Below are 366,949 nucleotides of genomic sequence, written 5' to 3'. Positions count from 1 at the left end.
GCTAGTGTCCTTATCGAATCCGAAGTTCGCTCCGAAGGTGCGGCAAATGATGCGAACTTCGGATTCGGGACACTAGCTGTGAAGTTGCGCGTTGAGGCCGTCCCAATTTGGCGTACGCTTGGTTGCCTCAAGAGCGCCGCTCTGGGAATTCCGACGAAAAAGCAGGCCCTTCTGGCCCGAGAGTTCTTTGGCTTTCAGGACTCGGCCATCTTCCAAAAGGATGCGCGCGCCTGCCGTGACATAACAGCCCGCTTCGACGATACAATCGTCACCCAATGAAATGCCGATACCGGCGTTGGCTCCGATCAGGCAGCGCTCACCGACTGTAATCCTCTCTTTCCCTCCTCCGGACAGAGTGCCCATGATCGACGCTCCGCCACCAACGTCGCTGCCGCTTCCCACAACCACGCCGGCGCTGATCCGGCCTTCGACCATGCAGGGACCGAGCGTACCCGCGTTAAAATTGCAAAAGCCTTCATGCATGACGGTTGTGCCCGGGGCCAAGTGGGCGCCGAGCCTTACGCGATCCGCATCAGCAATTCTCACGTCCGCTGGCGTCACATAATCGGTCATGCGCGGAAACTTATCCACGCCTGTCACCTCGAATGCGAGGGCACGCTTTCGTGCCTCCATTCGCGCGTCCGGTACACGGGAGCACTCACAGGGACCGAGGGTCGTCCAGGCAACGTTAGGTAAGAGACCGAAAACACCCTCGAGGTTCAGACAATTCGGCTGGACGAGCCGGTGGCTCAGCAGATGGAGTCGAAGATACGCGTCGTGCACGTCCGTCGGCGCAGATGCAAGGGAGCCAATTTCTGTACGGATTGGAACGATGTCGACATTGCGAATGTCGTCGTGTCGCGCATATCCGTCCGCCGACTCGCCCAACGATCTGCTGACCTCGTCCTTCGTGAGAGGGACCGTTGCCGTCTTGTCGGCCTCCGCGACCAGGCGCAGCTGAAGAAACCAGGAATCCAGCACGCGCCCATCAGCGGCAATCGTCGCAAATCCCTCGCCTCTCGCGCCCCTCAGCTCCATCGTCATCTGAATTTCTCACACTGCGATCCTGCACGTCATGCATACGCGAGTTCTCGTGGAAATGGCAACTTCCGGGCTCTCAAACAGGTCCGCTTTGGGGCAAAGGGCAACATGGGTCCACGCCGCAGCGACGTCCGGCTCTTACGCTCTGAGCGGACGTCGATCGACGGTGCTTGCGGTGCTGTGTCGGGCGAGCGAGTAGCCGGCGGGCGGCTTTCCGCGCTTCGTCCCCGGACCGCTATTCCGCCGCGGTCCGGATATCGATCTTCTCGGCGCGGACCGCGCAGAACTTGAACTCCGGAATCTTGCCGAACGGGTCGAGCGCCGGGTTGGTCAACAGGTTGGCCGCCGCTTCCGCGTAGCAGAACGGCATGAAGACCATGTTCTCGGGCACGTCGCGGTCGGCACGCACCTTGACCTCGACCGCGCCGCGGCGCGTCTCGAGACGGATGAAGTCGCCGGGCGCGAGTCCCTTCTTGTGCATGTCCTTCGGGGTCATGAACGCGACCGCTTCGGGCTCGATCTGGTCCAGCACCTGGGCACGGCGCGTCATCGAGCCGGTGTGCCAATGTTCGAGCACGCGGCCGGTCGACAGCACCATCGGGTACTCGTCGTCGGGCAGTTCGTCCGGCGGGATCACCTTGGCCGGCACGATCCTGCCGCGGCCGCTTTCGGTCGGGAAGCCGGTGGTGAAGATGATCTCGTTGCCGGGCTTGTCGGGATCGTCGACCGGATAGGTCACCGCGCCCTCGCGCACCAGGCGGTCCCAGCTGATGTTCTTCAGTGACGGCATCAACTCGGCCATCTCGGTGAAGACCTCGCCCGGCCCCGCATAGTTCCAGGGCAGTCCCATCCGCTTACCGATCTCCTGGATGATCCAGAGATCCTGCCTTGCATCGCCCGGCGGCTTGATCACCTCGCGCGCCAGCTGCACGCGGCGGTCGGTATTGGTGAAGGAGCCGGACTTTTCGGCGAACGCCGAGGCCGGCAGGATGACGTCGGCGTGGAACGCGGTCTCTGTGACGAACAGATCCTGCACGACGAGATGATCGAGCTTGGCCAGCGCCTCGCGCGCGTGCTGCAGGTCGGGATCGGACATCGCGGGATTCTCGCCCTCGACATACATGCCGTGGATTTCGCCGGCGTGGATCGCATTCATGATCTCGACCACGGTCAGGCCGCGCACCGGATCGAGCTCCTGCCCCCAGAGTTTCTCGAAGGCGCCGCGCATGTCGTCGCGGCCGACCGGCTGGTAGTCCGGAAGGAACATCGGGATCAGGCCGGCGTCGGAGGCGCCCTGCACGTTGTTCTGCCCGCGCAGCGGATGCAGCCCGGTGCCGGGGCGGCCGACCTGGCCGGTGATCAGCGCGAGCGCGATCAGGCAGCGCGCATTGTCGGTGCCGTGGACGTGCTGGCTGATGCCCATGCCCCAGAAGATGATCGACGATTTGGCGCGGGCATAGGCGCGCGCGACCTCGCGCAGCGTCTCCGCCGGAATGCCGCAAATCTGGGACATGCGCTCCGGCGTGAACTCATGGATCTTCGCCTTCAGCTCGTCATAGCCCTCGGTATAGCCGGCGATGTACTGCTCGTCGGTCAGGCCTTCCGTGATGATCGTGTGGATCATCGCGTTCAGCATCGCGACGTCGCTGCCCGGTTTGAATTGCAGGTGCTGCGTGGCGTGGCGCGACAGCGTCTGCCGGCGCGGGTCCATCACATAGAGCTTGGCGCCGCGCTTGGCGGCGTTCTTGATGTAGGTGGCGGCGACCGGATGGTTCACGGTCGGATTGGCGCCGATCACCCAGATCACCTCGGCGTCGGCCGCGGCCGCGAACGGCGCCGACACCGCGCCTGAGCTCAATCCCTCGAACAGCGCCGCCACCGACGAGGCGTGACACAGCCGCGTGCAGTGATCGACATTGTTGGAGCCGAAGCCGGTGCGCACCAGCTTCTGGAACAGATAGGCTTCCTCGTTCGAGCCCTTGGCCGAGCCGAAGCCGGCCAGCGCCTTGGCGCCCTTCTCGTCGCGGATCTTGCGCAGGCCCGCGGCGGCCAGATCGAGCGCCTCATCCCAGGATGCCTCGCGGAAATGGGTGTAAGGATTGGCCGGATCGACCTGGTCGTTGGCATCCTTCTTGACGCCGGGCAGCCGCACCAGCGGCTTGGTCAGGCGATTGGGGTGATGGATGTAGTCGAAGCCGAAGCGGCCCTTGACGCAGAGCCGGTTACGATTGGCGGGACCATCACGGCCTTCCGCGTAGATCACCTTCTCGTCCTTGACCTGATAGGTGACCTGGCATCCGACGCCGCAATACGGGCACAGCGAATCCACTTTCTTGTCCGGATAGGTGACGCGGGTCTGCTTGTCGTCGAGCATGACCGCCGGCATCAGCGCGCCGGTCGGACAGGCCTGCACGCACTCGCCGCAGGCGACGCAGGTCGATTCGCCCATCGGATCGTCGAAGTCGAACACGATCTTGGCATCGTGGTTGCGGTAGGCCATGCCGATCACGTCGTTGACCTGCACCTCGCGGCACGCCCGCACGCAGAGGCCGCACTGGATGCAGGCGTCGAGATTGACGCTCATCGCCGGATGACTGGTGTCGGCATGCCAGCGTTCAGTGGCGGGAAAGCGGCTTTCGGTCACGCCGGTCTTCTCGGCCCAGTGCCAGAATTTCGAGTCCGGATCGTGCGAGGTGTCGCGCGCCGGCTGGTCCGCCACCAGCAGCTCCATCACCATCTTCTGCGCCGCGACGGCGCGCTGGCTGGCCGACTTCACCTTCATGCCGACCGTCGGCGTCCGCTTGCAGGACGCCGCCAGCACGCGCTCGCCTTCGATTTCGACCATGCAGGCGCGGCAGTTGCCGTCCGGCCTGTAGTCCGGCGCGGGCGAATAGCACAGATGCGGGATCTCGGTGCCCTGGCGTTTGGCGACCTGCCAGATCGTCTCGCCGGCGCGCGCCTCGACCTGCTGGCCGTCGAGCTCGAACTGAATCGTCAGGCCTGAGTTCTGATTGTTGCTCATTCAAATCCTCGTCGAAATTCGTCTGCTCGGCCTCGCCTACTCGGCGGCTTGCTGCGGACGAAAGCCGTCCGGAAAATATTTGATCACTGAGGTCAGCGGATTGGAGGCCGCCTGACCGAGGCCACAGATCGACGCATCGCGCATCGCCTGGCTCAATTGGTCGAGCAGTTCCTTGTTCCAGACCGGCTGCTGCATCAACAGTGCCGCCTTCTCGGTTCCGGCGCGGCACGGCGTGCACTGCCCGCAGCTCTCGTCCTCGAAGAACTTCATCAGGTTCAGCGCGGCGTCCCTGACGTCATCGGCCTGCGAAAGCACGACCACGGCGGCGGAGCCGATGAAGCAGCCATATTTCTCCAGCGTGCCGAAATCGAGCGGGATGTCGTCCATCGACGCCGGCAGGATGCCGCCGGATGCACCGCCCGGCAGATAGGCCTGCAAGGTATGGCCATCGGCCATGCCGCCGCAGAACTCGTCGATCAACTCGCGCAGGGTGATGCCGGCGGGAGCGAGCTTGACGCCAGGATCCTTGACGCGTCCCGACACCGAGAAGCTGCGCAGGCCGTGGCGTTCGTTGCGGCCGTGGCTCTTCCACCAATCGGCGCCCTTCTCGACGATGTCGCGCACCCACCACAACGTCTCGATGTTGTTGATCAGCGTCGGCAGGCCGAACAGCCCGACCTGGAACGGATATGGTGGCTTGTGCCGCGGCAGGCCGCGCTTGCCCTCGATCGATTCCAGCAGCGAGGATTCCTCGCCGCAGATATAGGCGCCGGCGCCGCGCCGCAGATGCAGCGTCGGACCACCCGGTGGGAGCTTCGCGATCTCGCGCGCGAGGATGTCGCGGCAGGCCGGGTACTCGTCGCGGATATAGATGTAGACTTCCGGCGCCTCCACCACGTGGGCGCCGATCAGCATGCCCTCGAGGAAACGATGCGGATCGGTCTCGAGATAATAGCGGTCCTTGAACGTGCCGGGCTCGCCCTCGTCGCCGTTCACCGCCATCGAGCGCGGACCGGGTTCGCCGAGCACCGCGCGCCACTTGCGGCCGGTCGGAAAACCGGCGCCGCCGAGGCCGCGCAGCGACGCATCGTCGAGCGCCTTCAGCAGGTCTTCGCGCGGCAGCTCGCCCGAGCGCAGGCGCGCCAGCAGCCGGTATCCGCCGCCCGCCACATAGGCGTCGTAGTCGACATATGGCGGAAGGTGCACATGGGTGTCGCCGCTCTTCGCCGCCGCCAGCACATTGGTGACGGTCGCATGATCGACGAAGTTGTGGCCGACCTCGGCAGCGGGCGCGGTGTCGCAGCGGCCGACGCACGGTGCGCGCACGACGCGGATGCCGGGGCCGGCGCGGTTCTGCAGATCCTTCAACAGCTGTTCGCCGCCGAGCATCGCGCAGGTCAGCGAATCGCAGACACGTACGGTGAGCGGCGCGATGTCAGCCTCGCCTTCCTTCACGATGTCGAAATGCGCGTAGAAGGTGGCGGTCTCGAACACTTCGGCGAACGACAGCTTCATCTCGTCGGCGAGCGCGGCAAGATGCGCCGCCGAGATCTGATGGTATTTGTCCTGGATCAGATGCAGATACTCGATCAGGAGGTCGCGCCGCCTCGGACGATCGCCGAGCAGCGTCTCGATCTCATGGGCGGCCACGGGGTCGACCTGGCGTCCCTTGGGCGTGGCCTTCGCTCGCTTCCTGCCCTGTCCGGGATGCTCGAACGCACGAACCTTGTGAACGTCGTCTCGACTCATGAAGCCTCGCCTTGGGAACCACGCTTTGCGCGAATTGCACTGCTTCGACGAACTCTATTCTCTGGTATGCCAGAGGCAAGCAGTTTTAGAACGTCTCTAGCAGCGTCGGGTTGCCGCGTAGGCCATTGTTTATGTTTGCCTATCGGGCGATCTGATTTTGCTATCGCGCACCCGTCGCGCTGCGCGGTCCCGACCGCGTTTCAGCTCTCACAGCAGGTCGGCGTAGCCGAGAAAGCCGACGGCATCGCCAGGTTCAACCCGCACCACCGACTCGCCGAGTTCGACCAGTCCATCGGTCTCGATCAGCGACGACAGCAGACCGGCTCCCTCGCGAGGAAACTTGTTCGCTTCCAGCGTACCGTCCGTCGCCCGTCGCAGCGAGACGCGGACATATTCGCGCCGCCCACTCTTCTTCTTGTAGCTGAAGGCCGCCCGCACCGGCATCGACAGCAAGGGGGACGGCACAGCGCCCGATAGCGCCAGCACGGTCGGCCGCACGACATGAACGAAGGTGACGAAGCTCGCCACCGGATTGCCGGGCAGGCCGATCAGCGGGGTGCCGTCGATGATTCCCATCGCCACCGGGCGGCCGGGCTTGATCGCCATCCGCCACAGCACCAGCGAGCCGGCCTGTTCGATACCGGCCCTGACGTGGTCCTCTTCGCCGGTCGAGACCCCGCCGGTGGTCAGGATCAGGTCGTAGCGCCGCGCGACCTGCTTGAGCGCCGCGGCGAGCTCGGCCCGCTCGTCGCGCAGGATGCCGAGATCGCCGACCTCGCAACCGAGCCGCCGCAGCATCGCCATCAGCATGAAACGGTTGGAATCGAACAGTTGCGCTTCGGCGCGCGCGCTGCCGGGCGCGGCTAGTTCGTCGCCGGTCGAGAACACCCCGACGCGAAGCCGACGCACCACATCGAGCGTGGTGAGCCCAAAGGCCGCAGCGACCGCGATATCCTGCGGGCGCAGCCGCCGGCCCGCCGCCAGCGCGACGTGGCCGCGCGGAATGTCTTCGCCGCTGGGGCGCACATTGGCGCCGACCTTGAGGCCGGACGGCAGGATCACACGCCCGGAATCGTCGATCCGCACGTCTTCCTGCATGAACACGGTGTCGGTGCCATCGGGCATCGGCGCGCCGGTGAAGATCCGCACCGCTTGGCCCGCCTGCGCCGGCTGCGCCGACGCGCCCGCCTGCACCCGTCCGGCAACGGGAAACGCGCGCTCGCCGCTCGCCGGCAGGTCCGCGCCGGATACCGCGTAGCCGTCGACGGCGGAATTCTTGAACGGCGGCAGCGCAAGCGGCGCAACAATGTCGCCGGCCAGGATGCGTCCGTCCGCATCCACCAGGGCAACGGCTTCGGTCTCGCCGACAGGCTTGACCCGCGCGGCGATGATCGCGACGGCCTCATCGACCGACATCATCGGTCCGCCGAATGCGAAGCAGTCGTCCGAAAGCTGCGCCATGATCTCCCTCAGTCCTCGCCATCGACAAGATTTGTTCGACCCGGATCGCGAACTGCGGCGTTATCCTTAAAGCCGGACCGATCGATGGCAGTTCCCGCGACGCGGCGGAGAGTCGCCAGTCAGTCTCCGAACGTGCTTATATCCCTAGCTGCGTTGCCATGTGAACCCATCTGGACGTCAAGCAGTGCCCGAGAAAACCACCGCTCCCATCATTGTTCCTGATCCGGACGATCCGCGCCTGACGGAGCGCGTGGTCGGCGTCGATCAGACCGGCACGCGGACCGAGATCAAGGTGCCGGTCGAGCGGCCGCTGACGCTGTACCTCAACGCGCAGGAGATCGTCACGATGATGACGATCAACGACTACCCCGAATACCTCGCGCTCGGCTACCTGCTGAACCAGAACATGCTCAAATATGACGACGTCGTCACCGAGGTCGAATATGACGACGATCTCGAGGTCGTCGTGGTGCGTACCGCGCACCACACCAATTTCGAGGCCAAGCTGAAGAAGCGCACCCAGACCTCGGGCTGCGCCCAGGGCACGGCGTTCGGCGACCTGCTCGAAGCCGTCGAGAAGGTCGCGCTGCCGAAGGCCGAACTGCGAACCTCCTGGCTCTACCGGATGACGCACACCATCAACACGATGCCCTCGCTCTATCTGGAAGCCGGCGCCATTCACGGCTGCGTGCTGTGCAAGGAGGCGACGCCGGTGTGCTACACCGAGGATGTCGGCCGGCATAATGCCGTCGACAAGATCGCGGGCTGGATCTACCGGCACAATGTCGATCCGGCCGACAAGATTCTCTACACCACCGGCCGGCTGACCTCGGAGATGGTGATCAAGACGGTGCGGATGGGGATCCCGATCCTGGTCTCGCGCTCCGGATTCACGGCGTGGGGCGTCGATCTGGCGCGGCAGGTCGGATTGACGCTGGTCGGTCGCGCCCGCGGCAAGCGCTTCATCGCGCTGTCCGGTGAGGAGCGGATCGTCTACGACCAGAACCTCGACTATGTCGAAGAGGAATCGATGCGTCACAAGCGCAAGGGCGAGACCGACAATGACTGACATTCCGGGGACTAGCATCCCGGGCGTGCTGCTCGCCGGCGGCCTCGCGCGCCGGATGGGCGGCGGCGACAAGCCGATGCGCAAGATCGCGGGCCGCACCATTCTGCAACGGGTGATCGACCGTCTCGCTCCGCAATGCAGTGGGCTGATCATCAACGCCAATGGCGACCCGGCGCGCTTCGCCGCGTTCGGCCTTCCGGTCGTCGCCGACGATGTCGCCGACTATCCCGGTCCGCTCGCCGGCATCCTGGTCGCGCTCGACTGGACCGCCGCCAACCGGCCGGATGCGCAATGGGTGCTGAGCGCCGCGGGCGACTGTCCGTTTCTGCCGCGCGACCTCGTCACGCGCCTGGAGCAAGCGCGCGCGGCCGTGAATGCCGAGCTCGCGGTCGCTTCATCCGGCGGGCAGACGCATCCCGTCATCGGTCTCTGGAGCGTCCGCTTGCGGAACGAGTTGCGCAAGGCGCTGGTCGTCGAGGACGTGCGCAAGATCGACCGCTGGACCGCGCGTTATCCGCTCGCAACGGTCGAGTGGCCGACCGAGCCGCTCGATCCGTTCTTCAATGCCAACACCGTCGAGGACATCGCGGAAGCCGACCGCCTCGCCGCGCTCGACGGCGGATAGAGCATCGGTTCTGATTGAATCAGAACCGAAGCTCTAGATTCTTGTTTTGACGCGTTTTCTTCACGCGAACCGGCGTCCACTTCGCTCGAAAACGCTCTAACGTCCGCCGCCCCACTCAGCTCGGCCACGGCGTGTTGCGGATCCGGGTGCAGGCGTTCGGCCTGTGAAATGTGGGATCGCGCTCCGCGACGAAGTCGAAATTGACAGTGCCGAACGTGGTCTGCGGCTTCTTCAGGGCCGAGCAGGTCTGAACCTCGATGAACTCGTTCTTGAAATCGCCGCGGGGCAACGCGGCAAGGACGACGTCGCGCTGCTCGGCGGTATAATCATCGTATCCGACGCCGACGGCATCGACCAATACGCCTGCATTGGTGAGCGCGATTTCAGGCCGCATGTATTGCGGAATGCCGGGCGTGGTGTGCAAGGCGATCGCCTCCCACACCAGGTCCGCTTTGGGCTCGGCGATGCCGTGGCTCCTGAGAAATTTGCGCGCCGCATCGGCGCCGTCGACCTCAAACCGTTTGGTCTCGGTATGAAAATGTTCGACAAGGCCGAGATCATGAAACAGCGCGGCAACATAAAGCAGTTCAGCGTCGAACTTCAGACCTTGCCTGGCACCCTTGAGCGCGCCGAACACAAACACGCGGACCGAGTGATTGAACAACATCTCGGTCTCATATTGCCGCACCAACTCGGCGGCCTCCCGCGCGATCTTGCTGTCCGGGATTCGAATGCCGGAAATCGTGTCCGCCATCATCGCACTCCTGCCCTGTGTAGCGTCCCGGATGCATGCACTGGACGGCCAATGGCGTCACGATTCATGCGCGCCGGCACTCCGCTACAGTGAATCGTACCACTACCTAACCCGCGAAGCGGCAACCGGAAGGCCCCGGCTGCATGAAGATTCTGCAGGGAGATCGTGAGGCTGGTGCAATATCCGGCTCAGCGCACCTGCGCCACGCCTATCCGCGCCACGCTCCCCGCCTCCGCCGCCCGCAGATAGTCCAGCATCAGACGGCTGGTTGCTGACAGATGCGCGGTGTCGCGGACCACGATCTTCAGCTCGCGCCGTCCCCAATCGTCGCGCAGCGGGATCGCGCGAAGGCCCATGCCGGCGCCGACCACCTCGAAGGCGCGGTCGGGGATCAGCCCGAGCCCCATATTGGCCTGCACCATGCGGCAGACCGCATCGAAGCCGGGCACATTGATGCGCAGCCGCATCGCCTTGCCGGCTTGCGTCGCCGCATATTGCGAGCGCAGATAGATCGAGCTCGCGGTGTGCAAGCCGATATGGTCGAAATCGAGCGTCTCGGTGAACAGCAATGTCTCGCGGCCGGCCAGCCGATGGTCGGCGCGCATCACCACCACCAGATTGTCGTAGCGATAATGGAAGGCCTCGAGCGCGCGGCTGTCGGCCTCGGCCGAGCAGATGCCGATCTCGGCCGCGCCCTCCTCGATGCCGCGCACCACCTGCCCGCTCGGCCGCTCCTGCAGATCGACGCGGAGCAATTCATGCGCGGCGAAGAAGGCGGAGAGATCCTCGGGCAGGTATTGCACGATCGCCGAGAGATTGGCGAGCATGCGGACATGGCCGCGCACGCCTTGCGAATATTCCGACAGCTCGACCGCGATCTTCTCGACATTGAGCAGCGTCACCCGGGCGTGGTGCAGCAGCGCCTCGCCGGCCGGCGTCAGCGCCATGCCCTTGGCGAGCCGCTTGAACAGCGTAACGCCGAACGCCAGCTCGAAATCGTTCATCCGCTTCGACACCGCCGACGCCGCGATCCCCTCGCGCTGCGCGGCGCGGGTGAGGTTCTGTTCGTCGCAGACCGCGACGAACAGGCGAAGCGTTGTCAGGTCGACCCGGCGCGTCAGCGCGGTCTCCGCCGGCGTGGCGGCGCGCGGAAGGTCTGTCACGATGGAGGAGATCGGCATGGACGGCGTTCCCCGGGAAAGAACGCAGCGTAGCGCTGGAGATGGCGCGGAAGATTCCAAAGCAATGCGGGATGGAGCGGAATATTGGTAAATGATTCCAACGGTAACCGAAATGGTCTAATTTTATTCCAATCTGGCCAACTACCGCCGTCATTGCGAGGCGCGAAGCGACGAAGCAATCCATCTATCAGGAATCGGAGAAATGGATTGCTTCGCTACGCTCGCACTGACGGAGGACTCTCGCTCTAGATCTGCACGCCCAAACGAAAAACGCGGCGCCAGGGCGCCGCTTTTCAACCTGTCGGTCGACCGCGCTCGTCAGCCCGCAGCCTTGGCCGGGACGTCGCGCTGGCGCTTCATCACGATCTTGTTCAGCGCGCCGAGATAGGCCTTTGCGGAGGCGACCAGCGTGTCCGGATCGGCGGCGCGGGCCGTCATCGAGCGACCTTCATGGGCCAGACGCACCGAGACCTCGGCCTGCGCGTCGGTGCCTTCGGTCACCGCGTGCACCTGATAGAGCTCCAGCTTGGCCTCGTGCGGCACCAGGCGCTTGATGCAGTTGAAGACGGCATCGACCGGGCCATTGCCCTCGGCCTCCTCGATCTTGATCTGGCCGTCGACGTCGAGCTTCATGGTCGCGCGCTGCGGGCCATGGGTGCCGGCGATCACGGTCAGCGAGGTCAGCTTGATGCGGTCGTGGGCGGCCGCCATCTCCTGGTCGACCAGCGCCTCGATGTCCTCGTCGTAGATGTCCTTCTTGCGGTCGGCCAGCGCCTTCATCCGCGTAAAGGCATCCTCCAGCTGGTTGGCGCCGAGCTTGTAGCCCATCTCCTCCAGCTTGTGGATGAAGGCGTGACGGCCGGAATGCTTGCCGAGCACCAGCGAGGACTGCTTCAGGCCGACCATCTCGGGCCGCATGATCTCGTAGGTCGAGGCGTCCTTCAGCACGCCGTCCTGATGGATGCCGCTCTCATGCGCGAACGCATTACGGCCGACGATCGCCTTGTTGTACTGCACCGGGAACGAAGTGGCCGCGGACACCACCTTCGAGGCGCGGGTGAGCTGCGTGGTGTCGATCTTGTTCCAGAACGGAAACTTGTCGTTCCGCACATTGATCGCCATCACGATCTCTTCCAGCGCGGCATTGCCGGCGCGCTCGCCGATGCCGTTGACGGTGCACTCGACCTGCCGCGCGCCACCGACGACGCCGGCCAGCGAGTTCGCGACCGCCATGCCGAGGTCGTTGTGGCAATGCACCGAGAAGATCGCCTTGTCGGAGTTCGGCACGCGCTCGATCAGCGTGCGCATGAAGTGGGTGTATTCCTCCGGCACCGTGTAGCCGACGGTGTCGGGGATATTCACCGTGGTGGCGCCGGCCTTGATCACCGCTTCGACGATCCGGCACAGATAGTCCATCTCGCTGCGGGTGCCGTCCTCGGCCGACCATTCGACGTCGTCGATCTGGTTGCGGGCGCGCGCGACCATCGCGACCGAGGTCTCGATGACCTCCTCGGGGGTCTTGTTCAACTTCACCCGCATATGCAGCGGCGAGGTCGCGATCACGGTGTGGACGCGGCCGCGGCGGGCGAACTTCACGGCTTCGGCGCAGCGGTCAATGTCGGCCGGATGGGCACGGGACAGGCCCGCGATGACCGAGTTCTTGGAGCGGCGGGCGATCTCGCTGACCGCCTGGAAATCGCCTTCCGAGGTGATCGGGAAGCCGGCCTCGATGACGTCGACGCCCATGTCGTCCAGGAGTTCGGCGACCTCGAGCTTCTCCTCGAAGGTCATGGTGGCGCCGGGGCACTGCTCGCCGTCGCGCAAGGTGGTGTCGAAAATGATGACGCGGTCCTTCTCGGACTTGTTCGCGGTGGCCATGTCAGAAATTCCTTTAAGCTTTGCGCCCGTCATGTTGCTCCTTGAGCAATTACTTGGGCGATATCAGGGTTCGGTGATCTCGTACAAACCCCTGAGTGCCCAGGCGCAAACGCCCAGCCGGCCCTCAGGGGCAGGTAAGAAGAAGGCCGCCAATAAGCAGGGTGGGCGCTGCGGCAGGGATCGCGGCGGTAGCCTGGGCCACCTCCCCTGAAATCCCATCAATTTGGCCGCGAATCAGCATTGCCAGACCCTGTTGAGCGCCAAAATCCTCGGCCAAAACCATTGACGGTTGGTTGCCGGAACGCGCTGTGCGCCGTCGTTCTAGACGATTATGGCAAGCTGCCGCAATGGGTAAAGATGGTCAGGTGGATTGACCTATCGTCATCGCATGGCTGGGGCGCGATCGCCCTCACCTGACTTCCGCCCGGGGCTCAGCTCGTTGCACCGCGGGTATCATCGCCCATGCTCCTCGCCGGACCACAGCCACGTGCCGCAGCATCCAGGTGTGAAGCCAACCAGCGAGGATCACGGACACGATCGTGATCACCAGACCGCCGATCAGGTCCGCGACGTAGTGACCGCCGACGATCGGCGTTGCCAGGATCATGCCCAGATTGACGAGCGTCATCGGGATGCGCAGCCAGCGGATGTTCCAGCTTGCCCAGATCAGGATCAGGGCTGCCGCGCAATGGAAGCTAGGAAACGCGATCAGTCCCTTGCCCTGGAAATTGCGCAGGCTTCTGAGGCTTCCTTCGCGAATCCGGATCAGCTCATCGATCCAGCCGTCGGACGACAGCGGCAAATTCCGGAACGAGGATATCTCGGTATCGCTGAGATGCAGATGGGTCCACGCCGTGGTGGCCGGAACCAGGGCAAAAATCCCAATCGTCAGCAGCAGTGATATGATCGCCGCCAGGATGAATTTCTCAAGCGTCTTGACATCCTTCTTGATGGCCAGCGCCAGGATCACAACGTTGGGCAGATAAAAAATCGAGTTATAGAATTCGCTCACGAAGCGGACCATCGTGTCCGAGCCCGCGAAGAACCCCGCATAAGCTCTCCAATCATATCCGATCAGCTGATCAGCACGCAGCAATTGGTCGTCGATCAGGGGACGGCCGACTGTCGCGGCGGCATAGGTCAACATCGTCGCGGCGATCGCAACCACCAGATTCTGCGACCAGCAGTTTATGAACAATTGGACGAATTGGATTCGCAGTCCCTTTGTCACGAGGTAGGCGCTGAGCAAGATCGCTGCCATCCCGCCATAGCCGGCCCAATTGACATCGACGTGCCGGAATCCGGACCAATGGAAGGCAGCAAAGCAACCAGCCAGGAACAGCAGGACAGGCGCCCATAGCACGCCCCTCAGTGCGTCATCGTTCGGGTTGTGACTGCCTGTCGCTAAATCTGTGGTTGCCATACCCCCATGTTGCGTCAATTCATTAAGATTGCCTTGCGAGCGGCCGGTACGCGCTGGGAATATCCGCATGCGACAAACATGGGACGCGGCGCCTACTTCTTTGCAGACGTCTTCTCGCCCGCCCCGCCCTTGCCTTCCGCCTCCAGCGCCGCGCGGACGCGCTTGAATTCGCTCAAGTCGGCCTTGTCGACTTCGGGGAATTTCAGGTCGAGCCCGTCGAGGGCGTTGACGATGGTCGAGCCGATCACGACGCGGGCGAACCATTTGTGGTCGGCCGGCACGATGTGCCAGGGCGCCTCTTTGGTTGCGGTGTGATGGATCATGTCCTGATAAGCGGCCTGATATTTGGCCCACAGCTTGCGCTCGGCGACGTCGGCCATCGAGAACTTCCAGTTCTTGGCCGGCTCCTCGAGCCGGTCGAGGAAACGCTGGCGCTGCTCCTCCTTGGAGACGTTGAGGAAGAATTTCAGGATCACGGTGCCGTTGCGCGACAGATAGCGCTCGATCGACGCAATGTCCTCGAAGCGTTCGCGCCAGATGTTCTTGGTCACCAGCTTCTTCGGGATCTTCTGCTTGTCGAGCACTTCCGGATGCACCCGCACGACCAGGCACTCCTCGTAATAGGAGCGGTTGAAGATGCCGATGCGGCCGCGCTCCGGCAGCGCGATCATGGCGCGCCACATGAAGTCGTGGTCGAGCTCCCTGGTCGAAGGCTGCTTGAAGGAGGAAACCTCGCAGCCCTGCGGATTGACGCCCTCGAACACGCTCTTGATCGCGGAATCCTTGCCGGCGGCATCCATGCCCTGGAAGATCAGCAGCAGCGACCAGCGGTCCTGGGCGTAGAGCTTCTCCTGGAAGTCGTTGAGCCGCTTGCGGTTGGCCTCGATGATCTTGCCGCCGGCGTCCTTGTCGATGCCGCCCTTCTCGGCGGTCGGATACGATTTGAGGTGAAATTCGCCCGACCCGTCGAAGCGGAACGGCGCGACGAAGGGCTTCAGTTCATCGGCGAGCGATGGGGACGGTTTGTTGCTCATGGCTTCTCGACGGCTTGCGCGGCGATTTGATCCGGTCGATCACGCTACCAAGAATGCCCTTGGGCAGGAAGATGATGAACAACACCAGCAGTACGCCATAGACCAGATTGTCCCAGCCGACCGCCTTGGTGCCGAAAGAGATGCGCAACACCTCGGCCAGCACGATGGTGATGACGGCGCCGACCGTCGGTCCCAGCGCGACATAGACGCCGCCCACGATCGCCGCGAACACCATCTGCAGGGAGACCGCGATGCCGCTCACCGTGTCGGGCGAGATGAACATCTGGTACTGGCAGTAGAGCGCGCCCGACAGCGCGGTCATCAGCGCGCTGATCAGGGTGATCTTGAGCTTCTCGGCGGTGACGTTGACGCCCGCGGCGGCGGCGGCATCCTCGTCTTCCGAGATCGCCTCCATGGCATGGCGGATCATGCTGCGATCGATCGCGCGCCAGATCACGAGGCCTGTGATCCAGACCGCGAGCGCGATCAGATACCAGGTGGTCTTCTCGTCGAATTGCAGCGCGAGCAGCCCCTTGCCGCTCGGGGCGCGCCGCGGGGTGTAGCCGAGCGAGCCGCCGGTATAGTCGCGGGTCGCGGTGATGACCTGCAGCACGATGCCCGACAGCGCCAGCGTCACCAGCACGAAATAATGCCCGGTGATGCGGAAGCGGAAGCAGGGATAGGCGACGACGAGCGCGAGCACGCCGGCGGTTGCCATGCTGAGGGGAATGCCGATCCAGGGCGACACGCCGAGATGGTTCCACAGCAGCGCGGTGACATAGGCACCGATGCCCATGAAGCCGCCATGGCCGAGCGAGACCAGGCCGAAGCGCCCCATGATCGACCACGAGGTGTAGGCGAACGACCAGATCAGGATCAGCACCAGCACGTGCAGATGATAGGGATCGCGATGCACAAAGGGCACCGCGACGAGCGCGATCAGCGCGATGATCCAGCCGGCGGCTTGCCTGTTCACGAGCGCCTCGCCAGGAGGCCCGCGGGCCGGATGAACATCATGACGATGAAGAAGGCAAAGGCCAGCACGTAACCCCATTCGAGATCGGAGAACAGGCCGCCGAGCGAGATGATCTCGGCGAACACGAAGGCGGCGATGAAGCCGCCGATGAAATTGCCGAGCCCGCCGAGCACGCAGATCAGGAAGGTGATCGGCCCGAATGACAGGCCGACGAACGGATGCACGTCATATTGCAACACCAGGAGGCAGGCGGCGAGGCCGGCGAGCCCGCCGCCGATCGCCGAGGTGACGAGATAGATGCGCTTGGGATCGACGCCCATCAGCGGCATGATCTGGCGGTCCTGCGCGATGGCGCGGATCGCGGTGCCGGTGAAGGTGCGGGTCAGGAACAGATAGACGCCGATCATGCCGAGCAGCGCGGCAGCGAACGACAGCAATCGCGCGTAGCTGAAATTCATCTCGCCGAGCGCGAGCACCGGCAGGCGGATGCCGAGATTGCGGAAGTCGATGCCGAAGGCGACGGTGGCAAAGCTCTGCAGGATGAACAGCACGCCGCCGGTGGCGAGCAGCTGGTTGATCGGCGGCGCGGTCAGGAGCGGGGCGATCACGAAGAAATGCAGCGCGGCGCCGAGCAGCGCCACCAGCAGGATCACCAGCGGCGCGGCGGCCCAGTATGGCAGGCCGTAATACTGCACGAGATAGTACATGCCGTACATGCCGATCATGACGAGTTCGGCGTAGCAGATCCAGGTGACGTCGATGACGCCGAAGATCAGGTTGAGCCCGAGCGCAAGCAGCGCCAGCACGCCGCCGAGCAGGATGCCGTTGATGACGGCCTCCAGCAGGTAGATGTCGAAGACGTCGAGGAAGGATTGCATGGTGGCTCTGCCTTAGACCGAGGCGTCGTCATCTGGCCGAACTCGAACTAGCGCAACCGTCATCCTGAGGTGCGAGCGGAGCGAGCCTCGAAGGATGCACGGCCCGTCTGTGGCCGATTCATCCTTCGAGGCGCGCAAGAGCGCGCACCTCCCGAGCGAACGCAAACGCGTTCGTCCGGGGATGGCGGGGAAATATGTGAGTGCGCTTGCTCGATTCACGATCATTACCCCCTCACACCCCGAGATACGCCTGCTTGATGGTGTCGCTCGCCGCGAGCTCCGCCGCTGACCCGGCGGCGCGGATGCTGCCGGCTTCCAGCAGATAGGCGCGGTCGACCACGCGCAGCACCTGCTGCACGTTCTGCTCGACGATCAGGACCGTCAGCCCGCTTGAGCGGATGCGCTTGACGAGCTCGAACACCTGCTGCACCACGACCGGCGCGAGGCCGGCCGACGGCTCGTCGAGCAGCAGCAGTTTCGGGTTCGACATCAGCGCACGGCCGATCGCGCACATCTGCTGCTCGCCGCCCGACATCGTGCCGGCCATCTGGTGCTGGCGCTCCTTCATGCGCGGAAACAGCTCGAACACGAACTCCAGCCGCTCGGCGTAATGCGCGCGGGCACCGGGCATGTAGGCGCCCATCTTCAGGTTGTCGGCGACGGTGAGCCGGGGAAACAACCGGCGATTTTCCGGCACATGCGCGATCCCGAGGCTGACGATGCGATGCGGAGGTGTCGCGATGACGTTCACGCCTTCCATCGCGATCGTGCCCCTGATCGGGCGGATCAACCCTGAGATCACCCGCATCAGGGTGGTCTTGCCGGCGCCGTTCGGGCCGATCACGCCGACCGCTTCGCCCGCCTTGACGTCGAGACTGACGTCGAACAGCGCCTGGAAGCTGCCATAGCCCGCGTCGATCGATTTCAATTCCAGCATGCGCTCACGCCCCGATCCGGCGCCGCGCCTGGGCTGCGGCCGCGGCTGCGAGGCTCGCATCCGCATCGGTGCCGAGATAGACCTCGATCACTCTTGCGTCGCCGGCGACATCGGCCGGCAGGCCCTCGGCGATCTTCTCGCCGTGATCGAGCACCATCACGCGATCGACCACGCGCATCAATGCGCCCATGATGTGCTCGACCCAGATGATGGTGATGCCGAGCTCGTCGCGGATCCGGCGCAGCATGCCGGCGGCCTGGTCCATCTCGGCCTCGTCAAGGCCGCCAAGGCTCTCATCCGCGAGCAACAGCTTCGGGCCGGTGGCGAGCGCCTTGGCGAGCTCGAGCTTCTTCAACCCGGCGGCGCCCAGGCCCTCGACGCTGGCGTGACGATCGGTCGGCAGCCCGACCATCGCGAGCGCCCGCTCGGCCGCCTCCTCGGCCTTGCCGCGGCTGTGGCGGCCCTGGCCGTAGAAGCCGGCGAGCACGACGTTCTCGAAGATGCTGAGGCGACGGAACGGCCGCGGGATCTGGAAGGTTCGGCCGATGCCACGGTTGATGATCCGGTGCGGGGCGAGCCCCGCGATCTCGTGGCCGTCGAACAGGATCGAGCCGGAGGTCGGCGGCAAGGTGCCCGACAGCATGTTGAAGATCGTGCTCTTGCCGGAGCCGTTCGGGCCGATCAGGCCGAGGATCTCGCCCTGCTCGACGCGGAACGACACGTTGTTGACGGCACGAAAGCCGCCAAACCGCTTGACCAGGCCTTCGACGGCGAGCACGGCAGTTCCCTTCGCGAGCGAGCTATTTGTAGCTGTAGGTGGTGCCGGCCGGCAGCGGCAGCTCGGTCTCGCGCTGCATCTGGCTCTTCGGCCACACCACATAGGATTTGTCGTCGATATATTGCAGCACCACCGGGAACGAGCGCGCGTTCTGCCCGGCATACTGCTCTCCCTCGCCGTAGAACTTCACGCCGTAGCCGAGCATGGTGCCGCCCTCGGGTATGTCGGTGTCGAGCGCGGCCTTGCGCAGCGCATCCGGATCGACGCCGCCATACTTCTTGATCGCGCGCGGCAAGACGTCGTCGAGGAAGACATAGGCGTTGGCCGCGCCGATGCCGACATGGGCGGATCGGATCGGCACGCCGGGCTTCAGCCGGTCAAACTCCTCGCCGACCATCTTGATGACCGGCGGCAGCTTGGGATCCATGTTCTTCTGGTTGGCAAGCCAGATCGAGATCGGGTCGGTGTTAAAGAGATAGTTGGCGTCGGTGCCGAGCCCTTCCTTCAGCTTTTCGTAGACGCCGTAGCCCGCGCCATGGCCGACAATGGCGCCGAACTTCAATCCCTGCTCGCGGGCCTGGCGGAACAGCAGGGTAATGTCCGGATTGTAGCCGGTGTGGAAGATCACGTCGGGCTTGGCGCGCTTCAGCTTGGTCACCAGCGCCGACAGATCGGGCGCGGTCGCCGAATAACCCTCCTTGAGCACGATGTTGAAGCCGGCTTTCTTGGCGCCGGCCTCATTGCCCTTGGAGACGTCGACGCCATAGGCGCCGTCCTCATGGATGATGGCGACGCGGAGATCCTTCGGCTCCTTGCCGAACTTGGACATGGAGTATTGCGCGATGAAGTCGGTCGTCATCATGCCGTACTGGTTGCCGGCGGCCTGCGGACGGAACACGTATTTGTAGTTCTTGCCGTCGAACACGCCGGAGGAAATGCAGGTCGTGATCCACATGAACTTCTTCATCTGCTCGACCCGCGCCGACACCGGCACGCATTGCGCCGAGGAGAAGAAGCCCATCACCATGTCGACCTTTTCCTGCTCGAGCAGCCGGACGGCCTCGTTGATCGCGATGTCGGGCTTGCTCTGCGCGTCGGCATAGACGGCCTCGACCTTGTAACCCTCGACGCCGGTCTTGGCGTAATGGTCGAGCATGATCTTGACGCCGGTGTATTGCAGCTCGGAGCCGCCGCCGGCCAGCGGGCCGGTCAAATCGAAGATCACGCCGATCTTGATCTTCTTGTCCTGCGCATGCGCTGCATTGGCCACACCAAGCGCCGCAAGCGCGACAGATAGACCCGCAAGCCAGCGGGCAGCCCTCCTGACCGGCATGAATCCCTCCCCAGAGATTGTGCACTGCATTTTTTGTTGTCGTGCCGCCCTATCACAGGGGGAGCGGCCGATGATGTCAAGCGCGATGGCTGCGTCCGCACCGCGCAGGCTTGCGCAAAGTTTCGGCGGAACGGTGCCGACGCACGGTGCTCGGGCGCGCGCGTGGCAGCGGCAATTTATCCGCGGGGCCGTTCCATGCCGGCCCGTTTGATGGCCGCGAGCAAGATATCGCTGTCCGAGACAAGAAAATCGATCAGGCGCTTGGCGGCTTCCGGCGCTTGCGCGTCGCTGACGATCGCGGCCGTGAAGGTCTGGACCAGCTGGAAATCTGGCGGCAACAAACCGACAACTTCGATGCCACCCTCCTGAACCAGTTCGCTGGTCGGGCCGATCGAGAGATTTGCCTTGCCTGCTCTCAGCGCTTCGGCCGCTTCGGTTCCGCGCGCCTCGAGGGTGAGCCTGACCGTGTCCGGCAAGTTCAGCCTGGGGAAAACCTTGTCGCGGACGTACTGCCCGCTCGTGCTGCTCGGCGCCACCACCTGGCCGGCATCGATCAAGGCTTTCGTGAGCGCGACATCATTGCCGATGTCCGGCTTGCGAGAGCCTGCTCGAACCGCCGCGGCCAAAGGTGCCGTCGCCAGTCCGGCTTCCGATCCCGCACGAATTCGGCCGTCTTCGGTCAGACTTCGAAGCCCCTCGCGCGAAAGGATCACCACATCCGCTTTGGTGCCGTTCGCAAGCTGCTGCCTGATCGTCTTCGGACCGGTGCCCTCCGACGCGCCCGATCCGGTCTCCACCCCGATGCCCGTGCTTCGCTCGAATTCAGGCAGCACGTCGCGGTAGACCGTAGCGAAACCACCCGAAATGATGACCTTGATCGTGTTGGGGCCATCGGCGATTGCCGGTGTCGACGCAGCGGCAGCGGTGCCTTGCTCGGTCATTGCGCATTCCTTCGCCTAGGCCGGCAGCTGCGTCTCGATGAATGCGGTGACGAAGCGCGGCATTGCGGGAGTGAGATCGGCGCGGCTGCGCACCAGATGGATGCCCGCAAGCTCGGGATTTGCCTGGCGCGCGAGATTGGCCTCGATCCGCGCCCGCAGCGCGTCACCGGGCATATCGACGCGCAGGATCCGCATCATCGCAAGCGCAGGCCCGGTGTAGATGCAGTGCCAATCGGCGTCGCCGCGGCAATCCGATGGCAACAATCCCGTCTCCTCCTCGAGTTCGCGCATCACGCTTCCGGCGATATCGACCGTGTCGCCCCTGATATCGTCGAGATCGGGCGTCCCTGACGGGAAATAGATGCGGCCGGCATTCGCGGTCTGCTCGCCCATCACCCCGCACACGAAGGCGCCGTCGCTGGCGAGCAGCGCCCCCATGCCGAAACCGTTGAACACCTCGCTGTCCGGAAAGCCCCAGTCGCGCCAGGCGAGGAAGCTCGCGAAATCGGTCTCGAAATAGCTCGCGCTGAGCCGCTCGCCGGCGAAGACCGGATCGCGCCCGAGCAGCACACGGCCGTTCCACAGGTTCGGGTTCAGCCGCTGCTGCTCGGCGAAATGCGCGTCGATCTCGACGCGCCGCTCGTCCGCAAACGGCCAGGGACGCCGCTGCAAAGTCGGATCGTAGCCATGTCGTTCTGTGAGCCAAGGAGTTGAGTGTTATAGTTGTCTTCCTAAGACCGCTTGGCCTCCGACTTTCGTCTTCTTGACCTGGTCGACGAACTTGTTGGTGTAGGTCTTGGTGACGTCGATGCCGGCCTTCGCGACATCGGGTGACCCTTCGCTGAACACCGCGAGCACCGCCTCTGCGCCCTTGGGGTCCATCTTGCCGGTCTCGGAATACATCGGGATCGTGTTCTTCAGGGCCGCGAGATACTGCGCCTTGTCCTTGCCGACGAGCTCGTCGGGCATCTTGGCCATGATGTCTTCGGCGCTGTGCGAATGGATCCAGGCCAGCGTCGCCATGATCGCATTGGTCAGCGCCTGCACCTCCTTCTCGTGGCCGTTGACCCAGGCCGCGGTCGAATACAGCGCGCCGCCGGGATATTCGCCGCCGAACACCGCAAGCGTGTCGTGCTGGGTGCGGGTGTCGCTGAGGATCTTGAGGTCCTTGTAGCTGCCCTGCAGCACGGTGACGGCAGGATCGAGCATCACGGCGGCGTCGATCTGGCCCTGCTCCATCGCGGCCACCGCAGTGGCGCCGAGGCCGACGCCGATTACGGCGGTGCCCGTAGGATCGAGGCCGTTCTTCTTCAAGAGATATTTCAGGAAGAAATCGGTCGAGGAGCCCGGCGCGCTGACGCCGACCTTCTTGCCGGCGAGATCCTTGATCGAGTTGATCTCGCCGGTGTGCTTCGGCGACACCACCAGCACGAGGCCGGGATAGCGGTCATAGACCACGAAGGCCTGCAGCTCCTGCTTCTTGGCCGCAAGATTGACGCAGTGGTCGAAATAGCCGGAGACGACGTCGGCGCTGCCGCCGAGCACGGCCTTGAGCGCATCCGAGCCGCCCTTGAGGTCGACCAGTTCGACCGCGAGCCCGGCCTTGTCGTATTCGCCGAGTTGCTTGGCCAGCACGGTGGGCAGATAGCACAGGCAAGCGCCGCCCCCGACCGCGATGGTGATCTTGCTTTGCGCCGCGGCAAGGCCCGTGGACAGGGTCAGCGCCAGCAGCATTCCGGCAAGCTTGCCAAGCAGTTTGTTCATGACGTCCTCCGTTCGACTGGCCGGCAAGATAGAGGAGCCGGCAGGCCTTGAGAAGGCGACTTTCCGACAGCTGGTCAAGCCTGCGGGGGGGGGGGGGGCGGCATAGCATCGCGGATACAAGAAAACGCAGAAGAAGCGCCAAAACCATAAGTACCAAGAATACTTCAAGGGAAACATCAAGGGAGGTCTTCATGAATCGTATTGCAACCGCGCTGTCGATCGCTACCGCCTTTGCCGCGAGCTGTGGCATCACCCATTTGCTGCGGCCGGCGCTCGCCGCCGAAAACATCACGGCGCGGGTCATCCACACCGGCGAGATGGAGGGCGACAAGCTCGGCGACGCCAACAAGGTCGGCTTCCGTTCCAAGATGTTCGTCTCCGCCGACGGCGCCACCGTCTCTATCCAGGACGGCAATGTGCCGAAGCACATGCATCCCAACACCAACGAGATGCAGTTCGTCCTCGAAGGCACCGGCACAGTCTGGCTCGGCGACAAGGAAGTGACGGTGAAGCCGGGCGACCTGATCGTGATCCCGAAGGGCACGCCGCATGGCGGCACCAAGCCGAACGGCCGCGCCATCAAGGCCATCGCGATCAAGACGCCGCCGCAGGCGCCGGATGATACCAAGCTGCTGGATTGATTACGGCCATCCTCAACGTCATTGCGAGCGAAGCGAAGGCAATCCATCTCTCCGGATAGGCGGACCCATGGATTGCTTCGTCGCTTCGTTCCTCGCAATGACGAAAGTCGCGCGCGCGCCGGCGCCGGTTCCATGACATGACACTTGACAGATAATTCACTTGCCCCAAGTTCGTTCGCTCCATAGTATGACGATCGTCATTTAATAGAAAGCTAGACCCATGAGCCTGGACGATCACCCCACGGTCAGGGCTGTGCGCGCTCGCAGCAGCGAACCGGTCCGCGACGTCCCGGTTTCATCGGAACTGATCAAGGACATCGCGCGCAGATGCGGAGCCGATGATGTCGGCATCATCGAGTTCGAACGGGCCGCCATCGCGCCGCAGCGGGACTTCATTCGCAAGGTCTATGGCCGGACGCGCTCCCTGCTCGCGATCGTCTGCCACATGAACCGCGAGCCGGTGCGCTCGCCCTCGCGCTCGGTCGCCAACGAGGAATTCCACAGCACCTACGATCACGTCAACGAAACCGCGCGTGCCATCGTTCGCGCGCTCGACGAGCACGGCATCCCGGCCTGCAACTCGGTTGCCGCGTTCCCGATGGAGATGGACCTGCCCAGGATCATGATGGTCCAGCACAAGCCGATAGCGGTGGAAGCCGGTCTCGGCCGCATGGGAATCCATCGCAGCGTCATCCACCCGAAATTCGGCAGCTTCGTCCTGCTCGGCACCATCCTGCTCGGATGCGAGGTCGACGCGCATGACCACCCGATCGACTACAATCCCTGCCTGGAGTGCAAACTGTGCGTCGCGGCCTGCCCGGTCGGCGCCATCAAGCCGGACGGCGGCTTCGATTTCCTGTCCTGCCACACCCACAACTATCACGACTTTCTCGGCAACTTCTCGCAGTGGGTGGAGAAGGTCGCGGATGCAAAGGACGCAAGGGATTATCGCGCCCGCGTTCCCCGCACCGAGACGCTAAACATCTGGCAATCGCTGTCGTTCAAGCCTGGCTACAAGGCGGCCTATTGCATTTCGGCTTGCCCGGCCGGCGAAGACGTGATCGGCCCCTTCCTCCACGATCGCGACGCCCACTTCTCCGATGTGGTGCAGCCGCTGATCGACAAGGACGAGTTCGTCTACGTGATCCCGGATACCGACGCCGAGGACACGGTGACGCGGCGCTTTCCGCACAAAAAACTTCAGCATGTCACGTCTGGCCGCCATACCGGCAGCCTGCAGGCCTATATCTTTTCGCTCTCGCTCGGATTCCAGCGCGGCAGGGCCCGAGGTCTGGATTTCGTGACGCATCTGCGCTTCACCGGCACGAGCGCGCTGGACATGACCGTTGCGATCAAGGGCAAGGATCTCCAGGTCGTGCCGGGACGGCATGTCGGAGAGGCGGCTCTGACCATCACCGCCGATACCCAGGCCTGGCTGCGCGTGCAGAACCGCGACCTCGAACTGGCCGACGCGATTGCCGCGAAGCTGGTGAGCTACAGCGACGAAGCATTGTTCGCCGCCTACATGCGGTGCTTCCCGCTCTGAGCCGCAGCGTAGGTGCGTAGGGTGGCTTACGCCTTCGGCTATCCCACCCTACGCATCCTACTGCGCTGCTTCTTACTGCGCGGAATCGATCAGCTGTTCGAGATCGGCAATCAACCCCGGCCCGGTCGGCTGCCATCCAAGCTTCCCGCGCGTCTGCTCGCTGGAAGCCGCCATGTCGTATGCCGCGAACGTGCCGAGCCAGCCAAAGAAGGCCTGCGCCTCTTGCGGGGCGATGGATTTGACCGGCAGCTTCAGCCGCCGTCCGATCGTTTCGGCAATATCGCGCATCGAGACCCCCTCTTCCGCGACGGCGTGATACCTTGCGTTCGGCTCAGCCTTTTCGATGGCCAGCCGGTAGAGACGCGCCACGTCGAGAACATGCGCCGCCGGCCAGCGATTTTGCCCATCGCCGAGATAGGCGCACGCGCCCTTTTCGCGGTACACCGCGATCAAGGGGGTGATGAGACCCTGCCTGACGGGATCGTGGACCTGGGGAAGACGCATGGCCGACGCGCGGACGCCCTTTAGCGACAGGGCCGTCTGTTCCGACACACGGGGAAATGAGAAATCCGGCGATATCGTTTGGTCCTCAGTCGCGATCTGGCCGGGCGCGGCCAATCCCGCCAAGCCCCCGGTCACGATCAGCGGCCTGTCCGATCCGGCCAGAACAGAACCCAGCGCTTCGATGGCGCGGCGGTCGATCTCGCAACTCTTCGCGAAATTAGACCAGTCGTGAACGAAGCCCAGGTGAATGACAGCATCCGAAGCGCTCGCCCCCTTGCGTAAGCTATCAAGGTCCTCGAGCGAGCCGCGAAGAACCTCCGCGCCAATGGCAGAGATCGCGTTCGCCCCCTCGTCCGAACGGGCCACACCAAGAACCTGATGTCCGGCGGCGATCAGGTCCTTGACGACGGGCGTGCCGATGAATCCGGTGGCACCAGTGACGAACACACGCATGAGGAAGTCTCCAGGTTTCGTTGGAGACAAATCTGGCCCCGCGCGCTATCCTGTTAAAGTAGTGACCTTATCATGGTATAATAGCTAACAGGATGAGCGAACCGCTCGCGCAAGAGAACCTGCTCGGCGCCTACCTGAAGGACCGCCGCAGCAAGCTCGATCCGGCCGTGTTCGGCTTTCCGCCGGAGCGGCGGCGCACGCCGGGCCTGCGCCGCGAAGAGGTGGCGCAGCGCGCCAACATCAGCGCGACCTGGTACACCTGGCTCGAACAGGGCCGCGGCGGCGCGCCCTCGGCCGATGTGCTCGACCGCATCGCGCGTGCGCTGATGCTGACCGATGTCGAGCGCGAGCATCTGTTCCTGCTCGGCCTCGGCCGCACGCCCGAGGTGCGCTACCAGAAGAGCGAAGGCGTCACCCCCCGGCTGCAGCGCGTGCTCGACGCGCTGGAGCCGCGCCCCGCCGTGATACGCACCGCAACCTGGGATATCGTCGCCTGGAACCGGGCCGCGACCGTCATGCTGACGGACTACGGATCGCTGCCGGCGCGCGAGCGCAACGTGCTGCGCTTCATGTTCCTCGATCCGCGCGTCCGCGCGGCACAACATGACTGGGCCAGCGTGGCGCGCTTCGTGGTCGGCGCCTTCAGGGTGGACGCTGCGCGCGCCGGCGCAGCTGCCGAGGTGCAACCCTTCGTCGACGAGTTGTGCCGGCTCAGCCCGGAATTCGCGGCGCTGTGGCGCGACAATGACGTGCGAGCCCATGGCGAGGGCGTCAAGCAGCTGCGGCACCCGATCCTGGGTCAGGTCAAGTTCGAATATTCGGCGTTCGCGGTCGATGGCCGGCCCGACCTCAGCATGATCGTCTACAATCCGATTGACCCGGAGGTGACGGAGAATATCCGCGGGTTGATCGAGGCAGTACCCTAATCATGCGTCACCGGCGTCGGCCGCCACACCAGCAGCCGATTCTCGACCATCGTCACGCCCATGTCGATCAGGATGACGAAGGCGGACAGCACGAACATGCCCGCGAACACGCCGGCGACGTCGAAGACGCCCTCGGCCTGCTGGATCAGGTAGCCGAGGCCGGCGGCGGAGCCGAGATATTCGCCGACCACCGCGCCGACCACGGCAAAGCCGACCGAGGTGTGCAGCGAGGAGAACATCCAGGACAGCGCCGACGGCCAGTAGACGTGGCGCATCAGCTGCCGCTCGTTCATGCCGAGCATGCGGCCATTGTCGAGCACCGTGGTCGGCACTTCCTTGACGCCCTGGTAGACGTTGAAGAACACGATGAAGAACACCAAGGTCACGCCGAGCGCGACCTTGGACCAGACGCCGAGCCCGAACCACAGCGCGAAGATCGGCGCCAGCACCACGCGCGGCAGCGCGTTGACCATCTTCACATAGGGATCGAACACCGCGGCGACGCGCGGCTGCCGCGCGAACCAGAAGCCGACCAGAATGCCGCCGGCCGAGCCGATCACGAAGGCGAGGATGGATTCCCACAGCGTAATCGCGAGATGCTTCCAGATCACCCCGGTCGAGAACCATTTCACGATTTGGCTGAAGACGTCGAGCGGATTGGAGAAGAAGAACGGCGGCAACAGCACCTTGCCGAACACCGACACGGTGGAGAAGACCTGCCACAGCGCCAGCGTGACGACGGCGACCAGAACCTGCAGGGACAACAGTGTGACGCGCGACATCAGGCAGCTCCCGCCTGCGTCGACTGGACATAACCCTTCATCACCTCGTCCTTCAGCACGCCCCAGATCTCGCGGTGCAGGGCATGGAAATCCTTCTCCATCCGGATCTCGGCGATGTCGCGCGGCCGCGGCAGCGTGATGCGCCAGTCGCCGATGATGCGCGCGGAAGGACCGGCCGACATGATCACGACGCGATCGGCTAGCGCGATCGCCTCCTCGAGATCGTGGGTGACGAACAGCACCGCCTTGCGGTCGGCGCTCCACAATTCCAAGAGCAGATTGCCCATGATCTGCCGGGTCTGGGCGTCCAGCGGACCGAACGGCTCGTCCATCAGCAGGATCTTCGGATCGCGGATCAGGACCTGCGCCAGCGCAACACGCTTGCGCTGGCCGCCCGACAGCATGTGCGGATAGCGATTGGCGAAGGCGCCGAGCCCGACCGAGGTCAGCCATTTCTGCGCGCGCGCGAGCGCCTCGGCGCGCGGCGTGCCTGATATCTCGAGCCCGATCGCGACATTGTCGATCGCGGTCTTCCAGGGGAACAGCGCATCGGCCTGGAACAGGTAGCCGGCATCACGGTTGAGGCCGCTCAGCGGCTTGTCGAAGATCCTTGCCGTTCCGGCCGCGGGCTTGAGCAGCCCAGCCGTGACGTTCAGCAGCGTCGACTTCCCGCATCCGGTCGGACCGACAATGGCGACGAACTCGCCATGATCAACCGAAAGATTGGCCCGTTCGACCGCGGTATAGACGCGTCCATCCGCCAACCGAAACGCCACCGTCGCACTGTCAAGCGCGACCGCCGTCGGCTCCGTCATCGCCACGCATCCCTCCCGAACTTTCCGAGATGGCTTAGCGGTTCGGGCAGGCAAGTTCAACGCAGGAAGATGGCGTAGCAAACAAGGCTGTGGTCACGCGATTTTCAGACAGGCCGGGGTTGCGCAATTGCGCAACCGGGTTGCGCATTGCGCCGACATCGTCGAGGCTGCAGCCCAAAGCGACGAACAAGGAGACAATCATGCGGATCGCAGTGGTGGGCGCCGGAGGCGTCGGGGGCGGCTTTGGTGCGGCGCTCGCGCATGCCGGCGCCGACGTCACCTTTATCGCGCGCGGCGCTCATTTGGCCGCCATGCGCAGCGAGGGGCTGAAGGTTCAGGGTGGCCGCGGCGAAACCCATCTGGTCCCGACCCAGGCGACCGACGATCCGGCAAGCGTCGGCCCGGTCGATATCGTGCTGTTCTGCGTCAAGCTGTGGGACGTCGAGAGCGCCGGCCAACACATCAGGCCGATGGTCGGCCCCGACACCGCGGTGATCCCGCTGCAGAACGGCATCGACGCGCCCGACAGGCTGGTCCCGATTCTGGGACGCAACGCGGTGATGGGCGGCGTGGCACAGATCTCGGCCTCGATCATCAAGCCTGGCGTCATCAACCAGGTCGGCACCTTCATGCGCATGATCTTCGGTGAGCTCGACGGCCGCATCACGCCGCGCGGCAAGGCGCTGCTCGATCTCTGCCTGAAGGCCGGCTTCGACGCGACCTTGAGCGAGCAGATCAACACCGAGCTCTGGATGAAGTTCGTCGGCCTCGCCACCAATGCCGGCATGACCGCGGTCACCAGGCTGCCGATCGGCAAGCTGCGCGACGATCCCGATTTGCGCCCGCTCTTCGTATCGGCCTGCGAGGAGATCATCGCCATCGCGCACGCCAACGGCATCAGGCTGCCGCCGGATGCGCTGACGAAAGTGCTCGACTTCATCGGACACGCGCCGCCGGCGATGAAGGCCTCGATGGCGCTCGATCTCGAGCGTGGCAGCCGGCTCGAACTGCCGTGGCTGAACGGCAAGGTGGTCGAGTTCGGCCGCAAGCTCGGCGTCCCGACGCCGACGCACGACATGCTCTATGCGGTGTTGAAGCCCTATGCGATGGGCGCGCCGTCCTGATAGCCCAGCAGAACCGAAATCTGCCGGCCGGCCTCGCGCACCAGCTTTGAATATTCCAATAGCTTCCGCTCGTCGATGCGCGCGCTCGGTCCGTAGAGGCCGACCGAACCGACCACCTCGCCGCGGTGATCGAAACAAGGCGCGGAGACGGCAACCGCGCCGGCGAAGATCTCGCCATGGCTGGTCGCATAGCCGTTGCGCCGCGCAAAGGTCAGCGCGTCCTCGAGCCGCGCACGGTCCGCGCTCTTTGCAATGCTGGCAAGAAGCGCGGCTTGCCGCTTCGGGTCCATGAAGGCCAGCATCGCCTTGCCGGTCGATCCCTGGATCAGGCTCAGACTGTGGCCGACGCCGCGGCTGATCGAGAGCACGTGACGGCTCTCGCATTCGAGGATGCAGATGCCGCGATCGTCCTGCTCGCGGAACAACGCTGCGGTCTCGCCGGTCGCCTCGCGCAGGCCTTCGACGACCGGGCGCGCGATCGCGACCACCTCGAGACCCTTCAGCCAGACATGGGCCAGCTTCATCACGCCGTGCGACAACCGGAAACGCTGCGGGTCGCCTCCGGCCTGGATCAGGTCGCGCTGCGCCAGCGTCTGCAGCAGGCGATAGAGCGTCGGCCGGCTCAGCCCGACCCGCTTCTGGATCTCGATCACGCTCATCGCCGGCTGATCCGGCGTGAAGCATTGCAGGATCGCGATGGCGCGGTCGACGGCCCGCACGCCTGACGCCCCCTGCTCCGCGTCCAGAACCTCCGCCTTCGGTTTCTTTGCCATCCGTCCACATCCGCAAAATCGGCAGGGGCGCGCTGCATCCAGCGCGCTTGACCAAGCGGCCCGCGCGGATAGTATCGCAAATTATGAGAATAATGTCCACTAGATGGACATGCGAAAAATCGACGGGAGGATTGGAATTGCTGGAGACAAACACCTCGCGCAGATGGGCCGCCGCCGCGATCGCCACGCTGATGCTCACAGCGCCGCTGGCGTACGCCGCACCCGACGGCTCAGGCATCTCGGACGGCGTAGTGCGGATTGCGGTGCTGGGTGACTACGGCAGCGGCCGCGATCTCGGCGGGCCGGGCTCGGTGACCGCCGCCAAGCTTGCCGCTGAGGATTTTCACAACAAGGTGCTGGGCAAGCCGATCGAGATCATCTCGGCGGATCACCAGAACAAGCCGGACGTCGCGGTCGGAATCGCGCGGCAATGGTTCGACGTCGAGCATGTCGACGCGGTGACCGATCTCGCCGTGAGCTCGGTCGGACTCGCCGTCGCCGGCCTTGCAACGCAGAGCAACCGCACCGCGCTGGTCTCGGGCGCCGCGACGTCCGATTTGACCGGCGACAAATGCTCGCCCGTCGTCACGCATTGGGCCGACGACACCTACGCACTGTCGGCCGGCCTGGTCGGCGAGCTGAGCCGCCGCGTCGGCAAGGAATGGTTCTTCGTCGCGGTCGATTACTCGTTCGGCACCGCGATGGTGAAGGACGCCTCGCGCGCGGTGACCGATACGGGCGGCAAGGTGCTCGGCGCGGTGCGCTATCCCTTCAACACCACCGACTTCTCATCCTTTTTGCTGGCCGCGCAGAGCTCCGGCGCCAAGGTGGTGGCGCTGGCCGGCACCGGCGCCGACACCGTCAACGCGGTGAAGCAGACCCACGAATTCGGCCTGCAACAGGGCGGGCAGACCATCGTCGGCATGCTGACCTTCATCTCCGACGTCCATTCGATCGGCCTGCGCGACGCGCAGGGCATGTACATCGCGTCCCAATACTACTGGGATGATGACGACGGCACCCGCGCCTTCGCCAAGCGCTTCATCGAGATCGAGAAGCGTGAACCGACCAAATTGCAGGCCGCGACCTACGCCGCCGTGCGCCACTATCTGAAGGCGATCGAGGCCGCCGGCAGCGACGAGGCGAAGGTGGTTAACGGCGAGATGCGCAAGCTGCCGGTCGATTTCTTCGGCCGCCCCGCGCACATCCGCAAAGACGGCCGCGTCGTCTACGACCTCTCGCTCTACCGCGTGAAGAAGCCGGATGAGAGCAAATATCCCTGGGACTACTACCAGAAGATCGCGGCCATCCCCGGCGACAAGGCCTTCCGCCCCGAGGGAACGGGCGGCTGCAAGCTCGACAAGTAGGACGCACCATTATCGCCGCGACGCGCGGTCGCGCATGCAAGATCAAGGAGGAGCCGATGCCGCTTCGCAACGATTTCGATCAGCTTGTTGACGTCAAGGGTGGCTTCATCAGCCGCGAGATCTTCGTGGATGCCGATATCTATCGGCAGGAGCTCGACAAGGTCTTCACCCGCGCCTGGCTGCTGGTCGGCCACGAAAGCCTGGTGCCCAATCCCGGCGACTTCTACACCTCGCGGATGGGCGAGGAATCCGTCATCCTCTGCCGCGACAAGAAGGGCGATATCCACGTCTTTCTCAATTCGTGCCGGCACCGCGGCATGAAGGTGTGCCGCTACGAGCAGGGCAACACGTCATTGTTCACCTGCCCCTATCATAGCTGGACCTACACCACCGACGGCAAGCTGCAGGGCGTTCCGCTGCACCGGACGCTGTACGACGGGGTGCTCGACCGCGACGCCAACTCGCTGGTCTCGGTGGCGAAGCTCTGCAACTACAAGGGCTCGATCTGGGCGACCTGGGACAAGGACGCGCCCGACTTCATCACCTATCTCGGCGATGCCAAGATCCATCTCGACCAGGCGCTCGACTGCCGCGACGGCCGCGAGGGCGGCTCCGAGGTGATCGGCGTCCACAAATGGGTGTTCCCCGCTAATTGGAAATTCGCCGCCGAGAATTTCCTCGGCGACACCTATCACAACCCGAGTCATCGCTCGGTTGACCTGATCGGCATAGGCCCGAGCGCTGCCGCCGGCAAGAAGGGCCGCCGCGACGACGAGCTGGAGAAGGCGCAGCACGTCTGGATCAGCTTTCCGGAAGGCCATGGCGTGCACAGCGCGATCCAGCCGGAGGCCAATGAATACATCGAGTCCTTCCTCGACAACCCGATCCTCGAAAAATACTTCCGGCACTGTTTCGAGGAACGCAAGCGGCGGCTCGGCGAAGGGGCGCGGCTGCTGCCGTTCGTCGGCACGATCTTCCCCAACACCTCCTATCACGGCCGCCAGCCGCGCGGACTTTGCGCGTGGCATCCGCACAGCCCGACCTCGACCGAAGGCTGGCGCTTCTTCCTGGTCGACAAGGACGCGCCGAACGAAGCCAAGGAATATCTGCGCCGCTACTACATGCGCTACTCCGGCCCCGCCGGCATGACCGAACAGGACGACATGGAGAACTGGCTCTATGCGACCGCGGCGAGCACCGGCACGGTGGCGCGGCGCTATCCCTTCAACTATCAGCAGTCGATGGGCGCCTACGTCACCGATCATCCGCTCGGCGGCGATGTCTCCACGCAAGTCACCGAGCAGATCGCGCGCGGCTTCTATCGCCGCTGGACCACCTACATGCAGGGCGGCGACTGGCACGAACTGCTCGGATCACCCGCCGGCAACCGGCAGGCCGCAGAATGAGCGCGCCCGCAAAAACCGTCCTCGTCAGCGGGGGCACCTTCGGCATCGGCCGCGCGATCACGCTCGGCCTCGCGCGGCGCGGCCACGCGGTGGTCGCCTTCGGTCTCGAGGCGGCGCAGGTCTCGAGTACCGCGCAGAACGCCATTCCGGCCCTGCGCGACGAGCTTGATCGCGAAGGCCTCTCCGCCGAACTGATGGAAGCCGACGTATCGCGGGCCGGCGATGTCGCCAAGGTGGTCGCCCACACGATGGCGCGGTTCGGGCGCATCGACGGCGTCGTCAACAACGCCGCGATCGGCCCGCTCGGCACAGTGCTCGACACCGACGAGGCGCTGTTCGACCGGATCATCGCCGTCAATCTGAAAGGACCGTATCTGACTAGCCGCGCCGCGATCCCGCACATGATCGCGCAAGGCGGCGGCTCGATCGTCAACATCGGATCCGGCGCCGGCTGGGGCAAGCCGAACATGGCGGTCTACAGCGCGAGCAAGGGCGGCGTTGTCGCGCTGAGCGCAGCGATGGCCTACGACTTCTTCCACCAACGCATTCGCGTCAACACCGTAATCCCCGGTGGTGGCGGCATCGTCAGCGGCATGAGCCTCGGCCGTGTCGGCGGCGATGCGGCGCGTTTCGGCAAGGGCGCGCCGGGCACCGCCGCGGGCCGCGTCGCCGCCGGTGACGACATCGCCAATGTGGTCGCCTTCCTGCTGTCGCCGGAAGCCGAAACGCTGTCCGGCACCGTGATCGATGTCGGCTGCTTCGCCCAGCAGGGCGGACCGATCCCGCCCAAGCCGGCGCTCTGACAACCCCTGCGATGCCTGATGAGGAGATAGCGATGACGACGACCGTTCAGGATCAGGACCAACAACAACACGCCGGCAACGCCGCGATCGAGCGATCGGCGGCCTACTACCGGCTGAAGGCCGATGTCGAGGATTTCTACTACCACGAGGCCGATCTGCTCGACGACCGGCGCTTCCGCGACTGGCTCGAGCTACTCACCGACGACATCAGCTATTTCATGCCGATCCGCCGCAACGTGAAGTTCGGCCAGCAGGCCGCGCGCGAGAACACCAAACGCGGCGAAGGCATCAGCTGGTTCGACGAGGACAAATGGACATTGACCAAACGGGTCGAGCAGATCCTGACCGGGGTGCACTATGCTGAGGAGCCGCTGTCGCGGATCACGCATATGGTCAGCAATGCGCAGATCAAGGGCGCGCGGCCCGACATCGATGCAGCCCATGAGCTCGATGTCACCAGCCGCTTCCTCGTCTATCAGAACCGCGTCGAGTACGAGACCTACATCTTCGTCGGCCGTCGCAACGACGCGCTACGCCTGACCGACACTGGCTGGAAGATCGCGCGGCGCGAGATATTGCTTGAACAGAATATCCTGCTGGCCAAGAATCTCACCACGTTCTTCTGAACGAGGCCAATTCCGAGTGGGCCAAGCGTAGCAGGGGTAGCGATGATTGACGTGATGGCGATCAAGGTGGGGACGCGGCTGAAACTGGAGGCCGGCGTCGTCGCCGAAGTGGTGGAGAACATGGACGATGGCCAGTGGCTGCAGGTGCGCTATCTGGAGTGCCCTGCCCGGCCCGCCGACGTTGGCACGGTGGAGCTGTGCCACGCCCAGGACGTCATCAAGGTGCTCAGCGAGTAGTCCCAGTCAACGGACCGACGATCATGCTGCGATTTGAATACATGCCGAGCGATTTTCATCCGCTGTTCCTGTTCCTCGGCGAATCTGCCGATCTCGCCGCCCTGGCAATGCTGCTGCGGCGCTTTGCCGAGGACCCGCAGACCATTGCCGTCGCGGAGCGGATTCCCGGCGCCGTCTCGCGCGACGCGCTGGTGCTGGCGCCTGCCGACGACGAATTCGGCATGCGCGATCTCGGCGGCCGCTTTGCCTGGAAACTGACCGATTGGCAGGCGGAGCGGATCGCCGAGCGCATCGAGCTGTTAACCCCTGAGGATAACAAGTCCGGCTCGGAGATCGTCGAGATCGGCAGCGTCGGCGAGATCCCGGTCAAGCTGTCGCGCGGCGAATTCACCGACGACTTCCTGATCACGCGCAGATAGCGGAGTTCGCGTGAGTACACACCGCAGGCCAAAGGTCCTGATTGCCGGCGCCGGGATCGGCGGCCTTGTCGCCGGATTGTCGCTGCTGCAGCGTGGCATCGAGGTCGAGATCTTCGAGCAGGCGTCCGAGCTGCGCGAGCTCGGCGCCGGTGTCCAGCTCAGCGCCAACGGCACACGCGTCCTGATCGCGCTCGGGCTTGAGCAAGAGATGCAGGCGATCGCCTGCGAGCCCTCGGGCAAGGAGATCAGGCTGTTCAGCACCGGGAGGACCTGGAAACTATTCGACCTCGGCGCCTCCTCGCGCGTGATCTATGGCGCGCCCTACTGGATGGTGCATCGCGGCGACTTTCACCGCGTGCTGGTCGACGCATTCACGGCTCGGGCGCCAGGGCGCCTGCATCTCGGCAGCCGCTGCACCGGATTTGACCAGGACGACGACGGCATCTGGCTACACCTTGCCAATGGCGAGCGTCGGCGCGGCGACGTCGTGGTCGGCGCCGACGGCGTGCACTCCGAAATTCGCCGGCAGATCGGCGGCGACACCAAACCGTTCTTCTCGGGCGTGGCCGCCTGGCGCGGCCTGGTGCCGATGGAACGGCTACCGGCGAGCCTGCAACGGGACGTCGGCACCAACTGGATCGGCCCGGGCGGCCACGTCATCACCTATCCGGTTCGCCGCGGCGAGCTGTTGAACTTCGTCGGCATCTTCGAGGGTGAGAGCTGGTCGGTCGAATCGTGGACCGAACGCGGCACGCGCGAGGCCTGCAGCGGAGCCTTTGCCGGATGGAATCCGCAGATCCACACCATTATCGCGAGCCTCGATATTCCCTACAAATGGGCGCTGCTCGGCCGCGACCCGCTCGATCGCTTCGTCGTCGGGCGCGCCTGCCTGCTCGGCGACGCCGCGCACCCGACGCTGCCGTTCCTGGCCCAGGGCGCCAACATGGCGATCGAGGACGGCATGGTGCTGGCGCGCTGTCTTGAAGGCTTCCCGCCCGAGGAAGCGCTGCAGCGCTACCAGACCGCACGGCTGACGCGGACGAACGCGATCGTGGTGAAGTCGGCCGAGAATGCCAGGCGCTTCCATAATCCCGCGCTTGCCGACGCCGAAGGCGCCGACGCCTATGTCTCGCGCGAATGGCAGCCGGACCGGGTGCGCGAGCGCTATGATTGGCTGTTCACCTACAATGCCTTGCGTGTGCCATTTTGACGGGACGAGTTTCGCGGGCCCGCCTCACTGAACGGGATGGCGTCCGCGGCGCACCGGACGATCCGGCGGTGGTGGCGGACGAGCGAAGAAGGGATTGACGATGCACATCGCAGAGAGACCCGATGCGGTCGCCTGACACTGCGGGATCGAGGTGTAGCTGCAATCGATGTGGTCTCCGGCCATCGGCCCGTTATAGAGATGCAAACAGACCGGATAGTTCGGATCATAGGCCTGTCCGGCGGCAGGTCGGGCCAGCGCGACCGCGAACGCAGCGATCGCGAAAAGTTTCAGGCGCATCGGATTCTCCTTATTGCTCGGACCGTTTCCTCACAACTGCCGGAGTTAGTCAACCGCACTGGGGACACGACGGCCATACAGTCTTGAGCGACGGCAGGCGGCAAGCCTGAGCGCGCTAGTTGGCGGACTGGCGTTGTCGCTGCCCCCGTTGCTTTGGCGGCTTTTTCGGACCTTTGTAGAACGGATTGACCGAACACGTCGCGGAGCGTCCCGAGGCCGTCGCCTGGCACTGCGGAAGCGACGTGTAGCTGCAATCGATATACTCGGGCGTCAGCCTGCCGCCATAGACTTCCAGGCACACTGGATAGTTCGGATCGTACATCTGTGCGGGGGCGGGCCCGGCGATGCAAACGCCGACGGCGGCGATGATGATGAGTTTCAAACGCATCGAATTCTCCTCAAGCCTCGTCCGGAACGCAGGGCCCGGCTATCGTTGCTCGTCGGCCGGCTTGCCGTCGCCCTCACCGAGGCAGCGGATCATGAAGGCCGTCGTGTCCCGCGGCAGCACTTGCGCGGCGCGCGCCTTGAGACGGCATTCGAGCTGCGCGATCTGGCGCGCCCGCTGCCGTTCGGACGGCAGCGTCGATTGCCGCAACCGCCGCAACGTCATCGGCGAGCCGTCCGACTCGAAACTCAGCTCGTATTTCTTGCCGTTCTGGTCGGTGGCGGCGCAGGTGATGGTGGACACCTGCCGCGTGATGAAGCTTCCGACCTGACGGCATGAGCCTGTCGACATCTCGACCAGCGGCACCGGCAGACCATCCACCCGCGGGCGGTCGCTCGACTTCAGCAACATGCGGTCGACCGCGAGCTCGAACAGATTGTCCTGGGTGCGCTCGGTGCTCTCGCCGGAGAACGAGATGATGTGGCTCTTGTCGGCGGGATCGTCGAGCACCACGGTGAATTCGGAACGGCCGCGCAGGGTGTGGAAATAGGCGACTGCCTTGCAGGTGTAGCTGCGGCCGGCGACGGTGACGTTGCGGCAAGTGCCGGACATCAACGCGTACAGATCGACGTCGTAGACCGGACCGGCGGCAACGGCCAGCGCCGGCCAGCAGAGAACGGCAGCCGCAATCAATTGAGCGAAACGGGAGATCATGCTGAAAGGGTCGAAAACACGGTCGCTGGAGGGGTCCATGGCGCAAGGTCGCTGATTTCCATGGACTGTGCAACGACGAAGCAGGCCTAAATGTGGACACCACGCGAACGGCTGGGGAACGCAGCACAATCCGTGCTGAAAGGCCGCGGCGTCAGATTTGCGGGCCGGACAGCGTCACCTCGCGCTCGGCGCGGAACACGTTGCTATAGAGGTTCGCGATCCACTGGCGGCCGCTTGCCGTCATGTTCAGGCAGTTGATGGCGCCCTGAATGTGCGGCGCAACCATGTTCCAGTAGAATTGCGGATAGCGGTCGACGATATCGGCCGGCGACTCATAGCCGAGCTGGCGGTTGATGCCGACCTCCTCGAACTCGTGATAGAGCGCGTTGGCCTTCCTGATATAGTTGGGATCGCCGAGCTGACCGATGAAATCGGCCGCCCGGACGATCGACGCCTCATCGTCATATTGCTGGCCTTCGGGCGCCGGAAACCGCGTACCCTCGATGTTGCGCGCGACGCGCTCGCGATCGAGTGGAAGGACGGCCTCGAGCCTGTCGAGCACATAAAGCTTCGAGCGGTCGACATGATACGGCATCAGGCCGGCATCCGACGAGCCACGCGGCAGCACCACCTTGTTGCCGGAGGCATCGATGACGTAGCCATCGGGTCCATCGCCTTTCAAAAGACCGCGCACATAGCCGATGTCGTGAGTCAGGCAGGCGATGATGGTGTGGGTGTAATCTTCGGCGGTGACGTGGGTGTGCAGCGCGCGGCCGCGGATGATGTCATGCCCGGCGAGCGTGACCAGCATGGTGTGCTCGACATTGTGGTAGAGCGCGTCGCTGTTGCCGATGCATTCCAGCGCGATGCGCGCGGCGGCCGGCAGGAGTTCGCCGAAGCGCGCCTGCGAAGCGCCGAAGGTGCGGCTGACATGCGTGGCGAGAAACTTCTCCAAAGCACCTGCCGCCAACTCAGGTAACGTCATCATCGATGCAGCCCCCGACCGCGCAACGTTCCTCGCTCGCCCCGATCTCACGCCGTAGTTGGGCAGCGACTATAGCGTATCTACGGGCGTGCGGCTACGCGCTGACGGGCGTGACGATTCGCTCCGGCCGTACTTTCCCGGTCTTGTCGGCTGCGACGCCAGAGCTGCTGATAGTGGCATGAACCCTGCATGATTCGGGTCAGACCGGGTTAACCCCACTGATATAGGCCGTCATGCTCGTTACGCTCGTCGCCATCCTCTGCAATGCTCAACTCTGCATGGAAAAGGTCGTCACCACGAGTGACCAATCCGGCATCACCATGGGCGCCTGCGCAGTGAATGCGCAGATCGGCATCGCCGATTGGCTCGCCAAGGGGCCGTATCACGAATGGCACCTGCAGAGCTATAAATGCATCATGGGCAAGTACGTACCCAAGAACGAAGTGTGATGTGTACTCACAGCCCCGGACGGGGCTGATCCGCTTCGACCGGAACAGCCTGCGAAACCACCGCGCAGGCGCCCGTACCTCGAGTCAAAGTCCAATTTATGGGCTATCACTGTCGTTAACGACGGTGAGACATGAGGTCGCCCTGGAATGCCCGCAACGCCGCTGATTGCCTATGCGCATGTCGGCAAGAGTTTTGACAGTGGTCGCGTGGTGGCGGTCGACGACGTCTCGCTTGACGTGGCCGAGGGTGAATTCCTGGCGATTGTTGGCGGCTCGGGCTCCGGCAAGACGACGCTGCTGAGGCTCGCCAATCGCCTGATCGAAGCCGACCACGGCCGGATCGCGGTCGAGGGTGAGGATGTCAGCCGCATCGACCCGATCCTGCTGCGGCGCCGCATCGGCTATGTCTTCCAGAGCGGTGGGCTGTTTCCGCATCTGTCCGTCGCCGACAACATCGGCATCACGCCACATCTGCTCGGCTGGACGCAGGCGGAGATCTCGGCGCGGGTCGATGAACTGCTCGACCTTGTGCGGCTCGACAACTCACAATATCGCGAGCGTTTGCCGCACGAGCTCTCCGGCGGCCAGCGTCAACGCATAGGCGTCGCACGTGCGCTGGCTGCGAAGCCGCGCATCGTGCTGATGGACGAGCCGTTCGGCGCGCTTGATCCCCTCACCCGCGACGCGCTCGGCGACGATTATCGAACGCTGCACCGCGAGCTCGGCCTGACCACGGTCATGATCACCCACGACATGACCGAGGCGTTGCTGCTGGCCGATCGTGTCGCGGTGATGCGCGGCGGCATGCTGCTGGCCCAGGGCACGCCGGCGGAGCTCTCGGCCAGAAGTCGGATCGTAGCCATGTCGTTCTGTGAGCCAAGGAGTTGAGTGTTATAGTTGTCTTCCTAAGACCGCTTGGCCTCCGACTTGACTCTATCGGCCGATCCGCGCTGGAGCGAGGCGCTTTCCCATCTGCCCGACTATCTCGGCAATCATGTGCGGGTCAGCGTCGCCGCGCTGGCGCTCGGGCTCCTGATCAGCCTGCCGCTTGCGATCATCGCTCGTAACCGGCCGGTGCTGCGCACGACGTTGCTCGGGCTTGCCAGCATCGTGCAGACCGTGCCCGGTCTCGCGCTGCTCGCATTGTTCTATCCGCTGCTGCTGGCGCTCGCCGCGTTGACCGCGGCGTGGCTCGGCTTCAGCTTCTCCGCCTTCGGCTTCCTGCCCGCCGTGCTGGCGCTCGCGCTCTATTCGATGCTGCCGGTGTTGCGCAACACCATCACCGGCCTGTCCGGGGTCGATCCGGCGGTGCTGGAAGCCGCCCAGGGCGTCGGCATGACGCCGCGGCAATCGCTCACCATGGTCGAGCTGCCGCTGGCGCTGCCGGTGATGATGGCCGGGATCCGCACCGCGGCGGTATGGGTAATCGGCACCGCCACCTTGTCGACGCCGATCGGCCAGACCAGCCTCGGCAACTACATCTTCGCGGGATTGCAGACCCAGAACTGGGTGTTCGTGCTGTTCGGCTGTTTCGCTGCGGCCGTGCTCGCGCTTGTGGTTGACCAATTGCTGGCGCTGATCGAGAACGGACTGCGGAAGCGCAGCCGCATCCGGACGGCACTCGGCGGGCTCGGTATTGCCGCCTTGATCGCGGCGACGGTGGTGCCCGCGATCGCGCGCCCGCATGCGGGCATCGTGGTCGGCGCCAAGACTTTTACCGAGCAATATGTGCTGTCGGCGTTGATCGCGCAGCGGCTACAGGCGGCGGGCCTTCCGGCCACGACCCGCGCCGGCCTCGGCTCCAACGTGATCTTCGACGCGCTCGCGGCCGGCGATATCGATGTCTATGTCGACTATTCCGGAACGCTGTGGGCCAACCAGTTCCACCACACCGACATCAAGCCCCGCGCCGAGCTGTTGGGCGAATTGCAGACAACGCTGGCGAAGCAAGACATCACGCTGTTCGGCGAGCTCGGCTTCGAGAATGCCTATACGCTGGTGATGCCGAGGAAGCGCGCCGAAGAGCTCGGCATCCATTCGATCGCCGACCTCGCGTCACGCGCGGCGACGATGTCGATCGCCGGAGACTATGAATTCTTCTCGCGGCCGGAATGGACCGGCATCCAGAAGGCTTATGGGCTGACGTTCCGCGCCCAGCGTCAGATGCAGCCGGATTTCATGTATGCGGCTGTTGCCTCCGGCGAGGTCGACGTGATCGCGGGCTACACCAGCGACGGATTGATCGCGAAATACGATCTTGTCACGCTCGAGGACAACAGGCACGCCATCCCGCCCTATGACGCCATCGTCCTGCTGTCGCCAAAGCGGCGCGACGACGAGGCGCTCAAGGCGGCGCTGCGGCCGCTGCTCGGCAAGATCGATATCGCCGGGATGCGCGAGGCGAATTTGCGCGCGTCGGGCAACGACGCATCATCGTCGCCCGACGCCGTGGCGCGCTGGCTGTGGGGGAAGGTCGGCGGAAAATAGCCTCTCGCCTTCATTGCGAGCGAAGCGCAGCAATCCACCTCTCCGCATGCGAGGAAAGATTGATTGCTTCGTCGCTCCGCTCCTCGCAATGACGACGTCTCACAATCCCTTGATGATCCCCGCGTCGATCAACAGGCGATTGAAGCGGCGTGCTTCTGCGCCGTCCTTGCAGGAATAGAATGCGCCGTTGCAGCGAAGCATGATCGCCTTCTGCTCCTCGAACGACGGGTCGAGCGGAATGCCCGCGGCTTCCTGAATCACCAGCGGCAGATAGGCGGCGTCGATCGTGTCCATCACCGCCGGGCTCTTCACGGGTTCGAAGTTGACGGCGTCGATCGCATAGTAGGTCGCGTAATAGCGCGGATCGTAATCCATCAGCTTCTTGCCGATGCCGGCCTCGTCGAGATCGGGATCGAGCAGCTGCGGCGAGAATTCCGGCTGATGATCGCCGTAACGCACGATCAGGAAAGGCTGCGCCGGAAACTTCTTCTTCAGCGCCGCGACGAAGCCGGCATAGTCGCCAGCGCTCATCGCCTGCCGGCGCAGATATTCGTCGACCGCGGGCGTATTGCCCGGCCGCTTCCACGACGGCAGCAACTCGGGACGGAATTTGGTTTCCCAGGGGAAATGATTGGCGGCGAGATAGACGAAGGCGAACAGCGGCGTGCCTGACGTCTTCTGCTCGGCCATCAGCTTCAGCGCCTTGTCGTAGAAGAAGCTGTCGGGCTCGACATCCTTCGCATGCAGGTCATGCGCGTCGTAGAAGCGCTGGATGCCGGTCGTGGTCTGGAAGTTGCGCGCGCTCATGAAGGCGCCGAATGCGGGATAGAGCGAGAGCGTGTCGTAGCCGCAGCGGCGCAGCGCCAACGGCAGGCCGCGCTCCACGCGCCCCGATGCGATGCGGGTGACGAAATAGGAGAACCGGCCGAACGAGCGCGAGGATAATCCCGCAAGCACGTTGTACTCGGTGAACCAGCTCGGCCCGCCATTGCTCTCGGCAAGGAATTTGCGCGCGACGCCGTCGTAGGACTTGAACTGGCTGCCGTAGCCCGGCGGCACCTTGACGCCGGAGGCGGCGCGGATGTCGAAACTCGATTCATCATGGATCATGATGATGTTCGGCCGCCGCCCGGCGGGATGACAGGCATCGACCAGGGGCATCTTGAGCTGATCGCTCGCGGTCGGATCCGACTCCATAAAGCCGTAGGCGACGAAATCGGACACGGCCGTGACGCCGGAGCGCGCGAACTTCGAGAGGTAGCCGTCGTCGTAATAGCCGCGCCAGGCTTCATCCGGCCAGGCGAAGGCATAACCCGAGAGCGCCGCGGTGCAGGCGAGGCAGGCCGCCGCAGCCGGCAGCCGGCGAATGCGGAACGGATCGAGCCACCACAGCGCGTACATCAGGGGCAGCGTGACGAGGCCGGCGCCGATGATCGACCAGCGCAGGCTCGGGAAGATCGTCAGCAGGAACGCCGCGGTGTCGCGGTCGATCACCATCAGGTCGACGAAGTTCGCGGTCATCTGCACCACGTCGTGCTTGAAGCGCGACAGCAGCACCAAGACCACGACCAGTGTCAGCGACAGCGCGCCCGACAGCGCCGGCCGGCGCAGCAGCGCGATGAACAGGAAGTTCAGGATTCCCCAGGTGAGCAGGAAGCAAAGCCGCGAGCCGAAATCGGTCTCGGTGCGCAGCATCAGAATCAGCGCGCCGAAATGCGGTGCCGCGACCGCCATCAACCGCCAGATGCCAAGCGCGGCAAGACCGCCGGCCAGTGCGGCAACGGAGGAGTTCTGCTGAGGCGCGGGCGCCATGGGCGGGACGCAATACAACCCGGCGCAATGCCACCGCCTTGACTGGCAACGGCCAGGAGGCATGCGGCACAGCCGGTGTCTGGGCCGCGTCACAAAACCGTAATTGAATCGTCATGAACGCGCAATGAATTTGCCTGCCCAAGCCTAGCCGCGGCAGGCAGTGCGCGTGCCTTAAACTTTGGCGGCCGGCGCGGCGTGGCTCGCGATACCCGCGATGAAGAGATCGACGATGTCGGCAGCCATCTGCTCGACCTCTGCATCGCCGACACCCCAGCGCGGCAAATGACCGTCGATGTGCATCCGCACGAAGCCATAGACCAGCGCGCGGCCGGCGATCTGGACCTGCCTGAGGTCGCGCGTCCCGAGTTGGCCAGCTGAAAATGCCTCCGCCAGCGTGCGCTCGGTCATGCCGATCAACTCGGCATTGTCGCCGGAGACGGCGGCCGAGCGGTCGTGGTCGAAGAAGCGGCGGCTGGAGATGATCTCGAAATGGGTCGGGTTCTTCATCGCCCAGCGCAGATAGGCGATCCCGAGATGGCGGAAGCGGCCGAGCGGATCGCCTGGCGGCGCCTCGGCCAACGCCGCCTCGATCTCGGCGCGAAAGCGGCGTTGCGCCTCCTCCGCCACCGCATTCATCAGCGCGTCCCGGCTCGGGAAATGCCGGAACGGCGCGCCCGGCGAGACCCCGGCGCGGCGCGCGGCCTCGCGGACGCTGACCGCCTCCGGCCCGCCCTCGCCGACCAGTTGCATGGCGGCATCGATCAGGACCCGGCGGAGATCGCCGTGGTGATACGGCCTGGCCGCCTGCGCCCGCGTCGCGACCGGATGCGGCTTGGCGGGCCGGCGGCCGGTGGGCGGGCTTTTGGCGGGGCGGCGCATGGCGATCCTCTAGCATCACCCGCTTGTGAATGTAAGCGATGATTACACGGATTGACCGCGCGCGGGCACGAAATGTAACTGGTGATTACATAAACGGGAGGCGGGATATGGCGACGCATCGCAACTGGTTCGAGGGCTGGGGGCTGTTTGGCCTGCTCACGCTCACCCTGATCGGGCTTTCGATCTGGATCGCCGCCATGCGGCAGTTCGAGGTCGAGGGCGTGCGGATGATGATCCGCTTCACGGCGCGGACCTCGCTCTTGTTCTTCTGCCTCGCCTTCTCGGCGGCGGCGCTGGCGCGGCTGTGGCCGAACGCCTGGACGCACTGGCAGCGCCGCAACCGCCGTTATTTGGGCTTCACCTTCGCGGCCTCGCACGCCATCCATGCGGTCGCGATCGCCGCCTTCGCGATGCTCGATCCGCCCGGCTTTGCGGCCGCGACCTCGATCGTCTCCTACGTCTTCGGCGGTATCAGCTATCTCGCCATCATCGCGCTGACCGCGACTTCGTTCGATCGCACGGCTGCACTGCTCGGCCCGCGCGCCTGGCGCAGGCTGCATCTGATCGGCGGCTATTATCTGCTGCTGCAGTTCATGGTCTCGTTCGGCAAGCGGATTCCCGAGATGCCGCTCTACGCGCTATTCCTCGTGCCGCTCGCTGCGGTGTTCGCGCTCAGGATGATCAGCATGGCCGGCCGGCCCGCGCCACGTCAGGCGCAGGCGAGCTAAGATCGGGCCACCTTACACCAGGTGAAACTTGCGGCCGAGCTGGCGATGAACCGATAGCACCGCGCGGTCGACGTCGCTGATCAGGCTGTCGCCGAGCACGACGTTCGGAATCTCCCAGTTGCGTCCGATCTGCGCATCGGGCAGCCCGGCGATCGCCGGCACGCGCGCGGTCTCACAGCCGGGCTGGGCGCGCAACGCCTCATCCGCAAGCCGGGTCAATTCGTCCTGGCTCTTTCCATCAGTCATGACCTCGGTCCTGACTCCGGAAGATGGCTCACTGATGGCCAAGATTCTCCAGTTCCTTAGCGCGGGCTTCGGTCATGCTGCGCATGCATTCACTGGCATCGAGCCGGGCGATAGTGCCCTCGCCGAGGTCGTAATACAGGCAGTTGGCGTCACGATACTGGATCCATAGCCGCTGCGCGGTGCGCAGCTGTTCGCGCTGCTTGTCGTCGGCGGCATCCTTCAACGCCTTCTGGTAGGCGACGTTCATCCGCTTGTCCCACTGCGCGGTCTTGGCCTTGAGGCATTCGACCATCTGGTAGGTGCCGCCGTCGCAGGATGGCTCGCCAACGCTCTGATCGCCGGCGCGGGCAATCGGCGGGGTGAAGGCGATGAAGACGGCCGTCAGAACGGCCATGAGCCCGCACGCGTCTGTGGTGACAGCCGATGTCATGCCACTTTCCCTGTTCGATCGATCCTGTCGTCGCAGCATACATGAGTGCCGCCGCGATGCATCCCGTCCACCGCCGGTCGCGCCGCAGCTGGCCTTCCCGGTCCGCGCAGGATATTTCATATGCATGGAGGGACCATGCGGCGCGCCGTGACGCCTGTGATCGTCTTGGCGGTGTTCGGCCTGCTCGTCGGTGGGCTGTTTCGCTATGCGTTCGATGAGTCCGACGAGGCCTCCGTCTCGAATTATGTGCGCAGCGCCCTCGACGGCGCAGCCCTCACGGTGATCGTCTGGGCGACGCATCTCTATCTGGCCGCACGTGGTGGCTGGCTGCGACGGCAATCACTCATCGTCGAGCTGATCGGCCGCTCTGTGATCCTCGCCGTCACCGTTGCGGCCGCCGCGATCGTGCTGGAAATCGTGCTTTACGGGCATGGGCTCGAAGCCAAGTGGATGCGCGAAACCTTCCTGAAGATCATTGGCGTCGGCCTGCTGCTGTCGATCCCGATCACGACGATCTACGAGCTGGTCCGGATGATCGGCGGGCACACGCTGCTCAGCATCGTGCTCGGACGCTATCGGCAGCCGGTGCGCGAGGAGCGCGTGCTGCTGTTCCTCGACCTGGTCGGCTCGACGACGCTAGCGGAATCGATGGGCGAGCTGCGCGTGCAGGAATTGCTGACGCGCTTCTTCTTCGACATCGACGAGCCGATCGTGTCGCACGGCGGCGAAGTCCACGCCTATGTCGGCGACGAAGTGATCGTGACCTGGCCGGCCAATGCCGACGGGCGATCGCGGCGGTATCTCGATTGCATGTTCGCGATCGAGGATCGCCTCGCCAAGCGGGCCGATCAATATCACAAGGAGTTCGGCGTGGTGCCCGCGTTTCGAGCCGGGATGCATGCCGGTCCGGTCGTCATCGCGGAATGCGGGGACTCGCGGCGACAGATCGCCTATTTCGGCGACACCGTGAACGTCACGGCGCGGCTGCAGGCGCATTGCAAGGAGGCCGGCCGTCCGCTGCTGGTATCGGGCGACTTGCTGCGCCTGCTGCCGCCGGACCGGGATTTGGTCGTCGAGCCCCTCGGCTCGACGCAATTGCGCGGACGTGCCGCCTCGATCGACATCTTTTCCGTCGCGCGGCGCGTATCGTCCTAAACGATCTCTTAAAATGCACCGGCATCAGCTTCCGCCGAGCCGAAAGCGCGCATTGAATCGAGTCCGGTCGCAGCCTGTTAAGGATGCGACGCACACCGTATTTGCACCGGGTTCCACCTTAACGCAGGTGTAAGACCGCGCCCCGCATGGTGTGCAGACAGGTGTCATTCAACAAAAACAAGGTTGCCCATCGATGGCGCAACAGGCGTCACAATCGATTATTGCCGAACTCGAGGATGCGGTCCGGGACGGGACATCGGCCAAGCGTGTGCAGACGCTGCGGCAGGTCACCGATCTGTTCCTGAACGACGGCGACCGCCTCAACGATGAACAGGTCAAGGTGTTCGACGACGTGCTCTGCCTCTTGGTCGCGCGCGTCGAGACCCGTGCGCGGGCCGAGCTCAGCAAGCGGCTCGCCCCGCTCGACTATGCGCCGTTCGAGGTGATTCAGCACCTCGCCTGGGACGACGACATCAGCGTCGCCGGCGACGTGCTGACCCACTCCAGCCGCCTTTCGAACGACGCCCTGCGCGAGATCGCGAGCAGCAAGGGCCAGGACCACCTGTTCGCGATCTCCGCGCGGGAAAACCTGCCGCCTTCCGTCACCGACGTGATCATCGACCGCGGCGAGGACAAGGTGATCCGGCGTCTCGCCAAGAACGCCGGCGCGCAGTTCTCCGACAACGGCTATTCCAGCATCGTCGCCCGCGCCGAAGGCGACGACGAGCTGGTCGAGATCCTCGGGCTGCGCATCGACATTCCGGCCAAGCTGCTGCGCGACCTGCTGCAGCGCGCCAAGGATACGGTGCGCGCCCGCCTGCTCTCGATCGCCTCGCCCCGGGCGCGCGAGGAGATCAGCCAGGTGCTGAACGACATCGCCCAGGAAGAGGCCGCGGCGCCGCGCCGCAACTACGGCATCGCCGAAGAGCTGGTCAAGCTGATGAAGCAGCTGAACGAGCTCGACGATGCGGCCGTCTACAAATTCGCCGAAGGGGGCAAGCTCGACGAGGTCACGGTCGCGCTTGCCGTGCTCAACGACATGCCGATCGCGATGATCGAACGCCTGATGCTCGGCCTCCGCTCCGACCTGATCCTGATCCCGTGCCGCTCGGCGCGGCTCAACTGGCCGACGGTCGAAAGCATCCTGCGCAAGCGGCCGCTGCCGCTGCCGCTCGACAATGCGACGCTCGAGATCGCGCAGCGCGATTACCGCCGGCTCTCGCTGGAAACCGCGCAGCGGACGGTGCGGTTCTGGCAGCTGCACAACAGGATCGAGAAGCAGCCGATGGCGGCCGGCTAGGCCTCCGCGCCTCTGCGACAAAGACAAAGGGTGGGCAACGCGCCCACCCTTTTTCATCACAGCGTCATTCCGGGGCGCCTCGAAGAGGCGGACCCGGAATCTCGAGATTCCGGGCTCGGTCCTGCGGACCGCCCCGGAATGACAGGCCTCGCCTGTCAGTTCTTGCTCTTGTCGACGAGCGCGCCCTTCTTGATCCAGGGCATCATGTCGCGCAGCTTGGCACCGACTTCCTCGATCGGATGCGCGGCGAGCTTGGCGCGGGTGGCCTTGAACGAGGTCTGGTTGACCTTGTTCTCCAGCATCCAGTCGCGGGCGAACTTGCCGCCCTGGATGTCGGCCAGCACGCGCTTCATCTCCGCCTTGGTCTCGGCCGTGACGATGCGCGGACCGGTGACGTACTCGCCGTATTCGGCGGTGTTGGAGATCGAGTAGTTCATGTTGGCGATGCCGCCTTCATAGATCAGGTCGACGATCAGCTTCACTTCATGCAGGCACTCGAAATAGGCCATCTCGGGCGCGTAGCCGGCCTCGACCAGGGTTTCGTAGCCGCCCTTGATCAACTCGACCAGGCCGCCGCAGAGCACCACCTGCTCGCCGAACAGGTCGGTCTCGCACTCTTCCTTGAAGGTGGTCTCGATGATGCCGGCGCGGCCGCCGCCGATCGCCGAGGCATAGCTGAGCCCGAGGTCATGGGCGTTGCCCGACGAATCCTTGGCGATCGCGATCAGGCAGGGAAGTCGGATCGTAGCCATGTCGTTCTGTGAGCCAAGGAGTTGAGTGTTATAGTTGTCTTCCTAAGACCGCTTGGCCTCCGACTTGCGCGGATCGAGCAGGTTGAAGTGCACGTTGAGGCCGTGGGCGAACACGAGCGCCGCGCCCTTCTTCATGTTGTCGTGCAGGTGCTCGCGATAGATGTCGCCCTGCAGCTCGTCCGGGGTCAGCATCATGACGAGGTCGGCCCACTTGGCGGCTTCGGCGACTTCCATCACCTTGAAGCCGGCGTTCTCGGCCTTCTTGGCCGAGGCCGAACCCTTGCGCAGCGCAATCGCCACTTCCTTGACGCCTGAATCCTTCAGGTTCAGCGCGTGGGCGTGGCCCTGGCTGCCGTAGCCGACGATGGCGACCTTCTTGCCCTTAATCAGGTTCAGGTCGGCATCGCGATCGTAGTAAACTCGCATCGTGGTTTCCTCGTTTGAAGGGGGCCAAAATCGGCCGATGAATCAGGCTTTCGGAAGGTCAGAACCGCCGGGCGCCCGCGAATTTCCGGCGTTGTCTAGAGCATTTTCCCCCTCAGGGGAAACCCTCATCTCGCATGGCGCGGTGCGGCATCATGCGTCCATGAAGACCGGGTAGAGCGAGGCCAGCAGCAGGATGGCCATCACCACATTGAAGGCGCGGATCGCCCGGGTTGAGGTCAGGATCGGCCGCAGGGCGGTCCCGAACAGCGCCCAGACGACGCAGGACACCGTGCCCATGATCAGGCTCAGGCCAACCTGGATCGCGATGTTCCAGGGAAAGGCGGCAATTGCCGCATAGGCCGTGATGGTGCCGATCACCATCACCCAGCCCTTGGCATTGATCCACTGGAACATGGCGGCGCCCCAGAACGTCATCGGGCCGCGGCCGCCCCTGTCGTCCTTGTCCGCCGAGGGCGGCTCGGCCATGGCGATGACGGCGGCGAGATAGATCAGGTAGGCGACGCCGCCATATTTCAGGATCGTCTGCAGCACCGGATAGGCGATGAAGACGGTCCCCAGCCCGACGCCGACCGCGCCGACCATGAAGGCGAAGCCGACCGTGATGCCGGCGATGTGGGGCACTGTACGGCGGAAGCCGTAGGTCAGCCCCGACGACAGCAGCATGATGTTGTTGGGGCCCGGCGTGAAGAACATCACGACAGCGAACACGACAAAGGCGAACAGCAGCGAATTCGACATGGTGCCCTCACGCGACTTTCGGCTGAGCTTTTGGCCGCTTCGACAGCAGCATCACGGCGATGCCGGCGATCACGGTGACCATGCCGGCCAGCCGCAGCGGCCCGAATGTCTCGCCGAACACGATGCTCGACGCGGCGGAGCCGACGAACGGCACCAGCAGCGCGAACGGCACCACCTGCGCCGCCGGATAATCCCGCAGCAGCCGGCCCCACAGCCAGTAGGCGATGCTGGTCGAGATGCCGCCGAGGCAGAGCATGCAGACGAGCCCGGTCAGCGACATGTGGGTCAGCGCATGCCAGGTCGGCTGCGGGCCGTTCGTGATCAAGGTCAGCACCGCGAGCGGCACCGCGGCTGACAGGCACAGCCAGGCGAACAGATCGAACATCGGCGCGCCGTTCGCCTGCCGCAAGAGAAGATTGCCGATCGCGAAGCTGATCGGGCAGATCATGATGATCGCAAACGCGGCGACGCTGAAGTCGTAGCCGACCGTCCCGCAGATCATCAGCAGGCCGAGCGCGGCGATCGCGATGCCGATTGCCTGGCTCCGTGTCGGGATTTCCCCGAAGGCCAGGGCGGCGAAGGCGATGGTGAAAAGCGCCTGGCTCTGCACGATCACGCTGGAAAGCCCGACGGGAACGCCATGCGCGATCGCAAAGGCCTGTGCGAGGAACTGGCCGAGGAACAGCGTTGAGCTGATCGCGATCAGAAGCGGCCAGGAAACGCCGGGCTTGCGCAGGAACAGGCACGGCAGCGCGGCGATGGCGAAGCGCAGCGTCGTCATCAGCTCCGGCGAGAACTCATCGAGCGCGATCCGGCTTGCGACGAACGCAAGCCCCCAGATCACCGCGACCATGACGGCGATGCCAACATCGGCCGGCTTCATTGTTGTTCTTCTTGTGCTTCCGTTTCGGTCGGGATCTAGATCTGTTCGTCGGGCTTCGGTTTACGCAGCAGATAGGTGCCGTGCAGCGGCGCGTGGTAATCAACGGAGACCAGCGTGAAACCGGTCTCGGTCAGCATGCGCTCCATCACCCAGCCGAAGGTCGAGTATTCGTCGCGCATATGGGTGATCACGCTTTCGCGCTCGAAGCCGTGATTCTTGATCGAGAAGTCGGCCCATCCTTCGACATCGCGATCGACACCGTCGGGCATGCCGACGAACACCATGTCGCGCAGGTAGAAGTTCGCGCCGGGCTTCAACGCGTTGAAGATTCGCGACAGCGCCACCGCCTTCCAGAAGTCCGGCAGATGGTGCAACGTGAACTCGCTGACGATGAGGTCGTAGGAATTCGGTTGGTAGGCGAACGACAGCAGGCCGGCCGGTTGGGTCCGGATCTTCGCCTTGCGGTCGCGCGCATAGATTTCGGCAAGCCCGATCATCGCCGGCGAGATGTCGATGGCGTCGACCTCGGCGCCCATCAACGCCGCCTCGGTGGCCAGCACGCCGTTGCCGCAGCCGATATCGGCGATCCGCCAGCCCGGCTTGACGCCGAGCATGGTCAGCGCCTGGCGGGCACGGACATCGCTGTCCTCGCTGACGTCATAGATCGAGGCCACCGCGGTATCGAGACCGACCTGCCGCCGTTGCGTATAGTACCAGTCGCGCGCCAACATGACTCACATCCCTTCCGGCCCACGCGTGATCGCGGCCACCCCGGTTCGTGACACTTCGACCAGGCCCAGCGGACGCATCAGGTCGATGAACTGACTGATCTTGGACGAATTGCCCGTGATCTCGAACACGAAGCTCTCGGTCGTGGCGTCGATCACCCGGGCGCGGAACGCGTCCGCCAGCCGCAGCGCCTCGACGCGGTGATCGCCACCGCCCCGCACCTTGACCATCGCAAGCTCGCGCTCGATCGAGCTGCCGGTCAGCGTCATGTCGACGACGCGGTAGACCGGGATCATGCGGTCGAGCTGATGCTTGATCTGCTGGATCACCATCGGCGTGCCGGTGGTGACGATCGTGATCCGCGAGAGATGTTTCTGGCTCTCCGTCTCCGAGACGGTGAGACTCTCGATGTTGTAGCCGCGGCCGGAGAACAGGCCGATCACGCGCGCGAGCACGCCGGGCTCGTTCTGCACGAGCACGGACAAAGTATGCGTCTCGTTGGGATCGTGACGCTCTTCGAGGAAATAGGCGGATGCGGGCTGGTTCATGGTCGTCCCCTTACATTCTGTTCACGCCACCGCCCGCTCGGCGGCCGGCGCAGCATCCGTTCCGATCCAGGTCCGGAACAGATCGAAATCGATATTGCCGCCGCTCAGGATCAGGCCGACCCGCTTGCCGGCGAGCCTGCTCTTTTCCTGCAGCGCGGCCGCGAGCGCCGCAGCGCCCGCGCCCTCGGCGAGATTGTGGGTGTCGGTCCAGTAGGCGCGGATCGCCTGCCCGACCTCGTCGTCGCTGACCTGCACGATGCGGGAGGCACCCTTGCGGATCAGCGCGAACGCATCCGCGTCCGGAATCCGCGTCGCCATGCCGTCGGCAAGGGTGTTGCTGGACTCGGTGGTGACGATCTTTCCGGCCGCAAACGACAGCGCATAGGACGGCGCCTCGGTCGACTGCACGCCGACGATCTCGGTCTTCAGCCCAAGCAGGTCGCGCGCCATGATGCAGCCGCAGATGCCGGAGCCCTGCCCGATCGGCACATAGAGAATGTCGAGATCGGGCGCGGTACGGAACAGTTCGAGCGCGTAGGTCGCGACACCCAGCACGAGGTCCGGGTGGAACGACGGCACCATGTGCAGGCCGGCGAATTGGGCGCGGCGCTCGGCCTCTTCCCGCGCGGCCTGGAAGTCGTCGCCGTGCTCGACAAGCTCGGCCCCGAACGCGTGCATGGCGCGGTTCTTCTCGACCGAGTTGCCGCGCGGCACGTAGATCGTCGCCGACACGCCCTGACGTCCTGCCGCGAACGCCAGGCTCTGGCCGTGATTGCCGCGCGTCGCCGAGATGATGCCGGGAACGTCGGGCCGCTCGCGCTTCAGCCGTTCGAGATAGACCAGGCCGCCGCGCACCTTGAAGGCGCCGGTCGGCGTGTGGTTCTCATGCTTGACCACGACCTCGGTGCCGAGCCGCTCCGCCAGCAGCGGCCAGGCGTGCGCCGGCGTCGCCGGCACCGCGGTGCCGACGATCCGGTGCGCGCGCTCGAGCTCGTTGAGGTCAAACATGGGAGCCGCCCTCCATCCGAGCGCGCGATAAGTTCCGTCTGCCCGCTCTTTGCGGGGTGAGGAGCTGCTTCCAGAGCAATGGTGAGAAACGGACTCGCGGAGACTCCCCCTCACCCGGATTGCGCTTGCGCGCAATCCGACCTCTCCCCGCAAGCGGGGCGAGGTGAAAAGAGAGTGCTCCGCGTCGATCCATCATCACACCAGCGCCTTGCCACCGGAGAAGGCCTTCGCGGTGGCCTCATCGGTCGCCTCTTCCGGCAGCAGCATCTCGTTATGCGCCTTGCCGGACGGGATCATCGGGAAGCAATTCTCCAGCGCGGCGACGCGGCAATCGAACAGCACCGGGCGCTTGATCGAGATCATCTCCTTGATCGCGCCGTCGAGATCGGACGGCTTGGTCGCCTGCAGCCCGACGCAGCCATAGGCGTCGGCGAGCTTGACGAAGTCCGGCAGCGCCTCGGAGTAGGAATGCGACAGGCGGTTGCCGTGCAGCAGCTGCTGCCATTGCCGCACCATGCCCATGTACTGGTTGTTCAGGATGAATATCTTGATCGGCAGCTCGAACTGGACCGCCGTCGACATCTCCTGGATCGTCATCTGCACCGAGGCGTCGCCGGCGATGTCGATCACCAGGCTGTCCGGATGCGCCACCTGCACGCCGACCGCGGCCGGCAGGCCGTAGCCCATGGTGCCGAGACCGCCCGAGGTCATCCAGCGGTGCGGCTCCTCGAAGCCGAAGAACTGCGCGGCCCACATCTGGTGCTGACCGACCTCGGTCGTGATGTAGGTGTCCTTGCCGCGGGTCAGCTCGAACAGGCGCTGGATCGCGTATTGCGGCAGGATGATATCGTTGTTCTTGCGGTAGGACAGCGAGTTGCGCGCGCGCCATTGCGCGATCTGCTGCCACCACGACTTGATGTCCGGCTTCTTGGCTTCTGCCTTGAACACCTGCAGCAAATCGCCGAGCACGTTGCCGGCGTCGCCGATGATCGGCACGTCGACGCGGATGTTCTTGTTGATCGAGGACGGGTCGATGTCGATGTGGATCTTCTTCGAGCCCGGCGAGAAGGCGTCGGTACGGCCGGTGATGCGGTCGTCGAAGCGCGCGCCGACGCACAGCATGACGTCGCAATCATGCATCGTCATGTTGGCTTCGTAGGTGCCGTGCATGCCCAGCATGCCGAGCCAGTTCGGGCCCGAAGCGGGATAGGCGCCCAGCCCCATCAGGGTCGAGGTGATTGGGAAGCCAGTCGCCTCCACCAACTGGCGCAGCAGTTTCGAGGCCTCAGGACCCGAATTGATCACGCCGCCGCCGGAATAGATCACGGGACGTTTGGCATTGGCGAGCATCGCCACCGCCTTGCGGATCTGGGTCGCGTCGCCCTTGACGCGCGGCGTGTAGGAGATGTGCACGTCCGACTTGCGCGGCGGATGATAGGTGCCGGTCGCGAACTGCACGTCCTTCGGCACGTCGACCACGACCGGGCCGGGCCGGCCGGTGGTGGCGACATAGAAGGCCTCGTGCAGCACCCTGGCGAGGTCGTTGACGTCGCGGACCAGCCAATTGTGCTTGGTGGCGGGCCGCGTGATGCCGACCGTGTCGCACTCCTGGAAGGCGTCGTTGCCGATCAGGTGGGTCGGCACCTGGCCGGTGATGCAGACCAGCGGGATCGAATCCATCAGCGCGTCGGTCAGCGGAGTCACCATGTTGGTGGCGCCGGGGCCCGACGTCACCAGCACCACGCCGGGCTTGCCGGTCGAGCGGGCATAGCCTTCGGCGGCATGGCCGGCGCCCTGCTCGTGACGGACCAGGATGTGCTCGACCTCGCTCTGCTGGAAGATCTCGTCGTAGATCGGAAGCACCGCACCGCCGGGATAGCCGAAGACATGCTGCACGCCGTGATCGATGAGCGCGCGCACGATCATCGCGGCGCCGGTCATCTGATTGGGATCGTGGCTCTTGTCGGTCATGGTTCGCTCCGGATGCGCTTGTTTTTGCGCGGCTTTTGTCAGTTCTCGTCAGTTCGGCTTCGGGCAATAAAAAGGGGCCCCAGAGGCCCCATGCACACCGCCCGAATTTGGATGGCCGCTAGCCATCCCCGGCGGTGTGCCTGGGTACGACGGCGATAAGCAGTTTGGTAATAATGTTGCGCACGAGACGACCCAGTCTTCCCAAAGGTTGCGCGAACATAGCCGCCAAAGCCTGAATGTCAAGGCAAGGCAAGCACTTTCGCGATTTGCGTACTCTACCGGGGTTCCGCTCGTTCGGCGAGTGTTTTTGCGCAGGCGAACGCGCATGGCTGACGGGCGTGCGGGCCCCCCGGCCCGGGCTACGGGACCCGACTCTCCAGCCATTCCCCGCCAGCTTCCGGCACCACCCATTCGAATTCCGGGAGCTGATGGCGAAACCAGGTGAACTGGCGCTTCGCATAATGGCGGGTGTCGGCCCGGCCGATCTCGGCGGCCTCCTCGCGGCTGATCTCTCCCCTCAGGTGCCGGATCAGCGCCGGCACCCCATGGGCCTTCATCGCCGGCAGCAACGGATCGAGCCCACGCGCCGCCAGCGCCGCGACCTCGTCGAGCGCGCCGGCATCGAGCATGACACCGAAGCGGGCGTCGATCCGTGCATAGAGCCTCTCGCGCTCCGGCGCGAGAAACAGCGCATGAAAATCGCCCGGCGGCAGCAGTGGCGGCAGGCCCTCGCGATGCCAGTCCGGCAGCGGGCGGCCGGTGGCCTCGACCACCTCGAGCGCGCGCGCGATGCGGGTGCGGTCGCGCGGCTTCAGCCGCTCGGCCGACACCGGATCGCGCGCTGCAAGCTCGGCATGCAGCGCCTCGACGCCGTGCTGCTCGAGCCGTGCGCGCACGCCGTCGCGCACATCAGCCGGGATCGGCGGCACCGCCGACAAGCCGCGCGTCAGCGCCTTGAAATAGAGGCCCGAGCCGCCGATGAAGATCGGCAGCCGTCCCTGCTCACGCGCCTCGCCGAGCACCTTCGCCGCATCGGCCACCCAGGCGCCAGCGGAGAAATTCACGCCGGCGTCGACATGGCCATAGAGCCGGTGCGGAACCAGCGCCTCTTCGCCTGCAGTCGGCCGCGCGGTGATGATCCGGAGGTCACGATAGACCTGCATGGAGTCGGTGTTGATCACGACCCCGCCGGTCCGCTGCGCGAGTTCGAGCGCCAGCGCCGACTTGCCGCTGGCGGTCGGCCCTGCGATAAGCACTGCCTTGTTCAACAATCCCGAATGCGCCTGCATGTCCCTCGTTGCCACGCTGATCTGCAATCCTGCAACCCCCGCGCTCGACTCCACCATCGTCGACGGTGCGCGGGCCGTGCTGCCCTCACCCGGCCCGGCGCAGTGGCTGTTCAACGAAGTCGCCGCCGACATTCCGTTCGAAAGCGAGGACAGCAGCAGGGACGGTATCAAGACAATCGAGGAACGCCTTCGCCAGGCCCGCGGCGACCTGCCGATCGACATCGTCGTGCAGCCTCGGATCGCCCGGCGCAAGAAGCTTTTTCTGGCCGACATGGATTCCACCATGATCGGCCAGGAGTGCATCGACGAGCTCGCCGACTTCGCCGGGCTCAAGGCCCATGTCGCTGCGATCACCGAGCGTGCCATGCGCGGCGAGATCGAGTTCGAGTCCGCGCTGCGCGAGCGGGTGGTGCTGCTCAAGGGACTGCCGGTCAGCGTGGTCGACGAGGTGCTCGACAAGCGCATCACGCTGACGCCGGGCGGCCGCGAACTGGTCATGACCATGCGCGCGCACGGCGCCTATACCTGCCTGATCTCGGGCGGCTTCACCTTGTTCACCAAGGTGGTCGCGGCGAAGGTCGGCTTTCAGGAAAACCGCGCCAACCAGTTGCAGGTCGTGGACGGCAAGCTGACCGGTGAGGTGGTCGAGCCGATCCTCGGCCGCGCCACCAAGCTCGCCACCTTGATCGAGCTCACCGTGTCCTTCGATCTCGACGAGATCGACACCCTTGTGGTGGGCGACGGCGCCAACGATCTCGGCATGATCCAGGCTGCGGGCCTCGGCGTAGCCTATCACGCCAAGCCGGCGGTCGCGGCCGCGGCCGCGGTCCGGATCGACCACGGCGATCTCACCGCGCTGCTGTACGCGCAGGGCTACCGGCGGGATGAGTTCGTGGCGGGGTAGCAAACCGTCATTCCGGGGCGATGCGAAGCATCGAACCCGGAATCTCGAGATTCCGGGTTCGGTCCTGCGGACCGCCCCGGAATGACGTATGTGAATGTTACTGCACGCCGAGCGCGACGAAGCGCAGTTCGCCGTCGCCGTTCGAGACCAGCAACAGCACCGACTTCTTGCCGTCCTTCTTGAGTTGATCGACGCGCTTCTTGATGTCAGCGGCGCTCGACACCGCCTCCTGCGCCACCTCGACGATGACATCGCCCGCCGACAGCCGCTTCTCGGCGGCATCGGAATTGCCGTCGACGCCGGTGACGACGACGCCCTTCACGCTGTCCTTGATCTTGTACTTGGTGCGCAGGTCCTTGCTCAGCGCGGCGAGGTCGAGACCGAGCGCCTTCTGGGTCACCGGCTTCTCGGCGGTGTCGTCCTTCGACTTGGCGTTGACCTGCTGAACCTTCTCATTGTCCTCGAGCCGGCCGAGCGTGACCTTGCGGGTCTCCTCATTGCCCTTGCGGATGACGACGACGTCGACTTCCTTGCCGACCGCCGTATCGGCAACGATGCGCGACAGATCCTTGGGGTCCTTGACGTCCTTGCCGTCGAACTTGACGACGACGTCACCGGGCTCGATGCCGGCCGGCTTGGCCGGCCCCTTGTCGTCGACGCCGGCAACCAGCGCGCCGCGCGCCGGCTTGATGTTGAGGCTGTCTGCGATCTCGTCGGTGACCTGCTGGATGCGCACGCCGAGCCAGCCGCGGCGCAGCTCGCCGAATTTCTGCAGCTGGTCGACCACGCCGGCCACGGTCTTCGACGGCACGGCGAAGCCGAGGCCGATCGAACCGCCGGTCGGCGAGATGATCAGCGTGTTGACGCCGATCACCTCACCATCGAGGTTGAACAGCGGACCGCCGGAATTGCCGCGGTTGATGGCGGCGTCGGTCTGGATGTAGCTGTCATACGGGCCCTGGCTGATGTCACGGTTCTTGGCCGAGACGATGCCCGCGGTCACCGTGCCGCCGAGGCTGAACGGGTTGCCGATCGCGACCACCCAGTCGCCGAGCCGGATCTTGTCGCTGTCGCCGAACTTGACCGCGGTGAGCGGCTTCGGCGGCTTGAATTTCAGGACCGCGAGGTCGGTCTTCTTGTCGACGCCGACCAGCTCGGCCTTGATCTTGGTGCCGTCGTTGAGGATGACGTTGATCTCGTCGGCGTCGGCGATGACGTGGTTGTTGGTGACGACGATGCCCGCAGTGTCGACGATGAAGCCTGAGCCGAGCGAGTTGGTCTTGCGCGGCTGGAACTCACCGCTCTTGTCGCCGCCCTTGCCGGGCGGTCCGCGGCGGTTCTTGAAGAAGTCGTCGAAGAATTCCTCGAACGGCGAGCCCGGCGGCAGCTGCGGCATCGTCCGGTCCTTGGCCTCGACGGTCTGCGACGTCGAGATGTTGACGACGGCGTCGATCACCTTCTCGGCGATGTCGGCGATGCCTTCAGGACCGCGTGCGAACGCCGGCACGGAGCTCAGCATGCTCGCAGCACCGATCGAGATCGCGGCTCCCATCATGCGGAAGCGGCGGGTCAGGGCTGGTCTGGCAGCGGTCATGTCGGAGTTTCTCCAGGCAAACGGGTTCAAATGAGCTAGTTACAGAGTGCGCCCGAACAGGCATACGGCGCAAGCATCTCACCCGGGCATTTCGGCGAAATACCGGCGGCGAGAGGCTCACGATATGTTCAGTCTTGCCTGTCATTCCGGGGCAGCCCGACAAGGCTGAACCCCGGGGACGCAATTGCGCACCTTGGGGAATCTCGAGGTTCCCCGATGCGCAATCGCGCATTGGCGGTCATGCTTCGCATGCTCCGGAGCGGCGACTATCTTCGCACCACCCAGATCAGGACAAGCCCGGCGACCGCCGAGCCGATACCGACGATGCGCAGGATGTTGTCGGGTGTCGCCAGCGCGCTCTTCATCGCCCGGCGCATCCAGGCGGGGCTTGCCGCGAACAGAATGCCTTCGAGCACGAACAGGATTCCCAACCCGATGAGGAAGTCGCCGAACGCTATGGACTTCATCGGATGGCAGCCTCCCGCTCGATGCTTGTTGTTTTTGGTCGGCGGCGAAGCGTCATCCGCATCGCCGCCAAGTCCTGAAGTTCAAGTCGTGACGTTACTGTTTCGGCGCGGCGGCCGCCTCAGGCAACTTGCCGCTTGCACCGCCGAAGTATCTGAAGAATTCCGAGTCCGGCCGCAACAGGAAACGCGTGTCGCTGGAACGCAGGCCGTTCTCATAGGCCGTCATCGAGCGATAGAACGCGAAGAAGTCCTTGTCCTTGCCATAGGCTTCGGCGAACAGGCGGTTGCGCTCGGCGTCACCCGCACCGCGAGTCTGATCCGCGGCCGAGTTCGCCTCGGCGACGATCACGGTCGCTTCGCGGTCGGCCTTCGAGCGGATTTCCTGCGCCTTCTGGTCGCCCTGGGCACGGAACTCGGCCGCCTCGCGCTCACGTTCGGTCTTCATGCGGTTGTAGACGGCCTGGCTGTTCTGCTCCGGCAGGTCGGCACGGCGGATGCGGACGTCGACAACCTCGATGCCGTATCCGTCCGCTTCCCTATCGAGCTGCTCGCGGATCCGCTGCATCAGCTTCTCGCGATCGTCACGCACCACGGTGATGAAGTTGACCTCGCCGAGCACGCGGCGCAGCGCTGCGTTCAGCAGCGTGGTCAGCTGCAGATTGGCGGCCTGGATCGAGCCGACGCTGGTGTAGTAGCGCAATGCATTCTTGATGCGATAGCGCGCGAAGGCGTCCACCACGAGCCGCTTCTGGTCGGAGGCGATCACCTCCTGCGACGGGTTTTCCAGATCGAGGATGCGCTTGTCGACGTTGATCACCGAATTCCACGGCGCCTTGAAGTGCAGGCCGGGCTCGGTGACGATGTCGACCGGCTCGCCGAACCGCAGGACGATGGTCTGCTCGGTCTGCTGCACGGCGAACACCGAGCTGTAGCCGACGGCGAGCACAATGAAGAGGATGATCAGGGACACAATGCCGGTGACGGGAGACCTCATCGGGTGGCTCCCTGCTGCTGGCCGGTCGTGGCCGGTGCCGCCGGACGCCGCGGCGTCAGTTCGCCGAGCGGAAGGTAGGGCACGATGTTCTGGCCCGGGCCGCCGTCGTAAACCAGCTTCTCGGAGCCGCCGAGCACTTTTTCCATGGTCTCCAGATAGATGCGCTCGCGCGTCACGTCGGGTGCCTTCTTGTACTCTTCATAGACTTTCAGGAAGCGTGCGCTCTGGCCCTTGGCGTCGGCGACCGCCTGCTCCTTGTAGCCTTCGGCGGCTTGGAGGATCTGCGCGGAACGACCGCGCGCTTCCGGTACGATCCGGTTGGCGTAGGTCTGTGCCTCGTTCTGCTTGCGCTCGAGGTCGGCGCGCGCCGCCTGCACGTCGCGGAATGCGTCGATCACCTGCGCCGGCGGATCGACCTTCTGCATCTGCACCTGCGTGATCTGGATGCCCGCGTTGTAGGTATCGAGCGTCCTCTGCATCAGCTCCTGGACGCTCTGCTCGGTGACGTTGCGCGCCCCGGTCAGGATCGGCTGGATCTGCGAGCGGCCGATCACCTCACGCATCGCGCTTTCGGCAACCGCCTTCACGGTGCCTTCGGGATTCTGGATGTTGAACAGATAGGCGCCGGCTCCACCCGGCTTGATGCGCCACAGCACCGTGAAGTCGACGTCGACGATGTTCTCGTCGCCGGTCAGCATCAGGCTCTCTTCCGGCACGTCGCGCATGGTGCGGCCGCGGCGAGCGGGATCGTCGATCAGCGTCATGCCGATCGAGATCGTGTTGACGCGCAGCGCTTTCGGCAGCAGCACTGTCTCAATCGGATATGGCAGGTGGTAGCGCAGGCCCGGCTGCGCATCGCGGACATACTTGCCGAAGCGCAGCACGACGCCGAGCTCTTCGGACTGCACGCGGAAGATGCCGGTCGCGAACCAGATCGCCAGCGCGGCGACCAGCACCAGCGCGACGCCCATGCCGCTGAAATGTCCGCCGGGCAGCCACTGCTGCAGGCGGTCCTGGCCGCGCCGCAGCAGATCCTCAAGATCCGGCGGCCTTGGCCCGGCTGACTGCGGACCGGTGCCCCATGGCCCTTTCGGACCCGAGCCCCAGGGCCCCCCGCCTTGATTTTTCCACGGCATCAAACATCTCCTCAGCAAGTCCGGACGGGACGCCCGGCCTCGAATGTCCGGCCCGGTTATAGGGGACCGCTAGGGCCCTTACAACGCAAGCTTCCTGGCCGGACGAGCTATGCGCCGGGGCATAATTGTCAATGCAAACATTGGTTAACCCGGGCCGCGTCGACGATATGTCACATAGGAGAAGTCGGCACTGTCGTCCGGGCCTGCCGGATTTCGCACGCGCGCCACCTCGTCCCACAGCTGCGCATCGATTTTGTCGAACCGCGTGTCGCCGTCCGGCCGGGCATGGACCTCGGTGATCTCAAGGCGATCGGCGGTGCCCATCCATTGCGCGTAGATTTCCGCGCCACCGATGATTGCAATCTCAGTGGCGAAACGCCGCAGCGCGTCGCCAAGCGCAATGGCGCGGGCGTTGTCAAACGACGTCGTGACGATGGCGCCGCGCGCGCGGTAGTTGGGATCGCGCGTCACCACGATGTTGGTGCGGCCCGGCAGCGGCCTGCGCAGGGACTCGAAGGTCTTGCGCCCCATCACGACGGGCTTGTTCAACGTAATCGCCTTGAAACGCTGCTGGTCGGATTTCAGCCGCCACGGAATGGCGTTGTCGCTCCCGATCACGCCGTTCTCGGCGACCGCTACGACGAGCACGATCTCCATCAGAGCGTCCCTTCCGCGAGCGTCGACAGCGCCTCGCCGGAGACGCGGCAAATCGTCCATTCGTCCATCATCTCGGCGCCGAGTGACTTGTAGAATGCAATCGACGGCGCGTTCCAGTCGAGCACCGCCCATTGCAGGCGCGACCAGCCATTGGCGAGGCATTGCTTCGCCAGATGCACGAGCAGCGCCTTGCCGATGCCCTTGCCGCGCAGCGCCGGACGCACGAAGAGGTCTTCGAGATAGATGCCGTGACGGCCGGCGAAGGTCGAGAAGTTGACGAACCAGACCGCGAAGCCGGCAGGCTCGCCGTTCCATTCCGCGATGTCGCAATAGAGCCGTGGGTTGGCGCCGAACAGCGCCTCGGCGATATCGGCCTCGCTGGCGTGAACCTCATGCAGAAGCTTTTCGTATTCGGCGAGTTCGCGGACCAGCGAGAACACCAGTCCGGCCTCATCGGGCCGCGCGCGGCGGATCGTCAGCGACATTCAATCCCTCGGACCGCAACTCATACCGCCACCTCGGCCTTGATGTGCGGATGCGGGTCGTAACCTTCGAGTTTGAAGTCCTCGTAGCGGAACGCGAAGATATCCTTCACGTCCGGATTGATCGCCATCGTCGGCAACGGCCGCGTCGGCCGCGTCAACTGCAGGCGCGCCTGCTCGAGATGGTTGGAGTAGAGGTGCGCGTCGCCGAGCGAGTGCACGAAATCGCCGGGCTTCAGCCCGGTCACCTGCGCGACCATCATGGTGAGCAGCGCATAGGAGGCGATATTGAAGGGTACGCCGAGGAAGACGTCGCCCGAGCGCTGATAGAGCTGACAGGACAATTTGCCGTTCGCGACATAGAACTGGAACAGGCAATGGCACGGCGGCAGCGCCATCTTGTCGACCTCGGCCGGATTCCAGGCGCTGACGATCAGCCGTCGCGAATCCGGATTGCGCTTGATCATCTCGACCACGCCAGCGATCTGGTCGATGCTACGGCCATCCGGCGCGGGCCACGACCGCCATTGCGAGCCGTACACCGGACCGAGGTCGCCGTTGGCGTCGGCCCATTCGTCCCAGATCGTGACGCCGTTGTCGTTGAGATATTTGATGTTGGTGTCGCCGGCGAGGAACCAGAGCAGCTCGTGCACGATCGCCTTCAGCGGCAGCCGCTTGGTGGTCAGCATCGGGAAGCCGGCCGCGAGGTTGAAACGCATCTGATGACCGAAGATCGACAGCGTCCCGGTGCCGGTGCGGTCGTGCTTCTCGGCACCGTCGGCGAGGATGCGTTCGAGCAAGTCGTGATACTGGTTCATGGCGTCTGTTTCGGGCTTTCGAGAGAACGACCAATGTAGCGGCCAAGGCCGCCGGTCGGCACGCTGATTCGGCTGAACGTACCGATTATACCCTGAAAAGTGAGCACTCCGCGCCAAACGACAAGGGGCGGAACTCGCGTCCCGCCCCTGCCCTATCTGCCTGATTGTACTGGATTAAGTTGCCGGCTTGAGCACCGGCGTCCACTTCGCGATCTCGTTCTTGACGAGCGTCGCAAGCGCCTCCGGCGTACGGTTGGCGGGCGCCGGGATCACGCTGCCGAGGTCGAGCAGGCGCTTGCGGACGTTCTCATCGTCAAGCGCCTTGATGGCCGCGGCATTCAACGTGGCGATGATGGCGGGCGAAGTTCCCTTCGGCGCGAAAATCGCATTCCAGGCCTGGGCCTGGAATGCCGGCAAGCCGGCTTCCGTCGTGGTCGGCACATTGGGCAGCGACGGGTTGCGCTCGGGGGTGGCGACCGCATAGGCCTTGATGGTGCCGGCGTTGATCTGCGGCACCGCGTTGACGATCTGGTCGCACATGTAGTCGACCTGGCCGGCGACCAGCGCATTCATGGCCGGGCCGGTGCCGTTGAAGGGCACTCCGACCGGCTTGACGCCGAGGATCGAGTTCAGGAGCTCGCAGGAGGCGTGCGAGACCGAGCCGATGCCGGCATGCGCGGCGTTGACCTTCTCGGCATTGGCCTTCACGTAGGCGACGAATTCCTTGAGGTCCTTCGGCGGAAAGTCCTTGCGGGCAAGGATCAGGATCGGCGTGCCGGCGAGCAGCGCGACGGGCTCGAAATCCTTTTCCGGGTGGTAGGCAAGCTTCGGATAGAGCGGCACGGAGGCGGCGTGTGTGCCCATATGCCCTGTGATCAACGTATAGCCGTCATTGGCGGCGCGTGCGGCGCGCGTCGTCGCGGTGGTGCCGCCGGCGCCGACCACGTTCTCGATCACGATGCTCTGTCCCAGCGTCTGCGCCATGTGCGCGGTCACGATGCGCGAGATGACATCGGTCGGGCCGCCGGCTGCGAACGGCACGATCATGGTGATGGTGCGAGTCGGATAGTTTTGCGCGGACGCCGGCACGGCGAAAGCGCCGAGCGCTACAAATGCCGAAAGGCATGCGCCCGCAAGCGAGCGAATGGACATCATCTCAATTCCTCCCGGAACGTTTGACCAATAAAAATGCCGGCCAAATCGGCCGGCATTTTCATTTCACGGGACGACATCGAGTGTCGATTCGACTTCCGCCTGCGGCGCGCCGACGCAGGGCCGGCGGCTCGCTCAGCCCTCGGACTCCACGAACACTTCGTCGCGCTTGGCACGCAAGGTCGGCAGCACGGCAAGCACCAGGAGACCGGCCGCGATCGCCAGCAGCACCGCCGACAGCGGCCGCGAGACGAACACGCTCCAGTCGCCGCGCGAGATCAACAGCGCGCGACGCAGGTTCTCCTCCATCAGCGGGCCCAGCACCATGCCGAGCAGCAGCGGTGCCGGCTCGAAATCGTGCTTGATCAGCCAATAGCCGACCAGGCCGAACACGCCGGCGAGCACGACGTCGACCGGCGCGTTGTTCACCGAGTAGATGCCGATCGCGCAGAACACCACGATCGAGGGGAACATCAGCCGGTACGGCACGCGCAGCAGACGGACCCAGATGCCCACCAACGGCAGGTTGATGATGATCAGCATCAGATTGCCGATCCACATCGAGGCGATCATGCCCCAGACCAGATCGGGCTGCTTCTGCATCACCTGCGGGCCCGGCACGATGCCGTGAATGGTCATCGCACCGACCATCAGCGCCATCACCGCGTTCGGCGGGATGCCGAGCGTGAGCAGCGGGATGAACGAGGTCTGCGCCGCGGCGTTGTTGGCGCTTTCCGGCGCCGCCACGCCCTCGATCGCGCCGCGGCCGAACCGCTTCGGATCCTTCGCCAGCTTCTTCTCCAGCGTATAGGCCGCGAACGAGGCGATCACGGCGCCGCCGCCCGGCAGGATGCCGAGGATCGAGCCAAGCACGGTGCCGCGCAGGATCGCCGGCGTTGAATCCGCGATGTCCTTCCTGGTCGGCATCAGGCCGGTGATCTTCTGCTGCACCAGGTTGCGGTTCATCTCGGCGCCGTGGTCGAGGTTGCGGATGATCTCCGCGAAGCCGAACACACCCATCGCCACGGTGGCAAAGCCGAGACCGTCGGCGAGTTCGGGGATGTTGAAGGCCATGCGCGAGGCGCCGGTCTCGATGTCGGAGCCGACCATCGACAGCAACAGGCCGAACACGATCATCGCGATCGCCTTCAGCACCGAGCCCTTGGCGAGCACGACCGCGAAGATCAGGCCGAGCACCATCAGCGAGAAATATTCAGCCGGACCGAACGCCAGCGCGAGCTTGGTCAGCGGCGCGCCGAGCACGGCGATCAGCACGGTCGCGACGCAGCCAGCGAAGAACGAGCCGATCGCGGCGATCGCCAGAGCCGGACCGGCGCGGCCCTGCTTGGCCATCTGGTGGCCGTCGAGCGCGGTGACGACGGAGGTCGCCTCGCCCGGAATATTGACCAGGATCGAGGTGGTCGAGCCGCCATATTGCGCGCCGTAATAGATGCCGGCGAGCATGATCAGCGCACCGACCGGCGGCAGGCCGAAGGTGATCGGCAGCAGCATGGCGACGGTGGCGATGGTGCCGATGCCCGGCAGCACGCCGACCAGCGTGCCGACCAGTGCGCCGATCAGGCACATCAGAAGGTTGATCGGCGAGAATGCGACCGCGAAACCGTGGGCGAGATTGGCAAACAGTTCCATCAGGCCCTCACTGGATCAGGAAACGCGGGAACATCGGCATCGGAAGTCCCAGCACATAGGGGAAAAGCAGCGCGCAGCCGAGGGTCAGACAGGCGCCGACAATGATGGCCTCGACCAATTTCGTCTCCTGCGAGCCCATCGCCGCGATCATGAAGGCGGCAAAGGCGGAGACCACAAGCCCGAGTGGCCGGATCGCCAATGCGAAGAACACGATTGCGGCGGATACGAACAACGGGCCGCGCCAGGAATAGGCCGCGATATGCGGGCCATTCTGCAGAACTCCCATCAGCGCGACACCACCGCCGAGCAACAGCAGCAGCACTGCGAACATGCGCGGCGCGGTTCCGGCGCCGAACGAAAATCCGTGCATGCCCTGCAAATCGCTCGAGGCCCACAAGGCAAACAGCGCAACCGCCATCATGGCGAGCCCGCCGACAAAATCCTGCGGACCGCGCACCCATTTCGGCAAGATCGATTTGACCGGCGCCTCGCTCGGCGTATCGCTCATGACTTCGCTTCCCCCGTCAGGGCTGTCCCGCCCGTTTTGATTGAATGGCTTGGTTTGTGGTGCGTTGACCGAGAGCCTTGCTAGCGATTTTCGTCAGATAACGCCAGCGAAACCCAAGAGGCCTCCGGCCAGCAACATCCACAAAGGGTTGATCCGCGTCGCAAAAGCAAGCGCGGCCGCGACAATGGTGATCAGGACCGCGATCCAACTTTGGTCTGAGGTCTGCGCCACGATCAGGCCGGAGGCCGCCATCAGACCGATCGACAGCGGAACCAGTGCCGCCTGGATCATCGCCGGCCAGCGCGCCTCGCGCGAGCGATCGAGGAAACGGCTCACACAATAGGCAAGCAGCGCGGTCGGTCCGCACATCGCCACCGTCGCGGCCAACGCCCCGGCGACGCCTGCGACAGAATAGCCTATCAAGGTCACGATCAGCACGTTCGGCCCCGGCGAGAGCTGCGAGATCGCGAATACGTCGGCGAACTGCTTGTCGGTCAGCCAGTGATGCACGTCGACGGCGGCACGGTGCATTTCGGGAATCGCCGAATTGGCGCCGCCGACCGCAAACAGCGACATCAGGCCGAAGGTCCAGACCAGCGCCGCGATGGGGTTGGACTCCGAGCTCATGCCCGCACCATGCGGCGCGCCAGGACCGTCGTCGCAATGCTGAGCGGGATCGCCACCAGCAGCACGATCTGGAGCGGCCAGCGGATCAGTCCGATCGCGACGAAAACAGCAGCCAGAATGACGAGGCCCGTGACATCGCGCCGCTTCAGGAGCGGCATCATCATCTTGAAGACGACGGCGAACAGCAGCCCGACCGCGGCGCAGGCGACGCCGGCGAGCGTCCGGCGCAGCACGTCGATGTCGCCGTAGCGGGCATAGAGCGCGGCAAGGATGGTCGCGATCACCATCGGCGGCCCGACCAGCCCGGCGAAGGCCGCGAGCCCGCCGGCTATGCCGCGAAAGCGCGAGCCGAATACGACCGACAGGTTGACGATGTTCGGACCTGGCAGGAAATGGCACAGCGCGAAGGTCTCGTTGAACTCCTCCGCGGTCATCCAGCGGTGCTGCTCGACGATCGCGCGCCGGGCCCAGACCAGAACCCCGCCAAAGCCGGCCAGCGACATCTTGGCAAAGGCCAGGAACAGCTCGAGCAGGCCGGGCTGGTGGGGCGGCGATGGTGCGGAGGCATCCGGTGCCGGGGCGGCAACCGGCGGAGAATCCGGGGGCATGGACGAAACCTAGAACGGCGCCGGGACAGCGCCAAGACCCTGGCCAACCCCAAATCGGCGGGTTTTTACAGCCGAAAGGGCCTGAATCGGCTCTGTTTTTCTAAGACTTTGCCGCTATATTGGGGGTGCCGGTTCGCCGGCTATGGAAATAAATGACCGTCGCAATAAACCATTCGGACCCGGGGGCGGTACCCGGCGCCTCCACCAAAATCCATCCGTCGCGGTGGCTTTCGGCGGGGGCGAAATAGGATCGACGAGGGCGTAAAGGGCGTGTTTTTTCTCGGTATGGTTCCGCCGACATCGGGCCAATGCAATAGTTGCCAACGACAACTTTGCTCCGGTTGCTCAGGCTGCGTAACGCAGTTTGAAAGACCATCTTAAAGTCCTAGCGGGTTAAGCTCCGCTAGGCGGGGTTCGGAGGCACCTGGCAACAGAAGCCTCCACTTTATCCCTTGTTTCCCAATCGGGCGTCCGCGCGCATTTCAGCGGCCAGCCCTGCTGATTTCCGGCTCCCGGCGGGGTAGCATGGCAAAGGGCGAGTCGGCCGGTCCGGCGCCGCCCCGGCGGGCATTTTCGAAGCGACAGGATCACCATGGCGACCGATCACATCCGATATGACGTGCTGGCGCGCGATGCGCTGCGCGGGGTGCTGCGCCGGGTGTTGTCCGACGCCGCCGAACATGGCCTGCCAGGTGAGCACCATTTCTACATCACCTTCCTGTCGCACGGCGACGGCGTGAAGCTGTCGCCCCGGCTGCTCGCGCAGTATCCGGAGGAGATGACCATCATCCTGCAGCACCAGTTCTGGGATCTGGTGGTGACCGAGGATCGCTTCGAGGTCGGCCTGTCGTTCGGCGGGATTCCCGAGCGGCTGACCGTGCCGTTCGCCGCGGTGACGCGCTTCCTCGATCCGTCCGCGCCGTTCGATTTGCGCTTCGATGTCTCGGACGCACTGTCCGAAGAAGCCCCTCCCGCCACCGCACCGGCCTCTCCCCTGCCCGCCCCTGCGGCCCACGCAGCGGCCGAGACCGAGAGCGCCGAGACCGAGCAGGAGCCCGCGAAGCCCAGCGAAGGCGCCGAGGTCGTGCGGCTGGACCGCTTCCGCAAGAAATAATCTAAGCGCAGATCACGCCTCGACCTTGTAGGATGCTTGCCGGGATCGGGATGACAAATCGTCATCGCGGCCTACCTTCTGCATGAACGTGCCCTTCACGCGGACGCTGTCGCGTTGCCGCGCCGGGCCACGTTTTGATGACGCAACGGCAAGCATCCACGGAAAGCATGATGGCTCGATCGACGATCCCCTCCAAGGCAAAGACCCGCAGCGAGACCGACAGCTTCGGTCCGATCGACGTTCCCGCCGACCGCTATTGGGGCGCGCAGACCGAACGCTCGCGGCAGAATTTCAAGATCGGCCACGACCGCATGCCGATCGCGATCGTCCATGCACTCGGCATCGTGAAGCTTGCGGCCGCGGAGACCAATCGCGAGCTCGGCCAGCTCGATGCGCGCCGCGCCGGCGCCATCATCCGCGCAGCCAAGGAAGTAATTGAAGGCAAGCTCGACGACAATTTCCCGCTGGTGGTCTGGCAGACCGGTTCGGGCACGCAGAGCAACATGAACGTGAACGAGGTGATCGCCAACCGCGCCAACCAGATGCTCGGCGGCGAGCTTGGCGCCAAGAAGCCGATCCATCCGAACGATCACGTCAACATGAGTCAGTCATCGAACGACTCGTTTCCGACCGCGATGCATATCGCCGCAGCGAGCCGCATCGTCGCCGATCTGATTCCGGCACTCACCGAACTGCATCGCGCGTTGCGCAAGAAGGAGAAGACGTTTGCCAGGATCGTCAAGATCGGGCGCACCCATACCCAGGATGCGACGCCGCTGACGCTCGGCCAGGAATTCTCCGGCTACGCCGCGCAGGTCGAGAGCGGCATCGCGCGGCTGCGCGTCGCGGTGAAGGATCTGTTTCCGCTGGCGCAGGGCGGCACCGCCGTCGGCACCGGCCTCAACTCGAAGCCGCGATTTGCAAAAACCTTCGCGCGCCACGTCGCCAAGATCACCAAGCTGCCCTTCACCAGCGCGGCCAACAAGTTCGAGGCGCTGGCTTCCAACGACGCCTATGTGCTGGTACACGGCGCGATCAACTCGGTGGCGACCGGCCTGTTCAAGATCGCCAACGATATCCGCTTGCTCGGCTCGGGCCCGCGCTCGGGCCTCGGCGAGTTGATTCTGCCCGAGAACGAGCCGGGCTCGTCGATCATGCCGGGCAAGGTCAATCCGACCCAGTGCGAAGCCATGACCATGGTCTGCTGCCAAGTGTTCGGCAATCAGACCACGATCACCGTCGCCGGCAGCCAGGGCCATTTCGAGTTGAACGTGTACAAGCCTGTGTTGGCATACTGTATGATAAATTCCATTCAATTGCTGTCTGACGTTGTCCGCTCATTTACCGAGCATTGCGTTGTCGGAATACGCGCCGACGAAAAGCGCATCAACGAACTGATGCAGCGCTCGCTGATGCTGGTCACCGCACTCGCGCCGAAGATCGGTTACGACAACGCAGCCAAGGTCGCCAAGTCGGCGCATGCGCGCGGAACGACGCTGAAGGAAGAGGCTTTGCGGCTCGGATTTGTTTCCGCGGATGAATTTGATCGCCTCGTGCAGCCGGACAAAATGACACACCCGGGCTAAAGCGAAGCTCGCATTGTCCGGATAATTACGGTCAGCGCGCGTGATATAATTATGGATCATAACGCCTAAAGACTAAGGCGCGTTACCTATGAGCTCTGCGCTGGCGCATGGTACAGACGTCTAGTTTTCGCAGAGCGAAACGGATTCTTTGATGCTATCAGAGCATCAAACGGGGATTCGGGATGGATATCGAGCCGGGCGCGTAGCGCAGTTGCTCTTGCTTTCGTCACGATGCATCACCAATTCCGCTCTGGGGACGATGAGGACGACGAGCATGGGCGACGTGGTCAACTTGAAACGATTCAAGAAGCGCGGTGAGCGCGAACAAGCAGCGAAGCAGGCCGAAGCCAATCGTGCGCTATTCGGTCGCACCAAATCCGAACGAGCGCGTGACGAATTCCTCGGCGAGCGCAACGCGCGTGTGCTCGATCAGCACCGCATCGAAAATGGAGACGCATCATGAAGTCTCCCGTCGTCAAGCGCTCGATCGTCGTCGCCGGACACAAGACCAGCGTCAGCCTCGAAGAAGCCTTCTGGAATGGCATGAAGGAGATTTCCGGTCTGCGGAACATGACGCTGTCGGAGTTGGTCGGCGAGATCGACAACAACCGTCAGCAGGGCAATTTGTCCTCCGCGATCCGGCTGTTCGTGCTCGACTACTTCCGCTCGCGCGCCACGCCGGCGGTGCCCACGGATGTCAGGCCGCAACAGGTTGACACGCGTCAGCAGGCCTGACGGCCCTCTCCGACCGTCGCCACCAGTAGACGGTCGTTCCGCTGCGCGGGCTCAGCATGAAGATCAATCGGATCGTCGCGAACGTTGCCGCACCGGACACAGCGGCAGCGAAGTCGTTTTATCGCGACGTGCTTGGCCTCGAGCCACTGATGGATTTCGGTTGGGTTGCGACTTATGGCTCATCCGAAACAATGCAGGCTCAAATCAGCTTCGCTTCCGAAGGTGGCTGCGGCACGCCGGTGCCTGATCTCTCCATTGAGGTTGACGATCTCGACGAGGCCCTGCGCCGAATGAAGGCAGCCTGCATCGCGATCGAATACGGACCGGCGGACGAGCCGTGGGGCGTGCGGCGCTTCTTCGTCCGCGATCCCTTCGGCAAGCTGATCAATATTCTCCAGCACCGATCATGAGCCAGCGCTTCGTTTGACGCGAACCGGTGCCCACTTCGCTTGAAAGCGCGTTTAGTTCTGCATCGCCGGCCGCTGCGGTGGATTGGCGACCTGCGGCGTCAGCGACAGCGGGGGCCGCAGCGGCTTTGGCCTGGCCGCGCCGGGCGCCGGCTTGACCTCGATCGGCGGCGGCAGCGGCGCCAGCTGCGGCTGGCTCGCAAGCGATGCGGGCGGCGCAATGGCGGGCGCGGTGGCGGCCGGCGGGACAGTCGGCGGCCGCGGCGGAACGATCTTCGGCTTCGCCGGCACGCGGCGCGGATCAGGACCAGGCCCCGGCAAGTTGGCGGAAGGCATGCCTGCCGAATTCGGGTTGGATGCATCCGGCGCCGGCTCGGCCGGATGCGGAAGCGCCGTTTGGGTCGGCGGCGGCGCCGGTTCGCCGCGCTCGATGGCGTCGAGCCGCTTGGTCTCCCGGTCGATCGCGCGCACCGCAAGCCACGACGACAGCGCCGCAATGTCGATGCTACGCGACAATCCGTCGGGCGTGCCCACGGCGAGCAGCTGGATTTCCGGTCGGCTGTTGGCCGTGCCGACCTGCGTCGATGCCAGGGCGGCGCGGATGTCGGCCTGGTCGGCCGGAATGTCGTAGCCGCCGGATACGGTCGCATTGGCACCGTTCGCCGCGAGCGTGGTGGCGCCGACCCGGAGGCGGCCGTCGCGGATGTTGAAGGGGATTTGCGCCGAAGCAATCGACAGCGCGCCGCTCGCGAGCACCGGTTCGACGATCTGCCGCAGCCGCGTGTCGTCGGTCGCCTGCCCGGAATCGCTGGCGCGGATCGCAACCTCGAAGGCGCGCGGATCGAGGCCCGGAAGGCTCAGCCCCTCCAGCGTCACGGTGCCACTGCCGGATAGCGCGCCGGTCAACGCCGAGGCACTGCGGCCCTGCGTCAACAGCGTCATCTGCATCGAGGCGCGTCCCTTGGGCATCGCGAGACTGCGGTAGTGCAAGGCTGAACTGTCGATGCCGGACAGCTGCACATTGGCGCTGAGCGCAAGTCCGTTGGCGGCCTGTCGCGCATCGATGGTGGCGGTCGCCTCGCCACCGCCGAGCTTGCCCTTGATGCCGTCGAAGGTCAGCGATTGCCCGTCCGACCTGATGGTGCCGCTGACCGGCTGCAGTTCGGCGCCACCCGGCAGCAGGCCATGCAGCGCTTCGAACGTGACCTTGCCGCGCCAGGCGCTTGTGAGGCCCTGGCCGAGCGGCTCCGTCGCATCGTGACCGGCCGCGCCGATCGCGGCCGCGAAAATCGGCGCCAGCGTGATCTGATCGAGACCGACTTCGCCGTCGAGGCTTTTCTGATCGGCGAGCGTCAGCGCCAGATGACCGCGCAGCCGTGAACCGGCGATGATGCTGTCGAGATCGTCGAAGGTCAGCCTGTCGCCCGCGAGCGTCAGCTTCGACGACAGGCGGATGTTTGCGACCGGATCGGCTGGCTTCAGATTGAGCAGCGGACTGATGTCGGCGCTGCGGACGCGGAGGCTGATGCTCGATTTGCCCGCGTTGGCCCCGTCCTTGGTCCAAGGCTCCGCGGTCCCTTCGGCATCCGCATCGAGCCCTGCGCCCCAGAGCCTTGCCTTCAGCCGCAACGGCGTGCCCCACGCGCCGATCGCCGTGCCCTCGAATTGCGTCGAACCGGCACCGGCTGCGACCGCATGGTCAAGCCCAAGCAGCGCCAGCAAAGCGTTGCCATCGCCTGCCGAGAATTTCGTCTCCGCTGCAACCTCGTTGCGGCGAAGTGCATCGAAATCCAGCGCACGGATCGCGGCCACCTGTGGCGTCACCGAAATCACCGTATTGCCCTTGAGCTGCGGCGTGTCGAGATCGAGCGTCGCGCGCGCGCTGACGCGGTCGGCAGCCTTGCCCTTGCCGAGGTCGAGCGCGAGCCTGGCGCGAACCGGGCCGGCATCCGCGCGGAGCACGCCAAGCCGCGCGGCCAGCGCCGGCGCGAACGGCTCAACCACAGCGGTCAGCCGGCCAAGCGACGCGGCGGTCGCGTCGACCGCGAGCTTGCCGGTCGAATTGGCGCGGTCGAAATTGCCGCTGCCGTCGAGCGTGACGTTGTCGGGCTGGCCGATCTTGACGCGCTCGAGCACGACATTCTTCGGGCTATAGGCGATTTTCGCCAGCAGCGGCCGCAATTCCTGCCCGGAAGAGACCGCGCGCCCGACGTCGAGCGACAGCTGCGCCTCGTCGGGCCATTCGCCTTGCGGACCGGCCAGCGAGCGGATCAATGCCGCGGTCGCGTCGAGATCGAGCCGATCCGCCTTCAACTGCGCCTCGACCTTCGAGCCGCTGGTTGCCTCGCGGTACGTAACCGCGACGCGGCCCTCGAGCGTGCCGCTTTCGATCTCCGCCTTCATCGCATCGATCGAAAAGCCCGATGGTGACACCATGACGTCGCCGCGCAAACGCAGCGGCCTCTGGCTGCGATAGGTGGCGTCGCCGCGCCCCTGCAGCCAGGTCATCAGCGCGTCGGGATCGGACGATTCGATGTTGAGCGCGGTCTTGAAGCTGTTCGCCGCTCCAGCTTGCGCGCTGGCACCGCTCATCGAGACCCGCGTGGATCCCGGCGCGCGAAATTCCAGCCGGCGCACCGTCCATGATTTCGCATCCGATCGCAGCTCCGCCGAGATGTCCTGCAATGGACGGCCGCCGAGCATGATCTGCTCGGATGCCAGCTCCACCTGCGCCGGTATCGGGCTTTGCGGAAGACCCGACAACACCGCGCGCATCGCCGGCAGCACGCGGACCGGCTCGACATTGCCATTGCTGCTATCCTTGGCGGCGAACTTGTCGCCGTCGAGCTGCCGCGCCGTAAGCGAGGCGCGCAGCAGCGGCGACGCACCGAAACGCAGATCGCCATTGCCGGCGAGCTTCAGCGCACGATCCTCGGCGCCATAGCTCACGTCGATCTGGTCGAGCCGCGCCGCCGAATAATCCGATTTCACCTTGGCCGCGATCCGCCATGGCGGCGCATCGCCGCCGCGCTGACCGGGCGCACCCGCCAGCGTCAGCGTGCCCTCGAACCGCGGCGCGCGGGCCTCGAATGTCAGGATGCCGTCGAGATCGGCCGACACCGGCCGCTGCCCGGGATCGATGCTGAAGTGCAGGCGAGTGCCGCTGCCATCGGCGCTCTGCCCCGAGGAGACCCGAAACGGGTAGCGGTTGCCGTCGAACATGAAATTGCCGTCACCCCGGATCGCGCCGGCAAGCGAGCGGACGTCGCCACTGAAGGCAATGTCGTTGAGCTCGAGCGTGCTGCGGCTCGCTGCATCATGCAGCGCGATGCTGCCGGTCAGGTTGAGCCGGTCGATCGCCAGCGAAGCGAGGTTGAAGCTCCCGCTCGACGGCGACCAGTCGATCCGCCCTTTCGGGTCCAGCCCGAGATCGAGCGACACGCCGTTGATGGTGAGCTCGTTCGCGCGCCACTCGCCGCGCATCAGCGAGCTCAGGCTGAGTTCGACGTCGAGATTGGCAGCCCGAATCTTGCCGAGGTCGTTGGCGCCGCCGACGGTGACCGTCTTCAACCGCAGCGAGGGTGCCGGCAGCAGACGCGCGTCGAGATTGCCGGCGACGCGAATCGGCACGCCGATGATCTTGGACGCCTCCGCCTCGAACTGCGGCCGGAACTGGTTCCAGTCAACGAAATATGGACCGACCAGCGCCGCGACCAGTGCAAGAATGAAGGCAATTGCCAGGCCGAGCAGCGTCGTCTGCACGGTGTCTCCCTTTGAGCCAGCTCCGGGGCAGCCTCCTCATGCTGAACCCTTTGCCAACCTCTGGCCGGAGCAACCCAAATATAGAGACAAGTACGGCGAAGTCACAGCCGGTTTACTGCTGGGACTTTGGACAGATGGTTGATTTCCCGTTCAAGCGTGCGTGTGCCGGCCCCGCCGCGGATCGCTGCCCCGCGGGAACGTCACCAGCTCGCCGGCAGCCGCTTCAGCCCGCGCAGCACGAAGGTTGGCCGCCACTCCGGATTTTCCGCGTCATCGAGCCGCAGGTCGGGAATCCGGCGCAGCAGTGTCGAGATCGCGATCTCGGCCTCGATCCGCGCCAGCTGGGCGCCGAGGCAGAAGTGGATGCCGCCGCCGAACGACAGCGGCTTGACGTTCGGCCGCCGGATGTCGAGCCTTTCGGGGTGGTCGGGGTAGACAGCCTCGTCGTGATTGGCCGAGCCCAGGAGGCACAGCACGCTCTCGCCCTTCGGGATGCGCTTGCCACCGAGGTCGTCGATGTCTTCCAGCGCGACACGGCCGGTCAGCTGCACCGAGGAATCGTAACGCAGAAACTCCTCGATCGCGTTGGTGATCAGGCCGGGATTGGCCTTCAGCAGCGCGAGTTGGTCCGGGTTGCGGAACAGCGCCAGCAGGCCGTTGCCGATCAGGTTCACGGTCGTCTCGTGGCCGGCGCCGAACAGCAGGATGATGTTGCCGGTCAGTTCCTCGTTGGTGAGCTTCTGGCCGTCCTCTTCGGCCTGCACCAGCTGGGTGGTGAGGTCGTCGCCGGGTTGCTTGCGGCGCAGCTCGAACAGCTGATGGAAATACATCGCCGCCATCGCATTGGCGGCGTTGCCCTGCTTGATTTCCTCAGGCGTCAGCGGCACCGGCTCGAGGATGCGGCCGCCATCGCGCGAACCGTTGTAGAAGGCCTCGCGGTGTTCCTCGGGGATGCCGAGCATGTCGCAGATGATGGTGACCGGCAGGCGGAACGCGAAATCCTCGATCAGGTCCATCTTGCCTTGCGGAATGATGCGGTCGAGCGTCTCGTCGACGACGTGCTGGATGCGCGGCCGCATGTCCTCGACTCGCCGCGCGGTGAAGGCCTTGACGACAAGGCCGCGCAGGCGGGTGTGGTCGGGCGGATCTTGCTGCAGCATCCAGTGGCTCATGCTGCGGAAGACCGGCTCCTCCATGATCTTCGGACCGTAGCGGCGGATTGAGCGCTCGGCAAAATCCTTGCCGAACCGCTTGTCGCGCAGCACGAGGCTCGCCTCGGCGTGCCGGCTGGCGACGAAAGCGCCGTGCACATTGACATGCATCGGATCGAGGCGGCGCAACCGCTCGTAATACGGATAGGGATTGCGAATGAATTCAGGCGCCAGTGGATTGAAAAGCGGCTCGCCGCTCGCCGGCTGAACTTGCTCGTTCATGGTGACCTCGTTCGCACGCTACGCCTGGGCCTTAAAGCCTGGCGTGCCCTGGTGTCATCCTCAAGACCGCATCATCACGGATGCGGCTGTTCTGGTTCTGTCGAATGCAACTCGATACACTCTTGTATCGAGTTGCATTCTGCCCTAAAATGCGCCGATGTCAAGGGTTCGAACCAGACCGACACGGGACGACACCTGCGAGAAGCTGTTCGAGGCGGCGGCGCGGGTGTTCGAGGAACAGGGCATCGGCGGCGCCAGCATCGAGGCGATCGCGGCCGCGGCGGGCTTCTCCCGCGGCGCCTTCTATTCGAACTTCAAGAGCAAGGACGAGCTGATCTTCGCGATGCTCGAGGATCACGTCGAGCAATCGATCCGGCGCAATCTCGACTTGCTCGCCCGGCACAGCAACCTGGCCGACTTCCTCGAGGCGCTGCGCACCATGGATCGCAGCCGGCAGGATCCGCTCGGCCGCTCCCCTCTCCTGCACATGGAGATGATCCTGTTCGTGGCGCGCGCCGAGAAGCGCCGGCCCGAGCTCGCCAAACGTCTGCGCGCGCGGCGCAAGCTGATCGCCGACATTGTCACGACTGCGCAGAAGAACAGCGGCCGGAACGGCAGACTCGATCCGGATTGGACCGGAGCGATCGTGCTGGCGCTGGAAGATGGTTTCCGCCTGCACCGCCTGATCGATCCGGAAACCACCCCCGCCGACAGCTGCCTGCGCGCGATCACCGACCTGCAGCGCGCCATCGGCGTTTCGTCGGCCTGACGCGTCAGGACGCGCTTGCGACCTTGTGCACCTGTCCGGCGACGGCGCGGACCTTGCGGGGCGAGGCCTGCCAGATCGCAAACGCCGACAGCAGGCTGAAGGCGATCCCAAGCAGGAAGGCGCTGGTATAGCTGCCTGAGAGATCATAGAGCTGGCCGGTGATCCAGGGGCCCGCAGCACCGCCGGCGAGCGCAGCCAGCATCACGGTGCCGAAGATGCTGCCGTAATGCTTGCCCTGGAAGATCTCCAGCACGACCGGGCCCATCACGGATGTCAGGCCATAACCGAGCGCGCCCTGGGTGAAGACCATGAGATAGATCAGCGCCATGTTGGGCCAGTATTTCAAGGCGGCGAGCGCGGCGAAGCAGATCACGAAGCCGAAGCAGGAAATCGCCCACACCCATTCGCGGCCGATCCGATCGGAGAGATGCCCGAGCCAGATCTGGCCGGGAATGCCGAGCAGGCTGACGACGCCAAGCGCCCAGACGCTGACGCTGGAGCTGAAGCCGATGTCGAGCAGGAATTTGGTCTGATGCACCTGCACCGCGTACCAGATGTACAGGCCGCAGAAATAACCGATCGCGATCCACCAGAACCGCGCGGTGCGCAGCGCACGCGACAGCGTCCAGTCGGTGCCGGCCCACACGGGGTCGACGATATTCGATGCCGGCCTGGCTGACGTCGCCGTCGGCGCAGCATCGCCGTCGGGCTGCAGGCCGATGTCCTCCGGCCGCTTGTGCAGCAAGAGATTGATCGGCGCCAGCACGACCAGCACCACGATCCCCATTGCGGTGCAGGCGGTGCGCCAGCCGGTGTGCTCGATCATGTGCTGCACCCACGGCAGCAGCGTCACCGAGCCGATGCCGACGCCGGCGAAGGCGAGCCCGATCGCAAGTCCGCGGCGGCGGAGGAACCAGTTCGGCACGAACAACGATTGTCCGGAATAGCCGAGGCAGACGCTGCCAGCGCCGACCAGCACGCCGATCGTGAGATAGAGGTGCCAGGGCTGCGTGGTCAGCGGCGCCAGCAGCAGACCCGAACCCATCAAGAGCACGCCAAGCTCCATCACCGCGCGCGGACCGCCGCGGTCCATCAACCGGCCGATCAGCGGACTTGCGATCGCCGAGGCGACAAAGCCGAACGAGAAGGCGCCCGCCGTGATGCCGCGCTCCCAGCCGAATTCCGAGATGATCGGCGGATAGAACAGCGAGAACGCCGTACGCGCGTTGACGCCGATCGCCATGGTGACGAAGGTCACCGCGACGATGATCCAGCCGTAGAAAAAGGGAAGTCGCATCGGACGCAGCATTCCATCCGCAACGGAACAGGCTGGACCGGCGCCGTAGCGGACTTTGGGCAGCCGGCAGCAGGCGCTGCCACCAGCCAGATTTCAGGACGACCTGGAGACAGAAGGGCCGACGCATCCGTCGACCCTTGCCGCCACAATCAACCGCTATGATCGCGTCGTCAACGCTTGCGCGGACGCTTGGCCGCCTTTTTGGCTGCCTTCTTCTTGCTGACGGCTTTCTCCTTGCCGGCGCCCTTCCCGCCGCCTGATTTGGCGCGCCTGAACGTTGGCCTGCGGAGCGAAAGCTCGGGCCAGGCGATCGGCTGTTCACCGCTGTCCGGGTCGTTGTCGCCTGGCGGATCTTCGGCGCTGTCATCCATCGGCCCTTGCACGACCAGATGGACAAGATAGGCGGTGCCGGCCCCATTCAGGTAGTTCGCGAGTGGCTCGTTGTTGCTCGGAAACAGATGCGGATGAGTCACCACGCTGTTTTCCTCGACCGAGAACTTCACCGCCTTGATCGCGGTTCGGGTCATCGCGTCGCCCAGGATCTTCTTGATCGCCTCTTGCGTCTCCTGAGGCAGCACATGGTGGAGAAAGAAGAACCATTTCCGCTTGGCATCATCCTTCCCGTAATCCTTGCTCGGATAGGCACCGATGCGGAACGCCACGCGCCGTAACCTGTGGCTCGGATCAAACAGCTTTTCCTTCTTGTTGTGCTTGCGAAGAGTAGCCAGATCCTTGCCGCTGAAGAGCTCATTCAGCCTATCCACGATTTCAGCGTCGGGACCGCTGCCGACGGGAAGTAGCGCACCCATTTGTCGTCTCCCTTTGTGCAATTTGATTCAGTCGTAAAAAACTGGACAGATAGCACCGCGGAATTGCCGGCGCGGCTTCCGGTCGAACCAGTACATGTTTGCGCCTCGGCCAATGATCGGCCCAGCACACGCTTGGACCGCGCTTGCGAGCTCCCAGGCCGCAGGCGGCAAGCGCAGTCAATTGCTCGATGCTCGATACCGCGCGCTGAATCGACAGCGTGCGCCCGGTCTGCTTGCGTAGCCGGGCTGCGCCGTTAGCGAGAATCCAGCGGTCCGCCGCGCACTCGCAACCGAGCTCGGAGTTGGCGGCGAGGCGGCCGCCTTTCGATAGATGGTGTCCGACCTCGTGAAGCAGAGCGAAAACCAGGCCATCCGCGTTCATCGCCGCGTGGTAAGCCAGTCCGCCATAGATCCGCACGACGCGGTCGTTGCCACGAATGAAGGCCTGAGCATTGACGGTTGCGCTTCCTTCGTCGAGCTCGAAAAGCAGATCGGGAAACGCACGCCTGAAATCGGCCAGGATGTCGCAAAGGAGCGCGTCCCTGCGCGTGCGGGCGCTTTCTTTGCCGACCGGTTCGCCCGTCATATTCGCGAACAACATGAGATCATCCGAATGGAATCAGAACAATTTTCGCTCGCAACTCAAATATTATTGGCTTCGTTCGAACTTCGACTAGCTTTGACCGTCTTTCCCGCGCCACCGACAAAGGGCGCGAAGATCATCGCGCCGGTCTCGTGAAGCAGCGCAGTCGCGCGGTCCAGCTCCTTCGTGCCCTCCTCGGCCTCATCGCTCCGCCCGGAGCGCAACAGCAGATCGGCGCGAACCGATCGGGCAAGACATTCCGGAATGCGCGCGTGCCGCTTGACCGCAACCGCAATCGCCTCGTCGACGGCGGACAACGCTGCCGCCGCATCTCCTTTCTGCCGATACGCGTTCGCCAGATCGGCGAGAATCCGTGCTTCGTTTTCAAGGCCGGCCTTGCGGGTTCGCGCGAAGTCGAGCGCGGCCGTCAGGTCCTCGATCGATGATGTGATCCGACCTGCCACCATATGGGACAGGCCGCGGCTGGCCTGGGCGTAGACGCGCAAATACGGATTGCCGCTCTTGACCGCGAGCGAGAAGGCGCGATCGGCGTGGTGCTGGGCCAGTCCGACGTCGCCTTCGGACCAGGCGAGGTCGATATAGGCGAGGCTCGGAATGACATAGTGAATGGCATCGACCTGGCTGCCATCCAGTTGCAGCACGCGATCGAGCAGCGGCCGGGCCTCGGACCCGCGCCCCAGCATCACGAGCGTCTGCCCGCGCATGGCGGTCAACCAGACCTCGACGTCGAATCCAAGCGTCTCCCGGTCCGACTTCACGATCTCCGAGGCGCGCGCGGCCGCCTCCATGTTCATCTGCAGCGCCTCCGACATCCGCCCCGAGAGCCGGAGCGCGTGGCAGAGAATGGCCTTCAGCGTGACCTGGACACTGGTGTCGGTGCCGGTGTCGGCAAGCGCCTTGGCTTCCAGCACCCGCTCGACATATTCGTCGGCCGAGCCGCCATTCGCCAAAATCCGGCCGTAGGCAGCGTGAATCAGCGTGTTGGCGCGCAGGTCCCCCATCGCGAGCGCGAGGCCGCGGGCTTCCTCGAAATAGACCTGCGCATCGGCGGCGGAAATTCCTTCGCGCCAGCCGAAATTCACGATCTGGCCACAGGCCATCATCTTCAGATAGTCGGTCATTTGCGACGGGGGCTGGTGCGTCAGCAGTTCACGCACCTTCTTCCAGCTTCGCAAGGCTTGACTGGGATCGTTCGCACCGACCCAGACCGCCGCACGCATGTGCTGCTGCGCCGCCTTCAAATGTTCGCCGGCATGCTCCCAGTGGTAGGCGAGAAGCGATGCCCGTTCCTCGGCGCGATCCTTGAACAGCTTCTCGATCGCCTGCGCGACGGCCGCGTGAAGCTCGCGGCGCCGTTCGTGCAACAGCGACAGATAGGCGACTTCCTGGATCAGCGGATGACGAAACGCGATCAGCCGCTGCTCAAAGGGGGGCACGTCGTAGAGCAATTCGGCGCGTCGCAAATGTCCCACGGCTTCCAGCAGCTCGGCCTTCGCCAGTCCGGCAACGGCATCGAGAACCGACAACGAAATCTCGCGCCCGGCAACCGAGGCGACCTCGAGGGCCCTTTTTGCGTGTTCGTCGAGGCGATCGATGCGCGCCGCGACCACGGCCTGCACGGTCGTCGGAAGCGGGATTGTGTCGATGCCGCCCTTCAGCCGGTACGCGCCCTTCTCGCCCTCGAAGTCGCCGCGCTCGACGAGGGCGCTCATGAGCTCTTCCAGGAAGAACGGATTGCCGTGCGCGCGCTCGACGATGTTCCGGCTCAACAGCGCCAGCGACGGGTCGGTACCAAAATGATCGCGCAAGATCGATTGCGCCTCCGCGGGCCCAAGCGGAGCCATGTTGATCTGCCGGTAATGCGACCGCTGCATCAGCGGCGCGCTCAATCCGGCCCTGAAATTGACCAGCAGCATCGTCGTGGTTCCGACCACGGCGTCGGCAAGGGCCTCGACGAACTCCTCGCTCGCCGGATCGATCCAGTGCAGATCGTCGATCAGGACGACCGTCACATTGTCACGAGGTGCGGCGCGTACCAGTTCGCCGACGAAATCGAGCAATTGGGCCTTGCGGGCCTTGGGATCCAGTTTCGGCGCGGGCTGGTGCGGGTCCGCCAGACCGAGGAATTCCAGCAGCACGGGTGCCAGATGATCGGAGACCGGCATTGCCGCCAGCCGGTCGAAGATACGGCGGCGCGAAACGTCCGGCGCTTCCTCCTTGATGCGAAGCCCGAAAATATCCCGAAGCAGCGCCAGCACCGGCTGAAACGGCGTTGCGCGGCCGTGCGCGAGCACACGCGCCTCGAAGACGCGGATGCCCTTGCTGCGACAACTCTCGGCAAATTCGAAGCAAAGGCGACTCTTTCCAATGCCGGCTTCGCCAACGACACCGATCACCCGGCCATCTCCCTTGCGGGTGTTCTCGAGTTCAGCTGTCAGCGCCGCAAACTCGTCGGCGCGGCCGGTCAAGGGACTCAACCGTCGTCCGGTCCGGAACACACCGCTCGACGGCGCATGCTGAAGGCCCCTCAGCCTGAGCACCTCGACGGGAGCCGCGAGCCCCCGAATGGCCTGCTCTCCAAGCGACTCCACCTCCACGAACTGCTTCGCGACAGCGTAGGTTTCCCTCGAGACCAGAATGGTGCCGGGCTCGGCAAGGTGCTCCAGTCGACTGGCGAGGTGCACGTTCGCGCCCGCGGCATCATAGGTTTGATAGATGCCGTGCTCGATGGCCTGGAAGACGACCTCACCGGTATGGACGCCGACGCGGATTTGCATATCGACGTCATGCAGGCGCTTGACGTCATCCTGCATCGCCAACGCCGCGAGACAGCCCCGAACGGCGTGATCCTCATGAGGCTGCGGGGCGCCGAACATCGCCATGACGCCGTCGCCCTGGGCCTTGTTGACGACGCCGCCGTAGCGGTGAACGGCTTCGTTCATCAGGTCGAGCACCGGCTGCAAGCGCCGCATGCCCAGTTCGGGATCTCCGAGGCTATCGATGATGCCCGTCGAGTTGCTGATATCAGCGAAAAGGATCGTGAGGCGCTTCCGCTCCCCACCCTTGGCATGCAGGCTCCTCAGCGCATGCTCGTGCGACGGCTGAACCCGGGTCGCGTCAATCGCCGTCGCCAACGCAGCGCCGCACTTTCCGCAAAAGCGGCTGCTTGATCCGTTCAGGTGGCCGCAAGCTTCACACGTAATTCCGAGAGAGGCCCCGCACCCTTCGCAATACTCATTGGTCGCCCTGTTCTGACAACCGCAACGCAAACATTGCATCGTAGGCCTCTTGAAGAGAGCTGCAGACGCAGGCAACCGCAACAAGTCTTAAAAACAACGCGACAAATATCCACAATCGGGCATCGCTGTGAAGCTTAGCAAAGCTGCCTGCACCTGTCGTGCCATTTTATGACGCACGTGCAGATTGCGCCACAACGGCAGTCGACGCCGCATCCGATCACAAGTTGCGTGGCCGTTGGCGTCGAGCACACAGGTTGCATTGGCTAGGTCTGCAACGCGTGGCTCTCATGGCCGAAATAGGCGCGCTCGAGCCGATGCGCGAGGTCGCTCTCTCCGGTCGGCGCCTCCAGCGCGATCGCACCCTGCACCAGCGCGTAGACGCGATCGGCACAGGCGAGTGCCTTCTCCAAGAGCTGCTCGACCAGCAGCACGGAGGTACCCTGCTCGCGCAGCCGGCCGATGACGTTGAGGACGCGATCGACCAGCACCGGCGACAGTCCCGCGGACGGCTCGTCGAGCATCAACAACCGCGGCCGGCGAACCAGGCCCTGCGCCACCGTCAGCATCTGCTGCTGCCCGCCCGACAGCGCGCCGCCGCGTTCATGCCGCTTCTCGGCGATCTCGGGAAAGAACGCCAACGCCTCCTCGATGCGCACGGCACGCTCGGCGCGCGGCAGGTCATAGCCGGCGAGCAGCAAATTGTCGGTCACCGATATCTGCGTGAACACGCGATGTCCCTCGATCACATGCACGAGCCCGGCCCGCGCGGCATCGCGCGGCGTGGCGTTGGTCATGTCGCGGTCGCCGAACCGGACCTGTCCGGCAGTGACGGGCAACAGTCCGGACATCGCGCGCAGCAGTGTGGTCTTGCCGGCACCGTTGGGCCCGAGCAGCGCCACGACCTCGCCGGTGGCAATCGTGATGTTGATGCCGTGCAGCACACGGATCTTGCTGTAGCCGGACTGCAGCCCATTGACCGCGAGCAACGGTTCAGCCGCCGAGATAGGCACTGACGACCTCCTTGTGGATGCGGATCTCCGCCGGGGTTCCCGCCGCCAGCGTCCGGCCCAGATTGAGCACGGTGACCTGGTGGCAGATATCGAAGATCAGATCGGCATGGTGCTCGACCAGCAGCACACCGGTACCGCGGCCGCAGACCGTCTTGATCAGGCTGGCGAGCCGCTCGATCTCGTCATTGGAGAGACCCGCGGCGGGCTCATCGAGCAGCAGGAAGTCCGGATCGAGCATCAGCGCCCGCGCGATCTCGATGAAGCGCAATTCGCTGTGCTGCAGGCGATCGGCGCGTATGTCGGCGAGCGCCTCGAGGCCGACGACGCCGAGCAGCGCGTGCGCCTTTGCCGCGAGCAGACGCTCGTCGGCGCCGTTGCGCGGCAGTGCGAGCATCGCCTCGACGAAATTGGCCCGGCCCTCGATCGAGCCGCCGATCATGACGTTCTCCAGCACCGAGGCTTCGCCGATCACGCGCGGCGTCTGGAAGGTGCGTGCGATGCCGCACGCGGCGCGCTTGACCGGCCGGCCCGCGGCCAGGACTTCGCCGCCAAGCGTCATGGTGCCGGCTTTGGCGGCGTAATAGCCCGAGATCACGTTGAGCGTCGTGGTCTTGCCGCTGCCGTTCGGTCCGATCAGACCGTGGATCGCGCCGGGCGCGATATCGAGATCGAGACCATCGATCGCCTTCACATTGCCGAAGCTCAGCGCGATGCCGCGCAGCTGCAGCGTCTTGCCGCCATCCCTGCGGCGCACGATGTCGGCGAGTGCAGCGGGACGCGGAACGATGGCGCGGTTGCTGGCGAGCGGCCGGCGGTTGCGGAAATCGAGCAGCGCCGCGATGCCACCGGGCATCACCAGCACGATCACGAGCAGCAGCACCGCGTAGAGGAAGGTCGACCAAGCCGCGAGCGGCGCCGCGATCTCGGGCAGGATGGTCAGGATGATGGTGCCGAGCATGGGCCCGAGGATCGAGCCGCGGCCGCCGATCAGGATCGCGATGAAGAACAGCACCGAGAGATCGAAGGTGAACGCATCGGGCGTGATGTAGGTCTGCAGGGTCGCGAACAATCCGCCGGCGATCGCCGCCAGCGCGCCGGCGAACAGGAAGATCGCGATCAGCATTTTCGGCTTGGAGATGCCGCTGGCCTCAGCGGCGACCTCGGCGTCGCGCACCGCGATCAGCGCGCGGCCGAACCGGCTGTGCGCGACATTGGCGCTCATCCAGGTGGTCAGCGCGGCGAAGGCGATGCAGAGGGCGTAGAACCCCCACGGCGTGTTGAACGGCGCCGGGAATTCGGGACCGGCAATGCCGATGCCGCCGCCGGTCACGCTCTGCCAGGCCAGCGCGATCTGGGTCACGATGGTTGCAAAGCCAAGCGTCGACATGGCGAAGTAGAAGGTGCGCAGGCGCAGGGCCGGCAGGCCGACGACCACGCCGAAGATCGCGCCGATCAGGCCGGCGATCGGCAAGGCGACGAACACCGGAATCGCCGGCATCACGTTGCCGGCAACCAGCACGCTCGTCGTGTAGGCGCCGAGCGTCAGCAGCGCGACATAGCCGATCGCAAGGTGACCGGCAAAGCCGACCACCAGATTGAGGCCCGACACCAGCACCCAGTAGATCGCCATGCGGGTGCCGATCAGCACCCAGTAATCGTTGCTGACGAACGGCAGCAGCACCGCCGCCACCAGAATGCCGAGGAAGGGCAGGACGTGCGGCAGCGCGGCGCGCCACACGCCGCTGTCGGTTCGGGACGGAGTGGCCACGACCGACGTCATCACACCCTCCGCGCGGTCGAGGCGCCGAACAGCCCTTGCGGCGCGGCAAGCAGCACCACGATGAACAGCGTGAACACCGCGACCGAGGAGAAGATGCCGCCGACCAGGAAGTTCGCCGCCTGCTGGAACAGGCCGAGCGCCAGCCCGCCGATGATCGCGCCTCTGTTATTGCCGAGCCCGCCCAGCGCCACCGGCACGAAGCCGTAGAAGTTGAGCAGCGCGCCGTTGGCGAAGAAGGCGAGCAGCAACTGCCCGCCGGAAAACCCGGCGATGCCGCCGACCACGCCGGCGAGCGCGTAGCTCGCGACCCGCAGATTGCGCTCCGGCAGGCCGAGCGCCCGCGCCGCAAAATTATCCTCCGCGATGGCGAGGAACGCGCGGCCGACCAGGGTGCGGCGGTAGAGATATTCAAGGCCGACAATGGTGACGGCGCAGGCGAGGACCGGCAGCCAGAATTTCTCATCAAGGACGCCCTCGCCGAATCCTGCGATGCGCGGGAACGGTTGCGGCTCGGTGCCCCATTTGATCGCGGTGATCTGCTGGATCATCAGCGCGACCGCGAGGGTCGAGAGCACGTAGAGATGCTGGTCGAGGCTCTTGAGCACCGGCCGCACCGCGACGAATTCGGTGATGATTCCGATCACCGCGCAGCAGAGCAGCGTCAGCACGAAGCCGACGGCAATGGGCAGGCCGAGCTTCAGCGTGAACATCGAGCCGAACACGCCGCCCAGCATCGCCAGCTGGCCGGCGGTGAAGCTCATCACCCGCGAGGTCGAGAACATCGTGTTGTAGGTGACGCCGACGAGCGCGTAGATCGCGCCCGCCGCGAGACCGGATGCGAGGATCGAGGCCAGCATCGGCTGCGCCCTCGCCCTTCTATGTATACCCCGGCGCCAGCGCGAAGGTGCCGTCCTTGGCGGTAGAGGCTTCCGACATCACGATCTCTTCGGTTAGATAGCCGTTGTGCTCGGTCGGCGAGAAGCGGTAATTGCCGAAATAGCCGGGATAGGTCGACAGCATGTTCCAGTACTTGATGATGCCGGCGCTGTCTGTCGAGCCGCTTTCGGCGACCGCCTTGGCGATCAGCTCGATGCAATCGATGCCGCCCGCGACCCACCACAACAGCGTGTCGTTCAGCGCGATGTTGGCCTTGGTCAGGCGCGCGACCAGGTCCGCGCTCTTCGGCGGCAGCTTGCCGGCGCCGTCATAGCTGCAGCTCTTGTAGCCGATCGCGTAGACCTTCTTCCAGTTCTCCGGCTTGGCGACCAGGCTCGCAAGCTCGCCCGACGCCATCGAGGGATGACCGACAAAGGGCACGTCCCAGTTCATCGCGGCGCGGGTGTTGAACATGCGCGCCTCCATGCCGGTCGAGACGCTCCACACCACGATCGCTTCCGCGCCGGCATTCTTGGCGCGCAGCATGTCCGGCGTCATGTCGGGCTGCGTGGCGTCGATATTGGCCTGATAGGCCACCTCGGCGCCGTCCTTCTTGAACGCCGCGACGGAGGCGCCGACCGCGGTGACGCCATAGCCGGTGGTGTCGCCGATCACCGCGACCTTCTTCACCTTGAGGATCTTGAGACAGTAATTGCGCACGGCATCGTCCCATTGGTTGTTCGACGGCGCGATGCGGAACGCATTGGGGAACTTGACCGGGTCGATCAGGGTCTCGACGACGCAGGGATGCAGGTCCGGCATCTTGGCGCGCGCCATGATCGGCGTCGTCGCCAGCGCCTCGCCCGAGTTCAGCGGACCCCAGATCGCGTGCACCTTGGCCTGGCTAATCAGCTCCTGCGTCGCGTTCACCGCCTTGGTCGGATCGCCCTGGGTGTCGCGCATCACGAGCTCGATCTTGCGGCCCTTCACCCCGCCGGCGCCGTTGATGGCGTCGACCGCGAAGTTGACGCCGCGATTGAAGCCGACCGTCGGAGCCGAGCTCGGGCCGGTGATCGCCGCGAGACAGCCGATCTTGATCGGTTCCGACTGTGCGATGGCAGGCGCTGGGAAGGAAAATGATGCGGCGCCCAAAGCACCGGCGCTGCCCAACAAAACGTCACGGCGTGAAATAGCCATGTGATGCCTCCCTGTTTCCCTCTCGGCGCCCGTCGTTTGTTGCGGGACGTCCGTTCATTGATTGTCCGCGCGCTCAAGGGCCGCGGTTATGCGGGCCAAGTCTGGGCCGGATGCGAAGCTCTTGTCCAGCCCCGCGGACGACATTGGGCTTCGCCAAACTTTCATGGCCGAGGCCGCCGTGTCCAGTAGCCGGCATTGACCGCACCGACGGGTATCTCGCCGGCGACGATCTTCGCGACCTGGCGTACCGTCTCCGACGATTGATGCTCGATCGCCTGCGGCGTCAGGCCGCCGACATGCGGCGTTGCGATCACATTGTGCAGCTTCGCAAGCTCGGGCGTCGGCATCTGGTCCGGCGCGCGGCCGACATCCATCGCGGCACCCGCAATGCGGCCATCGCGCAGCGCGGCCGACAGCGCCGCCTCGTCGACGAGGTTTCCGCGCGAAAGGTTGATGAAGAATGCGTGCTTCGGCATCCGCGCCAGCGCGGCCTGCCCGATCAGGTTCTCGGTCTGCGCGTTGGCGATCGCGAGACAGACAACGTAGTCGGCGCGTGCCAGCAGATCGTCGAGCGGCAGATGCCCGATCGCCGCATCATCGATCGTTACGTAGGGATCGGCGACCAGCACATTCATGCCGAGCACTTTTGCGATCCCGGCAAGATAGCGCCCGATGCTGCCATAGCCTATGATGCCGATCGCGCTTCCCGCCAGCTGGCGGCCCATCACGACCTCGGGCGCCCTGCCCGCGTGATAATCCGCGGTGGCGCGCGAGACGCCGCGCGACAGATCGACCATGAAGCCGAGCGCGAGCTCGGCGACCGACTGGACGAAGCCGGCGCTCGCCTGCGTCACCAGCACGCCGGCGGCGGAGGCCGCAGCCACGTCGATGTTGCGGATGTCAACCGCGCAGCGCACGAACGCGCGCAGCTTCGGCAGCTGCGGAAAGATCTCCCCTCGCCCCTGCGTCATGCGGTCGGCGACGATGATGTCGACATCGGCCGCGGCCTCGACCAGCGCCGCCGCATCGAGCGCGTCCTCGCCCTCGTGCAGCATGACGTCGGCGACCGCGCGCAGGCCGTTCAGGCTGCGCTCGCCATAATAGTCGCGGCGCATCTGCGGGGTATGGGCAAGCAGCACCTTCACGATCCCACCCCCCTAGTAGCCGAGCGCATGCGGCAAGGCCGTGCTGATGGCGGGCACGAAGGCGATCACCAGCAGGCACAGCAACAGCAGGCCGAGATAACCCGCGATCGGCTTGATGGTCTGCTCGATCGGCACGTTGCCGATCAGGCAGGCGCCGTAGAGCCCAAGGCCGAGTGGCGGAGCAAAGAGCCCGAGCCCCATCGCGATCACAAGCACGACGCCGAAATGCAGCGGATCGATGCCGAGCTTGACGGCAACCGGCAGCAGCAGCGGGCCGAAAATGATCAGCGCCGCGGCGCCTTCGAGCACCGAGCCCATCACCACCAGCACCAGGATCGACAGCAGCATGAACAGCCAGACGCCGTGGCTGCCCGAGATCGCCAGCATGAGGTCGCCGACGGCATGCGGCACCTGCTGCAGCGTCAGGATGAAGGCCAGCGATTGCGCCGCGGCGACGATGAACAGCACCAGCCCCGAACGAACAGCCGCATGCACGAAGCAATGCGCCAGACTCCTCGCACCGAGCTCGCGGAACAGCAGGCTGCCGACGGCGATGGCGTAGACCGCGGCGAAGGCGGAAATCTCGGTCGCGGTGGCAAAGCCGCTCTTGAAGCCGAAGAAGATTATGAAGATCAGCCCGAACGAGGCGGTCGCACCGGTCCAGAGCCCGGATACCGCGACGCGCGGCTCGGCTTCCACGTTCGTGGCAGGACGCTTGCCGAAGATGATCGACACCGCGATCAGCGCCAGCGCCATCAGCGCGGCCGGCAACATGCCGGCGACGAACAGTCCGCCGATCGACAGGTTGGCGACGAAGCCGAGGATGATGAGGTTGATGCAGGGCGGAATCGTCTCCGCCATGACAGCGGAGGCGGCGAGCAGCGCCACCGCTCCGCCCGGGTTCTGCCGCGAGCGGCGCGCCGCCGGGATCAGCACCGAGCCGACCGCTGCAACGTCGGCCATCTTGGAGCCCGAGATGCCGGAGAACAGCACCATCGACATCACCATGACGACGTTGAGCCCGCCGCGCATCCGTCCGACCGCGCGCTGCAGCAGCTCGATCAGCCGGACCGACATGCCGTTGGCTTCCATCAGGTAGCCGACCAGGATGAAGAACGGGATCGCGAGCAGCACGAAATTGTCGATGCCGCGCGCCATCTGCTGGGCGAAGATCACGCCGGGCAGCGTGCCCTCGACCCAGATGAAGATCAGCGCCGCCAGCGCCAGCGCAAAGCCGATCGGCAGTCCGCCGAACAGCGTGAGGAAGAAGCCGATCAGCATCAACGCCTGCGATGACGGCACGGACGACGGCGCCAGCGCGTCCCAGGCCAGATAGAGACCCACGATGACGGCGGTCGCGACGATGGCTGCCGCCATGTCACGCAGCGGCCGGCCACAGAACGTCTCGAACGCGAAGACCGTCATGAACGCTGCCCCGATGCCCATCGGATAGAACGTCCATTCCAGCGGCAGGCCGGAGCCCGAGGTCTGGCCGGTGGTCAGCCAGCCCATCTTGACGGCATTGAACGCGACATAGCCGGCGATGATGGTGACAAGCAGCGCACCGACCGCATCGACCACCCGCCGCACGCCCGGCGGCAGCATGTTGACGAAGAAGGCGACGCCGAGATTTTCGGCGCGGGCGAGCGCGCTTGCCGCGCCGAAAAAGCTCGACCCGACCATCAGGCCGCGGGCGACGTCGTCGGACCATTCGACCGGCGCGTTGAACAGGAAGCGGGCCAGCACCGCGACGCAGACCACCACGAGATCGGCGGCAAGCAGGAGCGCGGCGATCGCGTCGCTGACGGCGAGCAGCGGTGCCGTGATCCGATCGGCGCTGCTTCTCGCCTCGACTGCGGCGACTGACATGCGCCGACCTCAGGCCTGGGTGGCGCGGATCAGGTCGACGACAGCCTTGGCCTCGGGCCGCGCCTTGATGAAATTGTCGGTCTGCGGCAGCACGCGCTTGCGGAACGCCTCCTTGTCGCATTCGACGACGGTGACGCCCTTCTCCACCAGCGCCGCCAGCGCCTCCTTCTCCACCGCAAGGCCGTGCGCGCGGGCGTCGATCGCGGCCTTGTTCGCCGCATCGAGGAAGCCTTCGCGCAGCTTGGGAGCCATGCGGTTGAAGCTGGTGTCGCTGAAATAGACCGCGAGCGGCGAGAAGATGTGCTGGGTCAGCGCATAGTGCTTCGCGGTCTCGTAGAACTTGCTCGCCAGGATGGTCGGCGGATCGTGTTCAAGGCCGTCGAGCACGCCGGCCTGCAGCGCCGTATAGATCTCGCCGAACGCCAGCGGCGTCGCGGCGGCACCCATCAGCCGCAGGCATTCGGTGATGATCGGATTGGGCAAGGTGCGGATTTTCAGGCCCGCGAGATCCTCCGGCGTCTTCACCGGCTTCTTCGCCAGCACGCTGCGCGCACCGAAATTATAGGCCCAGCCGATGATGTGAATGCCGGCGCCCTTGAGCAGCGCAGCCTCGATCGGCTTCGCCGCGCCGGCGTCGAACGCCTTGGTCTGTTGCTGGAAGCTGGTGAAGAGGTAACCGAGGTCGAAGGTGCCGACCAGCGGCACGAGATTCGCCGAGATCGACGAGCCGGACACCATCAGGTCGATCACCCCTAGCTTCACCGAGTTGATGACGTCGATCTCCTGGCCGAGCTGGTTGTCGGGGAAGAAGGTGACCTCGATCTGCTCGCCGAGCCCGTTCGCCTTCAGACTCTTGACCAGATTGTCGTAGTAGACGCGGCCATTGGCGTATTTGGGATCGTTCGGAAGCGACGACGAGCATCGCATTTTCATCACCGCAGCCTCGGCGCCGCCGATGATCGCGGGCGCGGCGGCAAGCCACGCGGTCGCTGCGACCGACGACTGCAGCACAATGCGGCGGCTCACGCGGTTCGACGTCATGATGGTGCTCCTCCCCGGGGACGGATCTTTATTGTGTTGGCCACCCGCCTGACGGCGTGAGCTTGGCAGCCGATTTGTCATAATGTATGACAAAACGGATACGGTTGTGCAAGGGCGCGGCTCGGCGGCGGCGCAGGCTGCAACCGCAGCGAGGACCTCGATGTTCCAGACATCCAACGCGTTGCGTCGAAGCGTGCACAGCCAGGTCACCGACCGCGTCGGCAGCAGCATCGTGCGCGGCGAGATCGGCGTCGGCGAAACGCTGCCGCCGGAAATCCGGATCTGCGAGATGATGGACGTCAGCCGCACCGTGGTGCGCGAGGCGATCCGCACCTTGACCGGCAAGGGCCTGATCGAGTCGCGGCCCAAGAGCGGCACGCGGGTTCGGCCGCCCGAGCAGTGGAATCAGCTCGATCCCGACGTGCTGCGCTGGCACCTCGAGACCGCGGAGATCGACCGTTACCTCGCCAAGCTGTTCCAGCTGCGCGCCGCGGTCGAGCCGGCCGCGGCAGCGCTCGCGGCGACCCATGCCGAGGAGGTCGACATCGCCCGCATCCGCGCCGGATGCGACGGCATGGACGCTGCAGAGAGCAACGAAGAGTTCGTCGCCGCCGACATCGCGTTCCACCAGGCGATCTATTTCGCCACCCGCAACGAATTCTTCTGGCCGATCGCGCAGATGTTCGAGATCACGCTGCGCCAGAGTTTTACGATCGCAGCACCGGGCTCGCACCGTCCGCGGGCACTGCGCGAGCACCGCGCGGTGCTGGACGCAATCGCCGCCGGAGATGCGGAGACGGCGCGCACAGCCACGGTCGTGCTGCTGACGAATTCCGCCGACGACCTGGTACGCATTCGCGGCAGGGAGTTCGAGACGCCACGTCCAGCCAAGCGCCGATGATGTTGGTGACTGCGGTCGTGATGCGCTCACTGCTTCCACATGGTCGTCCTGGCGAAAGCAGGGACCCCATACGCCGCGGCCGATGTTGTCGGTGGGACTCGTCGTTCCAGCGTTGCGCAACCTAGCTCAGCGGTGGTTATGGGTCCCGGCCCCCCGTGTGCAATTGCGCACCAGGCCGGGACGACAGCGAATGTGTGGTGCCGCTTGCAGATCAAAAATGGGCATCAGTGATTGACGCGTGAGCGAGGCACCGCCGGAAGGGTTCCCTCCCCCTTGCGAGAGTGGGAGCCGCGCGGCGTGCTCGCCTCACCGTCATTCCGCGCCTGCCACGAGAGTCGACCCGCACACGGGCCTGTGACCATAGTTGAAGGCTGCGACGACGAAACTTCTGGATTGTTGGCCGCATAGACGCCAAGACAGGAGCGCTATTCTGCGAAGGTTTCATTGATGCACGACGTCTCGATCCCGGCGGCCCTGATCGCCGGTCTGGTCAGCTTCCTCTCGCCCTGCGTGCTGCCGCTGGTGCCGCCCTATCTGATCTATTTGACCGGCGCGACCATCGAGCAGGTCAACCAGGACGGCGCCACCGCGGCTTCCAAGCGCGCGGTGATGACGGCGGCGCTGATGTTCGTGCTCGGCTTCTCCACCGTGTTCGTCGCGCTCGGCGCCAGCGCCTCCTTTGTCGGCGGGCTGGTGCGCGCCTGGTCGGCCGAGCTCTCGATCCTGGCGGGCATCGTCATCATCATCATGGGCCTGCACTTCCTCGGCGTGACCCGGATCGGCCTGCTGATGCGCGAGGGGCGGCTGACCGCGCCGAAGCCGGTCGGGCTGTGGGGCGCCTACGTCATGGGCCTTGCCTTCGCCTTCGGCTGGACGCCATGCATCGGGCCGATCCTCGCCGCGATCCTCTCGATCGCGGCCGCGGAGGCCACGGTGACGAAGGGCGCCGGCCTGCTCGCGGTCTATTCCGCCGGGCTCGGCATCCCGTTCCTGCTTGCGGCCTTCATGGTCAAGCAGTTCTCCTCGCTGTTCGCGCGGATGAAGCGCCATCTCGACACCGTCGAGCGGGTGATGGGCGTGCTGATGGTGGTCACCGGCATCGGCTTCCTGACCGGCGCAGTCTCGAGCGTCAGCGTCTGGCTGCTGGAAACCTTCCCGGCGCTGCAAAATATCGGCTAGGCCTTCACGCCGACGCAGGGTGCCGTCGGCTGGCTTTTGGCCGCGCCATGTCGGACTATCGGGGAATCGCCGCAATCCTCACGGGGCACCGATGGGCCAGGATCGTCAGACACGCGCCAGCTGGCCGGTCTTCCGTTCGCTCAGGTCGTTCCGGCCAAGCGACCTGCCGGGTGACCTGATCGCCGGGCTGACGCTCGCCGCGATTGCGATCCCGGAGCAGATGGCGACCGCGCGGCTCGGCGGCTTCTCGCCGCAGATCGGCTTCTTCGCCTTCATGGCCGGCTCTATCGGCTTTGCGATGTTCGGCGCCAACCGCTTCCTGTCCTGCGGCGCCGACTCCACGATCACGCCGATCTTCGCCGGCGGCCTCGCGCTGATGGCGACCGCCGGCTCGCCGGACTATCAGGCGCTCGCGATGGCGCTGGCGCTGATGGTCGGCGCGATCATGATCGCCGGCAGCCTGTTCAAGCTCGGCTGGATCGCCAATTTACTGTCGACCCCGGTGACGGTCGGCTTCCTCGCCGGCATCTCGGTCCACATCCTGTTCTCGCAATTGCCCGGCGTGCTCGGCCTGACCACGCCGGACGGGCCGACGCTCTACAAGCTCGGGGTGCTCACCGAGGAGATCGGTCAAACCAATTTCTACACGCTGGCGATCGGCCTCGGCGTGCTGGCGCTGGTCGCCGGGTCGGAGAAGATCAGCGCACGCATTCCGGGCGCGCTGATCGGCCTTGTCGTGGCCACCGTCGCCGTGATCGCTGGCCATCTCGAAAGCAAGGGCGTCAAGGTGGTCGGCACCGTGCCCGGGACGCTGCCGACGCCATCGTTTCCGGACATCGCGCCGGAGCGATGGATCAAGCTGTTGTCGCTGGCGATCCTGATCGCGGTTGTCGTCATGGTGCAGACCGCGGCGACGACGCGCTCGTTCCTGTCCGATCCGGACAAGCCGGCCGACGTCGATCGCGACTTCCTCGGCGCCGGTGCCGGCAGCCTGCTGTCCGGGCTGTTCGGCGCCTTTCCGGTCAACGCCAGCCCGCCGCGGACCGGCATCGTGTCGGAGACCGGCGGACGCACGCAGCTCTCGGGGCTGTTTGCCGCGGCCATCGTGCTCGCGCTGCTCGCGTTCGGCGCTACGCTGCTGCGGCACGTGCCCGACGCGGCACTCGGGGGCGTGCTGCTGTTCGTGGCGCTGCGCATCATCCGCGTCACGCAGATCGTCGCGATCTTCCGCCAGTCGTTCTATGAATTCCTGCTGGTGGTGGCGACGGCAGCCGCGATCATCGTGCTGCCGATCGAGCAAGGCGTCGCCGTCGGCATCGCCTTGTCGCTGCTGCACGGCATCTGGACCACGACGCGCGGCCAGCTGGCCGAATTCGTCCATGTGCCCGGCACCACGATCTGGTGGCCGACGGGCCCGCACGTCACAGGCGAGCGCACGTCCGGCATTGCCGTCGTCGGCCTGCAGGCGCCATTGTCGTTCCTCAACGCGGAAAGCTTCCACAGCGGCGTGCTCCAGGCCATCGGCGGGGCGACGCCCAAGCCGCGGCTGCTGGTGATCGAGGCCAGCGGCATGATCGAGATCGATTTCACGGCGGCGCAAGCGCTGCGCGACCTATTTCGCGAATGCCGCGATGAGGGCGTGACGGTGGCGGTGGCGCGGCTCGAATCCGAGCGCGCGCAGGATGCGTTCGAGCGCTTCGATCTCTACGAGGTGTTGCCGCGGGACCATGTCTTCCACAGCGTCGACGAAGCGGTCCGCACGCTCGGCGGACAGGCGTAGAGGTTGGTGAGATCAGTAGCCCGCATGAGCGAAGCGATACCCGGGAAACCGTTCCCGCATATCGCTTCGCTCATGCGGGCTACGCACGATCCTCCGTCATTGCGCGCAAAGCGAAGCAATCCATCGTGTGGCATATGCGGAAGCATGGATTGCCTCGTCGCTATCGCTCCTCGCAATGACGGAGCTACAAATTTAGGGCGACTCAGCTGCGTAGCCCGGATGGAGCGAAGCGCAATCCGGGATCTTCTCGCGCGTTGATAAATCGTCCCGGATTTCGCTTACACTCCATCCGGGCGACTGGACGACCTCAGGCCTGCTCACCCTCGAGCGTCGGATGCTCCCTCAGGACCTCCGCCTTGATCGAGCCGGCGTGGATGGCACGCAACAGCGCCCGCCCCGTCTTGATGTTATTGGCCTTCATGCAGAGGCCGACGATCTCGCGCACCGCGGAATCTCGCACCAGCTCGTCGGAGATCCTCATCGCGGTCTCCATCGCGACCTTGGCGGCACGCTCGTAGCGATCACGCTCGATCTGCTGCTTCTTCGCTGAGCGCTTGTCGGGCGAGCCGACCGCCTCGGCACAGCCGGCGGCATCGCGGCAGATCGCACGGATCCGCTGCGCAGCTTCGATGTCGCCGAGCGGGTGCGCGACGGGATCGTCCCAGATATCCTTGTGCTCGTCCTTGCTGAACCACCACATCGCTGCACCTTGAAAGCACGGCAAACATAGCTGGCCTTGGCGCAACCTGTGAACCGCAGAGTCGACTCGGTGCCGAGCAAGAGGTGCACACTATGGCCCGGCGGCCACACCCGCGGCCGATCCGCGCGCGAATTGATGTCGAACTCATGGAATAAAGCCCGTTTCGGTTCTGATTGCGTCAGGGCCGAGGCTGCGGGGATTTCGCTCGCCGCGTTTTCACGCGAACCGCCGAGGCTCTAAGCCGATCGTTTCGGCCCGATCGCCTCGAACTGCGCCTTTTGCTCATCGCTGAGCGTGGCGTAGAAATTTTCGAGCGCGGCGCGGACATCCTTGACCGCCTGCAGCATGACGTCGAGCCGCTTGGCGACGAAGGCAAGACGTGCGGGCGGGGTCATCGCCTCATTGGTCTGGCACGCGGCCTTCAGCTTCCGCGCGGCGTCGGCGCTGGCATCCTGCAGCGCCTGGAGCGCACCGCGCTGGGCGTCGCTGAGCTGCAGCCGCGCCTCGATCTCGCCGGTCGGCCATTCCTGCATCGCCGGCTGTGCGGCGCCGCAGCTCTGGGCGACCGTCGCGTTCGGATCGCGCGCCGCGGCTTCCTTGCGCTGGTTCTCGGCAAGCGCGTTGAGCCGCGCTTTCTGCTCGTCATCGAGCAGGCCGTAGAATTTGTCCAGCGGAGGCTTCACGATTCCGACCGCGGTGACCATTGCTTCGATCCGCTGCTGCATGGCGGCGAGGCGGTTCGGGGCCGTCAACACCACCTGCGCGGGACATGCCGCGCGAATCACCTGGGCCGCCGCGAGCGACGCGTTGCCGAGCTCGCCGAGCGCCACCGATTGCGCTTCGGTCGGCTGCACCGTATCCGCGATCTGATCCACCGGCAGGCCGGCGACCGAACGGCTGTCATTGCCGCACATCTGCTCGATGCGCCCGCCGCCGCGGTAACGGCGGCCCGTCCGGCGCTCCGGCAGATAGGCCCTGAGATCGTCATACCCATAGGGCCCGAAGATGCCGGCATAGATGTCCGGATAGCCGTAGCCCCAGAATCCGATGTCGTCGCCCCAGATCGCGTAGTCGTAGATGTCGTTGTACGCGAACGGCCAGAACAGCGGGCCGACCCAGCCATAGCCGCCGCCGGGATGCTGCCACCAGCCGTTGGCCACCGCCCCGCCGTGCCAGCCGGCGAGCGCCGCAGCCGCGGCGATCTGCGCACGCGCCGCAGGGTTGCTCAACAGCCGGCCGTTGCGCAATGCGCCGTTGCGCGACAGCGAGTTGAACGCATTGCGCATATGGCCTGGTGCGATCGCGGCATTGCGCATCCGGCCGAAATTGCCGCCCCCGCGCGATGCGGAGGCGCCATGGCCGGCGAAGCCTGATCGCGAGATCCCGTGCGAGCGGCCGAACCCGCCATGATGGCCGCCGCCGAAATGCATGTGGCCGAAGCCATGCCCGCCGCGTCCATGGCCACCACCGTGGCCATGGCCACCGCCATGTCCTCCATGGCCGCCACCATGCCCACCGCCATGGCCGCCGCCGTGTCCGCCGCCGCCTCGGGCGATCGCGTCACCCGATAGCGCCATCGCAAGCACCACGACCGCAATTCCGATTGCCCGTCCGATCATGGCGTCCTCCCTCCGCGCACCACACACGTCGCGGCAACACAGCGCAGCACAAGAGAGACGCCGGGCGGGCGGAAAAGTTCCGCGTATAACACGCGCCGCGCGCGGGCTCGCGAACGCTGCGCGGCGTGACGACGCCTCAGGCGGCCGGGACGATCTTTCCGGGATTGAAGATGTTTTGCGGGTCGAGTGCCTGCTTCAGCGCCCGCATCGCGTCGAGCGCCTCCGGACCGAGCTCGGCCTGCAAGTATTTCTGCTTGCCCTGGCCGATGCCGTGCTCGCCGGTGCAGGTGCCGCCCATGGCCTGGGCACGCTCGACCAGGCGGTGCATGAACTCCTCGCCGCGCGCCATCTCGCCCTTGTCGTTGACGTCGCAGAGCAGCGAGCAGTGGAAATTGCCGTCGCCGACATGGCCGACGATCGGCGACAGCAGGTTGAGCCGCTGCAGATCCTCCTCGGTCTCGGTGACGCAGTCGGCGAGCCGCGAGATCGGCACGCAGACGTCGGTCGCGACCACGCCGATGCCGTCGCCGGGGCGCAGCGCCTTTACCGACCAGTAGGCGTCGTGCCGGGCCTGCCACAGCTTGGTGCGGTCTTCAGGCTTGGTGGTCCAGGTGAAGTCGCCGCCGCCGCATTCGGCGGCGATGTCGCGGAAATTCTTCGACTGCTCGGCAACCTCGACCTCGCTGCCGTGGAATTCCAGCAGCAGCAGCGGCGTCTCCGGCAGCGACAGCTTCGAGTAGCTGTTGCAGGCTTTCACCTGCGCGGCATTGAGCAGCTCGATCCGGGCGACCGGAATGCCGGTCTGGATCGCAAGGATCGTGGCCTGGCAGGCGCCACGCACCGTGTCGAACGAACAGGCCGCCGCCGCGATGGTGTCGGGAATGCCGCGCAGGCGGATGGTCAGTTCGGAGATGATGCCGAGCGTACCCTCGGCGCCGACGAACAGATGCGTCAGGTCGTAACCGGCCGACGACTTCTTGGCGCGCGTGCCTGTCGTGATGATCTCGCCGTCGCCGCGCACCACCTTCAGCGCCAGCACGTTCTCGCGCATGGTGCCGTAGCGCACCGCGTTGGTGCCGGAGGCGCGGGTCGAGGTCATGCCGCCGAGCGAGGCATCGGCGCCGGGATCGATCGGAAAGAACAGACCCTGGTCGCGCAGATGCTCGTTGAGTGCCTTCCGCGTCACGCCGGGCTGGATCACGCAGTCGAGGTCCTCGGCATGGACCTCGAGCACCTTGTTCATGTCGCGCAGATCGATGCAGATGCCGCCCGCGGGCGCGTTGACCTGACCCTCGAGCGAGGTTCCGGTACCGAAGGCGATGACCGGTACGCGATTGGCGGCGCAGATTCGCACCACGTCCTGGATGTCGGCGGTTTCCTGCGCCATCACGACGGCGTCCGGCGGCTGGGTCGGCAGCCATGTGGTGGTATGAGCGTGCTGCTCGCGCACCGCCTGCGACGTGACGAGCCGGTTGCCGAACCGCGCCGCCAGCGCGTCGATCGCGCGCTTCAGGGCCTGCGGATCAGGTCGCGTCACATTGCCCGAAATCGTTGTCGCCACGTCAAATTTCCTCCCACCTTTAGCCGACCGTGGCAAAGCTTGTATAAGGGGTCAAGAGAGCCTGACTTGAAAAAGTGGACGCCGGAGTCACAGAAAAGCTCATGCTCGAACGCCAACGAACCGGGGACGGATCATGACTTCAGCGACTGCCACCAGCGAGATGCCGCTTCCATCGGCCCCGTTCAGATCCTCGGTGATGCAGATCGAGCCGCAATGGATCGACTACAACGGCCATCTCAACATGGCCTACTACAACGTGATGTTCGACCGCGCCATCGACGAGATGTGGCTGCAGCTCGGCATCGGGCCGGACTACATGAAGGCGCGGCACTGCTCGACCTTCACCGCCGAGTGCCACGTCCGCTATCTCCGCGAGATTCATCTCGGCGATCCCGTGCAGGTCCAGGTCTACCTGCTCGGCGCCGACGAGAAGCGGCTGCACACGTTCGAGGAGCTGCGCCATGCCACCGAAGGCTGGCTCTCCGCGACCTCGGAAAATCTCACGCTGCACATCGACATGGAGGCGCGCAAGGTAGCGCCGTTTCCGCCCGATATCCGCGTCCGCGCGCAAGCGATCGTGGACAGCTATGTGGGCGTATCGCGTCCCGAGGGCATCGGCCGCAACGTGGCGATGCCCTCGGCGAAATAACTTGCCGTTTTCAAGCGAAGCGGCCGCCGGTTCGCGGCCTCGCTAGACCCTTGTGCGGCCGCGTACCAATCCGACCACCGCCGACACCAGAAACAGGATGACGGCGATGAAGAAGATCGCCTTGGCGATTTCGACGGAGGCGCCGGCGATGCCGCCAAAGCCCAAAATGCCAGCGATGAGGGCGATGACCAGGAACGTGACGACCCAGCTCAGCATGATCAAAACTCCGCTTCGTTTCCCTGTTGTTGCTCGGCGCGAACCTCTGCCCGGCGCCGCACCTGTTGAAACAATCCGGCGGGGAAATGCTGGTTCCTGAGCATGAAACCGCGAAATTTTCGCCGATTTCCGGAACCGCGATTGACTGCGGGCTGCTGCCAAAAGCGTTCCCGCCAGCCGCGATAAAACCTGTCAAAACGGCCGATCAGGCCCTATATGGCCTTCAATCCCTGTTAAGAAGGCTCCCCTTCACCATCCTGCGGTGTCATCGTGGGGCCGAGACGATTCGCCAATGACCGAGCCGAGCAAATTGCCCTATCACGGCGTTCCCGAGCACCAGCCGGCGGCTGGCGGCATCGCCGCGCGTGCGCGGGCGGCGGCCGGCCCGCAATATCTGAGCGGCCTCAATCCGGAGCAGCGCGAGGCGGTCGAGACGCTCGACGGCCCCGTGCTGGTGCTTGCCGGCGCCGGCACCGGCAAGACGCGCGTGCTGACCACGCGCATCGCGCATATCCTGAGCCAGGGCCGCGCGCGGCCGCATGAGATCCTGTCGGTGACCTTCACCAACAAGGCGGCGCGCGAGATGAAGCTGCGGCTCGGCCAGATGCTCGGCCAGGCGGTCGAGGGCATGCCGTGGCTCGGCACCTTCCACTCGATCGGCGGCCGCATCCTGCGCATCCATGCCGAGCTGGTGCAGCTCAAATCCAACTTCACGGTGCTCGACGTCGACGACCAGGTGCGGCTGCTGAAGCAATTGCTGCAGGCCGAGAACATCGACGACAAGCGCTGGCCGGCGCGGATGCTGGCCGGCCTGATCGACGGCTGGAAGAACCGCGGCCTGTCGCCGTCGCAGGTGCCGGCGGGCGAAGCCGCCTCGTTCGGCAACGGCAAGGGCGGCAAGATCTACGCGACCTATCAGGAGCGGTTGAAGATCCTCAACGCGGCCGATTTCGGCGACCTGCTGCTCGAGAACATCAGGCTGTTCCGCGAAAATCCGGACGTGCTGCGGCAGTACCAGAGCCGCTTCAAGTTCATCCTGGTCGACGAATATCAGGACACCAACGTCGCGCAGTATCTGTGGCTGCGCCTGCTGTCGCAGGCGCCGTCGCGGCCGGGCCAGCCGCTCTCGGCGGTGATCCCGGGCGAGCTTACCTCGCCCCGCTTGCGGGGAGAGGTCGGCGCGCAAGGCGCGCCGGGTGAGGGGGACTCTCCGCGGACTGAGCTCGAGGATAGAGCCCCTCACCCCGACCCTCTCCCCGTGAAGGACGGGGAGAGGGAGCAGACCGTTCTCAAGAACATCTGCTGCGTCGGCGACGACGACCAGTCGATCTATGGCTGGCGCGGCGCCGAGGTCGACAACATCCTGCGCTTCGAGCACGATTTCCCCGGCGCCAAGGTCATCCGCCTCGAGCGCAATTACCGCTCCACCGGCCACATTCTGGCCGCGGCCTCGCATCTGATCGCGCATAATGAAGGCCGGCTCGGCAAGACGCTGCGCACCGAGGATGTCGACGGTGAGAAGGTCACCGTCACCGGCTCCTGGGATTCGGAAGAGGAAGCGCGCGCGATCGGCGAGGAGCTCGAGGAACTGCAGCGCTCGGGCGAGAACCTCAACGACGTCGCTATCCTGGTGCGCGCCTCGTTCCAGATGCGCGAGTTCGAAGACCGCTTCGTCACGCTCGGCCTGCCCTACCGCGTGATCGGCGGCCCCCGATTCTATGAGCGCGCCGAAATCCGCGATGCGCTGGCCTATTTGCGCACCATCAACTCGCCGGCCGACGATCTCGCCTTCGAGCGCATCGTCAACGTGCCCAAACGGGGGCTCGGCGACGCCACCGTGCAGCTGCTGCACGACCATGCCCGCAAGCGCCGCATTCCGCTGTTCGAGGCGGCGCGCGCCGTGGTCGAGACCGACGAGCTGAAGCCGAAGGCGCGCGGCTCCTTGCGCGATCTCGTCATGCAGTTCGACCGCTGGCGCGCCCAGCGCGAGGTCGCCTCGCATACCGAGCTCGCCGAGATCGTGCTCGACGAGAGCGGCTACACCGAGATGTGGCAGAAGGACCGCTCGGCTGATGCCGCGGGCCGGCTGGAGAACCTCAAGGAGCTGGTGCGTTCGATGGAGGAATTCGAGAACCTGCAAGGGTTTCTCGAACATATCTCGCTGGTGATGGACCGCGACGGCGAGGCCGGCGACGAGGCGGTGTCGCTGATGACGCTGCATTCGGCCAAGGGCTTGGAATTCGACAACGTGTTCCTGCCGGGCTGGGAGGAAGGCCTGTTTCCGAGCCAGCGCACGCTGGACGAACAGGGCCGCGCTGGGCTCGAGGAGGAGCGCCGCCTCGCCCATGTCGGGCTGACCCGGGCGCGCCGCCGCGCCAAGATCTATTTCGCCACCAACCGCCGCATCCATGGCACCTGGTCGACCACGATCCCCTCGCGCTTCCTCGACGAACTGCCGGCGCACAATGTCGAAATCACCGAATCCAAGGGCGGATCGGGCTGGGGCGGCAGCGGCGGCTATGGCGCCTCGCGCTTCGACAACCTCGAATCATTCGGCTCGAGCTATTCGACCCCGGGCTGGCAGCGCGCCCAGGCCAACCGCAACCGCGGCGGCGGGGGCCGTAGCGGCAGCGGCTTCGAGGAGCGGCAATCCTCCTTTTCCTCCGAAAGCTTCAATCGCACCAAGCGCGGCCCTGTCGTGATCGAGGGCGAGCTGGTGGCGAAGTCCACCGGCACAACGTCGGATTTTTCGCTGGACGACCGGGTATTTCACCAGAAATTCGGCTACGGCCATGTGGTGAAGATCGACGGCAACAAGCTGACCATCGCCTTCGAAAAGGCCGGCGAGAAGAAGGTGGTCGACAGCTTTGTGCAACGGGTGTGACATAGCGACCTTTCTTTGGCGACCTTCTTTGGCGGTCTTCTCTGTTGGTAGCCCTTGACCCCAGTTGATTTCATGGGTTGAGATGGATCCATGGTCCGGGGGAGGTTTTTCCTTTTTGTCATCGCGCTCACCGCGCCGTCGCTGGCGGTCGCGGAGACGATGAGCTTTGGCGATTCGGCAGCCCAGCTCGCCAAGGCCTGCGGCGCAGACATCACCGCGAACTGCCGCGGCGTCAATCTCGACTCCAACCGCCTCAAGGAATGCCTGTCGCGCAACCGCGACGTGATCTCGCCGCAGTGCAAGGAGAGCTACTTCTCCACCCTCGATGCGATCCAGAAGCGGATCGCGGCGCGCGTCACCGTTGCGAATGCCTGCACCCGCGAGATCGTCAAGGTCTGCGGCGGCTCGACCAAGGAGACCAGCAAGTCGGTGCCCTGCCTCGTCAGCGCCAAGGGCCTCAGCCGCAATTGCACCCAGGCGATCAATGACGCGGGGTATCAATGATGCGGCTGTCGAGGCGAGGCTTGCGCGATCCTGGCCTTTTGGCCCTGCTGGGCACGCTGGCTTTGCTGGCGATGTCGATTGCGCCAGCGCCGGCGCAGACCGCCGTCACACGCGACGACGTCATCGCCAAGCTCAATCATTTTGAGACAGACGCCGAGATCGATGTCCCCGCGCTGCGCCAGCAGGTGGCCGAACGATCGAAGTCGCGATCGAAGAACGAGCCGCCGCCCTCGAAACGGCCGCCGATCGCTCCCGACCTGACCAAGCTGCCGACGTTTAACGTCGACATCGCGTTCGACGTCGACACGCCGATCGTGCTGCCGGAGTCGTATCAGACGGTCGGGCGGATCGCCGATGCGCTGACGCACTCCTCGCTGCTGCCCTACACCTTCCTGATCGTCGGCCACATCGAATCGACCGGACGACGCGAGAACAATGTGCTGCTGAGCCAGCGGCGCGCCGACGCGATCCGCGACATCCTGGTCAACACCTTCAAGATCACCGCGAAGCGCCTGCAGTCGGTCGGGCTCGGCGAGGAGCAGTTGCTCGACCCGACCAAACCCAACGCGCCGGTCAACAACCAGGTGCAGATCATGCTGGTCGCGAAGGTCGCCGACAGCGCGCCGCCGGCGCACCCTGTCCCGACGGCCGCCGCCAAGAAGCCGGCGAAATCAGCCAAGAAGCACTGATTGGATTGAATATCGGGGCGTCGGAACTGCGTCCCCTCCCGCCCGTATACGATGTCCCCGGGGCGAGCGGCGCCTCCACGATTTCGGAATAATAGAAGATTACCGCTGATTTGCCCGACGGGTCAAGTTGCAATATGCGCCGCCGGCCGCCGGCTCCTTTGCATGGGGTTGTTTTCGATATTTTGGTAGTGCGCCCCTGAGGCGGCAGGCTATCAGCCTCGTTCGAGCCCGGCCTCGATACGTGGACACGTGAGTTGCAGAGGCCGCAAGCGCCGTATGCAATGGCCCTGCCCGCAAGCGGGAGCGGTGCACGCTGCAGAATAAATTTCTCCCTCGCCGACCGATTGCAGAACGGACCGTGCGTTCCTATCTGGGCTGAACCCGCATCAGGCGCCTGCCCGGGCCCCAATCCGCGCGCGCCCCCTCCCTCACGCTCACCGACTCTCCATGTCGCCGATCATTTCCGTATCCAATCTTTCAAAAACCTATGGCTCCGGCTTCAAGGCGCTGAAGGGCATCAATCTCGATATCGTCAAAGGCGAGATCTTCGCGCTGCTCGGGCCGAACGGCGCCGGCAAGACCACGCTGATCAGCATCATCTGCGGCATCGCGAATCCGAGCGAGGGCCGCATCACGATCGGCGGGCACGACATCATCGCCGACTATCGCGCGGCGCGGTCGATGATTGGGCTGGTTCCGCAGGAACTGCACACCGACGCGTTCGAGTCGGTGTGGGCGACCGTCAGCTTCAGCCGCGGCCTGTTCGGCAAGCCGAAGAACCCCGCCCATATCGAGAAGGTGCTGCGCGACCTGTCGCTATGGGACAAGAAGGACGACAAGATCATCACGCTGTCCGGCGGCATGAAGCGCCGCGTGATGATCGCCAAGGCGCTGTCGCACGAGCCGCAGATCCTGTTCCTCGACGAGCCGACCGCCGGCGTCGACGTCGAATTGCGCAAGGGCATGTGGGAGGTGGTCCGCACGCTGCAGGCTTCCGGCGTCACCATTATCCTGACCACGCACTACATCGAGGAAGCCGAGGAGATGGCCGACCGCATCGGCGTCATCAACAAGGGCGAGATCATCCTGATCGAGGACAAGGCGACCTTGATGCAGAAGCTCGGCAAGAAGGAGCTGACCCTGCAGTTGCAGAACAAGCTCGAGGCCATTCCCGATGTTCTGTCTGCCTACAATCTCGAATTGTCCGACGACGGCCGCACCGTGACCTACGACTACGATACCAAAGGCGACCGCACCGGCATCACCAGCCTGCTCAACGATCTCCGCAATGCCGGCATCCGCATCTCGGACCTCGATACCAAACAAAGCTCCCTCGAAGACATCTTCGTCAGCCTCGTGAGGGCGCCATGAACTACCGCGCAATCCGGGCCATCTACCTGTTCGAAATGGCGCGCACCTGGCGCACGCTGCTGCAGAGCATCGTCTCGCCCGTGGTGTCGACCTCGCTGTATTTCGTGGTGTTCGGCGCCGCGATCGGCTCGCGCATCACCGAGGTCGAGGGCGTCAGCTACGGCACCTTCATCGTGCCGGGGCTCGTGATGCTGTCGGTGCTGACGCAGAGCATCTCCAACGCCTCGTTCGGCATCTACTTCCCAAAATTCGTCGGCACGATCTACGAGATCCTGTCGGCGCCGATCTCCTATTTCGAGATCGTCATCGGCTATGTCGGCGCCGCCGCCACCAAGTCGATCATCCTCGGCCTGATCATCCTGGCGACGGCCGGGCTTTTCGTACCCTTGCATATCCAGCATCCGGTGTGGATGCTGACCTTCCTGGTGCTGACGGCGGTCACCTTCAGCCTGTTCGGCTTCATCATCGGCATCTGGGCCGATGGCTTCGAGAAGCTGCAGATGATCCCGATGCTGGTGGTGACACCGCTGACCTTCCTCGGCGGCAGCTTCTATTCGGTGAACATGCTGCCGTCGGGCTGGCGCACCATTACCCTGCTCAATCCCGTGGTCTATCTGATCTCCGGCTTCCGCTGGAGCTTCTACGAGATCGCCGATGTCAGCGTGCCGCTGAGTCTCGGCATGACCGTGGGCTTCCTGGTCGCCTGCATGGCCATCGTGGCGTGGATCTTCAGAACCGGCTACCGGCTGAAGAACTGACTAAGCTTCAGTAGCCCGGATGGAGCGAAGCGCAATCCGGGACCTTGTCGCCAAGCCTGCAGAACCCGGATTTCGCTTCGCTCCATCCGGGCTACGCGTCTGTCGAACTGCGGCGCAAGATTCCGGGTTCATGCTTCGCATGCCCCGGAATGACAATCCCAATCAATAGCAGTGGAAATGACCGTGGCGGTAATAGCCGCGGCAGCGGTGGCCACGCTGGTAACCGCGATCCGGGATGCCGAACACGCCCTTGACCGCGCCCATGGCGCCACCAACGCCGGCGCCGACGGCGCCGCCAACCACGCCGCCCACCGGGCCGGCGACCCGGTTGCCCTCATAGGCGCCCTCATGAGCGCCGCGGACGATGCCCTGGGCATGGCCTGCATGGGGGACTGCGACCAGCGTCAAAGCGAGGGCTGCGGCCGCAAGCAGGAGCCGCGCGGAGAGGCCGGCTGGGACGACGGCCGCGGTCTTCACCTTGGTGTTGTTCATCTGGATTCCTTGATGCGCGGCGCGAACGCGCCGCCGGGCGGGATTGTTAAACGCTCATGCGGCCAAATGGTTGCGTGTCGGAGACCAATCGGGCCGTGGTCGCGGCCTGCTCGCGAAAAAGTCAGCCCGCCGTGACAGCCAGGCCCGGCTTCGGCCTTGTTTGCGCCGCGCACGGGATTAACCATGGCGACTGATCACGGCCTTGGCCCGCCACTGGAACCAAGTTCGGATTCCGTGCATATTGATTGCCGGGGACGGAGAGCCGCGGCTTCGCGAGCAGGCCTGGAGGCCAAAGGTAAAATGCGTTCGTTCCTCATTGCGTTCACGTCCGTGATGCTCTTCACCGCCGGTGCCGCACAGGCCAAAGTCGATATCACCATCGACAAGGACAACCAGCAGATGACCGTCGCGGTCGACGGCGTCGCGCGCTATCACTGGCCGGTCTCGACCGGCATCCCGTCGCGCGAAACGCCGAACGGCAGCTTCCGCGCCTTCCGCATGGAAGAGGATCACTACTCCAAGGAATTCGACGACGCGCCGATGCCGCACTCGATTTTCTTCACCAAGATCGGGCACGCGATTCACGGCACCGACTCGGTGAGCCGCCTCGGCTCGCCGGCCTCGCATGGCTGCGTGCGGCTGTCGCGCGACAACGCAACCACGCTTTACTCCCTGGTCCAGAAGGAAGGCGTGCTCAACACCACCGTGACGCTGACCGGCTCGTCGCAGGTCGCGCTGGCGCGCAATCCGCGTGGGCGCAATGGCACCGCCGTCGCCCGCCGCGCGCCGCAGCAATATGACGAGCAGTACGGCACCGCCGCCGCCGGCGACCCGGTCGTGCTGACGCCGCAGCCGCGCGACTATCCGGCGCAGGTCCGCACCGATGACGGCTACATCTATCCAGCCGACGGCAGCTCGACCGATCGCCGCTATCCGGCACCGCCGTCAAGCCGCCGTGTCTACGACGCTCAGGCCTATGGCCAGCAGCAGCAGTATTACGGCAATCAGGGCTACGCCCCGGCGCCGCAGGGCTACTACCAGCCGCGCCCCGCCTATCAGTCGCGCGGCTTCTACGGCAACACCTATCAGGATTAGAGCGTTTTCGAGCGAAGTAGGCGCCGGTTCGCGTGAAGAAAACGCGTCAAAAGAAATCTGCCGCACGCTCTTGATCCGTGACGGCGCCGCAGGCAGGGCGCCGTCAGTTCACGCTCCCCTCACCCGCTTGTGACCTTCGCAAAGGGCGCCCGTCATCGTGCGCCGTGGCCCGTCGTCGCGTCGTCATCTGATTGTAAAACTAGCCCGATATTCGGCGGCACAAGCGCCCGCCTGGCCCCTGGAGTCCGATTCACGCGGCATGCCCGATGAAATCAGGGCGAGAAGCGCGGGTCACGCAGACTAGATCAGAGGTCGACATGAAACGGGGCATCATTGTCCTTTGCCTGTGCATCGTGGCGATGGCCGCTTATTTCACGACGGACAGATGGGCCATCCGTCACACGACGCTGACGTTCCACGACGTTCTGCGCGACGACCGCGACGTCACGGTCGAGGTCGCGGTGCGCCGCGACCGGCAAATGCAGGCGATGGCCGAGATGATCGAGCTGCCGGTCGCGATCCTGAGCCACGGCAACACCGTCAAGAACACCGAGTACTCGTTCCTCACCAATTTGTTCGCGTCGCGCGGCTACCTCGTGGTCAGCATTCAGCATGATCTCGACACCGACGCGCCGATGGTCACCAAGGTCGGCGAGGAATATGTCGGCCGCCGCATGCAGTACAATCGCGGCGTCTTCAACATCATGTATGCGATCGACGAGCTCAAGAAGCTCTACCCGAACGCAAACTATCGCCAGCTGACGTTGATCGGCCATTCCAACGGCGGAGACATCTCGATGTTCTTCGCCAAGCAGCACCCCGACCTGGTCAAGAAGGTCGTCACGCTGGACAATCTGCGCGTCCCCTTCATCACCGACGGCAAGATCAAGATCCTCTCGTTCCGCTCCAGGGATCCGGTGTTCAAGGCCGATCCCGGCGTCGTGCCCGACGACGAGACCTGTGCGAGATTCGGCATCAAGGTGGTCAGAACCGAATTCCAGCACAACGATCTCAGCGACCGCGGCCCGGACAGCGCGAAGTCGTCGATCCAGGCCGGCGTGGAGCGATTCCTCGACGAGGATGCCGGCGAGAGCACGCCGACGATGCCGCTGCTCGCTGCCTCGACGCCCGCCTCCGCGAGTACAGCGCCGCCAGAGAACAAATAGTCGCGTCGCGCTGAAGGCGAGCTGGCGCTCTCCGTCGGACAGCTCTCCGTTCCGATTGAATCGGAACGGAGCTCCAGCTTCTTGCTTTGACTCTAGGCGCGCGCGTGGCGATAGCCGGTGGCAACGAGCCAGATTGCGGAAAGCAAGAAGTAGAACGCGCCGAAGCCCGCATAGGGAGCGACGTCGAGAATGGTCGGCGCAACGGTACCGACGGACTGGCTGATCATGTAGCCGCCGGCGAGTGCCGACTGTGCGCCACTCAGGATCATCGCCCATTGCGCGCCATAATGACGCCAGCGCCTGACGCCGGTGTACAATTGCAGCACGCCCGCGAGGATCGCCCAAACCCCGAACACGGCGAGGACGGCATAGCTGCTGTGGCGGAGCGCCACGATCACGGCGAGCGTCGTGATCACGCTGACCGCGACATTCAGGGCCTGGGATGGGTTGGCCTTCAGGCCGCCATTGACCCGGGCATCAGCCAGATTGGCGATGCCGTCCCACGCCGGGTAGATCACGAGCAGAACCCCGGCAGGGCCGGCTTGGCCGCTAAACAGAACGGCAGCGGCGACCCAGGCGACCGAGAAGATGGCGCGCCCGAGATAATAGGATCGCAGCCAAGTGGATTGGGTCGAAAGGTGGCTTTGCATTGACAGGGCTCCTTGTTGTCTTCCTACTAGTAGGTAGTTGATGGATTCCAGTCAATCTTGGCGCTTGGACGCCTGTGTGGAGAGGAAGGCCTTGATCTATCTTTGTAATTTACCTACTGGAAGGTAGGCATGACGTGAACGTGATGACTTCGACTTCTGAAAAAATTCTCGACGTCGCGCAGCCCCTCATCGTCGCGGGGGGCTATAACGGCTTTAGCTATGCCGACATCTCGGATGCCATCGGCATCCGGAAGGCGAGCATCCACCATCACTTCCCGACCAAGGCCGAGCTGGTCTCGGCGCTGGTGGATCGCTACCGGCAGCAGACCGAGCTGGGCCTGAAGTCGCTTCGGGAGCAATTCGCAAGCCCGGCCGACCAACTGCAGGCTTACGTGAACTTCTGGCAGGCGTGCATCGGCGATGCCTCGCTGCCGTTCTGCGTCTGCGCGATGCTTGCCGGCGAGATGCCGATGCTGCCGGACGAGGTCGCATCGCGCGTCGGCGCCCATTTCCATCATCTTGCGGGATGGCTCACCTCGGTGCTGCAGGCCGGCGCGGAACAGCATCTGTTCCGGCTGGACCAGCGGCCGCACGAGGAGGCCCAGATGCTGATGGCATCGGTTCATGGGGCAATGCTCTCGGCGAGGGCTTTCGACGATCCCGGAATGTTTGCCGCGATCGTCAAGCCCCAGTTCGCCAGACTGCTGGTAGCCGATCGCTAGAGAATTATCGCGCGGAAGCCGCCGCGATTGGCTCGGCTAGCAGGTCCTACTGCTCGCCGTCGCGCAGGCGGCGGTACACTGCACCCAGCACGTTCGAATAGTCGTCGGTCCAGACCCGCTGCTTCTCGTCGGCTTCGGTCTCGGTCCAGACATCCGACGATGCGAGCTTGCCGACGTCTTCCTCCTCGCGCGCGGAGACCACGACCGAGGTCGAGAAGATGTACTCGTTGTCGCGGCCGGAATCCTCGCTGTAGACCCAGCTCTTCATGTCGTTGGCGTCGGCAATGCCGACCACGACGCTGGCAAGTTCGAGGTGACGGTTGGAGACGTGCATCACGACCGCGCCCTGCGGCGCCAGCTTCTCCTTGTAGATCGCCATCGCCTCCTCGGTCGCGAGATGGATCGGGATCGCGTCCGACGAATAGGCGTCGACGATGATCAGATCGTAGGCGCCGTCCGGCTCCTTGGCGAAGGTCAGCCGCGCGTCGCCGATGACGGGCTTGAGGTTCGGCTCGCAGTTCTGGAGGTAGGTGAAGTATTTCGGATCGCGCGCGGTATCGACCATTGATTGGTCGATCTCGAAGAAGCGCCAGTCCTCGCCGGGGGCCGACGCGCAGGTCAGCGTCCCCGAACCTAGCCCGATCACCGCCACCTTCAGCGGCGCGCCCTTACGCTCGCGGATCGCTGATATCGCCCGCCCGATGCCGCCGTCCTTGTGATAGTAGCTGATCGGTTCGGGCTTTCCGGCGACCGGCGTGCCGTCATCGTTCTTGAACTTCTCGGCGCCATGGATCGTGGTGCCATGCATCAGCACGTGATACTGCCCGTTCGGCGTCACCACGATCTTGTGCACGCCGAAGAAGCTGCGCACGGTTTCGACGCGGCCGTCGTCGGATGGATAGGCACGCAGCACCACCAGCGCGACCACCACGGTGGCGAAGATCTTCCAGCGATTGGCGTTCAGCGCGAGCGCCAGCAGCGCCGAGAGCACGCCGACCGCGCCGATCACCCAGACCCGGTGCACGTCGAACCAGTTGAAGATGTCGCCGGCCGAATAGCTTGGCGCGATCAGCGCCACCGCCAGCACCGCGAGGAACGGCCAGTACCAGGCGCTCCAGCGCGGCAGCCGCTCCGCGCCGCCGGGCGGACGGCATAGCGCCGCGAGCGCCAGCAGGATCGGATATTCGGCGACCCACGAGAAGGTAAAAGGCGCAATAAGCCCTGCGAACAGGCCGCCGACCATGCCGCCGAACGACAGCGCGACGTAGAAGCCGGTGAGATATTTCGCCGCCGGGCGGGTGCGCGCGAGCTCGCCGTGACAGGCCATCGCGATGATGAAGAAGCAAAGCTGATGGCCACCGAGCGTGAGCAGCAGGTTCTGCTCGCCTCCGACCGCAAGCAGGATCACGACGCCGGCAATCGCCAGCGGCTGCGCCCGCAGCATCCATTTGTGCGGCAATAGTGGCCGCGACTGGAACACCAGCACCCAGGTCAAGAGATACAGCGACAGCGGCAGCACCCACAGCAGGGGCGCGGCGGCGACGTCGGTCGAGATATGCGCCGTCACCGCGATCAAGAGGCCGGACGGCACCGCGGCGAGGAAGATCCAGCGCGCCCGCAGCGGCCAGGACGGCGCCGGCGCATTGGCGTCATCGACCTGCATGTCGAGCGCGGCGGCATTGGCCGGCGACCGCAACAGCAGCACACCGCAACTCGCGATCAGAATGATCAGCAGACCATAACCACCGGTCCAGATCAGGTTCTGGGTGCGCAACGTGAACATCGGCTCGAGCAGCACCGGATAGGACAATAGCGCGAGGAAGCTGCCGATGTTCGAGGATGCGTAGAGGAAATACGGATCGGGACCATTGGGATGTCCGGTGCGCACGAACCAGGCCTGCAGCAGCGGATTGTTGGCGGCGAGCGCGAAGAACGGCAGGCCGAGCGAAACCGCGAATAGGCCGAGCAGCCAGATCGCATAGCCGGACGTCGGCGGCTCGCCCCAGCCGCTCCTGATCGCCAGTGGCAAGGTCAGCAACGCGACGACGAGCAGCACCAGATGCACCACGACCGGCGCAATACGGCCGTTCAGCTTCATCAAGAGATGCGCATAGGCGTAGCCGCCGAGCAGCAGCGACTGGAAGAACACCATCGCCACCGACCACACCGCCGGCGAGCCGCCGAGCCGCGGCAGCACCATCTTGGTGAACAGCGGCTGCACCGAGAACAGCAACAGGGCACTGACGAAGATCGCGGCGGTGTAGACAACCAGCACCAGCCGGTTGCGCGAGGCGGTCGGCTCAGACGTCATGAAAGCTCCGGCATGGACCCGGCGGGCGCCGGAGGCGGACAGTCCGGTGGCACCCCACCGGAGGATTTCAGTTGAGCATACGGCACTATCACGGACAAGAAACGGCGGTCACGCGGACTTGACGACGCGGCGCTGCGGCGCCACAGCACATGCTCTAATCACTGCTTCTTGAAGCGGACATGAACGAAACGGACGTCGTCATCATCGGTGCGGGGCACAACGGCCTCACCTGCGCGGCCTATCTCGCGATGGCCGGGCTGCGCGTGAAGGTCGTGGAACGCCGCAAGGTGGTCGGCGGCGCTGCGGTCACCGAAGAATTTTGCCCGGGCTTCCGCAATTCGGTCGCCGCCTACACGGTGAGCCTGCTCAATCCGCAGATCGTGTCTGACCTGAAACTTGCCGATCACGGCCTCAGGATCGTCGAGCGGCGCGCGCAGAACTTCCTCCCCGCGCCCGACGGCAGCTATTTGCTGACGGGCGAATGCCGAACCCGGGAGTCGGTCGCAAAGCTCAGCCGCAAGGACGCCGCCGCAATCGGCGTGTTCTCAGGGGAACTCGAAGCCATCGCCGACGTGCTGCGGCAATTCGTGCTGCGCGCACCGCCGAACCTCGTCGAGGGCTTTGGCATCAGCGCGATCAGCGAGGCCTTCAACGCGCTCGGCACCGCCAACATCCTGCGCCGGCTGTCGCTGGAACAGCAGCGCAATCTGCTCGACCTATTCACGCGATCGGCCGGTGAGATGCTCGACGAGCGATTCGAGAACGACCTCGTCAAGGCGCTGTTCGGCTTCGATGCCATCGTCGGCAATTATGCCAGCCCCTACGCGGCGGGCTCGGCCTATGTGATGCTGCATCATGCGTTCGGCGAGGTGAACGGCAAGAAAGGCGTCTGGGGCCACGCGATCGGCGGCATGGGTGCGATCACCCAGGCGATGGCGCGTGCCGCGCGCAGCCATGGCGTCGAGATCGAAACCGATGCTGCCGTCAGCGAGGTGATCGTCGAGAAGCAGCGCGCCGTCGGCGTCGTCCTCGACAATGACAAGACCGTGCGCGCCAAATACGTCGTCTCGAACGTCAATCCGAAGCTGCTGTACACACGCCTGGTGCCGGAGGGCGCATTGGCGCCCGAGTTTCGCGCGCGCATCTCACGATGGCGGAACGGGTCCGGCACGTTCAGGATGAATGTGGCGCTAAGTGCCCTGCCCTCGTTCACCGTGCTGCCCGGCCTAGGGGATCACCTCACGGCGGGGATCATCATCGCTCCGAGCCTCGGCTACATGGATCGCGCCTGGCACGACGCGCGCGAATTCGGCTGGAGCCGCGCTCCGGTCGTCGAGGTGCTGATCCCCTCGACGCTCGACGACAGCCTGAGCCCGCCGGGCCAGCATGTCGCGAGCCTGTTCTGCCAGCACGTCGCGCCGCAACTGCCCGACGGCAGATCGTGGGACGATCATCGCGAGGAGGTCGCCGATCTGATGATCGCAACCGTCGACCACTACGCGCCCGGGTTCGCAGGCAGCGTGATCGGCCGCCAGATCCTGTCGCCGCTCGACCTCGAGCGGCAATTCGGCCTGCTCGGCGGCGACATCTTCCACGGCGCGCTGACATTGAACCAGTTGTTCTCGGCACGGCCGATGCTCGGCCATGCCGACTATCGCGGACCTCTGAAGGGTCTCTACCATTGCGGTTCCGGCGCCCATCCCGGCGGCGGCGTCACCGGCGCCCCCGGCCACAATGCCGCGCGGGCCATCCTGGCCGACCATCGCGCGCTGTTCTCGTAGACGACACACCGCGCGCCGCGGGACAAGCTGAGGACAGGCGTGTTGAGAAGCTGTGGGTCTGCGGTGGACAGCGGCCTTGTCTCAAGACGGGATAACCGGTGGACGTCGCTGTGGACCGGCTGTGCGATCGACGCTGACAATCCCGGGAGAACGCAGTTGATGTCTTGTCGACAAGCTGCGTGTGGCTCTGTGGACAATCGGTCAAAAAGAAAACACCGGGCGACATGTCGCCCGGTGCTTCCCTGAGAACGCCGTTCGAGAAATTACTTCAGCGAGCCGCTGATCGAGTTGAAGGTCCCGCTCAGTGCCGTGCCGACGCCATTCACCGCAGCGATGATCGCGATGGCGATACCGGTCGCGATCAGTCCGTATTCGATGGCGGTCGCGCCGGATTCATCCCGCAAGAACTTAACGATAAAAGCCTTCATTGCAGCCCTGCCCTTGGTTGTGATGCCTTGGAACGAAGGGTGTTCCCAGTTCCGCCACCCTAGTAGTACGGCAACATCTAAGGTTGTCTGAACCGGGAACCTCTCAATTCTCGCGATATTCGATTGAATCCGGCTTGAAATTTTAACAAAAATCGCGCTACCGGCCTCCGATGACCCCGTCCACACACCGCGCCAGCGTCACCCTTCCAGATGAATCGACCGCAAAGCGCGTGGTAGATGCGCTTTCCGAGCTGTTTTTCGAGGATCAGGCGGCGTTTGCGGCCTTCGAGCGACCGGATGGCCGCTGGGACGTCACCGTCCATTTTGCCGAGCCGCCGGACCAAGATTTACTGCGCGAACTGGTTGGCCAGGTGCTGCGGCAGGATGTCGCATCGACTTTAGTCTTTGATACCGTGGAGGCCAAGGACTGGGTCAAGGCCAGCCTGGAAGATCTTGTCCCGGTCGCGGCCGGCCGCTTTATCGTCCACGGCCAGCATGACCGGCACCGGATCCCCCCCAACAAGCTCGGGATCGAGATCGAGGCGGCGCTGGCCTTCGGCACCGGCCATCACGGCACCACCCGCGGCTGCCTGCTGCTGCTCGACCACGTGCTGAAGGCGTATCAGCCCCGCCGCGTACTGGATCTCGGTACCGGGACCGGCGTGCTGGCGATCGCCGCCGCCAAGGCGCTGCACGGCAAGGTGCTGGCAAGCGACATCGACCCGCCGTCGGTCAGGGTCGCCGAGGAGAATGCCCGGCTGAACGGCGCCGGCGATCTGGTGGACGTGATCCGCGCCACCGGCTTTGCCGCTCCGCGCTTCGCCGAGGACGGTCCGTTCGACCTGGTGCTCGCCAACATCCTCGCCAATCCGCTGCGGCAGCTGGCCGGCCCGATGGCGCGTCACCTCGCCTCGTCGGCGCAGGTCATTCTCTCGGGCCTGCTGACGCACCAGGCGCCGGCGGTCATCGCCGCCTACCGCGCCCGCGGGCTGGTGCCGCTGCGGCATCTGAAGATCGAGGGCTGGAGCAGCCTGCTGCTGCGCTCCGTGAAGTGACCGCGACCGGCAGACAGTGCGGCGACTGCACGCTCTGCTGCAAGGTGATGGCGATCGAGGAACTGGCCAAGCCCGCCAACACGTGGTGCCCGCATTGCAAGCCGGGGCGCGGCTGCCGGACCTATCCGGGCCGGCCGGCGGAATGCCGCTCGTTCAGCTGCGTCTGGCTAGCGAACGAGCTGCTGGAGGAGCACTGGAAGCCTTCCAGGTCGAAGCTCGTCCTGACCACGTCGGAAGATGGTCTTGAGGTCAGATGCGATCCGGGCTTCCCCGACGCCTGGCGCAAAGAGCCGTTTTGCAACGAGCTCAGGGAATGGGCGATCTCCGGCGAGACGCTCGACATGACCGTCGTCGTGATCGCCGGCCAGCGCATGACGCTCGTGACGCCCGAGCGCGAATTCGATCTCGGCATCGTCGGCCCCGATGAGCGGATCGTGCGCGAGCTCGAGGGCGGCAAGGTCGTCAATGTGACCGTGGCGAAGGCTTCCGATCTGGAACGGTAGCCGCGATCCGTGGGTTGTTTATTCGGGCGCTGGCGAATCGCTACGGATGGTCTCGACCTTGTCCTGACCGGCCGCACGCTTGGCGCGCGCCTCGACAAGGCGGTCCAGCATCTGGACGATGACGCCGCGCTGCTTCTGTTCGACCGGCGCGATCGGGCCGCGGCGGACCGGCGGCGAGATCTTCTCAAACGTGAATGCAGGCATCGTGCATCTCCTCACCGTTGAGTTGAGACACTCCTGGACACTCCCCGTACGCTTGACCGTTGACGTGCAGTGGACATCGTCCGGCCAATTCCACTATGCCATATTCAAGCATAAGTTATGCCAAAAATATGGTCATGCTTGACCGCGCTCGCGCGAAGGTCATGCTTCATCCGAAGAGAGTGCGACGGCGATGTTCGAAGCCCATTTCCAGACGTTCGAAGAGCCCGAAGGCGGCGTGGCGCTGACTGCCCGCTTGAGCGCGCTGCGCGAGGAGCTGGCGCGGCGCAAGCTGACCGGATTCGTGGTTCCGCGCGCCGACCAGCAGCAAAATGAATATGTCGCGGCCTCCGAGGAACGGCTCGCCTGGCTGACCGGCTTCACCGGATCGGCCGGGCTCGCGATCGTGCTGAGCAAGGAGGCCGCCCTGTTTGTCGACGGCCGCTACACGCTGCAGGCCGGCAAGCAGGTCGACCGCAAGGCCTGGCAGGTCGAGCCGCTGGTCGAGCCGCCACCGGAGCACTGGCTGACCCGGCATCTGGCGGCCGGCGACCGCCTAGGATTTGACCCCTGGCTGCACACTTCTGCGGCAGCCGAACGGCTGGCCGCGGCCTGCGCCAAGGCCGGCGCGGAACTGGTCGCCGTCGACGGCAATCCGCTCGATGCGATCTGGCACGAGCGGCCGGCACCGCCGCTCGGTCCGGTTACGATCCACGGCGCGCAGTTTTCCGGGGAGATCGAAGCCGAGAAGCTCAAGCGCATCCGCCTCGAGATCAACAAGCTCGGCGTCGACGCGCTGGTGCTGTCCGACAGCCACGCGGTGGCCTGGACCTTCAACATCCGCGGCGCCGACGTCTCGCATACGCCGCTGCCGCTGTCCTATGCGCTGGTACCGAAGGAAGGCCGGCCGCTGGTGTTCATCGATCAGCGCAAGCTGTCCAACTCGACACGCGACCATCTCGAGCAATCGGCCGATGTCGAGCAGCCCGCGGCGCTGGCGGCAAAACTCACCGAGTTCGCCAAGCGCGGCGCCTCGATCGCGCTCGACAACGCGACCGCAGCCGACGCCCTGAGCCGCCTGATCGCGGGTGCCGGCGGCAAGCCGGTGCGCGGCAGCGATCCGGTCAGCCTCTTGAAGGCGGTCAAAAACATCACCGAGATCGAGGGCACGCGCACGGCGCATCAGCGCGACGCGGTGGCGCTGGTGCGTTTCCTCGCCTGGATCGATCGCGAGGCGCCCTCCGGCAGCCTCACCGAGATCGACACCGTCGAGGCGCTTGAGACGTTCCGCCGCCAGACCGGCGCGCTGAAGGACGTCTCCTTCCCGACCATCGCCGGCACCGGGCCGAACGGCGCCATCGTGCACTACCGCGTGACGCGCAAAAGCAACCGCCGCATCGAGCCCGGCGATCTCCTGCTGATCGATTCCGGCGCACAATATGAGGACGGCACCACCGACGTCACCCGCACCATCGCGATCGGCAAGCCGACCGACGAGATGCGCGACCGCTTCACCCGCGTGCTGCGCGGCCATATCGCGATCGCCCGCGCGATCTTCCCCGACGGCACCACCGGCGCGCAGCTCGACACGCTGGCGCGGCAATATCTCTGGCAGGCCGGGATCGATTTCGAGCACGGCACCGGCCACGGCGTCGGCAGCTATCTCAGCGTCCATGAAGGGCCGGCGCGGATTTCCAAGCTCGGCACCACGCCGCTGAAGCGCGGCATGATCCTGTCCAACGAGCCCGGCTACTACAAGACCGACGCCTACGGCATAAGGATCGAGAACCTCGAGCTCGTGATCGGCACCGACATTGCCGGCGCCGAGAAGCCGATCAATGCATTCGAGACGCTGACGCTGGCGCCGATCGATCGCCGCCTGATCGAGGTCAGCATGCTGAGCCCGGACGAACTGGCCTGGCTCAACGACTACCACGCCCGCGTTGCGCATGCGGTGCGCCCGCATCTCGACGACAACGCGACGAAGCTGTGGCTGGATGAGGCGACGGCGGCGCTGAAGTAGCGGCGCGCCCAGCCATCCGCACACTCGACGTCGTCCCCACTCGGTGTCATCCCCCCCGCGAAAGCGGGGGATTCAGTACGCCGCGGCCTCTCAATTCAAATACGCCTGCCTCTGGAATACCGCGTCCCCCGCTTTCGCGGAGGACGACAGCGGAATTCGCAGCTGACGACAGAGCGTTTATTGCGCGAGACGAAACATCGTCACCGCGTCTCCTGAAATCGCATGGGCGTATGCCGAAACACCCGTATTCCGCGCGGACGGGCACGCTACAGTCTTTCCACAATGCTGGATCGGACCTGAATGCACGGCGTGATGGGCAAGCCGCCCGGCGCGGCCAAAGACAACATCGCGACATCGAAGGTCATGCTGCTGATGCTCGTCGTGATGACGGGCGTGGCGCCGATCTCGCTCTACATGCTGGTGCCGGCGCTGCCGGTGCTGGCGACCACCTTCGGCCGCGACATCTCTATCGCGCAGATGACCGTGTCGCTCTACATGGTCGGCATCGCGCTTTCACAGCTGATCATGGGGCCACTGTCCGACAGGTTCGGCCGTCGGCCGGTGCTGCTCGCGGGCCTCGGTCTGATGGTCGTGGCCGGCGTCGGCTCGGTGTTCGCCGAGACCCTGCCGCAACTGATCGCGGCGCGCTTCTTCCAGGCGCTCGGCGGCGCCAGCGGCATGGTGATCAGCCGTGCCATCATCCGCGATCTCTATCCGCGCGAGCGGGTCGGCGCCATGATCAGCCTTGTCGTCGCCGCGCTGATGATCGCGCAGATGGTGAGCCCGCTGACCGGCGGCCTGCTGGAGACCACATTCGGCTGGCGCGCGATCCTCTATCTCATCACCGCGGCGTCGCTGATCACCACGATCTTCATCGCGCTGGCGCTGCCGGAAACCCGCCGCGACCGCGCCGACAGCTCCAGCTTCCGCGGCGACCTCGGCAAGCTGATGACGAGCCGCGCCTTCGTCGGCTATCTGCTGTGTCAGGTGCTGGCGTCGCAGATCATCTTCGCCTTCGCCGGCGGCGGCCCTTACATCGTGGTGACCCAGATGGGCCGGACCAGTGCCGAGTATGGCGCGTGGTTCGCGATGACGGGGTTCGGCTACTTCGTCGGCAATCTCTTGTGCGTGCGCTTCGCGCCGCGGCACTCGCTGGAGAAACTGATCTGGTTCGGCCTCGCGCTGCAGGTCGGCGGCAGCCTGTTGAACCTGGTCTGGAGTCTTACCGGAGTAAACCAGGCCCCACTCTGGCTGTTCGGCACCCAGATGATCGTGATGATCGCCAACGCCTTCGTGATGGCCAATTCCGCCGCCGGCGCGATCAGCATCCGGCCCGAAGCCGCCGGCACCGCCTCGGGCGCCATGGGGTTCCTGCAGCAGGGGATCGGCTCGCTGATCTCGCAATTCGGCGCCTATCTCGGCGGCCACTCCACCACGACGCTGCCGCTGACTGCGGCGATCTTCGCGATCTCGATCGCCTGCGCCTGCACCATGATCTTCGTCGTGCCGCGGCGGCAGGTGGTGGTGAGCGAGGAGCTGATCGCGCAGGCCGAGGAGGATGAGCAGGGGATGATGTGAGCAGTTCGTCATTCCGGGGCGATGCGCAGCATCGAACCCGGAATCTCGAGATTCCGGGTTCGCCTCTTCGAGGCGCCCCGGAATGACGGACAACCCTACTCCCCGATCAGCTTCAGCCACTCGTCCTCGGTCAGCACCTTGACGCCGTGCTTCTGCGCTTCGGCAAGCTTCGAGCCGGCGCCCGGCCCCGCGACGACGTAGTCGGTCTTCTTCGACACCGAACCGGCCGCCTTGGCGCCCAGCCGTTCGGCGGTCGCCTTGGCCTCGTCGCGCGTCATCTTTTCGAGCGATCCGGTGAACACCACGGTCTTGCCGGCGACCGCCGAATTGCTCTTCGGCTTCTCGGCGTCGATGATCTCGTCGAGCTCTCCGGTCAGCCGCTCGACGATGCCGCGATTGTGGCTCTCGCCGAAATAGTCGGCGATGCTCTTGATCACGGTGTCGCCGATCTGGTCGAGCGCATCCATCTCCGCCATCGCTTCCTCGTCGCCCTTGGCGACCTTGAGGCAGGCATCGTGGAACGCGTCCCAGGAGCCATAGCCGCGCGCCAGTGCCAGCGCGGTGGTCTCGCCGACATGGCGCATGCCGAGCGCGTAGATGAAGCGTTCCAGGCCAATCCTGCGCCGGCTGTCGATCGCGGCGAACAGATTGCGCACCGAGGTCTCGCCGTAGCCTTCGATGTCCTCGAGCTTCAGCTTCGCGTTGCGCTTTTGCAGCGTGAAGATATCAGCCGGCTCCTTGACCCATCCCTCGTCGAAGAAATATTGCAACTGCTTCACGCCGAGACCGTCGATGTCGAAGGCGCGGCGCGACACGAACAGAATGAGGTGTTCGACCTTCTGGAACGGACAGGCGAACTCGCCGGTACAGCGGGCGCGCGATCCCTCCTCGCCAGCCGCGGTCTCCTCGCGCACCACGTCGGTGTGCAGCGGACACGGGCATTTCTTCGGGAAGTGGAATTCCTTCGCGCTCTTCGGCCGCTTGTCGATCACGACGTCGACGACCTGCGGGATCACGTCGCCGGCGCGCTGGATCACCACGGTGTCGCCGATCCTGATGTCGCGTCCCTCGCGCAGCACCTCGCCCTTGTTGCCGATGCCCTTGATGTAGTCCTCATTGTGCAGCGTGACGTTCTGCACGATCACGCCGCCGACACCGACCGGCTCGAGCTTGCCGACCGGCGTGAATGAGCCGGTGCGCCCGACCTGGATCTCGATGTCGCGCAACACCGTCATGGCGCGCTCGGCCGGGAATTTGTGCGCGATCGCCCAGCGCGGCGTGCGCGACACGAAGCCGAGCCGCTCCTGCCAGTCGATGCGATCGACCTTGTAGACGACGCCGTCGATGTCGTAGTCGAGCTCGGCGCGCTGCTCCTCGATCTTGCGATGGAAGGCGATCAGCTCCTCGACCGAGTGGCACAGCTTGGTCAGCGGATTGGTCTTGAAGCCGCACCGCTCGAACCAGTGGATCATGCCGGTCTGGGTATCCTCCGGCAGCGCGCTCATCTCGCCCCAGGCATAGGCGAAGAAGCCGAGCGGCCGCGAGGCAGTGATTGTGGGATCCTTCTGCCGCAGCGAGCCGGCCGCCGAATTGCGCGGATTGGCGAAGATGGTGTCGTCGGCCGCCTTCTGCCGCTCGTTGAGCGCGAGGAACGCCTTCTTGGTCATATAGACCTCGCCGCGCACCTCGCAAATGTCGGGCACGTTGCGGCCCTTCAGCTTCTGCGGCACGTCCTCGAGCGTGCGGATGTTGGCGGTGACGTCCTCGCCCTCGGCGCCGTCGCCGCGGGTTGCCGCGGTGACGAGTTCGCCGCCCTCGTAGCGCAGCGACATCGAGAGCCCGTCGATCTTCGGCTCGGCCGAGAAATCGATCTTGTCATCCGGCAGCTTGAGGAAGCGCGTGATGCGCCCGACGAAATCGACCACGTCGGCTTCCGCGAACGCGTTGTCGAGCGACAGCATCGGCAGCGAATGACGAACCTTCCGGAAGCGCCCCGACGGCGCGGCGCCGACCTTCTGCGACGGCGATTCCGCGGTGACGAATTCAGGGAAGCGCTTCTCGATCGCATTGTAGCGCTGCCGCAGCGCGTCGTATTCGGCGTCGGTGACGCTCGGCGCATCGTCCTGATAGTAGCGCTTGTCGTGACCTTCGAGCTCGAGCGCAAGGCGCATCAACTCGACCTTGGCCTGGGCCTTGGTGAGCTTGTCGACGTCGGAGAGTTCTTTCTTTTTTACTGCTTTAGCCATGCGACGGGCGCGCTATAGTTTTTCGTCATTCCGGGGCGGTCCGTCAGGACCGAACCCGGAATCTCGAGATTCCGGGTTCGATGCTTCGCATCGCCCCGGAATGACTGTGTGGGAAATGGGGCTCATGTCGTACTACGTGTACATTCTAGCAAGTCGACGAGACGGAGCAATCTATGTTGGGATCACCAACGATCTCGTGCGGCGGGTCTACGAACATCGAATGAAGGCCGTCCCAGGCTTCACGTCCAAATACAACATCACGCAGCTGGTTTGGTTCGAAATCTACGACGACCCGATCTCCGCGATATCACGCGAGAAGGAGCTCAAGAAGTGGAAGCGAGCGTGGAAGACGCAATTGATCGAAGCGAGCAATCCGCAGTGGAATGACTTGTACGAGTCGATCTGTACCTGAGGTGGTCATTCCGGGGCATCGCGCAGCGATGAACCCGGAATCTCGAGATTGCGGGTTCGATGCTTCGCATCGCCCCGGAATGACGAGGGGAGAGATTACGCTGTCGCCGCCCGGAGCAGCCGTTCCGCGGCCGCCCTCGCCTCCGCGGTGATCTCGGCGCCGGCCAGCATGCGCGCGATCTCCTCGCGGCGGTGGTCGGCGGCGAGCGCGTTGACGCGGGTGGCGACCCGCTTGCCCTTGTCGAGCGCATCCTTGGAGATCAGGAGATGCTGGCTGGCGCGGGCCGCGACCTGCGGCGCGTGCGTCACCGCCATCACCTGCACCTTGCCGGCAAGGCGCGCCAGCCGCGAGCCGATCGCATCGGCCACCGCGCCGCCGACGCCGGTGTCGATTTCGTCGAACACCAAGGTCGGCGCCGAGCCGCGATCGGCCAGCACGACCTTCAGCGCCAGCAGGAAGCGCGACAGTTCGCCGCCGGAGGCGACCTTCATCATCGGCCCCGGCTTGGTGCCCGGATTGGTCTGCACCCAGAACTCGACACGGTCGATGCCCTGCGGCCCCGGCGCGGCCGCGTTGCTGTCGACCTGGGTCATGAACTTCGCGCGCTCGAGCTTGAGCGGCGCAAGCTCGGCGTTGACGGCCTTGTTGAGCTTCTCGGCGGCCTTGGTGCGCGCCGCCGACAGTTTGGCGGCAGCTGCCGCATAGCGCTTGTCGGCTTCGGCGGCGGCCGCTTCCAGCTTCTTCAGCTGGTCGGCGCCGGCATCGATCAGCGCGACGTCGCCGGCATATTGCGCCGCCAGCGCGGCCAGCAGATCGACCGGCGTCGAATATTTACGCGCGGCCGCGCGCAGCGCGAACAGCCGCTCCTCGATGCGCTCCAGCTCGGCCGGATCGAAATCGGTTGCCGCCAGCGCGGCGTTGAGGTGCTGGTCGGCTTCTTCCAGCGCGTTGATCGCAATATCGATCGCCTTGACCGCGGGCTCGATCAGCGCGGGCGCATTGGCGGCGCGCCGTTCCAGCCGCCGTACCGCCGCCGACAGCGACGCCACCGGCGAATGCGAGCCGCCGATCGCCTCCTGCGCCTCGCGCAGATCGGTTGCGATCTTCTCGCCCTGCATCATGGTGGTGCGGCGACCCGCGAGCTCGGTCTCCTCGCCTTCCTTCGGCGCCAGCGTCTTCAATTCCTGCGAGGCATGGCGCAGATAGTCGGCCTCGCGCGCGGCGCGCTCCATGCCGGCGCGATGCTCGTCGAGATCAGCATTGGCAGTCCGCCTGATATCCCACAGCGCTTCCAGCGCCGCGGCGTCCTTCTCGTGTCCGGCGAAGGCGTCGAGCAGCTGGCGATGGGTGGAGGCGTCGACCAGCGCGCGCTCGTCATGCTGGCCATGGATCTCGACCAGCACGGCACCGACCGCCTTCAGGGTCTGCACGCTGATCGCCTGATCGTTGATGAAGGCGCGGGTGCGGCCGTCGGCGAGCTGCACGCGGCGCAGGATCATCTCACCGGTGTCGTCGAGGCCGTTCTCGGCCAGGATCCCGGCCGCCGGATGCCCCTTCGGGACGTCGAACATGGCGGTGACCTGCCCCTGTTCGGCGCCGTGGCGCACCAGTCCGGCATCGCCGCGGCCGCCTAGCGCCAGCGCAAAAGCATCGAGCAGGATGGATTTGCCTGCGCCGGTTTCGCCGGTCAGCACCGCGAGGCCACGGGAAAATTCGATATCGAGCCGTTCGATCAGGACGATGTCACGGATCGACAGACGCGCCAGCATGCGAGGACAATTCCTAGCCGAGACCTATCTTCTTGAAGGTCCTGCTGATCCAGGATCCCTGATTCTCGCTCGGCTCGAGACCGCCGGACTTTACTAGATTATATGCGTCCTTGTACCAGCGGCTGTCTGGAAAATTGTGGCCGAGCACCGCGGCCGCGGTCTGCGCCTCGCCGGCGATGCCGATCGCCATGTAGGCCTCGGTGAGGCGGTAGAGCGCCTCCTCGACGTGGCGCGTGGTCTGGTACTGCGTGACCACGGTCTTGAAGCGGTTGATCGCGGCGGTGAAGTCGCGCTTGCCCATGTAATAGCGCCCGACCGCCATTTCCTTGCCGGCGAGCTGGTCGCGCGCAGCCTGGATCTTGGACTTGGCCTGGGTGGCGTATTCCGAGGTCGGATATTTGCGGACCACCTCTTCGAGCGCCGCGATCGCCTTCTCGGTGCGGCTCTGGTCGCGCGAGATGTCCGGGATCTGGTCGAAATGCGATGCCGCGATCAGGTACTGGGCGTAGGACGCGTCCGGGCTGCCGGGATGCAGCGTGACGTAGCGGGTGGCAGAGCCAATGCAGCTGTCGTAGTCGCCCGCCTGGTAGAACGAATAGGCCGACATCAAGAGCGACTTGCGCGCCCAGTCGGAATAGGGATGCTGACGGTCGACTTCCTCGAACTTCTTCGAGGCGGCCTTCAGGTCCTTCTTCTCGTTCATCATGTACAAGCCCTCATTGTAGAGCTTGTCCGCGGGCTCATCGACGAACGTGTCGTCCTTGGCCATGAACTTGTCCCACAGCGCGCCGGTGCCGCAGCCGCTGAGCGGCATGGCCAGCACGATCAGCCCCGCCGCAAAACGCAGCGTGCGCGCGGCCTTGGTCAGGCCGGAGACGTCAGAAGAATTGCGTGATTCGAGCGCCATACGCATTGCCGACATGGATTTTAAAACCTGACGCCTTTGATGCGGTTAACGGCGACCCCACTCCACCCATGAACCGCGGTCATGGATGCAATATTTCCAGTGCCTTGACTGCCGTTACTCGCAACCGCAGGCCTGCTTAGCCGAAAAATGACCGTGGACCAACCGAATACGGAGCCATTCCGCCGGGAATAAGGCGACCCGACGAAGCTCACAGCCTGCTGTGGTTATTACGGAAATTGGGCCCGACCGGCCAGGCGATCAGGACTTGGGCGATCAGGACACGTCCGGGCCATAGGCCGGGGCGACGAGACCGCCCACGGTGCCTGCACCCGCTTCGACATGGCCACGGGCCGGCCGCCGAGCCGTCTCCGATTCGACCACCCGCCAAGCGCTACGGTCGGCGAGCAGCGCCTTCAGCACCGCGTTGTTGAGCTTGTGGCCGCCCCGTACCGAACGGTAGCTGCCGAGCAGCGGCAGGCCGGCCAGCGCCAGATCGCCGATCACGTCGAGCACCTTGTGGCGGGCGCATTCGTCGGCGTAGCGCAGGCCCTCGGCGTTGAGCAGACGGGCCTCGTCGAACACCACGGTGTTGTCGAAGGACGCGCCGAGCGCGAAGCCTGCACCCCACAGCCGCGCCACGTCGCTCATGCAGCCGAACGTGCGGGCACGGGCAACCTCGCGGCGGAAACCTTCCGGCGACAGATCGAAGGTGAAGGTCTGGCGACCAATCACCTGGTTGGTGAAATCGATCTCGACTTCGGTGCGGAACCCGCCGGCGAACGGACGCAGCTCGCCAACCGATTCGCCGATCTTGACCTGCACCGGCTTCAAAACCTGGATGAAGCGGCGGACGCCGGGCTGGGTCACAATGCCGGCCTGATCGATCGCCGCGACGAACGCCGCAGCGCTGCCGTCCATGATCGGAACTTCGGCGCCGTCGACTTCGATGGTGGCGTTGTCGACGCCCATGCCGCGCAGCGCCGCGAGCACGTGCTCGGCGGTGGAAACCAGCGGCCCTTCGCGGTCACCCAGCACCGTCGCGAACTCGGTCGCGATCACCGCATCGGCGGTGGCCACGACTTCACGGTCGGAACCGTCGAGACCGGTGCGGACAAAAATAAAACCCGCATCAACAGGTGCAGGTCCCATGGTGAGACTGACAGGAAGACCGGAATGAACGCCTACGCCAGTCACGGTGGCTTGCGACCGAAGCGTTGTTTGACGGCTGAACTTCATTCGATAATGCCCACTACCCGACTTCACTCAATTCAAGTGGCCAATTTCCCCAAGGCCGACTCGCTTGAGCTCCCCAAGTCACGGCAGACCATAGTCACGGCCCTAAACCGCGCCAACTCACGCTTCTTTACCGATTGTTACCCCATCTCCGCCGCATTCACGCCCAAGGTAAACCAAACTACGGCAGCGAAAGCGGTCCTCGGCGATGCGCCATCTGACCACCGAAAGAATAATTAATCATTTAAAATCAGTTGCTTGTTCATCCGGCGCGATCGCCTGCCCGCGACAAGGAAAAGGCCCCGGCGATTCCCCGCCGAGGCCTTCTTCGTGGCCAAGATTGTAACAAACTTCAGTTTGCCTGCCGGCGCAGGAAGGCCGGGATATCAAGATGGTCGTCGCCCTGTGGCGCTGGGGCAACAGGTGCCTGGCGGCCATGAGCGTCCAGACCCTGCGGCGCTGGGCGCTTTGCATATTCGGATACCGGCGATTCGTTCGCCGAGATCTGCTGGGCGACGCTGCGGGCCGGCTTGCGCTCGGGCAGCGGCGGCATCGTCGGCATGGCCGGACCGGAGCTACGGGCCGCGATCGGCGGCTCGGTCTCTTCGTCGCGGCGGCCGAGGCCGACATTGGCCAGTCGCTGCAGCAGCGACAGGCGGGTCTTCTGCGGGTGTTCCGGTTCGCCGTCACCGCTGGCCTGGCGGATTTCGGCCTGCGCCGGCATCGGCAGATCCTCGAACTTCGGCATCCGCGGAGCACGGACCGGCGACCGTTCCGCCGCCTGCGGGATGAAGGTCTCGGGCGGCATCGGCTCATGCTGCTCGGCCCGGGCGGCCTCGTGGTCCGGGAACAACGAGGGCTTCTGGGCAATCGGCCGCACGGTGACGTCACCGTAGGAGGCCTGCTGCATCGGCGCCTGGGCGGCCGGCGCGCTGTCGGGAGCAACCGCGGCGGCGATCGCCGCGAGCGCGGCGCGCTCGACGGCCGGACGCTGCTGCTGGCCGGCCGGAGCCGCAATCGGGGCGACCGTCACGCCGGTCGGCGGTTCCAGCTTCTGGGCACGCTCGGCCATGCGCTGATTGTCGGCACGCAGGCGGGCGGTCAGATCGGCCAGCCGGCTCTCCGGCGAACCGCCCGACTGCTGCGCGGCGGGAGCCTGGGCTCGGGAGGCGATCGCGGCCTGCTCGATACCAGTTGCGACCACCGAGACGCGAATGACGCCGTCGAGCGATTCGTCGAAGGTGGCGCCGACGATGATGTTGGCGTCGGCGTCGACTTCTTCGCGGATGCGGGTGGCAGCTTCGTCGACCTCGAACAGGGTCAGGTCCTTGCCGCCCGTGATCGAGATCAAGAGGCCGCGGGCGCCCTTCATCGAGCTGTCGTCGATCAGCGGGTTGGCGATCGCGGCTTCCGCGGCGGTCAGCGCGCGCTTCTCGCCGGTGGCTTCGCCGGTGCCCATCATCGCCTTGCCCATTTCACGCATCACGGCGCGGACGTCGGCGAAGTCGAGGTTGATCAGACCTTCCTTGACCATCAGGTCGGTGATGCAGGCGACGCCCGAGTACAGCACCTGGTCGGCCATCGCGAAGGCGTCGGCGAAGGTGGTCTTCTCGTTGGCGACCCGGAACAGGTTCTGGTTCGGAATGATCAGCAGCGTGTCGACCACCTTGTGCAGCTCGGCGATGCCGTGCTCGGCGGTGCGCATGCGGCGCTGACCTTCGAAGTGGAACGGCTTGGTCACCACGCCGACGGTGAGGATTCCCATCTCGCGCGCGGCCTTGGCGATCACGGGTGCAGCACCGGTGCCGGTGCCGCCGCCCATGCCGGCGGTGACGAACACCATGTTGGCGCCGGTGAGGTGATCGCGCAGCTCGTCCATGACCTCCTGCGCGGCCGCAGCGCCGACGTCGGGCTGCGAACCGGCGCCGAGGCCCTGGGTGACCTGGGTGCCCATCTGCACGATGCGCTGCGCCTTCGACATGGTCAGCGCCTGCGCGTCGGTGTTGGCGACGACGAAGTCGACGCCCTGCAACCCGGCGGTGATCATGTTATTGACGGCATTACCACCCGCGCCGCCGACGCCGAAGACGGTGATCCGCGGTTTCAGCTCGCTGATGTCAGGGGGTGTCAGATTGAGTGCCATGGTTGCCTCTCTCGATTATGCGCGCGTTGGTTCGTCCCGGCCGCTGGCCGCCGGAGCTGGTGAAAATGCAGTGAGCCGGGGTGCGGTCATCAGAAGCCCTCGCGAAGCCATCGTCCGACCTTTCCGAAGTAACCGTCTGTCCCTGTCCTGAGCTGCCGCGTGCGCCGCGGTTCGACATGTTCAAGATGTGCGTATTGCGGATAGACCAGGAGGCCCGTCGGCACCGAGAATGAGGCGCCCTTCGCCTCGTTCGGCAGCCGGCCGAAGCCGAGCGGACGGCCGATGCGGACCTGACGGTTCAGGATGCGGGTGGCAAGCTCGACGGTGCCGGTGAGCTGCGAGGCGCCGCCGCTCAACACGACGCGCGCCCTCGGCTCTGCCGCAAAGGGGGAATCCGCGAGCCGGTCACGGACCATTTCGAAAATCTCCTCGGCGCGATGCCGGACAATGTTCGCAATCGTGGCGCGGGACACGATTTGCGGTGTCTCCCGATCATCGCCTGCAGTGGGAACGGACATCAGCTCGCGCGAGTCCGAACCGCCGGTCAGCACCGTGCCGTATAAGGTCTTGATTCGCTCGGCATCCGCAATGCACGCGCCGATGCCGCGCGCAAGGTCCATCGTGATGTGTTGTCCGCCCAGCGCAAATCCGGATGCGTGCACGAGACGTCCGCCGGAGTATGTCGCGATCGTGGTCGATCCCGCGCCCATCTCGACGACGGCAGCGCCGAGATCGGCCTCGTCGTCGGTCAGGACCGAGAGGCCCGCGACATAGGGGCTCGACGCCATGGCTTCGACGTTGAGATGGCAGCGCTCGACCACCAGCATCAGGTTCTTGGCGACCGTCGCGTCCGACGTCACCACGTTCATGTCGACGCCGAACTGGCGCGCCACCATGCCTCGGGGATCGCGGATGCCCTTGACGCCGTCGAGTGCGTAGCCGACCGGCAGCGCGTGCAGCACGGTGCGGCCCGCGCCGGCGGCGTGGCGCATGCCGGCGGACGTGACGCGGCTGATATCGTCCGAGGTCACCGAGCCGCCGCGGATATCGGCCGCGGCCTCGACCAGCTGGCCGTGCTGCCGGCCGCCGGAGACCGACAGCAGGACGGATTCGACACGGACCTTGGCCATGCGCTCGGCCAACGCCACCGCGTGGCGCACCGCCTTCTCGCATTCGGCGAGATCGACCACGGAGCCGGCCTTGACGCCGCGCGACTGAATCTGGCTGTAGCCGATCAATTCGACCGCATGGGTGCGTCCGCGCAGCGCCTCGTTCGGCGGCGATGGCCTCAGCCGCGCGATCATGCAGGCGATCTTGCTGGAGCCGACATCGAGCGAAGCCACCATCGCGGTGCGCTTCTGCATCGGGCGGGTCTTCGGGGTCAGGTTGCGATCGAGGCCGGTCATGCGGAGTCACCGGCCTTCTTCTTGGACTTCTTGTCCTTGAACAGTTCGTCGCGCGCCTTGCCGGCGTCCTCCGACAATTGCACGATAAGCCGATCGGGCAGCCGCATGTCGACGGCGACAATGTCGCGCGAGAACAGCTTCTCGTCCTTGTCGAGCCTGGAGAGCGCAGCGAGCGCGTTGCCGACGTCGTTCTCTGGCAGGCGGACGTCGAGACCGTCCTTGAGGCGCAGGTTCCAGCGCCGCTCGCCGACGAAGATCGCCGCCTTGGTCACCGAACGGACCTGCGGATAACGGTCGAGCAGCGCCAGGAAGTCGTGGGCCCTGACGTCGGCGCCCTTGCCGACCACCAGCGGCAGATTGAGGAAGCGGCGCGAGACGTAGGGCTCGAGCACCGCGCCGTCGGAGGCGATCACCGACAGGCGGCCGTTCTGCTGCCACAGCGCGAAGGCGGTGCGCTCGACGATGTCGATCTGCAGCCGGCCCGGATAGAGCTTCAGGATCGTGGCATCCGCGATCCAGGGATTGGCCTTCAGCTTGGCGCGCACGGTGTCGGCGTCGAGGAACAGCAGCGAGGAGCGGCCGTTGACGCCGCCGATCGCGAGCACCTCGTCCTGGCTTAGCTGCTTGCGGCCGTTGATGCCGACGGTGGTGATGCGGAAGCCGGCGGTATTGGCAAGCGCGTTGCGGGCATCGCTGAGCGCGGTGGTGAATTCCTCGACATGACCACCCTTGACGATGCCAAGGGCCAGGCTGCCGAACAGGATCGCGAGCGTCGCGACCAGCCCGATGCGGCGCGGCAGATAGCGTTCGACCATCAAGATGTAGCGGTTCGGCGGCTCGCGATCGATGATGACTTGCGGCCGCTTGGCGGGACGCCGCCTGCGGCGTGCGAGATGGGCGCCGACATACTCGCGCAGCAGCACCGCCGCTCCAATAGCGGCTGCTCTCAGGTCAGCTTGAGGCCCCAGCGATCGCAGCGATCGGGTGAGGCGTCCTGCACCATCCATTGCACGAGCTCGTCACATGTTGCGCCCGCAAACCCCGCGGGTCCCGGCACAAATCACGTCTCGGCTAGACCGGTGGGATTAGAGTGGCCCCCTGTTCCCTGGTTGCGATCCTCGAAGCGGTAATCCGCGACAGCTCACGCCCCGGCAGCCAAGCGCTACATGCGCCGCCGCGTTAACCTTCGGGCTTCCTGGTAAACAAAGGGTAAATGACTTCGGCCTGGAGCGTGTTTTGATCAACGCTGTGAGTACTTTGCCGCGAACTCGTTAGCATTTTAGCAACAGCGCCCGGGTTCCATCCGGCCGACCAGGGCGGGTTCCCCCCGGCCGGGCATTAACTTCGGACGCGGCGGCGGGCCAGCTCGATCTGGTCGGTGAGGAAGTCGGAAAAGGCGATACCCTGTGCTTTCAAGGCCTTAGGGTACAGTGATGCCGCGGTGAGCCCCGGCAGAGTGTTGGTCTCGAGATAGACCGGGCCATTGGCCGAGACGATGAAATCGCTGCGCGAGTAGCCGGTGCAGGACAGCGCGCGGTGCGCCCGCAGCGCATGGTCCATGATCGCGGCGCTGACCTCGGGCGCGAAGCGGCCAGGACAAATCTCCTGGGTCGACTTCAAAAGGTATTTGGCTGTGTAGTCGAAGGTTCCCTCCCCCGGCACGATCTCGATCGGCGGCAGCGCGAACACGGAGCCGTCGGACTGCTCGAGCACGCCGCAGGTCGCCTCCACGCCCGATACGAACGGCTCGATCAGATACTCTTCATGCTTCGCGGCATTGCGGACCGCGACGAGATCCTGCTTCGCGTTGACGAAGATCAGCCCGTAGCTCGATCCGTCCTTGGCCGGTTTTGCGATCAGCTTGCCGTGTTTCGCAAAGGCGTCATCGATCTGTTCGACATTGATGCCCTGCGGCGCGTTGAGGCCCGCGATCGCGGCGAAGCGCTTGGCCGACGGCTTGTCGAACGCCAGATGCGACGATGCCGAGCCGGAGCCGGTGAACGCGACGCCGCGCATCTCGCACATCGCCTGCAACTCGCCATTCTCGGCGCGGCCGCCGTGCAAACCGAACACCAGCACACGCTGCTCGGCGCTCGCCTTGTCGAGCGCCTGGTCGAGTGCGATGCCGCGACCGTCGGGTTTGAAGTCGACCTCGAACGGACGCGTGTGGCCGAGCAGTTTTTCCGACGTCACCGCGTGCACGGTGTCGTCGACGTCCCAGAACCAGAGATCCGCGTCTGGCAGCGCGCGGTGCAGCGCCTGCGTGCTCGCCACCGAGACCAGACGCTCCTTGTTGGTGCCGCCGAACAGAATGGTCACCTGCATCTTCTTTGCCTGTCTTCGCTGCTTCCGTCATTCCGGGATGGTCCGAAGCACCAGACCGGACTCTCGAGATTCCGGGTTCGATGCTGCGCATCGCCCCGGAATGACGACTACGATGAATTCCCGATCCGCTTGATTTCCCAGTGTAGCTCAATTCCGCTGCTTTGCTTGACCCGTTCACGCACCGTCTCGCCGAGCGTCTCGATGTCGTGCCCGGTAGCGTTGCCGGTGTTGATCAGGAAATTGCAGTGCATCTCTGACACCTGCGCGCCGCCTATTTTGAGGCCGCGACAGCCGGCGGCATCGATCAGCTTCCAGGCGCTGTTGCCGGGCGGATTCTTGAAGGTCGAGCCGCCGGTCTTCTCGCGGATCGGCTGCGCGGTCTCGCGATGGCTCTGCACCTCGTTCATGCGGGCGCGGATCGCCTCAGCATCGGTGATCGTGCCGCGGAAGCGCGCCGAGGTGAACACGATCGACGGATCGGCGCCGCTGTTGCGATAGACGAACTTCATGTCGGCATTGCCGAACGTATGCTTCGTTCCGTCGCGGCCGATGCCGGTGGCCTCGATCAGCACGTCCTTGGTCTCGCCGCCATTGGCGCCGGCATTCATGCGCAGCGCGCCGCCGACGGTGCCGGGAATGCCGAAGAAGAATTCCATGCCGCCGATGTCAGCCGCCGCAGCCGTCTCGGCGACGCGCTTGTCGAGCGCCGCAGCGCCGGCGATGACGACATCGCCGGCCGCGCTGGTCTCGCCGAACGCGCGCGGCGCGAGCCGGATCACGACGCCGGGCATGCCGCCATCGCGCACGATCAGATTGGAGCCGACGCCGACGACATAGACCGGCAATTCCTGCGGCAGGCGCTTCAGGAAATATGCGAGGTCATCTTCATCTGCCGGCGTGAACAACACCTGTGCCGGGCCGCCGACGCGAAACCAGGTCAACTCGGCCAGCGACTGGTTCGCCAGCAGCCGCCCGCGCAGCTCCGGCATCGCGGCTTTCAGGTCGGGCGTGATGTCGGGGAAGGTCACGATCACCCCAACGCCTTCAATTCGCCGGGCAGCGCGTAGGCCCATTGCGTGATGTTGCCGGCGCCGAGGCAGACGACGAGGTCGCCGGGCTTGGCAAGGCCGTGCACGATCTTCGCGAGCTCGCCCGCGTTCGGCAGCGGCACCACATTGCGATGGCCGTGGGCGCGCAGGCCGGCGGCGAAATGATCACGGTCGACGCCGGCGATCGGCGCCTCGCCGGCCGGATAGACCTCGGCGACCACGACCGCATCGGCGTCGTTGAAGCAGGTGCAGAATTCCTCGAACAGCGATTGCAGGCGGGTGTAGCGATGCGGCTGCACCACGGCGACGATCTTGCCGTTGACGGATTCCCGCGCCGCCTTCAGCACGGCTGCGATCTCGACCGGATGATGACCGTAATCGTCGATCACGGTGATGCCGTTGGTCTCGCCGGTCTTGGTGAAGCGCCGCTTGACGCCGCCGAAGCCGGCCATGGCCTGGCGGATGACGTCGTCGGACACGCCAAGCTCGTGCGCGACCGCGATCGCCGCCGTCGCATTCGATGCGTTGTGGCGCCCCGGCATCGGCAGCATGATATCGGCGATCTCATGGATCGCGCCGGATTTGCGATCGCGGATCGCGACCGAGAATTTCGAGCCGCCGCCCGTCGGCGTCAGATCCTTGAGCTGCGCATCGGCCTGCGGGTTCTGGCCGTAGGTGATGATGCGGCGGTCTTCGATCTTGCCGACGAGCGTCTGCACCACGGGGTGATCGGTGCACATCACGGCAAAGCCGTAGAACGGGACGTTCTCGACGAAATTGCGGAACGCGTCCTGGATCGCCTCGAAGGTCTTGAAGTGATCGAGATGCTCGGGGTCGATATTGGTGACGATGACGACATCGGACGGCAGCTTCAGGAAGGTGCCGTCGCTCTCGTCGGCTTCGACCACCATCCAGTCGCCGGCACCGAGCCGCGCGTTGGAGCCATAGGCGTTGATGATGCCGCCATTGATCACGGTCGGGTCGAGCCCGCCGGCGTCGAGCAGGGTCGCCACCATCGTGGTCGTGGTGGTCTTGCCATGGGTGCCGGCGATCGCGACGCAGCTCTTCAGCCGCATCAGCTCTGCCAGCATCTCGGCGCGCCGCACCACCGGAATGCGTCGCGCGCGGGCCGCCATCAGTTCGGGATTGTCGCGCTTGATCGCAGTCGAGACCACGACGACATCGGCGCCGTCGACATTCTCGGCGGCGTGGCCGACCGAGACCTTGGCGCCCTTCTTGCGCAAGCGGTCGAGGTTGTAATTGTCCGAAGCATCGGAACCCTGCACGGTGTAGCCGAGATTGATCAGCACCTCGGCGATGCCGCTCATGCCGATGCCGCCGATCCCGACGAAGTGAATGGGTCCGATCTCGCGCGGCAGTCTCATGATGCTAACACCTTCATCGTCTCCGGACTCACCCCGGCAATTCTCCGACTTATGAAAGACTGATATGGCCGGGACAAGCCCGGCCATGGCGTCCCACGGCCGAAATTCCTCGAAAGCGGCCTAAATTCCGGCCACTTTCGCAACCAGATCGGCCAGCCGCTCGGCGGCATCGAGCCGGCCGACGCCGCGCGCGGCTTCCGCCATCGCGGTCAGTTTCGCGGGCTCGGCGGCGAAGGCCGAAATGTCAGCGGCCAGCCGCTCGGACGTGAAGTCGCTCTGCGCGATGCGCAGCGCGCCGCTCGCCTGCGACAGCACGCCGGCATTGGCAAACTGGTCCTGATCGATCGCGCCGGGCAGCGGCACCAGGATCGAGGGCCGGCCGATCGCGGCGAGTTCGGCCACCGTGCCGGCGCCGGAGCGCGAGATCACGAGCTGGCTCGAGGCGAGGCGCGCCGGCAGGTCGGCGAAGAACGGCGCGAGCTCGGCGTTGATCTTGAGCCGGTCGTAGACGGCGCGCACCCGATCCATGTCTTCTTCGCGCACCTGCTGGGTGATGATCAGGCGGCTCCACAGCGCGGGCGCGAGCTGCTCGATCGCGGGCGGCACGATATCGCTCATCACCCGCGCGCCCTGGCTGCCGCCGACGACGAGCAGGCGCAGCGGACCGTTCGCCTCGGGCGGCGTGTATTTCACCGCAGCGGCCGCAAGGATCGCCGGCCGCATCGGTGTGCCGACCGTGGTGGCCTTGCCGGCCAGCGCGGGATCGCGATCGAGCACGCCGGGCAGCGAGGTCGCGATCGCGTTGACGCGGCCGGACAGGAAACGGTTGGCGCGGCCGAGCACCGCATTGGCGTCATGGATGATGCCGGGAACGCCGAGCAGCCGCGCCGCCATCAGCGGCGGCAAGGTCGGGTAGCCGCCGAAGCCGACCACGGCCGCGGGCTTCAGCCGCCGCACCAGACTGGTGGCGACCAGCGTGCCATAGCCGAGCATCAGCGCGGTCCGCGCCAGCGAGATCGGGTTGCGACTGCGCACGGTCGCGCTCGGCACGAGGTCGATGCTCTCCCGGCCGAACAGGCCGGAATAGCGCAGCGCGCGGCCGTCGGTGGCGAGCCGGACCCGCAGGCCACGCCTGATCAATTCCACGGCGAGCGCTTCTGCCGGGAACAAATGGCCGCCGGTGCCACCGGCCGCCAGCAGAATCAGGGGCGCATTGTCCATGGCCGCCTTTTACATCGTCACTGCGAGCGAAGCGAAGCAATCCATCGCCCCGCAGAACGGAGGGATGGATTGCTTTGTCGCTTCGCTCCTCGCAATGACAACAAGGGTTCACCTACGCGTAGGCGCGCTGAGCGCTGGCGCCTTCCATCGATTCGATCTCGGTGCGCGGCCGCTGCCGCGTGAGCGCCAGCATCATGCCGACGCCATAGGCGAGCGACACGAACGAGGAACCGCCATAAGAGATGAACGGCAGCGTCATGCCCTTGGCCGGGATCAATTGCAGGTTGACCGCCATGTTGATGGTCGCCTGCACGCCGAACAGGATCGCAAGCCCCGAGGCTGCGAAGCGCGAGAACATGTCCTCGGTGGCATAGGCGCGGGTCAGCGTACGGATCACGATGAAACCGAACAGCGCGACCAGCATCAGGCAGAGGATGATGCCGAACTCCTCCGCCGCGACCGCGAACACGAAGTCGGTGTGGCTGTCCGGCAGGCTGCGCTTGGCGATGCCCTCGCCGGGCCCCAAGCCGAACCAGCCGCCGTTCCAGAACGCCTCCATCGCGGTGTCGACCTGGAAGGTGTCGCCGGAGGCGGGATTCATGAAGCGCTTGATGCGGCCGGCGACGTGCGGCACCAGCAGATAGGCGCCGAACAGGCCCGCGCCCGCCGCGCCGGCGAGCCCGAACACCCAGATCATCCGCATGCCCGCGATGAAGAACAGCGCGCCCCACACGGTGAGGATCAGCATGGTCTGACCGAAGTCGGGCTCCATCACCAGCAGCGTGACCAGCGTCAGCAACAGCACCAGCGCCATCGAGGTCGCCGGCATCTCCGGCCGCTTGGTCGATTCCGCAAACAGCCAGGCCGCGACGATGACGAAAGAGGGTTTTGCGGCTTCGGAGGCCTGGATGTTGACGCCGAGCAGCGTGATCCAGCGCCGCGAGCCCTTGACCTCGGGTCCGATCAGCAGCGTCAGCACGATCAGCGCGATCGAGACCGCGAACACGATCAGCGCGGTGCGCCGGATCTGCCGCGGCGTCATGAACGAGACGCCGATCAGCACCATCAGCGACGGCACCAGGAACATGACGTGGCGGTTGAAGAAGTGGAACGGATCGAGCCCGATCCGGGTCGCCACCGGCGGGCTCGCCGCCAGCGACAGGATGACGCCGGCCAGCATCAACGCGGCGATCGCCACAAGCAGCAGCTTGTCGACGGTCCACCACCAGTCCGAGAACGGGGTGCGTTGGTCACGGGCGAGCATGGGCGTCCCCAGATGGCAGAGATAACGTCCATTCGTGGCGCAGGATGGTTTCCAAGGGGTTAACGGGTCGGGTAACTTTTGAGGGAGGTGGTTGAGCCCTCATCCCGACGTCGTCCTGGCGAAAGCCAGGACGACGATGAGGATGGTTCTCGCGCGATACGACGCACCGTCACTGCGTACTTCATCTCGGTGTCATCGCCCGGCACCGAACGGCAGATTACGCTGTGCCAATCCGCCCTACGTGATCGTCACACCACCGGCTCAACGCCGGGCAGCGCTTGCACGATGTCGCGGAAGGCGGCGCCGCGGATTTCGAAATTGCGGTACTGGTCGAACGAGGCGCAGGCCGGCGACAGCAGCACGACGGCTTCCGCGAGCCCCGACGCCTCGGCATCGCGCGCGGCGCTGGCGATCGCGACGTCGAGCGTGCCGGACATGTCGTGCGGGACGCGCTCGCCGAGCGTGCCGGAGAATTCGGCCGCCGCCTCGCCGATCAGATAGGCCTTGCGGATGCGCGGGAAATATTCGGTCAGGGTGGTGATGCCGCCGGCCTTCGGCTTGCCGCCGGCGATCCAGTAGATGTCGGCAAACGACGACAGCGCATGCGCGGCCGCATCCGCATTGGTGCCCTTGGAGTCGTTGACGAACAGCACGTTGCCGCGGCGGCCGACCTGCTCCATGCGATGCGCGAGACCCGGGAAGCTGCGCAGGCCGTTCTGCAACACGTCGGTCGCGATACCCATCGCCAGCGCGCAGGCCGAGGCGCAGGCGGCGTTCTGCGCATTGTGCAGGCCGCGCAGCGAGCCTATGCCGCCTAACCGCGCGATCTCGCTGCGCGCCGCGCCCGAGGCACGCACGATGGTCTCGTGCTCGACATAGAGGCCGTCGGGCAGCGGGTTCTTCACCGAGATGCGCACCACGCGCTTGCCGGCGCGATCGAGCCGGTCGGCGATGTTGCGGCACCAGATGTCGTCGACGCCTGTTATCGCGGTGCCGCCGGCCTGCACGCCGGCGACCAGCCGCTCCTTGACCGCGGCGTAATGCTCGAGCGTGCCGTGGCGGTCGATGTGATCCTCGCTGATGTTGATCAGGATGCCGACCGACGGATCGAGCGACGGTGCGAGGTCGATCTGGTAGGACGACATCTCGATCACATGGACGCGGCCCATGCGCGGCGGCTCGAGCGACAGGATCGCGGTGCCGATATTGCCGCCCATCTGGGTGTCGTAGCCGGCGACATCAATCAGATGCGCGATCAGCGCCGTGGTGGTCGATTTGCCGTTGGTGCCTGTGATGGCGACGAACGGCGCGTTCGGCGCATGACGGCGCCGCTCGCGGCAGAACAGTTCGACATCGCCGATCACCTCGCACCCCGCCTCGCGCGCCTTCAGCACGCTCCAGTGCGGCGCCGGATGGGTCAGCGGCGCGCCGGGGGTCAGGATCAGCGCGGCGAAATTCGCCCATGACACGCTGCGCAGATCGGCGGTGGTGAAGCCGGCCTGCGCCGCCTTGACGACGTTGTCGGCATTATCGTCGGCGGCGATCACCTCGGCGCCGCCGGCCTTCAGCGCCTGGCAGCTCGCGAGCCCGGAGCCGCCGAGCCCGAACACCGCGACCGTCTTGCCGGAGAAGGAGGTGACCGGGATCATGTCTATCTCCCTGTCATTCCGGAAACCGCGCAGCGGTTATCCGGAATCTCGAGATTCCGGGTTCTCGCTGCGCGAGCCCCGGAATGACAGTCAATGGGATGCGAAGCCATCAGCGCAGCTTCAGCGTCGACAGGCCGGCGAGCGCCAGCATCACCGAGATGATCCAGAACCGGATCACGATCTGCGGCTCGGTCCAGCCCTTCTGCTCGAAATGATGGTGCAGCGGCGCCATCCGGAACACGCGCTTGCCGGTGAGCTTGAACGAGGTGACCTGGACGATGACCGAGACCGCCTCCAGCACGAACAGGCCGCCGATCACGGCGAGCACGATCTCGTGCTTCACCGCAACCGCCGTCGCGCCGAGCATGCCGCCGAGCGCCAGCGAACCGGTGTCGCCCATGAAGATCGAGGCCGGCGGCGCGTTGAACCAGAGGAAGCCGAGGCCTGCGCCGAGCACCGCGCCGCACAGCACCGCCAGTTCGCCGGTGCCGGCGACGTAATTGATCTGCAGGTAATCCGAGAACACCGCGTTGCCGGTCAGGTACGAGATCATGCCGAAGCTTGCGGCGGCAATCATCACGGGCACGATGGCAAGACCGTCGAGACCGTCGGTGAGATTCACCGCATTGCCGGCGCCGACCATCACGAAGGCGCCGAAGATCACGAAGAACCAGCCGAAATTGATCACGAGGTCCTTGAAGAACGGAATCACGAGCGAGGTCGACGACACGTCGCGCCCGAGCCGGACCAGCGCGTAGGTGGCGGCAAGCCCGATCGCGGCCTCGATCAGCAGCCGCAGCTTGCCGGCGAAGCCGCTGTGCGACTGCTTTGTGACCTTCAAATAATCGTCATAGAAGCCGACGAAGCCGAAGCCGAGCGTCACCGCCAGCACGATCCAGACATAGGGATTGAGCGGGTTGGCCCAGAGCAGCGTCGACACCACGAGCCCGGACAGGATCATCAACCCGCCCATGGTGGGCGTGCCCTTCTTGGAGATCAGATGCGACTGCGGACCATCGGTGCGGATCGGCTGGCCCTTGCCCTGCCGTAGCCGCAGATGATCGATGATCCAGGGCCCGAACAGGAACACGAACAATGCGCCGGTCACCATCGCGCCGCCGGTGCGGAAGGTGATGTAGCGGAACACGTTCAAAGCGCTGCGGAACGCCCCAAACCCCGGAACGGTGTTGGACAGTTCGATCAACCAGTAGAACATTCGAGGAGTCCTATACCGCTTCTTCGTGCGCGGCCTTGTCGGGGAAGCGTTTTTCCAGCGCGCTGACAATCAGCTTCATCTTCGATCCCAGCGAGCCCTTCACCATGATCACGTCACCGGCACGGACCGCGGCGACCGCCTGCGCTTCGAGCGCCGCCGAGCTCTCGGCATAGCCTCCCCGCTTGCCGGTGGAAAGGGCATCCCACAGATTCCGCATCAACGGACCACAACAATATACGAGGTCGATGCGGTTGGCGGTCACGGCCTCGTTGAGGCCGCGGTGCAGTTCGGGCCCGGTCGGCCCGAGCTCGAGCATGTCGCCGAGCACGGCGATGCGCCGGCCATGCGGCCCGGTCTGGGCCTGACCGAGCACGTTGAGCGCGGCGCCCATCGAAGCCGGGTTGGCGTTGTAGCTCTCGTCGATCAGCATCGCCTCGCCATGGCCGACCTCGAGGGTGCGGCGGAGGCCGCGGCCGGTCGGCGCCTCGAGCTGCGACAGCGACAGCGCCGCGCGCGCGATATCGGCGCCGAGTAGCGAGGCGCCGGCAAGCACCGCGAGCGAGTTCATCGCCATGTGCCGGCCGGGCATGCCGATCTTGTAGGTGATGTCGTGATCCAGAATATCCGCATGCACCGCCGAGCAGGTCGCGTGCAGCGACAGGTCGAGCAGCCGCGCCTCGGCACGCTTGTCGGCGCCGAACGAGACGATGCGCGAGATGCCGGCCTGCTTGGCCTGCTTTTGCAGCCGCGCGAATTGCCCGTTGTCGCGGTTGAGCACGACCGCGCCATCGGGCTCGAGCCCTGCGAAGATCTCCGCCTTGGCGTCGGCGATCGCCTCGATGCCGGCGAAGAATTCCAGATGCACCGGCTCGATCGTGGTGATGATTGCGACGTGCGGGCGCACCATCTTCACCAGCGGCGTGATCTCGCCGGCATGGTTCATGCCGATCTCGAACACCGCAAAGCGCGTGCTGGCCGGGCAGCGCGCCAGCGACAGCGGCACGCCCCAGTGATTGTTGAACGACGCCACCGACGCATGGGTCTCGCCCTGCGCCGACAGCACGCGGCGCAGCGCCTCTTTGGTCGAGGTCTTGCCGACCGAGCCGGTTACCGCGACGATCTGCGCGTTGAGCCGCGCGCGCGAGGCATGCGCGAGCTCGACGAGGCCGGCGAGCACGTCGTCGACCACCAGCAGCGGCGCATCAGCGGGAAACTTTGCCCGTTGCGCGGTCTCGACCACCGCGAGCCCGGCGCCGGCCTTCAGCGCCGCCTCGACGAAGGCATGGCCGTCATGGACGTCGCCCTTGATCGCGAAATACGCCTCGCCGGGCGCGATGGTGCGGCTGTCGATCGAGAGACCGCTGACGCCGTCCGGCAGCGCGCCTTGCGTGGCGGCGCGCATCGCCGTCGCCATCGCATCCGAGGTCCACAACATCGTGCTCATGCGCCCTCCGCAGCCAGTGCACTGGCGACCGCCTCATGATCGCTGAACGGCAGCGTCGTGTTGCCGACGATCTGCCCGACCTCGTGGCCCTTGCCGGCAACGACCAGCGCATCGCCCGGCGCGAGGCCGGCAATGCCGGCGCGGATCGCCGCGGCGCGGTCGCCGATCTCGCGCGCGCCCTTCGCCGTCGCCATGATCGCGGCGCGGATCGCCTCCGGCTTCTCGCTGCGCGGATTGTCGTCGGTGACGATGACCTGATCGGCATTCTCGGCCGCGATCGCGCCCATGATCGGACGCTTGCCGGCGTCGCGGTCGCCGCCGGCGCCGAAGATCACGACCAGCTTGCGCCTGGCATAGGGCCGCAGCGCCTGCAGCGCCTTGGCGAGTGCGTCGGGCTTGTGGGCGTAATCGACGAAGATCGGCGCGCCATTGTGCTCGCCGACGAATTCCAGCCGGCCCTTGGCGCCTTCGAGATGTTCGAGGCAGCCGAACACGTCGTCGGCGGCGCTGCCGGTGCCGATCGCGAGCCCGGCCGCGACCAGCGCATTCTCGATCTGGAATTCGCCGACCAGCGGCAGCCGGATCGCGTGCTTGCGTCCGCGGTGCTCGATCAGGAGCTTCTGTGCAAAGCCTTCGATGACAGCATCGGTGAGCCTGATGCCATCGCCTGCATCGGCGTTGCGCCCGACCGCGATGATGCGCAGGCCGCGCGCGCGCGCCGCATCGATCACCTGCCCTGAGCAATCATGATCGGCCGAGACCACCGCGGCGCCGCCTGGCGCGACCAGATCGCGGAACAGCCGGAGTTTTGCATTGAGGTAATGCGCGACATCGGGATGATAATCCATGTGGTCGCGCGACAGATTGGTGAAGCCGCCGGCTGCGATGCGCACGCCGTCGAGACGATACTGATCGAGGCCGTGCGAGGACGCCTCGAACGCCAGATGGGTGACGCCGTCGCTCGCGATCTCGTCGAGCTGGCGATGCAGCGCGATCGGATCCGGCGTGGTCAGCGAGCCGTAGACCGTGCGCTTGTCCGAGACGAGGCCGATGGTGCCGATGCTGGCGGAGGAATGACCGAGCCGCTGCCAGATCTGGCGCGTGAAGGCTGCGACCGAGGTCTTGCCGCTGGTGCCGGTCACCGCCGCGATCGTCGCCGGCTGGCGGGAAAAGAATTTGGCCGCGGCGAGCGCCAGCGCGCGGCGCGGATTCGGCGTGATGACGAAGGGAGCGCGGGCGTGACCTTGCGGCAGATGGTCGCTGGCGACCGCGACCGCGCCGGCGGCAATCGCCGCATCGACGAAGCGCGCGCCATCGGTCCTGCTGCCGGCCAGCGCGAAGAACAGATCGCCCGGCTTCACCGCGCGGCTGTCGACCGCAAGCCCTCCGACAATGAGCGAGGAGGCACTCGGATCGATCGTCGCATCATCGCTGAAGAGGTCGCGAAGTCTCATGATCTTCCAGTCTGGCCGGCGCCGTTCTGGCGCCGCGTGAGTATACGCCTTACTGGGTTGTTCTGGATGCCGCAAGAATAAGGCGGTCGGACGGCGGCAGGTCGAATCGCGGTTCAACGCCCAAAAGCGGCGCAATTCGGGCGATCACATTGCCGCCGGTCGGCACCGCATTCCAGCCCGAGGTGATGAACCCGTAGGTTTCCTTCAGGGGCTGTGGCTCGTCGAGCATGATCAGAAGCTGGTATTTCGGATTGTCGGCGGGCAGGATCGCGGTGAAGGCGTTGAGCACGCGCTTCTTGGCGTAGCGGCCGTTGATCACCTTCTCCGCGGTGCCGGTCTTGCCGCCGATATAGTAGCCCTTGACGTCGGCCTTCTTCGCGGTGCCGATCTCGGCATTGAGCCGCATCAGATAGCGCATCTTGTCCGAGGTCTCAGGCTTGATGACGCGCTTGGCGAGCGCCATCGCCTCCTGCTCGGTGCGCTTCAGGAAGGTCGGCGGGATCAGGTAGCCGCCATTGACCAGCGCGTCGATGCCCATCACCGCCTGCAGCGGCGCCACCGCGATGCCGTGACCGAACGAGATGGTGACGGTGTTCAATTCGCCCCACTTCTTCGGCACGATCGGCGAGGCGCTCTCCGGCAATTCGGTGCGCAGCCTCTCGAGCTGGCCCATCTTGCGCAGGAACGCCTTGTGCGCGTCGACGCCCATCGCCAGCGCAATGCGTCCCGCGCCGATGTTGGAGGAATAGTAGAACACCTCCTTCATGTTGATCATGCGGCCCATGTTGTGATCGTCATGGATCGCGAACTTGCCGTAGTGCAGCGGGCCACGCGCATCCCACATCGAGTTGAGGTCGAACCGGCCGCTATCCAGCGCCATCGCCAGCGTGAACGCCTTGAAGGTCGAGCCCATCTCGTAGACGCCGGTGGTCAGGCGGTTGATGCGATCGGGATCGTGCGCCTCCTTCGGATTGTTCGGATCGAAATCCGGCAGCGACACCATCGCCACGATCTCGCCGGTGCGGACGTTGGAGACGAGGCCGGAGGCGGCCTTGGCCTTGAACTTCTCCTTCGCCTTGAGCAGTTCGTCGCGCAGCGCGTGCTCGACGCGCAGGTCGACCGACAGCTCCACCGGCTTCTGCAGCCGGTCGGTGGCGAAGCCCGCGCGATGCAGATCGGCCAGACCGTTGCTGTCCAGCCACTTCTCCATGCCGGCGATGCCCTGGTTGTCGATGTTGACGAGGCCGATCAGGTGGGCGACCTCGTTGCCGGTCGGATAGACGCGCTTGTTCTCGCGCAGGAAGCCGACGCCGGGAAGGCCGAGGCGATGGATGTCGCTCTGCTGCTTCGGCGTGATCTCGCGCTTCAGCCAGACGAAGCCCTTGCGCGACGACAGGCGGTCACGCACCTCGCTGGTGTCGAGATCGGGCAAGGCTCCGGTCAAGAGCTCGATCGCCTCGTCCTTGTCGATCAGGCGGCGCGGCTCGGCGAACAGGCTCGGCGCCTTGACGTCGGTGGCGAGGATTTCGCCGTTGCGGTCGGTGATGTCGGGCCGCGCGGTCGCGATGGCGTCCTGCGATGCGGTGCGGCGCGCACCATGGCTGTCGGCGCCGACGGCGAACAGCACCAGCCTCCCCGCCAGCACGCAATAGACCGCGGCGAAAGCGAGGATGGCGAGGCCAACGCGCGCGCGCGCCTTGGCGGCGCGGTCGACATTGCTGCCATACAGCAGCGTGCGGATCAGCCGCTGGTTCCATGGCTCGGCGGGTTTCACGGCCGGCGTGTTGGCGGGTGCCGGATCGGTCATGGCTGGTCCCGTCATTGCTGGTCTCCCCCGCCCTGCCCGGAGTCGTCGAGCGCGGGCTGGTCGGCGGCCGGCTGGTCGGTCGCCGCCTTGTCGATCGATCCGGTGGTGCTGTCGGGCGCCGCGGCGGCCTCGATGGTGTCGATCATCGCGCCGATCGGATCGCGCGAACCGGGCCGCGTGAAGCTCGGCGGCCGCTCCGGCAGGTTCTTCAGGGAATCGTACTGGTTGGCGTTGACCGGCTTCAGCGGCAGATGGCGCTCGGCGAGGCCCTGCAGCCGGAGCGGCGCATCGAGCTTGGCCCATTCGGCGCGCAACGCGGCGATCGCATTGCGCTGCTCGCGGATCTCGGCATTGAGCTGCAGCACGCGTTCGACGCGCGCGGTCGATTCCATCTTGATGCGATAGACATACGACGCCGCGAAGATCAGCATGCCGATGACGAGGAGATGGAGAAGGCGCATCGTCACCCTCCCCGCTTCAGGTCGGACAGGCGGGGCCATGACGGCAGGTCGTCGTCGGCGTGCACCGGCGCCGCGGTGCGCTCGGCGGCACGCAGCTTGGCCGATCGCGCGCGCGGATTGGCGGCAAGCTCGGCCTCACCAGGCGTCACCGGACGCTTGGTCAGGATCTGAAAGCTCGGCGCCGCTTGCGCCATTTCGGGCAAATGCCGCGAGCCGGCGGAGACCTTGCCGCGCAGGCTGAGGAAATTCTTGACGATGCGGTCTTCCAGCGAATGGAACGAAACCACGACGAGCCGGCCGCCCGGCTTCAGCACGCGCTCGGCCGCTGCGAGCGCCTCGTGCAGTTCATCGAGCTCCTCATTGACGAAGATGCGCAGCGCCTGAAAGGTCCGCGTCGCCGGATGGATCTCGTTCGGCTTGGCGCGCACGACCTTCGCGACGATATCGGCAAGCGCGTCGGTCGTCGTGATCGGCACGTCCTTGCGCGCGGCGACGATGGCGCGGGCGACGCCGCGCGAATGCCGCTCCTCGCCGAAGATATAGATGATGTCGGCGAGTTGTTTCTCGGAAGCGGTCGCGACCACGTCGGCCGCGGTCGGGCCGCTCTGGGCCATCCGCATGTCGAGCGGACCGCCGAGCCGGAATGAGAAGCCGCGTTCGGCCTGGTCGAGCTGCATCGAGGAGACGCCGACATCCATCACGACGCCGTCGACCTTATCCACCCCGTGCGACGCGCAGACCTCGGCGAGGTTGGAGAAGCGGTCCTCGACCAGCGTCAGCCGACCGCCCGCGCCGTCGACCAGATCGAAGCCGCCGGTTATCGCGGTGCGGTCGCGGTCGATGCCGATCACGCGGGTCTCGGCGACATCGAGGATCGCCCGGCTGTAGCCGCCGACACCGAAGGTGGCGTCGACATAAATGCCGCCGGCGCGCGGAGCGAGATGCGCGACCGCCTCGCGGCCCAGCACCGAAATGTGACGCGGCGCACGCTCGCTCATGCGCCGCTCCCGGGCGGGGCCGCGTAACTGGCATGCAAGCTGGGTGCGCGCCGACTCATTGCGCCTCGAATCCTCGCGCCCAGAGCCTTCTTCGTTCCGATTGGATCGGAACGGGGCTCTGGATTCCTGTCTTGACGCGTTTTCTTCACGCGAACCGGTATCCACTTCGCTCGAAAACGCGTGAAAAAGCCGCTGCGTGACGCCAGCGCCAACTCCCGTTCTCGGCCGCAAATCCTGATATCCGACCGGAATTGGGAGGGTTTCCATGGGATTTCGCGCAAACAGCGGGGCTCAGCGTCCTTTGGCCGTCCCCCGAAACCGGTTCGGCACTTCACCTCTCAGTAACGGCACTTAACGTTAAGAAAACGTTGATGATCGGTTAGCGGAATCGCGCGGCTTTGATCCGCATTCGAGTGATACCCTCGCGACCCGCTCCGGGCACAATGCGCAGCGCATCATGCGGATCGTGGAACCGGCAGGGGTCGATTGCGCGGCCCGCACGGTAAAGGAATAGTAAACGCCTATTTGTTTATCCATATGTCAAAATGCTTTCTCCTGGTTTGGGTTTGAGTGATTCGTATGGCTTCAAGTTCGTCTTCGTCCGGCAACGCTGATTCGAAGCGTCAGCGCGCCCTCCCTGTTCCAAAGGGGGTGGCGGAGGCGAAGACGTTCACGCCGGATTCCTCGATCGCCTCCGACGTGATCCCGTCGGCGAACTTCGGCGATCGCGCCAATGGCCGGCAACCCGACATGATCGTGCTGCACTACACCGGCATGCCCGACGTCGAGGGTGCGATCACCCAGCTGTGCACGGCCGGCACCGAGGTCTCGGCGCACTACATCGTGCTCGAGGACGGCCGCATCGTGCAGTGCGTGCCGGAGAGCAAGCGCGCCTGGCACGCCGGCGTGTCCGCGTGGGCTGGCGATGACGACATCAACTCCTGCTCGATCGGCGTCGAGATCGTCAATCGCGGCCACGATTGGGGCTATCCGGATTTTCCGCTGCGCCAGATCGCGGCTGTCATCGCGCTGTGCCGCGGCATCATGCTTCGCCGCAAGGTGGTCCCGCATCGCGTGCTCGGCCATTCCGACGTGGCACCGGCGCGCAAGAAGGATCCCGGCGAGAAATTCCCGTGGCACTCGCTGGCCAATTCCGGCGTCGGGCACTGGGTGCAGCCGGCGCCGATCGTGCGCGGCGACGCGCTGCAGCTCGGTGCGATCAGCGACAGCGTCTCCAACATGCAGGCCGCGTTCCGGCGCTACGGCTACAACATCCCGACCAACGGCAAGTTCGACGGCCCGACCATGGAGGTCGTCACCGCCTTCCAGCGCCACTTCCGCCCGGAGCGCATCGACGGGATCGCCGACCGTTCCACCATGGCCACACTGCACGCGCTGCTCGAGAGCCTGCCGCCGGATGCGGCGACGGTGGTCGCGTCGAGCTAGGCTGGCCTCCGTCCGTCGTCGCGAGGAGCGGTGCATTTACCGGCCAAGTGTGCGTGCACGTTGGAACTTTTCGGCATGAGCGGTCTTTGTAGGTGGGGCGGTCCGAGTGGAGATTCGTCCATGTTCAAAGCACTGATCGCAGGAGCCGCCGCCGTCGGCCTCATTGTCGCTCCGGCAGCCGCTGGCGCTATGTCGACCCAAAGCAAGACCATGTCGTCGACCCATCACAAGACCCAGAAGGTCCATCACGCGCAGAAGAAGATGGCACCCGGCACCACGACCGGCATGTCGAAGGGGACGACGACCGGGCAATCGAGCACCGGCGCCAAGGCAAAGACAGGGTACTGAGCACGCTCAACGCCTCACGGCGCGCTGACCATCGTGGATGAATGGCGCGCCGTCACTGGCCACGCAAGAGATGGGGTGCGTCACCCCATCTCGGCGATGCGCCGCGCATAGAGCCGGCGCAGCGGTTCGAGTTGCGTGGCTGCCGTTGCGGCGAGATAGGCCTGCCGCGCTTCATCCTTGCGGCCGAGGCGGCGCAGCAGGTCGGCGCGCACCGCGGGCAGCTGGTCATATCCCTTCAAAGTGCCGCGCGCGTCCAGCGCGTCGATCAGGTCGAGCGCGCGCGCCGGACCATCGACCATCGACACCGCGGCGGCGTGATTGAGCTCGATCACCGGCGACGGGCTGATGCGCAGCAGCACCTCGTAAAGACCGGCGATCTGCGGCCAGTCGGTGTCCTTGTAACTCGGCGCCCGCGCGTGCAGCGCGGCGATCGCCGCCTGCACGGCGTAGGACTGCGGCCGGCCCGGCATCCGCAGCGCCTCCTCGACCAGTTCGAGGCCTTCGGCGATCTGCTGGAAATCCCACAGCGAACGGTCCTGCTCCTCGAGCAGCACGATATCGCCGCCGGCGGTCTGGCGGCCGGCGCGGCGCGCATCATGCAGCAGCATCAGCGCCAACAGCCCCTTGATCTCGCCGCGCGCCGGTATCAGCGCATCGATCAGCCGCGCCAGCCGGATCGCCTCGCGGGCAAGATCGGGCCGCATCAGATCCTCGCCGGCGGTCGCCGCATAACCTTCGGTGAAGACGAGGTAGATCACCGCGAGCACGCCGGTGAGGCGCGGCTCCAGCGCCTCACGCTCCGGCACCTCATAGGGAATGCCGGCGAGTTTTATCTTTTGCTTGGCGCGCAAGAGGCGCTGCGCCATGGCGTCCTCGCTCACCAGGAAGGCGCGCGCGACCTCGACCGTCGTCAGCCTGCACACCGTGCGCAAGGTCAGCGCGACCTGGACCTCTGCCGCAAACGACGGATGGCAGCAGGTGAAGATCAGCCGCAGCATGTCGTCGTCAAGCGTTGCATCGGCCGGCTCGGGCGAGGACTCTGCATCGAGCAGGATCTGATGCGTCAGTTCCTGCTGCTTGCCGCGAAACGTCGCCGCGCGGCGAACGCGGTCGATCGCCTTGTTGCGGCCGACATTGACCAGCCAGGCACGCGGATTGGAGGGGAATTCGCCGATCGGCCAGCGCTGCAGCGCCACGGCAAAAGCATCCTGAAGCGCATCTTCGGCCAGGTCGAAATCGCCGACGAGACGGATCAGCGTTGCGAGCGCCCGGCCCGCCTCGTCGCGAAACACTTTTTCGATCTGGCTGGGGGTCATGGTCTCACCGTCATTCCGGGGCGATGCGAAGCATCGAACCCGGAATCTCGAGGTTCCGGGTTCGCGCTTCGCACGCCCCGGAACGACGAAACCATCACTTGTCGTAGATCATCACCGGCCTGACTTCGATCGAGCCGGTCTTGGCGCCGGGAATCCGCGCCGCGAGGCCGAGCGCCGTGTCGAGATCCTTGGCATCGACCAGATAATAGCCGCCGAGTTGTTCGCGGGTTTCCGCAAACGGCCCGTCGGTTGTCAGCGTCTTGCCGTCGCGCACCCGAACGGTGGTCGCGGTCGACACCGGCTGCAGCCCGTCACCCGCCTTGAAGTGTCCGCTCTGGATGATGGACTGGGTGTAGACGCCATATTCCGCCGACAGGGCCTTGCGGTCGTCGGCAGTCATGCGGCCATATTCCGCGTCGCTCCGGTAGATCAGCAACAGATATTGCATCTTGAGAACTCCTCTTGATCGGCTGGATCGCCGACACCCAGTCGAACGGGCGACACGCAGGACGACATCGTCAGGATAAATTATTTTGGCCGCCCGGCGTGAATGTCTCCCCGGCCCGGCGGGCCGCGGAGCCAGCTTATATCGGATAATCCGATAGTAATGGCCAATATTATTCGTTTGTTAAATTCATGGCAGCGCGTAGCCTTCGGATGCCCGGAGGACTTCGCCATGACACCACTGCCGCAGACAGCCACACGCCTTTCCCGGCTCCTGCTGTCGATGCTGTACCGAATCCTGCGCAGCCGGATCGTGGCGAAACCGCGCCACCACGCCAGTCAGGTCGCCTCGAACATCGCCGCGGGCGGCAATCCGCTCGGCGTGTGAGCAGGCAATGCAACGGGGCATCACGCGCCTGAAGGCGTTGCGTCAGCTGATCGCCGACGAAGGGCTGACCATCGCGATCCTTGCGGCGGTCGCCGCAGCGACGGTGATCGCATTTGGTTTCGGTGCGGAAGCCGACATCGTGGCCTCGATGCTGGTCATCGGCCTTGTGACCGCGCTGGCGGAGACCCGCCTGCGATCGGGAAAGTAGCTCCAGCGGCCGTGATCGGCTCCGGAGGGGATGACCGAGAACCTGGCATTTGCTTGTAGCCTTATCCGCGTCACTGCGAGCCACCGGGTCGCGCGAACGCGCGCCCGATGACAGGCTCCGCGAAGCTATCCATCTGTCGCATGTGCGGAGCGATGGATTGCTTCGTCGCTTCAGCGCAAAATTGCTTCGCAATTTTGTCGCGAGCTCCTCGCAATGACGGCATGGCTTCCCAGCCTTTACGACGATGTCGCGGCCTGCTGCGCGGCGCGGCGCCGCAACTCCTTGAGCTCCTCGAAACGCTTGGTCACGTCGCGCATCACCGCGACGGTGCCGGCGACCTTGTGCGCCGCATCGTGCAGCATCTCGATGGTGAATTCGACGGAGATGCGCGTCCCGTGCCTGGTCAGCGCCGGCACCGACAGCAGATCGCCCTGACCGTAACGGCTCGTCCCGGTCGCCATCGTGTGCCGGAAGCCGGCCCAGTGACGCGCGCGCAGATTCTCCGGAATGATCAAATCGAGCGATTGTCCGATCGCCTCCTCGGCGCTGAAGCCGAACATCCTGACCGCGCCGGGATTCCACAAGCTGATACGGCCTTCGACATCGGTCGCAACGATCGCGTCGGAGGCTCCCTTGAGCAACGCGTCTCCCACTTCTGCCGCAATATCCATCGTTTGACCTCCTGCTGATCCCGATCCTGCTGTGAACGCGGACGTTGGCGCTGACAAGCGAAGAAAGCCGATGGAATCGATCGGAGATGCCGATAGCAATCGCGGTCAGCGCCGCCGCCGCGCGGCAGGCCTGGCCCGCGGCAGGTCCGCGCTCGCATTAACCTGCGACGCGGCAAGCCGATGCATGGTCTCGACCGCGCGCGCCAGATGATCGTCCTGGCTGTCAGCCGGATAGGCGACATAGGCGGGCATCGCAAAGCCAGGTGCGCCGGCGACGGCGTGCAGCCGCCGCGCCTTCAGGAGCGGCTCCACGATACGACGCGCGAAGAAGCCAGAGCCGCCATTCTCCAAAAGATGCTGCAATCCGAGCCAGCCGATATTCACCGTCAGCGCGGGGCCGGCGAAATTCGGAAACAGCGTGGCGTGACGCGCGTAGAATTCGGGGCCCCAATCGACATAGACATAGCCCGGTCCCGGCTCCGGTGCGCTTTTCGGATCGGTCGACACCAGGATGAGCTGCTCCTCGAACAGCTGCTCGACCTTGAGGCCGGGGCGACTCTGCGGCGTGTACATCACGCCGATGTCGATGCGTCCCTCGACCAGCCCCTGCATCAGCTCGGGCTCGAGCGCGCTCTCGGCGCGGATCGAGATGTCGGGATGCGCCCGCGTCATCAGCGGCAGCCAGCGCAGCAGATACTCTTCCCAAAGTCCGATGCGGCCGCCGACCACCAGCGTCGCGGAAAATCCCTTGGGGATTCCGACATCATGGCGCGCCTGCTCGACGGTGCGGACCAGCACCGAGGCGTGGCGCTGAAACTGCCGGCCGGCCGGCGTCAACGTGGTGCCGGCCTTGTTGCGCACGAACAGCACGCAGCCGAGCTGCTGCTCGAGCGTGTGGATGCGGGTGCTGACGGTCGACTGGCTGACATGCAGCCGCTCCGCCGCGGTGATGAAGTTGCCGGCGCTCACCACCGTCAGGAACGTCCGGGCCAGTTCGGTATCCATGGCGCCTCGACCCTTGGATCGATCAAATCGATATCAAAGGCCCCTCCTCTGCGAATGTCAAAATCGAGGACCCGCCGGGCGCCGGGCCAGGGGTTAACCATCGCAATCGCTTGACGCGGGCGGCCAAAGCCCGCATGCGTAGGCCGTCAGTCGGCCGGACGGCCGCTCCCGCAAGCGCCGAAAGGCCGCGGGGGAGGAAAGTCCGGGCTCCATCGACATGCGGTGCCGGATAACATCCGGCGGGGGCGACCCCAGGGAAAGTGCCACAGAGAACGAACCGCTCCCTCCTCGGAGGAAGTAAGGGTGAAAAGGTGCGGTAAGAGCGCACCGCGTTTCCGGCAACGGAGATGGCATGGCAAACCACACCGGGAGCAAAACCGAATAGGGACGGCAACGCGGTTAGTTCGCGCACGCGCGATAACACCGCAGGGCGATGTCAGGCCCGCTGTCCGGGTAGGTTGCCCGAGGCAAGGTGCAAACCTTGTCCCAGAGGAATGGCCGTCGCGTACCATTCGCGAGAATGGTGCCCTACAGAACCCGGCTTACAGGCCGGCTGATATTCTAAAGCGTTTTCGAGCGAAGTGGATTTCCGGTTCGCGTGAAGAAAACGCGTCTTGAAGATGGACCATGAGGGGCTCGGCGCGACACGCCGGGCCCCTCGCCATTTTCAGATCAGCATCGTTCCAGCTACGCGCGCCGGCGGGAAGTAGAGCCAACCCATCGTCTTGCGTCAGAACGACCCGAATGCGGTGCCGATCGCAATCACCGCTGCGAGTGCAATGACAGAACTCACGATGCCGACCATGACAATGTCGAGATAGCTATCGCGATGCTTGAGCCCACAGATCGTAAGCAGGCTAACGACAGCGCCGTTGTGAGGTAGAATGTCCAGCGTTCCCGAACCGATCACCGCGACGCGATGCAACAGGCCGGGGTCAATACCCGCCTCCGCGGCAAGGTCCATATAGGTCCGTCCCAGCGCATCGAGCGCGATCGTCAAGCCGCCGGAAGCCGACCCCGTCAGCGCCGCAAGGATGTTCGTCGCGACCGCGAGCGACACCAATGGACCGCCTTCAATTCGCAACACCCAGTCCCGCACCACGCCGAAGGCGGGAAGCGAGGCGATAACGGCGCCGAATCCGACAAGGCTTGCGACGCTCAGGGCCGGCAGGACCGACGCGTTGGCACCGGCATCCATCGTTCGTCGCAGTGCGGGCAGCCGCGTCCAGTTGCAGAGGATGACCGTCACGATCGCTCCCGCCAACGCCACGACAACCGACCAGACACCGGCCACGGCAGCCAGTGATGTATTTCCCCACCGCTGTTCGGCCAGGAACGAGAAATCAAGCCGAGGCAGCACAACCAGCGACATCACTAGATTGACGGCGACGACGACGATCAGGGGAAGGATGGCGTTGAAAATCGGGACAGCGGCATCGCTGTGATATCCGTGGCGGAGCTCCGCCGGGTCGAATTCTCGCGCCGTCGTAGCCCGCTCGCGCAACAGCTCGTCGTCGGCTGCATCCGCCGGCACCGGCGGCTCGTCGCCATACCCCTCTTTTGCGCGATGCGCTGCCTTCTCCGCGCGAAGCAGCCACCACAGCCCGACGCTCAGCATGATGATCGAGGCGACAACGCCGAGGCCCGGTGCGGCAAAGGGGGTCGTGCCGAAGAAAGGCATCGGTATCGCATTCTGTATCGACGGCGTGCCCGGCAGCGCCGACATGGTGAAGGTCGAAGTCCCGAGAATGACCGCCGCCGGTACCAGACGACGTGGAATCCCCGCCGTGCGAAACAGCGACTGCGCCATCGGAACGATGACAAAGAAGGCGACGAACAGGCTGACGCCGCCGTAGGTGACCAGTGCGCCTGCGAGCACGACCGCAAGGATGATCCGGCGTTCGCCCAGGCACCGGGAGATGAAGCCCGCGACCGCAGCGACCGCGCCGCTGTCATCCATGAGCTTTCCGAACACGGCGCCAAGCAGAAAAATAGGAAAGAACTGCGCGAGAAACTCCGACGCACTACCCATGAAGGTCTGCGTCCAGTTGGCAAGCAGCGGCTCGCCACCGAAGGCTGCGGCCACCAGCGCACAGAGCGGCGCGAGCAGCAGCACGCTCCAACCGCGGAAAGCGAGACAGACCAGCAGTCCAAGCCCGACGAGAATGCCGAGAAGACCCATCGTCTCAGCACTCCGCCAGCAGAATATCGAGATCTGCGGTCGAACGCTCACCGAGATCGGCGCCATGGGCGTCGAGGAATTCGCCGGCGGCTCGCCGCCCTTCCTCGTGCAGCTTGGCCACGAACGCCCATTCGGCATTGAGCTTGGATGACGAACCGAACGTCGCGAGCATGTCGCTCTTGATCCGGTGCGTCTTCATCTGCGCCCAGCGGGCGCCTTCCCCTGTACCGGGATCGGCGACCTGGCGAAGCAACGCGATCATCCGCAGCTCCTTTGCCAGCGGCGAGTTGAACGAGATCTCGTTAAGCCGGTTGAGAATGTCAGCGGCCGTGCGCGGCTGCTCCGGACGCTCGGTCGGGTTGATCTGGACGACGACGGTGTCGCGCGCGTCGGTCTCGCGGACGAGCGGTGTAATCGTGGGATTGCCCGCGTAGCCGCCGTCCCAATAGGGCTCGCCATCGATCTCGATCGCGCGAAACATCGTTGGTAAGCAAGCCGACGCGAGCAGGACTTCCGCGGTAATCTCCGCGTTGCGAAAAATCCGTCCGCGGCCCGTACGCACGCGCGTGGCGGTGATGAAGAGCTTGATCGGCGCGCGTGCAAGACGCTCGAAATCGATACTGTCGTTCAATATGTCGCGTAGCGGATTGAAGCCAAGCGGATTGAGGTCGTAGGGTGAAAGCATCCGCGACATCAAATCGGTAAAGAGATAGGCCGGGGAGCTGTCAAGCGACCAGCGTCCCATCAGGCGGTCGAGCGGCGACCGTTGCAACGGACTGAATGCGGCGGCGCGCGAGACGCTTCGCCAATATTTTTCAAGCGCTTCGCGTGCGCCGGCAGCGCCGCCCGCGGTCCAACCATCCGCCAGCACGGCTGCGTTCATTGCTCCGGCCGATGTCCCGGATATGCCCGCAATCTGAAACCAAGGTTCTTCGAGAAGCCGATCCAGGACACCCCACGTGAACGCACCGTGCGATCCCCCACCTTGAAGCGCCAGGTCTACGAGCACGGGGCTACGGTTCATGAATCCATGCTCACCAGCACGCGAGGCGCTCATTATGTCGCAGTTCAACCGAACATGCGAGACAAAGTTGCGGTCGCTGCCTAGTTCCGACGGCGAACTTCGAACGATATTATCTCAACTCGAAGCGAAGCGAAGCGAACCGATCGCTTCAGTGCCGCCACAGCCCACCTTTCTTAAAAGGCGACATGCATGGGGTGGCGGGCGTAGAGTGTGCCTCTCGCGGAGGATCGCAGATGGACCTTCAGAAGATCATGGCGAAGGCAAGAGACATCGCCAGCAGCACCGGCACGATCACGACCGAGCAACTGAACGGGATGTGCCCCAACAATATGGAGCCCGAAGATATCGCGGCTCTCTTTGCGGCTCTGCGCACTGAGGGGATTCGTCTCAAGGACAACGACGCAGAAAAGTAGGAGCCACTGTGCTTTGACAATCGATCACTGCGATCGAAGCGCTGCCCGGGTTTGGATGGTAGCAGATTGGCCATCCGGCGACATTGCAGCTATGATCCGCTACAGCTGGACGTGTCCTTCTGCCCCGAGATTCAAGAAGATCAAAAGGAGGAATAGGAATGTCGGTCGCCTGCAAGTTCGAACGCAGCATCCTCAGCCACGACGAGTATGAAGCAATCCGCCTGACGCATCATCCCGCCATCTACGGCGTCGAGGTGAGCGAGCTCGAGGCCATGCGACCCCGCTTGCGCAAGATGCGCGACAAGGAGCGAACGGTCGGCCGACAAAAGCAGCGAGAGAGCCGCGGAAAGGCCGAGGCTCGCGGCACGAGCTTTCCAGGAACCGCGAAGCATGCGTCAGAGCGAAAACAGGTCTTCGCGGCAGCGCTGAAACGGGTCAACACGGAGCTGAGGCGTCAGCACAATCTGGCAGCCCGGACCGCACATGTCGAAGCAGCGCGAAAGGCCCTCGCGCTGCACCGGGCCGCGAACTTCACGACGCGTCCCCCGGCAGGAGGCACCGCGGGCGAAGGCATGGCGTCGAAGCCAAGCGAACGCCGACGAAAGATCATTGCAGGCGCAAAGATCGGACGCGTATCGCAGGCGACAAAGGTCGCTCAAGCCGTCCGCGACGCGCGCGGTGCATGATCCCGGGCAAACAAGCGGCTGATTGATTCCGGCGCGGCATCGGCAGCCCGCGGCATACGCCAGCCGTCGCGGTTGCGCGCGGTCTGTCGCATGCTGAAGCGGACAGGGCGCGGCGTTGCAGCGGCATTGGTCAATGCAACCGCCAGTCGATCAGTGCCCGCCAGAACCTCAAACCCAATCCGGACGCTGATTTCCCGCATGAACCGCGTGACCGACCGGATACAAGCTCTTGATGCGGTCCCGGACGGCGATGATGCCAAAACAGGGCGTAAGAGAGACATGCCCCGGCTGAGGCGCCGTGCCGAGCTCCTCAATCGCCTATCATGTTCTCCACAATAAGCGCCATCCTGACGTGCCTGCTGGTGATCGTGGCATTCGTCAGTACCTATTTCCAGCTGCGGCACGAATATGGTGTCGCCATACTTTTTATCGTAACGCTCGGATCTTTCACCGCAGCGCTGATAGATCTCGTCCGTGAACGAGGATTGCCGTGCACGAATACGATCTGGATCGCTAGAGATCGCCTCAGGAAACAATCTCCATGAGCATCGCCATCAGCGCCTCCGGTGCGGTGACGTTCGGCGAGTGGCTGGCGTCGATCTCGAAATAGCGCCAGCCGGCTTCGTTCCTGATGCGCCGGGCGAACTGGCCGAACGTGTCGGCCTGCGTGGCGCGGGTGGCGTAGATGTAGCTGCGCGGCAGGCTGGTCTCGCCGTGCTTCAACCGCAATTTCTGCTCGAAGCATTTGATCGGCATGTCGACGCGCCGCGCGCTCAGCCATGCGACGTCGGCGGGCGACGTGTCCGGCGGCACCGGCATCGGCGGAATACGCCAGCCGTCGCCGTCGCTCGCGAACTCACGCATGGTCTCGATGGCCGATTCGTTGAGATCGAACAGCGACTGGCCGTCGCGCGGCACGAAAGCGTCGATATAGATCATCTGCGCGATGCGCTCGCGCACCCGATCGGCGACGCCGGTCGCGACCATGCCGCCATAGGAGTGCCCGATCAGCACGATGTCGTGCAGGTCCTCGTAACTGATGACGCTGAGCACATCCTGGATATGCGCCTCGAGGTCGAGTCCTTGATGCGCAAGGTGCGCGCGCTCGCCAAGCCCGGTGTAGCTCGGCGTGACCAGCCGATGGCCGGCGGCCTGCATCAGGGGATGCATCTTCTTCCATGCCCAGCCTGCCGACCAGGCGCCGTGACAGACCAGAAAGGTTTTTTGCGAATTCGCAGGCGAGCCTGAAGTCATGGGATGCTTCCGTTCCGATTATCGTTGATGAGCCGCGATTTTGAATAGTACCTGCGAGACGCGTTGTGTAAACGTGGCGCCAAACACCACCGTCGTTCCGGGGCGATGCGCCAGCATCGAACCCGGAATCTCGAGATTCCCCGGTGCGCGATTGCGCACCTGCGGTCTGGTCCTTCGGACCATCCCGGAATGACGAAGGAGAAAAAATGAACCCGGCAAGCTATGCGATCCTGTTCTTCGGCGCGCTTGCCGGCGGTTTCGTCTCCGGCCTTGCCGGCTTCGGCACCGCGCTGATGGCGCTCGGCATCTGGCTCTATGTGCTGCCGCCGACACTCGCGGTGCCGCTGGTGCTGGTCTGCTCGGTCATCGCGCAGCTCTCGACCTTGCCGTCGATCTGGAAGAGCATCGATTTCCGTCTGGTCTGGCCGTTCGTCATCGCAGGCCTCGCGGGCGTGCCGATCGGCATCCTGCTGATCGCGCGGGCCGACCCCGAGGTCTTCAAGCTGACGATCGGCGTCTTCCTGCTGGTGTTTCCGACCGCGTTGTTCCTGCAACGCAAGCCGATGTCGATCGCCTTCGGCGGCAAATGGGCCGACGGCGCGATCGGATTTGCCGGCGGCATCCTCGGCGGCCTCGCCGGACTGTCCGGCCCGCTGCCGATCCTGTGGGCCAGCGTGCGCGGCTGGGGCAAGCAGCAGCGCCGCGGCGTGTTCCAGATCTTCAACTTCACGATCCTGGCGGCCGCGCTTTGCGTGCAGATCGCAAGCGGCCTGGCGAAGCCCGAGCTGATCTGGCTGGTGGCGTGCGCGTTTCCGGGGACGCTGCTCGGCGCCTGGCTCGGCGCGCGGCTCTATCACGCGCTCAGCGACCGCAATTTCTCCGACGTCGTGCTGCTGCTGCTGTTCCTGTCCGGCGTCGCGCTGGTGTGGAACGGACTGGCGCCGAAATAGCGCGGGCGATACGGGAGCGCCGGTGCTGATCCAATCAGAACCGGCGCTCCAGCCATGCGCCATCTCACTCAGCCGCGGCCTGACCGAACTCGGTCGCCTGGCGCTCGAACAGGCCGCGATAGATGCCGCCGGGACGCGCGGCCAGCACCGCATGGGTGCCCTGCTCAACGATCTCGCCGCGGTCGAACACCAGGATGCGATCCATGCTGCGCACGGTCGACAGCCGGTGCGCGATCACGATCGAGGTGCGGCCCTTCGTCAGCCGTTCCATCGCCTGCTGGATCAGCGCCTCGGATTCCGAATCGAGGCTCGAGGTCGCCTCGTCCAGGATCAGGATCGGCGCATCGGCCAGGAAGGCGCGCGCCAGCGCCACGCGCTGCCGCTCGCCGCCCGACAGCTTGACACCGCGCTCGCCCACCAGCGTGCCGTAACCCTTCGGCAGCCGCATGATGAAGTCGTGCGCATTGGCAAGCCGCGCCGCCTGCTCGATCGCCTCCATGCCGGCGCCCGGCCGGCCATAGGCGATGTTCTCCGCCAGCGTGCGGTGGAACAGGATCGGCTCCTGCTGCACGATCGCGATCTGGCTGCGCAGCGATTGCTGCGTCGCCCTGGCGATGTCCTGACCGTCGATCAGGATCCGGCCAGCGGAGACGTCGTAGAGCCGCTGCACCAGCTTGACGAAGGTCGTCTTGCCGGAGCCGGAGCGCCCGACCAGGCCGACCCGCTCGCCGGCGTCGATGTCGACCGACAGCCCGTCATAGAGCGGCCGGCGGTGGCCGCCATAGTGAAACGTGACGTCGTCGAACACGATGCGGCCGCCCTGGATGTCGATCGTCCCAGCATCGTCCGCATCGACGATGCCGAGCGGCTCGCCATGGATCTGCACCAGTTCCTCCATGTCGTTCACCGAACGCTGCAGGTTGTTGATGTGCATGCCGACATCGCGCAGATAGGCGTGGATGATGTAGTAGCTGGTCAGCACATAGGTGACGTCGCCCGGCGTGGCGCGGCCCTGCGCCCACAGCAGGATCGCACCGCCGATCACCGAGGCGCGGAAGCACAGCAGCACCACGAGCTGCGCCGTCGAGGTGTGATTGTAGCGGAACCAGGTCCGCCGCACCCGTCGGCGCCAGCGGCTGATGACGCCGTCGAGCCGCACGTCCTCGCGCGTCTCCGCGCCGAACGACTTCACCACCGCGTTGCAGGTCAGGGCGTCGGCCAGCGTGCCGCCGACCTTGGTGTCCCACGCATTGGAAACGCGCGCGGCAGGCGCGACGTAGCGCACCTGGAACACCATGGTCATCGCGACATAGATCACCGAGCCGACCGCGATCACCGCGCCGAGCTGCGGCCAATGCACGCCGAGCAGGATCATCGAACCGACCAGCACCACGACCGACGGCAGCAGCGCCATCAGGATGGTGTCGTTCAGCAAATCGAGCGCCCACATGCCGCGCGTGATCTTGCGCACGGTGGAGCCGGCGAACGAATTCGCGTGCCAGTCCGTCGAGAAGCGCTGCACCCGCATGAAGGCCTGCTGCCCGACATCGGACATCGTCTTCAGCGTGAACGGCACGATGGTCTGGATGCCGACCAGCCGCAGCACCAGCGACAGCGCGCCGAGGCCGACGATGGCGCCGAACGCCAGCATCGCCGCATGGCGCGCGGCCGCATTGGTGGCGCCCGCGGTCAGCGCGTCGACCAGATGGCCGGAAAACACCGGCATGAACAGGTCGGCCGCGGTTGCGCCGAGGAATCCGGCCGTCACCGCGGAGGCACGCAGCGGCTGTTCCAGCCAATGGCGGAAGACAAAGGGAAGCACGATCCGGATTGCGGCCGGCCGCTTGGTCGTCAGAGAGGTCATGGCACATTCCGGCCACGCCTTTGCAGCGCGTGCCGACTCCATCTGAGGCGACGTGCGGGCGGAATCCGGCCGCGAGCGCCGCTGGAAATTGTCGATAAATTGTTGGGACGTTTTGATGATCGGGGATCAGACCCGATCAGCGCCGGGAGCTAACGCGTAAAGGCGTCCAGCACCGTCGAACGCGGGCGCGCGATCTGCGAAATAAGCGACTTCATGCGCATCTCCCCGGTTCGAGTAAGGAAGCGCTGCTTATAAATGCATCACGCGCGATTGGCAAGGTAACATCGGCGTGAGTGCGTCAATGTGTCGGCGATATCAGCTATTCACGCGACCGGGCGCAGCCCGCGCGCCGATGCGATGCACTCAGCCCGGCGACAACGGCACACTTTCGTAGCCCGGATGAGCGAAGCGATATCCGGGGCCGCGTCACGTTCAGTGATGAACTGCCGAGATCGGTCCCGCATATCGCTTCGCTCATGCGGGCTACGAAAACCGATGACACCTAATGCGCGTCGCCGCCGCTCGCGGTCATCGACGGCGGCTTGTTGACGAACAGCACCAGAAGGCTGAGCGCGACATAGAACAACGACAGCATGAAGAAGGCATCGCCATAGCCCATCACTGCTGCCTGACGGTGCACGATCTGCGAGAGCTGCTTCATCGCCATGATGGCGGAATCGCCCATGCCCTGCATGCGCTGGGTGAACATGTTGAGGGTCTCGACCGCGGTGGTGTTGCCCCAGGTCACGCGGTCATGCAGCCGCGAGATGTGCAGATCGGTGCGGTCGTTGAGCACCTCGTTGATGACGGCGAGACCTACCGCGCCGCCGAGGTTGCGCATCAGGTTGAACAGGCCGGAGGCGTTCTTGACGCGATCCTGCGGCAACGTCGCGAGCGCGATGTTGTTGGTCGGCACCATGGCGCACATCATGCCGATGCCGCGCAGGATCTGCGGCAGCAGCAGCTCGTAGAAATCATAGTCGCGGGTGATCCAGGTCATCTGCCAGGAGCCGAGCGCGAAGGTCACGAGGCCGAAGGCGATGATGTAGCGCAAATCGACCTTCTGCATCAGCCGCCCGACCACCGGCGCCATCAAGAACATGGTGACGCCGGAGACGAACATGGTCTCGCCGATCATCAGCGCGCTGTAGCCGCGAACCTCCGCGAGATAGCGCGGATAGACATAAGTCAGGCCATAGAGCCCGATGCCGATGCAGAACTGCAGCACGCAGCCGACCGCGAAGTTGCGGTTACTGAAGGCGTAGAGATCGACGATCGGCTCCTCCGCGGTCAAGACGCGCCAGAAGAACGCGACCGCCGAGACGAAGCCAATCGCGGCGCAGACCGCGACCGAGGTGTCCTGCAGCCACTCATATTGCGGCCCCTCCTCCAGCACATATTCAAGCGAGCCGAGGAAGCCGCCCATGAAGATCAGCCCCCACCAGTCGAAGCGCTCGAGCAGCGCGAAGTTCGGCTGGTCGAAATCGACCAGCGCCAGCACGCCTGCCGTGATGATGACGCCGGGCACGATGTTGATGAAGAACAGCCAGTGCCACGACATCAGGTCGGTGATGTAGCCGCCGACGGTCGGTCCAACGGTCGGCGCCAGCGTCGCGACGAGGCCGATGATCGGCGCCACGATGTGGAATTTGGTGCGCGGGAAGATCGTGTAGGCCGAGGCGAACACCGTCGGGATCATGCCGGCGCCGAGAAAACCCTGCAGCGCGCGCCACAGGATCATCTGCTCGATCGAGGAGGCGAAGCCGCACAGCAGGCTCGAGGCGGTGAAGCCGAACGCGGAGATCGCGAACAACAGCCGCGTGCCAAGCGCGCGCGACAGGAATCCGGACAACGGAATCGCGATCACTTCGGCGATCAGATAGGCGGTCTGCACCCACGACACTTCGGTCGAGGATGCCGACAGGCCGGCCTGGATCTCGGACAGCGAGGCCGAGACGATCTGGATGTCCAGGATCGACATGAACATGCCGAACACCATGATGATGAAGGCAACCAGCCGCTTCGGCTGGATGCGCTCGGACTCCGGGGCGCCGGTCATCATCGAGGGTGAAGCAGTGGTCGTATCAGCCATGGGCTCATCGGCTCCGAGCGTCGGACTCTGTCCGAAGCTTCAAGACATCACTGCGGATGGATCATCATCGGCGCGTCGAGATCAGTTTCGGCGTCGGCATCGGCCGCGCCCTCGCGGGTGTCGACGGTGGTGTAGACCGACATGCCGGCGCGCAAGAGGCCCTGCTTGGCGACGCTGGCAGGCACGCGGATGCGGACCGGCAGGCGCTGCACGATCTTGGTGAAGTTGCCGGTGGCGTTGTCGGGCGGCAGCAGCGTGAACACCGAGCCCGCCGCCGGCGAAATGCTGTCGACGAGGCCGGTGAACTTGCGGAAGCCGTAGGCGTCGACCTTGATCGTCACCCGCTGCCCGGTGCGGATGCGCTTGAGCTGGGTCTCTTTATAGTTGGCGTCGATGTAGACGCCGTCGAGCGGCACCACATTGCCGAGCCGCTGGCCCACATTGATATAGTCGCCGGTGTTGACCAGGCGGTTGGAGAAGGTGCCGTCGACCGGCGCACGGACATTGGTGAATTCGAGATCGCGCTCGGCCTTGGCGAGCTGGGTCTGCAATTCGGCGAGCTGGGCGCGGGCCTCGGCCTGCTGCGCCTTGGTCACCTCGACATTGTCCTTGGCCGCATCATAGGCCGCCTGCGCGGACCGCACGCTGGCCGCGCCCTGATCGCGGCCGGCCTCCGAGACTTCAAAGGTGGCACGCGAGGCAAAACCTTTGGTGCTGAGCGCCTGCTGCCGATCGAAATCGAGATCGGCGCGCTTCAGGCCGGCCTGGGCGGACACGAGCTGGGCCTGCGCCTGCTCGACCGAACTCGCCGCCGCCGCAACCTGGCGGCCGATGCGCTCGATCGTCGCCTGCTGGGTCGCGATCCTGGTGCGCGCGGCGTCGGCCGCGATACGGTAGTCGCCATCATCGATCCGGAAGATTACGTCGCCTGCGCGCACCAGCGCGTTGTCGCCGGGCAGGATCGCCGCGATATGGCCCGCGACGCGCGCGCCGAGCATGGAGTTGTTGGCGCGGACATAGGCATCGTCGGTCGAGACGTAGAAGCGCCCGACCATCAGGTAATAGGCGGCATAGCCCGCGGCAGCGAGCGCGAGCAGGCCGACCACGCCCAGCATCACGAATTTGCGCTTGCCGGATTTCGGCGCCGGCGCCGCAGCGGGCGAAGCCGCCGGCTGCTCGGGCGCAGACGCGGGCGGCGCCTCCGCGGGACGCTTGGCTTCTTCAGCTCGGCCCTGCTCGCCGAGATCGGCGGATGCATCGCGCGCGATCGCGTCCTCGGCCATCTCAGGCTCGGAACGAACAATGCGTGCAGCCTGATCCCGTGCTGCGGCCATGGCCGAGGCTCCCCACAAAAATCTTGACGCGCGCGATGGCGGAATAAGGGCCGTGCGGCGCATCGTCACTCCTAAGATACCATTGACCGAACGGTTCGGTCAATCTATATTCCCGCCCGCTAGATGATAAAGCTTCGATTCTTCCCTTTCCTACTCTGGGTTGAGTTCTTTCCCGAGAAGCTAATTCAATGGTTGCAGCGCCCCGAACCTCCCTCCAGTCCGTCGGCGAGGAGGAATCGTCGAAACGCCGCCAGATCCTGGACGGCGCCCGCAAGGTATTCCTGGAGCTCGGCTTTGACGGCGCGAGCATGGGCGAGATCGCGCGCGCTGCCGGCGTCTCCAAGGGCACGCTCTACGTCTATTTCCCCGACAAGGCCGGGCTGTTCGCGTCAATCGTCGAGGAGGAAAAGCTCGAGCAGGGCAAGGTCGCCTTCAATTTCGATCCGGCGCGCGACGTCGACACCACCCTCCCCGAATTCGGCCGCGCCTATGTCGCGGTGTTGTGCCGGCCCGGCGGCGGCTCGGCGATCCGCACCGTGATGGCGATCGCCGAGCGGATGCCCGAGCTCGGCAGCCGGTTCTACACCCACGTCATCGCCCACACCGTCGACCGCTTTGCCGCCTATCTCGAGGCACGCGCCGCGCTCGGCGAGCTCGTGATCGACGACTACCAGCTCGCGGCCTGGCAATTCATGCAGATGTGCCAGGCGACGCTGTTCCAGGCATTCATCTTCCAGGCCAGGCCGTCGCCCTCGCCGGAGCGGATCGCAACCGTCGTCGACAGCGCGACGCGCGTGTTCTTCGCGGCGTACCGGCCGAAGGCCGGGTGAGATCGACGTCTCATCGCGGACCAACGCGCTCTTCATCCCGTCATGCTGAGGTGCTCGCGTAGCGAGCCTCGAAGCATGCGCGGCCCGGCTGGTGGCCGTCGTGCTTGGAGACGGCCAAGAGTTTATCATCCGGCCGCGCTTTGCGCGGACTCGTTGGCAGCCTCATCAACATGACGGACGTACGTTCTTTAGATCGTCACGGGGGGTATTGTTCTCCAGCCGTCGATGTGCACGATCAATAACTCCAGCACGACGAGGCGATCGACCATGAACGACCTCAGCATCCGACAGATGCAGCCGGACGAGATCGCGCTCGCGGTGGACTGGGCCGCGGCGGAGGGATGGAATCCCGGTCTCGCCGATGCGCCCTGCTTTGCCGCCGAGGATCCGCAAGGCTTCTTCATCGCCGAGCTCGATGGCGAGCCGGCCGCGGTGATCTCCTGCGTCAATTACGGCGCGCAATTTTCGTTTCTGGGCTTCTACATCGTGCGCCCGGATCTGCGCGGCCGCGGCCATGGCCTGAAGATCTGGAATGCGGCCATCGCGCATGCGCGCCCGCGCGTGATCGGGCTCGATGGCGTGGTGGCGCAGCAGGCGAACTACCAGAAGTCCGGCTTCGCGCTCGCTTACGCCAATGTGCGCTATGGCGGCACTGTCGCCACACCATCCGCGCCGAGCGGCGACACCGTCGCGCTGACCGATCTGCCGATGGCGCTGATCGAGGCCGGTGACGCCACGGTGTTTCCCGCACCGCGGCCGGCATTCCTGCGCGCCTGGATCAACACGTCAGGACATGTCGGGCGCGCGCTGATGCGCGACGGCAAGCTGGCCGGCTGGGGCGTGATCCGCCCGTGCCGGACCGGCCGCAAGATCGGTCCGCTCATTGCCGATGACCGTGCCGGCGCCGAGGCCGTTGTCGCGGCATTGCTCGCGAGCGCGGGCAGCGGTGAGGTCTTCCTCGATGTCCCCGCGGTCAACCGCGACGCCGTCGCGCTGGCGCAAGGCCTCGGGCTGTCACCGGTGTTCGAGACCGCGCGGATGTATACCGGCACGATCCCGCCACTCCGGATCGATCGCGTGTTCGGCGTCACGACGTTCGAGCTCGGTTAGCGCGAGAGATTTCGGGATATTAGAAATATACCCGTGAGTTGCCCGACGTGTCAAGTGGCTAGGTCGAACAGTCGCCGTGTCGGATTCCGGCCGCCGTCGGCTCCTTTGCATGGGGTTGTTTTCGATATTTTCGCAACGCGCCTCCCCCGCAAGTGCCCGCAAGCGGGAGAGGGAGCGCGGCTGCAATTCAAACCCGAGCTAGTTCGCCGCCGCGTTGACCTCCGGCGTAGCGACGTTGTCCTGCTCGACCTCCTCGGGCAGGCCGGCGAAGCGCCGCAGCGCCTTCGCCATCTTCACGCGGCCGGCAACGCCGGTGATGATGACGTCGACCATCACGAACGACGAGTGGAAGTGGCCCTGCGCCTCGAGCTGCTCGACCTTGACGCCGGCCTTGGCGAGCGCGTCGCCATAGGCGATGCCCTCGTCGCGCAACGGATCGAACTCGCTGGTCGCGATGAACGTCGGCGGCAGGCCTTCGAGCTTGCCGCGCAGCGGCGCGACGCGCGGGTCGGTGCGGTCGGCCGGCGAGCAGTACAGGTCCCAGAACCAGTACATCAGCCCGCGGGTCAGGAAATAGCCGGTCGCGTTGTCGACATAGGACGGCCGGTCGAATGTGGAATCGGTGACCGGACAGATCAGGAGCTGGCCCGCGATCTCGGGCCCGCCGCGATCGCGCGCGAGCTGGCACGTGACGGCCGCGATGTTGCCGCCGGCGCTCCAGCCCGCGACCAGCAGCGGCCCTGCCCTGCCGCCGAGCTCGGCGCTATGGGCCGCGATCCAGCGCGTCGCCGCAAAACCGTCCTCGGCCGCGGCCGGGAAGCGATGCTCGGGCGCATGGCGATAGCCGACACTGACGATGATCATGCCGGTGCGCCGGCACAGGTCGCGGCAGAACGGATCGTCCGACATCTCGTCGCCGAGCACCCAGCCGCCGCCGTGGAAATACACCACGATCGGATGCGGCCCCGGCGTCGCCGGCCGGTACAGCTTGTACGGCAGCGGACCGTCCGCGCCCTGCAGCATGCCGCTGCCGACCTCGCCGACCGGGCGGCCAAAGGGACGCCCCTTGTTGAATTCGGTGAGGAAGTCGCGCGCGCCCTGCGCCCCCATCGTCTCGAGCGGCGGCAGGTTCATTTCGCCGAGCAGGTTCAGCACCAGCCGCACATCCGGCTGCAGGCGCACGATCTCGCCGTCATTGCATTGCTCGGCAACGCCGGGACCCGAGAGCTTGAAGCCGAGCATGCCGCGGCCGACCACCTCGTTGCAGATGCTGCGATACGGACCGACGCCGCCCGTATAAGGCATCACGCCTTGCGGCTTGCCGGGCACGTTGGCGCCCGTGTACCAGGTGTTGGCGAGCCGGTGCAGCGTCAGCGTCGCGCAATCGGCCATGTGCCGTTCCCAGCCGGCCTGCGCGGTCTCGGTCGCTTCCATCGTGGTGAAGCCGGCGTCGCGCAGCGCGGCGATCCGCTCCACCACCCAATCGACGTGCTGCTCGATCGAGACAGCCATGTTCGACAGCACCGACGGGCTGCCGGGACCGGTGATCATGAACAGATTGGGAAAGCCCGCGACGGTGACGCCGAGATAGGTCTGCGGTCCGTGCGCCCAGACATCCGACAGCGACTTGCCGCCGCGGCCGGAGATCGGATGCACCGCCATGATCGCCCCGGTCATCGCGTCGAAGCCGGTGGCGAACACGATGACGTCGACGTCGAACTTGCGTCCGTTGGTGAAGATGCCGCTGGTGGTGATCCCCTTGATCGGCTCCTGCCGCAGATTCACCAGCGTCACGTTGGGACGGTTGTAGGTCGCGTAGTAGTTGGTATCGAGGCAGGGACGCTTGGCGCCGAACGGATGATCATGCGGGGCCAGCGCCGCCGCCGTCTCCGGATCCTTGACCACAGCGCCGATCTTTTCGCGGATCAGGTCGGCGACCAGTCTGTTGCCGTCGACATCGACCGCCTGGTCGGCCCAGAGCTGGGTCAGGATATGGACGAGGTCGCCCGCCGCCCACGCCTTCTCGAACCGCTCGCGGCGCTCGGCGTCGCTCAATTGCCAGCTCACCACGGTCTGCTGCGGATAGGGCACGCCGGCCATCGACCAGCGCGCCTGGTCGCGATAGGCGGCGCGGTCGCTCTCGAAATAGGTCTTGCGATCCTCGGGCGCTGGGCCGTTGCCCGCGGGCAGCGCGAAGTTCGGGGTGCGCTGGAACACGGTGAGCTGCGCGGCCTGCTCGGCGATGATCGGTATGGACTGAATGCCCGACGATCCGGTGCCGATCACGGCAACGCGCTTGCCCTTGAGATCGACGCCCTGATGCGGCCAGCGGCCGGTGAAATAGATCTCGCCCTTGAAGTCCTTGACGCCGTCGATCTCCGGGGGCTTCGGCGACGACAGGCAGCCGGTCGCCATGATGTAGTAGCGGCACGAGACGTCGGCGCCGTTGTTGGTCGAGATCTGCCAGCGCGAGGCCGCATCATTCCAGGTCGCCTGCGTGACCTTGGTGCCGAACCTGATGTCGCGACGCAGATCGTAACGGTCGGCGACGAAGCCGAGATAGCGCAGGATTTCCGGCTGGGTCGCGTATTTCTCCGACCAGGTCCAGGCCTGATCGAGCTCGGGATCGAAAGTGTAGCTGTAGTCGATGGTCTGGATGTCGCAGCGCGCGCCGGGATAACGATTCCAGTACCAGGTGCCGCCGACATCGGCGCCCTCCTCGAGCGCGACCGCCGAGAAGCCCGCCTTGCGCAACCGATGCAACAGGTAAAGTCCGGCGAAGCCGGCGCCGACCACCGCAACGTCGACCTGCTGCGTGGTTCCGCTCTGCGTGGAGTCTGAAGCGCGTGCTGCAACTGCTGCGTCTGGCATGCCATTCCTCCGTATGTTTTGATTTGACGGAAGGCTATAGCCCTGCGCCTTCAGTTTGTCATCACGACAAACGCAATCAGAGGTCGCCGCAATTGTGACGCCCGCGGCCTGGAGCGCGCCGCGCAGCGCGTAGACGCAACTGGTGACGACGCAACGCGGTACGAACGGCGCCGCACACTTTGATGTCGTCCCGGCGAAAGCCGGGACCCATACTCCGCGGCGGATGTTGTGGACGGGACTCGTCGTTCCATCGACGCGCAACGATGACCATCGGTGGTTATGGGTCCCGGCTTTCGCCGGGACGACACCGAATATTTGGTGCCGCTTGTGAATCACAAGCTCGCTTGCTCCTCAGAGTCCGTCTATGAGTCAGGCCCTGGGGATGACGGGTTTAGCAGTTGCCTCAAATCGACCGCATCAATCCGCCGTCGACGCGGATGTTTTGGCCGGTGATGTAGCCCGCGCCGTCGGAGACGAGGAAGCTGATGGTTGCGGCGATCTCCTCCGTCTTGCCGTAGCGCTTCATCGGCACGCTGTCGCGGCGCTCGTCGGTTGCCGGGAGGCTGTCGATCCAGCCTGGCAGCACGTTGTTCATGCGCACATTGCTGGCGGCGTAGCTGTCGGTGAACAGTTTGGTGAACGCGGCGAGGCCGGCGCGGAACACCGCCGAGGTCGGAAACATCGCGCTCGGCTCGAACGCCCAGGCGGTGGAGATGTTGACGATCGCGCCCGACTTCTGCGCCTGCATGTGAGGCGCGACGAGACGCGTCGGGCGGATCACGTTCATCAGGTAGACGTCGAGACCGGTGTGCCACTGCTCGTCGGTCAGTTCGAGCACACCCGCGCGCGGGCCGTGGCCGGCGCTGTTGACCAGCGCATCGATGCGGCCCCAACGCTCCACCACGCCGTCGACGGCGCGTTTCAGATCATCGTTGGAACGGTTCGAGCCGGTGAAGCCGAGGCCGCCGAGCTCCTTTGCCAGCGCCTCGCCCTTGCCCGACGACGACAGGATCGCAACGCGGAAACCATCGGCCGCGAGGCGCCGCGCCGCCGCCGCTCCCATGCCGCTGCCGCCTGCGGTAACGAGCGCGACCTTCTCCAAAGCCATGACCTGATATCCCTTCTTATTGCTTCGTTCGAGGCGACCCTAGCACTGCCGATCGCAACGCGCGACATCGCGCCTGCTTTGCGTCACCGGACGAAATGCGGCATGGTGACCGACATCGTTCTCCGGTACGCAGTATTCACATGACATCCCTCCTTCGACACCTTGTCATCGCCGCCGTGATGCTGTTCGCCGGTCCCGCGCTCGCGCAGACCCGGTCCATCACCGTCGCCTCGACGACATCGACCGAACAGTCCGGCCTGTTCGGCTATCTGCTGCCGCGGTTCTCGGAGACCTCGGGCATTGCCGTGAAGGTGGTCGCGGTCGGCACCGGACAGGCGCTCGACATCGGACGGCGCGGCGATGCCGATGTCGTGTTCGTGCACGATCGCGTGGCCGAAGAGAAATTCCTGGCCGAGGGCTTTGCGACCAGGCGATATGACGTGATGTACAACGATTTCGTCATCGTCGGCCCGAAGGCCGATCCGGCGCATATCGCCGGCGACAAGGATGTCGCGGATGCCCTGCGCAAGATCGCTGCGACCAGTTCGGCCTTCATCTCGCGCGGCGACCACTCCGGCACGCACGAGGCCGAGCTGCGGCTCTGGAAGGCGGCCGGCGTCGATCTCGGCTCAGCGAAGGGCCAGTGGTATCGCGAGATCGGCCAGGGCATGGGTCCGGCGCTCAACATGGCATCCGCGTCGAATGCCTATGTGCTGTCCGACCGCGGCACCTGGCTGTCGTTCAAGAACCGCGGCGAGCTCGCCGTGCTGACCGAAGGCGACCGGCGGCTGTTCAACCAGTACGGCGTGATGCTGGTCAATCCGGCGAAACATCCGACGGTGAAGGCCGCGGACGGCGAGGCCTTCATCGACTGGCTGGTCTCGCAGGCCGGGCAGTCAGCCATCGCCGGCTACAAGGTCGGTGGCGAGCAGCTATTTTTCCCCAACGCCGCGCACTAGCAGAAACGCGATCGTGCTGACGCTGACGCTCAGCGCAAGCAGGATGACGCCGAGCCCGAGACCGAGCGCCAGCTCGCCCTTGCTGGTCTCGAGCGCAATCGCGGTCGTCATCGTTCGCGTATAGCCGCTGATATTGCCGCCCACGATGATGATGGCGCCGACCTCCGCGATGGCGCGGCCGAAGGCGGCGAGGAACGCGGTGAGCAGCGAGGCGCGGCCGAGCGAGAACACCAGCGCGAGGCTGCGCAGGCGGGACAGGCCGTCGGTGCGGATCAAATCGGCATATTCCGCCCACAGCAGCGCGACCGGACGATGCACCAGCGCAACCACGATCGGCGTCGCCAGGATGACCTGCGCCACCACCATCGCCGTCGGCGTGAACAGCAGCCCGGCGAAGCCCAGCGGTCCGGATCGCGACAACAGCAGATAAAGCCCGAGGCCGACCACGACCGGCGGCAGGCCGAGACAGGCATTGGCGAGCACGATCACCACCTGCCGTCCGCGAAACCTCGATATCGCAAGCCAGCCGCCGATCGGCGCGCCGATCAGAAGCGCGAGCAGGCTCGCCAGCAGGCTGACGCGCAACGACAATGCGACGATCCCAAGCAGGACCGGATCGCGACCGGCTATCAGCGATGCCGCCGCCGTGATCGACTGTGCGAAATCATTCATGCCGGCACGTTTTGCCCGCACAACGTGCGCATCGTCAAATCGCAGGAACGATCAGTCGCTCAGGCCGGCGCGCCGTTCTTGAGCAGCTTGGCCACGGCCGCGACCAGTTCGTCAGGCGAGAACGGCTTGTTCAGCAGCACGCTGTCCGGCACGCCCCGGGTCGGCCACTCGTCGCCGCCGCCGCCGGTGATGTAGAGCACCGGGAATGACGAGTCGATCTCGCGGGCGCCGCGCGCCACGCGCCAGCCGTCGAGCCGTCCGAGCAGGCGGATGTCGGTGACCAGTGCTGAGTATTTGGTGCGGAACGCCTTCAGCAGCGTCAACGCTTCCTCGCCCGAGCCCGCGATCGCCGGCTCATAGCCGCCGTCCCTCAGGGCGTCCTCTACCATCATCTGAAGATCACGATCGTCTTCGATGACGAGAATGATCGGCGCGTCTTGCAAAGCTATCCCCCAGAAATCAGCCGGGTGCGCCCGGCTCCGAAGCATATGCAGCATAAAAGTGGCTACCGTTTGCACGGTGTCACCCAGTAAAAATACGGGTATCAGACGCGTCCCTATTCGTCGGCGAATTCGTCTTCTTCGTTGACCCCCGCCTTACCCCGCAGGGCCGGCTTTCTGCCGCCGAGCGATCCTGTGACATAAGGTTCGCGCGTTGCATAGGGGTTACGGCCGCCGGCACGCGCCGCGAGCTCCTCGCCCGAGACGGCGGCGGGCTGGCAGATCAGACGCCGGCTGGCCCGGCGCATCAGATCCACATGGATGTGGTCGTAGTGATAGACGTTGGACCCCGGCGCCAGCACCGTGGTGAATAGCTGGCAGGCGGCGGCCTGGACATCGCGCAGAAAGCCCTGCTCCTCCGGCAGGCCTTTCCAGCCATCCTTCACGGTGATGCGGCGACCGTCAGCCAGCGTGAAGGCTGCGATGTCGAGCGCATTGCCGAAGGCGTGCTCGGAAATATGCGCGTGCGAATTGCCGTTCATGCCGCGGCAGGAATAGGCCGAGATCTGCTTGATCTCGACGACACGCGCGCCGAACCAGCGCTGCGCCGCCGGCTGTACGGAATCGGCGAGCCAGCGCTCGAGCACCGAGACGATCGGGCACGCCAGCGTTGCCGCCGGCTTCACTGCGACCGGGCCGACCGTCACCACCGGATTGCCGCTCGAGGGACCGAGCCGCGGCGGCGGTGGCGCGCCGGGCGGCTGCTGGGAATACGGTGCCGGTGAATAGGGCGCGGCCGCGCTGTCGCGCTGCGGATTGGATGGCAGGCCGGGATAATAAGGTCGCTCGCCCCTGGCGTCGGGCGAGCCTTCCGGCGGCAAATCGATCTCGTCCTGCTGCGGCGGAACACCGGGCGCCGACAGCGAGACCGGCCCATTCTGACGGCTGCCATAGCCCGGCTCGTTGCCATAGCTCGGCTGGCCGACGGCCTGATTGGAATACGGCGCCTGCGCGGGCGGCGGAGGCAGCTGGCGGTTGATCGGCCAGCGCGGCTGGTTGCCGACTGATGCCGGCGGGCGCAGGCTGTCGTCGGCAAATCCGTAAGCCGAACTGGCTTCACCGAGCGCGGCGACCTTGAGCGGGAACTCGGCGCCGCAGACGCCGGGACCGGAGATCGGATCGATGCGGACGAGGTCAGCGCTCTCCTTGACCGCGCCCGACTTCAGGCATGCGGCCTCGGCCTCGGCCCGCCACGGTTCGCGCTCGGCGGTCTGAAACAGACCGCGACCGCAACCAGCAAGCGACACAAGGACAAGGGAGCCGACGAGATACAAACGAACTCCACGCGTCATGGCGCGGAGGTTCTGCGAATTTGATTAAAGACTCTTCAACGCATTTCGATGCGTTGTTTTCAGCTGTCCTTAACCATGCAGCGGAACCCGGCAGGGCAACACGCGCCCTGCCGAGATGATGTCATCACCACGTGTAGCGAACGACACCCTTGCCGCCATAGGACGACGTGACGTCGGAGAACTCGCCCTCGAAGGTGAGCGCCGCCGACCAGCCGCTGGTCCAGTTCATCGCCGCGCTCGCGGTGGTGAGCACCGCATCGCTCGCAGGCGCCGCACCGTTGACCACGAAGGACGCGCCCGGCAGCGTCTGGAATGTCGCGGCAACGCTGCGATCGGCGTTGTAGTCGTGCGCCCAGGCGAGCCGGCCGCGCAGGCTGAGAATGCCATCCTGCAACGCGATCAAGCGATCGCTGCGGAGGCCGAGTTCGCTGCGCGTGGCGGTGACGGTCTTGGCGCCATAGGCCACCGCGAACGCGCTCGATCCCGACAGCACCTGCTCGGCATAGGACGGCAGATCGTAGGTCGTGAACTGTCCGGCGGCATAGGGCGTCAGCGCCAGCGACCACGGCGTGATGAAGCGATAGCCGCCTTCGATCCGGCCCGACAGCGCATTGGCGTTGAATTGCGCGCGCAGCCGGTCGATGCCGGCGATCGTCACCGTGCGATCAGTGGTGACGTCTTGCCAGCCATAGGCCAGCGCGCCCAGCAGATAGGCCGGCCCGAATCCATGACGGATGAAGGCGCCGGCCTGGAACAGGTCGGAGCGTCCGCCGCCGAGTGCGTTGGCCACGGTGAAATTGGTGCCGCCGCCGGCGAGCGCAAAGCCCGCGATCGTGTCGGGCGAGATCCGGTAGTCGGCGCCGACGGCGACACCGAAAATGCGGCTCGTCGTCGAATTCGATCCGGCGGCAGTGCCGCCATCGGTGCTCTGCCCGCCGCCGAAGCCCGCCGCCCAGACGCTCCAGCGCTGCTCGAACGTCTGTTGCAGCGGCGGTGCCTTGCGATAGATCGCGGCATAGGCGTCGCGCGCGCCATTCGCTCGCGACATGCCGGTCGACGCGTAGCTCATGGTGTCATCAGCGAATTGCGACGCGCCGCTATTTGCAGGCACGCCGCCGCGCCCTTCGGTGAAGGGATCCGTCATGACGCCGAGGAACATGTTCATGGCGTCGAAAGTGGTCTGCTGCGAGCCGGTGCCGAATTCGCCCGACGCCTGCATCAGCCCGGCCGGCGTCAGCGCGCCGAACGCGGCGGAAATGCTGCCCGTGCTGTTGAAGGCGTTGCTGATCGCATGGCCGACCGCGGCCTGATTGCCGCTGAGCCTGGCGGTTGCGGCAAAATTCAGCGCCAGATTGAGATAGACGCTGTTGGCGTCATAGCTCAGGCTGGAGATGAAGTTCGATGGCAAATTGCTGTTGACCGGCCCGGCAAAGCTGCCGCTGACACCGCCGGCCGCGTTGAGGATGGTGTACTGCTTCTGGAACGTGGTGCCGGTGAAGGACGCGTTGACCGTGGCGCCGCCGAGCGTTGCCGCACCTGTCACGTTGGTGCGATCGGACGCCGCGGCCGACACTTCGACCAGATAGGTCGATGCGGCGGTGAAGGTCAGGCTGCCCTGCACCGTGAGCGTGCCGATCGAATTGCCCGGCGACAGCGTGCCGCCATTGACCAGGACATTGCCGACGCTGCCATTGCCGCCGAGCGTGCCGCCGGCATTGACGGTCACGGCATTGCCAAGCGAGCCATTGACCAGCAGCTTCGCACCGGCGCCGATGGTGGCGCCGGCCTGGTAGCTCTGCGCGTCGGTCACGGTCCAGACGCCGCCCTGCACGTTGAGCACCTCGAAATTGATCACGTTCGAGAGCGTGCCCGAGCCTGGCCCGAACAGGTTGAGCGTGTCGGTGCCGACGCCGCCATCGATCCGGCCGGTGATGGTCGAGCCGCCATAGAGATTGAGCGTGTCGTCGCCGCCTTCCATGCTGATCGCGCGGCCGGTATTGCCAATGATGGTGCCGTAGTTCGACAGCACGTCGGCGCCCTCGCCGGTCTGGATCGCTGCGCCGTCCCCGCGGATGAAGCGGGTCGAGCCGGTACCGGTATAGGTCACGCCGTTCAGCGTACCGACCGAGCCGGTATCGGGCGTGCCGTTCTGCAGCAGCGTAACGCCATTGGGATCGGGAATCGTGCCGTTGCCGATGATGGTGCCGTAGTTGACGATCCTGTCGTTGTCGACGGCGGCATTGCCGGTCTTGTTCTCGGAGCGGATCGCATAGATGTTGTTGCCGACGATGGTGGCGCCGGCATAGTTGATCAAGTCGAGCGCCGCCGATCCGCTGCGCGAATGGTCCGGATTTGAATCGTTGTTGACGACGATGCCCGCCGCGGCACCGCTGATGGTGCCGTAGTTGCGGATGGTGCCGCCGCCGATCGCAAGGCCTTCGCTGTTGTTGAAGCGGCCGCCGTCATCGGCGCCGGTTGCGCCGGTGCCCTGGACGATGCCGTAATTGGTCAGCGTCAGGACATTGTCGATATCGATGCCGTCGCCATCGCTGCGCGTCGAGACGCCATCGATCGCCCCGGTGATGGTGCCGTAGTTGGTGACGATGGCGTTGCCGCCGCCGACGCCCGCACCGTTGCGGCCGATGATGGTTGCGCCGGCAAAATTGTTGACCGTGATGGTGCCGGCGTCGCCAGCGGTGCCGTTCTTGGCACCCGAGATCAGGCCGCCGGCATAGTTGTTGACGGTGCCGTTGTGGCCGCCCTGAAGATCGATCGCATCGGCGCTGGGCCGGCCGGTTGCGGGATCGATCGTGCCATTGGCGATGATCTGGCCGTAATTGTCGATCGTGAAGTTTTCGCCGGGACGGATCGCGTCCGCATTGGCCGCAGTGATCAGGCCGGTCGCGCGGTTTGTGATGTGAACGCTCGCGGCGGTCGAGATGAGATTGTCGAAGTCGATCGCCTGCCCGGTCGCCGATTTGATGGTGCCGGCATTGTCGACCGAGAACCTGGCCGCGGTCGTGCTGTTGCTGCCCGACGCGCCGTTGATCTGGATGGCATCGTCCGCCGACTGGATCGTCGCGCCCGCATTGTTGACGACCGACAGCGAGATCACGTTGTTGAGATTGGTGGTGGCGCGGATCGCGCGAGACCCTGCCGTATTGGTCGCGTCGATCATGCCGGAATTGGTGATCGTGGTGGTTCCGCCGCCGATCCGCATCACGTCGCTGCCTGATGACTTGATGATGCCGCCGCTCTGGTTGGTGATCGAGAACACGGTGGTGTTCGACGTCGCGTTGACGAAGTCGAAGACGCGGCCGTTGCCCGTCGACTGGATGGTGCCCGCGTTGTCGACGGTGACCGACCCGCTGCTCAGGCCGCCATTGATCCGGAATGCATCATTGGACGCGGTGAAGAGCGCGCCGGAATTGTTGATCAGCGTGAGATTGCCGCTGATGGCGCTGCTCGAGGTGTCGATGCCGCGCGAGGTCGCCGAGATGGTGCCGTTGTTGGTGATGACGACGCCGGGCGACGACAGGCCGGTAATCCAGGTGATCGCGGTGCCCGTCACCGACAGGCTGCTGCCGGCGGCGACCGAGCCGGTATCATTGTTGGAGACGGTCTGCGCCGTCGTGCTGTTGGGAGGAGTGCTGAAGCTTGCGGCCAGTGCCGGACAGGAGAACCCCAACGAAGTCGCAGAAATAGCCAGCGCAAGCCGGCTTGCGCGGCTCAGAAACTCAGATTTCACGTAACGCCCCCAAGTACTTATTACCGGGGTAGAGCCCCGGTCATTGCGGGCGGCAATCTGGGTATGGTTTGTGACAGGCGCACAACAAATGACGATGCTGCCTTGCGGCGCAACGACACAGGGGCGAGAGCAACCGACGGACATCCAAGCGGGTACTGCTATCGGCGCTGGAACCGGCGCCGCCGCCGAATATATTTGCGACGCGTCAACGCCTTGATTCGGCGGCTATTTGAGCCGCGCATCGCAATGCGGCATTGCCGCGAATAGCGAGCCTGACAACAAGACTGCCTTTTTCGGCCTGGAACCCCTTGCTAGCTTTGACGTTAATGCGGGCAGCGTGTGTGAACCGAGGGAGTTTCCCCAATGGATTTCGCGAGTCCTCTGCTGAGCAAGCTGAGCATTGTGGCCGCGTACATCGCGTTAGCCTTCGTCGGCGCCATTATTCTCGGCGTGTTCTAGGACATTCGACAGGCATGAGTTCAGCGCCCGGCGGCCGCCCCCGCCGGCGCTGTGCTGTTTTGCGTTCACTCCGCCACAACTACAGCTCGATGATCGCGATGAGGGGCTCGAATGCGATGCGCGTGCAGCGCTGCGCCGTGCAACGGCGGGGCGAGTCTTGCGGTCGCCCTTCAGGTAACCGCTTATATCTGCCCGGCGGTCGCTTCATGTGCGTCGCCGGACCCGCTATAAGAGCCGCATTGTCGAAAATGAATTGAACCTGCGGGCGACCGGCGACCAATGAAGCATTTCCTCACCGCGGCCAGGCTGTTGGCCCTCGATCTCGCCTCGACGCTTGTCTTTCTTGTTCTGTTCCTGCTGACGCACAACACCGCGCTCGCGGTCGGCCTCGGCATCGCATTCGGCGTCGTGCAGATCGGCGTCCAGATGGTGCGCGGCAAACGGATCGACACCATGGAATGGCTGAGCCTGTTCCTGGTCGTCGCCGCCGGCTCCGCCACGCTGCTGACCCACGACCCGCGCTTCGTGCTGTTCAAGCCGAGCGTGATCTACGCCATCGTCGGCGTCGTGATGCTGAAGCCCGGCTGGCTCAACCGCTACCTGCCCGAGATCGCACAGAAGGTCGTGCCCGATGTCGCCGTCAAGGTCGGCTATGCCTGGGCCGCCCTGATGTTCATCTCCGCCGCGGTGAACGCCATCGTCGCGCTGACCTGCGAGATCACGACATGGGCCGTCGTGATGCCGATCTTCGGCATCTTGAGCAAGATCGTGGTGTTCCTCGGCGGCTTTGCCGCGCTCCGCCTCACCGCGAGGCGCCGTATCCGCGCCATGCCGGAGACGCAGCGCGAGGCCGTGCTCGCGCTCGAAGGGGCACCGGCTGCGCCGTAGCCCCCGACCGGGGTGTGGTCGACGAAACAAACGGCCCGCGCGACGAAACCATTTTGCCGTGACAACGAAGAATTGCTGAAACCAAGCCTGCCTAGTGATCGGTTCGACAACGCGCTGCTTCGGCGCGATCACAAGGGGGACATGATGGCTTTCACCGCTTCCGCGCTTCGTCACGGCAAACTGCTGGCGGCAACCGCGTTCACGCTCGGTCTGCTGACCTCGGCGTCCTATGCCTACACCGACGAGCAGCAGCAGATGTGCACCAGCGACGCCATGCGGCTGTGCAGCTCGGAAATCCCCGACGTCGATCGCGTCACCGCCTGCATGATCCGTCAGCGCGCGCTGCTCAGCGACGGCTGCAAGGCGGTGTTCCACTACGTGCCGCCGGCGGCTGCGCAACCCGCGAATTATGCGCCCGCGGCCAAGCCGGCGAAACCGCTCAATATCACTCCTCACAAGCGCGGCTAAGCAAAACCCCAACAGCGACCAGGCACCGCGCTTCCGGCAACGGAGCGCGGTGCTTGATCGTTTCGGTCCGCCATGACAACAAGGCACGACCGTTCATCCGGCATTCAGCCTGACGCGGCTCAATTGCGGTCCCCACTGCCTCCCCCGGGAATCGATGGCGATGCGCCGCAGCCTTCTCTTTGCGCTTCTGCTTGGCGCCGGCGTCACGATCGGTTGGCAATCAGCGGCCAATGCTGCGCCGGACTTGACGCGGCTTGCACAGGCGCAACCTGCACAGGCGCCCGCCCCGGCGCCGAGTCCGACGCCGCCTACGCCCGCTCCCGCAACACCCGCGCCTGCAACGCCGGCGCCGGCCGCGAGCGCGCAGCCCGCAGCGCCCGAGCCGATCGGCAACGTGGCGACACTGACAGGAACCGCGACCGTCACGCGCAACAGCACCGCGACGCCGCTGCAGATCCGCGACGACATCTTTGCCAATGACGAGGTCGCGACATCAGGGACCTCCTCGCTCGGCATCACCTTCAACGACGGCACCACCTTCAACCTGCGCGCCAATGCCAGGATCACGATCGACAATTACGTTTATGAGGACGGCGGCCAACAGAACAGCGCGCTGTTCAACGTCACCAAGGGAACGGCGGCCTTCGTCGCCGCCGCGGTCGCCAAAACCGGCGACATGAAGATCTCGACCCCGACCGCGACGCTCGGCATCCGCGGCACCACCGGTCTCGTCGAGGTGCCCGAAGGCGCCACCGCGACCAGCAGGAATGTCGGCATCAAGCTCTATCCCGACGCCGACGGACATGTCGGCCGCATCGAGGTCAACGACCGCAGCGGTGCCTCGCTCGGCGTGCTGACGCGCGGCGCCAGCGGCTTTGCGATTCGTCCGGGCACCGGCGGTGCCCGCTTCGCCGCGGTGCCGCTGACGATCTCGCCGCAACAGATCACGCGCGACCAGGGCTTTGTGCGCCAGGTCCATAGCGCGCAGACGCTGGGCCGCCAGGTCGTGACCGAGCAGCGCGACTTCCGCCGCGCCAATCCCGATTTCCGCAGGGCCAATCCGGCCGCGCCCTATCCGAACCGCGGCCAGCCCGTGCAGCCGAACCCGCAGCGCCAGAACGGCCTGCCGGGCCAGAACCGCAACACGCCGCAGCAGCCGGGTCAGCAGAACCGTCCGGGCCAGATGCAGCAGCCCGGTCAGCCGAACCGTCCCGGCCAGCAACCGGGCACGCCTGGCCGGCAAGGTTCGCAGCAGCGGCCCGGCACGCAGCAGCAAGGCGGCGCACAGCATGCGCTGCCCGGCCAACCCGGCGGCGCGACGCTGCCGCACGCGCCCGGCGTCCAGACGCCAGCCGGACAACAGCCGGCGGGACAACAGCCAACGCGCCAAGCCCCCACGCAAGAGCCCGCGCGCCAAGGCGGCACGACGCAACCCGGCGGACAACAATCGCCGGCACGTCAAGGCGGTCTGCAGCCCGGCCGCACCCAGGCGCCGGGCGGCGTGCGCCAGCCAGGACCACCAGCGGCCCAGCCGGGTCAATCGGGCGCGCCGCGACAAGGCACAGCGCAGCCCGTGCCGCAGGCGCCCGGCCAGATCCGACCCGGCATCCAGCAAGCCGCACCGGGCATACAACGGCCCGCGGTGCAGGCGCGGCCAGGCTTCCAGCAACGGCGCGCGCCGCCTCCGCCGCGCGGCGCGAAGCCTCCACCCAGGGACAAGCGCCAGTAACTGAGATCACAGCAATGTCGATCAAACGAGCGAATGGCGCCGGCGAGTTACGCCGGCGCCATGCACAGATCGACCAATGCCGAGCGGCAGGTCAGCCGCGCCTGGTGATCACGGCCTCCAGATATTCGCTCGGGATCACCAGCGTGCCGTCCCTGGCGATATTGAACTGGTCCATCAGGCTGAACATGTCGGCGGCGAGCAATTGCTGCTTGACCGGATCGATCGCCCCGAACGCCTTCAGCACGGGCCCGTAATAGGTGCGGAAGATCTCGAGGAAATGCTCGCGCGACCTGTAACGGAAATTGAAGTGCCTGCGCCTGGCATCGAGCGTCGCCTGCGGGCCGAACAAGGCGCCGAGATGCGCCTCGGTGCCCCACAGCGCGGGAGACTTCACGCCCGGCGCCGGCGGCACATACTTCCCGATGGTCTTGAACAGCTGGCCGATGAAACCTTCCGGCGTCCAGCTTGCGAGGCCGATCTTGCCGCCGATGCGGCAGACGCGGCGCAGTTCATTCGCCGCCTGCTGCTGGTCGGCGGTGAACATGACCCCGAAGGTCGACAGCACGACATCGAAGCTGGCATCGGCAAACGGCAGCTTCTCCGCGTCCGCTTCCTGGAACGTGATGGGCAGACGCTCCGCCGCCGCCCGCTCGCGGCCGCGCTCGAGCAACGCCGCGACGTAGTCGGTCGAGACCACGTCGGCAAAGCGCCGCGCCGCAGCCAGCGTCGCATTGCCGTTGCCGGCGGCGACGTCGAGCACCATCTGATTGCTGCGCAGGTCGACTGCCTCGCAGAGCATCTCGCCGACGATCTGGAGCGTGGTGCCGACGATCGCATAGTCGCCCGCACTCCAGGTGGCTTGCTGGCGCGCCTTGACGGCGGCAAGATCGATGGTCGGCATTTCGGTCTGAACGTTCATGTGCATCTCCTTTGAAAATGTGATGCGGCTCGCGGCGAGGCCGCCGGCTTCGCCGAAAGTCCGCGGGTTGCGCCAAAAAACGGCGTCGAGCAGTGCAATGACTTCAAATGTGCTGCGCGCTATGTGCGGCGGTCGAGCAGGACCGGGATGGTCGATGCGGCAACTATGCTCCAGTCCGAGCGATGCCTGCAGCCGTGGCTGCTACGCTGCGTCGAGGCGGCCTGCTGCGCCGGAGCTGCACGATGCTCCAGAACGACAGGTTCCTCCGCTCGGGTGAACACGGGCGAGGACAAACCCGCGATCACCAGCCCGAGCAGCGCGCTTCGCCCGATCGGCCGTGAGCAGCGGTTCCCGGCGCCCTTCGACTGGCCGCCGGCGTCGCGCGGCATCAGGCGACTGGCCTGCCGCTCGCGATGGGCGAGCATGCCTGCGACCGATTGATTGACGATCCGGCGGATCCGCAAAAGCAGGAAGGAAAAATGCCTTCGTACCTGACTTGAAATGGATTCCATGAATGAAATCGACATAATTGTTTCCTTGATCGAAGTGTGATGGCGCTCCGGATCAGGTTTGGTCGGGATACGCCATGCGACGCCGCGCAGGCGTCATTCGGCCGCAATGGGCGGTTGGACCGGATCACCACGCACCACCACGGTTGCCGCGACCTTGTAGAATTCCTCGCCCGGCATGCCGACGCAGCGCGCATGCTCCCGGATCGAGTCACCGTCACGCGCCTCGTATATGCAGAATGTGCCGATGCGACCATCCGCCTCGTGCACCACATAGCTGCGGATCCAGCGGACACGGTCCGGCATCTGCTCGTCGCCGACCCTTGCGGACGTTGCGCCGGCGAGTTCCAGCTCGCTCATGTCCGCCCAAGCGCTCGGACGGCGAATGACATAGAGTTCCATCGAAATCTCCTCGGTTGCAATTATTGAACGGCCGGCGCTCATGGCGAGCCATGATCAGCTATAGGCGCTGTCGATGCCGACTGTCCTTACCGCGGACTGATCATTGCCTGATCTTTGTCTGATCCTTGCCTGAACCTTTTCCGCCGAGCCCGCACTCATACACATGGCATTCTCATTTGGACTGTTCGAGCTTGATGAAGCTGGACGCGTGTTGCTGTGCGCGCGCCAAGAGGTCCCATTGCAGCCGCGTGTGTTCGATCTGCTGATTTATCTGGTTCGACACCGCGACCGGGTCATCCCCAAGGAAGAACTCCTCGAAGCCGTCTGGCCGGATGTGACGGTCACAGACAACTCGCTGCAGCGGGCGGTGAGTGCGTTGCGCGCCGCGCTGCGCAACGGCGGCATGGACGGCGCGATCCGAAATCTGCCGGGCAAAGGCTATCGCTTCTTCCTCGAGTCCGAGATCCGGCAGCCGGAACGCATCGACCCCAAGCAAGTCGATGGCACCGTCGGTGCAATCGGTCTCGCCCGACGCGCAGCGGCCGGACAATTGTGGTTGCAGGCAGCGACCCTGTTCGCGAGCGCGGATGAAAGCGGCCAGCTCAACGCTGAAGATCTGCACGATTGGGCGCTTGCCCTGCAGTGCCTCGGCAGGGCCACGGCAGCGATTCCGATTCTGGTTCGCGCGGTCAGCGCACGCAGCCAGGCCGGTGACGCGGCAGGCGCCACGGTCGACGCGATAGCACTCTCGGCCTTGCATTTCGAAAGCGGCCAGGCCGCGATCGGAAAGGGCTGGCTCGCGCGGGCGGAAGATTGGGCTTCAACGCTCGACGATCCTCCGACGACGGCCCTGGTGTTATGGATGAAGTCGAAACTGGCTGCTTTCGATGGCGAGCCGGAACAGGCACTCGCGTTGGCCGACGCTGCCTACACCGCCGTCAGATACAAGGATGCGATCAATATCGAAGCGCTGAGCCTGGCCTATCGCGGCTTCTATCGGCTGTGCCTCGGCGACACACACGGAGGACTGTCCGATCAGGACCATGCCGCCGCAGTTGCCCTGTCCAGCAACAATCTGGACCCGATCATGGGCGGCAACCTCTATTGCAACATCCTCTGGGCGGCCCGGATGTTCGGAGATTGGGCACGCGCCGACCAGTGGACGCGGAGCTACCAGAACTTTTGCTCGGGCAGCGGCATGGAATTGACGGGCTCGTGCCAGCTGCACCGCTCCGAGGTGCTCGGCATCAGAGGCTCGCTCGACGAAGCGCTGTCGCGCATTCAGGACGCGCTCGGACGCCTGACCAGCGATGCGCCCTGGTCGCTTGGCGATGCCAACCGGGTGCTGGGCGATATTCAGGCGGCGATCGGCAATGACGACGCAGCGCTCGAAGCCTATGACAGGGCTTACACGCTGGGCTGGTGCCCGGAGCCGGGCCGCGCCATGCTGCTGCTCGCAAGAGGGGAAGCGGAGGCCGCCTATGCAAGCCTCGAGCGGAGCCTGATCGGCAAGACCTGGTGGACGCTGCAGCGACGCGGAATCCTGCTCGCGCATCTGGCGCTGGTTGCCGCGCACACGCATCGGACCGTTCGAGCGAAGGCATTGATCTGCGAACTGTCGGGAAGTCCGGATCGCTGGCCGATGCCCTCGATCCGCGCGCTCACCAACGAAGCACAGGCGATCCTCGCGCTTTCCCGGCAGGACCATGAAACAGCCATGCGGCATCTCCATCTCGCCCGCCAGCTGTGGTCCAGCATCGAGGGGCGGGTTCAGATCGTGCGACTGAGGCTTCAGATCTCCAGCCTCCAGCTGGAGCATGGAGATGTTCGCGGCGCCATGGCCGAAGTTCATGCGGCACAGCTTCTGGCCCGTGACCTGGGCTCGCCCAAGCGTCTTGCCGAGTGTCTTGCCTTGCAGCGTGACATTGACGCCTGGCAGCCAACGGCACGACGTCAGATGTGCGGGTGATCACGCCGCGCGGCGCAGCCAGTCGCGCACGCGTTCGATCAGATTCTTGCGCGGCGTGGCCTGAGGTGCCGCGCCGGCCGGCACGACCTCGTGCACGAATGGCGGCGCTTGGTCAGGGACGACCGTCTCGGCGCCCCGCTCGGTCTCGGCAGTTGCATCGGGTGCGGCCACCGGAACGTCTTGCGGCGCCATGGCCGGCGGATCGGGCTCGCTTTGCGCGAGTGGCGGCTGATCGATGGCCGGCGTCTCCGCCGGCGCAGCCGCATCGGCAACATCAGGCGCGTCGGTGACCTCCTGCTCGTCGATGACCTGTGGCACTGCGGCTTCGCGAATCCGCCGGCGCTCTGCGGCCACGGCTCTCGCCCGCGCGCGCCGCTCGCGCTCGGTGAGCGCCGCGGCCTGCAACGCGATCGGTCCGACATTTTCCAGGAACGCGCGCTCGTAGCCGCGCGACAGACGCTCGAGTGCCGCATCGAGCGGCAGCCAGTCCACCTCGCGGATGTCGCTCATCAGCGCCCGCACCGGCTTGCCGCCGGCATCCATGCGCCAGTAATGCACCACCTTGGATCGGCCGCCTGAATCATAGACCAGCGTGCCGAGGAATTCGTGCACGTCGACGTCATGGCCGGTTTCCTCGAGCACCTCGCGCTCGGCAGCGGCGCGCGGCGTCTCGCCGTCGTCGAGCTTGCCTTTCGGCAACACCCATTCATTGCGCTTGCGCAGCCGCACCACGGCGAAGCGCTGCGGTGCGTCCCGCCGCAGCACAATGCCTCCCGCCGCCAGAACAGGCGTCCGCGCCATCTCGTGTCCATCAGGTTTGCGATTTAGGATCGTCGCACGACGATCCCGGCTACTCTAAAGCATGATCGGAAAAAGTGGAAACCGGTTTTCATGCTCAAACGATGAGCGCTATGGAAACAAGGCTATAAAGGCTTCCGCAGCAGCGGCTCGCCGCATTTGATCCGCGTTCCCTCCGCGACGTTGTCGCAGAATTCGAAATTGCCGGGCGCCAGCACGATGATCGTCGAGCCGTGTTCGAACCAGCCGAGTTCATCGCCCTTCTTCACATGCGCGTTACAGGAAAAATCCACCAGGCCCCGCGACTGCGCGTTCAGCGTGATATCGAGGAAATGCAGGCGGAGGCTGGCGACAAGGATCGCCGCGACCGGAACCAGCGTCAGTGCCTCGCCGGTTGGCAGCTTGGCGCGCAGCACCGCGCGCTCGTTCTTGCAGAACAGCCGCTCGATCCGCTTCAGCGCGATCGGATTGACGTTCCAGACGTCGCCATGAATGAACGTCACCTTGTCGATGGCAAGATCATAGGGCGCGTGGAAACGGTGGTACATGCTCGAGGTCAGCCGCAGCGTGACGAAGCGGCCGTTCCGGTGCTGCTCCACGAGCGCCGGATCGCCGACCAGATCGAGCAGCGAATAGGGCGCGCCCTTGACCTGGAACAATTGCCCGTCCTCGATCCGCCCATGCGCGCCGATGATCGCATCCGACGGGCTCGCGATGATGGCAGGATCGGCAGCGGCCGGACGCAGGCCGGGCTTGAGCTCGCGGGTGAAGCAATCGTGCAGGCTCCTGAACTCGGTCTTCTTGGCCTCCGACAGATCGAGGTCGGAGAACAGCTTCCAGCAGGCGATCGAGGCGTCGCGCACCAGGGGGTTCTCGACCTTGGAGAACCAGCCCATGAAGCGGGTCAGCGCGGCCCGCGGAATCCGGTTGGTGAGCAGGAAATTGAGGTCTTCCTGCTGGGTGAATGCCGAGATCAGGCCCTTGACTGTCATGAATCTGTTAGGTGCTGAGGCTAGCGCTTCTGTCATGGAAACATCCCTTCCGATTCTCTCGCTGTCCGCCGCCGCGCTTGCCGGCGCCGCCGCAGCTTTCCCCAAAATCCAGGCCCGCATCGCGCTGTCGCGCGCCAAGCACCGCTCGCTGACCGGACATTCCAAGATGTCCAAGATGGTCGCGCGCATGGTCCCGCACTACGAATTCGACATCGACGACTTCTTCCGCTCCGACGGCGCGCCGAAGGACGTCGCGATGCAGCGCCAGGACGGCTTCTTCCGCCTCGCCGGCCTCTACGGGGATCGCTACCCCAAGGGCCGCGCGCTGACCGCCGAGGTCACGGAGCGCATCTCCGACCTGCAGTTCACCGAAACCTACCGCGTGCCGTTCCAGTACAGCCGCCTGGTGCGCGAGCATCTCGGCACCTCGGCCTTCGTCGAGGCCTCCAGCGGCGTCACCGTCACCGACGTCGACGGCAATGTCTTCTACGACCTGACCGGCTCCTACGGCGTCAACATCTTCGGCAACGACTTCTACAAGGAGTGCATCGCCGAGGGTGAGAAGCGCGCCCACGCGCTCGGCCCCGTGCTGGGTCCCTATCACCCGGTCATTGCCGACAACGTCAAGCGGCTCTGCGAGCTGTCCGGCCTCGACGAGGTCTCGTTCCATATGTCCGGCACCGAGGCCGTGATGCAGGCGGTGCGGCTCGCGCGCTACCACACCAAGCGGAGGCGCCTCGTGCGCTTCGCCGGCGCCTATCACGGCTGGTGGGGCGACGTGCAGCCCGGCGTCGGCAACCCGGTGTCGCCGCACGAGACCTTCACGCTCGCCGACATGTCGGAGAAGACGCTGCACGTGCTGCGGACGCGCAGCGACATCGCCTGTGTGCTGGTCAACCCGCTGCAGGCGCTGCATCCCAATTCCAACGCACCCGGCGATTCCGCGCTGGTCGACTCCGCGCGTTCTTCCAAATACGACCGCGCCGCCTACACCGAATGGCTGAAGAAGCTGCGCGAGGTGTGCACCGAAGGCGGCATCGTCCTGATCTTCGACGAGGTGTTCGTCGGCTTCCGCCTCGCCGCCGGCGGCGCCCAGGAATATTTCGGCGTCAAGGCCGACATGGCGACCTACGGCAAGAGCCTGGCCGGCGGGCTTCCGGTCGGCGTGGTGTGCGGCCGCAAGGATTTGATGCGGCGCTTCCGCGACGACCGCCCGGCCGACATCTGCTTCGCCCGCGGTACCTTCAACTCGCATCCCTATGTGATGACGGCGATGGACGAGTTCCTGAGCCGGCTCGCCAGCCCGAATTTCCGCTCGATCTACAACGGGCTGGACGAGACCTGGAACGGCCGTGCCAAGGCGCTCAACGACCGCCTCGCCGCGCAAGGCTTGCCGGTTCGCGTCGGCAACATCTCGTCGATCTGGACCGTCTATTACACCGAGCCGTCGCGCTACAACTGGATGCTGCAATACTATCTGCGGGCCGAGGGACTGGCGCTGAGCTGGGTCGGCACCGGCCGCCTGATCTTCACCCTGAACTACACCGACGCCGACTTCGCCGAGGTCAGCGACCGCTTCGTCGCGGCAGCCGAGAAGATGAAGCGCGACGGCTGGTGGTGGCACAAGGCCGGCCTCACCAACAAGAACATCAAGCGGCAGATCCTGAAGGAGATGGTCGCTGTGAGGTTCGGCCGCTGAGCACACCGTCATTCCGGGGCGATGCACAGCATCGAACCCGGAATCTCGAGATTCCGGGTTCGCTCGCTGGCGCGATCGCCCCGGAATGACGGCGTTTAGGTCGTCACCGTGAAGTTCAGGCGCTGAGGCAACGCGCGGCTCCCCTGCTCCCTCGCCCCGCGCTTGCGCGGAGAGGGTTGGGGTGAGGGGCTGCATCCATAAAATCGGAAATGGACGGACTCGTGGTGAGCCCCCCTCACCCGGATCGCTGGCGCGATCCGACCTCTCCCCGCAAGCGGGGCGAGATGACGTGTACGCGCGGTCGAAGGCGCTCAAGTGATGATCCGCCGTAATCCTAAGACGTAGATGCCCGGGACAAGCCCGGGCATGACGCAGTTTGAAGACGCTGGGAGCAACGATCAGGCGTGCTTGACGTGCTTCTCGAGACCCGGATCGATCAGTTCGCCCTTCATCAGGAACAGCGGCGCCTTGTGATAGAGCTTCAGGTCGTTGAACGGGTCGGTGACGATCTTGGTCATCCAGACGAGGCCGGTCTCGACGTCGCGGATGAAGAACAAATGGATGGTGCGGAACAAGAGGCCGCCGATGCCGACCACGAGCCAGATCTTGGCCACCTGGCGGGTGAAGTCGCCCATCGTGACCCAGGGCTTGAACAGGCCGAACAGCGTCGGATCGAAGTACAGCACCATCGGCGACAGCGCCCAGATCGCCATCAGCACGACCTTGCGCTGCAGATTGTAGCCGACCTTGATATCTTCCTTGTGCTCGTGGGTCGCCTGGTTGACGTGGTCGTAGCCCTTCGGCTCGAAGAAGAAGTGACCGGCCTGGCGCGAGGTCATCGAGACCAGCCAGCCGACCAGCGCCGACACGACCGGATCGAAGAACAGCATCACATAGGCGAACAGGAAGCTCAGCGCGCTGACGAAGTGCAGGCTCTGGTTGATCCGGCTGTGATGGTAGAAGCGATGGTCATCCCAACGCTGGGTACGCAGCTCTTGCAGGAAATTCTTGATCATTGGTTCCCCCAACATCTTTCGGAACAGGATTTACAGGGATTCGATGTATCGCGTGTGACATCATCATAATGACATATGACAATGCGGAGCGACGCCTTGACGCAACCGGAGCAGGGTCTCGCCTCATCCCGACGAAATCTGCGGAGATCAGGCGAAGGAGATCGTAGCCTCCCGGCTTCGGGCGCGCTGTGCGCTACCTCACCCGGGAGGAGCGGCGGGCTGGGCCGCCTCAGGCGGCTTTGGCGACATCCGCCTTGCGGAAGCGGACCAGCGAGAAGTGGCCGAGCGGCGGAATCAGGCGGCGCTCCGCGAGCTCCATGCCGCGCGCGCCGGCGAGCCATTTGGTGTAGCGCGACCAGGCGAATTCGGCGGTCCGGAACCCGAGCGGGCGCACCACCGGCTGCAGCTTCTGCTCGATGAAGCGGCGCACGCCGGCATCGGCGCTGACGCGGGTCAGGATGATCAGTTCGCCGCCCGGACGAACCACGCGGGCGAACTCGTCGAGCGCGGCTTCCGGGTTCGGCACCGCCGACAGCACGTACTGCGCCATCACCACGTCGAACGAATTGTCGGGGAATTCGAGCTTTTCGGCGTCCATCACCGCGAGGCCCTCGACATTCTTCAGGCCCCGCTCCGCGACCCGCTTCTTGGCCTTCTCCAGCATCGCTTCCGAGATGTCGGTGCCGAAGATGCGGACGTTCGGGCTATAGAGCGGCAGCGAGATGCCGGTGCCGACGCCGACCTCGAGCACCCGGCCGCCGATCTTGTTGGTGGCCTGGATCGCGGCCTGCCGGCCCTTGCTGAACACACCGCCAAACACGAGGTCGTAGATCGGCGCCCAGCGGTCATAGGCCTGCTCGACCGTGTCGCGGTCGAAGTCCATGGAACGGTCGGCACCCAGCTTGATGATTTCAGCCATAGATCGTCTCTCGTCTCTCGTTCGATTGAGGTGTTAATTCGGAACCGCGCTGCGGCCGGCAACGCGGCGGGCGGGCCGCGGCGCGCGGCTCGGCTGCAGCGTGGCCAGATTGCCGATGAACTGACGCGCACTGTTTTCCCAGGAACGCTCCAACGCAAAATTGCGGCAGTCGGCGCGCGACATCGTCAGCGCGCGCAGGCAGGCGCTGCGCAGGTCGTTGTCGATCGCGCCGATCGGATGGTTGGCGATGACGTCCTTCGGGCCGGTGACCGGGAATGCCGCAACCGGCGTGCCGCAGGCCAGCGCCTCGAGCTGCACGACGCCGAAGGTGTCGGTCAGGCTCGGGAACACGAAGACGTCGGCGGCGGCGAGGTGCGAGGTCAAATCCTGCCCCTTCTTCTCGCCGAGGAAAATCGCGTCGGGATATTTCTGTTCCAATGCCGCCCTTTGCGGGCCGTCGCCGACCACGACCTTGGAGCCCGGCAGGTCCAGCGACAGGAAGGCGTCGAGATTCTTCTCCACCGCGACGCGGCCCATGGTCATGAAGATCGGCCGCGGCAGATCGAGCACCGCCGGCTGGTCCGGATTGAAGATCCTGGTGTCGACGCCGCGGGTCCAGAAGCCGAGCCTGCGGAAGCCGCGCTCGGCGAGCTCGCTGCGCAGCGAGTCGGTCGCGACCATCGTCATCGACCCGGCGGCGTGGAAGTGGCGCAGCACCGCGTAGCCGACGCTGTCGGGAATTCCGGTGCGAACCGAAACATATTCCGGGAAGCGCGTTGTATAGGATGTGGTGAAGGCGAGCTTGTTGCGCTGGCAATAGCCGCGCACCGCCCAGCCGATCGGCCCTTCGGTCGCGATGTGGATCGCCTCGGGCGCGGCCTCCTCGATCCGGCGCGCGATCTCGCGGCGGTTCGGCAGCGCCACGCGCAGGCCAGGATAGGTCGGCACGCCGACCGAGCGGAAACCGTCGGGAGTGAGGAATTCGATCTCGGCGCCGAGCCCGGCTGCGCTGCGCGCAAGCGACGTCAGCGTCCGGACCACGCCGTTGACTTGCGGATGCCAGGCATCGGTCGCAACGAGTATGCGCATTGCAGGAGATCCAAATCGTTAATCTTGATTCTGCTCGCACGACGTTCTGACATGGATGTTTCAAACGTATGACGTCATCGAAATGTTAGGTTGTTTTTCACGGCAAACGGCCGATTTTTCGTGTAACGTGACAGCCAGATGTCGGAGCAGAGTGAAAATCCCGGCGCCAAGCGCCGCAGGCTCAGGCGGCGAAACTCGTCGCTGCTGATCCTTGCGGCCGGCATGCTTGTGTTCGGCCTCGCCGCCGGCGCGCTGTATTACGCGCTGCGTCCGGTGACGCTCGCGATCGCGGTCGGCCCGACCGGCAGCGAGGACGTCAAGCTGATCCAGGGCTTCGCCCAGGTCTTTACGCACGACGGCAGCTCGGTGCGGCTGAAGCCGGTCACGACGCAGGGCTCCGCCGAGAGCATCGCACTGTTCACGGCGAACAAGGTCGACCTCGCGGTGGTGCGCGGCGACCTCGATCTGCCCGCGAGCGCCGAGTCGGTTGCGATCCTGCGCAAGAATGTCGTCGTGCTGTGGGCGCCCTCGGGCGCCAAAGGCAAGCGGCGGTCCGCGAAGATCAAGAGCATCGACGATCTCGCCGGCCACAAGGTCGGTGTGGTCGGCAGCACCCAGGCCAACGTCACGCTGCTGCGGGTGATCCTGACCGAGTCCGGCGTCAACCCCGACAAGGTCGCGGTCAGCCAGTTCGCCGTCAACAAGATCGCCGACCTCGCGCGCGACCCCTCGCTCGATGCCTACATGACCGTCGGCCCGCTCGACAGCAAGATAACGGCGGAAGCGATTACGGCGACGGCGGCGGCGCGCGGCGAGCCGGTCTTCCTCCCGGTCGATGTCTCGGAGGCAATCGCGCAGAAGCATCCGCGCTATGAGTCCGAGGAGATCGCCGGCAGCATCTTCTCCTCGTCGCCGGCGCGGCCCGAGGACAAGGTCGAGACCGTCAGCGTCAATCACCTCATCATCGCGCAGCATGCGCTGAGCGAGGCGACCGTCGGCGCGCTCGACCGGCAGCTGTTCACGCTGCGCCTCCAGGTCGCGCGCGATCTGCCGGCGGCGGCAAAGATCGAGAAGCCCGACACCGACAAGGACGCCGCGCTGCCGGCGCATCAGGGCGCGGCCGCCTATATCGACGGCACCGAGCGCACCTTCCTCGAAAAATACTCCGACTACATCTGGGGCGGCATCCTGCTGCTCTCCGGCCTCGGCTCGGCCGGCGCCTGGCTGCGCCACTACGTGAAGCGCGACGAGCGCGAGCACTACATCACCCATCGCGACAATCTGCTGACCCTGATCTCGCAGGTGCGCGGCGCCGAGACGCCGGAACAGCTCGCCGCCATGCAGGGCGACGCGGATGCCCTGTTGCGCGAGGCGCTCGACTGCTACGACGACGGCGCGATCGAGGAAGGCGATCTCTCGGTGATCGGGCTGACGCTCGAGCAATTCCATCACGCCGTCTCCGACCGCCGCGCCGTGATCAACGGCGACAAGCCGGGCCTGCCGCGGATGCGCGCCGGCTAGGCCGCGTGCACGCCGAATTGCACCGAGAGCAATGTGCACCGAGAGCAATGTTTGGATTGCGCATGCAGGCGCGCGTGGCCATGTTGAGTACATGACCACAACGCTTCGCACGACACCATGATCACGTCCATCGTCGCTGACCTGCCCGGACCTTTCGTGCTCGCGGTTGCCTTCGCCGGCGTCTTCCTGATCGCCTTCATGAAGGGCGCGTTCGGCGGCGGTTTTGCCATCGTCGGCATCCCGCTGCTGTCGCTGGCGATGGACCCGATCGCGGCGGGCGCGCTGCTGGCACCATTGTTCGTCGTCATGGACGTCACCGCGCTGCGGTTCTGGCGCCCGAGCACGTGGTCGCGCATCGACCTCGCGATGCTGCTGCCGGCGCTCGTCGTCGGCATCGGCCTCGGCTATTTCGTGCTGCGCGATCTCGACCGGCATGCCGTCGAGATCGTGATGGGCGTGGTGACGCTGGTGTTCGCCGCGCTGTGGCTTCTCGGCGGCGGCGAGATCAAGCCGCGTCCGCGCTCGACGTTCAAGGCGACGTTCGCCGGCCTGTCCTCCGGCGTCACCACGATGGTGGCCCATTCGGGCGGGCCGCCGCTTGCGATCTATCTGCTGCCGCTCGGCATGCCGAAGGCGCTCTACGCCGGCACCACTAGCCTGTTCTTCACGGTCGGCAACCTCTTGAAGGCCGGCCCGTGGCTCGTGCTCGCCACGCCGTCGCGCAGCCTGTGGATGCTGATGGCGCTTTGCGTGCCGGCGGTGCCGGTCGGCGTCTGGGCCGGATGGCGGCTGCACGAACGTCTCGACCAGCGCGCGCTGTACCGCGCCTGCTACGCCATTCTGGTCATCACCGCGGCCAAGCTGCTGTGGGACGGATCGGCCGGATATCTCAGCTCCTGAACGGCGAAGGTGCTGGCTCCTCGTCAGGAGGAGTGCCTGCTGCGGACGGCGCTCGCGGCAACGGCAAGAGGCGCAATGTCCTGGCGCGGCGCGGCCGCGTCGTCCGGCGCAAGGCGCTCGCGCGCCACGAAGGAGAAGCGGCTGCGCAGCTTCAGGATCGGCTTCTCGATCCAGTGCCAGGAGAACGCGGCGAACAGCGTGATCAGCAGCAGCGCAATCGCGAACTGAACGATCACGGGCGCGTGCGGCAGCCATACCCGCACCACCTGCTGCACCGGAAAGCCGTAGAGATAGATGCCGTAGGAATAGTCGCCACGCGAAATCAGCGGCAGCCGCGGCAGCTTCGAAACGCCGAGATAGGCGGTGATATAGACCAGCGCCGGGGCGATCAGCAGATTGAGCACCGGCTGGCTCATCCAGTCCGCCGGACCGAGCAGCGCGGCGCCCGCGCAGAGCGCGCAGCACGCGGCGAGAAGCCATCCGTTGTAGGGAATGCGGTCACGATAGAGATAGATCGCGATGCCGAGCATGAACGCGACCGGCAGCTTCGCGCCGCGTCCGAGGAACGGCGCCGTGCTGAAGATCCTGTCATGCAGCGTGCCGGCGACCCCGGCGGGCAGTTGCGAGGGTTGCGCGCCATGCCCGGCGAGTACGAGCGCAAGGCCGATGCCGACCAGCACGAGCGCACCGAGCACGATGAGCGGCGGCTTGCGCAACAGGCCGAACAGGATGAACACCGTCATCAGCGCGTAGCAGCCATATTCGAACGGCACCGTCCACAGCGAGCTGTTGACCTCCGGCGCGGGATTTCCGCTGAACACGCCGGGCAGGACGTAGTTCACGAGGCCGATGATGTTGGTGAAGTATTTGTAGGTGCCGAAATTGGCGAAATAGTCCGACAGCGGCAGCGCGGTGAAGATCGGCCCGAGGATCAGTGCCGACAGCACGATCTCGACCGCAAGCGCCGGAATGATCCGCATGCCGCGATTGGTGAGAAATTCCTTTAGGGAGAGCCGCAGGCCGCTCGCCGCGATCAGAAAGCCGCTCAGCGCGAAAAACATCACGAGAATGGCGTAGTGCGGAAACCAGGCGATCCACGCCTGCTCGCCGTCGCCACTGCCGCTCGCGACATAGGGCGCGTGGGCGGCGACGACGGAAATCGCCAGTGCGATACGGAGAAAATCGAACCCGGGGCCGAAGCCCTTCTGCCGATCCAGCATGCTGCCGATCGTGTGCCCCAGCATCATTTCCACTCCATTCCGAAACAATGCGCTGGGACAGCAAGCACCGTGCCAGGAAGACTGTCTTGCGGCGGGACACCCCCTTCCCGGCAACCCGGCCTTAACCGTGCGACGAAACACGCACGAAACAATTCCCTAACGGCACGAAACCATTTTGGCGATTTCGTGCAAACGTCCTGAAACGCCTCACCTGTACTGCTTTGACCCAACGACGCGCCGGAACTGGCGCGCAGGGCGCAAACAACAGGGGTCGACAATGTTCAATTCCATCAAGCTGAACTCACGTCTCGCTGCCGCCGCCTTCGGTGCGCTGGCGATTGGCACCGTCGCTTTTTCGAATTCCGCCGCGGCCGCTCCGCTGCCGATGTTCCCCTTCATCCTGACGCCGCCGACCGAGGCCGTGCAGCCGCCGGTGCAGTCGATGCCGCAGACGCAGGAGGAAGACCGTTCGGTCGAGTTGCCCGCCCGCCTGCGCCGCCAGGTCGTCGCCTATCCGACGCGCGAGGCGCCCGGCACCATCATCATCGACACCCCGCACACCTATCTCTATCTCGTGCTCGGCAACGGCCAGGCCATGCGCTACGGCATCGGTATCGGCCGCGACGGCTTCACCTGGTCGGGCACCCAGACCATCACCAAGAAGGCGGAGTGGCCGGATTGGACGCCCCCGCCGGAAATGATCGCCCGCCAGCCCTATCTGCCGCGCCACATGGCCGGCGGCCCCGGCAATCCGCTCGGCGCCCGCGCCATGTATCTCGGCGGCACCATCTACCGCATCCACGGCACCAACGCGCCGGAGACGATCGGCACCCGCGTGTCCTCCGGTTGCCTGCGCCTGACCAACGCAGATGTCTCCGACCTCTATTCGCGGGTCAGCGTCGGCACCAAGGTGATCGTGCTGCCGATGACCGACCGCCGCGCCGATCTCGGCTCGGCCGTCCGCTAGGTCTCGCCCTTCCAAGGCGTCCTTAACAAAGGCGTCCTCGACGACGGCTCCGGCATTCTCGTGCCGGGGCCGTTGTCGCGTTCATCAACCTTAACGCCTTCGCCCCTGAAGCAGCTTGATCCCGCCACACTGGCGCCCTCGTCGGGGGGCCTGTACAAGCCGTCAAGTTGATTTTCATCCGGGGGAATGATGCGTCTACCGATGCATCCAAGGACGATAGCGCTCGGGACCGCGGTGGTGCTGGTCTCGTTCGTGATCAGCCTCAAGGCAATGGACTGGCTCGCGCCGAGCGTCACCGTGCAGAAGCCGAAGCTCGCAGAGCTGCCGCCGCTGCCGCAGGCGCCGCGTTCCTCGACGATCGTGGCGCAGGTCTCGGTCGCGCTGTCGGCGATCCGCGACGCCGCCGAACGCGGCGCGCCGAAGACGTTCGGCGGCAAGGCCGACAACCCGGTCCAGCAAATCCTGCAAAATGCCGACATCGGCTGGACCGCATCGCGCGGGCCGATCGCGGCCACCGGCGCGCAGGACGTGCTGACGCTGACCACCCCGATCAACGGCACGCTCAAGGTCACCGGCGCGTTGTCCAAGGCAACCGGTGCGGTCAACGACGCGCTCGGCAGCCTGCTCGGCGGCAATGTCGCCAAGCAGATCGGCGCCGTGAACATCAAGAACATCAACGCCAACGCCGAGATCAAGGGCAACGTCACCCTCACCGCGCGGCCGAAGCTCGGCGCGTCCTGGCGGATCGAGCCGAACCTGCAGGCACAGGTCAATCTCGGCGACACCAGCCTGTCGACGGCCGGCGTCCGCATCAGCGTGCCGGCCCAGGTCAAGCCTGTCATCGACAAGGCGGTCGCCGACCAGATTTCTGTGGTCGAGGCCCGATTGCACAACGACCCGGTGTTCCAGAACAACGCCCGCACGCAATGGGCCAAGGCCTGCCGCTCGATCCCGCTGCAAGGCACCGGCGGCACCACCTCGATGCCGCCGATGTGGCTCGAGCTGCGACCGACCCGCGCGATCGCCGCGCAGCCGAAAGTCGATGCGTCCTCGCTGATCCTGACGATGGGGATCGAGGCCGAGACGCGGATCACGGAGGCGCAGACCACCCCGAACTGCCCGTTCCCCGAAAAACTCTCGATCGTGCCGCCGATGCCGAGCCAGGTCGCGATCGGCCTGCCGGTCGACCTGTCCTTCACCACGCTGAGCCAGCTGGTCGAGGCGCAGCTCAAGGGCAAGACCTTCCCCGAGGACGGCTCCGGTCCGGTCGACGTGACGGTCAAGAGCGCGAGCATCGCCGCCTCCGGCGACCGGCTTCTTATCTCGCTCCTGGTGCACGCCAAGGAGAAGGCCAGCTGGTTCGGGCTGGGCGCCGAGGCGACCGTGCACATCTGGGGCCGGCCGCGGCTCGACCAGCCGTCGCAGACGCTGCGGCTGACCGACGTCGAGCTGGCGGTGGAATCCGAGGCCGCGTTCGGCCTGCTCGGCGCCGCCGCACGCGCGGCGATCCCGCACATGCAGCAGACCCTCAACGACCGGCTGGTGGTCGACCTGAAGCCATTCGCGACCAACGCGCAGCGCAAGGTCGCCGCCGCCATCGCCGACCTGCAGAAGAACGAGGAGGGCATCCGCGTCGACGCCGAGGTCAACAGCATCCGGCTGGCCGGGATCGACTTCGATTCCAAGACGTTGCGGGTGATCGTGGAAACCGACGGCACCATCAAGGCCGCCGTCACCGCGTTACCGGCGCTGTAGGACACTGCCCGAGCGGATTGCTCTCTTACCTCGCCCCGCTTGCGGGGAGAGGTCGGATTGCGAAGCAATCCGGGTGAGGGGGTACAGGTCTCACGACAATCGCCACCCGTGGATAAGGCCCCTCACCCCAACCCTCTCCCCGCGAAGAGCGGGGGAGAGGGGGAACACTTGCCGCGCGCATGCTCAAAAAGTCGTCTTTGCGACAGCTTGTCGCAGCGGCTAGAACGCCCCGGTGGAAGCAACCCTCAACGAAAAAGTCAGGGAGAAAAACACGATGAAAACACTCTTGGCCGCAGCGGCGGCCGGCCTCGCGCTCGCGGTCTCAGCGACCGCGGCGAACGCCCAGATCTCCGACGACGTCGTCAAGATCGGCGTGCTCACCGACATGTCGAGCCTCTATGCGGACGCCACCGGCAAGGGCTCGGTCGCCGCCGTCGAGATGGCGGTCGCCGATTACGGCGGCAAGGTGAAAAGCAAGCCGGTGCAGGTGATCGCAGCCGATCACCAGAACAAGCCCGACGTCGGCGTCAACATCGCACGCAACTGGTACGACAACGACAAGGTCGACGCGATCCTCGACGTGCCGACCTCGTCGGTCGCATTGCCGATCTCGGCGCTGACGCGCGAGAAGAACAAGATCCACATCAATTCCGGCGGCGGCTCCTCCGATATCACCGGCACCGCCTGCTCGCCCAACACGGTGCACTGGACCTACGACACCTATGCGCTATCGAACGTCGCCGGCAAGGCGATGGTCAAGCGCGGCGAGGACACCTGGTTCTTCGTCACCGCCGACTACGCCTTCGGCATGGCGCTGGAACGCGATGCCGCCAATGTCGTCAAGGAGAGCGGCGGCAAGGTGCTGGGCGACGTGCGTCATCCGCTCAACTCGTCGGACTTCTCGTCCTTCCTGCTGCAGGCGCAGGCCTCCAAGGCCAAGGTCGTGGCGCTGGCGAATGCCGGCGGCGACACCACCAACGCGCTGAAGCAGGCTTCCGAGTTCGGCCTGACCCAAGGCGGCCAGAAGATGATCGCGCTGCTGCAGGAGATCACCGACACGCATTCGCTCGGCATCAAGGCGACCCAGGGCCTGATCGTCACCGACGCCTTCTACTGGGACATGAACGACGAGACCCGCGCCTTCTCGAAGCGCTTCAACGAGAAGGTCGGCCATATGCCGACCATGATCCAGGCCGGCCTCTATTCGGCGACCATGCATTACCTGAAGGCGATCGAGGCCATCGGCACCGACGAGGCGCCGAAGGTGATGGCCCAGATGCGCGCCACGCCGGTCAACGACTTCTTCGCCAAGAACGGCCATATCCGGATCGACGGCCGCATGGTGCACGACATGTATCTGTTCGAGGTCAAGAAGCCCGAGGAATCCAAGGGCGAGTGGGACCTCTACAAGCTGAACGCCACCGTGCCCGGCGACGAGGCGTTCCGCCCGCTCGACAAGGGCGGCTGTCCGCTGGTGAAGTCGAACTGACGGCCACGCCACACCGGATCGCATCCAGCGATGCGATCCGGTCTCTCCGCGCATCGCAGACGGAATTCCGCGGCTGCCATGCCGTACCCCGCAAGCCGGAGCGAAAGTCACTGCAGGCATTACGCCTGGAAGACCCGCAGCGTTGCGATCTGGAATGGACGCAGCGCCAGGCGGCATCCCCGATCCTCGGTCGGCAAGGCCTCGATGCGGTCTTCCAGGGTGTTGCTGATCCACACCGACGCGATGTCGACGCCGAAATCGAGCGCCGCGGCGGTGCGAATGCCGGCGCTCTCGTAAAGCCGCACCACCCAGCCGTCTCCATCCTCGGCGGGCTTGATCGTATCGACGATCACGTTGGCCGGAGATGCGGTCAGGAACGATCGTCGCAACAGCGCGCCAGGGCGCCCTTTGGTCCACAGCACCGGACGCTCGAACCGCAAGGCGCGCCCGACCGTGTCCGCGCTGCGCCAGTCGCCGTGGTGGGGATAGATCGCATAGCGCATCCGGTGCCGCCCGATATCGGCCTGCGGATCAGGCAATTCGGAGCCGCGCAGCAGCGTCAGCGCGAGCTGGTTGCCGAACGCCGAATAGCCGTGACGGCAGTCGCTGAACAGCGACACGCCGAAATCCGGCTCGGCGAGATCGGCCCAGCGATGCCCGGGCACCTCGTACTTGGCCGCATCGGCATCCGCGTTGGCATGGGTCGGCCGCTCGGTTGCGCCGAACATGGTTTCATAGGTTGCGTTCGATGCACGGCAGGCGACGGGGAACATGACCTTCAGCGCCGTCTTGCGCTCCTGCCAATCGACCGTGGTTTCGAATTCGAGATGATCGGCGCCGGCATCGAGGCGGATTACCTGCACGAGCCGGCTTGCGCGTCCGAGCCCGCGCTCGAAACGAATCTCGCCGCGCAGCCCGCCATCCGACAGCACGGCGCAGCTCACATCTCCTGTCACCTCGCGCGCGGTCTCCAGCGCGAACGGATCGATATCCCATGCCTCGAAATCGAGCGGCCGGTCATCGAGCAGCAGCAGCCGGGCTGCCGGCGATGCGAAGGTCTCGCGGCCGGTCGCAACATGCAGCAGCGACCGAACGAGCCCGCTGCGATCAATGCGCACTTCGAGCCGCGCGTTCGACAGCACGAAGCCGTCCAGATCGGCGGCGACCACAACGCGATCGTCGGTCGTCGTCGTTTCACCCGCCGCAAACGGCGCGGCGGCGATGTGACGAAGCTCGCCGTCGGGGTCGGACGCGACCTCGGCGCGCGCGCAGCCCAGCGTGTTGACGGGTGTCCAATTGCCGTCTTCGGGATCGCACAGTGTCGCCAGCACGGCTTGCGTGCGACGCCCGGCCTCCTCCGCCACGCCAGCGAGTTCGACCTCCGCACGTTCATAGACCTCGCGGATGCTGCTGCCGGGAATGATGTCGTGGAACTGGTTGACCAGCAGCGTGCGCCACAGCGCTTCGATCTCCTGTGCTGACGGTGCCGGTTGCCGGCAGGCAGCCGCGACCGTGGTCACGAATTCGAGGGCCTGAAGGCCGGCCTCGCAAGCGCGGTTGAGGCGCTTGGTCTCGGCCTGCGTGGTGTAGGTGCCACGATGATATTCGAGATAGAGCTCGCCTTCGATCGTTGCCAGATCCGGCGCTGATATCGCCAGGCGGTCGAAGAACTCGTCGACGGAGCGAATCTGGATTCGCGGCAGCCCCTGCAAGTCCCTTGCGCGCTGCAACGTCTCGAGCATCGTCTCGTCGGCACCGCCGCCGCCGTCGCCATAGCCGAACAGATAGAGTGCGTCGGACGAACGGTCGGCGTCCTTGTAATTGGCGGCGTGATAGCGGAGCTCCGCGACCTGCGCCGATCCGTTGTAGGTGTCCGCCGGGGGGAAATGCGCCAGCACCGTGCTGCCATCCAGTCCGCGCCAATGGAAGCTGTGATGCGGCGGTGAGGTGAACTTGTTCCACGACAGCTTCTGGGTCAGGAAGCGCGACATCCCCGCGGACTGCATCAGCTGCGGCAGCTGGGCGTCGTAGCCGAACACGTCGGGATTCCAGAACACGCTGGAGCGCGCGCCGAACGTTTGCTCGAAATAGCGCTGACCATAGAGGAACTGACGGCAGATCGACTCGCCCCACGGCAGATTGCAGTCCGGCTCGATCCAGCTGCCGCCGACCGGAATCCATTGGCCGGCGGCGGCCTTGGCGCGAATTCGGGCGAACAGGTCAGGGTCATTCTGCTCGATGACGGCGTACTGATAGGCCTGCGAGCAGGCGAACTTGAAATCGGGATAGCGCTCCATCAGCGCCACCGCCGTGGAGAAGCTGCGTTGCGCCTTGCGCCGGGTTTCCGCCAGCGGCCACAGCCATGCCGTGTCGAGATGGGCGTGGCCGATCGCCGACATCTCGTGGGTGATGCTGCCGTTTCGTGCCGCGAGCAGGCCGTCGAGGATCGCCCGCGCCGCCGGCCATGTCGCGCGATCGTCGGGATCGGTGATGTTGCAGATACGGTTGAGATCGTGCAGCAGGCGCCCCGCCCAGGTCCGATCCAGCGCCGGCTGCGCCGTCTCTCCGACAGCGCCGTATGACCTCGACTTTGTCGTGGGATCGCGGTCAGCCTCGAGCTGGCGCAGCACCTCGTAGTCGAAATAGAATGCCGTGGCCTCGGAATCGAAGCAGCGCAGCTCGCAGGCGACCAGCGCGTAGGCCTGCGGATCGCTCCAGGACGCACCGAACAGGCCGTTGCAGGCCACCTCCACATGGAAGCTGATCGTCTCCCCGCCGCTCGCCGACTGAACGAGCGGCGCGGTGTGGCGGCCGGGATTGAGACCCTGCGAGGAACGTCCGTTGAGCCAAAGCAGCGCTTCCGAGCGGCTGTCCCAATACAGATCCACGCGCGTGCCGGCCCAGGCCCGCGGCACCTCGGCCACGACCCGCACCCAATAAGTCGCCCATAGCGGTCCCAGCGTCTCGCCCAACGGGACCGGCCGATAATCGAGCTTGAGCGCCTCCTCGAGGCTGATCCGCTCGGTGGGACCGGCAAGCGCGAGCGAAGTGACCGGCACGCGGTCGGCATGAATCTTCTGTTGCAGCCGCTCCGCAAAGCCTTGCAACCGGCGCCGCGTGTATTGCGGGTAGCGGCCGCGAATCCGGGTTACCGCTGGATCGCCGCTATCGCGGTCCCTGTCATTCATCAGGTTCTTCAGCCATTTGACGAATGATCACGTGAGGGTTGATGATGATTGCAACGCGCTGTCCGAATTGGATCGCCTGACCTACTCCCTACACTCTTCCCAAATTTTATCCATCCGGCCAGCAAAAAAGCGCGCCCGGCAGCAACCGGACGCGCTCTTCTCTTGCAGGTGACGCGATGCGTTAGTCGGTCGAATACTTGAATTCCGGCATCGCCTTCAGCTCATCCTTGCTCGCATTGAACACGGCGTGATCCGGATACCAGGGATTCGGCTTCGACGTCGCCGCCGCAGGGGCCGCGCCCGTGGTGGTCGTCTTGCTGGTGCTGCCGGCGCCGGTGTTCGAGGCGCCGGTATAGGCGATCGGCTCGTTCACGAACTTCACCTTGTCGATCGGGACCGCGACCAAGTGCTCGCCGACGCCAAGGAAGCCGCCGACGCCGATCACGACCGCCTTGATTGTACCGCCCTTCTCCATCAGCAGATCATTGATCGAGCCGACGCTTTCATTGGCATCGTTGTACACGCTGAGGCCGACGACCTTCGACGCGCGCCAGTTGCCCTTGAACGAATCCGGCGACGTGGCTGACGTCGACGCCGCAGGAGACATCTTGTCGCCCTTATCGGTTGGCGTCTGCGCAACGGCGACGGTTGCAAGCAGCGCGGTGCCGGCGAGGCCGGCGATGATGGATTTGACCAACATTGATGGCTCTCCTCTCGCAAAATCGATGCTGGGAAAACCCGTCATCTTCGCAACCGTTCCTAACGGACCTGCGCTCAAAAGCCGCTTAAATGCCGAGGAACGGGGGTGAGGACCTTTCAGCGCACGGAAACGCTGCGCCGCTTGACGAAAGGTATCGTGATCTCTCAAGTGAGCTTGCGGTTGAGCCTCACGACTGCGCCGGACGCGCAGTCCATGATGTGACGATGTTTGGCTCACTAAGTCGTCCCGGCGAACCGCGCTGCACAAGCCGCGCGCTCGTCCCAGCGACCGCATCATCGATCGGCGAGCGTCGTCATGCGCGCATGTTGCCGCGCGATCAGAAGCCGCCCCAATAGGGCGGCACGCCGTAGAAGCGATGCAGCTCGACTTCCTGCGAGCGATCGCCCCAATCGAAATCCTTGTCGGCACGGAACGACGGCGCGCGCTTCAGCTCCTCGTCCTCGATGTCGAGCTCATAGGCCTCGAACTTCGGGTTGTAGTGCAGCCGGCCCCAGGGCAGCGGGATCAAATTGGTTCCAATGCCCAGGAAGCCGCCGAAGCTCAACACCGCGTACGATACCTTGCCGGAGATCTTGTCGATCATCAGCCGCTCGATATGGCCGATCATGTCGCCATTGGCCCGGCGCACCGCCGTCCCCTCGACCCGGTCGCTTGCAATGAGCTGATGCGGCCTGGTCTCGACCTCGACAGCCATCTCACCCTCCTTGACCCGAAAGAGAAATAACGCGTCGCCGGGGTAACGGGTTCCGCCCCCGGATATGACAGCCGCCCTTCCCCTTCTCCGGCCGCCATAACGACCAGGGGCCAGAGGGTTCTGCCCGCATTTCAGGGCATCAGGATTGATGACAGAACGATAACTTTTCTGCCTGCGGCCGACCTGTTAACCCGGATAGCCGGGCAAGATTTCAGACACATACTGAAACAAAATTCCTGAGCCGCTTTCCCCGAATCACGGACAAAAGATCGGTATGACCCAGGCTGCGCCCAATATCCTTGTCGTCGAGGACGACCGCGAGACGCGGTCGCTTATCGCAAAATATCTCCGTACCAATTCTTGTCATGTCACGACCGCCTCTGACGGCCGCGAGATGGCCAAGGCGATGACCGACCACCGCGTGGATCTCCTGGTGCTCGACGTCATGCTGCCCGGCGAGGACGGCCTCAGCCTGTGCCGCAAGGTGCGGGCGGAATCGCAGACGCCGATCATCATGCTGACCGCGCGCGGCGAGGACGTCGACCGCATCCTCGGCCTCGAGATGGGCGCCGACGATTACCTGGCAAAGCCGTTCAACCCGCGCGAGCTGCTGGCGCGGATCAACGCGGTGCTGCGCCGGCAGGCCGCCGCGCGCAACGCCAGCGCGATCGAGGGCGCGACCACGCTGACCTTCCTCGGCTGGCGTATCGACATCCGCCTGCGCGAGCTGCGCAACCCCGAAGGCGCGCGCGTCGCCATGACCAGCGCCGAGTTCGACCTGCTGCGCACCTTCTGCGAGCGGCCCGGCCGCGTGCTGTCGCGCGACAGCCTGCTCGACCTGACCCAGGGCCGCAGCGCCGGCTCGTTCGAACGTTCGATCGACGTGCTGGTCAGCCGCATCCGCCGCAAGATCGAGCCCGATCCGCAGGAAGCCACCATGATCAAGACGGTGCGTTCCGGCGGCTATGTGTTCACGCCGAGGGTGGAGGCGGTTGCCGCCACGAACAATTGACCATGAAGCTGCTGCGCGTGCTGAGTCTGCGGGGGATCGGCGCCCAGATGGCGGCGCTGGTCGTCGTTTCGATCGTCGCGCTGCACTTGATCATCACCGCCACCTTCCTGATCCATCGCCCTGATCGGGTGGAGCCGTCGGACCGCTGGCACACCCAGCTCGCCGCCGCCGCGCAGCTGCTCGGGCATGCCCCGGCGTCGGAGCGGCCGCGGCTCCTGGCCGACGTCGCCCGTGCTTTCCCGCAACTTGCGATCGGCGACCTGCCTTCCGATGCCGGCGCGCTCACCGAAACCGACACGCCGAGCCTGCACGCGCTGCGCCGGCTCGGCGCCGGCTATCGCATCTTCCTGCTGCCGCGCGAAGCTGGCAGCACGCCACATGACGGCGAAATTCGCCGCGTCGCGATCCGCCTGCCCGACGGCGCCATGTTCGCCGCCAACCTGATGCCGGATCAGCACATGCGGCCGTTCTGGGGTGGACCGTGGATGATGACGGTGCTGTTCGCCGTCATCAGCGTCACCCTGCTCGGCCTGTGGGCGGCATGGGCGCTGACCGCGCCGCTGTCGTCCTTCGTCAAGGCCGCCGAGACCTTCAGCCTGAACGGCGCCGCCGCGCCGCTGCCCGAGCGCGGTCCGGAGGAGATCCGTTCGCTGGCCCGGGCGCTGAACCGGATGCGCGAGCGCATCACCGCATTGATCGACGATCGCACCAAGATGCTGGCCGCGATCAGCCATGACCTGCGCACGCCGATCACGCGGATGCGGCTGCGCGCCGAATTCATCGAGGACGAGACCCACCGCCACCGCATGCTGCGCGACCTCGACCAGATGCGCTCGATGCTGGAATCGGTGCTGTCGTTCCTGCGCAACGACCGCAAGCTCGAGGAGATGACGCTGGTCGACATCGCGAGCACGCTGCACCTCGTCACCGATCAGTTCGCCGACATGGGACACAAGGTCAGTTACACGGGCCCGCAGCACGCGATGGCGACCGCGCGGCCGGCCGACCTGCATCGCTGCATCACCAATCTGGTGGAGAATGCCGTGCGGTTCGGCGGCGAAGTTGCCGTCCGCCTCGACGTCAAGCCCGACCGCCTCGTCGTCGACATCGAGGATGACGGGCCCGGCATCTCGGATGCGCACAAGGCGAGCGTGCTGGAGCCGTTCGTGCGCGGCGACCAGGCACGCAACATGGATGAGGCCGAAGGCTTCGGCCTTGGACTGTCGATCGCCAACGCCATCGTGCTCGCGCATGCCGGCACGCTGTCGCTGCACGATCGCAAGCCGCACGGGCTCGTGGTCCGGATCGAATTGCCGGCGCGGCAACAGCAATTGCAGCGGCAGAAATCCGCGGCCTGATCAGGCGAAGCTGATGCGATGAGGAGACGTCAGGCGGCGAGCGGCGTAATGAGCTCCGCTTCCTCGTAGATCGCGATGGCCTCGAAGCGGTAATTGCAGGCGCGGCAATTCCACAAGAACGACGAGCGGCCTTCGCTGTGCTCCACCCAATCAGGGCGGGCGATCGGCTTACCGCATTGCGCGCAGGGATTTTCGCGAGGCATATAGCCGGTGTCCTGACGGACCATGGCGCATCTCCCGAATGTTGTTTCTTGCGTGCTTGGACAGAGCTGCTGACTGAACGATCGCGCACTCTGCCGTGGACGAAGTCTAGACCTTCATTGATTCGTTTGCACGACAAACTGCTGTGGATAGCGTGCGGCAAAATTAGTCAGAAAAATTAGAAGGAAATTGCAGGCCAAGACAATTTTTGGCTGAGACGATTGAAGCAAACAATTTGAAGCATCCGTATTGCAATCGCGTGGTCCCTTCACCCCATGACCGGACAATCACGGATGCATTAACGTTCGCTGATGCGAAGGTTTTGCCACATTCCTGCCCGCTAGCCGTACCAATGAGACCGCAGAACCGACGCGCATCTGAAAGCCCGAGCGATTGAGATGAAGACCGTACAAGCCCTTGGCTGCCTTGCCGCAATCGCGGTGCTGGCGTCCTGCGCGAGCGCGCAGGCGCAATCGCGCGCGCAATATGAGGCGATGGTGGCGGCCGAGGCCCAGGCCAACCTCGTACCGGAAGAGCTGGTGCATCGCGTCATCGTGCGCGAGAGCAAGTACCATCCGCAGCTGATCGGACGCGGCGGCACCATCGGGCTGATGCAGATCAAGCTCGGCACTGCACGCGGCCTCGGCTACACCGGTACCGCCGAGGGTCTGCGCGATCCCCAGACCAACCTCAAATACGGCATCAAATACCTCGCCGGCGCCTATCGCGCCGCCGATGGCAATCACGATCGAGCCGTGCGTTATTTCGCGGGCGGGTATTACTACGTCGCAAAGCGCCAGCGCGGGGATCACCTGAAGGAAGCGAAGCATGGCGGCGCGGGTGCACCGCCGAAGGAATTCGCCAAGTCGGAGCAAATGACGGCCGATACCGCCGAGCCGAAGCCGGAACAGGCCGAAAAATAGCGCCGATCGTATCCGCGCAGCCCCACGGCGCGTGCCGGCCATCCTCGACACCGCCTGTCAACGCGTCTGGCATACAAGTTGACACACGAGCCCATCCGCCTACATTAGGGGCGTTCCGAGGGGTGCTCCGAAGGAGGAGCTGAGATACCGCAAGCTTGGGCTAGCCAGTAGGCGAATAGTCCGGGACCGCGGTGACCCTTTGAACCTGATCCGGGTCATGCCGGCGAAGGGACAGGGATGTATCAGACGTCAAGACCGCGGGGGGATTCCCCCGTCTCCATCATCGGCGCCGGCATAGCCGGCGCCTGGCATGCGCTCTTGCTCGCAGAGGCCGGACGTGCCGTCACCCTGCATGAGCGCAGTGACGCCGCGATGACGGAATCCACAAGCCACTGGGCCGGCGGGATGCTCGCGCCCTGGTGCGAGGCGGAGGCCTCCGAGCCGGTGATCTCCCGGCTCGGCATCCGCTCGCTCGAGCTCTGGCGGCAGCATGTTCCGGAAACCCCGTTCAACGGCTCGCTGGTGGTGGCGCATCCGCGCGACCGCGCCGATTTCGAGCGCTTTGCCCGCCTCACCACCGGCCATCGCCGGATCGACGCCGAGGGCGTTCGCGCGCTCGAGCCGTCGCTCGAGGGCCGTTTCCGTGACGCCCTGTTCTATCCCGACGAGGGCCATGTCGAGCCGCGCCGCGTGCTGCCGCGGCTGCATGCCGCGATCGGCAAGGCCGGCGGCGCCATCAAGTTCGGCAGCGACGCCGAGGCAGCCGATCTCGACGGCGTCGTGATCGACTGCCGCGGCCTTGCCGCGCGCGACCGCGAGCCGAGCTTGCGCGGCGTCAAGGGCGAGATGATCATCATCGAGACCTCCGAGGTCGAACTGGCGCGCCCGGTGCGGCTGATCCATCCGCGCTGGCCGCTTTATGTGATCCCGCGCGGCGACGGCCGCTTCATGCTGGGCGCGACCTCGATCGAGGCCGAGGACAACGGCGTCAGCGTGCGCTCGGCGCTGGAGCTGTTAGGGGCCGCCTATGTCGTGCATCCGGCATTCGCCGAGGCGCGCATCGTCGAATTCGGCGCCGGCCTGCGCCCTGCATTTCCCGACAATCTGCCGAAAATCAGGATCGAGCAGGAACGCATCACGGTGAACGGACTCTACCGTCATGGCTTCCTGCTCGCGCCGGCGCTGGCGGAGCTGACGCTCGCCTATCTCGCGCGCGGCGAAATCGACAATGAGGTGATGCAATGCGCGTGATCGTCAACGGCGAGCAGCGGGAGATCGTGGCCTCCAGTGTCGATGCGCTGCTGGCCGAGCTCGACTACGAGGGCACGCATTTCGCGATCGCGCTGAACTACGACGTGGTGCCGAAGAGCCGCTGGGCCGACACCGCGTTGAAAGCCGGCGACGAGATCGAGATCATCACGCCGCGGCAGGGAGGGTGATGTGAGTTTGTTCGCACACTCCCTCCCCATGTCGTCCCGGCCGAGTGCGCGCTTGCGCACGGAGCCGGGACCCATAACCACGACCGGCTATTGGCGGAACGAACGACGCCCCGCGTGCCCTCTTGAAGGGCCGCGGCGTATGGGTCCCGGCCTTCGCCGGGACGACGGCGTGATTTGAGGAGACACCACGGATCATGGTCACCTTCTACGGCAAATCCTTCCCGTCCCGCCTGCTGATCGGCACGGCGCTGTATCCCTCGCCTGCGATCATGCAGAATGCGATCCGCGCCTCGGGCGCCAGCATCGTCACGGTGTCGCTGCGGCGCGAGGCGGCGGGTGGCAAGACCGGCGATGCGTTCTGGTCGCTGATCCGCGAGCTCGGCGTCACCGTGCTGCCGAACACCGCGGGCTGCCGCAGCGTCAAGGAAGCGGTGACCACCGCAAAGCTCGCGCGCGAATTGTTCGGCACGCCGTGGATCAAGCTCGAGGTGATCGCCGACAACGACACGCTGCAGCCCGATGTGGTCGGCCTGGTCGAGGCGGCCGGCATCCTGATCAAGGACGGTTTTGAAGTCTTCCCCTATTGCACCGAGGATTTCTCGGTCGCCTCGCGGCTGGTCGACGCCGGCTGCAAGGTGGTGATGCCGTGGGCAGCACCGATCGGCAGCGCCAAGGGCATCACCAACCGCGACGCGCTGAAGCTGTTGCGCGACCGCCTGCCCGGCATCACGCTGGTGGTCGACGCCGGCTTAGGGGCGCCTTCGCATGCCGCCGAGGCGCTCGAGCTCGGCTATGACGCCGTGCTGCTCAACACGGCGGTCGCCAAAGCCGCCGATCCCGTTGCGATGGCCAATGCCTTCCGCCTCGGCGTCGAGGCCGGCCGCACCGCTTACGAAGCCGGGCTGATGGAAGCCCGCGACTTCGCCTCCCCCTCCACCCCTGTCGTTGGGACCCCGTTCTGGCATGCCGTATCCTGATCCGTTCTATCCCGTCGTCGACAGCATCAAATGGGTCGAGCGACTGACAAAACTCGGCGTCGGCACCATCCAGCTGCGCGCCAAGGAGCTCGACGATGCCGGGGCGCTGCAGATCGTCAGCGATGCGCTCACAGTGACCAAGGGCACGCCGACCAAGCTCGTGGTCAACGACTATTGGCGCGCGGCGATCGTCGCCGGCGCCGAGCATCTGCATCTCGGGCAGGAAGACCTCGCCGAGGCCGACCTCGGCGAGATCCGCAAAGCGAAGCTGACGCTCGGCATCTCCACCCATGACGACGCCGAGCTCGCCACCGCGCTCGCCGCCAAGCCCGACTATGTCGCGCTCGGCCCGATCTTCTTCACCACGCTCAAATCGATGCGGTTCGAGCCGCAGGGCATTCCGAAGATCACCGAGTGGAAGAAGCGGATCGGCTCGATCCCCCTTGTCGCGATCGGCGGCATCAAGTTCGAGCACGCCGCCGAGATCTTCGCCGCCGGCGCCGATTCGATCGCCGTCGTCAGTGACGTCACCCAGAACCCCGACCCCGACGCGCGGGTCAGACAATGGCTCGGCCTCAGCGCGGAGGCCGCGTGATGCACGTAACTCTCACCAGCGTCATTCCGGGGCACGCGAAGCGTGAACCCGGAATCTCGCGCCACCACCTCGAGATTCCGGATCGGTCCTAACGGACCGTCCGGAATGACGACAAGATTAAGGAGGATCCCTCATGAACATCCGCTCCAATCCCGACACCACCCGTCCCGCCGTCACCACCGGCGCGCTGCCCGCCTCACGCAAGATCTTTGCGACGCCGGAGGCCGCGTCCGATCTGCGCGTGCCGCTGCGCGAGATCATGCTGTCGGAGGGCGCCGGCGAGCCGAATTTGCCCGTCTACGACACCTCTGGCCCCTACACCGACCCGAACGTGACGATCGACGTCAATGCCGGCCTGCCGCGCAATCGGCTCGCCTGGGTCAAGGAGCGCGGCGGCGTCGAGGAATATGAGGGTCGCACCATCAAGCCGGAGGACAACGGCAATGTCGGCGCCGCGCACGCCGCCAAGGCGTTCACCGCGCACCACAGGCCGCTGCGCAGCCTCGACGGCCACAAGATCACGCAGCTCGAATTCGCCCGCGCCGGCATCATCACCAAGGAGATGATCTACGTCGCCGAGCGCGAGAATCTCGGCCGCAAGCAACAGCTCGAGCGCGCCGAAGCCGCGCTCGCCGACGGCGAGAGCTTCGGCGCTGCGGTGCCGGCCTTCATCACCCCGGAATTCGTCCGCGACGAGATCGCGCGCGGCCGCGCCATCATTCCCTCCAACATCAACCATGCCGAGCTCGAGCCGATGATCATCGGCCGCAACTTCCTGACCAAGATCAACGCCAATATCGGCAACTCGGCGGTGACCTCGTCGGTCGAGGAAGAGGTCGACAAGATGGTGTGGGCGATCCGCTGGGGCGCCGACACCGTGATGGACCTCTCGACGGGGCGCAACATCCACACCACCCGCGAATGGATTTTGCGCAACTCGCCGGTGCCGATCGGCACCGTGCCGATCTACCAGGCGCTGGAGAAGTGCGACGGTGATCCGGTCAAGCTGACCTGGGAGCTCTACAAGGACACCCTGATCGAGCAGTGCGAACAGGGCGTCGACTATTTCACGATCCACGCCGGCGTGCGGCTGCCCTACATCCATCTCACCGCCAACCGCGTCACCGGCATCGTGTCGCGCGGCGGCTCGATCATGGCGAAGTGGTGCCTTGCGCATCACAAGGAGAGCTTCCTCTACACCCATTTCGACGAGATCTGCGACCTCATGCGCAAGTATGACGTCTCGTTCTCGCTCGGCGACGGTCTGCGCCCCGGCTCGATTGCGGACGCCAACGACCGCGCGCAGTTTGCCGAGCTCGAGACGCTCGGCGAACTGACGAAGATCGCGTGGGACAAGGGCTGCCAGGTCATGATCGAGGGCCCCGGCCACGTGCCGATGCACAAGATCAAGATCAACATGGACAAGCAGCTCAAGGAGTGCGGCGAGGCGCCGTTCTACACCCTCGGGCCGCTGACGACCGACATCGCGCCGGGCTACGACCACATCACCTCGGGCATTGGCGCTGCGATGATCGGCTGGTTCGGCTGCGCGATGCTGTGCTACGTCACGCCGAAGGAGCATCTGGGTCTCCCGGATCGCAACGACGTCAAGACCGGCGTCATCACCTACAAGATCGCGGCCCACGCCGCTGATCTGGCCAAGGGCCATCCGGCCGCGCAGCTGCGCGACGATGCGCTCAGCCGTGCCCGGTTCGACTTCCGCTGGGAGGACCAGTTCAACCTCGGCCTCGATCCGGACACCGCGAAGAACTTCCACGACGAGACCCTGCCGAAGGAAGCCCACAAGGTCGCGCATTTCTGCTCGATGTGCGGCCCGAAATTCTGCTCGATGAAGATCACCCAGGACGTCCGCGACTACGCAGCGACGCTCAACGACAAGGAGCAGGGCATGGCGCAGATGAGCGCCAAGTTCAAGGAGATGGGAAGCGACGTGTATCTGGACGCGGAGAAGGTGAAGGAGAGCAACAGGGTGTTCTGACCCTCACCGCTCGTCATGCCCGGGCAACAGCGCGGAGCGCGTCTTCGCGCGGGACGCCCCGGGCATCCATCCAAAAACGAAAGGCCGGGTGAAAGCCCGGCCTTTTTGCGTCTGGATCATTCACTTATGATTTAGTGCGTGTGTTCGGCTTGTGGAGGGCCGGTCACGACAGCAACCGGCCCAGGTCCACACCAGGCGCTCCGCAGAACCCTTGACTTGGATCAACGAAAAATCCGCTATCTCATCGCTTGCTATGACGCTCGAAAGCGATGAAGGTCGGGTCAGGGATATTACCCCTGTGACCATTTGATTGGGGAGTTTCATGAGAACCTTCAACGCTGTGCTATTCGTACTTCTCGTTGCGCAAGCGGCCTCGACACAGGCTGCGGATTTGAGCGGAGCCTGGACGATCGACGCCTCGGCTTGCAACCAGGTCTTCACCAAGGAGAACAACAAGCTCGCGTTCAAGAAAGATGCCGATCTCAACGCGGGAGGCTTGATCGTCCAGGGCAAGCAAATCACCGGCACGTTTCAAAAATGCACCGTCAAATCGCTGCATGATGACGGGCAGAATGTTCGCGTGATTGCGGCGTGCTCGGACGGCGTCGCGGTTTCGGACGTGTCATTCGACATAACACTCTCCGGAGAGAACAAGATCATACTCAGCTCCAAGGCACCGGTGCCCATCGAGACGCCGTATGTTCGCTGCTCGATGTGACATTCGGCGGCGACGGCTTGAGCAAGTAGCCCGGATGAGCGAAGCGATATCCGGGGTTTACCTGTCCCGCATATCGCTGCGCTCATGCGGGCTACCGGACTATTCCTGAATCCTACGCCGTCGCCCCGACAGCTGCTTGCACACCGCCCCGCGCCCCCGCACCAAACGCAATCTCCTGATACCCTTTCTCCGCAACCCCGTTGATGATCCCCAAGAACTTCGGCGTGCCGCCGTTGTAGACGAAGTAGCGGACCGTCCCCTCCTCGTGGCCGGCGACGTTGGAGTTGTAGCCGGTGAACCACGACTTGGCTTTGCGCATCAGCATGATCTCGTACATCTTGACGACATGCGCGGTCCAGCGCTGCTGCGCTTCGAGCGTGGCGTCGGCGCGGGTCAGGCCGCGGTCCCACATGTATTGAAGCAGGTTGGTGCACCAGTTGACGCCGTTCTCGATGCCGCGCGGGAAGTTCGTGGATGCAGAGGCGCTTTGCGGGCCGGTCGGCATCAACAGGTTCGGGAAGCCGTGGACGAGCATGCCGAGGAAGGTCGATGGCGCGTGCTTCCACTTGTCGGCGAGGCGCTCCCCGCCAATGCCGCGGATATCTATCAGGTCGTAGGCGCCGGTGATGGCGTCGAAGCCGGTGGCGTAGACGATGATGTCGAAGTCGTAGTCGCGCGCCGTGGTGCGCAGGCCGCTCTCGGTGACGCGCACCAGCGGCGTCTCGCTGAGGTCGACGAGCTGCACATTGTCGCGATTGTACGCCTCGAAATATCGGGTCTCCAGCGGCAGCCGCTGCACGCCAAAACCGTGATCCCGCGGGATCAGCTTCTCGGCGACATCAGGATCGTTCACGCGCTGGCGGATGCGGCCCGCGATGTATTCCGAGAGCTCCGCATTGGCGGCTTCATCCATAAAAATCTCGCGGAAGTTCGCGAGCCAGATGCCGAAGCCGGGCTCGTCGTAGAGCCTGTCCCACAGCTTGAGCCGCTCCGCGCGGCTCACCTCGTAGAAGCCGCGCTTGTCGGGGCCATGGACAAAACTGCCCGGCGTCAGCGCGCAGGCAGCGAAGATCTCGTCATAGCGGGCGCGGATGTCGGCCATCTCCTCGTCGGAGATCGCTGAGTTGTTGAGCGGCGCGCTCCAGTTCGGCCGGCGCTGAAACACCGTGAGCTCGCCGACCTTGTCTGCGATCTCGCCGATCAGCTGGATGCCGGTGGCGCCGGTGCCGATCACCGCAACTTTCTTGCCGGCAAGATCGACCGGCTCGTGCGGCCAGTAATAGGTGTGGAACGAGCGGCCCTTGAAGTCATCGATGCCAGGCACGCGCGGCATGGTCGGCGCCGACAACAGCCCGATCGCGAGCACCACGAAGCGGCAGGTCAGTTCGCGGCCGTCACTGATCCTCAATTGCCAGAGGTCGCGCGTCTCGTCGAACTGCATGATATCGACCTTGCAATTGAACTGCATGTACTTGCGCAGGTCGAACTTGTCGGCGACGTAGTTGAGGTAACGCAGATTCTCGGGCTGGCCGGAGAAGCGCTCCTTCCAGTGCCACTCGTCGAGCAGCTCGCGCGAGAATGAGAAGCCATAGGTGTAGCTCTCGGAATCGAAGCGGCAGCCCGGATAGCGGTTCCAGTACCAGGTGCCGCCGAGATCGGGCGCGGCTTCGAGCACGGTGGCGTCGATGCCGAGATCGGCCAGCCGCTTGATCTGGTAGATGCCCGCGACGCCGGCGCCGACCACGATCACCTCAAAGTGGGTTTTCGCCTCTCCTGTCATGTCCGCTCCCGAATTCTTCTTGATCTGTTTGAGCGGATTACAGACCCTTTTGCACCTGCAAGCAACCGCGCGATCGGGCACGACTTGCGTTGAGGCGCTGCGTGCACCACATCGATCACTGCAATTTCGCCAAGCGCAATCCGGGCAAGCGACATGACCGACAATCTCACCGGCGTCTGGGACGGCAGCTATGTTCAGCCGAGCGGCATGGTCACGTTCCTGGCGACGCTGATCGACGCCGGCGGCGCGCTCGGCGGCAGCGTGACCGAACCCTGCGTGATGCCGGGCTGTCCGATCAGCACGCACAATGCATCGCTTGCGGGCCAGCGCTCCGGCAGCGCTGTTACGTTCGTCAAACGTTACGAGCCGCCTGGCTACGGCTACGACACCGTGCACTATGAAGGCGCGGTCAATGCCGACGCGACCGAGATCGACGGCCGCTGGAGCATCCGCGGCACAAGGTTCTCGGGGACGTTCCTGATGGTGCGCGCAACCGGACCGTCGCAAGCGGTCACGACGGAAGAAGAGGTCAAGGAGCCGGTGCGCTAGCGCGTGACGGGACTAGCTTGAATGACGACAGCGACGGCACTGCCCCCCGCAAGCCGCAGGGCTATGCATATGGCTGGCGGCCACGACGACATGGAAACGTCGCTTACAGAAGCGCACGAATGCCATATGCCTCGGGAGGCGAGCGTGCGCCTGCGTGATTTCGGAATATTGGAAAATATCCGTGAGTTGCCCGACGTGTCAAGTAGCCTGGTCGAACGCCGGCCACCGCCGGCTACTTTGTACTTTGCATGGGGTTGTTTTCGATATTTTGGGAACGCGCCTCCCCTGCGAGTGCTGGCAATCGCATATGGGCTCGATAGCGCCACAAACTCGTCATGCCCGGCCTTGTGCCGGCCATGACGGCGCGGAAACACCGGATTGCCCTGCCCGCAATCGGGAGAGGTGAGGCGCAGTTCGCCGCTCGATTCCAGGTGAAGTCATGTGCCAACGCGTGATTACTTTATTCAGCCCCCAGATGCCCGCGAACAATTCCCACCGCCTCCCCGACCAGCTCCGCGCCAATCTGCGCCTGGTGTTCGTCGGCACCGCAGCGAGCACGCGCTCGGCCGCCGTCGGGCATTATTACGCGCATCCCGGCAACCGGTTCTGGCGTGCGCTGCATGAGGCCGGCATCACGCCGCGGCGCTATCGGCCGGACGAGTTCGCGGCGCTGCTCGCGCTCGGCATCGGCTTCACCGATCTCTCCAAGACCGGCGCCGGGATGGATCACGAAATCAACAGGCAGTCGTTCGACGTGGTGGGCTTCCGGACGAAGATCGAGACCTATCGGCCGAACACCGTCGCCTTCACCAGCAGGAAGGGGGCGAGCCTGTTCTACAACAGGCCGACCAACGCGCTCGTGCTCGGTCGGCAGCCATCGGTGAATGGCTTTCCCGAAGTGTTCGTGCTGCCGTCGCCATCCGGCGCGGCCTCGGGTCATTGGACCTTACAGCCGTGGCGCGAACTCGCCGAGTGGATCACGGAATCGTAGGATCGTAGGATCGGTAGAGCCAACGGGTCCGCGCAAAGCGCGGCCCGAGATAAACTCCGCAAAACCCATCATCTCTCCCGACGCACCGAAGTCGATGGGTTTCGCTTCGCTCTACCCATCCTACGAGATCGCTACGAGACCGCTCCCTACTCCTTCAACGTGATCGCAAGCCCGCTGAGATCGACATTGGCCATCAGCCCGACCTGCTTGCCGCTCAATTCGAGCACCGCGCCGTTCTGGTTGGTCAAGAGGATGCCGCGCACGCCGGCGCCGAGCGCAACGCCCATGCCCGCCGCGGCATAGACGCCGTTGATATCCTGCGGACGGCGGATATTGCGCACCCGCCCCTGCAACGTGGTCTGCGAGCCGCCGAACACGAGCCCATAGTCCAGCCCGCCGGCCGTGAGCCCATAGGTCTGGCCGTGGAAGGTCATGACGCCCTTGCCGGCGGAGCCGCCGAACACCCAGCCGCCCTTGAAGATCACGAGCGTCACCGCGCCCTCGTCAGCCAGGGCAGCGGACGTTCCGGTGAGCATCGCCAGCGCGAGCAGCGCGGCGCGGGCGACGGATGGCAACTTCATGGGGGATTCTCCGGACGAAGTGAGAGCGAATCGCGGCAATCCAGCCGACCGGCGGCATCGCTGAAATGCCGCGAAACATGCGGGATTGCGCTTGTTCCTGATGGTGCGGAGTCTATCATCGCCTCTGCAGCCGCGCGACCACTGGCGCATGCGCGCCCACCGCTTTGCCGGATCGCTGAGGAGTTTGCGCAACAGGGATCTGCATCGATGCACGATTTCACCCCACTTTCCGGCCTTGCCGGCGGCGCGCTGATCGGGCTTGCCGCCGCTCTGCTGATGCTGCTGACCGGGCGAATCGCCGGGGTCACCGGCATCGTCGGCGGCGCGCTGCAGGCCGATACCGCCGACCGTAGCGCCGATCGTTCCTGGCGCATCGCGTTCATCGCGGGACTGATCGGAGCGCCCCTGATTGCGGCGCTGTTCGGCGCGCCGCTGCCGCGGCCGGCGATGAATGCGAGCCTTGTGGTGGTCGCGATCGCGGGACTGCTGGTCGGATTCGGCACAAGGATGGGCAATGGCTGCACCTCGGGCCACGGCGTCTGCGGCTTCGCGCGGCTGTCCGGCCGTTCGATCGTGGCAACATGCATCTTCATCCTGACGGCGATCGCAACGGTCGCAATCGTCAGGCACGGGATCGGAGGCTAAGCATGATCCGGAAAAGTGCGAAGCGGTTTTTCCGAAAGGATCATGCTCAAACAAGGAGCGGTTTAGCGATGGCGGTGCTTGCCAGTTTTGCCTGCGGCCTGATCTTCGGCGCGGGCCTTCTGATCTCCGGCATGACCGATCCGCAGAAGGTGCTCGGCTTCCTCGATCTGTTCGGCGCGTGGGACGCGACGCTCGCCTTCGTGATGGCGGGCGCGGTTGCGGTCGCAGCAACCGGCTTCGCGATCGCCCGGCGGCGCACGGCCCCCGCCTTCTCGGCGCGCTTCCTCTGGCCCGACCGCACCGACATCGATGCGCCGCTGGTTGCCGGTGCGGTGCTGTTCGGCATCGGCTGGGGCCTCGTCGGCATCTGCCCCGGGCCGGCACTGGTCAATCTCGCCGGCCTCTCGCTACCGATCGTGGTCTTCGTTCTCGCGATGCTCGCAGGCATGATCGGCCAGAATCTCTTCGGCAGGAATCTTTGGCGCCGGCGTGCAGCGGCACCGCGCGCCATCGAAACTTCTCCCCTTCCATCTCACGCAGACGGGTGACCCAATGACTGAAAAGACCACAATCAAGCACTTCCCTCCTCCGCCCGGCGTCCAGGCGCCGCCACTCTCGTTCGGCGCCCGCGTCGGCGATTTGTTGTTCATCTCCGGCATTCCCGGCTTTGACGCCAATCGCGAGCTGCCCGACGGCTTCGAGGCGCAGTTCGCCAATGTCGTGACCAATATCAAGCGCGTGCTGAGCGAGGCGGGCGCGACGATGCGCGATCTCGTCAAGGTCAACGTGCTGCTGACGCGCGCGAGCGACGTCGCGACGATGAACGCGCTGTATGCTGGCGCGTTCGGCCCCGCCCCCTACCCCGCGCGCACCACCTGCGTGGTGGTGGCGCTGCCCAATCCAAAGATGCTGATCGAGATCGAGGGCGTGGCACACGTGAAGGGGTGATCTCAGGCTCTGTCATGCCGGAGCGCGCCACTTGGCGCGAGCCCTCAGGTGCGCAATTGCGCACCGGTTGAATCGAGGTCCATCTTCATCGTCGTCCTGGCGAAGGCCAGGACGACGATGTGGAGAGCTGACGCAAATCCGCGCTGCATCACGCCGGTTCAGTGAGCCCTCAAAACAACGACCCCTGCCCGTCGTCCTCCCGCACCGCCGCCTTTCTCGGCGCGGCCTTCTTCGGCTGCGGCGCGTCCTCCGCGGCGATTTCATCCGCGGTCATCGGCAGCAGCAATTGCGCATCGTCATTGGCGACCGCGTTGACGCGCATCGTGACCTGGTGCCAGGCGAACTCGCCGACCTCGGGGCCCTTCAGCATCGGCATCACGTCGTCGACATCATTCGGCAGGCAGTCGAGCCAGCGCGCGAATTGCTCGAGCCTGATCGTGACCGGCACGCGGTGATGCAATTGCGCGAGGTCGGGACTGGCCGGCGCAGTGACGATCGCGACCGTATCCTGCTCCTCGCCGTTCGGCCCCATCCAGGTCTCGGCAAGCGCGGCGAAGGCGAGCGGATGGCCGTCGCGGCGATGGATGAAGAACGGCCGCTTGCGGCCGCCGGCATCCTGCCATTCGTAATAGCCGTCGGCGGGGATCAGCGCCCGGCGCCGCTTGATCGCGTTCTTGAAGGCCGGCTTCTCACGCACCGTCTCGGAGCGCGCGTTGATCAGGAGCGAGAAGGTCCTGGGGTCCTTGACCCACGACGGGATCAGGCCCCAGCGCATCAATTGAAAATGCCGGCCGCCATTCTGCAGCAGCACCACCGGGATCGGCTGGGTCGGCGCAACATTATACCGTGGCGGAAAATTCGGCTGCTCGATATAGCCGAACATCTCGCGCAAGGCCGCCGGCGGCGAGGTTATGACAAAGCGTCCGCACATTTGCCGTCCAGAGTGGTATCCGTTTATTCTGCCTTAACTTGGACCGTTAAAGACTGCGATCAATGACCTCAACGGCCGCCATAGCGGACTCTTCCCCGCGACCGACGTACCCCGATGAGGCGCGGGCGGCGCTGTTGCGCGCCGCCAACATCAATCCCCGCACCGGGCTTGCCACCGACTACCTCAATCACTTCAACGAAGCCATCATGCTGCTGGAGATGGTCCCGGACCTGCCGGAATGCGCCAGCGATTTCCTCGAATGGCAGCCGCTGTCCTATGCCGAGCATTTCACCGCGTCGAATTTCCGGGCACGCGATCTCGCGATCGAGGCCTATGAGACCGCGGACGCCGCAATCCGGGCCGAATTCGACCAGCTCACCGACAGCATGACGAAGATCCTGACCGAGGTCGGGGCGGCGATGCGGCAATTGCAGCAGGACAAGAGCCGGGTCGCGCTCGCCGAGCAGGCGATCGTCTGGGTCAAGCCGCTGGTGATGCAGACCGCCGGCATCATCAACGGCGCCGCAGAGGCCGATGTCGACAGCATCATGGCGGGCGCCTGAGATATCGGGCATGATGGTCTTCACAACCGGCTGCTAATCACCTTGACCTCTCCCGAACCTCCGATCCGCCCGCAGCTCGCCGTGTCAGGCGTGATTTTCCGCGACGACAAGGTGCTGCTGGTGCGCCGCGCCCGCTCGCCCGGCAAGGGCTTCTATTCGCTGCCCGGCGGCCGGGTCGAGTTCGGCGAATCGCTGCATACCGCCCTGCACCGGGAGATCGACGAGGAGACCGGCCTCAAGGTCGAGATCGTCGGCCTCGCCGGCTGGCGCGAGGTGCTGCCGACCGGCCCCGGCACCGGACACTATCTGATCATGACCTTCGCGGCGCGCTGGGCGTCCCGCGAGCCTCACCTGAACGACGAGCACGACGATTTCAAATGGCTGGCGCCGGAGGAGATCGGCGACCTTAAAGTCACCGGCGGCCTGCATGCGGTGATTGCGGCCGCCCGGCGGCTGGTTTGAGGCCCGTGGGGGGCTTTGGGGGGCTCGGCCGCCTTGCCTCGGGCGCATTGAGGGGGCATACCACCGCCATTCCGGAACCCCTGATGATCAAAGCCTTTCTCGCCGTTGTGATCCTGATGTCGGCATGCCTTGCGACGCCCGCCCGGGCGCAGGACGCGGCTGCGCCGTTCGACGGCGATTTGCAGCGGCTGGCCGAGATCCTCGGCGCCCTGCACTATCTGCGCGGCATCTGCGGCTCCAACGAGGGCGCCAAATGGCGCAACGAAATGCAGGCACTGATCGATGCCGAGACCCCCTCCGGCGACCGCCGCGCCCGCATGATCGCGGGCTTCAACCGCGGCTATAACGGCTTCCAGCAGACCTACCGGACCTGCACGCCCGCGGCCACGGTAGCGATCCGCCGCTACATCGAGGAGGGCTCGAAAATCTCCCGCGACCTGACGGCCCGCTATGCCAACTGAACGGGCGATCTTCTTCGACCTCGACGGCACCCTGACCGACCCGAAGCCCGGCATCACCGGCTCGATCCAGTACGCGCTGGAAAAGCTCGGCCGGCCGGTTCCCTCGCAGGATGAACTGACCTGGTGCATCGGGCCGCCGCTCAGGGCGAGCTTTGCGATGCTGCTCGGCGGCGAGGAGCTCGCGGACCGCGCGGTCGCGCTCTACCGCGAAAGATTCGGCGATGTCGGGCTGTTCGAGAACGCGGTCTATCCCGACATCGCGGAGGTTCTGGCCGAGCTGCGCCGGGCACCGGGCCGGATGTTCGTCGCGACCTCGAAGCCGCATGTGTTCGCGACGCGGATCATCGCGCATTTCGGCCTCGGCGACTATTTCGACCACGTTTTCGGCTCGGAGTTCGACGGAACCCGGGTCAACAAGGTCGACCTGCTCACCTATGCGCTGGCGCAGACCGGGGCCGATCCGGCCAAATCCCTGATGATCGGCGATCGCAGCCACGACGTGATCGGGGCGAATCGAAACGGCATCCGGGCGGTCGGCGTCACCTATGGCTACGGCACGCCCGAGGAGCTGACCGAGGCCGGCGCCAGCCATCTGTGCGCCACGCCGCGCGCGGTGCTGGACCATATCCACAGCTCATTCGGCTGATCGCGGCCCGGATATCCGGAATTCCCCTTTAAATGCCGAGGCCGCCGTTAACCTTTTCGAAAGATGTGGGCTAGGCGGTACCTGCATGCGTGATACATCTCGCACGTCGCAGTGGTTCGCTCCTCGGACCGCGCGCTGTCAATTTGCAGAGTTTCATGCGCCATCCAGCGTCCTTCCCCCATCACCAAGACCCGCGACCCGACCACGAGCAGAAGCAGGCCGCGCTGGGCTACCTGAACGAGGCCTGGGCTGAAGCGCGTCACGACGGCGTCGATGGCGACTGCCTCGCGCAGGCGAGCCTGTTCGCGGCGCTGGCCGAATTGGTCGGCACCTATGGCGAGGACGCGGTGGCGAAATTCGCCGAGGGCCTCGCCGCGCGCGTGCGCAACGGCGAGTTCTCGCTGGCACTGGCCCGACAGTAAAACGATAGCGTTTTCGAGCGAAGTGGGCCGCCGGTTCGCGTCAAGAAAACGCGTCAAACGCGAACCTACGGCTTCAGCGTCTCGAGGAACCGAACCGGCTCGCCGGTCGATGGCGTCGTGACTTCGCCCTGCCACATCACCCGCCGGCCGCGCACGAAGGTGCCGACCGGCCAGCCCTGCACCCGCACGCCGTCATAAGGCGTCCAGGCGGCGCGCGAGGCGATCCATTTGTTGGTGATGGTCTCGCTGCGCTTCAGGTCGACGATTGTGAAGTCGGCATCGTAACCGGCCGCGATGCGGCCCTTGCAGGCGATGTTGAACAGGCGCGCAGGCCCCGCGCTGGTGAGATCGACGAAGCGAGCCAGCGACAGCCGCCCGGCATTGACGTGATCGAGCATCAGCGGCACCAGCGTCTGCACGCCGGTCATGCCCGACGGCGAGGCCGGATAGGTCTTGGCCTTCTCCTCCAGCGTATGCGGCGCGTGATCCGAGCCGAGCACGTCGATGATGCCCTGCTCGATACCGTACCAGATGCCGGCGCGGTGATCGGCCGAGCGCACCGGCGGGTTCATCTGGGCCAGTGTGCCGAGCCGCTCGTAGCACTCCGGCGCGGCCATGGTGAGGTGGTGCGGCGTCGCCTCGCAGGAGGCGACATCCTTGTGGTCACGCAGGTACAGAATCTCGTCCTTGGTCGAGATGTGCAGCACGTGGATGCGCTTGCCGGTCTCGCGCGCGAGATTGACCAGGCGCTCGGTCGCCATCAGCGCGGCGGTCTCGTCGCGCCACACCGGATGCGAGCGAGCATCGCCCTCGATCCGCAGCGGCTTGCGCTCGTTGAGGCGATACTCGTCCTCGGCGTGGAACGCGGCGCGGCGCCGGATCACCTGGAAGATCCGCCGCAGGCTCTCGTCGTCCTCGACCAGCAGCGCGCCGGTGGAGGAGCCGATGAACACCTTGACGCCGGCGCAGCCCGGGGCGCGCTCGAGCTCCGGCAGATCCTGCACGTTCTCGCGGGTGCCGCCGATGAAGAACGCGAAATCGCAATGCATGCGATGGCGGCCGCGCTTGATCTTGTCGGTGAAGGCCGCTTCGGTGACCGTCAGCGGATTGGTGTTCGGCATCTCGAACACGGCGGTGACCCCGCCCATCACCGCGCTGCGCGAGCCGGTCTCGAGGTCTTCCTTCTGGGTCAACCCGGGCTCGCGGAAATGCACCTGGGTGTCCATCACGCCGGGCAGGATGTGCAGGCCCTTGCAGTCGATCACCTCGCCGGCCGAGGCCTGACTGAGCGAGCCGATCGCGGCGATGCGGCCGCCCGCGATACCGATATCGCGCACGCCCTCGCCGTCCTGATTGACCACGGTGCCGGATTTTAGAATGGTGTCAAAATGCTGATTCATCGGTCCTCGACGCCCGCTTTCGGCTGTCGCGCGGGCCTTGTTCGGCGCACTGTAGCGCCTTAGCTTGACAGGGGATATCGCGGCCTGCGCGTTTCCCAAGGAACTTGGAAAAGAGCCAATTTTGCGAATGAAAGCAGCGTTTCTTCCAGATCGGGGCGTGGTCAAGGTCTCTGGCGAGGACGCCCGCAACTTCCTCAACGGCCTCATCACCGCCGACATCGCCGAGTTGCGCGCGGGACAGGCCCGGTTCGGCGCGCTGCTGACGCCGCAGGGCAAGATCATCGTCGATTTCCTGATCACCGAGATACCCGCCGGCCACGGCGGCGGCTTCCTGATCGATGCGCCGCGCGCGCTCGCCAAGGGCCTTGCCGACAAGCTCGGCTTCTACAAGCTGCGCGCCAAGGTCGTGGTCGAGAACCTGTCCGACAGCCTTGGTGTGCTGGCGGCCTGGGATGGCGAGCCGGCGGCGACGCCGGATCTCGCGTTCGCCGATCCGCGCAACCCAGCGCTCGGCTGGCGCATCCTGATTCCGGAAGATTTGAAGCAGAAGCTCGCTGAGCTGATCGGTGCCGATCTCGTCGACTCCAACGCCTACGAGGCGCATCGGATCGCCACCGGCGTGCCGCGCGGCGGGCTCGACTTCATGTATGGCGACGCCTTCCCGCACGAGACCAATATGGATCGCCTCAACGGCGTCGATTTCGACAAGGGCTGTTATGTCGGCCAGGAGGTGGTGTCGCGCATGCAGCACCGCGGCACGGCGCGCACCCGCACGGTGAAGATCGTCCTCGACGGCCCCGCGCCCGAAGCCGGCGCTACCATCCTGGCTGGCGACAAGCAGGTCGGCACCATCGGTTCGACCGCCGGCGAGAAGGGTCTCGCGCTGGTCCGCATCGACCGCGTCGCCGATGCGCTCGACGCCGGCCTGGCGCTGACCGCGGGCGGGCTGTCGCTTCACCTCGCCGAACCTGACGCCGTCCGCATCACACCCAAGCAGACCGTCGCATGAGCCGTACCGCGCAGCTGCATCCCGACGGCAAGACGCGCTGCCCCTGGCCGGGCGAGGATGCGTTCTACGTCGCCTATCACGACAATGAATGGGGCGTGCCGGAATATGACGACCGCGCACTCTACGAAAAGCTGATCCTCGACGGCTTCCAGGCCGGTCTGTCCTGGATCACGATCCTGCGCAAGCGCGAGAACTTCCGCAAAGCCTTCGACGATTTCCAGCCCGAGAAGATCGCGCGCTACAACGCCAAGAAGGTGCACGCGCTGATGAACGATGCCGGCATCGTCCGCAACCGCGCCAAGATCGAAGGCGCGGTCGCGAGTGCGAAGGGCTATCTGGAGATCATGGAGAAAGGCCCCGGCTTCTCGAATTTCCTGTGGGACTTCGTCGACGGCAAGCCGAAGGTCAATCAATTCAAGACCACCGCGAGCGTGCCGGCCTCGACGCCGGTCTCGATCAAGGTCTCGAAGGAGCTCGGCGCGCGCGGCTTCAAGTTCGTCGGTCCCACCATCGTCTACGCCTTCATGCAGGCGACCGGCATGGTCAACGATCACCTCGTGACCTGCTTCTGCCACGAGAGCTGCAGCGGCAAGCTCCGCACACCGCGACTCAAGAAGAAATGACGGCGCGCAAATCGACGGAGACAACCCGCGCCTGGCAGCGGATGTTGTCGGGACGCCGGCTGGACCTGCTCGACCCGTCGCCGCTCGATATCGAAATCGTCGACATCGCGCATGGACTGGCGCGGGTCGCGCGCTGGAACGGCCAGACCAGCGGGGCGCACATCTTCTCGGTGGCTCAGCACACGCTGCTGGTCGAAGCCGTGATGCGCCAGCAGATGCCGCGCGTCGACATCCGCCATCGTCTCGCGGCGCTGCTGCACGACGCACCGGAATACGTCATCGGCGACATGATCTCACCGTTCAAGGCGGTGCTGTCAGGCGAATACAAGGCGGTGGAGAAGCGGCTGCTCGGCGCGATCCATATCCGCTTCGGCCTGCCCGCCATGCTGGCGGACGAGATCACCCAGCAGATCAAGGCCGCCGATCGCGGCGCCGCGTATCTCGAGGCGACGCATCTGGCGGGATTTTCGCGAGCCGAGGCCAAGCGGCTGTTCGGCCGCGATCCGGAACTGCCCGAAGCGACCGAGCGCGACTATCTGACGCCATGGACCGCCGCGCGGGCCGAAAAGCAGTTTCTCGAGCGCTTCAAGGCATTGCACGCCTCTTAGGGCGGCACCGAAAGACGTGCCGCCGGTTGCGCCGCAAAACGATGAATCGGCATGGCACCCCCGCCTTTGCCCGTTCGGGAGCAGCCGTTATAATCCGGCACCCCCGATAGAAGGACCATCATGCTTCACGTCTGCTCGCTTGCCGCACTCTCCGACACGGTTCGCGCCACCGGCGCCAGCCATGTGCTGACTGTGATGGCCAATGTCGACCAGGTGCAGCGGCCGCCTTCCGTGCTGCCGGCCAACCACCTGAAAGTGTCGATGGACGACATCATCGAACAGATGGACGGCTTCGTTGCGCCCAACGAGTCGCATATCGAGAAGGTGCTGAGCTTCGTGCGCGGCTGGGATCGCCAAGCACCGATGGTGGTGCATTGCTACGCCGGCATCAGCCGTTCGACCGCGAGCGCATTCGTCACGGTCTGCGCCCTCAACCCGCACCGCGACGAAATGTCCATCGCCCGGATGATCCGCGAGGCCTCGCCGATCGCGGCTCCCAACCGGCTGATCGTCAGCCTCGCCGACAAGGCGCTGGGGCGCGAGGGCCGGATGCTGCGCGCACTCGACGCGATGGGTCCCGGCAGTATGAGCGTCGAAGGCCGGCCCTTCCGCATCGATCTGGACTAAGCGCAGCCGGTCACGCCCGATCGCTTGAACTTCCGGTCCTCCTCACGGCACTACTAGGTTGCGACGGGCCGCCGGGCTGGCCAAGTCCGGCGCGTCCTGCCGGAGGCCCGATGTTCGATTCGCCGTTCGACTTCCTGACGCTCGTCCTCGCCATCGTCGCGATCATTTTCGCGCGCAAGGCGCTGGGCCGGATCGACCTGCTGCAGCGCCGCCTGGATGCGATCGAGGCCGCGGGCGGCGCCGCCGCGCGGACGGCCATGCCGCCGCCGCTGACTCCGCTGCAGGAGTTCGAGCAGACGCCGCCGACGGCGCCTTCCGTCGCGCCGCCACCGCTCCCGGAGGCGGCTCCCAGCGAACCGGCCGCGCAGACCGAGCCAGCCGCGGACGCGCCAGGTGCCGTACCGCCGCCCCTGCCGGAGCCGCCAGCCCCTCCGCAGCCTGCACCCGGCTTCGAGGAGACGCTCGGCACGCGCTGGGTGGTGTGGATCGGCGGCCTGACGCTCGCGCTCGGCGGCTTCTTCATGGTGCGCTATTCGATCGAGGCCGGCTTGCTCGGCCCCGGCGTCCGCACGATGCTCGGCGGATTGTTTGCGCTGGCGCTGCTCGGCGCCGGTGAATGGACCAGGCGCCAGGAAAGCATCTCCAACATCGCGGCGCTGCCGATCGCCAACATCCCGGCGATCCTCACTGCCGCCGGCACCGCGGTGGCATTCGCTACCGTCTACGCCGCCTACGCGCTGTATGATTTCCTCGCCCCGGCGAGCGCCTTCATCCTGCTCGGTATGGTCGCGCTCGGCACGCTGGCGGCCGCGCTGCTGCACGGACCCGCGCTGGCCGGGCTCGGCATCGTCGGCGCCTTCGTCACGCCGCTCCTGGTGTCGTCAGACAAGCCCGACTTCTGGTCGCTCTACGTCTACCTCGCCATCGTCACGGCGGCGGCGTTCGGCCTCGCCCGGATCCGGCTGTGGCGCTGGCTCGCGGTCACGACGATCGCCTTCGCGCTGCTGTGGACCTTCCCTTGCCTGCAATGCGGGCCCGAGATGATCGCGCCGCACGTCTTCCATGTCATCGCGGGCTTCGTGCTGGCGGCGCTGCTCGTGGTCTGCGGCTTCATGTTCGGTCCCGACGGCGACGGCGAGGAGATCGAGCCGATTTCATCTAGCTCGCTCGCCGCCTATCTGTTTGGCGCGATGCTGATCGCGCTCAACAGCGCCCACGCCGACACCGCGATGATCGGCTTTGCGCTGCTGACAGCCGCGAGCCTGCTTGTCGCCTGGCGCGCGCCTGCTGCTACCCGTGCGATCGGCGCCGCGTCGATCTTCGTGTTCATTGTGTTCGGCGAATGGGCCGTCCGCCGCAACGTCGACATGCTGGTGCTGCCGGGCGGCGCGATCCCCGGCATCGGCCGGTCCGTGACCGATGGCTCGGTCTCGCTGCATCTCGTCACCGCCGCGCTGTTCGCGGCCGCCTTCGGCATCGCCGGCTTCCTCGCGCAATTCCGTTTTACCACCACGAAGGTCACGGTGACCTGGGCCGCGGCGGCGGTGTTCACGCCGGTCGCGCTGCTGGTCGCACTCTATGCACGCATCGCGCATCTCGACCGCTCGATCCCGTTCGCGGTCCTCGCCGTGCTGCTGGCGGCGGCCTACGCAGCCGCGACCGAGGCGCTGACCCGGCGCGACGAGCGGCCGGAGCTGTCGCCTTCGATTGCGTTGTCCGCCACCGGCGCCCTCGCCTCGCTGGCGCTGGCGCTGACCTTCGCGCTCGACAAGGGCTGGCTCACCATCGCGCTCGCGCTGGTGTCGATGGGCACGGCGTGGCTGTCGGTGCAGCGGCCGATTCCGTTCCTGCGCTGGCTTGCCGCGATCCTGGCCGGCATCGTCGTGCTGCGCATCGGCTATGAGCCGCGGATCGCGGGCGACGCCGTCGGCACCACGCCGATCTTCAACTGGCTGCTGTGGGGCTATGGCGTGCCGGCGCTGTCATTCTGGGCGGCAAGCCATTTCCTGCGTCGCAACGGCGACGACGTCCCGCTGCGCATCGTCGAATCCGCCGCGATCCTGTTCACGGTGCTGCTTGCCTTCATGGAGATCCGCCACGCGGTCAACAGCGGCGATGTCTATTATGCCAGCGCCGGGCTGACCGAGGTCGCGCTGCAGGTCGGCGCGACGCTTGCGATGGCGATCGGACTGGAGCGGCTGCGCCTGCGCAGCGGCAGCATCGTGCACAATGTCGGCGCGATCCTGCTGACCGCATTCGCCGGGCTTGCCAGCCTGTTCGGACTGCTGGCGCTGGAGAACCCGATACTGTGGTGGCAGGACGTCGGCGGCAGCTTCATCAACCTGCTGCTGCTCGGCTACGCGCTGCCGGCGGTGCTGGCGCTGCTGCTGTCCTATGCGGTGGCGGGCCATCGTCCTGCCGGCTATGCCAACACGATCGCCGCCGGCGCGCTGGTCCTTGCGCTCGCTTACGTCACGTTCGAGATTCGCAGGCTCTACCACGGACCCGTGCTGACGCGCGGCGAGACCACGGGCGCGGAGCAATACACCTATTCGATCGCCTGGCTGATGTTCGGCGTCGCGCTGCTCGGCATCGGCATCGTCGTCAACTCGCAGCGGGCGCGGCTCGCGTCTGCTGCGGTGATCGGGCTGACGATCCTGAAGGCGTTCCTGATCGACATGTCGACGCTCACGGGTGTCTACCGGGCGCTGTCGTTCATGTGCCTTGGCATCGTGCTGGTCGCGATCGGCTGGCTGTATCAGCGGATCCTGTTTCGCAGGCGAACCGCTCAGCCGCTCGCGCAGGCTGAGGGTTAGGACTTGCCGTCCTGAAAGACAGCTTCAGTCGACGGACTCGGCGACCAGTCGAATCCTGAACACGGGTTTTCTGCCCTCGTCGAGCAGCTCCATGTGCCATTCGCTGTTCTGCTTCAGATTGCGCGAAATGCTGCCGAGGAAATTTCCGCAGACCTTGGTCATCTCGGCCCAGGCCACGTCGCGGCTTTCAAACTCCGTCGCGTGGTCGGATGCACCAGCGTAATCGCCATCACTAATTCGAAAAAAATATTGCGCCATATGACTACTCAAAATCAGAGTCCCCAATGTCCCGCCTCACGGCGAACGCCAGGTATTGAGTAGCGAGCAAGGCGTGGCGACCGCCATCCGTATGACTACGGCTTGGCGGCGCTATTCCCGCTAGCGCGCAGATGAAAGGTTAGTCGGTGGAGCGGCGCAATTCCGGCGCGCTCTCGACCTTGGCGGGCTCGGCCTTGACCGGCTCGAGCTTCGCGCTTCCGACCTGCGGCGTCTCAACGCGCGACACTTCGGTCTGCGAGGCATCCGCGGATCGGGTGCGCGGATGCAGCGAGCGCGGACGCGCCGCCGCGCGCGCCATCAGCATCTGCTGGCCGCCCTGGTGATGGAAATCGCAATAGGCAAAGCCCATGCCGGAGACCGAGCCGCGGAACGAGCGGTCGTCCTGCTTGTCGAGATTGAAGCACGGTTCGAACGGAATGCCCTTCAGCGACGCGCAAACGCTCTGACCGCGGATCTGCAGCGTGTTGCCGGGCAGGCGCAGGTGACGGATCGGCCCCGAGCCGGAGAACTGGACCGAGCCTGCCGCACCCAGATCGTCGAGGATGCGACCGGCGCCGCGGGTGCCATCGAAACAGGTGAACGCGAACACCTTGCCGGCGACGAACCTGCGGGCCTCATCGGCGTTCATCATGCCCGCGAATGCCGGCACGACCATTGCTCCGGCCGTGACGGCCCCCAACACCAAACGCGCAAGCATGAGCTACTCCACTTACGAGCGCGGGCACTCGCTCCTTGTTGCGCATGACCCCCGCACCAACGCTTTTCGACGTCTGCGCGAGGAAACCCGGCCCCCCGGGATCATGCTGCAAGTCTCTTTACCCGCTGCTTACCATACCAACAGTGGCAACATTGGAGCAGCTTGGTTGGTAAAGTCTGAACGTCCTCAGACTATTTTTACCACGATGCGGCCGCGGACCTGGCCACCGAGGATTTTCGCGCCAAAGCCCATGACTTCGTCCAGGGCGATTTCATGAGTGATATCAGCCAGTTTTGCCTTATCCAGATCGCTGGCAAGGCGGCGCCAGGCGGTCCTCCGCAGCTCGATCGGACACATCACCGAATCGATACCGAGAAGGCACACGCCCCGCAAAATGAAGGGCGCGACCGACGACGGCAGATCCATACCGGCCGCCAGACCGCAGGCCGCGATGGCTCCGCCATACTTCGTCATCGACAGCAGGTTGGCGAGCGTGGTCGACCCGACGCTGTCGACGCCGCCGGCCCAGCGCTCCTTCGCCAGCGCCTTGGGCGCACCTGACAGTTCTGCGCGGTCGATCACCTCGGTGGCGCCGAGACCCTTGAGATAGTCGGTCTCCGACGTCCGCCCGGTCGACGCGATGACGTGGTAGCCAAGCTTCGAGAGCACGGCGATCGCCACCGAGCCGACGCCGCCGGCGGCACCCGTGACCACCACAGGGCCGCTCTTCGGGGTGAGACCATGCTTCTCCAGCGCCAGCACCGAGAGCATCGCGGTATAGCCGGCGGTACCGACCGCCATCGCATCGCGGGCCGAGATGCCGTCGGGCAGCCGCACCAGCCAGTCGCCCTTGACCCGGGCCTTTTCGGCATAGGCGCCGAGATGGGTCTCGCCCATGCCCCAGCCGTTGCAGACGACCTTGTCGCCCGCCTTCCAGTCCGGATGGCTGGATTGCTCGACCGTGCCGGCGAAATCGATGCCGGCGATCATCGGGAACCGGCGCACCACCGGTGCCTTGCCAGTCAGTGCGAGGCCGTCCTTGTAGTTCAGTGTCGACCACTCGACGCGGACGGTGACGTCGCCGTCCATCAGCTCGGCTTCGTCGAATTGGGTGAGTGCGGCGGTGGTACCCTTGTCCGCCTTGTCGATCCTGATTGCCTTGAACGTTGCCACGATGTGCACTCCCCGTAATCTTGGTTTCGGGGAAATGGTTTACCCCATCAGGCAGGCTGCGCAACCGGGCGGACGACGGGCTTTTCGACGATCGGCAGATTGATCAGCGCCGACAGCACGCCAAACAGCACCGACAGCCACCAGATCGGGGTGTAGGAGCCATACTGCTCGAACACGATGCCGCCGAGCCAGACGCCGAGGAAGCCACCGACCTGATGGCTGACGAAGGCGAAGCCGTACAGCGTCGCAAACCAGCGCGTGCCGAACATCAGCGCCACCAGCGCCGAAGTCGGCGGCACTGTGGAGAGCCAGGTCAGGCCGGAGATTGCCCCGAACGCGATCGCCGAGAAGGTCGTGATCGGGAACGAGATGAAGGCGACGATCGACGCCGCGCGGGTGAAGTAGATCACCGACAGGATGTAGCGCTTCGGGAAGACGTTCTGCAGCCAGCCGACGCTGAGCGAGCCCACGATGTTGAACAGGCCGATCGCCGCGATCACCCAGCCGCCGGTCGATGCCGGAATGCCGCGGTCGGCGAGATAGGCCGGCAGATGCACGGTGATGAAGGCGAGCTGGAAGCCGCAGGTGAAGAAGCCGAGCACCAGCAGCACGTAGGAGCGATGGCCGAACGCCTCCGCCAGCGCGGTCTTGAACGACTGCTGATCAGCCGGCGCGGCGTCATTCGTCTCCGCCGGCGGTGTCGAGAGTGCCAGCGACAGCGGCAGGATCAGCAGCATCAGCGCGCCGAATACGAGGAGCGCGGTCTGCCAGCCGAAATTGTCGATCACCGCGACGCCGAACGGCGCGAACAGGAATTGGCCGAACGAGCCCGCGGCGGTGCCGGCGCCGAGCGCGATGCCGCGCTGCGCGGGCGGCAGCAGCTTGCTGAACGCCGACAGCACCAGGTTGAACGATGAGCCCGACAGGCCGAAGCCGATCAAGACGCCGGCGCCAAGGTTGAGCGAGAGCGGCGTCGCCGAGTAACGCATCAGGAGCAGGCCCGCGGCGTAAAGCAGTGCGCCGACGACCATCACACGCAGCAGCCCGAAGCGGTCGGCAATCGCGCCGGCGATCGGCTGGCCGAGCCCCCACAACAGGTTCTGCAGCGCCAGCGCGAGGCCGAACACGTCGCGGCCCCAGGTGAATTCATGGCTCATCGGCTGCACGAAGAAGCCGAGGCTGGAGCGCGGCCCGAAGCTCAGCAGCGCAATCGCGCAGCCACAGACGATGATGACAAGCGGCGTGCGCCACGTGCCCGACGTCGGTCGAAGATCCCCGGTGGTAACGGCCATCTTGTCTTCCCCCGCAACTGCTGCGCGGGGAGCCGCCCCGCCGAACGTTACGGGGAGTTAATGCAGGTGCATGAAAACCCCAAGAGGGGCCGGAGAAAAATATTCGCCTGCAGGGCTGCTCTGCAGAATCGGAGAGGATGATGACCGTCATTCCGGGGCACGCCGGCCGCGGAACGGGAGGCAGAAGGCCCTATCGCCGGGCGCTGGCCTGCTCGGCCGAGCTCTGGGCGGCCTCGGCGAGCTGCGCCGAGATCTTGGCGGTCTCGGCCGGGTTGCCCCAGCTCGGCGCGTCGCTGCCGTCGCCCCAGGCGCGCGGGCGATAGAAGGTGTGGACGCCGAACTTGTACATCTTCTTCATCTCGCTGACCCAGGACGGCCGCACCCAATAGGCGTGGTAGTGGGTCGAGCGGTCGACTTCCGGCAGCCACAATTCGCCGTCGAGCATCGCCTTCGCGATCTTCTTGGCGCGATCCCACATGTCGGGCTCGCGGACGACGTCGGCGACGTTGTCGCAGGCGAAGGTGAACTGACAGGCGTAATGGCGATTCTTGTTCTGGTAGACCACGCCGCACACCGTCTCCGGATATTTGCCGGAGAAGGCGCGATTCAGCACCACCTGGGCGACCGCGATCTGGCCGCGCACCGCTTCACCGCGGGCTTCGAAATAGACCGCCTCGGCGAGGCACTTCTCCGACTTGGCGCGCGACTTCTCGTCGAACAGGCCGAGCCGCTCCGCCGGCGTCTTGGTGTGCTGGTCGTCCGCATTGACCTCGCCCTTCGGCGCGATGCTCTCGCCCATCTCGCCGGCCTTGACCGGACCGTCGGCATCGACCGGCAGTGACGCCATCACCTTCATGTCGGGATCGGGCGTTGCTGCCGGCGGTACGACAACCGGCGCCTCGCCGGGCTGCCAGCGCTCGAGGTTCTCCGGCGTGCCGAGCGACGAGCCGAAGAACAGACTGGCGGTCTGAAATGCGAACGGGTCGCGCTCGCGCGCCGCATCGGCGGGCGCAGCAGCGGGCTTTGCGGGCGCGGGCTTCAGATAGTCGAGCGGGCTGGCCTCGAGCGAGAGCGACACGTCGTTCTGCTGCGGCGACGGCTTGGCATATTGCGGCAAGGGCGGCGCGCGCAGCGCCTCCTGCAATTCAGGATCGAGCGGCGCGCTGTCGGCCGGTGCGGTCGCGGTCTTCATGCCCTTGACCGACGAATTCGATGTCGCCGGATCCTCGTTCGCGGGCGCCGTATTTGCAGGCTCCGCCGGTTCGACCTGATCGGGCCGCCGGACGACGAGGCGATCGCCCTTCATGGTGCGATCGACCTTGGGAAAATCGGATGCCTGATAGCGCGGCGGCGGGGCCGTGATCGGATTGCGCGTCACCGTTCCGGTGATGTCGAGGTTCGAACTGTCCAGTCTTGCGAGCAGGATTTGCGGCGCTTGCGGCGCGGACGTGCCGATCGGACGGCCGAAGCTGTAGGTCGCGACCTGGATGGAGCCGACGGCGGAGGCGAAGACGCGCTTCTGCCAGCGCTCGGCGACGCCGGGCTGCCGGGCCAGGAGCGAGGCGATATCCTGATATCCGATCTCGGTCGGCATCAGTGCGAAGATGCCAAGACCGAGACCGAAGAGCGCAAGACGTGCGCCCCTCGGCTGGTTACGCGACACAAACATCGTACGCTCACGCAACGCTTACTGAGTGCAATCGAACGCGGTACATCCGCGCAATTCGACCTTTCTCGTTGCTAAACCGTTTAGGTTGCCGCGGAGTTAATCGGCGTTGCTCGCGCGCTACACTCAAGCGATCGCGCATGTTTCGCACGTTGCATTGCGCGCCTTGGTAAACGCGCGGCGCATGAAAGTCGTAAACAACAAGTCAACGGAGATGGTGAACAAAGTGTTGCAGGCACGGTAGCCACCCGCCGTCATTGCGAGGAGCGACAGCGACGACTTGTCCGCCGAAGCCTTGGCGAAGGCTGAAGCGATCCATGGCTCGGCAAGTGGAAACATGGATTGCTTCGCGGAGCCTGTCATCGGGCGCGCGTTCGCGCGACCCGTCGGCTCGCAATGACGCTATATTTTCAGGCTGCCTCAACAAACAAAAATGGCCGGGACTTGGTCCCGGCCATCGCACTCTCTGAACTGTAAGATCGCTCACGCCTGGCTGGCGATCTCCTTGCCGAGCGCGGCCTGCGCCGCGGCGAGACGCGCGATCGGCACGCGATAGGGCGAGCACGAGACGTAATCGAGCCCGACCTCGTGGCAGAACGCGACCGACGCGGGATCGCCGCCGTGCTCGCCGCAGATGCCGACCTTGAGGTTCGGACGCGTCTTGCGGCCGCGGGTGACGCCGATCCTGACGAGCTCGCCGACGCCGTCGCGATCGACCGAGATGAACGGATCGATCTCGAGGATGCCCTTGGCGACATAGGTGCCGAGGAAGCTCGCGGCGTCGTCGCGGCTGATGCCGTAGGTGGTCTGCGTCAGGTCGTTGGTGCCGAAGGAGAAGAACTCCGCGGTCTCGGCCACCTCGCCCGCCATCAGGCAGGCGCGCGGCAGCTCGATCATGGTGCCGACCTGGTAGCTCAGCTTGACGCCGGTTTCCTTCATCACCGCGTTGGCTGTCGCATCGATCCGCGCCTTGACCAGATCGAACTCGGCCTTGGTCGCGATCAGCGGCACCATCACCTCGAGACCGACCGGCTTGCCGGTGCGCTTGCCGGCTTCGACGGCAGCCTCGAAGATCGCACGCGCCTGCATCTCGGCGATCTCCGGGTAGGCGATCGCAAGACGGCAGCCGCGGAAACCGAGCATCGGGTTGAACTCGGAGAGTTCGCGGGCGCGGTCGGCGAGCTTGCGCGGATCGGTGTTCATGGCGCGCGCCACTTCCTCGATCTCGGCCTGGGTGTGCGGCAGGAACTCGTGCAGCGGCGGATCGAGCAAGCGGATCGTGACGGGCAGGCCCTGCATGATCTCGAACAGCTCGACGAAGTCGGCGCGCTGCATCGGCAACAGCTTCGACAGCGCGGCGCGGCGCGACTGCTCGTCCTCGGAGAGGATCATCTCGCGCACGGTGCGGATGCGGGTCTCCTCGAAGAACATGTGCTCGGTGCGGCAGAGGCCGATGCCTTCGGCGCCGAACTTCACCGCGGTGCGCGCGTCATCGGGCGTGTCGCCGTTGACGCGAACGCCGAGCTTGCGGACCTCGTCGGCCCAGCCCATCAGCGTGCCGAACTCGCCGGACAGTTCCGGCTCGATCATCGGCATGCGGCCGGCCAGCACCTGGCCGACCGAGCCATCGATGGTGATGACGTCGCCGGTCTTGAAGGTGCGCGAGCCCACGCTCATGGTGCCGCGGCCGTAATCGACGCGGATGGTGCCGCAGCCGGAGACGCAGGGCTTGCCCATGCCGCGCGCAACCACCGCCGCGTGCGAGGTCATGCCGCCGCGGGTGGTGAGGATGCCTTCCGCCGCGTGCATGCCGTGGATGTCTTCCGGGCTGGTCTCGATACGGACCAGGATGACCTTGCGTCCGTCGGCCTGCAGCTTGGCCGCTTCGTCCGACGAGAACACGATCTCGCCCGAGGCAGCGCCAGGCGACGCCGGCAGGCCGGTCGCGATCACGTCGCGCTTGGCGGCCGGATCGATGGTCGGGTGCAGCAGCTGGTCGAGCGAGGCCGGATCGATCCGCGTCACCGCGTCCTTGCGCGAGATCAGGCCTTCATTGGCGAGCTCGACCGCGATGCGCAGCGCCGCCTTCGCGGTGCGCTTGCCGCCGCGGGTCTGCAGCATCCACAGCTTGCCCTGCTCGACCGTGAACTCCATGTCCTGCATGTCGCGGTAGTGCTTCTCGAGCAGCGTGTAGATCCGCGTCAGCTCCTTGAACGCGGCCGGCATCGCCGCTTCCATCGACAGCTTGTCGGAGCCGGATTCCTGGCGCGCCTCCTCGGTGATGTCCTGTGGCGTGCGGATGCCGGCGACGACGTCCTCGCCCTGCGCATTGATCAGGAACTCGCCGTAGAGCTTGCTCTCGCCGGTCGAGGGATTGCGGGTGAACGCGACGCCGGTGGCCGAGGTCTCGCCCATGTTGCCGAACACCATCGCCTGCACGTTGACGGCGGTGCCCCAGGATTCCGGAATGTCGTGCAGCTTGCGATAGGTCACCGCGCGCGCGTTCATCCAGGATGAGAACACCGCGCCGATCGCGCCCCACAGCTGATCGTGCGGATCCTGCGGGAAGTCGTGGCCGGTCTCCTTGGCGACCGCCTCCTTGTACTTGCCGACCAGCTCGACCCAGTCGTCGCCGGTGAGGTCGGTGTCGAGCGAATAGCCCTGGCCGTCCTTGAAGGTGTCGAGGATGTCCTCGAAGTGATGATGCTCGAAGCCGAGCACCACGTCCGAATACATCGTGATGAAGCGGCGATAGCTGTCATAGGCGAAGCGGCGGTCGCCGGAGAGTTCGGCCAGCGCCTCGACGGTGCGGTCGTTGAGGCCGAGGTTGAGCACGGTGTCCATCATGCCCGGCATCGAGGCGCGCGCGCCCGAGCGGACCGAGACCAGCAGCGGGTTCTTGGCGTCGCCGAACGTCTTGCCGGTCAGCTTGCCGACATAGTCGAGCGCTTTCTCAACCTGTGCTTTCAATTCCTTCGGATACGTCTTGTCGTGCTCGTAGAAATAGGTGCAGACCGAGGTCGGAATGGTGAAGCCGGGAGGCACCGGCAGGCCGAGATTGGCCATTTCCGCGAGGTTGGCGCCCTTGCCGCCGAGCAGATTGCGCAAGGTCGCCTGGCCCTCGGCCTTGCCGTCGCCGAACGTATAGACCCACTTGCCGGCCTTGATCGCAGCCGGGGCCGCCTTCTTCGCAACGGCCTTCGCCGGCGCCTTCCCAGCGGGCTTTGCGGCCGGCTTTGCAGCCGATTTGGGAGCGGCTTTCGGCGCCGCCTTCGGGGCGCTCTTCTTCAGCGCCTTGCGCGCCGGGGCGGCCTTGCGGGCTGCGGCGGAGGGCTTTGATTTCGCTGCTGTTTTCTCGGCAGTTTTCGCAGCAGTTTTCTTGGACTTCGCGACGGCTTTGGCCATGTCAGACAACAATCCGGAAGGAGGGGTCGAAGATGCGCGCCTTACACCATTTTGAGGGGTTCCGCGCAAGCCGCGAAACCCCGCTTTCCCGCTAGAGGTGCAACCAGCGCAGCAGACCCATCCCCACGAGCCCGACGAAGATCAGATAGATCGCGACGATGTAGTTGAGGAGCCGCGGCATGATCAGGATTAGGACGCCTGCGATCAGAGCCACGATAGCAGGCAGATGCCCAGCGGTGATGGTCATTGAAGTTTTCTCCGGGGGTTTTTGGAGGAGCGAATCGAGCGGCAGTTTATCCGCTGAGGGAAGTTCCCACATCAAGACGCCCGTCCCGCCGACGAGTTCCCGCAACTCACGAAAATTGCTCCAAATTGCCGCGTATATGGCGGCGGCTTTCCGGAACATCACCGCAGCCGATGCATTGGCTCGCCGTGCGCATCGGCGAAGGCTGGCGCGCACCGAAAAAGAATGGAGCGAGCCATGCGAAACAGATTACTTGCCGTTGCAGCGGTTGCTGCCGCGATCACGGTGCCGGCTGTTGCCGCACAGGCCCAGACCGTTGGCATCGTCCGCGGTGGTCCGGCAGTCGCCGTCGATGATGACGGAGGCATCGCGGTCGAACAGCGTCCGGCATTCCGCGAATACATCGTGCGCGAGCGTGTACCGAACTACACGGTTCCGGATCGCGTCGTGGTCGGCACCGTGCTGCCTGACGCCGGCGTGACCTATTACGACGTGCCGCAGCGGTTCGGCGCGACGCCCTATCGTTACACCGTCGTGAACGGCGAGACCGTTCTGGTCGAGCCGCGTTCGCGACGGATCGTTCAGGTGGTCGACTAGATCAACGTCAGCACGATCGCCTGAACGACAGTCCGGGCGCCGCGCAAGCGGATGTGCGCGAGGATCGACCGGACCAGAAAGCCCCGTCCGGCCTCCCCTCCGGGCGGGGCTCTTCCGTTCTGATGCCGTGCCGGGTTACGACTTGAGGATCGAGAGTAGCGTCGAGGTCGACTTGTAGCTCTTGATCGCGGCGTCCTGGAAATCCTGCGTCCAGTTGGCAGCCTGGCGCTCCTCCGCGCTCATCGAGGAATATTGCTTGAGGATGCCGAGGCTGAACTGGCGCGGATCGCCGGCGGTCTGGCTCTGCTTCAGCGCGTCGAGCACGGCGAGACGCGTCCGCGTATTGAGTTCCTGCTTGGCCGCGAAGATCTCCTCGGTGGAGAACTTCTTGTCCTGGTTCAGCGAGATCGCCGAGAGCGAGCGGTTGTCGAGCGAGGAAAGGTCGGCGAGCTGTCCGGTCTTGCGGCGGGGATCGTAGACCAGCTCCTTGCCGCTTTTCGCCGCCTCGCTCTTCTGCCGATCGAGGAAGGCGCGCACGTCGCTGGCAATGCTGCTGAAGTCGCGCGTGGTGCTCTTTGTGGGAGGCGCCGTCCCCGCCAGCGAGGCCGCGATCGGATCGCCGGAAATTCCCGATGGTGCCGTGTTCGGATCCTGCTGCGTCGCCTGATAGCCCTTCAGCACCGCGGCGCGCTGGCGGGCCCAGGTTGCGGTGGCCTTCTCCTCATCGCTCGCACCATCGAGATAATCGAGCGCGGTCTTGTAGCTGATGCTGTAGTCGCCGGTCAGGCGCGTGGTCGCCAGCGACGGCTCCAACGCCTTGTCGAAGCGCTGCTTTAGCTCGGTGGCCGCAACAGTCTGCTCGTCCGGGGTGAACTTGCCGCCATTGTTGGTCGAGATCGCAAACAGCGAGCGACGGTCCAGCGTCGAGAGATCGATGGTGGTCTTGCCGTCGACGATCGGCGCCTTGACGCCGGCGACCGTGTAGAGCCGGTCGAGCGTGATCCGCGCATCGCTGGTGACGGTGGCAAAATCCGGCAGCGGCGCCTTGGCGAGCTGCGCGCGGGCGGCGTCCGACAGCGTGAGGTTGGTTGCCGCGTTGGCCGTCGAGGACGCCGACAGATCGCCGGCGGTGCCGTCGCCCGACAAGGTCGCCGCCAGTGACGGCGTCGCTGCTGCCCGCGCATAGGCCGAACCATATTGGGCGTAGGGATTGGGCGTGGTGCCGATCGAGGTCATCGGGCGGTCCCTGCATTGGCGCGAGGGGCGATGTCTTAAGAAATCGTTGCTTTGTCAGGACCTTCGCAGGGCATGGTTAACAAATTGCAAATTGTGTCGAAATATTTCCAGCGCGACGCAAATCGCTGCGGCGGTGGTCTATTTGTCGACGACCCAGGCGTGGCGGCGCTGCGTGAAGACCGATTGCGACGGTGCGGGAAAATCGGGGTCCGCGAAGGCGCCGACCGCAACGCCGATCAGGTCCGGCGCGCGACCGGGCTCCCAATAGACCGACGATCCGCAATTCGGGCAGAAATGAAACACCACGGCAGATCCACTGCCGCCGATGCGGCTGTATTCGCGCGCCTCGCCCTGCGGCTCGACGTCAGCGCGCGGAAAGAACGCCGCGACGCCATAGGTGCTGCCGGTTCGCTTCTGACACTCCAGGCAATGACACAGCGCTACTGTGGTGGGCTCGCCCTGGCAGGTGACGCGGAGCTGTCCGCAGGCGCATGTCGCGAGCCGCGCCATCATCGCCCGCCCTTGCTGGCGACCAGCCGGTGAATGACCTTGCCGGACGATGCGCTGACGACCTCCGCGTCGAGCAGCAACTCGGCCGCCGCCAGCTCGGCCCGCACCAGCGCGGTATCGAACGCCGCGTAAAGCCGGCCATGCGCATCGCGCGCATCGTCACCTCTGGTCACGCGCCAGCTCAGATAGAAGATGCCGCCGGGCTTCACGATATCGAACATGCGACGGACCGACGGCGCGATCAGCGCGTGATCGAGATGCATGATCACGGTCTCGCAGAGCACATTGTCGAAGCTGCCGGAGGCGGTGCCGGACAGGTCCGGCAGCTCGGCGCGGGCAAAGCGCAGCGCCGGATAGCGGGCGCAGGCTTCCGCGAGCAGGCCCCCGGAGGCGTCGAAGCCTTCGGCCGGAAAGCCGTTGGCATTGAGCCAAGCCACCTCGCGGCCGCTGCCGCAGCCGATATCGGCGGTCGCGCCGCCCCGGATGAAGAACCGCGTGACGATGTCGTGCAGATCGACCGGGGCCGGCTGTTCGTGCCAGTCCTGCGCAAACGCCGCCGCATCCTTGTCGTAAGCGGCGAGCGTTGCGCGGTCCATCGATCAGCCCTCGATCCTGGAGAAGTCCGCAACCGCGCGCGTCGCAGCGCGGATCTCGTTGAGCAGCTTGAGGCGGTTTTCGCGTACCTTCGGATCGTCGTCGTTGACCTTGACCTTGTCGAAGAACGCATCGACCGCCGGACGCAGCTTGGCCATCGCGCTCATCGCGCCGGCGAAGTCTTCCTTGGCGACGGCGGCGGAGGCCTCGGCCTTCACCTGGTCGATCGCCTTGGCCAGCGTCTTCTCTTCGTCGAGCGTGTAGAGCGCGGCGTCAGGCGCGCCGTCGAAGGTCCGCTTTTCCCTCTTCTCCTCGATCGCGAGAATGTTGCTGGCGCGTTTCGTGCCAGCGAGCAGGTTTTTGCCGTCGTCGCTGTCGAGGAATTTGCCGAGCGCCTCGACGCGCCGGACGACGAGCAGCAGATCGTCCTGGCCACCAAGCGAGAACACGGCATCGACGAGATCGTGGCGCGCGCCCTGATCGCGGAGCTGGACCTTCAGGCGGTCGGCAAAGAAGGCTAGCAGATCGTTCGGCAGCGTTTCGGCATCGGCCTCGAGCGACAATCCGAGCAACGCGGATTTGGCCGTCTTCAGGATCGGCAGGCGCAGCGTATTCTCGACGATCAGCCTGATCGCACCGAGCGCTGCCCGGCGCAGCGCGAACGGGTCCTTCGAACCCGTCGGCTTCTCATCGATCGCCCAGAATCCGGCGAGCGTGTCCAGCTTGTCCGCCAGCGCGACCGCGACGCCGACCGGATCGGTCGGCACGCGATCGGTCGGCCCCTGCGGCTTCCAGTGGTCCTCGCTCGCGGCGGCGACGGACGCATCCTCGCCCTGCGCCAGCGCGTAGTACTTGCCCATCAGGCCCTGCAACTCCGGGAATTCGCCGACCACTTCGGTCAGCAAATCGGCCTTCGCGAGGCGCGCGGCGCGCCTGGTCTTCGCGACGTCGGCGCCGACCAGCGGCGCGATCTCGGCGGCGAGCCGCTCGATCCGCTTGATGCGCTCCGCCTGGGTGCCGAGCTTCTCGTGGAACACGATCTGCTCGAACTTCGGCAGCCGGTCTTCCAGCTTGGTCTTCAGATCGGTCTCGTAGAAGAATTTTGCGTCGGACAGCCGCGGACGGATCACGCGCTCATTGCCGGCGACGATGGTCTTGCCGCCGTCGGGCGCCTCGATATTGGCGGTCAGCACGAACTTGTTGGTCAGCTTGCCCGTCTTGGGATCCCTGACCACGAAGCACTTCTGGTTGTTGCGGATGGTGGCGCGGATCACTTCGTCGGGGATCGACAGGTATTGCTCCTCGAACGATCCCATCATCACGACCGGCCATTCGACGAGGCCCGAAACCTCGTCGACCAGTACCTGATCCTCGACCAGTTCGAGGCCCTGCGCGAACGCCAGTTCCTTGGCGTCCTCGAGGATGATGTCCTTGCGCGCCTGCGGATCGAGGATCACCTTCGCGGCCTTCAGCTTGGCCTCGTAATCCTCGAAGCGGCGCACGGAGATCGCACCCGGCGCCATGAAGCGATGGCCATAGGTGGTCTGCCCGGCCTCGATGCCGTCGACGGAGAACTTGACGATGTCGGGCTCCTCGGTCTCCAGACCGAAGGTCGCGGTGATGGCGTGCAGCGGGCGCACCCAGGTGAGCGAGCCTGATTTCGCCGAGCGCGCGCCCCAGCGCATCGATTTCGGCCAGGGGAAGGTCCGGATAATCACCGGCAGCATTTCCGCGATCACGTCGATCGCGGCACGGCCGGGCTTTTCGATGAGCGCAATGTAGAAGTCGCCCTTCGCATCTTTCTGGACCTTTGCTTCATCCAGCGACGTGAGACCGGTCGCTTTCAGAAAGCCCTGCACCGCCGCATCAGGGGCGCCGATCTTCGGGCCGCGACGTTCGGTCTTCAAATCGGGCTGGCGCGCGGGAATGCCGTGCACGGTGAGCGCAAGACGGCGCGGGGTCGCGAATGCCTTGGCGCCCTCATACACCAGGCCTTCGGCGACCAGCTTGTCGGTCACCATGCGGCGCAGATCGTCGGCCGCTTTCGCCTGCATGCGCGCGGGAATTTCTTCGGAGAACAGTTCGAGGAGAAGATCGGGCATCAGACCGCCCTGCCCGTTTCAGTGTGGATCCATGCCTCGCCGCAGGCCTTCGCCAGGTCGCGCACGCGGGCGATGTAGCTCTGCCGCTCCGTCACCGAGATGACCCCGCGGGCGTCGAGCAGGTTGAACACGTGGCTCGCCTTGATGCACTGGTCGTAGGCCGGCAAGGCCATCAGATGTTCCTTTTGATTCCCACCCTCACGCCAGCCGGCGGCGAGATATTTGCGGCAGGCCTCCTCGGCCATCCTGAACTGCTCGAACAGCATCGCGGTGTCGGCGTGCTCGAAATTGTGTCGTGAGTATTCCTGCTCGGCCTGCAGGAAGACGTCGCCATAGGTCACCTTCTCGGCGCCCTCGCGGCCGTTGAAGTTGAGGTCGTAGACGCGGTCGACGCCCTGCACATACATCGCGAGCCGCTCGAGTCCGTAGGTAAGCTCGCCCGCGACTGGCGCGCATTCGACGCCGGCGACCTGCTGGAAGTAGGTGAACTGCGACACCTCCATGCCGTCGCACCAGCACTCCCAGCCGAGGCCCCAGGCGCCGAGGGTCGGGCTTTCCCAGTCGTCCTCGACGAAGCGGATGTCGTGGACGGCGGCGTCGATCCCGATCGCGGCCAGCGACTTCAGGTACAGGTCCTGAAGGTTCGGCAGCGACGGCTTCATGATCACCTGGAACTGGTAGTAGTGCTGCAGGCGGTTGGGATTTTCGCCGTAGCGGCCGTCCTTGGGCCGGCGCGAGGGCTGCACATAGGCCGCGTTCCAGGGCTTGGGCCCCAGCGCGCGCAGCGTGGTCGCGGGATGGAAGGTGCCGGCGCCCATTTCCATGTCGTAGGGCTGCAGGATGACGCACCCCTGCTCGGCCCAGAACCGCTGGAGGGCCAGGATGAAGCCCTGGAACGAACGTTCCGGGCGCATGTGGTCAGGCAGGGCGTCCATCGTTGGAATCGATCTCGCGAGGGGGTGTGAGGCGCGCGGGACCGTATCGGCGGCAGCCAATGGAATCAAGGCGATGGGGGATGTTTCTGCACCTCGCCCCGCTTGCGGGGAGAGGTCGAAATTCGCGCGCAGCGCGCATTTCGGGTGAGGGGACTCTCCGCGTAGGTCTTTCGAATCTGCGGAAACAGCCCCTCACCCCGGCCCTCTCCCCGCAAGCGCGGGGCGAGGGAGATCCAAGCCCCCTAGCCCGGGCGATAGGCCCCGGTCACGGGGTCGCGGCGCAGGGTCTTAATTTCGCCCGCGCGGGTGGCCTCGGCCACGCGGGACAATCGCGCCTCTTCGAGTTCCTGGTTGATCCGGACGGCCGTCTTGTACGCCCAGCGGACCACGGCCAGGCTTCCCAAGACGCCTGCGAATGCAATCAGCGGCGGCATCGGTCGATCCTTGTCGTTCACGTCTGTCAGGCCCCCAATGACAGGCATTCTCGCGCAAGGCGGCCTGCGCCGCAATCGCGGTTTTTGGGGCTAAATGGCGCGCTCACATCCCTGTGTTCACAGCCCGAATCTGGCCCAAATCGCCCGGGTTTCCAGCGCCGAGATCACCTCGTCCGGCAGCGCGGCCAGCCCGTCCAGCGCCGCCAGCGACCCTGCCCCCGGCGCCCGCCGGCCGAGCAGGCCGGACAGCAAGCCGCTGGCCGGCGCAATCACCGGGGTCAGCACCTTGTCGCCATAGCGGGCCCGCAAAGTGGAGCGGATGTCGCCGATGCCGTCGGCGAGCCCGAGACCGATCGCGGTATCGCCGGCCCAGTATTCACCGGTGAACAGCATGTCGTCGGCACCCTTGAGGCGGCTGCCGCGGCTCTGCTTCACCAGCGCGATGAAGATCGCATGGATCTCGCGCTGGATCGCCTTCAGCCGGGCGACGTCGTCGGGGTTCTCGGGAAGGAACGGATCGAGCATCGCCTTGTGGCTGCCCGCCGTATACAGCCGGCGCTCGACCCCGATCTTCTTGATCAGCCCCTCCAGGCCAAAGCTGCCGCCGACCACGCCGATCGAGCCGAGGATCGAGGACGGGTCGCAATAAATCTCGTCGCCCGCGCAGGCGATCATGTAGCCGCCGGAGGCCGCGACGTCCTCGACGAACACCAGCACCGGCAACTTCTTCTCGGCGGCGAGTTGCCGGATGCGCAGATAGATCTGCCGTGACTGCACCGGCGAGCCGCCCGGCGAATTGATCACCAGCGCCACCGCCTTGGCATTCCGCGTGCCAAAGGCGCGCTCCAGCATCTTGGCGACGCCGGAGAGTGTCATGCCGGGCCGCAACGGCGTCACCGCGCCGATCACGCCTGCCAGCCGCACCACCGGCACGACGGCCGCGCCGCGCCTGAAGCGCGCCGGCAACACTGCCTGCACGCGTTCGAGCAGTCCCGAACGTCCAGCGTGATCACTTATTTGTTCACTCATGCCGTTACCTCGAATTAACCACTTTTTATCACGCCACTGTCATTGGAATCCGTGGAACGCGTTTTGCATTTTGTCATTGGGGCTGCAATGCGCGGGCGGAGAGGGACTCATGAAAATCTATCTGCTGATTTTGCTGATCGGTACACTCCTGGCGGCGATCCACTTCACGTCCACGCCGGACCGCCAGTCGGAAACGGCTTCGCAGTGATTTAGTGCCTCTGACGACGTGGGCAGCATGCCTGCCCGCTAAAGCGCAATGCCATCGCGCCTTGGCTTCTTGTTCGAGCATGATCGTTTTAGCGCCGCGCCAGCGGCAATTCCCCCTTCCCAGCCAACACCTCCTGCACCCATTTATTGGGCACGCCTGACTCTTCATTGAGCAGCAGTGCGGCATGGAGCCGCGTCGGCGCCCGGCCGCCCTTGGTCGCCCGCACCAGGATTCGGATCGCCGGCGACGTCCCGTCACCGTGAACCGGCAGGATCTCGAGGCTGCCAAAACCACGGTCCAGCGCGGCCAGCACCTCGGCAATGCCGTCGGCCCGCCAGATCAGCGCAAGCTGCCCGTTCGACTTGAGAATCCGCCGCGCCGCGTGAACCCAACCGGCCAGCGTGGTCGCGCTCGCGACATGGGCGCGCTCGCGCACACCGTCCGGCGAGGCGCGGTGCCGCGACGGATCGTTGAACGGCGGGTTCATCAGCACGACGTCGGCGCTATCCGGCCCGAGGCCGGCATCATCGAAGGCTGCGGCGCCGGCTTCGACATCAAGCACGATCACCTCCGCCATGATCGCGTTGGTGGCGGCATTATTCCGCGCAAGCTCGGCCAGGGCCGGGTCGATTTCGACCAGAACGGGATTGATCCCCCTCACCCGCCGCGCCACGGCCAGCCCGGCCGCGCCGACGCCGGAGCCGAGATCGACGACGCGGTCGCCTGATCGAGCCGGCGTCGCCGCGGCGAGCAGGATCGCGTCATGGCCGGCGCGGTGGCCGCTGCGGGGTTGCCGCAGGCGCAATTGGCCACCGAGAAATCCGTCTTCGGTGATCCCGGCGGCCGGAGACTCGCTTTTTGACGCGTTTTCTTCACGCGAACCGGGGCCCATTTCGCTCGAAAACGCTCTAGTCATCGGCCCGCAATTCGTGGCCGAGGCCGGCATCGGTCAGGAGCTGGCGGGCCTCGTGGTTGTCGTCCTCATGCACCAGGATCCGGCGCGGCAAGACGCCGAGCGAGCCCTCGATGATGCTCATGTTCTGGTCCAGCACCAGATGATGGATGTTAGCGCTGTCGAGCAGCGCGCCGATGGCGGAGACCAGCACCATGTCATTGGTCCGTACCAATTCCCGCAAAATACGCTCTCCTGTCGCCCCGGCAATGCGGCACTTGCGCCACATGTCAATAACTTGATGGCCTTGCCGCTGCACCGCGCAGTTTCTATTGTTATAGCTGAGCATAGTGCGTATTCGGCAAAATTGGAGACCAGCGTGGCGGTTATTGTACCCTTCGAAAGCCCGTCCAATGCTTCGATCGACGGGCTGGTGGGACTTCTCGCCGCCGACATGGAGCGCGTCAACGCGACGATCCTTTCGCGGACCGGCTCCGAGGTCACCATGATCCCCGAGGTCGCCAATCACCTGATCTCCTCCGGGGGCAAGCGGTTGCGCCCGATGCTGACGCTGGCGATGGCCCAGCTCGCCGACTATTCCGGCGACGGCCATATCAAGCTCGCCGCCGCGGTCGAGTTCATGCACACCGCGACCCTGCTGCATGACGACGTGGTCGACGAGAGCGAGCTGCGCCGCGGCAAATTGTCCGCGCGGATGCTGTGGGGCAACGAGGCCAGCGTGCTGGTCGGCGACTTCCTGCTCGGCCAGGCGTTCCGGATGATGGTCGAGGTCGGCTCGCTCCGCGCGCTCGACATCCTCTCCGCCGCCGCCGCCACCATCGCCGAGGGCGAGGTGATGCAGCTTGCCGCCGCCAAGAACACCGCGACCACCGAGGACGAATATCTCGCCGTGATCCGCGGCAAGACCGCGGAGCTGTTCGCCGCCGCCTGCGAGGTCGGCCCCGTGATCGCCAACCGTCCGAAGGCCGAGCAGACCGCCTGCCGCTCGGTCGGCATGAATCTCGGCATCGCCTTCCAGCTCGTCGACGACGTGCTCGACTATGGCGGCAAATCCGCAAAACTCGGCAAGAATGTCGGCGACGATTTCCGCGAGGGCAAGATCACGCTCCCGGTGGTGCTCGCCTTCCGCCGCGGCAATGACACCGAACGCAAGTTCTGGATCCGCGCGCTGGAGCGCGGCGAGATCGGATCGGCCGACCTCGATCACGCGATCGGACTGATGACCAAGCACCGCGCCCTCGAAGACACCATCAGCCGCGCCCAGCACTACGGCGCGATGGCGGTCGACGCGCTGGCGCTGTTCCCGCCCTCGCCGATGAAGACCGCGCTGGAAGAGGTCGTCGCGTTCTGCCTGGCGCGCTCTCATTGATCTAGGCGCTCGCGAACAACAGAGGCGGTGTGTGTCGTCCTGCGATAGCCGGGACCCATACTCCGCGGCGAGAGTTGTAGGCGGGTCTCGTCATTCCAGCGTCACGCAAATAACAAGCATCGGTGGTCATGGGTCCCAGCTTTCGCGGGGGCGACAGCAGGGTTTGCTGCACCGGCGCCCGCTACTCCTTCACCGGCACCCAGATCTCCAGCCCGCCATTGCCGGTACTCGCATCGAACTTCTCGTCGTAGCGCTCGAAGTTCGGCGCGTCCGCGACCTTCATGCCGGATTGCGGCAGCCAGCGATTCCAGATCGTGTTGACGGTGCGGCGGATGGTCGAGATGTGGTCGGCGTGGGTGAACACGACGTATTTCTGCTCGGGAATGCGGACGCGCGCGAACTCGCGCGGCAGGTCGGAGAAATCGGCGACCTCGACGCCGGCGATGTAATCGAAATTGCCGGCATCGTCGCCGTTGCAGCAGACGCCATAGGCGACGTTGCCGACCTGGCGGGGGATATGCGCGCATTGCTGGTGGAAGCCCTGCCACTGGTTCGGAATGCCGGCATCGCTGCCATTGCCGTGGTTGTAACGCTCGCCGATGCCGGCGACGAGGAACGCCTTCCCGGTGGCGATGCGCGGCGGATCGATGTGGTCGAGAGCTGTCGAGATCATGGTGATCGGCTCCTGGAGATTGAGTGTCGTCAGACACGTTGTCGCGCGCACCGTCTCGGGCGTGACGCCGAAATGGTCGCGAAACGCGCGGGTGAATGCTTCGTGGGAGCCGTAATCCGCATCCAGCGCGAGGCTGAGAATATCGGGCGCACCGGCCGCGAGCTCGCGCGCGGCTTCGCTGAGCCGCCGGGCCCGCACATAACGCATCACCGAGAACCCGGTCGCCTCCGCGAACGCCCGTACCAGATGGAAGCGCGAGACGCCGGCTACGGCGGCAATCTCGTCGAGTGTCAGCGGCGCGCCGAGATGGCTTTCGATATACCAGAGCGCCTTCTGGGCTGGATTCATGGATGACGGCTTTCCTGCAAAGCTCGGGCATCATGCACGGCGGCCGCGCGCGGCATTTGACAGTCCTTGCTGCCCGACGGCGAAACCGCGGTTCCGCTCCACGGAAATTTACCCGCAAAGCCGTCGCTGGCAACAATGTTGTAATCGTGCATACTCGCCAACGCATCGATCCGACGGCTCATCAAGCTGCCCGATAATCAAGACTGCAAGAGCCGCGGCCAGCATGTCAGGGAGGACAATGATGCACCACCAACGCTTGAGCTATGCCAACTGCGTCAAATCAGCGGCGCTTGCGGGGCTTTTGACGATCGCCGTCGCCAGCGCCGCCAACGCGCAGAAGAAATACGATCCGGGCGCAACCGACACCGAGATCAAGGTCGGCAACATCATGCCCTATTCCGGTCCGGCGTCCGCCTACGCCACGATCGGCAAGACCGAAGCCGCCTATTTCAACAAACTCAACAGCGAAGGCGGCATCAACGGCCGCAAGGTCAACTTCATCTCCTACGATGACGCCTACTCGCCGCCGAAGATGGTCGAGCAGGCCCGCAAGCTGGTCGAGAGCGACGAGGTGCTCCTGATCTTCAATCCGCTGGGCACGCCGGGCAATACCGCGATCCAGAAATACATGAACGCCAAGAAGGTGCCGCAGTTGTTCGTGTCCACCGGCGCGGCCAAGTGGAATGATCCGAAGAACTTCCCGTGGACCATGGGCTGGCAGCCGAGCTACCAGGTCGAAGCGCGCATCTATGCCAAGTACATTCTGCAGAACTATCCGGGCAAGACCATCGGCGTGCTCTATCAGAACGACGATTTCGGCAAGGACTATCTGATCGGCCTGCACGACGGGCTCGGCGACCAGGCCAAGAAGCTGATCGTCGTCGAATCCTCCTACGAGACTTCGTCACCGACGGTGGATTCGCAGATCGTGCAGATCAAGGGCGCCAACCCTGACATCTTCGTCAACATTGCAACGCCGAAGTTCGCGGCGCAGGCGATCAAGAAAGCCGCCGAGCTCGACTGGCATCCGGTGCAGTTCCTGACCAACGTCTCCGGCTCGATCGGCGGCGTGATGAAGCCGGCCGGCTATGAAGCGAGCCAGGGCGTGCTGTCCACGGCGTATCTCAAGGACCCCAAGGATACCGAGTGGAAGAACGATCCGGCGATGACCGAGTGGCGCGCCTTCATGACCAAGTGGTATCCCGAAGGCGACCTCGACGACGCCGCCACCGTATTCGGCTATGGTGTCGCCAAGGGGCTCGAGCAGGTGCTGCGGCAATGCGGCGACAATCTCACCCGCGAGAACCTGATGAAGCAGGCGGCCAGCCTCAACTTCGAGATCGGCATCTATCTGCCCGGCACCAAGATCAAGACCGGGCCGGACGACTATGCGCCGATCGAGCAGCTGCAGATGATGCGCTTCAAGGGCGAGAGCTGGGAGCGGTTCGGCCCCATCATGAGCGGCGAGAAGAGCAGTTGAGGGCTTTCCTTCACAACTTTGCGGTTCGTGATGCCCGGCCGTGCGCCGGGCATCCACGTCTTCGACATGATTCACGAGCAAGACTTGTCGCAAGCAAGACTCGTTACGAGCAAGATTTGCGATGGCCGGAACCCAGACCAGCCGAAGCGACGCCGTTCTTCAGGCTCAAGTGTCCGGCCACCACGAATTCCAGGCACATCCTGCGATCGGAAGGACAACAACAATGAAAATCACCGACGTCCGCGCCCACCATATCCGCATTCCCTACGACGCCGGGCCCGCGAGCTTCCGCCAGGGAGCTTCCGCGATCTCGGCGCTCGACATGGTGCTGGTCGAGGTTTCGACCGATGCCGGCCTCACCGGCTGGGGCGATGCCTTCGCCTATGTCTGCCCGAAGACGAGCTGCACGGCGGTGGCCGAGATGATCGCGCCGCAGGCCCGCGGCCTCGAGGTGCCCGACGCCGCCAGTATCCCCGCCGCGATGGAGCAGATCCAGCGCAACCTCCATCTGTTCGGCCGCTACGGCATCACGATGTTTGCGATCTCGGCGCTCGACATCGCGCTGTGGGATCTCGCCGGCAAGGTGAAGGGCGTGCCGCTGCATCAACTGATCGGCGGCGCGAAGCGGAGCACGATCCCGGCCTATGCGAGCCTGATGCGAATCGGCAATCCGGCGCACATCGCCGCCGAATGCAAGAAGGCGATCAAGCTGGGCTATTCCGCGATCAAGCTGCACGAGACCACCGTGCCCGCGGTCGCCGCCGCGCGCGAGGCGATCGGCCCTGACGTGCCGCTGATGGTCGACATGAACTGCCCGCTGGACGGACCCGCGGCGATCCAGTTCGCGCGCGACTGCAAGCAGGCCGCGCCGCTGTTCCTGGAGGAGCCGGTCTGGCCGCCGGAGGATTTTGCGACGCTCGCCGAGGTGCGCAGAGAAGGCCGGCTCGATATCGCGGCCGGCGAGAACGCCTGCACCGTGCATCAATTCCGCCAGATGATGACCGCAGGCGCGGTCAGTCACGCGCAGCCCTCCGTGATCAAGGTCGGCGGCATCACCGAATTTCTGAGGGTGGCCGTCCTCGCCGACGAGTTCGGCGTCCAGGTGATTCCGCACTCGCCCTATTTCGGGCCGGGCTTCCTCGCCACGCTGCATCTGATGGCGATCCGCGACGCGGGGCTGATCGAGGTGTTCTTCATGAAGCGTCCGGCCTGCCTGTGGGGCGATCGCATCGACGTCGACGCCAACGGCCATGTCGCCGTGCCGCAGGGCCCCGGCCTCGGCTACGAGCCGGATCGCGACGTGATGGAGCAGTATCGGGTGGCGTGAGCCGAGACGCGCGTCCTGTCGTTGCGAGGAGCTCGCGACAAAATTGCAAAGCAATTTTGCGCTGAAGCGACGAAGCAATCCATCGTTCCGCACGCGCGGTGGGATGGATTGCTTCGCGGAGCCTGTCATCCGGCGGCGCTTCGCGCCGACCGGGTGGCGCGCAATGACGATTTCCTACTTCGTCCCGTCCTTCGCGGCGGGCGCGGCGTCCTTCGCCGGCGGCGCGTCGGCCTTCTTCTTCAGGTCCTCGGTCAGCTTGACCTGCGCTGTTTGCAGATCGGTGATGAGCTTCTGCAAGTTCGCGACCGAACTCTGCAAGCTCACGATCTGCCGGTTGGCGGCATCGAGCTTCTGTTGATGATCCGATGTGAGCTTGTTGATCGTCTTCTGCAGGAAATCGACATTGCTCTGCAAACAGCTCGTGCGCCGCTCCATGGTTTTCTCGACGGTGCAGATCTCGATGCCGGGAACGTCCTGCGCATGCGCGGTTCCGGCGACGCCGAGTGCGAGCGGTGCCAGCAAGGCGAGAACAAAACGAGCGGTCATCGGCGTCTCCAGGCAAATGCGTCATTCACAGTTTTGTGCTCGCGACGCTGAAAGCGAGGCAGACATACCACACTGAAACCGCATTCAAGCGGTGTGCTTCACCCATTACGGGACTACTCGTGGGGACGGGGGCCTTCGGAACTTGTTTGGTTCGATCCCTTTTGGCTCGACCTTGGGCAGTGGAGACAGATCGCATGGCAACGCGCGAAAAACGGATGGCGCAATTCGACGGCAATGGCGAACCGGCGCCGGAACAGCGCGTGGAAGTACTTTGTGAGGATCATAGCGGAACGTATCAGCTGCCGTTCGCCTGCCGCTTCGTCAACGGCCAGTGGCGCAATGACAACACCGGCGGCGCGCTGGAAGCCAACGTCATCGCATGGCGGATGCCGCGCGAGAAGCAGGCAGGCGTGGCCTGAGGCCGACATCGGTGCGCGCTGTTTCAAAACGCGACGCGCGCGCACCGTGTCTTAAGATTTGGAACGCGGGTGGAACGAACCGCGTCCGAATCACTGATCGAGCAACGTACTGCGTTGTTCACGGCTAGATGTGGCCATCAGCCCGAGGCTGCGCACCACATACAGAAGCATGACGATCGGCCGCAGCCAGCGGCCGATAACAAAGGTTAACTCTTCCGCAGACGACATCGCGATCCCTCCTCTCTGTCCGCCCGGGCGATCATTTCCACGGCGTGATCGGCGGCACCGCTTCGGTCGCCGGCGGCACATCCACAGTCTTGAAATCGGCTGGGCTGACGATCTCGAGATATTCCATGTCCTTCGAGTAATCGAACAAATAGTGGGTGATGCCGGGACGCTGATGGATGACGTCGCCGGCCTCGACCAGCGTCTCCTTGTCCTCGTACATGAAGCGCGCCCAGCCCTTGGTCATGATGACGATCTGAAAATCGCACAGATGCTTGTGCCAGCCGGTGCCCTGCTCCGGCGGCATATCGGGATTGGCCTTGACCAGGTGGCAGATCACCTGCCCGCTGGTGGCATCGGCGATGCCGAGATCGCGATACAGGAAGAAGTCGCGCAGACCTCCGCCCTTGAACTCGGTGTCACCGGGTTTGACGTGGGAGAATTTGCTGACGACGGCGTGCTGGTTCATTTCAAGCCTCCACGGTTCTCGTGTTCGCGAGATCGCGGCGCGGCTCAGCGTCCAAATTTTCGGCAGCGTCGCATCGTCGCGGTCACAGCTCGGTCATTGCCATGCGAAATCCTTGCCAGCCGGGTTAGGCTGCGGCGAACCGTCTCGCCATGCGCTGATATCGCCGCAGAAGCATTTGGAGCGAGGCACGAATTTGCGCCTCAGTGGCTGTCGCGCGGGTCCGGCGCGCATGCCGGTGCCCGACGCCGGCGGCACGTCTATTGAGCAAGGCTTGCCTCGTGCTTGAGCCGCCGATGCAGGCAGGCCGGGCCGGGCGCTGCCTAATATTCGACCTCGAGCTCCTCGACGTCGGCCGGCTCCGCCTTCGCGGCCTCGATCCATTCCTGCATCTCGGGCATCGTCATGATGGTGCTGGCATACACCGCAAGCGCAGGCTCGAGCTTGACGTCATAGGTCATGAAGCGGGTCACGACCGGCGCATACATCGCGTCCGCCATGGTGCGGCGTTCGCCGAACAGGAACGGCCCGCCCGATGCGCCGAGGCAGTCGCGCCAGATGGTGCAGACGCGATCGATGTCGGCTTGCGCCCGCGACCAGATCTTGAAGCCGGGGAAATGGCCCTTGAGATTGACCGGCAGCGAAGAGCGCAGCGTGGTAAAGCCGGAATGGATTTCGCCCGAGATCGAGCGGCAATGCGCGCGCTGGATCCGGTCTTCCGGCAACAGCCCTGCATGCGGCATGATCTCGTTGAGATACTCGCCGATCGCGAGCGTATCCCAGACCGTCGCGCCGTCGTGGCGCAGGCAGGGCACCAGGATCGAGGACGACAGCAGCAGCAGCTCGGCGCGGGCCGACGGGTCGTCGGGCGCGGTGACCACCTCCTCGAAGTCGAGCCCGGCGAATTTCGCCAGCAGCCAGCCGCGCAGCGACCAGGAGGAGTAATTCTTGCTGCTGATGGTGAGTGTCGCTTTCGCCATATCTGTCCCTCACGCCTGAACGCGTCCTCAGCTCCCGGATATCGCGCCGGTTCAGCCGCCGCCCATCAGCTTTTGCAGCAAGCCACGTGCCAATTTGCCGGGCGGCCGGCCCGCCTCTGGCGTCGATATTGCATGGCGAGCCAGGCCACGGGTGGATGCGTATGATGTCAATGATGTACCAAGCCTATCAGAACCACATGGACCTCACGGCGCCATGGCGGACCGGGGCTGCAGCGGCGCTGAAATACCTCAATCTGGTGCCGCAGGGCGCCGCTGACCGGATGTATGGCCGGCTCGCGGCCGCGCTCGAGCTGATCTCCCGCTCCAGCCTGACCTACGCGCGGCCCCCTTATGGCATCGGCAGCGTGACCGTCGGCAACAGGGAATTGCAGGTGACCGAGGAGGTTGCCTATGCCACGCCGTTCGGCTCGCTGCTGCATTTCAGGAAGGTCGACGGCCCGGAGCAGCCGCGGCTATTGCTGGTGGCGCCGATGTCCGGGCATTTCGCCACGCTGCTGCGCGGCACCGTGAAGACGCTGCTGCAGGACCACGACGTCTACATCACCGACTGGCACAATCCGCGCGACATCCCGCGCAGCGAGGGCCGCTTCGGGCTCGAGGACTACACCGACCATCTGATCGACTTCCTCGGCCAGCTCGGCCCGCGCGCGCATATGGTGGCGATCTGCCAGCCCTCGGTGTCGGCGCTCGCCGCCGCCGCGATCATGTCGGAAGACAATCATCCGGCGCGGCCGGCCTCGCTGACCCTGATGGCCGGGCCGATCGACACAAGGATCCAGCCGACCAAGGTGAACGAATTCGCCAAGAGCAAGCCGATCAAATGGTTCGAGGACAATCTGATCAACTACGTGCCGATGCAGTGCAAGGGCGCGTTGCGCCAGGTCTATCCCGGCTTCGTGCAGCTCACGGCGTTCGTGTCGATGAACCTGGAACGCCACATCAAGCAGCATATCGATCTGGCCCACCATCTCGCCAAGGGCGAGACCGCCAAGGCCGAGGTGATCAAGACCTTCTACGACGAATATTTCGCGGTCATGGACCTCCCGGCGGAGTTCTACATCGAGACGGTGCGCGACGTGTTCCAGGAGCATCTGTTGCCGCAGGGCATGCTGATGCATCGCGGCCGCCCGGTGAATCCGGCGTCGATCCGGCGCATGGGGTTGATGACGGTGGAAGGCGAGAAGGACGACATCTGCTCGATCGGCCAGACGCTCGCCGCGCAGGACCTCTGCACCGGAGTCCGCACCTATCGCAAGGTGCATCACATGCAGGCCGGCGTCGGCCATTACGGCGTGTTTTCCGGCAAGCGCTGGAACAACGAGATCTACCCGCTGCTGCGCGATTTCGTGCACGTGAATTCGTGACGGATCGGCAACGATCTTTCCCCGTCATTGCGAGCGAAGCGAAGCAATCCATCGTTCCACATGGGCGGAAAGGTGGATTGCTTCGTCGCTACGCTCCTCGCAATGACGGGTGGCGGCTAGCCACGCATCGACTCGCGCTATAGTCTCCCGGCCACGACGACCCGCTTCCCAAGAATCGTCCAGGGAGAAACTCCATGCGCGCGCCCACTGCCTTCCGTGCCCTCACGCTCGCCGTCATCGGCGCCCTCGCCTTCACCTCAGCCGTATCCGCCGCCGAAGTCCATGTCATGATCTCGGGCGGACTGACGGCGGCCTACAAGGCGCTGGTGCCGGAGTTCGAGCGCAAGACCGGGCACAAGGTGGTGACCGCCTTCGGGCCGTCGATGGGCACCACGACGAACGCCATTCCGGTGCGGCTGGAGCGCGGCGAGCCGGCCGACGTGCTGATCATGGTCGGCTATGCGCTCGGCGATCTCATCAAGCAGGGCAAAGTGCTGGCCGACAGCCGCGTCGATCTCGTGAAGTCGCCGATCGGCATCGCGGTGAAGGCCGGCGCGCCAAAACCGGACATCGGCTCGGCCGACACCGTCAAGCAGGCGCTGCTGGCGGCGAAGTCTGTCGCCTATTCCGACAGCGCCAGCGGCGTCTATGTCTCGACCGAGATGTTCGCAAAGCTCGGCATCGCCGATCAGATGAAGGACAAGGCGCGGATGATCCCGGCGACGCCGGTCGGCGAGATCGTGGCCAAAGGCGAGGCCGAGATCGGCCTGCAGCAGATCTCCGAGCTGAAGCCGGTCGCCGGCATCGACATCGTCGGCCCATTGCCGGAGCCGTTGCAGAAGATCACGGTATTTTCCGCCGGGATCGCGACGGCTGCAAAGGAGCGTGAGGCCGGCAAGGCGCTGATCAGCTTCCTCGCCTCGCCGGACGCGCGCGACGCGCTGGTGAAGAGCGGCCTCGATCCGATTACGGCGGGTGGGATGCATTAGCGGCGTCCGACTCTCTCCCCGTTCTACTCCCTCCCCGTCATCCTGAGGAGCCCGCACTTGCGGGCGTCTCGAAGGATGCACGGCCCGGCTGGTGGCCGTCGACCCTTCGAGACGCGCGCAAGTGCGCGCTCCTCAGGGTGACGGGACTAGATGGCGACTAGATACACTACCGCCAATGATGCGCGCCGTAGGCGAGCAGCAGCACCACGACCAGCGCCAGCAGCAGCGTGGTCGACTTCCAGAACAGCACCGGGTTGCGCTCGATCAGCGGGGTCGATGACGTCGTCAGATATTTTGCGTTGGGATTGCGCAGGTCGAACAGGAACTCCGAAAAGCTCTCATAGCGCTTGAGCGGGTTGGCATGCACGGCGCGCTCCAGCGCGCCGTCGACCCAGCCCGGTATCTCGCGCCCGCGATGCGCGGCCGGACGATAGACCAGCCGGTTGAAGTCGGATCGTGTCCGGGCCCGCGCGATCTGCGCGCCATAGGGCAAGCGTCCCGTCAGCATCTGGTAAGTGACGACGCCGAGCGAGAACAGGTCGGAGCGCGCGGTGCCGCCCTCACCGAGGAAATATTCCGGCGCGGTGTATTGCTGGGTGCCCAGAATGTCCTCGACGCCCGCCGGCGCCGCCTCGCCGACGCCCGCGATCCGCGTCGAGCCGAAATCGATGATCTTCACCGTGCCAGTCCTGTCGATCATGATGTTGTCGGGCCTGACGTCCTGGTGCAGCATCTCCTTGCGGTGGAAGGCGCGCAGCCCTTTTGCAATTTGCTCGGTGATGCCGCGTACCGTCTCCAGCGACGGCGCTGGATTGTCCGTGATCCACTGCGTCAGGGTCTGACCGTCGATATATTCCATCGTGACGTAAAGGAAATTGCGCTTGCGCTGCGGCAAAAACGGCTTCAGCACATGCGGGCTGTCGATCCGCCGGGCGACCCATTCTTCCATCATGAAACGCTTCAGATAGGCCGGATCGTCGCGCAGGTCGATCGAGGGGATCTTGATCGTGACCGTGGTGGCGCTGTCCTCGTCGACCGCGAGATAGATGTGACTGCGGTGCGATGCGTGGAGCTCGCGCACGATGCGATAGCCGTCGAACAGCATCCGTGCGTCGAGCAGCGGCGGCAGCGGCAGTTCGGTCGGCTGGCCGAACACCTCGCCGGCATCGCCGTCGGGCAATTCGTCGATCCGGACGATCTGCACGGTGAGATTGTCCGGGCTGCCGTTCTCATAGGCCTGCTCGACGATCGATTTCGCCGTGACATCGAGATCGGCGGCACAGTCCTTGATCGTCTTCGCGAGCTGCCGCGCCGGGACATGCTCGTAGATCCCGTCGGTTACCAGCAGGAAGATGTCGCCGCGCTCTAGCGGGAGCGCCTGGTAGTCGATCTCGAGCTGCGGGTTCACGCCGAGCGCGCGGCCAAGATAGCTCTGCTGCGAGGAGATCACGACGCGGTGGTCGATGGTCAGTTGTTCGAGGCTGTTGCCGGCGACGCGGTAGATCCTGGAGTCGCCGACATGGAACAGGTGCGCCGTGGTCGACCGGATGACCAGGGCGCTCAGCGTGCAGACGTAACCCTTGTCCTTGTCGTAGGGATTCTGGCTGCGCCTTGTCTGCGCGTGCAGCCAGGAATTGGTCGCCTCCAGCACGCGCTGCGCCGAAGACTTTACCGACCAGGATTCCGAGGTGCAGTAGTAGTCGGTCAGGAAGCTCTTGACCGCGGATTCGGCGGCGATGCGGCCGACGCTGCTCGAGGAGATGCCGTCGGCGAGCACCACCGCGATGCCCTTCAGGCCGAGCAGCGGCTCGCCGGGGATCAAGGCGCCGTGGAAGTCCTGATTGGCGTCCTTGCGGCCCTGATCAGAGAATTGCCCGACCGATATTGTCAGCGCGCGCGGCATCGACCGTCCCAAAGCCAATGGGGACCTCCGTGACAGGAGAGCCCCATAAGTCGTCGAGGATCAAGCCGCGAGGCGCTGGCGCTTCGGCGCCGTCTTCACATGCGTGGTGTAGAGCGTGAGCCCGGTGAAGGCGAGGCCGCCGGCGAGATTGCCGAGCACGGTCGGGATCTCGTTCCAGATCAGGTAGTCCATGATCGAGAACTTCGCATGCAGCATCAGTCCCGACGGGAACAGGAACATGTTCACCACCGAATGCTCGAACACCATGTAGAAGAACACCAGGATCGGCATCCACATCGCGATCACCTTCCCGGGCACCGTGGTGGAGATCATCGCCCCGACGACGCCGGTCGAAACCATCCAGTTGCAGAGCATGCCGCGGATGAACAGCGTGGCCATGCCGGCCGCGCCATGCGCCGCATAGCCCAGCGTTCGCCCCTCGCCGATATTGCCGATGGTCATGCCGACCTTGTCGGGCTCCTGCGTGAAGCCGAACGTCGTCACGAACGCCATCATGAACGCCACCGTGAGCGCGCCTCCGAAATTGCCCATGAAGACGAGAGCCCAGTTGCGCAGCACGCCGCCAAGCGTGACGCCGGGACGCTTGTCGAGCAGCGCCAGCGGCGAAAGGACGAACACGCCGGTCAATAGATCGAAGCCCAGCAGATAGAGCATGACGAAACCGACCGGAAACAACAATGCTCCGACAAGCGGCTGACCCGTATTGACGTTGATCGTCACGGCGAACCAGGCCGCCAGCGCGAGGATCGCGCCGGCCATGTAGGCGCGGATCACGGTGTCGCGGGTCGACATGAAGATCTTGGATTCGCCGGCATCCACCATCTTGGTGACGAATTCGGACGGAGCGAGATAGGCCATTCGTAAAATCCCCTTGCGCAATTCGGCCGCGCCGGTTGCCTGCCGGAAGCGACGCGAGTTGGTTGAAATGCTCGTTCGTCCGGGAGATGGGGGGTCAACGATTGCTCGTGACGCCCGGGCTGGGCGCCTTGATCCCCTCGCCTCGGCCAGCACTGGCCTTGGCAATCCGGAGGTCGGCAGTCGTCATTGACTGGTGCAATCAAAAGCAATGGATGTGCCAAGCGGCGACGCTGGCGATTGGCTTTAAATCCCCGTCAATACAATGAGTTAGGCTGGTGGCGCAGGAACCGCACGGCGCGATGGCGCGGAATTATGCAGCATGCCCAGATGTCGCCCAGAGGATGCGCGCCCCTCCATCACCGTCATTCCCGCGCAAAGGCTTCGCCTTTGCGCGGGGATGACGGTGAACGAGTCGATACGCACCGCTACTTCACTTCACCTCGATGCGGACCGGCGCGCCCTTCAGCCCGTTGTTGTCGTAGGCCTTGCGGAGCGTGCCGTTGGCGATCGCCTCCGTCATGAACCTGGTGGCGAAGGCCGCGGCGAGCGGATGGTTGAGCGGTACCGCGACCGCGGTGACGGTCTGCTTGAAGGTCTCGTCCAGCACGCGCGTGCCCGGAATCTTCTTCGCCATCGCGTTGAGCTGATCGCGCGACAATGCGAAGGCGTCGATCTCGCCGCTCTTCAGCAGATTGAAGATCTCGTCGTAGGTCTGATAGCCCGTCACCTTGGCGTGCTTGAGATGGGCGATCGCGCCGCGCATCGTGGTGGTGGCATTGACGGCGGCGACCTTGACGCCGTCCTGGTCGAGCGTGGCGAAATTCGTGATCGTCGAGCCGGGCTTGACGATATAGGTAGCGTCGGCAACCTCGTAGATCGGCCCGAACGTCATCTTGGTCTCACGCTCGGGATCCTTGGGCAGGAAGGTGATGTCCCAGGTGTTCTTGGCCGCCGCGTCGGTGATCTGGCCGGAATTCTGGTGCACGACATATTCGACGGGGATGCCGAGTTGCGCCGCCATCTCGCGGCCGAGATCGACGGGAACGCCCGCATAGCCGCTCTCGGTCTTGGTCGACCAGAACGCACCGCCGGCCGGGCTGATCGCGATCGCGACCCGGAGCTTTCCGGTCGGCGCGATCTGATCCTTCAAGGCGTCGGCATCCGCTGATGTGGCCATGACAATCACTCCCAGAACGAGGCCGGCCAGACGCAGCAGTCGAGGCGACATCAGACTTCCTCCACGCCGAATCTTGCTGTCCGGCAGGCGCGCAACAAACCGCACGGCGCGGCCTTGTGCAAGCGCCGGTTCCCGCAAGGGAGCTATCCGTATCGGCCTATCTGACCCGGATGGTGATTTTTTCGGAGACGACCGGCGGGCTGAATGGATAGTGCTTGGCGTCACCCAGCACCAGCTGCAAGGTGTGCTTGCCGGGCGCCAGATCGAGTTGCGTCTCGGTCTGGCCGGCACCGAAATGCAGATGAGACTTGTCCGACGGAATCGGCTCATTCGGATTCAACGGCTCATTCACGTCGATCAGAAGATGGTGATGGCCGCTGTTCGGGTAGTCGTCGCCGGCATGGGTGACGCCCATGTTGCGCAGCCCAAAGCGGCACCAGAACGGGCTCTTGAGCTTGGCGCCGTCGCGCGGCCAGATGAAATACAGCTTGGTGTCCTTGCCGGCCGGCTTGTTCTGAGCGTCGGCCGGAGCCGCGAACAGCGTCAGTGCCGCGGCGAGCATGATCAAGCCTGCACTTTTCATAGCCCCTCCATGAAGCCTGGCGATCAGGGATGATCGCTCAGGGAGACAGCGCGACCCGCAAACCGTGGGTCGGATAACGAACATTGGTGTCGTAATTATCGCGATTGGCCGGGCGCACATAGCGTGCGTCATTCTTCCACGAGCCGGAGCGGATGACATGCGAGGCGCAGTCGCCGCCGGACCAGACCGCACCGTCGGTCGGCGCGCCCTGGTAATTCCTGTGCCAGCAATCCTCGACCCATTGATCGACCCCGCCGCCCATGTCGTAGAGGCCGAACGGATTCGGCTTGTAGCTGCCGACCTTGACCGGCTGCTCAGCCGCACTGTCGCCGCCGCAATCCTTGCACCCGGCGTGGCCCGATTGCACCTGGTCGCCCCACCAGTACTTCGATTGCGTTCCGCCGCGCGCCGCATATTCCCACTCGGCTTCGCTCGGCAGCCGGTAGGGCTTCTTGGTACGCTCGGCGAGCCACGTCACATATTGCTTCGCATCGCTCCAGCTGACATTGGTGACCGGAGCGTCGTCCTTGCCGCTGGCCGTGAAGCCACAGGCCTTGGCCGCCGCGCAGGCGTTCCATTCGCGGACCGTGACCGGATACTTGCCCATGGCAAAGGGCTTGACCGTCACCCGGCGGATCGGCCGCTCGGAAGGATCGTCATTGCTTCCCATCGAGAAGCTGCCGGCTTGAAGTGAGACCAGTTCGGGCTCCGGCAGCTCCGGGGTAGGGCTCGCCGAGGGCGCGGGCTGAGGCGACGCTTGCTGTGTCGGTGCCGCCGGGGCCGGACTTGCGGTTTGGGTCGGAGCCGGGCTTGGTGCCGGCGGCTGGACGGCAGGCGATGCCGTCGGTGCCGGAGGCGCCTGTGCCACGTCGGCCGGCTTGCCGCGCGGTTGGGCGAGCAGATACCACAGCACGCCGCCGGCGATGATCGCGACCGCCAATCCGAGCAGCGTGAGCAGGACGGACTCACGGCGCCTGCGCGTCCGTTGGTACGCGGCTGCATCCGGCAGCACACGATAAACCCGGACCGGATCGGTGATGTTCTTGACCTTGCGGTCGCCGAGCGATTCGTATCCGCAGACCATCTTGTGCTTGATCTGCTCGTAGATGCCGCCGGAGATGAAGACGTCACCCGGCGCCGCGATCCCTTCCAGACGCGAGGCCACGTTGACGCCGTCGCCATAGATATCGTCGGGCTCGATGATGACGTCGCCGAGGTTGACGCCGATCCGGTACTCGATCCAGTGATCTCTCGCGATCGCCGCGTTGCGGCCGATCATGTTCTGCTGGATCACGATGCTGCAACGGACGGCCTCGACCGGACTGTCGAACATCGCGATAAAGCCGTCGCCGGTGGTCTTGACCAGCTTGCCGTGGTGCTCGGCAATCGTGGGCTCGATCAGATCGCGCAGGGTCCGCTTGACGCGCGTATGCGTGCCTTCCTCATCGAGCTGCATCAACCGGCTGTAGCCGGCGATATCGCCCGCTACGATCGCCGCGAGGCGCCGCGGCATTGAATCGCCGGGAGGCTGGGTATTGTCGGGCTGTGACCGGCCTGACTTGAAGTCGCGAATTTCTCCCATAGCGCTCCGGCTGCTCCGCAAAGACGTGTTCAAGGCGCAACCGGCGCCTTCGTCCCCGAGGCCCGTTTCAACCTACCACACCTGCGGGTCGGAACAAAGTTCGCGAAGCGTGACCATGTCACGGTTATCCGCCGTCGGTCGAGGCCCGCCGGTCGGGCACGCCTCGTCGCAACGTTAAATGGGCGGCAAAACGCCTGCGTCAGCCCGCCTGCGCGGCCGGGGTGCGGATCTCGCGCGGCAGGATGATCGCGGCCGCAATCGCCAGCAGGCACAGCGCCGCGAACGCGCGCAGCATCATCGAGAAGCCGCCCTGGTCGTACAGCCAGGCGACCAGGCCGACGGAAGCGCCGGCCGCGGTGAAGCCGACGAAATAGCGCACCGCATAGGCGCGCGAGCGCCATTCCTCGGTGGTGTACTTGCCGACCATGGCATCGTTCACCGTGACCTGACCGAACGCGCCCATCACGATGCCGATCGAGACCACGATCAGCGGCAGGTTGTTTAGGCTCGCCGCCAGATAAAGGAACGGCGCCAGCAGGAACGACAGCGGCAGCGCCACCGTCTTCAGCGAATATCTGTCGAGCAGCTTGCCGATGGTGTACTGCGTCATCGCGCCGAACACATAGACCCCGGCCGCGATCACGCCGAGCAGCGCCGGGCTCTTGGTCAGGTCGGCGAGCCGTTCGGCGAACAGCTTCGGCAGCGCCACCGTCACCGCGTTGAAGGTGGTGGAGATCGCGATCACCACGATCAGCAGCGACAGCACCACCCGCCACATGTCCTCCTTGGCGACCCGCACCTGCGCTGCGGCCTGCCTGGAGCCCTTGCGGTCCTCATGCACCACCGTCATCGCAAAGGCGATGCCGATCAGCACGGTGACCGTGCCGGGCACGATGAAGGCCCAGCGCCAGCCGAGATACTGGCCGATCACGCCGGTCACCAGCGCCGACGAGGCGACGCCGAGATTGCCCCAGACGCCGTTGATCCCCATCTGGGCGCCGAGCTTCTCGGCATAGGACACGATCATCGCGGTGCCGACCGGATGATAGATCGAGGCGAAGACGCCGATCGCCAGCAGTGCGGCGCCGAGCTGCAGCGGTGTCTGCACGAAGCCGACCGAGATCATCGACAGGCCGATGCCGACGAAGAAGATCACCATCATGTGGCGGCGGCTCCAGCGGTCGCCGAGCCAGCCCGTGACCAGCGAGCCGGCGCCGAAGGCGATGAAGCCCGGGGTCGCATAAGGCAGGAGTTCCGAATAGGCCATGCCGAGCGCCGGACCCATGATGATGACGGCGGCGGCGAAAATCAGCATCGCGTAGTGATCGATGAAATGGGCGGCGTTGACGAAGGTGATCACCCGGCTGGGACTGTTGCTTGGACTGTTCATCGGCACGTCTCTCACGCGATTCTTCAATTGCTCGAAAATAGGTTATAGGTGCTTGTCCTGACGGGATGTCGCCAATGACTATCGCTGAGCCGCCAATAAGAGCCCTCCACCAGGACCGGCGCGTCACCGGGGACGGCGTGCATCTGGTGGCGCGCAGCTACCGCAAGGGCGTCCGGCTCGACCCGCACATGCACCGCGAGGCACAGCTGGTCTATGCCGCCAGCGGCACCATGCAGGTGACGACGCCGAAGGGGCGCTGGCTGGTGCCGCCGGACCGCGCGGTGTGGGTCCCTGCCCTGCTCCCGCACGCGATCGACGTGCTTGCCGACATCGAGATGCGCACGCTGTATTTCGACCAGGCCTGGCTCGCGCGCGAAAAGCGCAGTGACAGCCTCGACCACGAATTCGTGGTGCGGGTGTCGCCGCTGGTGCACCAGGCGATCCTCGCGCTGTTCGACGCCTCATGCGGACGCGAGCGCACCGATCTGTTGATCCGCCTCGTGATGCTGGAGCTGCATCAGGCCGAGGACTCCGCGACCTTCATCCCGTTGCCGCAGGAGCCGCGCTGCCGCCGCGCCGCCGACCTCGTGCTGGCCGATCCGACGCAGGACCACGACATCGATGCGCTGGCGCGCACCGTCGGCACCTCGGCGCGGACGCTGTCGCGGCTGTTCTCGGCGGAAACGCAGCTCTCGTTCAAGAGCTGGTGCCAGCGCGCCCGCATCGCGGCCGCGATCGAGCGCCTGTCGAGCAGCGCGAACGTTTCGGTCAAGCAGGTCGCCTCCGACCTCGGCTATGCCAGCGTACCGGCATTTTCCCACGCGTTCCGCCAGGTAACCGGCAAGACACCGACCGCGTTCGCGGAGAAAACGTGCGAGAAAACGTGAACCGGGTTTGTCACCGGGCGCAGCGACGACGAATTATACCGCTGTCGCGCTGCGACATATTTCCGTACGATCCATGCGCTTGATTGCTGTGCTCCCGACCTTAAATCCCGTGTAAGGTCCGGCTTCATTGGATACGACCTGCTGGATACGACCTGCTCATGGCCAATGCCTTCTTCTCCGATCTGCTCTCGACGATTTCCGAACGCGGCCGCGTCCTGCTCGGCCGCGCCAGCCCGGCCAACGACAAGCAGGATGCTTCCGAACTGCTGGAATTGTGCGAGGCGCTGTTATCCGGCCGCGGCGAAGCCTCCGGCACCGCGATGGCGCGCGAAGTGCTCGACCGCTACCATCATCTCGATGCCGCCGGGCGGCTGTCGTTCTTCCAGACGCTGGCCCGCGATTTTGGCCCCGATCACGCCAAGCTGGCGCAGGCGATCGAAAGCTGGCGCGCCAAGGCCAATGGCGATGACGCCAGCGACCTGCATTTCGCCTCCGAGCCGCGCCGCCAGGAATTGATCCGCCGGCTCAATCGCGCGCCGGGCGGCACCGGCGAACTGGTGTCGATCCGCTCGGATCTGCTTTCATTGATGAAGGGCAACAAGGACCTTGCCGCGCTCGATCGCGACGTGGTGCATCTGCTCTCGTCCTGGTTCAACAGGGGATTCCTCGTGCTGCGCAGGATAGACTGGTCGTCTCCGGCCAATATTCTGGAGAAGATCATCCGTTATGAGGCCGTACACGAGATCCGCGATTGGGACGATCTGCGCCGCCGCATCGATCCGATCGATCGCCGCTGTTACGCCTTCTTCCATCCGGCGCTGGCCGACGAGCCGCTGATCTTCGTCGAGGTCGCGCTCACCGAAGCCATCCCGGGCGCAATCGCGCCGCTGCTGGCCGAAGAGCGCGAGCCGGTGCCGGTCGAGCGCGCCCGCACCGCGGTGTTCTATTCAATCTCCAACACCCAGCGCGGCCTTGGCGGCATCTCCTTCGGCAGCTTCCTGATCAAGCAGGTGGTCGAGGAGCTGCGCCGCGAATTGCCGAAGCTCGACAACTTCGTGACGCTATCGCCGGTGCCGGGCTTCATGCAGTGGGTCAAGCAGGCCGACGACGTGCCGCTCACCGAGGAGGACCGCCAGCTGCTGGAAAGCCTCGGCAAGCCCGACTGGTTCGAGAACGCCGAGCTCGCGACCCAGCTGCGCGCCGTGCTGGAGCCGCTTGCCGCCTACTATTTCCTGAAGGCGCGCACGCCGAAGGGACGACTGATCGATTCGGTCGCGCGCTTCCATCTCGGCAACGGCGCACGCTTGGAGCGGATCAACTGGCTCGGCGATCTCTCGCCCAAGGGCCTGCGCGAATCCGCCGGCATCATGGTCAACTACCTCTACCGCCTCGACGACATCGAGAAGAACCACGAAGCCTACGCCAACAATGGCGAGGTGATCGCCTCGAGCGCGGTGAAGAAGCTGTTGAAGGGCGAAGGCCGGCGGCTGCTGGACATGCGGTTGGGGTGACAGGCCAACCCCTCTCCACGTCATTGCGAGCACACCTCTCTACCGTTGTCATGGCCGGGCTTGTCCCGGCGATCCACGTCTTTCTTGTAGACCGCGGCAAAGACGTGGATGCCCGGGACAAGCTCGGGCATGACGGTGAAAGCTAAAACCTCGCCCGCGCCATCAGCCTTACCGTGCGGCCCTGTCCCGCCGAGATATTGTTGTTGCCGTCAGCCGACGCCCAATAGCCCTTGTCAAAAATGTTCTCGACGTTGAGCTGGGCGCTCCAGGTCTCGTCGATCTTGGCGTAGATCGCCGCATCGAAGCGCACGAAGCCCGGCAGCCGCGCCGTATCGTCGGACGAGGCGAAGGAATCGCCGAAATAGATCACGCCGAGCGCAGCCGCCCACATCGGCGTGAACTGATACTTGTTCCACCAGGCAAACTGATTGTACGGCACCAGCTGGACGCGGTTGCCGGGCACGACGGTCGCCGAGGTGGCGCCGGTGATCTTCGCGTCAGTGTAGGCATAGGCCAGCGACGACTGCCATTGCGCGGTGACATAGCCGGTCAGGCTCGCCTCGACGCCTCGCGTGAGCGTGCTGCCGGAGGGGAAGAAGAAGCCGGGATTGTTGCCGTCGGCGATCGGCTGGTTGGTGCGGTTCAGATTGTAGACTGCGGTCGAGAACAGCAGCTTCGGATTGATGTTCCACTTCATGCCGAGCTCGACATTCTCGAAGCGCTGCGGCTGCAGGATCAGGGTGCCGTCGTTCAGCGCGCTGAACTGGTCGCCCGAGGCCGGCAGGAAGGAGACGCTGTAGGCGGTATAGACCGACATCGAATCGATCGGTTTGATGATCAGGGCGCCCTGCGGCGACACCAGATTATCGACGCGATTGCGATTGATGTTGGTGTTCATGTCGGTGGCCGACATGTCGTAGCGATCGAACCGGGCGCCGGCGATGATCTGCACCGCGCGCGAAATCTCGATGGTGTCCCTGAGATAGCCGGACTGAATGTTCAGCGCATAGCGGCTGTTCGAATCGGGCGTGGTGACTCCGTCGCTGTTGGTGCCGGTGAAGTGGTGAAGAAACGTCACCGGGCCGAAATAGGTCGGCGCGAACGGGTTCTGCACGATGGTGTTGGTGCCGTTCGGGAACACGCCGGTGTTGCGGATATCGACGCCGGTCTGCCGGCCGAACTCGGTGCCGAAGCCGACGGTGTGGAACAGCGGCCCGGTCCAGGCCTTGTAGGTGAAATCGGTCTGGTTGAAGACATTGTCGCGATTCGTCGTGTGCTGATAGGCGCCGAGATTGACCGCGGTGTCGGCAGGATTGACCGCGCCGGCGAGCGGACCGCCCGTTGGATAGACGTTCTGATAGAATTTCTGGTAGTCGGCGGCGATGGTGCCGTTGCGCACCGTCAGCCCGTTCTCGAAATCGTGCTCAATGATCGCCATGCCGGTCTGCACCGTCGCCTGCGCAGTGTTCAGGCTTGGGCTGCCGAAGAAGGTCGAGAAGTCGCCGTTCGGCGCGAACGGCGTGGTCGGGTTGAAGCGGGTCGCGCCGCCCGGCAGACCCTGCGAGGGATTGCCGCGATCGGCGGTGCGCTCGTCGTGAAAGTACTCGTAGCTCAGTTTGATTTTGGTGTTGTCGTCGGGCTTCAGCGTCACCGTCGGATTGATGCCGTAGCGCTCCAGATGATTGAAATCGCGGAAGGCGTCGGCACCCTCGTAGAACACGTTGAGCCTTGCTGCGACGTTGTCGTTGATCGCCTGTCCGGCATCGAGGCTGACGCGGCGATCGCCCCACGAGCCGGTCTGCGCCGTCGCCTCGTAGACGCGGTTGCCGTCGGCTTCCTTGAGGGTGCGGTTGAGCAGGCCGCCGCCGGCGCCGCGGCCGAAGGTCAGCGCGCTCGGCCCCTTCAGCACCTCGATGCTCTGGGCGTTGTACATGTCGCGGAAATACTGCACGTCGTCACGAAAGCCGTTGACGAAGAAGTTGGCGCTGGAATCGACGCCGCGGATCACGAGTTCGTCGCGATTGCCCTCGCCCTGATGCACGGCAACGCCGGGGACATAGCGGGTGACGTCGGTGAGGCCCTGATAGTTCTGGTCGCGGATCTGCTCCCGCGTGATCACGTTGAGCGATTGCGGGATGTTGACGATGGCGGTGTTGGTCCTGGTCGCAACCGACGTGCTGTTGGCGAAATAGCCCGATGTGCCGGTGCGGGCGTCCTGCGATTCCGCGAACGGTTTTGCCGCCGCCGCGGGCGCGATCCGCCGTGCCGTCTGGGTGCGGCGGCCTCGTGCTGCGGCGGTGTTACGCGATGTCGATGGTGCGTTGCGGCGACGTTGCGTGGCCGGCGCGGTGACGGTCACCGGCGGCAGCGACGAGGCGCCGGCCTGCGACGGCGCCGATTGCGCCTGTGCGGCAGACGTTGCGAGCGGAACGCTCAGCGCGAGATAGCTCGCCGTGAGCAGCGCAAGCAAGACAGTGCGACGATGGGCTTGTGTTCTTGATGTCATGACGTCGTCCCCAAGCAACTCTCGCCTTCGTTGAAGGCGATGCGCCGTCCTCTAGAGAGGTGCGGCGCTGTGCGTCCAGACGACGGGCGCGAGAAAATTTTTGCGTGACGACGGAATAAAATCGCGACGAATGGACGCGGATACACCTCGCGGCGAGCGCAGGGTTGGAAAAGTCAAGGATGCGAATGGTTTCTGTCGGCTTCCGGATTTGCGCCTGGAAACGAAGAGCGGCGCTTGCGCGCCGCACTTCTTGTAGCAATTCCAGATTGTAGCGATTCTAAAACGATCAGGACGTCGCGGTCATGCGGTTGCGGACCGCGGCCGCAACCCCGCCGGCAGATGCGCATCGATCCAGCCAGTGATCGCACGCTCGTTGCGATGGTAGAGCAGGCCTGCGGCGATCACGGCAATGCCGATCAGCGACAGCGAGAACGGAAACCACAGCGAGTCCTTGAAGACGACGTCGGCGAGATGGCCGAGATAGAGGCAGATGCCGAACGCGCCGAACACCGCATAGGCGCGCCGCATCAAAATCACGGCAATCACGATCAGGCCGACATTGAGCAGGCAATACACCGCCTTGCTCAATTCGGTTGAGCCTTCGGACGCGCTAATTCCGCACCAGAACGCCATCAGGCCGAACAGATGCAGCCAGAACGCAAAGTCGCCGTTGCGGCTGCGATAGTCCACGATCCAGGCGACCGCGAGCACGGCAAGCCCGAACCAGATCGACACCCTGCGGCGCATCTCGAAATCGGCGTGAGCCATGCCGCTGAACCACGGCGCCAGGTCCATCGACATGAACCACAGCGCGACCGAGATGATCGCGACGATGAAGGCGAAGCGGTAGTAGCGCAGCGCGACGATGCCGGCGGCGACGGTCGCGATCTCCATGAAGATCCAGCTGCCCTTCACCCAGACGTAGAAGTCCTGCACGGTTCCCGGCTTGCCGAACTTGCCCCACCAGCCAAGCTCGTCCTGGATGCCGTAGACCGCGAGCGGCGCCATCGAGACCGCGATCGCGATCAGCAGGCCGCCGGGAACCCGCAGATTCTTGGCGTGCCAGAGGTGGTGACCCGCCACGCTGAACCCGACCGCATAGGCGATCGCGCAGGCCGTGAGCGCGCGGCCGCCCATCTGGGTGAAGGCCAGGGTCGAGAACAGGCCCATGGCACCGATCACAATGAGCGCGCCGGCGTACCAGAGCACATGCGCGGCATCGAATTTGGCGGCGGGACTTGCATCGCCCGCCGAACCCTGCCCGGCGCTGCTCGCCAGGAAAGCGAGCAACCGTTCCAGATCGGCCGGGCTGATCACCCCGGCATTTGCGGCGTCCCGGAGATCCTTGGCTGAATATGGCATGCGGCTATCCTCACGGCCGGTTTTTGCACCTGCTCCCGATCATCCGGGACAAAGGCGCCCCGTTCTCATGAGTATATCCAGAAATGAGCAACGTTCAACAATTCTTGAGCATCGCTCACATAATTTTGCGAGCAAGCTCGGGCCCACCCCGCGCCCCCGGCGGATCGGCACCCGCTGGCCGGACTTAGTCCGCCAGCGCCTTCATCTCCTTGTAGAGATCGGATTTGCCCTCGAAGCCGATGCCGGGAAGGTCGGGCATCACGATGTGGCCACCCTCGACGCGCACGCCGTCCGGGAACCCGCCATAGGGCTGGAACAGGTCGGGGTAGCTCTCATTGCCGCCGAGGCCGAGGCCGGCCGCGATGTTGAGCGACATCTGGTGGCCGCCATGCGGGATGCAGCGGCTCGGCGACCAGCCGTGGGTCTTCAGCACCTCGAGCGTGCGCTGATACTCGCAGAGCCCGTAGGACAGCGCGCAATCGAATTGCAGCCAGTCGCGGTCCGGCCGCATGCCGCCGTAGCGGATCAGGTTCCGCGCATCCTGGTGGCTGAACAGGTTCTCGCCGGTCGCCATCGCCCCCGGATAGAACTCGGCCAGCGCGGCCTGCAGCGCGTAGTCGAGCGGGTCGCCGGCCTCCTCGTACCAGAACAGCGGATACTCGCGCAGCATCTTGGCGTAGGCGATCGCGGTCTCCAGATCGAAGCGGCCGTTGGCGTCGACCGCAAGCTGCGCCGCGCTGCCAATCTCCTTCAGCACCGCCTCGATGCGCTCGCGGTCCTCGCCAAGCGACGCGCCGCCGATCTTCATCTTCACGACGTTGTAGCCGCGGTCGAGATAGCCACGCATCTCCTTGCGCAGCGCGCCGAGGTCCTTGCCAGGATAGTAGTAGCCGCCGGCTGCGTAGACGAATACGCGCGGATTGGCGGTGCGGCCGTGGCGCTCGGCGAGCAGACGGAACAGCGGCTTGCCCGCGATCTTCGCCACCGCGTCCCACACCGCCATGTCGATGGTGCCGACCGCGACCGAGCGCTCGCCATGGCCGCCCGGCTTCTCGTTCGACATCAGCGTCGACCAGACCTTGTCCGGATCGAGATTGCCGCCATCGGCATCGAGCAGCGATTTCGGATCGGCTTCCTTGAGGCGCGGCGCGAAGCGCTCGCGGATCAGACCGCCCTGCCCGTAGCGGCCGTTGGAATTGAAGCCGTAGCCGACCACCCGCTTGCCGTCGCGCACCACGTCAGTGACCACGGCCACCAGGCTCGAGGTCATCTTTGTGAAGTCGATATAGGCGTTGCGGATCGGCGAGGAGATCGGTTTTGTGATTTCGCGGACGTCGACGATGCGGACGGACATGGCGCTGCTTTCGCAATTTGTTAGGCACGTCATTCCGGGGCGATGCGAAGCATCGAACCCTCAGGTGCGCAGTTGCGCACCGAGAATCTCGAGATTCCGGGTCTGGTCCTTCGGACCATCCCGGAATGACGGTTGCTACGTCTTGTCCCGGAAATACGGCTCGACCGGCCCGTGCACCTTGATGGTCAGCGGATTGCCGTAACGGTCCTTGGCATTGCCGGCGGTGACGCGGACCCAGCCTTCGCTGATGCAGTACTCCTCGACATTGGTCTTCTCGGCGCCTTTGAAGCGGATGCCGACATCGCGGGCGAGAATCTCCGCGTTGTAGTACGGGCTGTTCGGATCGACCGAGAGGCGGTCGGGGAATTGGTCGTTGGTGTCGTTGTCGTCGCTCATAGCAGCGCCTCGATGTCCTTCCTCAATCCTTCGGGCCGGGCGGTCGGCGCATGCCGCGCCACGACCTTGCCGGCGCGATCGACCAGGAACTTGGTGAAGTTCCATTTGATCGCGGGCCCGAGCAGGCCCGACTTCTCACGTTTCAGGTGTTCGTACAATGGATGCGCGCCTGAGCCATTGACGTCGATCTTGGCGAACATCGGAAACGTGACGGCGTAGTTGGTCTCGCAGAACGCGGCGATCTGCTTCGCATCGCCCGGCTCCTGCGCGCCGAACTGGTTGCAGGGGAAGCCGAGCACGGCGAAGCCGCGCGGCGACAGGCCGGCGTGCAGCTCCTGCAGGCCCTTGTATTGCGGCGTGAACCCGCAGGCGCTCGCCGTGTTCACGATCAGCAGCACCTGGCCCTCGAACCGCTGCAGCGGTACGTCGTCGCCGGCGAGCGACTTGGCGGTGAAATCGTAAACCGTCGCCATCTCAGCTGACCGGATCGATCGGCGACGACGGCGTGCCGCCGGCCTCGACCGCCTCACCAGCGGCAAGGCAGAGATCCTCGCGGTGGCGTCCGGCCACCAGTTGCACGCCGACCGGGATCCGTCCGACGAGACCGGTGGAGACCACGAGCCCGGGAAGCCCCATGAACGGGATCGCAATCTGCGGCAGCTGCGCGTGCCACACCCGCGCGAACGACGCCTCGTCCTTGCGGTCGAGATGGTCGGGGAACGGTAGCTCGCCGGACACCGGCATCAGCAGCACCGGATATTTCTCGAAGAAGGCGAACCATTCGCGCGTCAGGGTCGCGCGGCGGGTCAGCGCCTGCGACAGGTCGAACGGATGCACCCGGGCGCGGACGCCGCGCAGGCAGGCCAGTGCGCCGGGATCGCCCTCGCGCTCGGCGAATGCGAGCTGGGCCTCATAGCCGTCGCCGAGCCAGAGCCGGGTCTGGATCTCGGCCGCCTCGCGCAAGGACGGCGTGTTTGCAATTTCCTCGACGATCCAGCCGGCCTTCTGCAAGCGCTTGCCGGCATCGGCCACCGCGGCGACCACTTCCGGCACCGGATTAAGACCGTCGGGATTGAGGCACATCGCAACGCGCTTCTCGCGCGGTGGGCCTTCGAGCGGCACCGGCGCATACCAGGGGTCGCGATAGTCCGGCGCCGACATCGCCGCGAGCGAGATGCGCAGATCGTTGATGGTGCGCGCCAGCGGGCCCGACACCGCGCTGATCTGCGGGCCGATCGGCCGCTCCGGCAAAGCCGAATTGAAGGCCGGGATGCGGCCCATGCTTGGCCGCAGGCCGTGCACGCCGCAGGCGTAGGCCGGATAGCGCACCGAGCCGGCGATATCGGTGCCGTGCGCGATGTGGCCGATGCCGGCCGCGACCGCCGAACCCGCGCCGCCGGACGAGCCGCCCGGGGTGATGCCGGGATCGCGCGGGTTCTTGGTGTCGCCGTGAATGAGGTTGGTGGTGAACCAGCGATAGGAGACCGCCGGACAATTGGTGCGGCCGAGCAGCACCGCGCCGGCCTTGCGCAGATTGGCGACCACCGGATTGTCGACCCTGGCGATGACGTCGCGCTGTGCCTTCAGCCCATTGGTGGTGGCGTAGCCCTCTTGGTCGACATTGACCTTGATGGTGACCGGCACGCCGGCGAGCGGCCCGACCGCCTCGCCGCGCGCAATGGCCGCATCGATCTTGGCCGCCTGCGCCAGCACGTCGTCCGGCCGGTGATCGACCACCGCGTTGAGCTTCGGGTTGACCGCGTCGAGCCGGGCGAGCCCCGCCTCCGCTGCCTCCTTCGCCGAGACCTTCTTCGATCTGATGAGGCTGGCGAGCTCGGCCGCCGACAGACGCCAAATATCCTGCATGTGCAACTCCGTGTGACGCTGCGTTTTAGCGCCGCGCGGAGAACATGGCCAGCGGTCCGCCGCCTGATGTTTCAGCGGACATGCGCGATGTAATAGGCAAGGTCGCCGATCTGCTCCTTGGTGACCGTCTGCATCACGTCGGCCATGGTGGCGTCATAGCCATGGCGGCTGTTGTCCTTGTATTCGGCCAGCGTCTTGGCGAGGTAGTCCTCGCGCTGGTTGGCGATGCGCGGGACATTCTCCTTGCCGGAGAAATCGGTGTTGTGGCAGCTGTTGCAGCGGTTCTGCTGCGCCAGCGCCTGGCCCCGCGCCATCCGCGCCGGATCGCCGGCATCAGCGGGCGGCGTGGGCTTCGGCAAGGTCGCGATGAAGTCCGAGAAGCTGCGCAAATCATCGTCGGTCAGCGGCTTCGCCATCTCGTTCATCGGGTCGAACACCCGCAGCTTCTCGCGGAACATGAAGAGCTGGATCAGCGCATAGGGCGCCGTCTGGCCGCCAAGCGACGGCGTGTTCTCGGTCTCCGACGTGCCATGCTCGCCATGGCAGGCAAAGCACGCCGCGGCGCGCTCCTGGATGGTCTCGGCATTTGCGGAAAGAGCGGATGCAACCAGGAGCACAGGGATCATGAACTTACGCATCGGCTGCTCCTGACTTTCAGTGTCATTCCGGGGTGCCCGAAGGGCGAACCCGGAATCTCGAGATTCCGGGTCTGGTGCTGTCGCACCAGCCCGGAATGACGTTGGTGGTTGTTACTGATTGGCGACCTTCGGCTTGCCGTAGCTGACGCGATAGACCGCGCCGTTCCAGTCGTCGGAGACCAGCAGCGAGCCATCCTTCAGCAGCATCACGTCGACCGGGCGGCCGGCATACTTGTTGTCTTCGAGGAAGCCGGTCAGGAACGGCTCCATCGACTTCACGGTGCCGTCCTTGTTCAGCCTGACGGCGACCACGTCACCACCCTGCTTCTGCGACTTGTTCCAGGAGCCGTGACGCGCGACGAAGATCACGTTCTTGTAGGTCTTCGGGAACATGCTGCCGGTGTAGAAGCGCATGCCGAGCGACGCGGTATGCGGGCCCATCAGGCCGACCGGCGCGGTGTAGTCCTTGCAGGTCTTGCCCCAGCCGAGCTCCTGGTCGATGATGTTGCCCTGGTAGCAGTACGGCGCGCCGAAATCCTCGCCCGCCTTGGTGATGCGGTTGAGCTCGTCTTCCGGCACCGTCTCCGACAGCCAATCGCGGCCGTTGTCGGTGAAGTACATCTGCTTGTTCTCGGGATTCCAGTCGAAGCCGACCGTGTTGCGCACGCCGAGCGCGTAGACCTCGGCGCCGGAGCCATCGAGATTCATGCGGCGGATCTGGCCGTGGTCGGCATCATGCAGCACGTTGTTGCCGGGCTGTCCGACCGGAACATAAAGCTTGTTGTCGGGACCGACGGCGATGAACTTCCAGCCATGCGCCTCGTCCTTCGGCAGCTTGTCGTAGATGACGGTGGGATTCGGGGGGTTATCCAGATTGTCCTCGATCTTGTCGATCTTGGAGACCTTCGAGAGTTCGGCGATGTAGAGCGTGCCGTCCTTGAAGGCGACGCCGTTCGGACGATAGAGACCGGAGGCGATCACCTTGACCGAGCGCTTGCCGTCCTTGTTGACGATCGCATAGACCTTGTCGACGAGGCGGCTGCCGACGAACACCGTGCCCTTGTCGCCGAGCGCCAGCGAGCGCGCATTGGCCATGCCGGCCGCATAGACCTCGACATTGAAGCCGGCCGGCACCTTGAGCTTGGCGAGCGGCAGCTTGTCGGGTGCGGACGGCAGCGGCGGCGGCGCCACCGGCGCGAGCTTGGCGGCGGCTTCATTGTCGGGACGCCCGATCAAGGGCGAGCCAGGCGGCAGCGGCTGGGCGGCAGGGGCGGCACCTGCCGCCGGCGCGGCCGGCTGTTGCGCCGCAGCAGAGAGCGTGAACGCCCCGAGCATGACCCCCGCGAGCAGCAAGCTGCGCGGTGCGAACGAGTGTTTTTTCATGAAGATCTCCCCTGGGTGGAAGCCGTTGTTGATTGCGCCATTGACGTCGCCCGGCGCCGTTCGGCTTTCCGTTCATAGTCTTGCGAATTTGTCCGGACAATTGCAATCGGAAGCATGCCGGACATCGGCCAACGCATGGTTGTGGCCGCGCGGGGCCAGCGTCAGTGCCTTGTCATCGAGCGGTCCGGGCGATCGAGGATCGCCTCCGTGAATGGAAACTCCAGCACGACCTCGCCCTCGTCGTCGGTCACCTCGATCACGGCGCTGAGCAGCGCGCCATCGGCGCCCTCGGTTTTGAGCAGTTCGCGAATCATCGCGCGCGCCATTTCCCACGCACGATCGGGGTCCCGCAGGATTTCGCCGTCGGGATCGGAGATCAGCTCGTCGCCGATACGGGTGTTGAAGAAATAGCGTGGCATCGGCTGAACTCGGCTCGGTTAGTCGCCTCCCGTCGCGGGGAAGCACGGATCGCCACCGGGACCTTCGGAGGACCGCGGGCTGCTGTTTACTTATTCCAACATCACCATTCACCGTGTGGCGAACAACAGGAAAAAGGTCTGATGCCACGGGCTTTTGACGGGAAACGCGCGCACAAATTTGTGAGTGGGTAAGATTTGCTTGCCGCAGTGCAGCATGCCCTTCGAGGCGGCACCTTACAGAAAATTTAACTGGCGAACTTTTCCAACCACAGTAGTTTACTCTGCAGGGCGGAAAGTTCGTCCGGTTGCAACAAGGAGAGCCAAATGGCCTGGAAAGCACCGAAGATCGTCGAAGTGTCGGTCGGCATGGAAATCAACATGTATATGTGCGCAACCCGCAAGTAAGCGGCAGCGCCACATACACGTTTAGCGTTTTAGCGCAGGTGGACATCCGGGCGTAACGCGCTCCCGAGCAAGGGAGTGTGTTTCAAATCCGGGGTCCACCTCGTAACGTTTCTGGGTCCAACAAACTTCTCCAGGGCCAAGCTTCTCCAGGGGACGGATCATGCTTCGTGTCGTCGTCCTGGGTGCCGCGGCGGGCGGCGGCGTTCCGCAGTGGAACTGCGGCTGTGCCGTCTGCAGGACGGCGCGAAGCGACCATCCCGAGCTGCAGAGCACGCAAGCCTCGATCGCGGTCAGCGGCGATGGCGTGCACTGGTTCCTGGTCAATGCATCCCCGGATCTGCGCCAGCAGTTGATTGCCACGCCGCAGCTGCATCCGAAGCACGGCGCACTGCGCCATAGCCCGATCGCGGGCGTCATCCTCACCAATGGCGAGATCGACGCGGTCGCCGGGCTATTGTCGATGCGCGAGGGTTCGCCGTTCACGATCTACGCGCATGAGCGGGTGCTTGCGATCCTGCGTTCGAACAGCATCTTCAACGTGCTCAGCGACAAGAACGTCGACCGCCGGCCGATCGCGGTCGATCAGGCCTTCGAACCGGCCCTGCCCGACGGATCGCCGTCCGGGCTTGAGGTGCTGCCGTTCGAGGTTCCCGGCAAGGGCGCGTGGTATCTCGAGGGCAAGGCGCATCCGGCGGGCGCCGACGGCGTCGGTGATACGCTCGGCCTGCGTATTGCGGACAGGCGCAGCGGCAAATATTTCTATTTCCTGGCCGCCTGCGCACGGGTGACTGACGACCTGAAATCACGGCTCAAGGGCGCCCCGCTGGTGTTTTTCGACGGCACGGTGTGGCGCGACGACGAACTGATCGCGGCGGGCCTTGGCAACAAGACCGGCCAGGGCATGGGCCATATCGCGATGTCCGGCGATCAGGGTGCGATCGAAAGCCTCGCCGGGCTCGACATCGGACGAAAAGTGTTTTTGCATATCAACAACTCCAACCCGGCGCTGCTTGGGACCTCGGCCGAACGCAAGGCGGCCGAACAGGCGGGCTGGCAGATTCCCTCCGACGGAACGGAGATCGTGCTGTGAATGTCGTGCCTACCACCGGAATGACCGCGCTCTCGATCGGCAAGGGCATCACGCTCGACAGTGCCGAGGAGATGGAGGCGACGCTGCGCACGATCGGTGCCACGCGGTATCACAGCCTGCACCCGTTCCACCGCCTGCTGCACGGCGGCAAGCTCAACAAGGGCCAGGTCCAGGCCTGGGCGCTGAACCGCTATTACTACCAGAGCACGATCCCGCTGAAGGACGCGATGGTGATCTCGCGCTTCCGCGACCGCAACACAAGGATCGAATGGCGCCACCGCATCGAGGATCATGACGGCGATCTCGGCAATGAAGGCGGCATCGAGCGCTGGCTGAAGCTGACCGAAGGCCTCGGCCTCGACACGGCTTACGTGGAGTCCACCGAAGGCATCTTGCCGGCGACGCGCTTTGCCGTCGAAGCCTATGTGCATTTCTGCCGCGACCGCACCCCGCTGGAGGCGATCGCCTCCTCGCTCACCGAATTGTTCGCGCCGAACCTGCACGAGGAGCGCATCTCGGGGATGCTGAAGCACTACGACTTCGTCAACCCCGACATCATGAGCTATTTCAGCCGCCGCCTCACCCAGGCGCCGCGCGACGCCGGCTTCGCGCTTGATTATGTCAAGCAGCACGCCAAGACGCCGGCGGAGCGCGAAGCGGTCTGCAACGCGCTGATCTTCAAGACCAACGTGCTGTGGGTGCAGCTCGACGCGCTGTATCATGCGTATGTCGACGGCCAGATTCCGCCCGGCGCGTTCGTGCCGAAGACAGGTTAGAGCATGATCCGGAAAAGTGGGAGCCGGTTTTCCGAAAGATCATGCTCAGACAAAGAGACTTAGATCATGACCAGCCGCAACATCAGCGTCAGCGAGACCAGCCGGCCGAAACTGCCGCGCCATACCAAGCTGAAATTCGACGAGACGCGGCAGGTCTGGGTGATCCTGGCGCCGGAGCGCGTGCTGGCGCCGGACGACATCGCGGTCGAGGTGCTGCAGCTGTGTGACGGCATGCGCAGTGTCGCCGAGATGGTGGACCAGCTCGCCGAAAAATACGCCGCCCCACGCGAGGCGATCGCAACCGATGTGATCGCGATGCTGCAGGATCTGGCCGACAAGGGTTTTCTCACCGAAGCGCGCGAGAGCACAGCATGAGTGACACGCTCGCCGACACCAAGACGACAGCGCCGGGCCCGAGCGCAGCCCCAAGCGATGGGCTCGCCGTGCTGGAGAGCCGCCGCTCGGCGGCCGAGACCTACGGCATTCCCCTTGCGGTGCTGCTCGAGATCACCCACCGCTGCCCGCTGCAATGCCCCTACTGCTCGAACCCGGTCGAGCTCGACCGCGGCTCGACCGAGCTCACCACGGACGAATGGAAGAAGGTGCTGAGCGAGCTTGCCGAGCTCGGCGTGCTGCAGATCCATTTCTCCGGCGGCGAGCCGACCGCGCGCAAGGACATCGTCGAGCTGGTGCAGCACGCGACCGATGTCGGGCTCTATTCCAACCTGATCACCTCGGCCGTGCTGTTGACCAGGGACAAGCTTTCGGCGCTGGCCGACGCCGGCCTCAGCCATGTGCAGATCAGTTTTCAGGGCAACGAGCCCAACGTCGCCGACCGCGTGGCCGGGCTGAAGGACGCGCACAGAAAGAAGCTCGAGGTCGCCAAATGGACGCGCGAGCTCGAATTGCCGCTCACGGTGAATGCGGTGATGCACCGGCAGAACCTGCATCAGCTGACCGACATCATCCAGATGGCGGTCGACCTCGACGCCGACCGGCTCGAGGTCGCCAACGTGCAGTATTACGGCTGGGCGCTGAAGAACCGTGCCGCGCTGATGCCGACGATCGAGCAGATCGAGGAGACCAGCCGCATCGTCGAGGAAGCCCAAATGCGCCTGAAGGGCACGCTTGCGATCGACTATGTGGTGCCGGATTACTACGCGCTGCGGCCGAAGAAATGCATGGGCGGCTGGGGCCGCCAGTTCTTCAACATCTCGCCGGCCGGCAAGGTGCTGCCGTGCCACGCCGCCGAAAGCATCACCGGGCTTGAATTCGAATCGGTGCGCTCGAATCATTCGATCGCCTGGATCTGGCAGAACTCGGAGGCCTTCAACCGCTATCGCGGCACCGGCTGGATGCCGGAGCCGTGCAAGAGTTGCGAATTCCGCGAGATCGATTACGGCGGCTGCCGCTGCCAGGCCTTTGCGCTGACCGGCGATGCCGGCAACACGGACCCGGCCTGCGCGCTGTCGCCGCGACACGAGGAGATCTTCAAGCAGGCCGAGCAGGAATCCGCCGGCACGCAGAACCGCTTCCTGTATCGTAACTTCGCCGGCGGCACGTTGGAGACGGACGCCCCCCGGAACGAATCCCAGGACAAGCGCAATGGCGCCTGACGCCGACGTCGGCAAGGCCGCGAGGCGTGCCGATCCCTTTGCGCCGCTGACGTCGGAATGGCTCGACGTCGGCGATGGCCACGATCTCCATGTCGAGAGCGTCGGGCGCGAGGGTGGCATTCCCGCGGTCTATCTGCATGGCGGCCCCGGTAGCGGCTGCCAGCCCGATCATCGCCGGCTGTTCGATCCCGAGCGCTTTCACGCCGTGCTGTTCGACCAGCGCGGCTGCGGCCGCAGCCGGCCGAAGGGCAGCCGCGACAACAACGCGACGCAGCACCTGATCGCGGACATGGAGAAGATCCGCGAGCGCTTCGGCTTCGCGCGCTGGATGGTGGTCGGCGGCTCTTGGGGCGCGACGCTGGCGCTGGCCTATGCGCAGGCCCATCCCGAGCGGGTCAGCGGGCTCGCACTGCGCGCGACGTTTCTCGGCACAGCCGAGGAGCTGGACGACGTTTTCCTGCGCGCCCTGCCGCGCTTCTATCCCGCCCTCCACGAGGACTTCCTCAACTTCCTGCCCGAGAGCGAGCGCGCAGCACCGCTTGCGGCCTATTATCGCCGCATCCTCGATCCCGACGCCGCCGTGCATGCGCCGGCCGCGCGCGCCTGGCACGACACCGAACGCGCGTTGTCGGAGCACACGCCGAAGCAGACGCGGCTCGATCTCAAGGCCTCAGGCGCCCTGCCCTCGACGCCGTTCATGGAGGCGCACTACTTCGCCAACGATTGCTTCATGCGGCCGCATCAATTGATGAGTGAGGCCGGCAAGCTCGCCGGCATTCCCGGCATCCTGGTGCAGGGCCGCTACGATCTGTTGTGCCCGCCCGCAACATCGCACGCGCTCGCCGCGCGCTGGCCGGGCAGCGAGGTCCGCATCATCGATGGCGCCGGCCACATCCTCTACGATCCCGGCATCCGCAACGCCGTGATGAAGGCGATCGCCGACCTCGCGGCCAAGCGCTAGACCGCCGCCGGAACGCACCCGACGTCAAGGAGCCGGTGAAGAACTCGACCGGCTCCCTTGCTTCCCTCAATGTTTGCACTTGCCGGGAGGACATGCCGGCGCTGCCCGTGGCGCGGCCGCGGGCCTTGGCGGCGCCGCCATCCGCGGTGGCGGCGCTGCATGTTGCACCTGCATCGCCGGCCGAGGCGGCGGCGCGGCGCGCGGAGCCGGTGCCGGCGCCGGACGCGGCGGCAAAGCCGCAGCACGAGGTGGCGGGGCAACCGGCCGCGGCGGGGGAGCCGCAGCCCGCACGGGCGGAGCTGCGGCATGGACCGGCGGAGCTGCCGCATGCGCCGGCGCGGGCCGGGAGACCGGCGCCGGCGACACTGCGGCGCGCGCGGGTGCCGGGTGCGCCGCCGGCGTCGGCCGTGTCGACATCGCGCTGTTCGCCGGCGACGGCGCCGCCGAGGGCTTCACGTTTGCGGTCGGCGCGGTCGCCGCATGCGGAAGCGGTTGCGCACCTGGCTTGCCGGCGGCCGCGGGTGAGGCGGGCGCGTTTGTCGCCGGCGCGGCACCGGGCTTGGCCGGAGGAGCAGGCTGCGCATTGGCAGGCGCCATGGCAGTCGCCGGCTTGCCCGGCACCACCGCATTCGGCTTTGCGCCAGGTTGCGCGGCGCCGGGTTGTGCGGCTCCCGGCGGCACAGCGCCATGCTGCATGGCATTGGCCGGTGCGGTCGCCGACTGCGGCAGCGGCGGTCCATTTTTCGCGCCCGGCAGGGTATGCGCACCCGGCGTGCCCGGCGCGCCCATCGCATTCGGAGCGGCGGCAGCATTCGGAGTGGCAGCAGCGTTCGGCGCCGCGGCAGCGTTCGGTGCGGCGCGCGGAGCTCCCATCGCCGCGCCCTGCGCGGGCGTCGCGCCTTGCGGAGCGCCCGGCAGATTGGCGCGCTGCATCGCCGCGGCCGGCAGTCGCGGTGCCGCCGTCACCGGCGCGCCGCCCATCGCCGCCGTCACCCCGGCCGCATGGAGCTGCGCCGGCGTCGGGTTGGGATTGTTGATGACCGTGTTGATGACCGTGGTGTTGTGGATGTTGTTGAACACGATGTTGTTCTGCGGCGGCACGACATAGGCCGGTGCGGCGACATAGGCCGGCATCGCCACGAACATCGGCGTCGGCAGCACGTACAGGCCGATCGGCGGCGGCGGTGGCGGCAGCACGACGAAGTCCGGCGGCGGCGGCGGCAGGAAGAACACCGGCGGCGGCGGTGGCGGCGCGAAGGCGAACACCGGATCGCTGTAATACAGCACCGGGCGGTCGACATAGTCGATCTCGTCGGGCGGCGGCGGCGGCACGTCGTAGTCGAGCACCGTGAACTGCGCCGGCGGCTCCAGCGCGGCCGACAGATAGGCGAGCCGGCGCCGGCAGTCGTAGGCATGCGGCCCGCGCGGATAGCGCCGCAGATACGACCAATACGCATCAGTCGAGTCGGCGTTGTAGGTGCGCCGCCAGGTGATCGCCTCGCGCCGCGCCGCCACGATCGCGCGCACGCGCTTGGCCAGCGGATCGTTCGGATAGGCCTGCAGGTAATCCTCGTAGCCCTGCAGCGTGTCGCGCTCCAGCGCCGCGGCGTAGGCATCCTGCGCCGAGAAATCGCGGATCGGCTTGGTGCGCAGCCCGGCATCGACCTGCTGCGGCGGCGCGTCCGGCTTGCGCTCGAAGAACATGAAGGGCGCGTCGACCTTGTGCGCATCCCACGGGATCTCGGCGCCCTTGGTCATCTCGTTGACCCGCAGGCGGACGCGGTCGAACACCTCGGGCAGAGTCAGGCCGCCGGTGCGGATCATTTCCGCCAGTGCTTGCGCGTAAGGCCCGTAGGGCGGCGCACCGTCAGGGGCGACGGTGCCGGGCGCCGAGTTGAAGGCGATCAGCATCTTCGGATCGGGATCGACCAGCGCAAGACCGCCGGCCAGCGGCTGGCCTTCCTTGGCGAAGGGATTGCTGCGCGCCGCATCGAGCACGATCACGCCGGCCTTGATCGGCAGCGCCGAGAGTTGGTGGCTGTAGTCGGAGATGCGGATCGCCTCGACCGGCACGTCGGTGTCGCGGGCAATCTTGGCATCGACCGGCACGAAATAGTTCTCGCCGGTGAGCTGCACGCCGTAACCGGCGAGATAGACGAAGGCGACGGCATTGGGCCCCGCCTCCTGCACCTTCTGGATGAAATCGCGGAACGATTTGCGCAGCGTCTCGCCGTCGAGATCGCGTGCGCCGATCACGTCGAAGCCGGCGGCCTGCAAGGTCTGCGCGATCAGACCGGCGTCGTTCGCGGCGGTCTGCAACGCGCCGGCCTCATAGACGCCGTTGCCGACGACAAGTGCGAGACGCTTTTCCTGATCCTGCGCATGCACGGGAAGCGAGGCGAGCGACACCAGACCGACGATCAATGCCCACAGAATGCGTGCCATGGTGGTCGTCCCTTTTCTTCTCGAGAGTTGGCGTAACGAATGAAATGCTACCTCTGTGAACCGGTGCTGAACAGCATTGCAGCAATTGTGGCAATCCTTGGTCTGTGGTGACGGGAACCGGCTTCCCTGGTTTGCGCGATCAGGCGATATTGCGCGGATAAAACAGGCAAAAAAGGAGCACTCGATGCCAATCGCCGGACAAGGCATGCTGCTGACTTCGATGGATATCGACAGCTTGCACGAAGCTGAATTCAATCGCTGGTACGACCGCGAACATCTCGAGGAACGGGTCGCCATCGACGGCTTCCTGGAAGCCCGCCGCTACGTCGCCCATGACGGCAAGCCGAAATATCTCAGCCTCTACTCGACCGCGACCTTCGATGTGCTCGAGAGCCTGGCCTATCGCAAGGCGCTCGCCAACCAGACCGACTGGTCGAAGGCCAATATCGCGCGCTTTCAGAACATGATCCGCGGGGTCGCGCGCATCACGATCAGCCGCGGCGTCGGCAGGGGCGCAGCCCTCGGCATCATCCGCCTGCGCCCGCCCGCCGAAGGCGCGGACAAACTTCGCGCTGCATTGCGGGAGCAACTCGATCCAGCTTCGCGCGACGGCATCATCTCGATGCACCTTCTGGAGAACGACCCTGATCTGTCGAAACCGCTCACGCCGGATGCGGCGAAACCCGATCCCGGGGCCGGCGACTGGTTCGTGCTGATCGACGCCACCGACGTCGGCGCGATCCCCGCAGCGGCCGCAGGCATCACCGGCAATGCAGCCTTGAAGCCGCTCGTGGTCACCAGCGGCGTCTACAGGCTGTTGTGGGATATCGCGAAGAGCGACCTTCCGCGCGAGTAAGCCTGATCCGAAAGCGTGCGAAGCGCTTTCCCGAAAAACATCTTCTCAAGCAAACGTGGCGGTGCAGATCATGCTGCACCGCCACATAACGCAATCGAGATTAACGCTACACGCGCATCAGCCGCGCGAAAGCTGATGATCGGACAATTTAGCCTTTGCCTTCTCTGGAACGGCTCTAATAAGATAAGCCTATGATCCAATTCAAAAACCAGAACAACGCCACGTGAGCGTTCGTCGTCAACGATAAGGCCGCGCGGGTCTGGCATTTTCGCGCGGGTCAAAGGTAGGAATGAAACCGACTGATATCTCGGCGCCTGATTACTTCCACAAAGTAGTCGATTGCCAATGGGCCTGTCCCGCACACACCCCTGTTCCCGAGTACATCCGGTTGATTGCTGAGGGGCGTTACAGCGACGCCTACATGATCAATTGGAAGTCCAACGTGTTCCCCGGCATTCTCGGGCGGACCTGCGACCGTCCATGCGAGCCGGCATGCCGCCGCGGCCGGGTCGAGGACAATCCGGTCGCGATCTGCCGCCTGAAGCGCGTTGCCGCCGACTTCAAGGACGACATCAAGCATCGCCTGCCGAAGCCCGGGCCGAAGAACGGCAAGCGCATCGCGCTGGTCGGCGGCGGCCCTGCCTCGCTCACCGTGGCGCGCGATCTCGCGCCGCTCGGCTATCACTGCACCGTGTTCGACGGCGATCCCAAGGCCGGCGGCATGATGCGCAGTCAGATTCCGAAATTCCGCCTGCCCGACAGCGTGATCGACGAGGAGACCGACTACATCCTGAACCTCGGTGTCGAGTTCAGGGGTGGTCAGCGCGTCGACAGCCTGAAGCAGCTGCTCGCCGAGAACTATGACGCGATCTTTGTCGGCTCTGGCGCACCGCGCGGCCGCGAGCTCGACATCCCCGGCCGCAAGGAGGGCGCCGCCAACATCCATATCGGCATCGAGTGGCTGGCCAACGTGTCGTTCGGCCACGTCGACAAGATCGGCCGCCGCGTCATCGTGCTCGGCGGCGGCAACACGGCGATGGATTGCTGCCGCACCGCGCGCCGCCTCGGCGGCGAAAGCGTCAAGGTGATTGTCCGCTCCGGCTTCGAGGAAATGAAGGCTTCGCCGTGGGAGAAGGAAGACGCGCTTCACGAGGACATCCCGATCCTGAACTACATGGTGCCGGTGGCGTTCAAGCATGTGGCCGGCAAGCTGATCGGCGTCACCTTCCAGAAGGTGAAGGCGGAGTACGACGCCAAGGGCCGCCGCAATCTGGTGCCCTCGGGCGAGCCGGACGAGACCGTGCCCTGCGACGATGTGCTCGTTGCGGTCGGCCAGGAGAACGCGTTCCCCTGGATCGAAGCCGATTGCGGCATCGAATTCGACAAGTGGCACATGCCGAAGGTCGATCCCAAGACGTTCGTCTCGACCAATCCGAAGGTGTTCTTCGGCGGCGATGCGGCGTTCGGGCCGAAGAACATCATCTGGGCGGTGGCGCATGGCCACGACGCCGCGCTCTCCATCCACCGCATGCTGTCCGGCGAGGACATCAACGAGCGCCCGCTGCCCGAGGTGCACGTCTCCTCGCAGAAGATGGGCATCCACGAGTGGAGCTACGACAACGACATCTCCGCCGACAAGCGCTTCAAGGTGCCGCATCGCGACAAGGTGGTCGCGCTGAAGGACATCCGCGCCGAGGTCGAGCTCGGCTACGACCTCAAGCTCGCGCTCGGCGAGGCGCAGCGCTGCCTGAATTGCGACGTGCAGACGGTGTTTTCCGCGCCGCTCTGCATCGAATGCGACGCCTGCGTCGACATCTGTCCGATGGACTGCATCAGCTTCACCGAGAACGGTGAGGAGGATGATTTGCGGCAGCGGCTGAAAGCGCCCTCGCCGCATCACGACCAGGCGCTCTACGTCTCCGGCGACCTCAAGACCGGCCGCGTCATGGTGAAGGACGAAGACGTCTGCCTGCATTGCGGGCTGTGTGCCGAGCGCTGCCCGACCGGCGCCTGGGACATGCAGAAGTACCTCATCGATATGGTTCAAGCGGGATCAACATGTCAGTCCAAAGCCCGATCAGCAGCGTAAACGACTTCGTCGTCCGCTTCGCCAACGTCAACGGTTCGGGCTCGGCTTCCGCCAACGAACTGTTCGCGCGCTCGATTCTGCGCCACGGCGTGCCGGTCTCGCCACGCAACATCTTCCCGTCCAACATCCAGGGCTTGCCGACCTGGTATGAGGTGCGCGTCACCGAGGACGGCCATCTCGGCGCCCGCGGCGGCGTCGACTTGATGGTGGCGATGAACCCGCAGACCTGGGACAAGGACGTCGCCTCGATCGAGCCCGGCGGCTATCTGTTCTACGATTCGACCAAGCCGATGCCGTCGTCGAAATTCCGCGAGGACATCACCGTCATCGGCGTGCCGCTGACCGCGATCACCAACTCGACCTACACCGATCCCAGGCAGCGCCAGCTGTTCAAGAACATCATCTATCTCGGCGCGCTCTGCGCCCTGCTCGACCTCGATCCCAAGCTGGTCGAGCAGCTGATCGGCGAGCAGTACAAGGGCAAGGAGAAGCTGCTGTCCTCCAACGTCCATGCGCTGCATCTCGGCCGCGACTGGGCGCTGCAGAACCTGAAATGCCCGGTCGGGCTGCGGGTGAAGAAGTCCGACAAGGTCGGCGACCGCATCTTCGTCGAAGGCAACAGTGCGGCCGCGCTCGGCGCCGTCTATGGCGGCGCCACCGTGTGCGCCTGGTATCCGATCACGCCGTCATCGTCGGTGGCGGAAGCCTTCACCAGCCACTGCAAGAAGTACCGCCACGATCCCGAGACCGGCAAGGCGAAATACGCCATCGTGCAGGGCGAGGACGAACTCGCCTCGATCGGCATCGTGATCGGCGCCTCCTGGAACGGCGCACGGGCCTTCACCGCGACCTCGGGTCCCGGCATCTCGCTGATGACCGAGTTCATCGGCCTGTCCTATTTCGCCGAGATCCCGGCCGTGATCTTGAACATCCAGCGCGCCGGCCCCTCGACGGGCATGCCGACCCGCACCCAGCAATGCGACGTGATCGCCTGCGCCTATGCCTCGCACGGCGATACCAAGCACGTGCTGCTGTTCCCGGAAGATCCGGCGGAGGCGTTCGAGTTCGCCGCGGCCGCCTTCGACCTCGCCGAGCGGCTGCAGACCACGATCTTCCTGATGCTCGATCTCGACATCGGCATGAACCACCGGCTGTGCCGCCCGCTGAAGTGGGACGACGCCAAGCAATACGACCGCGGCAAGGTGATGACGGCGGAGATGCTCGAGGAAGGCCGCGACTTCGGCCGCTATCTCGACGTCGACGGCGACGGCATCCCCTATCGCACCTATCCCGGCACGCATCCGACCAAGGGTTCCTACTTCACTCGCGGTACCTCGCGCGACCGCTACGCGCGCTATTCCGAGGAAGGCGCGGTCTACGCCGACAACATGCAACGCCTGGTGCGCAAGTTCGAGACCGCGCAGGACATGGTGCCGCGGCCGCTGCAGGCCAATGCGGCAAAGCCCACCAAATACGGCGTGATCTATTTCGGCTCGACCTCGCCCGCGATGGACGAGGCGATCGGGATCCTGGAGGCGCGCGGCCACCAGCTCGACCGCATGCGCATCCGCGCCTTCCCGTTCCACTCCAGCGTCGCGAGCTTCATCGCCGACCACGACTTCGTCTACGTGGTCGAGCAGAACCGCGACGCCCAGCTTCGCCAGCTGATCGTCAACGAGAACGGCATCGACCCCGTCAGGCTGGTGCCGATCCTGCACTATGACGGCACGCCGATCACCGCGCGCTTCATCGCGGGCGCGATCGGCGACCACCAGGATCATCTCAAGGTGACCCCTCTCCGCAAGGCCGTGACATGACCTACATTGCAAAGCCGAAGTTTCATCATCCCGGCCTGAAGAAGAACGAGCTGGGCTATACCCACCGCGACTATGAGGGGAAGATCTCGACGCTGTGCGCCGGCTGCGGCCACGATTCGATCACCGCCTCGATCATCGAGGCCTGCTACGAGCTCTCGATCGAGCCGCACCGGGTGGCGAAGATTTCCGGCATCGGCTGCTCGTCGAAGACGCCGGACTATTTCCTCGGCAATTCGCACGGCTTCAACTCGGTGCACGGCCGCATGCCGTCGGTGCTGACCGGCGCCAACCTGGCCAACCGCGACCTGATCTATCTCGGCGTCTCCGGCGACGGCGATTCCGCCTCGATCGGCTTCGGCCAGTTCGCGCATTCGATCCGGCGCGCCGTCAACATGACCTACATCGTCGAGAACAACGGCGTGTACGGCCTGACCAAGGGCCAGTTCTCGGCCACCGCCGACCGCGGCTCGAAGTCCAAGAAGGGTGTCGTCAATACCGACAACGCGATCGACCTGGTCGCGATCGCGCTGCAGCTCGGGGCCACATTCGTGGCGCGCTCTTTCTCCGGCGACAAGACCCAGCTGGTGCCGCTGATCGCGGCTGCGATCCGCCACCAGGGCGCGTCCTTCATCGACGTGATCAGCCCCTGCATCGCCTTCAACAACCACGCCGGCTCGACCAAGAGTTTTGACTATGTCCGCGAGCACAATGACGCGGTGAATCGCCTCGACGTGCTGGTCGGCCGCGATCCGATCAGCGTCGACTATGCGCCCGGCACCGTTCAGGTGGTCGAGCAGCATGACGGCTCCAGACTGGCGCTGCGCAAGCTCGACGCAGACTACGATCCGCATGATCGTCTGGGCGCGATGACCTTCCTGCAGAAGCACGCGGCCAAGGGCCAGATCGTCACTGGCCTGCTCTATGTCGATCCGGATGCCGAGGATCTGCACACCCATCTCGACACCGTCGAGACGCCGCTCAACACGCTCGACGAACAAGCGCTGTGCCCGGGTTCAGCCGTGCTGGACAAGATCAACGCCAGCCTGCGCTGAGCAGTGGCAGCACACTCCGTGTCGTCCCTGCTCCCGTGCGCAATTGCGCACTAGGCAGGGACGACAGCGGAGTTGGTGACGGCTACTTGTCGCTCAAGACGTCGCCGAACAGCGCCCAGGACTTGCCGTCGAACCGCGCCATCTGGATTTGCCGGATCGGCGTCACATTGTCGGGCTCGGTCTGCACCTTGATGCCGGGCAACAGCATCGGCAGCTCGAGCGCCTTCAGATTGGTCGCCTGCTTGATGATGTTGGCACGGCTGTAGTCGCCGTTGCAGTTCTTCAGCACCGCCGTCATGACCTGCGCCACCGTGTAGCCCTGCACGTTGAAGAGGTCGCCCGGGCTCGCATTCGGCTGGTACTTCTTCATCCAGTCCGCAAACTCCTTCTGCGCGGGATCGTCGGCCCAGCGCGGATCGGTCGGATCCTTCAGATAGAGCCCGGTCACGACGCCGATGACGTTCTCGAGACCGGCCGGTTCAAGCACCGCGGAGACCGAGTTCGAGACGGTCGGAAGGATGGTCAGCGGCTTCCAGCCCATGCTCGCCGCCTTGCGCAGCGCCTGGGCCGCGAATTTCGGCGTCGCCTCCGCGAAGAAGACGTCCGCGCCGGACTCGCGCATCGTCACCATCTGGGAATCGATGGTGGGATCGGTCGTGAGATACGTGGTCTCGGCGACGATCTGGCCGACATGCTCGCCGAGCCCGTCCTTGAAACCCCTCAGATAGTCCTTGCCGGCGTCCTCGTTGGGCGTGATGACGGCGATCTTCGCATCCGGCTTGGTCTTCAGGATGTATTTTGCGTAGAGCCGGCCTTCGAGCTCGTAGGTCGGATTGAAACCGACCGTCCACGGGAACTGTTTTGGATCGTTCCAGCGCGTCGCGCCGGAGGACACGAACAGCTGCGGCACGCGCTTGATGTTGAGGTACTTCTGCACCGAGATGTTCGGCGCGGTGCCGACCGCGCTGAAGATCGCGAGCACCTCGTCCTGCTCGACGAGCTTGCGGGTCTGCTCGACGGTCTTCGACGGTGAATAGGCGTCGTCGAGACTCTCGAAGTCGATCTTGCGGCCGTTGATGCCGCCCTGATCGTTGAGCATCTGGAAATATGCGGCTTCGGCACGCGCGATCGTGCCGTAGGCCGACGCCGGGCCGCTATAGGGCGCGGTGTTTCCTATTTTGATCGCGGTATCGGCTGCCACGGACGGCGAGATCAACGAGGCCGTGAGCGCGGTGAAGGCGAGAAAGCCCGCCAGGCGGGAGCGAGTTGACAAGAGCATATCCTTTTCTTGGTTTTCTTGACGCGGCGCACATTATCCATCGCGTCCGCGCAGGCAATCACCAAGAACGTCTCGCGAGATTTCCGCATGCCGGCAATCGCGCTCGCGCATAGAACGCCATGCGCTTTCAAAGTCGGAATGTTGCCGGCATGTTCATGATGTGAGCCTTCGATAGACATGAAGGTTCACCGAGCAAGACTCGCATTCCGCGCGGCGGTGTGCGCCGCGCTCATGTCAGCGAGAGCGTGATCCTCACGCCGCGACCGCAGCCGCGCGCGGGCTGACGACGTATTCCTTCAACACCTTGTCGGTGCCGTCGATTTCGGTCAGCGCGACGTCGTAGGACCACAGATCGGCGAGGTGTTGCAGCACGCGCCGCGCGTCGGTCTCGTTGAGCTGCGCGCCCTTCACGGTGGTGTGACGCAGCATCAGGCGGCGATCGCCGTCGAGATCGACATCCACAACCTCGATATTGGCGTCGACGAAGCCGACGTCGTATTGCCGCGCCAGCTCGCGGCGGACCCGGCGGTAGCCGCGCTCGTCGTGGATCGCGTCGACCTTGATCCCCTGGCTTTCCGCGGGGTCGTCGTGCAAATGGAACATGCGGAAGCGCCGGATCAGCGCCGGGCTGAGGAACTGGTTGATGAAGCTCTCGTCGCGGTAGTTGCTCCAGATCTCGCGCAGCACGCCCTCGACGTCGCCCTTGCCGGCGATGTCGGGGAACCACTCGCGGTCCTCGTCCTCCGGATTTTTCACGATCCGCTCGATGTCCTGCATCATGGCGAAGCCGAGCGCGTAGGGATTGAAGCCGGAATAGCGGCGGTCGTCGAATTCGGGCTGGAACACCACATTGGTGTGCGACTGCAGGAATTCGAGGAAATTGCCGTCGGTGAGCCGGCCCTGCTGATGCAGCCGGCTCATGATGCGGTAATGGACGTAGGTCGCGGTGCCCTCGTTCATCACCTTGGTCTGGCCCTGCGGGTAGAAATACTGCGCGATGTGGCGGACGATGCGGATCAGCTCGCGCTGCCAGGGTGCAAGGCGCGGCGCGGTCTTCTCGAGGAAATAGAGGATGTTCTCCTGCGGCAAGCCGAGCAGCGCGCGGCGGCGCTCGGCCGTGAGCGTAGCCTTGCTCTTGGCCTTGGTGTTCGGCACCGTCCGCCACAAATCGTTGAACACGCTTTCCTCGTGCTGCCGGCGCTCGCCGGCACGCTTCTCCTCGGCACGCAAATCGAGCGTCTTCTTTCCGGGATAGCGGTCGACGCCATGCGACATCAGCGCATGCGCGGCATCGAGCGTCCGCTCCACCGTCTCGCGGCCGTGGCGGTCCTCGCAGACCGCTATGTAGCCCTTGGCGAATTCCAGATAGTCGAGAATGCCGTCGGCATCGGTCCACTGCTTGAACAGATAGTTGTTCTTGAAGAAGTGATTGTGCCCGAACGCCGCGTGCGCGATCACCAGCGTCTGCATCGTCGCCGTGTTCTCCTCCATGAGATAGGAGATGCACGGCGAGGAATTGATCACGATCTCATAGGCGAGGCCCATCAGGCCCTTGCGATAGGACGCTTCCTGGAACGCGAACTGCTTGCCGAATGACCAGTGCTTGTAGAACAGCGGCATCCCGACCGAGGAATAGGCGTCGAGCATCTGCTCGGCGGTGATCACCTCGATCTGGTTGGGATAGACGTCGAGCCCGAGCTCGGTGCGCGCGATTTTCTCGCAGGCGTCGTGGACCCGCTGCAAGGTCTGGAAATCCCAATCGGCGCCCTCGAACAGCCGTTCCCCGGAAGAACCCATCACGCTACACCCTTTCCTGCTTGCTGCGGCGCTTGAACAGGTCCTGGAACACCGGGAAGATCTCGCCGCGCTCGCTCACCTTGCGCATCGACAGCGGCGCGCCCTCGTTGCGGAGACGCTCATAGAGCGTCCAGAGCGAGGAGTCCGGCATGTCGAAAGTGTAGTTGGCGGCTTCGCCGACCTCGAGATAGGCGAAGAACTGGCAGACCGGCAGGATCTTGTCGGTCAGGAGGTGACCGGTCAGCGCGCTGTCCGAGGTCATGTTGTCGCCGTCCGAGGCCTGGGCGGCGTAGATGTTCCAGTCGGCCGGACGGAAGCGGGTGCGGACGATATCGTTCATCGCGACCAGCGCGCTCGACACCAGCGTGCCGCCGGAAGCCGGGCCATGGAAGAAGGTGTCCTCGTCGACCTCCTCGGCGCGGTCGGTGTGGCGGATGAACACGATCTCGACGTGCTTGTAGCGCCGCTTCAGGAACACGTAGAGCAGCATATAGAACCGCTTCGCCAGATCCTTCATGTGCTCGGACATCGAGCCCGATACGTCCATCAGGCAGAACATCACGGCCTGCGCCACCGGCTTCGGCACCGTCTCGAAGCGGCGGTAGCGGATGTCGATCGGATCGATGAACGGGATCCGTTTGGCCTTGGCCTTCAACGCTTCGAGCAGCGCCAGCAGCTCGCGGCGCCGCGCATCGTCATCGCATTCGGCAAGCTCCGCCTCGAGCGCCTCGATGTCGTCCTTGCGCGGCCGGCGCAGTGCCACGCGCCGCGCCAGCGCCCGGCTCACCGTGCGGCTGATCGAGATGTTGGCGGGCGAGCCCGACGTCGCATAGCCGGCGCGCTGGATGCCTTCGCTTTCGGTTTCCGCAAGTTTGCGTTTGGCAAGATCGGGCAGTTCGAGGTCGTCGAGGAAGAGATCGACGAATTCGTCGCGGCTGAGCACGAAGCGGAAGGCGTCCTCGCTGTCGCCTTCGCCTGCGCCGGAGCCCTTGGCGCCGCTTTGGTTCGGGCGCTGCAGCCAGTCGCCCTCGACGAACTTCTTGTTACCGGGCAGCACCATGTCACGCGTGCCGCCCTCGCGCCGGAACCGCGGCTCATCCATGCCGTCCAGCGGGATTATCACTTCGCCGCCTTCCAGGACATCCTTGATGTCCCGGTCCTGTGACGACTTCTTGACGGCCCCCTGCACCAGCGCCTTGGCGCGCCGCAGGAAGCGCTGGCGGTTCTCCAGGCTCTTGCTACCCGGATTCAACCGCCGATCGACGATATGCATGACCACGTTGCATCTGCCTCACCGGATGCGATCATGAAAGTCGCATCGCATTTTATTGGACGGGACGAGACGAAACGGAAAGCCGGTGCCGGCTTTCCGGATCGCGCATTAGCCGGCCTGCTTCACCCGCATGTACCACTCGACGAGCCGGCGGACCTGGCGCTCGGTATAGCCGCGCTCCACCATCCGCTCGACGAACTCGCCGTGCTTCTTCTCTGTCTCGCCGTCCTTCTTGGAGCCGAACGAGATGACCGGAAGCAGATCCTCGACCTGTGAGAATATCCGCTTCTCGATCACGTCGCGAACCTTTTCGTAGGAGGTCCAGCTCGGGTTCTTGCCGCCATTGTGCGCCCGCGAGCGCAGCGAGAACTTGACGACCTCGTTGCGGAAGTCCTTCGGGTTGGCGATGCCGGCCGGCTTCTCGATCTTGGTCAGCTCCTGGTTCAGGAGCTCGCGGTTCATCAGCTGGCCGGTGTCGGGATCCTTGAAGTCCTGATCCTCGATCCAGGCGTCGGCGTAGTCGACATAGCGGTCGAACAGGTTCTGACCGTAGTCGGCGTAGGATTCCAGATAGGCCTTCTGGATCTCGTTGCCGATGAACTCGGCATAACGCGGCGCGAGGTCGGCCTTGATGAATTCGAGATAGCGCTTCTCGGTCTCGTCAGGCAGCTGCTCGCGGCGGATCGCCTGCTCCAGCACATACATCAGGTGCACCGCATCGGCGCCGACTTCGGTGGTGTCATGGTTGAAGGTCGAGGCGAGCACCTTGAAGGCAAAGCGGGTGGAGACGCCGTCCATTCCCTCGTCGACGCCGGCCGCGTCCTTGTACTCCTGAACGCTGCGCGCCTTCGGATCGGATTCCTTGAGGCTCTCGCCGTCATAGACCCGCATCTTGCCAAACAGCGTCGAGTTCTCGTGCTTGCGCAGCCGCGACATCACCGAGAAGCGCGCCATCGTCTCCAGCGTCGCCGGAGCGCAAGGTGCTGCGGCAAGCTCGGAGCCCTGGATCAGCTTCTCGTAGATCTTCTGCTCCTCGGTGACCCGCAGGACGTACGGGACCTTGATGACGCAGATGCGGTCGATGAAGGCCTCGTTGTTCTTGTTGGTCTTGAAGCTCTGCCACTCCGCCTCGTTGGAGTGCGCGAGGATGATGCCGGTGAACGGAATCGCGCCGATGTTCTCGGTGCCGATGTAGTTACCCTCCTGCGTCGCGGTCAGCAGCGGGTGCAGCATCTTGATCGGTGCCTTGAACATTTCGACGAACTCGAGCACGCCCTGGTTGGCGCGGTTGAGGCCGCCGGAATAGCTGTAGGCGTCGGGATCGTTCTGGGCGTAGGTCTCGAGCTTGCGGATGTCGACCTTGCCGACCAGCGAGGAGATGTCCTGGTTGTTCTCGTCACCGGGCTCGGTCTTGGCAACCGCGATCTGGCGCAGCCTTGAAGGCTGGATGCGCGCGACGCGGAATTGCGAGATGTCGCCACCGAAGGCTTCGAGCCGCTTGTAGGCCCAGGGCGACATCAGCCCGCTCAGCCGGCGGCGCGGAATGCCGTACTTCTCCTCGATCATCGGGCCAAGCGTCTCGGGATCAAACAGCCCAAGCGGGCTCTCGAACACCGGCGACAGCTCGTCGCCCGCCTTCAGCACGTAGATCGGATGAATCTCCATCAGCGCCTTGATGCGCTCGGCGAGCGATGACTTGCCGCCGCCGACCGGCCCGAGCAGATAGAGGATCTGCTTGCGCTCTTCGAGGCCCTGCGCGGCGTGACGGAAGAAGCCGACGAGGCGCTCGATCGTATCCTCCATGCCGTAGAAGCCGGCGAAGGCCGGATACGACCTGATCGTACGGTTCAAAAAGATACGGCCAAGGCGTGGGTCCTTGGCCGTGTCGATCATCTGGGGCTCACCGATTGCCGCCAATAACCGCTCGGCCGCATTTGCATATCGCATCGGATCACTTCGACACGACTCCAAATACTCGGCCATCGACATGTCGGTCTGGCTTCGCGCTTCAAACGACCTTGCGAAGGCGTTGAACAAAGAATCGTTGTACATGATCCCTCTCTCCACGATATGTATCGCCGCACGACTGACACGAGTCGTAACAAGAGCGTCCTAGGATCGAATCAGCGTCGGCACGCTGGGTCCATTGGACACTCGACCGACTCAGTTCGGCAATGCACGGCGCGTGCAGCCTCTGCCTTATCAACAGGCAGGAAGCTTAATGGTTCATCAATATCCCCTTGTTTTTGGTGGCTGTAACCCCCTCGCCACATCCGTGGTTTACCGGGGCCAGGCCTCCGAAGCGGACATCCGAGCGGGCAACTTCCCGTCCGGCGATGGACGTTGGGCTTCCCTGAAAAAGTGTGACCGTTCAGCCGTGGCGTCAAGATGCACGCGTCATAGACTCTCATGAACAAACGTTCAGCCGCGGTTGAACGTGCCTCCTTGTCGCCGCGACTAAGGCAACGAGCCCGCGCAGTTCCGCGCGGCACCATTGCCGCGCTTTAAAGATGACACCTTGGAGGCGCTGGCTATTCCCGAGCCGGTCATGAAGCAGGCGCTCCTTGTTGTCGCACTCGCAGCCGCCGCCTGGACCGGCGCGCCGTTAGCCGTTCAGGCGCAGGAAGGCGTCGACAAGGCCGCGGCGGCCGCCTTCGACAACAGGATGTTCGCGGGCCCGCCCGGCGCGAAAGCCTATGCCTGCTTCGTGCGGCGCTACGATGCAAATCATCTGGCGCAGCATCCGAAGCAGAAGGTCAGCGCGATGAAGCTGCTGGTGTCAGCGGAAGACGCTCCGGAGGACAAGGCCACCAACTATTCATTCCGGCTCGGCGTCGCGTACCGCCACCGCCCTGGCAATTTCGACTCCAGCGGCTACTGCAATCATGCCATCGCGGCCGAATCCGGCCACGAAATACGCTTCGAATGCGGCGTGGATTGCGAGGGCGGCGGTATCACCGTGGCGTTGTCCAAGGACAATAAATCCGCGATTGCGCGCCTTGGCCGCATCATGGTGTGGAATCGCAACAAGCCCGACGACGATGCGGGCGAAGCGCTGTTCGCCGGCGCCGACGACAAGATCTTTCGCGTCGATCGCGCGGACTTGGCGAATGCGCCGAACTTGTGACCGACCGCAAGGAACTCGCTGCGCTCCGCCACAAATGATAGGTTTGCCCAAAGGGACAACTGGATCAACAATAATTGCGCGAGAGACGCCATGCGCCGACGCAGCATCCTCTGGGGCACGCTTTCAGCGATCGGCGCCGTCTTGGCAGCGTCCCAGGCCGGCGCCGCCACCGAAGCACCGCCGCAAAAGCTGAAGGTGGTCTATCACCTCGATGACCTCGACAAGGTCAATTTCGTGATCGGCAACATCCAGAACCATCTCGACGGCGTCGGCGGCCCCGGCAATGTGACGATTGCGCTGGTGGTGCACGGCCGGGCGCTGAAGGCGTTTCATGCAGCAGCCGCCAATCCCGAGCTGTCAAAACATGTCGCGCGGTTCACCAAGGATGGGATCGAGTTCGCCGCCTGCGGCAACACCATGAAATCGCAGAACATCGGCCTCGCCGACTTGCTCCCCGGCTTCGTTGCCGCCGAGCGCGGCGGGGTGGTCCGCCTCGCCGAGCTGCAATCCCAGGGTTACCTCTACCTGCGCCCCTGACGCGCGGTCCTGCGCCGCAACGCGTCATAAAAATGTGCTGAGATGGGGGTCTGCTCGCACCTGCGTCCGAGCGGATCGAACTGTTGTGAATGGCGTTATCCCTTGGAAACGCTGATATTCCGCCCGGGGCTCCCGCCATGTTGACAATCCCCCTCCGCCCCCGAAAGCTGCCCGGGAACCCAAAAATCGACCCTCGATCGAACGAGAACAGGCACCCATGAACCCCGTCAAAGCACTCGAAAATCACCGCCAGGCCGTCTGGCTGGACTTCCTCGCCCGCGGCTTCGTCGCCGACGGCGACCTGAAGCGGCTGATCGAGACCGACGGCGTCAAAGGCGTGACGTCCAACCCCTCGATCTTCGAGAAGGCGATCGGCAGCTCGGACGAATATGACGGGGCGATCGGCAAGGCCCTCAAGAACGGCGACCGCTCGGTCGCCGACCTGTTCGAGCACCTCGCGGTCGAGGACATCCAGCACGCCGCCGACGTGCTGCGCCCGGTCTACGACCAGAGCCACGGCGGCGACGGCTTCGTCAGCCTCGAGGTGTCGCCCTATCTCGCGATGGACACCAAGGGCACGATCGCGGAAGCCGAACGGCTCTGGAAGGACGTCCACCGCAAGAACCTGATGGTCAAGGTACCGGCGACGCCCGAGGGCCTGCCGGCGATCGAGTACCTGATCGGCGAAGGCATCAGCATCAACATCACGCTGCTGTTCTCGCAGAAGGTCTATCGCCAGGTCGCCGAGGCTTATCTCAAGGGCCTGGAGAAATACGTCGGCAAGGGCGGCGATCCCTCCCATGTCGCGAGCGTCGCGAGCTTCTTCGTCAGCCGCATCGACACCGCCGTCGACAAGCAGCTCGACGAGAAGATCGCCAAGGCCAACGATCCGCACGAAAAGGAGCGGCTCGCGGCCTTGAAGGGCAAGGTCGCAATCGCCAATGCCAAGCTCGCCTACCAGGACTACAAGCACCTGTTCGCAGGCAGCCGCTGGGACAAGCTGGCGGCCAAGGGCGCCAAGCCGCAGCGGCTGTTGTGGGCGTCGACCGGCACCAAGAACAAGGACTATAGCGACGTGCTCTATGTCGAGGAGCTGATCGGCCCCGACACCGTCAACACCGTGCCGCCGGCAACGCTCGATGCCTTCCGCGACCACGGCAAGGTCCGCGACAGCCTCGAGGAGAATGTCGAGGACGCCCGCCACGTGCTGGAGGAGCTGGAGAAGTCCGGCATCTCGCTTGATGCGATTACCGAGGAACTGGTCAAGGACGGCGTCAAGCTGTTCGCCGACGCGGCCGACAAGCTCTACGGCGCGGTCGCCCACAAGCGCGCCACCTCGCTCGGCGGCGGCATCGACCGCCAGAAGCTCGCGCTCGGCGCCACCATCGAGAAGGCGGTCGAGAAGAGCACCGAGGAATGGCGCGCCTCCGCCCGGATCCGAAGGCTCTGGCACAAGGACAAATCGGTCTGGACCGGCGACGACGAGGACAAATGGCTGGGCTGGCTCACCAGCGCGGCCACCGCTGATGTCGCCGACTATGAGGACTTCGCCCGGCGCGTGAAGGGGCAGAACTTCACCGATGCCGTCGTGCTCGGCATGGGCGGGTCGAGCCTCGGGCCGGAGGTCCTGGCCCAGACCTTCCCGCACCGGTCCGGTTTCCCGCGGCTGCACGTGCTCGATTCCACCGATCCGGCGCAGGTGCGCGCGATGGAGGAGTATGTCGACATCGCAAGGACGCTGTTCATCGTCTCCTCCAAATCCGGCGGCACCACCGAGCCGAACGTGATGAAGGACTATTTCTTCGATCGGGTGGCGAAGGCGATCGGCAAGGACAAGGCCGGCCACCGCTTCATCGCGGTGACCGATCCGGGCTCATCGCTGCAGAAGGTCGCGATCAAGCAAGGCTTTGCCCGCATCTTTTACGGCGACCCCGCGATCGGCGGCCGCTATTCCGTGCTGTCGCCGTTCGGTCTGGTGCCGGCGGCCGCTGCCGGCATCGACGTCCGCAGCCTGCTCGGCCATACGCTCGCGATGGTGCGCTCTTGCGGTGCCGACGTGCCGCCGCAGGAGAACCCGGGCGTGCAGCTCGGGCTCGCGATGGGCATCGCGGGGCTCGAAGGCCGCGACAAGGTGACGATCTTCGCCTCGCCGGACGTTGCCGATTTCGGCGCCTGGGCCGAGCAGCTGATCGCGGAATCGACCGGCAAGGACGGCAAGGGCCTGATCCCGATCGAGGGCGAGACGATCGGCGACGCCGCGGTCTACGGCAACGACCGGTTCTTCATCGATCTGCGCACCGATGGCGAGAACGATGCCGCGCATGAGGCCAAGCTCGCGGCGCTCGAGGCCGCCGGCCATCCCGTGGTTCGGATCGTGATGAAGTCGATCGACCATATCGGCCAGGAGTTCTTCCGCTTCGAGATCGCGACCGCGGTCGCCGGCTCGATCCTCGGCATCAACCCGTTCAACCAGCCCGACGTCGAAGCCGCCAAGGTCAAGACCCGCGAACTGACGGCAGCGTTCGAGAAGACCGGGTCGCTGCCGGCCGAACAGCCGGTGGTGTCGGCGGACGGGGTCGATCTCTACACCGACGCGCAGAACGCCGAGGAGCTGCGCAAGGCCGGTGCGAACGGCGATCTCGACTCCTGGATCAAGGCGCACCTCGCGCGCTCCGGCCGCGGCGACTATGTCGCCCTGCTCGCCTATATCGAGCGCGATGGCGACACCATCGACGCCATGCAGGCGATGCGGCTGAAGGTGCGCGACGCAAGGCACCTTGCGACCTGCGCCGAGTTCGGTCCCCGCTTCCTGCATTCGACCGGGCAGGCCTACAAGGGCGGGCCCGACAGCGGTGTGTTCCTGCAGGTCACGACCGACGATACGGCGGACCTGCCGGTGCCCGGCCAGAAGGCGAGCTTCGGCGTGATCAAGGCGGCACAGGCGCGCGGCGATTTCGACGTGCTCACCGAGCGCGGCCGGCGGGCGCTGCGCGTGCATCTCAAGGGCGATCTCAGCTCCGGGCTCGCGGCGCTCGATGCCGCGATCTCGGCTGCACTGAACTGACGGAGGCGAGGGATGCAACTCGGCATGATCGGCCTCGGGCGGATGGGCGGCAACATCGTCCGCCGCCTGATGACCCAGGGCCACACCACCGTGGTCTACGACAAGGATCCGAAGGCCGTCGCGGCGCTCGTCGCCGACAATGCGATCGGGTCCTCATCGCTGGAGGATTTCGTCCTCAAGCTGGAGGCGCCGCGCACCGCCTGGGTGATGCTGCCGGCCGGCAAGATCACCGAAGCCACCATCGAGGCGCTGTCGAAGCTGATGCAGCCAGGCGACGTCATCATCGATGGCGGCAACACCTTCTGGCAGGATGACGTCCGCCGCGGCAAGGCGCTCAGGGAGCGCGGGCTGCATTACGTCGATGTCGGCACCAGCGGCGGCATCTGGGGCATCGAGCGCGGCTACTGCATGATGATCGGCGGCGACAAGAAAGTGGTCGACCGGCTCGACCCGATCTTCAAGACGCTGGCGCCCGGGATCGGCGACATTCCTCGCACCTCCGGCCGCGAGGGCCGCGATCCGCGCATCGAACAGGGCTACATTCACGCCGGCCCGATCGGCGCCGGGCATTTCGTCAAGATGATCCACAACGGCATCGAATACGGCCTGATGCAGGCCTATGCCGAAGGCTTCGACATCCTGAAGAACGCCAATATCGAGGCGCTGCCGGCCGAGCATCGCTTCGACCTCGACATCGCCGACATCGCCGAAGTCTGGCGGCGCGGCAGCGTGATCCCGTCCTGGCTGCTCGACCTCACGGCATCGGCGCTGGCGCAGAACCACACGCTCGACAATTATTCCGGCTTTGTCGAGGATTCCGGCGAAGGCCGCTGGACAGTCAATGCCGCGGTCGACGAGGCCGTGCCGGCCGAGGTGCTGACGGCGGCGCTCTATACGCGCTTCCGCTCGCGCAAGGATCACACCTTCGCGGAGAAGATCCTCTCGGCGATGCGCGCAGGCTTTGGCGGCCACAAGGAGCCGCCGAAGAAAACTTAAAGCGAACCGCGGAAGGTCACGTGCAGAAGAAACCAGACCCTTGCTCCTTCATCATCTTCGGCGCCACCGGTGATCTGACACATCGGCTTGTCATCCCGGCGCTCTACAATCTTGCCGCCAGCAATCTGCTGCCGGAGAAATTCTGCGTCGTCGGCATCGCCCGCAAGGGCATGTCGAGCGACCAGATGAAGGACAGCCTGATGCAAGGGCTACGCAAGTTCGCCACGCGCCCGCTGGATGAGGCCATCGTCACACGCCTGTTTGAATGCGTCACCGCGATCGAGGCCGACCCGAGCGATCCGCCCTCCTTCGATGCCATGAACGAGCGGCTCGAGAAGCTCGAACAGGCGCGCGGCACCGGTGGCAACCGGCTGTTCTACCTCGCGACCCCGCCGCGGGCCTTTCTCCCGATCAGCCAGCAGCTTGGACGCACCGGCATGCTGGAGGAGAACGGCGCCTGGCGGCGGCTGATCGTCGAAAAGCCGTTCGGCACCGATCTGGCGTCGGCCAAGGCGCTGAATGCCGCGCTGCTGAAGCTGATGGACGAGCACCAGATCTACCGGATCGATCACTATCTCGGCAAGGAAACCGTCCAGAACATCCTGGTGCTGCGCTTCGCCAACGGCATGTTCGAGCCGATCTGGAATCGCAACCACATCGACCACATCCAGATCACCGTCGACGAGAAGCTCGGCGTCGGTCATCGCGGCAGCTTCTACGACGCCACCGGCGCGCTGCGCGACATGGTGCCGAACCATCTGTTCCAGCTGCTGTCGCTGGTGACGATGGAGCCGCCGGCGCGGTTCGACGCCCACGCGGTGCGCTCCGAAAAGGCCGAGGTGCTGAGCGCGATCCAGACCCAGAGCGAACAGGAGGCGCTGCACAATTCGGTGCGCGGCCAGTATCGCGCCGGCCGGATCGGCGACACCGAGATCGAGGACTTTCTCAAGACGCCCGACGTCAGGCCCGACAGCTCGACCGAGACCTATGCCGCGCTGAAGCTGACCATCGACAATTGGCGCTGGGCCGGCGTGCCGTTCTACCTGCGCACCGGCAAGGCGCTGACCACCAAGCGCACGGAGATCGCGATCAAGTTCAAGCAGGCGCCGTTTGCGATGTTCCGCGACACGTCGGTCGATCGCCTGTCGCAGAACTACCTCGTCATCTCCACCGAGCCGACCGAAGGCATCGAGCTGCAGTTCAACACCAAGGTACCCGGCCCGACCATCAACATCGACGGCGTCGAGATGAAGTTCCGCTACAAGGACTACTTCAAGGCCGAGCCGTCGACCGGCTACGAGACGCTGATCTATGACTGCATGATCGGCGACAATCTGCTGTTCCAGCGCGCCGACAGCGTCGAGGCCGGATGGCAGGCGGTGCAGCCCTTCATCGACGCCTGGAAGAGCGCCGGCGGCCGTGGCCTGCAACCCTACAAGGCCGGCAGCGAAGGCCCGGAGGCCGCCAATGCGCTGCTGACGCGTGACGGCCGTAGCTGGCGGAAGCTGGGCTGACATGACCGCGACCGGCGAGCGCCAGATCATCACGGTCGCCGATCCGGCGGCACTGGCGCAGGCGGCCGCCGAGCGGGTGATCGCCAGGATCGACCAGAACAGCGGCCGGATCGCGGTGTGCCTCACCGGCGGCTCCAGCCCGAAGGCGCTCTATCAGCTGCTGGCGACGCCGGACTATCGCCAAAGGATTCCATGGGACCGCATCGACTGGTTCATCGGCGACGAGCGCCTTGTGCCGCGCAAGGACAAGTTGCACAACATGAGCATGGCGCGCCAGGCCTTCCTCGACCGCTGTGCACCGGCCGCGAATGTCCATCCGATCGCGACCGACACCGCCGATCTCAGGGATCCCGACATCAGCGCGGCGCTGTACGAGAACGAGCTGATGGCATTCTACGGCGCCGAACAGCTCGATCCGAAGCGGCCGCTGTTCGACCTGGTGCTGATGGGCATCGGCCCCGACGGCCATACCGCCTCGCTGTTTCCGGGTTATCCCGCGGTCGAGGAAACCCAGCGCTGGGTGGTCGGCGTGCCGAAGGCCAATGTCGAGCCGTTCGTGCCGCGCGTGTCGCTGACCCTGCCCGCCCTCGCCTCCTGTCGCGAGATGCTGTTCGAGGTGGCGGGCGAGAACAAGCGCGCGATCTTGACGCGCCTCTTCGCAGGCGAGAACCTGCCGGCAAACCGCGCGCGATCGCTGGGCGAGACCGTCTGGCTGATCGATCAGGCCGCGCTGCCGGAGGACTTTCGTGGGTGACGGACAAAACCCCTGCGCAGTGGTCGTGATGGGCGTCTCCGGCTCGGGCAAGAGCACCATCGCCGACCGCCTGGCGATCAGGATCGGCTGGCGCTTCGAGGACGGCGACAGTTTTCATCCACCAAGCAATGTCGCCAAAATGCATTCCGGCCAGCCGCTCACCGACGAGGATCGCTGGCCCTGGCTCCGCGCGATCGCCGACGAGATCGACCGCACCTGCGGCGTCCGCGAACGCGCCGTCATCGCCTGCTCCGCGCTGAAGCGCGCCTATCGCGACATCCTGGTGCATGGCCGCAACGATATCCGCATCGTCTTCCTCGACGGCTCGCAGGAGCTGATCGCCACGCGGCTCGGCGCGCGCAAGGGCCATTTCATGCCGCCGGGGCTGCTCGCCAGCCAGTTCAAGACGCTGGAGCCGCCGACCCCGGAGGAACGCCCGATCACGGTTGCGATCGACCGTCCGGTCGAAACCATCGTCGAAGACATCGTCAATCAACTGAAGTTGGACCGCACATGACCCGCATCGCCCTTGTCGTATCCGATGTCGACGGCACGCTGCTCACCAAGGACAAGACCTTGACCGACGGCGCCAGGGCGGCAGTGCGCAGGCTGCACGAGGCCGGCATCGGCTTCACCATCGTCTCCAGCCGGCCGACGATCGGGATGGGCTTTCTGGTTGCGCCGCTTGCGATCACACAGCCGATCGGCGCATTCAACGGCTCTTCGATCGTCGATCCGCAGCTCAAGCCCCTCGAGCAGCATTTGATCCCGGCCGCGGTCGCAAAACGCTGCATCGACATGCTGCGCGAGCGCGACGTCGACATCTGGCTGTTCACCAACGACCGCTGGCTGACGCGCAATCCTGACGGCGAGTACACCGCCCACGAGCAGCACACGATCAAGCATGATCCGACCATCGTCGGCGATTTCACGCCCTATCTCGATCAGGCCTGCAAGATCGTCGGCGCGAGCTCGGATGCGGCCCTGCTGCAACGCTGCGAGGCGGAGATGCAGCAGATGGTCGGCCGCGATGCCACCGCGGTCCGCTCGCAGACCTACTATCTCGACGTCACCCCGCCTGGCCACGACAAGGGCACCTTCGTCGAGGGCATCGCGAAGCGCCTTGGCGTGCCGCTGGAGAACGTCGCCACGATCGGCGACATGCAGAACGATCTGCCGATGTTCGCGCGAAGCGGCGTCTCCTTCGCGATGGGCAATGCCAGCGATGACGTGAAGGCGCGCGCCACCCATGTCACTGAATCCAACGAGCAGGACGGTTTCGCACGCGCGATGGACACGGTGTTGCAGCTTCGCTGAAGCATTCGGACGATCGCCCACGCGTGATCGAGCGCGGGCCGCAGCGTGATCGCCGTTACAGTCCGCTACATCGCAATCGAGCCAAATTGATCATGTGATCGCGTCACGCTGATCACGCGGCCCTTTGTCACGGCGAGATCTGTCACCCGACCAATCCGCGGTTCCTTGAGGCGGGCCGATCACACTCGCACGATTTCGGAATATTGGAAATATATTCCTGATTTGCCCGACGTGTCAAGTTGCCTGGTCCAGTGCCGGCAGCTGCCGGCTCCTTTGCATGGGGTTGTTTTCGATATTTTGGCAGCGCGGACCTGCGGCGGTCCCGCAAGCGGAAGATGGAGGGCGGCATCGCCGCGGTGGTTTAAGTCGAACGCTGCACCGCAGGCTTCTCGGCGTCGGCCCTGGCGGCGCTGAGATTGTGCGCGGTGTTGATCAACGCGATATGGGTCAGCGCCTGCGGGAAATTGCCGGTCTGCCGGCCGGCGCCGGAATCGAACTCCTCGGCCAACAGTCCGAGATCGTTGGCGACCGCCACCACGCGGTCGAACATGGTCTGCGCCTTGTCGACATCTCCCGCCAGCACATGAGCGTCGGCTAGCCACAGGCTGCAGGCCAGGAACGCGCCCTCGATCGGCTGGACCTCATCGGACACCTCGCGCGGATCGTGCCGCAGCACGAAGCCGTCGCGCATCATGTGCCGTTCGACCGCGTCGATCGTGCCGCGGATGCGCGGATCGCCCGACGGCAGGAAGCCGACCGACGGCAGCAGCAGCAGGCTGGCGTCGAGCAACATTGAGCCATAGCTCTCGACGAAACTGTTGAGGCCGGGATCGAAGCCGCGTTGGCAGACGTCGCGATGAATGGCCTCGCGCAGCACCCGCCATTTGACCAGCGGCCCCTTGAAGCCGAACCGCTCCGCGCTCTTGATGGCGCGGTCGAAGGCGACCCAGCACATCACCTTGGAGAACACGTAGTGTCTGGGGGTGCCACGGCGTTCCCAGATGCCGTGATCCGGCTGATCCCAGACATCGGCGAGATGGGTGACGACGGTGCATTCGAGCGACCAGTTCTCTTCGTCGAGCTTCAGCTTGGCCATGCGGGACTGATGGAAGGCGTCGATCAGCTCGCCATAGACGTCGAGCTGAAGTTGCGCATGCGCGGCGTTGCCGGCGCGTACCGGCTGCGCCCCTTCATAGCCGGACAGCCACCCTGCCTCCCATTCCAGGAGGCGTCGTTGGCCCAGGATGCCGTACATGATCTGCATGTTGGCCGGCGCGCCGGCTGCGGCCCGCAGCAGCCAGTTGTGCCAGGCCGCCGCTTCCTCGGTGTAGCCCGAGTTCATCAGGGCCAGCAGCGTAAAGGTGGCGTCGCGCAGCCAGCAGAACCGGTAGTCCCAATTGCGCGCGCCGCCGAGCTTTTCCGGCAACGACGTGGTGGGTGCCGCGACGATGCCGCCGGTCGGCCTGAAGGTCAGCGCCTTCAGCGTGATCAGCGAGCGCATCACGAGGGCGCGTTGATAGCTGCCGTCATAGGTCGAACGGCTGCACCATTCCCGCCAGTATTCCTCGGTGTCCTTCAGCGCAGCCTCAGGGTCGATCGCCTCCGGCACCGGGTGATAGGACGGTCCATAGGTCAGGACGAACGGCACGGTGTCGCCTTCGCCGATCTCGAAATCGGCGATCGTGGTCAGATCCTTGCCGCGGGTTTCGACCGGCGTGCGCAGCACGGTCATGTCCTGCCCGCTGATCGCCAGAAGCCCGTCACCATCCGGATTCTTCCGCACCCAGGGGACATCGACGCCGAAGCCGAAGCGGATCACCAGCTCCATGCGCATCTTGACGCGGCCGCTGACGCCGCGAACGAGGCGGATCACATCGGAGGCGTTGCCGCGCGGCGGCATGAAGTCGATCAGCGCGACCGCGCCGCCTTCCACCTCGAACCGGGTCTCCAGGATCAGCGTATCGTCCCAGTAGCGCCGCGAGGTCTGCTTGATCTCGCCTGTGGGCGCCAGCAGCCAGCGACCGTTCCTCGACGTGCCAAGCAGCGCCGCGAAGCAGGGATCGGAATCGAACGCCGGCCAACACAGCCAGTCGATCGAGCCGTCGCGGCCAACCAGCGCGGCGGTCTCGCAATCTCCGATCAGTCCATAGTCTTCGATACGAGAGGCCACGCGCCGCGCTCCGCGTTACCCGGTGTGCGAGCGCTCGCGGGTCGCGCGCTTAAGGGCGTCGACGTCGATCGCCGACGCGAGATGCTCGATCGAGACCGGGAGCCGCCGCTTCCAGTTCGGATGCTCGTAGACGGTGCCGGGGATGTTCGGCTGCTCGACAATGCCGAGCAGGTCCTCCATCGACACCGCCATCATCCGCGACCGCGTCCGTGCCAGGAAGCTCGCCACCGAATAGAAATCGTTCGCGTGGATGTCGTGCCGGCGCAGCACGTCGTCGAGCTGGCCGAGCGCGTGCCAGCGCCCCTCGTCGGTCTCGCCGGGATCGATCCCGAGCGCACGCTTGGTCCTGAGGTCGCTGAACGAGCGCCAGCCCGCATAGGTCGAGAGGTCGTGGGTGTTGAATGTCACCAGCGCATTCGGCAAATAGTAGTCGGCGTTGCGGAAGACGCCCTGGTCGTCGGTCTCGAACATCATCACGAGATAGGACCAGATGCCCCAGCCGTTCATCTGCTCGCGGAACCCGGGAGGTACGGTGCCGAGGTCCTCGCCGATCACGACGCAGCGGCTCGCCACGCTCTCCTGCGCGGTCGCCGCCAGCAGCGCCTCGAACGGCATCAGCACATAGGCGCCATTGGCCGGGCCGAAGCCGCGCGGTACCAGATAGAGCCGCTTCAGCCCGAACGCGTGGTCGAGCCTGATTGCGCCGGCGTGGTGCATCGAGGCGCGCAGCATCTGCCTGAACGGCTCGAACGAGCGCTGTTCAAGGCCCGCGGCGTTGAAGCCGGCAAGCCCCCAGTCCTGGCCCGCCGTGTTGAGCGGGTCAGGCGGCGCGCCGACGCCGAGATGGCGCGAGATCGCGATCTGCTCATTCCAGGCGTCGAACCCGTCCGACTGCACGCCGACGGCGACGTCGAGATAAAGCCCGACCCGCATGCCGCGCTTGTGCGCCAGCGCCTGGCAGGCGCCGAGTTGACGGTCCGCGGTCCATTGCACGAATTCGACGAACTCGACCTCGGCGGCAGAGTCGCGCGAGCGGCGCAATTTTGCACAAGCTGCGTCGCTCGGCTGCCGCCATTCGTCCGGCCATTCCCACCACGGCGTGTTGAATTTGTGCCGCATCACCTCGAAGCAGGCGAAGCGCGACAGCAGCGTGCCCTGCTCGTTGCGATAGGCCTCGAAATCCTGCCAGCGGCCGAGGCCCGGGTTGGCCTTGAAGGCCGCGAACGCCGCGCGCAACGCGGGCCATTTCTGCGCCGCGACGCCGACATAGTCGACCATGTCGTGGCTGCGGAGCGGTGCCAGCGCGGCCTTGGTCTCGGCATCGACGCGGAATTCGGGAATCTGCTCGACGTCGATGTAAAGCCCATTGAGGAACAGCCGGCTGTTCGGCGAGTACGGGCTGCAATCGCCGGGCCGATCGTCGAACAGCGCATGCAGCGGATTGAGCCCGACGCCGTCGGCGCCGAGCCGGTGGGCGAATTCGAGCAGGTGCTGCAGGTCGGTGAAGTCACCGATGCCCCAGTTGCGCGCTGACCGCACGCCGTAGAGTTGCACCGCGATCACCCAGCAGCGGTCGAACTCGCCGCCGAAGGCGCCGTGCGGCGCCACCAGCAGTGGCAGCTCCTCGCTGGCGCCCGATGCGTCCGACAGTTGCAGCCGATGCACGCCTTCGGGCAGACCGGACGGCCACGTCACACTGCGCTCACGCGCCTCGCCCTGCGCGAGCACCCCGGTGCCATTCGCAAGCTTCCATTGCACCGGAAGCCGGGCAGCCTCCGAGAACTGCGTTTGCGCAGCCTGGCCGCCTCTGACCACCACGGGATCGGCAATGATCCGACGGGGCGCCTGCGGCGGCAGCGCGTCGAGGATCGCCGTGAGCGCCTCGGGGGTTGTCACACGGCGGTGACCGCTGCCATCGATATACTCGGTCTGGATTCCCAGGGTCTGGGCTTTGGCGTAAAGGTCCATTCGGCACGCTGCCTGCTCGCAACGGTTGGTGGATCGTTGCTAAATTGTACAGATACGGGAAAGGGATAGTTGATGTTCAACGCTCTACCCTATCCGGCGTTCCCACCGGGAACCATTGCCCGGCGAGCGGCTTTCTATATGGGTCTGGCGCGCCTCCTTCCCGGCGCCGGGACGTCATTTGCATTTTTAATGGCGGCATCACCGTGAACAAAACCCTCCGGCCTGTCGAGAGTGCCCATGGCACTTTTCATATCACCGATGTCTATCCGTCGGTTGATGGCGGCCGCTTTCCGGTCAAGCGTATTGTGGGCGAACCTGTCGAAGTGTGGGCCGACATCTACCGTGCCGGACATGACGTGATATCGGCGGCATTGGTGTGGCGGCGCGAGGGCGACAGCGAATGGCAGGTCGCGCCGATGACGGCGCACAGCGACGACCGCTGGGGCGGCGCTTTCGTGCCCGACCGGCCCGGCCGCTACGCCTTCGCGATCGAGGCCTGGACCGATGAGTTCGCCAGCTGGCGGCATCGTTTCGAGCAGACGCCGCGCGACGGCAGCGATCACACGCTGGACGCGCTCGAAGGCGCGGGCATGCTGACCCAGGCGCAGGCCGGCAGCCCGGCGGCGGCGGCCGTCATCATCAGGCAGTGCGAAATCTTTCTGCAGACCGGCGAACCAGGTGCGCTGCTCGCGCCCGAATTGCGGGAGGCGATGGCCGGCAGCCAGTTTCGGCGCGATCTGATGCGATCGCAGCTCTACCCGCTGACCGCGGACCGCCCGCAGGCGCGCAGCGGCGCATGGTACCAGATGTTTCCGCGCAGCCAGGGCAAGACACCGGGCATGCATGCAACCTTCAACGACTGCATCGCGCGGCTTCCCGACATCGCCGCGATGGGCTTTGACGTCGTCCTGCTCGCGCCGATCCACCCGATCGGCCGGCAGCACCGCAAGGGCCGCAACAATGCCGCGATCGCACAGGCGGGCGATCCCGGCAGCCCCTATGCGATCGGCGCAGCCGAGGGCGGCCACGACGCCGTGCATCCGGAACTCGGCACGCTCGACGACTTCCGCGCCTTCGTGGCGGCAAGCCAGGCGCATGGCCTCGAGGTCGCGCTCGATTTCGCCGTGCAGTGCTCCCCCGATCATCCCTGGCTGAACGAACATCCAGAGTGGTTCAAGCGGCGCCCGGACGGATCGATGCGCACCGCCGAGCATCCCCCGCAGCGCTGGGATGATATCGTGAACCCGGATTTCGGGTCCGAAGACGCCGGCGCCCTGTGGCGCGCACTGCGCGACGTCGTGCTGTTCTGGGTCGAACAGGGCGTCAGGATCTTCCGGGTCGACAATCCGCACACCAAGCCGCTGGCGTTCTGGGAGTGGCTGATCGGCGAGGTGCGGGACCGCGACGCGGACGTGCTGTTCCTTGCGGAAACCTTCGCGCGCCCGAAACTGATGAAGGGCCTCGCCAAGCTCGGCTTCACGCAGTCCTACAGCTATTTCACCTGGCGGACGCAGCGCTTCGAGCTCGAACAATATCTCGGCGAGTTGACCTCCTATCCCGAGCGTGACTTCTTTCGGCCGAATTTCTTCGTCAACACACCGGACATCCTGCCCTTCCACCTGCAAAGCGGCGAATCCTGGATGTTCAAGTCGCGTCTCGCGCTGGCCGCGACGCTTTCAAGCAGCTATGGCATTTACAGCGGCTTCGAATTGCTCGAGCACACGCCAGTCCCCGGCCGCGAGGAATATCTCAACTCCGAGAAGTACGAGATCAGGGTTCGCAACTGGGAGCAGCCGGGGAACATCAAGCCCTATATCGCAGCTCTCAACCGGATCAGACGCGGCAATCCGGCCCTGCAACAATTCGCCAATTTGCGCTTTATCAGTGTCGATGACGGTGGCGTGATCGGCTTCATCAAGGAGGCCGTCGATCAGGGCAATGTGATCGCGGCCGCGATTGCATTATCAGCCGAGTTGCGTGAGGTCTGGCTGCCGCTCGGCGACGTCATGGTCGGCCGTGGCGATGCCCGCCGCCCCGTCTCGGCAGTGGAAGACCTTGTCACCGGAGAGCGCCACGCGCTCGAATGGGGAGGCATCCGTCTACGTATAGATCCTGCGCGCGATCCCGCGTTGCTGCTGCGCTGTGTCGCCTGAAGGAGCCGTCATGAACGTATTCTCCTCCGTCAATACCCAGGAGAAGGTCGCAACCGAGACTGCGGACCAGCTGTGGTACAAGGACGCGATCATTTACCAGCTGCATGTCAAGGCATTTGCCGACAGCAACAATGACGGCATCGGCGACTTCGCGGGGCTGACGGAGAAACTCGGCTATCTGCAGGAGCTCGGCGTCACCGCGCTGTGGCTGTTGCCGTTCTATCCCTCGCCCGGCCGCGACGACGGCTACGACATCGGCGACTATGGCGACATCAATCCCGATTTCGGGACGATGAAGGACTTCAAGCGCTTCATCCAGGAGGCCAAGAAGCGCGGCCTGCGCGTCATCACCGAGCTGGTCGTCAACCACACCTCGGACCAGCATGCGTGGTTCAAGCGCGCTCGCCGCAGCCCGCCGAATTCGAGCGCGCGCAGCTGGTACGTCTGGAGCGACACCGACCAGAAATACCTCGATACAAGGATCATCTTTACCGATACGGAGAAGTCGAACTGGACCTGGGATCCGGAGGCCGGCCAGTTCTACTGGCACCGCTTCTTCTCGCACCAGCCGGACCTGAATTTCGACAATCCGCGCGTGGTGCGCGCCATCGTGCAGGTGATGAAGCGCTGGCTCGACACCGGCGTCGACGGTTTCCGGCTCGACGCCATTCCCTATCTGTGCGAGCGCGACGGCACCAACAACGAGAACCTGCCGGAGACGCATGCCATCATCAAGCGGCTGCGCCAGGAGCTCGACGCCTATGCCAAGGGCAAGATCCTGCTGGCCGAAGCCAATCAATGGCCGGAGGACGTGCAGGAATATTTCGGCCATGGCGACGAATGCCACATGGCCTATCACTTCCCGCTGATGCCGCGCATCTACATGGCGATCGCCCAGGAAGACCGCTTTCCGATCACCGACATCCTGCGGCAGACGCCCGACATTCCCGCCGCTGCGCAGTGGGCGCTGTTCCTGCGCAATCACGACGAGCTGACGCTGGAAATGGTCACCGACGTCGAGCGCGACTATCTGTGGTCGACGTACGCCAACGATCCGCGCGCCCGCATCAATGTCGGCATCCGCCGCCGCCTTGCGCCGCTGATGGACAACGACCGGCGCAAGATCGAGCTGATGAACTCGCTGCTGCTGTCGTTCCCGGGCACGCCGATCATCTATTACGGCGACGAGATCGGCATGGGCGACAACATCTATCTCGGCGACCGCAACGGCGTGCGGACGCCAATGCAGTGGTCGCCGGACCGCAACGGCGGCTTCTCGCGCGCCGACCCGGCGCGGCTCTACGCGCCGATGATCATGGACCCGGTCTACGGCTATGAATCCGTCAATGTCGAGGCGCAGTCGCGCAGCCTGTCGTCGCTGCTGTCGGCGACCAAGCGGCTGATCGCGGTACGCAAGTCGACGCTTGCCTTTGGGCGCGGCACCATGACCTTCATCCGCCCGGAGAACCGCTCGGTGCTGGCCTATGTGCGCCAGTACCAGGGTGAGGCGATCCTGTGCATCGCCAATCTGTCGCGGTCGGCGCAGGCCACCGAGCTCGACCTCTCCGCCTTCAAGGACCGCATTCCGCTCGAGATGCTCGGCCGCACGCGCTTCCCGGCTATCGGCGAGCTGCCCTACATGATCACGCTCGCGCCGTACGGCTTCTACTGGTTCCAGCTGCAGGAGCGCGACAAGTCCGAGCCGGTGACGCCGCGCGCGGTGCCGGAATTCGAGACGCTGGTGGTGCCGCTGAATTCGACCTGGATGTCACTGGCGCGCACCCGCGGCGTGTTCGAGCACGACGTGCTGCCCGGTCATCTCGCCCGCACGCGCTGGTATCCGGAACGATCGGCGAGCGCGATCCAGCCGGTGCTGGTCTCCGCGATCCCGTTCTGCGACATCGGCGACAACCGGCCGTGGCTCGCCTTCTTCGAGACCACGCAGCGCGGCACCACCAGCCGCTACGTGCTGCCGATGCAGATCGAGTGGGTGCGCTTCGACCGCGAGCGCTACAACCCGCGCGCCTTCGCCGCGATACGCCAGGGCGCGCGCGAGGGCACGCTGCTCGACGTTGCCACCGACCAGATCTTCACCGGCTTGTTCCTGCGCAACCTGCGGGAAAACCTCACGGTCGACGAAGGCGAGCAAGGCCTCAAGCTCGAATTCCGGCCAACCAGCCGCTTCTCCGACCGGCCGGTGCGGCAGCCCGAGCGTATCCGGGTGTTCGAGAACGACCAGCCGCATTCGACCGCGCTGGTCGACAACGAATATGTCACCAAGATCTATCGCAAGCTCGAGGTCGGCATCAATCCGGAGATCGAGATGGGCCGCTTCCTCACCGAGGTGGTCAACTTTCCGAACACCCCTGCCTTGCTCGGCACCGCCGAGCTGATCGAGGGCGACAAGCGCAGCGCCATCGCCGTCCTGCATGCGATGGTCGTCAACCAGGGCGACCTCTGGACCATCGCAGGCGCACACCTCGACCGCCTGGTCGAACGGCAGCGCCTGCTGACAGTGAGCGAGCACCCCGTGGAGAACGGCGACCAGGCCACCTATCTGCGCCACATGTCGCATAGCGGAAAGCGGCTGGCCGAGCTGCATCTGGCGCTCGCCAGCAACCGCGACCTGCCGGACTTCGCGCCCGAGCCGACCAAGCCCGACGACCTGCAGCGCTGGGCCGACGAGATCATGGCGCGGGCCGAGCGCGTGTTCGATACGCTGAAGCAGCGGCGCGGCTCACTGAGAGAGGCCGACCGGCTGCTGGCCGATCAGTTGCAGGCCCAGCACGACACGCTGCCGGAGCGGCTCAAGGCGCTGCTGCCGCGCGAAACCGACGGGTTCAATATCCGCCATCACGGCGACCTGCATCTCGGTCAGTTGCTGGTGGTCAAGGACGACGTCTTCATCATCGATTTCGACGGCGGACCGGGCCGCACCATCGCCGAGCGGCGGCGCAAGGCGCCGCCGGCGCGCGACGTCGCCGGCCTGATCCGTTCGATCGACTATGCGGCGACCGCCGCGCTGGAACGCACGCTCAAGGTCTCCCCCGACGAGAGCGGCCGGCTGAGCCTCGCCTTGGCCGAATGGCGCGACCAGGCCGCGGATACCCTGCTGGCGGCCTATCGCGAGACGGTGGCCGGCCAGCGGCTGTGGCCCGCCGACGCCAAGACGGCCGACCGCCTGCTCAGTTTTTTCCTGCTTGAGAAAGCCTTCTATGAGATCGAGTATGAGCTGGCCAACCGGCCGGATTGGCTGCGGGTGCCGCTCACCGGCCTGCTGAGGATCCTGGCGCAACAGCCGCATGAGGTTGCATGAGCAAACTGCCCGCCGAGGCCTATGCCATCATCGAGGGCCGCCACTCCGACCCCTTCCACTATCTCGGGCTTCACCCAGAGGGGGACCGCAACGTCGTGCGCGCCTTCCTGCCCGATGCCAGCAATGTCGAGGCGATCGGCGAGCATGGCGAGACCGCACAGCTGGCGCGAATCCATGACGCCGGCCTGTTCGCAGGCCCCCTGCCGAACGGCTCGACGCGCTACCAGCTCCGCGCCCGTTTCGGCGACAACGTTGTCGAGCTGGAGGATGCCTACCGCTTTCCGCCGATCCTGAGCGATTTCGATCTCTATCTGCTCGGCGAAGGCACCCATCAGCGCGTCTACGATACGCTCGGCGCGCATCCGATGACGCTCGACGGCGTCGACGGCATCGGCTTCGTGGTGCTGGCGCCGAATGCGCGGCGGGTCAGCGTGGTCGGCGACTTCAATTTCTGGGACGGACGGCGGCATCCGATGCGCGTGCGCGGCCCGGGCTACTGGGAACTGTTCATCCCGCGTGCAAGGATCGGCGACCACTACAAGTTCGAGATCATCGGGCGCAACGGCCAGCATTTGCCGCTGAAGTCCGATCCCCTAGCGTTCGCCGCCGAGGTGCGCCCGAAGACCGCCTCGATCGTGATCGACGAACGCAAGATCCCGCATCCGCGCCCGGCGCCGGATCGCGTCAACGCGCTGAACTCGCCGATGTCGATCTACGAGGTCCATCTCGGGTCGTGGCGGCGCAAGGGCCGCAACGAGTGGCTGACCTATCGCGAGATGGCGGAGCAGCTGCCGGCCTATGCCAGCGACATGGGCTTTACCCATGTCGAATTCCTGCCGATATCAGAGCATCCGTTCGACGGCTCCTGGGGCTACCAGCCGACCGGCATGTTCGCACCGACCAGCCGCTTCGGCTCGCCGGACGATTTCGCCGCGCTGATCGACGCCTGCCACGGCGCAGGGCTCGCCGTGCTGCTCGACTGGGTGCCCGGGCATTTCCCCGACGATCCGCACGGGCTCGGCAATTTCGACGGCACCGCGCTCTACGAGCACGCCAATCCGCTGCAGGGCCGTCACCTCGATTGGGGTACGCTGATCTACAATTACGGGCGCACCGAGATCACCAACTTCCTGGTGTCGAACGCGCTGTTCTGGCTTGATCGCTACGGCATCGACGGGCTGCGCGTCGATGCCGTCGCCTCCATGCTCTATCTCGACTACAGCCGTCCCGCCGGTGGCTGGATTCCGAACAAATATGGCGGCCGGGAGAACATCGAGGCGATCGACTTCCTGCGCCGCTTCAACACCGAATTGTTCGCGCATTTTCCGCAGGCGACGACGGCGGCGGAAGAATCCACCGCATGGCCGCAGGTGTCGCGTCCCGTCGAGTATGGCGGGCTCGGCTTCGGCTACAAGTGGAACATGGGCTGGATGCACGACACGCTGAAATATATCGGCAAGGATCCCATCCACCGCAAATACCATCACGGCGACATCCTGTTCGGCCTGCACTACGCCTTCTCGGAGAATTTCATCCTGCCGCTGTCCCATGACGAGGTGGTGCACGGCAAGCGCTCGATCCTCGGCCGCATGCCCGGCGACGACTGGCAGCGCTTTGCCAATCTGCGCGCCTATTACAGCTTCATGTTCGGCCACCCCGGCAAGAAGCTGATGTTCATGGGCTGCGAGTTCGGCCAGGAGCGCGAGTGGAATCACGACTACTCGATCGATTGGCATCTGCTGCAACAACCGAAGCACAGCGGCATCCAGAACCTGGTCCGCGACCTCAACCGGCTCTATCGCGCGCTGCCGGCGCTGCACGAGCTCGACTGCGACCAGGCCGGCTTCGAATGGGTCATCACCGACGATGCCAACAACAACGTGTTCGCCTGGATCCGCAAGGGCAACGCCGAGCGCGCACGCTGCCTCGTGATCGCGAACTTCTCACCCAACGTCTACCGCGACTATCGTGTCCGGGTGCCGTTCGCGGGCAAGTGGCACGAGGTGTTCAACTCGGATTCCGCGCATTACGGCGGCACCAATGTCGGCAATGTCGGCGAGGTGCGCGCATCGGAGGACGCCACGCCCGAACTGAGTTTGACCATTCCGCCGCTGGCTGCGATCTTCCTCGTACCGGAAAGCTGATTGATGCGACTGACCGGGGGTACGTCCGCACGGCTCGGTGCAAGCTGGGACGGCAGAGGCACCAATTTTGCGCTGTTCTCGGCGAATGCGGAGAAGGTGGAGCTGTGCCTGTTCGACGGCCAGGGCCGCCGCGAGCTCGAGCGGATCGAGATGCCGGAGCGCACCGAAGACGTCTGGCACTGCTATCTCAACGACGTCTCGCCGGGCCAGCTCTACGGCTATCGCGTCTACGGGCCCTACGCGCCGGAGCGCGGCCATCGCTTCAACGCCAACAAGCTGCTGCTCGACCCCTACGCCAAGCGGCTCGCCGGCCGGCTGGTATGGAGCGATGCGCATTTCGCCTACCGCACCGGCAGCGCGCGCGAGGACCTTTCGTTCGACCGGCGCGACAATGCCCGCGGCATGCCGAAGGCGGTCGTGGTCGACGAGACCTTCAACTGGGGCCGCCGCGAGATCCGGCCGCATATCCCCTGGGAAGACACCATCATCTACGAGGCCCACGTCAAGGGCCTGACGCAGAAGCGCGAGGACGTGCCGCCGAACCTGCGCGGCACCTATGGCGGCCTGTCGTCACCGGCGATGATCGCCCACCTCAAGCGGCTCGGCGTCACCACCATCGAGCTGTTGCCGATCCACGGCCTGATCGACGACCGTATCCTGGTCGAGAAGAAGCTGGCGAACTACTGGGGCTACAACACCATCGCCTTCTTCGCGCCGGAGGCACGCTACGCCCAGGACAATGCGCTCGATTCCTTCCGCACCACGGTGGCGCGGCTGCACGATGCCGGCATCGAGGTGCTGCTCGACGTGGTCTACAACCACACCGCCGAGGGCAACCATATGGGCCCGACGCTGTGCTTCCGCGGCATTGACAATGCCTCCTATTACTGGCTGAACCGCGAGAACCCGCGCTTCTACGACGACTTCACCGGCTGCGGCAGCTCGGTCAACCTCACCCATCCGCGCGTGCTGCAGATGGTGATGGATTCGCTGCGCTACTGGGTCGAGGTCTGCCATGTCGACGGCTTCCGCTTCGATCTCGCCACCACCCTGGCGCGCGGGCCGAACGGGTTCGATCGCAACCACCCCTTCCTCACCGCGATCCGCCAGGACCCGGTGCTGGCGACCGCCAAGATGGTCGCCGAGCCCTGGGACCTCGGTCTCGGCGGCTACCAGGTCGGCGCGTTTCCATCGCAATGGTCGGAATGGAATGACCGCTATCGCAGCGCGATGCGGCGCTACTGGAGCGGCGAAGGCAGCCTGATCGGCGACATCTCGGGCCGCATGACCGCATCCTCGGATTTGTTTCACCACGACAACCGCGCGACCCGCGCCAGCGTCAATCACATCACGGTGCATGACGGTTTCACGCTCGCCGATCTCTTCAGCTACAACGAGAAGCACAACGAGGCCAATGGCGAGGACAATCGCGACGGCTCCAACGACAATCACAGCAACAATTGCGGCCATGAGGGCCCGACCGACGATCCTGCCATCATCGCGCTGCGCCGCCAGCTGCGGAAGAATGCGTTGGCCTGCCTGTTGCTCGCACAGGGCACGCCGCTGATCCTCGCCGGCGACGAGGTCGCGAACACGCAAGGTGGCAACAACAACGCCTATTGCCAGGACAACGAGACCGGCTGGATCGGCTGGGAGAACCTCGGCACGGACGACGACGCCATCGATTTCATCGGCCACCTCACAGCACTGCGCCAGCGCTTCGGCCAGATCCGCTGCCAGCGCTGGCTCGACGGCCGGCGCACCGACGGCAGCTATGGCGTGCTCTGGCTGACGCCCGCGGCGGAAGAGATGAAGGAATCCGACTGGAAATTCCCCGAGAGCCGATTCCTCGCCTATGTGCTGGGGCCGATGGAACCAGGACAGGCGCCGATCTTTATCGTGCTCAATGCCGCACCGCAGGAGATCGTGTTCAGGATGCCGAGGATGGCGGAATACAGGAGCTGGCGGCAAGTCTTGAACACGACCAAGGCCGAGCAAACGGCTGAGCAATTCGCATCCGGCGCCGATACCAGGGCACCGCCGCGCTCGGTGCTGGCATTTGCAGGCTCCACATGAACAGACAACATTTCGGCGCCGAGCTGACATCTGACGGCACGCGCTTCCGGCTCTGGGCGCCGGCGGCCAAGCGCGTCGACCTGCTGATCGACAAACCGCATCCGCTCACGCGCGATGCAGCCGGCTGGTACGTCGCCGAGATCCCGGGCGCGCGCGCCGGCACGCGTTACAAATTCCGCATCGATGATGAGGTCGATGTGCCGGATCCCGCCTCCGCATTCCAGCCGGACGACGTGTTCGGCCCGAGCGAGGTGATCGACCACGCCGCCTTCAAGTGGCGCGCGATGGACTGGCGCGGCCGTCCCTGGCACGAGGCCGTCGTCCTCGAGGCCCATGTCGGCACCTTCACCCGAGAGGGCACCTATCGCGCCATGATCGACAAGCTCGATCATCTCGTGGCGACCGGCATCACCGCGCTCGAGCTGATGCCGCTGGCGGATTTCGCCGGGAAGCGCAACTGGGGCTATGACGGCGTGCTGTGGTACGCGCCCGACAGCGCCTACGGCCGGCCCGAGGACCTCAAGACCCTGATCGACGAAGCGCATCTGCGCGGGCTGATGGTGATGCTCGACGTGGTCTATAACCATTTCGGCCCCGAGGGGAATTATCTCGGCAGCTATGCGCCCTCCTTCTTCAGTGAGGCGCACACCCCGTGGGGCAGCGCGATCGATTATCGTGTGCCCGAGGTGCGCGCGTTTGCGATCGGCAGCGTGGTGAGCTGGCTGCGCGACTATCGCTTCGACGGGCTGCGGTTCGATGCGGTCAACACCATCGTCGAAGCCGGCGAAGTCTCCGTGCTCCATGACTTCAGCAATGCCGCCGGCAAGCTCGCCACCGAGACCGGCCGCTATATCAACCTCGTGCTCGAAAACGGCGACAACATTGCAAGCCTGCTCGATGCCGCCGAGGATCCGCCGCACGGCAAATTCCGCGGCCAGTGGAACGACGACTATCATCACGCCTGGCACGTGCTGCTGACCGGCGAGACCCAGGGCTATTATGGCGACTACCGGGCGCCGAAGCAGGACCTCGCACGCGCGCTGTCATCCGGCTACATCTACCAGGGCGAAGTCTCGGAGTTCTGGGGCGGCAAGGCGCGCGGCGAGCCGAGCGGCATGCTGTCGCCGACCTGCTTCATCAACTTCCTGCAGAACCACGACCAGATCGGCAACCGGCCGCTCGGCGATCGTCTCGTCAGCATTGCCCGGCCGGGGTCGGTCGCGGCGGCGCTGGCGGTAACGCTGATCGCGCCGACCACGCCGATGCTGTTCATGGGCGAGGAATGGGGCGCGACGACGCCCTTCCCGTTCTTCTGCGATTTCGAGGGCGAGCTCGCCAATGCCGTCCGCGCCGGACGACGCAAGGAGTTCGCCTGGGCCTATGCCAAATATGGCGACGACATTCCCGACCCGCTCGCCGACGAAACGGTGCGGTCGGCCGTGCTCGACTGGGCGGCGCTCGGCCATGATCCGGCGCGCGCGCGGCTTGCGCTGGTGCGCGACCTGCTCGCCGTTCGCCGGCAGGAGATCATGCCCCGGATCAAAGGGTGCCGTTTCGGCGATGCCATCGTGGCTGGCGACCTGTTGACGGCGCATTGGCAGATGGGCGACGGCAGCACGCTGCGGCTAACAGCCAATTTGTCCGCTCGCGACATCCCCGATGGACCGGAGCCGAAGGGAACTGCGATCTGGGGCGGCGCGTTGTCGAGCGACCTCCCCGGCTGGGCGGTGCGCTGGCACATCGGATAGCACAATGCCTCCGGCGATCCCGATCGCGACCTACCGTCTGCAACTCACTGCCGATTTTGACTTCGATGCCGCCGCCGGCGTTGCGCCGTATCTGAAGGCGCTCGGCATCAGCCATGTCTATGCGTCGCCCTTCATGAAGGCGCGCAAGGGCTCGACCCACGGCTATGACGTCGTCGACCACACCAAATTCAACCCGGAACTTGGTGGCGAGGACGGTTTTGCGCGGCTAAGCGACACATTGAAGCACCACGATCTCGGCCTGATCCTGGATTTCGTGCCGAACCATGTCGGCGTTCACTTCGCCGACAATCCGTGGTGGCTCGATGTGCTGGAATGGGGACCGGCGTCGCCGCACGCGGTCTCCTTCGACATCGACTGGGACCAGCTGCCCTATCGCGCGCGCGGCGGCGTGCTGTTGCCGATCCTCGGCTCGTCCTATGGCCAGGCGCTGGAGCGCGGCGACATCGAGCTGCGCTATGACGCGAACGAGGGCAGCTTCTCGGCCTGGTATTTCGAGCACCGCCTGCCGATCGCGCCGGAGCGCTATGGCGAGGTGCTGCGCACCATCGTCCGCGAGGCCGCGGCCGAAGACAGCCCGACCGGACGCGCGATGCTCGAGCTCGCCGCGCAATACCGGGCGCTGCGTCGCCCCAACCGCGTCGAAGCGCCGGCGCTGAAGGCGGCGATCAAGGCGATCGAGGGCGGCGCCGACGTCATCGCACGCGGCCTCGATGCCTATCGCGCCGGCGAGGACCGCCCGACCCAGACGCTGGCCCTGCATCATTTGCTGGAACGCCAGCACTACAAGCTCGGCCACTGGCGGCTGGCGTCCAGCGACATCAACTATCGCCGCTTCTTCGACGTCAACACGCTGGCCGGCCTCAGGGTCGAGGACGCCGCGACCTTCGAGGCGAGCCACAGCCTCGTGAAGCGGCTGATCGCCGAAGACCGGCTGCAGGGCCTGCGGCTCGACCATATCGACGGCCTGCGCGATCCCGCGCAATACTTCCAGCGGCTGCGCCGCCTGATCCGCTCCGCGCAGGGCGCGAAGGCCAGGCCGTTCTACATGGTGATCGAGAAGATCCTCGGCGAGGACGAGAAGCTGCCGAAATTCAGCGGCGTTCACGGCACCACCGGCTATGAATGGATGAACACGATCAGCCAGGCACTGGTCGACGGTCGCGGCCTCGATCCACTGAACGAGATCTGGCGCCAGATCAGCAACCAGTCGCCGAACCTGACGCCGGTGTTGCGCGAGGCCAAGCAACGCGTGCTGGAGACGCTACTCACCAGCGAATTCACCGTGCTGGCGCGGCTGCTTGCGCGCATTGCCAGCGGACACTACTCGACCCGCGACTTCTCCGGCGACAGTCTGCGGCAGGCGCTCGAGCTCTATGTGCTGCACTTTCCGGTCTATCGCACCTATCTGACCGCCTCCGGCCCCGCCGCGCATGACCGCACGCTGATCAGCGAGACCATCGAGCGCGCTCGCGCCGACTGGTTCGCCGCCGACGAGGGTATCTTCGATTTCCTGCGCGATGCCTTGACCATGGACCTTTTGCAGCCCGGCCGGCCGCCGCATGGCGCGCCGCGGGTGCGACGCTTCGCGCTGAAGGTGCAGCAATTCACCGGGCCGATGATGGCGAAGTCGCTGGAGGATACCGCCTTCTATCGCTATCACCGGCTGCTGGCGCTCAACGAGGTTGGCGGCGATCCGGCGGCGGGAGCGATCGCAGCGGAGGCCTTTCACGCCATGATGCAGGCCCGCGCCCGCGAATGGCCGCACGGCATGACGGCGACCGCGACCCACGACACCAAGCGCGGCGAGGACGCCCGCGCCCGCATCATGGCGCTTGCGGAAATCCCCGGCGAATGGACCAGCGCGGTGGCGCGCTGGAAGGTGCTGAATGCGCCGCATCTGGTGCTCGACGGCGAGATGCGCGCGCCATCGGCGACGTTCGAATACATGCTGTATCAGGCCCTGCTCGGCGCCTGGGATCCCGATGATGCGTCGCTCGCCGCCCGCATCCAGGCCTACGCGCTGAAGGCGGCGCGCGAGGGCAAGCAGGAAACCAGCTGGCTCAATCCGCACCAGCCTTACGAGGCCGGCGTGAAAGCCTTCATCGAGCGGATCCTCGATCGCAAGACCTCGCCGGAATTCCTCGATGCGCTGGGGACGCTGGCGCAGCGGACCGCGTTGATCGGCGCGCTGAATTCGCTCAGCCAGATCACGCTGAAGGCAACCATGCCGGGCGTGCCGGATTTCTACCAGGGCACCGAAAGCTGGGATCTTTCGCTGGTCGACCCGGACAACCGCCGCCCGGTCGACTTTACCGAACGGGCGGGAATGCTCGCCGCACTGGAGATGCCGGATTGGGATGCGCTGGCGCAAAACTGGCGCGACGGCCGCCTCAAATTCGCATGGACGCGGCATCTGCTCCGGCTCCGCAACGAGATGGCCGATGTGTTCACCAGCGGCGACTACATGCCGCTCGCGGTCAGCGGCCCGCACCGCGATCACGTCATTGCCTTCGCGCGGCGCCATGGCCGCGAGGCGGCCATCGTTGCGGTGGCAAGGTCATTCGCCCCGTTCACGCAGGGCGGCCGCAGCTGGCCGCGCCCCGAGGCTTTTGAAGGTGAAATCGACGCGGCTGGATATGCGCTCAGGGATGGCGCAACCCGGATTCAGCTCCCGGAACTGTTCGGCAATCTGCCGGTTGCCGTGCTCAAGACAAAGGTCGCGGGGACGAAACGCACCGCAAGGCCGGCCCGCTCGCACGCCTGACGTCCTGCGTCAGCGCTTGGTCAGCAGCAATTTCCCGCGCTTGCGGATCGCCACCTGCGCGACCTCGGCGAACCGTTGCAGCAGCCACGGCAGCGTCACCTCGACGCGCACATGGGCATCCTCGACATCGACATGCCCGGCCGCGACCTGCCCCAGCGCCCGGACGCGAAAGCTCATCCGGTTGTCGTCCCAGCGCTCCTCGTCGACGCTTATGACCGGCAGGTTCGCCGTCGCGCGCGACAGGCCCGTTTTCAAGCGGCGCATCGCCTCGTCGCGGCCGAGGCTATGGGGTATCGAAACGATCAGCGGCGCCGACATTGCGATGCACTCCTCCGTGGGTTTGGTTGATGTAGTTCTGTTCCAAGGCAAACGGAAGAACCACACAGGTTTATCACAGCGCCAACTCCGGAACCTTCACAGTTACGGGTTGTTTTCCTTCCCGAAGGGCAGAAACGAGACGAGCCCGCGGGGCTGAGGAGACGCTAGATGTCAATTGGAACGATCATTCTCATCATTCTGGTCATTGCGCTGCTTGGCGGCTTCAGCGGCATCGGCGGCGGACCGTTTTACGGCACCGGCTATTACGGCGGCGGCGGGCTCGGCCTGGTCGTCGTGATTCTGCTGATCCTGCTCCTGATGGGACGACTGTAGCCCTTGGTAGCGTTGCGTCCTGCCGATATCGACGGCCAGCATCACCCGCGAAAGCGGGTGGTGCTTCGTTGGACGGCGCTTACTTGGCCGCGAGCTTCTTCATCGCCGACTTGATCGACGACGCTGCGTCCTCGTAGCCATCCCAGGCCTTCGTCTTCGCGAGCAAGGCCGGCACGGTGCGCAGCGCGAATTTCTTCGGATCGAGATCACCGCGCAGCTGCGGCCAGGTCAGCGGCATCGACACTGTCGCCCCCGGACGCGCCCGCGGCGACAACACCGCGACCGCCGTCGACATCCTGTCGTTGCGCAAATAGTCAAGGAAGATCTTTCCCGTGCGCTTGGCCTTGGACATGTTGATCAGATAGCGCTCGGGATCGTCCTGCGCCATCCACTGGCAGACCGCCTGCGCGAACGCCTTGGCCTCCTTCCACGTCACCTTGTCCCTGCTGCCTGCGAGCAGCGGTGTGACGACGTGCAGACCTTTGCCGCCGGTGGTCTTGCAGAAGCTTTCGAGGCCGACCGCGGTCAGCCGTTGCCGCATGTCCTTGGCGGCGTCGATCACGTCGGTGAATGCAACATCGGGCGCGGGATCGAGATCGAACACCAGCCGGCCCGGCGTGTCATAGGCATCGGGCGCGCAATTCCAGGGATGCAGCTCGAGACCGCCGAGCTGCGCGACTGCTGCCAGGCCCTCGATCTGGTCGATCTGCAAATAGGGTTTACGGTCGCCCGAGACCTTCGCAAGCTTGAGCAGTTTTGATGTGCCGGCCATCGCATGACGCTGGAAGAAGGTCTCGCCCTTGATGCCGTCGGGCGCACGCACGATCGAGCACGGCCGGCCCTTGAGATAGGAGATCATCCATTCGCCGACCGCCTCGAAATAGTTCGCGAGGTCGAGCTTGGTCACCGGCTCGCCATCGCCCGCATCGGGCCACAGCGCCTTGTCCGGGTGCGAGATGACGACGCCCATCACCTCGCTGGACGCCTTCCCGGTGCCCTTCTTCGCCACGCCCTTGGCCATCGGCTTCACCACTTTGGTTACAACCGGCCGCTCGGCCTCGACCTCGTGCGCCGGCTTGTCCTGGCGCAGGCCCTTGAAGGCGGCCTGGCGGATATTGCCGGCGTCGGTCCAGCCGGCGAACTCGATCTCGGCGACCAGCTCCGGCTTGAGCCAGTGCACGTCGCGGGTCTTCTTCGGCGCGTCCTTGCCACCGAACGGGTTCTTGTCCGCCTCCGCCGCCTTCAGCGCCGGCATAATGCGGCGGACCGTGTCCTGGCCGAAGCCGGTGCCGACGATGCCGACAAACGCCAGATGATCGCCGCGATAGACGCCCGCCATCAGCGAGCGAAATTTGCCATTGGTGGTCTTCCAGCCGCCGAGCACCACCTCATGGCCGGCGCGGATTTTTGCCTTGGTCCAGTCGTCGGAGCGACTGGAACGGTAGGCGCCGTCGAGCCGTTTGGAGACGATGCCTTCGAGGCCGAGCTTGCGCGCGGATTCCAGCACCGCCTCGCCGCGCTGCTCGAAATGTTCGACATAGCGGATCAGAGGGTTCTTGCCCTTGCGCGCCGCGAGCAATTGCTTCAGCCGCGTCTTGCGCTCGGCGAGCGGCAGCGGGCGCAGGTCCTCGGTGCCGGCGAACAGCAGGTCGAACGCGTAGAAGATCAGCCGATCCGTCTTGCCGTCGGAGAGCGCGGCCTGCAGCGTCGAAAAATGCGGCGTGCCGTTCTTGTCGAGCGCGACGATCTCGCCATCGATCAGCGCGTCGGGCAGCTTCTCCGCCTCCTTCACGATCGCGCCGAACTTGGCGGTCCAGTCGAGCCCCTTGCGCGTCTTCAGCACGGCCTCGCCGTCTTCGACGCGGAGCTGCACGCGGTAACCGTCGAACTTGATCTCGTGGCACCAGCCCGTGCCATTGGGTGGAGACTCGACCGCGGCGCAGAGCTGCGGCGCGACGAAATCGGGCATCTCCGATACCTGCTTCGGTTTCGCCTGCCGCGTCACTTTCAGCCGCTCCTTGGGCGTCGGCGACTTGGTCCTGGCGCGCGCGTCCGCAGCCATGCCGTGGTTGGACTGCCAGACCGCGTCCGCTTTGGCCTTCCCGTTGCCCTTGGCCAGCATGAACGGCTTCGGCGCCCGGCCCTTGCCGGCCGCGATCTGCGCCATCGAGCGTCCGGAGGCGACCGAACGGTCCTCGTCGAGGATCTCCTCGCCGTTGCCGTCAACGGCATATTCGTCGCGGTGCTTGATCAGGAGCCAGTTGGTGCGCTTGCCGCCAAAGCGGTCGCCCTTCATCCGCACCAGCACCCAGCTGCCGTGCAGCTTGTCGCCCTCAAGCGTGAACTTCAGGTCGCCCTTCTTGAAGCCACGCTCGGGATCGTCCGATTCCCAGGTGCCGCGATCCCACAGTTGCACGGTGCCGCCGCCGTACTGGCCTTCGGGAATGGTGCCTTCGAAATCGCCATAGTCGAGCGGATGATCCTCGACCTCCACCGCCAGCCGCTTGTCATGCGGATCGAGCGAGGGCCCGCGCGTCACCGCCCAGGACTTGAAGACGCCGTCGAATTCGAGCCGCAGATCGTAATGCAACCGCGTCGCGTCGTGCTTCTGGATGACGAAGCGCCGCTGCTTGCTGGGTGCGACCTTGACGTCGCCCGACGGCTCGCTGGTCTTCTCGAAATCGCGCTTCTTGCGATAGGTGGACAGGTTTCTCAGCGACACAACAAACCTCGGCAAACCCTCGGCGCAAACGACGGCCGCCGCCTCCGTGCGGCCATCAGGAACCAAAACCCACGGTATCCGTTCAAGTTCCAAACTCAAGCTGTTTGGAGGCGATCATGGCCGCTCCCCGCGCCTACTGGAAAGGCACGCTCAAGCTCTCGCTGGTGTCATGCCCGGTGGCGCTCTACCCGGCCTCGACCGCGGTCGAGAAGACCCGCTTCCACATGATCAACCGGGAGACCGGCAACCGGCTGAAGCAGCAGATGGTCGATACCGAGACCGGCGACGTTGTCGAGGGCGATCAGAAGGGCCGCGGCTACGAGGTCAGCAAGGGCAAATATGTCGAGATCGAGAAGGACGAGCTCGAAGCGGTGCAGATCGAGAGCAACCATACCATCGACATCGACAGCTTCGTGCCCGAGGGCGAGATCGACAAGCGCTATCTCGACCACCCCTACTACATCAGGCCCGACGGCAAGGCCGGCGTCGACGCGTTCGCGGTGATCCGCGACGCCATGAAGGATCAGGACCGCGTCGCGCTGGCGCGGATCGTGCTGACCAACCGCGAGCATGTGATCGCGATCGAGCCGCTCGACAAGGGCATGCTCGGCACCACCTTGCGTTACCCCTACGAGCTGCGCGACGCCGACGATTATTTCGACGACATCAGGAGCCCGAAGGTCACGAAGGACATGATCGAGCTCGCCGGCCATATCCTCGACAGCAAGGCCGCGCATTTCGATCCGTCGAAATTCAAGGACGAGTACGAGACCGCGCTGAAGGCCCTGGTCCGCCGCAAGGCGGCCGGCAAGCCGATCAAGGCCGCCGAGCGCGAGGAGAAGCCAAGCAACGTCGTGAGCCTGATGGACGCGCTGCAGCAGAGCCTGAAAGGCGGCAAGAGCGGCGCAAGGCGCTCGCGCTCCACCGCGCGCCGCCCGACCCCGCATCGCCGCGCCGCCAAGAAGGCGCACCGGTCAAGCGCGCGGCGACGCAAGGCGGGATGAGATCTCTCGTCCTTGCGAGCGCAGCGAAGCAATCCATCTCTCCACATACGCGGAGGGATGGATTGCTTCGTCGCTACGCTCCTCGCAATGACGGATGGATGCAACTCGTCCGCTACTTCTTCTTCGAGCTCTTCCGCTTCTTGGCAGTCTTGCGCTTCTTCGCCGTCTTCTTCTTTGACGACTTCTTCGGCACTTTCCTGCCCTTGGCGCGTGCCTCGGACAAGCCGATCGCGATCGCCTGCTTGCGGCTCTTCACCTTCTTCTTGGAGCGGCCGCTGCGCAGCGTGCCTGCCTTGCGTTTCTTCATCGCGCCCTCGACATCGCCCGATGCCTTCCGCGAATATTTCCTTGCCATGGCTTGTCTCCCGCTAACGGAAAACAAGCCTCGATGGCAGCGAAAGTTCCGTTTGGTGTCGTCGGGCGACGGCACCAACGTAGCCCGCATGAGCGCAGCGACATGCGGGAGATGCCCCGGATATCGCTTCGCTCATCCGGGCTACATGTTAGTCCGCCGCGCGCAGCCGATAGCCGATGCCGGTCTCGGTCAGCACGAATTGCGGACGCTCCGGGTCGGCCTCGATCTTCTGGCGGAGCTGGCGCACATAGACGCGCAGATATTGCGCGTCGGTCAGTTCGTCCCACAATTCCTTCAAGAGGAAGCGGTGGGTCAGCACCTTGCCGGCATGCTGAACCAGCACGCGCAACAGGTCATATTCCTTCGGCGACAGCTTGATCTCTTTGTCGCCGACCTTGACGATCCGGCGCACCAGATCGACCGAAAGATCGCCGGAGCGAAACACCGGCCGCTCGCCCTGCACCTGCAACTGGTGCCGCAGCGCCGCGCGCAGCCGCGCCAGCAATTCGTCCATGCCGAACGGCTTGGTCAGGTAGTCGTCGGCGCCGAGATCGAGCGCCTGCACCTTGCCGGCCTCGTCGCCGCGGCTCGACAGCACCACGATCGGCACGCTCTCGTTGCGGCCGCGGATCATGCGCAAGAGGTCATGGCCCTGAATGTCGGGCAATCCGAGGTCGAGGATGATCAGCGCCGGTCCCTCACCCAGCATCTCCAGCGCCAGCTTGCCGTTGGATGCCTCGAGGATGTCATAGCCCTGCGTGCTCAGCCCCATCCGCAGCAACTTGCGGATCGGCGGCTCGTCGTCGATGACCAGGACCTTGATCGGCGTCGCGTTCATGCAGCAGTGTCCAGCGCGTTGGTGTCGGCAGGGATCGGCAGGCGGATGGTGATGACGGCGCCGCTGCGGTCGGCGCGGTTGGCCGCCGCGATCGTGCCGCGCATCGCCTCGACGAAGCCGCGCGAAATCGCAAGCCCGAGGCCGGTACCGGGACGGACATGGTCGCCCTTCTCGGCGCGATAGAATTTGTCGAACACGCTTTCGAGCTCGGCCGCGGGAATCCCGTTGCCTTCATCGAGGATCTGCAGCGCGATGGTGTCGCGATCGCGGGCGCCGCGGATCGAGATCGTGGTGTCCGACGGGGCGTATTTGGCAGCGTTGTCGAGCAGGTTGAACAGCACCTGCTCGAACAGCACGGCGTCGAGCTCCAGCATCGGCAGGTCGGCCGCGAGCTCCAGCGACACCCGGTGATGCACCAGGATCTTGCTCGCCCGCCGCAGCGCGCTGCCGACGATCTCGCCGACATCATGGCGCGCCGTGTTCGGCACGATCGCGCCGGATTCCAGCTTGGTCATGTCGAGCAGATTGGCGATGAACCGATTCAGCCGCTCGGACTCGTCGATCACGGTGGCGAGCAGATCGTGCTTCTGCGCATCGCTCAGGTTGGCGCCGAGGTCGCGCAGCGCCGAGGCCGAGCCGAGCACCGAGGCCAGCGGCGTCTTGAGATCGTGCGAGATCGAGGTCAGGAGCGCGCCGCGCAGCCGGTCGGATTCCACCGTGCGCTTGACGCGATCCATGTCCTCGACCAGCAGCACGCGCTCGATTGCGAGCGCGCCCTGATCGACCAGCGCGTCGAGCAGCCGGCGCTGGTCCGGCGTCAGCAAGGGCCCGGTGCGGTCGTCATCGATGCCGATCACGCCGATCGGGCCGCGGCCGGTGCGCATCGGCAGGAACAGTCGTTTGCCGCCCGGCAGCGTGTCGGAGCCGCGGCCGGCCGGGCGGTCGTTGCCCCAGGCCCAGTTGGCGGCGGCAAGATCGGCCTGGTCGAGCTGATCCTCCGGCGGATAGCCGCTCTTGACGGTCAGCATGCCGTCCTCCGGCAGCAGCAGCACCACGCGCACCTTGAGCATCAGCGCGATCTGGTAGGCGGTCGCCCACAGCACGTCGTCCAGTGTCGCGGTGCCGGCAAGCTTGCGGCTGAAGGCGTAGAGCGATTCGGTGGTGCGGACACGGCTGATCGCGGTGTCGGCCTGGGTGCGAACCCGCGCCGCGACGTTGGAGACCAGCAGCGCGATCAGCATGAAGAAGAAGAACGCCGCGACATTGGTCGGGTCAGTGATGGTGAAGGTATAGACCGGCGGCAGGAAGAAGAAATTGTAGCACAGCGAGGCCGCGACGCTCGCCAGCAGCGACGGCCCGAGGCCATAGCGCGCCGCGGCGCCGACCACGGCGGTGAGGAAGACCAGGTCGACATTCTCGATGCCGAAGAACGGCTGGATCAGCTTGGCCGCGCCGAGCCCGAGCGCCGCCAGCAGCAGCGCCATCAGATAGGGCCGCGGATTGAACGGCTCCTGCCGCTGCGCGGTCTGCACCGCCGCCTTGCCGACCGGCAGCTCGTCGCCGGCGATCACGTTGACGCTGATATTGCCGGCGCGGCGCACCAGATCGTGCACCACGGACCCATGCGTCAGCTCGAACCAGCGCGAGCGCGTCGACTTGCCGATGATGATCTGGGTGACGTTGTTGGCCTGGGCGAAATTGATGACGTCGTCGGCGATACGGCGGCCGACGCCGGGCAGCGTCAGCGCCTCGCCGCCGAGCGATTCCGCGAGCCGCATGGTGTCGGCCAGCCGGTCGCGCTGCTCGTCGGAAAGTTGCAGGCTGCGCCGCGTCTCGATGCTGACCGCGGTCCATTGCGCATGCAGCCGGTCGGCGAGGCGCTTGGTGTAGCGCACGAGGCCGGCCGCGCGCGGATCCTCGCTCAGGCAGACCAGGATGCGCTCGCCGGCGGCCCAGGGTCCGGCAATCGCATTGGCCTGCATGTGGTTGAGCAGCTGCTCGTCGACCCGCTCGGCCGTGCGGCGCAGCGCCAGCTCGCGCAGCGCGGTGAGATTGCCGGGCGAGAAATAGTGTTCCAGCGCCCGCTCGGCCTGCTTGGGCACATAGACCTTGCCCTCCTTCAGCCGCTGGATCAGGTCGTCGGGCGTCAGGTCGATCAGCTCGATGGCATCGGCGCGATCGACCACCGAGTCCGGCACCGTCTCGCGCACCCGTACATGGGTGATCTGCGCGACGACGTCGTTGAGGCTCTCGATGTGCTGGATGTTGATCGCGGTATAGACGTCGATGCCGTGCGACAGCAGCTCCTCGACGTCGAGATAGCGCTTGGGATGCCGGCTGCCCGGCGCGTTGGTATGGGCGAGCTCGTCGACCAGCGCGAGCTGCGGCCGCCGCGCGATCAATGCATCGAGGTCCATCTCCTCTAGCGTCTGGTCGCGATAGGTCAGCCGCTTCCGCGGCAGCACCTCGAGACCCCTGAGCAGCGTCTCGGTCTCGACCCGACCGTGGGTTTCGACGACGCCGACCACGACGTCGACGCCCGCCTTCAGGCGGGCGTGGGCGCTCGAGAGCATCTCGTAGGTCTTGCCGACGCCGGGGGCGGCGCCGATGAAGATCTTCAGCCGTCCCGATCGATCGGTCTCCCGGCGCGCCGCCTCCAGCAGCGCATCCGGCGAGGGTCGTTTGTCAGGGTCGCGCTGATTGGCCATACCGCAATATAGTCATCCTGCGAGGGGCAGCCTACTCTCCTATTTTGGCTTTGCCGCGTCGAGCGCCAGGTTGAGCGCAAGAACGTTAACACGGGGCTCGCCGATCACGCCGGCGAAGCGGCCCTGCGTGGTCTGCGTCACCAGCTCACGCACTGCGTCCTCGGACATGCTGCGCGCTTTGGCGACCCGCGGCACCTGGAACAGCGCGGCGTCCGGCGAGATATCCGGATCGAGCCCGCTGCCCGACGTGGTCACAAGATCGACCGGCACGCTGGCGGACGGGTTCTCCGCCTTCAGCTTCTCGACATCCTCCTTGACCCGGTCGTTCAGCGCCTTGCTGGTCGGGCCGAGGTTGGAGCCGCCGGAATTGGCCGCGTTGTAGGCCGCCGGCACTGTCTTCGTGGAGTCGTTCGGATCGGGCGCGACCGTCGCCGACGGCCGGCCATGGAAGTATTTATCTTCCTTGAACTCCTGCCCGATCAGGGCGGAGCCGATCACCTTGCCGCCCTGCTCGATCAGGCTGCCTTGCGCCTGGCGCGGGAAGATGACGCCGGCGATGCCGGTGATGGCGAGCGGATAGGCAAGGCCCGTGATCGCGGTCAGCAGGACCAGCACGAGGATGGCGGGGCGGATTTCTTTCAGCATGACTGGTCTCCTAAATCTCTTTCGTCATCGCGAGCGAAGCGAAGCAATCCATGGATCGGCATAACGGATGGATGGATTGCTTCGTCGCTTCGCTCCTCGCAATGACGTTGTGGTTAAGCCAGGCCCAAGGCGGCGACGACGAGGTCGATCGCCTTGATGCCGATGAACGGGATGACGATGCCGCCGAGACCGTAGATCATCAGGTTACGGCCGAGCAGCGCGCCGGCACCCACCGCGCGATACTTGACGCCCTTCAGCGCCAAGGGAATCAGCGCGATGATGATCAGCGCATTGAAGATGATCGCCGACAGGATCGCGCTTTGCGGACTCGCCAGGTGCATCACGTTCAACACCTGAAGCTGCGGATAGAACGCGAGGAACATCGCCGGGATGATCGCAAAGTACTTCGCGACGTCGTTGGCGATCGAGAACGTGGTCAGCGCGCCGCGGGTCATCAGCAGCTGCTTGCCGATCTCGACCACCTCGATCAGCTTGGTCGGGTTGGAATCGAGGTCGACCATGTTGCCGGCCTCGCGGGCGGCCTGCGTGCCGGTGTTCATGGCGACGCCGACATCGGCCTGCGCCAGCGCCGGCGCGTCGTTGGTGCCGTCGCCGCACATCGCGACCAGCTTGCCCTTGGATTGCTCGTCGCGGATCAGCTTGAGCTTGTCCTCGGGGGTTGCCTGCGCCAGGAAGTCGTCGACGCCGGCCTCGGCCGCGATCGCGGCCGCGGTCATCGGGTTGTCGCCGGTGATCATCACGGTGCGGATGCCCATGCGGCGCAGTTCGGCAAAGCGCTCGCGGATACCGCCCTTGACGATGTCCTTCAGGTGCACGACGCCGAGCAGCTTGCCGTCCTTGGCAACGGCCAGCGGCGTGCCGCCGGCCTTTGCGATCTCGTCGGCGATCGACTGGATCTCGCGCGCTTCGGCGCTCATTGTCGCCGCGACCGCGCGGACGGTGTTGCCCGAGGCGACGGTGCGGGGCGAGCCGCCGTCGACATAGGCAAGGATCGCGTCCACCGCGCCCTTGCGGACCGACGACGTGCCGGCATCGATGCCGCTCATGCGGGTCTGCGCGGTGAACGGCACGAAGGTCGCGGCAAGCTCATGCATGTCGCGTCCGCGGATGCCGTATTTCTCCTTGGCGAGCACCACGATCGAGCGGCCTTCCGGCGTCTCGTCGGTCAGCGAGGCGAGCTGCGCCGCATCGGCGAGGTCCTGCTCGGCGACGCCGCGGATCGGACGGAACGCGGTCGCCTGGCGGTTGCCGAGCGTGATGGTGCCGGTCTTGTCCAGCAGCAGCGTATCGACGTCGCCGGCAGCTTCCACCGCGCGGCCGGACATCGCCAGAACGTTGAAGCGCACCAGGCGGTCCATGCCGGCGATGCCGATCGCCGATAATAGCGCGCCGATCGTGGTCGGGATCAGCGTCACGAACAGCGCCACCAGCACCACGACCGAAATCGAGCCGCCGGCATAGGCCGCATAGCTCGGGATCGTCACCGTCGCGAACACGAAGATGATGGTGAGGCCGGCCAGCAGGATGTTGAGCGCGATCTCGTTCGGCGTCTTCTGCCGCTCGGCGCCCTCCACCAGCTTGATCATGCGGTCGATGAAGGTCGAGCCCTGGGCTGCGGTGATGCGGACACGGATCCAGTCCGACAGCACCTGGGTGCCGCCGGTGACCGCGGAACGGTCGCCGCCGGACTCGCGGATCACGGGCGCGGATTCACCCGTGATCGCGGCTTCATTGACCGAGGCCACGCCTTCGATCACCTCGCCGTCGGACGGGATGTTGTCGCCGGCCTCGACCAGCACGACGTCGCCGACCTTCAGCGAGGTGCCGGGCACCATGCGATAGGTCCGGTCGGTGCCGGTGAGCAGCTTGGCCTGGCTCGCGGTGCGGGTCTTTTTCAGCGATTCCGCCTGCGCCTTGCCGCGGCCTTCGGCAACGGCCTCGGCGAAGTTGGCGAACAGCACCGTGAACCAGAGCCAGAGGATAATCTGGAAGGTGAAGCCGAGATTGGCGCTGCCGGTGACGAGGTCGCGGACGAAGATCACCGTGGTCAACGCGGCCACGACCTCGACCACGAACATCACGGGGTTCTTCGCCATCAGCCTAGGATCGAGCTTGACGAAGGCCGAGCGGATCGCCGGCACCAGGATCTTCGGGTCGAACATGGTCGACGCCGTCACCTGCTTTTGCAGTCTTGTGGTTTCCATGGTTGTCACTCCGGACAATTCGATCAGAACAGGGTGTTGGCGTTCATGGCGAGGTGCTCGACGATCGGCCCGAGCGCCAGCGCCGGGAAGAAGGTGAGACCGCCGATGATCAGGATCACGCCGATGACGAGGCCGACGAACAGCCCGCCGGTGGTCGGGAAGGTGCCCGCCGAGGCCGGGATCGACTTCTTCTCGACCAGCGAACCTGCAATGGCCATCGCCGGCACGATCATGAAGAAGCGGCCGACGAACATCGCGGAGGCGAGCGTCAGATTGTAGAACAGGGTGTTGCCGGTGAGGCCCGCGAAGGCCGAGCCGTTGTTGCCGGTCGCCGAGGTGAACGCGTACAGCACCTCGGTGAAGCCGTGCGGGCCGGAGTTCGCCATCGAGGCCACCGCCGACGGCAGTACCACGCCGACCGCGGTCCAGCCGAGATACATCAGCGGCAGCACCAGGATCGCGAGCATCGCCATCTTGACCTCGCGCGCCTCGATCTTCTTGCCGACATATTCCGGAGTGCGGCCGACCATCAGGCCGGCGACGAAGATCGCCAGCACGACGAACAGCAACATGCCGTAGAAGCCGGCGCCGACGCCGCCGATGATGACCTCGCCGAGCTGCATGTTGATCAGCGGGATCATGCCGCCGAGCGCGGTGAAGCTGTCATGCATGGCATTGACCGCGCCGCAGGAGGCGGCAGTCGTGACGACGGCGAACAGCGAGGACGCGACGATGCCGAAGCGGACCTCCTTGCCCTCCATGTTGCCGCCGGTGAGACCGAGCGCGTGCAGCGCCGAGGTGCCGTTGGCTTCCGCCCAGTAGGTGACGGTGACGCCGGCGACGAACAGGATGCCCATCACGGCGAAGATCGCCCAGCCCTGGCGCTCGTTGCCGACCATGCGGCCGAACACGTTGGTCATGGCGGCGCCGAGTGCGAAGATCGAGACCATCTGCACGAGGTTCGACAGCGCGGTCGGATTCTCGAACGGATGCGCGGCGTTGGCGTTGAAGAAGCCGCCGCCATTGGTGCCGAGCATCTTGATCGCGACCTGCGAGGCCACGGGCCCGAGCGCGATGGTCTGCTTGCCGCCCTCCAGCGTGGTGGCGTCGACATAAGCGCCGAGCGTCTGCGGCATGCCCTGCCAGACCAGGAACAGCGCGTAGACGACGCAGATCGGCAGCAGCACGTAGAGCGTGCAGCGCGTGACATCGACCCAGAAATTGCCGACGGTGCGCATCGACGAGCGGGTGAAGCCGCGGATCAGCGCCATCGCCAGCGCGATGCCGGTCGCCGCCGACAGGAAATTCTGGTGGGTGAGGCCGACCATCTGGACCAGATAGGACAGCGTGCTCTCGCCGCCGTAGTTCTGCCAGTTGGTGTTGGTGATGAAGGAGATCGCGGTGTTGAAGGAAAGGTCCTCGGCGACCGCCGACTGTCCGGCCGGGTTGAACGGCAGCACCGCCTGCAGCCGCATCAGGCCGTAGATGATGGCGAAGCCGCCGACATGGAACAGCAGCATGGCGACCGTATAGGTCAGCCAGTGCTGCTCGCGCCGCTCGTCGACGCCGCCGACCCAGTAGATGCCGCGCTCGACCGGGCGCAGCACGGGCGACAGGAAGGTGCGCTCGCCGTTGAACACGCGGGTCATGTACCAGCCGAGCGGTTTGACCAGCGCGGCAACGATCGCGCAGAACAGAATAATTTGAATCCAGCCGATGACGGTCATTGCGTCAAACCTTTCGAATGGGAGCGAAGCGCAGCATCGACGCGAACAAGCCGAGCAACAGCCCGGTCAGCATCGCGTCGGCTAACAGAATTGTGCAAAGCGCTGACATCGCGGGCCGCCTAGAAGCGTTCGGGCCGCAGCAATGCGTAAGTGAGGTAGAACAGCAGGCCGAGCGAGACGAGGCCGGCGAGCGAGTAATCGAAGATCATCGCCGCCTCCGTTACAGCCGTTCGCAGGCGTAGGCGTAGCCGATGCCGGCCGCGAAGAAGCCGATCGCAAGCGCCGCCATGAGAATGTCCATCATGCGAGACTCCTATGCGTCACAGGGCGCGGGCCATTGCATAGGCGTCCCGCGCCGGATGGCCGTGAGGTGCCATCCGGGGCATAGGTTTTCGAGAGGTGGCGAGTAAGGACGTTATAGGAATCCTATAAGTGCCACGAGCTGCGCAGCCGTCGTCCCGGCGAAGGCCGGGACCCATAACCACAGGGCCGAGTTTTGCGATGGCTGGGGCCCCAACCTCATCTCACAAGCAGATTCGGTGGTAATGGGTCCCCTGGCTTTCGCCAGGACGACAGCTTGGTCTTTATGGAATCCCTATATCTGCGTCCCCCGCCTCATCTCGTTTTCAAATGGCGGTCCGGCCATTTTTGGCTTGCGGCCAATACCCTGGGCCGCGCAAGACGAGATGACGCCATGTCAGTGCTTTCCCAGAACACCTCCATCGATCTCGGCGAACGGCTGCGCGACGCCTATGCGGTGACAGCCGAATTCATGGCCGACATCATCAGCCAGACCTGCCGGCGCTTTCCCTCGGTCGGACAGAGCGGCAAGACCCGCCAGGTCGAGCGGCTGATCCAGTCGGGCGCCTGGACCGACGCCGCGATCGCGCTGCTCGATCTGGAACTGCCGCAATGGCAGATCCGCCGCCTGGTCTATGACGAGGGCGAGTGGCACTGTGCGTTGTCGCGCGAACGCGAGCTGCCGGACTGGCTCGACCAGTCGATCGAGACCCACCACACCGATCTTGCACTCGCGATCCTCAGCGCCTTCGTGGAGGCGCAGCGCATCTCGACGCCCGATAGCCGAACCAGCGTGCCGACCGTCCGTCGCGACACGCGCGCGCTGTACGAGCCGCTGTTCGTCGACAATATCGGCTGACGGCGGCGCGGCCGTGGACACCAAACAACTGCCGCGGCAGCTGCAGTCGGTCCAGGTCATGGTCCGCTTCGGCTTCCGGCTCGCCATCATGATCGGCTTTGCCGTGTTCGCCGGCGCCGGCTTCGGCAAGGGCCTCGTCACGCTGTTGTGGATGTCGGCCGTGATCTGCGCCTTCGCCGGGATCGCCAAGCGCGAAATGCCGTTTGCCGCAAACCTCAATCACTGGGACGAGATGACCGCCTATGTCGCGCTGTGCGCGCTCGGCACCGGCATCGTCCAGCGCCTCTAGACCATCCTCACAAATCCTATGCCGCTCCTATGAAGTCGCTGCTCGCACGCGCTCGATTTCATATCCCGCAAATCAGACATTGATCGCGTGACCGTGACTGAAGCGTTTTCGAGCGAGCCGGATACCGGTTCGCGCGAGGAAAACGCGTCAGAAACAAAAAGAAGGACCACCACCGTGAAACTCGTCGAACCTCCCTCGTGTAGCGCCGCGTCCACCGTCGTCTTCATCGGCCGCAACCATCGCGGCCAGTGGGTCGCCCAGCAACAGAACGGCCTCTATGGCGGCCTGTTCGTCAACCGCGCCCAGGCCGTCAAATACGCGCTGTTCGAAAACGGCCAGCATCCTGAAATGATCGTCGAGCTGTCGCGTGAAATCGAGCTCGATATGCGCGGCGAGACCGCGAGCTTTCCCGCAATCCGCGTGGCGTGAGCCACCCATGACTTGACAAACATGACCTGGCAAACGGCTGCGAAAGCCGACACGGCCGGATGGCTGTCGGGCTTCATCCCCGATCTTCCGACCCCCTTCAACCATCGGGGCGAGATCGACGCGGAGGCGTTCGGCCGGCTGTGCGAGCGCCAGATCGCGGCCGGCGTCACCGCGCTGGTGGTCGGCGAGACCGCAGGTGAAAGCGCGACGCTGCAGCCCGCGGAACGTGCGCAGCTGGTCCGGATCGCGGCCGGCGTCGCGCGCAAGCGGGTTCGCATCATCGCCGGCGCCGGATCGAACGCGACCGACCGCGCCGTCACATTCACCCGGGCCGCGGAAGCGGCCGGCGCCGATGCCGTCATGTCGGTCGTACCCTATTACAACAAGCCGATGCCACGGGGCACGGCGGCGCATTTCCACGCGGTCGCCGCGGCCACCACGCTGCCTGTCATCCTGCACGACATTCCGTCGCGCACGGTCAAGGGCCTTGCCGACGAGACCCTGCTCGAGCTCGCCGCATCGCCACGCTTCGTGGGATTGCGCGACGGCAGCGGTGACGTTGCCCGGCTGGCGCGCCTGCGCTCACGCCTGCCGGCGACATTCCGGATGCTGACCGGCGACGACGCCTCCTCGTTAGCCTGGCTCGCCGCCGGTGGCGATGGCTGCATCTCGGTCGTGACAAACGTCGCGCCCGATCTGTACGTGGCCGTTCACAGGCATTTCCGCGAGGGACGGTTGTATCAGGCGCGGGAGTTGCACCAGCGGCTGGTGCCGCTTGCGACCTTGCTGGAGCGCGAGCATCCCGCCGCATTGAAGTTCGCGCTGTCGCTTCTGGGATTCATGCAGCCGGCGACGCGACTGCCGATCGTGCAATTGAACGGGTCGGCAAAGGCCGAGGTCTCGCAGGCGATGGCTGAGCTTGCCGACGAGTACCTCGCAGCCGCGCATTGAGATTTGCCGACCCGACATAACCCATCGCAATGCACAATGCGATCAGCACACGGTGCCCGTGACGCGGCGCCAACTTGAGGTTCCGAAACGGCGCCCCATATCCACGGCAAGGGAGTGCTTGCCGTGCACACCACCTTCAAGGCGGCCCTCGTTGTTGCGACCGTCCTGGTCGCTCTGGTTGTCTCCATCCGTCCCGGTCCGGCCGCGGACAACAGCCATCTTGCCCTGACCATTTCAATCGACGGGGCAATTGGGCCGGCAGCGGCCAGCTACGTCAAGGACGGCCTGGCCAAGGCCGCCGAGCGCCACGCCGAAATTGTTATCCTGCGTTTGAATACGCCGGGCGGCCTCAGCACCAGCATGCGTGAGATCATCGCCGACGTGCTGGCCTCGCCCGTTCCCGTGGTCGGCTACGTTGCGCCATCCGGCGCCCATGCCGCGAGCGCCGGGACCTATATCCTCTATGCGACCCATCTCGCGGCCATGGCGCCCGGCACCAATATCGGCGCCGCGACGCCGGTGCAGATCGGCGGCCCGATACCGGGGCTGCCGGGCAGCACTCCGGACAAGGGCGGCAAGGACCAGAAGGACGGCGGCCATCCGTCCGAAACCAAGGATGCCATGACGGCGAAGGTGACGAATGATGCCGTTGCCTTCATCCGCAGCCTGGCCGAATTGCGCGGCCGCAATGCCGACTGGGCCGAGAAGGCGGTGCGCGATGCCGCCACCCTCTCCGCCAACGCAGCGCTGCAGGCCAACGTCATCGATCTCACCGCGCGCGATCCGGCCGACCTGCTCAGGCAGGTCGATGGCCGGACCATCGAGCTTCCCGGCGGCAAGACGCAACGCCTGGCGACCACGGACACCGCGATCGAGGACATCGATCCCACCTGGATCGCGCGCGCGCTTGCGGTCATCACCGACCCCAACATCGCATTCATTCTCCTGATGGTCGGCATCTACGGCCTGATCTTCGAGTTCATGTCGCCCGGTGCCGTGGCGCCCGGGGTTGTCGGGACGATCTGCCTGCTGCTCGGTCTGTACGCACTCAACATGCTGCCGATCAACTACGCGGGCTTCGCCCTGATGCTGGTCGGGATCGCGCTGCTCGCAATCGAAGCCTTCAACCCGACCGTCGTGATCGGCCTCGGAGGAATAGTCGCCTTCCTGCTTGGAGCAGCCATGCTGTTTCGGATCGAGGCGCCCGGTTACCGGCTGTCATGGCCGGTCATCGGCATCGTCGCCGCGATGTTCACCGGGCTCATTCTCGTCGTGCTCGGGGCGCTCCGCCGGACGCGCAAGGGCCCGGTGCGGATCGGTGCGCAAGCCATGCGCGGGCTATCGGCCGAGGTGCTCGACTGGTCCGAGACCACGGGTCACGTCTTCACCAACGGCGAACGCTGGCAAGCGCGCAGCACCGAGACATTCACGGCGGGAGACACGGTCGAGGTCGCCAACATCATCGATTTGACGCTGGTGGTACGGCGCACGCCGGCCTCTCCCGGCGAGGGAGGTAAGGCATGATGCTTGATTATTTCACCTATGCGGCGATCGCGCTGCTGATCATCGTATTCCTGACCCAGGCCGTGCGCGTGCTGCGCGAATACGAGCGCGGCGTCATCTTCACGCTCGGCCGTTTCACCGGGGTGAAGGGCCCGGGGCTCATCATCCTGATTCCGGTGGTGCAGCAGCTGGTGAAGGTCGATCTCAGGGTGGTGGTGCAGGTGGTGCCGCCACAGGACGTGATTTCGCGCGACAACGTCTCGGTCAAGGTCAACGCCGTGCTCTACTTCCGCATCGTCGATCCCGAGCGCGCCATCATCAAGGTCAGCGACTACATGGCTGCGACCAGCCAGCTTGCGCAGACCACGCTGCGCTCGGTGCTCGGCAAGCACGAGCTCGACGAGATGCTGGCGGAGCGCGACAAGCTGAACGCCGATATCCAGGAGACCCTCGACAGGCAGACCGACGTCTGGGGCATCAAGGTCACCGGGGTCGAGATCAAGGATATCGATCTCAATGAGACGATGGTGCGGGCGATCGCCAAGCAGGCCGAGGCGGAACGGCTGCGGCGCGCCAAGGTGATCAACGCGATGGGCGAGCAGCAGGCCGCCGAGAAGCTGGTCGAGGCCGGCCGGATCCTCGCCCAGGAGCCGCAAGCGATGCAGCTGCGCTACTTCGCGGCGCTGCACGACATTGCCGGCGAGCGCTCCTCGACCGTGGTGTTCCCGCTGCCGATGAACCTTCTCGATCACCTGGCGCCGCGACGTGAAGCGACGTGAACTGGCTTGGGAGCAGAAACGACGGTCGCTCAAGGTCGGCGCGCTCGGGATCGTGGGTCTCGTAGGCGTCGCGACCTCTCCACGTCATTGCGAGCCAACGGGCCGCGCGAACGCGCGCCCGATGACAGGCTCCGCGAAGCAATCCATCGCGCCACATGCGGAGATATGGATTGCTTCGTCGCCATGCTCCTCGCAATGACGCGGATGGGTTCGGGGCCTTAACGCCCGCGATGCTTGGCCCGCCACGCTGGTCCCGGACCGCGCATGTAGTGCGCCTCGGGCCGGTAGCCACTGATCGGCTCCTCGCCGATCCAGGCGAGGAATGCGAGCAGCCCTTCTGCGGCGCGGCGCGGCAGGGCAGCGATGAACGAAACTGTGCGCATCTCAGTAGTCCCATTTCTCGCCGAGCACGACCGGCGCCCGTGGATATCTCTCGGCGTCGTCGCCGAGCATGCCGACGTTGAGGTTGGTTCGCGCCCAATCCTCGTGGCCGCGATGCAGCAGCAGCTCATTGCGGAGCCGATGAATCTTGGCGGCAGCGATCGCGCGGTGAACAGTCCTGAAGACGAGGCCGATCCGCCTGACGGTTCGCCGCAGCATCAAGGGCATGGCGCCGGCCGAACCGTGCGGCCGGGCATCGTGGTAATGGAGCAAGGTCATGTGCCACCTTCCCGTTTGGCGGCGCGCGCGAGCGCACCGCATCACGGCAAAAGATGCGGGGAAGGCCGTAGGAATTCGAGAGCAGCCGCGGTCCTGTCACATAGCCGCGGCATAAGCGTCCGGCTGCGGTCCGTGCATCGCGGTCATGCCGCAAATCGCGAGATTTCGGACAATTTTACCCTCGATCAGCGGCGCGAGGGGCAGGTTTACGGTCGGCGGCAAGACCGGTAACCTTGCCTCCCAGTGCGACGTGGAGAGTGCCCATGCGGCCCAAGGATCAGATCAACTGGATGCTGTCGGATGCGATCGAGGCGCTCGCCCGCGCCGAACGGCTGCACCAGAGCTTCCTCAATTTGCACCCGCGCGCGGGAAGCACCGAGCCGAGCTGGGAACCGCCGACCGACGTGATCGAGACCGAGGATGAAATCCTGATCCTGGTCGCGTTGCCGGGGGTCGATCCCGACGAGGTCGAGGCCGCGCTCGACGGCGGCACGCTGGTGATCTCCGGCCGCCGCACCCTGCCCCCTGAACTCCGCAACGCCCGTATCCTGCGCCTCGAACTGCCGCAGGGCCGGTTCGAGCGCCGCATCGCGCTGCCGACCGGCCGCTACACCATCAGCCGCTTTGCCGCGCATGGTTGCGTCGGCCTGCGGCTCGGAAAGTCGAGCTAAAGGATTTCGACATGGCTGCCTCAGACGTTTCAAGCCCAGCTTCAACTTCGACGCCGATCCCGAGCGACGCGCTGATCATCGTCCCGGTGCGCAACACCGTGCTGTTTCCGGATGTCATCATTCCGATCACGATCGCCCGGGCGACCTCGATTGCCGCGGCCCAGCAGGCGGTGCGCGAGCAGCGGCCGATCGGCATCCTGCTGCAGCGCGATCCCGAGACCAACGATCCCGGCCCCGACGGGCTTTACCGCGTCGGCACCACAGCCAACATCGTGCGCTACATCACCGGTGCGGACGACACCCACCATCTGGTCTGCCAGGGCGTGCAGCGCATGCGCGTGCTCGACTATCTGCCCGGCACGCCGTTCCTCGCGGCCCGCGTGCTGCAAATCCCGGAGCCGACCACCACCTCGGCCGAGATCGAGGCGCGCTTCCTCAATCTGCAGCGCCAGGCGCTGGAGGCCGCGCAATTGCTGCCGCAAGTGCCGCAGGAGCTGATCGCCGCACTGCAGGGCACCACCTCGCCGGCAACCCTTGCCGACCTTGCGACGTCCTACATGGACATCAAGCCGTCGGAGAAACAGGACATCCTGGAAACCATCGATCTCGTGGCGCGGATGGACAAGGTGTCGCGTCACCTCGCCGAACGTATCGAGGTGCTGCGGCTGAGCCAGGAGATCGGGCAGAAGACCAAGGCCGTGTTCGACGAGCGGCAGCGCGAGGCGATCCTGCGCGAGCAGATGGCGACGATCCAGCGCCAGCTCGGCGAAGGCGACGGCAAGGCCGCGGAAGTCGCCGAGCTGACCAAGGCGATCGTCGAGGCCAAGATGCCGCCGGAGGCCGAAAGCCAGGCGCAGAAGGAACTGCGCCGCTACGAGCGGATGCCGGAGGCAGCGGCCGAATCCGGCATGGTGCGCAGCTATCTCGACTGGCTGATCGATCTGCCCTGGAGCATTCCGGAGGAGAAGCCGATCGACATCGCGGAGGCGCGCAAGATCCTCGACCAGGACCATTATGGCCTCGAGAAGATCAAGAGCCGCATCATCGAATATCTCGCGGTGCGCAAGCTCGCGCCCGGCGGCAAGGCGCCGATCCTGTGCTTCCTCGGGCCGCCCGGGGTCGGCAAGACCTCGCTCGGCCAATCGATCGCGCGCGCGATGGCGCGGCCGTTCGTCCGCGTCTCGCTCGGCGGCGTGCATGACGAGGCCGAGATCCGCGGCCATCGCCGCACCTACATCGGGGCGCTGCCTGGCAACATCATCCAGGCGATCAAGAAAGCCGGCGCGCGCAATTGCGTGATGATGCTGGATGAGATCGACAAGATGGGCCGCGGCATCCAGGGCGATCCGTCGGCCGCGATGCTGGAAGTGCTCGACCCCGAGCAGAACAGCACCTTCCGCGACAATTATCTCGGCGTGCCGTTCGATCTCTCGCGCGTCGTCTTCATCGCCACCGCCAACATGCTCGACGGCGTCCCCGGCCCGCTGCTCGACCGCATGGAACTGATCAGCCTTGCCGGCTACACCGAGGACGAGAAGCTCGAGATCGCCAAGCGCTATCTGGTCCGCCGCCAGCTCGAGGCCAACGGCATCAAGGCCGAGCAGGTCGAGATCGATCCGGATGCGCTGCGGCTGATCATCCGCAGCTACACCCGCGAGGCCGGCGTGCGCAACCTGGAGCGCGAGATCGGCAAGGTGCTGCGCAACGTCGCGATGCAGATCGCCGAGGGCAGCACCAGCCACGTCACCATCGCGCCGAAGGACATCGTCTCGCTGCTCGGCCAGCCGAGGTTCGAGAACGAGATCGCGATGCGCACGAGCATCCCGGGCGTTGCCACCGGCCTCGCCTGGACCCCGGTCGGCGGGGACATCCTGTTCATCGAGGCGTCGCGCACGCCGGGCCGCGGCGCGTTGATCCTCACCGGCCAGCTCGGCGAGGTGATGCGCGAGAGCGTGCAGGCCGCGCTAACCCTGGTGAAGAGCCGGGCCTCGCAGCTCGGCATCGACCCCGGCGTGTTCGAGAAGAGCGACATCCACGTCCACGTTCCGGCCGGCGCGACGCCGAAGGACGGCCCGAGCGCGGGCGTTGCGATGTTCACCGCCCTCACCTCGCTCCTGACCGATCGCACGGTGCGCAGCGATACCGCGATGACCGGCGAGATCTCGCTGCGCGGCCTCGTGCTGCCGGTCGGCGGCATCAAGGAGAAGGTGGTCGCGGCCGCGGCCGCCGGCCTGACCCGGGTGATGCTGCCGGCGCGCAACAAGCGCGACTTCGACGACATCCCCGCCGGCGCCCGCGCCAAGCTGGAGTTCATCTGGCTCGAACGGGTCGACGAGGCGATCGCAGCCGCGCTGGAGGCCGCCAAGACGACGCCCGCCGCCGCGGAGTGACCGCGTCTCGAACGCAACAAGAGGGCGTGACAGCGATCGCCGTCACGCCCTCTTGCGTTGCAGATAGCGGAGCGGTGCCGCTCAGCTCTTGCCCATGCATTCTTCGATGTAGAACCAGCGGTCGTCGCCGGTCAGGCCCTTCGACTTCACCTCGGCGCGGCAGACCTTCAGCTTTGGCTTGTTGGCCTTCCACTTCGCCTTCATGTCCTTCAGCTTCTGCATGGTCAGCTTGACCTTCGACGGCTTGGCCTCGGTGGTCTGGGCTGACGCGGTGTGCAGCGAGCCGGCGAGAAGCAGGGCGGCCACAAGACAGCTTGCGGTACGAAACATGACTGAAATGTCCCTTGATTATCTGTTGAATTGAACGGCGTAGAGCTTCTTGTTTGACGCGTCTTCTTCACGCGAACCGGCATCCACTTCGCTCGAAAACGCTTCAGGCCGCCCGCGGGATACCAGATGTCCCGCGCGCGGCCTGAATTGCGATCAGAGGATTTTGACCGCGCTGAGCAGCGTCATGTAGACGCCCCACGCCAGCGGAATGCCGACGAACAGCCAGAACAGCGCCGCCTTGGCGTCGAGCCCGCCGAACCCGATCCCGTAGGAACCGTGCGGTCCGGCCGCCGCGGCACTGGCGCTCGCATCCTGCAGCTTGGCGACCTCGGCGTCGCTCATATGCCATTTCGAATCGACCGGCTTGATCAGGTAGTTGCAGATCAGGCCCGCGATCAGCATGGCGCACAGGATGTACATCGTGGTGTTGTAGAGCTGGTCCCGCGGCACGCCGGCGGCAAGCTGGAACTCGCGGATGTAGTTCACCACGACAGGACCGATGATGCCGGCGGTCGACCATGCCGTCAGCAGACGGCCGTGGATGGCGCCGACGAACTGGGTGCCGAACATGTCGGCGAGATAGGCCGGCACGGTGGCGAAGCCGCCGCCATACATCGACAGGATGATGCCGAAGCCGAGCACGAACAACAGCTTCGATCCCATCGCGGCGAAGGTCGGCGCCAGCGCGTAGAGCGCGATGCCAAGGATGAAGAACGTGTAGTAGGTGTTCTTGCGGCCGATCTTGTCCGACAGCGACGCCCAGAAGAAGCGGCCGCCGATGTTGAACAGCGACAGCAATCCGGCAAAGCCGGCCGCGATCGCCGCGATCTGCGCCTTCTGTCCGGCATCGAGCTGGTTGAAGCCGACATTGGGCAGGCCGATCAGCTTGCCCGCGAAGATCTCCTGCAGCATCGGCGAGGCCATGCCGATCACGCCGATGCCCGCCGACACGTTCAGGCAGAGCACCCACCAGATCAGCCAGAATTGCGGCGTCTTGTGCGCGTTGTCGAGATGGACGTGCTTGCTCGAGATCATCGCGTTGGCCTTCGTCGGCGGCGCCCAGCCCTCGGGCTGCCAGCCGGCCGGCGGAATGCGATAGCGGAACGCGCCGATCATCATGAACACGAAGTAGATCGCGCCCATGGCGAGGAAGGTCTCCCAGACGCCGACCGAGGTCGGGGTCTTGAAGTAGTTCATCAGCCTGTCGGCGAGCGGGGCGCCGATCATCGCGCCGCCGCCGAAGCCCATGATCGCCATGCCGGTCGCCATGCCGCGCCGGTCGGGGAACCATTTCACCAGCGTCGACACCGGCGAGATGTAGCCGAGGCCGAGGCCGACGCCGCCGATCACGCCGGAGCCGAGCCACATCAGCCAGAGCTGGTGCGTGTAGACGCCGAGCGCGCCGATCACGAGACCGCCGGCCCAGCACAGCGCCGCGACGAAGCCGGCCTTGCGCGGACCGACCTTCTCGAGCCAGCCGCCCCAGATCGCGGCGGAGACGCCGAGCAGCACGAAGAACAGCGTGTACATCCAGCCGAGGCTCGCGACCTTCCAGTCGCAGGTGGTGGTGAACAGCTCCTGCACCAGCGAGATGTCGGGGCACGCCTTCGGCGCGGTCAGGCCGATCGCGCGCGACAGCGGCAGCCAGAACACCGAGAAGCCGTAAGCCATGCCGATGCACAGATGGATGCAGAGCGCGGCCGGCGGCACCAGCCAGCGGTTGAAGCCGGCGGTCGCGATTGTATGTTCCTTGTCGAGGAAACCTGCGCCTGTCGCGGATACGCGTCCGGCGCTGCTCACTGTGGTCATTGACACCTCCCCTGCAGCCGCCATTACGACAGGCGCATCTGCATCTTCGATCCCGTCTCAGCCCATTGCGGCCAGCGTCAGCCGGCAGCTCCGCACATTTCCTCAATGCGTCGGGACCAACCACGCACATTCCGGAAATGCTAACCCCCAATACGACCGGATATGCCCGGCCGTGCAGCCCGTGATCTGGGCACGGGCCCAGTCGTTGTCCGTCGATGCGCCCACACTCGAGCACAACGCCATCACCACAACCCGGCGGACATTATCAATTCGCGCAGAATGGAAAATAGGTGTCGATAGGCAAAAGGTAGATATCAAGCTGCATCTAGCGCGTACGCGGCAACGCAGCATTCGAATTGCCTATCGCTCCATTGATCTTCTCGATCAAAAAAACGATCCGGGCGTCGCTTCGTTCGGTGATCTCGACCTTGTCGCCGGTCTCCTGGATCAGGGCCGGGATATCGATCACCGAAAGCGGATCGGTGCAGTGCACCTCGAGGAAATCTCCCGCCGTCACGCTCCGGAGGGCCTTGCGCGTCTTCAGCGCCGGCAGCGGGCATTTCAGGCCGGTGAGATCGAGCTTCGTCGTTGTCATGGTTCGACCATGGCGAAGCCGTCCTGCATCGTCAACGCCGCCTCCCCGTCCACGTCAGCCTTCGGCCGGAGCCGACGCGAGCACGTCGTCGACGGGGATCGCGGCGCGCAGCATCAATTCGGCAACGTCCTCGATGTCGTCGAGATGCGCGACCGGCAGCGTGGTTGCAACGGCGACGTCGCTGGCGATCCCGACCACGCGCGGGTCGTCGGGAAACAGCAGCGGCTTGCCGTTGGCGGCGCGGTACACCTCGATCTTGTTGACCGGCTCACGCTTGAAGCCTTCGACCACGACCAGATCGACCTGCGCCATCTTGGCGAGCAGCTCCGGCAGCCGCGGCTCATCGGCGCCGCGCAGCTCGTGCATCAGCGCCCAGCGCCGCGTCGACGACACCAGCACCTCGGTCGCACCGGACTGCCGGTGCACCCAGGAGTCCTTGCCGGGCACGTCGACATCGAATTCATGGTGGGCGTGCTTGATCACGGAGACGCGCAGGCCGCGGCCCAGCAGGCAGGGGATCACCCGCGACAGCAGGGTGGTCTTGCCGGCACCGCTCCAGCCCGCGAGGCCAATCACTTTCATACGCGTCTCCGAAGACATGCCAATCGTTAGGGTATCCACGCCCGCGGTTCCGCCCGACATGGATGGCCGGGACCAGCCGTGACGGCAGAAAGCCGCGACTTGCGCCCAACGCTGCTTATATCAGCCTTGGAGCAATGTCATGCCAGGCTCGCCGGCAGATGAGGATGGGCTGGCGCGCTAGAGGACCGCCCTCGGAAACTCCTGCAGCAGCTGCGCCCACAGCACCGCGAACGCGATCAGGCCACAGACCCCAAGCGCCGCGGTGAATCTCGGCAATCGGCCGATGGCGACGAGCAGCCAGGCCGGCAGGAAGAACAGGCCGAACACCATGCCGAGCGGAAACACCGCCAGCCACTGGAAGCCGGTACCGTCGCCAGGCGGCACATGGGCGATGGCGTAGAAGGTGTAAAGCCAGAACAAGGTGCCGGCCGCCGCGATGAGCGCGGCGATCTTACGAAAATTGACGGTGTCGAATGCCATGATCGATTGGTCGCCGCAATCGGCGAACCAGTTCACGGGCCGCCGCGCAAGTCGGGCTCGGCTCGCTATCCCGCAGGGTCAGTCGGTTCGTTGACTGACCGGCCGCCCCGGCTTGGCCAGCCTTGCCGATCGGCTCTCTCTCGGGGGCTGGTCACGCATCCGCAGCCTCTTCCGCGGCCGCTGCGTATCGACTGCCAGCACTTCTTCCAGCGTTGTGTTCCTAAAACGAAGCCTTCTTAACATCGCTCCGCTCCTCGAGCGGGTGGGAGCCCCATCGGTCGCTCAACCACCGACATCCACAACAGGGCCCATGTCGGTGACAAGAGATAACCAGCGACGGGACGGTTTGCTCCAATGCATGTTGCAGCCCCCGCTCACGTCACGCGCGATCCCGCTATCCAGCGGATTTACCTCGAAATTTCCGATACGCAGGGCGATCGGAACACGATAATGTGCAGCATGGAGGACTATGTATGCCTCGCTCGCCTTCGATTGTGCCGCATTCAATCGATCACGACACCTATCTGGTGCTGAACGATTTTGGCCGACTGGGCCGTGCCTGGAGCGAAACCGACGAAGAAGGCACTGACCGGAAAACGCTGATCCGCCGCCTGCTGGATGACCAGTACAGCCGTCCGGTCCGCATCGTGGCCTTCAATACCAACGAAGGATGGTCGCGCGACGTCACGACCGACATTGCCGACGAGCTTCGGCGCCGTTTCGTCGAATACGAAGAGGTCCCGCGCTCCGTGCTGGAGTTCGTGGAGACGGCGATGCGGCACTGAACTGGATCGGCAACGCAAAAGGCCCGCTCGCAGTGCGATCGCTCGGCCTCGGCAAGCATCCGCCAAACGGCAATTTTACGAGCAATCTCAACGCGATCCGGCGGCCTCGCGGCGCCGCTCCGCCATAAGGCAATATTAAGAGCATTTGCCGTACCTGTTCTCCCGTTCAACGGGAGAGCGGTCCAGTGCGCAATCGTGGTGACGTTCGAGACGCCGTGAGCCTGAAAAACCGGGTTCTGGTCACGGCGATCTTTCTGGCATCGGGCGCGGCATCGCTGATCCTGCAGGTTCTCTGGTTCAAGCAACTGCAATTCGTGCTGGGAAGCGCGACCGTCTCCGTCAGCGTCACGGTGGCAAGCTTCTTTTTCGGTCTCTCGCTGGGCAGCGCCCTGGGAGGCCGGATCGCCGACACCGTCAGCCGCCCGCTGAAAATTTACGGGTTGCTCGAACTCGCCCTCGCCCTCGTTTCTCTCGCGGTCACCGCGTTTCTGTCGCATTGGCCGACATGGGTGGGCTGGCTGTCACCGATGCTCGATCTGGAGTCGCCATTCCGGCTGCCTCTCATGGTCGCCGTGTCGCTCGCCATCCTGTCGCTGCCGACGATGTTGATGGGCGCGACCCTGCCCTTCCTGGTGAGATTCCTGACCCGCACACAAACCGACCTCGCCAATCGGATCGGTCTGCTCTACGGGTTCAACACCCTGGGCGCCGCCATCGGCACCCTGGCGGTCGGCTTTGTGCTGATGGGCCTCTGGGGCATCGCGGGATCAAGCCTGGTTGCGGCAGCGCTGTACATCTGCGTCGGCGTTGTTGCCCTGTTCGTTGCGCGCGGCGCAAGCCCGCTCTTGCCGGTCGCTGCACAGGCGCCGGTGCAAACCGCCGCGACCGCGCGTGGCAGGACGTCGGTCCTGATCTGGATTTTCGCGTGCTCCGGTTTTGTATCGATCGCCTATGAGGTCGTCTGGTTCCGATTCCTGACCAATGTCAGCACCTCGAGCGTCTACGCGTTCTCGGGCATGCTCGGCGTTTACCTGCTGGGGCTCGTGATCGGCGCCCTGATCTGCGCCAGGCTGCTCGCCCCCCGCAAGGATCAATTGCTGCGATACTTCGCCGTGACGCAGCTGCTGATCGCGGTTGCAGCCACGCTGACCGTCGGAATGCTCGGCAAGGCGCGGACCATGGGAGTAGCGCTGTCTCCCATCGTATCGGGCCTGCTTCCAGTCCCGGTGCAGGAGCTGTTGGGGGGTGACGTTTCATTCTTCCTGGTCTGCGCTGTTGCGCTGTTGCTGCCGACGATGCTGATCGGCATCAGCTTTCCCCTGGCCAGCGAGCTGACCGTGATGCAGATGAGCGCGCTGGGCCGCAGGATCGGCACGCTCTACGCCTTGAACACGATTGGCGGCGTCGTGGGCTCGCTGGCGGCGGGCTTTCTGCTGATCCCGTATCTGGGCAGCCAGGGCGCGCTCACCGCGCTGATTGTCGTGAACGTCCTGCTGTTCGTCGCGACCACCGTGTCGCAGCCGGATCTTCTGAGAGAAAGGAGCCTGTGGCGGCAGGGGACGATCGCCGCGAGCGTCATCGCCGTAGCACTGCTGCTCTTCACTCCGCACTATCTGGAGCGGGTCCTGACCGCGATCGAAGGCGCCAATGTGCTCGAGTTGCGGGAAACCCGGCAAGCGACGTTTGCGGTGGTCGAGTATCGCGAGAAGGCGGCGGGCACCTATCAGCAGTTGGTGGTGAATTCGAAAAGCTATGCCAACAACCGTCCCGAGGGCAGACGCTACATGGCCGCGATGGGGCACTATCCCGTTCTGCTGCACCAGGGCCCGGTTGAAACGGCTGTCGTCATTTGCATCGGGACCGGAACCACGGTGGGAGCGGTGAGCACCCATGAAGAATTGCAATCCATCGACGCGGTCGATCTGGCATCGACGGTGTTCGAATTTGCGCCCCACTTCGTGCCGATCAACAAGCAATTCTATCAAAATCCCAAAGTCCATCAGATCGTCGCGGACGGGCGCCACTTCCTGCTGGGGACCAAGGAGACATTTGACGTCATCACGCTCGAGCCGCCACCGCCCCATGATGCCGGCGTCATCAACCTCTACACGGAGGAATTCTATGCGCTGGCAAAGCAGAGGATGCGTCCCGGCGGCGTTCTCGCGCAATGGGTGCCGCTGGATTTCAACCGCGGCATCCTTCCGAAGATGATACTCAAGGCCATGATGGGCCAGTTCAAGCATGTCTCGCTGTGGCTGCCGTCCAGAATGGAAGGCGTGGCGATCGCCTCCGATGAACCGTTGAACATCGATCCGCACGAGCTCGCCATGCGCATGTCGAAGCCCGCGGTGGCTGAAGACCTGACGGCGAACGGCCTCGGCTCGCCCGAGGATTTCCTGGCGACATTCATCGCCGCCGATGAAAAACTCGCGGCCTTTGTCGGGAATGTGCCGACCCTCACGGATGATCGGCCGCGTCTCGAATATTACAACTGGTATCCGCTGGGTTCGGTCAGCGTGGACGAACTGAAGCGCCTCCGCGAGCCGGTGGAAGCCTATCTTGCCGACCGTTCCATCGACGAGGCCCGTCTCGACACCGCGCGCACGGTGGCCAATGCGATCCTGGACGAGCACAAGGCCACGGCCGACGGCGACAAGTCCGCCGCCCGGGCCGCGCTTCGCCTGGCCGTCAAACTGGACCCGGACAATTCCTACGTCGACTTCCTGGACCGCAAGCTGAGCGAGTGATCAGGGTGCCTTCGGCACACAGCATCAGGAAGTCCCCGAATGTCGCGAGAATGCGGATGTTTTGACTCACAGCTAGCGCAACAAGCTCAGTGTCGTCCCTGCGAAAGCAGGGACCCATAACCACAAACGCAAATTGTTACGCGATGCTGGAACGGCGAGGCCCGCCTGTAACGCCCGCCGCGGCGTATGGGTTCCTGCTTTCGCAGGGACGACAGCTGTGATGGTGCGGCAGAGCGGCACACCGGCTACGCCGGCCTGAACCCCGCCTTCGTCAATGCAGCCCGCCCTTCATCCGACGCCAGTGCGTCGAGAAAGGCCTGCACTGCGGGCCGCTGCTTGCGCGCCGTCACCAATGCGAAGTCATAATGCTCTTCGGCGAGCGGTATGAAGCCGAGTCCGGACGCATCGGCGACCGGCGCGATGGTCATGCCCCAGTCGGCGCGGTGCTGCGCCACCGCGGCCGCAACCGCATTGTGCGAGCGCGGCTGATTCCAGTAACCGTCGGGCCGGCTGCCCGCCAGCAAGCGATCGATCAGGATGCGGGTGCCGGCGCCCTGGTTGCGGTTGACCATGATGCAGGCGGGATCGGCGAGCGCGGCGCGCACCGCCTGTTCTGCACTCAAGCCGGCAAAGCGCGTGTCGTCCTTGCGAAACACGATGCCCTGCATGCGCCGCCAGCCCGGCACCAGTTCGAGCCCGTCGGCCAGATACGGCGTGTTGTAGGTCTCGGTCTTGTCGTCGAACAAATGGATCGGGGCGAGATCGCATTCGCCGCGCTTGGCGGCAGCGAGCCCGCCGAGGCTGCCGACCGCGATCGAGCGCACCACGAGACCGGCATGCGCCAGCGGCGCGGTGACGAGATCGAGCCCGGTGCAATGGCTGCCGACGATGACGAGATCGGGCACCCGCACATGCGGCGTGAACAGCGTCACCTCGGCCTCGCTGCCGGCCGGCAACTGGTCGGCCAGCGCCTCGATCTTCAGGAAGCCGTCGGCCTGCGCAAACGACGTGATCGCGCCCGAAGCCTTGCCGCCGGGATAGGCGATCAGGCCGTCGGCGCCCTCGACCAGCGACACCATCACGAACTCGGTACGCCCGAGCTCGGAGGCGATGCGCACCGGCACCTTCGCCGCCACCTTGGCATCCGATCGCGGCGGCAGCCCGGCCATCCGCCGCAGCACCGGCACGATCATGTCGTGGAAGGTGAACATCGCCGAGGTCGGAAAGCCCGGCAGGATGACCACCGGCTTGCCGTCGCACACCGCAAGGCACAGCGGCTTGCCGGGCTTCAGCGCCACGCCATGCGCGATGATGCCGGGCTTGCCGAGGCGAGCGATGATCCGATGCGAGACGTCACCCGCGCCCTTAGAGGTGCCGCCTGACAGCACCAGCATGTCGCTGTCCGCCAGCGCCTTGCGCATCGCGGCCTCGAGCGTCGCCTCATTGTCGGCGATCGCGCCAAGGAACGACGCGTCACCGCCGTTCTCGGCAATCGCCGCGGTGACGATCGCACCATTGGTGTCGTAGATCGCGGCCGGCCGAAGCTTCTCACCCGGCTGCACCAGTTCGTCGCCGGTCGAGAGGATCGCGACGCGCGGACGGCGCGTCACCGCAACCTCGGCGATGCCACAGGCCGCGAGCATGCCGATCTCGCGCGACCCGATCATCGTTCCCGCGCGCAGCAGGGCCTCGCCGCGCGCGATGTCGGAGCCGGCATAGGACACGAACTGGCCGGGCGATGCCGCACGCCGCACCTCGATGGTGCCATGGCCGGCGGGCTGGGTGTGCTCGACCATCACGATGGCATCAGCGCCGCGCGGTACCGGACCGCCGGTCGCGATCGCAGTCGCAGTACCCGGGAGCACCGGCAGGGTGGGCGCGGTCCCGCACGAAATCGTCTCGTCGTTCAGCGCGAGTTGCACCGGCGCGGCCTCGCCGGCGCGTGCCAGATCGGCCGAGCGCACCGCAAAGCCGTCGACATTGGAGCGATCGAATGGCGGCACGTCGATCGGCGCCACCACGTCCTCCGCCAGCGCACGGCCGAGCGCATCGGCGAGCAGCCGTTTCTCGGACGGCAATTGGCGCGGGAACAGCGCCGCCTCGAAGCGCGCGAGCGCCTCCTCGCGCGACAGGATGGTCAGGAACTGGTCCTGCTCGACGGACGGGTTGGGTTTCGGCGTGAACGTGTTGCTCATCTCGGGAACTCACTCCCGCAACATATAGGCATCGACAACCGCGCCCGCAGCGAAGCCCTCGGCAGCGCCGGGCACGATCAGCAGGGCTTCGGCGCGCGCGACGGCATCGAGCGACAGGTCGCCGATGGCAAGTGCCGCCCAGGAATCCTGTTGAGTACCTTGCTCGCGTATCAGCAGCACGACCTCGGCAACGCCGACGCCGGAAGCGATCTTGCGTTCCAGCGGCAGCGCCAGCGTTTTGCGCGCGCGCCGGCCCGACTGGCGGTCGAGCAGGGGAAGCGCAATCGCCCACCAGGCCGCGAAAGCCTGATCCGGCGCGCCCGGCAAGGCGACGACCGGCGATGCATCGATCCGACCGACCGCTGCGGTGCGCCCAGGCTGCAGCGCGATCCCGTGCGCGATCAGTGCGCCACGCGTTGCCAGCGCATTCACCGCAGCATCGGTGTGACCAACGCCGGTGCCGCCGATCGTGATCATCAAATCGCAGCCGTCCGGTTCGAGTGCGTTTGCAATCGCCGTCACATCGGGTGCGGCCTCGATGCCGACGACCTCAGCGCCCGCGAGGCGCGCGGTGTCAGCGATCAGTTGTGCGGTCAGGCCGCCATTGGCGACGTTGACGATGCGAAGCCGCGGCCGTCGCACGCGCAACATCTGCAGTCCGGCCGCGCGCGCGAGCAGCAGGCCGCGCGGCAGCAGCGGCTCCCCTGCTGCGATCACGGTGCGCCCAACGGCGATGTCGCTGCCGGCACGCCTGACGCCCTGCCCCGGGATTGCTTCGGCGAGCACCTGCGCAAGCGGACCGGAGGTATCGACGGCATCGGCATCGACCACGCAGTCGGTGCCATCAGGCATCGCAGCGCCTGCCGCCACCCAGACCGGAGGTTCGGCCAGCGGCAAGGGCGCATAGGACGACGCGCCGACCAGGTCATTGGCGCGCATCGCCCACCCGTCGCTGACCGCGACATCGCGCGGCGGATAGGCGCGCAAGGCCGGCATCTCGGCCGCAATGCAGCGCAAGGCGTCGGCCGGCGGCAACGCGATCGGCTGGACCGGCCCGACGTCGCGCAGCACGGCAGCCAGTGCCGCATCGAGCGGGGTGAGCGAAGGCGGAAGGCGCTGGGCGGTGACCATGGCCCGCTATGGACTGAATCGGCCCCGAAAGAAACTGTCTCTCGCCGCACCGGGGCTGCGTCATTAGACCGATGGCGCGTTGACGCGGTCCCCAATATAGTTGCAAAAGAAACCAATATGACCGGGTCCCTGAAGGCCCGGCACAACCAATAATGGCCAATGCGCCAATTCAGGAGGGAGACAGAATGAAGGCCACCAGACTAGCCATGTTCGGGACGCTCGCAGCCGCGCTGCTGGCATCCCCGAGCGTATCGGCGCAGGTATCCGACGACATCGTCAAGATCGGCGTGCTGACCGACATGAACGGCCCCGCCTCGACGCCGACCGGCCAGGGCTCGGTCACCGCCGCGCAGATGGCCGTCGACGATTTCGGCGGAAAGGTGCTCGGCAAGCCAATCTCGGTGATCGTCGGCGATCACCAGCTCAAGCCGGATATCGGCGCGACCATCGCGCGACGCTGGTATGACGTCGATCAGGTCGACCTCATCGTCGACGTGCCGGTCTCGGCGGTCGGGCTCGCGGTGCAGAACATGGCCAACGAGAAGAAGAAGCTTTTCATCACGCATTCGACCGGCGCGACCGATTTCCACGGCAAGTTCTGCTCGCCCTACGCGATACAGTGGGTATTCGACACCAGGGCGCTCGCGGTCGGCACCGCGCAGGAGGTGGTGAAGCGCGGCGGCGACAGCTGGTTCTTCATCACCGACGATTATGCGTTCGGTCACTCGCTGGAGAAGGACGCCTCCGCGATCGTGACCAAGAACGGCGGCAAGGTGCTCGGCGCGGTGCGGCCGCCGTTTGCGACGCCCGATCTGTCGTCCTTCATCCTGCAGGCGCAGGCCTCGAAGGCCAAGATCATCGGCATTGCCGGCGGACCGCCCAACAACACCAACGAGATCAAGACCGCCGCCGAGTTCGGCGTCTTCGCCGGCGGGCAGCAGATGGCCGCGCTGCTGGCGCTGATCACCGACATCCACTCGATCGGGCTGTCGGCCGCGCAGGGCCTGCTGCTGACCACCTCGTTCTACTGGGACATGGACGACAAGACCCGCGAGTGGTCGAAGCGCTATTTCGCCAAGATGAACCGGATGCCGACGATGTGGCAGGCCGGCGTCTACTCCTCCGTGACCGCCTATCTGAACGCGATCAAGGATGCCGGCACCGACGATCCGCTCAAGGTCGCGGCCAAGATGCGCGAGAAGCCGGTCGAGGACTTCTTCGCCCGCAACGGCAAGCTGCGCGAGGACAATCTGATGGTGCACGATCTCTGGCTCGTACAGGTCAAGACCCCGGCCGAGTCGAAATATCCGTGGGACTACTACAAGATCCTGGCCAAGATCTCCGGCGAGGACGCGTTCGGCCCGCCGGACCCGGCCTGCGCGATGGCGAAGAAATGACGACCGAAGGTCGTCATTCCGGGGCGATGCGTCAGCATCGAACCCGGAATCTCGAGATTCCGGGTTCGCGCTTCGCGCGCCCCGGAATGACCTCTGCATAGACGCGATAGCGCGTCCAGGCAGAAGTCATTTCGCCGCCCCGATCTCGCGGAAATATCTGAGCACGCCGGGGTGGATCAGGTTGATATCAGGCGCGGCGGCGACGGTGTTCGCCGCCGTGGTCTCGCACGCCTGGGCGAGCTTGTTGCAGAAGGTCGCCTCGATGCCGTGCAGCGTTTTCGCCAGCCGGTAGGCGACGTCGTCGGGCAAGGTCTCGCGCACCAGGATGTAGCTCCAGGAGCCGACCGAAGAGATTGCCGCGGTCTGCTTCGGATAGCTGCCGGCGGGGATCGTCAGCGGCTTGAGGAACGTGTGCTTGGCGCGGATGCGGGCGATCTCGTCCGCGGTCGGCGCGATGAAGCGCGCGCCGGTGGCGCTCTCGGCCATCTTGGTGAAGCCGGGCCAGCCGATGCCGGCGCCCCACAGTGCGGCGGCGCGGCCATCCTCAACCATCGCGGGCCCGTCGCCGGCGCGATCGAGATAGATCGACTTGAAGTCCTCGTCCTGCTTCAGCCCGATGCCGTCGAGGATGTAGCGCGACAGGATCGGCAGGCCGGAGCCCTTGGCGCCGAACGCGACGGGCTGGCCGACCAGGTCCTGGATCGTCTTGTAGGGACTGTCGGCCCGCACCACGAACATGCCCGGGCTCGAATACATCGCGGTGAGGATCTTCAGCTTCGTGGCCTTCGGCCGGCCGATGCCCATGAAGGCTTCATAGGACGGCTCGCCCGCCACGGTCGCGATATCGACGTTGCCGGCCTCGAGCAGCGGGATGTTCTCATTGGAGCCCTTGGTGTTGCGCGGCTCGATCGACAGCGTCGGGTCGGCCGCATTCATCACCTCGGCGAAGGCATTGCCATAGAGCGGAAAGCCGCCACCCGGCGTCGCCGTGGCGAAACTGATCGTGGTCTTGGAAATGGTCTTGCTCCCCTCTTGCGCCGCCGCCCCGTCCGCGAGCAGCAGCGCGCCGGCGCACATCATAACAGCGAATTTCATCCCGAGCCTCAAGCATTCCACACGAACCCGACTATCGTCGCACGGGCGACGTCGTAGGCAAAGCCAGCGTTTTGTGAAACCATGCCGGCAACAGTCACAAGAAAATGACGGGAGAGACGATGATCCAGTTCGCGCGTGTCGCCTTGCTTGGTTTGATTTGCTGCCTCGCCTCGATTGCCCCATCATCCGCATCCGACTATCCGAACCGCCCGGTGCGTTGGGTGATCGGGTTTGCCGCCGGCGGTCCGGTCGACATCGTCGCCCGCATCATGAGCCAGTGGCTGTCGGATCATTTCGGCCAGCAATTCATCGTCGAGAATCGCACCGGATCGGGCGGCAACATCGCCGCCGCGGCCGCTATCAACTCGCCGGCTGACGGCTATACGCTGTTGTTCGTCGCGCCCAACAATGCGATCTCGACCTCGCTCTACAAGAAGCTGCCGTTCGACTTCCTGCGCGATACCACCCCGGTCGCGAGCATCATGCAGCTCACCAATATGCTGGTGGTCTCGAACGCGATGCCGGTGAAGACCGTCCAGGAGTTCATCGACTACTGCAAGGCCAATCCGGGCAAGATCTCCTATGCCTCTTCGGGCAACGGCACCTCGGTGCACATGTCGGCCGAGTTGTTCAAGGCGATGACCAAGTGCGACATGCTGCATGTGCCGTATCGGGGATCCGCGATCGCCTTCCCCGACATCATCTCCAACAAGGTGCAGCTGATCTTCGACAATCTGCCGTCGGCGCTGGAGCAGGCCCGCGGCGGCAACGTCCGCGCGCTCGGCGTCACCTCGCCGAAACGCTGGGCGAGCGTGCCCGACGTGCCGGCGATCGCCGAGACCGTGCCGGGATTCGAGGCGGTCGGCTTCTACGGCATCTCGGCGCCGAAGGGCACCCCGCCCGAGATCGTCGATGCGCTCAACAAGGCGGTCGGCGAAGCGCTGAAGGACCCCAAGCTCGTGGCGCGCCTCGCCGAGGTCGGCGGCATCCCGAAGCCGATGGCCCCGGCCGAATTCGGCAAACTGGTGGCCGACGAGACCGAGAAATGGCGCAAAGTCGTCGAGTTTGCAGGCGTCTCAGTGGATTAGGGCGCCGGTCGCCAGGGAAACGGAGGGTCAGGCAGGATGGCTGCCGGCCGCTGTTCCAGTGATGCCAGCCGCGAGACGTGGCTGGCCCGGCGGCGATGGCAGGGACGTGGGGGCGGCATTGCCGAAACCGCAGTCAGCCTGTAAACGGAGCCCGCACCGTTGCCGGCCGCGCCCCGCGGCCCGCAAGGCGGCGGGGCCTGTAGCTCAATGGTTAGAGCCGGCCGCTCATAACGGTCTGGTTGCAGGTTCGAGTCCTGCCGGGCCCACCAATGAGATCAATGCCTTACTTGGTTCTCGTTGCTCGCAGAAAGACGACCGCACCAGAAACCGCACCAGATACGTCCACTTTTCGTTCGTGCGCAGGCTGGAGCGTCGCAACAATCTGACGGCGTCACACGGATCGTTGCGGTACACGATTGGTGAGTAGACAGGGTGTCTTTTGTCGCCGGCCAGCTCGCACACCTCGACCCGGGCAATCACTAAGAGACATGTGAAGTCGCCGGCCTTTGCGCCTGCTGAAATATCTGGTCGGCTGAAGCTTGCTAGTGGAGTGGCGCCTTTGGAAATGCCTGACTTCCAAGTGAGCAATTGATGTTGCCGCGAACTCTTGGAGTCTCAGCGCAAAACGCGCAACCCGAGCAATCCAGAATGGCGGAATCAAAATCAGCCAGGACGCGCTGAAATATCAACGACCATTCTGAATTCTGCGCGGTTTTCAGCTCCAATCAGATCACTAGGTTAGATTGAAGTTCAGAATGGCCCTTCTAGCACGATGGTCAAGGCGAGTTGATCTCACAACACGGTCAGAACCAGGCTCCCGTCTAAATATTGCCCGAGCAATTCTTAGGGCCGTCCGAGAGAGCAGCGAGAATTCATTCGTGCCTCAAGAGGCATAGCCCAGAATTCCGAGGCCGGGATTCCCCAACCTCGCCGCCTGCGGTCCTGAGTTCCGACAATCGGAGATTATCGTTGGGGCCGATTGGAGAGGTGAAGTCGAATGAAGGCTAATAATGGTCGAGCCACGGCTCGACATGGCAGGCTTTGCGGCTGGATCGCGGTAACGGCCAATACACGCAGAAGCCGGCCGAGGCCGCCGGCAACTCGAGAGCGACACCACGCCAAGCCAGCCCGCCCGATCGCTGAGTTCTCTCCGAAGGGACGGTCAGCGACTTGACGCTCTGTCAGGCCCGGCTGTTCGCGAACGGCGCGAACGAATTTCTCCGCGCACATTTTAGCGCAACGATCGCGCAGTTAACGAACTGATCCGAGGTCAAACTCTTTCGCCTGTCGAATGATGGCGTTGCGATCGTAGTTGTTGATCTCGCCGATCAGATCATTGGTGTACATTCGCGAAGTCGGAACCGGGCGGGCTATCTGTCCCCCCGCCAGCAGAAAATTGCTCAAGTTTTTCCAATCTTCTTCAACGAACAGGCCGTTCTTTCCGTCGGTTTTGGCACTTGTCCACCCAGGACTTCGTACCGCGAGGATCTTCAGCCCTTGAGCGAGGGCCGTCTGGGCATCCGGCTCCCTGGGACGGCTCTCCGGATACACTTTCCAGGTGATCAAGACTGCTGCCGCCGGATTGGCGTTGGTGAAATCGATTGCCTTTGATACCGCTCGCGCAAATCCGATCAGCATTTGCGGATTGTTTTTAATGACGTCATTCTTTGCCAAAAGCGATAGATCCGGCAGAGCATCCAGATTCTCGCCGATATCGAGATTCCGGAGGGCGAGGCCGCTGAGTTCGAACCGGACGTTGGCAACATCCCAGAACGCGATCGCATCGACGATCTTCTGCCGAATGGCGCTCACGGCTTGGGAGCCGACCCCGATCGGAATGAACGTCACGTCCTTGTCTGGATCTAACCCCGCTGAACGCACATAAGCTTTGCCGTAAGTGACGCCTCCGCTTCCCAATGATGGGATACCGATCTTCTTTCCTCGGAGGTCCGCGATCGATCTGATGTTGCTGTCCGCCGGCACCGACATCGACCAGATATTGCGATAGCTGTAATCGTAGAAGTAGCGAACATCCAAGGGCGCCACTGACTCCTCTTGCATGCCGATCACGGCTTGCGCAGGACTTGCTGCACCAAGGTTGGCGTTGCCAGAGGCAACTTGAATTGCGATTTCGTTCGACCCCCCGACGGTCAGCAGATCGACATCGAGCCCCTCCCGGCTGAAATAGCCCAGATACTTCGCGACGATAAAGGGCGCCTGCGCTTCATCCATATTTCGCACGCCGATCAAGGCTTGGACCTTGTCGGCCGCGAGCACGGGCTGGCCACAGTGCACGCCAAACGAAACTATCCAGGCAAAAAGAAACAGTCGCAGATTACCCATGCCCACCCTCCTGTGAGCGGCAGATTCATACACTTGTTGACCGCTTAGTCAACATCGCATAGGATTAACGTACTTCGTCGGTGAACATGGCTGCTCGCGCTCAACCGGTTCGCACCTCGTCGTGACCTTTTGTGCAGCTCCGAAATAATTGCTTGCGTCAAAGTGCACTCCAAGGCGGCGCCACAACTACGGAAGTCGGCAATGGGCGAGATTCAAAGCTTCTGCACGCTGTGCGGCTCGCAATGCGGAACGATCAATGTCGTCGAGAACGACCGGCTGGTCTCAGTGCGAAATGATCCCAGCCATCCCACCGGGCACGCCGTCTGTCCAAAAGGCCGGGCTGCTCCGGAGATTGTGGCAGCAAACAATCGAATCCTTTATCCGATGCGCCGCACGCGGCCGAAAACGGATCCCGATCCAGGGTGGGTACGTATTTCCTGGGACGAGGCGCTCGACCTGTGTACCGGAACGTTACTCGATATCCGGGAGCGCTACGGCGCCGAAGGCGTCGCTTTTGCTGTAACCACGAAAAGCGGAACCGGTATAGCTGACAGCATCGAATGGATCGATCGATTCGTCCGCTTGTTTGGAAGCCCAAACATTGCGAGTTCTACCGACGTTTGCAATTGGCACAGGGACGTGGCGCATCGGTTTACTTACGGCGTCGGCATGCCAACTGCGGACTACGCGCATGCGGAGTTGATTTTGCTCTGGGGACACAACCCCACTAGCACCTGGTTGGCTCAAGCGGACGCAATTGCGCGTGGCCGTGCGAATGGTGCGGCCATGATCGTCGTCGATCCCCGAGCGACCCCGCTAGCCATTGACGCCGACGTTTGGCTCCAAGTTCGACCGGGCACTGACGCCGCTCTAGCGCTCGGCGTGTCCAATCTGTTGATCCAGGAAGGAGGAGCCGACCTGGAATTTCTCAGGCAGTGGACCAATGCGCCGATGCTAGTGCGTGAGTCCGACGGACTGCTTCTAAGGGCGCGGGATCTCCCACGTTGCGAAGATGACGGAACAGCGCAGCAATTCGTAGCCTGGGACCTTCAGACCGATGAACCTTACGTCTATGATACGAGCCGCCTGCTCGACGTCGACATCGCTCGCCGATTTGCTCTGACCGGGCTGTATGAAGTCCCGGGTCATCATGGCCAAGCGATCGCGTGTAGGCCCGCTTTTGATCACTTCCGGAGGGCTTGTGCCGCTTGGACACCCGAGCGAGTCGAGCAGATAACCGGAGTTCCACGCGAAAAGCTGAAAGCCGCTGCATCGCTCATGGCGAGCCATAGTAAAATTGCCTACCACGCTTGGACAGGCATTGGTCAAAGCAGCAACGCGACGCAAACTGAGCGTGCGGTCGCCACGCTCTACGCTCTTCGTGGATCCTTCGACGAAATCGGTGGCAACCGCATCCTTGGCGGGCAGCCCGCGAACAAGGTCGACTCCGTGGCCCTCCTCGTCGAAACGCAATCGTGCAAGACTCTCGGACGCGACATCCGTCCGATAGGACCCGCTGCCGAAGGACGCGTGAAGCCGCTCGACGTCTACCGCGCCATCGTGACCGGCGATCCCTATCCGATCCGTGCGCTCGTCGGTTTCGGATCCAATCATCTCCTCACGCAGGGAAACACCGATGAGATTCGCCGAGGGTTGGAAGTCGTAGACTTCTATGTCCACAGTGACATCGTAGAGACCCCTGTGGCTCGTTATGCTGATGTCCTGCTGCCGGCGAGCACTCCATGGGAGCGGGAAGGCCTACGGATCGGTTTCGGCATTAGTGAAGCCGCGCAGAACTTGATTCAATTGCGTCCAGCCGTATTGCCTCCGCGGGGAGAAGCACGTTCCGATCTGGAAATCGTATTTGCCCTCGCTGAACGCCTGGGTATGGGTGACAAGTTCTTCCACGGCGACATCGACGCTGGTTGGAACTACATGCTGGCTCCCCTAGGGATTACCGTTGAGGACCTGCGGGCGAATGACGGAAAGATCATTCGTCCGATCGAACATGCCGAACGCAAATACGCCCGCGTGGATGCCAGGGATCACGCGGCCGGCTTCCAGACTGAAACGAGACGGGTCGAGTTTTACTCTGAACTGCTGCTCCGAAATCGCCAATCTCCTGTACCGGTCCATGTAGAGGAAGACGTCGATCGCTCGCTCTACCCGTTCACACTGATTAGCATGAAGACCGGCGTCTTCTGCCATAGTCAGCACCGCGGGATCGCCTCCCTAAGGCGGCGCGCCAGCCGACCGACAATCCGATTGCATGGGAATGCCGCGCGCCTGAAGAACATCAGCGATGGGCACACTGTCGAAGTCACAAGCCGTCACGGGTCCACACGGTTCGTTGCTGAGATCGACAATACGCTCGCATCCGACGTACTGGCCGCCGACTTCGGTTGGTGGGAGGCCTGTGAACCGCTCGGCAAGCAGTCATACGCTCTGACAGGGTCGGCCAGCTCCAATTTTAACAGTCTCGTGTCCGCCGAGACGCGCGATCCGGTCAGCGGCTCCGTCAATCATCGTGCGGTCGCGTGCAATATCCGGTGTGTCGGCAACTCTACGAACGGCTTATGGCAAGGGTTTCGTCGCTTCACCGTATCGCGTCTGCATCCCGAATCAGACTCAGCCCTTGCCATTTCGCTGTTACCACAGGGAGCGGACACGCTGCCCGACTACGAACCCGGTCAGTACCTTCGCCTCAGAGTGACGCATCCCGGCACCGGCGCACTTCTGACGCGGGCCTATTCATTGACCGGAGCGACTGGCATCGAAAGTCACTCGGAATACAAGATCTGCGTGGGTCGCACGCAAGCCGGCGCTGCCAACGCCCCAACTTCCCTCTCGTCTTTTATACATGAGGCCTTGAAGGTCGGAGATACGGTCGACGTCGAGGCCCCGAGCGGCGCGTTTACGATGCCGACGGTATCATCCGTTCCGCTGATCTTGATCGCAACAGGCATCGGCATTACTCCATTTATGAGTCTGCTCAATTCGCTCGATGGCGATAGAATGCCCTCTGTTACCTTGCTGTACGGCAACAGAAACGGCTCGGAGCACGCGTTCAAGCACCAACTTCGAGCTCTTGCAAAGCGGTTACCGCGGCTAACTGTCAGAACCTTTTATAGCCAGCCTCGCGCTTCAGATATCCCAGGAATCGACTTCGATGTCCGCGGCCGCCTCGATGCCGCTCAAATCGATGCGTCGCTGGTCCAAAAGCGCTCACGTTTCTATCTATGCGGCTCCGATGCAATGGTCGCATCGATAACAAGGGGCTTGGTTTCCTTCGGCGTACCACAGTTCGACATCTATAAAGAAGTATTTGTCTCGCCGACGAACACGCTTGATAAGGGCCTGGGGCCTTGCTCAGTCTCGTTCAAGCGATCTGGTATTTCTTTCCAGTGGGGTCCTAAAGACGGCACACTGCTCGAATGCGCGGAGCGATTGGGTATACGAGCTCCAAGCGGCTGTCGGGTCGGCCAGTGCGAGAGTTGTGCAGTGCGGGTGCTCGCTGGAAGCACAAGACAGCTGTCTGGCGCAGTCCCGGAAGATTCCGACACAGTGTTCACGTGCCGCGCGGTCCCATGCAGCGATCTTGTTCTCGATATCTAGTCGTTCGTGAAGAACTGGCGCCGGCGCCCGGCTTAAGCGGTGTTTCGAGCCGGGACGGTCTCGAAGAAGGCTCGGA

Annotated in this window: 324 protein-coding genes, 1 tRNA gene, 2 other RNA genes, 3 pseudogenes and 1 riboswitch; of the genes and pseudogenes, 140 read left to right on the top strand and 190 right to left on the bottom strand. The window is 65.1% G+C overall.

What is annotated here, in order from left to right; all coding sequences use genetic code 11:
- Nucleotides 1-72: 72 nt before the first annotated feature.
- The 4 genes from dapD to glp form a co-directional block, all read right to left on the bottom strand.
- Nucleotides 73-1,044, bottom strand: a complete 972-nt coding sequence (gene dapD / locus Q2M23_RS01645) for a 2,3,4,5-tetrahydropyridine-2,6-dicarboxylate N-succinyltransferase (protein WP_316393856.1) — start codon at nucleotides 1,042-1,044, stop codon at nucleotides 73-75.
- A 232-nt stretch (nucleotides 1,045-1,276) separates the two neighbouring features.
- The gene (fdhF, locus tag Q2M23_RS01640; RefSeq protein ID WP_375162588.1) at nucleotides 1,277-4,063 is read right to left on the bottom strand and encodes a formate dehydrogenase subunit alpha; all 2,787 of its coding nucleotides are present in this window, start codon (nucleotides 4,061-4,063) and stop codon (nucleotides 1,277-1,279) included.
- 36 nt (nucleotides 4,064-4,099) lie between these two features.
- Nucleotides 4,100-5,812: an NADH-ubiquinone oxidoreductase-F iron-sulfur binding region domain-containing protein gene (locus tag Q2M23_RS01635; RefSeq protein WP_316393855.1), complete on the bottom strand. Its 1,713-nt coding sequence runs from the start codon at nucleotides 5,810-5,812 to the stop codon at nucleotides 4,100-4,102.
- A gap of 207 nt (nucleotides 5,813-6,019) precedes the next feature.
- Entirely contained in the window at nucleotides 6,020-7,273 is a 1,254-nt protein-coding gene (gene glp / locus Q2M23_RS01630; RefSeq protein WP_253589663.1) for a gephyrin-like molybdotransferase Glp, read from the bottom strand.
- 184 nt (nucleotides 7,274-7,457) lie between these two features.
- Between glp and Q2M23_RS01625 the strand changes: the two genes are divergently transcribed.
- Both Q2M23_RS01625 and mobA read left to right on the top strand, forming a co-directional pair.
- Nucleotides 7,458-8,342: a formate dehydrogenase accessory sulfurtransferase FdhD gene (locus tag Q2M23_RS01625; RefSeq protein ID WP_283069765.1), complete on the top strand. Its 885-nt coding sequence runs from the start codon at nucleotides 7,458-7,460 to the stop codon at nucleotides 8,340-8,342.
- Nucleotides 8,335-8,967, top strand: coding sequence for a molybdenum cofactor guanylyltransferase MobA (mobA, locus tag Q2M23_RS01620; RefSeq protein ID WP_253589662.1), 633 nt, complete (start codon nucleotides 8,335-8,337; stop codon nucleotides 8,965-8,967). The genes Q2M23_RS01625 and mobA overlap by 8 nt, the downstream gene beginning before the upstream one ends.
- Nucleotides 8,968-9,082: 115 nt before the next feature.
- Here mobA and Q2M23_RS01615 read toward each other — a convergent pair whose 3' ends face one another.
- The 13 genes from Q2M23_RS01615 to Q2M23_RS01555 all read right to left on the bottom strand — a co-directional run bounded on the left by Q2M23_RS01615 (nucleotide 9,083) and on the right by Q2M23_RS01555 (nucleotide 22,844).
- The gene (locus Q2M23_RS01615) at nucleotides 9,083-9,721 is read right to left on the bottom strand and encodes an HD domain-containing protein (RefSeq protein WP_316393851.1); all 639 of its coding nucleotides are present in this window, start codon (nucleotides 9,719-9,721) and stop codon (nucleotides 9,083-9,085) included.
- 188 nt (nucleotides 9,722-9,909) lie between these two features.
- Complete coding sequence (locus Q2M23_RS01610) at nucleotides 9,910-10,902, bottom strand: LysR substrate-binding domain-containing protein (RefSeq protein WP_092090324.1); 993 nt, start codon at nucleotides 10,900-10,902, stop codon at nucleotides 9,910-9,912.
- Between the two features lie 318 nt (nucleotides 10,903-11,220).
- On the bottom strand, nucleotides 11,221-12,780 hold the full coding sequence (locus Q2M23_RS01605; RefSeq protein ID WP_038383406.1) for a 2-isopropylmalate synthase: 1,560 nt from the start codon (nucleotides 12,778-12,780) through the stop codon (nucleotides 11,221-11,223).
- Nucleotides 12,781-13,189: 409 nt separating this feature from the next.
- Nucleotides 13,190-14,272, bottom strand: coding sequence for a phosphatase PAP2 family protein (locus Q2M23_RS01600; protein ID WP_316393849.1), 1,083 nt, complete (start codon nucleotides 14,270-14,272; stop codon nucleotides 13,190-13,192).
- A 23-nt stretch (nucleotides 14,273-14,295) separates the two neighbouring features.
- Nucleotides 14,296-15,237, bottom strand: coding sequence for a polyphosphate kinase 2 family protein (locus Q2M23_RS01595; RefSeq protein WP_057015076.1), 942 nt, complete (start codon nucleotides 15,235-15,237; stop codon nucleotides 14,296-14,298).
- Complete coding sequence (locus Q2M23_RS01590; protein ID WP_229190073.1) at nucleotides 15,203-16,213, bottom strand: branched-chain amino acid ABC transporter permease; 1,011 nt, start codon at nucleotides 16,211-16,213, stop codon at nucleotides 15,203-15,205. Before Q2M23_RS01590 ends, Q2M23_RS01595 begins: the two co-directional genes overlap by 35 nt.
- On the bottom strand, nucleotides 16,210-17,091 hold the full coding sequence (locus tag Q2M23_RS01585; RefSeq protein ID WP_283069752.1) for a branched-chain amino acid ABC transporter permease: 882 nt from the start codon (nucleotides 17,089-17,091) through the stop codon (nucleotides 16,210-16,212). Before Q2M23_RS01585 ends, Q2M23_RS01590 begins: the two co-directional genes overlap by 4 nt.
- Before the next feature lie 232 nt (nucleotides 17,092-17,323).
- Complete coding sequence (locus Q2M23_RS01580) at nucleotides 17,324-18,028, bottom strand: ABC transporter ATP-binding protein (RefSeq protein ID WP_092090331.1); 705 nt, start codon at nucleotides 18,026-18,028, stop codon at nucleotides 17,324-17,326.
- Between the two features lie 4 nt (nucleotides 18,029-18,032).
- On the bottom strand, nucleotides 18,033-18,806 hold the full coding sequence (locus Q2M23_RS01575) for an ABC transporter ATP-binding protein (RefSeq protein ID WP_316393844.1): 774 nt from the start codon (nucleotides 18,804-18,806) through the stop codon (nucleotides 18,033-18,035).
- Nucleotides 18,807-18,828: 22 nt separating this feature from the next.
- Nucleotides 18,829-20,139 (bottom strand): ABC transporter substrate-binding protein, encoded by a 1,311-nt coding sequence (locus Q2M23_RS01570; protein WP_076824302.1) that lies wholly within the window; start codon nucleotides 20,137-20,139, stop codon nucleotides 18,829-18,831.
- Between the two features lie 176 nt (nucleotides 20,140-20,315).
- A complete protein-coding gene (locus Q2M23_RS01565; RefSeq protein WP_316393842.1) occupies nucleotides 20,316-21,080 on the bottom strand; it encodes a substrate-binding domain-containing protein in 765 nt (254 codons plus the stop codon).
- Nucleotides 21,081-21,095: 15 nt separating this feature from the next.
- Complete coding sequence (locus tag Q2M23_RS01560; RefSeq protein WP_316393840.1) at nucleotides 21,096-21,752, bottom strand: NUDIX hydrolase; 657 nt, start codon at nucleotides 21,750-21,752, stop codon at nucleotides 21,096-21,098.
- Nucleotides 21,753-21,797: 45 nt separating this feature from the next.
- Complete coding sequence (locus Q2M23_RS01555; protein WP_316393838.1) at nucleotides 21,798-22,844, bottom strand: ABC transporter substrate-binding protein; 1,047 nt, start codon at nucleotides 22,842-22,844, stop codon at nucleotides 21,798-21,800.
- A gap of 191 nt (nucleotides 22,845-23,035) precedes the next feature.
- Between Q2M23_RS01555 and Q2M23_RS01550 the strand changes: the two genes are divergently transcribed.
- Complete coding sequence (locus Q2M23_RS01550) at nucleotides 23,036-23,485, top strand: cupin domain-containing protein (RefSeq protein ID WP_253639119.1); 450 nt, start codon at nucleotides 23,036-23,038, stop codon at nucleotides 23,483-23,485.
- A gap of 220 nt (nucleotides 23,486-23,705) precedes the next feature.
- On the top strand, nucleotides 23,706-25,031 hold the full coding sequence (locus Q2M23_RS01545; RefSeq protein WP_057015068.1) for a 4Fe-4S binding protein: 1,326 nt from the start codon (nucleotides 23,706-23,708) through the stop codon (nucleotides 25,029-25,031).
- A gap of 72 nt (nucleotides 25,032-25,103) precedes the next feature.
- On the opposite strand, the gene Q2M23_RS01540 is transcribed toward Q2M23_RS01545, so the two are convergent.
- Entirely contained in the window at nucleotides 25,104-25,988 is an 885-nt protein-coding gene (locus Q2M23_RS01540) for an SDR family oxidoreductase (RefSeq protein WP_316393833.1), read from the bottom strand.
- 92 nt (nucleotides 25,989-26,080) lie between these two features.
- Here Q2M23_RS01540 and Q2M23_RS01535 point away from each other — a divergent pair, with 92 nt between their 5' ends.
- Nucleotides 26,081-26,914, top strand: coding sequence for a helix-turn-helix transcriptional regulator (locus Q2M23_RS01535; protein WP_253589655.1), 834 nt, complete (start codon nucleotides 26,081-26,083; stop codon nucleotides 26,912-26,914).
- Here Q2M23_RS01535 and Q2M23_RS01530 read toward each other — a convergent pair.
- From Q2M23_RS01530 to Q2M23_RS01520, 3 genes are read right to left on the bottom strand one after another with little or no spacing between them, the layout of a single operon-like run.
- Nucleotides 26,911-27,696, bottom strand: a complete 786-nt coding sequence (locus Q2M23_RS01530; protein WP_057015065.1) for an ABC transporter permease — start codon at nucleotides 27,694-27,696, stop codon at nucleotides 26,911-26,913. The genes Q2M23_RS01535 and Q2M23_RS01530 overlap by 4 nt on opposite strands.
- Nucleotides 27,696-28,511: an ABC transporter ATP-binding protein gene (locus tag Q2M23_RS01525; RefSeq protein ID WP_057015064.1), complete on the bottom strand. Its 816-nt coding sequence runs from the start codon at nucleotides 28,509-28,511 to the stop codon at nucleotides 27,696-27,698. Before Q2M23_RS01525 ends, Q2M23_RS01530 begins: the two co-directional genes overlap by 1 nt.
- A 34-nt stretch (nucleotides 28,512-28,545) precedes the next feature.
- Complete coding sequence (locus Q2M23_RS01520) at nucleotides 28,546-28,713, bottom strand: hypothetical protein (RefSeq protein ID WP_168857129.1); 168 nt, start codon at nucleotides 28,711-28,713, stop codon at nucleotides 28,546-28,548.
- On the opposite strand from Q2M23_RS01520, the gene Q2M23_RS01515 reads away from it, so the two are divergent.
- Complete coding sequence (locus Q2M23_RS01515; RefSeq protein ID WP_316393830.1) at nucleotides 28,712-29,635, top strand: 2-dehydropantoate 2-reductase; 924 nt, start codon at nucleotides 28,712-28,714, stop codon at nucleotides 29,633-29,635. The two genes, Q2M23_RS01520 and Q2M23_RS01515, sit on opposite strands and share 2 nt — an antisense overlap.
- Here Q2M23_RS01515 and Q2M23_RS01510 read toward each other — a convergent pair.
- Nucleotides 29,611-30,408, bottom strand: coding sequence for an IclR family transcriptional regulator (locus Q2M23_RS01510; RefSeq protein WP_316393829.1), 798 nt, complete (start codon nucleotides 30,406-30,408; stop codon nucleotides 29,611-29,613). The genes Q2M23_RS01515 and Q2M23_RS01510 overlap by 25 nt on opposite strands.
- Nucleotides 30,409-30,539: 131 nt before the next feature.
- On the opposite strand from Q2M23_RS01510, the gene Q2M23_RS01505 reads away from it, so the two are divergent.
- The 7 genes from Q2M23_RS01505 to Q2M23_RS01475 are packed head-to-tail and all read left to right on the top strand — an operon-like array spanning nucleotide 30,540 to nucleotide 36,476.
- Complete coding sequence (locus tag Q2M23_RS01505; protein ID WP_410469681.1) at nucleotides 30,540-31,775, top strand: ABC transporter substrate-binding protein; 1,236 nt, start codon at nucleotides 30,540-30,542, stop codon at nucleotides 31,773-31,775.
- Nucleotides 31,776-31,831: 56 nt separating this feature from the next.
- On the top strand, nucleotides 31,832-33,181 hold the full coding sequence (locus tag Q2M23_RS01500) for an aromatic ring-hydroxylating oxygenase subunit alpha (protein ID WP_168857153.1): 1,350 nt from the start codon (nucleotides 31,832-31,834) through the stop codon (nucleotides 33,179-33,181).
- Entirely contained in the window at nucleotides 33,178-33,984 is an 807-nt protein-coding gene (locus tag Q2M23_RS01495; RefSeq protein WP_076824289.1) for an SDR family NAD(P)-dependent oxidoreductase, read from the top strand. The genes Q2M23_RS01500 and Q2M23_RS01495 overlap by 4 nt, the downstream gene beginning before the upstream one ends.
- Before the next feature lie 32 nt (nucleotides 33,985-34,016).
- On the top strand, nucleotides 34,017-34,610 hold the full coding sequence (locus Q2M23_RS01490) for a 3-phenylpropionate/cinnamic acid dioxygenase subunit beta (protein ID WP_156436025.1): 594 nt from the start codon (nucleotides 34,017-34,019) through the stop codon (nucleotides 34,608-34,610).
- A 42-nt stretch (nucleotides 34,611-34,652) separates the two neighbouring features.
- Complete coding sequence (locus Q2M23_RS01485) at nucleotides 34,653-34,847, top strand: hypothetical protein (RefSeq protein WP_028342366.1); 195 nt, start codon at nucleotides 34,653-34,655, stop codon at nucleotides 34,845-34,847.
- 23 nt (nucleotides 34,848-34,870) lie between these two features.
- Nucleotides 34,871-35,266, top strand: a complete 396-nt coding sequence (locus Q2M23_RS01480; RefSeq protein WP_229190059.1) for a hypothetical protein — start codon at nucleotides 34,871-34,873, stop codon at nucleotides 35,264-35,266.
- A gap of 10 nt (nucleotides 35,267-35,276) precedes the next feature.
- The gene (locus Q2M23_RS01475; protein WP_316393822.1) at nucleotides 35,277-36,476 is read left to right on the top strand and encodes an FAD-dependent monooxygenase; all 1,200 of its coding nucleotides are present in this window, start codon (nucleotides 35,277-35,279) and stop codon (nucleotides 36,474-36,476) included.
- A gap of 24 nt (nucleotides 36,477-36,500) precedes the next feature.
- On the opposite strand, the gene Q2M23_RS01470 is transcribed toward Q2M23_RS01475, so the two are convergent.
- The 4 genes from Q2M23_RS01470 to Q2M23_RS01455 form a co-directional block, all read right to left on the bottom strand.
- Nucleotides 36,501-36,773 (bottom strand): DUF3551 domain-containing protein, encoded by a 273-nt coding sequence (locus Q2M23_RS01470; RefSeq protein ID WP_316393820.1) that lies wholly within the window; start codon nucleotides 36,771-36,773, stop codon nucleotides 36,501-36,503.
- 115 nt (nucleotides 36,774-36,888) lie between these two features.
- Nucleotides 36,889-37,161: a DUF3551 domain-containing protein gene (locus Q2M23_RS01465; RefSeq protein ID WP_057015057.1), complete on the bottom strand. Its 273-nt coding sequence runs from the start codon at nucleotides 37,159-37,161 to the stop codon at nucleotides 36,889-36,891.
- A gap of 39 nt (nucleotides 37,162-37,200) precedes the next feature.
- The gene (locus Q2M23_RS01460; RefSeq protein WP_229190056.1) at nucleotides 37,201-37,872 is read right to left on the bottom strand and encodes a hypothetical protein; all 672 of its coding nucleotides are present in this window, start codon (nucleotides 37,870-37,872) and stop codon (nucleotides 37,201-37,203) included.
- Nucleotides 37,873-38,023: 151 nt separating this feature from the next.
- The gene (locus tag Q2M23_RS01455; protein WP_026193124.1) at nucleotides 38,024-38,860 is read right to left on the bottom strand and encodes a hypothetical protein; all 837 of its coding nucleotides are present in this window, start codon (nucleotides 38,858-38,860) and stop codon (nucleotides 38,024-38,026) included.
- A gap of 230 nt (nucleotides 38,861-39,090) precedes the next feature.
- Here Q2M23_RS01455 and Q2M23_RS01450 point away from each other — a divergent pair, with 230 nt between their 5' ends.
- The 3 genes from Q2M23_RS01450 (at nucleotide 39,091) to Q2M23_RS01440 (ending at nucleotide 41,793) form a co-directional block, all read left to right on the top strand.
- Complete coding sequence (locus tag Q2M23_RS01450) at nucleotides 39,091-39,306, top strand: hypothetical protein (RefSeq protein ID WP_016844293.1); 216 nt, start codon at nucleotides 39,091-39,093, stop codon at nucleotides 39,304-39,306.
- A gap of 147 nt (nucleotides 39,307-39,453) precedes the next feature.
- Nucleotides 39,454-40,194: an ATP-binding cassette domain-containing protein gene (locus tag Q2M23_RS01445; RefSeq protein ID WP_316393812.1), complete on the top strand. Its 741-nt coding sequence runs from the start codon at nucleotides 39,454-39,456 to the stop codon at nucleotides 40,192-40,194.
- Between the two features lie 39 nt (nucleotides 40,195-40,233).
- Nucleotides 40,234-41,793 carry a glycine betaine ABC transporter substrate-binding protein gene (locus tag Q2M23_RS01440; protein ID WP_316393810.1) on the top strand — a complete coding sequence of 520 codons (1,560 nt, stop codon included), beginning with the start codon at nucleotides 40,234-40,236 and terminating at the stop codon, nucleotides 41,791-41,793.
- Nucleotides 41,794-41,892: 99 nt separating this feature from the next.
- Here Q2M23_RS01440 and Q2M23_RS01435 read toward each other — a convergent pair whose 3' ends face one another.
- Nucleotides 41,893-43,605 (bottom strand): sulfatase-like hydrolase/transferase, encoded by a 1,713-nt coding sequence (locus Q2M23_RS01435; protein WP_057015052.1) that lies wholly within the window; start codon nucleotides 43,603-43,605, stop codon nucleotides 41,893-41,895.
- Between the two features lie 171 nt (nucleotides 43,606-43,776).
- Nucleotides 43,777-44,484, bottom strand: coding sequence for a TetR/AcrR family transcriptional regulator (locus tag Q2M23_RS01430; protein ID WP_316393807.1), 708 nt, complete (start codon nucleotides 44,482-44,484; stop codon nucleotides 43,777-43,779).
- Between the two features lie 107 nt (nucleotides 44,485-44,591).
- On the opposite strand from Q2M23_RS01430, the gene Q2M23_RS01425 reads away from it, so the two are divergent.
- Nucleotides 44,592-45,212 carry a hypothetical protein gene (locus Q2M23_RS01425; protein ID WP_316393806.1) on the top strand — a complete coding sequence of 207 codons (621 nt, stop codon included), beginning with the start codon at nucleotides 44,592-44,594 and terminating at the stop codon, nucleotides 45,210-45,212.
- A 12-nt stretch (nucleotides 45,213-45,224) separates the two neighbouring features.
- Here the strand turns inward: Q2M23_RS01425 and Q2M23_RS01420 are convergent, their stop codons facing one another.
- Both Q2M23_RS01420 and Q2M23_RS01415 read right to left on the bottom strand, forming a co-directional pair.
- Nucleotides 45,225-45,458, bottom strand: coding sequence for a hypothetical protein (locus tag Q2M23_RS01420; RefSeq protein WP_076824274.1), 234 nt, complete (start codon nucleotides 45,456-45,458; stop codon nucleotides 45,225-45,227).
- 28 nt (nucleotides 45,459-45,486) lie between these two features.
- Complete coding sequence (locus Q2M23_RS01415; RefSeq protein WP_316393804.1) at nucleotides 45,487-45,852, bottom strand: lysozyme inhibitor LprI family protein; 366 nt, start codon at nucleotides 45,850-45,852, stop codon at nucleotides 45,487-45,489.
- A 171-nt stretch (nucleotides 45,853-46,023) separates the two neighbouring features.
- On the opposite strand from Q2M23_RS01415, the gene Q2M23_RS01410 reads away from it, so the two are divergent.
- Both Q2M23_RS01410 and Q2M23_RS01405 read left to right on the top strand, forming a co-directional pair.
- Nucleotides 46,024-47,043: an adenylate/guanylate cyclase domain-containing protein gene (locus Q2M23_RS01410; RefSeq protein WP_316393803.1), complete on the top strand. Its 1,020-nt coding sequence runs from the start codon at nucleotides 46,024-46,026 to the stop codon at nucleotides 47,041-47,043.
- A 193-nt stretch (nucleotides 47,044-47,236) separates the two neighbouring features.
- Nucleotides 47,237-48,343: a DUF2336 domain-containing protein gene (locus Q2M23_RS01405; protein ID WP_168857165.1), complete on the top strand. Its 1,107-nt coding sequence runs from the start codon at nucleotides 47,237-47,239 to the stop codon at nucleotides 48,341-48,343.
- 155 nt (nucleotides 48,344-48,498) lie between these two features.
- Here the strand turns inward: Q2M23_RS01405 and ilvC are convergent.
- The 8 genes and pseudogenes from ilvC to miaA all read right to left on the bottom strand — a co-directional run bounded on the left by ilvC (nucleotide 48,499) and on the right by miaA (nucleotide 56,708).
- A pseudogene (ilvC, locus tag Q2M23_RS01400) lies at nucleotides 48,499-49,521 on the bottom strand (ketol-acid reductoisomerase).
- A 150-nt stretch (nucleotides 49,522-49,671) separates the two neighbouring features.
- Nucleotides 49,672-50,280: a LysE family translocator gene (locus tag Q2M23_RS01395; RefSeq protein ID WP_316393802.1), complete on the bottom strand. Its 609-nt coding sequence runs from the start codon at nucleotides 50,278-50,280 to the stop codon at nucleotides 49,672-49,674.
- Nucleotides 50,281-50,287: 7 nt separating this feature from the next.
- The gene (locus Q2M23_RS01390; protein WP_316393800.1) at nucleotides 50,288-51,163 is read right to left on the bottom strand and encodes an EamA family transporter; all 876 of its coding nucleotides are present in this window, start codon (nucleotides 51,161-51,163) and stop codon (nucleotides 50,288-50,290) included.
- A 35-nt stretch (nucleotides 51,164-51,198) separates the two neighbouring features.
- Nucleotides 51,199-51,894 carry a class I SAM-dependent methyltransferase gene (locus tag Q2M23_RS01385; protein WP_028332477.1) on the bottom strand — a complete coding sequence of 232 codons (696 nt, stop codon included), beginning with the start codon at nucleotides 51,892-51,894 and terminating at the stop codon, nucleotides 51,199-51,201.
- Nucleotides 51,895-51,897: 3 nt separating this feature from the next.
- Entirely contained in the window at nucleotides 51,898-52,440 is a 543-nt protein-coding gene (gene ilvN / locus Q2M23_RS01380) for an acetolactate synthase small subunit (protein WP_016841057.1), read from the bottom strand.
- A gap of 21 nt (nucleotides 52,441-52,461) precedes the next feature.
- Nucleotides 52,462-53,448 carry a threonine dehydratase gene (locus Q2M23_RS01375; protein WP_076824266.1) on the bottom strand — a complete coding sequence of 329 codons (987 nt, stop codon included), beginning with the start codon at nucleotides 53,446-53,448 and terminating at the stop codon, nucleotides 52,462-52,464.
- 195 nt (nucleotides 53,449-53,643) lie between these two features.
- Nucleotides 53,644-55,419, bottom strand: a complete 1,776-nt coding sequence (locus tag Q2M23_RS01370; protein ID WP_168857166.1) for an acetolactate synthase 3 large subunit — start codon at nucleotides 55,417-55,419, stop codon at nucleotides 53,644-53,646.
- Between the two features lie 359 nt (nucleotides 55,420-55,778).
- Complete coding sequence (miaA, locus tag Q2M23_RS01365) at nucleotides 55,779-56,708, bottom strand: tRNA (adenosine(37)-N6)-dimethylallyltransferase MiaA (protein ID WP_316393871.1); 930 nt, start codon at nucleotides 56,706-56,708, stop codon at nucleotides 55,779-55,781.
- Here miaA and serB point away from each other — a divergent pair.
- Nucleotides 56,707-57,612, top strand: coding sequence for a phosphoserine phosphatase SerB (serB, locus tag Q2M23_RS01360; RefSeq protein WP_316393796.1), 906 nt, complete (start codon nucleotides 56,707-56,709; stop codon nucleotides 57,610-57,612). The two genes, miaA and serB, sit on opposite strands and share 2 nt — an antisense overlap.
- A 97-nt stretch (nucleotides 57,613-57,709) precedes the next feature.
- Here the strand turns inward: serB and Q2M23_RS01355 are convergent, their stop codons facing one another.
- The 12 genes from Q2M23_RS01355 to Q2M23_RS01300 form a co-directional block, all read right to left on the bottom strand.
- Nucleotides 57,710-59,206 (bottom strand): Do family serine endopeptidase, encoded by a 1,497-nt coding sequence (locus tag Q2M23_RS01355; protein WP_316393795.1) that lies wholly within the window; start codon nucleotides 59,204-59,206, stop codon nucleotides 57,710-57,712.
- A 266-nt stretch (nucleotides 59,207-59,472) separates the two neighbouring features.
- Nucleotides 59,473-59,673, bottom strand: coding sequence for a DUF2065 domain-containing protein (locus Q2M23_RS01350; RefSeq protein WP_028332483.1), 201 nt, complete (start codon nucleotides 59,671-59,673; stop codon nucleotides 59,473-59,475).
- Nucleotides 59,674-59,767: 94 nt separating this feature from the next.
- Nucleotides 59,768-60,667, bottom strand: coding sequence for a protease modulator HflC (hflC, locus tag Q2M23_RS01345; protein WP_168857169.1), 900 nt, complete (start codon nucleotides 60,665-60,667; stop codon nucleotides 59,768-59,770).
- Entirely contained in the window at nucleotides 60,664-61,803 is a 1,140-nt protein-coding gene (gene hflK / locus Q2M23_RS01340) for an FtsH protease activity modulator HflK (protein WP_028342342.1), read from the bottom strand. The genes hflC and hflK overlap by 4 nt, the downstream gene beginning before the upstream one ends.
- A gap of 144 nt (nucleotides 61,804-61,947) precedes the next feature.
- Complete coding sequence (locus tag Q2M23_RS01335) at nucleotides 61,948-62,460, bottom strand: dihydrofolate reductase (protein WP_076824257.1); 513 nt, start codon at nucleotides 62,458-62,460, stop codon at nucleotides 61,948-61,950.
- Nucleotides 62,460-62,945, bottom strand: coding sequence for a GNAT family N-acetyltransferase (locus Q2M23_RS01330; protein WP_076824256.1), 486 nt, complete (start codon nucleotides 62,943-62,945; stop codon nucleotides 62,460-62,462). The genes Q2M23_RS01335 and Q2M23_RS01330 overlap by 1 nt, the downstream gene beginning before the upstream one ends.
- A gap of 20 nt (nucleotides 62,946-62,965) precedes the next feature.
- Nucleotides 62,966-63,760: a thymidylate synthase gene (locus Q2M23_RS01325; RefSeq protein ID WP_028332488.1), complete on the bottom strand. Its 795-nt coding sequence runs from the start codon at nucleotides 63,758-63,760 to the stop codon at nucleotides 62,966-62,968.
- 174 nt (nucleotides 63,761-63,934) lie between these two features.
- Nucleotides 63,935-64,915, bottom strand: coding sequence for a tripartite tricarboxylate transporter substrate binding protein BugD (locus Q2M23_RS01320; RefSeq protein WP_057015039.1), 981 nt, complete (start codon nucleotides 64,913-64,915; stop codon nucleotides 63,935-63,937).
- 132 nt (nucleotides 64,916-65,047) lie between these two features.
- Nucleotides 65,048-66,562, bottom strand: coding sequence for a tripartite tricarboxylate transporter permease (locus Q2M23_RS01315; protein WP_018272999.1), 1,515 nt, complete (start codon nucleotides 66,560-66,562; stop codon nucleotides 65,048-65,050).
- Nucleotides 66,563-66,569: 7 nt separating this feature from the next.
- Nucleotides 66,570-67,070: a tripartite tricarboxylate transporter TctB family protein gene (locus tag Q2M23_RS01310; protein ID WP_057015038.1), complete on the bottom strand. Its 501-nt coding sequence runs from the start codon at nucleotides 67,068-67,070 to the stop codon at nucleotides 66,570-66,572.
- A 93-nt stretch (nucleotides 67,071-67,163) separates the two neighbouring features.
- A complete protein-coding gene (locus Q2M23_RS01305; protein WP_253639098.1) occupies nucleotides 67,164-67,697 on the bottom strand; it encodes a chromate transporter in 534 nt (177 codons plus the stop codon).
- On the bottom strand, nucleotides 67,694-68,305 hold the full coding sequence (locus Q2M23_RS01300; RefSeq protein WP_057015036.1) for a chromate transporter: 612 nt from the start codon (nucleotides 68,303-68,305) through the stop codon (nucleotides 67,694-67,696). The genes Q2M23_RS01305 and Q2M23_RS01300 overlap by 4 nt, the downstream gene beginning before the upstream one ends.
- 88 nt (nucleotides 68,306-68,393) lie before the next feature.
- Between Q2M23_RS01300 and ssrA the strand changes: the two genes are divergently transcribed.
- From ssrA to Q2M23_RS01270, 6 genes are all read left to right on the top strand, one after another.
- Nucleotides 68,394-68,750: a transfer-messenger RNA gene (gene ssrA, locus Q2M23_RS01295) on the top strand.
- 147 nt (nucleotides 68,751-68,897) lie between these two features.
- Nucleotides 68,898-69,419, top strand: coding sequence for an SspB family protein (locus tag Q2M23_RS01290; RefSeq protein WP_057015035.1), 522 nt, complete (start codon nucleotides 68,898-68,900; stop codon nucleotides 69,417-69,419).
- 167 nt (nucleotides 69,420-69,586) lie between these two features.
- Nucleotides 69,587-71,005, top strand: a complete 1,419-nt coding sequence (gene fumC / locus Q2M23_RS01285; protein ID WP_316393783.1) for a class II fumarate hydratase — start codon at nucleotides 69,587-69,589, stop codon at nucleotides 71,003-71,005.
- A gap of 274 nt (nucleotides 71,006-71,279) precedes the next feature.
- Nucleotides 71,280-71,468 (top strand): DUF4169 family protein, encoded by a 189-nt coding sequence (locus Q2M23_RS01280; protein WP_016841076.1) that lies wholly within the window; start codon nucleotides 71,280-71,282, stop codon nucleotides 71,466-71,468.
- The gene (locus Q2M23_RS01275; protein ID WP_024580116.1) at nucleotides 71,465-71,740 is read left to right on the top strand and encodes a ribbon-helix-helix domain-containing protein; all 276 of its coding nucleotides are present in this window, start codon (nucleotides 71,465-71,467) and stop codon (nucleotides 71,738-71,740) included. The genes Q2M23_RS01280 and Q2M23_RS01275 overlap by 4 nt, the downstream gene beginning before the upstream one ends.
- A 56-nt stretch (nucleotides 71,741-71,796) precedes the next feature.
- Nucleotides 71,797-72,150, top strand: a complete 354-nt coding sequence (locus tag Q2M23_RS01270; protein WP_316393780.1) for a VOC family protein — start codon at nucleotides 71,797-71,799, stop codon at nucleotides 72,148-72,150.
- Between the two features lie 51 nt (nucleotides 72,151-72,201).
- Here Q2M23_RS01270 and Q2M23_RS01265 read toward each other — a convergent pair whose 3' ends face one another.
- On the bottom strand, nucleotides 72,202-75,909 hold the full coding sequence (locus tag Q2M23_RS01265; protein WP_316393779.1) for an AsmA-like C-terminal region-containing protein: 3,708 nt from the start codon (nucleotides 75,907-75,909) through the stop codon (nucleotides 72,202-72,204).
- A 200-nt stretch (nucleotides 75,910-76,109) separates the two neighbouring features.
- A complete protein-coding gene (locus tag Q2M23_RS01260; RefSeq protein ID WP_028332498.1) occupies nucleotides 76,110-77,342 on the bottom strand; it encodes a cytochrome P450 in 1,233 nt (410 codons plus the stop codon).
- A gap of 157 nt (nucleotides 77,343-77,499) precedes the next feature.
- Here Q2M23_RS01260 and Q2M23_RS01255 point away from each other — a divergent pair, with 157 nt between their 5' ends.
- The gene (locus tag Q2M23_RS01255) at nucleotides 77,500-78,111 is read left to right on the top strand and encodes a TetR/AcrR family transcriptional regulator (RefSeq protein WP_057015033.1); all 612 of its coding nucleotides are present in this window, start codon (nucleotides 77,500-77,502) and stop codon (nucleotides 78,109-78,111) included.
- Nucleotides 78,112-78,115: 4 nt separating this feature from the next.
- On the opposite strand, the gene Q2M23_RS01250 is transcribed toward Q2M23_RS01255, so the two are convergent.
- From Q2M23_RS01250 to Q2M23_RS01200, 11 genes are all read right to left on the bottom strand, one after another.
- Nucleotides 78,116-79,408 carry an MFS transporter gene (locus Q2M23_RS01250; RefSeq protein WP_316393778.1) on the bottom strand — a complete coding sequence of 431 codons (1,293 nt, stop codon included), beginning with the start codon at nucleotides 79,406-79,408 and terminating at the stop codon, nucleotides 78,116-78,118.
- A gap of 170 nt (nucleotides 79,409-79,578) precedes the next feature.
- Nucleotides 79,579-80,217 carry a hypothetical protein gene (locus tag Q2M23_RS01245; RefSeq protein ID WP_316393777.1) on the bottom strand — a complete coding sequence of 213 codons (639 nt, stop codon included), beginning with the start codon at nucleotides 80,215-80,217 and terminating at the stop codon, nucleotides 79,579-79,581.
- Nucleotides 80,177-80,818: a hypothetical protein gene (locus Q2M23_RS01240; protein ID WP_316393776.1), complete on the bottom strand. Its 642-nt coding sequence runs from the start codon at nucleotides 80,816-80,818 to the stop codon at nucleotides 80,177-80,179. The genes Q2M23_RS01245 and Q2M23_RS01240 overlap by 41 nt, the downstream gene beginning before the upstream one ends.
- A gap of 41 nt (nucleotides 80,819-80,859) precedes the next feature.
- Complete coding sequence (locus Q2M23_RS01235; protein ID WP_316393775.1) at nucleotides 80,860-84,099, bottom strand: AAA family ATPase; 3,240 nt, start codon at nucleotides 84,097-84,099, stop codon at nucleotides 80,860-80,862.
- Between the two features lie 224 nt (nucleotides 84,100-84,323).
- The gene (locus tag Q2M23_RS01230; RefSeq protein WP_316393774.1) at nucleotides 84,324-85,070 is read right to left on the bottom strand and encodes an ABC transporter ATP-binding protein; all 747 of its coding nucleotides are present in this window, start codon (nucleotides 85,068-85,070) and stop codon (nucleotides 84,324-84,326) included.
- Complete coding sequence (locus Q2M23_RS01225) at nucleotides 85,051-86,850, bottom strand: ABC transporter permease subunit (RefSeq protein WP_316393773.1); 1,800 nt, start codon at nucleotides 86,848-86,850, stop codon at nucleotides 85,051-85,053. Before Q2M23_RS01225 ends, Q2M23_RS01230 begins: the two co-directional genes overlap by 20 nt.
- Nucleotides 86,850-87,707, bottom strand: a complete 858-nt coding sequence (locus tag Q2M23_RS01220) for a branched-chain amino acid ABC transporter permease (protein ID WP_050385417.1) — start codon at nucleotides 87,705-87,707, stop codon at nucleotides 86,850-86,852. The genes Q2M23_RS01225 and Q2M23_RS01220 overlap by 1 nt, the downstream gene beginning before the upstream one ends.
- A gap of 19 nt (nucleotides 87,708-87,726) precedes the next feature.
- Nucleotides 87,727-88,923, bottom strand: a complete 1,197-nt coding sequence (locus tag Q2M23_RS01215; RefSeq protein WP_316393772.1) for an ABC transporter substrate-binding protein — start codon at nucleotides 88,921-88,923, stop codon at nucleotides 87,727-87,729.
- A 161-nt stretch (nucleotides 88,924-89,084) separates the two neighbouring features.
- The gene (locus Q2M23_RS01210) at nucleotides 89,085-90,068 is read right to left on the bottom strand and encodes an NAD(P)-dependent oxidoreductase (protein WP_316393771.1); all 984 of its coding nucleotides are present in this window, start codon (nucleotides 90,066-90,068) and stop codon (nucleotides 89,085-89,087) included.
- Between the two features lie 12 nt (nucleotides 90,069-90,080).
- Nucleotides 90,081-91,937, bottom strand: a complete 1,857-nt coding sequence (locus Q2M23_RS01205) for a TRAP transporter large permease subunit (RefSeq protein ID WP_316393770.1) — start codon at nucleotides 91,935-91,937, stop codon at nucleotides 90,081-90,083.
- A gap of 9 nt (nucleotides 91,938-91,946) precedes the next feature.
- Nucleotides 91,947-92,978, bottom strand: coding sequence for a TRAP transporter substrate-binding protein (locus Q2M23_RS01200; RefSeq protein ID WP_316393769.1), 1,032 nt, complete (start codon nucleotides 92,976-92,978; stop codon nucleotides 91,947-91,949).
- A 160-nt stretch (nucleotides 92,979-93,138) separates the two neighbouring features.
- Between Q2M23_RS01200 and Q2M23_RS01195 the strand changes: the two genes are divergently transcribed.
- The 3 genes from Q2M23_RS01195 (at nucleotide 93,139) to Q2M23_RS01185 (ending at nucleotide 96,838) form a co-directional block, all read left to right on the top strand.
- Nucleotides 93,139-93,879, top strand: coding sequence for a FadR/GntR family transcriptional regulator (locus tag Q2M23_RS01195; protein WP_316393768.1), 741 nt, complete (start codon nucleotides 93,139-93,141; stop codon nucleotides 93,877-93,879).
- Between the two features lie 447 nt (nucleotides 93,880-94,326).
- Complete coding sequence (locus Q2M23_RS01190; protein WP_016846251.1) at nucleotides 94,327-95,058, top strand: cytochrome c biogenesis CcdA family protein; 732 nt, start codon at nucleotides 94,327-94,329, stop codon at nucleotides 95,056-95,058.
- Nucleotides 95,059-95,149: 91 nt separating this feature from the next.
- Nucleotides 95,150-96,838 carry a SulP family inorganic anion transporter gene (locus tag Q2M23_RS01185; protein WP_316393764.1) on the top strand — a complete coding sequence of 563 codons (1,689 nt, stop codon included), beginning with the start codon at nucleotides 95,150-95,152 and terminating at the stop codon, nucleotides 96,836-96,838.
- Nucleotides 96,839-97,145: 307 nt separating this feature from the next.
- Here Q2M23_RS01185 and Q2M23_RS01180 read toward each other — a convergent pair whose 3' ends face one another.
- The 3 genes from Q2M23_RS01180 to Q2M23_RS01170 form a co-directional block, all read right to left on the bottom strand.
- Nucleotides 97,146-97,538 carry a hypothetical protein gene (locus Q2M23_RS01180; RefSeq protein WP_092088648.1) on the bottom strand — a complete coding sequence of 131 codons (393 nt, stop codon included), beginning with the start codon at nucleotides 97,536-97,538 and terminating at the stop codon, nucleotides 97,146-97,148.
- Nucleotides 97,539-97,774: 236 nt separating this feature from the next.
- Nucleotides 97,775-99,157: a Spy/CpxP family protein refolding chaperone gene (locus tag Q2M23_RS01175; RefSeq protein ID WP_316393760.1), complete on the bottom strand. Its 1,383-nt coding sequence runs from the start codon at nucleotides 99,155-99,157 to the stop codon at nucleotides 97,775-97,777.
- Between the two features lie 136 nt (nucleotides 99,158-99,293).
- Nucleotides 99,294-100,718 (bottom strand): FAD-binding oxidoreductase, encoded by a 1,425-nt coding sequence (locus Q2M23_RS01170; RefSeq protein ID WP_316393758.1) that lies wholly within the window; start codon nucleotides 100,716-100,718, stop codon nucleotides 99,294-99,296.
- Between the two features lie 160 nt (nucleotides 100,719-100,878).
- On the opposite strand from Q2M23_RS01170, the gene Q2M23_RS01165 reads away from it, so the two are divergent.
- Complete coding sequence (locus Q2M23_RS01165; protein WP_316393868.1) at nucleotides 100,879-101,367, top strand: thioesterase family protein; 489 nt, start codon at nucleotides 100,879-100,881, stop codon at nucleotides 101,365-101,367.
- Between the two features lie 42 nt (nucleotides 101,368-101,409).
- On the opposite strand, the gene Q2M23_RS01160 is transcribed toward Q2M23_RS01165, so the two are convergent.
- Nucleotides 101,410-101,583: a DUF1328 domain-containing protein gene (locus Q2M23_RS01160; RefSeq protein ID WP_016846258.1), complete on the bottom strand. Its 174-nt coding sequence runs from the start codon at nucleotides 101,581-101,583 to the stop codon at nucleotides 101,410-101,412.
- Nucleotides 101,584-101,875: 292 nt separating this feature from the next.
- Here Q2M23_RS01160 and Q2M23_RS01155 point away from each other — a divergent pair, with 292 nt between their 5' ends.
- The 5 genes from Q2M23_RS01155 (at nucleotide 101,876) to Q2M23_RS01135 (ending at nucleotide 107,789) form a co-directional block, all read left to right on the top strand.
- Complete coding sequence (locus Q2M23_RS01155; protein ID WP_316393754.1) at nucleotides 101,876-104,467, top strand: ATP-dependent helicase; 2,592 nt, start codon at nucleotides 101,876-101,878, stop codon at nucleotides 104,465-104,467.
- A 90-nt stretch (nucleotides 104,468-104,557) separates the two neighbouring features.
- Entirely contained in the window at nucleotides 104,558-104,971 is a 414-nt protein-coding gene (locus tag Q2M23_RS01150; protein WP_057015016.1) for a hypothetical protein, read from the top strand.
- Complete coding sequence (locus Q2M23_RS01145; protein WP_316393752.1) at nucleotides 104,968-105,660, top strand: OmpA family protein; 693 nt, start codon at nucleotides 104,968-104,970, stop codon at nucleotides 105,658-105,660. The genes Q2M23_RS01150 and Q2M23_RS01145 overlap by 4 nt, the downstream gene beginning before the upstream one ends.
- 447 nt (nucleotides 105,661-106,107) lie before the next feature.
- Nucleotides 106,108-107,031 (top strand): ABC transporter ATP-binding protein, encoded by a 924-nt coding sequence (locus Q2M23_RS01140; protein WP_018273008.1) that lies wholly within the window; start codon nucleotides 106,108-106,110, stop codon nucleotides 107,029-107,031.
- On the top strand, nucleotides 107,028-107,789 hold the full coding sequence (locus Q2M23_RS01135) for an ABC transporter permease (RefSeq protein ID WP_028342160.1): 762 nt from the start codon (nucleotides 107,028-107,030) through the stop codon (nucleotides 107,787-107,789). The genes Q2M23_RS01140 and Q2M23_RS01135 overlap by 4 nt, the downstream gene beginning before the upstream one ends.
- A 162-nt stretch (nucleotides 107,790-107,951) precedes the next feature.
- Here Q2M23_RS01135 and Q2M23_RS01130 read toward each other — a convergent pair whose 3' ends face one another.
- Nucleotides 107,952-108,281, bottom strand: a complete 330-nt coding sequence (locus Q2M23_RS01130) for a hypothetical protein (protein ID WP_316393747.1) — start codon at nucleotides 108,279-108,281, stop codon at nucleotides 107,952-107,954.
- Between the two features lie 300 nt (nucleotides 108,282-108,581).
- On the opposite strand from Q2M23_RS01130, the gene Q2M23_RS01125 reads away from it, so the two are divergent.
- Both Q2M23_RS01125 and Q2M23_RS01120 read left to right on the top strand, forming a co-directional pair.
- The gene (locus Q2M23_RS01125) at nucleotides 108,582-109,376 is read left to right on the top strand and encodes a L,D-transpeptidase (RefSeq protein WP_316393745.1); all 795 of its coding nucleotides are present in this window, start codon (nucleotides 108,582-108,584) and stop codon (nucleotides 109,374-109,376) included.
- A 317-nt stretch (nucleotides 109,377-109,693) separates the two neighbouring features.
- Nucleotides 109,694-110,542 carry an alpha/beta fold hydrolase gene (locus Q2M23_RS01120; protein ID WP_316393743.1) on the top strand — a complete coding sequence of 283 codons (849 nt, stop codon included), beginning with the start codon at nucleotides 109,694-109,696 and terminating at the stop codon, nucleotides 110,540-110,542.
- A 92-nt stretch (nucleotides 110,543-110,634) separates the two neighbouring features.
- Here Q2M23_RS01120 and Q2M23_RS01115 read toward each other — a convergent pair whose 3' ends face one another.
- Complete coding sequence (locus tag Q2M23_RS01115) at nucleotides 110,635-111,192, bottom strand: DUF308 domain-containing protein (RefSeq protein ID WP_316393742.1); 558 nt, start codon at nucleotides 111,190-111,192, stop codon at nucleotides 110,635-110,637.
- A gap of 134 nt (nucleotides 111,193-111,326) precedes the next feature.
- Here Q2M23_RS01115 and Q2M23_RS01110 point away from each other — a divergent pair, with 134 nt between their 5' ends.
- Nucleotides 111,327-111,914 (top strand): TetR/AcrR family transcriptional regulator, encoded by a 588-nt coding sequence (locus Q2M23_RS01110; protein ID WP_316393741.1) that lies wholly within the window; start codon nucleotides 111,327-111,329, stop codon nucleotides 111,912-111,914.
- Nucleotides 111,915-111,960: 46 nt separating this feature from the next.
- Here Q2M23_RS01110 and Q2M23_RS01105 read toward each other — a convergent pair whose 3' ends face one another.
- Nucleotides 111,961-114,225, bottom strand: coding sequence for a fused MFS/spermidine synthase (locus Q2M23_RS01105; RefSeq protein ID WP_316393740.1), 2,265 nt, complete (start codon nucleotides 114,223-114,225; stop codon nucleotides 111,961-111,963).
- A 179-nt stretch (nucleotides 114,226-114,404) separates the two neighbouring features.
- Between Q2M23_RS01105 and Q2M23_RS01100 the strand changes: the two genes are divergently transcribed.
- A complete protein-coding gene (locus Q2M23_RS01100; protein WP_316393738.1) occupies nucleotides 114,405-116,006 on the top strand; it encodes an NAD(P)/FAD-dependent oxidoreductase in 1,602 nt (533 codons plus the stop codon).
- A gap of 263 nt (nucleotides 116,007-116,269) precedes the next feature.
- Here Q2M23_RS01100 and Q2M23_RS01095 read toward each other — a convergent pair whose 3' ends face one another.
- Nucleotides 116,270-116,434, bottom strand: a complete 165-nt coding sequence (locus tag Q2M23_RS01095; RefSeq protein WP_316393736.1) for a Flp family type IVb pilin — start codon at nucleotides 116,432-116,434, stop codon at nucleotides 116,270-116,272.
- Between the two features lie 170 nt (nucleotides 116,435-116,604).
- Here Q2M23_RS01095 and Q2M23_RS01090 point away from each other — a divergent pair, with 170 nt between their 5' ends.
- Both Q2M23_RS01090 and Q2M23_RS01085 read left to right on the top strand, forming a co-directional pair.
- Complete coding sequence (locus Q2M23_RS01090; protein ID WP_316393735.1) at nucleotides 116,605-117,489, top strand: 50S ribosomal protein L11 methyltransferase; 885 nt, start codon at nucleotides 116,605-116,607, stop codon at nucleotides 117,487-117,489.
- Nucleotides 117,486-117,992: a hypothetical protein gene (locus tag Q2M23_RS01085; protein WP_316393733.1), complete on the top strand. Its 507-nt coding sequence runs from the start codon at nucleotides 117,486-117,488 to the stop codon at nucleotides 117,990-117,992. Before Q2M23_RS01090 ends, Q2M23_RS01085 begins: the two co-directional genes overlap by 4 nt.
- Nucleotides 117,993-118,010: 18 nt before the next feature.
- Here Q2M23_RS01085 and Q2M23_RS01080 read toward each other — a convergent pair whose 3' ends face one another.
- Nucleotides 118,011-118,196, bottom strand: coding sequence for a hypothetical protein (locus Q2M23_RS01080; RefSeq protein WP_028342170.1), 186 nt, complete (start codon nucleotides 118,194-118,196; stop codon nucleotides 118,011-118,013).
- 190 nt (nucleotides 118,197-118,386) lie between these two features.
- Between Q2M23_RS01080 and Q2M23_RS01075 the strand changes: the two genes are divergently transcribed.
- Both Q2M23_RS01075 and Q2M23_RS01070 read left to right on the top strand, forming a co-directional pair.
- Nucleotides 118,387-120,216: an aminopeptidase P family protein gene (locus Q2M23_RS01075; RefSeq protein ID WP_316393731.1), complete on the top strand. Its 1,830-nt coding sequence runs from the start codon at nucleotides 118,387-118,389 to the stop codon at nucleotides 120,214-120,216.
- A gap of 300 nt (nucleotides 120,217-120,516) precedes the next feature.
- Complete coding sequence (locus Q2M23_RS01070; protein ID WP_316393730.1) at nucleotides 120,517-121,794, top strand: multidrug effflux MFS transporter; 1,278 nt, start codon at nucleotides 120,517-120,519, stop codon at nucleotides 121,792-121,794.
- Nucleotides 121,795-121,889: 95 nt separating this feature from the next.
- Here Q2M23_RS01070 and ligA read toward each other — a convergent pair whose 3' ends face one another.
- On the bottom strand, nucleotides 121,890-124,040 hold the full coding sequence (gene ligA, locus Q2M23_RS01065; RefSeq protein ID WP_316393729.1) for an NAD-dependent DNA ligase LigA: 2,151 nt from the start codon (nucleotides 124,038-124,040) through the stop codon (nucleotides 121,890-121,892).
- A gap of 124 nt (nucleotides 124,041-124,164) precedes the next feature.
- Between ligA and Q2M23_RS01060 the strand changes: the two genes are divergently transcribed.
- Entirely contained in the window at nucleotides 124,165-124,452 is a 288-nt protein-coding gene (locus Q2M23_RS01060; protein WP_057015104.1) for a GIY-YIG nuclease family protein, read from the top strand.
- Nucleotides 124,453-124,547: 95 nt separating this feature from the next.
- Here the strand turns inward: Q2M23_RS01060 and recN are convergent, their stop codons facing one another.
- The 19 genes and pseudogenes from recN to rsmH all read right to left on the bottom strand — a co-directional run bounded on the left by recN (nucleotide 124,548) and on the right by rsmH (nucleotide 148,183).
- Nucleotides 124,548-126,221: a DNA repair protein RecN gene (gene recN, locus Q2M23_RS01055; RefSeq protein ID WP_316393728.1), complete on the bottom strand. Its 1,674-nt coding sequence runs from the start codon at nucleotides 126,219-126,221 to the stop codon at nucleotides 124,548-124,550.
- 13 nt (nucleotides 126,222-126,234) lie between these two features.
- Nucleotides 126,235-127,143, bottom strand: coding sequence for an outer membrane protein assembly factor BamD (locus Q2M23_RS01050; protein WP_028332540.1), 909 nt, complete (start codon nucleotides 127,141-127,143; stop codon nucleotides 126,235-126,237).
- Between the two features lie 258 nt (nucleotides 127,144-127,401).
- Complete coding sequence (lpxC, locus tag Q2M23_RS01045; protein WP_168858441.1) at nucleotides 127,402-128,364, bottom strand: UDP-3-O-acyl-N-acetylglucosamine deacetylase; 963 nt, start codon at nucleotides 128,362-128,364, stop codon at nucleotides 127,402-127,404.
- A 349-nt stretch (nucleotides 128,365-128,713) separates the two neighbouring features.
- The gene (ftsZ, locus tag Q2M23_RS01040; RefSeq protein ID WP_168858442.1) at nucleotides 128,714-130,504 is read right to left on the bottom strand and encodes a cell division protein FtsZ; all 1,791 of its coding nucleotides are present in this window, start codon (nucleotides 130,502-130,504) and stop codon (nucleotides 128,714-128,716) included.
- A gap of 89 nt (nucleotides 130,505-130,593) precedes the next feature.
- On the bottom strand, nucleotides 130,594-131,910 hold the full coding sequence (gene ftsA / locus Q2M23_RS01035) for a cell division protein FtsA (protein WP_028332543.1): 1,317 nt from the start codon (nucleotides 131,908-131,910) through the stop codon (nucleotides 130,594-130,596).
- Nucleotides 131,907-132,917: a cell division protein FtsQ/DivIB gene (locus Q2M23_RS01030; protein ID WP_316393727.1), complete on the bottom strand. Its 1,011-nt coding sequence runs from the start codon at nucleotides 132,915-132,917 to the stop codon at nucleotides 131,907-131,909. Before Q2M23_RS01030 ends, ftsA begins: the two co-directional genes overlap by 4 nt.
- Nucleotides 132,857-133,150: pseudogene (locus tag Q2M23_RS01025) on the bottom strand (D-alanine--D-alanine ligase); the annotation flags it as partial. The gene Q2M23_RS01030 and the pseudogene Q2M23_RS01025, both read right to left, overlap by 61 nt.
- A 98-nt stretch (nucleotides 133,151-133,248) precedes the next feature.
- The gene (locus Q2M23_RS01020) at nucleotides 133,249-134,235 is read right to left on the bottom strand and encodes a D-alanine--D-alanine ligase (protein ID WP_057015000.1); all 987 of its coding nucleotides are present in this window, start codon (nucleotides 134,233-134,235) and stop codon (nucleotides 133,249-133,251) included.
- 107 nt (nucleotides 134,236-134,342) lie between these two features.
- Nucleotides 134,343-135,263: a UDP-N-acetylmuramate dehydrogenase gene (murB, locus tag Q2M23_RS01015; protein WP_076824233.1), complete on the bottom strand. Its 921-nt coding sequence runs from the start codon at nucleotides 135,261-135,263 to the stop codon at nucleotides 134,343-134,345.
- Between the two features lie 2 nt (nucleotides 135,264-135,265).
- Nucleotides 135,266-136,669 carry a UDP-N-acetylmuramate--L-alanine ligase gene (gene murC, locus Q2M23_RS01010; protein ID WP_316393726.1) on the bottom strand — a complete coding sequence of 468 codons (1,404 nt, stop codon included), beginning with the start codon at nucleotides 136,667-136,669 and terminating at the stop codon, nucleotides 135,266-135,268.
- Nucleotides 136,670-136,789: 120 nt separating this feature from the next.
- Entirely contained in the window at nucleotides 136,790-137,890 is a 1,101-nt protein-coding gene (gene murG, locus Q2M23_RS01005) for an undecaprenyldiphospho-muramoylpentapeptide beta-N-acetylglucosaminyltransferase (RefSeq protein ID WP_316393724.1), read from the bottom strand.
- Between the two features lie 112 nt (nucleotides 137,891-138,002).
- On the bottom strand, nucleotides 138,003-139,154 hold the full coding sequence (gene ftsW / locus Q2M23_RS01000) for a putative lipid II flippase FtsW (protein ID WP_028342184.1): 1,152 nt from the start codon (nucleotides 139,152-139,154) through the stop codon (nucleotides 138,003-138,005).
- A 248-nt stretch (nucleotides 139,155-139,402) separates the two neighbouring features.
- On the bottom strand, nucleotides 139,403-140,803 hold the full coding sequence (murD, locus tag Q2M23_RS00995) for a UDP-N-acetylmuramoyl-L-alanine--D-glutamate ligase (RefSeq protein WP_253639070.1): 1,401 nt from the start codon (nucleotides 140,801-140,803) through the stop codon (nucleotides 139,403-139,405).
- 109 nt (nucleotides 140,804-140,912) lie between these two features.
- Nucleotides 140,913-142,019, bottom strand: a complete 1,107-nt coding sequence (mraY, locus tag Q2M23_RS00990; RefSeq protein WP_016846578.1) for a phospho-N-acetylmuramoyl-pentapeptide-transferase — start codon at nucleotides 142,017-142,019, stop codon at nucleotides 140,913-140,915.
- A 10-nt stretch (nucleotides 142,020-142,029) separates the two neighbouring features.
- The gene (locus tag Q2M23_RS00985; RefSeq protein WP_057014995.1) at nucleotides 142,030-143,463 is read right to left on the bottom strand and encodes a UDP-N-acetylmuramoylalanyl-D-glutamyl-2,6-diaminopimelate--D-alanyl-D-alanine ligase; all 1,434 of its coding nucleotides are present in this window, start codon (nucleotides 143,461-143,463) and stop codon (nucleotides 142,030-142,032) included.
- Nucleotides 143,460-144,917, bottom strand: coding sequence for a UDP-N-acetylmuramoyl-L-alanyl-D-glutamate--2,6-diaminopimelate ligase (locus tag Q2M23_RS00980; RefSeq protein ID WP_316393723.1), 1,458 nt, complete (start codon nucleotides 144,915-144,917; stop codon nucleotides 143,460-143,462). Before Q2M23_RS00980 ends, Q2M23_RS00985 begins: the two co-directional genes overlap by 4 nt.
- Before the next feature lie 49 nt (nucleotides 144,918-144,966).
- Complete coding sequence (locus Q2M23_RS00975) at nucleotides 144,967-146,724, bottom strand: peptidoglycan D,D-transpeptidase FtsI family protein (RefSeq protein WP_050385389.1); 1,758 nt, start codon at nucleotides 146,722-146,724, stop codon at nucleotides 144,967-144,969.
- Between the two features lie 11 nt (nucleotides 146,725-146,735).
- Nucleotides 146,736-147,185 carry a hypothetical protein gene (locus Q2M23_RS00970; protein WP_057014992.1) on the bottom strand — a complete coding sequence of 150 codons (450 nt, stop codon included), beginning with the start codon at nucleotides 147,183-147,185 and terminating at the stop codon, nucleotides 146,736-146,738.
- Nucleotides 147,186-147,187: 2 nt separating this feature from the next.
- Nucleotides 147,188-148,183: a 16S rRNA (cytosine(1402)-N(4))-methyltransferase RsmH gene (gene rsmH / locus Q2M23_RS00965; protein ID WP_316393722.1), complete on the bottom strand. Its 996-nt coding sequence runs from the start codon at nucleotides 148,181-148,183 to the stop codon at nucleotides 147,188-147,190.
- A 579-nt stretch (nucleotides 148,184-148,762) separates the two neighbouring features.
- Between rsmH and Q2M23_RS00960 the strand changes: the two genes are divergently transcribed.
- Nucleotides 148,763-149,629: an N-acetylmuramoyl-L-alanine amidase gene (locus Q2M23_RS00960; protein WP_316393721.1), complete on the top strand. Its 867-nt coding sequence runs from the start codon at nucleotides 148,763-148,765 to the stop codon at nucleotides 149,627-149,629.
- 120 nt (nucleotides 149,630-149,749) lie between these two features.
- Nucleotides 149,750-149,977 carry a hypothetical protein gene (locus tag Q2M23_RS00955; protein ID WP_016840052.1) on the top strand — a complete coding sequence of 76 codons (228 nt, stop codon included), beginning with the start codon at nucleotides 149,750-149,752 and terminating at the stop codon, nucleotides 149,975-149,977.
- Between the two features lie 80 nt (nucleotides 149,978-150,057).
- Here the strand turns inward: Q2M23_RS00955 and Q2M23_RS00950 are convergent, their stop codons facing one another.
- Both Q2M23_RS00950 and Q2M23_RS00945 read right to left on the bottom strand, forming a co-directional pair.
- Nucleotides 150,058-151,293 (bottom strand): RNA polymerase sigma factor, encoded by a 1,236-nt coding sequence (locus Q2M23_RS00950; RefSeq protein WP_316393719.1) that lies wholly within the window; start codon nucleotides 151,291-151,293, stop codon nucleotides 150,058-150,060.
- A 94-nt stretch (nucleotides 151,294-151,387) separates the two neighbouring features.
- Nucleotides 151,388-151,741 (bottom strand): YciI family protein, encoded by a 354-nt coding sequence (locus Q2M23_RS00945; protein ID WP_316393718.1) that lies wholly within the window; start codon nucleotides 151,739-151,741, stop codon nucleotides 151,388-151,390.
- A 159-nt stretch (nucleotides 151,742-151,900) separates the two neighbouring features.
- On the opposite strand from Q2M23_RS00945, the gene Q2M23_RS00940 reads away from it, so the two are divergent.
- Both Q2M23_RS00940 and Q2M23_RS00935 read left to right on the top strand, forming a co-directional pair.
- Nucleotides 151,901-152,125: a hypothetical protein gene (locus tag Q2M23_RS00940; protein ID WP_316393717.1), complete on the top strand. Its 225-nt coding sequence runs from the start codon at nucleotides 151,901-151,903 to the stop codon at nucleotides 152,123-152,125.
- A 7-nt stretch (nucleotides 152,126-152,132) separates the two neighbouring features.
- Entirely contained in the window at nucleotides 152,133-152,333 is a 201-nt protein-coding gene (locus Q2M23_RS00935; protein WP_057014987.1) for a hypothetical protein, read from the top strand.
- 236 nt (nucleotides 152,334-152,569) lie between these two features.
- On the opposite strand, the gene Q2M23_RS00930 is transcribed toward Q2M23_RS00935, so the two are convergent.
- Both Q2M23_RS00930 and Q2M23_RS00925 read right to left on the bottom strand, forming a co-directional pair.
- Complete coding sequence (locus tag Q2M23_RS00930; protein ID WP_057014986.1) at nucleotides 152,570-153,004, bottom strand: PAS domain S-box protein; 435 nt, start codon at nucleotides 153,002-153,004, stop codon at nucleotides 152,570-152,572.
- A gap of 105 nt (nucleotides 153,005-153,109) precedes the next feature.
- Nucleotides 153,110-154,009 carry a LysR family transcriptional regulator gene (locus Q2M23_RS00925; RefSeq protein ID WP_168859073.1) on the bottom strand — a complete coding sequence of 300 codons (900 nt, stop codon included), beginning with the start codon at nucleotides 154,007-154,009 and terminating at the stop codon, nucleotides 153,110-153,112.
- A gap of 146 nt (nucleotides 154,010-154,155) precedes the next feature.
- Between Q2M23_RS00925 and rnpB the strand changes: the two genes are divergently transcribed.
- Nucleotides 154,156-154,570: RNase P RNA component class A (gene rnpB, locus Q2M23_RS00920), an RNA gene on the top strand.
- 169 nt (nucleotides 154,571-154,739) lie between these two features.
- Here the strand turns inward: rnpB and Q2M23_RS00915 are convergent.
- Together Q2M23_RS00915 and Q2M23_RS00910 are read right to left on the bottom strand one after the other, a co-directional pair.
- On the bottom strand, nucleotides 154,740-156,191 hold the full coding sequence (locus tag Q2M23_RS00915) for a GntP family permease (RefSeq protein WP_316393715.1): 1,452 nt from the start codon (nucleotides 156,189-156,191) through the stop codon (nucleotides 154,740-154,742).
- A gap of 4 nt (nucleotides 156,192-156,195) precedes the next feature.
- Nucleotides 156,196-157,215, bottom strand: a complete 1,020-nt coding sequence (locus Q2M23_RS00910) for a patatin-like phospholipase family protein (protein WP_057014984.1) — start codon at nucleotides 157,213-157,215, stop codon at nucleotides 156,196-156,198.
- 233 nt (nucleotides 157,216-157,448) lie between these two features.
- Between Q2M23_RS00910 and Q2M23_RS00905 the strand changes: the two genes are divergently transcribed.
- From Q2M23_RS00905 to Q2M23_RS43935, 3 genes are all read left to right on the top strand, one after another.
- A complete protein-coding gene (locus Q2M23_RS00905; protein ID WP_076824115.1) occupies nucleotides 157,449-157,628 on the top strand; it encodes a hypothetical protein in 180 nt (59 codons plus the stop codon).
- A 158-nt stretch (nucleotides 157,629-157,786) separates the two neighbouring features.
- Entirely contained in the window at nucleotides 157,787-158,314 is a 528-nt protein-coding gene (locus Q2M23_RS00900) for a hypothetical protein (protein ID WP_316393712.1), read from the top strand.
- A 323-nt stretch (nucleotides 158,315-158,637) separates the two neighbouring features.
- Nucleotides 158,638-158,859, top strand: a complete 222-nt coding sequence (locus tag Q2M23_RS43935) for a DUF2721 domain-containing protein (protein ID WP_156436019.1) — start codon at nucleotides 158,638-158,640, stop codon at nucleotides 158,857-158,859.
- Here Q2M23_RS43935 and Q2M23_RS00895 read toward each other — a convergent pair.
- Complete coding sequence (locus tag Q2M23_RS00895; RefSeq protein ID WP_057014981.1) at nucleotides 158,840-159,568, bottom strand: alpha/beta fold hydrolase; 729 nt, start codon at nucleotides 159,566-159,568, stop codon at nucleotides 158,840-158,842. The two genes, Q2M23_RS43935 and Q2M23_RS00895, sit on opposite strands and share 20 nt — an antisense overlap.
- 206 nt (nucleotides 159,569-159,774) lie before the next feature.
- Between Q2M23_RS00895 and Q2M23_RS00890 the strand changes: the two genes are divergently transcribed.
- Nucleotides 159,775-160,518 (top strand): sulfite exporter TauE/SafE family protein, encoded by a 744-nt coding sequence (locus Q2M23_RS00890; protein WP_316393710.1) that lies wholly within the window; start codon nucleotides 159,775-159,777, stop codon nucleotides 160,516-160,518.
- A 64-nt stretch (nucleotides 160,519-160,582) separates the two neighbouring features.
- Here Q2M23_RS00890 and Q2M23_RS00885 read toward each other — a convergent pair whose 3' ends face one another.
- The 3 genes from Q2M23_RS00885 to Q2M23_RS00875 all read right to left on the bottom strand — a co-directional run bounded on the left by Q2M23_RS00885 (nucleotide 160,583) and on the right by Q2M23_RS00875 (nucleotide 165,808).
- Complete coding sequence (locus Q2M23_RS00885) at nucleotides 160,583-162,382, bottom strand: ABC transporter ATP-binding protein (protein ID WP_316393708.1); 1,800 nt, start codon at nucleotides 162,380-162,382, stop codon at nucleotides 160,583-160,585.
- A 502-nt stretch (nucleotides 162,383-162,884) separates the two neighbouring features.
- Nucleotides 162,885-164,474, bottom strand: coding sequence for a DHA2 family efflux MFS transporter permease subunit (locus Q2M23_RS00880; RefSeq protein ID WP_168859079.1), 1,590 nt, complete (start codon nucleotides 164,472-164,474; stop codon nucleotides 162,885-162,887).
- Nucleotides 164,475-164,521: 47 nt separating this feature from the next.
- Nucleotides 164,522-165,808 (bottom strand): HlyD family secretion protein, encoded by a 1,287-nt coding sequence (locus Q2M23_RS00875; protein ID WP_316393704.1) that lies wholly within the window; start codon nucleotides 165,806-165,808, stop codon nucleotides 164,522-164,524.
- 188 nt (nucleotides 165,809-165,996) lie between these two features.
- Between Q2M23_RS00875 and Q2M23_RS00870 the strand changes: the two genes are divergently transcribed.
- Together Q2M23_RS00870 and Q2M23_RS00865 are read left to right on the top strand one after the other, a co-directional pair.
- A complete protein-coding gene (locus Q2M23_RS00870; RefSeq protein WP_229193519.1) occupies nucleotides 165,997-166,638 on the top strand; it encodes a TetR/AcrR family transcriptional regulator in 642 nt (213 codons plus the stop codon).
- Nucleotides 166,639-166,905: 267 nt separating this feature from the next.
- A complete protein-coding gene (locus Q2M23_RS00865) occupies nucleotides 166,906-167,748 on the top strand; it encodes a GNAT family N-acetyltransferase (protein WP_316393703.1) in 843 nt (280 codons plus the stop codon).
- A gap of 198 nt (nucleotides 167,749-167,946) precedes the next feature.
- Here the strand turns inward: Q2M23_RS00865 and Q2M23_RS00860 are convergent, their stop codons facing one another.
- Together Q2M23_RS00860 and Q2M23_RS00855 are read right to left on the bottom strand one after the other, a co-directional pair.
- Entirely contained in the window at nucleotides 167,947-170,619 is a 2,673-nt protein-coding gene (locus tag Q2M23_RS00860) for a flavin-containing monooxygenase (RefSeq protein ID WP_316393702.1), read from the bottom strand.
- Nucleotides 170,620-171,022: 403 nt separating this feature from the next.
- Nucleotides 171,023-171,727: an SDR family oxidoreductase gene (locus Q2M23_RS00855; RefSeq protein WP_316393700.1), complete on the bottom strand. Its 705-nt coding sequence runs from the start codon at nucleotides 171,725-171,727 to the stop codon at nucleotides 171,023-171,025.
- Between the two features lie 140 nt (nucleotides 171,728-171,867).
- Between Q2M23_RS00855 and Q2M23_RS00850 the strand changes: the two genes are divergently transcribed.
- On the top strand, nucleotides 171,868-172,686 hold the full coding sequence (locus Q2M23_RS00850) for a substrate-binding domain-containing protein (protein WP_076824096.1): 819 nt from the start codon (nucleotides 171,868-171,870) through the stop codon (nucleotides 172,684-172,686).
- Here the strand turns inward: Q2M23_RS00850 and Q2M23_RS00845 are convergent.
- The 4 genes from Q2M23_RS00845 to Q2M23_RS00830 all read right to left on the bottom strand — a co-directional run bounded on the left by Q2M23_RS00845 (nucleotide 172,660) and on the right by Q2M23_RS00830 (nucleotide 178,898).
- On the bottom strand, nucleotides 172,660-173,358 hold the full coding sequence (locus Q2M23_RS00845; protein ID WP_016845814.1) for an ABC transporter permease: 699 nt from the start codon (nucleotides 173,356-173,358) through the stop codon (nucleotides 172,660-172,662). The two genes, Q2M23_RS00850 and Q2M23_RS00845, sit on opposite strands and share 27 nt — an antisense overlap.
- 59 nt (nucleotides 173,359-173,417) lie before the next feature.
- Entirely contained in the window at nucleotides 173,418-173,801 is a 384-nt protein-coding gene (locus Q2M23_RS00840; protein WP_316393696.1) for a response regulator transcription factor, read from the bottom strand.
- A gap of 113 nt (nucleotides 173,802-173,914) precedes the next feature.
- The gene (locus Q2M23_RS00835; protein WP_316393694.1) at nucleotides 173,915-175,150 is read right to left on the bottom strand and encodes an extensin family protein; all 1,236 of its coding nucleotides are present in this window, start codon (nucleotides 175,148-175,150) and stop codon (nucleotides 173,915-173,917) included.
- 124 nt (nucleotides 175,151-175,274) lie between these two features.
- The gene (locus Q2M23_RS00830) at nucleotides 175,275-178,898 is read right to left on the bottom strand and encodes an autotransporter domain-containing protein (protein WP_316393693.1); all 3,624 of its coding nucleotides are present in this window, start codon (nucleotides 178,896-178,898) and stop codon (nucleotides 175,275-175,277) included.
- Nucleotides 178,899-179,636: 738 nt separating this feature from the next.
- Between Q2M23_RS00830 and Q2M23_RS00825 the strand changes: the two genes are divergently transcribed.
- The 3 genes from Q2M23_RS00825 to Q2M23_RS00815 all read left to right on the top strand — a co-directional run bounded on the left by Q2M23_RS00825 (nucleotide 179,637) and on the right by Q2M23_RS00815 (nucleotide 182,442).
- On the top strand, nucleotides 179,637-180,245 hold the full coding sequence (locus tag Q2M23_RS00825) for an inner membrane-spanning protein YciB (RefSeq protein WP_316393692.1): 609 nt from the start codon (nucleotides 179,637-179,639) through the stop codon (nucleotides 180,243-180,245).
- Between the two features lie 144 nt (nucleotides 180,246-180,389).
- Nucleotides 180,390-180,713, top strand: a complete 324-nt coding sequence (locus tag Q2M23_RS00820; protein WP_057015101.1) for a hypothetical protein — start codon at nucleotides 180,390-180,392, stop codon at nucleotides 180,711-180,713.
- A 160-nt stretch (nucleotides 180,714-180,873) separates the two neighbouring features.
- Nucleotides 180,874-182,442 (top strand): FecR domain-containing protein, encoded by a 1,569-nt coding sequence (locus Q2M23_RS00815; protein ID WP_410469680.1) that lies wholly within the window; start codon nucleotides 180,874-180,876, stop codon nucleotides 182,440-182,442.
- Nucleotides 182,443-182,533: 91 nt separating this feature from the next.
- Here the strand turns inward: Q2M23_RS00815 and Q2M23_RS00810 are convergent, their stop codons facing one another.
- The 3 genes from Q2M23_RS00810 to Q2M23_RS00800 all read right to left on the bottom strand — a co-directional run bounded on the left by Q2M23_RS00810 (nucleotide 182,534) and on the right by Q2M23_RS00800 (nucleotide 184,272).
- Nucleotides 182,534-183,361: a class I SAM-dependent methyltransferase gene (locus Q2M23_RS00810; RefSeq protein ID WP_076824088.1), complete on the bottom strand. Its 828-nt coding sequence runs from the start codon at nucleotides 183,359-183,361 to the stop codon at nucleotides 182,534-182,536.
- Between the two features lie 119 nt (nucleotides 183,362-183,480).
- Nucleotides 183,481-183,888 (bottom strand): hypothetical protein, encoded by a 408-nt coding sequence (locus Q2M23_RS00805; RefSeq protein WP_316393690.1) that lies wholly within the window; start codon nucleotides 183,886-183,888, stop codon nucleotides 183,481-183,483.
- Between the two features lie 78 nt (nucleotides 183,889-183,966).
- Nucleotides 183,967-184,272, bottom strand: coding sequence for a nickel-binding protein (locus Q2M23_RS00800; RefSeq protein WP_316393689.1), 306 nt, complete (start codon nucleotides 184,270-184,272; stop codon nucleotides 183,967-183,969).
- 163 nt (nucleotides 184,273-184,435) lie between these two features.
- On the opposite strand from Q2M23_RS00800, the gene Q2M23_RS00795 reads away from it, so the two are divergent.
- Nucleotides 184,436-186,241 (top strand): winged helix-turn-helix domain-containing protein, encoded by a 1,806-nt coding sequence (locus Q2M23_RS00795; protein WP_316393688.1) that lies wholly within the window; start codon nucleotides 184,436-184,438, stop codon nucleotides 186,239-186,241.
- Here Q2M23_RS00795 and Q2M23_RS00790 read toward each other — a convergent pair whose 3' ends face one another.
- Nucleotides 186,242-187,042 (bottom strand): NUDIX hydrolase, encoded by an 801-nt coding sequence (locus tag Q2M23_RS00790; RefSeq protein ID WP_316393687.1) that lies wholly within the window; start codon nucleotides 187,040-187,042, stop codon nucleotides 186,242-186,244. It abuts the gene before it with no gap.
- 122 nt (nucleotides 187,043-187,164) lie between these two features.
- A complete protein-coding gene (asd, locus tag Q2M23_RS00785; RefSeq protein WP_316393686.1) occupies nucleotides 187,165-188,031 on the bottom strand; it encodes an archaetidylserine decarboxylase in 867 nt (288 codons plus the stop codon).
- A gap of 34 nt (nucleotides 188,032-188,065) precedes the next feature.
- Between asd and Q2M23_RS00780 the strand changes: the two genes are divergently transcribed.
- On the top strand, nucleotides 188,066-189,730 hold the full coding sequence (locus Q2M23_RS00780; RefSeq protein ID WP_316393685.1) for an aminotransferase class III-fold pyridoxal phosphate-dependent enzyme: 1,665 nt from the start codon (nucleotides 188,066-188,068) through the stop codon (nucleotides 189,728-189,730).
- A gap of 398 nt (nucleotides 189,731-190,128) precedes the next feature.
- Here Q2M23_RS00780 and Q2M23_RS00775 read toward each other — a convergent pair whose 3' ends face one another.
- The 3 genes from Q2M23_RS00775 to Q2M23_RS00765 all read right to left on the bottom strand — a co-directional run bounded on the left by Q2M23_RS00775 (nucleotide 190,129) and on the right by Q2M23_RS00765 (nucleotide 192,754).
- Entirely contained in the window at nucleotides 190,129-190,746 is a 618-nt protein-coding gene (locus tag Q2M23_RS00775) for a hypothetical protein (RefSeq protein WP_057014961.1), read from the bottom strand.
- A 229-nt stretch (nucleotides 190,747-190,975) separates the two neighbouring features.
- Entirely contained in the window at nucleotides 190,976-191,665 is a 690-nt protein-coding gene (locus Q2M23_RS00770) for a class I SAM-dependent methyltransferase (protein WP_316393684.1), read from the bottom strand.
- A 33-nt stretch (nucleotides 191,666-191,698) separates the two neighbouring features.
- Entirely contained in the window at nucleotides 191,699-192,754 is a 1,056-nt protein-coding gene (locus Q2M23_RS00765; RefSeq protein WP_028332589.1) for a glycosyltransferase family 4 protein, read from the bottom strand.
- A 138-nt stretch (nucleotides 192,755-192,892) separates the two neighbouring features.
- On the opposite strand from Q2M23_RS00765, the gene Q2M23_RS00760 reads away from it, so the two are divergent.
- Entirely contained in the window at nucleotides 192,893-194,275 is a 1,383-nt protein-coding gene (locus Q2M23_RS00760) for a TAXI family TRAP transporter solute-binding subunit (protein ID WP_168857512.1), read from the top strand.
- A 117-nt stretch (nucleotides 194,276-194,392) separates the two neighbouring features.
- Nucleotides 194,393-195,175: a sulfite exporter TauE/SafE family protein gene (locus Q2M23_RS00755; protein ID WP_076824231.1), complete on the top strand. Its 783-nt coding sequence runs from the start codon at nucleotides 194,393-194,395 to the stop codon at nucleotides 195,173-195,175.
- A 23-nt stretch (nucleotides 195,176-195,198) separates the two neighbouring features.
- On the opposite strand, the gene Q2M23_RS00750 is transcribed toward Q2M23_RS00755, so the two are convergent.
- Nucleotides 195,199-196,419: an acyltransferase family protein gene (locus Q2M23_RS00750; RefSeq protein ID WP_253589609.1), complete on the bottom strand. Its 1,221-nt coding sequence runs from the start codon at nucleotides 196,417-196,419 to the stop codon at nucleotides 195,199-195,201.
- Nucleotides 196,420-196,672: 253 nt separating this feature from the next.
- Here Q2M23_RS00750 and Q2M23_RS00745 point away from each other — a divergent pair, with 253 nt between their 5' ends.
- The 3 genes from Q2M23_RS00745 (at nucleotide 196,673) to Q2M23_RS00735 (ending at nucleotide 200,606) form a co-directional block, all read left to right on the top strand.
- Entirely contained in the window at nucleotides 196,673-197,362 is a 690-nt protein-coding gene (locus Q2M23_RS00745) for a L,D-transpeptidase (protein ID WP_076824069.1), read from the top strand.
- Between the two features lie 189 nt (nucleotides 197,363-197,551).
- Entirely contained in the window at nucleotides 197,552-199,117 is a 1,566-nt protein-coding gene (locus Q2M23_RS00740) for a DUF4403 family protein (protein WP_316393683.1), read from the top strand.
- A gap of 274 nt (nucleotides 199,118-199,391) precedes the next feature.
- Entirely contained in the window at nucleotides 199,392-200,606 is a 1,215-nt protein-coding gene (locus tag Q2M23_RS00735; protein WP_316393682.1) for an ABC transporter substrate-binding protein, read from the top strand.
- 119 nt (nucleotides 200,607-200,725) lie between these two features.
- On the opposite strand, the gene Q2M23_RS00730 is transcribed toward Q2M23_RS00735, so the two are convergent.
- From Q2M23_RS00730 to Q2M23_RS00720, 3 genes are all read right to left on the bottom strand, one after another.
- Nucleotides 200,726-203,794: an alpha-mannosidase gene (locus tag Q2M23_RS00730; protein WP_316393681.1), complete on the bottom strand. Its 3,069-nt coding sequence runs from the start codon at nucleotides 203,792-203,794 to the stop codon at nucleotides 200,726-200,728.
- A gap of 181 nt (nucleotides 203,795-203,975) precedes the next feature.
- Nucleotides 203,976-204,494: a PRC-barrel domain-containing protein gene (locus tag Q2M23_RS00725; RefSeq protein ID WP_057014954.1), complete on the bottom strand. Its 519-nt coding sequence runs from the start codon at nucleotides 204,492-204,494 to the stop codon at nucleotides 203,976-203,978.
- 337 nt (nucleotides 204,495-204,831) lie between these two features.
- Nucleotides 204,832-205,209 (bottom strand): PRC-barrel domain-containing protein, encoded by a 378-nt coding sequence (locus Q2M23_RS00720; protein ID WP_028344225.1) that lies wholly within the window; start codon nucleotides 205,207-205,209, stop codon nucleotides 204,832-204,834.
- 274 nt (nucleotides 205,210-205,483) lie between these two features.
- Between Q2M23_RS00720 and Q2M23_RS00715 the strand changes: the two genes are divergently transcribed.
- Together Q2M23_RS00715 and Q2M23_RS00710 are read left to right on the top strand one after the other, a co-directional pair.
- Nucleotides 205,484-206,221 carry a response regulator gene (locus Q2M23_RS00715; RefSeq protein ID WP_018273044.1) on the top strand — a complete coding sequence of 246 codons (738 nt, stop codon included), beginning with the start codon at nucleotides 205,484-205,486 and terminating at the stop codon, nucleotides 206,219-206,221.
- Between the two features lie 2 nt (nucleotides 206,222-206,223).
- On the top strand, nucleotides 206,224-207,579 hold the full coding sequence (locus Q2M23_RS00710) for an ATP-binding protein (RefSeq protein WP_253625809.1): 1,356 nt from the start codon (nucleotides 206,224-206,226) through the stop codon (nucleotides 207,577-207,579).
- Nucleotides 207,580-207,608: 29 nt separating this feature from the next.
- Here the strand turns inward: Q2M23_RS00710 and Q2M23_RS00705 are convergent, their stop codons facing one another.
- Nucleotides 207,609-207,806: a hypothetical protein gene (locus tag Q2M23_RS00705; RefSeq protein WP_028332600.1), complete on the bottom strand. Its 198-nt coding sequence runs from the start codon at nucleotides 207,804-207,806 to the stop codon at nucleotides 207,609-207,611.
- 372 nt (nucleotides 207,807-208,178) lie between these two features.
- On the opposite strand from Q2M23_RS00705, the gene Q2M23_RS00700 reads away from it, so the two are divergent.
- The 7 genes from Q2M23_RS00700 (at nucleotide 208,179) to Q2M23_RS00670 (ending at nucleotide 214,431) form a co-directional block, all read left to right on the top strand.
- A complete protein-coding gene (locus Q2M23_RS00700) occupies nucleotides 208,179-208,703 on the top strand; it encodes a lytic transglycosylase domain-containing protein (RefSeq protein ID WP_057014952.1) in 525 nt (174 codons plus the stop codon).
- 108 nt (nucleotides 208,704-208,811) lie between these two features.
- A riboswitch (TPP riboswitch) is annotated at nucleotides 208,812-208,953 on the top strand.
- A complete protein-coding gene (locus Q2M23_RS00695) occupies nucleotides 208,941-209,954 on the top strand; it encodes an FAD-dependent oxidoreductase (protein WP_316393680.1) in 1,014 nt (337 codons plus the stop codon). Its footprint overlaps the riboswitch before it by 13 nt.
- Nucleotides 209,945-210,142 carry a sulfur carrier protein ThiS gene (gene thiS, locus Q2M23_RS00690; protein WP_076824056.1) on the top strand — a complete coding sequence of 66 codons (198 nt, stop codon included), beginning with the start codon at nucleotides 209,945-209,947 and terminating at the stop codon, nucleotides 210,140-210,142. The genes Q2M23_RS00695 and thiS overlap by 10 nt, the downstream gene beginning before the upstream one ends.
- A 194-nt stretch (nucleotides 210,143-210,336) precedes the next feature.
- On the top strand, nucleotides 210,337-211,119 hold the full coding sequence (locus tag Q2M23_RS00685) for a thiazole synthase (RefSeq protein WP_076824053.1): 783 nt from the start codon (nucleotides 210,337-210,339) through the stop codon (nucleotides 211,117-211,119).
- On the top strand, nucleotides 211,106-211,714 hold the full coding sequence (gene thiE / locus Q2M23_RS00680; RefSeq protein WP_316393679.1) for a thiamine phosphate synthase: 609 nt from the start codon (nucleotides 211,106-211,108) through the stop codon (nucleotides 211,712-211,714). Before Q2M23_RS00685 ends, thiE begins: the two co-directional genes overlap by 14 nt.
- A 133-nt stretch (nucleotides 211,715-211,847) precedes the next feature.
- Nucleotides 211,848-213,713, top strand: coding sequence for a phosphomethylpyrimidine synthase ThiC (thiC, locus tag Q2M23_RS00675; protein ID WP_316393678.1), 1,866 nt, complete (start codon nucleotides 211,848-211,850; stop codon nucleotides 213,711-213,713).
- Nucleotides 213,714-214,035: 322 nt separating this feature from the next.
- On the top strand, nucleotides 214,036-214,431 hold the full coding sequence (locus Q2M23_RS00670; protein WP_057014948.1) for a hypothetical protein: 396 nt from the start codon (nucleotides 214,036-214,038) through the stop codon (nucleotides 214,429-214,431).
- 112 nt (nucleotides 214,432-214,543) lie between these two features.
- Here Q2M23_RS00670 and Q2M23_RS00665 read toward each other — a convergent pair whose 3' ends face one another.
- Nucleotides 214,544-216,211 (bottom strand): flavin-containing monooxygenase, encoded by a 1,668-nt coding sequence (locus tag Q2M23_RS00665; protein WP_229191749.1) that lies wholly within the window; start codon nucleotides 216,209-216,211, stop codon nucleotides 214,544-214,546.
- A 153-nt stretch (nucleotides 216,212-216,364) separates the two neighbouring features.
- Between Q2M23_RS00665 and Q2M23_RS00660 the strand changes: the two genes are divergently transcribed.
- Both Q2M23_RS00660 and Q2M23_RS00655 read left to right on the top strand, forming a co-directional pair.
- Nucleotides 216,365-216,760 (top strand): hypothetical protein, encoded by a 396-nt coding sequence (locus tag Q2M23_RS00660; RefSeq protein WP_168857501.1) that lies wholly within the window; start codon nucleotides 216,365-216,367, stop codon nucleotides 216,758-216,760.
- A gap of 475 nt (nucleotides 216,761-217,235) precedes the next feature.
- Nucleotides 217,236-217,751, top strand: a complete 516-nt coding sequence (locus Q2M23_RS00655) for a mismatch-specific DNA-glycosylase (protein ID WP_316393677.1) — start codon at nucleotides 217,236-217,238, stop codon at nucleotides 217,749-217,751.
- A gap of 146 nt (nucleotides 217,752-217,897) precedes the next feature.
- Here the strand turns inward: Q2M23_RS00655 and Q2M23_RS00650 are convergent, their stop codons facing one another.
- Nucleotides 217,898-218,332, bottom strand: coding sequence for a hypothetical protein (locus Q2M23_RS00650; RefSeq protein WP_028332611.1), 435 nt, complete (start codon nucleotides 218,330-218,332; stop codon nucleotides 217,898-217,900).
- A 207-nt stretch (nucleotides 218,333-218,539) separates the two neighbouring features.
- On the opposite strand from Q2M23_RS00650, the gene Q2M23_RS00645 reads away from it, so the two are divergent.
- The 3 genes from Q2M23_RS00645 to Q2M23_RS00635 all read left to right on the top strand — a co-directional run bounded on the left by Q2M23_RS00645 (nucleotide 218,540) and on the right by Q2M23_RS00635 (nucleotide 219,925).
- A complete protein-coding gene (locus Q2M23_RS00645) occupies nucleotides 218,540-218,977 on the top strand; it encodes a YeeE/YedE family protein (protein ID WP_316393676.1) in 438 nt (145 codons plus the stop codon).
- Between the two features lie 68 nt (nucleotides 218,978-219,045).
- Nucleotides 219,046-219,525 carry a DUF6691 family protein gene (locus tag Q2M23_RS00640; protein WP_168857499.1) on the top strand — a complete coding sequence of 160 codons (480 nt, stop codon included), beginning with the start codon at nucleotides 219,046-219,048 and terminating at the stop codon, nucleotides 219,523-219,525.
- Nucleotides 219,526-219,529: 4 nt separating this feature from the next.
- The gene (locus Q2M23_RS00635) at nucleotides 219,530-219,925 is read left to right on the top strand and encodes a RidA family protein (protein ID WP_076824036.1); all 396 of its coding nucleotides are present in this window, start codon (nucleotides 219,530-219,532) and stop codon (nucleotides 219,923-219,925) included.
- Nucleotides 219,926-220,094: 169 nt separating this feature from the next.
- On the opposite strand, the gene Q2M23_RS00630 is transcribed toward Q2M23_RS00635, so the two are convergent.
- Nucleotides 220,095-220,856: an SOS response-associated peptidase gene (locus Q2M23_RS00630; protein ID WP_316393675.1), complete on the bottom strand. Its 762-nt coding sequence runs from the start codon at nucleotides 220,854-220,856 to the stop codon at nucleotides 220,095-220,097.
- 62 nt (nucleotides 220,857-220,918) lie between these two features.
- Between Q2M23_RS00630 and Q2M23_RS00625 the strand changes: the two genes are divergently transcribed.
- The 5 genes from Q2M23_RS00625 (at nucleotide 220,919) to Q2M23_RS00605 (ending at nucleotide 223,410) form a co-directional block, all read left to right on the top strand.
- Nucleotides 220,919-221,419: a hypothetical protein gene (locus Q2M23_RS00625; RefSeq protein WP_057014940.1), complete on the top strand. Its 501-nt coding sequence runs from the start codon at nucleotides 220,919-220,921 to the stop codon at nucleotides 221,417-221,419.
- A 42-nt stretch (nucleotides 221,420-221,461) separates the two neighbouring features.
- Nucleotides 221,462-221,881: an NUDIX hydrolase gene (locus Q2M23_RS00620; RefSeq protein ID WP_316393674.1), complete on the top strand. Its 420-nt coding sequence runs from the start codon at nucleotides 221,462-221,464 to the stop codon at nucleotides 221,879-221,881.
- 83 nt (nucleotides 221,882-221,964) lie between these two features.
- Complete coding sequence (locus tag Q2M23_RS00615) at nucleotides 221,965-222,342, top strand: TIGR02301 family protein (protein WP_028332618.1); 378 nt, start codon at nucleotides 221,965-221,967, stop codon at nucleotides 222,340-222,342.
- Nucleotides 222,332-222,988 carry an HAD family hydrolase gene (locus tag Q2M23_RS00610; RefSeq protein ID WP_316393673.1) on the top strand — a complete coding sequence of 219 codons (657 nt, stop codon included), beginning with the start codon at nucleotides 222,332-222,334 and terminating at the stop codon, nucleotides 222,986-222,988. Before Q2M23_RS00615 ends, Q2M23_RS00610 begins: the two co-directional genes overlap by 11 nt.
- 155 nt (nucleotides 222,989-223,143) lie before the next feature.
- Complete coding sequence (locus tag Q2M23_RS00605) at nucleotides 223,144-223,410, top strand: hypothetical protein (protein ID WP_028332620.1); 267 nt, start codon at nucleotides 223,144-223,146, stop codon at nucleotides 223,408-223,410.
- A gap of 65 nt (nucleotides 223,411-223,475) precedes the next feature.
- On the opposite strand, the gene Q2M23_RS00600 is transcribed toward Q2M23_RS00605, so the two are convergent.
- The gene (locus tag Q2M23_RS00600) at nucleotides 223,476-224,810 is read right to left on the bottom strand and encodes a dihydroorotase (RefSeq protein ID WP_316393672.1); all 1,335 of its coding nucleotides are present in this window, start codon (nucleotides 224,808-224,810) and stop codon (nucleotides 223,476-223,478) included.
- Nucleotides 224,811-224,937: 127 nt separating this feature from the next.
- On the opposite strand from Q2M23_RS00600, the gene Q2M23_RS00595 reads away from it, so the two are divergent.
- From Q2M23_RS00595 to Q2M23_RS00575, 5 genes are all read left to right on the top strand, one after another.
- On the top strand, nucleotides 224,938-225,819 hold the full coding sequence (locus Q2M23_RS00595; RefSeq protein ID WP_316393671.1) for a folate-binding protein YgfZ: 882 nt from the start codon (nucleotides 224,938-224,940) through the stop codon (nucleotides 225,817-225,819).
- The gene (locus tag Q2M23_RS00590; RefSeq protein WP_057014934.1) at nucleotides 225,816-226,442 is read left to right on the top strand and encodes a DNA-3-methyladenine glycosylase I; all 627 of its coding nucleotides are present in this window, start codon (nucleotides 225,816-225,818) and stop codon (nucleotides 226,440-226,442) included. Before Q2M23_RS00595 ends, Q2M23_RS00590 begins: the two co-directional genes overlap by 4 nt.
- A complete protein-coding gene (locus Q2M23_RS00585; protein ID WP_316393670.1) occupies nucleotides 226,439-227,050 on the top strand; it encodes an HD family hydrolase in 612 nt (203 codons plus the stop codon). The genes Q2M23_RS00590 and Q2M23_RS00585 overlap by 4 nt, the downstream gene beginning before the upstream one ends.
- A 120-nt stretch (nucleotides 227,051-227,170) precedes the next feature.
- A complete protein-coding gene (locus Q2M23_RS00580; protein ID WP_316393669.1) occupies nucleotides 227,171-227,677 on the top strand; it encodes a tyrosine phosphatase family protein in 507 nt (168 codons plus the stop codon).
- Nucleotides 227,678-227,787: 110 nt separating this feature from the next.
- Nucleotides 227,788-230,493, top strand: a complete 2,706-nt coding sequence (locus Q2M23_RS00575) for a DUF2339 domain-containing protein (RefSeq protein WP_316393668.1) — start codon at nucleotides 227,788-227,790, stop codon at nucleotides 230,491-230,493.
- A 24-nt stretch (nucleotides 230,494-230,517) separates the two neighbouring features.
- Here Q2M23_RS00575 and Q2M23_RS00570 read toward each other — a convergent pair whose 3' ends face one another.
- The 8 genes from Q2M23_RS00570 to Q2M23_RS00535 form a co-directional block, all read right to left on the bottom strand.
- The gene (locus Q2M23_RS00570) at nucleotides 230,518-230,751 is read right to left on the bottom strand and encodes a DUF6894 family protein (protein ID WP_016844381.1); all 234 of its coding nucleotides are present in this window, start codon (nucleotides 230,749-230,751) and stop codon (nucleotides 230,518-230,520) included.
- Nucleotides 230,752-230,890: 139 nt separating this feature from the next.
- The gene (locus Q2M23_RS00565) at nucleotides 230,891-231,469 is read right to left on the bottom strand and encodes a hypothetical protein (protein ID WP_028332627.1); all 579 of its coding nucleotides are present in this window, start codon (nucleotides 231,467-231,469) and stop codon (nucleotides 230,891-230,893) included.
- Nucleotides 231,470-231,655: 186 nt separating this feature from the next.
- Complete coding sequence (locus Q2M23_RS00560) at nucleotides 231,656-232,642, bottom strand: MDR family oxidoreductase (RefSeq protein WP_316393667.1); 987 nt, start codon at nucleotides 232,640-232,642, stop codon at nucleotides 231,656-231,658.
- A 47-nt stretch (nucleotides 232,643-232,689) separates the two neighbouring features.
- Complete coding sequence (locus Q2M23_RS00555) at nucleotides 232,690-233,934, bottom strand: MFS transporter (protein ID WP_316393666.1); 1,245 nt, start codon at nucleotides 233,932-233,934, stop codon at nucleotides 232,690-232,692.
- A 190-nt stretch (nucleotides 233,935-234,124) separates the two neighbouring features.
- Nucleotides 234,125-235,603: a cell wall hydrolase gene (locus tag Q2M23_RS00550; protein WP_316393665.1), complete on the bottom strand. Its 1,479-nt coding sequence runs from the start codon at nucleotides 235,601-235,603 to the stop codon at nucleotides 234,125-234,127.
- A 123-nt stretch (nucleotides 235,604-235,726) separates the two neighbouring features.
- A complete protein-coding gene (locus Q2M23_RS00545; protein WP_168857493.1) occupies nucleotides 235,727-235,939 on the bottom strand; it encodes a hypothetical protein in 213 nt (70 codons plus the stop codon).
- Between the two features lie 144 nt (nucleotides 235,940-236,083).
- A complete protein-coding gene (ppdK, locus tag Q2M23_RS00540; RefSeq protein ID WP_168857492.1) occupies nucleotides 236,084-239,005 on the bottom strand; it encodes a pyruvate, phosphate dikinase in 2,922 nt (973 codons plus the stop codon).
- Nucleotides 239,006-239,096: 91 nt separating this feature from the next.
- The gene (locus tag Q2M23_RS00535; protein WP_016844375.1) at nucleotides 239,097-239,252 is read right to left on the bottom strand and encodes a DUF3096 domain-containing protein; all 156 of its coding nucleotides are present in this window, start codon (nucleotides 239,250-239,252) and stop codon (nucleotides 239,097-239,099) included.
- 234 nt (nucleotides 239,253-239,486) lie between these two features.
- Here Q2M23_RS00535 and Q2M23_RS00530 point away from each other — a divergent pair, with 234 nt between their 5' ends.
- Entirely contained in the window at nucleotides 239,487-239,846 is a 360-nt protein-coding gene (locus Q2M23_RS00530) for a DUF1236 domain-containing protein (RefSeq protein ID WP_076824009.1), read from the top strand.
- A gap of 135 nt (nucleotides 239,847-239,981) precedes the next feature.
- Here Q2M23_RS00530 and Q2M23_RS00525 read toward each other — a convergent pair whose 3' ends face one another.
- From Q2M23_RS00525 to Q2M23_RS00485, 9 genes are all read right to left on the bottom strand, one after another.
- Nucleotides 239,982-241,082, bottom strand: coding sequence for a hypothetical protein (locus tag Q2M23_RS00525; protein ID WP_316393664.1), 1,101 nt, complete (start codon nucleotides 241,080-241,082; stop codon nucleotides 239,982-239,984).
- A gap of 138 nt (nucleotides 241,083-241,220) precedes the next feature.
- Nucleotides 241,221-241,592: a GFA family protein gene (locus Q2M23_RS00520; protein WP_082653649.1), complete on the bottom strand. Its 372-nt coding sequence runs from the start codon at nucleotides 241,590-241,592 to the stop codon at nucleotides 241,221-241,223.
- The gene (locus Q2M23_RS00515) at nucleotides 241,592-242,188 is read right to left on the bottom strand and encodes a class I SAM-dependent methyltransferase (protein WP_076824004.1); all 597 of its coding nucleotides are present in this window, start codon (nucleotides 242,186-242,188) and stop codon (nucleotides 241,592-241,594) included. The genes Q2M23_RS00520 and Q2M23_RS00515 overlap by 1 nt, the downstream gene beginning before the upstream one ends.
- A gap of 3 nt (nucleotides 242,189-242,191) precedes the next feature.
- Complete coding sequence (glyS, locus tag Q2M23_RS00510; RefSeq protein WP_316393663.1) at nucleotides 242,192-244,288, bottom strand: glycine--tRNA ligase subunit beta; 2,097 nt, start codon at nucleotides 244,286-244,288, stop codon at nucleotides 242,192-242,194.
- Nucleotides 244,288-245,223 carry a glycine--tRNA ligase subunit alpha gene (locus Q2M23_RS00505; protein ID WP_316393662.1) on the bottom strand — a complete coding sequence of 312 codons (936 nt, stop codon included), beginning with the start codon at nucleotides 245,221-245,223 and terminating at the stop codon, nucleotides 244,288-244,290. Before Q2M23_RS00505 ends, glyS begins: the two co-directional genes overlap by 1 nt.
- A gap of 242 nt (nucleotides 245,224-245,465) precedes the next feature.
- A complete protein-coding gene (locus tag Q2M23_RS00500; RefSeq protein ID WP_026193154.1) occupies nucleotides 245,466-245,657 on the bottom strand; it encodes a hypothetical protein in 192 nt (63 codons plus the stop codon).
- Between the two features lie 117 nt (nucleotides 245,658-245,774).
- On the bottom strand, nucleotides 245,775-246,686 hold the full coding sequence (locus Q2M23_RS00495) for a S49 family peptidase (RefSeq protein WP_057014921.1): 912 nt from the start codon (nucleotides 246,684-246,686) through the stop codon (nucleotides 245,775-245,777).
- A 296-nt stretch (nucleotides 246,687-246,982) separates the two neighbouring features.
- On the bottom strand, nucleotides 246,983-247,786 hold the full coding sequence (locus Q2M23_RS00490; protein WP_316393864.1) for a tRNA1(Val) (adenine(37)-N6)-methyltransferase: 804 nt from the start codon (nucleotides 247,784-247,786) through the stop codon (nucleotides 246,983-246,985).
- A gap of 16 nt (nucleotides 247,787-247,802) precedes the next feature.
- Nucleotides 247,803-248,030, bottom strand: a complete 228-nt coding sequence (locus tag Q2M23_RS00485; RefSeq protein WP_026193157.1) for a DUF2007 domain-containing protein — start codon at nucleotides 248,028-248,030, stop codon at nucleotides 247,803-247,805.
- A 135-nt stretch (nucleotides 248,031-248,165) separates the two neighbouring features.
- On the opposite strand from Q2M23_RS00485, the gene Q2M23_RS00480 reads away from it, so the two are divergent.
- On the top strand, nucleotides 248,166-249,176 hold the full coding sequence (locus tag Q2M23_RS00480) for a polyprenyl synthetase family protein (RefSeq protein WP_057015096.1): 1,011 nt from the start codon (nucleotides 248,166-248,168) through the stop codon (nucleotides 249,174-249,176).
- Nucleotides 249,177-249,357: 181 nt separating this feature from the next.
- Here Q2M23_RS00480 and Q2M23_RS00475 read toward each other — a convergent pair whose 3' ends face one another.
- Entirely contained in the window at nucleotides 249,358-250,197 is an 840-nt protein-coding gene (locus tag Q2M23_RS00475) for an AraC family transcriptional regulator (RefSeq protein ID WP_229193006.1), read from the bottom strand.
- The gene (locus tag Q2M23_RS00470) at nucleotides 250,194-250,379 is read right to left on the bottom strand and encodes a hypothetical protein (protein WP_316393661.1); all 186 of its coding nucleotides are present in this window, start codon (nucleotides 250,377-250,379) and stop codon (nucleotides 250,194-250,196) included. The genes Q2M23_RS00475 and Q2M23_RS00470 overlap by 4 nt, the downstream gene beginning before the upstream one ends.
- A 56-nt stretch (nucleotides 250,380-250,435) precedes the next feature.
- Between Q2M23_RS00470 and Q2M23_RS00465 the strand changes: the two genes are divergently transcribed.
- Together Q2M23_RS00465 and Q2M23_RS00460 are read left to right on the top strand one after the other, a co-directional pair.
- Nucleotides 250,436-251,677, top strand: coding sequence for an ABC transporter substrate-binding protein (locus Q2M23_RS00465; protein ID WP_229193007.1), 1,242 nt, complete (start codon nucleotides 250,436-250,438; stop codon nucleotides 251,675-251,677).
- 223 nt (nucleotides 251,678-251,900) lie between these two features.
- Nucleotides 251,901-253,004, top strand: a complete 1,104-nt coding sequence (locus tag Q2M23_RS00460; RefSeq protein WP_057014917.1) for a mandelate racemase/muconate lactonizing enzyme family protein — start codon at nucleotides 251,901-251,903, stop codon at nucleotides 253,002-253,004.
- A 174-nt stretch (nucleotides 253,005-253,178) separates the two neighbouring features.
- On the opposite strand, the gene Q2M23_RS00455 is transcribed toward Q2M23_RS00460, so the two are convergent.
- Complete coding sequence (locus Q2M23_RS00455; RefSeq protein ID WP_316393660.1) at nucleotides 253,179-253,550, bottom strand: hypothetical protein; 372 nt, start codon at nucleotides 253,548-253,550, stop codon at nucleotides 253,179-253,181.
- A gap of 194 nt (nucleotides 253,551-253,744) precedes the next feature.
- Between Q2M23_RS00455 and Q2M23_RS00450 the strand changes: the two genes are divergently transcribed.
- On the top strand, nucleotides 253,745-253,969 hold the full coding sequence (locus tag Q2M23_RS00450) for a hypothetical protein (RefSeq protein ID WP_057014915.1): 225 nt from the start codon (nucleotides 253,745-253,747) through the stop codon (nucleotides 253,967-253,969).
- A gap of 90 nt (nucleotides 253,970-254,059) precedes the next feature.
- Here the strand turns inward: Q2M23_RS00450 and Q2M23_RS00445 are convergent, their stop codons facing one another.
- From Q2M23_RS00445 to Q2M23_RS00435, 3 genes are all read right to left on the bottom strand, one after another.
- Nucleotides 254,060-254,197: a hypothetical protein gene (locus tag Q2M23_RS00445; RefSeq protein WP_168857487.1), complete on the bottom strand. Its 138-nt coding sequence runs from the start codon at nucleotides 254,195-254,197 to the stop codon at nucleotides 254,060-254,062.
- Between the two features lie 31 nt (nucleotides 254,198-254,228).
- Nucleotides 254,229-254,663 carry a cupin domain-containing protein gene (locus Q2M23_RS00440; protein WP_057014914.1) on the bottom strand — a complete coding sequence of 145 codons (435 nt, stop codon included), beginning with the start codon at nucleotides 254,661-254,663 and terminating at the stop codon, nucleotides 254,229-254,231.
- Between the two features lie 320 nt (nucleotides 254,664-254,983).
- Nucleotides 254,984-255,640 (bottom strand): glutathione S-transferase family protein, encoded by a 657-nt coding sequence (locus Q2M23_RS00435; RefSeq protein ID WP_168857485.1) that lies wholly within the window; start codon nucleotides 255,638-255,640, stop codon nucleotides 254,984-254,986.
- Between the two features lie 161 nt (nucleotides 255,641-255,801).
- Between Q2M23_RS00435 and Q2M23_RS00430 the strand changes: the two genes are divergently transcribed.
- Together Q2M23_RS00430 and Q2M23_RS00425 are read left to right on the top strand one after the other, a co-directional pair.
- The gene (locus tag Q2M23_RS00430; RefSeq protein ID WP_316393863.1) at nucleotides 255,802-257,025 is read left to right on the top strand and encodes a polyhydroxyalkanoate depolymerase; all 1,224 of its coding nucleotides are present in this window, start codon (nucleotides 255,802-255,804) and stop codon (nucleotides 257,023-257,025) included.
- Between the two features lie 194 nt (nucleotides 257,026-257,219).
- Nucleotides 257,220-258,014 (top strand): substrate-binding domain-containing protein, encoded by a 795-nt coding sequence (locus Q2M23_RS00425; RefSeq protein ID WP_316393659.1) that lies wholly within the window; start codon nucleotides 257,220-257,222, stop codon nucleotides 258,012-258,014.
- A 166-nt stretch (nucleotides 258,015-258,180) separates the two neighbouring features.
- On the opposite strand, the gene Q2M23_RS00420 is transcribed toward Q2M23_RS00425, so the two are convergent.
- The 6 genes from Q2M23_RS00420 to Q2M23_RS00395 form a co-directional block, all read right to left on the bottom strand.
- On the bottom strand, nucleotides 258,181-259,917 hold the full coding sequence (locus Q2M23_RS00420) for a bifunctional protein-serine/threonine kinase/phosphatase (RefSeq protein ID WP_316393861.1): 1,737 nt from the start codon (nucleotides 259,915-259,917) through the stop codon (nucleotides 258,181-258,183).
- A gap of 60 nt (nucleotides 259,918-259,977) precedes the next feature.
- Nucleotides 259,978-260,796: a formate/nitrite transporter family protein gene (locus Q2M23_RS00415; protein ID WP_316393658.1), complete on the bottom strand. Its 819-nt coding sequence runs from the start codon at nucleotides 260,794-260,796 to the stop codon at nucleotides 259,978-259,980.
- A gap of 430 nt (nucleotides 260,797-261,226) precedes the next feature.
- On the bottom strand, nucleotides 261,227-261,973 hold the full coding sequence (locus Q2M23_RS00410) for a transporter substrate-binding domain-containing protein (protein ID WP_316393657.1): 747 nt from the start codon (nucleotides 261,971-261,973) through the stop codon (nucleotides 261,227-261,229).
- Between the two features lie 157 nt (nucleotides 261,974-262,130).
- On the bottom strand, nucleotides 262,131-262,556 hold the full coding sequence (locus Q2M23_RS00405) for a DUF4399 domain-containing protein (protein ID WP_028342408.1): 426 nt from the start codon (nucleotides 262,554-262,556) through the stop codon (nucleotides 262,131-262,133).
- Between the two features lie 37 nt (nucleotides 262,557-262,593).
- Nucleotides 262,594-264,138, bottom strand: coding sequence for an SUMF1/EgtB/PvdO family nonheme iron enzyme (locus tag Q2M23_RS00400; RefSeq protein ID WP_316393656.1), 1,545 nt, complete (start codon nucleotides 264,136-264,138; stop codon nucleotides 262,594-262,596).
- A gap of 199 nt (nucleotides 264,139-264,337) precedes the next feature.
- Nucleotides 264,338-265,528: an MFS transporter gene (locus Q2M23_RS00395; RefSeq protein WP_076823985.1), complete on the bottom strand. Its 1,191-nt coding sequence runs from the start codon at nucleotides 265,526-265,528 to the stop codon at nucleotides 264,338-264,340.
- A gap of 74 nt (nucleotides 265,529-265,602) precedes the next feature.
- Here Q2M23_RS00395 and Q2M23_RS00390 point away from each other — a divergent pair, with 74 nt between their 5' ends.
- Both Q2M23_RS00390 and Q2M23_RS00385 read left to right on the top strand, forming a co-directional pair.
- A complete protein-coding gene (locus Q2M23_RS00390; RefSeq protein ID WP_057015094.1) occupies nucleotides 265,603-266,415 on the top strand; it encodes an AraC family transcriptional regulator in 813 nt (270 codons plus the stop codon).
- 158 nt (nucleotides 266,416-266,573) lie between these two features.
- Complete coding sequence (locus Q2M23_RS00385; RefSeq protein WP_057014905.1) at nucleotides 266,574-267,926, top strand: malonyl-CoA decarboxylase; 1,353 nt, start codon at nucleotides 266,574-266,576, stop codon at nucleotides 267,924-267,926.
- Between the two features lie 142 nt (nucleotides 267,927-268,068).
- Here Q2M23_RS00385 and Q2M23_RS00380 read toward each other — a convergent pair whose 3' ends face one another.
- The 9 genes from Q2M23_RS00380 to Q2M23_RS00340 form a co-directional block, all read right to left on the bottom strand.
- Nucleotides 268,069-270,432 (bottom strand): TonB-dependent siderophore receptor, encoded by a 2,364-nt coding sequence (locus tag Q2M23_RS00380; protein ID WP_316393655.1) that lies wholly within the window; start codon nucleotides 270,430-270,432, stop codon nucleotides 268,069-268,071.
- A gap of 300 nt (nucleotides 270,433-270,732) precedes the next feature.
- On the bottom strand, nucleotides 270,733-271,794 hold the full coding sequence (locus tag Q2M23_RS00375) for a hypothetical protein (RefSeq protein WP_316393654.1): 1,062 nt from the start codon (nucleotides 271,792-271,794) through the stop codon (nucleotides 270,733-270,735).
- A 184-nt stretch (nucleotides 271,795-271,978) separates the two neighbouring features.
- Complete coding sequence (locus Q2M23_RS00370) at nucleotides 271,979-273,148, bottom strand: mandelate racemase/muconate lactonizing enzyme family protein (protein ID WP_316393653.1); 1,170 nt, start codon at nucleotides 273,146-273,148, stop codon at nucleotides 271,979-271,981.
- Nucleotides 273,149-273,283: 135 nt separating this feature from the next.
- Nucleotides 273,284-273,544 (bottom strand): DUF3297 family protein, encoded by a 261-nt coding sequence (locus Q2M23_RS00365; protein WP_316393652.1) that lies wholly within the window; start codon nucleotides 273,542-273,544, stop codon nucleotides 273,284-273,286.
- Nucleotides 273,541-274,017: a glutathione peroxidase gene (locus Q2M23_RS00360; protein ID WP_028332658.1), complete on the bottom strand. Its 477-nt coding sequence runs from the start codon at nucleotides 274,015-274,017 to the stop codon at nucleotides 273,541-273,543. Before Q2M23_RS00360 ends, Q2M23_RS00365 begins: the two co-directional genes overlap by 4 nt.
- 1 nt (nucleotide 274,018) lies before the next feature.
- Entirely contained in the window at nucleotides 274,019-275,410 is a 1,392-nt protein-coding gene (locus Q2M23_RS00355) for an amidase family protein (protein ID WP_316393651.1), read from the bottom strand.
- A 71-nt stretch (nucleotides 275,411-275,481) separates the two neighbouring features.
- Complete coding sequence (locus tag Q2M23_RS00350) at nucleotides 275,482-276,048, bottom strand: c-type cytochrome (RefSeq protein ID WP_076823972.1); 567 nt, start codon at nucleotides 276,046-276,048, stop codon at nucleotides 275,482-275,484.
- Between the two features lie 111 nt (nucleotides 276,049-276,159).
- The gene (locus tag Q2M23_RS00345; protein WP_316393650.1) at nucleotides 276,160-277,431 is read right to left on the bottom strand and encodes a PQQ-dependent sugar dehydrogenase; all 1,272 of its coding nucleotides are present in this window, start codon (nucleotides 277,429-277,431) and stop codon (nucleotides 276,160-276,162) included.
- 161 nt (nucleotides 277,432-277,592) lie between these two features.
- Nucleotides 277,593-277,850 carry a DUF6894 family protein gene (locus Q2M23_RS00340; RefSeq protein WP_028332662.1) on the bottom strand — a complete coding sequence of 86 codons (258 nt, stop codon included), beginning with the start codon at nucleotides 277,848-277,850 and terminating at the stop codon, nucleotides 277,593-277,595.
- Nucleotides 277,851-278,174: 324 nt separating this feature from the next.
- Between Q2M23_RS00340 and pqqA the strand changes: the two genes are divergently transcribed.
- The 6 genes from pqqA to pip all read left to right on the top strand — a co-directional run bounded on the left by pqqA (nucleotide 278,175) and on the right by pip (nucleotide 282,698).
- The gene (gene pqqA / locus Q2M23_RS00335; RefSeq protein WP_035635412.1) at nucleotides 278,175-278,255 is read left to right on the top strand and encodes a pyrroloquinoline quinone precursor peptide PqqA; all 81 of its coding nucleotides are present in this window, start codon (nucleotides 278,175-278,177) and stop codon (nucleotides 278,253-278,255) included.
- Between the two features lie 160 nt (nucleotides 278,256-278,415).
- Nucleotides 278,416-279,345, top strand: a complete 930-nt coding sequence (pqqB, locus tag Q2M23_RS00330; protein WP_316393649.1) for a pyrroloquinoline quinone biosynthesis protein PqqB — start codon at nucleotides 278,416-278,418, stop codon at nucleotides 279,343-279,345.
- A 20-nt stretch (nucleotides 279,346-279,365) separates the two neighbouring features.
- Nucleotides 279,366-280,121 carry a pyrroloquinoline-quinone synthase PqqC gene (pqqC, locus tag Q2M23_RS00325; protein ID WP_076865727.1) on the top strand — a complete coding sequence of 252 codons (756 nt, stop codon included), beginning with the start codon at nucleotides 279,366-279,368 and terminating at the stop codon, nucleotides 280,119-280,121.
- A 66-nt stretch (nucleotides 280,122-280,187) separates the two neighbouring features.
- Nucleotides 280,188-280,496: a pyrroloquinoline quinone biosynthesis peptide chaperone PqqD gene (pqqD, locus tag Q2M23_RS00320; RefSeq protein WP_316393648.1), complete on the top strand. Its 309-nt coding sequence runs from the start codon at nucleotides 280,188-280,190 to the stop codon at nucleotides 280,494-280,496.
- Complete coding sequence (pqqE, locus tag Q2M23_RS00315) at nucleotides 280,493-281,737, top strand: pyrroloquinoline quinone biosynthesis protein PqqE (protein WP_316393647.1); 1,245 nt, start codon at nucleotides 280,493-280,495, stop codon at nucleotides 281,735-281,737. The genes pqqD and pqqE overlap by 4 nt, the downstream gene beginning before the upstream one ends.
- On the top strand, nucleotides 281,727-282,698 hold the full coding sequence (gene pip / locus Q2M23_RS00310) for a prolyl aminopeptidase (RefSeq protein ID WP_316393646.1): 972 nt from the start codon (nucleotides 281,727-281,729) through the stop codon (nucleotides 282,696-282,698). Before pqqE ends, pip begins: the two co-directional genes overlap by 11 nt.
- A 66-nt stretch (nucleotides 282,699-282,764) precedes the next feature.
- Here pip and Q2M23_RS00305 read toward each other — a convergent pair whose 3' ends face one another.
- A complete protein-coding gene (locus Q2M23_RS00305) occupies nucleotides 282,765-285,143 on the bottom strand; it encodes a caspase family protein (RefSeq protein WP_316393645.1) in 2,379 nt (792 codons plus the stop codon).
- Between the two features lie 184 nt (nucleotides 285,144-285,327).
- On the opposite strand from Q2M23_RS00305, the gene Q2M23_RS00300 reads away from it, so the two are divergent.
- The 4 genes from Q2M23_RS00300 (at nucleotide 285,328) to Q2M23_RS00285 (ending at nucleotide 290,957) form a co-directional block, all read left to right on the top strand.
- The gene (locus tag Q2M23_RS00300; RefSeq protein WP_253625779.1) at nucleotides 285,328-285,999 is read left to right on the top strand and encodes a DUF4286 family protein; all 672 of its coding nucleotides are present in this window, start codon (nucleotides 285,328-285,330) and stop codon (nucleotides 285,997-285,999) included.
- A 289-nt stretch (nucleotides 286,000-286,288) separates the two neighbouring features.
- Complete coding sequence (locus tag Q2M23_RS00295; protein ID WP_316393644.1) at nucleotides 286,289-288,088, top strand: FAD-dependent oxidoreductase; 1,800 nt, start codon at nucleotides 286,289-286,291, stop codon at nucleotides 288,086-288,088.
- Nucleotides 288,058-289,905 carry a 2-oxoacid:acceptor oxidoreductase subunit alpha gene (locus Q2M23_RS00290; protein ID WP_316393643.1) on the top strand — a complete coding sequence of 616 codons (1,848 nt, stop codon included), beginning with the start codon at nucleotides 288,058-288,060 and terminating at the stop codon, nucleotides 289,903-289,905. The genes Q2M23_RS00295 and Q2M23_RS00290 overlap by 31 nt, the downstream gene beginning before the upstream one ends.
- On the top strand, nucleotides 289,902-290,957 hold the full coding sequence (locus Q2M23_RS00285) for a 2-oxoacid:ferredoxin oxidoreductase subunit beta (protein ID WP_057014892.1): 1,056 nt from the start codon (nucleotides 289,902-289,904) through the stop codon (nucleotides 290,955-290,957). Before Q2M23_RS00290 ends, Q2M23_RS00285 begins: the two co-directional genes overlap by 4 nt.
- 82 nt (nucleotides 290,958-291,039) lie before the next feature.
- Here the strand turns inward: Q2M23_RS00285 and Q2M23_RS00280 are convergent, their stop codons facing one another.
- From Q2M23_RS00280 to Q2M23_RS00265, 4 genes are all read right to left on the bottom strand, one after another.
- Nucleotides 291,040-292,230 (bottom strand): ABC transporter substrate-binding protein, encoded by a 1,191-nt coding sequence (locus tag Q2M23_RS00280; RefSeq protein ID WP_076824215.1) that lies wholly within the window; start codon nucleotides 292,228-292,230, stop codon nucleotides 291,040-291,042.
- A gap of 258 nt (nucleotides 292,231-292,488) precedes the next feature.
- On the bottom strand, nucleotides 292,489-294,033 hold the full coding sequence (locus Q2M23_RS00275) for a SpoVR family protein (protein ID WP_057014891.1): 1,545 nt from the start codon (nucleotides 294,031-294,033) through the stop codon (nucleotides 292,489-292,491).
- A gap of 4 nt (nucleotides 294,034-294,037) precedes the next feature.
- The gene (locus Q2M23_RS00270; RefSeq protein ID WP_316393858.1) at nucleotides 294,038-295,306 is read right to left on the bottom strand and encodes a YeaH/YhbH family protein; all 1,269 of its coding nucleotides are present in this window, start codon (nucleotides 295,304-295,306) and stop codon (nucleotides 294,038-294,040) included.
- A 108-nt stretch (nucleotides 295,307-295,414) separates the two neighbouring features.
- Nucleotides 295,415-297,358 (bottom strand): PrkA family serine protein kinase, encoded by a 1,944-nt coding sequence (locus Q2M23_RS00265; protein WP_038382967.1) that lies wholly within the window; start codon nucleotides 297,356-297,358, stop codon nucleotides 295,415-295,417.
- Between the two features lie 496 nt (nucleotides 297,359-297,854).
- Here Q2M23_RS00265 and Q2M23_RS00260 point away from each other — a divergent pair.
- The 8 genes and pseudogenes from Q2M23_RS00260 to Q2M23_RS00225 all read left to right on the top strand — a co-directional run bounded on the left by Q2M23_RS00260 (nucleotide 297,855) and on the right by Q2M23_RS00225 (nucleotide 306,615).
- Nucleotides 297,855-298,471: pseudogene (locus tag Q2M23_RS00260) on the top strand (hypothetical protein).
- A gap of 52 nt (nucleotides 298,472-298,523) precedes the next feature.
- Entirely contained in the window at nucleotides 298,524-298,970 is a 447-nt protein-coding gene (locus tag Q2M23_RS00255; protein WP_316393642.1) for a DsrE family protein, read from the top strand.
- A gap of 217 nt (nucleotides 298,971-299,187) precedes the next feature.
- Nucleotides 299,188-302,034 (top strand): bifunctional transaldolase/phosoglucose isomerase, encoded by a 2,847-nt coding sequence (locus tag Q2M23_RS00250; RefSeq protein WP_316393641.1) that lies wholly within the window; start codon nucleotides 299,188-299,190, stop codon nucleotides 302,032-302,034.
- 12 nt (nucleotides 302,035-302,046) lie between these two features.
- Nucleotides 302,047-303,030 carry a phosphogluconate dehydrogenase (NAD(+)-dependent, decarboxylating) gene (gene gnd, locus Q2M23_RS00245; RefSeq protein ID WP_057014889.1) on the top strand — a complete coding sequence of 328 codons (984 nt, stop codon included), beginning with the start codon at nucleotides 302,047-302,049 and terminating at the stop codon, nucleotides 303,028-303,030.
- 20 nt (nucleotides 303,031-303,050) lie between these two features.
- The gene (zwf, locus tag Q2M23_RS00240; protein WP_316393640.1) at nucleotides 303,051-304,544 is read left to right on the top strand and encodes a glucose-6-phosphate dehydrogenase; all 1,494 of its coding nucleotides are present in this window, start codon (nucleotides 303,051-303,053) and stop codon (nucleotides 304,542-304,544) included.
- 1 nt (nucleotide 304,545) lies between these two features.
- A complete protein-coding gene (pgl, locus tag Q2M23_RS00235; protein WP_316393639.1) occupies nucleotides 304,546-305,298 on the top strand; it encodes a 6-phosphogluconolactonase in 753 nt (250 codons plus the stop codon).
- Between the two features lie 28 nt (nucleotides 305,299-305,326).
- Nucleotides 305,327-305,815: a gluconokinase gene (locus Q2M23_RS00230; RefSeq protein ID WP_233285885.1), complete on the top strand. Its 489-nt coding sequence runs from the start codon at nucleotides 305,327-305,329 to the stop codon at nucleotides 305,813-305,815.
- Nucleotides 305,812-306,615 (top strand): HAD family hydrolase, encoded by an 804-nt coding sequence (locus Q2M23_RS00225; RefSeq protein ID WP_092085690.1) that lies wholly within the window; start codon nucleotides 305,812-305,814, stop codon nucleotides 306,613-306,615. Before Q2M23_RS00230 ends, Q2M23_RS00225 begins: the two co-directional genes overlap by 4 nt.
- Nucleotides 306,616-306,976: 361 nt before the next feature.
- Here the strand turns inward: Q2M23_RS00225 and Q2M23_RS00220 are convergent, their stop codons facing one another.
- Nucleotides 306,977-308,785: a glycoside hydrolase family 15 protein gene (locus tag Q2M23_RS00220; RefSeq protein ID WP_316393637.1), complete on the bottom strand. Its 1,809-nt coding sequence runs from the start codon at nucleotides 308,783-308,785 to the stop codon at nucleotides 306,977-306,979.
- A gap of 15 nt (nucleotides 308,786-308,800) precedes the next feature.
- Entirely contained in the window at nucleotides 308,801-310,753 is a 1,953-nt protein-coding gene (gene malQ / locus Q2M23_RS00215; protein WP_316393636.1) for a 4-alpha-glucanotransferase, read from the bottom strand.
- Nucleotides 310,754-310,956: 203 nt separating this feature from the next.
- Between malQ and Q2M23_RS00210 the strand changes: the two genes are divergently transcribed.
- From Q2M23_RS00210 to treY, 6 genes are read left to right on the top strand one after another with little or no spacing between them, the layout of a single operon-like run.
- Entirely contained in the window at nucleotides 310,957-312,906 is a 1,950-nt protein-coding gene (locus Q2M23_RS00210; protein WP_316393635.1) for an alpha-1,4-glucan--maltose-1-phosphate maltosyltransferase, read from the top strand.
- A gap of 10 nt (nucleotides 312,907-312,916) precedes the next feature.
- On the top strand, nucleotides 312,917-316,222 hold the full coding sequence (gene treS / locus Q2M23_RS00205; protein WP_229189653.1) for a maltose alpha-D-glucosyltransferase: 3,306 nt from the start codon (nucleotides 312,917-312,919) through the stop codon (nucleotides 316,220-316,222).
- Entirely contained in the window at nucleotides 316,219-318,366 is a 2,148-nt protein-coding gene (gene glgB, locus Q2M23_RS00200) for a 1,4-alpha-glucan branching protein GlgB (RefSeq protein ID WP_316393634.1), read from the top strand. Before treS ends, glgB begins: the two co-directional genes overlap by 4 nt.
- 3 nt (nucleotides 318,367-318,369) lie before the next feature.
- Nucleotides 318,370-320,442, top strand: coding sequence for a glycogen debranching protein GlgX (gene glgX, locus Q2M23_RS00195; RefSeq protein WP_253639012.1), 2,073 nt, complete (start codon nucleotides 318,370-318,372; stop codon nucleotides 320,440-320,442).
- Complete coding sequence (treZ, locus tag Q2M23_RS00190; RefSeq protein WP_316393633.1) at nucleotides 320,439-322,190, top strand: malto-oligosyltrehalose trehalohydrolase; 1,752 nt, start codon at nucleotides 320,439-320,441, stop codon at nucleotides 322,188-322,190. The genes glgX and treZ overlap by 4 nt, the downstream gene beginning before the upstream one ends.
- A gap of 4 nt (nucleotides 322,191-322,194) precedes the next feature.
- Nucleotides 322,195-324,975 carry a malto-oligosyltrehalose synthase gene (treY, locus tag Q2M23_RS00185; RefSeq protein WP_316393632.1) on the top strand — a complete coding sequence of 927 codons (2,781 nt, stop codon included), beginning with the start codon at nucleotides 322,195-322,197 and terminating at the stop codon, nucleotides 324,973-324,975.
- 9 nt (nucleotides 324,976-324,984) lie between these two features.
- Here the strand turns inward: treY and Q2M23_RS00180 are convergent, their stop codons facing one another.
- Nucleotides 324,985-325,293 carry a polyhydroxyalkanoic acid system family protein gene (locus Q2M23_RS00180; protein ID WP_316393631.1) on the bottom strand — a complete coding sequence of 103 codons (309 nt, stop codon included), beginning with the start codon at nucleotides 325,291-325,293 and terminating at the stop codon, nucleotides 324,985-324,987.
- Nucleotides 325,294-325,461: 168 nt separating this feature from the next.
- On the opposite strand from Q2M23_RS00180, the gene Q2M23_RS00175 reads away from it, so the two are divergent.
- Nucleotides 325,462-325,626 carry a DUF3309 family protein gene (locus Q2M23_RS00175; protein ID WP_076823921.1) on the top strand — a complete coding sequence of 55 codons (165 nt, stop codon included), beginning with the start codon at nucleotides 325,462-325,464 and terminating at the stop codon, nucleotides 325,624-325,626.
- 79 nt (nucleotides 325,627-325,705) lie between these two features.
- Here Q2M23_RS00175 and ligD read toward each other — a convergent pair whose 3' ends face one another.
- The gene (gene ligD, locus Q2M23_RS00170; RefSeq protein WP_316393630.1) at nucleotides 325,706-328,348 is read right to left on the bottom strand and encodes a DNA ligase D; all 2,643 of its coding nucleotides are present in this window, start codon (nucleotides 328,346-328,348) and stop codon (nucleotides 325,706-325,708) included.
- A 116-nt stretch (nucleotides 328,349-328,464) separates the two neighbouring features.
- Between ligD and Q2M23_RS00165 the strand changes: the two genes are divergently transcribed.
- A complete protein-coding gene (locus Q2M23_RS00165; RefSeq protein ID WP_057015087.1) occupies nucleotides 328,465-329,352 on the top strand; it encodes a Ku protein in 888 nt (295 codons plus the stop codon).
- A 112-nt stretch (nucleotides 329,353-329,464) separates the two neighbouring features.
- On the opposite strand, the gene Q2M23_RS00160 is transcribed toward Q2M23_RS00165, so the two are convergent.
- From Q2M23_RS00160 to Q2M23_RS00130, 7 genes are all read right to left on the bottom strand, one after another.
- On the bottom strand, nucleotides 329,465-329,707 hold the full coding sequence (locus Q2M23_RS00160) for a DUF6496 domain-containing protein (protein ID WP_316393629.1): 243 nt from the start codon (nucleotides 329,705-329,707) through the stop codon (nucleotides 329,465-329,467).
- A 148-nt stretch (nucleotides 329,708-329,855) separates the two neighbouring features.
- Complete coding sequence (locus Q2M23_RS00155; RefSeq protein WP_057014875.1) at nucleotides 329,856-330,545, bottom strand: response regulator; 690 nt, start codon at nucleotides 330,543-330,545, stop codon at nucleotides 329,856-329,858.
- Entirely contained in the window at nucleotides 330,542-333,253 is a 2,712-nt protein-coding gene (locus Q2M23_RS00150; RefSeq protein WP_076823914.1) for a sensor histidine kinase, read from the bottom strand. Before Q2M23_RS00150 ends, Q2M23_RS00155 begins: the two co-directional genes overlap by 4 nt.
- 39 nt (nucleotides 333,254-333,292) lie before the next feature.
- Nucleotides 333,293-333,898: a K(+)-transporting ATPase subunit C gene (locus Q2M23_RS00145; protein ID WP_316393628.1), complete on the bottom strand. Its 606-nt coding sequence runs from the start codon at nucleotides 333,896-333,898 to the stop codon at nucleotides 333,293-333,295.
- 113 nt (nucleotides 333,899-334,011) lie between these two features.
- A complete protein-coding gene (gene kdpB / locus Q2M23_RS00140) occupies nucleotides 334,012-336,123 on the bottom strand; it encodes a potassium-transporting ATPase subunit KdpB (protein WP_316393627.1) in 2,112 nt (703 codons plus the stop codon).
- A gap of 23 nt (nucleotides 336,124-336,146) precedes the next feature.
- The gene (gene kdpA / locus Q2M23_RS00135) at nucleotides 336,147-337,850 is read right to left on the bottom strand and encodes a potassium-transporting ATPase subunit KdpA (protein WP_157345482.1); all 1,704 of its coding nucleotides are present in this window, start codon (nucleotides 337,848-337,850) and stop codon (nucleotides 336,147-336,149) included.
- 119 nt (nucleotides 337,851-337,969) lie between these two features.
- A complete protein-coding gene (locus Q2M23_RS00130; RefSeq protein ID WP_016846764.1) occupies nucleotides 337,970-338,059 on the bottom strand; it encodes a K(+)-transporting ATPase subunit F in 90 nt (29 codons plus the stop codon).
- Nucleotides 338,060-338,544: 485 nt separating this feature from the next.
- Here Q2M23_RS00130 and Q2M23_RS00125 point away from each other — a divergent pair, with 485 nt between their 5' ends.
- The 6 genes from Q2M23_RS00125 (at nucleotide 338,545) to Q2M23_RS00100 (ending at nucleotide 342,960) form a co-directional block, all read left to right on the top strand.
- Nucleotides 338,545-339,009 carry a hypothetical protein gene (locus tag Q2M23_RS00125; protein ID WP_229189644.1) on the top strand — a complete coding sequence of 155 codons (465 nt, stop codon included), beginning with the start codon at nucleotides 338,545-338,547 and terminating at the stop codon, nucleotides 339,007-339,009.
- Nucleotides 339,010-339,022: 13 nt separating this feature from the next.
- A complete protein-coding gene (locus Q2M23_RS00120) occupies nucleotides 339,023-339,298 on the top strand; it encodes a hypothetical protein (protein WP_028332704.1) in 276 nt (91 codons plus the stop codon).
- A gap of 174 nt (nucleotides 339,299-339,472) precedes the next feature.
- Nucleotides 339,473-339,727: a hypothetical protein gene (locus Q2M23_RS00115; RefSeq protein WP_057015086.1), complete on the top strand. Its 255-nt coding sequence runs from the start codon at nucleotides 339,473-339,475 to the stop codon at nucleotides 339,725-339,727.
- Between the two features lie 21 nt (nucleotides 339,728-339,748).
- On the top strand, nucleotides 339,749-340,678 hold the full coding sequence (gene dapA, locus Q2M23_RS00110) for a 4-hydroxy-tetrahydrodipicolinate synthase (protein ID WP_316393626.1): 930 nt from the start codon (nucleotides 339,749-339,751) through the stop codon (nucleotides 340,676-340,678).
- 114 nt (nucleotides 340,679-340,792) lie between these two features.
- Nucleotides 340,793-342,202: a nodulation protein NfeD gene (locus Q2M23_RS00105; RefSeq protein WP_316393625.1), complete on the top strand. Its 1,410-nt coding sequence runs from the start codon at nucleotides 340,793-340,795 to the stop codon at nucleotides 342,200-342,202.
- Nucleotides 342,199-342,960, top strand: coding sequence for a slipin family protein (locus tag Q2M23_RS00100; protein WP_028332707.1), 762 nt, complete (start codon nucleotides 342,199-342,201; stop codon nucleotides 342,958-342,960). The genes Q2M23_RS00105 and Q2M23_RS00100 overlap by 4 nt, the downstream gene beginning before the upstream one ends.
- 218 nt (nucleotides 342,961-343,178) lie before the next feature.
- On the opposite strand, the gene Q2M23_RS00095 is transcribed toward Q2M23_RS00100, so the two are convergent.
- Together Q2M23_RS00095 and Q2M23_RS00090 are read right to left on the bottom strand one after the other, a co-directional pair.
- Nucleotides 343,179-343,343, bottom strand: coding sequence for a hypothetical protein (locus tag Q2M23_RS00095; protein ID WP_176937025.1), 165 nt, complete (start codon nucleotides 343,341-343,343; stop codon nucleotides 343,179-343,181).
- A gap of 1 nt (nucleotide 343,344) precedes the next feature.
- The gene (locus Q2M23_RS00090; RefSeq protein ID WP_057014866.1) at nucleotides 343,345-343,620 is read right to left on the bottom strand and encodes a hypothetical protein; all 276 of its coding nucleotides are present in this window, start codon (nucleotides 343,618-343,620) and stop codon (nucleotides 343,345-343,347) included.
- Nucleotides 343,621-343,883: 263 nt separating this feature from the next.
- Between Q2M23_RS00090 and Q2M23_RS00085 the strand changes: the two genes are divergently transcribed.
- Nucleotides 343,884-344,291, top strand: coding sequence for an Hsp20/alpha crystallin family protein (locus Q2M23_RS00085; protein WP_028332710.1), 408 nt, complete (start codon nucleotides 343,884-343,886; stop codon nucleotides 344,289-344,291).
- Nucleotides 344,292-344,302: 11 nt separating this feature from the next.
- Nucleotides 344,303-346,681, top strand: a complete 2,379-nt coding sequence (gene lon / locus Q2M23_RS00080; protein WP_316393624.1) for an endopeptidase La — start codon at nucleotides 344,303-344,305, stop codon at nucleotides 346,679-346,681.
- A gap of 81 nt (nucleotides 346,682-346,762) precedes the next feature.
- On the opposite strand, the gene Q2M23_RS00075 is transcribed toward lon, so the two are convergent.
- The 5 genes from Q2M23_RS00075 to Q2M23_RS00055 form a co-directional block, all read right to left on the bottom strand.
- Nucleotides 346,763-347,011 carry a hypothetical protein gene (locus Q2M23_RS00075; protein WP_028332712.1) on the bottom strand — a complete coding sequence of 83 codons (249 nt, stop codon included), beginning with the start codon at nucleotides 347,009-347,011 and terminating at the stop codon, nucleotides 346,763-346,765.
- Between the two features lie 153 nt (nucleotides 347,012-347,164).
- The gene (locus tag Q2M23_RS00070; RefSeq protein WP_316393623.1) at nucleotides 347,165-348,820 is read right to left on the bottom strand and encodes an OFA family MFS transporter; all 1,656 of its coding nucleotides are present in this window, start codon (nucleotides 348,818-348,820) and stop codon (nucleotides 347,165-347,167) included.
- Between the two features lie 325 nt (nucleotides 348,821-349,145).
- The gene (locus Q2M23_RS00065) at nucleotides 349,146-349,415 is read right to left on the bottom strand and encodes a sulfurtransferase TusA family protein (RefSeq protein WP_057014863.1); all 270 of its coding nucleotides are present in this window, start codon (nucleotides 349,413-349,415) and stop codon (nucleotides 349,146-349,148) included.
- A gap of 54 nt (nucleotides 349,416-349,469) precedes the next feature.
- Nucleotides 349,470-350,015, bottom strand: a complete 546-nt coding sequence (mobB, locus tag Q2M23_RS00060; protein WP_141339621.1) for a molybdopterin-guanine dinucleotide biosynthesis protein B — start codon at nucleotides 350,013-350,015, stop codon at nucleotides 349,470-349,472.
- 159 nt (nucleotides 350,016-350,174) lie between these two features.
- Nucleotides 350,175-350,513 carry a hypothetical protein gene (locus Q2M23_RS00055; RefSeq protein WP_316393622.1) on the bottom strand — a complete coding sequence of 113 codons (339 nt, stop codon included), beginning with the start codon at nucleotides 350,511-350,513 and terminating at the stop codon, nucleotides 350,175-350,177.
- A gap of 437 nt (nucleotides 350,514-350,950) precedes the next feature.
- On the opposite strand from Q2M23_RS00055, the gene Q2M23_RS00050 reads away from it, so the two are divergent.
- Together Q2M23_RS00050 and Q2M23_RS00045 are read left to right on the top strand one after the other, a co-directional pair.
- The gene (locus Q2M23_RS00050; RefSeq protein ID WP_016847487.1) at nucleotides 350,951-351,262 is read left to right on the top strand and encodes a hypothetical protein; all 312 of its coding nucleotides are present in this window, start codon (nucleotides 350,951-350,953) and stop codon (nucleotides 351,260-351,262) included.
- A 215-nt stretch (nucleotides 351,263-351,477) separates the two neighbouring features.
- The gene (locus tag Q2M23_RS00045; RefSeq protein WP_316393621.1) at nucleotides 351,478-354,009 is read left to right on the top strand and encodes a fused MFS/spermidine synthase; all 2,532 of its coding nucleotides are present in this window, start codon (nucleotides 351,478-351,480) and stop codon (nucleotides 354,007-354,009) included.
- Nucleotides 354,010-354,254: 245 nt separating this feature from the next.
- On the opposite strand, the gene Q2M23_RS00040 is transcribed toward Q2M23_RS00045, so the two are convergent.
- Nucleotides 354,255-356,204 carry a molybdopterin biosynthesis protein gene (locus tag Q2M23_RS00040; RefSeq protein ID WP_316393620.1) on the bottom strand — a complete coding sequence of 650 codons (1,950 nt, stop codon included), beginning with the start codon at nucleotides 356,202-356,204 and terminating at the stop codon, nucleotides 354,255-354,257.
- 9 nt (nucleotides 356,205-356,213) lie between these two features.
- A complete protein-coding gene (locus Q2M23_RS00035) occupies nucleotides 356,214-357,335 on the bottom strand; it encodes a molybdopterin-binding protein (protein ID WP_316393619.1) in 1,122 nt (373 codons plus the stop codon).
- 185 nt (nucleotides 357,336-357,520) lie between these two features.
- Between Q2M23_RS00035 and Q2M23_RS00030 the strand changes: the two genes are divergently transcribed.
- Nucleotides 357,521-358,732 carry an ABC transporter substrate-binding protein gene (locus Q2M23_RS00030; RefSeq protein ID WP_057014858.1) on the top strand — a complete coding sequence of 404 codons (1,212 nt, stop codon included), beginning with the start codon at nucleotides 357,521-357,523 and terminating at the stop codon, nucleotides 358,730-358,732.
- Nucleotides 358,733-358,858: 126 nt separating this feature from the next.
- Here the strand turns inward: Q2M23_RS00030 and Q2M23_RS00025 are convergent, their stop codons facing one another.
- Nucleotides 358,859-359,827 (bottom strand): TAXI family TRAP transporter solute-binding subunit, encoded by a 969-nt coding sequence (locus tag Q2M23_RS00025; protein WP_316393618.1) that lies wholly within the window; start codon nucleotides 359,825-359,827, stop codon nucleotides 358,859-358,861.
- A 119-nt stretch (nucleotides 359,828-359,946) separates the two neighbouring features.
- Between Q2M23_RS00025 and Q2M23_RS00020 the strand changes: the two genes are divergently transcribed.
- Both Q2M23_RS00020 and Q2M23_RS00015 read left to right on the top strand, forming a co-directional pair.
- Complete coding sequence (locus Q2M23_RS00020; RefSeq protein ID WP_057015085.1) at nucleotides 359,947-360,915, top strand: Bug family tripartite tricarboxylate transporter substrate binding protein; 969 nt, start codon at nucleotides 359,947-359,949, stop codon at nucleotides 360,913-360,915.
- Between the two features lie 193 nt (nucleotides 360,916-361,108).
- Nucleotides 361,109-361,184 (top strand) — tRNA-Ile (locus Q2M23_RS00015).
- 982 nt (nucleotides 361,185-362,166) lie between these two features.
- Here the strand turns inward: Q2M23_RS00015 and Q2M23_RS00010 are convergent.
- A complete protein-coding gene (locus Q2M23_RS00010; RefSeq protein WP_316393617.1) occupies nucleotides 362,167-363,258 on the bottom strand; it encodes an ABC transporter substrate-binding protein in 1,092 nt (363 codons plus the stop codon).
- 201 nt (nucleotides 363,259-363,459) lie between these two features.
- On the opposite strand from Q2M23_RS00010, the gene Q2M23_RS00005 reads away from it, so the two are divergent.
- Nucleotides 363,460-366,873 carry a molybdopterin-dependent oxidoreductase gene (locus Q2M23_RS00005; protein WP_316393616.1) on the top strand — a complete coding sequence of 1,138 codons (3,414 nt, stop codon included), beginning with the start codon at nucleotides 363,460-363,462 and terminating at the stop codon, nucleotides 366,871-366,873.
- Nucleotides 366,874-366,949: the final 76 nt, after the last annotated feature.

Origin of the sequence: Bradyrhizobium sp. 33ap4, from assembly GCF_032654765.1 — a bacterium.
Lineage (GTDB): Bacteria > Pseudomonadota > Alphaproteobacteria > Rhizobiales > Xanthobacteraceae > Bradyrhizobium > Bradyrhizobium australafricanum.
This window is presented reverse-complemented; position numbering and strand designations above follow the sequence as displayed.

Bases quoted from the DNA above. Each gene is read 5' to 3' on its own strand.
- Q2M23_RS00760 (WP_168857512.1), top strand. From the start codon at position 192,893: ATGTCGGAGCAGAGTGAAAATCCCGGCGCCAAGCGCCGCAGGCTCAGG.
- Q2M23_RS00305 (WP_316393645.1), bottom strand. From the start codon at position 285,143: ATGGCACGCATTCTGTGGGCATTGATCGTCGGTCTGGTGTCGCTCGCC.
- kdpA (WP_157345482.1), bottom strand. From the start codon at position 337,850: ATGACCGTCATCGGCTGGATTCAAATTATTCTGTTCTGCGCGATCGTT.
- Q2M23_RS01060 (WP_057015104.1), top strand. From the start codon at position 124,165: ATGTCGTACTACGTGTACATTCTAGCAAGTCGACGAGACGGAGCAATC.
- Q2M23_RS00640 (WP_168857499.1), top strand. From the start codon at position 219,046: ATGGCGGTGCTTGCCAGTTTTGCCTGCGGCCTGATCTTCGGCGCGGGC.
- thiE (WP_316393679.1), top strand. From the start codon at position 211,106: ATGCCGTATCCTGATCCGTTCTATCCCGTCGTCGACAGCATCAAATGG.
- Q2M23_RS00740 (WP_316393683.1), top strand. From the start codon at position 197,552: ATGCGTCTACCGATGCATCCAAGGACGATAGCGCTCGGGACCGCGGTG.
- Q2M23_RS01600 (WP_316393849.1), bottom strand. From the start codon at position 14,272: ATGCGGATATTCCCAGCGCGTACCGGCCGCTCGCAAGGCAATCTTAAT.
- lpxC (WP_168858441.1), bottom strand. From the start codon at position 128,364: ATGAAGTTCAGCCGTCAAACAACGCTTCGGTCGCAAGCCACCGTGACT.
- Q2M23_RS00275 (WP_057014891.1), bottom strand. From the start codon at position 294,033: ATGGGTTCTTCCGGGGAACGGCTGTTCGAGGGCGCCGATTGGGATTTC.
- Q2M23_RS00845 (WP_016845814.1), bottom strand. From the start codon at position 173,358: ATGAATGATTTCGCACAGTCGATCACGGCGGCGGCATCGCTGATAGCC.
- Q2M23_RS00530 (WP_076824009.1), top strand. From the start codon at position 239,487: ATGCGAAACAGATTACTTGCCGTTGCAGCGGTTGCTGCCGCGATCACG.
- Q2M23_RS00900 (WP_316393712.1), top strand. From the start codon at position 157,787: ATGTCGGTCGCCTGCAAGTTCGAACGCAGCATCCTCAGCCACGACGAG.
- Q2M23_RS00500 (WP_026193154.1), bottom strand. From the start codon at position 245,657: ATGCCGCCGCTGATTGCATTCGCAGGCGTCTTGGGAAGCCTGGCCGTG.
- Q2M23_RS00635 (WP_076824036.1), top strand. From the start codon at position 219,530: ATGACTGAAAAGACCACAATCAAGCACTTCCCTCCTCCGCCCGGCGTC.
- Q2M23_RS01455 (WP_026193124.1), bottom strand. From the start codon at position 38,860: ATGATGACGTTACCTGAGTTGGCGGCAGGTGCTTTGGAGAAGTTTCTC.
- Q2M23_RS00935 (WP_057014987.1), top strand. From the start codon at position 152,133: ATGCAACGGGGCATCACGCGCCTGAAGGCGTTGCGTCAGCTGATCGCC.
- Q2M23_RS01460 (WP_229190056.1), bottom strand. From the start codon at position 37,872: ATGATCTCCCGTTTCGCTCAATTGATTGCGGCTGCCGTTCTCTGCTGG.
- rsmH (WP_316393722.1), bottom strand. From the start codon at position 148,183: ATGAGCGAGCGTGCGCCGCGTCACATTTCGGTGCTGGGCCGCGAGGCG.
- Q2M23_RS00710 (WP_253625809.1), top strand. From the start codon at position 206,224: ATGAAGCTGCTGCGCGTGCTGAGTCTGCGGGGGATCGGCGCCCAGATG.
- Q2M23_RS01030 (WP_316393727.1), bottom strand. From the start codon at position 132,917: ATGGATGGTGCAGGACGCCTCACCCGATCGCTGCGATCGCTGGGGCCT.
- Q2M23_RS00430 (WP_316393863.1), top strand. From the start codon at position 255,802: ATGATGTCAATGATGTACCAAGCCTATCAGAACCACATGGACCTCACG.
- murC (WP_316393726.1), bottom strand. From the start codon at position 136,669: ATGAGACTGCCGCGCGAGATCGGACCCATTCACTTCGTCGGGATCGGC.
- Q2M23_RS00390 (WP_057015094.1), top strand. From the start codon at position 265,603: ATGACTATCGCTGAGCCGCCAATAAGAGCCCTCCACCAGGACCGGCGC.
- Q2M23_RS01565 (WP_316393842.1), bottom strand. From the start codon at position 21,080: ATGACCGAGCAAGGCACCGCTGCCGCTGCGTCGACACCGGCAATCGCC.
- Q2M23_RS00790 (WP_316393687.1), bottom strand. From the start codon at position 187,042: ATGGCGCGGACGCCTGTTCTGGCGGCGGGAGGCATTGTGCTGCGGCGG.
- murG (WP_316393724.1), bottom strand. From the start codon at position 137,890: ATGGACAATGCGCCCCTGATTCTGCTGGCGGCCGGTGGCACCGGCGGC.
- ilvN (WP_016841057.1), bottom strand. From the start codon at position 52,440: ATGAACCAGCCCGCATCCGCCTATTTCCTCGAAGAGCGTCACGATCCC.
- Q2M23_RS00765 (WP_028332589.1), bottom strand. From the start codon at position 192,754: ATGCGCATACTCGTTGCGACCGATGCCTGGCATCCGCAAGTCAACGGC.
- Q2M23_RS00905 (WP_076824115.1), top strand. From the start codon at position 157,449: ATGGACCTTCAGAAGATCATGGCGAAGGCAAGAGACATCGCCAGCAGC.
- Q2M23_RS01350 (WP_028332483.1), bottom strand. From the start codon at position 59,673: ATGAAGTCCATAGCGTTCGGCGACTTCCTCATCGGGTTGGGAATCCTG.
- Q2M23_RS01430 (WP_316393807.1), bottom strand. From the start codon at position 44,484: ATGCGCCGCCCCGCCAAAAGCCCGCCCACCGGCCGCCGGCCCGCCAAG.
- recN (WP_316393728.1), bottom strand. From the start codon at position 126,221: ATGCTGGCGCGTCTGTCGATCCGTGACATCGTCCTGATCGAACGGCTC.
- pqqD (WP_316393648.1), top strand. From the start codon at position 280,188: ATGACCAGCCGCAACATCAGCGTCAGCGAGACCAGCCGGCCGAAACTG.
- Q2M23_RS01235 (WP_316393775.1), bottom strand. From the start codon at position 84,099: ATGCAATGTTTGCGTTGCGGTTGTCAGAACAGGGCGACCAATGAGTAT.
- Q2M23_RS00810 (WP_076824088.1), bottom strand. From the start codon at position 183,361: ATGAACGTTCAGACCGAAATGCCGACCATCGATCTTGCCGCCGTCAAG.
- Q2M23_RS01305 (WP_253639098.1), bottom strand. From the start codon at position 67,697: ATGAGCTCGGAGTCCAACCCCATCGCGGCGCTGGTCTGGACCTTCGGC.
- Q2M23_RS01485 (WP_028342366.1), top strand. From the start codon at position 34,653: ATGATTGACGTGATGGCGATCAAGGTGGGGACGCGGCTGAAACTGGAG.
- Q2M23_RS01120 (WP_316393743.1), top strand. From the start codon at position 109,694: ATGAAACGGGGCATCATTGTCCTTTGCCTGTGCATCGTGGCGATGGCC.
- Q2M23_RS00980 (WP_316393723.1), bottom strand. From the start codon at position 144,917: ATGAGACTTCGCGACCTCTTCAGCGATGATGCGACGATCGATCCGAGT.
- Q2M23_RS00010 (WP_316393617.1), bottom strand. From the start codon at position 363,258: ATGGGTAATCTGCGACTGTTTCTTTTTGCCTGGATAGTTTCGTTTGGC.
- dapA (WP_316393626.1), top strand. From the start codon at position 339,749: ATGACCTGGCAAACGGCTGCGAAAGCCGACACGGCCGGATGGCTGTCG.
- ligA (WP_316393729.1), bottom strand. From the start codon at position 124,040: ATGGCTAAAGCAGTAAAAAAGAAAGAACTCTCCGACGTCGACAAGCTC.
- Q2M23_RS00835 (WP_316393694.1), bottom strand. From the start codon at position 175,150: ATGACGCGTGGAGTTCGTTTGTATCTCGTCGGCTCCCTTGTCCTTGTG.
- Q2M23_RS00285 (WP_057014892.1), top strand. From the start codon at position 289,902: ATGACCTACATTGCAAAGCCGAAGTTTCATCATCCCGGCCTGAAGAAG.
- Q2M23_RS00020 (WP_057015085.1), top strand. From the start codon at position 359,947: ATGATCCAGTTCGCGCGTGTCGCCTTGCTTGGTTTGATTTGCTGCCTC.
- Q2M23_RS00250 (WP_316393641.1), top strand. From the start codon at position 299,188: ATGAACCCCGTCAAAGCACTCGAAAATCACCGCCAGGCCGTCTGGCTG.
- Q2M23_RS00525 (WP_316393664.1), bottom strand. From the start codon at position 241,082: ATGACCTCGATCGGCACCACGCCCAATCCCTACGCCCAATATGGTTCG.
- Q2M23_RS00300 (WP_253625779.1), top strand. From the start codon at position 285,328: ATGCCAATCGCCGGACAAGGCATGCTGCTGACTTCGATGGATATCGAC.
- Q2M23_RS00615 (WP_028332618.1), top strand. From the start codon at position 221,965: ATGATCAAAGCCTTTCTCGCCGTTGTGATCCTGATGTCGGCATGCCTT.
- Q2M23_RS01405 (WP_168857165.1), top strand. From the start codon at position 47,237: ATGGCGCAACAGGCGTCACAATCGATTATTGCCGAACTCGAGGATGCG.
- Q2M23_RS01605 (WP_038383406.1), bottom strand. From the start codon at position 12,780: ATGGCCACCGCGAACAAGTCCGAGAAGGACCGCGTCATCATTTTCGAC.
- Q2M23_RS00350 (WP_076823972.1), bottom strand. From the start codon at position 276,048: ATGCGTAAGTTCATGATCCCTGTGCTCCTGGTTGCATCCGCTCTTTCC.
- lon (WP_316393624.1), top strand. From the start codon at position 344,303: ATGGCTGCCTCAGACGTTTCAAGCCCAGCTTCAACTTCGACGCCGATC.
- Q2M23_RS01195 (WP_316393768.1), top strand. From the start codon at position 93,139: ATGTTCCAGACATCCAACGCGTTGCGTCGAAGCGTGCACAGCCAGGTC.
- Q2M23_RS00405 (WP_028342408.1), bottom strand. From the start codon at position 262,556: ATGAAAAGTGCAGGCTTGATCATGCTCGCCGCGGCACTGACGCTGTTC.
- pqqC (WP_076865727.1), top strand. From the start codon at position 279,366: ATGACCGCGCTCTCGATCGGCAAGGGCATCACGCTCGACAGTGCCGAG.
- Q2M23_RS00495 (WP_057014921.1), bottom strand. From the start codon at position 246,686: ATGAGTGAACAAATAAGTGATCACGCTGGACGTTCGGGACTGCTCGAA.
- pqqE (WP_316393647.1), top strand. From the start codon at position 280,493: ATGAGTGACACGCTCGCCGACACCAAGACGACAGCGCCGGGCCCGAGC.
- Q2M23_RS00095 (WP_176937025.1), bottom strand. From the start codon at position 343,343: ATGCGCACAGTTTCGTTCATCGCTGCCCTGCCGCGCCGCGCCGCAGAA.
- Q2M23_RS01275 (WP_024580116.1), top strand. From the start codon at position 71,465: ATGAAGTCTCCCGTCGTCAAGCGCTCGATCGTCGTCGCCGGACACAAG.
- Q2M23_RS00800 (WP_316393689.1), bottom strand. From the start codon at position 184,272: ATGGAACTCTATGTCATTCGCCGTCCGAGCGCTTGGGCGGACATGAGC.
- Q2M23_RS00915 (WP_316393715.1), bottom strand. From the start codon at position 156,191: ATGGGTCTTCTCGGCATTCTCGTCGGGCTTGGACTGCTGGTCTGTCTC.
- Q2M23_RS00455 (WP_316393660.1), bottom strand. From the start codon at position 253,550: ATGACCGCTCGTTTTGTTCTCGCCTTGCTGGCACCGCTCGCACTCGGC.
- Q2M23_RS01325 (WP_028332488.1), bottom strand. From the start codon at position 63,760: ATGAACCAGTATCACGACTTGCTCGAACGCATCCTCGCCGACGGTGCC.
- Q2M23_RS00865 (WP_316393703.1), top strand. From the start codon at position 166,906: ATGAACGACCTCAGCATCCGACAGATGCAGCCGGACGAGATCGCGCTC.
- Q2M23_RS00665 (WP_229191749.1), bottom strand. From the start codon at position 216,211: ATGACAGGAGAGGCGAAAACCCACTTTGAGGTGATCGTGGTCGGCGCC.
- Q2M23_RS00970 (WP_057014992.1), bottom strand. From the start codon at position 147,185: ATGCGCCTTCTCCATCTCCTCGTCATCGGCATGCTGATCTTCGCGGCG.
- Q2M23_RS01385 (WP_028332477.1), bottom strand. From the start codon at position 51,894: ATGTTGGCGCGCGACTGGTACTATACGCAACGGCGGCAGGTCGGTCTC.
- Q2M23_RS00365 (WP_316393652.1), bottom strand. From the start codon at position 273,544: ATGAGCGACGACAACGACACCAACGACCAATTCCCCGACCGCCTCTCG.
- Q2M23_RS01390 (WP_316393800.1), bottom strand. From the start codon at position 51,163: ATGAAGCCGGCCGATGTTGGCATCGCCGTCATGGTCGCGGTGATCTGG.
- Q2M23_RS00585 (WP_316393670.1), top strand. From the start codon at position 226,439: ATGACGGCGCGCAAATCGACGGAGACAACCCGCGCCTGGCAGCGGATG.
- Q2M23_RS00130 (WP_016846764.1), bottom strand. From the start codon at position 338,059: ATGATCTTCGATTACTCGCTCGCCGGCCTCGTCTCGCTCGGCCTGCTG.
- Q2M23_RS01595 (WP_057015076.1), bottom strand. From the start codon at position 15,237: ATGAGCAACAAACCGTCCCCATCGCTCGCCGATGAACTGAAGCCCTTC.
- Q2M23_RS01495 (WP_076824289.1), top strand. From the start codon at position 33,178: ATGAGCGCGCCCGCAAAAACCGTCCTCGTCAGCGGGGGCACCTTCGGC.
- Q2M23_RS00255 (WP_316393642.1), top strand. From the start codon at position 298,524: ATGCGCCGACGCAGCATCCTCTGGGGCACGCTTTCAGCGATCGGCGCC.
- Q2M23_RS01635 (WP_316393855.1), bottom strand. From the start codon at position 5,812: ATGAGTCGAGACGACGTTCACAAGGTTCGTGCGTTCGAGCATCCCGGA.
- Q2M23_RS00565 (WP_028332627.1), bottom strand. From the start codon at position 231,469: ATGCTTGCGCGTTTGGTGTTGGGGGCCGTCACGGCCGGAGCAATGGTC.
- Q2M23_RS00890 (WP_316393710.1), top strand. From the start codon at position 159,775: ATGAACCCGGCAAGCTATGCGATCCTGTTCTTCGGCGCGCTTGCCGGC.
- Q2M23_RS00955 (WP_016840052.1), top strand. From the start codon at position 149,750: ATGTTCAAAGCACTGATCGCAGGAGCCGCCGCCGTCGGCCTCATTGTC.
- kdpB (WP_316393627.1), bottom strand. From the start codon at position 336,123: ATGGAAACCACAAGACTGCAAAAGCAGGTGACGGCGTCGACCATGTTC.
- Q2M23_RS00870 (WP_229193519.1), top strand. From the start codon at position 165,997: ATGGTTGCAGCGCCCCGAACCTCCCTCCAGTCCGTCGGCGAGGAGGAA.
- Q2M23_RS00340 (WP_028332662.1), bottom strand. From the start codon at position 277,850: ATGCCACGCTATTTCTTCAACACCCGTATCGGCGACGAGCTGATCTCC.
- pgl (WP_316393639.1), top strand. From the start codon at position 304,546: ATGACCGCGACCGGCGAGCGCCAGATCATCACGGTCGCCGATCCGGCG.
- Q2M23_RS01255 (WP_057015033.1), top strand. From the start codon at position 77,500: ATGTCAAGGGTTCGAACCAGACCGACACGGGACGACACCTGCGAGAAG.
- Q2M23_RS00180 (WP_316393631.1), bottom strand. From the start codon at position 325,293: ATGTCGGCGCCGCTGATCGTTTCGATACCCCATAGCCTCGGCCGCGAC.
- Q2M23_RS01225 (WP_316393773.1), bottom strand. From the start codon at position 86,850: ATGACGTCGGTCGTGGCCACTCCGTCCCGAACCGACAGCGGCGTGTGG.
- Q2M23_RS00435 (WP_168857485.1), bottom strand. From the start codon at position 255,640: ATGGCGAAAGCGACACTCACCATCAGCAGCAAGAATTACTCCTCCTGG.
- Q2M23_RS01520 (WP_168857129.1), bottom strand. From the start codon at position 28,713: ATGATTGTCTCCTTGTTCGTCGCTTTGGGCTGCAGCCTCGACGATGTC.
- Q2M23_RS01465 (WP_057015057.1), bottom strand. From the start codon at position 37,161: ATGCGTTTGAAACTCATCATCATCGCCGCCGTCGGCGTTTGCATCGCC.
- Q2M23_RS01335 (WP_076824257.1), bottom strand. From the start codon at position 62,460: ATGGAGATCGTGCTCGTCGTAGCGGTCGCCGAGAACGGCGTGATCGGG.
- Q2M23_RS01185 (WP_316393764.1), top strand. From the start codon at position 95,150: ATGGGCCAGGATCGTCAGACACGCGCCAGCTGGCCGGTCTTCCGTTCG.
- Q2M23_RS00670 (WP_057014948.1), top strand. From the start codon at position 214,036: ATGAGAACCTTCAACGCTGTGCTATTCGTACTTCTCGTTGCGCAAGCG.
- Q2M23_RS01490 (WP_156436025.1), top strand. From the start codon at position 34,017: ATGACGACGACCGTTCAGGATCAGGACCAACAACAACACGCCGGCAAC.
- Q2M23_RS00645 (WP_316393676.1), top strand. From the start codon at position 218,540: ATGCACGATTTCACCCCACTTTCCGGCCTTGCCGGCGGCGCGCTGATC.
- Q2M23_RS00950 (WP_316393719.1), bottom strand. From the start codon at position 151,293: ATGACCCCCAGCCAGATCGAAAAAGTGTTTCGCGACGAGGCGGGCCGG.
- glgB (WP_316393634.1), top strand. From the start codon at position 316,219: ATGAGCAAACTGCCCGCCGAGGCCTATGCCATCATCGAGGGCCGCCAC.
- Q2M23_RS01215 (WP_316393772.1), bottom strand. From the start codon at position 88,923: ATGGCTATTTCACGCCGTGACGTTTTGTTGGGCAGCGCCGGTGCTTTG.
- Q2M23_RS01480 (WP_229190059.1), top strand. From the start codon at position 34,871: ATGCTGCGATTTGAATACATGCCGAGCGATTTTCATCCGCTGTTCCTG.
- Q2M23_RS01415 (WP_316393804.1), bottom strand. From the start codon at position 45,852: ATGGCCGTTCTGACGGCCGTCTTCATCGCCTTCACCCCGCCGATTGCC.
- Q2M23_RS00490 (WP_316393864.1), bottom strand. From the start codon at position 247,786: ATGGGCCCCGGTTCGCGTGAAGAAAACGCGTCAAAAAGCGAGTCTCCG.
- Q2M23_RS00360 (WP_028332658.1), bottom strand. From the start codon at position 274,017: ATGGCGACGGTTTACGATTTCACCGCCAAGTCGCTCGCCGGCGACGAC.
- Q2M23_RS00035 (WP_316393619.1), bottom strand. From the start codon at position 357,335: ATGGTCACCGCCCAGCGCCTTCCGCCTTCGCTCACCCCGCTCGATGCG.
- Q2M23_RS01270 (WP_316393780.1), top strand. From the start codon at position 71,797: ATGAAGATCAATCGGATCGTCGCGAACGTTGCCGCACCGGACACAGCG.
- Q2M23_RS00925 (WP_168859073.1), bottom strand. From the start codon at position 154,009: ATGGATACCGAACTGGCCCGGACGTTCCTGACGGTGGTGAGCGCCGGC.
- Q2M23_RS00820 (WP_057015101.1), top strand. From the start codon at position 180,390: ATGGCTTTCACCGCTTCCGCGCTTCGTCACGGCAAACTGCTGGCGGCA.
- Q2M23_RS00715 (WP_018273044.1), top strand. From the start codon at position 205,484: ATGACCCAGGCTGCGCCCAATATCCTTGTCGTCGAGGACGACCGCGAG.
- ftsW (WP_028342184.1), bottom strand. From the start codon at position 139,154: ATGCTCGCCCGTGACCAACGCACCCCGTTCTCGGACTGGTGGTGGACC.
- Q2M23_RS00085 (WP_028332710.1), top strand. From the start codon at position 343,884: ATGCGGCCCAAGGATCAGATCAACTGGATGCTGTCGGATGCGATCGAG.
- Q2M23_RS01420 (WP_076824274.1), bottom strand. From the start codon at position 45,458: ATGACTGATGGAAAGAGCCAGGACGAATTGACCCGGCTTGCGGATGAG.
- Q2M23_RS01375 (WP_076824266.1), bottom strand. From the start codon at position 53,448: ATGTTTGACCTCAACGAGCTCGAGCGCGCGCACCGGATCGTCGGCACC.
- Q2M23_RS01020 (WP_057015000.1), bottom strand. From the start codon at position 134,235: ATGCAGGTGACCATTCTGTTCGGCGGCACCAACAAGGAGCGTCTGGTC.
- Q2M23_RS00695 (WP_316393680.1), top strand. From the start codon at position 208,941: ATGTATCAGACGTCAAGACCGCGGGGGGATTCCCCCGTCTCCATCATC.
- Q2M23_RS00625 (WP_057014940.1), top strand. From the start codon at position 220,919: ATGACCTCAACGGCCGCCATAGCGGACTCTTCCCCGCGACCGACGTAC.
- Q2M23_RS00090 (WP_057014866.1), bottom strand. From the start codon at position 343,620: ATGACCTTGCTCCATTACCACGATGCCCGGCCGCACGGTTCGGCCGGC.
- Q2M23_RS00395 (WP_076823985.1), bottom strand. From the start codon at position 265,528: ATGAACAGTCCAAGCAACAGTCCCAGCCGGGTGATCACCTTCGTCAAC.
- glyS (WP_316393663.1), bottom strand. From the start codon at position 244,288: ATGCCCGATCTTCTCCTCGAACTGTTCTCCGAAGAAATTCCCGCGCGC.
- Q2M23_RS00550 (WP_316393665.1), bottom strand. From the start codon at position 235,603: ATGTTTGTGTCGCGTAACCAGCCGAGGGGCGCACGTCTTGCGCTCTTC.
- Q2M23_RS01550 (WP_253639119.1), top strand. From the start codon at position 23,036: ATGAATCGTATTGCAACCGCGCTGTCGATCGCTACCGCCTTTGCCGCG.
- Q2M23_RS00425 (WP_316393659.1), top strand. From the start codon at position 257,220: ATGCGCGCGCCCACTGCCTTCCGTGCCCTCACGCTCGCCGTCATCGGC.
- Q2M23_RS00895 (WP_057014981.1), bottom strand. From the start codon at position 159,568: ATGACTTCAGGCTCGCCTGCGAATTCGCAAAAAACCTTTCTGGTCTGT.
- Q2M23_RS01250 (WP_316393778.1), bottom strand. From the start codon at position 79,408: ATGCGACTTCCCTTTTTCTACGGCTGGATCATCGTCGCGGTGACCTTC.
- Q2M23_RS01570 (WP_076824302.1), bottom strand. From the start codon at position 20,139: ATGCCGGTCAGGAGGGCTGCCCGCTGGCTTGCGGGTCTATCTGTCGCG.
- Q2M23_RS00160 (WP_316393629.1), bottom strand. From the start codon at position 329,707: ATGGCAAGGAAATATTCGCGGAAGGCATCGGGCGATGTCGAGGGCGCG.
- glp (WP_253589663.1), bottom strand. From the start codon at position 7,273: ATGGCGCAGCTTTCGGACGACTGCTTCGCATTCGGCGGACCGATGATG.
- Q2M23_RS00545 (WP_168857493.1), bottom strand. From the start codon at position 235,939: ATGTTTCCACTTGCCGAGCCATGGATCGCTTCAGCCTTCGCCAAGGCT.
- Q2M23_RS01330 (WP_076824256.1), bottom strand. From the start codon at position 62,945: ATGTCGCTGACGATCCGCCGCGCGCGGCCCGATGAGGCCGGACTGGTG.
- malQ (WP_316393636.1), bottom strand. From the start codon at position 310,753: ATGGACCTTTACGCCAAAGCCCAGACCCTGGGAATCCAGACCGAGTAT.
- Q2M23_RS01410 (WP_316393803.1), top strand. From the start codon at position 46,024: ATGCGGCGCGCCGTGACGCCTGTGATCGTCTTGGCGGTGTTCGGCCTG.
- Q2M23_RS01050 (WP_028332540.1), bottom strand. From the start codon at position 127,143: ATGTCGGCAATGCGTATGGCGCTCGAATCACGCAATTCTTCTGACGTC.
- Q2M23_RS00025 (WP_316393618.1), bottom strand. From the start codon at position 359,827: ATGAAATTCGCTGTTATGATGTGCGCCGGCGCGCTGCTGCTCGCGGAC.
- Q2M23_RS00725 (WP_057014954.1), bottom strand. From the start codon at position 204,494: ATGTTGGTCAAATCCATCATCGCCGGCCTCGCCGGCACCGCGCTGCTT.
- Q2M23_RS01515 (WP_316393830.1), top strand. From the start codon at position 28,712: ATGCGGATCGCAGTGGTGGGCGCCGGAGGCGTCGGGGGCGGCTTTGGT.
- Q2M23_RS00780 (WP_316393685.1), top strand. From the start codon at position 188,066: ATGGAAACATCCCTTCCGATTCTCTCGCTGTCCGCCGCCGCGCTTGCC.
- Q2M23_RS00175 (WP_076823921.1), top strand. From the start codon at position 325,462: ATGTCAATTGGAACGATCATTCTCATCATTCTGGTCATTGCGCTGCTT.
- Q2M23_RS00720 (WP_028344225.1), bottom strand. From the start codon at position 205,209: ATGGCTGTCGAGGTCGAGACCAGGCCGCATCAGCTCATTGCAAGCGAC.
- Q2M23_RS00770 (WP_316393684.1), bottom strand. From the start codon at position 191,665: ATGGCTGAAATCATCAAGCTGGGTGCCGACCGTTCCATGGACTTCGAC.
- Q2M23_RS00165 (WP_057015087.1), top strand. From the start codon at position 328,465: ATGGCCGCTCCCCGCGCCTACTGGAAAGGCACGCTCAAGCTCTCGCTG.
- treY (WP_316393632.1), top strand. From the start codon at position 322,195: ATGCCTCCGGCGATCCCGATCGCGACCTACCGTCTGCAACTCACTGCC.
- Q2M23_RS01220 (WP_050385417.1), bottom strand. From the start codon at position 87,707: ATGCTGGCCTCGATCCTCGCATCCGGTCTCGCGGCGGGCGCGATCTAC.
- Q2M23_RS00850 (WP_076824096.1), top strand. From the start codon at position 171,868: ATGACATCCCTCCTTCGACACCTTGTCATCGCCGCCGTGATGCTGTTC.
- Q2M23_RS01205 (WP_316393770.1), bottom strand. From the start codon at position 91,937: ATGTCAGTCGCCGCAGTCGAGGCGAGAAGCAGCGCCGATCGGATCACG.
- gnd (WP_057014889.1), top strand. From the start codon at position 302,047: ATGCAACTCGGCATGATCGGCCTCGGGCGGATGGGCGGCAACATCGTC.
- Q2M23_RS00875 (WP_316393704.1), bottom strand. From the start codon at position 165,808: ATGGCCGCAGCACGGGATCAGGCTGCACGCATTGTTCGTTCCGAGCCT.
- Q2M23_RS01115 (WP_316393742.1), bottom strand. From the start codon at position 111,192: ATGCAAAGCCACCTTTCGACCCAATCCACTTGGCTGCGATCCTATTAT.
- Q2M23_RS01290 (WP_057015035.1), top strand. From the start codon at position 68,898: ATGGCGACCGATCACATCCGATATGACGTGCTGGCGCGCGATGCGCTG.
- Q2M23_RS00940 (WP_316393717.1), top strand. From the start codon at position 151,901: ATGGCCAATATTATTCGTTTGTTAAATTCATGGCAGCGCGTAGCCTTC.
- Q2M23_RS00685 (WP_076824053.1), top strand. From the start codon at position 210,337: ATGGTCACCTTCTACGGCAAATCCTTCCCGTCCCGCCTGCTGATCGGC.
- serB (WP_316393796.1), top strand. From the start codon at position 56,707: ATGTCCCTCGTTGCCACGCTGATCTGCAATCCTGCAACCCCCGCGCTC.
- thiS (WP_076824056.1), top strand. From the start codon at position 209,945: ATGCGCGTGATCGTCAACGGCGAGCAGCGGGAGATCGTGGCCTCCAGT.
- hflC (WP_168857169.1), bottom strand. From the start codon at position 60,667: ATGAGGTCTCCCGTCACCGGCATTGTGTCCCTGATCATCCTCTTCATT.
- Q2M23_RS00960 (WP_316393721.1), top strand. From the start codon at position 148,763: ATGGCTTCAAGTTCGTCTTCGTCCGGCAACGCTGATTCGAAGCGTCAG.
- dapD (WP_316393856.1), bottom strand. From the start codon at position 1,044: ATGACGATGGAGCTGAGGGGCGCGAGAGGCGAGGGATTTGCGACGATT.
- Q2M23_RS00630 (WP_316393675.1), bottom strand. From the start codon at position 220,856: ATGTGCGGACGCTTTGTCATAACCTCGCCGCCGGCGGCCTTGCGCGAG.
- Q2M23_RS01310 (WP_057015038.1), bottom strand. From the start codon at position 67,070: ATGAGCGATACGCCGAGCGAGGCGCCGGTCAAATCGATCTTGCCGAAA.
- Q2M23_RS00075 (WP_028332712.1), bottom strand. From the start codon at position 347,011: ATGTTTCGTACCGCAAGCTGTCTTGTGGCCGCCCTGCTTCTCGCCGGC.
- treZ (WP_316393633.1), top strand. From the start codon at position 320,439: ATGAACAGACAACATTTCGGCGCCGAGCTGACATCTGACGGCACGCGC.
- Q2M23_RS00730 (WP_316393681.1), bottom strand. From the start codon at position 203,794: ATGAATGACAGGGACCGCGATAGCGGCGATCCAGCGGTAACCCGGATT.
- Q2M23_RS01145 (WP_316393752.1), top strand. From the start codon at position 104,968: ATGATGCGGCTGTCGAGGCGAGGCTTGCGCGATCCTGGCCTTTTGGCC.
- Q2M23_RS01280 (WP_016841076.1), top strand. From the start codon at position 71,280: ATGGGCGACGTGGTCAACTTGAAACGATTCAAGAAGCGCGGTGAGCGC.
- Q2M23_RS00290 (WP_316393643.1), top strand. From the start codon at position 288,058: ATGTCAGTCCAAAGCCCGATCAGCAGCGTAAACGACTTCGTCGTCCGC.
- Q2M23_RS01450 (WP_016844293.1), top strand. From the start codon at position 39,091: ATGCTCGTTACGCTCGTCGCCATCCTCTGCAATGCTCAACTCTGCATG.
- Q2M23_RS01175 (WP_316393760.1), bottom strand. From the start codon at position 99,157: ATGATCGGACGGGCAATCGGAATTGCGGTCGTGGTGCTTGCGATGGCG.
- Q2M23_RS00065 (WP_057014863.1), bottom strand. From the start codon at position 349,415: ATGACAACGACGAAGCTCGATCTCACCGGCCTGAAATGCCCGCTGCCG.
- Q2M23_RS00930 (WP_057014986.1), bottom strand. From the start codon at position 153,004: ATGGATATTGCGGCAGAAGTGGGAGACGCGTTGCTCAAGGGAGCCTCC.
- asd (WP_316393686.1), bottom strand. From the start codon at position 188,031: ATGACAGTCAAGGGCCTGATCTCGGCATTCACCCAGCAGGAAGACCTC.
- Q2M23_RS01525 (WP_057015064.1), bottom strand. From the start codon at position 28,511: ATGACGGAGCCGACGGCGGTCGCGCTTGACAGTGCGACGGTGGCGTTT.
- Q2M23_RS01125 (WP_316393745.1), top strand. From the start codon at position 108,582: ATGCGTTCGTTCCTCATTGCGTTCACGTCCGTGATGCTCTTCACCGCC.
- hflK (WP_028342342.1), bottom strand. From the start codon at position 61,803: ATGCCGTGGAAAAATCAAGGCGGGGGGCCCTGGGGCTCGGGTCCGAAA.
- Q2M23_RS01100 (WP_316393738.1), top strand. From the start codon at position 114,405: ATGAACGAAACGGACGTCGTCATCATCGGTGCGGGGCACAACGGCCTC.
- Q2M23_RS01445 (WP_316393812.1), top strand. From the start codon at position 39,454: ATGCCCGCAACGCCGCTGATTGCCTATGCGCATGTCGGCAAGAGTTTT.
- Q2M23_RS01090 (WP_316393735.1), top strand. From the start codon at position 116,605: ATGACCCCGTCCACACACCGCGCCAGCGTCACCCTTCCAGATGAATCG.
- Q2M23_RS01155 (WP_316393754.1), top strand. From the start codon at position 101,876: ATGACCGAGCCGAGCAAATTGCCCTATCACGGCGTTCCCGAGCACCAG.
- Q2M23_RS01240 (WP_316393776.1), bottom strand. From the start codon at position 80,818: ATGTTGTTCGCGAATATGACGGGCGAACCGGTCGGCAAAGAAAGCGCC.
- Q2M23_RS00410 (WP_316393657.1), bottom strand. From the start codon at position 261,973: ATGGCCACATCAGCGGATGCCGACGCCTTGAAGGATCAGATCGCGCCG.
- Q2M23_RS00520 (WP_082653649.1), bottom strand. From the start codon at position 241,592: ATGGCGCGGCTCGCGACATGCGCCTGCGGACAGCTCCGCGTCACCTGC.
- Q2M23_RS00440 (WP_057014914.1), bottom strand. From the start codon at position 254,663: ATGAACCAGCACGCCGTCGTCAGCAAATTCTCCCACGTCAAACCCGGT.
- Q2M23_RS01260 (WP_028332498.1), bottom strand. From the start codon at position 77,342: ATGAACGAGCAAGTTCAGCCGGCGAGCGGCGAGCCGCTTTTCAATCCA.
- Q2M23_RS01190 (WP_016846251.1), top strand. From the start codon at position 94,327: ATGCACGACGTCTCGATCCCGGCGGCCCTGATCGCCGGTCTGGTCAGC.
- Q2M23_RS00450 (WP_057014915.1), top strand. From the start codon at position 253,745: ATGGCAACGCGCGAAAAACGGATGGCGCAATTCGACGGCAATGGCGAA.
- miaA (WP_316393871.1), bottom strand. From the start codon at position 56,708: ATGCAGGCGCATTCGGGATTGTTGAACAAGGCAGTGCTTATCGCAGGG.
- Q2M23_RS01070 (WP_316393730.1), top strand. From the start codon at position 120,517: ATGCACGGCGTGATGGGCAAGCCGCCCGGCGCGGCCAAAGACAACATC.
- Q2M23_RS00270 (WP_316393858.1), bottom strand. From the start codon at position 295,306: ATGCATATCGTCGATCGGCGGTTGAATCCGGGTAGCAAGAGCCTGGAG.
- Q2M23_RS01610 (WP_092090324.1), bottom strand. From the start codon at position 10,902: ATGCCGATCTCCTCCATCGTGACAGACCTTCCGCGCGCCGCCACGCCG.
- Q2M23_RS00775 (WP_057014961.1), bottom strand. From the start codon at position 190,746: ATGATCAAGAATTTCCTGCAAGAGCTGCGTACCCAGCGTTGGGATGAC.
- Q2M23_RS00595 (WP_316393671.1), top strand. From the start codon at position 224,938: ATGAAAGCAGCGTTTCTTCCAGATCGGGGCGTGGTCAAGGTCTCTGGC.
- Q2M23_RS00400 (WP_316393656.1), bottom strand. From the start codon at position 264,138: ATGGGAGAAATTCGCGACTTCAAGTCAGGCCGGTCACAGCCCGACAAT.
- Q2M23_RS00555 (WP_316393666.1), bottom strand. From the start codon at position 233,934: ATGGCCGTTACCACCGGGGATCTTCGACCGACGTCGGGCACGTGGCGC.
- Q2M23_RS01180 (WP_092088648.1), bottom strand. From the start codon at position 97,538: ATGTGGTGGTTCAGCAAGGACGAGCACAAGGATATCTGGGACGATCCC.
- Q2M23_RS00265 (WP_038382967.1), bottom strand. From the start codon at position 297,358: ATGTACAACGATTCTTTGTTCAACGCCTTCGCAAGGTCGTTTGAAGCG.
- Q2M23_RS00795 (WP_316393688.1), top strand. From the start codon at position 184,436: ATGGCATTCTCATTTGGACTGTTCGAGCTTGATGAAGCTGGACGCGTG.
- Q2M23_RS00420 (WP_316393861.1), bottom strand. From the start codon at position 259,917: ATGCCGCGCGCGCTGACAATATCGGTCGGGCAATTCTCTGATCAGGGC.
- Q2M23_RS01510 (WP_316393829.1), bottom strand. From the start codon at position 30,408: ATGGCAAAGAAACCGAAGGCGGAGGTTCTGGACGCGGAGCAGGGGGCG.
- Q2M23_RS00375 (WP_316393654.1), bottom strand. From the start codon at position 271,794: ATGCCATATTCAGCCAAGGATCTCCGGGACGCCGCAAATGCCGGGGTG.
- Q2M23_RS01130 (WP_316393747.1), bottom strand. From the start codon at position 108,281: ATGAACAACACCAAGGTGAAGACCGCGGCCGTCGTCCCAGCCGGCCTC.
- Q2M23_RS01245 (WP_316393777.1), bottom strand. From the start codon at position 80,217: ATGGGTGCGCTACTTCCCGTCGGCAGCGGTCCCGACGCTGAAATCGTG.
- thiC (WP_316393678.1), top strand. From the start codon at position 211,848: ATGAACATCCGCTCCAATCCCGACACCACCCGTCCCGCCGTCACCACC.
- Q2M23_RS01095 (WP_316393736.1), bottom strand. From the start codon at position 116,434: ATGAAGGCTTTTATCGTTAAGTTCTTGCGGGATGAATCCGGCGCGACC.
- mobA (WP_253589662.1), top strand. From the start codon at position 8,335: ATGACTGACATTCCGGGGACTAGCATCCCGGGCGTGCTGCTCGCCGGC.
- Q2M23_RS01140 (WP_018273008.1), top strand. From the start codon at position 106,108: ATGTCGCCGATCATTTCCGTATCCAATCTTTCAAAAACCTATGGCTCC.
- Q2M23_RS00705 (WP_028332600.1), bottom strand. From the start codon at position 207,806: ATGGTCCGTCAGGACACCGGCTATATGCCTCGCGAAAATCCCTGCGCG.
- Q2M23_RS00155 (WP_057014875.1), bottom strand. From the start codon at position 330,545: ATGAACGCGACGCCGATCAAGGTCCTGGTCATCGACGACGAGCCGCCG.
- Q2M23_RS00650 (WP_028332611.1), bottom strand. From the start codon at position 218,332: ATGAAGTTGCCATCCGTCGCCCGCGCCGCGCTGCTCGCGCTGGCGATG.
- Q2M23_RS00535 (WP_016844375.1), bottom strand. From the start codon at position 239,252: ATGACCATCACCGCTGGGCATCTGCCTGCTATCGTGGCTCTGATCGCA.
- Q2M23_RS00125 (WP_229189644.1), top strand. From the start codon at position 338,545: ATGTCAGTGCTTTCCCAGAACACCTCCATCGATCTCGGCGAACGGCTG.
- Q2M23_RS01395 (WP_316393802.1), bottom strand. From the start codon at position 50,280: ATGTCGAATTCGCTGCTGTTCGCCTTTGTCGTGTTCGCTGTCGTGATG.
- Q2M23_RS00100 (WP_028332707.1), top strand. From the start codon at position 342,199: ATGATGCTTGATTATTTCACCTATGCGGCGATCGCGCTGCTGATCATC.
- Q2M23_RS01500 (WP_168857153.1), top strand. From the start codon at position 31,832: ATGCCGCTTCGCAACGATTTCGATCAGCTTGTTGACGTCAAGGGTGGC.
- Q2M23_RS00570 (WP_016844381.1), bottom strand. From the start codon at position 230,751: ATGGCGCAATATTTTTTTCGAATTAGTGATGGCGATTACGCTGGTGCA.
- fdhF (WP_375162588.1), bottom strand. From the start codon at position 4,063: ATGAGCAACAATCAGAACTCAGGCCTGACGATTCAGTTCGAGCTCGAC.
- Q2M23_RS00040 (WP_316393620.1), bottom strand. From the start codon at position 356,204: ATGAGCAACACGTTCACGCCGAAACCCAACCCGTCCGTCGAGCAGGAC.
- Q2M23_RS00805 (WP_316393690.1), bottom strand. From the start codon at position 183,888: ATGTCGATTTCATTCATGGAATCCATTTCAAGTCAGGTACGAAGGCAT.
- Q2M23_RS00655 (WP_316393677.1), top strand. From the start codon at position 217,236: ATGCCCGCGAACAATTCCCACCGCCTCCCCGACCAGCTCCGCGCCAAT.
- Q2M23_RS00150 (WP_076823914.1), bottom strand. From the start codon at position 333,253: ATGGCCAATCAGCGCGACCCTGACAAACGACCCTCGCCGGATGCGCTG.
- Q2M23_RS00750 (WP_253589609.1), bottom strand. From the start codon at position 196,419: ATGCTGGGGCACACGATCGGCAGCATGCTGGATCGGCAGAAGGGCTTC.
- Q2M23_RS00580 (WP_316393669.1), top strand. From the start codon at position 227,171: ATGCTTCACGTCTGCTCGCTTGCCGCACTCTCCGACACGGTTCGCGCC.
- Q2M23_RS01160 (WP_016846258.1), bottom strand. From the start codon at position 101,583: ATGCTGAGCTGGGTCGTCACGTTCCTGGTCATCGCCCTCATCGCTGGC.
- Q2M23_RS01370 (WP_168857166.1), bottom strand. From the start codon at position 55,419: ATGACCGACAAGAGCCACGATCCCAATCAGATGACCGGCGCCGCGATG.
- Q2M23_RS00575 (WP_316393668.1), top strand. From the start codon at position 227,788: ATGTTCGATTCGCCGTTCGACTTCCTGACGCTCGTCCTCGCCATCGTC.
- ftsZ (WP_168858442.1), bottom strand. From the start codon at position 130,504: ATGGCACTCAATCTGACACCCCCTGACATCAGCGAGCTGAAACCGCGG.
- Q2M23_RS01075 (WP_316393731.1), top strand. From the start codon at position 118,387: ATGTTCGAAGCCCATTTCCAGACGTTCGAAGAGCCCGAAGGCGGCGTG.
- Q2M23_RS00975 (WP_050385389.1), bottom strand. From the start codon at position 146,724: ATGACCGATCCGGCACCCGCCAACACGCCGGCCGTGAAACCCGCCGAG.
- Q2M23_RS00700 (WP_057014952.1), top strand. From the start codon at position 208,179: ATGAAGACCGTACAAGCCCTTGGCTGCCTTGCCGCAATCGCGGTGCTG.
- Q2M23_RS00355 (WP_316393651.1), bottom strand. From the start codon at position 275,410: ATGCAGGATATTTGGCGTCTGTCGGCGGCCGAGCTCGCCAGCCTCATC.
- Q2M23_RS00030 (WP_057014858.1), top strand. From the start codon at position 357,521: ATGAAGGCCACCAGACTAGCCATGTTCGGGACGCTCGCAGCCGCGCTG.
- Q2M23_RS00910 (WP_057014984.1), bottom strand. From the start codon at position 157,215: ATGAACCGTAGCCCCGTGCTCGTAGACCTGGCGCTTCAAGGTGGGGGA.
- Q2M23_RS01315 (WP_018272999.1), bottom strand. From the start codon at position 66,562: ATGGAACTGTTTGCCAATCTCGCCCACGGTTTCGCGGTCGCATTCTCG.
- Q2M23_RS00050 (WP_016847487.1), top strand. From the start codon at position 350,951: ATGCCTCGCTCGCCTTCGATTGTGCCGCATTCAATCGATCACGACACC.
- Q2M23_RS01150 (WP_057015016.1), top strand. From the start codon at position 104,558: ATGGTCCGGGGGAGGTTTTTCCTTTTTGTCATCGCGCTCACCGCGCCG.
- Q2M23_RS01135 (WP_028342160.1), top strand. From the start codon at position 107,028: ATGAACTACCGCGCAATCCGGGCCATCTACCTGTTCGAAATGGCGCGC.
- Q2M23_RS01165 (WP_316393868.1), top strand. From the start codon at position 100,879: ATGCCGCTTCCATCGGCCCCGTTCAGATCCTCGGTGATGCAGATCGAG.
- ftsA (WP_028332543.1), bottom strand. From the start codon at position 131,910: ATGACCGGCCTCGATCGCAACCTGACCCCGAAGACCCGCCCGATGCAG.
- Q2M23_RS00475 (WP_229193006.1), bottom strand. From the start codon at position 250,197: ATGAATCCAGCCCAGAAGGCGCTCTGGTATATCGAAAGCCATCTCGGC.
- mraY (WP_016846578.1), bottom strand. From the start codon at position 142,019: ATGTTCTACTGGTTGATCGAACTGTCCAACACCGTTCCGGGGTTTGGG.
- Q2M23_RS01105 (WP_316393740.1), bottom strand. From the start codon at position 114,225: ATGACGTCTGAGCCGACCGCCTCGCGCAACCGGCTGGTGCTGGTTGTC.
- pqqA (WP_035635412.1), top strand. From the start codon at position 278,175: ATGGCCTGGAAAGCACCGAAGATCGTCGAAGTGTCGGTCGGCATGGAA.
- Q2M23_RS01425 (WP_316393806.1), top strand. From the start codon at position 44,592: ATGGCGACGCATCGCAACTGGTTCGAGGGCTGGGGGCTGTTTGGCCTG.
- Q2M23_RS00230 (WP_233285885.1), top strand. From the start codon at position 305,327: ATGGGCGTCTCCGGCTCGGGCAAGAGCACCATCGCCGACCGCCTGGCG.
- Q2M23_RS01470 (WP_316393820.1), bottom strand. From the start codon at position 36,773: ATGCGCCTGAAACTTTTCGCGATCGCTGCGTTCGCGGTCGCGCTGGCC.
- Q2M23_RS00860 (WP_316393702.1), bottom strand. From the start codon at position 170,619: ATGCCAGACGCAGCAGTTGCAGCACGCGCTTCAGACTCCACGCAGAGC.
- Q2M23_RS00370 (WP_316393653.1), bottom strand. From the start codon at position 273,148: ATGTCCGTCCGCATCGTCGACGTCCGCGAAATCACAAAACCGATCTCC.
- Q2M23_RS00825 (WP_316393692.1), top strand. From the start codon at position 179,637: ATGAAGCATTTCCTCACCGCGGCCAGGCTGTTGGCCCTCGATCTCGCC.
- ppdK (WP_168857492.1), bottom strand. From the start codon at position 239,005: ATGGCCAAAGCCGTCGCGAAGTCCAAGAAAACTGCTGCGAAAACTGCC.
- murD (WP_253639070.1), bottom strand. From the start codon at position 140,803: ATGATCCCGGTCACCTCCTTCTCCGGCAAGACGGTCGCGGTGTTCGGG.
- Q2M23_RS00465 (WP_229193007.1), top strand. From the start codon at position 250,436: ATGATGCACCACCAACGCTTGAGCTATGCCAACTGCGTCAAATCAGCG.
- Q2M23_RS01540 (WP_316393833.1), bottom strand. From the start codon at position 25,988: ATGCGTGTGTTCGTCACTGGTGCCACCGGATTCATCGGCACGCCCGTC.
- Q2M23_RS01355 (WP_316393795.1), bottom strand. From the start codon at position 59,206: ATGACCGCTGCCAGACCAGCCCTGACCCGCCGCTTCCGCATGATGGGA.
- Q2M23_RS01545 (WP_057015068.1), top strand. From the start codon at position 23,706: ATGAGCCTGGACGATCACCCCACGGTCAGGGCTGTGCGCGCTCGCAGC.
- Q2M23_RS00755 (WP_076824231.1), top strand. From the start codon at position 194,393: ATGATCACGTCCATCGTCGCTGACCTGCCCGGACCTTTCGTGCTCGCG.
- Q2M23_RS00295 (WP_316393644.1), top strand. From the start codon at position 286,289: ATGAAACCGACTGATATCTCGGCGCCTGATTACTTCCACAAAGTAGTC.
- Q2M23_RS01585 (WP_283069752.1), bottom strand. From the start codon at position 17,091: ATGCAATCCTTCCTCGACGTCTTCGACATCTACCTGCTGGAGGCCGTC.
- Q2M23_RS00005 (WP_316393616.1), top strand. From the start codon at position 363,460: ATGGGCGAGATTCAAAGCTTCTGCACGCTGTGCGGCTCGCAATGCGGA.
- Q2M23_RS01300 (WP_057015036.1), bottom strand. From the start codon at position 68,305: ATGCCCCCGGATTCTCCGCCGGTTGCCGCCCCGGCACCGGATGCCTCC.
- treS (WP_229189653.1), top strand. From the start codon at position 312,917: ATGAACGTATTCTCCTCCGTCAATACCCAGGAGAAGGTCGCAACCGAG.
- Q2M23_RS00380 (WP_316393655.1), bottom strand. From the start codon at position 270,432: ATGACATCAAGAACACAAGCCCATCGTCGCACTGTCTTGCTTGCGCTG.
- Q2M23_RS00145 (WP_316393628.1), bottom strand. From the start codon at position 333,898: ATGCTGAAAGAAATCCGCCCCGCCATCCTCGTGCTGGTCCTGCTGACC.
- Q2M23_RS01535 (WP_253589655.1), top strand. From the start codon at position 26,081: ATGAGCGAACCGCTCGCGCAAGAGAACCTGCTCGGCGCCTACCTGAAG.
- Q2M23_RS00515 (WP_076824004.1), bottom strand. From the start codon at position 242,188: ATGGACCGCGCAACGCTCGCCGCTTACGACAAGGATGCGGCGGCGTTT.
- Q2M23_RS00605 (WP_028332620.1), top strand. From the start codon at position 223,144: ATGCGCCATCCAGCGTCCTTCCCCCATCACCAAGACCCGCGACCCGAC.
- Q2M23_RS00070 (WP_316393623.1), bottom strand. From the start codon at position 348,820: ATGACCACAGTGAGCAGCGCCGGACGCGTATCCGCGACAGGCGCAGGT.
- Q2M23_RS00385 (WP_057014905.1), top strand. From the start codon at position 266,574: ATGGCCAATGCCTTCTTCTCCGATCTGCTCTCGACGATTTCCGAACGC.
- Q2M23_RS01320 (WP_057015039.1), bottom strand. From the start codon at position 64,915: ATGATGTCCATTCGCTCGCTTGCGGGCGCATGCCTTTCGGCATTTGTA.
- Q2M23_RS01530 (WP_057015065.1), bottom strand. From the start codon at position 27,696: ATGTCGCGCGTCACACTGTTGTCCCTGCAGGTTCTGGTCGCCGTCGTC.
- Q2M23_RS43935 (WP_156436019.1), top strand. From the start codon at position 158,638: ATGTTCTCCACAATAAGCGCCATCCTGACGTGCCTGCTGGTGATCGTG.
- pqqB (WP_316393649.1), top strand. From the start codon at position 278,416: ATGCTTCGTGTCGTCGTCCTGGGTGCCGCGGCGGGCGGCGGCGTTCCG.
- Q2M23_RS00445 (WP_168857487.1), bottom strand. From the start codon at position 254,197: ATGTCGTCTGCGGAAGAGTTAACCTTTGTTATCGGCCGCTGGCTGCGG.
- fumC (WP_316393783.1), top strand. From the start codon at position 69,587: ATGATGGCTCGATCGACGATCCCCTCCAAGGCAAAGACCCGCAGCGAG.
- Q2M23_RS00505 (WP_316393662.1), bottom strand. From the start codon at position 245,223: ATGGACGCCCTGCCTGACCACATGCGCCCGGAACGTTCGTTCCAGGGC.
- Q2M23_RS00470 (WP_316393661.1), bottom strand. From the start codon at position 250,379: ATGAGCCGTCGGATCGATGCGTTGGCGAGTATGCACGATTACAACATT.
- Q2M23_RS00660 (WP_168857501.1), top strand. From the start codon at position 216,365: ATGACCGACAATCTCACCGGCGTCTGGGACGGCAGCTATGTTCAGCCG.
- Q2M23_RS00600 (WP_316393672.1), bottom strand. From the start codon at position 224,810: ATGAATCAGCATTTTGACACCATTCTAAAATCCGGCACCGTGGTCAAT.
- Q2M23_RS01080 (WP_028342170.1), bottom strand. From the start codon at position 118,196: ATGCCTGCATTCACGTTTGAGAAGATCTCGCCGCCGGTCCGCCGCGGC.
- Q2M23_RS00415 (WP_316393658.1), bottom strand. From the start codon at position 260,796: ATGGCCTATCTCGCTCCGTCCGAATTCGTCACCAAGATGGTGGATGCC.
- Q2M23_RS00985 (WP_057014995.1), bottom strand. From the start codon at position 143,463: ATGAGCACGATGTTGTGGACCTCGGATGCGATGGCGACGGCGATGCGC.
- Q2M23_RS00590 (WP_057014934.1), top strand. From the start codon at position 225,816: ATGAGCCGTACCGCGCAGCTGCATCCCGACGGCAAGACGCGCTGCCCC.
- Q2M23_RS00855 (WP_316393700.1), bottom strand. From the start codon at position 171,727: ATGGCTTTGGAGAAGGTCGCGCTCGTTACCGCAGGCGGCAGCGGCATG.
- pip (WP_316393646.1), top strand. From the start codon at position 281,727: ATGGCGCCTGACGCCGACGTCGGCAAGGCCGCGAGGCGTGCCGATCCC.
- Q2M23_RS00345 (WP_316393650.1), bottom strand. From the start codon at position 277,431: ATGAAAAAACACTCGTTCGCACCGCGCAGCTTGCTGCTCGCGGGGGTC.
- Q2M23_RS00225 (WP_092085690.1), top strand. From the start codon at position 305,812: ATGACCCGCATCGCCCTTGTCGTATCCGATGTCGACGGCACGCTGCTC.
- Q2M23_RS01200 (WP_316393769.1), bottom strand. From the start codon at position 92,978: ATGACGTCGAACCGCGTGAGCCGCCGCATTGTGCTGCAGTCGTCGGTC.
- Q2M23_RS01580 (WP_092090331.1), bottom strand. From the start codon at position 18,028: ATGCTGGAATTGAAATCGATCGACGCGGGCTATGGCAGCTTCCAGGCG.
- Q2M23_RS00610 (WP_316393673.1), top strand. From the start codon at position 222,332: ATGCCAACTGAACGGGCGATCTTCTTCGACCTCGACGGCACCCTGACC.
- Q2M23_RS00880 (WP_168859079.1), bottom strand. From the start codon at position 164,474: ATGGCTGATACGACCACTGCTTCACCCTCGATGATGACCGGCGCCCCG.
- Q2M23_RS00945 (WP_316393718.1), bottom strand. From the start codon at position 151,741: ATGCAATATCTGTTGCTGATCTACCGGAGCGACGCGGAATATGGCCGC.
- Q2M23_RS01615 (WP_316393851.1), bottom strand. From the start codon at position 9,721: ATGGCGGACACGATTTCCGGCATTCGAATCCCGGACAGCAAGATCGCG.
- Q2M23_RS00745 (WP_076824069.1), top strand. From the start codon at position 196,673: ATGTTCAATTCCATCAAGCTGAACTCACGTCTCGCTGCCGCCGCCTTC.
- glgX (WP_253639012.1), top strand. From the start codon at position 318,370: ATGCGACTGACCGGGGGTACGTCCGCACGGCTCGGTGCAAGCTGGGAC.
- Q2M23_RS00815 (WP_410469680.1), top strand. From the start codon at position 180,874: ATGCGCCGCAGCCTTCTCTTTGCGCTTCTGCTTGGCGCCGGCGTCACG.
- Q2M23_RS00885 (WP_316393708.1), bottom strand. From the start codon at position 162,382: ATGACCTCTCTGACGACCAAGCGGCCGGCCGCAATCCGGATCGTGCTT.
- Q2M23_RS00460 (WP_057014917.1), top strand. From the start codon at position 251,901: ATGAAAATCACCGACGTCCGCGCCCACCATATCCGCATTCCCTACGAC.
- mobB (WP_141339621.1), bottom strand. From the start codon at position 350,015: ATGTCTTCGGAGACGCGTATGAAAGTGATTGGCCTCGCGGGCTGGAGC.
- Q2M23_RS01555 (WP_316393838.1), bottom strand. From the start codon at position 22,844: ATGAACAAACTGCTTGGCAAGCTTGCCGGAATGCTGCTGGCGCTGACC.
- Q2M23_RS00735 (WP_316393682.1), top strand. From the start codon at position 199,392: ATGAAAACACTCTTGGCCGCAGCGGCGGCCGGCCTCGCGCTCGCGGTC.
- Q2M23_RS01435 (WP_057015052.1), bottom strand. From the start codon at position 43,605: ATGGCGCCCGCGCCTCAGCAGAACTCCTCCGTTGCCGCACTGGCCGGC.